Origin of the sequence: Pseudomonas sp. Irchel s3a10, assembly GCF_900187525.1 — a bacterium.
Classification (GTDB): Bacteria; Pseudomonadota; Gammaproteobacteria; order Pseudomonadales; family Pseudomonadaceae; genus Aquipseudomonas; species Aquipseudomonas koreensis_G.
Window position 1 is genome coordinate 115,343 of sequence record NZ_FYDR01000003.1, and the last position, 461,373, is coordinate 576,715.

Consider the following 461,373-nt stretch of genomic DNA (forward strand, 5'->3'; position numbering starts at 1 on the left):
CACCGTGGCTCGCGCCTGTGCACCAGTGAAAAGGGCAAGGTTGCCAAACTGGTCTGCCACTACCACCAGTGGACCTACGAACTGGACGGGCGCCTGCTGTTCGCCGGCACCGAGATGGGCGCCGACTTCGACATGAAGCAGTACGGCCTCAAACCGGTGAACGTGAAGACTGCCGGCGGCTACATCTTCATCAGCCTGGCGGAGAATCCGCCGGCCATCGATGACTTCCTGTCGACGCTGAACCACTACATGGAACCGTACGACATGGAGAACACCAAGGTGGCGATCACCACCACCTTGATGGAAAAGGCCAACTGGAAACTGGTGCTGGAAAACAACCGCGAGTGCTACCACTGCAACGCGTCGCACCCGGAACTGCTGAAAACCCTGCTGGAATGGGACGACGTCACCGACCCGCGCGCCGATCAGGCCTTCAAGGATCACGTCGCCGCGTCTGCTGCTGCGTGGGAAGCCGAGAAGATCCCTTACGCCCACGCCAGCTTCGGCCTGCGCAACCGCATCGTGCGCATGCCGCTGCTCAAGGGCACTGTGTCGATGACCCTGGACGGCAAACAGGGTTGCGCCAAACTGATGGGCCGGATCAAGAATCCGGATCTCGGTTCGATGCGCATCCTGCACCTGCCGCACTCGTGGAACCACTGCATGGGCGACCACATCATCGTGTTCACCGTGTGGCCGATCAGCGCCCAGGAAACCATGGTCACCACCAAATGGCTGGTGCACAAGGACGCCGTCGAAGGCGTGGATTACGACGTCGAACGCATGCGCCAGGTGTGGGACGCGACCAACGATCAGGACCGGCGTCTGGCCGAAGAAAACCAGCGCGGGATCAACTCCACGGCTTATCAGCCTGGGCCGTACTCCAAGACTTACGAGTTTGGCGTGGTCAACTTTGTCGACTGGTACAGCGAGCGGATGCTGAGCAACCTTGGGGCGGAACCTGCGCCGTACCTCAAAGGCGTCCCTGTCCAGGGCTAAGATCAAAGGCAAAAGCTTCGCGAGCAGGCTCACTCCTACAGGGGAACGCATTCCAATTGTAGGAGTGAGCCTGCTCGCGATGACGTCATCACATTCACCGCCTCACTTCGATGACCACCTCACACTGCCATCCTCACCAATAAACTCCTCAAAAATATCCTCCCCCACCAACCTGATTTTCGCGTAGCCATTCAACACCCGCAGCGGATACGCCGGATCCTTGGCATCCTGCGTCTCCGACCACAACACCCGCGAATGCCCGTTCAACTCGCTGGCATTGCCATAGGGAATCGCCCCGTGCCCGGCGCAGCGCGCATTCAAGCCGCCCTGTTTGGCGTAGACGATGCCGTTGTGCAGATGCCCCCAGTACCAATAATCCGGCTCGCGCCCCAGGGCATCGCACACCGGTTGATACAGCGCGGTCTGGTGATGCCCGGAAATATCGAAGCCCTGGTGATGACTGAGCACCATGATCTTTTTGCGTTTCGGCAGGGCTTTCATCCAGGTGATCTGCGGCTCGTTGAGCGTGCCGTCCATGTACAGGTTCATCGCGTCCGAGGCATACGCCGAATCCAGCCCGACCACCAGCCAGTCGTCGTTGATCAAAGCGAAATAACTGGTGCCCTGCTGCCCCGGAAAGCGCTTGGCCAGTTCCTTGAAATAGCCGTGGGCGCCGCTGTACATCTCGTGGTTGGAGTTGAGGGTGAACGAGCCGTGGCTGCCCATCGGCCAACCGGCCATGTCGACGTCTTCCTGCGAATGGCTGCCCGCGTAGTAGACGTCGCCCAGATGGATGGTGAAATCGGCCTGGGCCAGTTGCATCTGGTTGGCCACTGAAACCGCCGGTGCATGACTGTTAAAGGGGCCGGTGCCCCAGTCGCCGGCAATCGCCAGGGTCACGTCACGCTCCATCTGCACCACCGCCGGGTCAGTGCCGAAGGTCGCGTGATGGCGCAGGTTTTCAATCCACTTGAGCAATGCCTCGCTCCACAGCAGATCAAGCAACTCCCACTTGCGACAGCCGAGCAGGCTGCCGTCCTGCAACACGCGGGTTGCCAGTTGATCCGGCGATTGCGGCAGCGGCGTGGCATTGCCGATACGCAGGATCGACAGGCCATGGGACAACTCCCACGGCACCGCCGGTTCATCGCCCGGCAACTCACCGTTTTTCAGCACGTACTGCGCCTGATCGTGACCGCGCTGCAGCAGCTTGATGATCGCCTGAAACTCCTGCGGCTCAAGCTCGCTGATGAGCTTCATCCAGGCCATTTCCATGCGCGTGAACAAGCCGTGAATGCGCAGCTTTACCTTGTCGTACTCGTGTTCCCAATGACTGACCAGTGACATGGCGTAATCCTCTATCCGTAAGGGCTCACAGGGTTTTCATGAATTCGATCAACGCACGTTTGTCGTCGTCCGACAGCGTGGTGCCATACAGGTGACCGCTGTTGTGGTTGCCCTCCAGTCGGGTGTCGTATTTGAAATCCGCCGAGGCTTTGGCCTGAGCGCCCGTGGTGACAAAACCGACGTTGACCGGGTCGTAGACGTCGGAGCCGGTGATGAACACCACCGGACGCTTTTCCGGCGGTTGCAGCAGGTCCCACAGGGTCGGCACCGAACCGTTGTGCAGGTATGGCGCGCGCAGCCAGATGCCGTCAGTCGGCGTGTTGCTGTAGCTCTGGGTCTTGCGATAGGCACCGAAGTCGAACGGCGGCTTCTTGAAAGTGTGGAACGCGGTCACCAGACCGGTGGTGAACGAGTCCAGCCGATGTGGATCGGTGCCGAGCTGATCGATGTTGGTGGTCACTTGCCCGGTGTCGGCGCGACCGAAGTCGTGGCACGCGGCGCAATTGGCATCCCAGATCGGCTTGCCTTGCGCGACTTTCGACTGATCCAGTGCCCACGGCCACGCCGGCGCCTTGTGCCCGAGCAGCCAGTTGGTCACGCGGTTGAAGCTCGGCGGCAGCACCGATTCCGGGGTCGCGCCCACGGCCATCGCGGCGGCGTAGTTGCGTTCGTGGATCTTGTTGTTATTGCCGTCCCAGTGCAGGTACATCGATTCCCGCGGTTTCTGGTTCCACACTTGCGGCAGATCGACGGTGCCGATGGTCGAGTCATCCGGGAAGCCGAACACCACCATTTTCGTCGGGTTGAAGGTGTCGGTGCGGCCCGGGCCCTGTTGCGGACGCAGTTTCTGCCAGGCGTAGGCCTGCTTCTGCTTGAGCAAGGCGCTTTTCGCCATCGGGATGATCAGGTAGCGGTTATAGAGCTTCTCGAAAAAGCCCAGCTGGAATTTGCCGTTGATCGCCGCCATCACCGCGTCGGTGGTGAATTTCGGGTCGCTGGCGCAATCGTAGGCGAACCACTGGAAGGCCTGCAGTTGCAGGGTGTTGGCCGGCGCGCTGGGCACGTTGACCGCAACGTCGCTGGCATTGGCCCGGTAGGAGCCGGTGTGACACAGCGCGCAGTTCGGTTCCACGGTCGGGTAACCGATCTGCCGCTTGGCCATGCCGATCGGCAGATCCTTGCCGTTCTCATAGAGAAAGCCGAAGACTTCCCAGCCGCCGGGTTTGGGCAGTTTTTCCGGGCACATCTGCGGCAGCACGGCGAACAGGTAATACGGGATCCGCGCTTCGATGCCCAGGCCGATGGCGGCGTATTTGTAATGATCTTCGTCGGAGGCGTACTCCTGCTCCGGCACCACCCGCAGCATCTGGTACCAGGTCTGGTACCCAATGAAACCGAGCAGCGCCAGTACGACCAAGGTACCGACCTTGAAGGTATGGCTCTGCCATTGCCGCGCCCAGGCCGCGCGCCACTCGCGCCAGCCATCGCAGAGCAGCGCCCATGGCCGGTTCGCGGGCGTGGTGCCGAGGTACAGCAGAATACCGAGGATCAGGAAGAAGCTCAGATCGCCCATCAGCATCGGCACGAACACCGAGCCTTGAATGCTCGTGTTGATCAGGTAAATCCAGAACACCACGGCGATCAGCCGCGTCAGCACGCACAGCCAGGAATGCACCACATAGCGCGGCGCGTTGAAGCCCGACGGCATGTAAAACACGCTGATGCCCACCAGCAGCATCCCGGCGTTTTCCAGCCACGGGTCGGAGAGTTGCGGCGGCAGACCGACCACCGATGTCAGCAACCCCGGCGCGAACAGCGCCGGGATCGCGAACACCATGTTCATCGCAATGCCGATCCAGATGAAGCGTTGAAACCAGCGGATGTAGGTATCCATGTCATCCATTTCCTTGTGCAGACTGGAGAGATGTAGCGCCTGACCTGTCGCTTTCGCGAGCAAGCTCGCTCCCACATTGAGCGCAGTCATGCTCAGAACTTGTGCTAGGCACAATCCCCTGTGGGAGCGAGCTTGCTCGCGAAGCGGACGACTCGGTCCTATGTCAGCCGAGGGCCGTTTTCTCCAGGTGCTCAAGGATGAGCGGATACACATCCACCACTGCGTTCTTGCCGAACATGCAGTCGATGTGGCCATAGCCCGGCACCACATGCCGGCTGTAGCGCTCCGGCCCGTTGACTTCGCAGACTCGCTGGTAGGTCTTGAGTGTGCTTTCCGGCAGGTAACACTGGTTCTCCGCGCCACTGATAAAGCAGATCGGCATCGTCAGCCGGTCGAAGTGCGGCATGTACACATCGTTGCCCTTGAAATCCACCAAGTGCCCTTTGCGCACGATCAGCGCCAGGTGCTCGAAGGTCTCGATATTCGACTCGCCGAACAGCTCGTGCAGATTGTCGTGCAGGGTTTCGTTGAGCGTGTCGTGGCGGTACAGCGAGGCGTACATGAAGGTGATGCGGTGGCACACCGGGTTGGTGCAATAACCCTGCGCCTCAATCCGCGCGTAACCGTTGAGGGCCTTGTCGTAGAGGCGGTTGAACCAGTTCTCCTTGCTGTCGGCGTAAGCCGTCATCGACTTGATGCCGATCGCATCGAGCATGCCCGGCAGGTGCAGACCAGCCTTCAATCCAGTGGCCGTGGCGACCACAGTGTCAGCGGCAATCTGCGAGCAGACCACCGAACGCACACCCTGCAGCCCCGCCAGCAACGACATGAAGAACGTGGTCGCGCCGTAGCAATGCACCACGCATTGCACGTCCTTGGCCTGGGTCTCCTGCTGAATCTGCGCAATGGCAGCCTTGAAGTCGTACTGGGCGATCTGGTCGCCGTTCCATTCCTTCTTGCTCGCCGGCAGCAGAATGCTCACCCGGAAATCCAGCAGCCACACGTCGTAGTCGTGCTTGCACAGGTACTCCAGCAGGTTGGTCTGGATGGTGTCGGTGGAAAAGATATTCGAACCGACACCCAGGCCATGCACCAGCATCACCGGGCCTTTGCTGCCGGCCTGATAACGGGTCAGGCGCAGCTCGACACCGTCCTCGGTGGGGAAGAAATGCACCGCCGGGGTCGGCGCATCCAGCGGCCGTTTCAGGCGTGGCGGCGCGTCGGGGTTGAAGTAGATATCGCCAGCGAAGACCCCGCCGTAACTCTCCCAGAGAATCCCGGCGAAGAACTTGCCGAAGCGCGCCAGGCCTTCGATGCGCTCGCGCTCGTTACGCGCGTTGAGCACTTTCATGGTGGTCATCTGCTTGGCGAAATCGGTCGGATGAATGTGCATCACCCCGGAGCCGATCACCTCGCCCGACTTGTCCGGTCCGCGATACAGCGTCACGTACAGAGTGCTGGTGTCGTGCCAGATGTTCAGCACGCCGTTGTCTTCCGGCACGGTTTTGAAGGCGCTGAAGAAGTAGTCGCTGCCGTCCTCGGCGGTCAGTTTCATGTCGTATTTCATGTGCCGCGTGTCGACCTGCTGCTCGAATTGCTCGAACAGGTTGAACACGCCATTGCTGGCGGTCAGCGGTTGTGGCGACAGCGCCGGGGCGATCACCGTACCGACAATGGTCGCGGCGTGTTGCGGTTCCTTGATCATCCGGTTCAGGTCGTTGGCGGTGATGGTCAGGGTGAAGTCGATCGGCGAATTGTCCGCCTCGCCACGTTTGGCCGCGGCTTCATAGACTTTCAGATCGGTGCTTTGCGCGGCAGTGAAGGCCCGGGAGAAATAGCCCTTCATGGTTTCGGTGAACTGCACGCCGAGGGTCGGCGGCGCTACCTGTTTGCGCGGTGCCGACGGCAACGTGTAGTCGATCTGCCAACCGCGGTCGGCGGCGAGCAGGCCCATGTTGCGCTCGCTCACGGCGGAGATGGTCAGCAGCGGATTGACCGCCAGCGAGGTCGGGATCACCGCGCCGTCGGTCACGTACAGACTGGCGTAAACATCGGTGCCGGCCGCGCCGCTGAACACCTGGCCCTTGTGATTGACCACGCCTTGCGTCGCGTCTTCGCCCATCACGCAACCGCCCAGCGGATGCACAGAAACGATGCTGTGCTTGAGCAGCTTGGTCCAGATCGGATTCTCGACCCAGACCCCGCCCAGTGCCTTGGTACTCTGGTACAAACGTTCGTTGCCGAGCTTGAAGTTTTCCTGCTCACCGACACCCGGCCAGTCGATGCGCAACTGGTCCTTGTTGTCGAGAATCATCCGGCCCTGGCCGCTGTCGTGGCTCATGATCAGGTAGGTCTGCATATTGTGCAGCGCGCCGTAATAGGGGCCGCGCAGGAAGCTTTCGGCCTCGCGCTCCTTGTAGCCGAGCTTGCCGCTGAAACTGTCGTCCGTGGCCACGCCGATCATCTCGGCAAACCCGGCCATTGCCGGCACCATCGGCCGGCCGAGGGCGCCGGGGATCGAGCCTTCCTCGATGACCATGCGGCTGCGCCAGTCACCTTCGGTGCGCATGTCGATGATCGAGGTGATGCACGGGCCGACCGGTTGCAGCTCCTTGGCCGAATGCGCGCCGAAACCGATGCCGTTGATGGTCTGCTCGCAGTTGTGGCCGAAACCGAGGATGTCACCGTTGCCGCTCATGTTCTCGCCGAGCTGGCCGGACATCTCCAGGCCCTTGTCCCGTGAGCGCAACAGGATCTCGGTAGAGCCGAGAGTGCCGGCGGAGACCACGACGATATCGGCCTTCACGAACAGCGTTGGCGCGTCGAACTTCTCGCGGCCGCTGTCGAGGTACTGGAAGTGCACGATCCAGCCATCGCCGTCGCGCTCCAGATGCCGCACTTCGGCCTGGCAGAAAATCTCCGCGCCATGGTTCCAGGCGTCCGGCAGATAGTTCATCAGCGTGGTGTTCTTGGCCTTGTTGTTACAGCCCGAGACGCAGTCGCCGCACTGGTTGCACGGCAGTTGCTCGACGCCGACGTGGTTGAGGTTGTTCGGCAGTTTGTCGAAGTTGACGTTGATCGGTGGCTTGTAGAAATGCGCGCCTTGCTTGAGGTAGTCCGCAGACTTTTTGTTGGCGTCGAGCTTGGGCAGGTTCGGTGCGCTATTCGGGTACGGATTGGGCTTGAGCATTTCCCGGGCGCGGGCGTAACCGTCCTTGAGCAGCGTATCGCGATGATCGCGTACCGCTTGCGGCCAGCGCGGATCCTCGAACACCCCGGGTTCCGGCTCCAGGGAAACGTTGGCATTGATCAGCGACGTACCGCCGAGGCCGCAGCCGACCACCACGTTCTGCTGGGCGTTGACGTGCAGATCAAACAGCCCGGTGCGCGAGCCAATGTGGCCGTCCGGGTCATGCACCTGCAACTCTTCGGTCGCGGAGATCATGGTGTTGGGGTATTCACCGGGCTGGATTTCCCGCCCGCGTTCGAGCAGGCACACCTGCTTGCCGGCCCGGGACAGGCGCGACGCAGCAATGCCGCCGCCATAGCCGGAGCCGATGACGATCACGTCGTAGTGTTCCTTGATCTCGCTGATGGGCGTTGCGATGCGTGTCATGAGGGTGTTCCTCTCTCAGGCAGATGGGGCAACTCTGCGGTTGCCTGCAGTCAATGGGCGAACGGGCACCTGGCCTCCGGGGCGAGCCCGGCGACAGCACAGCGGTTAAAGCAGGAGGTCGCTACAGACGAGCGCGTTGATTGGCCGCACGACGTAACGTGCGCTTGCGTGGCGAGGGGGGATGGCGGTGTGGGCGGCTATCCATCATGCGTTCTCCCAGAACCTGATGTGGATAAGTGACGGCTGTCCTTGTGCCATTGCAGTGAAGACAGCGCAGGAATCGAAGTCAAGGCGACGCTTTAGAACTGTATGAAATCTGATCAATTGCCGTTTGGACTAAGCCGGCCGGGGCTTATGAAGTTCAGCGAACAAGTTATCCACATAGCCATGCACAGCAAATGGGGGTAACTGTGGATGAACGGAAAAATAACTGGCTGATTTGTGAAGAAAAATCGTGACTTATCCAGAAGGATGGTTTGCGGGAGTGATTGGGTGTTTTTTGATCAGCTCTCTACAAGCCACGTTTCATATGGCCTGTAGAGGATGGCGAACACGTTATCCACAGAAGCGCCAACAGACTTCGGGGGTAACTTTATGGCTACTGTGGAAAAGTGCTGTGAGCTGTGGGAAATCGGGCTTTGCGCAGGGATTATCAGCCTGAAACGCTTAATCGATCATTTATTGATCAAATCCCTGCAAGCCACGTTTTATATGGCTTGCAGCAGAAAGCGAACATCTTGTCCACAGAAGCGCCAACAGAGATTGGGGGCAACTCTTGGCGTTATGCAGGAGAAAAAGCCCGGAAAAACCGTGACTTAGGCTGGTCGTTTTTTGAGCTGGGGCCTGGAGGGCTTGATTGGCGTGGGGTGCAGGGATGGGCGAACACGTTATCCACAGATCCGCCAACAGGGATTGTGGGTAAACACATCGAGATCTGCTGCCCCTTAACCAATGTGGGAGCGGGCTTGCTCGCGAAAGAGGTGGGTCATTCAACTTTGATGCAGCTGAAACGACGCTTTCGCGAGCAAGCCCGCTCCCACAGGGGGTGTTCACTGTCTGGAGGATCGTGGCTAGCGGACGACGCCTTCTTCGATCAGGAGTTTGAGGATCGCTTCCGCCCCGGCCTGCGCTGTAACGCCCTTGAGCACTTGCCCACCACCACCGCTGGCCTTGGCCGTCGCCGCTTTCATCCGGTCCGCACCGCTCTTGGCCTTGATCACCTTCAAACGTTTCGGCCGTGGCTTGGCCGGTTGCAAGGTGGCAATCGCGAGCAACTCATCGTCCACCACTTCGATGTCTTCAGCCTGCAAAACTCCGCGTCGCGCCGGTCCATAGGCACTCTGCCGAGGTTTCGGCGCGGCGTTATCCACAGTCGCCAGAAACGGCAGCTTCACCTTCAGACGCCGCCGCTGCCCACGGGGCAAGGCTTGCAGCACCAGCGCCGAACCGTCGGTGATCGACTCGACCTGCGCCAGTCCCACCACCAGCGGCCAGCCCAGCCCTTCGGCCAGCAAAAACGGCAACATGCCCGAGCCTTCGCCGGTTTCCGCCTGGCTTCCGGTCAACACCACTTGGGCGCCGGCATCGCGCAGATACGCGGTCAGCGCCGGCAAGGCGTCGGCGCCAGCAGGTTGTTCCAGCACATGCAGCTGTTCCAGGCCCATGCCCAGATAGGCGCGCAGCGCCGGTTCCGCGACATCTCCGGCATGCAGCACTTGCAGGTTATCCCCAGCCAGTTGCAGGCCCAGTTCCACGGCGCGCGCGTCCTGTTCGGCGCGGCGTGGCCGGCCCGACGTCGGGTGCGCACCAATGGAAACCAGACTGATGATCTTTGTGCTCATAACCCGTTCCTTAAGCCGCATCGCGCTTGGCTTCGTTGCGGTAAGCCGCTACCGCCGCGATCAACGCCTGAAGAATTTCCGCGCTCTCGCCAATCACCGACAGGTCGGCGCGTTTGATCATGTCGCAACCGGGGTCGAGGTTGATCGCCACCACCTTGTCACAGGCACCGATGCCCTGCAGGTGCTGGATCGCCCCGGAGATACCCACAGCCACATAAACCCGTGCGGTGACCCAGGTGCCGGACGCGCCGACCTGCCGATCACGGGCCATGAAGCCATCGTCCACCGCCACCCGCGAGGCGCCTTCGGTGGCGCCGAGCGCCGCAGCGGTCTGGTGGAACAGCGCCCAGTCCTTGACCCCGTTGCCGCCAGAGAAAATGAACTCGGCTTCGGCCATCGGAATCGCCGCCGGGTCCACCGCTACCGCGCCAAGATCCTCGATTCGCGACAGGCTGCGCGCCACCGTTGTGGATAACTCCACTGGCAGGGCTTCGTGACGGGTTTCGCTGACCGGTTCTGCGCATTCGGCTGCGGCCAGAATCAAGCGTGCGACCGGTCGCGCCAGGTCTTGCAGGCCCGCACCGGCGCGACCGATGCACTCCTGATCCTTGACCTGCCAGACTCGCGTCGCCGGACGTTCGCCCAGTGCCGCGGCAAAACGCCGACCGAGTTCACCACCCCCGCTGCGGCTGTCCGGCAGCAGCCAGTGACGCGGATTGAACTGGTTATCCACAGCCCGCAGGCCCTGCACCCGTTGTTCCGGTGCATAACCGCTGAATTGGTCGCCCTCCAATACCAGCAAGCGATCGACGCCGGCCGTGGCGAAGGCGCTCTCTTTGTGATCGCCAAACACCACCGCCAGCACCGCGCCGTCGTTGCCGGCCAATTGATGAGCCAGGCCGAGCAAGTCGCGGTCGTGGCTGCTCAGGCGACCGCCAACCATGTCCGGCACCACGCTGATGTAAAACGCAGGGGCCGGTACCTGATGCAGCGGCAACTGCACTTCAACCGTGGCCGAGCGCTTGACCGCCCCGCCCTGTTGCGCGCCACTGCGGTCGATCCGTTTGATGCCGTTGGGGCCGATGAAGCCGATGCCGTGCAGGTTCTTGCGGATGACGCCATTAGGGCCCATCCAGCTGTGTTGCGCCGGTTGCATGGCCGCGTGCAGCGGGTGCAGGCGGTTACGCGCAATCCATTCGGCGCGCGGGTCGCGGCGGATAATGTCGCTCATCAGTGGGCCTCCGCAGGTTCACGTTTGGCCGGTGCAGTCGGCTTGTTCGGCGCGGCGTCTTCGAGCAGCGCGTCGGCCACCAGTTCGGCGATGTCCTTGATCAGCGGACGCGGTTCGACCACACCCTCGAGCATCGCCGTGCATTGTGGACAACCCACGGCCACCAGCTCGGCGCCGGTCTCGCGGATGTCGTCCATGCGCATGTCGGGAATCCGCTGCTTGCCCGGAATGTCGGTGATCGGCGCCCCGCCACCGCCGCCGCAGCAGCGCGAACGGAAGCCGGAACGTTGCATCTCTTTGACCTCGATGCCGAGGGCGCGCAGCACTTCGCGCGGCGCCTCGTACTCGCCGTTGTAGCGACCGAGGTAGCACGGGTCGTGATAGGTCACGCTGTTGCCTTTGTGCTGACCGAGGTTCAGCGCACCGGCCTGAATGATTTCCGCCATGTAGGTGCTGTGGTGCTGCACCAGATAGTTGCCGTCGAACGCGCTGTACTCGTTTTTCAGCACATGAAAACTGTGCGGATCGCAGGTGACGATGCGGTTGAAGCTGTATTTGGCCAGTGTCTGGATATTGCGTTTGGCGAGCAACTGGAAGGTCGCCTCGTCACCAAGACGCCGGGCCACATCACCGCTGTCACGTTCTTCGAGACCGAGTACGGCGAAGTCGATTTTCGCCGCTTTCAGCACTTTGACAAACGCGCGCAGGGTGCGCTGGTTACGCATGTCGAAGGCGCCGTCGCCGACCCAGAACAGCACGTCGGTGGACTTCTTCTCGCTGAGCAGATTGAGGTTCAGATCCGCCGCCCAGTTCATCCGCCCGCCCGGGGCGAAACCGCCGGGGTTGTCAGTGGCGATCAGGTTTTCCAGGACTTCGGCACCCTTGTTCGGGGTCGCGCCTTTTTCCAGCGTCAGGTGGCGGCGCATGTCGACGATGGCGTCGACGTGCTCGATCATCATCGGGCATTCCTCGACGCAGGCGCGGCAGGTGGTGCACGACCACAGGGTTTCGGCATCGACCAGACCGTTGACGATCGGCTGGTGCGGATTGCCGCTGTGCTCACCAATGGGCTTGCCCGGATATGGGCTACCGGCAAACTTGGCGTCAGTGCCGCCAGCGAGGCCGACGACCATGTCCTGAATCAGCTTTTTCGGGTTCAGCGGCTGGCCGGCAGCGAACGCCGGGCAGGCGGCTTCGCACTTGCCGCACTGCACGCAGGCGTCAAAACCGAGCAACTGGTTCCAGGTGAAATCCTTGGGTTTTTCCACGCCGAGCGGCGCGCCTGGATCATTCAGATCCAACGGTTTCAAACCGGTGGAACGACCGCCGCCAAAGCGCTCGGCGCGGCGGTGCCAGGCCAGGTGCAGGGCACCGGCGAAGGCGTGCTTCATCGGCCCGCCCCAGGTCATGCCGAAGAACAATTCCGACACGCCCCACAGCACGCCGATCCCGAGAATCGCTGCCAGCAGCCAGCCGCCGAAGTTCTCCGGGAGGATCCCGGCCACCGGCAGGGTCACCAGGAAGAACGACGCCGAGAACGCCAACAGGCTTTTCGGCAGGCGCATCCACGGGCCTTTCGACAACCGTGCCGGCGGATTGAGCCGGCGCCGATAAACGAAGAGCGCACCGACGAACATTACCGCCGTCATCAACAGCAGCGCATAGCCGAGGATGCGGTTATGCAGGCCGAAACCGTGCACCAGAATCGCCAGCACGATCGACGCCACCGCACCGCCGGCCGTGGCGACGTGGGTGTTGGCGATGTATTTGTCCCGCGCCACCACGTGGTGCAAGTCGACCATGTAGCGCTTGGGCATGGCGAACAGGCCGCCGATCAGATCGACCTTCGAGGCCCGGCCCCGACGCCACATGGCCACCCGCCGCAACGCCCCCAGCACCGCAAGGGCCAGGGCTGCGAACAACAGGATTGGAAGAAGGGTGTTCAACATGGTGAAGCTCCCAAAGACCTCGGGGTCATTTGTGCGCTGGCAAGAGCAACGCACCTACCTGTGGCGAGGGAGCTTGCTCCCGCTGGAGTGCGCAGCGCTCCCAATACAGTCGCCGGTATATTCCTGATACACCGCGACTACAGTTTTTTGGGGCCGCTTCGCAGCCCAGCGGGAGCAAGCTCCCTCGCCACAGGTGATGGTGGTGATGCCGTTAGAAATCCTTGCAGAGCCGCAGGGCGTCGTAGATCGCAGCGTGGGTATTACGCTGCGCCACGCAGTCGCCGATGCGGAACAGCAAGTAGCCGTCACCGGTGGTGCTCAACGATGGCTGCGGCTGGATCGCGAACAACGCTTCGACGTCGATCTGACCCTTGTTGCGCGAACCCTCTTTGAGCGCGTAGTAGATTTCCTCATCCGGACGCACGCCGTTCTCCACCACCACCTGATCGACCACCCGCTCCTCTTTGGCGCCGGTGTATTCGTTCTCCAGCACCGCCACCAGCTTGTCGCCTTCGCGGTAGACCTTTTCCAGCATCATGTCGCCGGTCATGATCACTTCTTTCGGGTACATGCTGCGGTAGTAGGTCGGGAACGATGTACCGCCGATGGCCACACCCGGTTTGATGTCATCGGTGACGATCTCGACCTGGCTGCCCTTGTCGGCGAGGAAGTCGGCCACCGACATCCCGGTGAATTCGCAGATGGTGTCGTAGACCAGCACGTTCTTGCCCGGCGCAACCTTGCCGTCGAGCACGTCCCAGCTGCTGACCACCAGCCCTTCGGCGGCGCCCCAGTGTTCGTTCTGCTCGAGGAACGGATGCCCACCGACCGCCAGCACCACGACATCCGGACGCAGATCGAGGATGGTTGCAGCGTCGGCCGCAGTGCCCAGGCGCAGATCGACTTTCAGCCGCGCCAGCTCCAGCTGGAACCAGCGCGTGATCCCGGCGATCTGGTCACGTTGCGGCGCTTTCGACGCGGTAGTGATCTGCCCGCCGATGAATTCTTTCTTCTCGAACAGGGTCACGTCGTGGCCACGCTCGGCAGAAACCCGTGCTGCTTCCATCCCGGCCGGGCCGGCACCAACGATCACCACTTTGCGTTTGACGCCTGTGGACTTCTCGATGATGTGCGGCACGCCCATGTATTCACGGGAGGTCGCGGCGTTCTGGATGCACAGCACGTCCAGACCTTGATACTGACGATCGATGCAGTAGTTGGCGCCGACGCATTGCTTGATCTGGTCGATCTGGCCCATCTTGATCTTGGCAATCAGGTGCGGATCGGCGATGTGCGCGCGGGTCATGCCGACCATGTCGACGTAACCGCCCTCCAGTATGCGCGTGGCCTGGTTCGGGTCCTTGATGTTCTGCGCGTGCAGCACCGGAACCTTGACCACTTCCTTGATTCCGGCCGCCAGGTGCAGGAACGGCTCCGGCGGATAGCTCATGTTCGGAATCACGTTGGCCAGGGTGTTGTGGGTGTCGCAACCCGAGCCGACGACGCCGATGAAATCGAGCATCCCGGTGTCGTCGTAATACTTGGCGATCTGCTTCATGTCCTCGTGGGAGAGACCGTCCGGGTGGAACTCGTCACCGCAGATACGCATGCCCACGCAGAAATCGTCACCGACCTCGGCGCGCACGGCTTTCAGCACTTCCAGACCAAACTTCATCCGGCCTTCGAAGCTGCCACCCCATTCGTCAGTACGCTTGTTGACGCGCGGGCTCCAGAACTGGTCGATCATGTGCTGGTGCACGGCCGACAGCTCGACGCCGTCCAGACCACCGGCCTTGGCGCGGCGCGCGGCTTGCGCGTAGTTGCCGATCACTCGCCAGATCTCTTCCGGTTCGATGGTCTTGCAGGTCGCACGGTGCACCGGTTCACGGATACCCGACGGCGACATCAGGGTCGGCCAGTGGAAACCATCCCAACGTGAGCGACGGCCCATGTGGGTAATCTGGATCATGATCTTGGCGCCATGCTTGTGCATGGCGTCGGCCAGATTCTGGAAGTGCGGAATAATCCGGTCGGTGGACAGGTTGACCGAACTCCACCATTGCTGCGGGCTGTCGATGGCGACCACCGACGAACCGCCGCAGATCGCCAGGCCGATCCCGCCCTTGGCTTTCTCTTCGTAGTATTTGACGTAGCGCTCGGTGGTCATGCCACCGTCAGTCGCGTAGACCTCAGCGTGCGCTGTGCTGAGCACGCGGTTGCGGATGGTCAGTTTGCCGATCTGGATCGGCTGGAACATTGCTTCGAAAGCCATGGCGGGTTCCTCGACTTACAACGGCTTGACGGTGAACAGGCCGTCGTCGTGGCCTTCTTCAGAGCCACCGTAGACTTGCTCGGCAACCGTACGAATCTTGCTGCCGCGTGCCTCAAGAATCTGGTCCATGGCCCCGGCAAACCAGCCGGTGAACATGTAATCGACCTTGCGCCCGACCTTGCCGTACACATAGACGAATGCCGAGTGTTCGAGCTTGACGCTGGCGGTGCCTTTGTCGAGGTCGATGTCCTGAATCTTGAACAGGCCCCAGCCGCGTTGCGACAGGCGCTTCATGTAGTGCTCGAACACCGCGACGCCTTCCAGGCCGTGGCATTCGGCTTCTTTTTCGCACCAGTGCCAGGCGGACTTGTAGCCGGCCTTGTAGAGGATCTCGGCATAGGCTTCAGCGCCCAGCACTTCCTCGATGCCCATGTGGTTGTTGACGAAGAAGTGACGCGGCACGTACAGCATCGGCAGGGCGTCGGAGGTCCAGACACCGGTCTCGCTGTCGACTTCGATTGGCAATTGCGGGGCGATCTTGGCCATGGAAACTTAACTCCAGAAAATTCGGTTTGTTGCCCCCGGCGCGGACGGCCGGGGGAAAGGATTCAGAATTGCGGTGGCTTATTCGCCCCAGACATCCTTGAGGACGTTGACCCAGTTTTCGCCCATGATCTTGCGCACCACACGCTCGGAGTGGCCGCGCTTGAGCAAGGTTTCGGTCAGGTTCGGGAACTCGCCGACAGTGCGGATGCCCAGCGGGTTGATGATCTTGCCGAAGCTGGTCAGACGACGGGCGTAGCCCTTGTCGTGGGTCAGGTATTCGAAGAAGTCCTGGCCGTGACCCTGGGTGAAGTCGGTGCCGATGCCGATGGCGTCTTCGCCGACGATGTTCATGGTGTATTCGATGGCTTCGGCGTAATCGTCGATGGTCGAATCGATGCCCTTGGCGAGGAATGGCGCAAACATGGTCACGCCGACAAAACCGCCGTGATCAGCGATGAACTTCAGCTCTGCATCGGACTTGTTGCGCGGGTGTTCCTTGAGCCCCGACGGCAGGCAGTGGGAATAGCAGACCGGTTTTTTCGATTCGAGGATGACTTCCTCGGAGGTCTTGGAGCCGACGTGGGACAGGTCGCACATGACGCCGACGCGGTTCATCTCGGCGACGATCTCGCGGCCGAAGCCCGACAGGCCACCGTCACGCTCGTAGCAACCGGTGCCGACCAGGTTCTGGGTGTTGTAGCACATCTGCACGATGCCGACGCCGAGCTGCTTGAACACCTCGACGTAGCCGATCTGGTCTTCGAAGGCGTGGGCGTTCTGGAAGCCGAAAAGGATGCCGGTCTTGCCCTGCTCCTTGGCCTTGCGGATGTCGGCGGTGGTGCGGACGGGGATCACCAGGTCGCTGTTTTCGCGGATCAGCTTCTGGCTGGCGGCGATGTTGTTCACGGTCGCCTGAAAGCCTTCCCACACCGACACGGTGCAGTTGGCCGCCGTCAGACCGCCCTTGCGCATGTCTTCGAACAGCTCGCGGTTCCATTTGGCAATGATCAGACCGTCGATAACGATGCTGTCGGCGTGTAATTCGGCTGGGCTCATCAGGCGTCCCCTTATTGGCGATTCATGCGCCGAATCGTCTGCCGGCGCTTTGGGGCCAGCATATGCCTCGGTGCAGGGGCAGCCGGGTGCAAAAACGACAGGGGAATTGCCGAAAGCGTCAATCCGCGACAAAGGGTCATCAGGCGCTCAGATCAGCTACCTGTTCAAGCCCGCGCGCTTGAGCCAGAATCTGGCGCATCTTGCATACATCACTGGATTAGAGCGGCGACAACCATGAGATCGATCTTCCTGGCCCTGGCACTGATTGCGACCGGCGTACACGCCGCCGAAGAGACCGACGACAACCCGTGCGACGCGGTGGAAAACGACGTCCAGACCCTGGAATGCTCGACCTACAGCCGCAGCACCGCCGAAGACTTGCTCAAGGACAACTACGCCAGCCTCAACGAACGCATGCAGGCCACCTACGGCAAAAACGCCGCGCAACTGGCCGACATCACCGCCAAATTGAAAACCGCCCAGCAACAATGGCTGAAAACCCGCGACGCCGATTGCGCCGTGGAAGCCTTCCCCGCCACCGAAGGCAGCAAGGCATTCAAGATTGCGCAAAATGACTGTGTGGCACGGATGAGTGACGAACGGTCGGAGTTTTTGGAGTCGATTGGGCAGGAGTGAGGATCTGCGCTGTAAGCTGCACCTCATATAGCCAATCAAGGGACACTCATGAACATCTGCGGCATCGAAATCAAAGGCAGCGAAGCGATCATCGCCGTGGCCTCCCTTGACGGGACAACGCTGAGCCATGTGGCGCTCAACACCAAGAAAATCGCCCTCGACGATGATGACGAGGCGGCCAACGTCAAACGCTTCGCGGCGCAGGTCGCTTCGTTCGTGCGCGAGCATTCGATTGACCGGATTGCGATCAAGAAGCGCAGCAAGAAGGGCGAGTTTGCCGGTGGGCCGACCACGTTCAAGATCGAGGGGGTGTTTCAGTTGCTGGATGGGTGTGAGGTGACGCTGTTGTCGCCGCAGACGATCAATGCGCAGGCCAAGAAGCACAACTTTGAGCTGCCGGGGACGCTGAACAAGTATCAGCATGAGGCTTACAAGGCGGCGTGTTCGGCGTTGGTGAAGAAGTAACCTTTTCTTCAGACACTGAAGATCAAAAATGTGGGAGCGGGCTTGCTCGCGAATGCGGTGGATCAGTCAACTCATGTTTCGACTGACACTCCGCTTTCGCGAGCAAGCCCGCTCCCACATTGGTTTTGCGTGCATCCATTCAGGCGTTGGCGGTACGCCGGTCTTCGCGGGGGCAGCGGGCGAACTTCGCGCGGTAGCTGCGGGTGAAATACGACGGCGATTCAAACCCGCAAGCGATGCTGACTTCCAGCACGCTCATATCCGTCTGGCGCAACAGCTGCCGGGCCTTCTCCAACCTTAACCGCAGATAAAAATTGCTCGGCGTATCGTTCAGATGCAGCCGAAACAAGCGCTCCAGCTGCCGCCGCGTCACCTTGATCGATTCCGCCAGTTGCAGCGTGGTCAGCGGTGGTTCGCTGTGTTGTTCCATCTCGCCAATCACTTGCACCAACTTCTTGTTGTTGATGCCGTAGCGCGAGGCGACTTCCATGCGCTGGTGGTCCTTTCGTGGGCGGATCCGCCCCAGCACGAATTGTTCGCTGACCTGAATCGCCAGTTGCGGGCCGTGGGCCTGGGCGATCAGATCGAGCATCAAGTCGATGGACGCCGTGCCGCCCGCCGAGGTGATGCGCCGCCGGTCAATCTCGAACAGTTCCTGAGTCACGCTGAGCTGTGGATAAGATTCCTTGAACGCATCGATGGCTTCCCAGTGCAGGGTCAGGCGATGGCCGTCGAGCAAACCGGCTTCGGCAAGGACGAAGCTGCCGGTGTCGATGGCGCCGAGGGTCACGCCTTCGTTGTCCAGCCGGCGCAGCCAGTGCTCAAGGGTTGGCGTGGCGAACTTCAGCGGTTCGAATCCGGCCACCACCAACAGCGTCGCACCTTTCTTCAGCGGCTCCAGCGCCGCGTCGGCGTTGACCGACATGCCATTGCTCGCCAGCACCGCCCCGCCATCGGCGCCGAGCACGTGCCAGCGGTACAGCTCGCCACGAAAACGGTTGGCTACCCGCAGCGGTTCGATCGCGGAGATGAAGCCGATGGCGGAAAACCCCGGCATCAGCAGAAAGTAGAAATCCTGGGACATGTGCGCACTCGGTTAGCGGGTAGCGTGAATCGTTGATACGCCGATTGTCGTCAGCGTTCAAGCGCACAGGTCGCTACAGTGCAAATGCCAGTCGCCGCAGTGCGCTTTCACCGGGCCGTTGCTGCGTAACTTGGCATCACCGGCACGCCAGATGCCGGAACTCACAATAAACGACCTGCCGAGGAACCCGACATGAAACGACTGATCAGCAGCTGTGTTCTTGCACTCAGCGGTACCGCTTTCTTGAGCGCCAGCGTCATGGCGGCCGAACCCGCCTCGTGCCAGAACGTGCGCATGGGCGTCGTCAACTGGACCGACGTCATCGCCACCAGTGCCATGACCCAAGTGCTGCTCGATGGCCTCGGCTACAACACCAAACAGACCAGTGCGTCCCAGCAGATCATCTTCGCCGGGATTCGCGATCAGCGGCTGGACCTGTTCCTCGGCTACTGGAACCCGCTGATGACCCAGACCATCACTCCATTCGTCGACGCCAACCAGGTCAAAGTCCTGGAAGCACCGAACCTGAAGGATGCCCGCGCGACCCTCGCCGTGCCGACCTATCTGGCGGACAAGGGTCTGAAGACTTTTGCCGACATTGCCAAGTTCGAAAAGGAACTGGGCGGCAAGATCTACGGCATCGAACCGGGTTCGGGCGCCAACACGCAGATAAAGGCGATGATCGCCAAAAACCAGTTCGGCCTCGGCAAATTCCAACTGGTCGAGTCCAGCGAAGCCGGGATGCTCGCCGCCGTTGACCGCGCTGTACGCCGCAAGGAAGCCGTGGTGTTCTTCGGCTGGGCGCCGCACCCGATGAACGTCAACGTCAAGATGACTTACCTCACCGGCAGCGAAGACGCCCTCGGCCCGAACGAAGGCATGGCCACGGTGTGGACGGTCACCGCGCCGAAATACGCCGAACAGTGTCCGAACATCGGTCGCCTGCTGAGCAACCTGACGTTCACCGCCGAAGACGAGAGCCGGATGATGCAACCGCTGCTCGATCACAAGGACGCCTTCGAATCCGCCAAACAGTGGCTCAAGGATCACCCCGAAGACAAGCAGCGCTGGCTTGACGGTGTGACCACTTTCGACGGCAAACCGGCCGCTGAAAACCTGCAACTGACCAGTAAATAACCCAAGTCCGAACACACGCTTCGCAGCCCGAGAAAGGGCTGCGAACAGACCCATCACGCCTGAAGGAAACCGCACCATGAACCACGACGTCATCATCACCTGCGCACTCACCGGTGCTGGCGACACGACCGCCAAGAGCCCCCACGTGCCGGTCACTCCGAAACAGATTGCAGCGGCTGCGGTAGAAGCGGCCAAGGCCGGCGCCACCGTCGTCCATTGCCATGTGCGCGACCCGCAGACCGGCAAGTTCAGCCGTGACGTGGCGCTGTACCGCGAAGTGATGGAGCGCATCCGCGAGGCCGACGTCGACATCATCGTCAACCTCACCGCCGGCATGGGCGGCGACCTCGAAATCGGTGCCGGCGAGCACCCGATGGAGTTCGGCCCGAACACCGACCTGGTCGGCCCGCTGACCCGTCTGGCCCACGTTGAAGAACTGCTGCCGGAAATCTGCACCCTCGATTGCGGCACGCTGAACTTCGGCGACGGCGACACCATTTACGTCTCGACCCCGGCGCAACTGCGCGCCGGCGCCAGGCGCATCACCGAGCTGGGGGTGAAGGCCGAGCTGGAAATTTTCGACACCGGCCACCTGTGGTTCGCCAAGCAGATGATCAAGGAAGGCCTGCTCGACAACCCGCTGTTCCAGCTATGCCTGGGCATCCCGTGGGGTGCGCCGGCCGACACCACCACCATGAAAGCCATGGTCGACAACCTGCCCACCGACGCAGTGTGGGCCGGGTTCGGCATCGGCCGCATGCAGATGCCAATGGCCGCGCAAGCGGTGCTGCTCGGCGGCAACGTGCGGGTCGGCCTGGAGGACAACCTGTGGCTGGACAAGGGTGTGCTGGCCACCAACGGCCAACTGGTCGAACGCGCCATCGAGATCCTCAGCCGCCTCGGCGCCCGCGTGCTGACCCCGGCTGAGGGGCGCAAAAAGATGGGCCTGACCCAGCGCGGCTGACCCAGCACTCATTTCCCCCTGTGGGAGCGGGCTTGCTCGCGCAGGCGCTGGCTCTGCCCATAAAGATGCGTCGTATGTACCGGCCTCTTCGCGAGCAAGCCCGCTCCCACAGTTTTTTGTGCCAAATTCAGGAAATCACCATGAGCTTTATCACCGAGATCAAAACCTTCGCCGCCCTCGGCAGCGGTGTCATCGGCAGCGGCTGGGTCGCTCGCGCCCTCGCCCATGGCCTCGACGTGGTGGCCTGGGACCCGGCGCCTGGCGCTGAAGCCGCGCTGCGCAAACGCGTGGCGAATGCCTGGGGCGCGTTGGAGAAAAACGGTCTGGCGCCCGGCGCTTCGCAGGAGCGTCTGCGCTTTGTCGCGACCATCGAAGAATGCGTGCGCGACGCCGATTTCATCCAGGAGAGCGCCCCGGAACGCCTCGAGCTGAAACTCGATCTGCACAGCAAAATCAGCGCAGCGGCCAAGCCCAATGCCTTGATCGGATCGAGCACTTCCGGGCTGCTGCCGAGCGAGTTCTACGAGAGTTCGACCCACCCTGAACGCTGTGTGGTCGGTCACCCGTTCAACCCGGTTTACCTGCTGCCGCTGGTGGAAGTGGTCGGCGGCAAGAACACCGCGCCGCAAGCTGTGCAAGCGGCGATGAAAGTCTACGAATCCCTCGGCATGCGCCCGTTGCATGTGCGCAAGGAAGTGCCGGGGTTCATCGCTGACCGTCTGCTCGAAGCGCTGTGGCGCGAGGCGCTGCACCTGGTCAATGACGGGGTGGCGACCACTGGCGAGATCGACGACGCAATCCGTTTTGGCGCCGGGTTGCGCTGGTCGTTCATGGGCACGTTCCTGACCTATACGCTGGCCGGTGGTGATGCCGGGATGCGTCACTTCATGTCGCAGTTCGGCCCGGCGTTGCAGTTGCCGTGGACTTATCTGCCCGCGCCGGAACTGACCGACAAGCTGATCGACGATGTGGTCGATGGCACCAGTAATCAGCTCGGCCGCCACAGCATTGCGGCGCTGGAGCGCTATCGTGATGACTGCCTGCTGGCGGTGCTGGAGGCGGTGAAGACCACCAAGGAAAAGCACGGGATGAGTTTCAGCGAGTAATCCTTGCTCAGCAGTTCCGGCCCCTTCGCGAGCAAGCCCGCTCCCACAGGTGACCGCATTCCAATGTGGGAGCGGGCTTGCTCGCGAAGACGGCCGCCCAGTCACTATTAATGTTGGATCTGACACCATGCCCACTCTCACCACCTACCAAACCAGAATCATCCCCGACTGGGTCGACTACAACGGCCATCTGCGCGACGCCTTCTACCTGCTGATCTTCAGTTACGCCACCGACGCCCTGATGGACCGTCTCGGCATGGACAGCAACAACCGCGAAGCCAGCGGCCACTCGTTGTTCACCCTCGAACTGCATCTGAATTACCTGCACGAAGTGAAGCTCGACGCCGAGGTCGAAGTGCGCACGCAGATCATCGGTCACGACAGCAAACGCCTGCACCTCTATCACAGCCTGCACCTGGCGGGCGACGACAAGGAACTGGCCGGCAACGAACAGATGCTGCTGCACGTCGACCTCGCCGGCCCACGTTCCGCGCCGTTCACCCCGGACACCTTGAGCCGCCTGCAAGCCATCGTTTTAGAGCAAGTCGACTTGCCCGCCCCGGCTTACATCGGCCGCGTCATCGCCCTGCCACCCGCCCGCTAATTCCTCCCACGCAAGGAGCCGCCATGCACACCGCTGCCGCTGTTGCCGATTTCCGTACTTATCCGTTGATCAGCGCGCTGAGCGGCGTGCAGAACCTGACGGATCGCGTTTCGCTTGCCTGGGCCGATGGCCGCATCAGTCCGTTTCATCATGTCTGGTTGCGGGACAACTGCCCGTGCGAGCAGTGCGTCTACAACGTCACCCGCGAGCAGGTATTCGAGATCGTCGATGCTACCCCGGATCTCGTCCCCGCCCACGCGCACATCGACAGCGACGGCTGTCTGCTGATTGACTGGCAGGATGGCCATCGCAGTCGCTTCGATCCGGGCTGGCTGCGTGCGCACGCCTATGACGACGAGTCCCGCGCCGAACGTCTGGCGGCCAAACCCCAGCCCTATCTGTGGCGCAGCAATTTGCAGCTACCGGTATTCGAATATTCAGCGCTGATGAACGACAACGGCGCACTGCTGCAATGGCTGATTGCGGTGCGCGATATCGGCCTGACTCAGGTGCGCGGCGTGCCCACCGAACCGGGTTCGCTGAAGCTGATCGCCCAGCGCATTTCGTTCATCCGCGAGAGCAACTTCGGCGTGCTGTTCAACGTGCAGTCCAAAGCCGATGCCGACAGCAACGCCTACACCGCTTTCAACCTGCCGCTGCACACCGACTTGCCGACTCGCGAGCTGCAACCGGGATTGCAATTTCTGCATTGCCTGGTGAATGACGCCGAGGGTGGCGAGAGTATTTTCGTCGACGGTTTTGCGATTGCCGATGCTTTGCGTCAGGAAGCACCGGAGCTGTTCCAGGCGCTGTGCGAAATCCCCGTGGAATTCCGCAACAAGGATCGCCACAGCGACTATCGCAGCCTGGCGCCGATCATTGCGCTGGACGCGTTGGGGCGAGTCGCCGAGGTGCGCATGGCGAACTTTCTGCGCGGGGCGTTCGATACATCGGTGGAGCAGATGCCGCTGCTGTATCGGGCCTATCGGCGGTTGATTGCGATGACCCGAGAGGTAAGGTTCAGGGTGATGCAGCGGCTTAATCCGGGTGAGCTGTGGTGCTTTGATAATCGGCGGACGCTGCATGCGCGCAATGCGTTTGACCCGGCGACCGGGGCGCGGCATTTTCAGGGCTGCTACATCGATCGGGATGAGTTGTTGTCGCGGATTCTGGTGTTGCAAAGGTAAACCGCGTCATCGTTCTTCGCGAGCAAGCTCGCTCCCACACTGGAACGCATTTCAAATGTGGGAGCGGGCTTGCTCGCGAAGGCGTCAGAGCCAACCACACATCGCTCCCGGATTCACAGCCAAAAAAAGCCCCGATACAAGCCGTGACAGGATCGGGGCAGAGGGTACTGTTGAGGAGCTGCCAGTCGAGGGTGACCAAACCGTCTGTAGCGAGCTGAGGTCAGTGTGCCGACTCCCCCGGGCGGTGAGTTAGCCGAAAACGACCTGTTCATAGCCGTCGCGGCCACTGCGACAAATCGCCCTTGCCGTGCCTCCACATGCCCACCAGAATCGAGTCACGACCTCCGTTGCCGAAGAAGGAAGCGCGCCATGATGTATGCCGATTTGATCGATCAGGAAGACTTGTTGGGCCAGCTAAAGGCGTTGGGGTTTCAGGTGCCGAGCGGTTCGACCGCCGAGCAGGCCTGTGAGTGTGCGGTGCGTGGTCTGGACAATGTTCGCGCGTTTGAATTGCGCAAGATGGTCAAGGACATGTACACCAGCGGCGCCAGTATCCAGCCTGCAGTGCGCCAGGCGATCGACAAGCAGTTGTTGCCGGCGTTGGCGGATTACCAGCAAAACCATAGCGCCTGACAGAAGATCAAAAGATCGCAGCCTGCGGCAGCTCCTACAGTTGAAATTCGATCCCCTGTAGGAGCTGCCGCAGGCTGCGATCTTTTGCTTTACAACCTTACGCTGGCAAACGTCGACTCATTACGCGCCTGACTCAACGCCGACATTGGTCCCGACAGCGGCGACATCACGATCGCCTGCGGCAGCGGCAGCATCGCTACTTGCTGCGTGGTGTTGGAGCCTACGCGTTCGTCACGCGGCGGAATGCCGAAGTATTCGCGGTAGCACTTGGAGAAGTGCGGCGTCGAGACGAAACCGCACACCGACGCAACTTCGATGATCGACATCGGCGTCTGCTTGAGCAGTTGCCGCGCGCGAATCAGGCGCAGCTTGAGGTAGTAGCGCGACGGCGAGCAGTGCAGATATTTCTGGAACAGCCGCTCCAGCTGGCGACGCGACACGGCGACGTACACCGCCAGTTCGTCGAGGTCGATCGGCTCTTCCAGATTGGCTTCCATCAGCGCGACGATTTCCTGCAGTTTCGGCTGATTGGTGCCGAGCATGTGCTTGAGCGGCACGCGCTGGTGATCCTGCTCGTTGCGGATGCGCTCGTAGACGAACATTTCCGAGATCGCGGCGGACAGTTCACGGCCGTGATCGCGGCTGATCAGATGCAACATCATGTCCAGTGGCGCGGTGCCGCCGGAGCTGGTGAAACGGTTACGGTCGAGGGTGAACAGTCGGGTGCTCATCGCCACGCGCGGGAAAGCTTCCTGCATCGCCGCCAGACATTCCCAGTGCACGCTGCAATCGAAACCGTCGAGCAGACCGGCGCAAGCCAAAGCCCAGCTGCCGGTGCACACGGCGCCCAGACGCTTGGACTGACGGGCCTGGCTCTGCAGCCATGACACGTGTTCACGGGTCACGGTGCGTTGAATGCCGATCCCGCCGCAGACGATCACGGTGTCCAGGGGCGGGGCTTTGTGCATGGAGGCATCGGGGGTGATTTGCAGACCGTCACTGGCCCACACCTGGCCGCCATCGACGGTAAGAGTGCTCCAGCGATACAGCTCACGACCGGACAATTGGTTGGCCATGCGCAGGGGCTCGACTGCGGAGGCCAGAGAAATCAGCGTGAAATTGTCCAGCAGCAGAAAGCCGATGGATTGAGGCGCACGGTTCTGGGGTTGGGCCCCGGAGTTGAACGACGTCATCGCGGTATCTCCTCACACAAAGCGGGTGATGGCCTCAGGCGGAGGCTCTTGTTATTGCCGGCGTTCTCGCGTGGGAGACGGGCTTTGTTATGACAGAGCAATTGCCATGCCTAAAATTGAATGGCTGTTCAATAACTCCTGAAAACGACGTCGCGACGTGTCTATTCAAGACGTCGGACACAGGGTGTTTCGAAGTGCCATCAGCGGCGCAGAGAGCCCTGCCCCGCTGCCTGTGAGCAGATCGGTAGCACTTGTGGGAACGGGCTTGCGCGCAGTTGTTTCAGAGTGTCACCGCAAGCACGGGTGACGGACGGCAGGGGGTGCGAATGTCGTACTTCGAGTGGGAAAGGCTCTTATCTGATTGCGACGCGCTAAAAGGTGGCGTGATTGTTTTGTTGTGTTCACTTAGCGCGCAGTTTTGACTGGTCTGGCGCTATCGCGAGCAGGCTCACTCCTACAGGGGAACGCATTCCAAGTGTAGGAGTGAGCCTGCTCGCGATGGGAGCGACACGGTCTCAGCACTCAACCGCACTAACCGCCAACCCACCCCGCGAGGTCTCTTTATATTTGTCATGCATATCCGCGCCGGTATCACGCATGGTGCGGATCACCCGGTCCAGCGAGATGAAGTGCTGGCCATCGCCGCGCAGGGCCATCTGCGCCGCGTTGATCGCTTTCACCGCGGCAATCGCATTGCGCTCGATGCACGGCACCTGCACCAGCCCACCCACCGGATCGCAGGTCAGGCCGAGGTTGTGTTCCAGGCCGATTTCCGCGGCGTTGCACAATTGCTCCGGCGTCGCGCCGAGAATCTCCGCCAGCCCTGCGGCTGCCATCGCGCAGGCCGAGCCGACTTCGCCCTGGCAACCGACTTCGGCACCCGAGATCGAAGCGTTCTTCTTGCACAGAATCCCTACCGCCGCCGCACCGAGGAAATAGTCGACAACGTTGGCGTCGGTGACCGCTTCGCTGAACTTCATAAAGTAGTGCAACACCGCCGGGATGATCCCCGCCGCGCCATTGGTCGGCGCCGTGACCATGCGCCCGCCGGCCGCGTTCTCTTCATTGACCGCGAGAGCAAACAGGTTGACCCACTCCATGGCACTGAGGGTCGAGCCGATCACATTGGGCTTGTTCAATTCCTGCAAGCTGCGATGCAACTTGGCTGCACGGCGACGCACATTGAGGCCACCGGGGAGGATGCCTTCGTGCTTGAGGCCCTGCTCGACGCAATCCTGCATCGCCCGCCACAGCTTCATCAGCCCGGCACGGATTTCCTCCTCGCTGCGCCAGACCTTTTCGTTGGCCATCATCAATTCGGCGACACGCAGGTTGTTCTTTTGGCACAGCTGCAGCAGTTCCACCGCGCTGGAAAAGTCATAAGGCAATTCGGTGCGATCCAGATCGACCACACCGCTGGATGCCTGCGTTTGATCCACGACAAAACCGCCACCGACCGAATAGTAGGTGTCGCGATGAATCTCGCCGTGATCGCCTTCGGCAATCAGGGTCATGGCGTTGGGGTGGAACGGCAGGTTTTCGTCGATCAGGCGCATGTCGCGGGCCCAGACAAACGGCACCGACAGGCGACCATCCAATAACAGCGTGTGAGTTTCACGCAGCGCCTGAATGCGCGGGCCGATCTGCGACGGGTCGATTGCGTCCGGCCACTCGCCCATCAGACCCATGATCACCGCGTTGTCGCTGCCGTGCCCGATGCCGGTAGCCGACAGCGAGCCGAACAGTTGCACTTCTATACGCCGTACCTGTTCGAGCAGGTGCCGGTCGCGCAGCGATTCGACAAACAGGGCGGCGGCGCGCATCGGGCCGACGGTATGGGAACTGGACGGGCCGATGCCGATTTTGAACAGGTCGAAAACGCTGATAGCCATTGCTGCAGAGCTCCTGAGGATGCCGTTCCCGGGCGTTAAGCGCCCGCTGGCGGAGCTGCTACGCTCAAGCTGCGATCCGCCGGAATGCCCGCATCATCAGGCTTTTGTCAGGTCGCTCGGCGTCTGACACCGACGCACTCATGCCCACCAACGCCGTGCCGGTTTCCTCCCGCGTTTTCGCCGTTTTTATGCGGTTCAGATGGCCAAACCGGGTAGAAAAAAGCTGTAAACGACGTCACTGACACTGGATGCGACCATCCCTGTACTGGATACGACCCACCCTGTAGGCGTCAGATTTTCACTGGTACATGATCGTTATGACTCGATTGCAAGGCGCCGTGGTAGAGCTGTCTCCAGAACGCCATCCAACCGCAACCTATAAGTGCGGTGGTCCTCAGTCGGAACACTGCCAAAAAAAACACCAAGGAGTCCATCCATGAAAGGTTCCCCGTCGTTGTTGTTGGCCGCCATGCTGAGTCTGCCGTTACTGGCTCAAGCCGCAGAACCGGCGCAGTGCAGTACCGTTAACTTCTCCGATGTCGGCTGGACCGACATCACTGCAACAACCGCCACCACCTCAGTGGTGCTCAACGCCCTCGGCTACAAGACCAAGACCACCATGATTTCCGTGCCCGTGACGTACAAGTCGCTGGCCGACGGCAAGAACATGGACGTGTTCCTCGGTAACTGGATGCCGACCATGGAAAACGACATCAAGGCCTACCGCGATGCCGGCACCGTCGAAGTGGTACGCACCAACCTCAAGGGTGCCAAGTACACCCTCGCCGTACCGCAAGCCCTGTACGACAAGGGGCTGCATGACTTCGCCGACATCGCCAAATTCAAGAAAGAGCTCGATGGCAAGATCTACGGCATCGAGCCTGGCAACGACGGCAACCGCCTGATCCAGAGCATGATCGACAAGAACGCTTTCGGCCTCAAGGACGCGGGTTTCAAAGTCGTCGAATCGTCCGAAGCGGGCATGCTCTCGCAGGTCGACCGCGCGCAGAAACGCGACACCGCCGTGGTCTTCCTCGGCTGGGCGCCGCACCCGATGAACAAGCGCTTCAAGATTCAATACCTGACCGGCGGCGATGACTTCTTCGGCCCCGATTTCGGTGCTGCAACGGTGGCGACCAACACCCGCAAGGGTTACACCACCGAATGCAGCAACGTCGGTCAGTTGCTGAAAAACCTGGAGTTCACCGTCGACATGGAAAGTACCCTGATGGGCAACATCCTCGACGACAAGATGAAGCCTGACGCGGCCGCCAAGGCCTGGCTGAAAAAGAACCCACAGGTGCTCGATACCTGGCTCGCTGGCGTGACCACCATTGACGGTAAACCAGGCCTGGAGGCCGTGAAAGCCAAGCTCGCACAGTAATTGCCTTACGCCGGGCGAGTTCGCTCGCCCGGGCTGTTTATTCCTTGCATGCGGACGTTCACTACCATGCTGATTGATCAGAAAATCCCTTTAGGCCAGTACATCGCGGGCTTCGTTGAATGGTTGACGCAACACGGCGCCAACACCTTCGACGCAATCGCCGTGACACTGGAAACGATGATCCACGGCGTGACGTTTGCGCTGACCTGGTTCAACCCACTGGTCTTGATTGGCCTGATTGCAATCATCGCCCATCTGATTCAACGCAAGTGGGGCCTGACCGCGTTTGTGGTCGCCTCCTTTCTGCTGATCCTCAATCTGGGGTACTGGCAGGAGACCATGGAAACCCTCGCCCAGGTGATGTTCGCAACCCTGGTCTGCGTGGTCATCGGCGTGCCGCTGGGCATCGTCGCCGCGCACAAGCCGATGTTCTACACGGTGATGCGCCCGGTACTCGATCTGATGCAGACCGTACCGACCTTCGTTTACCTCATTCCGACCCTGACCCTCTTCGGGCTGGGTGTGGTGCCGGGCCTGATCTCCACGGTGGTGTTCGCCATCGCTGCGCCGATCCGCCTGACCTATCTGGGCATCCGCGATGTCCCGCAAGAACTGATGGACGCCGGCAAGGCCTTCGGCTGCTCGCGTCGCCAATTGCTCTCACGGATCGAACTGCCTCACGCCATGCCGAGCATTGCTGCCGGCATCACCCAGTGCATCATGCTGTCGCTGTCGATGGTGGTGATCGCGGCACTGGTGGGCGCCGACGGACTCGGCAAACCGGTGGTCAACGCACTGAACACTGCTGATATCGCCCTGGGCTTCGAAGCGGGCCTGGCGATCGTACTGCTGGCGATCATGCTCGACCGTATCTGCAAACAACCCGACGCCAAAGTAGGGGGTGACGCATGAGCATAATTCGCTTCGATAACGTTGACGTGATCTTCACCAAGGATCCGCGCGAAGCACTGAAACTTCTCGATCAAGGCTTGACCCGCAGCGAGATCCTGAAAAAAACCGGGCAGATTGTCGGCGTGGAAAAGGCCAGCCTGGACATCAACAAAGGCGAGATCTGCGTACTGATGGGCCTGTCCGGCTCCGGCAAGTCGAGCCTGCTGCGTTGTATCAACGGCCTCAACACCGTGAGTCGCGGCAAGCTGTTCGTCGAACACGAAGGCAAGCAGATCGATATCGCTTCCTGCACGCCGGCCGAACTGAAAATGATGCGCACCAAACGCATCGCCATGGTGTTCCAGAAGTTCGCCCTGATGCCGTGGCTGACGGTGCGCGAGAACATCAGTTTCGGTCTGGAAATGCAGGGCCGACCGGAAAAGGAACGCCGTAAGCTGGTCGACGACAAGCTCGAACTGGTGGGTCTGACCCAATGGCGCAACAAGAAGCCCGATGAACTCTCCGGCGGCATGCAGCAGCGTGTGGGCCTGGCCCGGGCGCTGGCGATGGACGCCGACATTCTGCTGATGGACGAACCGTTCTCGGCCCTCGACCCGCTGATCCGCCAGGGCCTGCAGGACGAACTGCTGGAACTGCAACGCAAGCTCAGCAAGACCATCGTGTTCGTGAGTCACGACCTCGACGAGGCGCTCAAACTGGGTAGCCGCATCGCGATCATGAAGGACGGCCGGATCATCCAGTACAGCGTGCCGGAAGAAATCGTGCTCAATCCGGCGGACGACTATGTGCGCACCTTCGTCGCTCACACCAACCCGCTCAACGTCCTGTGTGGCCGCAGCCTGATGCGCACGCTGGACAACTGCAAACGCATCAACGGTTCGGTGTGCCTCGACCCGGGCGGCGACTCGTGGCTGGACCTGGCCGAAGGCAACACGATCAAGGGCGCGCGGCAGAACGGTTCGGTGCTGAACCTGCAGAACTGGGCACCGGGGCAAGCGGTGGAAGCGCTGGAGCGCAAGCCGACCCTGGTGGACTCGAACATCGGCATGCGCGACGCGCTGCAGATTCGCTACCAGACCGGTAACAAACTGGTGCTGCACGACAACAACCATGTGGTGGGGATTCTTGGCGACAGCGAGCTGTATCACGCGTTGCTGGGCAAGAACCTGGGGTAAGAACCCCGGACACAAAAACGCCGCGAGAGGATCGCGGCGTTTTTGTTTGTTGGTATACAGGGCGTTCAGCGTTGGGGCTGATGGCCCCTTCGCGAGCAAGCCCGCTCCCACAGGTGACCGAGTCAAGACAGGGGAATGCGATCAAATGTGGGAGCGGGCTTGCTCGCGAAGAATGCGGCGCGGTGCATCAGACAGAAACACCGCACCACCTGCAACTTAGCTATACACCCGGCCAAGGAGCTGCCGATGGCTTTCAAACTGATCGAGCACATCGCGTGTGATCTGATCCTGCGTGAAGCCCATCAGGTCGTAGTCCTGGCTGCCGTTGTGCAAATACACCTCGGCGCGGTAGTAACGCTGGCGCGCTTCATCGGACTGGGCCGATTCGGTTGGGTTCGCCAGGTAGCCGTCCAGGCTCACTTCGTAGACGAAAGGGTTGCCCTCTTCCATCTCGATGCGCACGCCCATGCAACGCTTGGATTTGCCCAACAGCGTCTGCACTTCCAGGCCCTGTGCCCGCATTTGTGCAGCAGCGTCTTCCAGCGCCGGGCTGACCTGCTTGTCCATGAAACGCTGCACCACCGATTGGCTCGGTTGCAGGTCCAGTTGCGTCAGACGCTCGCTGAAACCACGACGACCGCGCTCAGCCAGTTGCGCCTGCTCCTTTTCGATCTGCACGTCCTGGCGCATGGCCTTGTGCAAACCGAACATGAAGAACACCAGCACCACCGAGAACGGCAGACCGGCCAGCACCACCATGGTTTGCATGGCTTCGAAGTTACCGGCGAACAGCAGACCGATGGTCACCAGTGTGATCACCACCGACCAGAAGATCCGCAGCCAGTGCGGCGCATCTTCATCAACGTTGCCGCCCTTGCAGGACAGATTCGCCATCATCACCGCGCCGGAGTCGGCCGGAGTCAGGAACAGCACGAAACCCACGAAGATCGACACACCGATAACGACTTTCGACGCCGGGTAGTGTTCCAGCAACTGGTAGATCGCCATCGACGGCTGTTCCAGCGCCGTCTTGCCGAGTTCCACCGCCCCCTGGTTCATCACCAGATCCAGTGCCGAGTTACCGAAGATCGACAGCCACGCCAACGTGAAGCCCAGCGGAATCAGCAGCACGCCGGCCACCAGTTCACGCACGGTACGACCACGGGAAATACGCGCGATGAACATGCCGACGAATGGCGCCCAGGAAATCCACCAGGCCCAGTAGAACAGCGTCCACAGGCCCAGCCAGCGGTCGGACTTGGCGTTGTCGCCTTCGTAGACGTACAGGTCGAAGGTCTTCAGCACCACGCCGTTAAGGTAGTCGCCGATGTTCTGCACGAAGCCGTTGAGCAAGTGCAAGGTCGGGCCGAACAACAGGACGAAAATCAGCAGGCCGCTGAACAGCACGATGTTCAGGTTGGACAGACGACGGATGCCGTTTTCCACACCGGACACGGCAGCGATGGTCGCCACGGTGCTCATCACGATGATCACGATCAGCAGGTTGGTGTTGCTGTGTTCCATGCCGAACAGGTTTTCCAGGCCGGAGGACACTTGCAGCGAGCCGATCCCCAGGTTGGTCACCAGGCCCAGCAGGGTCACGAACATGCCGAAGCCGTCCACCGCGTGACCGGCCGCGCCTTTGACCCAACGCTCACCGACCAGCGGATACAGCGCCGAGCGCAATGCCAATGGCTGGTTATGACGGTAAGCGAAGTACGCCACAGCCAGACCGACCAGCGCATAAATCGCCCAGCCGTGCAGGCCCCAATGCAGGAAAGTCAGTTGCACCGCCTGACGCGCGGCCAGGTTGGTGGCCGCTGCGCCTTCCGGCGGATTGAAGTAGTGGTCCAGCGGCTCGGACGCGCCGAAGTACAGCAGCGAAATACCGATACCCGACGAGAACAGCATCCCCGCCCAGGCGCCGTAGCTGAAATCCGGGGTGTCGTCCTTGCTGCCCAGTTTGAGTTTGCCGTACGAGGAAAACGCCAGGCCCACCACAAACACCAGGTAAGCGGCGATCACCACCATGTAGTACCAGCCGAAGCTGCGCGACAACCAGGCCTGAGCCATACCCAACATTCTGCCGGCCTCTTGCGGGGCGATGATCAGAATGGCGGTCAACAACAGAATCAACGCGGTAGAGGTGTAAAACACCCAACCGTTGACCGTCACCTTCTCGGGCGGGGTCTTTATTAGCGAGGCAGAACTCATGGCACAAATGCTCCAGGCAGTGCGAGAGAAGAACACAAGGCAACACGGAACCCGACCAATCGGTTAGTTGGCAGCCGACCGGCGGGTGATATAAAGACACCCCGAAAAAAGCCCGAACCTGCCGAAATGGCGTTGCGAATCGCTTTCGTGGCCAAAGCTGTGCGGACGTTCATCCGAAACCTGGCCCCGAGCGTCTTGCCCATTCAACACGTCCATCGAACAGCGAACCGCGCCATGCCCCACGCAGGTTTCAAGCATTTTCGGATGTCGTTTTATCGCCATTTACAAGCAGAAAAAATCTGTAGGCAGCGACGATTTGTCGCAGATCTTATTCTTTGTTGATTGAACGTTCAATCAAAACAAAATAGACTGGCCCTCAATCCGATAGGCGTTTATCGCCCTTTGGAAGGCCTAAGGAGATGTGCAAGATGCCCAAGGTCGGTATGCAACCCATCCGCCGCCAACAACTGATCGAAGCCACGTTGCAAGCGGTCGATCAGGTCGGTATGGGGGACGCCAGCATTGCGCTGATCGCCCGTTTGGCCGGTGTCTCGAATGGCATCATCAGTCACTACTTTCAGGACAAGAACGGCCTGATCGCCGCCACGATGCGGTATCTGATGAATGTCCTCAGCGAGAACGTCACCGCGCGCCGACAGGCGCTGGCAGACAGCAGCCCACGGGCGCATCTGCAGGTGATCATCGAAGGCAACTTCGACGCCAGCCAGGTCAATGGCCCGGCAATGAAAACCTGGCTGGCCTTCTGGGCCACCAGCATGCACCAGCCGTCTTTGCACAGGTTGCAGCGGATCAACGATCACCGTCTGTATTCCAACCTGTGCTGCGAGTTCCGCCGTGTGCTGCCGCTCGAAGATGCGCGCAGCGCCGCGCGTGGACTGGCAGCGTTGATTGACGGCTTGTGGTTGCGCGGCGCGCTGTCGGGAGACGCTTTCGACACGGTGCAGGCGCAACAGATCGCTTACGAATACATGGATTTCCAATTGGCCAAGCAGGTGAGTTAGAGCACACAGAAAACGCTCGGCCCCTGAACCGCCATCGCAGCACCACCGCGATGGTCAACGCCAACCACTAATGCACTTGCGAGGACACTATGGCCCGTTTCGAACTGCAAAAACTCTACATCGATGGCGCGTACTCCGACGCTGGCAGCGATGCCACTTTCGAAGCCATCAACCCGGCGAACGGTGAAGTCCTCGCCCAAGTGCAACGTGCGACCAAGGAAGACGTCGAGCGTGCTGTGGTCAGCGCTGAAAAGGGCCAGAAAATCTGGGCCGCGATGACCGCCATGGAGCGTTCGCGCATCCTGCGTCGCGCCGTCGACATCCTGCGCGAGCGCAACGATGAGTTGGCTGCTCTGGAAACCCTGGACACCGGTAAAGCCTTCTCCGAAACCAAATACGTCGACATCGTCACCGGCGCCGACGTGCTGGAATACTACGCAGGCTTGGTGCCGGCGATCGAAGGCGAGCAGATTCCGCTGCGCGACACTTCCTTCGTCTACACCCGTCGCGAGCCACTGGGCGTGGTTGCCGGTATCGGCGCGTGGAACTACCCGATCCAGATCGCTTTGTGGAAATCCGCACCGGCCCTGGCCGCCGGTAACGCAATGATCTTCAAGCCAAGCGAAGTCACCTCGCTGACCACCCTGAAACTGGCCGAGATCTACACCGAAGCCGGTCTGCCGAACGGCGTGTTCAACGTACTGACCGGCAGCGGCCGTGAAGTCGGCACCTGGCTGACCGAGCACCCGCGCATCGAAAAAGTCTCCTTCACCGGCGGCACCGACACCGGCAAGAAAGTCATGGCCAGCGCTTCGGCTTCGTCGCTGAAAGACGTGACCATGGAACTGGGCGGCAAGTCGCCGCTGATCATCTGCGACGACGCCGACCTCGATCGCGCCGCCGACACCGCGATGATGGCCAACTTCTACAGCTCCGGTCAGGTCTGCACCAACGGTACTCGCGTATTCGTACCGAGCCACCTGAAAGCCGCTTTCGAAGCCAAGATCGTCGAGCGCGTAGCGCGCATCCGCATCGGCAACCCGGAAGACGAAAACACCAACTTCGGCCCGCTGGTCAGCTTCGCCCACATGGAAAGCGTGCTGGGTTACATCGCCAAGGGTAAAGAAGAAGGTGCCCGCGTGCTGTGCGGCGGCGAGCGTCTGACCGACGGCGAATTCGCCAAAGGTGCATTTGTCGCGCCGACCGTGTTCACCGACTGCACCGACGAGATGACCATCGTCCGTGAAGAAATCTTTGGCCCGGTGATGGCGATCCTGTCCTACGAGACCGAAGAGGAAGTAATCCGCCGCGCCAACGACACCGACTTCGGCCTGGCCGCCGGTATCGTCACCAAAGACCTGAACCGCGCGCACCGCGTGATTCATCAACTGGAAGCCGGTATCTGCTGGATCAACGCCTGGGGCGAGTCCGACGCGAAGATGCCGGTGGGCGGTTACAAGCAGTCGGGCGTGGGTCGTGAAAACGGCATCAGCTCGCTGACCAACTACACACGCATCAAATCGGTACAGGTCGAGCTGGGCGATTACGTCTCGGTGTTCTGATCTGACGCAACTCTGAAGTTGGGGCCCTTGTGGCGAGGGAGCTTGCTCCCGCTGGGCTGCGCAGCGGCCCCAACTGCAGACACCGCGCTCATCCAGACAGAGCTCGGTCGCAGGTTCTGCGACTGCTTCGCAGTCGAGCGGGAGCAAGCTCCCTCGCCACAGAAAGTGGCCACTCGGCAGCCTGACCACATCTAAAGAGGGTGCATTCAATGTCCCAAGAATTCGATTACATCATCATCGGTGCCGGCTCGGCCGGTAACACCCTGGCGACCCGTCTGACTGAAGACGAAGGCGTCACCGTGCTGCTGCTCGAAGCAGGCGGCCCGGACTACCGTTTTGACTTCCGCACACAAATGCCGGCCGCGCTGGCATTCCCGCTGCAAGGTCGTCGCTACAACTGGGCGTACGAAACCGATCCGGAGCCACACATGGACGGTCGCCGGATGGAGTGCGGTCGCGGCAAGGGCCTCGGCGGCTCCTCGCTGATCAACGGCATGTGCTACATCCGTGGCAACGCCATGGACTACGACGGCTGGGCGAAACTGCCAGGTCTGGAAGACTGGTCGTACCTCGACTGCCTGCCGTACTTCCGTAAAGCGGAAACCCGCGACATCGGCCCGAACGACTACCACGGTGGCGACGGCCCGGTCAGCGTGACCACGCCGAAGGCGGGCAACAACCCGCTGTTCCACGCCATGGTTGAAGCCGGCGTGCAGGCCGGTTACCCGCGCACCGAAGACTTGAACGGCTACCAGCAGGAAGGCTTCGGCCCGATGGATCGCACCGTGACGCCGAACGGCCGTCGTGCTTCCACCGCCCGTGGCTACCTCGACGTCGCGAAAAAGCGTTCGACCCTGACCATCGTCACCCACGCCCTGACCGACAAGATTCTGTTCGAAGGCAAGCGTGCGGTCGGCGTGCGTTACCTGGTCGGTTCGGCGGAAGAGCGCGTTGAAGCCAAGGCACGCAAAGAAGTCCTGCTGTGCTCCGGCGCCATCGCTTCGCCGCAGATTCTGCAGCGCTCCGGCGTCGGCCCGGCAAAACTGCTGGAAAGCCTCGACATCCCGGTGGTTCATGACCTGCCGGGCGTCGGTGAAAACCTGCAGGATCACCTTGAGCTGTACCTGCAATACGCTTGCACCCAACCGGTCTCGCTGTACCCGTCGCTGCTCTGGTACAACCAGCCAGCCATCGGTGCCGAGTGGCTGTTCAATGGCACCGGCATCGGCGCCAGCAACCAGTTCGAAGCCGGCGGTTTCATTCGTTCCCGTCCGGAATTCGAGTGGCCGAACATCCAGTACCACTTCCTGCCGGTAGCGATTAACTACAACGGCAGCAACGGTGTGAAAGAGCACGGCTTCCAGGCGCACATGGGTTCCATGCGTTCGCCGAGCCGTGGCCGCATCCAGTTGAAGTCCAAGGATCCGCGCCAGCACCCGAGCATCCTGTTCAACTACATGGCCACCGAGCAGGACTGGCAGGAATTCCGTGACGGCATCCGCCTGACCCGCGAAATCATGCAACAGCCTGCGCTGGACGCCTTCCGTGGCCGCGAAATCAGCCCAGGCATCGAAGTGCAAACCGATGAGCAGCTGGACAAGTTCATCCGCGAGCACGCCGAAACCGCGTTCCACCCGTCCTGCTCGTGCAAGATGGGCACCGACGAGATGGCCGTAGTGGATGGCGAAGGTCGCGTGCACGGCATGCAGAGCCTGCGTGTGGTCGATGCTTCGATCATGCCGATCATCACCACCGGTAACCTGAACGCGCCGACGATCATGATCGCCGAGAAAATCGCCGACAAGATCCGTGGCCGCAAGCCACTGCCGCGTAGCAATGCTGCCTACTACGTTGCTGGCGGTGCGCCGGTGAAGGGCAAGCCGATGCGTGATATCACCCCGGCTGCTCAGTAAGACGTAATACCGCGTCACGGCTAATCGCGAGCAGGCTCACTCCTACAAGGATCTCCAGCGACCACACATTATGTGGACACTGGAGATTAACTGTAGGAGTGAGCCTGCTCGCGATGAGGCCCTGCAATTCAATACCCCTCCCCCCTGCTGCACAGTAAATCCTCCTACACCCCCTCTTCACTTGATCCTACCCCCACGCAGGCCTACTCTAGACCTCGCGCAATCGTTTCACCCCTCCCCGCCGAATCGCTTCACCCCGCAACCCCATAACAAGGAGGTTCCCGAATGTTCGATTTCCACCCCCAGCTCAAGCAGCGCTTCGCTGCCTTGCGCACGGGCGCCGAGTTTTTTTCCCTGCGGTATGTGCGCGAGTCCGGCCAGTACCTGTCGGTGCGCAAGAACGTCGCCGAACCGCCGAGCCTGAGCCGCGACGAAGGCGCGATGCTTACTGTGCGGGTCAACGGCGTTGAATCCTATGCGGCGACCAACGACCTGTCGCAGCAAGGCCTGCAAGCCGCCCTCGAACGCGCAGAACAGCAGGCCCGGCGACTCAAGCCGCACGCCTTGCTCGATCTGCGCGATCAGCCAGTGTCGAGCGATCGCGCTGATTACTTGTCGCCCAACCTCGAACAACCCTTCCCGTCCCTGAGCGAATGCTTCGAACTGCTCGGCGCGGAGTCCGCCTCGGTGCCAAAGGATGAGCGCCTGGTGAATTGGCAGGCGAGCATCGGCATCACCTACGTCGAGCAGATCTACCTGAGCAGCGCCGGTGCCGAATTACGCCAAGCCCAACGCTTCGTTTATCCAAGTCTCGACGTCACTGCCTACGACGGCAACGACAGCCAGACCCGCTCCCTCGGCCGCGAAAACTTCGGCCAGCAAGGTGGCGCCGACGTGATCAGCCGTTGCGGCCTGGTCGGCGCCGGCCCACAAGTGGCCGATCAGGCCCTGCAACTGTTGCTCGCGCCGAACACCCCGCAAGGCCCGCGCGATCTGTTGCTGATGCCGGACCAGATGATGCTGCAGATCCACGAGTCGATCGGGCACCCGCTGGAGCTGGACCGGATTCTCGGTGACGAGCGCAACTACGCCGGCACCAGCTTCGTCAAAACCAGCGACTTCGGCAGCCTGCAATACGGTTCGAAGCTGCTCAACGTGACCTTCGATCCGGACATTCCCGAAGAGCTGGCCAGTTACGGCCACGATGACGACGGCAGCAAGGCCAGCAAACAATTCCTGATTCGCGAAGGCTTGTTGTTGCGGCCACTGGGCGGGGCGCTGTCACAGTTCCGTGCCGGTCTCGACGGGGTTGCCAACAGCCGCGCCTGCGGCTGGAACCGGCCGCCGATCGACCGCATGGCCAACCTCAACATCGAGCCGGGCGATCAGTCGCTGACGCAACTGATCAGCGGCATCGAGCACGGCATTCTGATGAGCACCAACCGTTCGTGGTCGATTGACGATGCGCGCAACAAATTCCAGTTCGGTTGCGAGTGGGGTCAGTTGATCGAGAACGGTGAACTTAAAGGTGTGGTGAAAAATCCGAACTACCGGGGCATTTCCGCGCACTTCTGGAAGAGTCTGCGCGCGGTCGGCAATGCCGGCACCCGTAAGGTGCTGGGCACGCCAAACTGCGGCAAGGGCGAGCCGAACCAGGTGATCCGCGTCGGCCACGCTTCGCCGGCCTGCGTATTCAGCAACGTTGATGTGTTTGGGGGAGACGCCTGATGAGCATTTCGAAGAGTCAGTCCGACGCCTTCAAGGTCATGGTCAATTGGCTGCGCGACAGCGTGCGCGAGCCGGAACAATTCACCCTCAGCTACGCCGCCGAATCCTCGGCGTTCGTGCGCTTCAATCACGCCAAGGTGCGTCAGGCCGGCCAGGTGCAGCAAGCCGACGTCGGGCTGAAGCTGATCAACGACGGCCGCCACGCCGACCTGCACATCACCCTGTCCGGTGATCAGGAAGCCGATCTGCAACGCCTCGCCGAAGGCCTGCAACAACTGCGCGAAACCCTGCCGTTGCTGCCACAGGATCCGTACCTGCTGCTCAACCACAATGGCTGGCAGAGCAACAACGTGCAGGAACATCCGCTGCCGGACACCGAACAAGTGGTCGAGGAAATCTGCAGCGCTGCTGAAGGTCTGGATCTGGTCGGCTTCTATGCTGCCGGCCCGATCAGCCGCGGTTTCGCCAGCTCCTCCGGGGCGTTCGGCTGGCATCAGGCCAACAGCTTCAACTTCGACTTCAGCCTGTTCCACGACAATGGCGAAGCAGTGAAAGCCAGCTACGCCGGGCACGAGTGGAGTAGCGAAGGCTTCGCCCGCCGCTTCCAGCAGGCGCGCGAGCAACTGGCGTTCCTCGGTCGACCGTTGCGCACTCTGCCACCGGGGCAATACCGCGCCTACCTGGCGCCGGCCGCGCTGGAGGAAATCATGGGCATGCTCAGCTGGGGCGGTTTCTCGGCGCAATCGATTGCCAGCAAAAGCAGTCCGTTGCAGAAGCTGTATGTCGGTGATCAGACGTTCAGTCCGCTGGTCTCACTGGATGAGCAAGTCAGCGGTTCGTTGAGCCCGGCGTTCTCCGGCGAGGGTTATCCGCGCAGTGATCTGCGACTGATCGTCGAAGGCAAGGCTGGCGATCAACTGGTCGGTTCGCGCAGTGCCGCCGAATACGGCCTGACCGCCAACGGCGCCGGCGGCGGTGAAATGCCGAGTGCGCTGAACATGGCGGCCGGTGATCTGTCACAGGCAGAGATCCTCAAGCAGTTGGGCACCGGGCTGTACATTAGCAATCTGTGGTACCTGAACTACTCGGATCAACCGGCGGCGCGTCTGACCGGCATGACCCGCTTCGCAACTTTCTGGGTCGAGAACGGCGAGATTCAGGCGCCGGTCAGCACCATGCGCTTCGACGACAGCGCCTACAGCCTGCTGGGTTCGCAGCTGGAAGCGTTGACCGCCGAGCGCGAGTTGCTGCTGTCGGCGAGCACGTATAGCCAGCGCAATACCTCGTCGGCGTTGTTGCCGGGGGCGCTGGTGAGCCGACTGACCTTGACCCTGTAAACGCAAACCTCCAGCACACCTTGGGATCAAGTACTGGAGTGAACCCTGTGGCGAGGGGATTTATCCCCGATGGGTCGCGTAGCGGCCCCGCTTTTAAAATCAAATGCAGGGGACTGCTGCGCAGTCCATCGGGGATAAATCCCCTCACCACAGGGTTTCATGCACAACAAGCCATTTGGATTAACCACCCACAAGAGGTTCCATGCCCACACGCCCGCCTCTCGACGCCATCACCGCCCGCTGGTTGCCGTGGGTCGTCGCCATTGCGTTCTTCATGCAGTCCCTCGACGGGACCATCCTCAACACCGCCCTGCCGGCCATGGCCCGGGATCTGGCCGAAGACCCGTTGCGCATGCAAGGCGTGGTCATCGCCTACATGCTCACCGTGGCCTTGCTGATTCCGGCCTCGGGCTGGATCGCCGATCGCTTCGGCACCAAGAAGATTTTCTTCGGCGCGATCCTGCTGTTCAGTTTCGGCTCGCTGCTCTGCGCGTTATCGAGCAGCCTGAGCATGCTGGTCGGTGCACGGGTGATTCAGGGTCTGGGCGGTGCGTTGATGCTGCCGGTCGGACGGCTGGTGGTGCTGCGCGCCTATCCGCGTTCGGAGCTGGTGCGGATCATGGGTTTCATCACCATTCCCGGCCTGCTCGGCCCGCTGATCGGCCCGACCATGGGCGGCTGGATGGTGCAATACCTGACGTGGCACTGGATCTTTTTGATCAACCTGCCGGTCGGTGTTCTCGGCTGCTACGCGGTGTGGAAATTCATCCCCGACCTGCGCGGTACTGAACGCACGCGCTTCGATAGCCTCGGTTTCCTGCTGTTTGGCGCGGCGATGATCCTGATCACCATCGCCATGGAAGGTCTGGGCGAATTGCACTTGCCGCACCTGCGGGTGATGTTGCTGCTGTTCGGCGGTCTCGCCTGTCTGGCGGCGTACTGGCTGCGTGCCGGGCGTATCGAGAATCCGCTGTTCGCCCCGTCGTTGTTCAAGACGCGAACCTTCGCGGTCGGAATCATCGGCAACCTGTTCGCCCGCCTCGGCAGCGGCGCCCTGCCGTTTCTGGTGCCGTTGTTGCTGCAAGTCGCGCTGGGTTACTCGCCGTCGCAAGCCGGGATGAGCATGCTACCGCTGGCGGCTGCGGCGATGTTTGCCAAGTGGATGGCGCGGCCGCTGATCGAACGCCTTGGCTATCGCATCGTGCTCACCGGCAACACCCTGGCACTGGGGATCATGCTGGCGAGCATGGGTCTGGTCAGCGAGCAGACGCCATACTGGCTGCTGCTGTGTCTGCTGGCGGTTCTTGGCGCGATCAACTCGCTGCAATTCACCGCGATGAACACCGTGACCCTGATCGACCTCGACGACGCCAGCGCCAGCAGCGGTAACAGTTTGCTGTCGGTGGTGGCGCAATTGTCGCTGAGTCTGGGCGTGGCCTGTGCCGGTGCGTTGCTTGGTGGCTTCACGGCGGAGATCGGCAACGATGGCGTCGAGACCGTACTGGGCGCGTTCCAGCTGACGTTTGTCACGGTGGGGATCATGGCGATGCTGGCAGCGACAATCTTCTCGCAACTGTCGAAAGAGGACGGTCGCCGGGTCAAACGCCCGGATGAACATCCGGATGAGCACATTGAACACTAGGCAGTGTCATGTCTTGTGAATGCTTTGTGGTGAGGGGATTTATCCCCGATGGGCTGCGCAGCAGCCCCAGAATCTGCCGCCTCAGTACATCTGGCTGATCGCGTTCAACTTTTTCAGGGGGTGCTGCGCACCCCATCGGGGATAAATCCCCTCGCCACAACAGCTCCCTCGCCACAGGTTTATCTTCATTCAAGGAAAGCTTGGGGGAATGAAATCAGGCACTGTTCGTCCAGAACTTTCGAGGAAAGTGGCACGGGGCTGCTACACTGCGCGACATTTTGTTTTGCAGGCCAGTCCCGTGACCACCATCGCCACCGCTTTTAATACTCTGCCGCTGTCCGCCGCCATGCTGGCTAACCTCGAATCCCTCGGTTATGCCCAGATGACGCCGATCCAGGCGCAGAGCTTGCCGGTGATCCTCAAGGGGATGGACCTGATCGCTCAGGCCAAGACCGGCAGCGGCAAGACCGCCGCGTTCGGCATCGGCCTGCTCAACCCGATCAACCCGCGCTACTTCGGTTGCCAGGCGCTGGTGATCTGCCCGACCCGTGAGTTGGCCGACCAGGTCGCCAAGGAAGTCCGGCGTCTGGCCCGTGCCGAAGACAACATCAAGGTCCTGACCCTGTGCGGCGGCGTGTCGTTCGGCCCGCAGATCGCTTCGCTGGAGCACGGCGCGCACATCATCGTCGGCACCCCGGGGCGTATCCAGCAACACCTGCGCAAGGGTTCGCTGGTGCTCGACGGCCTGAACACGCTGATCCTCGACGAAGCCGACCGCATGCTCGACATGGGCTTCTACGACGCCATCGAAGACATCATCGAAAAGACTCCGGCACGCCGTCAGACCCTGCTGTTCTCCGCCACGTACCCGGTGGGCATCAAGCAACTGGCGTCGAAATTCATGCGCGATCCGCAAACGGTGAAAGCCGAGGCGTTCCACGATGACACGCAGATCGAACAACGCTTCTACGAGATTTCCCCGGAAGAGCGCATGAGCGCAGTGACCAAAGTCCTGCACCACTTCCGCCCGGCTTCCTGCGTGGCGTTCTGCTTTACCAAACAGCAAGTGCAGGAAACCGTTGACCACCTGACCTCCAAAGGCATTTCCGCCGTCGGCCTGCACGGCGATCTGGAACAGCGTGACCGCGATCAGGTGCTGGCGATGTTCGCCAACCGCAGTACTTCGGTACTGGTCGCCACCGACGTCGCCGCCCGTGGTCTGGACATCGACGCGCTGGACATGGTGATCAATGTCGAGCTGGCCCGCGATTCGGAAATCCACATCCACCGCGTTGGCCGTACCGGTCGCGCTGGCGAGAAAGGCATCGCGGTCAGCCTCGTCGCACCGTCCGAAGCACATCGTGCGCAAGCCATCGAACAGTTGCAGAAAGCCCCGTTGAACTGGGATCAGGTCGATAACCTCAAGTCCCAGGGCGGCGCCCCGCTGCAACCACCGATGAGCACGCTGTGCATCGCCGGCGGGCGCAAGGACAAGGTTCGTCCGGGCGACATCCTCGGCGCACTGACTGGCGACGCCGGCATCCCCGGCGCGCAGGTCGGCAAGATCGCGATCTTCGACTTCCAGTCGTATGTCGCCGTTGAACGCACCGTGGTCATGCAGGCGCTGCAGCGCTTGAACAACGGCAAGATCAAGGGCCGTTCGCTGCGCGTGCGGGTTTTGTAAGCGATCTTCCAAGCAAAGAAGATCCCCTGTGGGAGCGGGCTTGCTCGCGAATGCGGTGTATCAGGCGACTTATGTGTCAACTGACATACCGCTTTCGCGAGCAAGCCCGCTCCCACAGTTTGTTTTGTAGCGACCTACCAAGAGGACACCGTTTTGCGCTCTACCGAAGTCGTGATCATTGGCGCTGGCGCCGCAGGGTTGATGTGTGCACTGACCGCCGCCGGGCGTGGGCGTCAGGTGTTGCTGCTCGATCATGCGAACAAGGCCGGCAAGAAAATCCTGATGTCCGGTGGTGGCCGCTGCAATTTCACCAACATGTACACCGAGCCGGGCAATTTCCTCTCGCATAACCCGCATTTCTGCAAATCGGCACTGGCGCGCTACACCCAGTGGGATTTCATCGGCATGGTCGCCAAGCACGGCGTGCCGTACCACGAGAAGAAACTCGGCCAGCTGTTCTGCGATAACAAATCCAGCGACATCCTCGGCATGCTGCTCGACGAGTGCGATCAGGTCGGCGTCGAACTGCACCTCGACACCTCGATCCAGACCATCGAGAAGGTCGAAAGCGGCTACCTGCTCGACACCACCCTCGGCCAGGTTCAGTGCCAATCGCTGGTAATCGCCACCGGCGGGTTGTCGATCCCGACGCTGGGCGCCACCGGTTTCGGTTATCAGGTGGCCAAACAGTTTGGCCATGAACTGCTGCCGACTCGCGCCGGACTGGTGCCGTTCACCATCACCGATCAGCTCAAGGAATTGTGCACCGAGCTGTCCGGGACCTCGGTGGATTGCCTGGTCAGCTGCAATGACCAGAGCTTTCGCGAGAACATCCTGTTCACTCACCGCGGCCTCAGCGGCCCGGCGATTCTGCAGATCTCGTCGTTCTGGGAGCCGGGCGACACCGTGGAGATCAACCTGCTGCCGGATCACGACACCGCCGAATGGCTGCAACAGCAAGTGGCCGAGCGCCCGAACAGCGAACTGAAAACCCTGCTCGGCGAGATCTTCACCAAGAAGATGGCCAACCTGCTGGCGGACAACTGGTTCGTGTCCAAACCGATGAAGCAGTACACCCACGCCGAACTGGCGCAGATCGCCGAAAAACTCGGCAACTGGAAAGTCGTCCCGGCCGGCACCGAAGGCTATCGCACCGCCGAGGTCACGCTGGGTGGCGTCGATACCCGCGAGGTGTCGTCCAAGACCATGGAATCGCTGAAAAGCCCGGGGCTTTATTTCGTCGGTGAAGTGCTCGACGTCACCGGGCATCTGGGCGGTTTCAACTTCCAGTGGGCGTGGGCCTCGGGGTACGCGGCTGCGCAGTACGTCTGATCCAACACAAATCAAAAACTGTGGGAGCGGGCTTGCTCGCGAATGCGCTGGATCAGTCGACATCCATGTTGAATGACACACCGCTTTCGGGAGCAAGCCCCCTCCCACAGTTGTTATGCGTGATGCAGTAAGGAACACTTTTTGCTGTCAGATGTGATCGGCGCCATTGCGTCGGCGTCATTACTGGCTCAATTTAGCGGCATCGCCTCGGAAGGCCTTCGCACTTCATGTCCTCGACCTCGTTTCGTCAGTCTTTGCGGCGCCTGTGGGCGCTGGATAAATTCAGCTACAGCGTGCGGGTGTTCATCGCCCTGACCGGCAGCATGGCGCTGTGTTGGTATCAGGATGAAATGGGCCTGCTGATCCCGTTGTTCCTCGGGATCATCGCCAGCGCCCTGGCCGAGACCGACGACAGTTGGCAGGGTCGCCTCAACGCACTGGCAGTAACACTGGTGTGTTTCAGTATCGCCGCGCTGTCGGTGGAACTGCTCTTCCCCTACCCCATCGTGTTCGCCATTGCCCTGGCCTTGGCCAGTTTCGGCCTGACCATGCTCGGCGCGCTCGGCGAGCGTTATGGCGCGATTGCCTCGGCGACCTTGATTCTGTCGGTCTACACCATGATCGGCGTGGATCAGCGCGGCGGTGCGGTCACCGATTTCTGGCACGAACCGATGCTGCTGGTGGCGGGTGCCGCGTGGTACGGCCTGCTGTCGGTGCTGTGGCAGGCGATGTTTTCCAACCAGCCGGTGCAGCAGAGTCTGGCGCGGCTGTTCCGTGAACTGGGTTTCTACCTGAAGCTAAAAGCCTCGCTGTTCGAGCCGATCCGCCAACTGGATGTCGAAGGACGACGGCTGGAACTGGCGCAGCAGAATGGCCGCGTGGTCGCAGCGCTGAACAGTGCCAAGGAAATCATTCTGCACCGGGTCGGCAACGGGCGCCCGGGTTCGAAAGTCAGCCGTTATCTGAAGCTGTATTTTCTCGCTCAGGACATCCACGAGCGCGCCAGCTCCTCGCACTATCCGTATAACGCGCTGGCCGATGCGTTCTTCCACAGCGACGTGCTGTTCCGCTGCCAGCGTTTGTTGCGCCAGCAGGGCAAGGCCTGCCGCGCGCTGGCCGAATCGATCCAGATGCGCCAGCCGTTCGTCTACGACGCCAGTTTTGCCGAAGCCCTGACCGACCTCGATGCCTCCCTTGAACACCTGCGCATCCAGAGCAACCCGGCGTGGCGCGGCTTGCTCCGTTCGCTGCGCGCACTGGCAGCCAACCTCGGCACCCTCGACCGTTTGCTCAGCGATGCCAGCAACCCCGACGCCTTGGCGGACGCCACCGACAGCAGCCTGCTCGATCGCTCGCCGCGCAACCTCAAGGACGTGTGGATTCGCTTGCGTACGCAACTGACACCGACGTCCTTGCTGTTCCGTCACGCGCTGCGCCTGCCGCTGGCGCTGAGTATCGGCTACGGCATGGTGCATCTGATTCACCCGTCGCAGGGTTACTGGATCATCCTCACCACCCTGTTCGTCTGCCAACCGAACTACGGCGCGACCCGACGCAAACTCGGGCAGCGGATTCTCGGCACCGCCATCGGCCTGACCGTGGCGTGGGCGCTGTTCGATCTGTTCCCCAGTCCGCTGGTGCAGTCGTGCTTCGCGATCGCCGCCGGGGTGGTGTTCTTTACCAACCGCACCACGCGCTACACCCTGGCGACCGCCGCCATCACGATCATGGTGCTGTTCTGCTTCAACCAGATCGGCGATGGCTACGGGCTGTTCCTGCCGCGCCTGTTCGATACTCTGCTCGGCAGCCTGATCGCCGGCCTGACGGTGTTCCTGTTCCTGCCGGACTGGCAGGGCCGACGCCTGAACAAAGTGCTGGCCAACACCCTGACCTGCAACAGCATCTACCTGCGCCAGATCATGCAGCAATACGCCGCCGGCAAGAGCGACGACCTCGCCTATCGCCTGGCCCGACGCAACGCGCACAACGCTGATGCGGCGTTGTCGACCACCTTGGCCAACATGCTGATGGAGCCGGGGCATTTCCGGAAGGAAGCGGATGTCGGGTTCCGCTTTCTGGTGCTGTCGCACACCTTATTGAGTTATCTGTCAGGGCTTGGCGCACACAGGGAAACCCAATTGCCAGCCGATGTGCGTGAGCATTTGATTGAAGGTGCCGGGGTGAAACTGGCGACGAGTATCGACGAAATCGCCCAGGGCCTGGCGAACAAGCAGCCGGTGGCGATTCAGAGTGACGAAGAGGAAGCGCTGGCCAATGAGCTGGAGCAGATGCCGGACGAGATCGATGAAGGACAGCGACTGGTGCAGACGCAACTGGCGCTGATCTGCCGGCAGCTGGGGCCGTTGCGGACGTTGGCAGCGCACCTGATCAAGGACACCAGTGAGGTCAGCGGCGGCTGATCAGACGCCATCGCGAGCAGGCTCACTCCTACAAGGGAACGCATTTCAAACTGTAGGAGTGAGCCTGCTCGCGATAGGGCCATCAGCCACTTAACAAATTCCGGATCAGCTTCTACATCCCATGCTGCCTCAGCAACTTGTCATAACTCCCGTCCGCTTTCATCGCCGCAATCGCCTTATCGAACCCGGCCACAATCTGCTCATGCTGCGGATTCTTCAGACTCACCAGAATATGCAGGCTGTTCTCGCTCAACGGCTTGGGCAGAAACTCCACCGAGTTGCGCACTTTCGGTGACTCGCGCGCCAGGTAATAGCGCGCGACGTATTCATCTTCCAGAGTCAGCTTGACCCGATCCGCCGCCAGCATGCGCACGGCCATGGCGAAGTTATGCACAGGGACTTTCTCCAGTGCGGTATCGGCATCGAAGGCCTGCGAGTAGGCATAACCGCGCACCACCGCCACCGGATAGGTGTGCAGTTGTTCCAGGCTGCCGTACTCCAGCGGCGTGTCCTTGCGCTTGAGAAAGCGGATGCGGTTGAGCAGGTACTCGCCAGAGAACTGGCCGATTTTTTTCCGCTCGTCGTTGTACCAGGCGTTGACCAGTACGTCGTAACGCCCTTCGCCAACGCCCAGCAGCGCCCGCGCCCAAGGTACCTGCTCATACTCGCTGGCATAACCGGCCCGCGCCAGCGCGGTGCTGACGATGTCGGTGGCCAGGCCACCGTTGACCAGCGTGTCGTCGGTAAAGGGCGGCCAGATATCAAACACCAGTCGCAACTTCTGCGCTGAGGCGGTTTGGGCCAGCAAGAGCAGTCCGATCAACGCAAAGGCTCGATGCAGTCGCGGCATGCTTGAAAATCCTTAGCGGGCGGGCTGCCCGGCGTGTTTTCAGTCAAAACCCCAAGGCCCCATACCGGCGAAACCCAGGCCCTAACAGTAGCTCATTGAAGCCAGTGCACAGCGCTTTCCAGCAGATTACACAAAGCCGAGACGGTCGCGAGAAAGGAATGATGGCATTTTGACCTTTGTCACAGACTCTTCCGCCATACAGACATCCAGCGCCTGTGCCCTTAGTATCGAGCGACGGAGTTCAAGGAGTCGGAAGATGACAATCGAGTGGATCTGCAAGCATCACAGCGATCTGGACAAAGAAGAGTTGTACGCGCTGCTGAAACTGCGCTCGGACGTATTTGTGGTCGAACAGAAATGTGCCTACCCGGACCTCGACGGCCAGGATCTGAATGGCGATACCCATCACTTGATGGGCTGGGAAGACGATCAGTTGATCGCTTATCTGCGCCTGCTCGACCCCCAGTCCCAGGGCGGTGACGTGGTGATCGGCCGCGTGATCATCGCAAAGCAGGGCCGCGGCAATGGGCTCGGGCATGTGATGATGGAACACGCGCTGAAACAGGCCGGGAAGCACTGGCCGCAGGTACCGATCTATCTGTCGGCGCAGGCGCATTTGCAGGGGTACTACGGCAGGTACGGGTTTGTGGTGGCGGGTGAGGAGTATCTGGAGGATGACATTCCGCACATAGGCATGCGTCGTCCTTGAGGGCCCCTTCGCGAGCAAGCCCGCTCCCACATTTGATTGCATTCCATCTGAAGGAACTCGATCGACTGTGAGAGCGGGCTTGCTCGCGAAGGCGTCAGCTCAGCCACTGCAAGACTCAGGGATACTCCAGCACAGCCTTGATCTGCCGCAGATTACGCTCGATCCACCCGCGATCAATCGCCCCCCACTCGCGAATCCGATAGCGCCCGGCATGGTTGCGCGCGCCCTCCTCCTGCTCGAATTCACAGACGATATCCAGATCCGCCAGCGCGGCGATCGTGTCCTGCGCCGTGCGCCGGGGCATGCCGGTCACTTCGGTCAGCGCCGGAACGCTTGGGGCCAGGCCACTGTCGATCAGGTAGGCCACGTACAGGCGCCGGTAAAAGCTGCTTTTGGTCTTGCTTACGTCCATCTAAACACTCCCAACGTTAAAAGATCGCAGCCTGCGGCAGCTCCTACATAAGATCGCATTCCAACTGTAGGAGCTGCCGCAGGCTGCGATCTTTTGATCTTCATTGCATATCGCGCCACGTCAGGTACACCCGCAGATCGAACTCGACCTGGTGATACCCCGGCAGCATGTGTTCACACAATTTATAGAAGGCCTTGTTGTGATCCGACTCCTTGAAGTGCGCCAGTTCATGCACGACGATCATTTTCAGGAACTCGGGCGCCGCCTCCTTGAACAGCGAGGCGATGCGAATCTCTTTCTTGGCCTTGAGCTTGCCGCCCTGCACCCTTGACACCGTGGTATGCAGGCCCAGCGCGCGGTGCGTCAGGTCGAGGCGGTTGTCGAACAGCACCTTGTCGATGGCCGGTGCGTTGCGCAGGTATTCCTGCTTCAGGTCCAGCGCGTAGCTGTACAGCGCCTTGTCGCTCTGCACATCGTGACGCCCCGGATAGCGCTGGCTCAGGTAGTCACCCAGACGCTGTTCGGCGATCAGTTGGCGCACCTGATCCTGCAATTGCGCGGGATAGGCCTGGAGGTATTTCAACGCAGTCATGGACACGGCAACACGGTTCGAAAAGAGCGCCAGTGTAGCGAATTCAAACCGGTAGCGCGCTCCAGTCAAAGGGCTCGGCGAAGCTCGCGGCAGCTTCGGAGGTCAGCGGGTGCGCCACCAGGAAACCCTGCACATATTCGCAGCCATGCGCTTGCAGCCATTGATACTGTTCGATGGTTTCCACGCCTTCGGCGATCACCAGCAAACCGTACTGTTTACACAGATTGATCACGTTGCTGACCAGCGCCGCGTCGCGCGTCGAATCCGGCAGCCGCGCAATCAGGTGTCGATCAAGCTTGAGCGTATCCAGCTCCAGATCACGCAGATGCGCCAGCGAACACGGCCCCGAACCAAAATCATCCAAAGCCACCCGCACCCCGAGATTACGCAGCAGGCGCAGCTGTTTGCGGGTCTCGTCGGGGTTGTGCATCAGTGCGTCTTCGGTGACTTCGACCTCCAGTTGCCGTGGCTGCAGCGCGTGCCGCTCCAGCACCTGACGCAATTCGGTGACCAGATTCGGCAGACCGAACTGGGTGTTGCTCAAACTCACACCGAGCACCAGATCTTCGGCAAACAACGTTTCCCAGGCTTTGCGCTGGCCGGCGCCGCGATGATAGATCCAGCTGCCGAGCCGGCTGATCAACCGTGCCTCTTCCAGCAACGGCAGGAACAGCCCCGGCGGCACATCGCCGACGCTCGGATGCTGCCAGCGCAACAACGCCTCGAAACCGCGGATCTGCCCGCTGTCGATCGCCACCTGCGGCTGATACACCAGATTGAAATCACGGTTCTCGATGGCATCGCGCACGCTCTCTTCGAGCATCAGCCGCGAGCGCGCGCGGCCGTTCATTTCGTGATCATAAAAGCGATATTGCTGACGCCCGGCGCGCTTGGCTTCGTACATGGCAATGTCGGAGGCGCGCAGCAAGCCGTCGAGGTTCGAGCCGCAGTCCGGGTAGGTGGCGATGCCGATGCTCGCGCCGAGGGCGATGTCCAGCCCTTCGATCTGCTGACAGATCGACACCCGTTCGATGAGTTTCTCGGCAATCTTCGCCGCCTGCTCAGGGAACTCCAGATCGAGCAGCGCAGTGAACTCGTCACCGCCCATGCGCGCGAGAATATCGAACGGCCTTAAGCACGCCTTCAACTGCTCGGAGACCCAGCGCAGCACCCGGTCGCCGGCATCATGCCCAAGGGAATCATTGACCCGTTTGAAGCCATCGAGATCCAGATACAGCAGCACCCAACTGCTGTCGCTGCGTTCACCGCGCAGCAGCAGGTTTTCCACCGTCTGATAGAAACCCCGGCGATTGAGCAGACCGGTCAACGGATCGGTGACCGCTTGAAATTCCAGCTGCTGATGCAGGTGACGCACCACCGACATGTCCAGCACCGTCACCACCATCGCGTGTTGCTCGGCGGGCAACGGCGCGCAGGACAACGCCACCGGCACCTGTTGCCCCGGCGCCGTGCGCAATAACGCATCGTGCAGACGCAAGGTCTCACCGCGTTTATAGCCGGCCAACAACTCGGAATCGGCCCACAGCGGGATGTGCGGTTTCTGCAGATAATCGAGAAATTCCTTGCCCTCCAGTTCTTTCACCGGCGCATTCAGCAGCCGCGAAATCGCCGGGTTGGCGAAGCGGATCAAACCGTCCTCGCCGAGCACCAATATTCCTTCCGCCGCGTTATCCAGCACCGAGGCATTGAAGGCCCGTGCGACCTCCAGATCATGACTCAGGCGCTGCAAGGCGCGGCGGTTGCGCTGGTGTTCGAGCAATGCCTGGACTTTCGGTTTGAGGATCTGTGGGTCGAACGGTTTGAACAGGTAATCCACCGCGCCACTGGCGTAGCCCTTGATCACGGCGTCCTGCGACTGTTCGTTGGCGGTGAGGAAAATGATGGGCGTGAGACGTGTGCGCTGGCTGCCGCGCATCAGCCGCGCGACTTCAAAACCGTCCATGCCTGGCATCTGCACATCCAGCAGCACCAGATCGACGTCATGTTCGAGCAGCAGATTGAGTGCCTCGAAGCCGGAGGCAGCGGTCATGACGTGCCAATCCTGACGCTGCAGCAACGCGCGCATGCTGATCAGGTTTTCAGGGTAATCATCAACGATCAAAAGGACAGAGCTGCCTTCACCTGGCTGGGGTTGCGCGCATTCCATGCTGCTTCTCTTGTCGGGACATCTCTTGTCGGACTATCGGCCGGTTTCCTGGGAAAACCGTACAGTTACTGAGCCATCACTCTAGTCCCGGATCTGTGAAAGCAGAAGCTGTCACGCCGCCATCATTTAGCCAAAGCTGCGATAAACCGACTAACGGTCACCCCTGCAGCCCCCGAAAACCGGCACAGATGGCATTTCGACAGGATGTTGACGCCAATCATCTGCCAAACGGGCGTTAACAAAAAACTCCTCTACGCTTATAACTGCCGCCCGAAAAGGCGCGGGCTAGAGCTTCTGGCACTCGCGTTCAGGATGAATTGAGTGGAAAACCGACATGATCGATCTCGCAACCTGGAACCTCAGCGTTCCCGTCGGCAGTCCGCCGTACACCGTCGAAACCTCCAAACTGGTGAATGGGTTCAAGGATCAGTACTTCCATTCCGACACCGGCACGCTGTTTTTCTGGTCACCGGTGACCGGGTCAAAAACCGAAAACGCCATCTACCCGCGCACCGAACTGCGCGAAACCTTCAGCAACGGCACCCTGCGCAACTGGTATTACCCGGACGCCGACAACACCCTGCGCGCAACCCTCGCGGTGAACAAGGTGCCCAGCTCGGGCAAGATCGTCATCGGCCAGATCCACGCGTATGAAAGCCAGAAGCCGATGGTCAAGCTTGAATACCAGTACAAGACCAAGACCGAAACCGGCAACCTCGTCATCAAAGTACGCATGCACCCCGACGATGCGGAAAGCCGCGTTATCACCCTCGCCACCGGGATCAAACTCGACCGCGAATTCAACTACCTGATCCACCTCAGCCCCGGCGGTGCACTGGGCGTGAGCGCAGCGGGTTATCAGTGGGATTCACAAGTCAGCGCGACGTGGCGCAACAAGCCGCTGTACTTCAAGGCTGGGGTGTATGTGCAGGACAACACCGGGTATACCAGTGAGGGTGGGCAGGTGACGTTTACCAAGCTGGATATTGATCACAACAAGTGACATCGGCGGCCTCGATACTTACACAAATTCCTGTAGGAGCGGGCTTGCTCGCGAATGCGGAGTGTCATTCAACATCAATGTTGCTGACCCACCGTATTCGCGAGCAAGCACGCTCCCACAGGGGATCAATTGCGTGATGAATATCAAGGGGGGTCTAGTCTTGAAATGGTTTAAACCTATTTCAGGACTAGACACTTGGATTCTCCTTTCCCGCCCTTTCCTACGAAACAGAAGTAGGGAAATTTACAAAAAACTCACCATCCGAAACTGCGAACCCCTTATTCCCTGGTTCCTTATGAAACCTAAATTTTCCTTTAATAACTCCAAAGCTATTTTTTTCCAGTACGAATAATCCAGATTGAGGCCTCCATGCAGGGGCATATCGCGCGTCGCATACAAAATCAATTACATTGGGGAAGTCTGGAAAATAGTGATATGTACCTGGAATAAGATCCTTGGAGAATAAAAATAAAATATTTTCTGAATGATGTTCAGTATGGCTACTTGTATGCACATAAATGTTGTCAGAGTAATCTCCATAAAGATGGGTAGATTTATATTCAGATTTCTCTTCGCCACTTTCGCCATCCTTGCCGTACAAGATACAGCTGACCTCGCCACTGAGCTCATGCTTTTTAAATTTCTCACGGACATCAATGCTTGACATATCAATCTCTCCATTACATAGAAGGAACAAAATCAGTAAAGGGAGGGATAAATATGTTTATCGTTACTTCCTTTCTGATTGCATTGAGACGATAGGCTGCAATGAATTTTAAATCACCTGTCAGAAATGACAGTTCTTTATGCGATTTCGAAATAAGCAAAACAATTTACGCAGTCGTTAACGAAATTTATTTTTCTCTCAACAATAACTATGCCTTCGGCCACATCACGTTCGGGGAAAATGTCACATATCGGGCTTATCGAGAGAAATTTTAAAAATCTTTTTTAACGACATTTTTAGCCGCCAGCCTTTAATTTGTTCACAATGAAAAACTCACACAAAAAAACCCGCCACTCGGCGGGTTTTTCATTTACGCGATCAAACGCCCAGGCTTAGTTCACCTTGGCGTTCAACTCACCCTTCAGATAACGCTGGAACATCGCTTCCAACGAGATCGGCTTGATCTTCGAAGCATTACCGGCAGTACCGAACGCTTCATAACGAGCGATACACACATCACGCATCGCCGTCACAGTGGCACCGAAGAATTTACGTGGATCGAATTCGCTCGGGTTGGTGGCCATCAGGCGACGCATTGCGCCGGTGGATGCCAGGCGCAGGTCGGTGTCGATGTTGACCTTGCGTACGCCGTATTTGATGCCTTCGACGATTTCTTCAACCGGCACGCCGTAGGTTTCTTTGATGTCGCCGCCGTACTGGTTGATGATCGCCAGCCACTCTTGTGGAACCGACGAGGAACCGTGCATCACCAGGTGGGTGTTCGGGATGCGCTTGTGGATTTCCTTGATGCGGTCGATCGCCAGCACGTCGCCGGTAGGTGGCTTGGTGAACTTGTAGGCGCCGTGGCTGGTGCCGATGGCGATGGCCAAGGCATCGACCTGGGTCTTCTTGACGAAGTCAGCGGCTTCTTCCGGGTCGGTCAGCATCTGGCTGTGATCCAGAACGCCTTCGGCGCCGATTCCGTCTTCTTCACCGGCCATGCCGGTTTCCAGCGAACCCAGGCAGCCCAGCTCGCCTTCTACCGAAACGCCGCAGGCGTGAGCCATGGCTACGGTTTGTTGGGTAACGCGGACGTTGTATTCGTAGTCGGTCGGAGTCTTGCCGTCTTCGCCCAGGGAGCCGTCCATCATTACCGAGCTGAAGCCCAGTTGAATGGAGCGCTGGCAGACGTCAGGGCTGGTGCCGTGGTCCTGGTGCATGCACACCGGGATGTGCGGGAATTCTTCGATCGCGGCCAGGATCAGATGACGCAGGAACGGCGCGCCAGCGTATTTGCGAGCGCCGGCCGAAGCCTGGACGATCACCGGGGAGTCAGTCTTGTCAGCGGCTTCCATGATGGCGCGCATCTGCTCAAGGTTGTTGACGTTGAAGGCTGGAACGCCGTAGCCGAACTCGGCTGCGTGGTCCAGCATCTGGCGCATGCTGATAAGTGCCATTGTGTGTGTCTCTCCCGGTTGAGGGTCGTTAATCGTGCCAGCCTGCCGGAGCGGCGGCGGCTATTCAAGTGATTGCAGATCGGGGGTCGAAGCCCGGTCTGGTGATTCGGTGTTACCAAAATCTTGTGAACAACAGAGAACCCCTGTGGGAGCGAGCTTGCTCGCGAATGCGAATTAACATTCAACATTGATGCAAGCTGATCCACCGCCTTCGCGAGCAAGCCCGCTCCCACATTTTGGATCTATGTGAATCAATTCAATCGTCTTACTCGGCCTTGCAGCCGCGGCCGATCAGGTCATTGGTGGCGACCCAGTACACCAGGCCTTCGTCACCCTTGACGTGAAACGCCAGCATGCCGTCGCTGTAAAGCACGCCCGAGGCGCCCGGCTCTTCTTTCAGGCGATAGACCTGATCACCGCCGCCCAGTCGAACATCGACTTCCTTCTGGCCGGCATCGGCGTAGCGCCACAGCACTTTGGCCTGGCTGTCGCAAGTCCAGGTGGCCCAACTGTCCGCAGGTGCGGACGACTGAAACAAGTTCAACTGCGCGCAACCGCCCAACAATGCCAACGCCGCAATGGCGATCAAGCCTTTCATCCGTGTTCCTCGACTGACAACCAACGCCGCCAGCCCTGAGTTAAAGAGTCAGACCGGTCAAGGACAACCATGTTCCTTGGCCGGGGTTTGCGTCTCGTATTTGTCCAGACCGTCCGGCCCCGAGCGCTTGTTCAACACCGGGTTGGTTTCGGCCTGCCAGTCGGCCTGGTAGCAGCCTTTGCGCGCCGCATCCGGCGCAGGCGTTGCCTCGGCCTTCGGGTTACTCCCGCAGGCCGCCAGCGTACCGGTCAGCAACAACAGCGCTAACGACTTGACCATGTGAACACTCCTTTGCCTGGCCAAACGGGCGGCCTCAGGCCTTGGCCCGGCTTTCCAGGACTTCAACGGCCGGCAGCACCTTGCCTTCGACGAATTCGAGGAACGCGCCACCACCGGTGGAAATGTAGGAGATTTGCTCGGCCACGCCATATTTATCGATGGCCGCCAAGGTGTCGCCACCACCGGCAATGGAGAACGCGGCGCTGTCAGCGATGGCCTGGGCCAGCACTTTGGTGCCGTTGCCGAACTGGTCGAATTCGAACACGCCGACCGGGCCGTTCCACAGGATGGTTTTCGACGACTTCAGCAGTTCGGCGAAGTTGGCCGCGGTTTGCGGGCCGATATCCAGGATCATGTCGTCAGCGGCAACGTCAGCGATCAGCTTGACGGTGGCTTCAGCGCTTTCAGCAAATTCCTTGGCAACCACCACGTCCACCGGCAGCGGCACGCTGACCTTGGCGGCGATGGCGCGCGCGGTGTCCAGCAGGTCCGGCTCGTACAGCGACTTGCCGACTGGGTGACCGGCAGCAGCCAGGAAGGTGTTGGCGATGCCGCCACCGACGATCAGTTGATCGCAGATCTGGCTCAGGCTGTTGAGGACGTCGAGTTTGGTCGAGACCTTGGAGCCGGCAACAATCGCAGCCATTGGCTTGGCCGGTGCGCCCAGCGCCTTGCCCAGTGCATCCAGTTCAGCGGCCAGCAACGGGCCAGCAGCCGCGACTTTGGCAAACTTGGCCACGCCGTGGGTCGAACCTTCGGCGCGGTGCGCGGTGCCGAAGGCGTCCATCACGAACACGTCGCACAGGGCGGCGTATTGCTGGGCCAGTTCGTCGGCGTTCTTTTTCTCGCCCTTGTTGAAGCGCACGTTTTCGAACAGCACGATGTCGCCGGCCTTGACGTCAACACCGCCCAGGTAATCGGCCACCAGCGGCACTTCGCGGCCCAAGGCCTTGCTCAGGTAGTCGGCGACTGGCTTGAGGCTGTTCTCGGCGGAGAACTCGCCTTCGGTCGGACGACCCAGGTGCGAACACACCATCACCGCCGCACCTTTTTCCAGGGCCAGCTTGATGGTCGGCAGCGAAGCCAGGATACGCGCATCGCTGGTGACAACACCGTCCTTGACTGGGACGTTGAGGTCTTCGCGGATCAATACGCGCTTACCTTGCAGATCGAGGTCGGACATCTTCAACACGGTCATGGGTCGCACTTCCTGAGTAGCTGTTCTTAGAGAGCAGGTTTTTTTGAAATCGCTGTTTGCAGATAGTGGTCTGCAACGTCCAGCATTCGGTTGGCAAAACCCCATTCGTTGTCGAACCAGGCCAGGATGTTCACCAGCTTCGGGCCGGAAACACGGGTCTGACTGGCATCGACGATGGCCGAATGTGGGTCATGATTGAAATCACAGCTTGCGTGCGGCAACTCGGTGTAGGCCAGCAGGCCTTTGAGCGGGCCGTTGGTGGCGGCCTCGCGCAGGATCCGGTTGACCTCGTTGGCATCGGTCGCGGTGGCGGTCTGCATCGTGATGTCGAGGCAGGACACGTTGACCGTCGGCACGCGTACGGCTTTGGCCTGAATTCGCCCGGCAAGTTCCGGCAGCAGGCGCTCGATGCCACGCGCCAGACCAGTGGACACCGGGATCACCGACTGGAACGCCGAACGAGTGCGGCGCAGGTCTTCGTGGTGATAGGCGTCGATCACCGGCTGATCGTTCATCGCCGAGTGAATCGTGGTGATCGACACGTAATCCAGGCCGATCGCCTTGTCCAGCAGACGCAACAGCGGCACGCCGCAGTTGGTGGTACAGGACGCGTTGGACACCAGCAGCTCATCGCCAGTCAGGCAATCCTGATTGACGCCGTAGACAATGGTGGCGTCGACATCCGCCTCGCTGGCCATCGGTTGCGAGAACAGCACGCGAGGCGCGCCGGCGTTGAGGAAACGCTGGCCGTCTTCACGGGTGTGGTAAGCGCCGGAGCATTCAAGCACCAGGTCGACGCCCAGCGCCGCCCAGTCAATACCTTCGGGGGTGGCACTGCGCAGAACCTTCACGCAGTCGCCATTAATATGCAGACAATCGCCGTCTACTCGCACTTCGCCGGGAAAGCGGCCGTGGGTGGAGTCGAAGCGTGTCAGGTATTCGATGCTGGCCATGTCCGCCAGATCGTTGATCGCGACAATTTCAAACCCGGCCTTCTCGCCTCGCTCGAACAACGCACGCAAGACGCAACGACCAATCCGGCCGTAGCCGTTGAGTGCAACTTTGTAGGGACGCGGTTGAGGCATGGGGTTCTCGATTACCGTTTGATTCCGTTATTGCAGTGGTGTCTGAACCACCGATTTCGCGAGCAAGCCCGCTCCCACATTGGATCAGGGTTGCGAACACTGTGTGTGTCACACAACAAATCCCCCTGTGGGAGCGGGCTTGCTCGCGAAGGCGTCAGTCCAGACGACGCAACTTCTGGATCAGTCTTCCAGCAGCTCTTCAGCCTGACCCAGGATGTTTTCCAGGGTGAAGCCGAATTCTTCGAACAGCGCCGAAGCCGGAGCCGATTCGCCGTAGGTGGTCATGCCGATCACACGGCCTTCCAGACCGACGTACTTGAACCAAAAGTCGGCGTGAGCCGCTTCGATCGCGATACGTGCGCTGACCTGCAACGGCAGAACCGATTGCTTGTAGCCAGCGTCCTGAGCGTCGAACACGCTGGTGCAAGGCATGGAAACCACGCGCACCTTGCGGCCCTGCCCGGTCAGTTTGTCGTAGGCCTGAACGGCCAGACCGACTTCCGAACCGGTCGCAATCAGGATCAGCTCAGGCTCGCCTGCGCAGTCCTTCAATACGTAGCCACCGCGGCTGATGTCGGCGATCTGGCCGGCATCGCGTTCCTGGTGCTGCAGGTTCTGCCGCGAGAAGATCAGCGCCGATGGGCCATCCTTGCGCTCCAGAGCGTTTTTCCAGGCCACTGCCGATTCAACGGCATCGGCTGGACGCCAGGTGTCGAGGTTCGGTGTGGTGCGCAGGCTGGTCAATTGTTCGATCGGCTGGTGCGTCGGGCCGTCTTCGCCCAGACCGATGGAGTCGTGGGTGTAGACGTGGATCACGCGCTTCTTCATCAGTGCCGACATGCGCACCGCGTTGCGAGCGTATTCCATGAACATCAGGAAGGTCGCGCCGTAAGGCACCAGGCCGCCGTGCAGGGTCACGCCGTTCATGATTGCGGTCATGCCGAACTCGCGCACGCCGTAGTACATGTAGTTGCCGCTGGCATCTTCAGCGCTGACGCCTTTGCAACCTTTCCACAGGGTCAGGTTGGAGCCGGCCAGGTCAGCCGAACCGCCGAGCAGTTCCGGCAGCAGCGGGCCGAACGCGTTCAGGGTGTTCTGGCTGGCCTTACGGCTGGCGATGGTTTCGCCTTTGGCCGCCACTTCAGCAATGTAGGCCGAGGCTTTTTCCGCGAAGTCAGCCGGCAGTTCGCCGCTCAGGCGACGGATCAGCTCGTTGGCTTCGGTCGGGAACGCCGCGGAGTAGGCAGCGAAACGCTGATCCCACTCGGCTTCGGCAGCGCGACCTTTTTCCTTGGCATCCCACTCGGCATAAATGTCGGCCGGGATTTCGAACGGGCCGTGGTTCCAGTTCAGCGCCTGACGGGTCAGAGCGATTTCCGCGTCACCCAGTGGGGCGCCGTGGCAGTCTTCCTTACCCTGCTTGTTCGGCGAACCGAAACCGATGGTGGTCTTGCAGCAGATCAGGGTCGGCAGCGGGCTCTTGCGCGCGGTTTCGATAGCGGTCTTGATCTCTTCCGGATCGTGACCGTCGACGTTGCGGATCACCTGCCAGTTGTAGGATTCGAAACGTTTCGGGGTGTCATCGGTGAACCAGCCTTCGACTTCGCCGTCGATGGAGATGCCGTTGTCATCGTAGAAGGCGATCAGCTTGCCCAGGCCCAGAGTACCGGCCAGGGAAGCGACTTCGTGGGAAATGCCTTCCATCATGCAACCATCCCCGAGGAACACGTAGGTGTGGTGATCAACGATGTCGTGGCCAGGACGGTTGAACTGCGCGCCCAGGACTTTTTCTGCCAAGGCGAAGCCGACGGCGTTGGCCAGACCCTGACCCAGCGGGCCGGTGGTGGTTTCGACGCCCGGGGTGTAGCCGAATTCCGGGTGACCCGGGGTGCGGCTGTGCAGTTGACGGAACTGCTTGAGGTCGTCGATCGACAGGTCGTAACCGGTCAGGTGCAGCAGCGAGTAGATCAACATCGAGCCGTGGCCGTTGGACAGCACGAAGCGGTCACGGTCGGCGAACGATGGGTTGCTCGGGTTGTGCTTGAGGTAGTCGCGCCAAAGTACTTCGGCGATATCTGCCATACCCATAGGGGCACCGGGATGGCCGCTGTTGGCTTTTTGCACGGCATCCATGCTGAGGGCACGAATGGCGTTGGCACGCTCACGACGGCTAGGCATCGCTGATCTCCTGGGTGTGAATAGATTGAAACGGAAAAAAGGAGGGCATTTTCCCTCACCGGAGCGCCTCGGGGCAATGACAGATAGTCATCCGAAGGCGTTTTTCCCGTGCTGGACGGCGGTTTCGTCTGGTGAAACCTTTCCGCTGTTCGTTTGTAGAGTTAACCAGCCAGTGAGAAGTGCCATCTATCGAGCAATATCAAAACTTTTTGATATTGCCCTTGCGGCGATTTCCCACCGTCACTAGACTGCTGCCCCATGAACTTACGCGTGCCTTCCATTCGCCATGACGATTGCGACGAGCTGGCGGCCCTGTGCAAGGCCGGTGGCGATCCGCTACGCCTGAATGTATTGCGCGCGCTGGCCAACGATTCGTTCGGCGTACTGGAACTGGCGCAGATTTTCGGTATCGGCCAGTCCGGCATGAGCCACCACCTCAAGGTGCTGGCCCAGGCCGATCTGGTAGCAACACGCCGTGAAGGCAACGCGATTTTCTATCGTCGCGCCCTGCCTCACACCGAATTGCTGGGCGGCAAGTTGCACGCCGCATTGTTAGAAGAAGTCGACAATCTGGCGCTGCCGGACGACGTGCAGGCGCGCATCACTCAAGTCCACGGACAACGTGAAGCGGCCAGCCAGGACTTTTTCGCCCGGGTCGCGGAGAAATTCCGCGCCCAGCAAGACTTGATCGCAGGCCTGCCGCAATACCGCGACAGCGTGCTGGCCCTGCTCGACAAACTGAACTTCAATGGTGCTGCCACGGCCATTGAAGTCGGCCCCGGTGATGGTGCTTTCCTGCCGGAACTGGCCCGCCGCTTCGGCACCGTAACCGCGCTGGACAACAGCCCGGCGATGCTCGAACTGGCGCGTCAGGTATGTGAACGTGAACGGCTGGCTAACGTCAGCCTGCAATTGGCCGATGCATTGAATGGCACCAGCCTTCAGGCCGATTGCGTGGTACTGAACATGGTGCTGCACCATTTCGCCGCGCCGGCCGAAGCGCTCAAGCACATGGCCGGCCTGCTGCAACCGGGCGGTAGCCTGCTCGTGACAGAGTTATGTAGCCACAACCAGAGTTGGGCCAGGGAGGCCTGCGGTGATCTGTGGTTGGGGTTTGAACAGGACGATTTGGCCCGTTGGGCCACCGCTGCGGGACTCGCTCCCGGGGAAAGCCTCTATGTAGGCTTACGTAATGGTTTCCAGATCCAGGTTCGCCACTTTCAGCGACCGGCTGGCGACACTCACCATCGGTAAATTCAGGAAAACATCGAGATGAGCGAATACTCCCTCTTCACCTCCGAGTCCGTGTCTGAAGGACATCCGGACAAAATCGCCGACCAGATTTCCGATGCGGTGCTGGACGCCATTATTGCCCAGGACAAACACGCACGTGTGGCCGTGGAAACTCTGGTCAAGACCGGCGTTGCCATCGTTGCCGGTGAAGTGACCACCAGCGCCTGGGTCGACCTGGAGCAGATCGTTCGTGACGTGATCTGCGACATCGGCTACACCAGCTCCGAAGTCGGCTTCGACGGCGCTACCTGCGGCGTGATGAACATCATCGGCAAGCAATCCCCAGACATCAACCAGGGTGTTGACCGTGCCAAGCCTGAAGATCAGGGTGCTGGCGACCAGGGCCTGATGTTCGGCTACGCCAGCAACGAAACCGACGTGCTGATGCCAGCGCCGATCACCTTCTCGCACCAGCTGGTGCAGCGTCAGGCCGAAGCCCGTAAATCGGGTCTGCTGCCTTGGCTGCGTCCGGACGCCAAGTCGCAAGTGACTTGCCGTTACGAAGGCGGCAAGGTTGTCGGTATCGACGCTGTTGTTCTGTCGACCCAGCACAACCCTGAAGTGTCGTACAAAGACCTGCGCGAAGGCGTGATGGAGCTGATCGTCAAGCACGTGCTGCCTGCCGAACTGCTGAGCAAAGACACCCAGTTCCACATCAACCCGACCGGCCAGTTCATCATTGGCGGCCCGGTAGGTGACTGCGGTCTGACCGGTCGCAAGATCATCGTCGACAGCTACGGCGGCATGGCCCGTCACGGCGGCGGCGCATTCTCCGGTAAAGATCCATCGAAGGTTGACCGTTCGGCGGCCTACGCAGGCCGTTACGTTGCCAAGAACATCGTCGCTGCCGGCCTGGCCGAGCGTTGCGAGATCCAGGTGTCCTACGCCATCGGCGTGGCTCAGCCGACTTCGATCTCGCTGAACACCTTCGGTACCGGCAAGATCAGCGATGACAAGATCATCAAGCTGGTGCGTGAAGTGTTCGACCTGCGTCCATACGCAATCACCACCATGCTCGATCTGCTGCACCCGATGTACCAGGAAACTGCAGCCTACGGCCACTTCGGTCGTGCTCCGCAGACCAAGACGGTTGGCGAAGACACCTTCACCACCTTCACCTGGGAAAAAACCGACCGCGCCGACGCTCTGCGTTCCGCTGCTGGTCTGTAAGCCCTCCCCGGCTGCAAAAAAGCCCCGCACGGTTCGCGCCGTGCGGGGCTTTTCATTGTTCGAAAAGAGCAAAAGATCGCAGCCTTCGGCAGCTCCTACACAACGCATCCCCCTGTAGGAGCTGCCGAAGGCTGCGATCTTTTGACTTTAACGCTGCGCAACACCCCGCAAAACACCCAGGCTACCCGACCCGCAATCCTCGCCTAGCCTTGAAGCACTCCCCCTGAGCAAGGACGCTCAAAATGCTTGCCACGCTGCGCCTGTTTTCATTTGTTCTGCTGAGTTTTACCCCTCTGATCGCCTATGCAGCCTGCCCCGACTGGTCAACCGACAAGGCGCAAATTGAAGTCTCGGCCCTGCAACAGCAGATCGACCAATGGGACGACGCCTACCACCGCGAAGGTCGCTCGCTGATTGCCGACGAACTCTACGATCAATCGCGCCTGCGGCTCACCGAATGGCGCCAGTGCTTCCAGCAGCCCGCAGCGCCCGAGCCCTTGCGCAGCGCGTCTGGCTCCATCGCGCATCCGATCGCCCACACCGGTCTGGACAAGCTTCACCAAGCGGCCGCCGTTCAAGCATGGTTAAAGGATCGTCAGGATGTCTGGGTGCAACCCAAGGTAGATGGCGTGGCGGTCACGCTGATTTACCGTCGCGGCCTGTTGCAGCAAGCGATCAGTCGCGGCGACGGTATCAGCGGCCAGGACTGGACGGCATCGGCGCAAAGGATCGCCGCCATTCCGCAACAATTGACCCAACCGCTGGACCTGTTGGTGCAGGGCGAACTTTACTGGCGCCTGAATCAACATGTGCAGGCCAGCGCCGGCAGCGTCAACGCCCGCGCCACCGTTGCCGGACTGATGAGCCGTAAATCCTTGAGCACAGAACAGGCGTCCGGGATCGGCCTGTTCGTCTGGGACTGGCCGCAGGGGCCGGCGAATCTGCCCGAAAGAACAGCGGCACTGGCGACATTGGGTTTCGCCACGACGGCGCCATTCAGTCAGGCCATCGCCAACCTTGAAGAGGCGCAGCAGTGGCGTGAGCACTGGTATCGATCACCCCTGCCCTTCGCCACTGACGGCATTGTCCTGCGCCAGAGCCAGCGTCCACCGGCTGAGCGTTGGCAGGCGAGCGCGCCCTACTGGGCCGTCGCCTGGAAATACCCGTTTGCCCGGGCGCTGGCCGAGGTGCGCAAAGTGAACTTCAAAGTAGGTCGCAGCGGACGCATCACGCCGGTATTGGAGTTGTCACCGGTAATGCTCGATGACCGCGAGATCAGACGCGTCAGTGCGGGTTCACTCAAGCGCTGGCAGACGCTGGATATCCGCCCCGGCGATCAAGTGGCAATCAGCCTGGCCGGGCTGACCATTCCACGACTCGACAGTGTGGTATTGCGCGCCACCGAGCGGGCCGCCCTCGAGATTCCCGACACGCGCGATTTCCACGCCTTGAGCTGCTGGCAACCGACACCCGGTTGTGAGAGCCAGTTTCTCGCGCGCCTGACCTGGCTCAGTGGCAAGCAAGGGCTGGCGCTGCAGAATGTCGGGCGCGGTACCTGGGAGAAACTTCTGGAAACAGGCCGCCTGAACAACCTGCTGGATTGGTTGACCCTCGACGAGTCAGAGCTTGCTAACATTGCCGGCTTCGGCGAACGCAGCAGCACACGTCTGATCAACAGTTTTCACAGCGCCCGCCAACGGCCGTTCACGCAGTGGCTCAAAGCATTGGGTTTACCGCCGACGGGGCAGGCACAACTGGCCGACTCGTGGCAGGCGCTGGCACAACGCGACACCGAACAATGGCAGGCAGAAGCCGGAATCGGCCCGGGCCGCGCGGCGCAATTGAGCGCATTCTTTCGCGACCCGCAGGTGCTGGCCTTGAGTGACACATTACACGCCGCCGGAATCGACGGTTTCTGATCACGCAGTCCCCCGGCAGCCGGGAACCCAAGGGCCGTCAGACGCTCAAACAGCGCAGTGCCCCCGACCCGACTGCCTTTGCACATGGAGCTTTTATGAAATTTCTTGCACCGCTCGCCTTGCTGACTCTCTTTGGCGTCCTGGCCGCGCCTGCCATGGCCGACGAAGATGCACCGGGCCTGACCGGTTGCGCTGCGAAGAAGCAGGGCATCATCAACCAGATCGAACAGGCCAAATCCCGCGGCAACACCGACCAGCAGGCCGGTCTGCAAACCGCGCTGGATGAAGTGACGAAGAACTGCACCGATGCCGGCCTGAAGAAAGAACGCGAAAACAAGGTGCTGGAAGCCAAGCACGAAGTCAGCAAGCGCCAGGCTGATCTCGACAAGGCGATGAAGAAAGGCGATCCGGAGAAGATCGACAAGCGCAAGAACAAGCTCGCCGAGTCGCGCAAAGAGCTGCAGGATGCGCTGGACCAGATCGACAAGTAACCAGTGTTGAATGAGATGTCCTGTGGCGAGGGAGCTTGCTCCCGCTGGGCCGCGAAGCGGCCCCAACTCCATTCAATCGCGCTGTACCAGACTCAACTTGGTTGAATGGGTTTACGACGGCTGCGCCGCCGAGCGGGAGCAAGCTCCCTCGCCACAGTCGTCCGGCAGTCTCCGACAATCAATGATCCCGAAACTCTTTATGGCAAGCGCTGCAGGCATCTTCAACTTTCTGCACCGCAGGCCCCAGGTTGCTGGCCTTGTACGGCTGAACCTTGCTGGCGATCACCAGTTCACCGGTGGCCGCCTCAAGGTTGCGGGCCATTTCCTGAAAGCGGGCCTGACGCAGCCAGACATCGTCTTTGGCGCTGGTGTGATCTTCTTCACGCACCTGCGGGAAATGCTTCCACGGTTCATGGGACAACGCATCGAGTTTGACCGCGCCTTCGGCGAATTTCGGCCCGTCGAACGGAATGCGTCCGCGCAACATGCCGCCCAGGTCTTCGCCGGTCTTGAGCATCTGCTTGAAGATCGCCTTGCGTTGCCCCAGCGGAGAATTCGGATCGACGCCGCCACAGGCGGACAAGGCCAGACAGGCCAGCAATACAACAGAAATGCGTTTAAGAGTCATGGTGGCTTCAGGTCACGGAATTCGGCGGCCAGTATCCTCGCGTCGCCGACAAACACCAATAGCCCTATTAAAAATACGGGTTGCCCGAGCGCATGGAGCACTTGGGCAACCGGCACAGGAATCACTCCATGAACAGCCGTTTCAAGGCCTGGCGTCACCCCCTGATCGCAACCCTGCCGTTGCTGGCAATCCTTGCCGGCTGCACGGGCGGCGACACGGCCAAACCGAAAACCCACGCCTTGGCCACTTATTCCAGCGCCACCTGGGAAGCCCTGCCGGCGGTGTCCGACAGCGACCTGGTCGCCGGTTTCGGCTCATGGCGCAGCGCCTGCACCCGACTCCAGGCTGATCCGGTCTGGGGCGGCACCTGCGCGGCAGCCGCCAATGTGCCGCAGAGCGCCAACGAGATTCGCGCGTTCCTCAAGCAGAACCTCGATGTGTTCGGTCTGCGGGCCGAGAACGATAACCCCAACGGCTTGATCACCGGTTACTACGAACCGGTCTACCCCGGCAGCCTGACACCCACCGAGGTGGCGAACGTGCCGGTGTACGGCGTGCCGGAAGACATGATCATCGTCTCGCTGGACAGCATTTACCCGGAACTGAAGGGCAAGCGCCTGCGTGGCCGTCTCGAAGGCCGGGTACTGAAGCCTTATGACGACGCGGCGACCATCGAGTCCAAAGGCGTCAAAGCGCCGGTAGTGGCGTACCTGACCGATCCGATGAACCTGCAGTTTTTGCAGATTCAGGGTTCCGGGCGAATTCAGACACCGGACGGCAAACAACTGCGCATCGCCTATGCCGACCAGAACGGCCACCCGTACCGGCCGATCGGTCGCTGGCTGGTCGAGCAAGGCGAGTTGAAGAAAGAAGACGTGACCATGAGCGCGATCAGCAACTGGGCCAAGGCCAACCCGTCGCGCATCCCGGAACTGCTGGGCAGCAACCCGAGCTACGTGTTCTTCACCCGCAACCCGGACAGCAACGAAGGCCCACGCGGTTCGCTGAACGTGCCGCTGACTGCGGGTTACAGCGCAGCGGTGGATCGCAAGGTGATTCCGTTGGGCAGCCTGCTGTGGCTGTCGACCACCCGCCCGGATGGCACCGCTTTGGTTCGCCCGGTCGCGGCGCAGGACACCGGTGGCGCGATTGCCGGTGAGGTGCGTGCGGATCTGTTCTGGGGCACCGGCGATGCTGCCGGGCAACTGGCCGGCGACATGAAACAGCAGGGACAGATCTGGATGCTCTGGCCTAAAGGCGCGGCGTTGCCGCAAGTGCCCCAGGTCGCCGATACGCTGAAGGACAAACCTTAAGCGCCTCGGCGTGTGAGCTATCGCTTTCGCGAGCAAGCCCGCTCCCACAGGGTTCTTTGGTGTACACAGGATTTGTGCTCGCCATTGATACCTGTGGGAACGGGCTTGCTCGCGAAGAGGCCGGCAGCAACACCCCAGATTCAGACCGACACAAAGAAGAACGCAGCAATCAGCCCCATCCCGACAAACCACACCAGCGACCGCAGAACCGCCCAGTCCGCCAGGTAGCAGATGATGTACAGCAGGCGACTGGTGATAAACAGCACCGCCAGCACATTCACCGTCACCAGTTCCGCAGTGCCCACCAGATGCGCAACAATCACTGCGGCAGCAAATGCCGGCATCACCTCGAAGCTGTTCAGCTGCGCCGCATGCGCCCGTCGGGCGACGCCGCCCACGCTATCGAGAAAATCCCGAGGATCATGATTGTCACTGAGCCTGAAACCGCCCGAGACCTTGGCCACGATCGTGCACACATACGGCAGGAAAATCGCGATCAATACACACCACAGAGCCACCGTCATAACGCCGTCCTTTTTTCGAGTGTTGGAAATTGCGGGCGGTCAGAACTTCATCACCAGCATGCCGATCAGTACCAGCCCACAGGCTAAGAGCCGCGGCCTGCCGAAAGGTTCTTTCAGGTAGCGCATGCCGAACAGCACCACCAGAATCACGCTGATCTCACGCAAGGCCGCCGCTTCGGCAATCGAGCCCAGTTGCATCGCCCACAGCACCAGAGCGTAGCTGAACAACACGCAGAACCCGACCGCCAGACCCAGCTTCCACTGCTCACGCCAGAACACCAGAAATGCCGGGCGTTTCGCCACCCACGCCAGCAACGGGAACGGCCAGGCGCTCAGCAGCGTGACCCAGACCAGGTAATCCAGTGGATGCGACCAGCGCCGCAAGGCCTGACCATCGATGTAGGTATAACAACCGATGCACAAGCCGATCAGCGCCACCACCGGCAGCATCGACCACGGCAGATGCTTGCCGCCGCCGCCCTGCCAGAGCAGGCAGACCATGCCAAACGGAATCAGCATGATCCCGAAGATCTGCTGCGCAGTGAGCACTTCGCCGGCGAAGATCAGGGTCAGCGCCAGCACCACCAGCGGCGACAAGCCCCGCATCAACGGATAAACCAACCCGAGGTCGCCGACCCGATAGGCTTGAATCAGCAGATAGCGATACAGCAACTCGAACGCCGCGGAAGCCAGAATCCACGGCCAGATGTCCAGCGGCGGCAGACTGATGAAGGGCAACGCCAGCGCCACGAACAGCAGCGCCACCGTGTCCATGCACGCCACCACCAGCAGCCGTTCGGCACTGAACTTGATCAGGGTATTCCACGTCGCATGCAACAGCGCCGCCATTAACACCAGAACTGTCGCCGCCACGTCCCACTCCTTGATTTTTTTGTTGACCCTACACCAATGTCTGCGGCTGACCAACCGAGGGGGGATGATTGTGTCCCCACCCCGAAACAGCCCATCCAACCTTTGCACCGAAGAATCGGGGCGCTGTCTTTCCACCCCCATCCAATGGAGCCCGGATGCTAGAACTTGTCGCCGCTTTTATCTGCCTCACCACCCTCCTCACCTTCGTCAATTACCGCTTCATCGGCCTGCCGCCGACCATCGGCGTGATGGTCACCGCGTTGATGTTTTCCCTGTTGCTGCAAGGCCTGAGCGTGCTCGGCTATCCCGGCCTGGAAGAACGCGTGCAACAACTGATCGGCCAGATCGACTTCGGCGATCTGCTGATGAACTGGATGCTGTCGTTCCTGCTGTTCGCCGGCGCCCTGCACGTCAACCTCAACGACCTGCGCAGCTACCGCTGGCCGATCGGCCTGCTGGCAACGTTCGGCGTGCTGATTGCCACCGCCGTGATCGGCAGCCTCGCCTATTACATTTTTGCCCTGTTCGGCTGGCACGTGAGCTTCCTCTACTGCCTGCTGTTCGGCGCGCTGATTTCGCCAACCGACCCGATCGCAGTGCTCGGCGTACTGCGTACCGCCAATGCCTCCAAACCACTGAAAACCACCATCGTCGGCGAGTCGCTGTTCAACGACGGCACTGCGGTGGTGGTGTTTACCGTGTTGCTGGGCATCGCCCAACTGGGCGAGACGCCGACCCTCAGCGCCACGGCCATGCTGTTCGTGCACGAAGCCCTTGGCGGCGTGCTGTTTGGCGGACTGATCGGTTATGGGGTGTACCGGATGATCAAAAGCGTCCAGCAGCATCAGATCACGGTGATGCTGACCCTGGCGCTAGTGATCGGCGGTTCGGCGATGGCCACCGAGCTGCACGTCTCGGCGCCGATTGCGATGGTGGTGGCCGGTCTGATCATCGGCAACCTGGGGCGCAACCTGGCGATGAACGACATGACCCGCAAGTACCTCGACGGCTTCTGGGAGCTGCTCGATGACATGCTCAATGCGCTGCTGTTCGCACTGATCGGCATGGAGCTGTTGCTGCTGCCGTTCAAATGGGCGCACGTGGCGGCGGCCAGTTTGCTGGCGCTGGCGATCCTGCTGTCGCGCCTGCTCACCGTGGCCCCGGCCATTGTCCTGCTGCGGCGCTGGCGCACAGTGCCGCGCGGCACCATTCGCATCCTGACCTGGGGCGGTTTGCGCGGCGGCGTCTCGGTGGCACTGGCGCTGGCCCTGCCGCTGGGTCCGGAGCGCGATCTGCTGCTGAGCATCACCTACATCGTGGTGCTGTCGTCGATCCTGTTACAGGGCCTGACCATCGGCAAACTGGTCAAGCACGCCACCCGTGACGAGCCGACGACCGTGGCTGAACCCGCACACTGATGTATTACCGCAGCGCCGTTGTGAAGCCCTTCACGACGCACCGCACAGCAAATCAAGCAGATGCCGCATCGCCAATGGGCGGTGCGGCGTCGAGCCATGCATCACCACCAACTCGCGCGCATGACGCTGCCCGTCCTCGACCGGTAACACGTACATCCCTTCCAGCATCATCCCGGCCCACTGCGGCACCAGCGATACCCCCATCCCCTGCGCGACCAGCATGACGATCGTTTCCAGCGCATCCAGTTCGCACAGCACGTTGGGTTCGATGGCCTGCTCATCAAGGTAGCGCTGAGCAATCTGCCCACCCCACGAGCGTGCGTCGTAACGAATGAACGGATGAACGCGCAACAGCGTTTCCAGCGACTGCCCGGCGTACGCCGCAGGAGCCACCAGAATCAGCGGCTCGACCTTGAGCACGACCAGGCCCAATGCCTTGGGCGGCTGGAACGGTGGCCTGACCAGAATCGCCGCGTCCAACTCCCCTGCAAGCACCTTCTCGTAAAGACTTTTCGAGTCACCCGGGGTGATCTTCAGCTTCAAATCAGGTGCTGTAAGCGCCAATCGCTCGATCAAGGTGGGTAACACGCCGGTCAGCGCTGTGGAAATTGCACCGATTGTCAGTTCACCGGCCACCCCATCGGGATGCAGATCGCTCTGTAGATCCTGTGCCAATTCGATGATCGCCCTGATCTTCGGCAGAATCAGCAGGCATTGGTCCGAGGGTCTGGCTGCGTGCGCGGTACGCAGCAGTAACGTGCAACCCAGCAATCTCTCGAGCGCCTGAACGCGCTGACTGATAGCTGCCGCAGTGCGACTCTCGCGCCGTGCCGCTGCCGCAATCGAACCGGTCTCAACCACGGCCACCAGGCTTTTCAGAAACCGTACATCCATAAGTTTTCCTTTCGCTCAGAACAAGGCGAAGTCGTTATGCCCCGCCGCACGGTCTGTTTACCCTGAGCGCTCCTTCACTTGGGGACATCGCATGAACAGACCTTTTCACGCTGCATACCATGTTTGCGACCTGGAACAGGCGCGGACTTTTTATCGAGATGTGTTGGGCTGCACCGAAGGCCGCAGTACCGAGACATGGGTCGACTTCGATTTTTTCGGCAATCAGCTCTCGCTTCATGTGGGCACGCCCTTCACCACTACCCGTACCGGCCAGGTCGGCGACCACAAAGTATTGATGCCGCACATTGGCGTCGTCCTGCCGCTGGAGGAGTGGCTGGAGCTGGCCGATCGTCTGAGCCGCCTCGGCACAACGTTTGAAATCCCTCCGGTGATCCGCTTCGCCGGCGAACCCGGCGAGCAGCGCACGATGTTCTTTCTCGATCCCAGTGGCAATCCGATCGAGGTCAAGGGTTTCAAGGACTTCGACGGTCTCTTCGCACACTGAGCTTCACCCCAACAAACACAACAACAAAAGGGGCACATCATGACTACCAAGAAACCCACCAGTCTGGTCACTCGCATCATGATCGGGCTGGCAGCCGGAATAATCGTCGGCATCCTTCTCAACCAGTTTCCCGAACACAAGATCTGGTTCATCGACAATCTGCTGCAACCGGCAGGTGACCTGTTCATCAGGCTGATGAAAATGATCGTCGTACCGTTGGTCTTTGCGTGCATGGTCGTCGGCATCGCCGGGGCAGGCAGCACCAGGGCACTGGGCCGGGTCGGAATAAAGACGCTGGTTTATTTCTTTACCATCACCAGCATCGCCATCGTCTTCGGACTGATCGTCGGCAATGTTTTTCAGCCCGGCGCCGGCGCGGACTTCAGCAGCACCCTGCAATCACCGGCCATTGGTCTGGCGAATACGGGGGACACACAGAACCTGGGCCGAACCCTGGTGAACATCGTGCCGGACAACATCGTCCTGGCCATGTCCCAGGGCAAGCTGCTCTCAGTGCTGTTTTTCGCCATCCTGTTCGGCTGTGCCCTGTCGATGCTGCCCGAGCCGCAGAAGGCGCCATTGATCGCCGTGATACAGGCGGTATCGGACACCATGTTCAAGGTCACGCATCTGGTCATGCACTATTCACCCATCGGCATCTTCGGCCTGATCGGGGTCACCGTGGCCAGCTTCGGCCTCAGTGCGTTGCTGCCGCTGGCGAAGCTGATCGGCATCACTTACGTCGCGGTGTTGCTCTTCGCGTTGGGCGTGCTGGGGCTGGTGGCGCGGATGGCCGGCATTCGCTTTTTCCACTTGATTCGGGAAATACGCAGTGAATTGATCCTGGCTTACAGCAGTGCTGCGTCGGCCACAGTGATGCCACAACTGATCGAGAAAATGGAGAAGTATGGCGCTCCGCGTCCGATCACCAGCATGGTCATTCCACTGGGGTACTCGTTCAACCTTGATGGCGCCTCGCTGTTCGCGGGACTGGGCACGCTGTTTATCGCTCAGGCGTACGGGATTGATCTGGGTCTGGCGGATCAGGCCATGCTGGTGCTGATCATGGTGTTGACGTCCAAGGGCGCGGCGGGAGTGCCGGGTTTCATGTTCATCATACTCACAGCCACCCTGACCACCGCCGGTCTGCCAGTGGAAGGCGTGGCAATCATCGCCGGCGTCTACCGCTTGATGGACATGCCGGTCACCGCGCTCAACGTGTTGGGCAATGCACTGGCACCGCTGGTCATAGCGCGCTGGGAGGGACAGCTCAAGGCACCTGAGGGCGAGCCGATGACAGAACCGGTCAGCCCGCCGTTCAAGGCCTGAAACTATCGGATCTTGCTGTCGGACTCATCTTCGCGGGGTTTGCCGGAGTCTGGTTTAGCCGTCTTGGGCGCCCCGCTCTCGCTGCGGATCTGCGCATGGCTGATCAGGGCGAAAATGAAACTGCCGCCGATGATGTTTCCCGCCAGGGTGGGACCTGCAAACACCATCCAGAAATCACTCCACGGCAGCTCGCCGGCAAACACCAGATACGACACTTCCGCCGAACCGACCACGATGTGAGTGAAGTCGCCCAGCGCCATCAGGTAGGTGATGAGGATGATGATCCACATCTTCGCGCTCTCCATGGACGGGATCATCCAGACCATGGTGGCGATCATCCAGCCGGAGACGATGCCCTTGGCGAACATCTGGCTGGCATGGTTTTCCATGACCTTGCGGCCGATTTCGAGGAAGGCGTGATCGGTCCTGGTGTCGAAGATCGGCAACTCGAGCATCACGTACGCCACCAGAATCGTCCCGCACAAATTGCCGAACAGGACCACGCCCCACAGGCGCATCAGCCGGCCGAAGTTTTTCAGGGTCGGTTTGGTCATCACCGGCAGAACGGCGGTCAGGGTGTTTTCAGTGAACAGTTGCTGGCGGGCGAGAATCACCGCGAGGAAACCGGCGCAGTAGCCGAAACTGGAGATGACCTTGAACTCATCGCCGTCGGGCAGACGCGAACTGAGCAGGCCCATGCCCATCAGCGACAGGCCCATGGTCAGCCCGGCGGCGAGCGCCGACCACCACAACGCGGCGATGCTGCGCTCCAGTTCCTGATCGCCCTGAGTGCGGATGATTTCATGCAGAACCGCCGCGCGGGGCGGCTGGTTTTTCTCGACTTCATGTTTTTCATCGGTCGAGAGGTTGGGGGTCTTGCCGTCTGTCGGGGTGGTCATGGCGTGGGAACCGTGGGGGGTGGTGTTTACCTACGACCCCGGCGGTTCATGGCTGTTCAGTGGCCAGATGATTCTTCGCTGACTGAACACCCGCCTTCGCGAGCAAGCCCGCTCCCACAGGTACAACGCAATCCATGTGGGAGCGGGCTTGCTCGCGAAGGGCGCGCCGCCGGTGTTAGTTGCTGACCAGTTCATCTTCCTTGAACTGGTCTTTGACGTACTTGATCTCGGTGCGCCCGTGCGGCGCCGGCAACCCGTCTTCGCCGAGGTTGACGAAGACCATCTTCTCGACAGTGAGGATGCTCTTGCGGGTGATCTTGTTGCGCACTTCGCAGGTCAGGGTGATCGAGGTACGGCCGAACTCGGTAGCGGTGATGCCCAGCTCGATGATGTCGCCCTGGCGCGAGGCGCTGACGAAGTTGATTTCGGAAATGTACTTGGTCACCACGCGCTGATTGCCCAACTGGACGATCGCGTAAATCGCCGCTTCTTCGTCGATCCAGCGCAGCAGGCTGCCGCCGAACAGGGTGCCGTTGGGGTTCAGGTCTTCGGGTTTTACCCATTTGCGGGTGTGGAAATTCATGTTCACTCCTGAGCGTTTGCCGAAAGATGGCGCCATCTTGGCAGACCGGGCGGTCAGGCTCCATGAGCCTTCTACTATGGTCGCTATTAGCGATCTTCATCTGGCCGACAGAAACCCTTTGGAAGATCAGTCTAGACGGCTATAATCGCCCCCGTTTCAAAACGGTAACCTTCACTTGCTACCGTTTTCCCGCCACCTGTCCGAGGGGCGCTGCAGCAGGATCAACCTGTCAGGCTCGGATGGGGCGTTGACTGGCCACGGCCGGACACTAAACGCACAACGGCGCCCATTCGCATACATTACGAATGGAGGCTCTTCATGAGCGCTGTTATCACGCCTGCAGATTTTAACGATTACAAAGTTGCCGACATGTCCCTGGCTGCCTGGGGCCGTCGCGAAACCATCATCGCCGAGTCGGAAATGCCGGCCCTGATGGGTCTGCGCCGCAAGTACGCCTCCGAGCAGCCGCTCAAGGGCGCGAAAATCCTCGGCTGCATCCACATGACCATTCAGACTGCCGTGCTGATCGAAACCCTGGTTGCCCTGGGTGCCGAAGTACGCTGGTCGTCCTGCAACATCTTCTCGACTCAGGATCAGGCTGCTGCGTCCATCGCCGCTGCTGGCATCCCGGTTTTCGCCTGGAAAGGCGAGACTGAAGAAGAGTACGAGTGGTGCCTGGAGCAGACCATCCTGAAAGATGGCCAGCCATGGGACGCCAACATGATCCTCGACGACGGCGGCGACCTGACTCAGCTGCTGCACGACAAGTACCCACAAGTACTGGATCGCGTTCACGGCGTGACCGAAGAAACCACCACCGGCGTTCACCGCCTGCTGGACATGCTGGCAAAGGGCGAGCTGAAGATCCCTGCGATCAACGTCAACGACTCGGTGACCAAGTCCAAGAACGACAACAAGTACGGCTGCCGTCACAGCCTGAACGATGCAATCAAGCGTGGTACCGACCACCTGCTGTCCGGCAAGCAAGCGCTGGTCATCGGTTACGGTGACGTGGGCAAGGGTTCGGCCCAGTCCCTGCGTCAGGAAGGCATGATCGTCAAGGTTTCCGAAGTTGACCCGATCTGCGCGATGCAGGCTTGCATGGACGGTTTCGAACTGGTTTCGCCGTTCATTGACGGTATCAACGACGGCACCGAAGCGAGCATCGACAAAGCGCTGCTGGGCAAGATCGACCTGATCGTGACCACCACCGGTAACGTCAATGTTTGCGACGCGAACATGCTCAAAGCCCTGAAGAAGCGCGCTGTTGTCTGCAACATCGGCCACTTCGACAACGAAATCGACACCGCTTTCATGCGCAAGAACTGGGCATGGGAAGAAGTGAAGCCACAGGTCCACAAGATCCACCGTACCGGCCCGGGCGCTTTCGACGCACAGAACGACGACTACCTGATCCTGCTGGCCGAAGGCCGTCTGGTGAACCTGGGCAACGCCACCGGTCACCCGAGCCGCATCATGGACGGTTCGTTCGCCAACCAGGTACTGGCACAGATCTTCCTGTTCGGCCAGAAGTACGCCGACCTGTCGCCAGCCGAGAAAGCCAAGCGTCTGACCGTTGAAGTACTGCCGAAGAAACTCGACGAAGAAGTGGCCCTGGAAATGGTGCGCGGCTTCGGTGGCGTGGTCACTCAACTGACCAAGCAACAGGCTGACTACATCGGCGTCACCGTCGAAGGCCCGTTCAAGCCGCACGCTTACCGCTACTGATTGACGCGGCGGCCTGCTCTCCCTGTGGGAGCGGGCTTGCTCGCGAAAGCGGTATGTCATTCAGCATTGATGTTGCCTGACCCGCCGCTTTCGCGAGCAAGCCCGCTCCCACATGGGTCGTGCAAGCCTCACAGGCTTCGTGTTTCCAAGGGTATTTCCCATGTCCCAAGACCGTCGCTACAGCTTCGAGTTCTTCCCGACCAAGACCGATGCTGGGCATGAAAAGCTGCTCAACGTTGCCCGTCAGTTGGCAACGTACAACCCCGACTTCTTCTCCTGCACCTATGGCGCTGGTGGTTCGACCCGTGATCGCACCCTCAACACCGTTCTGCAACTGGAAAGCGAAGTCAAAGTACCGGCCGCACCGCACCTGTCGTGCGTCGGCGACAGCAAGGACGACCTGCGCGGCCTGCTGAACGAGTACAAGGCGGCCGGCATCAAGCGCATCGTTGCCCTGCGCGGTGACCTGCCGTCCGGCATGGGCATGACCAGCGGCGAGCTGCGTCACGCCAACGAACTGGTTGAGTTCATTCGTGAAGAAACCGGTGATCATTTCCACATCGAAGTTGCCGCTTACCCGGAGATGCATCCGCAAGCGCGCAATTACGAAGACGATCTCGCCAACTTCGTGCGCAAGGCCCGTGCCGGTGCCGACAGCGCGATCACCCAGTACTTCTTCAACGCCGACAGCTACTTCTACTTCGTCGACCGTTTGCAGGCGCTGGGCGTGGATATTCCGGTGGTGCCGGGGATCATGCCGATCACCAACTACAGCAAGCTGGCGCGTTTCTCCGATGCCTGCGGTGCGGAAATCCCGCGCTGGATCCGCAAGCAACTGGAAGCCTACGGCGATGACAGCCAGAGCATTCAGCGCTTCGGCGAGCAAGTTGTCAGCGAAATGTGCGAACGCCTGCTGCAAGGTGGCGCACCAGGGCTGCACTTCTATTCCATGAACCAGGCTGAACCTAGTCTGGCGATCTGGAATAACTTGAAGTTGCCGCGCTAAGCACTAAAAGAAAGATCAAAAGATCGCAGCCTTCGGCAGCTCCTACAGGGGTGTCGTTGCTGCGATTTTTTGCTTTTGAATCCCCGAATTAGAGCTTGTGCAGGCACTTTCTGGCTCTTTCGCGTTTCTCGTCGTAATCTCAAGCCATGCCTTTTTTCGCGCAGTTACTCACCGTGCTGGTTTTTGCTTGCCTGAGCTTTGCCGCTCGGGGCGAGAAGCTGCGTATTGTCACCGAGCCGTGGGCACCTTACGTGTACGAAGAGGATGGCAAGAACCTCGGGCTGGACTACGAAACCACCGCCATCGTGTTCAAGCGTCTGGGAATCGAAGTCGAGTGGCAGTTCCTGCCGTGGAAACGTTGTCTGTCGATGCTCGAAACCGGCCAGGCTGATGGCGCGCTGGACATTTTTCACAGCGACGAGCGTGATGCCACTCTGCTCTACCCCATTGAACCGCTGTCGGACGTCGAGTTCGTGATGTTCTATGCCAATGACCGTCCCCATCCGTTCCGCCAGCTCGAAGACCTCAAAGGCCTGACCATCGGCACTTCGCCGGGCTATCTGTACAGCCCGGACTTCAGCGAATCGACACTGTTCACCCGCGAGCCGGCACCGACCCACGAGGCCAACTTCGGCAAACTGCTGCGCGGACGCATCGACTTGCTGATCACCGATCGCCGGGTGGGCCAGCACTTGCTCGATCAGCTGAATATTCGCGATCAAATCACCGAAAACCCCACGGTCATCAGCCGTCAGAGCCAATATCTGGCGGTTCGACGCAATGCCGGCATGGATCTGCTGGTGGCGCGTTTTGGCGCCGAGCTCAAGCGTTTCAAGCGTGAACCGGCCTACGCCGAGCTCAGCGCACGCTACGGCGCAGCCCCGGTCGATGCAGTGCCACTGGGCAATGCTTCGGCCAGCCGCAAAACCGTTGAGCAGCAGGAAAGCAGCGCGCAGTGATTGCTCTGTTATACTCCGGCGTTCCCGCCAGGCTCACGCCCGGACGCCCGGAACCGTAACAGGCCTCTCGACCCGCTACAGCGCAGCTTTCAGCCCGCGCGAGCGCTCCTGACGTGCCTTCGGAACCGCAGCAGGACCGGACGGGATCGCGTCCTCTTAAACGCGATTCGCGCCAGGCAAGACTCCCATTGGGCCAAGCCCTAACTAAAACAGGATTACTCATGTCCTTTGCTTCCCTCGGTCTCTCCGAGGCTTTAGTCCGTGCCATCGAAGATGCGGGCTATACCGAGCCTACTCCGGTGCAACAGCGGGCCATTCCCGCCGTGTTGCAAGGTCGCGACCTGATGGTTGCGGCACAGACAGGTACCGGTAAAACCGGCGGTTTCGCCCTTCCGATCCTGGAGCGGTTGTTCCCCAACGGTCACCCGGACAAATCCCAGCGTCATGGCCCGCGCCAACCGCGCGTACTGGTCCTGACCCCGACCCGCGAACTCGCGGCCCAGGTACACGAGAGCTTCAAGATCTACGCCCGTGACCTGAAATTCGTCAGCGCCTGCATCTTCGGCGGCGTCGGCATGAATCCGCAGGTCCAGGCCATGTCCCGTGGCGTTGACGTGCTCGTTGCGTGCCCGGGTCGACTGCTCGACCTCGCCGGCCAGGGCAGCGTTGACCTGTCCCACGTCGAAATCCTCGTGCTCGACGAAGCCGACCGCATGCTCGACATGGGCTTCGTGCACGACGTAAAGAAAGTCCTCGCACGTCTGCCGGCCAAGCGTCAGAACCTGCTGTTCTCGGCGACCTTCTCCAAAGACATCACCGATCTTGCCGGCAAGCTGCTGCATAACCCCGAACGCATCGAAGTCACGCCGCCGAACACCACGGTCGAGCGCATCGAACAACGCGTGTTCCGTCTCCCGGCCAGCCACAAGCGTGCCCTGCTGGCGCACCTGATCACCGCCGGCGCCTGGGAACAGGTACTGGTGTTCACCCGCACCAAGCACGGCGCCAACCGTCTGGCCGAGTACCTGGACAAACACGGCCTGCCGGCTGTGGCGATCCACGGCAACAAGAGCCAGAACGCCCGCACCAAAGCCCTGGCCGACTTCAAGGCCGGTGAAGTGCGCATTCTGGTAGCGACCGACATCGCTGCTCGCGGTCTGGACATCGACCAGTTGCCACACGTGGTCAACTTCGAGCTGCCAAACGTCGATGAAGACTACGTGCACCGTATCGGCCGTACTGGCCGCGCCGGGCGTTCGGGCGAAGCGATCTCGCTGGTGGCCCCGGACGAAGAAAAACTGCTGAAAAGCATCGAACGCATGACCAAGCAGAAAATCGCCGACGGCGACCTGATGGGCTTCGATTCGAGCACTATTGAAGCCGAGAAGCCGGAAGCCCGTGAGCGTCCGGACATGCGCAACCCGCGCAACTCCCGTGGCCCGCGTGGCGACGGTCCGAATGGCGGCGGTGGTGGCGGCGGTCGCAAGGACAAAGGCAAAGACAAGGGCAAGGAAAAACCCGCCGGCGAACGCGGCGAGCGCCCTGCCCGTCAGCAGAAGCCACGTGAAGGCACCCCGGCCCGCGAACAGCGTCCGAGCCAGCCACCACGCGCTGCGGCTGATCGTGCACCGGACGAGTTCCTCGACGACGATATCGATAACTTCGGTAACCGCGTTGACTACGTGCCGAAAGCTGCCCCTGCCGGTGGCCGCGGCCGTCGTCCGGGTGCTCCGGCACAAGGTGCAGGCGCAGGCGCTCCACGCGGCGGTCAGTCGCAAGGTCGCCAGAACGGCCCGCGCAACAGCAACGGTTCGAGCACCGGCACTCCGCCGGGCAAACGCAACGGCCCGCGCAACGGTGCTCCGCGTGATGGCCAGGGCCGTCGTGACGAGTCCTCGCGCAACCGCCGTCCGGCTCGCGACGATCAGCAACGCGCCGAACCGGCCGTGCAGAACCCGCGCAGCACCGGGCCGAAGATCATGCACAAGGAGTCCAAGGCTGACCGCTTCCCGACACCTGAGCAGCTCGATCAACTGCCGACCCGTCCGCGCGGCGAAAAACCAGCACTGCTGACCCGCAATCGCTGAGTTATCGCTGCCATGAAAAATGCCCCGGTTCGAAAGAGCCGGGGCATTTTTTATGAGCAAGCCAATATCCCTGAATCACCACATCAACTGTGGGAGCGGGCTTGCTCGCGAATTCGGTATGTCTGTAACGGAAGTATCGACTGACCCGCCGCATTCGCGAGCAAGCCCGCTCCCACAATGGCTCTGCAGTGTGTCAGACAATAAAAAACGCCCCGGCCTTTCGACCGGGGGCGTTTTTATGTGGCGGACGAAAGTTATTTGACTTTCACACCTTCCAGCGAGATGTCCAGATCCGCAGTCTGCGAGGTCGGACCTGGGCCCTTGATCCCGAAATCGTTCAGATTAAGGGTGGTTTTGGCGTTGAAGCCAGCACGCTCGCCGCCCCACGGATCCTTGCCTTCGCCGTTGAACGTAGCCTTGAAGGTCACTGGCTTGGTCACACCGTGCAGGGTCAGGTCGCCAGTCACGTCAGCGGTCTTTTCACCGGTCGATTTGACGGCGGTGGAGACGAACTTGGCATCAGCAAACTTGCCCACGTCGAGGAAGTCTTTGCTGGCGATGTGCTTGTCACGTTCAGCGTGGTTCGACCACAGGCTGGCGGTTTTCACATCAACCGAGATCTTGCTGGCTTCAGGCTTGGCCGAATCCCACGAGAACGTACCGTCGAAATCTTTGAAAGTACCGTGGATGAAGCTGTAACCCAGGTGGCTGATTTTCCAGTCAACGAAGGCGTGTTGGCCTTCCTTGTCGATTTTGTAATCCGCAGCCATGGCCTGACCAGCCGAGAGCAGTGCAGAACCGATTGCCAGAGCGGCCAGAGTCTTTTTCAACATGCTTTCTTTTCCTTTGAGTCGAGGTTGAACTTCAGGCTTTGCGACCGAGCATTCGAGTGAGGGTCGCATCACGATCGATAAAGTGGTGCTTCAATGCTGCCAACGCATGGAGACCGGAAAAAATTACCAGCGCCCATGCCAGCCAGAGATGAATCACCCCAGCGGTGTCTGCCTGATCCGGTAGCCCGGAAACCAGTGCAGGAACTTCAAACAGGCCAAACACCGGGATCCCGACACCGTCTGCGGTGGAAATCAGGTAACCGGCAAGCATCACAGCGAACAGCCCGACGTACAGAAACCCGTGGCCGAATTTGGCGCCGATGCGGGTCATGCGGCTGTAGCTTTGCAGCGTCGGTGGCGGTGGGCTGATAAAGCGCCAGAGCACCCGCAACACCATCACACCCAACAACACCAGACCGATGCTCTTGTGCAGATCCGGCGCGTCTTTGCGCCAGCTGCTGTAGTAATCCAGCCCCACCATCCACAGACCCAGCGCGAACAGCCCGAAGACCGCCAGCGCCACGCCCCAGTGCATGAAGATGCTGACCCAACCATAGCGTGAAGCAGAGTTACGTAGCTGCATTGCCCAAATCCTGTGAGAACTGCGAACCAAGACTAGCGAGTTATCTATCGAATTAAAGCGGAAAATTTTGCTTTGAAATATCGAGAAATACGATCAAGAGTCTGTAAGTGGCTTGTTAAGGAAAGATTAAAGGCGAAAGTGTCGCGGGGTGTTGTTGCCGGACAATGGAATTGCGTTGTCTGAGCCGCCCCTATCGCGAGCAGGCTCACTCCTACAGTGACCGTATTCCCACTGGAGAAATGCGATCCCCTGTAGGAGTGAGCCTGCTCGCGATAGCGGTCTTACAGGCCAAAAAAAAGCGCGGCATGAGAGCCGCGCTTTTCATTCACCGCTAGGTTTACTGCGCCTTGGTGTCAGTCGCTGCCGCCGGAGCCGCCGCAGGCTTGGCCGCTGGCTTCTTCGCCGGTTCAGCCTTTTTCGCCGCTGGCTTGGCCGGGGCCTTTTTCGCCTCGGTTTTGGCTGCAGGCTTCTTCGCCGCAGGCTTGGCTGGCGCTTTCTTCGCCGGCTCGGTTTTCACCGGAGCGGCGGGTTTCGGCGCTTCCACCGGAGCTGGCGCAGGGGCTGGAGCCGGTGCTGGTGCTGGCGCTGGCGCTGGAGCTGGAGCTGGCTCAGGCGCCTTCACAGGTTCTGGCTTCTTCTCGTCATCCGAACCGCCAAACAGGTTGCTGAAGAAGTTGCCCTTCTTCGCCGCCACGGCACCCGCCGCGCCTGCCGCTGCTGCGGCCGGAACCACTTTGACCGGTTCAAACGATTTGCCGGCTGCCAGGTCTTCAACCTGACTGGCCGCACGCTGACCGGTGCGCAGCGCGCCTTCCAGAGTGCCCGGGTACAGGGTGTCGGTGTGTTCGCCGGCAAACGCTACGCGTTGCAGTGGGCGCTCCCACATGCGCCAGAACTTGCTGATCTGGCCCGGGCCGTAAGCCAGGTAGGCGCCGCCCATCGACGGGTCGGTGCTGTAGCGACGGATTTCATAACCGGTGAACGAGCCACGAGCCTGTGGGTAAAACGCGTGCAGACGGATCAGCACCTGATCGACCATCTGCTTGTCGCCGAACGCTTGCATCACGCGGGCATTGTCGCCGGACAGGTTGATCACCACGTTGGCGCCGCCCTTCAGCGCCGGCTCGATCCAGAGCATGCCGAGGCCGGTGTTGCTGTAGATCTCGCCGGACATGCGCGCCTTGCTTTCCCACACCGGCGTCTTGAACTTGAGCATGATCTGGTCGCGCCAGCCGTAGTTGGTGCCCTTGATCGCGGCCAGGTGCTGAGCGTCCAGCGCCGGGGTCAGCGCAATTTTGTTCAGCGCACGCAGCGGCACGGCCAGCACCACGTAGTCAGCTTGGTAGCCAACACTGCCGACCTTGACGGTCACGCCGTCCTTGTCCTGAGTGATCGCGGAAACCGGCGAGTTGGTCTTGATGGTCTTGATCTGTTTGACGAAGGCCTGGGCCAGTACCTGGCTGCCGCCGACCAGACGCGAGGCGCGCAGGTCACGGTCGGAGACGCCGCGATACACGCGGTTCTGCTGGGCGAAATACAGCAGCGACAGACGCGAAGGCTCGTCGTAGTGGGTGCGGATGTCCTGATTGATCAACTGCCGCGCGGTGGCCGGCAGGTTCTGCTTGTCGAGCCAGCTCGAGACGTTGATCTGGTCCAGCGCATGCAGGGTGTTGGTCGCGGCCGGGTTCTGCGGGTCGTCGATCGAGCGCGCCAGATCGTCGAGGGTTTTCTGGTAGCGCTTCAAGGCGTCGGCGGTAGCTGGCTGCTTGGTCGCCAGATCGGCTGCGGAGAAGTACTCGCCGTCGATCAGATAACCCGGAGTACGCACGAATTCAGGGGCTGGCGTGGTGCCCAGCTTGAAGGTCGAGACGTACTTGTTCAGCACCGGCTGGGTCTTGTCGTTGCCGATCCATTCGCTGGTGGCCATGCCCGAGCGACCGCCGAGGCTCGGCTTGGCTTCCAGCAGGGTGACCTGCCAGCCCTTGTTCTGCAGCTCGTAAGCCGCGGTCAGGCCCGACAGGCCGCCGCCGATCACGATTGCGGTTTTATCCTTGGCCAGCGCCGTAACGCTGAACAGCCCCAACATCACCAGCGCACAGGCGCGCAGCCAACCGACAGACATTCAGCGAACTCCGGAAATACACGTAGGAAAAAAGCAGTTTTGCGGGTCAGACGACCCAAAGAACCGCGAAGAATACGTCAGCCATCAAAACGCCGCCAGCGACGTCTATCGGCCCATACAAAGTAGCTCAATCGACGCAATGGGTTGTCCCGACGCGATGCATTGCATAGGCTTGCGCGATTGTTTGCCCGCGCCTGACGCGAGCCGCCTCGAGGAGACTGTAAATGGGCCTGAATAACCAGTGGATGCAACGCGATCTCGCGGTGCTGTGGCATCCCTGCACCCAGATGAAAGACCACGAACAGCTGCCGCTGATCCCGATCAAGCGCGGTGAAGGCGTCTGGCTTGAAGACTTCGAAGGCAAGCGCTACCTCGATGCGGTCAGCTCCTGGTGGGTCAACGTGTTCGGCCACGCCAACCCGCGCATCAACCAGCGCATCAAGGATCAGGTGGATCAACTGGAACACGTGATTCTCGCCGGCTTCAGCCATCAACCGGTGATCGAGTTGTCCGAACGTCTGGTGAAGATGACCCCGGAAGGCCTGAACCGGGTGTTCTACGCCGATAACGGTTCGTCCTGCATCGAAGTCGCGCTGAAAATGAGCTTTCACTACTGGCTCAACCGCGGCCAGGCAAACAAAAAGCGCTTCGTCACCCTGACCAACAGCTACCACGGCGAAACCATGGCAGCGATGGCGGTCGGCGACGTGCCGCTGTTCACCGAGACCTACAAAGCGCTGCTGATGGACACCATCAAGGTGCCCAGCCCGGATTGCTACCTGCGCCCGCAAGGCATGAGTTGGGAAGAACACTCGCGCAACATGTTCGCGGCCATGGAACAGACGTTGGCTGAGCATCATGACAGCGTTGCAGCGGTGATCGTCGAGCCGTTGATTCAGGGCGCCGGCGGCATGCGCATGTATCACCCGGTGTACCTCAAGCTGCTGCGCGAAGCCTGCGACCGCTACGGCGTGCACCTGATCCACGACGAAATCGCCGTCGGTTTCGGCCGCACCGGCACCATGTTTGCCTGTGAGCAGGCCGGCATCCGCCCGGACTTCCTCTGCCTGTCCAAGGCCCTGACCGGCGGCTATCTGCCGCTGGCAGCGTGCCTGACCACCGACGAGGTCTACAGCGCGTTCTACGACGACTATCCAACCCTGCGCGCCTTCCTCCACTCGCACAGCTACACCGGCAACCCGCTGGCCTGTGCGGCCGCGTTGGCGACGCTGGATATCTTCGAGCAGGACAACGTCATCGAGAACAACCAGGCGCTCGCCCAACGCATGGCGTCGGCCACTGCGCATCTGGTCGATCACCCGAATGTCAGCGAAGTGCGCCAGACCGGCATGGTGCTGGCGATCGAAATGGTCAAGGATAAAGCCACCAAAGAGGCCTACCCTTGGCAGGAACGCCGTGGTCTGAAGGTGTTCCAGCATGCGCTGGAGCGTGGCGCGTTACTGCGTCCGCTGGGCAGCGTGGTGTATTTCCTGCCGCCGTACGTGATTACCCCGGAGCAGATCGACTTCCTCGCCGAAGTCGCCAGCGAAGGTATCGACATCGCCACACGGGACAGCGTCAGCGTGGCGGTGCCGAAGGATTTCCACCCGGGGTTCCGTGATCCGGGCTGATTCAAAATTTGTGGCGCCTGAACTGCCGCTTTCGCGAGCAAGCTCGCTCCCACAGGGAAATGCATTCTAAATGTGGGAGCGAGCTTGCTCGCGAATGAAGTCGACACCGATCCAACTGATTCACATCTTTCCAGAGACCCGAAATGAGACTGTCCCGCTTCTTTATCGACGCCCCCCTGAGCACCGGCGAACACGAACTGCCGGAAGCCCAGGCGCATTACATCAGCCGCGTGCTGCGCATGGCCGAGGGCGATGCGGTGCAGTTGTTCGACGGCTCCGGCCATGAGTTTCGCGGCTCGCTGGTGGAAGTCGGCAAGAAACGCGTCGTCGTGCAGATCGACGAACAGTTAGCCGGGCAGATCGAATCGCCGCTGCGCATCCACCTCGGACAGGGCCTGTCCCGGGGCGAGCGCATGGACTGGGCGATCCAGAAAGCCACCGAGCTGGGCGTGAGCGAAATCACCCCGATCTTCAGCGACCGCTGCGAAGTGCGCCTGAAGGACGAACGCGCCGACAAACGCCTGCTGCACTGGCGTCAGGTGGCGATCAGCGCCTGCGAGCAGTGCGGGCGCTCGCGGGTGCCGGTGATTCATCCGCCGGTGTTGTTGGCCGACTGGCTGAAGCAAACCCAGGCTGAGTTGAAACTGGTACTGCACCCGGTGGCCGAGCCGCTGGTGAGCCATGCCAAACCGGCGACCCTGGCGTTCCTGATCGGGCCGGAGGGCGGTTTGTCGGATGCCGAGGTTGAGCAGGCCAAGGGCAACGGCTTCCATGCTGCACGGCTTGGGCCACGGGTGTTGCGCACTGAAACTGCGCCGGTGGTTGCACTGGCGGTGGCTCAGCAGCTTTGGGGCGACTTCTAAATCCACAATTGGAATACGTTCCCCTGTAGGAGTGAGCCTGCTCGCGATAGCGGTCTATCAGTCAAAAACACTGTTGACTGACCGGACGCCATCGCGAGCAGGCTCACTCCTACAGGGGGATGGTGGTGTCTCTAGAGGACGTAAAACAGAATCGCCACAAAGTGCAGCAGACTCCCGGCGATCACGAACAGATGCCAGATCCCGTGCGCATGGCGCAACCGGTGATCAAGGGCAAAAAAGATGATCCCCACGGTGTACAAAACCCCGCCCGTGGCCAGCCAGGCGAAACCGGTGGTGCCCAGCGCCGCAATCAACGGTTTGACCGCCACCAGCACGATCCAGCCCATCACCGCATAGATCACGATTGACAGGATCCGCGCCTCCGAGCGTGGCTTGATCTCCTGCAAAATGCCGATCAACGCCAGCCCCCAGACAATCCCGAACAGCGTCCAGCCCCAAGGCCCGCGTAACGTCACCAGGCAGAACGGCGTGTAGCTGCCAGCGATCAGCAGGTAGATCGAAAAGTGATCGACCTTCTTCATGATCGCTTTCTTGCGCCCGCGCACGCTGTGGTACACGGTCGAGGCGCTGTAGAGCACCAGCAAGGTAAAGGCGTAGATCGCCACGCTGACAATCTTCCACGGACTGCCGTCGAGGCTGGCAATCACCAGCATCCACACGCCACCGATAAACGCTGCCACTGCCCCGACCAGATGCGTCCAGGCGTTGAGTTTTTCCCCGTGATACATGTGTCGCTCACCTCGTTATTCGTTACCGCAGCGCGCAAGGCTCGGGCCTTGAGCGTAAAAGCGCAATGTTTCTGTTCAAAGCCAGGATCAAAAGATCGCAGCCTTCGGCAGCTCCTACAGGAAGATCGCATTCCACAGGTAGGAGCTGCCGAAGGCTGCGATCTTTTGATCTTCAAGGCACAATCGACGCATTCTAAAAAGAGTCCGCGCCATGCTGATCGACGAAGAATTGACCCTGAAAAAACTCGAGGTGTTCCTCGCCTTCATGCGCACCGGCAACCTCGCCCGCGCCGCCGCCGAATTGCAGACCAGCAACGTCAGCGTGCACCGGGCGATCCATTCGCTGGAAAGCGCCCTGCGCTGCCCGCTGTTCAAGCACGAAGGACGCAACCTGACGCCCCTGGAAAGCGCCTACGTGCTCGAAGAACGCGCACAGAAGTTGATCAACGACGTAGTCGAAAGCGTGCGCCTGACTCGCGAAGCCGCCGGGTTCTCCGCTGAACGCTTCAAGCTCGGCTCGCTGTATTCGCTGACGGTGAAAACCGTACCGCAGCTGATCATGGGCCTGAAGATCCGCCGCAGCGAACTCAACATCGACCTAATCCTCGGCTCGAACATCGACCTGCTCTACAAGCTGAAGAACATGGAAGTCGACGCGATTCTGGTGTCGCTGGACGACACGGTCAGCGACCCGGACTGCGAGCAGATCCCGCTGTTTTCCGACGACATTTTCCTCGCCACGCCGGCAGATTCAAGATTCGCCCAGCGTCAGGAAGTCGATCTGGCTGAAGTGCGCGATGAAACCTTCATCACCCTGACCCAGGGCTTCGCCACCCATCAGGACGGCATTCGGGTGTTCAAACAGGCGGGGTTCGAGCCGAAGGTGGCGATGCAGGTCAACGACATCTTCACCCTGCTGAGCATGGTCAGCTCGGGGGTGGGTTATGCGTTGCTGCCGGGGCGGATTGCGGCGGTATACGAGAACCGGGTGAAGCTGATTCCATTGCAGGAGAAGTACCGCTTGCAGCAGCACATTGGCGTGGTGTTCCTGAAGGCCAAGGAACGTGATCCGAATCTGCTGGCGTTGCTGGCGGAGTGTCGGATGTATGCCAATCGCCAGGCTTGAAACCGTGCCGCCGCAATCGCGAGCAGGCTCACTCCTACAGGGGAACGCATTCCAATGTAGGAGTGAGCCTGCTCGCGATGACGTCAGCACGGGCAACGCAGAACCCGAGAATCAGCCAACAATCCCGCGAACAATGAAGAACAACAGCGAAGGCCCGAGCAAACAGCCAAGCCCGGTGTGAAACGTCGCCGTCAACGCCCCATAAGGCACCAACCGCCGATCCGTCGCCGCCAGCCCCGCCGTCACCCCACTCACCGTCCCGGCCAGACCACCAAACACCATCGCCGAACGCGGGTTATCCAGGCCCATCCAGCGCGCCGCGACCGGCGTGCCGACCATTACCAGAATCGCCTTGATCAATCCTGTGGCAATCGACAGCGCCATCACATCCGAAGTCGCGCCAATCGCTGCACCGGTCACTGGGCCGACGATGTAGGTCACCGCACCCGCTCCGATGGTGGTCATGCTCACCGCATCGCGATACCCGAAGGCCCAGGCCATGCACGCGCCAACAATGAACGGCAGGATGGTTCCGAGCAGCAGCGCAATCACACCAATCATCCCGGCCTTCTTCGCCTCGGTCGCCTGCACTTCGAACGCGGTGGCGACGATCGCAAAATCACGCAGCATCGCCCCGCCCATCAGGCCGATGCCGGAGAACAGCGTCAGATCCGCCAGGCCTTTCTGGCCGCCCGTCATGGTGCCGCCGACCCAGGCCAGCACCAGACCGATGACGATGGCAATCGCCGAGCCGTGAATGCGCCCGAACGTCAAGCGCTTGGAGAGCACCACCGACACCCACATGATCACACCGACGAAAGCGAACGCGGTGATCAGGCCGTTGTGTTCCAGACCTTTTTCAATGAGATCCCACATATCAGCGACCTCCTACCGGGGTGCCGACCGGGGAGATTTCCGCCGGCTCATCGGGCAAGGGCTCGCCCTTGTGGGTACGGCTGATCAAGGCAATCGTGCAGCCACAAATCACCACCGAACCAATGGCCGCGAGTACCGCCACCGGGCCGCCGTGCAGGGCGGTGACGACGTTCTGTTGCGCGGCCATCGCCACCACCACCGGAATGTACATCGCGCCCCAGAAGCCGACGCCCATTTCGCAATCCTTGGTCATGCCGCCGCGTTTCTGCATCCACAACCGCGCGCAGATCAACAGGATCATGGCGATGCCGACCCCGCCGACGTTGGACTTGACGCCCAGCAACACGCCGAGCATGTCACCCATGATCACCCCTGCCAGCGTACAGATCGCCAACAGCGCCACACCGTAAATAATCATTGTTGTAGTCCTCAAAGTGCATCGTCGAATGTTGTTTTTGTTGTTCGAAGCCTGAGTCGCGGCGGTTTATGGTCGGCGGCCACCCTCCTCTCGCAACAGCGCCTGCAAGGTGTCCAGACGCGCACTGTCGAAGGCAGTGACCGTGCCCGATTCGAACACCCGGCGCGCCAGCCCGGTCAGCACCGCACCGGGCGGCAGTTCGATTTGTAAACGTACGCCGCGCTCGTAAGCGCTTTGCACGGTGCCGCGCCAGTCCACCACGCGACACATGTTGAAAGCGAGGTCGTCACGCAGGGCTTCAGGCTTGTTCAGTGGACGCGCGCGACTGCCGCTCAGGTAGGCGATTTTCGGGGTCTTCAGTGCAACCTTGGCAAAGGCTTCGGCGAGGGTTTGCGCCGATGCCTCCAGCAGCGGACAGTGCGACGGCACGCTCACCGCCAGGCGTTTCGCCAGACCGGCGCCACGACTGCGCGCCAGTTCCGCCACCGCTTGCATCGCCTTGTCGCTGCCGGCAATCACCACCTGGTTATCGGCATTGATGTTGGCCAGATACACCGGCGACTGCGCGCTGTGCACCTGCGCCAGCAGCGTTTCGACGGTGGATAATTGCAGACCGATGATCGCGGTCATGCCATAGCCCTGTGGATAAGCCTGCTGCATCAACTCGCCACGCAGGCTGACCAGATGCAGCGCATCGCTGAAGCTCAAAGCCCCGGCGACCACCGCTGCCGGGTACGCACCGATGGACAGACCGGCGACGTAATCCGCTTCCAATTCGTCCTGCAGCAACTGCCGCGAAGCAGCGACCCCGGCGATCAACAGGCACAGCTGAACCGCCCGGGTGCTGCGCAACGCGTCGGCAGAATCGAGCCGCGCGACATCTTCACCGAGCACCTCGCTGGCCTCGGTCAAGGTCGCCCGAGGCAAACGCTGGAGCATGCCCGGTTGCTGCGCGCCCTGGCCGGGGAACACCAACAGGCTGCTCACGCTGCCTGCTCCTGCGGGTTCCACGGGTCAGCGACCAGACAGGCTTGATGGGCGTTTTTCAGCAGCACCCGTGCAGACCCGCTGGCCCATTCGCGCAAAGCCACTGCACCGAACGGGGTCTGCAACTGCATGTCGACCCGGCACACAGCTTGATCAAAGAGTTCGACCAGTTTGCGTGCCTGATTACGGGTGATCAGTTGCGGGGTACGCAGAATCAGATCGAGATCGCTGGCCGCGTGCATCGCTCTAAAACCACTGGCCAATTCAAACCCGACACTGCCGCTGACACCCCAGACCCAACCGCAATCATCGAGCATCGGCCGCAGTTGTTTGAGTGCCTGCATCACCGGTAAATCGCGCTCGCAATCGACATGACAAAGCGCTTCCGGACTGACCCGACGCACTATCGCATCAAGGCTCATGAACACCGCCAGCCGCTGCTCACGCAACACACCGCGAATACCCACCGCGACCCAACCTTCTGCACTCACCGCCCGCCGCACCACCACCGGTTGCCCGGCAGCCAGCGACTCGTTCGCCCACTGCGGCGCATCCGCCGGCAGCTGCGCCGAGGTCATGCCCCACAGCAGGTCGTGGGCCAGTGGCAGGTTCACCATTGCGCCCTCAACAGTTCGCGCACACGACTGGATGCCTCACGATTTTTCGCGCCGAGACGCTTGCTCAAGTCAGTGCTGGAGATATCGTCGATGGCCTGTTTCAGGCACTCGGTCACCCGCGCCAGATCTTCAGCCGTCGGCTGCTCGATCTGTTGCACCGACAGGGTTTCCCAGAGCAATCCGAGGCTGGCATAGCTGTCGATGTCGTAGGCCATCGGCGGCACGCTGGCAGCCAGTGCTTCCAGTTCCTCGATACTGCGCAGGGTCACCCGCGCCGCCGAGGCCTTGCCCATCGCATGCACCATCACCCCGGGATCGCGCAGGGCAATCAAGCGGTTGGCCTGATAACCGTGAGCGAGAAACGCACCGGACATGGCCTTGCCCACCAGCAGCGCAATCACCGGATGCCCGGCCAGACGGGCGCGGGCATAACTGTCCGCCGCACCGGCCAGGGCCTGATGAATGCCGAGGGCTTCTTCGCGACGACCGTAAGCCTGGCTCGGGACGTCGACGATGGCGATGATCGGGCGCTTCTGCGCTATATCGCGATCAGCCGTGATCACGTCATCCACAGCCTTGGCCAGCCCCCAGCCTTCGAGCAATCCGACTTCGCCGTTGCGAGCGCGTGGGAAACGGTTGTCCGGGTCAGCGACCACAGCGATAAACCTTCCGAGTTCGCCATCGGCCACTTGCAACGACGGCGGTAAACCTTCTACGGCTTTCGCGCCAGCGCTCAGGGCATTGAACCAGTTCAAACCGCGCACGGAATAATCACTCATGAGCGCTCTCCTTGATACAGATCGCGAACCACCGACGGCTCGATTTGCTTATCGGTGTCCAGGCTGGCCAGACGTTGCAGGAACCACTCGGCACGCTGACTGCGCGGTTGCGGCGGCAATCCTTGCTGCAGTAATTCGCCGACCTGCTTACGAATCTGCGCCACATCATCGGCGACATAACGATCCACCAGACCACTGGCGAAACGCTGCTCGCCACCGGTCAGGCTCCAGATGAAGGGCCGGTCGCGGGAGTCGTATTCCTCGATCCCGGCTTCCTGCTCGATCACTTGCGGGCCGTTGAGGCCGAGGCGCGCTTCCTGGGTCACCAGCAAATAGCTGCACAACGCAGCGGCAATCGACATACCACCGAAGCAACCGACGCTGCCCGCGACCACACCGACCACCGGTTGGTACTGCTGCAAGTCGACAATCGCTGCATGAATATCGGCAATCGCCGCCAGCCCGAGGTTGGCTTCCTGCAAACGCACGCCGCCGGTTTCCAGCAGCAACACGGCGCGGGTCGGGATGCCTTTGCGGTTGTCTTCGGCGGCCAGTTCCAGCGCGCCGGCAATCTTCGCCCCGCCGACTTCGCCGAGGCTGCCGCCCTGAAACGCGCCTTCGATGGCGGCAATGACCACCGGCAAACCGTCGAGGCTGCCCTTGGCGATCACCACGCCGTCATCGGCTTGCGGCACCACGCCCTGACGCTCCAGCCATGGCGACATCACCCGTTGAAACGGGTCGAGCAATTCGCGGAAGGTCCCGGCGTCGAGCAAGGCTTTCGCCCGTTGCCGCGCCCCGAGTTCGACGAAGCTGTGCTTGTGCAACAGCGCTGCGCTGTCAGTCATGGCCGATCTCCTCGAAACCTTGTTCCAGACGCAAACGCACCACACCCGGCGTAGCGCCGAAATCGTGGATATCGATGGCCATCGCCGGTGGCGTGGTGCCGTCGAACATCCGCGCAAACAGATGCTGCCAGCGCTGTTGCGCGCCGTTGACCGAGGTCTGCACATTAATCGTCAGCTTGCCGGCCAGCCCCGGTTCGATCAGCACTTCCAGATCGCCCGAGCCGACACAACCGACCAGCGCCCTTCCGCGTGGCGGCTGCCCGGCGGGGAATTCAAAGGATAAGGTTTCCATCAAAACGCTCCCTGAAGGATGCCGTCGCGCTCGATTCGATCAAGCAGCAGCGTGGCGGCGAGCAAGTCGGCGGCGCCACCGGGCGAGGCATTCAATGCGATGAGTTGTTGATCCAGCTCGTGCAGGCGCCGACGCCCGCTGAGGCTGGCGCTGCCGCCGGCGTCGAGCACCGCTTGCGCGCCTTGTTGCATGGCCTGCAGACCTTGTTCACCGGCGCGGTAGAGCACGCAGGTGTCGGCCAGATCGGTCATGATCGCCAGCAGCGCATCGAGCCGGGCGTTCTGTTCGCCGTGGCCGCTGGCGCGGCTGCGTTTGAGTTGCGGCAGGCCGCGTTGCAGCACGGACGGAAAGCCGAGTTGCGCTTCCTCACGGGCACCGCGTGCGCCGTAACGCAGGGCGACTTGCGCGCCGTGGCTCAGCGGTTTTGGTGCGTAGCGGTCATCCAGCAAGGCCAGACGTGCGGCGCGCAGGGTGACGGCGTTGGCACTTGAGGATTTCGGTTCCAGCGCAGCGGCGGTCACCAGTAATCCCAATGCCCAAATTGCCCCGCGATGGGTATTCACCCCGTTGGTGGTCGCGAGCATCGCTTGCTCGCCTTCGCGACCGATGCGGCCAATCGCTTCGCGCAACGTTGAATCGACTGCGCCGATTTCAGCTGCGGCTTCAGCCATTTCCTTGAACGCCGGCCACAACGACAACGCCGAGGCGTGCATCAGGCCCAGGTGCAGATCGGTGTGCGCGCCATTGCCACGTCGGTCGACCAGCGCCGGTTTCGGCGACAGATCGGCTTCGTCGATCAGCGCATCCACCGCCAGATCGGCCAGGTGTTCGCTGAGGCTCAGGGGTTTCGCTTGCAGGTTGAGTGCGTGCATTACCAGCTCCTGAACTTGGCGGGCGGGTTGTACAGGCCGCCGGACCACTCGACCAGATCAGCCACGCTTTTCGCCGCCAGCAGTTCGCGGGTGGCGTCGGTGCGGCGGATGCCGAGGTCTTCGGGCAAGGCGATCAGGCCTTCGCGGCGCATGCGTTCGGTGTCTTTCGGGTTGTGACGCAGACCGATGGCGGTGACGCCCGCAACCGCTGCGATCATCGCCTGACGCTCTTCCAGCGAGCGCGCCTTGTACAGGTAGGCGATGCCTTCTTCGGTGAGCAGGTGGGTGACGTCGTCGCCGTAGATCATGATCGGCGCCAGCGGCATGCCGCTTTTCTTCGCCACTTCGACCGCGTCGAGGGTTTCGACGAAGGTCGGTTTGCCGCCCTCCTGGAAGGTCTCGACCATTTGCACCACGAGTTTCTTGCCGCGTTCGAGCATCGGTTGCTGCGAATCGTCATGGCGCATGTCGAGCCAGGCCGGGGTGCCGTGACGCCGACCGCGCGGGTCGTGGCCCATGTTCGGTGCACCGCCGAAACCGGCGAGGCGGCCACGGGTCACGGTCGAGGAATGGCCGTCGCCATCGACCTGCAACGTCGCGCCGATAAACAGATCCACCGCGTACTGCCCCGCCAGTTGGCAGAACATCCGGTTGGAACGCAGCGAGCCGTCGCGGCCGGTGAAGAACACGTCCGGGCGCGCGGCGATGTAGTTTTCCATGCCCAGTTCGGTGCCGAAGCAGTGCACGCTTTCTACCCAGCCGCTTTCGATCGCCGGGATCAGCGTCGGGTGCGGGTTGAGCGTCCAGTTGCGGCAGATTTTGCCTTTGAGGCCGAGGGATTCGCCGTAGGTCGGCAGGATCAGCTCGATGGCGGCGGTGTTGAAACCGATGCCGTGGTTGAGCGACTGCACGTTGTGTTTTTCGTAGATCCCGCGAATCGCCATCATCGCCATCAACACGTGGACCGGTTTGATGTGCCGTGGGTCGCGGGTGAACAGCGGTTCGATGTAGAACGGCTTGTCCGCCACCACCACGAAATCGACCCATGAGGCGGGGATATCCACGCGAGGCAGTTCGCTGACATCGTCGACCAATTGGTTGACCTGGACGATGACGATGCCATCGCTGAACGCCGCCGGCTCAATGAGTGCCGGGGTGTCTTCGGTGCTCGGGCCGGTGTAGATGTTGCCGGCGCGGTCAGCCATGAACCCGGCCGAAAGCACGACGTTGGGGATCAGGTCCACCACCAGCCGCGCGTAGAGTTCGATGTAGGTGTGGATCGCGCCGATTTCCAGCAGGCCGTCTTCGAGCAACTGGCTGATGCGCAGGCTCTGGGTGCCGGCGAAGGAGAAATCGAGCTTGCGGGCGATGCCGCGTTCGAACAGATCGAGGTGCTCGGAGCGACCGACGCTCGGCATGATCATGTGCAGATCATGCAGCTTGGCCGGGTCAGCCTTGGCCAGCGAACGGGAAAGGAAATCCGCCTGCTTCTGGTTGTTGCCCTCCAGCACCACACGGTCGCCGGGATGGATCAACGCTTCGAGCGCGGCGACGATCTTGTCGCTGGGCAACACCACACCGTCGGCCAGCCCGCGCACCTTGTCGAGACGCCGCTGCTTCTCGTCACGCCGCCGCGTCCAGCGCGAGTCGGGGGAAATTGTTGTTGTCATGCTCACTCCACGGGTTCGCTGTCGTGGAGCTACGTTAGGCGTGTGGATTGGGGGCATCAATCAAGCGCGGTGGTGAATCATTACGCTGAGCGTAACGTTCACTGACACCTTCGCGAGCAAGCCCACTCCCACAGGGGATTTTGTGTCATACACAAAATATGCATCCACTGGAGATCCCCCTGTGGGAGCGGGCTTGCTCGCGAAGGGGCCAGAGCATTCAGCGCATGACTCAGCCAGTCGGCACCAACTTATCCAACACCCGATTGACCGCCATCTCCGCCACCATCACCACTTGAGCGATGCCTTGCAGGGTCTTGCGGTGCGTGCCTTGCACCAGCGCCGCATGGTTGTTGAGCATGACCGTGGCCGAGCCGAGGGATTCGGAGGCGTCGGCCAGCAGGGATTCGCTGTCGGCGTCGGGGTTGGCCATGTACAGCGTGTTGGGGGTGTAGGGCGTGGCCATGAGGTCGGGTTTTGGCGGACCGAGGTAATGGTCGAGGGCGAGTTCGGCGGCTTCGTGAAATTTCTTCGATTCGGGGGCTTCGTAAGGGGATGCCGTGTCGGTGACCGGCGGGTTTGGCGTTACTTTGAACATGGGGATAAATCTCTATTAGGCCGCACCATCCCGCTGCTAAACGATAGGGTGGCGGCTATGCGCAAGTTAGCAGACCGGTCAATCCCCAACCCGGCGCACCCGAAGGTGCCATGCGCACAGCCACCATCAAGCGCAGGCGAATGCCTGACTGGATGAATCTCGTGCACCGGGGAAAGGACAAAGCCGGGCTGCTAAACCCGATCACTGGGAATCAGTGACGCAATCAAGTTACGCAGCCTGCCGAGGGCGCACAAGCCGGCGGATTCTGGTGCATGCGTAGGCAGCGGCGCAAGGATTTGTAGGCTGGTGAGGCGTAACACTGGGTGTCTTTAAACAACGAGGCTGAACGGTGTTTATTGCGCTGTAAAAATTGAGGGTTTGTCTGTCGGACTTGGGTGAAGCGAGTGGCGCCTTCGCGAGCAAGCTCGCTCCCACAGGAGATCTTGAGAGAACGCAAATTTTGTGCACGGCATAAGCCCAATGTGGGAGCGAGCTTGCTCGCGAAGAGGCCAGCTAGATCACCACAAACTCTGGATCAGTGAGCCAGCCCAGCCTCTACCAACAACTGCTCCAACCCCAACAAATCCGGCACCTTGGCCACCTGCTCCCCGACCTGCACCGCCGCCTGCTCCAGCGCACACAACGGCACATCGACATAACTCAACTGGCTGTCGAGCTTGTACGACCGCGGAATCCCCTGCACCAGCAGCGCAATGAACTTCAACGCCGGCAACCCGCCCAGCGCATTCAAAATCACGATCCGCGCGCGTTCGCCGATGACGACTTTCTGTCCGCAGGCCGACTCGAAACTCAGCAGCGGAATCTGCCGTTCACGCCAGCTCACCCGCCCCAGGTACCACGGCGGGGTGTCCAGATCGAAGGCGCTGGCCTGGTAGTCAATCAGCTCGGCCACAGCGACGTTGGGCAGGATCAGGTTGCGGTCGGCCAACGGCAGCAGCAGGCCGGTGAGTTGGCTGGTGCGCGCGTTGTGGCGGCGCTCATGCATGTTTCTTGCTCCAGTGGGCAATGCTTTCGAGCAGCACCGATTCCTGATACGGCTTGCCGAGGTAGTCGTTGACGCCGATGGCCATCGCGCGGTCGCGGTGCTTCTGCCCGGTGCGCGAGGTGATCATGATGATCGGCAGGTGTTGCAGGCGCTCGTCATTGCGTACCTGGGTGGCGACTTCGAAGCCGTCCATGCGCGGCATTTCGATGTCGAGCAGCATCAGGTCAGGCATGTGTTCTTCGAGCAGCAGCATGGCATCGACACCGTCCTTGGCGGTCAGCACGTTCATGCCATGGCGTTCGAGCAAACGGCTGGTGACCTTGCGCACGGTCACCGAGTCGTCGACCACCAGCACCAGCAACGGTTTCTGCGGTTCGCTGTCGATTTCCGCCTGCGCCGGACGCTGCGCAACCCGCGCCTGCATCGCGCGGATCGGTGCGAGCAAATCAAGAATCAGCACCACCCGGCCATCGCCAAGAATCGTCGCCCCGGACACGCCCTGCACCGCCGCAAACTGCGGGCCGAGGCTCTTGACCACGATCTCGCGAGTGCCGGCCATCGCATCGACCTGCACCGCGATGTGCCGGTCATTGCACTGCACCAGAAGCACCGGCAACGGCAGGCTCTGGCCGAGCAGTTTCGGCCGCGGCGCGGTTTTCAGCAGCTCGCCCAGATAGCACAGTTCGTAGCGCTGACCGGCGTAGTGGTAGCTCGGCGGATCGTTGCGGTAGTGCGCTTCCAGATCATTCGGCAACACGCGCACGATGCCTTCGATGGTGTTCAGCGGAATCGCGTATTGATCCTCGCCACACTGCACCATCAGCGCGCGGTTGACCGACACGGTGAACGGCAGACGAATACGGAAATGCACGCCCTGCCCCGGCACCGAGTCGATGCTCATGGTGCCGCCGAGCTGACGGACTTCTTCGTGAACCACGTCCATGCCGACGCCGCGCCCGGAAATCTGGGTGATCTTTTCCGCCGTGGAGAACCCCGGCTGCAGGATGAACTGCAGCACGTCGCGGTCGCTGATTTCGGCGTCCGGTGCGAGCAGGCCGCGCTTGATCGCTTTGCGCCGCACCGCTTCCAGCGGCACCCCGGCGCCGTCGTCGCGAATATCGAAAACGATGTCGCCACCCTCGCGGGTCAGGTCCAGGGTGATCGTGCCTTGCGCCGGTTTGCCCGCCGCCAGCCGCACTTCGGCCGACTCCAACCCGTGGTCGACGGCGTTGCGCAGCATGTGCTCCAGCGGCGCGGCCATGCGCTCCAGCACATTGCGATCCATCTCGCCTTCGGCGTTGCCGATGATGAACGCGACGTCCTTGTTCAGCTCTTCGGCGACCTGCCGCACGATGCGTTTCAGGCGTGGCAGCATCCGTTCGAACGGCACCATGCGCGTGCGCATCAGGCCTTCCTGCAATTCGGTATTGATCCGCCCCTGCTGCTGCAACAGGTTCTCGGCGTCGTGGTTGCGGCGCTCGAGGGTTTCCTTGAGATCGAGCAAGTCGGAGGCGGACTCGAACAGTGCCCGCGACAATTGCTGCAACTGCGAATGGCGGTCCATTTCCAGCGGGTCGAACTCTTCGTAACCGAGGCGTTCGGCATCGACTTGCTGACGGCTGAGGATCCGCCCCTGGGTTTCGGTGTCGAGCCGGCGCAACTGATCGCGCATGCGCTCGATGGTGGTTTCCATCTCGTTCAGCGCGGTTTGTGCATCGCTGACTTGCTGTTCGATACGCCCACGGAAAATCGAGGTTTCCCCGGCCAGATTGACCAAGTCATCGAGCAGTTCGGCGGAGACCTTGACCATGTCCGCGCCGGCATCGGCGGCGGGTACCGCAGGCTCGGTCTTGGCCGGAAGCGGCAACGGCGGCGATGTATCAGGAGTCGCCGGGTGGCTGAAATTCTGGATCGCATTGATCAGCCGATCCGCCGGCGGGCATGGCTGCCCGGCGCGCACCCCGTCGAGCATCTGCGCCAGCCGGTCATGCCCGCGCTGCACCAGCGCGAACAGTTCGGCGGACGGTTGCAGCACGCCGGTGGCGAGACTTTCGTAAAGGTATTCCAACTCATGGGCGAGGTCGCCGATCGGGCCGATCTCGACCATCCGCGCACCGCCCTTGAGGGTGTGCAGATCGCGCAGCAGGGTTTCCACTTCCTGGCGATTGCCCGGCTCCGCCTGCCAGCGCAGCAGCGCCGCGCCGGAGCTTTCGATGATGTCGAAACCTTCTTCGAGGAAGATTTCCAGCAGCTCGGGATCATGCGCTGCGCTGTCGGGTACAGCCGTCGGCTGCACCGTTTCGGCACTGCCGGACTGGCCCTGACGGAATTGGCGGATCGCTTCGATCAGGTCTTGCGCCGGGGTCAGTGGCTGATGGTTGTGCAACTGTTCAAGCAACTGAGCCAAGCGGTCGTGGCTCTTGTGCAGCAAGCGTCCGAGCAGCTCGCTGTAACTGTGGCGACGATCCACCAGACCTTCGTAAAGACTTTCCAGCTCATGGGCCAGATCGCCGATGGCATCGACCTCGGCCATCCGCGCGCCACCCTTGAGGGTGTGCAAATCGCGTTGCAACGACGACAGCGGCGCAGCGTTGTCCGGGTCGCTCAACCAGCGCTGCAGGGCTTGCCCGGCACTGTCGAGAATATCCACCGCTTCTTCGAGGAAGATCTCGACGATCTCGTCGTCCGGTGCGGTCTCGGCATTGGCGTGGGCGAGTTCGGCGGTCGCGGCGCCCAGTTCGCTGATGCTCAAGGTGCGGCTGCCGTCGCTGCGAATCAGCCCCATCGCTGCCGGGTCGAGGCTTTCATCGAGCAGTTCGTGCAGGGCGCGAATGCGCTGCGGCTGTGGGGTGATTTCCTGGCCGGCGGCCAGTTCGTCGAGCATGTTGATCAGCGCTTCGTGAGCGTTCTGCGCTTCGTGGAAGAACCTGTCGCTGACCGCCAGGCTGCTTTCTTCGACGGCGCCATAGAGGTCGAGCAATGCTTCGCAGAGCACGTCCACCGGCAGCAGATCGGCGAGGTGTGCGCCTTCGCCAAGGGTGGTCAGTTCGTCCAGCAGCGCGCTGAGTTCCTGGCGCTCGCCGGGGTGTTGCTGCCAGCGTTGCAACAGGCTTTCGGCGTCGAGCAGGATGTCCATGCCTTGAGCGAGGAAGTTGTTGATCAGTTGCGGATCACGCTTGATCCGCAGGCCAGTGTTCGGCGCGTTGAGGATCGCCTCCAGGCGTTCGGCCAGCAGCGTTTCGGTGCGTTTGATCAGCGACTGCGCACCGACAATCGGTGCCAGCGGATCGTGCTTGAGCTGGCGCAGACCGACGCGGAACAGGCCTTCGGCTTCAAGGAGCAATTCCACTTCATCCAGATCCAGCGGCAACTGATGCGCCTTGAACTCGCGCGCCAGTTTATCCAGCGGCGCGGCCAGTTCGGCAATCGGCAACACGCCGGCCATCGACGCACTGCCCTTGAGCGTGTGCAAGGCGCGCTGCAATTCGTCGCTGGCCGGCAGCGGCACATGCTCGGCAGCCTGATCGAGGAAGCGGTTGAGGCTGGCGAGGTGGGTTTCGGCCTCGTTGCGGAAGATCTCCAGCAACAACGGGTCGAGGGCCGCCACGTCGGCGACGTCTTCGGCCGCCAGCGGCTCGACGCCTTTGGCCAGCGCATGCGCGCGGGCCGCCAGTTGATCGACATCGCTGCGCTGACGCTGTCGCTGCGTGGCGAATTCGCTGATGAGTTCCGGCAGCAGCAACACCGTGTCGGTGAGCAACTGCTGCACCTGCGTACCAGGTTCGACGCTGTGTTCCAGCACGCGGTTGAGCAGGTTTTCCACCGCCCAGGCCAGCTCGCCAAGGATCAGCGCACGAACCATGCGCCCGCTGCCCTTCAAGGTGTGGAAGGCCCGACGCAGCTCGGTCAGGGCGGCGCGGTCATGGGTGTCCGCCGTCCAGCGCGGCAGGTATTCGTGCAGGACTTCGAGGACTTCGTCGGTCTCTTCGAGGAACACTTCGCGCAGTTCGTCGTCCACCGGTTCTTCATCGGCCGGTGGTGGCATCAGGCTGCCGGGCGTGATCAAGGCCGGCGGGTTGACCGCCGACACCGGGCTGGCCAGCACGTCGGCCAGCGACTGCACAGTCTCGGGGTCATCCAGCGCTTGCAGGTCCTGCATCACCAGCGCTTCGCTGGGGCTGAGCACATCGTCGAGCAGCGGTACGTGCGGTTCATGTGGAAAGAAACCGAGGCTGGCGAGGCTCTTTTGTGCGACATCCAGCAGTTGCTCATTCGGCGCTTGCGGGTCGTCGCTCAGGCGCTCGAGGTAATACTCGAGGCTGGTGATGACGTCGGCCAGATTATCCAGTTGCTGCCAGCCCGGCTGGTGCGGATCGAGCAGCAGGTGTTCGCGGATGAAGCTGTTACAGGCCTCGACCAGACTCGCCGCCCGGCTCAGCGGAATCATCGCCAGCGCGCCGCGCACTTGGGTAAGCAGTTCCGGCAGCGGCTGCAGTTGCTGGCGATCCCAGTCGGCGTCGATGTAATCGACGATCATGTCCTTGGCCTGTTGCAGGCAGATGCGTGCTTCCTTGATCACGATCTGGTGGATCTGCGTCAGGTCGGTGGTCGGCAGGCGCGCGTCTTCGGGGCTTTCCGGCTCGACGGTGCCGACCATTCCGGCGAGGTTGGCTTCGACGTAGAGCAGCGCACCGGCAACGTCCATCAGGGTCGCGTCATTCGGTTCGCGCTGGCCCTGGGCGAGGCTGAGCACCACCGCCAGTTGATCGATGATGACTTTGCGCGGCTGGCCGAAACCGAGCACCGCGAGGGTGTCGGCGATCTGCCGCAACGGCGCCAGCAGGCTCTCCAGATCAGCGGTGTGCTGACGGTCGCTACGCACGAACAGGTCGAGGCGTTCCTTGACCCGCACCAACTCTTCGCATAGCGCCGCCAGCACCGAGCGCATCGCATCGCGGTCGGGACCGGCCAGGCGCGCGCGTTCTTCGTCGACCATCGCGCTGTCGGGCAACGCGTCGTCCAGGGAGTAGCGATCTTTCATGGTCAGCATCTGCCCGGTGGGATGTTCGGCTTTGGCAATATAGAACAGCAGGCTTTTCAGCAGCTCCGGCGGGGGCGGCTGATTGAGGCCGCGCGGGCCTTGTTCGAGCAGGCGCTTGAGTTCCTTGTCGGCGTCCTTGAACAGGCTGCGCAACGCCGGGCTGTTGGCGATGGCGCCTTCGCGCATGCCTTCGACCAGCGCGGAAGCGACCTGCCACAGCAGGCTCAGGGGCGCATCGGCGCTGAGCGCTTCGAGGCGCTGGAAAACTTTCGCCAGATATTCGAGGTGGGTCTGGTCATCCTGCTCGCGCAGCAACCCGACCAGCGCCATCTGCAGCATCTGGCGCAACTTGCGCAGTACGTTGGGCCAGTCGGCCGGCTCCAGCGCGGCCAAGGCGTCTGCGCTCAACGGCGACACGTCCGGCAAGGGCGGGCTGAACAGGCTGGTTTCCGAGAGCAGGCTGTCGCCGCGCGCACTGCGCAGGTCGTTGATCAGCGGCAGCACCACCAGCGGCAAGTCGCGGCGGGCACTCTGCACCCGATCGAGATAGATCGGCAATTGCCCGAAGGCTTGCAGCAGCAAGTGCAGGGCTTCGTCGCGATAAGCGACGCGCCCCTGCTGCAAGGCTTCGACCAGATGCTCCATCTCTTCGGCGAGCAACGCGGCGCCGTAGAACTCGACCATCTGCAAACTGCCGTGCACCTGATGGATATACGCCAGACACTCATCCAGCCCCGGCGTGGCCTGCGGGTCATCGAGCACGGTTTCAATCGCCTGATGCGCCTGTTTCAGCGTTTCGGCAATTTCACCCTTGACCCATTCGAGGGCCACGTAGTCGTGCCGGTCACCCATAACCACTCCACTCACGCCTTGTCCGTCGCGGACGCCGACGGCAAGGTGAAACCGGATACCGAACGGCGCAGCTGACTGGCCATTTTCGCCAGGTTGCCGATGCTCTCGGCGGTGGCGGTCGAGCCGGACGAGGTCTGCGTGGTGATCTGCTGGATCACGTTCATCGTCAGCGAGATCTGCCCGGCCGACGAGGTCTGCTGCTGCGCCGCGTTGGAGATGCTCTGAATCAGCGCGGCAAGGGTCTTCGATACGCCTTCGATTTCTTCCAGGGCCACACCGGCATCCTGCGCCAGCCGCGCGCCGCGCACCACCTCGGTGGTGGTCTGTTCCATGGAAATCACCGCTTCGTTGGTGTCGGTCTGAATCGCACGCACCAGGGTTTCGATCTGCCGGGTGGCGGCGGACGAACGTTCGGCCAGTCGCTGCACTTCGTCGGCGACCACGGCAAAGCCGCGCCCGGCATCCCCGGCCATCGAGGCCTGAATCGCCGCGTTGAGCGCGAGGATGTTGGTCTGGTCGGCAATGTCGTCGATCAGGCTGACGATGTCGCCAATTTCCTGCGACGACTCACCCAGACGCTTGATGCGCTTGGCGGTGTCCTGAATCTGTTCGCGAATGTTGTCCATACCGTGGATGGTGTTGTGCACCACCTCGTTGCCCTTGTTGGCGATTTCCACCGAACGCTCGGCCACCGCCGAGGATTCGGCAGCGTTGGCCGAGACCTGATCGATCGACTGGGCCATGTCGCTGATCGCGGTCGAGGCTTCGGAAATCTGCTGCGCCTGATGTTCCGAGGCCTGGGCCAGGTGCATCGCGGTGGCCTGGGTTTCCTGCACGGCGGCGGCGACCTGGCCGGCGGTGAGGTTGATGGTAGCGACCAGATCGCGCAGTTGATCAACCGAGTAGTTGATCGAGTCGGCGATGGTCCCGGTGAAGTCTTCGGTTACCGAGGCGGTCACCGTCAGGTCGCCATCGGCGAGGTCTTCAATCTCGTCGAGCAGGCGCATGATCGCGTTCTGGTTGCGTTCGTTCTTCTCGGCGGTCTCGCGCAACTGACGGTTGGTTTCACGAACCATGACCAGGCCGATCAGGATGATCGAGGCCAGCGCCAGCAAGCCCAGCACGTAGCCGCCGATGGTGTCGGTGTTGCGCCCGCCGGCGAGGTTTTCGAAACCGCTGGCGAGGTGCGAGGCTTCGTCGAGCAGGGTCTGCGACAGGCTGAAGATGTTGCTCGCCGACTCCCGGACCTTGAACAGTTCCGGCGAGGTTTCGAGGATTTCATCCACGGAGCCGGAGACGAACTGGAACAGCTCGGAGATTTCACTCAAACGGGCGCGGGCATCACGGTCTTCGACCTGGCTGACTTTCAGCGCCGGGTTGCCCTGCAACATGCCGTTGAGCACCTGGCCGAAACGGGTGGCATCGCGGCCGAAAGCGTCGGCGGCCTGCTGCGAATTCTCGTCGCCAGCGAGCACGGTGTTGACCGCGCCAAGGATGCGTTCAGCCAGCAGCGATTGACGTTGGGCCATCGCGACTTGCGCTGCCGGGGCGCCACGTTGCAGGAGGATCTCGACGACTTTTTCGTACTCGATCTGCAATTGCGGCACAGTTTCGGCCAGTGTCGCGGCGACCTGATGCAGCGAGAGCACGGTCTGTTCGCTGGAGAGAATCGCGTCGGTGTTTTTCAGCAGGCGCTCCCAGTCCAGCTGCACCGCGCGCATTTCCGGGCGCACAGTAGCGGGGGCTGGCGGCAGGCCGGTGGCCGGATCACCCTTCTTCAGGTAACCCCAGCGCTGGGCAAAATCGTTACGTGCATCACTCAGCAGCTTGAACGCAGCAGCCTTGCCGGCGGCGGCTTCGGTGGCGTTCTTGGCGATGCGTTGTGACAGCACGCGCAGTTCACCGGCATGACCGATGTACTGCTTGTCATAGTTGGCCTGGGTGTTGAGGTACGCGAAGTTGGCGAACAGCAGCATGATGAACACGATCAGTGCGATGAACAGCACGATGATCTGCGAGCGACTGCGCGACCCTTCTGCCGACTTGCCTGTTTTTGCTTTTGTCATCGGTCCTCGCCTATGAAACCTGCCACGGTCCACTGTGGGATTTGTGGTGAGGGGATTTATCCCCGATGGGTCGCGCAGCGGCCCCAAAACTGAGTTGTATCTGGCACATCGCGAATGCAGGTTTTGGGTTGGCTTCGCCAACCATCGGGGATAAATCCCCTCGCCACAGACCCCCACCCCATAGATTTATGGTGTTTCGGCTAAATCGCGACGCTCATGAACACCGGCGATTTGGCCAGCGCAAACAGGCTGAACACCCGCCAGTTCTGCTCGCGCCGGAAATAGCCTTTGACGAACTCGGCCTTGGAGCCCTGGCGCTTGCTGATCGAGATCGGTTCGAAGCTGTCCTGCGCGAAGTGCTGCAAACCGAACACCTCATCGACCAGCAACCCGGCGAACACATCGTTGTGCTCCACCACCAATACCCGCCGCTGTTTGCGCAATGGCGACAGTTCGTGACCGAAGAATCCGCACAGATCCATGATCGGCAGCAAGCGCCCACGCAGGTTAGCCACCCCTTTGACCCACGGCTTGACCCCGGGCAACTGAGTGCAGCGCGGTTCGTGCAGCACTTCGCTGACTTCGCCCATCGGCGTCACGTACCAATGCTCGCCAAGGCGAAAGCCGATGCCGCTCCAGCGATCCTGACGGCCGGGCTGCGACGGCAGATCCGCCGCCAACAGGCGGCAGCGCTGGTCGATCTGCCACAGCAGCTCGAACGCGGTCAGCGACTGGTTCATGGCCGCGCGATCAACCGGCCAGCACGTTGTTCAGGGTCTTGATCAGCATGTCTTCTTCGACCGGTTTGGTCAGGTAATCCTTCGCGCCCTGGCGCGTGCCCCAGACCTTGTCGGTTTCCTGATCCTTGGTGGTAATGATGATCACCGGGATATGTCCGGTTTCCGGGTCTTTGGTCAGCTGACGGGTCGCCTGGAAACCATTGAGGCCGGGCATGACGATGTCCATCAGTACCGCGTCAGGCTTTTCCTGACGGGCCAGGGCCACGCCGTCGGCGCCGTTTTCGGCCTTGAGCACTTCATGGCCGTGCTTTTCCAGCATGCCGGTGAGTTTGTACATTTCAGTCGGCGAATCATCGACGATCAGGATACGTGCCATGGTCTTCCCCATTTTTCTTGTCGACCCCCGGCCCGCTGGCCGAGCGTCACTGTACGTGTCTTACTGCGGCAAAACGGCGGCGAAGCCCGGAACATGGGCCTGAATCGCGTCGAGCAGTTCTTCCTTGCTGAAAGGCTTGGTCAAAAATTGATCAGAACCGACAATCCGCCCCTTGGCCTTGTCGAACAGCCCGTCACGCGACGACAGCATGATCACCGGCGTGGCCTTGAACGCACTGTTGTTCTTGATTAAAGCGCAGGTCTGATAACCATCCAGACGCGGCATCATGATGTCGACAAAAATGATCCCGGGGTGGTGATCGGCGATCTTCGCCAACGCGTCGAAACCGTCGATGGCCGTGATGACTTCGCAGCCCACATTTTTCAACAGCGTTTCGGCGGTGCGACGAATCGTTTTCGAGTCATCGATCACCATGACCTTCAAGGCGCTGGACTGCTGTTCCATAAGAGGGCTCTACCGTCGCCTTTGCGAATCAAATTGTCCGTTTTGCGATGAGTAATGGCTGGAAACCCTTGATGCTCAAGGGCCAGCACGCTATGCCAGCCTTTTTAGCACAGTCTCCAGATGCAATCTATCGACGGGTTTTTCCTTGACCGAAAACCCTGCCAGCGCCACTCTGGCGGCACTTTTTCAATACCGATCCGGTAGCCAATTTTCGAGGAAAACCCAATGAGCGTTCGCGTCGGGATTGTCATGGACCCTATCGCCAGCATTTCCTATAAAAAGGATAGCTCGCTGGCCATGCTGCTGGCCGCGCAGAAACGTGGCTGGGAACTGTTCTACATGGAGCAGCGCGACCTGTATCAGGCCGAAGGTCAGGCCCGGGCGCGCATGAAGCCGCTGAAAGTCTTCGCCAACCCGGAAAAATGGTTCGAACTGGACGCCGAGCAGGACAACCTGCTGAGCGACCTCGACGTGATCCTGATGCGCAAGGATCCGCCGTTCGACATGGAGTTCGTCTACTCCACCTACTTGCTGGAACAGGCCGAAACCGCCGGCGTGCTGGTGGTCAACAAGCCGCAGAGTCTGCGCGACTGCAACGAAAAACTGTTCGCCACGCTGTTCCCGCAGTGCACGCCGCCAACTATCGTCAGCCGTCGCGCCGATGTGCTGCGTGAGTTCGCTGCCAAACACGGTGACGTGATCCTCAAGCCGCTGGACGGCATGGGCGGTACTTCGATTTTCCGTCATCGTGCCGGTGATCCGAACCTGTCGGTGATTCTGGAAACCCTGACCGCCCTCGGCAATCAGCAGATCATGGGCCAGGCCTACCTGCCGGCGATCAAGGACGGCGACAAGCGCATCCTGATGATCGACGGCGAGCCGGTGGATTACTGCCTGGCGCGAATTCCGGCCCAGGGCGAAACCCGTGGCAACCTCGCGGCCGGTGGTCGTGGTGAAGCCCGGCCGTTGACCGACAAGGATCGCTGGATCGCCGCCCAGGTCGGCCCGACTTTGCGCGAGAAAGGCCTGCTGTTCGTCGGTCTGGACGTGATCGGTGAAAACCTCACCGAAATCAACGTCACCAGCCCGACCTGCATCCGCGAAATCGACAACGCTTTCGGTACCGATATCGGCGGCATGCTGATGGATGCCATCGACAAGAAGCTGCAAGCCGCCGGCAAAAAGCCGCAAGCTTGACGTGTGTCACATGCAGCCTGTCGCTTGAAGCGTGAAGCCCAAGGCGCGAAACCAACATTGCGTTATCATGCGCAGCCTCTGAAAAACGCGATGTTGGTTTTCTTGTCATGACCCTCCCGTCCGATCTGCCCGCAGAACTCGCCCATCGTGGCGTGCGCCCGGCCGATCGCCTCGGTTTTACCCTGTTTCTCGCGGCGCTGATTCACCTGGCGCTGCTGCTTGGCGTCGGCTTCACCATGGTCGAGCCCAAGCAGATCAGCAAAACCCTGGAAATCACCCTCGCCACCTTCAAAAGTGAAAAGAAGCCTGAGAAGGCTGATTTCCTCGCTCAGGAAAACCAGGAAGGCAGCGGCACCCTCGACAAGAAGGCGATCCCCAAGACCACCGAGGTCGCGCCGTTCCAGGACAATCAAGTCAAGAAGGTCACCCCGCCTCCGGCCGCCAAACCGGAAGTACGCGAGGCCGCGCCCAAGGCTGCGGTGACCACCGTGGCGCCGAAACAGCAAAAGGCACCGACCAAGAAAGAAGAAACCAGGACCGAGACCAAACCTGCGGTCAACGCGCCGACGTTCGACAGTTCACAGCTGTCCAGCGACATCGCCAGCCTTGAAGCGGAACTGGCCAACGAACAACAGCTGTACGCCAAGCGCCCGCGTATCCACCGTTTGAGCGCGGCCTCGACCATGCGCGACAAGGGCGCCTGGTACAAGGATGACTGGCGCAAGAAGGTCGAGCGCATCGGCAACCTCAATTACCCGGAAGAAGCGCGGCGCAAGCAGATTTACGGCAACCTGCGCTTGATGGTCTCGATCAACCGCGACGGCTCTCTGTATGAAGTGCTGGTGCTGGAATCCTCCGGCCAGCCGCTGCTGGATCAGGCGGCGCAGCGCATTGTCCGGTTGGCGGCACCGTTCGCGCCGTTTACCGGTGATCTGTCGGATATCGACCGACTGGAAATCATCCGCACCTGGAAATTCGCCCGGGGCGACAAGCTCTCGAGCAATTAAGAACACTGCAAAACCCCTGTGGGAGCGGGCTTGCTCGCGAATGCGGTGGGTCAGCTACATTGACTTTGCCTGACACGCCCTCTTCGCGAGCAAGCCCGCTCCCACCCTTTGATCTGCGTTGTTCTCTGATCGTCAGCTTGTCAGTTTGCCCCTACGACGCCACACTATCGCTCATGAAAAACGTCAGCCCCAGCTACCTCAAGCATCACTTCCTGATCGCCATGCCGCACATGGCCGACCCGAACTTTGCCCACACCTTGACCTACATCGTCGAGCACACGGCCAATGGCGCCATGGGGCTGGTGGTCAATCGACCGCAAGAGCTGAATCTGGCTGACATTCTCGAGCAATTGCGCCCGGACATCGATCCGCCAGCGCTGTGCCAGCATGTGCCGATCTTCATTGGTGGCCCGGTGCAGACCGATCGCGGGTTCGTCCTGCACCCGTCGGGCAAGACCTTTCAGGCCACCGTCGAGCTCGAAGGTGATCTGGCGCTGTCCACCTCGCAGGACGTGCTTTTCGCCATCGCCGACGGCGTAGGCCCGGCGAAAAGCGTAATCACCCTTGGTTATGCCGGTTGGGAAGCCGGGCAACTGGAGGCTGAACTGGCCGACAACGCCTGGCTGACCTGCCCGTACGACGCCGACATCCTGTTCAACACCAGCAGCGAGCTGCGTCTGGAAGCGGCGGCACGGCATCTGGGGATCAACCTCAGCCTGCTGACCAGTCAGGCGGGGCACGCCTGATGGCCCTGCGCCTGATTCTCGGCTTCGACTACGGCACCAAACAGATCGGCGTTGCGGTCGGCCAGGTAATTACCGGCCAGGCCCGCGAGCTGTGCACCCTGAAAGCGCAGAACGGCGTACCCGACTGGAATCAGGTCGAAGCGCTGTTCAAGGAATGGAAACCCGACGCCGTGGTGGTCGGCCTGCCGCTGAACATGGACGGTACGCCCAGCGAGATGTGCCTGCGCGCGGAGAAATTCGCCCGCCGTCTCAATGGCCGTTTCAATGTGCCCTTCTATACCCACGACGAACGCCTGACCACCTTTGAAGCCAAGGGTGAGCGACTGGTGCGTGGCGGGCAGAAAGGCAGTTACCGCGACAACCCGGTGGATGCCATCGCCGCCGCCCTGCTGTTGCAGGGCTGGCTCGATGAAAACACTGCATTGTTTGAATCCTGACAAGCGCTTCGGCGCTTTTCTTTTGGTTATAAACCCAGCCACGTCCGGCAGGACGCGGCTCGGAATCACGAAGGAGCAACCATGAGCCTGCCCAATCCCGCCGATCTGATCAGCCAGATGGCGACCCGCCTCAAGGCGCACCTTGCACAGCGTGATATCAGCGAGCCGCGTTACATCGGCATTCGCACCGGCGGCATCTGGGTCGCTCAGGCCTTGCTCAAGGAATTGGCCAGCGATGCGCCACTGGGCACACTGGATGTTTCCTTCTACCGCGACGACTTCAGCCAGAACGGCCTGCACCCGCAAGTGCGCCCGTCGGCCCTGCCCTTCGAAATCGAAGGCCAGCATCTGGTGCTGATCGACGACGTACTGATGAGCGGCCGCACCATCCGCGCCGCCATGAACGAACTGTTCGACTACGGCCGGCCGGCCAGCGTGACCCTGGTCTGCCTGCTCGACCTGGACGCCGGCGAGCTGCCGATCTGTCCGAACGTGGTGGGTGCGACCCTGTCGCTGGCTGCCAATGAGCGGGTCAAGCTGTCCGGCCCGGAGCCGCTGACGCTCGAACTGCAAGACCTGAATTCCTAACCCGCCCTTATTGAGAGTCCCCCTCGCGATGACGCCTCTAGATACCAAGCGCCCGCTGCAGCTCAATGATCAGGGCCAGCTGCGCCACTTCCTCTCGCTCGACGGCCTGCGCCGCGAGTTGCTGACGGAAATCCTCGACACTGCCGACTCGTTCCTCGAAGTCGGTGCCCGGGCGGTGAAGAAGGTCCCGTTGCTGCGCGGCAAGACCGTGTGCAACGTGTTCTTCGAAAACTCCACCCGCACCCGCACCACCTTCGAACTGGCGGCCCAGCGGCTGTCGGCGGACGTGATCACCCTGAACGTGTCGACCTCGTCGGCCAGTAAAGGTGAAACCCTGCTCGACACCCTGCGCAACCTCGAAGCCATGGCCGCCGACATGTTCGTCGTGCGCCACGGTGATTCCGGCGCGGCACACTTCATCGCCGAACACGTCTGCCCGCAGGTGGCAATCATCAACGGCGGCGACGGCCGTCACGCGCACCCGACCCAGGGCATGCTCGACATGCTCACCATCCGTCGGCACAAGGGCGGTTTCGAAAACCTCTCGGTGGCGATCGTCGGCGACATCCTGCACTCGCGGGTGGCGCGCTCGAACATGCTCGCGCTGAAGACCCTCGGCTGCCCGGACATCCGCGTGATCGCGCCGAAGACTCTGTTGCCGATCGGCATCGAGCAGTACGGCGTCAAGGTCTACACCGACATGAACGAAGGCCTGAAGGACGTCGACGTGGTGATCATGCTGCGCCTGCAGCGTGAGCGCATGACCGGTGGCCTGCTGCCGAGCGAAGGCGAGTTCTATCGCCTGTTCGGCCTGACCACCGCGCGTCTGGCCGGGGCCAAACCCGATTGCATCGTCATGCACCCGGGGCCAATCAACCGTGGCGTGGAAATCGAGTCCGCGGTGGCCGACGGCCCGCACTCAGTGATCCTCAATCAAGTCACCTACGGCATCGCCATCCGCATGGCCGTGCTGTCGATGGCCATGAGCGGGCAAACAGCGCAACGTCAATTCGAGCAGGAGAACGCCCAGTGAAGCTCAGCATTCTCGGCGCCCGCGTCATCGATCCAAGCAGTGGTCTGGATCAAATCACCGACATTCACGTTGAAGCCTGCAAGATCGTCGCCCTCGGCGCCGCACCGGCCGGTTTCACCGCAGTGGAAACCATCGACGCCAACGGTCTGGTTGCAGCACCCGGTCTGGTCGACCTGAACGTGGCCCTGCGCGAGCCGGGCTACAGCCGCAAAGGCACGATCGCCAGCGAAACCCGCGCCGCAGCGGCCGGCGGCGTGACCAGCCTGTGCTGCCCGCCGAAAACCAAACCTGTACTCGACACCTCGGCCGTGGCCGAACTGATCCTCGACCGCGCCCGCGAAGCCGGCAACACCAAGGTGTTCCCGATCGGCGCGCTGAGCAAAGGTCTGGATGGCGAACAGCTTGCAGAGCTGGTGGCGCTGCGCGACGCCGGGTGCGTGGCGTTCGGCAACGGTCTGGAGAGCTTCCGCAACACCCGCACCCTGTGCCGGGCATTGGAATACGCGGCGACCTTCGACCTGACGGTGATTTTCAATTCACAAGATCACGATCTGGCCGATGGCGGTCTGGCCCATGAAGGCGCGGTCGCCAGTTTCCTCGGCCTGCCGGGGATTCCGGAAACCGCGGAAACCGTGGCTCTGGCTCGCGATCTGCTGCTGGTCGAGCAGACCGGCGTGCGCGCGCACTTCAGCCAACTGACCAGCGCGCGCGGCGTGGCTCTGATCGCTCAGGCGCAGGCCCGTGGCTTGAAGGTCACCGCCGATGTCGCTCTGTATCAGTTGATCCTCACCGATGAAGCGCTGATCGACTTCAGCAGCCTGTATCACGTGCAACCGCCGCTGCGCACCCGCGCCGACCGCGACGGCCTGCGTGAAGCGGTGAAGTCCGGAGTGATTTCGGCGATCTCCAGCCATCACCAGCCGCACGAACGCGACGCCAAACTGGCACCGTTCGGCGCGACCGAGCCGGGCATCAGCAGCGTGGAGTTGCTGCTGCCGCTGGCGATGACGCTGGTTGAGGATGGTTTACTGGATCTGCCGACCCTGCTGGCGCGCCTGAGCGCTGGTCCAGCCGAGGCGCTGCGTCTGCCGGCGGGCAAACTGGCGGTGGGCGGTGCGGCGGATATCGTACTGTTCGATCCGAAGGCATCCACCGTGGCCGGCGAAGGCTGGCTGTCGAAGGGCGAGAACTGCCCGTTCCTTGGGCACACCCTTCCGGGTGTGGTGCGTTACACACTGGTGGATGGGCGGATCAGTCACCAGGCCTGAAGACAAGAGATAGCAGGCTGCAATGGCCTGCTATCTCTTGAGTTTCATTTGATTTGCGACAAACATTTTTATGAATAAGATTCCCTCAAAATCATTGCCCGCAACAGACATCTCCTTCCCGCCACTCCCGCCGATAGGCCTACACCAAGTGGCGTAGGAAAGCGGCCGCCCGTCGTAAAGAAATATCCAACGCTTTACCCTCCTGTAAAAACAGCTTAGACACAATCAGAAACAGCCTACAAAGTTACTGTAGGCGACATATACGCACAGCCATTAATATCAAACCGTCAGAAGGACAACCAATACCCACAAGGATGAACATATGAAAAATGGACTTACGCTTCCCCCTATTGTCACCAGAGGTACAACAGGAAACTCTGGCGGCTTTACAGTGGACACCGGATTCAGCTGGGGAACCTACGCAGTAGCAGACTGGCAAGGCGCTGGAGAAGCCATCATTACAAATAACGGCCAAACCTACTCACTACCAATGAGCACTGGCCCCGTAATAACCTCAGCAGAAATGGATATGTTTCATGCTTGGCTTGAAATGAAATCCGGAATCAAAGCCTTCACCTATGAACTGCAAATGGTCAGCAAGGCAATTAATAACGACACCTTGGGTGGAATTCGAGAACTTTGGAGAATCACAGAAAGCGACAACTACTTACTAAACAGCTCCACCATTATCAGCCATGGTTACTTCAAGAACAAAGTCATCAACTTCAGCCTGGCTGATTCATTCGCGGCACAGCAAAAACTAAGCCCCATAGAAGCGTTGATCAAAGTCTCAGCCACTGCCCCGTACAACCTGAATTACGAAACACTCACAACAGAGCTCTCAGGAGGCACCTTTAGCCCGATCAAAGCTTTCGCTCATTATCTTTGGGGTAATGGTGAAAGGATGAGGGTTAACATCAATAATATTGGTCTGAATGTCAGGGCCAATGAACTTCCATTATTGGCAGGCTCTATCGCAAGCACCCGAGAGGCTGGTACTTATTACTTATCTGACCCCAAGATTCCTTACGCCACTATCAATGACAGCAGCGTCACGGCAGCTTATCTAGGAAGAATAACGTTAAAAATGGAAGGAAATTTCACCCGGGACAATGCAGGATCATGGGTTTTCGATGGTGTCATCAGAGCCTACACAGATACTTACGACTTCGACGCAAGCAACAGATCAACTGCCCTTGAGTTATTAACGACAGCAGGCAGGGTATTTTCCGGAACGCACTATGAGATCGAAATCTTCGGTGACCATCAAATAAGGCTAAGCGGAACCGGGTTTAATGCCACCCCATAAACATAAATATTTTTATAGACACCTGCGCAACGGAGAGCGAATGAGCAGAACTTACAAGCTTTCAAGCCACATATACCTGACCACTCTCGCACTTACATCTGGCGCAGGAGTACTCATACTAGTAAAGAACCTCGAAACAGAAACTTATGGTGTTAATCAGGATTCAATCGGCCTGCCCATTGGTGTAACGCTGATTATTTTTCTTACGCTGACGCTAACGCACCTACTGCAGGTTCTCTTATTACGCTGGGCACACACTAAATCATTCGCAAGTCTGTTATTGAAAATATCAGCCTACTTGATTGCAACAGTATCGCTGATGATTTTGGTCGACCGGATTGTGTACTGGTCCATGCCCCATCACGCCATCATTGCAATACTTTATGGTGTCACTGCTCTTACGTTTGTCGTTTTTCAAATGCAAACCTTCGCTCATTTGAAATAACACAGATGCAATACCGGAATTCGAGGGGCCTGCCAGCGCACGAACTGCGCCCGCGGCCTGCCCCTCTTTTCATTTACTGGAAGGCGCCGCGATTCTGCGCGTTGCGCACCGAAACCTGATCATTCAGCGTCCAGAAGTCATACAGCACCCCCAGAAAGAACAACCCGCCAGTCAGCAGATACAGCAATCCGCTGATCCACTTGCCCTGGTACATCCGGTGCACGCCGAATACGCCCAGGAACGTCAGCAGAATCCACGCCACGTTGTATTCGATCGGCCCTGCGGTGAAGCGCAGATCCGCCTCGCGATCCATTGCCGGGATCAGGAACACGTCGATCAGCCAGCCAATGCCCAACAGACCGAAGGTGAAGAACCAGATCGTCCCGGTCACCGGCTTGCCGTAATAGAAGCGGTGAGCGCCGGTGAAACCAAAAATCCACAGCAGATAACCGATGATTTTGCTGTGTGTATCCTGCGGTGCAGCAACCTGCTGATAGCGGTTCATGAAGACCTCGATTCACACGATAGATAAATTTTCTTTAATTCTTTGTGACTTTTTTACATGTAGCCGACGTACGGCAAATGTTACCGTGTCGTCCGTCAAAGCCTTATAGCACCGGACTTCTGTCCGACAATTGCGTCCGTTTGCCGCTTGTTTGGTTCCGTTGCCCTCCGATGGAATCGACCAACGGCCTCGGAAGGGACAAAAAAGCTGTTATAAAGTTGCGCGCTACCACATAAGAGCCACGCCTAATGCGACCATTTTTCAAGACATGGCTAACTATTTGCCTATTAATGCCACTGGCCGCCCACGCCACCAATCGTGAGCAACGTCTTCCCAACGTTAACGGTTTCACCCCTAAATCCCATGCTTCGGCTCCTTCGAGCAAGAGCAGCAAACAAACGAAACACACCACGCTCGCCAGCAAGAATAACGGCAAGCTGGTGCCACCGATGGCCAACAAGGAAAGCAGCAACGTCCTGAGCCGTGCGGTGAACGTCCTCGGTACTCCATACCGTTGGGGCGGCAGCAGCCCAAGTAAAGGCTTCGATTGCAGCGGGCTGGTGAAATATGCGTTCAACGATGCCACGTTCGACCTGCCACGCACCTCCAACGCGATGGCCAGCGGACATGGCGAGAAAGTCGAACGCAAGGATCTGAAACCGGGCGACCTGATTTTCTTCAACATCAAGAGCCGTCGGGTCAACCACGTTGCCATCTACCTGGGCAACGACCGCTTCATCCACGCACCACGCCGTGGCAAAGCGGTGAGCATCGATACGCTGAACAAGCCGTACTGGCAGCAGCATTACGTGGTTGCCAAGCGTGTGTTGCCGAAAGAACCGGCTGGCAAACAGATGCGTGTGGTTCAGCGCTGAGTCGACTGATCCGGAATCTGTTCAGGCAGTACTGTCCCCTTCGCGAGCAAGCCCGCTCCCACATGGAAATGCATTTCAGTGTGGGAGCGGGCTTGCTCGCGAAGAGGCCAGTGAAAGCAACACAAGCCTCTCTTAGAAATTATCCGGCGTACGCGCCTTTTCCCGCGCATGCTCGCGGCTGATCAAGCCCTTGGTCACCAGCTCCTTCAGGCACATGTCGAGTGTCTGCATCCCCAACGAACCGCCGGTCTGAATCGCCGAATACATCTGCGCCACCTTGTCCTCGCGGATCAGGTTCCGGATCGCCGACGTTCCCAGCATGATCTCGTGCGCGGCCACCCGTCCGCCGCCGACTTTCTTGATCAGCGTCTGCGACACCACGGCCAGCAACGACTCCGACAGCATCGAGCGCACCATGGACTTCTCGTCGCCCGGGAACACATCGACAACACGGTCGATGGTCTTGGCGGCTGACGTCGTGTGCAGCGTGCCGAACACCAGATGCCCGGTCTCGGCAGCGGTCAGGGCCAGGCGAATGGTTTCCAGATCGCGCATCTCGCCAACCAGAATCACGTCCGGGTCTTCACGCAGTGCCGAGCGCAGCGCCGTGGCGAAGCTGCGGGTATCGCGATGGACTTCGCGCTGATTGATCAGGCATTTGCGCGATTCGTGGACAAACTCGATCGGGTCTTCGATGGTGAGGATGTGGTGATGGCGATGGGTGTTGAGGTAATCAATCATCGCCGCCAGCGTGGTCGACTTGCCGGACCCGGTCGGCCCGGTCACCAGCACCAGCCCGCGCGGCGCATCGGTGATCTTGCGAAAGACGTCGCCCATGCCGAGGTCTTCCATGCTCAGCACTTTCGAGGGAATGGTGCGGAACACCGCGCCGGCGCCGCGGTTCTGGTTAAACGCATTGACCCGAAAGCGCGCCACGCCGGGGACTTCGAACGAGAAATCCGTTTCCAGGTGTTTCTCGAAGTCGACCCGCTGGGTGTCGTTCATGATGTCGTAGATCAATTCGTGCACTTGCTTGTGATCCAGCGCCGGCAGATTGATCCGCCGCACATCGCCATCGACGCGGATCATCGGCGGCAGACCGGCCGACAAGTGCAGGTCGGAAGCGCCCTGTTTGGCGCTGAACGCCAGCAATTCAGTGATATCCATAGCGCTCCTCAATTCCAGTAGAATGCCGCGAACCTACAGACCGCCGGCGCCTCTTGATGTCCACGATAGCAGACAACATCCAACTGGTTAGTTCGCGCATCCAGGCTGCCACCGCAGCGGCCGGGCGCAGTGAAAACAGCGTGCAGTTGCTGGCGGTCAGCAAGACCAAACCCGCACAAGACCTGCGTGAAGCCCATGCCGCCGGCCTGCGTGACTTCGGTGAGAATTATCTGCAGGAAGCCTTGGGCAAACAGCTCGAACTGGCCGACCTGCCCTTGATCTGGCACTTCATCGGCCCCATTCAATCGAACAAGACTCGCGCCATCGCCGAGCATTTCGACTGGGTGCACTCCGTGGATCGCTTGAAAATCGCCCAACGCCTGTCCGAGCAGCGCCCGGCCGAGCTCCCGCCGCTGAACATCTGCATTCAGGTCAACGTCAGTGGTGAGGCCAGCAAGTCTGGCTGCACTCCGGCCGACCTGCCGGCGCTGGCCGAGGCCATCAGCGCCCTGCCCCGGTTGAAACTGCGCGGGCTGATGGCGATTCCCGAGCCGACCGAAGATCGCGCCGAACAAGATGCCGCTTTTGCTGCCGTGCAACGTTTGCAGGCCAGCCTGAATCTGCCGCTCGACACACTTTCCATGGGCATGAGCCACGACCTCGAATCGGCCATCGCTCAAGGCGCCACTTGGGTGCGGATCGGTACCGCCCTGTTTGGCGCCAGAGATTACGGTCAGCAATGACCGACAGCCATCTGAAAAAGGACCTGACATGAGCAACACACGCATTGCCTTTATCGGTGCCGGCAACATGGCCGCCAGCCTGATCGGCGGCCTGCGGGCCAAGGGTCTGCAAGCCAGCCACATTCGCGCCAGCGATCCGGGCGAAGAGACCCGCCAACGCGTCAGCGCCGAACACGGCATCGAAACCTTCGCCGACAACGCCCAGGCCATCGAAGGCGTCGACGTGATCGTGCTGGCGGTCAAGCCACAGGCGATGAAAGCCGTGTGCGAAGCCATCCGCCCAAGCCTGAAGCCGCAGCAACTGGTGGTGTCGATCGCCGCCGGCATCACCTGCGCGAGCATGACCGCATGGCTTGGCAAGCAGCCGATCGTGCGCTGCATGCCGAACACCCCGGCACTGCTGCGTCAGGGCGTCAGCGGCCTGTACGCCACCAGCGAAGTGACTGCCGAACAGCGTCAGCAGGCTGAAGAGCTGCTGTCCGCCGTCGGCATCGCGCTGTGGCTGAACGAAGAGCAGCAACTCGATGCGGTGACCGCCGTCTCCGGTTCCGGCCCGGCGTACTTCTTCCTGCTGATCGAAGCGATGACCGCCGCTGGCGTCAAACTCGGTCTGCCAAAGGAAATCGCCGAGCAACTGACCCTGAAAACGGCTCTGGGCGCCGCGCACATGGCGGTATCCAGCGATGTCGACGCTGCCGAACTGCGCCGCCGCGTGACGTCGCCAAATGGCACCACAGAGGCCGCGATCAAATCATTCCAGGCTGATGGCTTCGAAGCCCTGGTAGAAAAAGCACTCGGCGCCGCCGCGCACCGCTCGGCCGAAATGGCCGAACAACTCGGTCGCTAACCAGCTCTTACAAAGGACTCAATAATGCTTGGTCTCAATGACGCTGCCATTTTCATCATCAAAACCCTGGGCAGCCTGTATCTGCTGATTGTTCTGATGCGCTTCATCCTGCAACTGGTTCGGGCGAATTTTTACAATCCACTCTGCCAGTTCGTCGTCAAAGCCACGCAACCACTGCTCAAGCCGCTGCGCCGGGTCATTCCGAGTATGTTCGGTCTGGACATGTCGTCGCTAGTGCTGGCCCTGATCGTTCAGATGCTGTTGATGGCTGTGATCATTACGCTCAAAGGCTTTTCGGTCGACTGGCTGCTGCTGGTGCCGTGGTCGCTGATCGCACTGTTCTCGCTGTTCCTGAACATCCTGTTCTACGCGATGATCATCAGCGTGATCCTGTCCTGGGTTGCTCCCGGCAGCCATAACCCCGGCGCCGAGCTGGTCGGGCAGATCACTGAACCGGTGCTCGCGCCGTTTCGCCGGATCATCCCGAACCTCGGCGGTCTGGATATCTCGCCGATCTTCGCGTTCATAGTGATCCAGTTGCTGCAGAGCTGGCTGATCCCGCGCCTGGCCTACTTCGCCTACATGCCACCTGAGCTGCTGCGACTGATCGGGTGAGCTGGTTCCGTTGGGACGGGGACGACTTGATCCTCGAATGTCATCTGCAACCGGCAGCCCGCAGCGATGATTTCGCCGGGCTGCACGGTGACCGCCTGAAGATCCGCCTCACCGCACCGCCGGTCGAGGGCAAGGCCAACGCCTATCTGATGGGCTTTCTGGCCAAGGCGTTTGGAGTCTCCAAGAGCCAGGTCAGTTTGCTCAGCGGCGAGTTGAACCGGCAGAAACGGGTGAAGATCTGTGCGCCGAAGAAGCTGCCGGAGTTGCCTGATCTGGTGCGTCCAGCCTGATCCACCGAGTCGCTCCATTCGCGAGCAAGCCCGCTCCCACAGGAGATCGCATTCCCCTGTGGGAGCGGGCTTGCTCGCGAATGGCCGCACCTCGGTCCAAAGCGAACAAACAGGCCCCATCGTTGCTTGCCGCTAACCCCCCCGGTCTTTAGACTTACGCCTCATTTCAACGAGAGCAGGGTCGATGCCAGCTGCCTTTCCCCCCGATTCTGTTGGTCTGGTGACGCCGCAAACGGCGCACTTCAGTGAACCTCTGGCCCTGGCCTGTGGCCGTTCGCTGCCCGCCTACGACCTGATCTACGAAACCTATGGCACGCTGAACGCGCAGGCGAGCAACGCCGTGCTGATCTGCCACGCCCTGTCCGGGCATCACCATGCCGCCGGCTATCACAGCGCAGACGACCGCAAGCCCGGTTGGTGGGACAGTTGCATCGGCCCGGGCAAACCGATCGACACCAACAAGTTCTTCGTGGTCAGCCTGAACAATCTGGGCGGCTGCAACGGCTCCACCGGCCCGAGCAGTATCAACCCGGAGACCGGCAAGCCGTTCGGTGCCGACTTCCCGGTGCTCACCGTGGAAGACTGGGTGCACAGTCAGGCGCGTCTGGCTGACCTGCTCGGCATTCGTCAGTTCGCCGCCGTGATCGGCGGCAGCCTCGGCGGCATGCAGGCACTGCAGTGGACCATCACCTACCCGGATCGCGTGCGTCACTGCCTGGCCATCGCCTCGGCGCCCAAACTGTCGGCGCAGAACATCGCCTTCAACGAAGTGGCGCGCCAGGCGATCCTTACCGATCCGGAGTTCCACGGTGGTTCGTTTCAGGAAGCAGGCGTGATCCCCAAGCGCGGGCTGATGCTCGCGCGAATGGTCGGGCACATCACCTACCTGTCCGACGACTCCATGGGCGAGAAATTCGGCCGTGGCTTGAAGAGCGAAAAGCTCAACTACGACTTCCACAGCGTCGAGTTCCAGGTCGAGAGCTACCTGCGCTATCAGGGCGAAGAATTCTCCGGGCGTTTCGATGCCAACACCTATCTGTTGATGACCAAGGCGCTGGACTACTTCGATCCGGCGGCGAACTTCGACGATAACCTGGCGAAAACCTTCGAAAACGCCACCGCCAAGTTCTGTGTGATGTCGTTCACCACCGACTGGCGCTTCTCCCCGGCTCGCTCGCGAGAACTGGTGGACGCGCTGATGGCAGCACGCAAAGACGTCAGCTATCTGGAAATCGACGCACCTCAGGGCCACGACGCCTTCCTGATTCCGATCCCGCGCTATTTGCAGGCGTTCGGCAATTACATGAACCGAATTACGGTGTGAACAAGCCATGAGAGCTGATCTGGAAATCATCCAGGAATGGATCCCCGCCGGCAGCCGCGTGCTCGACCTCGGTTGCGGCGACGGCGAATTGCTGACCTGGCTGCGCGACAACAAGAACGTCACCGGTTATGGCTTGGAAAACGACGCCGACAACATCGCCGAGTGCGTGGCCAAGGGCATCAACGTCATCGAGCAGGATCTGGACAAGGGGCTGGGCAACTTCGCCAGCAACAGTTTCGACATCGTCGTCATGACCCAGGCCCTGCAAGCCGTGCATTACCCGGACAAGATCCTCGACGAGATGCTGCGGGTCGGTCGTCAGTGCATCATCACCTTCCCCAACTTCGGTCACTGGCGCTGCCGCTGGTACCTGGCGAGCAAGGGTCGGATGCCGGTGTCGGAATTTCTGCCGTACACCTGGTACAACACGCCGAACATCCACTTCTGTACCTTCGAAGACTTTGAAGAACTTTGTCGCGAACGTGATGCGAAGGTCATTGATCGGCTTGCCGTGGATCAACAGCACCGCCACGGGTGGGCCAGTAAGCTATGGCCTAATCTGTTAGGTGAGATTGGTATCTACCGCGTCAGCAGCCCGGTGCTTGCAGATCATCGGGTCGCGGTCTGAACCACGACATTTCGAGGAGAACGATCATGGGTCGCTTGATTACTGTGCTATTGGCTGCCTGCCTGAGTCTGTCGGCGGTGGCCGCCGATGCCATCAAGGGCGAACGCAAGGAAGTGTTCGGTGACGTTACCGTGCACTACAACACCTTCAACTCGACCTTCCTGACACCCGAGATCGCCAAAGCAGCCGAGCTGATCCGCAGCAAGAACCAGGGCGTGATCAACGTCTCGGTGATCAAGGACGGCAAACCGCTGATCGCCAACGTCACCGGCACGGTCAAAGACCTGACCAGCCAGAGCGTGCCGCTGAACTTCCGCCAGGTCACCGAACAGGGCGCGATCTACTACATCGCCCAATACCCGGTGGAGCAGCAGGAAACCCGCACCTTTGAAATCAAGGTGCAGAACGGTGACAAGGTCAACACCATCAACTTCAACCAAGAACTCTTTCCCGGCGAATGATGAACCTCACGCAACTCGTACTGGCCAGCCATAACGCCGGCAAACTCAAGGAACTCCAGGCCATGCTCGGCGACTCGGTGCAACTGCGCTCGATCGGCGAATGGAGCAAGGTCGAACCGGAGGAAACCGGTCTGTCGTTCGTCGAGAACGCGATCCTCAAGGCGCGCAATGCCGCGCGCATCTCCGGCCTGCCGGCGCTGGCCGACGACTCGGGTCTGGCGGTGGATTTCCTCGGCGGCGCACCGGGCATCTACTCGGCGCGTTATGCCGATGGCAAGGGCGATGCGGCGAACAACGCCAAACTGCTCGACGCCCTCAAAGACGTGCCGCAAGCCGAGCGCGGCGCGCAGTTCGTCTGCGTGCTGGCACTGGTGCGGCATGCCGATGATCCGCTGCCGATTCTCTGCGAAGGCCTGTGGCACGGACGCATCCTGACCGCTGCCAGCGGCGAGCACGGTTTCGGCTACGACCCGCTGTTCTGGGTGCCGGAGCGTGACGTATCCAGCGCCGAACTGAGCCCGGCCGACAAGAACCAGATCAGCCACCGCGCCCGTGCAATGGATCTGCTGCGCCAGCGTCTGGGCCTGAAATGACCGATAGCCACCCCGCGTCGTCGCTGATTATCGGCGGCGCCGCCTCTTCGCCTCGGGCGCCGCTGCCGACGCTGCCGCCCTTGGCGCTGTACATCCACATCCCGTGGTGTGTGCGCAAATGTCCGTATTGCGATTTCAACTCGCACACCGCCAGCCCGGTGCTGCCAGAAGAGGAATACGTCGACGCCTTGCTGGCCGATCTCGATCAGGACCTGCACGCGGTGTATGGCCGTGAAATCAGTTCGATCTTCTTCGGTGGCGGCACGCCGAGCCTGTTCAGCGCGCAAGCCCTCGGGCGCCTACTCAAAGGCGTGGAGCAGCGAATCCCGTTTGCTCACGACATCGAGATCACCCTGGAAGCCAACCCCGGCACCTTCGAGCAAGAGAAGTTCGTCGCGTATCGCAAGCTGGGGATCAATCGCCTGTCGATCGGCATCCAGAGCTTCCAGCAGCAGAAACTCGAAGCCCTCGGACGTATCCACAACGGCGACGAAGCGGTGCGCGCGGCCGGTATGGCGCGCCAGGCCGGGTTCGATAACTTCAACCTCGACTTGATGCACGGCTTGCCCGATCAGTCGCTGGAAGATGCCTTGAGCGACCTGCGTCAGGCCATCGAACTGCAGCCGACGCATATTTCCTGGTATCAGCTGACACTGGAGCCGAACACGGTGTTCTGGAACCAGCCGCCGGTGCTGCCGGAAGACGACACGCTGTGGGACATTCAGGAAGCCGGGCAAGCGCTGCTCGCAGCGCACGGTTACGCGCAATACGAAGTCTCGGCCTACGCCCAGCCCGGGCGGACGGCGCGGCATAACCTCAATTACTGGAGTTTCGGCGACTTCATCGGCATCGGCGCCGGCGCGCACGGCAAGCTCAGTCATCCGGACGGGCGCATTGTGCGCACCTGGAAAACGCGCCTGCCGAAGGACTATCTCAACCCGGCCAAGAGCTTCCAGGCTGGCGAGAAAGCGCTGAGCAACGATGAGATGCCGTTCGAGTTTCTGATGAACGCCCTGCGCCTGACGGCCGGGGTGGAATCGCACCTGTATCCCGAGCGCACCGGCCTGCCACTGGAAAGTCTCGCCGAACACCGCCGCGAGGCCGAACAAAGCGGCCTGATGCAGGTCGAACCGTCACGTCTGGCGGCCACCGAGCGCGGACAACTGTTTCTCAACGACCTGCTGCAGAAATTTCTGAGCTGAGCCCACCTCAAACGGCTGCCCTAAGGAAAACCGCATGGATTTGATACTCGACCTGCTCGCCACCGTGTCCCGCTGGAGCCGCAGCAACCTCTCGGAAATCGCCCTGGCCCTGGTGGGCTGCCTGCTGGTGCTGTTCGGCGCCGACTTCAAAGGCTGGGTCGAGCAACGCCTGGGCAGCATCGCCGGCGCCCTGCGCGTGCCACTGATGGCCCTGCTGTGCGTGATCGGCAGCGGCGCTGCGCTGATCTATGCGACGCCATGGGTGGTCAAGGGCCTGAGCCAGTTCAACAACTACAGCCTGGCGCCGGTGTTGCTGGTGGTGCTCGTCCTTATCGGCGTCGTCGCTGACCGCCGCTGACTTTCAGCCATCACCAAAAACAACTGTGGGAGCGGGCTTGCTCGCGAAGGCGCCGTATCAGTTGAATGAATCACCGCTTTCGCGAGCAAGCCCGCTCCCACAGTTGATCGCAATGACAGGGAAATTCATGAGCAAAAAACTGTTGGACGAGACAAGCAAATTTCTCAGCTTCGTATTGCGACACGAACCTCAGGCGATTGGTCTGACGCTGGATTCTGAAGGCTGGACGAATATAGACGCGCTGATCAGGGGCGCTGCGCGTGACGGTCGTAAACTGGATCACGAACTGATTGAAGCGGTCGTTACAAGTAGCGACAAGAAGCGCTTCTCGATATCCGAGGACGGCCAACTGATTCGTGCGGTCCAAGGTCACTCAACGAAAAGCGTGGATCTGCAGTTCGAGCAGAAACAGCCACCGCAAGTGCTGTATCACGGCACGGCGACGCGCTTTCTTGAGTCAATCAAAGAACAAGGCCTGATCCCGGGATCACGCCATCACGTGCACCTTTCCCAAGACATCGACACCGCTTCGGCGGTCGGGCAGCGCTATGGCACCGTGGTGATTCTGAAAGTCGCCGCACGGCAGATGGAAGAACAGGGTTTGAAGTTCTATCAGGCCGAAAACGGCGTTTGGCTGACAGAGCATGTACCGGTGCGCTTCATCTCTACCCTGTAATTTCTCGAACACCCAAAACAACTGTGGGAGCGAGCTTGCTCGCGAAGGCGTAGTGTCAGTCAACTCAGCGTTGAATGATCCATCGCATTCGCGAGCAAGCTCGCTCCCACAGTTTTTATTGCGTGTTGCTTAAGCGATTTTTTCGAACTTCAGATCCCACACGCCATGGCCAAGACGTTCGCCGCGGCGTTCGAACTTGGTGATCGGGCGTTCGGCCGGGCGCGGTACGCATTTGCCGTCTTCGGCGAGGTTGCGGTAGCCCGGGGCGACGTTCATCACTTCCAGCATGTACTCGGCGTACGGCTCCCAGTCGGTGGCCATGTGCAGGATGCCGCCAACCTTCAGCTTGCTGCGCACCAGTTCGGCGAAGGACGCCTGAACGATGCGACGCTTGTGGTGACGGCTCTTGTGCCACGGGTCCGGGAAGAACAGCATCAGGCGATCAAGACTGTTATCGGCGATGCAGCGGTTGAGCACTTCGATCGCGTCGCAATCGTAGACCCGCAGGTTGGTCAGACCCTGAGTCAGCACGCCGTTGAGCAGCGCGCCAACACCCGGACGGTGTACCTCCACACCGATGAAGTCCTGATCCGGCGCCGCTGCGGCCATTTCCAGCAGCGAGTGGCCCATGCCGAAACCGATCTCCAGCGAGCGCGGCGCCGAACGGCCGAACACCTGATCGTAATCCACCGGCGCGTCGGCCAGCGGCAGCACGTACAGCGGCGCGCCCTGATCCAGACCGCGCTGCTGGCCTTCGGTCATGCGCCCGGCGCGCATCACGAAACTCTTGATGCGGCGGTGTTGGCGCTCGTCGCCCTCTTCCGTCTGGATAGGCGTGTCGTTCGATTCAGTCATCAATGGCTCTTACTTGATCAGACCATCCAGCGGCGAAGAGGCGCTGGCATAGAGTTTTTTCGGCATGCGGCCGGCGAGGTAGGCCAAGCGGCCTGCGACGATCGCGTGTTGCATGGCTTGGGCCATCATCACCGGTTGCTGAGCATGGGCGATGGCCGAGTTCATCAGCACCGCGTCACAGCCCAGTTCCATGGCGATGGTGGCGTCGGAAGCGGTACCGACACCGGCATCCACCAGCACCGGAATTTTCGCTTCTTCGAGGATAATCTGCAGGTTGTACGGGTTGCAGATCCCCAGACCGGAACCGATCAGACCGGCCAGCGGCATGACTGCGATGCAGCCGATTTCCGCCAGTTGGCGAGCGATGATCGGGTCATCACTGGTGTAAACCATCACGTCGAAGCCTTCCTTGACCAGCGTTTCGGCGGCCTTGAGGGTTTCGATCACATTAGGGAACAGGGTTTTCTGGTCAGCCAGCACTTCCAGCTTCACCAGGTTGTGACCATCGAGCAGCTCACGGGCCAGGCGGCAGGTGCGCACGGCTTCGATGGCGTCGTAGCAACCGGCGGTGTTCGGCAGGAAGGTGTAGCGATCCGGCGACAGCACGTCGAGCAGGTTCGGCTCGCCTTCGATCTGGCCCAGGTTGGTGCGGCGCACGGCGAAGGTGACGATCTCGGCACCCGAGGCTTCGATGGCCTGGCGGGTTTCTTCCATGTCACGGTACTTGCCGGTACCGACCAGCAAACGCGACTGGTAAGTACGACCGGCCAGAACAAAAGGCTTGTCGCTGCGAACGATGCTCATGGGGAATCCTCTTTAGGGGTGAGGGTCTTGCAGAATTCTATGCCCTTGCGGGCCTGGCGATCAGCCGCCGCCGATGGCGTGCACCACTTCGACGTTGTCGCCGTCGTTGAGGATGGTGTCGGCATGCTGGCTGCGCGGGACGATATCCAGATTGAGTTCGACTGCCACCCGGCGTCCGGTCAGTTCCAGACGGGTGATCAGGGCCGCAACGGTCTCGCCGTCGGGCAGTTCAAGGGATTCGCCGTTCAACTGAATGCGCATGCGCCAGGCCGCCATCATTTTTAGGGGGTGGCATTCTAGCCCGATCATGACCTAAAGGTCAGTACCAAGCGTCAAGCGGTTTACCGCAGGCGCCAGGCGGCAAGTCCAAGGCACAGCCAGCCGACCAGAAACGCCAGACCGCCGAACGGGGTGATGATGCCGAGCTTGCTGATGCCGGTGGTGGTCAGCACGTACAAACTGCCGGAGAACAATAGAATGCCGACAGCGAACGAAATGCCGGCCCAGGTCACTAGCCGCCCCTGAATCTGCGTGGCCAGCAGCGCCACGCCGAACAGCGCCAGGGTGTGCACCAGTTGATAGGTCACGCCAGTGTGGAAAATCGCCAGATACTCGGGGGTCAGGCGGCTTTTCAGGCCATGCGCGGCGAAGGCGCCCAGGCCCACACCGGTAAAACCAAAGAAAGCGGCCAGCATCAGAAAGCCACGCAGCATGTGGAACTCCAGTCAGACTCGTTCGGCAGGGTCTGTATAATGGCCCGCTCTATCGGTTCGGCCAAGCCATCTCTATGTTGCGTTCACTTTTGCGTCGTCTCACGAAGGCCCTGCTCTGGTTCGCAGGTGGCAGTGTATTGCTGGTGTTGCTGTTTCGCTTCGTGCCGCCGCCGGGCACGGCGCTGATGGTCGAGCGCAAGATCGAATCCTGGGTCGACGGTGAGCCGATTGACCTGCAGCGCACCTGGAAACCGTGGGACGAGATCTCCGACGATCTCAAAGTCGCGGTCATGGCCGGCGAAGACCAGAAATTTCCCGAGCACTGGGGCTTTGACTTCGGCGCGATCCAGGCTGCACTGGCCCACAACGAACTCGGCGGTTCGATTCGCGGTGCCAGCACCTTGAGCCAGCAAGTGTCGAAGAACCTGTTTCTGTGGTCCGGTCGCAGCTATCTGCGCAAAGGCCTGGAGGCGTGGTTTACCGCGCTGATCGAGGTGTTCTGGCCCAAGCAGCGGATTCTTGAGGTGTACCTGAACAGCGTCGAGTGGGATGACGGGGTGTTTGGTGCCGAAGCGGCGGCCCGCCATCACTTTGGCGTGAGCGCTAAGTCACTGTCGCGGCAGCAGGCGAGTTATCTGGCGGCGGTGCTGCCTAACCCGCGAGTGTGGAGCGCCAGCCATCCGACAGCGTATGTGTCGCGCCGGGCCGGGTGGATTCGGCAGCAGATGAGCCAGTTGGGCGGAACCAGTTATTTGCTGGGGCTTGATGATTCGCGCCGGGCGCCGTGGGCCCAATAACCACATTCAATCATTCAGACACCATCAATCACTGTGGGAGCGGGCTTGCTCGCGAAGGCGGTGGGTCAGCCAGCATTGTCGGTGACTGACACGACGCCTTCGCGAGCAAGCCCGCTCCCACAGGGATTTGTGTTGAGCCAGAAATGAAAACGCCCCGATCATCACTGATCGGGGCGTTTTTTGTTGCCTGAGCACCGGTTATGCGGCGATCGACAACTTGAGCTTGTTCATCGCGCTCTTCTCGAGCTGACGAATCCGCTCGGCCGACACGTTGTACTTCTGCGCCAGGTCGTGCAGCGTGGCTTTCTCTTCTGCCAGCCAGCGCTGGTAGAGGATGTCGCGGCTACGTTCGTCCAGCACTTCCAGCGCTTCGTGCAGGTTGTGGTTGGAGTTGTCGCTCCAGTCGGCATCTTCCAGTTGACGCGCCGGGTCGTACCGGTGGTCTTCCAGATAGTTGGCCGGCGACTGGAAAGCACTGTCGTCGTCAGCTTCTGCAGCCGGGTCGAAGGCCATGTCATGGCCGGTCAGGCGACTTTCCATCTCGCGCACTTCACGTGGTTCGACGCCAAGGCTTTCCGCCACACGGTGGACTTCCTCGTTGTTCAGCCACGCCAGACGTTTCTTCTGGCTGCGCAGGTTGAAGAACAGCTTGCGCTGGGCCTTGGTGGTCGCGACCTTCACAATGCGCCAGTTGCGCAGGATGAACTCGTGAATTTCCGCCTTGATCCAGTGCACGGCGAACGACACCAGACGCACACCCATTTCCGGGTTGAAGCGTTTTACCGCCTTCATCAGGCCGACGTTGCCTTCCTGGATCAGGTCAGCCTGAGCCAGACCGTAGCCGGAATAGCTACGGGCGATGTGTACGACAAATCGCAGGTGGGCGAGCACCATCTGCCGAGCCGCCCCCAAATCCTGCTCATAGTAGAGACTCTCGGCCAGTTCACGCTCCTGCTCCGGCGTCAGCAATGGAATGCTGTTGACGGTGTGCACATAGGCTTCCAGGTTCGCACCCGGAACCAACGCGTACGCAGGTTGCAAAGAATTGGTCATGCGAAAAAACCTCCCACTTACATACTCGTGCCTCTCGGCACTGCGAAAAATTGACCGGGAATTCAAGTACAAGTTCCCAAAAAAACCGCAAGGTCAATCACGCGCAAAAAAGATTCTACTTCGGCGCCAGCTCCCTGAGATGACGTGCGACTGCAATCCATGCACCGATATAACCCAACAGCACCGCGCCAAGCAAGAGCGACAGACCGTCGGCAACTGGCACTCCGGCCAGCGCGAAATCACTGCCGTACAAGCCGGCCAGTCCAACCACCGCGTCGTTCAGCCAGTTCAGGCCGAACGCCAGCACACCCCAGGACAAGACACCCGCACCGAAGCCATACAACGCACCCATATACAGAAAGGGACGACGCACATAGCTGTCAGTGCCGCCGACGAGTTTAATCACTTCTATCTCTGTGCGGCGGTTTTCAATATGAAGACGAATGGTATTGCCTATCACCAAAAGTAATGCAGACACCAAAAGCACCGTCAGACCGAAGACAAAGCGGTCACCGAGCTTGAGGATGGCGGCCAGACGCTCGACCCAGACTAGATCAAGTTGCGCCTGTTGTACCTTGGGCAGCTCGGAAAGTTTTTGTCTTAATGCTTCCAGGGTCGGCTTGTCGACCTCGTTCGGAGTCACCAGCACCACGCCCGGCAGCGGGTTCTCCGGCAGCTCGCGCAGAGCTTCGCCCAGACCGGACTGCTGCTGAAATTCTTCCAGGGCCTGATCGCGACCGACATATTCGGCCTCAGCGACGCCGGGCATGCCTTTGATCTGTTCGCGCAACGATTCGCCCTGCGCGGGCGTGGCATCCAGTTGCAGGTACAGCGAAATCTGCGCCGCACGCTGCCACGAACCACCCAGACGTTCAACGTTGTTGATCAGCAGCGACAGGCCCATCGGCAAACTCAACGCCACGGCCATCACCATGCAGGTGAAGAAGCTACCGATCGGCTGTTTGCCGAGGCGCCGCAGGCTGTCGAGCAGGCTGGCGCGGTGACTTTCGATCCACGAATGCAACAGCGTGGAAAAGTCCGGGCCGTCGTCATCGTCGTGTTTTTTCTTCTTTGGTGGCTGCGGATCGGCGGCCTTCGGGGCCACGCGTTCGGAAACCTTGGGACTGCGTGTCGCACTCATACGCCGGCCTCCCCGTCGCCGATCAATCGGCCGCGCTGCAAGGTCAGCATGCGGTGACGCATGCGCGCAATCAGGGCCAGGTCGTGACTGGCGATCAGCACACTGGTGCCCAAGCGGTTGATGTCTTCGAACACGCCCATGATCTCGGCCGCCAGACGCGGGTCGAGGTTACCGGTCGGTTCGTCCGCCAGCAGCAGGGCCGGACGGTGGACGATGGCGCGGGCGATGCCGACGCGCTGTTGCTGACCGGTGGACAGGTCGCCTGGATATAGATCGGTTTTATCCGACAGCGCCACGCGCTCCAGTGCCGAATCGACGCGCTTGGCGATTTCGGCCTTGGACAAGCCGAGAATCTGCAGCGGCAGCGCGACGTTGTTGAACACCGTGCGATCGAACAGCAACTGGTGATTCTGGAACACCACGCCGATCTGCCGACGCAGGAACGGAATCTGCGCGTTGCTGATGGTGCTCAGGTCCTGCCCGGCCAGCAGCAGTTTGCCGCTGGTCGGACGCTCCATCGCCAGCAACAGGCGCAACAGCGTGGATTTACCGGCACCGGAGTGGCCGGTGACAAACAGAAATTCGCCACGACGGACTCGAAAGCTCAGCTCATGCAAGCCGACGTGACCGTTCGGGTAGCGTTTACCGACCTGTTCGAAACGAATCATGAACGCTCCCGCTCGGCAAACAGTGCCTGGACAAAGGGTTCGGCTTCAAAGGTACGCAGGTCGTCGATGCCTTCACCGACGCCGATGTAGCGGATCGGCAAGCCAAACTGCTTGGCCAGGGCGAAAATCACCCCGCCCTTGGCGGTGCCGTCGAGCTTGGTCAGCGCCAGGCCGGTCAGTTCGACGGTCTGGTTGAATTGCTTGGCCTGGTTGATCGCGTTCTGCCCGGTACCGGCGTCGAGCACCAGCAGCACTTCGTGCGGCGCGTCGGCGTCGAGCTTGCCGATTACCCGACGAACTTTCTTCAGCTCTTCCATCAGGTTGTCTTTGGTGTGCAGACGACCGGCGGTGTCGGCGATCAGCACGTCGATGCCACGGGCCTTGGCGGCCTGCACGGCGTCGAAGATCACCGACGCCGAGTCAGCACCGGTGTGCTGGGCGATCACCGGGATTTTGTTGCGCTCACCCCAGACCTGCAATTGCTCCACAGCGGCGGCGCGGAAGGTGTCACCGGCGGCGAGCATGACTTTCTTGCCTTCCAGTTGCAGCTTCTTCGCCAGTTTGCCGATGGTGGTGGTTTTGCCGGCGCCATTGACGCCAACCACCAGAATCACGAACGGCTTGTTCTGCGAGACGATCTTCAGCGGCTGTTCGACCGGTTTGAGCATCGCGGCCAGCTCGGCCTGCAACGACTTGTACAGCGCGTCGGCATCGGCCAGCTCTTTGCGTGCGACCTTCTGGGTCAGACGCTGGATGATCTGCGTAGTGGCTTCGACACCGACGTCGGCGGTCAGCAGCCGGGTTTCCAGTTCATCGAGCAGATCGTCATCAATGGTTTTACGGCCGAGAAACAGGCTGGCCATGCCTTCGCCGATGCTGGCGCTGGTTTTCGACAGGCCTTGCTTGAGGCGGGCGAAGAAGCCGACTTTGGTTTCTTCGCTGCGCGGGGCTTCCACTGGCGTTTCAGCAACCACTTCTGCCGGCACCACCGGAGCGCCGACGACCGGTGCAGGTGCAGGTGCAGGCTCGGGCTGCTGAACGACCGGCGCAACAGGGGCAACGAACACCGGGGCCACTGGCTCGGGAACAACCGGCGCAGGCTCGACAACCGGCTCAACCACTGGCGCCGGAGCGACTTCAGGGACGAACGCAGCAGGTGCAGGAATCGGCGGCGTCACATGCGGCGCAGCCTCTTCGACCAAGGCCACCGGCTCTTCCGCCACCGGCAAGGTCAGCCACGGCTCGGCCGTCGGGGACAGTGGCAGCTCGGCCGCCACCGGGGTTTCAGGTTCTGGCTCGGGCTCGACCGGTTGCAGCACCGGTTCGGCAATCGGCAGCACGATCGGCGCCGGCTCTTCTTCTATAGCAGGCGCTGGCGTCGGAGCCGGTTCAGGAATCGCGGGCGGCTGTTCGACGACGGGTTCCTGCGGTTTCTTACGCAGCCATCCGAACAGGCTTTTCTTCTCGCCAGCCGCAGCTGGGGTCTTCTTGTCGTCGTTGGAACCAAACATGGAGGACGGCTATCTCACGGTAGCGACGCGCCATAAGGGCGCCCCGGCAAATAAATATTCGATGCAGAACAGACTGTGTTTCATCCAGCTTGTTCACGCGCAACATTTTGTCGAGGCGCCAGCGGCACCCCAAAGATTCGTATTAACGAAGGACTAAACCGGCAAAATCGGCGAAAAAGCGAAGTCTAGTCGATAAACCGCAGCTTTCTGCCGCCAACCTATACAACCGCATCAGGCCGGAAAACCTGATAGGCGTGGTCGCCGGTAAAACGGATCAGTATCCTAGCACCCTCTCGCCCGCCGACGCTAAGACCAAGCGGGCAGCCCAACAGGTTAAAAAACGAATGAATGCTCTAGCCCGCCGCGCTGCAGGCCTGCTGCTCAGCACAGTCTGCCTGCCCCTTTCGGCCCTGGCGGCCGACCCGCAACCGACCCACGAATTCACCCTCGACAACGGCCTGAAGGTCGTCGTGCGCGAAGACCATCGCGCGCCGGTGGTGGTGTCGCAGGTCTGGTACAAGGTCGGCTCCAGCTACGAAACCCCGGGCCAGACCGGTCTGTCCCACGCGCTCGAGCACATGATGTTCAAGGGCAGCGAGAAAGTCGGCCCCGGCGAAGCCTCGCTGATCCTGCGCGACTTGGGCGCCGAAGAAAACGCCTTCACCAGCGACGATTTCACCGCCTATTACCAGGTGCTGGCCCGCGACCGCCTGGGCGTAGCGTTTGAGCTGGAAGCCGACCGCATGGCCAATCTGCGCCTGCCGGCTGACGAGTTCGCCAAGGAAATCGAAGTCATCAAGGAAGAGCGCCGCCTGCGCACCGACGACAAACCGATGTCCAAAGCCTACGAACGCTACAAGGCGATGGCTTACCCGGCCAGCGGCTACCACACGCCGACCATCGGCTGGATGGCGGATCTGGACCGGATGAAAGTCGAAGAGCTGCGGCATTGGTATCAGTCCTGGTATGTGCCGAACAACGCCACGCTGGTGGTGGTCGGCGACGTCACTCCTGATGAAGTGAAGACCCTCGCCCAGCGCTACTTCGGGCCGATTGCCAAGCGCGACGTGCCACCGGCGAAGAAACCGCTGGAGCTGGCCGAGCCGGGTGAGCGCCAGATCACCCTGCACGTGCAGACCCAACTGCCGAGCCTGATGCTCGGTTTCAACGTACCCAGCATCGCCACCGCTGAAGACAAGCGCTCGGTCAACGCCCTGCGCCTGATCTCGGCGCTGCTCGACGGCGGCTACAGCGGGCGCATCCCGACGCAACTGGAGCGCGGCGAGGAGCTGGTTTCCGGCGGTTCGTCGAGCTACGACGCCTACACCCGTGGCGACAGCCTGTTCACCCTGTCGGCGACGCCGAACACGCAGAAGAAAAAGACCATGGCGCAAGCTGAAGCCGGTCTGTGGAAACTGCTGGAACAGCTGAAAACCACCGCACCGTCCGCCGAAGAACTGGAACGCGTGCGGGCACAGGTCATCGCCGGCCTGGTGTTCGAACGTGATTCGATCACCAGTCAGGCCACCGCCATTGGCCAACTGGAAACGGTCGGACTGTCATGGAAGTTGATGGACACCGAACTCGCCGATCTGGAAAGCGTGACCCCGCAAGACATCCAGAACGCCGCCAAGCTGTATTTCACCCGCGAACGTCTCAGCGTCGCCCACGTCCTGCCACTGGAGACGACTCATGAGTGAGCGCAAATCCCCACGCCTGTTGCTCGGCCTGATCGCCATTGCAGTGATCGGCTCTGCCGCGTTCTATCTGATGCCCGGTGTCAAAACCGGCGCCAGTGAAGCACTGGACAACGCCAAGACCAGTCAGAAGCTGCAATCGCTGGCCGAACTCGACGGCAAGGCCCCGGCCAGCCGTAAGCTCGACGTGCAGACCTGGAACACCGCCGAAGGCGCCAGGGTGCTGTTCGTCGAGGCCCATGAGCTGCCGATGTTCGATATGCGCCTGATCTTCGCCGCCGGCAGCAGTCAGGACGGCAATGCGCCGGGTCTGGCAGTCCTGACCAATGCCATGCTCAACGAGGGTGTGGCGGGCAAGGACGTCGGCGCCATCGCCCAGGGCTTCGAAAGCCTCGGTGCGGATTTCGGCAACGGTGCCTACAAGGACATGGCGCTGGCTTCGCTGCGCAGTCTGAGTGCCGCCGACCAGCGCGACCCGGCGTTGAAGCTGTTCTCCGAAGTGGTGGGCAAACCGACCTTCCCGGCCGACTCCTTTGCGCGCATCAAGAACCAGATGCTCGCCGGATTCGAGTACCAGAAACAGAACCCCGGCAAACTCGCCAGCCTCGAGCTGATGAAGCGTTTGTACGGCGACCACCCTTACGCACACTCCAGCGACGGCAATGCGCAGAGCGTGCCAAAGATCACCCTGGCACAGTTACGTGAGTTCCACGCCAAGGCCTACGCGGCGGGGAACGTGGTGATCGCACTGGTCGGTGACCTGTCGCGCGCAGAAGCCGAGGCGATTGCCAATCAAGTCTCCGGCGCCCTGCCCAAAGGCCCGGCGCTGGCGAAAATCGCCCAGCCGCAGGAACCGAAAGCCAGCGTCAATCACATCGAGTTCCCGTCGAAGCAGACCAACCTGTTGCTCGCGCAACTGGGCATCGACCGTGACGACCCGGATTACGCGGCGCTGTCGATGGGCAACCAGATCCTCGGTGGCGGCGGTTTTGGCACCCGCCTGATGAGCGAAGTGCGCGAGAAGCGCGGCCTGACCTACGGCGTGTATTCCGGTTTCAGCCCGATGCAGGCTCGCGGCCCGTTCATGATCAACCTGCAGACTCGCGCGGAAATGAGCGAAGGCACCCTGAAACTGGTGCAGGACGTGCTCGCCGATTATCTGAAGAGCGGCCCGACCCAGAAAGAACTCGACGACGCCAAACGCGAACTGGCCGGCAGCTTCCCGCTGTCCACCGCAAGCAACGCCGATATCGTCGGCCAACTGGGCGCCATGGGCTTCTATAATCTGCCGCTGAGCTATCTGGATGACTTCATGCGTCAGTCCCAGAGCCTGACTGTCGAGCAGGTCAAAGACGCGATGAACAAACACCTGAGCACGGACAAACTGGTCATCGTCAGCGCTGGCCCGACCGTGCCGCAAAAGCCGTTACCGGCCCCATCTGATAAACCTGCCGAGCAACCGCTCGGGGTTCCGGAGCATTAATGGCTACTCGTCCTAAAAAACCTGCGCAGAACGTCCACAACGGTGTGAACCAGCTGCGCATCATCGGCGGCGAATGGCGCAGCCGCAAACTGAGCTTCCCCGATGCGCCGGGCCTGCGCCCGACGCCGGATCGCGTGCGCGAAACCCTGTTCAACTGGCTCGCGCCGTATGTGGCCGGGGCCAAGGTGCTGGATCCATTCGCCGGCAGCGGCGCGCTGTTTCTTGAGGCGTTGTCGCGTGGCGCGGCCATGGGTCAGGCGCTGGATGCCAGCCACGTAGCGGTGTCGAGCCTGAAGGAACACCTCGGCACCCTGCGCTGCACCAACGGCCACGTGCAAACCGCGGACGCGCTGCGTTATCTGGAAACCCAGGTCGCCACGCCGTTTGATCTGGTGTTCCTCGATCCGCCGTTCAACCAGAACCTGCTGCCGGCCGTCTGCACCCTGTTGGAAGAGCGTCAATGGCTGGCTGCGGATTCGTGGATCTACACTGAAAGCGAGACCGCGCCATCGACACTGGGCCTGCCGGGCAACTGGCGCCTGCACCGCGAGCAGAAATCCGGGCGGGTGTACTACGCGTTGTGGCAACGTATGGCAGCTAACTGAACATATTGAACAACCTGTGGCGAGGGAGCTTGCTCCCGCTGGACTGCGCAGCAGTCCCAAAAAAGGGCCGCTTCGCGCCCCAGCGGGAGCAAGCTCCCTTGCCACAAAAGGTGTGTGCCCTCTGGAAACTGAACGCTTCACCCCCGCCTTCGGCCTCGGCAATCCGCACCTGCAAACCTTGTGGGGGCCGCTGTGGCGCAAAACCGTCCACCTTGAACGCGAGCGTGAACGCTTGTGGCTGGACGACGGGGATTTCCTCGATCTCGACTGGCATGGCCCGCACAGCGCCGAGGCGCCGCTGGTGCTGGTGCTGCACGGGCTGACCGGCTCTTCAAATTCACCCTACGTCGCCGGGATCCAGGCCGCCCTCGCCGCGCAAGGCTGGGCCAGCGTCGCGCTGAACTGGCGCGGCTGCTCCGGCGAGCCCAACCTGCTGCCGCGCAGTTACCACTCCGGTGCCAGCGAAGACCTCGCCGAAGCCATCAGACACCTGCGCGCCAAGCGCCCGCTGGCGCCGCTGTATGCGGTCGGCTATTCATTGGGCGGCAACGTGCTGCTCAAGCATCTGGGCGAGACCGGCAGCGACAGCGGCGTGCTCGGTGCAGTGGCGGTGTCGGTGCCGTTTCGCCTTGATCAGTGCGCCGACCGCATCGGTCAGGGTTTCTCCAAGGTCTATCAAGCGCACTTCATGCGCGAGATGGTCGCCTACATCAAGAACAAGCAACGTCAGTTCCAGCACGACGGGCGCGAGGATGGCCTGGCAGCTCTGGCGGCGCTCGGTTCGCTGGAGAACATGCGCACCTTCTGGGACTTCGATGGCCGGATCACTGCGCCGTTGCATGGTTTTACCGATGCCGAGGATTACTATCGCCGGGCATCGAGTCGCTACTTTCTCGGTGAAATCCGCACCCCGACCCTGATCATTCAGGCGGCTGACGATCCGTTCGTGTTCCCCCACAGCCTGCCGACGGCCGAAGAACTCTCCGCCAGCACCCGGTTCGAGCTGCAGGCCAAGGGTGGGCATGTCGGCTTCGTCGATGGCACGCTCCGTCAACCCGGTTACTACCTGGAACGGCGTATTCCGCAATGGCTGGCCCGTGTGACGTCATGAACGATCAGGGCGAGTCGATCCGCTTCTGGCAAACCGCGCCGCTGGCCGGGGTCGAGTTGCTGGCGGCGCGCTACATCGAGCATCGCTTCGCCCCGCACGTCCACGACGGCTATGTGATCGGCATGATCATGGCCGGTGCCCAGCGTTATCGCTATCGCGGTGCCGAACACCTGGCTGGCAGCGGCACCCTGGTGCTGATCAACCCGGACGAATTGCACACCGGGCACAAGGGCACCGAGGACGGCTGGCTGTACCGGGCGTTTTATCCCGATACCGGAAAGATCGTTTCACTGCTCGAAGAACTGGAACTGCCCACCGCGCCGATGCCGGCCTTCGGCGCGACGCTGTACCGCGACCCGGATCTGGTCAACGGTTTCTGTCAGTTGCATCGCTTGCTGGAAAGCCCGGCCACCGCACTGCAACAGCAGACGATGTGGCGCGAAATGATGATGCTGCTGTTGCAACGGCATGCGGCGGTGCAGATCAACGGCAAACCGGGCAAGGAGCATCGTGCGGTGGTAATGGCCAAGGAGCTGCTGCATGCCCGGCTCGCCGCGCCGCCGTCGCTGGAAGAACTGGCGGCCGCAGTGAACCTGTCGCCCTTCCACTTCGCCCGGGTCTTCCGCCGCGCTACCGGCATGCCACCGCATACCTGGCTGATGCAGCAACGCACCGCCACGGCTCGGGGTTTATTGCAGCAAGGTTGTCTGCCAGTGGAAGTCGCGATGCAACTGGGCTTTGCCGACCAGAGTCATCTGAGCCGGCAGTTCAAGCAGGTGTATGGCGTGGGGCCGGCGGCGTATCGCCGTGCCCGACAACCTGTCAGCGACGATTAAACCCTGTGGGAGCGGGCTTGCTCGCGAAAGCAGTGTCTCAGCAGACATCACTGTCGACTGACACACCGCTTTCGCGAGCAAGCCCGCCCCGACATTGGGGGCATGGTGAGTTTATTCGCCCGTGGCGATGCCTCGGGAAGGCTCGTTGATCCACTCACTCCACGACCCGGCATACAACGAACCCAGCGGGTAACCCGCCAGGCACAACGCAAACAGGTTGTGACACGCCGTCACCCCGGAGCCGCAATAGGCGACCAGATCCGAAGGCGAACGCTCGCCGAGTTTCGCCGCAAAGCGCTGCTTGAGCTGCTCCGCCGGCAGGAAGCGTCCGTCGCTGCCGAGGTTTTCGGTAAACGCCGCACATTGCGCGCCGGGAATGTGCCCGGCAATCGGATCGATCGGCTCGACCTCACCCTTGAAGCGCGGCAAGGCCCGGGCGTCGAGCAACGTCAGCGATGGCTGATCAAGGCGCTTCTGCAATTGCCCGGCGCTCAGCAGCAGGCCCATGTCCGGTTTGCCGCTGAAGCTGCCCCGGCTGACCGATGGCGCATCCAGGCTCAGCGGCAGACCCGCCGCGTGCCAGGCCTTCAACCCGCCGTCGAGAATGAACACGCCGTCGCGCTTGCCCAGCCACGCCAGCAGCCACCAGGCGCGGGCCGCATAGGCACCGGGGCCGTCGTCGTACAAAACCACTTCGCTGTCGGCATTGATGCCCCAGGCTTGCAGACGTTCGATCAATGCCGCCGGCTCGGGCAAAGGGTGACGCCCGGTCACGCCTTTGATCACCTTGCCACTGAGATCGCGCTCAAGGTCGGCGAAGCTGGCACCGGCGATGTGTCCTTCGGCATAGCTGCGCTGCCCGTAGTCCGGGTCTTCGAGGGCAAAACGACAATCGAGAATCACCAGCCCCGGCTGCTCCTTGCGGGCATCCAGTGCATTCGGGCTGAGCAGTTGCGCAATCGGCATAACGGACTCCTGTGAGCGACTTCGAAATGGGTTACCGCCCTTCTTCGAGGGCCTGGGCCAGCGGCACGTAGAACTCGTCGAACAAGGCATTCACCTCTTCGCGCGCCTGATCAGTGACGAATCCGGCTTCCAGCACCAACACCTGATACACGCCACGCTTGATGGCCTGCTCGCTGAGGTGATTGGAGTTTTCCCGGGTGGTGCACAGAAAACGCACCCACGAGGTGAGGATGATCCAGGCATTGATCGTCAGGGATTCGATCTGCACCCGGTCCATCTTGAGAATGCCGGCGGCGACGAAGCCTTCGTAGATCGCCATGCCCTGGATCACGCAGCGCTGGGAAAAACGCCGGTAGCGCGCGGCCAGGTCCGGGTCGCTGTCGAGCAGGTGCTCCAGATCCCGATGCAGAAAGCGGTAGCCCCACATCGCCGACAGCAGCTCCTTGAGGTAATAGCGCTTGTCTTCGACGGTGGCGGCACGCCCCTGTGGCGGGCGCAGAAAGCTGTCCACCAGGCTTTCGTACTCACTGAACAGCACGGCGATGATCGCCTGCTTGTTGGGGAAGTGGTAGTACAGATTGCCCGGAGAAATCTCCATGTGCGCGGCAATGTGATTGGTGCTGATGCTGCGTTCGCCCTGCTGATTGAACAGCTCGAGGCTGTTCTGCACGATGCGCTCGCTGGTTTTTATTCGTGGGGCCATGGCTTGAGCTTTAATTCAGAGTGCGGTGAGGGGCATCTTACGACCTAACCGGAACTGGATAAAACAAAGCTGTGTCGGGAAGTCATTTGACTTTCTAGAGCATAGACTCTAGAAAGTCATCACTACAATAAATCCGGAGCCCACGATGACTGCCGACATTGCATATCTGCAAACGCTGCAACAGCCCCTGGAAGAGCTGGATCGGCTGTTCGCGGCACAGCGCGCCGCCTATGCCGCCAACCCGATGCCAGCGGCAGACCAGCGCCAGCAGTGGCTCAAGGCGTTGCGCGACTTGCTCAGCGATGAGCGGCAGGCGCTCGTTGAAGCCATCAGCGCAGATTTCAGTCATCGCAGCGCCGATGAAACCCTGCTCGCCGAACTGATGCCCAGTCTGCACGGCATCCATTACGCCAGCCGCCATCTCAAGGGCTGGATGAAGTCCTCGCGCCGCAAAGTCGGCATGGCCTTTCAACCGGCGTCAGCAAAAGTCGTGTACCAGCCGCTCGGCGTAGTCGGCATCATCGTCCCGTGGAACTACCCGCTATATCTGGCCATCGGCCCGCTGGTCGGCGCGCTCGCGGCGGGTAACCGGGTGATGCTCAAGCTCAGCGAATCGACCCCGGCCACCGGCCAGTTGCTCAAGACTCTGCTGGGACGGATTTTTCCCGAAGATCTGGTCTGCGTGGTACTCGGCGAGGCCGATGTCGGCGTGGCGTTTTCCCGTCTGCGCTTCGATCACCTGTTGTTCACCGGCGCCACCAGCATCGGCAAACAGGTGATGCGCGCCGCGGCAGAAAACCTGACCCCGGTGACCCTCGAACTGGGCGGTAAATCCCCGGCCATCGTTTCCCGCGACGTGCCGCTCAAGGACGCCGCCGAACGCATCGCCTTCGGCAAGACCCTCAACGCCGGCCAGACCTGCGTCGCCCCCGATTACGTGCTGGTGCCGCAAGACCGCGTCGGCGCGTTCGTCGAAGCCTATCGCCAGGTGGTGAACAATTTCTATCCAACCCTCGCCGACAACCCGGACTACACCGCGATCATCAACGAGCGCCAACTGACGCGGCTCAACAGTTATGTCAGCGACGCCACGAGCAAGGGCGCGCTGCTGATCCCGCTGTTCGAACAGGGCCAGGGCCGGCGCATGCCGCACAGCCTGCTGCTCAATGTGACTGACGAGATGACCGTGATGCAGGACGAAATCTTCGGCCCGTTGCTGCCGATCGTGCCGTATCAGGATCTCGACCAGGCGTTTGCCTACATCAATCAGCGCCCGCGTCCTCTGGCGCTTTACTACTTTGGCTACGACAAGCGTGAGCAAAACCGCGTGCTGCACGAAACCCACTCCGGCGGCGTGTGCCTGAACGACACCCTGCTGCACGTGGCGCAGGACGACATGCCGTTCGGCGGCATCGGCCCGTCGGGCATGGGTCATTACCACGGCCACGAAGGCTTCCTGACCTTCAGCAAGGCCAAGGGCGTGTTGATCAAACAGCGCTTCAATGCAGCGAAGCTGATTTACCCGCCCTACGGCAAATCGATCCAGAAACTGATCCAGAAGCTGTTCATCCGCTAATCGTCGTCACCGCCGGGTAATAACAACAATGCACCCAAGCCTGACCGAAACACCTGCCCTGTCGCGCCGTGACCTGCTGAAATTCAGCCTCGGCGCCACGGCGTTTCTTGCCACCGCCGGCCTCGGCGCCAGTCTCAGTGGTTGTTCATCGAGTGTCGCAGCCAATGGCTTCGTCACTTTGCGCGACGGCGACCTGCTGTTTCTGCGCGCACTGATTCCAGTGATGCTCGACGGCGCCGTGGCGAGCGAAAAAATGCCCGGTGCCATCGATGGCACCCTCAAGTCGCTGGATTACAGCCTCGATCACCTGTCGCCGGAGATGCTCAAGCTCACCCGGCAGCTGTTCGACGTGCTCGGCATGGCGGTTACCCGTGGCCCGCTCACCGGAATTTGGGGCAGTTGGGAAAACGCCAGCCCCGAGGCCATGCGCCACTTTCTCGACCGCTGGCAGAACAGTTCGTTGAGCCTGCTGCGCATGGGTCATAGCTCATTGCAGCAAATGGTGATGATGGCCTGGTACACCCGCGCCGAGTCCTGGGCGCATTGCGGCTACCCCGGCCCGCCCACGGTCTGAAATCGAGTCGCGCCGTTCGCGAGCAAGCTCGCTCCCACAAGGGAATGCATTTCAATGTGGGAGCGGGCTTGCTCGCGAAGGCGCCAGCCGGCACACCACCGCACCCAGAATAATAAAGAGAACCTGATCAATGCCCGTACCCGACCCGTTCCGCGAAGGCCTCGCCCGTGGCTGGAAAACCTACAACGGCGCACAACTGACCGATGACCTGACGCTGCAAGCCGACGTGGCGATCATCGGCAGCGGCGCCGGTGGCGGCACCACGGCGGAAATCCTCAGCGCCGCCGGTTACAAAGTGCTGCTGATCGAAGAAGGCCCGCTCAAGACCAGTTCCGACTTCAAGATGCTCGAAGACCAGGCCTACAGCAGCCTCTATCAGGAAGGCATCGGCCGCATGAGCAAGGACGGCGCAATCACCATCCTCCAGGGCCGTGCGGTGGGCGGCACCACGCTGATCAACTGGACGTCGAGTTTCCGCACCCCGGAGCCGACGCTCGAGCACTGGGCCAGGGAGCACAACGTCAAAGGCCACAGCCCGGCCGAGATGGCGCCGTGGTTTGAAAAAATGGAACAGCGCCTCGGCGTCGCGCCGTGGATGGTCCCGCCCAATGCCAACAACGACGTGATCCGCAAGGGCTGCGAGCAACTTGGCTACAGCTGGCACGTGATCCCGCGCAACGTGCGTGGCTGCTGGAACATCGGCTACTGCGGCATGGGCTGCCCGACCAACGCCAAGCAGTCGATGCTGGTCACCACCATTCCGGCGACGCTCGAAAAGGGCGGCGAGCTGCTGTACCTGGCCCGCGCGGAAAAACTGCTGATCAACGGCGACAAGATCACCGAACTGCAATGCGTGGCGATGGACGAGCGTTGCGTCGCGCCGACCGGACGCAAAATCACAATCAAGGCGCGGCATTACGTGCTGGCCGGCGGCGGCATCAACAGCCCGGCCCTGCTGCTGCGTTCGGATGCACCGGATCCGCATCAGCGCCTCGGCAAACGCACCTTCCTGCACCTGGTGAACATGTCCGCCGGGCGTTTCGACGAGATGATCAACCCGTTCTACGGCGCACCGCAGTCGATCTACTCGGATCATTTTCAATGGAAGGACGGCACCAGCGGGCCGATGGGCTACAAACTCGAAGTGCCACCGCTGCACCCGGCGCTTGCGGCAACGCTCTTGGGCGGTTTCGGCCAGCAGAATGCCGAACATATGGCTGATCTGCCGCACACCCACGCGATGCTCGCGTTGCTGCGCGACGGTTTCCACCCGGACAGCTCCGGCGGCAGTGTCGAGTTGCGCGGCGATGGCTCGCCGGTGCTCGACTATCAAGTCTCGCCTTACGCCTGGGAAGGCCTGCGCCGCGCCTTTCACAGCATGGCCGAGATCCAGTTCGCCGGCGGCGCGAAAGCGGTGATGCCGATGCACGCCGATGCGCGTTACGTGAACAGCCTGGCCGAAGCGCGCACGCTGATCGATGGTTTGAACCTTGAGCTGTATCGCACGCGTTTGGGCAGTGCCCACGTGATGGGCGGTTGTGCGATGGGCGAGGAATCGAAAAACGCAGTCACCGACAGCCTTGGCCGGCATCATCAACTGAGCAATCTGTCGATTCACGACGGCTCGCTGTTCCCCACCAGCATTGGTGCCAACCCGCAATTGTCGGTGTACGGGCTGACCGCACAACTGGCGACGTCCCTCGCCGATCGACTGAGAAATCCGTGAAAAAACCGGTTTATCGCGTCGTCTATAGTGCTTTCTTACCCAACAGGCGACTTGGCCGACCGGGACGGCTGCGATACCATCCGACTCCCCAACGGACTCCCGCCAGGACGACGCGATGAACCGAGTGTTGTACCCAGGTACCTTCGACCCTATTACCAAGGGCCATGGCGATCTGGTCGAACGCGCCTCGCGCCTGTTCGATCACGTGATCATTGCGGTCGCCGCCAGCCCCAAGAAAAACCCGCTGTTCCCGCTGGAACAACGGGTCGAACTGGCTCGCGAGGTTACCAAACACCTGCCCAACGTCGAGGTGGTCGGCTTCTCGACGCTGCTGGCGCATTTCGCCAAGGAGCAGAACGCCAACGTGTTCCTGCGTGGCCTGCGTGCGGTGTCGGACTTCGAATACGAATTTCAGCTGGCCAATATGAACCGCCAGTTGGCCCCGGACGTCGAGAGCCTGTTCCTCACCCCGTCCGAGCGTTATTCGTTCATTTCCTCGACGCTGGTGCGGGAAATCGCCGCGCTGGGCGGCGATATCAGCAAGTTTGTGCACCCGGCCGTGGCCGATGCCCTGACCCTACGCTTCAAAAAGTAGGAGCTGCCGCAGGCTGCGATCTTGGCTTTTGATTTCAGCCCCTGATCGCAGCAGCGTGCACTGCGCTCGCCAATGCGGCACAATTGCGCGCATTGATTTATAGCGCCCGGGCCTGCCGCCCCGGCTGGAGTTAGCATGTCCCTGATCATCACCGACGATTGCATCAACTGCGACGTCTGCGAACCCGAGTGCCCGAACGCCGCGATTTCCCAAGGCGAAGAGATCTACGTGATCGACCCGAACCTGTGCACCCAGTGCGTCGGCCACTACGACGAACCGCAATGCCAGCAGGTCTGCCCGGTGGATTGCATTCCGCTGGACGAGGCGCATCCGGAGACTGAAGAACAGTTGATGGAGAAATACCGCAAGATCACCGGCAAGGCCTGATCTGAACGTTTTGTAGCGCTCTTCCGGGCCTCTTCGCGAGCAAGCCCGCTCCCACATTTGAAATGCGCTCCAATGTGGGAGCGAGCTTGCTCGCGAAAGGGCCATCAGCAGCAGCGCAAAACCCTGATCAGCTCACTCACGCTGCTCAAACCCCTCCCCCGTACACCCCAGACACCGCACAAAAGCAGCTTTCGCCGGATCAACAACCAACGCCTGCCCCGCATCGCCAATCCCGCCACCCAGCGCGGTAAACGGCAATGACACTACAAACACCCCCGCACCCAGCACCGTTGCCACCACCAATAAAGGTCGGGCAATCAGCAAATCGCCAATCATGGCGTAGGCGGGAGGGTTCTGGATGGTGTAGCGCGGATCACCGCTGCCGTGCTCCGCGGCCTGAACGGCCAGGCTGGAACACAGCAGCAGTGTGGCAAAGAGGACTTGCAAGGACTTCATGGCACGATCCTTCGGGCTGAACAGTGAGACCACTCACTATAGACCGTAGGACTTATTCAGCTTTTTGCCTCAGGTCTGGCAACGTGGGCAGAACACACTGGCCCGTTGCCCCAGCTTCACTTCGCGTAGGCCGGTGCCGCAGACCTTGCAGTGCTCACCGCCACGGCCATAAACGAACAGCTCCTGCTGGAAGTACCCCGGCTGCCCGTCACCGCCGATGAAATCACGCAACGTGGTGCCGCCGCGCTCGATGGCCGCGGCGAGGATGCGTTTGATCTCGATCGCCAGCTTCAAATACCGCGCCCGGGAGATGCTCTTGGCTTCGCGGCGCGGATCGATCCCGGCGGCGAACAGCGCTTCGGTCGCGTAAATGTTGCCGACGCCAACCACGACCGCGTTATCCATGATGAACGGTTTGACCGCCATCGAACGCCCGCGCGACAGCTGGAACAGGCGCTCGCCGTCGAACAGATCGGTCAACGGCTCCGGCCCGAGGCGAATCAGCAGTTCGTGATTGAGCGGATCGGAACTCCACAGCATCGCTCCGAAGCGGCGTGGATCGGTGTAGCGCAGCGCCAGACCGGATTCCAGCTCGATATCGACGTGCTCATGCTTGAGCGCCGGCAACCCGACTTCCACCAGCCGCAAGTTGCCCGACATGCCCAAGTGGCTGATCAAAGTGCCAACTTCGGCGTTGATCAACAAATACTTGGCCCGCCGCTCGACCAGCACAATACGCTGCCCGGACAGGCGCACATCGAGGTCTTCGGGGATCGGCCAGCGCAGCCGGCGATCACGCACGATCACCCGGCTGACGCGCTGGCCTTCCAGGTGCGGAGCAATGCCCCGGCGGGTGGTTTCGACTTCCGGCAATTCAGGCATGGCGTTCTCGAATCAATGCGCGCCGAGGTCGCGGATCGTCTGTTTGAGGGTTTCGAAATCGTAGTCCGACAAGCCCACGTAATCGAGAATCAGCGGGCCGATGCTGTTCCATTCGTGGTCTTCGGTCTGGTTGCCCAGCACCCGATAAGACGCACAGATGTGCTCGGCCATCTTAAGGATCGCCAGCAGATTTTTCATCTGGCTGTTGCGCGAGGACTCGTCGCTGAAAATCGCCAGCGCATTGTGGTGATTGGCGATCGCCGTGCTGACGTGTTCCGGCAGGCGCCACGACTTGGCGGTGTAGTAGCCGACCACGGCATGGTTGGTGTTGAACTCGGCGTTCTCGGTGTCCACCACCCGGCATTCGGCGCTGGCATTGGCGTAAGCCTTTTCCAGTACCGACATGTAGTTGGGGAAGCGCTGCAGCATCAACGGCACGCCGCAGTCGTGGAACAGACCCAAGGCATAGGCTTCGTCGCCGGCCTGAGTGCCGATGCGCTTGGCCAGGGTCAGGCACGTCATCGCCACGTCCTGGGCGGTGTCCCAGAAACGGTTGAGGGTGACGATGGTGTCGTCGTTCATCTCGCCCTTGATCGACTGCGCGTTGATCAGGTTGATGATCGAACGACTGCCCAACAGGTTCACCGCACGCTGGATCGAAGTGATCTTGTTGCTCAGGCCGTAATACGGCGAATTGACGATTTTCAGCAGAGAACCGGACAGGCCGGGATCCTGGGCGATCAGCTTGGCGATCACCTCCAGATCCGGGTCGGGCATGTACTGCTCCATCTGCAGATCCACCATGATCTGCGGCTGCGCGGGCACGCTGATGCCTTGCAGGGATTGTTGAATCTGTTCGGTGGTCAGCTCTTGGGACATAAGTACACACTCTGGGACAGGCGGCGATTCTAACCTCTAAAAACCGCGGGACGACACACCAGTGGGCAATTGTCAGGAACTTTCATTCACGCTCAAGCTTCGGAATCTGTAATGCCCATGGGATGACTCAGCTCCCGTGCGGCGGCAAACGTCCACAGACTCAGGAGCTTAGCGATGGCCACTACTCTCAACGGCAAACGCGTCGCCATTTTGGTTACAGACGGTTTCGAACAGGTCGAATTGACCGGCCCCAAGCAAGCACTGGAGCAGGCCGGCGCCCAGGTCGACATCCTTTCGGCCGAGGCCGGCAAGGTCAAAGGCTGGAACCACGACAAACCGGCAGATGACTTCAAGGTCGATCAGACCTTTCAAGGCGCCAGTAGCGAGCAGTACGACGCGATCGTCTTACCGGGCGGCGTGCAGAACTCCGACACCATCCGCATCGACCAGGACGCCCAGCATCTGGTCAAGACCGGCGCTTCGGCCGGCAAACCGATTGCAGTGATCTGCCATGGCGGCTGGTTGCTGATTTCCGCCGGGCTGGTCAACGGCAAGACCATGACCAGTTTCAAGACCCTCAAGGATGACCTGGTGAATGCCGGCGCCAACTGGGTGGATAAAGAAGTGGTCAAGGACGGTCACCTGATCAGCAGCCGCCAGCCGGACGATATTCCAGCGTTCAACAAAGAACTGATCGACGCGCTGTCGGCCTGACGCGCCTCTGTGGCGAGGGAGCTTGCTCCCGCTCGGCTGCGCAGCAGTCGCAAGCCCTGCCAACCGGTTCTTCCTGATGAATCGAGTGGCATGAATTGGGGCCGCTTCGCAGCCCGGCGGGAGCAAGCTCCCTCGCCACATGTCCAGCGCTGAACCTGCACACGCATCAACACGGTATACTCCCGCTCTTTTTTCCGGAGCGACGTCATGTCCCTGCCTAGCCTGCGCCTCAAAGCCAACGCCGACCGTCGCCTGCGCAACGGCCACTTGTGGGTCTACAGCAACGAAATCGATGTGGCCGCCACGCCACTGCACGGCTTCAAGGCCGGCGATCAGGCGATCCTCGAAGCCGCCGGCGGCAAGCCGCTGGGCATCGTCGCGATGAGCCCGAACAACCTGATCTGCGCACGCCTGTTGTCGCGCGACATCAAGCTGGCGCTGGACAAGTCGCTGCTGGTGCACCGTCTCAACGTGGCCCTGTCGCTGCGCGAGCGCCTGTTCGACAAACCGTTCTACCGCCTGGTCTACGGCGACTCCGATCTGCTGCCGGGTCTGGTGGTTGACCGTTTCGGCGACATCCTCGTGGTGCAGATCGCCTCGGCGACCATGGAAGCGCATAAAGATGACGTGATCGCTGCACTGACCCAAGTGCTCAAGCCAAGCGGCATTCTGTTCAAGAACGATTCCGCCGCTCGTGATGCCGAAGGCCTCAACCGTTACGTCGAAACCGTGTTCGGCCTGGTGCCGGAGTGGGTCGCCCTGGAAGAGAACGGCGTGAAATTCGAAGCACCGGTCGTTGGCGGCCAGAAAACCGGCTGGTTCTACGACCACCGCATGAACCGCGCCCGTCTGGCCCCCTACGCCAAAGGCAAACGCGTCCTCGACCTCTATAGCTACATCGGTGGCTGGGGCGTGCAGGCTGCGGCGTTCGGCGCCAGCGAAGTCTTCTGCGTCGACGCATCGGGCTTCGCCCTCGACGGCGTCGAGCGTAACGCCGCGCTGAACGGCTTCGCCGACAAGATGACCTGCATCGAAGGCGACGTCTTCGAAGCGCTGAAGGAACTCAAGGCCAGCGAAGAGCGTTTCGACGTGATCGTTGCCGACCCGCCAGCGTTCATCAAGCGCAAGAAAGACATGAAGAACGGTGAAGGCGCCTACCGTCGCCTGAACGAGCAAGCCATGCGCCTGCTGACCAAGGACGGCATTCTGGTCAGCGCTTCGTGCTCCATGCACCTGCCAGAGGACGATCTGCAGAACATCCTGCTGACCAGCGCCCGTCACCTGGACCGCAACATCCAGATGCTTGAGCGCGGCGGTCAGGGCCCGGATCACCCGGTACACCCGGCCATCGCCGAGACTCGCTACATCAAGAGCATCACCTGCCGCCTGCTGCCTAACAGCTGATCGGCCCATGAAACGGGGAGCCTGCGGGCTTCCCGTTGGCTTTAAGGCGATGCAATGTCGTCGAATTCCCTGCTTCTGTCCTACAACTAACTTCCTACATGTATGCAGGACATTTCCCTGCCCATTACATTTCAAGAATTAATACTTACAAACCCGCCTTTGCAGCACGCCCACTCCGACAAAATTAATAGAAATTTCCTACCCAAGTATCGCTTGCCAATAATTCATTACAACCTATTATTAAGTTGTCACCACGACGGTGACATTCACTCTCAATGAACAAGGAGTTCATACTTATGAAAGCAATTACTCTGGAAACCAACAAAATCGCAAACCTGGCCTTCCTGGTTGCGCCTAAAGCCCGCTAAGTGAGCCAGAACGTTGGGGAGTGCCGGCACCCCAGCGTTCTTTCGACTATTTCCAGAGCGATGAATACAACATGCACATCAATCCTTATTTATTCATATTGCCGCGCACACCCGGACAAATAGTCTGGAACTATAAAGATCACACTCAGCATGAACTGGACCTAACTTACTCTTGCAGACTTGCACAACTTATCAATAATCCGGAACAGTTCGACAGACGCAACATCATAGACTCACAACTTCTGAATGCAGGCATATTAACCGTTGCAAAAATAGACAGTCCGCCATGGGGCTGGGATGAATTATCGAAGATTTATCATATCGGCACCCAGAACATTCCCTGTGAACAGACACCCCAGAATATTCACGAGTGGTCCAGGCAATACCTGAACCATTGCAGCGCCGTGCTGACCACGCCGGCACCCACACAAGATCGGCCGACACCTCAAGACGAACCTCGAATCGCCCTGCCCGCCTCTGCGGCCCTGACCGTCGCCAGCCTGGGTAATGTCCTGCGTCTGAGAAAAACCTGTCGCTCCTTTACTGGCGCAGCGATCACGCTCGGCGACGTCGGCACATTGATGTATCTCTCGCTGGGTTTTCTTCGCCATCGCGACAATGACCGCGACGAGAGCATTGCCGAAGGCCTCGGCGCCCGTCGCAGCAGTCCGTCGGGTGGCGGGTTGAATGCCTGTGAAGGGTTTCTCCTGGCACGCAATATCGAGGGCCTGGAACCGGGCATTTATGCCTATCACCCGGCAGAACATGCACTCAGCCGGGTCAATCCATTGCCCGAACCCGCGCTCGGCCATTTGCTGGCGGGTCAGCACTTCATCAACAACCTGCCGCTGGGTCTGTTCATCACCGCTCGTTTCGACAAGCTCTGGTGGAAGTATGAACACTCGCGCGCTTATCGCATGGCGTTCGTCGAGGCGGGTCACCTGTCGCAGACCTTTCAACTGGTGGCCACGGCGCTGGGCCTGGGAACGTGGCTGACCGGGGCATTCGCCGACCGCCAGGTCGAAGCCCTGCTCAAACTCGAAGGCAGCGCTGAACAACCGTTGTTCTTTGTCGGCTGCGGCGCCAGCGACGGTCAGGCGATGTGTCAGGAAATGCGCGACCTGTTGCAGGAGACGCGCAAATGAGCGCATCAACCGTGGATCAGCCCGAAGCAGAGTCCTGGGCGCTTCGATTCACCCTCGGCGACTGGAACAACCACGCCTCGGTACGCACCAGCCGGCACGATTACCAGTTGCCGGCAGACCTGCAGCTGCAACTGCAAACCCGCTTCTGGTTTCCGCCGGCATTCCTGCCGTATCTGTCCCACCCGGCCATCGAAGCCGCAGGCAGCAGGGTCATGCATCGGCTGGCAGCCAACCACCTGGTGCACTTTCTCGATTACACCACGCTGCTTGAACACCGTATCGTCAACCGCGCCGTGGAAACCATCGTCCACGGCGAGTTGCCCGCGTACATTCCGTCAAGGATGAAAACCGCCGCGCTGCAGCTCTATACCGACGAGGGTTATCACGCGCTGTTCTCCCATCATCTGGCCGAACAGATCGCCGAACTGCATGGTTTCACCGGTCGTCCACAGATGCCGCTGCGCATCACCCGCCTGACCGGTCAGATCGCCCGAACGCCGGAGAGCAAGCGCCCACTGGCATGGTTTCTGCTCGGCTTCGTCTCGGAAACCATCATCGCCCGGGAGTTGCTGGATGTGTGTCGGGAAACGCTGGTCAGCAGCGTTAACGACATGTTGCGCGACCACCTCGCTGACGAAGCGCGCCATAGCCGGTTTTTTTCCGAAGTCTTCCACTACCTCTGGTTGACCCTGAACAGCCGCCAGCGCGCCTTCGCGGCCAGAACCTTGCTGGAGACCCTGGCAACCTTCTTCGAGGTTGACGAGCAATGGCTGCACCAAAGCCTGCGCCGCGCCGGCATTGCCGAAGGCGCGATCAGGGAAATACTCGACAGTCTGACCAACGAACAGGCCAGCCGCCAGCGTGCCCGATCCGGAGCCACGGCCACGCTTGCCGCACTCGAAAGAGCCGGATTTTTCGCGCTACCCAATAACCGCAAACTTTTCGCCAAGGCAGGATTGATCGATGCTTGAAGGAAGAACGGTGGCAACTACCCGACAACGACGCGGGGCGGTAAGTCTGCTTTTGGCCATGGTGCTGCTGGGAGTGTTTCCGCTGGATGTCCTGCTGCCGTCATTCCCGGCGCTGGCCGAACACTTCGCCAGCACCCCGACTGACATCGCGCTGTCGATCAGCCTGTTCGCGGTGGGCATTGCCTTTGCCCAACTGCTGATCGGGCCGTTGTCCGATGTTATCGGGCGCAAGGGCTTGTTGCTCGCTGGCATGGCTGTCTCGATCCTCGGCGCCATCGGTTGCGTAATGACCAGTGACTACATGCTGTTCATGGCCTTTCGCATCGTGCAGGCCATCGGCTGTGGCTGTTTCGTCCTGTCACAGGCGCTGGTGCAGGATCTGTTCGAAGGCAAAGAGCGCGATCGCCTGCGGATCCTGATGGTGACCGCCACCGGGATCTTCATCTCCATATCACCGCTGGCCGGCACCTTTCTGCAAGCGACCCTGGGCTGGCGCGGCAGCTTCTGGCTGTTCATCGCTTTGGCGGCAGTGGTGTTGCTCAAGGCCTGGCTGTTTCTGGACAGCAGTCGGGTCGCCCGAGGTACATCGATCCATTTTCTCAAGGCTTACCAGCGGGTGCTGGGGGATTTCGACTTTGTTGGCTACTGGCTGATTTCAGCTTTCGCGTTCGCCTGTCACTTTTCGTTCATCGTCATTTCGCCACTGATCTTCATGGATCAATTGCAGCTGTCAGCCTATGACTTCTCACTGATCCTGCTGATCTACGGTGCGGCCTATGTGACCGGCGGGATTGCCGCCACGCTATTGAGCCGGCGCATCAGTTCTGCGCAACAGATCGTGGCCGGGTTGAGCCTGATCCTGCTGGCGGGGCTGGTGATGCTACTCCTGTCGCAGTACTTCGCGCTCTCGCCCGCCACGGTACTGATCCCGATGCTGATCTGCACCGCCGGCACCACCATTGCGCGCCCGGCCGCCACCTCACGCGCCATGGGCATGTTCCCGGAGAACGCCGGTACTTCGGCCTCGGCCGGTAGCACGATCATCTTCATTTGCGGCGGGTTGATCAGTGCGCTGATCAGCCTGAGTCCAGGCAACCTGCAAGCCACGCTCGGTTACTGTTTTGTCCTGCTCAGCGGCATCGCACTGGCGTTGAACAAACGGATCAGCCGCCGCGCCAGCTTCATCGAGAATGGCGCCGTCACGCCCTCTGGCAGCGATTGAGCCTGCCGATCGTCATGCCATACGCACCGTCGGCACTGGAACAACGCTTTGCGCCATTCCCTCCAGACGCCAGCGGTGTAGAATCGGCTGATTCATCGCCATTCATCCCCCGGCGGGTTTATGAGCTCAGGCTGAGGCAAGCGGCGATCCCGCAAAGTCATCGGCAACATCCAGGACACACGGCTATTTCTGAGTGTTCCAGACGTCAATAGAAGCTCACTCCCTTTTGATACCTGATTAGCCGCCCGGAGTGCTCCATGCCAGATTACCGCTCGAAAACATCCACCCACGGCCGCAACATGGCCGGCGCCCGCGCACTGTGGCGCGCCACCGGGATGAAAGATGACGACTTCAAGAAGCCGATCATCGCCATTGCCAACTCTTTCACCCAGTTCGTGCCGGGCCACGTGCACCTCAAAGACCTCGGTCAACTGGTTGCCCGGGAAATCGAGCGCGCGGGTGGCGTAGCGAAAGAATTCAACACCATCGCCGTGGACGACGGCATCGCCATGGGCCACGACGGCATGCTCTATTCGCTGCCGAGCCGCGAGATCATCGCCGACTCCGTCGAGTACATGGTCAACGCCCACTGCGCCGACGCCATCGTCTGCATCTCCAACTGCGACAAGATCACCCCGGGCATGTTGATGGCCGCTCTGCGCCTGAACATTCCGGTGATCTTCGTTTCCGGCGGCCCGATGGAAGCCGGCAAGACCAAACTCGCTTCCCACGGCCTCGACCTCGTCGACGCCATGGTGATCGCCGCCGACTCCAGCGCTTCTGACGAGAAGGTTGCCGAGTACGAGCGCAGCGCCTGTCCGACCTGCGGTTCGTGCTCCGGCATGTTCACCGCCAACTCGATGAACTGCCTGACTGAAGCCCTCGGTCTCGCACTGCCGGGCAACGGTTCGACCCTCGCCACCCACAGCGACCGCGAACAACTGTTCCTGCAGGCCGGCCGCACCATCGTCGAGCTGTGCAAGCGTTACTACGGCGAGAACGACGAGTCCGTGCTGCCGCGCAACATCGCCAACTTCAAGGCGTTCGAGAACGCGATGATGCTCGACATCGCCATGGGCGGTTCGACCAACACCATCCTGCACTTGCTGGCTGCCGCCCAGGAAGCCGAGATCGATTTCGACCTGCGCGACATCGACCGTCTCTCGCGCAGCGTGCCGCAACTGTGCAAGGTCGCGCCGAACATCCAGAAGTACCACATGGAAGACGTGCACCGCGCTGGCGGCATCTTCAGCATCCTCGGTTCCCTTGCCCGTGGCGGCCTGCTGCACACCGACCTGCCGACCGTGCACAGCCGCAGCATGGAAGAAGCCATCGCCAAGTGGGACATCACCCAGACGACCGACGAAGCCGTGCATCACTTCTTCAAGGCCGGCCCGGCGGGCATCCCGACCCAGACCGCGTTCAGCCAGTCGACCCGTTGGGAAACCCTCGACGACGACCGTGAAAACGGCTGCATCCGCAGCTTCGAGCACGCCTATTCGAAAGAAGGCGGCCTGGCCGTGCTGTACGGCAACATCGCCCTCGACGGCTGCGTGGTGAAAACCGCCGGCGTCGACGAGTCGATCCACGTCTTCGAAGGCAACGCGAAGATCTTCGAAAGCCAGGACAGTGCGGTGCGCGGCATCCTCGCCGACGAAGTGAAGGAAGGCGACATCGTCATCATTCGCTACGAAGGCCCGAAAGGCGGCCCGGGCATGCAGGAAATGCTCTACCCGACGTCGTACCTGAAGTCCAAAGGTCTGGGCAAAGCCTGTGCGCTGCTCACCGACGGGCGCTTCTCCGGCGGTACTTCCGGTCTGTCGATCGGCCACGCTTCGCCAGAGGCTGCGGCCGGTGGCGCGATCGGTTTGGTGCAGGACGGCGACAAAGTGCTGATCGACATTCCGAACCGCTCGATCAACCTGTTGGTCAGCGATGAAGAACTGGCTGCACGCCGGGTCGAGCAGGACAAGAAAGGCTGGAAACCGGTCGAGCAGCGTCCACGCAAAGTGACCACCGCCCTGAAGGCCTACGCTTTGCTGGCGACCAGCGCCGACAAGGGTGCGGTGCGTAACAAGGCAATGCTCGACGGGCTGTAAGTTTTAGCCGCCGAATAAAAATGCCCCGCCAAGTGCGGGGCATTTTTTTGCCTGATCCAAAAACAATGAAGATCAAAACTGTGGGAGCGGGCATGCTCGCGAAAGCGGTCTACCGGTCAAAAAATCTCTCGCCTGACACTCCCTCTTCGCGAGCAAGCCCGCTCCCACAGGGGGCTGTCAGTGCATCCAGAATCTGCGCTCCTACAAGGATTGTGGGCTTACTGGATTTCCTCGGGTTTAACGATCACCCAGTTCTTGTCCGCCGTCACCGGCAAACTTTCCTTGGCCTGCGCTGCCGCGTGCTTGGCCATCATGCCGTTGAGCTGGGTCATGTACTTGTCCTTGCGGTTGATCCACAAGTGAATACCGCCCTTGGCCACGTCGACATCGTGGAACAGCATGTAGCCATCACTGGTTGGGGTGTCGCCACCGACCAGAACCGGTTTTTTCCACTCATCGATGTAGGTCAGGATCGCCGCATGCTTGCCGGCCATCCAGGTTGCCGGGGTCCACAGGTACGGCGTCAACTCCAGACCGAGGTTGGCCTTCTCGTCATATTTGCCGGCGGTGATCTGCTTGCGCGCGGTGGTCAGTTCGCCAGTCTTCGGATCCTTGAGCAACAGCGACACGCCGATCACGTTCTGCGGTTTGACGTTGTAGCCGTACTTCGGATCAGCCGCGACCATGCGCACCAGTTCTTCGGAAGCGGCGGTCATCACGTAGACCTCGATGCCGTTCTCCATCAGCTTGTTGTACAGCTCTTGCTGGCCGGTGAAGATCTTCGGCGGGTTGACGTCGAGCTTCTTCACCACATCGCCTTCGTAATAGGTCGCCGGCACCGGTTTGCCCGACGCCATCAGCTCATCGACGTAGCCCTTGAGTTCCTTGAGAGTGAAGCCGGAGAACACTTGCGCCACCCACGGGTAGCAGACCATGTCGTCGACTTCGCACAGGCGATAGTAGTAACTGAACAGGCTTTCCTTGTGGTCGGCTGTGTCCTTGAACGGCATCAGTTTCAGGGAGGGATCGAGTTTGTCGCGGGTGATCAGGCCCTTGTTTTCCATGAACGGCAGCAAGGACTCTTCGAGGTCATAGCGGTAACTGGTGTTGTCCATGTCAAACACGGCGTAGTTACCCTTGTTGGCATTGGCCGCAATCATCGCGTCCAGTGCCTTGGCCTGATCCGCCGGCCAGTGCTTCAGGTCGGTGGCGAATGCCTGAGCGGCCAAGCCCAATCCAAGAACCACAGCGAGCATTTTCGGTGCGAATTTCATCGGCGTTTTCTCCCTGACTGAAAGACATCGACGCTAACAAATAAGTGTGACACTCCTCGTCTGTCAGCGACCGCTTACGTCTCCTCAACGCCAGTTGCATTGCCGAGAGCGACAAGCGCTTATTCCAAAAACGACGGACGACCTGCGATTTCGGTATTAATTCATTGGAAATCAAACTGTTAGGCTTGCCGGTTCGCAGTTGCCCCAGAAGGCGACTGGCACAAGTCTTATCGGAGTCTTCATGAATCTGCCGCTGATCCTCAATCTGCTGGTGTTCCTCGCCCTGCTCTTCGGTCTGGCGCAAACCCGCCACACGACGTGGAGCCTGGCGAAAAAAGTCCTGCTCGCGCTGGTGCTCGGCGTAGCCTTCGGTGTTGCCCTGCACACCGTTTACGGTGCCGGCAACCCGGTACTGAAAGCCTCGATCGGCTGGTTCGATCTGGTCGGCAACGGCTACGTGCAGTTGCTGCAAATGATCGTGATCCCGCTGGTGTTCGCCTCGATCCTCAGCGCGGTCGCGCGTCTGCACAACGCCTCGTCGCTGGGCAAGATCAGTTTCCTGACCATCGGCACCCTGCTGTTCACCACCGCGATTGCGGCGCTGATCGGCATTGGCCTGACCAACCTGTTCGGCCTCACCGCCGAAGGCCTGGTGGCCGGTACTCAGGAAATGGCCCGCCTGCAAACCATTCAGACCGACTACGCCGGCAAGGTCGCCGACCTGAATGTGCCGCAGTTGCTGCTGTCATTCATCCCGCAGAACCCGTTCGCCGACCTGGCGCGGGCCAAGCCGACTTCGATCATCAGCGTGGTGATCTTCGCTGCATTCCTGGGTGTCGCAGCGCTGCAACTGCTCAAGGATGACGTCGAAAAAGGTCAGAAAGTGATCAACGCCATCGACACCCTGCAAGCCTGGGTGATGCGTCTGGTGCGTCTGGTGATGAAGCTGACCCCCTACGGCGTATTGGCGCTGATGACCAAAGTGGTGGCCGGTTCCAACCTGCAGGACATCATCAAGCTCGGCAGTTTCGTCGTGGTCTCGTACCTCGGCCTGGGCCTGATGTTCGTGGTGCACGGCCTGCTGGTGTCGGCGGCCGGGATCAATCCGCTGCGTTTCTTCCGCAAGATCTGGCCAGTGCTGACGTTCGCGTTCACCAGCCGCTCCAGCGCCGCGAGCATTCCGCTGAGCATCGAAGCGCAGACACGTCGCCTGGGTATTCCGCAATCGATCGCCAGTTTCGCCGCCTCGTTCGGTGCGACCATCGGCCAGAACGGTTGCGCCGGTCTGTACCCGGCGATGTTGGCGGTGATGGTTGCGCCAACCGTAGGCATCAACCCGCTGGATCCGCTGTGGATCGCGACACTGGTGGCGATTGTCACGCTGAGCTCGGCCGGTGTGGCCGGTGTTGGCGGCGGCGCGACGTTCGCGGCACTGATCGTGCTGCCGGCGATGGGCTTGCCAGTGTCACTGGTGGCGCTGCTGATTTCGGTTGAGCCGCTGATCGACATGGGTCGTACGGCGTTGAACGTAAGTGGTTCGATCACCGCCGGTGCGATTACCAGTCAGGTGATGCAGCAGACGGATAAAGCGCTGCTGGATACCGATGAGCATGCGGAGCTTGCTCAGGCTTAAATTCTTCTTTGCCTGACCTGCCCTCTTCGCGAGCAAGCCCGCTCCCACACTGGATCTGTGATCGACACAAATCCAATGTGGGAGCGGGCTTGCTCGCGAAGCGCTTAAGCTTTTTCCCAGACTTCGAAGTTGTACGCGGGCTTGTCGCCCTCAGCCGGATTCGGCACATTCGACACCAGTGTCCACTGATTCAGATCGAACTCCGGAAACCACGCATCGCCTTCCGGGCTCAGCGCCACTCGGGTCAGATACAGACGATCGGCCTGCGCCAGCCCTTGCGCATACAACTGCGCACCGCCAATCAGCATCAACTCATCGACGCCCTGCTCTTTTGCCCATTCCTCGGCGCGAACCACTGCAGCTTCCAGCGACGGATATACCTCCGCACCTTCCAGCAGCAGATCTGGCTGACGGCTGACCACGATGTTCAAGCGGCCCGGCAGCGGCCGACCAAGGGAGTCCCAGGTCTTGCGACCCATGATGATCGGCTTGCCGAGGGTCGTGGCCTTGAAGTATTTGAAGTCCCCCGGCAGGTGCCAGGGCATGCTGTTGTCGACGCCGATCACACGGTTTTCACCGAGGGCTGCGATCAGGCTGAGGGGGAGTGATTTAGTCATATCGGCGAGGATACCAGAGCCTCGCTTGACCCGATAAGCGCCACAGCGGTTATGCTCTCTGCTCAATTGAGCAACGGAATGGCGCGTGACTGAACTGACTCCACTGCAAACCCTCTGGCTGACCGAAACCATCCGCCTGCGCGAAGAACACGCAGGTCCCCTGGAAGATCTGGAAGCCAATCGTCTGGCCCGCGCGGCCGGCGGCGATCTGCCGGGCCGTATTCAGCGCCGCGCCGTGTGGCTGGCCGAGCGCGACGGGCTGAGCGCAGCACTCAGGCACTGGCTGCAAGGCGCGCGTCTGGCGCTGGTGCTGCTGGTGATTTTCGCGCTGCTGAGCGGCGCCGGCCTGGCCTTCGCCGCGCTGAGCCAGACACCGGTCAATGTGTTCTGGGCCTTGGGCAGTCTGCTCGGGCTGAACCTTCTTCTGCTGCTGAGCTGGGCGCTGGGGCTGATCTTCGCCGGTGAACACGGCGCCGCCCTCGGCCGCTTGTGGCTGTGGCTCAGTGAAAAACTCGCTCGCGATGTCAAAGCCGCGCAACTGGCGCCGGCCCTGCTGCTGATGCTGCAACGCAAGAAACTCAATCGCTGGGCCCTCGGCACATTGGTCAATGGCCTGTGGTTGCTGGCGATGCTCAGCGCCCTGCTGTTGCTGCTGACACTGATGGCGACCCGGCGCTACGGCTTCGTCTGGGAAACCACCATTCTCGGCGCCGACACGTTCATCAACCTGACTCAAGGCCTCGGCGCGCTGCCGGCGCTGCTCGGTTTCAACGTACCAACGGTGGAGATGATCCGCGCCAGCGGCGGTGCTGCGCTGGATATCGAAAGCGCACGCCAGGCCTGGGCGACCTGGCTGGTCGGGGTGCTGGTGGTCTACGGCGTACTGCCGCGTCTGCTGCTGGCACTGTTGTGCTTCTGGCGCTGGAGTCGCGGCAAAGCCGCGCTGACGCTGGACTTGAAACTGCCCGGTTACGCCCAGTTGCGTGAACGGCTGATGCCGACCAGCGAACGCCTCGGCGTCAACGACCCTGAGCCTGCGCAACTGCATCGGGTCGAAAGCAGCGTCAGCGAACAGGCCAGCGAGGGCGCCTTGTTGGTCGCCATCGAACTCGACGACCAGCGCCCATGGCCGCCAGCGTTGCCGAAAACCGTGAGCAACGCCGGGATCCTCGACAGCCGCGAATCACGGCACAAACTGCTCGAACAACTCAGCCGCTTCCCCCCGGCGCGCCTGCTGATTGCCTGCGATCCACGGCGTTCGCCGGATCGCGGCAGCCTCGCGCTGATCGCCGAACTGGCGCGCAACGCCAGCGCCACACGGGTCTGGCTGCTGCAAGCACCGTCCGGCGAAGCGCTGGACAGCGCCCGCCTCGGCGACTGGCACGTGGCTCTGCAACAACTGGAGCTGCCGTTCGCCGATTGCGCGCCAATGAATTGGCTGGAGACCGGTCATGACTGATGCCCGCAAAGCCCCACTGAAACTCGCGGTGGTCGGCCACACCAACGTCGGCAAGACTTCGCTGCTGCGCACCCTGACCCGCGACGTCGGTTTCGGCGAAGTCTCGCACCGACCGAGCACCACCCGACATGTCGAGGGGGCGCGGCTGTCGGTGGACGGCGAGCCGCTGCTCGATCTTTACGACACGCCGGGGCTGGAAGATGCCATCGCCCTGCTGGATTTCCTCGAACGTCTGGAGCGTCCAGGCGAACGTCTCGACGGCCCGGCGCGACTGGCGCGGTTTCTCGACGGCAGCGAAGCGCGCCAGCGTTTCGAACAAGAGGCAAAAGTGCTGCGGCAACTGCTCGCCTCCGATGCCGGACTCTATGTGATCGACGCCCGCGAACCGGTGCTGGCCAAGTACCGCGACGAACTCGAAGTACTCGCCAGTTGCGGCAAACCACTGCTGCCGGTGCTGAATTTCGTTAGCAGCGCCAGCCATCGCGAGCCGGACTGGCGCGAAGCGTTGGCGCGGCTCGGCCTGCATGCGTTGGTGCGGTTCGACAGCGTTGCGCCGCCGGAAGATGGCGAGCGGCGCCTGTACGAAAGCCTCGCGCTGCTGCTGGAAAACGCCCGTCCGCAACTGGAACGCTTGATCGCCGATCAACAGGCCCAGCGCCTGGCGCGCCAGCAAAGTGCGGCGCGCTTGATCGCTGAGCTGCTGATCGATTGTGCAGCGTGCCGGCGCAGTGTGGTCAGCGATGCCGAGCAGGAGCAGCAAGCAATCAGCGAACTGCGCAAAGCCGTGCGTCAGCGTGAACAGAGGTGCGTCGAGGCGTTGCTCAAGCTCTATGCGTTTCGCCCGCAAGACGCGGCGGCCAGTGATTTGCCGTTGCTCGACGGGCGTTGGGGCGATGACTTGTTCAACCCGGAAACCTTGAAGCAACTCGGCGTGCGTGTGGGCGGCGGGATTGCGGCCGGTGCGGCGGCCGGGGCTGGCGTGGATCTGCTGGTCGGCGGGATCACCCTCGGTGCTGCAGCATTGGCCGGTGCGATTGCCGGTGGCGCGCTGCAAACGGCGCGCAGTTATGGCAGCCGTCTGCTCGGCAAGATCAAGGGCCAGCGAGAGTTGACCGTGGATGATGGGGTGCTGCGGCTGCTGGCGTTGCGTCAGCGGCAACTGTTGCTGGCCCTCGATAAGCGCGGACATGCGGCGATGGACGCGGTCCAGGTCGCCACCCCACAGGACAAGACCTGGCGCGAGGGCAAGTTGCCGGATGCGCTGAGCAAGGCGCGGGCGCATCCGCAGTGGTCTTCACTCAATCCGCATGCGAAGTTGAATCAGGCGGAGCGGCAGGAGCAGATTGAGACGTTGTCGCTGCAGCTCTGACTCAACCGATCTTCAGCGCCACTTGAACTTCACATAAATGGTGCTCAGGTGCGCGACCAGTTTTTGGTCCACCGCATCCTGATCGCCGTCGTTATCTACATCGAAGCTGATTGTCCAATCGAGCTTGCCGTCGTTGTTGGTGTCGTAGCTGGAGGCGGTGTAAACGATGCTTTGGTCGCTCGGTTTACCGGTTCCTTCATGAAAGTGCAGACGCACCGTATCGGGTGAGCCGTCCTGATGACAATCCTCCGTGAAGATCTTCAGATAGCGTGCCGAATTTTTACCTTGATTGAACCAGTTGAACTTCAGATAGGTGTCTGCAAAAGACTTCAGCAGAAGCTCGTCGCTCAGGTCCTGCTTGCCATCGTTGTTGGCATCACCCGCCTGGAAATCGACTTTGCCATCGGCGGTGATATCCAGCGCGAATGCTCGATGAATAAGGGTATCTTCATCTGCGCTGCTTTCCTCGAAGAAATGCAGCAACACGGTATCGGCCCGGTTGTTCGAACTTCGGTCTTGGGCCGTGACTTTCAGATAACGCATACAGGTCAATCTCATGGACGAAGGAGCGCCCAAGCTAGAGCAGACTTCATCCATTCTCTGTAAGACTAATCCCTTTGTTCCGTATGACGGTTCCTTGAAAGCTGTACTCAACCTTGCAAGGACATAGTTGGCGAGAAGTAGTCGCCAGAATTGTTGCGCAAAGCGCGGGCGCATCCGCTGTGGTTTTCGCTGAATCCGCATGCGAAGTTGAATCAGGCGCAGCGGCAGGAGCAGATTGAGTTTCTGGCTGCAGATTTATAGCGCTTGAGCCGGCCTCTTCGCGAGCAAGCCCGCTCCCACAGTTTGATCGCATTCCTTCCGGTGGAACCCGGTCGAATGTGGGAGCAGATTGATTGGCGGGCTCCGGTGGAACTCGGTCGAATGTGGGAGCGGGCTTGCTCGCGAATGGCGCGACTCGGTGACATGGATTACGCAACCAGTAGCCGCACGGCTTTCTCCTTCAACACCCGAAGATCCATCACCGGCACCGCACTCTCCTTGGCCATCTCATCCCACTGACGCATGCGCAAGCTGACGGCACACAACGGATCGCGCTCAAACGCATCCGCCTCGGCCTCGGTCATTAGTCCGCCCTGATACTCCAGCGTGCGACGACTCGCTTCACTCAACCGCTCGAAATACCCAGGCTCGCGCAAGGTCAGATAACGTTTGGCCTGCACGTGATATTCCACCAGCCGCGCCAGGCGCTCACTGAAACCGGCCTCACGCAAATAATTCGCCCCCAGCCGCTCATGGCTGACTACGCCATAACCGCCCATGTTCTCGGCGCCTTCGACACACAAATGACCGATGTCATGAAAGAACGCCGCCAGCACCACTTCGTCATCAAAGCCTTCGGCGATCGCCAGTTCAGCGGCCTGGGACATGTGCTCGATCTGCGACACCGGCTCGCCGATGTAATCGCGGGTGCCAAAGCGTTCGTACAAGCCGAACACCCGGTCGACGACCTGCTGCTGCTCCCCCATCAGGTTTCCTCCAGCAATTGCGCGACATTGCGCTCGGCCAGTGCCGGGCCGACGCTCATGCCGACGCCGGTGTGCATCAACGCCACACTCAGTCCCGGTGCCGGGCGCAGCAACGAAAACGGCCCCGGCCCACGGGCACCGTAGACGCCCTGCCAGCGCTCGACCACTTGCACCTTGCAGCCCAGCGTCTGTTCGGCCAGCTCCAGCATCCAGTTGTCGACCTGCTCGGCGTTGAACGGCGACGGATCGCTGCCGTAATGGTGCGAGTCGCCGATGATCAGTTCGCCGTACGGCGTCGGGCTGATCAGCAGGTGTATACCGTTGTCATGCAGATGCGGTTGTTCGCGCAGGATCTGCGCCTGTACCGCCGCCGCTTGCGGTAAATCGGCGAAGGCGCCGTAGTGCACGCAGCTCAGACCGGTGAGCAAGGCGTGTTGCAGATTCAGCTCGATCTGCGGTTTGGCGCGGAGCATCTGCAGGCGGCAGATCTGCGGATCGAGCGCGGCAATCGGCTCGGCCAACAGGGTCTGATAATCGTGGCCGGAGCAGACGATGATTTGCTTTGCCGTGAAGCTGCCGGCGGTACTGTGCAGGTGCCCCGGTTCGACGTCGCGCACCAGCGTACTGAAGTGAAACTCGACGCCGAGGTCGCGGCGCAGATAGTCGATCAACGCCGGAATCGCTTCGCGCGAGTACAGCTGTTGATCGTCCAGGCCGTGCAACGCCGCGCGGTGATGACTGAACTGACCGTGGTACAGATCACGCAGGGCAGCGCCACGCAGCAAGGCGACGTTGTACCCGTGCTCCACGGCGCGGCCGTTGCAGAAAGCTTCGAGCAATTGCTCTTCAACTTCGCTGCGGGCGAACAGGTACGAGCCGTTACGCTTGATCTGCAGACCGGCGAGTTGCGCCCAGTCGCCCCAGATCTCGCGGCTGGCCCTGGCCAGTTCGAGCATCGGCCCCGGTGGCTGCCCGGTTACCAGCGCCTGACCGAAGTTGCGCACCGAAGCACCGAGGGGCGTGGCGGTGCGCTCGAAAACGCTGACCTTGAGGCCGCGTCTGGCGGCGGCGTAGGCGTGGGACAGGCCGAGGATGCCGGCGCCGACGATCAGCAGGTCTTTGTGGTGTGTCATGGAAATTTTCCCTGAATGGGAGACCGCCTTCGCGAGCAAGCCCGCTCCCACAATTTGATCGCATTCCTTCCGGTGGAACTCGGTCGAATGTGGGAGCGGGCTTGCTCGCGAAGGGGCCCTGTCAGTCGATAAAGATCTTACTTGGCGACGACTTTCTCGGACTTGCCGTCATACCGCTTGCGCCACTCGGTGAGAATCTCGTCGCGGTTCTTCGAGGCCCAGGCAAAGTCGTTCTTGATCAGGCGCTGCTCGTAGTCGGCCGGCAGTTCGGTCTGCGGCTTGGCGATGCCCGGCTGCGCAAGAACCGCGAAGTTCTCCTTGTACAGATCCATCGCCTCGGCGCTGGCGGAGAAGTCTGCGAGTTTTTTCGCCGCGTCTTCATGCGGCGTGCCTTTGATTACCGCAGTGGCTTCGATCTCCCAGCCCAGGCCTTCCTTCGGCAGGATGATGTCCAGCGGCGCGCCCTGACGTTTCAGCTGTACCGCCGGATATTCGAAGGAAATGCCGATCGGGAATTCGCCCGCCGCCGCCAGTTTGCAAGGCTTGGAACCGGAGTGAACGTACTGGCCGATGTTCTGGTGCAGACCGTCCATGTAGGCCCAGCCCTGTTTCTCACCGAAGGTTTGCAACCAGGCGCTGACGTCGAGGAAACCGGTGCCGGACGACGCCGGGTTCGGCATGACGATCTTGCCCTTGTACTCAGGCTTGGTCAGGTCCTGCCAGCTCACCGGTTTGCTCAAGCCCTGCTTCTCGGCTTCGACGGTGTTGAAGCAGATGGTCGCGGCCCACACGTCCATGCCGACCCAGGCTGGCGGGTTGGCGGCGTCGCGGTAGTTCGCGCCGATCTTGCCCAGATCCTTCGGTGCGTAGCTTTGTAGCATGCCCTGCTGATCGAGGATCGCCAGGCTCGAAGCGGCTAGGCCCCAGACCGCGTCAGCCTGTGGACGGGCCTTTTCGGCCAGCAGTTTGGCAGTGATGATCCCGGTAGAATCACGCACCCACTTGATCTCGACGTCCGGGTTGGCCTTTTCGAACGCGGCTTTGTAAGCGGTCAGTTGCTCGGCTTCGAGGGCGGTGTACACCGTCAACTCGGTTTTTGCCGCGAAGGCATTCAGGCTGAAAGTAGCGAGCACAGCAGCGGCCAGGGCCATAGGCTTGAACATGATCGTTTTCCTGTCGGTGAGTTGAGGCTGTAGGGATAAGTCGTCAATCAGTGACCGGGCGCGGTTTGCCGCCAGGCCTGGGAACGGCGCAGCAAGCCGCGCGAAGCCCACGCCAGCAGCAAGGACACGCCTGCCGAGGTGAACAGAATCAGGGTCGACATCGCCGCCGCGCCGCCGACGTTGCCGGCGTCATCCATGTTCAGCACCGCGACCGCCGCGAGGATGGTGTCGGGGCTGTAGAGGAAGATCGCCGCCGACACCGTGGTCATCGCCGAGACGAACAGGTAGCGGACGATGTCCAGCAGCGCCGGCAGGCAGATCGGCACGGTGACGCGCAGGTAGTGGCGGTACAGCGGCGCCTTGAGCGACAGCGCGGCGGCTTCGAACTCGGCGTCGAGCTGACGCAGCGCGGTGGTCGCGGTCATTTGCGCAGTGGTCAAATAGTGCGCAATGGTGCAGACGATCAGCAGGGTCATCGTGCCGTACAGCACGTGCAGCGGGTTGCCACTGAGGTTGAAGAAGAAGACGTAACCCAGACCGAGCACCAGCCCCGGCACTGCCATCGGGATGAAACTGAGCATGCGCAACGCGAGATTGAGGCCGCGTTGGCTGCGGGTTTTCTCCATCAGGTAAGCGCCAGTGAAGATCAGCACGCTACCGATCAGCGCCGTGCCCAGCGCCATCTTCAAGCTGTTGCCGTAGGCCAGCCAGCCACCGCCGGCGGTTTCGTTGAACTGATAGTGATTGAGCGACAGCGACAGGTTGTACGGCCAGAACTTCACCAGCGAGGAAAACACCGCCATGCCGAACACCAGCAGCAGCGCCGCACTGATCAACAGGACAATCGCCAGATAGCAGGCATCGCGTAGTTTGGAAGGCGCCGGTTTGAACACCTGCGCACGTCCACTCATGGAATCACCGTGACGCCGACGCAACCAGGCATCGACGCCGAAGCTGAACAGCGCCGGCAGCAACAGCACCATGCCGATCAACGCCCCGCGACCGAATTGCTGCTGGCCGACCACGGCTTTGTAGGCTTCCAGTGCCAGCACTTGATAGTCGCCACCGACCACCACCGGCACGCCGAAATCGGTGATGGTCAGGGTGAACACCAGACAGAACGCGGCGAATACCGCTTGGCGCGTCGCCGGCCAGGTGATGCTGCGAAAGGCTTTCGCCGGACTGGCGCCCATGCTCGACGCCGCATCGAACAGCCGCGCATCGGCCAGCGACAGCGCCGACAACAAAATCATCAACGCATGGGGAAAGGTGTAAATCACCTCGCCCAACACAATCCCCCAGAAGCCGTAAATGTTGTCCGAGAGCAGCCCGCGCAACATGCCCTGATTGCCGAACAGATAGACCAGTGCGATCCCCGGCAGCATCGACGGCGCCATCAATGGCAGCAGAGAAATTCCGCGCCAGAGGCCCTTGGCCGGAATCATCGTGCGTTGCAGGGCGTAGGCAAACAGGTAGGCCAGCGGTACGACGATGGCCGCGACGCTGAGGGAAACCTTCAGGCTGTTACCGAGCAGCCAGTGAAAATTGGCGCTGTTCACCAGCTCCTTCGCGGCGAGCCAGCCACCGCCCTGCCCGGCCTCACTGCTAAAGCCACGCCAGAAGATCGCCAGCAACGGCAGCAGCACGGCGATACCGAGCAGCAATAGCAGCAGGAGTTTGCCGCCGAGGACGAAGATCCGGTCACCGACCTCGGCCCCGGACACTCGCCGCGCCTGCTTATGCGGTAGCGGCAGTGCGATGTTCGCGCTCATCAGGCAAACACCTGCAGGCTGCGCGGCGGCAAGGCGACCATGATCTGCTGGGCGCCAAGGCGTGGCATGGCTTCCGGCGCCAGTTCGGCGAGCAGCGCGTGGCCCGGCAATTGATCAAGTTCGAAGCTCATGCGGCAGCGGTTGCCAAGGAAAGTGATCTCGCGCACCTTGGCCGGGAACAGGTTTTCTTCGTGCACCAGCGGATTGACGTTGATTGCTTCCGGGCGGCAGAACAGTCGGCCTGAAGCACCGCTCACACTGCCATCCGCCAGACGCACATCCATCCCGCCAACCCGGGCGTGACTGGCGCTGCTGCGCTGGAACGGCAGCCAGTTGCCCTGCCCGACGAACTCGGCCACGAATGGCGTGGCCGGGCGGTTGTAGATTTCCTGCGGGGTAGCGTATTGCTCGACGCGGCCGTTGTTCATCACGGCGATGCGGTCGGCCATCAGCATGGCTTCGTCCTGATTGTGCGTGACCATCAGGGTGGTGATGCCGAGGTTGCGCTGCAGTTGGCGCAGTTCGGTGCACAGATGCTCGCGTACCCGGGCGTCCAGCGCCGACATCGGTTCATCAAGCAACAGCAGCGACGGCGCCGGGGCCAAGGCGCGCGCCAGGGCAACCCGCTGTTGCTGACCGCCGGACAACTGGCCCGGGTACTTTTTCTCACTGCCGGTGAGGCCGACCAGTTCCAGCATCTGCCCGACGCGACGGCGTACTTCGTCGCGACCACTGCCGGCGAGGCCGTAGGCAATGTTCGCTTCGACGGTCAGATTGGGGAACAGCGCGTAGGACTGGAACAGAATGCCGTAGTCCCGGGCTTGCGGTGCGAGGTGGGAAACGTCGCGGTCACCGAGGTACAACTCGCCGCTGTCCTGTTTTTCCAGACCGGCGATGCAGCGCAGCAGCGTGGTCTTGCCGCAGCCCGACGGACCGAGCAGGCACACCAGCTCACCGGCCGCGACATCGAGCGAGACATTGTCCAGTGCGGTGAAGGCGCCGAAGCGCTTCTGCACGCCGCGCACTTTCATCGGCGCACCGGGGTTGGTCAGGGCTGTTGCGATTGCAGGATTCATGGACAGACCTCATCAAGCTGATGGGGCCAATCCTAGAGTTGTAATGCGTCCGTCATGTGGCAGTAGGGCAAAAACGGCTGATAGTGGTATTCGGGGATTTTGGTTCAGGCCACAAGTCATGTGTTGCCTGGTCTGACGCCTTCGCGAGCAAGCCCGCTCCCACAGGGGAACAGTGTTCACAACACAAATCCAATGTGGGAGCGGGCTTGCTCGCGAAGAGGCCCGCATGTGCACTGAAGAAATCAGGCCGGGGACATTTCCTGAGCCAAGCCGAGGAAGGCCGCCGGCAACCGCGCACCCTTGCGCTCCTTGAGGCAATACAGGTACTCGGGAATCTGCGGCGCATTCTCGATGGTCAGCACCCGCAACTGCGGATCGTGCGGCACTTCCTGACGAGCAATGATGCTGATGCCGATATTGCGCAGCACCGCCTCACGGATCGATTCGCGGCTGCCAATTTCCAGCAGAGGCCCGAAACTGACCCCGGCGCTTTCCAGCAACTCCTCGGTCAACCGGCGGGTGGTCGAACCCGACTCGCGCATCAGCAAGGTATGTCCGGCCAGCGCACTCAACGCCACATGCTCCTGCGCCGCCAGCGGATGATTGCGATGCACCGCCAGCACCAGCGGATCGCTACCCAATACCCGGCGAATCAACCGCGCATCCTCAAGCAACTGCGACGACGCCGCGACATCGACCCGGTAATCCTCCAGCGCTTCGAGCACCTGCTGCGAGTTGCCGATTTCCACCGACACTTCCACCCGCGGCAGGCGCTCGCGGAAGGTCTTCACCAGATCGAGGATGTAATACGGGGCAGTCGCGGCGATGCGCAGCGTGCCCTGCACCTGACCGCTGTTGCGCAGGAAGAACTCGATGTCCGCCTCTTGCTGCAAGAGCGCCTTGACCATCGGCAGCAACCGCGCGCCTTCGTCGCTGACGCTCAGGCGCCGGCCGCCACGGTAGAACAGCTCCACCGAATACTGGCTCTCCAGGTTGCGGATCTGCGTGGTCACGGTGGGTTGGCTGAGACCGAGTTTTTTCGCCGCCAGCGTAATGCTGCCCAGGCGGGCGACCATGTAAAACGCTTTCAGCTCGGCACTCAGCACAACCGTCCCTCTCGTTTATTTGCGCAGCAAGCGCAAACCGTTGAACACCACCAGCAGGCTCACGCCCATGTCGGCAAACACCGCCATCCACATGGTGGCGAGTCCGGCGAAGGTTACCCCAAGAAAGATAGCCTTGATCACCAGTGCCAAGGCGATGTTCTGTTTCAGGATGCTCGCGGTGTCGCGCGACAGGCTGATGAACGCGGGAATCTTGCGCAGATCGTCGTCCATCAGGGCGACATCAGCGGTTTCAATCGCGGTGTCGGTACCCGCAGCGGCCATGGCAAAACCGATCTCGGCGCGGGCCAGTGCCGGCGCATCGTTGATACCGTCGCCGACCATGCCCACCCGATGGCCCTGTGCATAAAGCGCTTCGATCGCTTGCAGCTTGTCGGTCGGCAGCAAGTCGCCTTTGGCCTGATCGATGCCGACCTGCGCTGCGATGGCTTGCGCGGTGTGCACGTTGTCGCCAGTGAGCATCAGGGTTTTCACCCCGAGGGCGTGCAACTGGCGGATGGCTTCGCGGCTGGTTTCCTTGACCGTGTCGGCCACGGCGAACAGCGCCAGCGGGCCGGAATTGTCGAGCAGCAACACCACGGACTTGCCCTGTTTCTCCAGCGCAAACAGCTTCTCTTCGAGTTGCGGCGAGCACAGGCCCAACTCCTCGACCAGACGATGGTTGCCCAAGTGATAGGTCTGACCGTTGACCTGCCCTTTCACGCCGCGACCGGCCAGCGCTTCGAAGTTATCCACACTCAATACGGCGAGGTTTTTATCCACAGCCGCATTGGCGATGGCCAGCGACACCGGGTGATCGGAACGCCCGGCCAGCGCGGCGGCAATCGCCGGGGCTGTGGCGTCGGCGGTCGGGTCGAGCGACAGGTAATCGGTCTGCACCGGCTTGCCGTGGGTGATCGTGCCGGTCTTGTCCAGCGCCAGATAGTCGAGCTTGAAGCCGCCCTCCAGGTACACGCCACCCTTGACCAGAATGCCTTTGCGCGCCGCTGCCGCGAGGCCGCTGACGATGGTCACCGGGGTAGAGATCACCAGTGCGCACGGGCAGGCCACCACCAGCAGCACCAGCGCGCGGTAGATCCAGTCGAACCACGCCGCGCCCATGAACAGCGGCGGAATGATCGCCACCGCCAGCGCCAGCGCGAACACCACCGGGGTATAGATTTTCGAGAATTGATCGACGAAGCGCTGCGTCGGCGCCCGCGCACCCTGCGCCTGCTCGACGGCGTGGATGATCCGCGCCAGGGTCGAGTTGTTAGCCGCCGCAGTCACCGAGTATTCCAGCGAACCGGCCTGGTTGATGGTGCCGGCGAAGACTTTATCGCCTACGGTCTTCTCCACCGGCAGGCTTTCGCCGGTGATCGGCGCCTGATCGATGGTCGAACTGCCGCTGACCACTTCGCCGTCCAGCGCGATACGCTCGCCGGGTTTTACCCGCACGCGGGCGCCGAGTTCGACGCTTTTAACCTCTTGTTCGATCCAGCTGCCGTCGGCTTGCTGCACCGTGGCCTGTTCCGGGGTCATCTGCATCAGGCCGCTGATGGCGTTGCGCGCACGATCCAGCGAGCGCGCCTCGATCAACTCGGCCACGGTGAACAGGAACATCACCATCGCCGCTTCCGGCCACTGACCGATGAGGATTGCGCCGGTCACCGCGATGCTCATCAGCGCGTTGATGTTGAGGTTGCGGTTCTTCAGGGCGATCCAGCCCTTTTTATAGGTGGTCAGGCCGCCGCTGAGGATCGACACCAGCGCTATGATCGCCACCACCCAGGTCGGCGCAGCGTTGGTGAAGTGGATGACTTCGGCGGCGAGCGCACCGACACCGGACAGCGCCAATGGCCACCAGTGTTTTTTCACCGGCGCCGGGGCCGGCGCTTCGACGCCCGCCTCCAGCGGTTCGGCGTGCATGCCCAAGGACGTGATCGCCTCGGTGATCGGCGCGGTGTCCGGCAGATTGTGGGTCACGCCGAGCACGCGGTTGATCAGGTTGAATTCCAGCTGCTGCACGCCGGCCAGTTTGCCGAGTTTGTTCTGGATCAGCGTCTGCTCGGTCGGGCAGTCCATCGCTTCGATGCGGAAACTGCTCAGGCGTGCGTCAGCACTGGTTTTCTCGCTCAGTTGCACCAACGCAGGCGCGGCAGCTGTCGACGAGCAGCAAGAATCATCGTGCGAATGAACCGGTGCCGGTGCTGCGGCTTTCGACCCGCAGCAGGAATCGCCGCCATGTTCGTGCTTATGCACAGGCTGCAATTTATGGCTGTGGCTATGATCGTGCCCGTCGCCAGGCTTGTGGGTGTGCTGGGAATCGCTCATTGGTCGCGTCCATGAAGGTGCCTGTTGCCAAGTAAAGACCCTGTAGCCACTATAGGGTCAAGCACCCTTTTGGAGATTGCCGTCATGAAGATCGGAGAACTGGCCAAACTCACCGACTGCGCCGTGGAAACCATCCGCTATTACGAGCGCGAAAACCTGCTGCCGGAGCCGGCGCGCAGCGACGGTAACTACCGCGTTTACACCCAGGCGCATGCCGAACGCCTGACCTTCATCCGCAACTGCCGCACCCTCGACATGACCCTCGAAGAAATCCGCAGCCTGCTGGCCATGCGCGACAGCCCGCAGGATCAGTGTGCAAGCGTCAATACGCTGATCGACGAGCACATCCAGCATGTGAAAGCGCGGATTGACGGGTTGCTGGCGTTGCAGACACAACTGCTCGACCTGCGCCAACGCTGTGGCGAAGGGCCGGGTGCGGATCAGTGCGGGATCTTGCAGCGGCTGGAGGTGAGTGGCGGGGTTGTGGCGACGGAGGTTGAGCATTCGCATGTCGGCCGCAGTCACGGCCACTAAGAACACCCTAAGAACAACTGTGGGAGCGAGCTTGCTCGCGAAAGCGGTGGTTCAGTCGACATTTCTATCAGCTGACATTCCGCCTTCGCGAGCAAGCTCGCTCCCACAGGTTGCTGTATTGCTCTCTAGACCGCCATCGGCGCGGTCATTGGCGCGTGGTGCTCATAGCCTTCCAGCGAGAAATCGCTCGGTTCTACCAACTCCAGCCACTCCGGCTGGTACACACCGGTCTTGGCAAACTCCGGCACGCGGTCGGAGATTTTCAGTTTCGGCATGGCGAACGGCTCGCGCTTGAGCTGTTCGTTGAGCATGTCCAGGTGGTTCTCGTAGACGTGCGCATCACCGATGAAATAGGTGAACCAGCGCGGCGTGTAGCCGGTCAGGCGCCCGATCAGGCTCAGCAGCGCAGCGCCTTCGGTGAGGTTGAACGGCGTGCCCAGGCCCAGATCGTTGGAGCGGATGTACAGGGTCAGGGAGATCTCTTTGGTCTCGACGTTCGGGTGGAACTGGTACAGCAGATGGCATGGCGGCAGGGCCATTTCATCGAGCTGGGCGACGTTCCAGCCGTGGAACAGGATGCGGCGGCTGCCCGGGTCCTTGATGATCGTGTCGACGCACTGGCGCACCTGATCGATGGCTTTGTACAGCACCACGTAGGCCTGACCGTCTTCTTCGCCCTGGGCGATCTGCTTGTAGCCATTGCTCAGGGTTTGTTCGATGGCGGCGGTGTTGCTCAGCGGGATCTGCTTGTACGCCGGCCATTTGCGCCATTGCACGCCGTAGATTTCGCCGAGGTCGTCTTCGCCCTGACGGAACGGGTTGGCCAGCCACTGCGCGTTTTCGTTGGCGTTCTGGTCCCAGACCTTGCAACCCAGCGCGCGGAATTCAGCAGCGTTGTTCACGCCACGCAGAAAACCGCACATCTCGCCGATGGCCGACTTGAAGGCCATCTTGCGGGTGGTGATCGCCGGAAAGCCTTCCTGCAGATCGAAACGCAGCATCGCACCCGGGAAGCTGATGGTGTTGATGCCGGTGCGGTTGGCCTGTTTGGTGCCGTTCTGAATGACGTGCGAGACCAGTTCGAGATATTGCTTCATGAGTTACCTGTGTCCTTTGAGCCCCGGCGTCGCGCGCCGGGGTTCGTAGTTTAAGCGGTCGGCGCGAGCGGCGCTGCCGGCGCACGACGATAGGCCAGCCAGATCAGGAACAGCCCGCCGACAATCATCGGCACGCACAGCACTTGGCCCATGGTCAGCCAGTTCCAGGCCAGGTAGCCCAGTTGCGCATCCGGTACGCGGACGAACTCGACGATGAAACGGAAAATGCCGTAAAAAAGCGCGAACATGCCCGATACCGCCATGGTCGGACGCGGCTTGCGCGAGAACAGCCACAGGATCAGGAACAGCGCGACGCCTTCAAGCGCGAACTGATACAGCTGCGACGGGTGACGCGGCAGTTGCGCCGGATCGCTGAACGGCGGGAAGACCATGGCCCACGGCACATCGGTGGCCTTGCCCCACAACTCGGCATTGATGAAGTTGCCGATTCGCCCGGCACCCAGACCGATCGGCACCATCGGTGCGACGAAGTCCATCAACTGGAAGAACGACTTGCCATTACGCTTGCCGAACCACAGCGCGGCGAGCATTACCCCGATGAATCCGCCGTGGAACGACATGCCACCCTTCCACACTTCGAAAATCAGCGTCGGGTTGGCCAGATAAGCGCTCAGGTCATAGAACAACACGTAACCCAGACGTCCGCCGACGATTACGCCCATCGACAGCCAGAACACCAGATCGGAGAGCTTCTCCTTGGTCCAGGTCGGGTCGAAACGGTTGAGCCGGCTCGACGCCAGCAGCCATGCGCCGCCGATGCCGACGAGGTACATCAGGCCGTACCAGTGGATTTTCAGCGGACCGATGGCCAGGGCCACCGGGTCAATCTGCGGGTAAGGCAGCATTGCGACTCCTCGTTAGAGTTGAAACCAAAATTCCCGGGCGACGCTGCCACCTCAGGATTAAGCCAGGATTGCGGCCTGCTCTGACCCAGCGGGTCAGAGCAGGAAATTCAGGCCCACGCAGAACAGCAAAGCGGCGAACAGCCGTTTCAGCAAGCGCGGCGACAATCTGTGTGCCAGGCGCGCGCCGAGACGGGCGAACACCATGCTGGTCAGGGCAATGCCCAGCAGCGCCGGCAAATAGACAAAACCGAGACTATGCGGTGGCAACAGCGGATCATGCCAGCCCAGAATCATGAAACTTAAGGCACTGGCCACGGCGATCGGCAAACCGCAGGCCGACGACGTCGCCACCGCCTGCTGCATCGGCACGCTGCGCCAGGTCAGGAACGGCACGGTCAGCGAGCCGCCGCCGATTCCGAAAATCGCCGAGGCCCAGCCGATCACACTGCCGGCCACGGTCAGACCGAGTTTGCCCGGCACCGTTCGACTGGCCTTGGGTTTGACCTCCAGCGCCAGTTGCACGGCAATGACCAGGGCGAACACGCCGATGATCTTCTGCAGGTTCGGCCCGGAAATCGCCTCGGCGGTCAGCGCACCAAAACCGGCGCCGAGCAGAATGCCGACGGTCATCCACATGAAGATCGGCCAGCGCACCGCACCACGTCGATGGTGTTCACGCACGGCATTGACCGAAGTGAAAATGATGGTCGCCAGTGATGTCCCTACCGCCAGATGCGTGAGGATCGACTGATCGAATCCCTGCAAGGTAAAACTGAACACCAGCACCGGGACAATAATGATCCCGCCGCCCACCCCGAACAGCCCGGCCAGCACGCCCGCACAGGCGCCCAACGCCAGATAGAGCAGAAATTCCATGACCGTCTCCCAGACGCATCCCCAAAACCGGAGCGGCATGGTAACGGATGCATGCCCTCCGGCTCCACTGACGATGGATGCACGGCCGCCGACTGCGTAGAGTGAGCAGGAAACACACAAGGACCACCTTATGTGCCTGATTGTTTTCGCCTGGCGCCCGGGCCATGCCCAGCCGCTGATCGTCGCGGCCAACCGTGACGAGTTCTATGCCCGGCCGAGCCTGCCGCTGGCGCCATGGGCCGACGCGCCGCACGTGCATGCCGGGCGCGATCTTGAGGCTGGCGGCACTTGGCTGGGGATCGGCGCCAATGGGCGCTTCGCCGCATTGACCAATATCCGCGATCCGCACCAGCCGCCGGCGCGCAAGTCGCGGGGCGAACTGGTAGCGCGGTTTCTCGCGGGTGATGCGTCAATTGATGATTATTTGCGCGATGTGGTCGCTCGCTCGCCGGAATACGCCGGGTTCAACCTGCTGCTGGGTAATGCCCATGAGCTGTGGCACTTCAATGCGCGGGCATCTGAACCGGTGATGCTCCAACCCGGCGTTTACGGTCTGTCGAATGCCGGGCTGGATACGCCATGGCCGAAGTTGCTCAAGGCCAAGGCTGCACTGAGCGCGGTATTGGATGATCCACAACCTGCGCGGTTGCTGGGGTTGCTGAGCGATGCGCAGACCGCGCCGTTTAACGAATTGCCGGACACCGGGGTCGGGCTGGCCACTGAATCACTGCTGTCGAGTGTGTTCATTGCCAGCCAGAGTTATGGCACGCGGGCGAGTACGGCGTTGATCGTGCAAGCGGATGGCACGCGAAGGATGGTGGAGCGCAGTTTCGGGCCGTATGGCGGGCATTTGGGTGAGGTGGAGATCAATACCGCAAAGTGAGCAACATTGTGGCGAGGGAGCTTGCTCCCGCTCGGGTGCGAAGCAGCCGCAACCCAGCCAATGCGATCTCTCAGAAGAATCTCATTGACCGAATTGGGAGCGCTCCGCACTCCAGCGGGAGCAAGCTCCCTCGCCACAGGGCCATCAGCCTTTCAGAGGGCCTTGTTGACCGCCGGCGGATTCATCTTCGACAGCCCGAGATTCTTCAGCGCCAGTTGCAGCGAGCTGTGGATAACTTGCGGGTTATCGATCTTCATCAGCTCCGCCAGCAGATCCTTGGCCTTGCTCAGGTTGATCTGACGCAGCATCCACTTCACTTTCGGCAAGTTGGTGGCGTTCATCGACAAGCTGTCGAAGCCCATCGCCATCAACAGCACCGCCGCTGCCGGATCACCGGCCATTTCACCGCAGATGCTCACCGGTTTGCCTTCGGCATGAGCGTCGCGCACCACGGTTTGCAGGGCTTGCAGCACCGCGGGGTGCAGGTAGTCGTAGAGGTCGGCCACTCGCGGGTTGTTGCGGTCGACCGCCAGCAGGTACTGGGTCAGGTCGTTGGAGCCGACCGACAGGAAGTCCACCTGGCGCGCCAGTTCCTTGGTCTGGTACACCGCGGCCGGAATTTCGATCATCACCCCGATCGGCGGCATCGGCACGTCGGTGCCTTCGTCACGCACTTCGCCCCACGCCCGGTGGATCAGGTGCAGGGCTTCTTCGAGTTCGTGGGTGCCGGAGATCATCGGCAGCAGGATCCGCAGGTTGTTCAGGCCTTCGCTGGCCTTGAGCATCGCGCGGGTCTGCACCAAGAAGATTTCCGGGTGGTCGAGGGTGACACGAATCCCGCGCCAGCCGAGGAACGGATTGTCTTCCTTGATCGGGAAGTACGACAGCGACTTGTCACCGCCGATGTCGAGGCTGCGCATGGTCACCGGTTGCGGATGGAACGCGGCGAGCTGCTCGCGGTAGATCGCCAGCTGTTCCTTTTCGCTCGGGAAGCGCTGGTTGATCATGAACGGCACTTCGGTGCGGTACAGGCCGACACCCTCGGCGCCGCGCTTCTGTGCCCGCGCCACATCGGCCAGCAGGCCGGTGTTGACCCACAACGGCATGCGGTGGCCGTCGAGGGTCACGCACGGCAGATCACGCAGGGTGTCGAGGCCCAGCGCCAGTTGTTTCTCTTCTTCGACCACCTCGGCGAACTGCTTGCGCAGCACATCGCTGGGGTTGGTGTAGACCTCGCCGCGGGTGCCGTCGACGATCACCTCGATGCCGTCGACTTTGGCGTACGGCAGGTCAACCAGGCCCATCACTGTCGGAATGCCCATGGCCCGGGCCAGGATCGCGACGTGGGAGTTACCCGAACCGAGTACCGATACCAGACCGACCAGCGTGCCTTCCGGCACCTCGCCAAGCATCGCCGGCGTCAGCTCTTCGCTGACCAGAATGGTTTTTTCCGGGTAGACCAGGTTCTGTTGACGCTCTTCCTGCAAGTAGGCCAGCAGGCGCCGGCCAAGGTCTTTGACGTCCGACGCACGCTCGCGCAGGTAGGCGTCGTCCATCAGTTCGAAACGGTTGACGTGCTCAGTGACCACCTGACGCAGCGCGCCCTGAGCCCACTGGCCGGTCTTGATCACGGTGGTGATTTCGCTGCCCAGCGAGGCATCGTCGAGCATCATCAGGTAAACGTCGAACAGCGCACGTTCTTCCGGGCGCAACTGGGTCGCGAGCTTGGCGGACAACGCGCGCATGTCGGCGCGCACGCCTTCGATGGCGGTCTTGAACAGCGCCAGTTCGGCGTCGATATCGGTAATGGTTTTATCTGGCACAACGTCCAGATCCGCCGGCGGCAGCATGACCACGGCGGTGCCGACGGCGGCACCCGGCGAACCCGGTACGCCGACGAACTTGGCTTCCTGAATGCCCTTGCCCTGACGGCCCAGGCCACGGATCGAACCGGTGGCCTCAGCGTGGGCGATAACGCCGGCGAGCTGCGCGCTCATGGTCACGAGGAAGGCTTCTTCACCTTCATCGAACTGGCGGCGTTCTTTCTGCTGGATGACCAACACGCCGACGACGCGGCGGTGGTGAATGATCGGCGCCCCGAGGAAAGAGGCGTAGCGCTCCTCGCCGGTTTCGGCGAAGTAGCGGTAGCGCGGATGATCCGCGGCGTTTTCGAGGTTCAGGGGTTCTTCACGCGTGCCGACCAGACCCACCAGACCTTCGTTGGGTGCCATGCTGACCTTGCCGATCGAGCGCTTGTTCAAGCCCTCGGTGGCCATCAGGACGAAGCGGTTGGTCTCGGGATCAAGCAGGTAGACCGAGCAGACCTGGCTGCCCATGGCCTCTTTGACGCGCAACACAATAATCCCCAACGCCGCCTTGAGATCCTTGGCGGAGTTAACTTCCTGGACGATCTTGCGCAGCGTATTGAGCATGGCTCGGGGTCGAACTCCGTCGTCAGTCGCGCGCTAAAAGGCGCGGGGCAAGCTCTTTGAGGGCGCGTCGATACACCTCGCGCTTGAATGTCACCACCTGGCCCAACGGATACCAATAACTGACCCAGCGCCAGCCATCGAACTCCGGTTTACCGGTCAAATCCATCCGCACCCGCTGCTCGTTGGAGATCAGGCGCAGGAGAAACCATTTCTGTTTCTGGCCGATGCACAGCGGTTGGCTGTGGGTACGCACCAGACGTTGCGGCAAACGATAGCGCAACCAGCCCCGGGTACAGGCCAGTATTTCAACATCTTCACGTTCCAGGCCAACTTCTTCGTTCAGCTCGCGGTACAAGGCGTCTTCCGGCGTCTCCTCGGGGTTGATTCCCCCCTGCGGAAACTGCCAGGCATCTTGATTGATACGGCGAGCCCATAGCACCTGGCCGGCGTCATTCGTCAGAATGATCCCGACATTGGGGCGGAAACCATCGGGGTCGATCACGGCAACAACCTCGCAAACGCATGTCGCCGCATTGTTCCACAAAGCTTGATAAGGCGGCAACGAAGGTTCCTACCTTATGTGCACTCTTGTGAAAAGACCGTATTCTTGTCGCCTTTTTACTGACTTTTCAGCGGGTAACTGCAATGCGCCTGGCTCTATTCGATTTGGACAACACCCTTCTGGGCGGCGACAGCGATCACGCCTGGGGCGACTATCTGTGCGAACGCGGTTTCCTCGACCCGGTGGCGTACAAGACGCGCAACGACGAGTTCTACCAGGATTACCTGGCCGGCAAGCTGGATAACGCCGCGTACCTGAACTTCTGCCTGGAAATCCTCGGCCGCACCGAAATGGCCGTGCTTGAGCAGTGGCACAATGATTACATGCGCGACTGCATCGAGCCGATCGTGCTGCCCAAGGCGCTGGAGCTGCTGAAAAAACACCGCGACGCCGGCGACAAACTGGTGATCATCACCGCCACCAACCGCTTCGTCACCGCACCGATTGCGGTGCGCCTGGGCGTTGAAACCCTGATCGCCACCGAGTGCGAGATGGTCGACGGCCGCTACACCGGACGCAGCACCGACATTCCGTGCTTCCGCGAAGGCAAGGTGACGCGCCTCAATCGCTGGCTCGAAGAAACCGGGTATTCGCTGGATGACAGCTACTTCTATAGCGATTCGATGAATGACCTGCCGCTGCTGGAGCAGGTGGCGAACCCGGTGGCGGTGGATCCGGATCCGAATCTGCGGGCTGAGGCCGAGAAGCGCGGATGGCCGGTGATTTCGTTGCGCGACTGAGGACGCCTTCGCGAGCAAGCCCGCTCCCACAGAGGATGGTGTTCACAACACAAATCCAATGTGGGAGGGGGCTTGCTCCCGAATGGGCTCGACGCGTTCTCAAGCCTTAAACAGGCTTGGCCCCCATCAACCCGGCAATCGCGATAAAGCAGACAAAGCTGAACAACGCCAAGGCAAAAGTGAACTTGCCAACGCCACCCGGCACCTTGCGCAACCGATTCAACCGCACCAGCAACCAGAACCACGCCAGCGCGGCGACGGTGTACAGCACACTGGAAGCCAGCAGCCAGGTCTGCCCCAACGGCCAGCCGACCAGATGCACCATGCCCCAGCCGGTAAACGGCATGCTCAGCAAAGCCAGGCCCATCAACAGCCAGATGAACGCCCGTGGCCGCTGCAAGGTGCGGCTGCCAGCCGTTGCATCACCTTTGCGGCGCGCCAGAAAAACCCAGACTCCCAGCCCCAGCGCACTGGCCAGCAACACCACGGTGGCGACCATGTGCGCAGTTTTCAGGGCAGTTAACGTTTCCATTGTTCGATTTCCTCAGGGCCTGCCCATCAGCGTAGCCGCTCAGCCAAGAAACAGCTGATAGGCCGGGTTCTCGCTTTCATCCCAGTACGGGTAGCCGATTTCTTCCAGCGCCGCCGGCACCAAATGACGCTCGTCATGCGGTACTTGCAGGCCTGCGACGACACGACCATCCGCCGCACCATGGTTGCGGTAGTGGAACATCGAGATGTTCCAGCGCCCGCCGAGCTTGTTGAGGAAGTTGAACAGCGCGCCCGGACGTTCCGGGAATTCGAAGCGGAACACCACTTCGTCGATCACGTGCGCCGCGTGGCCGCCGACCATGTGGCGGATGTGCAACTTGGCCAGTTCGTTATCGGTCAGGTCGAGCACCGGGAAGCCCTGCTCGGTCAGGCTCGCCAGCAATGCGCTGCGTGGGTCGTTTTCCGGGTGAGTCTGCACGCCAACGAAGATGTGCGCTTCGCTGCCGGTGTTGTAGCGGTAGTTGAATTCGGTGATCTGCCGCTTGCCGATCGCTTCGCAGAAGGCCTTGAAGCTGCCGGCCTTTTCGGGGATGGTCACGGCGATGATCGCTTCGCGGCCCTCGCCCAGCTCGGCGCGCTCAGCGACGTGGCGCAGGCGGTCGAAGTTGACGTTGGCCCCGGAGTCGATGGCGACGAAGGTCTGGCCACTGACGCCGCGCAACTCAACGTATTTCTTGATCCCGGCGACGCCCAAGGCGCCGGCAGGTTCGGTGATCGAGCGGGTATCGTCGTAGATATCCTTGATCGCCGCGCAAATCTCGTCAGTGCTGACGGTGATCACTTCGTCGACGTAATCCTTGCAGATGTCGAAAGTGTGCTGGCCGATCTGCGCCACCGCCACGCCGTCGGCGAAGATGCCCACGGTCGGCAGCACCACGCGCTCGCCGGCGGCCATGGCCGCTTGCAGGCAGTTGGAGTCGTCCGGTTCGACGCCGATGACCTTGATGTCCGGACGCAGATATTTCACGTACGCCGCAATACCGGCGATCAGACCGCCGCCGCCGACCGGCACGAAGATCGCGTCCAGCGGTTGCGGGTGCTGGCGCAGAATTTCCATCGCCACGGTGCCCTGCCCGGCAATGGTGTGCGGATCGTCGTACGGGTGGATGTAGACGTAGCCCTTTTCATCGACCAGCTTCAGCGAGTAAGCCAGGGCTTCCGGGAACGAATCACCGTGCAGCACCACTTTGCCGCCGCGCGAACGCACGCCTTCGACCTTGATCTCCGGAGTAGTCTTGGGCATCACGATGGTCGCTTTCACGCCCAGCACTTTCGCCGCCAGCGCCAGACCCTGCGCATGGTTGCCCGCCGACGCGGTGACCACGCCACGGGCGCGCTCTTCGTCGGTCAGTTGGGTCAACTTGTTGTACGCGCCGCGAATCTTGAACGAGAACACCGGCTGCAAGTCTTCGCGCTTGAGCCAGATGTCATTGCCCAGCCGCTCGGAGAGCTGGCGAGCGTTCTGCAGCGGGGTTTCTACGGCAACGTCATAAACGCGCGAGGTGAGGATCTTTTTGACGTACTGTTCGAGCATCGGAAAGCATCACTGGCGATTGGGCGGGACCGACGAGTCTAACCCGGCTTTCAGCCGCACGACCACACTGAACAGGGGGTTTTAGGGTGTGAATAGCCATTGTGGCGAGGGAGCTTGCTCCCGCTCGGCTGCGCAGCAGTCGTAAATCAGAACATTCGATTTGTCTGAAAAAATGCAAAGGACCGCTTCGCGCTCCAGCGGGAGCAAGCTCCCTCGCCACAGGGTGTTTCCCCCTGCACCACCCCGGGGCCTATAATGCTGGCCTTTCCGTTCTCCCCTTGCCCGCTTCTGGAGCCCGCATGACCCAGGATCAACTCAAACAGGCAGTGGCTCAGGCCGCCGTCGACTTCATCCTTCCGAAACTCGACGACAAGAGCATCGTCGGGGTCGGCACCGGCTCCACCGCCAACTGCTTCATCGATGCGCTGGCCCAGCACAAGGGCGCGTTCGATGGCGCGGTCGCCAGCTCCGAAGCCACCGCCGCGCGTCTCAAGGGCCACGGGATTCCGGTGTATGAGCTGAACACCGTCAGCGACCTGGAGTTCTACGTCGACGGCGCCGATGAAAGCGACGCGCACCTGAACCTGATCAAGGGCGGCGGCGCGGCCCTGACCCGCGAGAAGATCGTCGCGGCGGTGGCCAAGACCTTCATTTGCATCGCCGACGCCAGCAAACTGGTGCCGGTGCTGGGTGAATTCCCGCTGCCGGTCGAAGTGATCCCGATGGCCCGCAGCCACGTCGCCCGCCAATTGGTAAAACTGGGCGGCGACCCGGTCTACCGCGAGGGGGTGCTGACCGACAACGGCAACATCATCCTCGACGTGTACAACCTGCAGATCACCAATCCGGTGGAGCTGGAAGCGCAGATCAATGCGATCGTCGGCGTGGTCACCAACGGCCTGTTCGCGGCGCGCCCGGCGGATCTGCTGTTGTTGGGTACCAGCGAAGGTGTGAAGACCCTGAAGGCTGAGTAAGCCCGGTCACCCACATTGTGTGGGTAGATGAAATACCCCTGTAGGAGTGAGCCTGCTCGCGATTGCGGTCTGTCAGTTGATATTGATGTCGATTGACACACCGCTATCGCGAGCAGGCTCACTCCTACATTGATTTGAGGTGTAGGTCAGGGCTGGGTTGGCTTTTTGAAGACGTAAAACAGGTTCGGCTCACTCACCAGATACAGCGTCCCGTCGTCGTCCATCGCGATGCCTTCGGCCTGCGGCACGCTCTTCTGCAAACCCTGCCGGCCCTTGGTCAGCGACAAGGTGCTCAGCGGCCGCCCGTCCACGTCCAGTTCCAGAATCAGCCCCGACTCGTCGGACAGCGCCAGCAAATGGCCGCTGCGCTCGTCGTATTGCAGGCTCGACAGATCGCGCACGAACATCCCCGCATCGCGTTTGGGGTTGTTGATCACGTGTACCGCGTAGGACTTTTCCGGATTGAAATGCGGGAACCCGTGCACTTCATAAATCAGCATCGGATCACGTTCCTTGGCGACGAACAGGCGCTTGCCCACCGAGTCGTACGCCAGGCCTTCGAAGCCCTTGTTGCCGCTCATGTGCACGCCGAGGGTCATCTGTTCGGCGTCCGCCGCATCGAGAAACGTGGTGTCCTGCTCCAAATGGACTTTGATCAGGCGTTGCTGGCGCTCGTCGGTGATCACGTAGGTGTCGGCGCTGATGAACTCCACCGCTTCAGGATCGCCGAAGCCGATCAGCGCGATGCGCCGCAGGATTTTGCCTTCGAGCGACAACTCGACCAGTTCGGCATTCTTGTTGGTCACGGTGAACAGACTGTTGCGCACCGGATCATAGGTCAGCGCTGAAACATCGTCGTTCAGCCCGTCGATGACCCTGGCTTCGACCTCGACCCGGTATTGATCCAGGCCAATGGCCTCGCTGCTCAACGGCTGCCACAGGGTGTGCAGGTTGAACCAGGCACGCTCGAACAGGCGCAGGTATTGGCCGATCGCGATCAACACGATCAGGGCAATCACCGACAAGATGACAATCAGCGGTTTGGGGCGGGCAAGTCGACGCATTCAGGCAGGCTCGGGATCAAAACAGGCCGATGAAATATCACGCCTGTCTGAACTGAAGCTTAATGGCCACTTGCCTGCGACCACAAGTCGACCGCGATCGGCTTACTTCTGCTTTTCGAAACGGTAGAACAGGTTCGGCTCGCTGACCATGTACAGCGTACCGGCGTCATCCATGGTCACGCCTTCGGCGCGGGGGATGGTGTCCTTCAAGCCGTTGAAGCCGCCAAGCAGGGTCATGAAGCTGACCTGCTCGCCTTTCTCGTCCAGCTCCAGCAACAGGTGCGAGTCGGCGGACAGCACCAGGGTGTGGCCGGTGCGCGGGTCGATGGCCAGCGCCGAAAGGTTGCGGATATCCAGCTCATCACTGGCAAGCTTTTGCTTGTCGCCCTTGAGAATCTGACTGCCATCGCTTTTCCAGGTGAACAGCGCCGGCGGCCGCTCCTCGCCCAGCAGCAGCTGCTGATTGTGCGGATCCCAGGTGATTGCCTCGAATGCCTTGTTCTGGTTTTCCGACGGGCCGAGGTCATATTTCGGGAAGTCGGCGATATTCAGTTCGCGGGTATTGGCATCGACCCTGACGATGCTCAGCAGGTGCTCGCGCTCATCGACAATCGCCATCAGACCGTTTTCCATCACGCTCAGGCCTTCCGGATTGCTCCAGCCCACCAGCGGCATCTTGCGCAGCACATCACCCTGCAGGCTCAGTTCGACCAGAAACGGATTCTTGCCCATCACCGAAAACAGGGTTTTGGTCTGCGGGTTGTAGGACAGGTCCGAGGCCTCGTCCTTCTCCATGCCCGGCAGCAACTTGCCGTCGATCACCGCCCGATAGTCCGGCAGCCAGATGCTTGCCTTCTGCTCGGTCTGACTCTCGAGACGCTCGCGCATCCACAGCAGACCACGGTCGTCCCAATGCATGGCAAACGCCAGACCGTAAGCGGCGGCGATCACCAGCAACAGCCAGACATACCAGCGCAGGGCGAAACGTGAGCGGCGTGGAGGATTGAGCTGAGTGTGAGCTGACATCAGGGACGCATTCCGAAAATTCAGGCTAAGGGTAATAGCACAAAGAGGCCGGCTCAGACGCCAGAATGAGAGGAATTATCCGTACAGAATGTGAAAAAAACGGCAAATGGCGGGATTGTCGTGTGCGTTTGCGAGCCGCAACACATCACCAGTGTGGGAGTGAGCCCTGTTGTGAGGGGATTTATTGTGGCGAGGGAGCTTGCTCCCGCTGGGGCGCGAAGCGACCCTGCTTTTCGCTTCAAAAAGCGAGGGCCTGCTGCGCAGGCCAGCGGGAGCAAGCTCCCTCGCCACAGCTTATGCGTATCCCAAAAGGGAGGATGCGTTCGGTCAGCGCACGCTGCTGCTGAAGCTGCTCGCGCCAACCAGTTCCAGCACGATGTCGTCGCCGACATTCAGCGGGCCGACGCCCACTGGTGTGCCGGTAAGGATCACGTCGCCGGCCTGCAGCGAGAAGCAGCCGGCCATGTGCTGGATCATCGGCACGATCGGGTTGAGCATCGCGCTGCTGTTGCCGTCCTGACGCACTTCACCGTTGATGGTCAGGCGGATGCCGATGTCGGTCAGGTCGGCGAAGGTGCTGCCGACCACGAACGGGGCAATCACCGCCGCGCCGTCGAACGACTTGGCGATTTCCCACGGCAGGCCCTTGGACTTGAGCTCGGCCTGCTTGTCGCGCAGGGTCAAATCCAGCGCCGGAGCGAAACCGGAGATCGCGTCCAGCACTTCTTCACGGCTCGGCTTGGTCGACAGCGGCTTGCCGATCAACACGGCGATTTCCGCTTCGTAGTGCACCGAACCACGCTCGGTCGGAATACTGAACCCGCCTTCCAGCGGCACCACGCAACTGCCCGGCTTGATGAACAGCAACGGCTCGGTAGGCACCGGGTTGTCCAGTTCCTTGGCGTGTTCGGCGTAATTGCGGCCAATGCACACCACTTTCCCGATCGGGAAGTGAATGCGCGTGCCGTCGACGTACTGGTGCTGATAGCTCATTTACCGACTCCTGCCTTCATTGATTCATCAGGGATTGCCAATCAAACCGCGAAGATCTTGCCCGGGTTCATGATGCCGTTCGGGTCGAACACCGCTTTGACCGCTTTCATGTACTCGATTTCGACCGGCGAACGGCTGTAGGTCAAGTAATCGCGTTTGGTCATGCCGACGCCGTGTTCGGCAGAGATCGAACCGTTGTACTTCTCGACGGTTTCGAACACCCACTTGTTGACGGTCGCGCACTTGGCGAAGAACTCGTCCTTGCTCAGGTTATCCGGTTTGAGAATGTTCAGGTGCAAGTTGCCGTCGCCGATGTGGCCGAACCAGACGATTTCGAAGTCCGGGTAGTGTTCACCGACGATGGCGTCGATTTCCTGTAGAAATGCCGGGACTTTCGACACGGTGACCGAGATGTCGTTCTTGTACGGTGTCCAGTGCGAGATGGTCTCGGAGATGTACTCGCGCAGCTTCCACAGATTCTGCAGCTGGGTTTCGCTCTGGCTCATCACGCCGTCCAGCACCCAGCCCTGCTCGACGCAGTGTTCGAAGGTTTCCAGCGCCGTGTTGGCCACTTCTTCGTTGGTCGCCTCGAACTCCAGCAGCGCGTAGAACGGGCACTCGGTCTCGAACGGCGCCGGCACATCGCCACGGCCCAGTACTTTGGCCAGAGCCTTGTCGGAGAAGAATTCGAACGCGGTCAGGTCGAGTTTGCCCTGGAAGGCGTGCAGCACCGGCATGATCGAGTCGAAGTCGGCGGTGCCGAGGACCATCGCGGTGAGGTTTTTCGGCGCGCGATCCAGACGCATGGTCGCCTCGACCACAAACCCGAGGGTTCCTTCGGCGCCGATAAACAACTGGCGCAAATCGTAGCCGGTGGCGTTCTTGATCAGGTCTTTGTTCAGCTCCAGCACATCGCCCTTGCCGGTGACGACCTTCATGCCGGCGACCCAGTTGCGGGTCATGCCGTAGCGAATCACCTTGATCCCGCCAGCATTGGTGCCGATATTGCCGCCAATCTGGCTGGAACCGGCGGAAGCGAAGTCCACCGGGTAATACAGGCCGTTTTCTTCGGCGACGTTTTGCAGGTGCTCGGTGACCACGCCCGGCTGACACACGGCGGTGCGGTCAGTGAGGTTCACGTCGAGAATCTGGTTCATGTAGTCGAACGACACCACCACTTCGCCATTCGCGGCCACCGCGGCGGCGGACAGCCCGGTGCGCCCGCCCGACGGCACCAGCGCCACTTTGTGGGTATTGGCCCAGCGGACGATCGCCTGCACCTGTTCGATGGTCTTGGGAAACACGATGGCGCTTGGCGCGGGCGCGAAGTGCTTGGTCCAATCCTTGCCGTACGCATTCAGGGAGTCGGCGTCGGTCAGGACCTTGCCAGGCTCGACCAGGGTCTTCAGTTCATCAATCAGGGCAGGATTGGTCATCGACAGAACTCTCGAACAATTCATGGTCATCCTGAAGACGCTTCACGTCGCAGGAATGAGTGTTTCGCGGGGTGGCTATGCTAGCATACCGACCCCGCAGGCCAGTGCCCAAGGCCAGTTCTGCGGAGACGGCTTTCTTGCCGTGCGGGTCAGCTCCAGGCTGCTCCCCTCCCTGCCATTTTTCTCCGGGATACAGGTTTACGCAGATGAGCAAGACTTCTCTCGATAAGAGCAAGATCAAGTTCCTTCTTCTCGAAGGCGTCCACCAATCGGCTGTCGACGTCCTCAAGGCGGCGGGCTACACCAGCATCGAATACCTGACAGGCTCCTTGCCGGAAGCCCAGCTCAAGGAAAAGATCGCTGACGCTCACTTCATCGGCATTCGTTCGCGCACCCAACTGACCGAAGAGATCTTCGATCACGCGAAGAAGCTGGTCGCGGTCGGCTGTTTCTGCATCGGCACCAACCAGGTTGACCTGAGTGCTGCCCGCGAGCGCGGCATCGCCGTGTTCAACGCGCCGTACTCCAACACCCGTTCCGTCGCCGAACTGGTGCTGGCCGAAGCGATCCTGCTGCTGCGCGGCATCCCTGAGAAAAACGCTTCCTGCCACCGTGGCGGCTGGATCAAGTCCGCAGCCAACTCCTTCGAGATCCGTGGCAAGAAACTCGGCATCGTCGGCTACGGCTCGATCGGTACGCAGCTGTCGGTTCTGGCGGAAGGCTTAGGGATGCAGGTGTTCTTCTACGACACCGTGACCAAGCTGCCGCTGGGCAACGCCACTCAGGTCGGCAACCTGCACGAGCTGCTGGGCATGTCCGACATCGTCACCCTGCACGTTCCGGAAACCGCGGCGACCCAGTGGATGATCGGCGAGAAGGAAATCCGCGCCATCAAGAAGGGCGGCATCCTGATCAACGCCGCGCGCGGCACCGTGGTCGAGCTGGACGCCCTGGCGGACGCGATCAAGGACAAGCACCTGATCGGCGCGGCCATCGACGTCTTCCCGGTGGAGCCTCGCTCCAACGACGAAGAGTTCGAAAGCCCGCTGCGTGGCCTGGACAACGTGATCCTGACCCCGCACATCGGTGGCTCGACTGCCGAAGCGCAGGCCAACATCGGTCTGGAAGTGGCGGAAAAACTGGTCAAGTACAGCGACAACGGTACATCCGTTTCGTCGGTGAACTTCCCGGAAGTGGCCCTGCCGGCTCACCCTGGCAAGCACCGTCTGCTGCACATCCACGAGAACATTCCGGGTGTGATGAGCGAGATCAACAAGGTCTTCGCCGAAAACGGTATCAACATCTCCGGTCAGTTCCTGCAGACCAACGAGAAAGTCGGTTACGTGGTAATCGACGTCGACGCCGAGTACTCGGAGCTGGCGCAAGAGAAGCTGCAACACGTCAACGGCACCATCCGTAGCCGCGTGTTGTTCTGATCGAACGCTGAGCGACAAAAAAAGGGAGCCTTCGGGCTCCCTTTTTCATGCAACGCCGGAAATTTATTTGACGTTGACGGTGATTTTCTTCGAGACAATCGGCGGATCGAACGCCATGTGGCCGCTGTCACCCAGCTCCAGTTGCAAGGTGTGCTTGCCCGGGGCCAGTTTGATCGTGGCCTCGGTCTGCGCCTTGCCGAAGTGCATATGGTTGGCGTCAGTCGGCACGACGGAACCGGCCGGAACGATTTCTTTGGCATCGATCAGCAGGTGATGGTGACCGGTATTCTTGGTGACGTCACCAGCCGGTGCCAGCGCAACGTCCTTGACCCCGAACTTGACCTTGAACTCCTGAGACACCGTGGCCCCATCCTCGGGAGAAACGATGAACACTTCGGCGCCCTTGGGTGCCGGAGTGGCCGCACTGGCCAGCACCGAAACGCCCATCAGCAAACCCGCCAAAGCTGCACGTGACATGAATGTTTTCATTCTCTTCTCCAGTTTTTCCGTAAAATCCGCGCGGTCATGACAACTTCATGACCATTCGTTGTCGAAGGCACTCGACAACCATAGCAAAGCGAGCCTGACTCAGAGCATCGCAATAATGATTTCAAAGGAGTGACCATGCGCTTTCTGCCTGGCCTGATCTGCCTGCTACCCCTTCTGAGCCCTCTGGCTCACGCCGAACTGATTGATGACGTCAACGACCGTGGCGAGTTGCGCATTGCCCTTGAGGCTAATACGCCGCCCTTCAATTTCAAGGATGGCGACACGCTCACGGGGTTCGAGGTCGAGCTTGGGCAACTGCTGGCCAACGAGCTGGATGTGCGCGCCGACTTCATCGTCACCGACGAAGCCGACCTGCTCCAGGGCGTTGAAAGCGGCAAGTACGACGTTGCGCTCAATCACATAGCACTGACACCCGAACTCAAGGATCGTTTCGACTTCAGCGAGCCTTACGGCAAGGTCGATTCGCAGTTGCTGGCGAAGAAGGATGAGCAGCCACGGCCGATGGTGCTGGTGCAGACGTTGGCTGAAGAGAAGCCGAAAGCGGCGGAGCCAGTGGATTTGGCGATTCCGTTTCAGAAGGGTAATCCGGCGTTTCAGGCCAGTCTTGCGAGCGCGATGGAGCGGATCAAGGCGGATGGACGCTTGGCAGCGCTGACCGAGAAGTGGCTCAACGAACCCAAGTGAGCACAAGACCTGTAGGAGTGAGCCTGCTCGCGATGGCGTCAGGTCAATCGAGAGAATCGTTTACTGACACACCGCTATCGCGAGCAGGCTCACTCCTACATGGGATTTGCGGTGGGCTTTTATTCGAGTTGGGTCAGGGCCTGCGCGGCTTGCAGTAACTCCAGTTCGCTGAAGACCTGCACACCATGGCGCTTGAGCAACGCGGCCGTCACCCCTTCGCCATTGACCTTGACCCCACTGAACGTCCCGTCATAGGTCAGCAAATTCCCGCAGGAAGGGCTGTTGGCCTTGAGCACCGCCACACGAATCCCGTGCCTCTGCACCAGTGCCAGCGCCTGCCGCGCACCATCGAGAAACTGCGCACTGACATCCTCGCCGTCAGTGGTGATCACTGCCGCGACACCATCGAGCACTTCACCACCCTGCCCGCCCGGTATCTCCGCCGCTGCCCGTGGCGTCGGCAAACCGCCAGCCACTTCCGGACACAGCGGCACCACACGCCCTTCGGCGATCCACTGTTCGAGCAGATCGAACGGCCCGCTGGCCCCGCCGTCGTAACGCACGCGATGGCCCAACAGGCAGCGGCTGACCAGAATCTTCTGCATCTCAGAACGGCTCGTTGCCACGGCGGCGGAACCAGCCGGTCAGCGACAGGCGTTCGCGGTGCGCCGGCAACACTTCATGCGGTACTTCGCCGGAGAGGAACACCACCAGACAGCCGCCGGTGGGTTGCACGTCATGCACCCGGTCTTCGCCCAGATACATGCGCAACTGACCGCCGTCTTCCGGCAGCCAAGCATCATTGAGGTAGACCACCGCCGATACCATGCGCCGGTCATCGTCGCGAAAACGGTCGACGTGCTTGCGGTAAAACGCGCCCGGCGGATACAGGGCGAAATGACACTCGAAATCCTCCAGCCCGAGGAACAGCCCGCGATTGAGTGCCTCGCGCAGGCTGTTCATCAGGTTCAGATAACGGTCGCTGGCTTCGGCCTGACCCGGGTCGATCCACTGGATGTGGTCGCCGCGAATGCCCTCACGAATCTCCGAAAATGGCCCACGGCCCACCGCCGCCGGCGCCAGTTCACCCTCGGCCTCACGTTTACGGCACTCGGCCGCCAGCTCGCGGGTCAAACCTGCGGGCAGGAAAATGTTCTGCTGCGACCAGCCGTGTTCGGCCAGGTCGTCGACGATACGTAACAGCAGCGGGTGTTCGGAGGATATTTGCATGGCGCGCATAGTATGCCGGCGGCAAGAAATCCGACAGAGCCACGCAGCGGCTTGCTACGAATTCTCGACAAGTACCGGCACCGCACGGAGAATAGTCCGCTGCTGACAGGAGTCCCTATGCGCCGTTTGCTTTTTTCACTGTTGATGTTCTGCGTTTTGCCCGCCTGGGCGGACGGCCACGATCAGTTGTACAAGATCGCCGGCTGGCCAGATCAACGTGCGCATTTCAATGATGCCCTGAGTGCTGCGCAGCAGCGCTACCAGAACAACCTGCCGCCGGCGGTGTTTCAAGCCCTGGTCAACAACAGCAACCAGCGCTTCGCCCCCCAGGCCATGGATCAGCGTGCCGAAGCGCAACTGCGTCAGCACCTGGCTGATCCGCAGCCGGCACTGGCCTTTTTTCAGTCGCCGCTGGGCAAGAAAATCGTCGCCGCTGAATTGCTCGCCACCCGTCGCGATCAACTGGCGAAAAACGCCAAGGGCTTGCCGAAGATGCAGGTCAGCGATAGCCGTCTGCTGATCATCGGCCACCTGGCGCAAGCCCTGCCGGCGCGCGAAGCCGGCGCCGAGGTCAGCCTGGCGATTGCCGGCGTGGCGGCGGACAGTTTGAGTTCGATGATTCCCGGTCTGCTCGGCGGCGGTCAGGCGCAAGGCATGCTGAACGGTCAGCGCCAGCGCCTGATGGAGCAGATCGGCGCCGACTTGAACAACACGCTGCTCTACGTTTATCGCGATTTGTCGGATGACGAACTGGAGCAGTTCGCGACCTTTGCCGAATCCACCGAAGGCAAGGCGTATTACCAGGCGGCGCTGGCAGCGATCCGAGCTGGGTTGGCGGTGGGGCAAAGCTCTTCGAACCTCAGCCAGTAAGCCTTATCGCCTGACCGGCCGTCTTCGCGAGCAAGCCCGCTCCCACATTTTGGAATGCAGTCCACCTGTGGGAGCGAGCTTGCTCGCGAAGAGGCCTTAACAGACGCTAGAGGTTCCGCCCCCTGATCCGCTTGTTCAGAAACTCGAAATACTCCTCGCGCATCTCCAGCGTCTCGTTCGCCAGATGATGCCGCGCCTGCGGCAGCAGCAGAATTTGCGGCCGGTCGAACTTCCACTTCAGCACCTGCAAGTTGTGCTGCCAGTCCACGGTCATGTCCGCCTGCCCCTGAACGATCAGCGGCCGTCGCGGACTTTTTTTCGCGTGTTCGACGCGGATGATCCAGCGCGACAGCGCACCGACCCACGCGGTCGGCAAGCGTTTGGGCTGTAACGGATCGGCCTGCAGAAACGGCAGGAAATCCGGGTCGTTGGAGTTCTCGCTGAAGCGCCGGGCGATGCCCCGCACGAAAGGTCTGAGCAGGTAATAACTGAGCTGCGACCAGCCCCAGGCGCGCGGACGCACCAGCGGCGCCAGCAGAATCAGCTGGCCCTGCGCCGGACTGTTCTCGCCATGATTAAGCACATGATCGACGACAATCGCGCCGCCGGTGCTTTGTCCGCACAGGTGCCAGGGCTGCGGCAGGGCTATCGAACTGGCTTCAGCGAACAACGCCTGCAAGGCGTCCTGATATTCGGAGAAATCACGGATGCTCGCCCGCGCTCCACTCGACAACCCATGGCCTGGCAAGTCGCAGGCGATCACCGCAAAATCCTGATCCAGTGCCCACTCGATGACATGCCGATACAGCCCGGTGTGGTCGTAAAAACCGTGCAGCAGAAACAGCGTGCCCTTGACCTTCTCCGGCCACCAGCAATGGCTGACCAGCTCATAACCGTCCACTTCAAAGCGGCCCATGCCGCGCCAGACATCGCGCTCGGGGAAGTCGGTCTGATAGAACCGCTGATACGCCTTGGCCTCGTCCGACAACGGCTGCCACTGGGCCAAAGGCTTGAGGCTGGCGCGTAAATGATCGGCATCGAAAGTGTCAGGCATGCGGGTATTCCAAAGCGGTAAACAGACTTTATCGGCCTGCGATATTCATCTGTTGCGGCAAGCATGGCAAGCTAGCCCCCCTTCGAGGATCGAAAAACCATGCGCTCGCCCTACCGCACCGCACTGTTTGCCAGCCTGCTCGCGCTTGTGTGTGCCGGGGTGCTGTGGGCGGCGTACGACTGGTTTCAAGGGCGCTACCTGCGCGCGTTCAGTCAGCACACCGCCGTGTTTTCCGGGGATCCGTTGCGTCTGCCGGATGAATTGGCCGGCCCCGGCAAAATCCGTCTCGTGCATTTCTGGGACCCGGCCTGCCCGTGCAACGTCGGCAATCAACAGCACCTGACGGAAATGGTCGAACAGTTCGGCCCGCGCGGTGTGGAGTTCTTTGCGGTGCAGCGTGCCGGCAGCCACGGCCAGTTGCCCGCCACCCTGAGCAATCTGAAAACCATTGCGGTATTGCCCGGTTCCGAGCAGGTACCGGCCAGCCCCGCCGTAGCGATCTGGGACCGCAGCGGCAAACTCGCGTATTTCGGGCCGTATAGCGAAGGGCTGACCTGCAACTCCAGCAACAGTTTTATCGAACCGATCCTCAATGCCCTGACCGATGATCGCCCGGTCAGCGCCACGCACACCCTGGCGGTCGGTTGTTATTGCCCGTGGCCGGTGGTGGCGCAGTAAGGCATTCCGGACTTTTCGAGGACAGCGATGCACGGCACGGAAGGTCTGTGCTAATTGTTTGCAGCCCGACGGGCGGCAATCCCGCATGCACAAGGAGTCACCATGAAACGCGTGTTCACCGTTCTTGCCTTGCTCATCGTTGTCCTGCTCGCCGGCGTCGGCGGGTACGTCTACAGCAAGCAACCGACGCGTCAGGGCCAGGTGGAACTGCGCAATCTGCAAGGTTCGGTGACCGTGCGTTACGACGAACGCGGGGTGCCGCATATTCGTGCCGAAAACGAAACCGACCTGTATCGCGCCCTCGGCTACGTGCATGCCCAAGACCGACTGTTCCAGATGGAAGCCATGCGCCGCCTCGCCCGTGGCGAACTGGCCGAAGTGCTCGGGCCGAAGCTGCTCGACACCGACAAACTGTTCCGCAGCCTGCGCATCCGTGAACGCGCTGCCAGCTATGTCGCCAGCCTCGACAAGCAGTCACCAGCGTGGAAGGCCCTGCAAGCCTATCTGGACGGTATCAACCAATATCAGGACAGCCACGCCGCGCCGGTCGAGTTCGACGTGCTGGGCATCCCCAAGCGGCCGTTCACCGCCGAAGACAGCATCAGCGTTGCCGGTTACATGGCCTACAGCTTTGCCGCCGCGTTTCGCACCGAGCCGTTGCTGACCTACGTGCGCGATCAACTCGGCGCCGATTACCTCAACGTCTTCGACCTCGACTGGCAGCCCAAGGGCGTGCTCGCCAAAGATCGCGCTCATCCGACGCCGGCCCTCGCTGCCGGCGACTGGCAAGACCTCAACGCCCTCGCTCGCCTCAGCGAGCAGGCGCTGATTGAAAACGGCCTGCCGCAATTCGAAGGCAGCAACGCCTGGGTGATTGCCGGCAGCCGCAGCCAGAGCGGCAAACCGCTGCTGGCCGGTGACCCGCACATTCGCTTCTCGGTGCCGTCGGTGTGGTACGAGGCGCAACTGTCGGCACCGGGCTTTGAGCTCTACGGCCATCATCAGGCGCTGGTGCCGTTCGCATTCCTCGGCCACAACCTCGATTTCGGCTGGAGCCTGACCATGTTCCAGAACGACGATCTGGATCTGATCGCCGAGAAGGTCAACCCGGATAATCCGAATCAAGTCTGGTACCACGGCCAGTGGACCGATCTGGTGAGCACCGAGCAGCAGATCGCGGTGAAGGGCCAGGCACCGGTGACGCTGACCTTGCGCCAGTCGCCCCACGGCCCGATCGTCAACGACGCCCTCGGCACTGCTGCCGGCAAGACCCCGATCGCCATGTGGTGGGCGTTCCTCGAAACACCGAACCCGATCCTCGAAGGTTTCTACCAGCTCAACCGTGCCGACACCCTGGCCAAGGCCCGTGCGGCAGCGGCCAAAGTGCAGGCGCCGGGGCTGAACATTGTCTACGCCAACGCCAAGGGCGACATCGCCTGGTGGGCCTCGGCGCTGCTGCCGAAACGCCCGGCCGGGGTGAAGCCGGAGTTCATTCTCGACGGCAGCGGCAATCAGGCGGACAAGGACGGCTACTACCCGTTCAGCGCCAACCCGCAGGAAGAAAACCCGGCGCGCGGCTACATCGTCTCGGCCAACTTCCAGCCGCTGTCGCCGACCGGGATGGAGATCCCCGGTTACTACAACCTCGCCGATCGCGGTCAGCAGCTCAACCGCCAGCTCAGCGACAAGAGCGTGAAATGGAGCAACGAAGCCAACCAGAAACTGCAACTGGGCACCACTACCGCCTACGGCCCGCGCACCCTGGCGCCGTTGCTGCCGGTGTTGCGTGAAGTGGTGAGTGATCCGGCGCAACTGAAACTGGTCGAGCAACTGGCGCAGTGGCCGGGCGACTATCCGCTGGATTCGGTCAGCGCCACGCTGTTCAACCAGTTCCTCTACGACCTCGCCGATGCGGCGATGCGCGATGAGCTGGGCAACGACTTCTTCGAAACGCTGCTCTCGACCCGAGTCATCGACGCCGCCCTGCCGCGCCTGGCGGCGAACGCCGATTCACCGTGGTGGGACAACCGCAACACGCCGAACAAGGAAACCCGCTCCGACATCGTCAAAGCGGCGTGGCAGGCGAGCATGGCACACCTGAAACAGACCCTCGGCGACAATCCGGCCGAGTGGCAATGGGGCACGGCACACACCCTGACTCATGGCCATCCGCTGGGACAACAGAAGCCGCTGGACCGCATCGTCAATGTCGGGCCGTTCGCTGCGCCGGGCAGTCATGAAGTGCCGAACAATCTCTCGGCCAAGCTCGGCCCGGCGCCATGGCCGGTGACCTATGGGCCTTCGACGCGGCGTTTGGTGGACTTCGCCGACCCGGCGCACAGTTTGACCATCAACCCGGTCGGCCAGAGCGGCGTGCCGTTCGACAGCCACTATGACGATCAGGCCGAAGAGTACGTTGAGGGGATGTACGTGCAGGCGCACTTCAGCGAGGAAGAGGTGACGGCCAATACGCGCAGTACCTTGAAGCTGTTGCCGGCGCGGGCTGCGCAATAGTTCTCGGTTAGCCGGACGGGCCCTATCGCGAGCAGGCTCACTCCTACAGGGGAACGTATTCCAATTGTAGGAGTGAGCCTGCTCGCGATGGGGCCCGCCAACTCAACACATCTCTCAGAGCATCAGCGCAAAATTCAGCCGAAACTGCTGCGGCGTCAGCCCCAACCGCCGATTGAACACACTGCGCATGTGCTGCGCATCGCGAAACCCGCACTGATACGCCACGGTCTTCAGCGGTGCCGTGGTGCTTTCCAGCAGCACCCGCGCCGCATCCACTCGCGCACTTTCGACGAACTCCGCCGGGGTGACCCGAGCCTCGCGGGCGAACACCCGGGAAAAGTTGCGCGCGCTCATGTTCGCCGCATTCGCCAGATCGGCAATCGTCAGATCGCCGGTGAGATTGGCCAACACATACAACTGCACCATCGCCACCGCCGACGTCGGCTCCGCATGCGGCGTGAGAAACGGGCTGAACTGCGACTGCCCGCCCGCGCGCTGGGTGAACACCACCAGCCGCTTGGCCACGCTCAGCGCTACTTCTGCGCTGTGGTCGCGAGCCAGCAGGTACAGCGACAGATCGATCCCCGCCGTGACCCCGGCCGAGGTGTAGAGCGCACCGTCCTCGACGTACAGGCGATCGGCCTCGACTTGGGTCGATGGACACAACTGCGCCAAGGCTTCGGCATCGTTCCAGTGGGTGGTCACGGTGCGCCCTTCCAGCAATCCCGCCCGCGCCAGCATGAACGCGCCGTTGCAGATCGAGCCAAAGCGCCGGGCACGGGCGCAGGCCTCACGCAGCCAGGTGTCGAAGCTCTTGCCGAAATCCATGAACGGCAACTGGGGGCCGCCGGCCACCAGCAGCAGGTCACAGGCATCGAGTGCTTCGCTGAAATGCCGATGGGCGCTGAGGTTCAACCCGTTGGAACAGGCCATCGGGCCCCGCTCGACCCCGATCACCTCCAGCCGATAGTGATCCTCGGGCGGCAAAAACCGGTTGGCCTCGGCGAACACATCCATCGGCCCACTGACATCCAGCGCCTGCACGCCGGGGAACACCACGATGGCGATGGTTTTGTTCATAAGCCTCCAGGCAATCATTGTGGCGAGGGAGCTTGCTCCCGCTGGGCTGCGAAGCGGCCCCAATTCCATTCAACCGGATTATGTCAGTCAATACGCGGACGCCGGATTTACGACTGCTGCGCAGCCGAGCGGGAGCAAGCTCCCTCGCCACAATTGGACTGCACTCTGCCGTGCAAGGTGAGTTGGCATGATTCGCAGGTCGATTGGCAAGGATCGCAGCCATGCGTTGATTGTCCGTTTAGTGCCTCGGGGAACAGACTTCGTCCATCAGCGCCACGACGGCGTTTTCGACGAGGAAACACCTTATGAGCACGACCATTGCCGGCATCAAAATCCCCGACAGCGCCCTCGCCCGGGCCACCACCGAGTACATTCGCGACATCGAATCCGACCTGCTTTACCACCACTCGCGCCGGGTGTTTCTGTTCGGTGCGTTGAGCGGCGAACGCCAACAACTGACCTACAACCCGGAGCTGCTGTATGTCGGCGCGATGTTCCACGACCTCGGTCTGGTCGAAGGTTATCGCAGTGCCGACGAGCGTTTCGAAGTGGATGGCGCCAACGCGGCTGCGGCATTTCTCAAGCCGTACGGGCTGAGCGATGACGACATCGAACAGGTCTGGCTGTCGATTGCCCTGCACACCACACCGGGGGTGCCTAAGCATCTGCGTCCGACCGTGGCGCTGGTGACGGCGGGTGTCGAGATGGATGTGCTGGGCATGGATTACGCGGCGTTCAGCAACACCCAGCGCGAGGCGGTGGTGCATGCGCATCCACGCGGGGAAGGTTTCAAGGAATGCATCATCTGCGCGTTTGCCGACGGCTTGCGCCATCGTCCGCAGACCACGTTTGGCAACGTGAAGACCGATGTGCTGGTGGATCAGGAGCCGGGGTTCAAACCGATGAACTTTGTTGAGGTCATCCGCCAATCTCCCTGGACTGCCTAATACCAACTGTGGGGGTGTGCCCTGTGGTGAGGGGATTTATCCCCGATGGACTGAGTAGCAGTCCCTTTCTTTTTGAATCAAGAGAGGGGGCCGCTTCGCAACCCATCGGGGATAAATCCCCTCACCACAAAAGCCCGCTCCCACAGTTGGATTTGGGTTGGCCTTGATAAAGGGGCCAACCCGATTTTGCTTTAAGCCGCTTCCGGCGCCGGCGCGCGGCGCACGTCCGGTTGCTTCCACGAATCGGCAGCGCCTTCTTCGATGGCTTGCTGGATGGCTTTCTTGCGCGCTTCTTCGGCACGGCGGCTGAAGAACCACACCAGGAATGTCACCAGCGATACCGCCAGCAGGATCAGACTGGCCACGGCGTTGATCTCCGGCTTCACGCCCAGACGCACCGCCGAGAACACCTCCATCGGCAGGGTGGTCGAACCCGGGCCGGAAACGAAGCTCGCCAGCACCAGGTCATCCAGCGACAGGGCAAACGACATCATGCCGCCCGCGGCCAGCGACGGCGCGATCATCGGGATGGTGATCAGGAAGAACACCTTCCACGGCCGTGCGCCGAGGTCCATGGCGGCCTCTTCGATCGACAGGTCCAGCTCACGCAGACGCGCCGACACCACCACCGCCACGTACGCCGCACAGAACGTCGTGTGCGCAATCCAGATGGTGACGATGCCACGCTCCTGCGGCCAGCCGATCATCTGCGCCATGGCCACGAACAGCAGCAACAGCGACAGACCGGTGATCACCTCAGGCATTACCAACGGCGCCGTCACCAGGCCACCGAACAGCGTGCGGCCCTTGAAGTGGGTGATGCGGGTCAGCACGAACGCTGCCAGCGTACCCAGCGCCACCGCGGCAACCGCGGTGTAGCAGGCGATTTCCAGCGAGCGCAGCACCGAGCCCATCAGTTGGGTGTTGTCGAGCAGGCCGACGTACCACTTGATCGACCAGCCGCCCCACACCGTCACCAGTTTCGAGGCGTTGAACGAGTAGATCACCAGGATCAGCATCGGCGCGTAGATGAACAACAGACCCAGTACCAGCATCAGGCTGGAGAAACGGAAGTTCTTCATTCTTTGCCCTCCATTTCCTTGGCCTGACTGCGGTTGAACAGGATGATCGGCACAATCAGGATCGCCAGCATCACCACCGCCAGCGCAGACGCCACCGGCCAGTCACGGTTGTTGAAGAACTCTTGCCAGAGCACTTTACCGATCATCAGGGTTTCCGGGCCGCCAAGCAGTTCCGGGATCACGAACTCACCGACCACCGGGATGAACACCAGCATGCAGCCGGCAATGATCCCGTTCTTGGACAGTGGAATAGTGATTTTCCAGAAGCTGTTGAAGGTGCTCGAACCGAGGTCGGAAGCCGCTTCCAGCAGGCTCTGATCGTGTTTCACCAGGTTGGCGTACAGCGGCAGGATCATGAACGGCAGATACGAATAGACCACACCGATGTAAACCGCGAGGTTGGTGTTGAGAATCTGCAGCGGCTCGTCGATCAGGCCCATGCTCATCAGGAAACCGTTGAGCAGGCCGTTGTTGCTGAGGATACCCATCCACGCATACACGCGGATCAGGATCGCGGTCCAGGTCGGCATCATGATCAGCAGCACCAGCACCGTCTGCAGCTCTTTGCGCGCGCTGGCGATGGCGTAGGCCATCGGGTAACCGATCAGCAGGCACAGCAGCGTGCTGAAGAACGCCATCTTCAGCGAGCCGAGGTAGGCGGCGATGTACAACTCGTCATCGCCGAGCATCGCGTAGTTACCGAGGTTCAGCAGCAATTGCAGCTTCTGTTCGGCGTAGGTGTAGATCTCGGTGTACGGCGGGATGGCCACATCGGCTTCAGCGAAGCTGATCTTCAGAACGATGAAGAACGGCAGCATGAAGAACAGGAACAGCCAGATGAACGGAACCCCGATGACCAGTTGCCGGCCATTGGGAATTATTCGGTTGAGCCGTCGTTTGAACTTGCGCATGTTCATGAGCGAAGTACCACGCCGCTGTCGTCTTCCCACCATACGTAAACCTGATCGCCCCAGGTCGGACGAGCGCCACGGCGTTCGGCGTTGGCAACAAAGGACTGCACCAGCTTGCCGCTCGGCAATTCGACGTAGAACACCGAGTGACCGCCGAGGTAGGCGATGTCATGCACCTTGCCGCTCGACCAGTTGTATTCGCAGGTCGGTTGATCGGCGGTGACCAGCAGCTTCTCCGGACGAATCGCGTAGGTCACGGATTTGTCCTGCACCGAAGTGCTGATGCCGTGGCCGACGTAGATCTGCCGGTCGAGGTCCTTGCAGGTGATGGTCGCGTGGCCTTCGGCGTCGTCGATCACTTCACCTTCGAAGATGTTCACGTTGCCGATGAATTCGCAGACCAGACGGCTGGTAGGGGTTTCGTAGATGTCGATCGGGCTGCCGATCTGGGCGATCCAGCCCAGGTGCATGATCGCGATGCGTTCGGCCATGGTCATGGCCTCCTCCTGGTCGTGGGTCACCATCACGCAGGTCACGCCGACGCGCTCGATAATCTCTACCAGTTCCAGCTGCATCTGCGAACGCAGTTTCTTGTCCAGTGCGCCCATCGGTTCGTCGAGCAGCAGCAGTTTCGGCCGCTTGGCCAGCGAGCGCGCCAGGGCCACACGCTGACGCTGACCGCCGGACAGTTGATGCGGCTTGCGCTTGGCGTACTGGCTCATCTGCACCAGTTTGAGCATTTCGGCCACACGGGCGTCGATTTCGGCGTTCGGGATCTTGTCCTGCTTGAGGCCGAAGGCGATGTTCTGCGCCACGGTCATGTGCGGGAACAAGGCGTACGACTGGAACATCATGTTGATCGGGCGCTCGTACGGCGGCATGTCGGTGATGTCGACGCCGTCGAGGAAAATGCGCCCCTCCGTGGGCCGTTCGAACCCTGCCAGCATCCGCAGCAGCGTGGATTTGCCCGATCCCGAACCGCCGAGCAGGGCGAAGATCTCGCCTTTCTTGATTTCCAGGGACACATCGTCCACGGCAATCGTCTCGTCGAACTTCTTCGTGACCCGGTCGATTTTGACCAACACCTGCTTAGGTGTCTGGTCGCCCTCGAGGGCTTTCTTATAGGCGCCGGAGGCAACTGCCATTTACGAAACTCCCAGAAAATAAAGAGTGCAGTTCGCCCGATGCGGACGAACCCAGGATACTTTGTGCCTTACTTGCCCGACTTGACCTTGGTCCAGCTACGGGTCATCAAACGCTGAATATTGGGTGGCAACTCGACCGACACGTAAGTCTTGTCGAGGACTGCTTGCGGTGGATAAACCGCTTCATCGGTGCGGATGGACTGTTCCATCAGCTTGTCCGACCCGGGGTTAGGGTTGGCGTAACCGACGTAATCACTGACCTGAGCGATCACCTCAGGTTTCAGCAAATAGTTGATGAAGGCGTGCGCCTCCTTGACGTTGGACGAGTCCTTCGGAATCGCCAGCATGTCAAACCACAGCGCGCCGCCCTCTTTCGGAATCGAGTAGGCGATGTTCACGCCCTTCTTGGCTTCTTCGGCACGGTTCTTCGCCTGGAAGATGTCGCCGGAGAAACCGATGGCCACGCAGATGTCGCCGTTGGCCAGATCACCGATGTATTTCGAGGAGTGGAAGTAGGTTACGTAGGGGCGCACGGCGAGCAATTTGTCGGTGGCCTTGGCGTAGTCCTTCGGATTGGTGCTGTTGGCGTTCAGGCCCATGTAGTTGAGCACGGTCGGCATCATTTCATCCGCCGAGTCGAGGAACGCGACACCACAGCTGTGCAGCTTCTTGATGTTCTCCGGTTCGAACAGCACGCTCCAGGAGTCGATCTTGTCGACACCGAGCGCGGCCTTGACCTTGTCGACGTTGTAGCCGATGCCGTTGGTGCCCCACAGGTACGGGACGGCGTACTGGTTGCCCGGGTCGTTCTGTTCCAGGCGCTTGAGCAGCACCGGATCGAGATTCGCATAGTTCGGCAGCTGCGACCGGTCGAGCTTCTGGAACGCGCCCGCCTTGATCTGCTTGCCGAGGAAGTGGTTCGACGGCACGACCACGTCGTAACCGGTACGCCCGGCCAGCAGCTTGCCTTCCAGGGTTTCGTTGGAGTCGAACACGTCGTACACCGGTTTGATCCCGGTGGCTTTCTCGAAGTCGGCCAGGGTGGTCTCGCCGATGTAATCCGACCAGTTATAAATATGCACCGTACCGGCGGCCTGGGCTCCGACAGCGATCGTCAGGCCGGCAGTGGCCAGCAGGGCTTTGCGCAAAGAAGAAAAAATAGGCAAGTGCAGGTCCTCTAAATTAGTTGGGCCCAAGTTGCCCCGCGTTACATGACAGCCGTGGCTGCCCGGCAATCAAACCGGCGCGCAACTTACCCTCGAAAAACCGTTCCAGCAAAACTTTCTGTCATTTAATTATCCCGCTGGCCGCCCTCGCGGGGACGACGGCCAGCGGTTGCTGCGTCAAACCGGCTTATTTACCGGATTTGATCTTGGTCCAGCTGCGGGTAATCAGGCGCAGGGTGGCGGCATCCAGATCGCTGATCGCGTAGAGCTGTTTCTTCACTTCAGCCGACGGATAGATGCTCGGATCGCTGGTGATGTCCTTGTCCACCAGCGGCGTGGCAGCCTTGTTGCCGTTCGGGAAGCGTACGGCGTTGGTGATCCCGGCCATCACTTCTGGCTCAAGCAGGTAGTTCATGAATTTGTAAGCGGCTTCGACGTTTTCGGCGTCCTTGGGAATGGCAACCATGTCGTAGAACGTGCCAGCGCCTTCTTTTGGAATGGTGTAGGCCAGCTTGACCTTGTCACCGGCTTCCTGGGCGCGGGTCTTGGATTGTTCCAGGTCACCCGAGTAACCGACGGCGACGCAGATGTTGCCGTTGGCCAGATCGGAGATGTACTTGGAGGAATGGAAGTAGGCAACCGAAGGACGAATCTTCAGGAACAGGTCTTCGGCAGCCTTCAGGTCAGCCTTGTCCTTGCTGTTGGTCGGCTTGCCCAGATAGTGCAGCGCCGCCGGAATCATTTCGGTCGGGGCGTCGAGGAAGCTTACGCCACAGCTTTTCAGCTTCTCGATGTTCTCGGGCTTGAACACGATGTCCCAGGAATCGATCTTGTCGATGCCCAGCGCAGCCTTGACCTTCGCCGGGTTGTAGCCGATCCCGATGGAGCCCCACATGTACGGGAACGCGTGCTTGTTGCCTTGGTCGCTGGCATCGCCAACGGCCTTGAGCAGGTCTTCGTCGAGGTTCTTCCAGTTCGGCAGCTTGGACTTGTCCAGCTCCTGGTAAACACCGGCCTTGATCTGCTTGGCGAGGAAGTTGTTGGAAGGCACCACAATGTCGTAACCGGATTTACCGGCCAGCAGCTTGGCTTCCAGGGTTTCGTTGCTGTCGAATACGTCGTAGACGACTTTGATCCCGGTGGCCTTCTCGAAGTTGGCGACCGTGTCCGGCGCGATGTAGTCGGACCAGTTGTAGACGTGCAGTACCTTGTCGTCCGCCTGAACCGCACCCGCCATCATGCCCGCTACGGACAGCGCGAGAAGAGTCTTGCCAGCGAGCTTTTTACCTAATGCCTTCATGCGTCATGCTCCAAATTTTTCTTTTTTGAACCACTTTGTTCAGCGGCCGAACCCGGACAACTGGAACCGCGGCTAGTCTGGCAAGATCGGAGGCGGTCTTTCAAGAAAAGGCCAACCTTTCTGACACCTTCGAGCGCGAGCGCCGCAGCTCCCCCGCTCGAAGCCTAGCACTTAGGCCTGCAACGCACTGAGGGTGAGGTCCAGACACCTGCGCGCCTTGGTCACCAGCTCATCGATTTCTGCCTTGCTGATCACCAGCGGCGGCGCAATGATCATGGTGTCGCCCACGGCGCGCATGATCAGGCCGTTATCGAAGCAGAACTGCCGGCAGATCATGCCCACGCCCCGGCCTTCGTAACGCTTGCGAGTGGCCTTGTCCTGCACCAGCTCGATCGCTCCCAGCAAACCGACCCCGCGTACTTCGCCCACCAATGGGTGATCGTTGAGTTCGCGCAGACGTTTCTGCAAATACGGTGCCGTTTCGTTGTGCGCGTTCTCGATAATTTTTTCGTCGCGCAGGATCCGGATATTTTCCAGACCCACCGCTGCCGCCACCGGGTGCCCGGAGTAGGTGAAGCCGTGGTTGAAGTCGCCGCCTTCGTTGAGCACCTTCACCACTTCGTCGCGAACGATCAGGCCACCCATCGGGATGTAGCCGGAGGTCAGGCCTTTGGCGATGGTCATCATGTCCGGCTTCAAGTCGTAGAAATCCGAACCGAACCATTGGCCGGTACGGCCGAAACCGCAGATCACTTCGTCCGCCACGAACAGGATGTCGTACTTGGCGAGGATTTCCTTGATGCGCGGCCAGTAGCTGTCCGGCGGAATGATCACGCCGCCCGCGCCCTGGATCGGCTCGGCAATGAACGCACCGACGTTGTCCACGCCAACTTCGAGAATCTTCTCTTCCAGCTGATTGGCCGCCCAGATGCCGAACTCTTCCGGCGACATGTCGCCGCCCTCGGCAAACCAGTACGGCTGCGCGATATGGACGATGCCCGGGATCGGCAAGTCGCCCTGTTCGTGCATATACGTCATGCCACCCAGGCTCGCGCCAGCCACGGTCGAACCGTGATAGCCGTTCTTGCGGCTGATGATGACTTTCTTGTTCGGCTGGCCCTTGATCGCCCAGTAATGGCGAACCATGCGCAGCATGGTGTCGTTGCCTTCGGAGCCGGAACCGGTGAAGAACACGTGATTCATGCCCTCAGGCGCGACGTCGGCGATGGCCTTGGCCAGTTCCAGTGCCGGCGGGTGCGCGGTCTGAAAGAACAGGTTGTAGTAAGGCAGTTCGCGCATCTGCTTCGCGGCCGCGTCGGCCAGTTCATCGCGGCCATAACCGATCGCCACGCACCACAGACCCGCCATGCCATCGAGGATCTTGTTGCCCTCGCTGTCCCACAGGTACACGCCCTTGGCGTTGGTGATGATCCGTGGCCCCTTCTCTTTCAGCTGCTTGAAGTCGCTGAACGGGGCCAGGTGGTGATCGCTGCTCAGGGCTTGCCACTCACGGGTTTGCGGGTTGTTGCTGGTCATGCCAATTCTCCTTGTTATCGGTGAAGGCGCGGCTGCTGCCAGCCGCGCCCGGCGTATCAGACGGCGAAGAGCAGGTACTCACGCTCCCAGGAACTGATCACGCGCTTGAAGTTTTCATGCTCGGCCCGCTTGACCGCGACGTAGCCGGTGATGAAGGTCTTGCCCAGGTATTTCTCGATGGTCGCGCTGTTTTCCATACGCTCCAGCGCGTCTTCGATGGTCAGCGGCAGACGCAGGTTGCGGCGTTCATAGCCACGTCCGACCACTGGCGCGCTCGGGTTAAGGCCCTCGACCATGCCGATGTAACCGCAGAGCAGGCTCGCGGCAATCGCCAGGTACGGGTTGGCGTCGGCGCCCGGCAGACGGTTTTCCACGCGGCGGTTCTGCGGGCCAGCATCCGGTACGCGCAGGCCCACGGTGCGGTTCTCTTCGCCCCACTCCACGTTCACCGGCGCCGAGGTGTCCGGCAGGAAGCGGCGGAACGAGTTGACGTTCGGCGCGAACAGCGGGAGCAATTCCGGAATCAGTTTCTGCAGGCCACCGATGTGGTGCAGGAACAGCTGGCTCATGGTCCCGTCTTCATTGGAGAACACGTTCTTGCCGGTCTCGATGTCGATGATGCTCTGGTGCAAGTGCATCGCACTGCCCGGCTCGCCGGTCATCGGCTTGGCCATAAAGGTTGCGGCCACGTCATGCTTGAGCGCGGCTTCGCGCATGGTGCGCTTGAACACCAGAATCTGATCGGCCAGGGACAGTGCATCGCCGTGACGGAAGTTGATTTCCATCTGCGCCGTACCGTCTTCGTGGATCAGCGTGTCGAGGTCCAGCTCCTGCAGTTCGCACCAGTCGTAGACGTCTTCGAACAGCGGGTCGAATTCGTTCGCCGCTTCGATCGAGAACGACTGACGCCCGATTTCCGGACGGCCCGAGCGGCCGATCGGCGGCTGCAGCGGATAGTCGGGGTCGTCACTGCGTTTAGTCAGGTAGAACTCCATTTCCGGCGCCACGATCGGCTGCCAGCCCTTGTCGGAATAGAGCTTGAGGACTTTCTTGAGGACGTTGCGCGGCGACAGCTCGATCGGGTTGCCTTGCTTGTCGTAGGTGTCGTGGATCACCTGGGCAGTCGGCTCGATGGCCCATGGCACCAGGTACACGGCGTTCTGGTCGGGACGGCAAATCATGTCGATGTCGGCCGGGTCGAGCAGTTCGTAATAGATGTCGTCTTCGACGTAGTCGCCGGTCACGGTCTGCAACAGCACGCTTTCCGGCAGGCGCATGCCCTTTTCGGCGATGAACTTGTTGGTCGGCGAGATCTTGCCCCGGGTGATACCGGTCAAGTCGCCGATCATGCATTCGACTTCTGTGATCTTGTGGTCTTTCAACCAATCGGTGAGCTGGTCGAGGTTGTTACTCATAAATGCCTCTGGGCTGAGTCTCCTGACATCGTGTCAGGCAAAGTTTGACGCCTTGGCGTCGCGTTAAAGGGGAGCTTGCTTGCGCGCAGTGCCGGCTTACGCCCGGCACCGCGCATAGACAATGAAAGAGGAGCTTACCTGCCCTTTACGCTGGCGTTGCATTTCCTGTGCACATTCAAGGCGTGCAGAATCATGAGCACGGCTCGGGGAGCGGCACAGGCTTTGGGACTCAAAGAGATCTATATTGGAAGAGGACGCCATAAACAGAGTGCTTTGCCGTACGTCCAGAATAACGGACGCTGGCGTTCTGGCTATTGTCGCCGAGAACATCGTCAACAGACCGCGAACCATGCTGGCTGCGCTACGGACGGATTTGTCGCCACTGATGTGATGAGCATGCAGACCGGACTGTTGCGAGCAGTCGGTGATGCCGATTAACGGCAGGCGAGACATGAAGCACCCCGGTATTATTGCTGTTATGGGTTTGGTCGGAGCTTAGCCTTGTTCATTTTTTTACACAACACCCCCGTAAAAAATACAACACGGCCTGCTCAAGCCCGCGGGTGCCAAGTGTTTCAAGGACAAAAAACCGCCCCAAAGTGCCCCATAAATGCCCTTGCAGCGCTTTTTTAGGGCAAAAAAGGCCTCGCTTGACTTCGGCAGGCCGTTCGGGTTGACTGAAACCAGAAAAGATCAATGATTGATATTTTTAACAACAAAGGTGTTGCATCATGTCGGTACCCCCGCGTGCCGTTCAGCTTAACGAAGCGAACGCGTTCCTTAAGGAACATCCTGAGGTTCTGTACGTTGACCTTCTGATTGCGGATATGAATGGTGTGGTGCGCGGCAAGCGCATCGAACGCACCAGCCTCCACAAGGTTTACGAGAAAGGCATCAACCTGCCGGCCTCTCTATTTGCTCTGGATATCAATGGTTCTACGGTGGAAAGCACCGGCCTGGGTCTGGACATCGGCGACGCCGACCGGATCTGCTATCCAATCCCCGATACCCTGTGCAACGAGCCATGGCAGAAGCGCCCTACCGCGCAACTGTTGATGACCATGCACGAACTCGAAGGTGACCCGTTCTTCGCCGATCCGCGCGAAGTGCTCCGTCAAGTTGTTGCAAAGTTTGACGAGCTGGGCCTGACCATCTGCGCAGCCTTCGAGCTGGAGTTCTACCTGATCGACCAGGAAAACGTGAACGGTCGTCCACAGCCGCCACGCTCGCCGATCTCCGGCAAACGCCCGCACTCGACTCAGGTCTACCTGATCGACGACCTCGACGAATACGTCGACTGCCTCCAGGACATTCTGGAAGGCGCCAAAGAGCAAGGCATCCCGGCCGACGCCATCGTCAAGGAAAGTGCCCCGGCGCAGTTCGAAGTGAACCTGCACCACGTCGCCGACCCGATCAAGGCCTGCGACTACGCGGTACTGCTCAAGCGTCTGATCAAGAACATCGCCTACGACCATGAAATGGACACCACCTTCATGGCCAAGCCGTATCCGGGCCAGGCAGGCAACGGTTTGCACGTACACATTTCGATCCTGGACAAAGCCGGCAAGAATATCTTTGCCAGCGAGGATCCCGAGCAGAACGCCGCGCTGCGTCACGCGATCGGCGGTGTGCTCGAGACCCTGCCGGCGCAGATGGCTTTCCTCTGCCCGAACGTCAACTCCTACCGTCGCTTCGGCGCGCAGTTCTATGTACCGAACTCGCCGTGCTGGGGCCTGGACAACCGCACCGTGGCGATCCGCGTACCGACCGGTTCTGCCGATGCCGTGCGTATCGAGCATCGTGTAGCCGGTGCCGACGCCAACCCGTACCTGCTGATGGCTTCGGTCCTGGCCGGTGTGCATCACGGTCTGGTGAACAAGATCGAACCGGGCGCTCCGGTCGAAGGCAACAGCTACGAGCAGAACGAACAAAGCCTGCCGAACAACTTGCGCGATGCCCTGCGCGAGCTGGACGACAGCGAGGTGATGGCCAAGTACATCGATCCGAAATACATCGATATCTTCGTCGCCTGCAAGGAAAGCGAGCTGGAGGAGTTCGAACACTCCATCTCCGACCTTGAGTACAACTGGTATCTGCATACCGTGTAAACGGATTGCGATCAGATAAAACGCCGTTGGCTGTCGTAGCCCGCGGCGTTTTTTTATGGCCCGTTTTTGATCTGAATGGCCGCCTGCGGCGGTTCGGGAGCAAGCTCCCTCCCACAGGGGATCTCAGCGAATGGGGATCTTTTGTACGCAGAAGATCAACTGTGGGAGGGGGCTTGCTCCCGAAGGCGTCCTGGCAGACAACACACGGCTCGGCTCGTACAATGCCCGCTGCCCCGCAGGAGACTTCCATGACGCGTCCCGCCCCCGTCCGCAAACCCCGCGCCCGCAGCCAGGCGCGCATCGACTCGATACTCGACGCCGCGCGTACGCTGCTGGCCGCCGAGGGTGTGGCCAGTCTGTCGATCTACAGCGTCGCCGAACGCGCGCAGATTCCACCCTCCTCCGTGTACCACTTCTTCGCCAGCGTCCCGGCACTGCTCGAAGCGCTGACCGCCGACGTGCATGCGGCGTTTCGCGCCTGCCTGCAAGCGCCGATCGACCACGACGCCCTGCGCGACTGGCGTGACCTGTCGCGACTGGTCGAAGAGCGGATGCTGGAGATCTACGACGAAGACGCGGCGGCCCGCCAGTTGATCCTCGCCCAGCACGGCCTGACCGAAGTGACCCAGGCTGACCGCCAGCACGACATCGAACTCGGCGACCTGATGCACAAGCTGTTCGACCATCACTTCGAATTGCCGCGACTGCCGAGCGATGTCGATGTGTTCGCGCTGGCGATGGAACTGGGCGACCGCGTGTATGCGCGCTCGGTGCAGCAGCACGGGCAGATCACGCCGCGCATGGCCGAGGAAGGGATGCGGGTGTTTGATGCTTACATCGGGCTGTATTTGCCGCCGTATCTACCCAAGAGAGTTCTGTAGCGAGTTCACCGGCCTCTTCGCGAGCAAGCCCGCTCCCACATTTGGAACGCGATCCCCTGTAGGAGCGAGCCTGCTCGCGAAGGCCGCACCGCAGTTTTCAGATCAGGCACAAAAAACCCCGAAGGGCTCACGCCTTTCGGGGTTGTTTTTTACTCACTGGCTTACAACTTGGCGATCGACACCTCGGTGGATTTCACGAAGGCGATCACTTCGCTGCCCACCGCCAGTTCCAGCTCCTTGACCGAGCGGGTGGTGATCACTGAAGTGACGATACCGGAAGCGGTCTGCACGTCGATTTCCGACAGCACGTCGCCGAGAACGATCTCCTTGATCGAGCCTTTGAACTGGTTGCGCACGTTGATGGCTTTGATAGTCATGGCTTTGATTCCTGTCGTTGGATGTAACTTGAGTTATTGCGCCCAACGCAATTGCGTAGGCAGTGGTGAAACAGGTTCCGGCTCCGGCGGTTCGCCGGGCAGGGACAGAACACGGTTGAGCACTTCGGTTTCCAGCGCCGCCAGTCGATGCGATCCGCGCACTCGCGGACGCGGCAACTCCACTTGCAGATCGAGACCGACTTCGCCGTCCTCGATCAGAATCACCCGGTCGGCAATCGCCACCGCTTCGCTGACGTCGTGGGTCACCAGCAGCACGGTGAACCCATGCTTTTGCCAGAGGCGTTCGATCAGTTGCTGCATCTCGATCCGGGTCAGCGCATCCAGCGCACCCAGCGGCTCGTCGAGCAGCAGCAGGCGCGGCTGGTGAATCAGCGCCCGGGCCAGCGCCACACGCTGCTTCTGCCCACCGGACAAGGCGGCCGGCCACTCGTTGGCGCGATCGGCCAGCCCCACCGCTTCCAGCGCTTCCAGTGCTTGCGGGCGCCAGTTGCCTTTAAGGCCGAGGCCGACGTTGTCGATGATCTTTTTCCACGGCAGCAGCCGGGCTTCCTGGAACATCAGCCGGGTGTCTTCCCGCGCATCGCTCAGCGGTGCGGCACCGGCCAGCAGGTCGCCGCCAGTCGGTTGATCGAGGCCGGCGAGCAAGCGCAGGAAGGTGCTCTTGCCGCACCCGCTGCGCCCGACCACGGCGACGAATTGCCCCGCCGGAATGTGCAGGTCGATGTCGCGCAACACCTGCCGCGCGCCAAAGGTTTTCTGCAGGTTGCGCACCACCAGCGGAATCCCGCGCAGCAGGCGTGGAGGTTGTTGAGCGGTCATGCCGCACCTCCCTTGGCAACCTGATAGGCCGGATGCCAACGCAGCCACACACGCTCAAGTCCACGGGCCGCGAGGTCGGCAAGTTTGCCGAGTACCGCGTAAAGCAGGATCGCCAGCACCACCACATCGGTCTGCAAAAACTCGCGGGCATTCATCGCCAGATAGCCGATGCCGGAGCTGGCGGAGATGGTTTCGGCAACGATCAGCGTCAGCCACATGAAGCCCAGCGCAAAGCGCACACCGACCAGAATCGAAGGCAACGCACCCGGCAGAATCACCTGCCAGAACAGGCTGAAACAGGACAGGCCGTAACTGCGCGCCATTTCCACCAGCGCCGGATCGACGTTGCGGATGCCGTGATAGGTGTTGAGGTAGATCGGGAACAACGTGCCCAATGCGACCAGGAAAATCTTCGCCGACTCGTCGATGCCGAACCACAGGATTACCAGCGGAATCAGCGCCAGGTGTGGCACGTTGCGGATCATTTGCACCGAGCTGTCGAGCAGGCGTTCACCCCATTTCGACAGGCCGGTGATGAAGCCCAACACCAGACCGATGCTGCCGCCGATGGTGAAGCCCAACGCCGCGCGCCAGCCACTGATTGCCAAGTGCGTCCAGATCTCGCCGCTGCGCACCAGACTGACGCCGGCCTCGATCACCGCCACCGGTGCCGGCAGGATCCGCGTCGACAACCAGCCGGCCGACACCGACAACTGCCACACCGCCAGCAAGAGCACCGGCAACGCCCAGGGCGCGAGGCTGTGAATGATTTTCTTCATGGCGCGCCTCAGCTCTGCGACGCGGCTTTGGGAAGAATGTCGTTGGCCACCATCTCGCCGAACGGGCTGACGTAACCGGCGCTCTTCGGCAGTTCCGGGCGCTCGATGTCGAGGTGCGGGAACAGCAGTTCAGCGACGCGGTACGACTCTTCGAGGTGTGGATAACCGGAGAAGATGAAGGTGTCGATACCCAGATCCGCGTACTCCTTCACGCGGGCGGCCACAGTCGGGCCATCACCGACCAGCGCGGTACCCGCACCGCCACGCACCAGACCGACGCCGGCCCACAGATTCGGGCTGACTTCGAGGTTGTCGCGACTGCCGCCGTGCAGCGCGGCCATGCGTTGTTGACCGACCGAATCGAAACGCGCCAGCGACGCCTGCGCACGTTTGATGGTGTCATCGTCCAGATGCGAGATCAGCCGGTCTGCCGCTTGCCAGGCTTCGGCGTTGGTTTCGCGCACGATCACATGCAGACGAATGCCGAAACGCACGGTACGCCCGAGCCTGGCGGCTTTGGCGCGCACTTGTTCGATCTTTTCGGCGACGGCGGCTGGCGGCTCGCCCCAGGTCAACACCATCTCGACCTGTTCGGCAGCGAGATCCTGCGCCGCTTCCGAGGAGCCGCCGAAGTACAGCGGCGGACGCGGTTGCTGAATTGGTGGATAAAGCAGCTTGGCGCCTTTCACGCTGATGTGTTCGCCGTCGTAATCGACGGTTTCACCTTCCAGCACTCGACGCCAGATGCGGGTGAATTCCACCGAGGCCTGATAACGCTCTTCGTGGTTGAGGAACAGACCATCACCGGCCAACTCTTCCGGGTCACCGCCGGTCACCAGGTTGAACAGCGCACGACCGCCGGACAGACGATCCAGGGTCGCTGCCTGTCGCGCCGCCACCGTCGGGGAAATGATCCCGGGGCGCAGGGCGACAAGGAATTTCAGACGCTGGGTCACCGGGATCAGCGACGCGGCGACCAGCCACGAGTCTTCGCAGGAACGGCCGGTGGGAATCAGCACGCCGCCAAAGCCCAGACGATCCGCCGCTTGCGCGACCTGTTGCAGATAACCGTGGTCAACGGCGCGAGCGCCTTCGGCGGTGCCAAGGTAATGGCCGTCACCGTGGGTAGGCAGGAACCAGAAGATGTTGAGGCTCATGGAGTGGTCTCCTTGGGGATTCGATTTACTGGGTTTGGCTAACCGAGCTTTGGGCCACAGCGGCCGGTGGTGTCCAGATCACATCCTTGATGCTCAACGGCTTGGGAATCAGCTTGAGCTGGTAGAAGGCGTCGGCGATTTTCTGTTGCGCGGCGACTACTTCCGGGGTCAGGAACAGCGCACCGTAGCCCTGGCGCTTCACCGAGGTCAGGGTGATGTCCGCCGGCAGGCCGAGCAGTGGCGCGACCTGTTGGGTCACGTCTTCAGGATTGGCTTTGGACCACTCGCCGACGGCGCGCACTTCTTCGACGAGGGTCTTGATCACCTCGGGATTTTTCTGCGCGTAAGGTTTGGTCGCGAGGTAGAACTGATGGTTGTCGACGATGCCTTTGCCGTCACGCAGGGTGTGCGCTTGCAGCTGTTTCTCGGCAGCGGCCTGGTACGGATCCCAGATCACCCAGGCATCGACGCTGCCACGCTCGAACGCAGCGCGGGCATCGGCCGGCGGCAGGAACACGGTCTGGATATCGGAGTATTTGAGGCCGGCATCTTCCAGTGCGCGCACCAGCAGGTAGTGCACGTTGGAGCCTTTGTTCAGGGCGACTTTCTTGCCCTTCAGATCCGCCACCGATTTGATCGGCGAATCTTTCGGTACGAGGATCGCTTCGCTGTTCGGCGCTGGCGGTTCGTAGGCGACGTAGAGCAGATCAGCGCCGGCAGCCTGAGCGAATACCGGAGGGGTTTCGCCGGTAACACCGAAGTCGATCGAGCCAACGTTCAGGCCTTCGAGCAGCTGCGGGCCGCCGGGGAATTCAGTCCATTGCACGTCCACGCCTTGTGCGGCCAGACGCTTCTCCAGAGTGCCCTTGGCTTTGAGCAGCACCAGCGTGCCGTATTTTTGATAACCGATCCGTAGAGTCTCGGCCTGAGCTTGAGTAATGGCGCCGAAGGACACAGCCGCAGCAAACAGAGCGACCAGACCACGACGCAAAAATACAGGGCGCATAGCGCTCTCCTTTTTGCAGTTGGGTTTTGGCTGCACCTGCTTGGCCGTTAGCGGCTGAGTAAGGTGAGTGGAGCAAATTCGGGTGAAGCTCAAATGCTCCAGCGAGCACTCAATAAACGTTCATTCAACAGGCCCGGCTCCAGCGGTTTCGGCCGGCGGGCCATGGCACTGACAAACTGATCCAGCGCTTCGTACAGACGCTGTTCCAATGCCGGTGCCAGTTGCGCCTGGGCACTGCCTTCGCCGTAAGCGATCTGGCTGTCCTCGGCGAAAATGCCCTGGAGCATTTCCTGGGCCTTCAACGCCGATAGCACTGGCTTGAGCGCGTAATCGACTACCAGCATGTGGGCGATGCTGCCGCCCGTAGCCATCGGCAAAACGATCTTGTGGTTCAGGGCGCGTTCCGGCAGCAGATCCAGTACGGTTTTCAGCGCACCGGAAAACGAGGCCTTGTACACCGGCGTGGCGATCAGCAAGCCATCGGCGTTTTCAATCTGCGCCAGCAGGTCGAGCACCTTCGGGCTGTCGAAGCGGGCGTGGAGCAGGTCTTCGGCCGGGAAGTCCCGCACCTGATAACTCACCACTTCCACGCCTTGCGCCTGCAACCAGCGTTGCGAGCGCTCGAGCAACACTCCTGAGCGGGAGCGCTGGCTAGGACTGCCACCGAGTGAGACGACCAGCATTCAGACGATTCCTTGCGTGTTACAGGCGATTCGCGGGTTGCGATCTCGCTTCGATGGGAGTGACCTTACCAGCTGATTTATATATCCATAAATCATATTTATTCATTTGGTTATGCGTTTAAGAGATATGCGATTTGCTTTGTTGCGGGCAAAAAAACAGGCCGTGAAAACGGCCTGAAATCCCCTGCTTTGTGGTTCTGAATTCTCAATTGTGTGTTGCCTGGACTGACGCCTTCGCGAGCAAGCCCGCTCCCACAGGGGAACGCATTTCAAATGTAGGAGTGAGCCTGCTCGCGATGACGGTGGTGGCTACACCGCCAATCTCACTGATTCACTTGTTCGGTTGCGGCGTCAGGCGCAGGTACGGCTTCACCGCGCGATAACCTTTGGGGAAGCGCCGCTTGATCTCGTCTTCGTCCTTGAGCGACGGCACGATCACCACTTCTTCACCGTCCTGCCAGTTGGCCGGGGTGGCCACCTTGTAGTTGTCGGTGAGTTGCAGCGAATCGATCACCCGCAGGATCTCGTGGAAGTTGCGCCCGGTGCTCGCCGGGTAAGTGATGGTCAGGCGGATCTTCTTGTTCGGATCGATCACGAACAGCGAGCGCACGGTCAGGGTGTCGTTGGCGTTCGGGTGGATCAGATCGTACAGATCGGAAACCTTGCGATCGGCGTCGGCCAGGATCGGGAAGTTGACGATGGTGTTCTGGGTTTCGTTGATGTCTTCGATCCACTTGTGGTGCGAGTCCACCGGATCGACCGACAGCGCGATGGCTTTGACGCCACGCTTGGCGAACTCGTCCTTGAGCTTGGCGGTGAAGCCCAGCTCGGTGGTGCACACCGGGGTGAAGTCGGCCGGGTGGGAGAACAGCACGCCCCAGCTATCGCCCAGCCACTCGTGGAAACGAATCTTGCCGGCGCTGGAATCCTGTTCGAAGTCGGGGGCGATGTCGCCAAGTCTGAGGCTCATGGTGCTGCTCCTGATGAGTTGTTGGAGAACTCAACTGTAGCTCGGGATTCAACATCATGAAAAAGAATAAATAAGTAGATATTTAGAATCTAATTGAATATTAAACATCGTTCACTGGACGCTCGCCGTCATCGCGACGAACATCGTCCTCAAGGTTCGAGAAGGCCTTGAGTAGCTGCAAAAGAGGGAAATCTCGGGAAGGGCTTACGGGGGTGAGCCTGACTCGAAAACGCAAAAGCCCCGTCCGGCGCGATGCCGGACGGGGCTTTTTTACATCAGCGAATCGAAGCGCGCTATTACAGCAGCGGGATCGAGTAGCTGAGGATCAGGCGGTTTTCGTCCTGGTCGCGAACACCGGCGATGTTGGTACGCCAGGTAGCGTTTTTCCACATGAAGCCAACGTTTTTCAACGGGCCTTCCGGCACGACGTAACCGATGGTCAGGTCGCGTTCCCACTCGGAGTCACCATTGCCGTTTTCACGACCAGCGGAGTTTACGGTGTCGATGTTGTCGCCACGCAGGTAAACCACACCGGCTGTCAGGCCTGGTACGCCGACTTTGGCGAAGTCATACGAGTAGCGAGCTTGCCAGGTACGTTCGCCGGCACGACCGAACTTCTGGATCTGCATATCGGTGATGGTGTAGTTCGACGAACCGTCGCCCTGGTTCAGCCAAGGGAAGTCACTGCTACCGTTGGAAACCTGATAGCCACCACCGAAGGTGTGACCTTCAACGGTGTACAGGAACAGGCCGCTGTACAGATTGTTGTCGACTTTACCGCGACCGCTGGCAACACCGCTGTAGTTACCGCTGCTGTAGTAAGCAGGCGTGTTGCCGTTGGCGCCGTCGTCGGAGCTGTTGAAGTAACGGAAATCGGACTTCAGCACGCCCGGGCCGATTGCCCAGTTGTGAACCAGACCCAGGAAGTGTTGCTTGTAGAAGTCTTCCAGGTTGCCGTAGTAGTACTGGGCAGTCAGGTCTTTGGTGATTTTGTAGTCACCACCGGCGTAGATGAACTTGTTGCTGTTAACGGTGCGCGGTGCCGCGCCATTGATGGACAGCGACTCCGTGTTGCTGGAGTTACGGCCTTTGGCGTGTTCGATCTGACCACCGACCAGGGTCAGGTCCTTGATGTCGCCGGATGTGATCTGGCCACCCTGCCAGGTTTGTGGCAGCAGACGACCATCGTTAGTCACGATGACCGGGTTCTTCGGCTGCAGGGTACCCAGCTTCAGTTCAGTCTGGGAAATCTTGGCTTTAGCAGTCAGGCCCAGGCTGGAGAAGTTATCAACCGCTTCACCATTGGATTCGCTTGGGAAAACAGTGCCACCGTAAGCGGTACCAGGTCGGCCATTAGAAGCAACGTTGCCGTTGGTGCCGCCGCCCGAATCCAGACGTACGCCCAGCAGGCCGATGGCGTCGATACCGAAACCGACGGTGCCTTGGGTGTAGCCGGAAATGAATCGCAGATCGAAGCCTTGGCCCCATTCTTCGTTGCGACTTGGCTCGGCAGCACCGCTACGGTTATCAGTGTTGATGTAGAAGTTACGCAGGCCCAGAGTGGCTTTGCTGTCTTCGATGAAACCGGCGGCGCCTGCCTGCTGCGCCATAACCCCTACGGCCACAGCCAGGGCCAAGGTGGACTTGTTCATGTAAAGCTCCTCTCGTTTCTAATTCTTGTGTTCCTGGCCCGGGGTCTGATGCCCTGGATCCTAAGATGCGCGATTAGCGCCAGACCGTGACTGACAAGTCAATCGTAACCTTGTGTGTCTACGACCAAGGTCTAATCGCAGTGATTTGGTCCGTGCAGAGTAAAGATTTCCTGATAAACCCAAAAAGAATTTATTCATTCTTTTTCATATCATTCGGGAATATGGCCACTATCTCGCCATCTTCGCCCGGATACAACGTATCGGCGACTAAGCTCATTCCTAAATGGTATTTGTTAGCCTTTTTTTAGATCGATTAGCTTTGGCGCAACCCCAAATCGTCAAACCCTATCGAAAAGGCGACGCCATGATGGCCAAACGCGCACTATCTAGTCAATTTGTTACAGTTTGTGTGTCAGCACTGATTTGTTTTTCCGCGCACGCTGGCAACCTCACCATCGGTTATCAAACCGGGATCGACCCGAGCAAAGTGCCCCAGGCCGACGGCGTCTACGAGAAAACCCTCGGCGAGAAAATCGACTGGCGTCGCTTCAACAGCGGCCCGGAAGTTGTGACAGCCATTGCCTCCGGCGATGTGCAGATCGGCAACCTCGGTTCCAGCCCGTTGGCCGCCGCGGCTTCGCGAAACCTGCCGATTGTTGCCTTTATTGTTTCGGCGCAGATCAATGCCGCCGAAGCGTTGGTGGTACGCAATGGCAGCGGGATCAACACCCCGCAGGATCTGGTCGGCAAGACCATCGCCACGCCCTTTGTTTCCACTTCCCACTACAGCTTGCTCGGTGCACTCAAGCACTGGGGCCTGGACACCAGCAAAGTCAAAGTGGTGAACCTGCAACCAGCGGAAATCGCCGCAGCATGGAAGCGTGGCGATATCGATGGCGCGTTTGTCTGGTCGCCGGCACTGGGGGAAATCCGCAAGACCGGCAAGACCCTGACCGATGCCGCGCAGGTTGGTCAGTGGGGTGCACCGACCTTCGAAGTCTGGGTCGCGCGCAAGGACTACGCCGAGAAGCATCCTGACGTCGTCGCGAAATTCGCTAAAGTCACGCTGGATTCATTTGCCGATTACGCGGCGCATAAAGACAGTTGGACGGCTGACTCGGTGCCGGTGCAGAAAATCGCCAAATTGACCGGTGCCAATGCTGCCGACGTCCCGGAACTGCTGGCCGGTTCAGCCTTCCCGGATGCCAAGGCACAGCAATCCACCGCACTGCTGGACGGCGGCACGGCGATGGCGATTGGTGAGACGGCGAAGTTTTTGAAGGAACAAGGCAAGGTCGAGACGGTGCTGCCGGACTACTCGCCTTACGTCAGTGCGAAGTTTGTAACCGAAAACAATTGAATATGTGGCGAGGGGATTCATCCCCGATGGACTGCGCAGCAGTCCCCCTGCTTTTGGTGAAGCGGGGGCCGCTGCGCGGCCCATCGGGGATGAATCCCCTCGCCACAAAAGTCCCTCGGTAATCTTCAGAGGGTCTTTTCGAAGATCTTCGAGTTACGCTGATAGTTGTACAGCGACGCCCGCGCCGCCGGCAGGCGCTCGACGCTGCTAGGCTCGAAGCCACGTTCGCGGAACCAGTGCGCGGTACGGGTGGTAAGAACGAACAGAGTCTTCAACCCTTGCGCCCGGGCACGGGTCTCGATGCGCTCCAGCAGCTCATCGCCGCGACCACCGTGACGGTACTCCGGATTCACTGCCAGGCACGCCAGTTCACCAGCGTCCGAATCGGCAATCTGGTACAGCGCCGCACAGGCGATGATCATGCCTTCACGCTCGACCACGCTGAACTGCTCGATCTCGCGCTCCAGCACTTCACGCGAGCGACGCACCAGAATCCCTTGCTCTTCCAGCGGACTGATCAGGTCGAGCAAACCGCCGACGTCTTCAATCGCCGCCTCGCGCACCAGTTCGAATTGCTCCTGAGCGACCAGCGTACCGCCACCGTCGCGGGTGAACAGTTCGGTCAGCAGCGCGCCATCTTCGGCATAGCTGACGATATGGCTGCGCGCCACGCCACCACGGCAGGCCTCGGCGGCGGCATCCAGCAGTTCCGCCTGATAGTTGCTGCCCAGACGTGCCAGATGCGCCGGCACCTGTTGCGGACGCAGTTCGCGCACCAGTTTGCCGTTCTCGTCGATCAGACCGAGGTCGGCGCCGAACAGCAGCAGCTTGTCGGCACCGAGGTCAATGGCGGCGCGGGTGGCAACGTCTTCGCAGGCGAGGTTGAAGATTTCCCCGGTCGGCGAGTAGCCCAGCGGCGACAGCAGCACGATCGAACGCTCGTCGAGTAGACGATTGATGCCCTTGCGATCGACCCGACGCACTTCGCCGGTGTGGTGATAGTCGACGCCTTCGAGTACGCCGATCGGCCGCGCGGTCACAAGGTTGCCGCTGGCCACCCGCAAGCGCGAGCCCTGCATCGGCGACGAGGCCATGTCCATCGACAGCCGCGCTTCGATAGCGATACGCAGCTGACCGACCGCGTCGATCACGCACTCCAGCGTCGCCGCATCGGTGATGCGCATGCCGTGGTGGTAGTGCGGGGTCAGGCCGCGAGCGGCGAGGCGGGTTTCAATCTGTGGACGCGAACCGTGGACCAGCACCAGACGCACACCGAGGCTGTGCAACAGCACCAGGTCGTGGACGATGTTGCCGAAATTCGGATGCTCCACGCCGTCGCCGGGCAGCATGACAACGAAGGTGCAGTCGCGGTGGGCATTGATGTAAGGGGACGCGTGACGAAGCCAATTGACGTATTCGGGCATGAACCTGGGCCTGTAATAAATAGCAGCCGGAAATAAGGGCGAAACGGAAAACGCACAGCGGGCTGATGGTTATGGTCGGAACAGGCTTGGCGACACGCGCGCTCTCCTCATGAATACGGGTTGGGGTGCTGGCAATTTACAGCGTTTGGTCTGACAAAACACCGTCCCCCCTGTGGGAGCGGGCTTGCTCGCGAAAGCGGTGTATCAGGTACATCGATGTCGACTGACTCACCGCTTTCGCGAGCAAGCCCGCTCCCACAGGTGGACATCATCGTTTGTCCGGGCTCAGGCAGTAATGTTCAATCAACTGCCGCAATAGTTGCACGGTAGGCTGCAAACGTGACATTTCAAGGTATTCGCCCGGCTGGTGCGCACACGCAATGTCGCCGGGGCCGAGCACAATGGTTTCGCAGCCAAGGCGCTGAAGATAAGGCGCTTCGGTGCCGAACGCTACTGCTTCGGCACTATGACCGGTGAGCTTTTCAGCGATGCGCACCAATTCAGCGTCTTCGGCCTGCTCAAACGACGGCACTTCCGGGAACAATGGCTGGTAGTCGATCTTCACCTGATGCCGCTCAGCCACCGGGTTGAGCTTGCGCAGAATCTCCGCACGCAGGACTTTCGGGTCCATGCCCGGCAACGGGCGCAGATCGAACTCCAGCGAACACTGGCCGCAGATGCGATTCGGATTGTCGCCGCCATGGATGCAACCAAAGTTCATGGTCGGTTGCGGCACACTGAACTGCGGGTTGTTGAATTCACGCTGCCATAGCAGGCGCAAACCGCGCAGTTCGCCAATGGCATCGTGCATCGCTTCGAGGGCGCTGTGGCCCAGGCGCGGATCCGACGAATGGCCGCTCTGCCCGAGGATATCGATGCGCTCCATCATGATGCCCTTGTGCATGCGGATCGGTTTGAGCCCGGTCGGCTCGCCGATCACCGCCGCACGGCCCAGCGGCTTGCCGGCCTCGGCCAGTGCGCGGGCACCGGACATCGAGCTTTCTTCATCACAGGTGGCGAGGATCAGCAGCGGTTGCTTGAACGGCTGGTCGAGCAGCGGCTGCACGGCCTCGATGATCAGGGCGAAAAAACCCTTCATGTCGCAACTGCCCAGGCCGACCCAGCGACCATCGACCTCGGTGAGTTTCAGCGGATCGGTCTGCCACAGCGCATCGTCATAAGGCACGGTATCGCTATGCCCGGCCAGCACCAGGCCGCCGGGGCCACTGCCAAAACTGGCGAGCAGGTTGAATTTGCCGGGGCTGACCTGCTGGATATCGCAGCTGAAGCCCAGATCACCCAGCCAACCGGCAAGCAAATCGATCACCGCCCGGTTGGACTGATCCAGGCTTGGTTGGGTGCAACTGACCGACGGTGCGGCGATCAGTGCCGCGAACTGGTCTTGCATGGATGGCAAAGGCATCGCTGACTCCAACTCCCGATTTGAAGTCCATCATAGAGCCATCCGGCGCTCGGAATAAACCGCCGCAGGGCGTAGGAAGTTTGAGTCCTGTACACTGCACGGCCTTGGCAGCCACACATTCCCCCGGCTGCGCTCCCGATCCTGGATTTTCCGGCCATGCAGAAAGAAACCGAAATCAAACTCCGCGTCAGCCGCGAAACCCTCGCTGCCCTGCGCGAGCACCCGCTACTGAAAAAACGCAACAAAAATGGCTGGGAACGCCGTGAGTTGATGAACCAGTACTTCGACACTCCCGAGCGCGATCTGGCCCAGGCCAAAGTCGCCCTGCGCCTGCGCAAGGACGGTGACGAAGTGATTCAGACCCTCAAGACCCGCGGCCAGAGTGTTGCCGGTCTGTCCGAGCGTAACGAGTACGACTGGAAGTTGCCCAAAGCCAAGCTCGACGTGAAGAAACTCGACGGTGAATGCTGGCCCGAGTCGCTGGCCGAGCTGGACAAGAAAACCCTGAAGCCGATCTTCACCACCGATTTCGTCCGCGAGCGCGCGGAAATCGCCTGGGGCCGCGGCAAGGCCAAAGTGGTTATCGAAGCTGCACTCGACCTCGGCCACGTGGTGGTCGGCAAACAGAAAGAAGAAATCTGCGAGCTGGAACTGGAACTGCGCGAAGGCGAGCCGGCCGCGCTGCTGGAACTGGCCGCCGAGCTGGCCGAAACCCTGGCTCTGATGCCGTGCGACATCAGCAAGGCCGAGCGTGGCTACCGCCTGTACGACGCCAACAGCTACTCGCTGAGCCTGCCGGCGCCGCAACTGACCCCGGAAACCCAACTCGACGACGCCTTCGCCGCACTGGCCTGGCACTTGCTCGGCAGCAGCCAGCGTCTGGCCGAACAATATCGCTTCAACGGCCACTGGCGCCTGCTGCAGGACTGGGTCGAGAACCTCGCGGAAATGCGCGCCCTGCTCAGCAGCCTCGGCCAGGCGGCACCGCGTCCGGCCACTCACGACTTGCGCGTGGCGCTGGATGCACTGCTCGAAGACTGGCGCCCGCTGGTTCAGGTCGGTATTGAAGACGAAGACGTGCGCAAGGCGGCGCCGGAGCAATTCCTCGAAGAGCTGGAAGACCCGCGCTGGGGCCTGTTCTCGCTGACTGTCTCGCGCTGGCTGCTGGCCCGCACCTGGACCGCCGAGCGCAACACCCGCGGCAACCGCCAGGGCGCCGCGCAACTGCACAGCTGGCTGCCGCGCATGCTGGGCGAAGAAGCCACGTCCCTGCAATTGCAGCGCTATCAGCAGCAGCCGGAAGATCTGGCCGAGCAACTGCCGCGCATCGAACGCATTCAGGTCTGGCTGCACCACGCGCGTAACGTGCTGGAGATCGCGGAAATGGATCGCCTGTACGGTGAGCTGAACAAACTGGCGCAACTGGCCAACGAGCCGACGATCACTGACGAACTGCTCGATGCGCGCAAGCAGCAGGCGATTGCGGTTTATCAGAATCGCGCGTGGAAAATGCTGCTGCGCATGTGATGACTGTGTGGTGAGGGGATTTATCCCCGATGGACTGCGCAGCAGTCCCTGCTTTCAACTAAGCGGGGGCCGCTTCGCGACCCATCGGGGATAAATCCCCTCGCCACAAAAGGATCAGCGCAAAACTGGCAGGCTGGTCGTGGATTTGATCTCCGATAGCGCCACAATCGAGTTCACTTCCTGAATCCCCGGCACCAGCGACAGCTTCTCGAAGAAGAACCGCTCATACGCCTCGATGTCCGCCGCGACAATCCGCAACAAAAAATCCACCGCGCCCATCAGCACATAACACTCCAGCACTTCCGGAAAACCGCGAATCGCCTCGGTGAATTCGGTGAAGTTCGACCGTCCGTGGGCGTTGAGTTTGATTTCGGCGAAGATCTGCGTGTTCAGGCCGATCTTCTTGCGATCAAGCAAGGTCACCTGCCCGCGAATGATCCCCTCCTCCTTCATCCGCTGAATCCGCCGCCAGCACGGCGATTGCGACAGCCCCACCTGCTCGGCGATCTGTGCGCTGGACAGCGAAGCGTCCTCTTGCAGCAGGGCGAGAATCCGCCGGTCGTAGCTGTCCAACTCGCTATGCATAACCAATCCTCAAAATGATCATTTACCGAATTGTTCTTGTCGAGCAATCCGCAAATTCGCTCATCTTAGACAAGAAATGCCCGGCATCGAATGTAAAAATTCCTCCACTGACTCTGGAGACCGGACATGCCTCACCTCGAAGCCGTGACTACCCCCGCGCCCCGCGCCGATGTGTGGAACGTCAACAACGCGCACTGCTGCGCGCGTTATCAGCTGCTCGCCGAAGCCGAGCCGGATCTGTTGGTGCGGGTGCTGAACCTGTTTGCGCTGCAATTTCTGACGCCGGTCCAGGTCAACGCCGAGCGTCTGGACGATCTGCTGTCGATCGATATCACCATTGACGGACTGAGCTGGCATCGCGCCCAGGTGATTGCGGAAAAACTTCGTAACTTGATCAGCGTCTGCTCGGTGAACCTGCAAGACGCCGACACGGCGTGGTCTGCGTCGGCCCAGGCAGCCGGCTGACAAATCCGGCAACGGCTTTGTCGGGTAGTGGCCCAACGGTCTGCGGGGCCAAGACTATCCTTTGCGCACAGTCGTTCAAAAGGAGCCCGCATGTCCGTTCAACTCGCCACTCAGGACCGCTGGCTGGATCTCAACGATGTGTTGCGTGAACTGGTTGCCCAAGGCTTTATCAGCCAGGATTCGGCGGAGCAGGCGCTCAACGCCCGGCGCCGCCACGCGACCCACGGCCAGCAACATCCGCTGGAGTTCATCGCCAGCCAGCAACTGGATGACCTCAGCCGTCCAGGCAAACATCTGGACCTGGAAAGCCTGACCCTGTGGCTGGCGCAGCAGGCCGGTCAGCCGTACATGCGCATCGACCCGTTGAAGATCAACGTTGCGGCGATCACCCCGCTGATGTCTTACGCCTTTGCCCAGCGCCACAAGATTCTTGCGGTAGCGGTCGACCGCGACGCCGTGGTCGTCGCCAGCGCCCAGCCCTACGTCACCGGCTGGGAGGCTGACCTGACACACGTGCTGAAGTTGCCGATCAAACGGGTGGTCGCCAACCCGGTAGACATCCAGCGTTTCAGCGTCGAGTTCTTCCGCCTCGCCAAATCGGTCAGCGGCGCCAGCAATGCCGACGCGCAGAGCGGCAACCTCGGCAACTTCGAACAACTGCTCAACCTCGGCGCCAGCGATCAGGAGCCGGACGCCAACGATGCGCACATCGTCAACATCGTCGACTGGCTGTTCCAGTACGCCTTCCAGCAGCGCGCCAGTGATATCCACATCGAACCGCGCCGCGAACAGGGCACCGTGCGTTTCCGCATCGACGGCGTGTTGCACAACGTCTATCAATTCCCGCCGCAGGTGACCATGGCGATCGTCAGCCGCCTGAAAAGCCTCGGGCGGATGAACGTCGCCGAGAAGCGCAAACCCCAGGACGGCCGGGTCAAGACCAAGACCCCGGACGGCGGCGAGGTAGAACTGCGGCTCTCAACACTGCCCACCGCGTTTGGCGAAAAAATGGTCATGCGGATTTTTGACCCGGAGGTGCTGCTCAAGGATTTCGATCAGTTGGGCTTTTCCGCCGACGACCTGCGCCGCTGGCAGGACATGACCCGCCAACCCAACGGCATCATTCTGGTCACCGGGCCGACCGGTTCGGGCAAGACCACCACGCTCTACACCACGCTGAAGAAACTGGCGACGCCGGAGATCAACCTCTGCACCATCGAAGACCCGATCGAAATGGTCGAGCCGGCGTTCAACCAGATGCAGGTGCAGCACAACATCGACCTGAGCTTCGCCGCCGGCGTGCGTGCGCTGATGCGGCAAGACCCGGACATCATCATGATCGGCGAGATCCGCGACCTGGAGACCGCGGAAATGGCGATTCAGGCCGCACTCACCGGCCATCTGGTGCTGTCGACCCTGCACACCAACGATGCCCCCAGCGCGATCAGCCGACTGCTGGAACTCGGCGTGCCGCACTATCTGATCAAAGCCACGGTGCTCGGGGTCATGGCCCAGCGTCTGGTGCGCACCCTGTGCCCGCACTGCAAGGCGCCGCTGACCCTGGAAGAGGAAGACTGGCAGACCCTGACCCGCCCATGGCAGGCGCCGCTGCCGGGCAATGCGCAACGGGCGATCGGTTGCCTGGAATGTCGCGACACCGGTTATCGCGGACGCGCCGGGGTCTACGAAATCATGCAGTTGAGCGATAGCCTCAAAGCGCTCATCACCCCGGACACCGACCTCACTGCCATCCGTCGCCAGGCCTTCAAGGAAGGCATGCGCAGCCTGCGCCTGTCGGGTGCGCAGAAGGTCGCGGCGGGGCTGACCACCCTTGAAGAAGTGCTGCGGGTGACCCCGCAGAGCGAGCAGAAATAGGCAACTACGGAACCGGATTGGCGAATCGTTATCCAACGCCGTAGTTAACCCCCAGGAGTCACTCAATCATGCGTCTCAAACTTGCTGTCGCCACCCTTGCCTTGCTGTCCCTTCCCGTTGGTTCAGCGATGGCTGACAGCTTTTGGCGTAACGTCATTTCGTCCGGCGCCACCACCGGTTCGACATATCTGACCTTCAAGGATCACAAGCTGATCGTTGCCGCACAGGACGATGCCGGCAGCTTCGTTGCCAGCGATGGCGGCATCCGTGGGCCGTACCTGGAAGCAGCCATGCAGAAAGTCCGTGCCGACAACCCGGGCCTGCAGGCCACGGACATGGAACTGGCGAATGCGATTCTGGCGAAGAATGCAGTGGCATCCGAGTAAGGTTGCCGCCAACAAAAATGCCGCTCGATCGAGCGGCATTTTTTTGCCCATAATTTCGAATTCACCACACCACCCTGTGGGAGCCGGCTTGCTCGCGAAGGCGTCGTGTCAGAAAAAATACATGTGCATGAACCACCGCCTTCGCGAGCAAGCCCGCTCCCACAATGGCTCTGCGTGTTGCCTGAAGATCAGCGGTAATCGTCCACCGGGACGCAGGCACAAAACAGATTGCGATCCCCATAAACGTTATCCACCCGATTCACCGCCGGCCAATACTTGTGCGCCTTGGTGTGCGCATCCGGGGTGATGCCCTGTTCGATGCTGTAAGGCCGCTCCCAGACTCCGGTGACATCCGCCAGTGTATGCGGTGCGCGTTTAAGCGGATTGTCTTCCGCCGACCAGTTGCCGTTCTGCACTTCGGTGATTTCCGCACGGATGCTCAGCATGGCGCCGATAAACCGATCCAGCTCGGCCTTCGATTCGCTCTCGGTAGGCTCGACCATCAAGGTGCCCGGCACCGGGAATGACATGGTCGGTGCGTGGAAGCCGTAGTCCATCAGACGCTTGGCGACATCTTCTTCGCTGATCCCGGTCTGCGCCTTCAGCGGCCGCAAATCCAGGATGCATTCATGGGCCACCCGCCCGTTGCGCCCGGTGTACAACACCGGAAATGCGCCGGATAAGTGCTGCGCCAGATAATTCGCGGCGAGGATCGCCACCTCGCTGGCATCCGCCAGTTGCGGTCCCATCATCGCAATGTACATCCAGCTGATCGGCAAAATGCTCGCACTGCCCCACGGCGCTGCGCTGACCGCGCCGTTCTGCGGCAGCGGGCCGTCAATCGGCACCACCGGGTGATTGGCAACGAACGGCGCCAGGTGCGCGCGAATGCCGATCGGCCCCATGCCCGGCCCGCCGCCGCCATGGGGGATGCAGAAAGTCTTGTGCAAGTTCATGTGCGACACGTCGGCACCAATGTCCGCCGGCCGCGCCAGCCCGACCTGTGCATTGAGATTGGCGCCGTCCATGTACACCTGCCCGCCGTGTTTGTGGATAACTTCGCAGATTTCGCTGATGCCCTCCTCGTACACGCCGTGAGTCGATGGATAGGTCGCCATCAGGCACGACAACTTGTCCCCCGCCTCGGCCGCCTTGGTCTTCAGGTCGTCCAGATCGACGTTGCCGGCTTCGTCGCACTCGACGATCACCACGCGCATCCCGGCCATCTGCGCCGAGGCCGGGTTGGTGCCGTGGGCCGAGGACGGGATCAGGCAAATATCCCGCGCGCCCTGCTGCCGGCTCTCGTGGTATTTGCGAATCGCCAGCAGCCCGGCGTACTCGCCCTGAGCGCCGGAGTTGGGCTGCATGCAGATCGCATCGAACCCGGTGATCGCGCACAACCAGCGCTCCAGTTCTTCGATCATCAAGGTGTAACCGAGCGCCTGTTCCCGAGGCGCGAACGGGTGCAGATTGGCGAACTGCGGCCAAGTGATCGGGATCATCTCGCTGGTGGCGTTGAGTTTCATGGTGCAAGAGCCCAGCGGGATCATCGACTGGTTGAGCGCCAGATCCTTGTTCTCCAGTTGCTTGAGGTAGCGCAGCATTTCGGTTTCGCTGTGATGCGCGTTGAACACCGGATGGCGCAGGTACGGTGTGTTGCGCTGCAGGGGGTCGGGAATGCCGGAAACCAGGACTTCTGCATCAATTTCGTCGACGTTAAACCCATGATCGGCACCCAGCAGCACATCAAACAGCCTGGCCACCGTGTTTTCATCGCTGGTCTCATCGAGGCTCAGCCCGACGCGACCGCGCCCGAGAATCCGCAGGTTGATCTGCGCGGCCTTGGCGCTGTCGATGATCGCGCTCTGCGCGCCTCCTACGTCGAGGGTCAGGGTGTCGAAAAACTGCCGGTTGACCCGCGCAATACCATGGCGCTCAAGGCCCGCCGCCAGAATGCAGGTCAAGCGGTGCACCCGCTGGGCGATCCGCTTCAAGCCTTGCGGCCCGTGGTACACCGCGTAGAAACTGGCGATGTTGGCCAACAGCACCTGCGCGGTGCAGATGTTCGAGTTGGCCTTCTCGCGGCGAATGTGTTGTTCGCGGGTTTGCAGGGCCATGCGCAACGCGACGTTGCCACGAGCGTCTTTCGACACGCCGATGATCCGCCCCGGAATCGCCCGTTTGTACTCCTCGCGGCTGGCAAAAAACGCTGCGTGCGGGCCACCGTAGCCCATCGGCACGCCAAAGCGCTGGGACGAACCGAACACCACGTCCGCGCCCAGTTCACCCGGCGGCGTCAGCAGCAACAGGCTCAACAAATCCGTAGCGACGCAGGCCAGCGCCTGCTGTGCGTGCAACTGATCGATGACCGGACGCAAGTCACGGATCTCGCCGTGGGTGTCGGGATACTGCAGCAGTGCGCCGAACACCTGATGCTGCTTCAAGTTATCCACCGCGTCGATGATCAGCTCGAAGCCGAAGCCTTCGGCACGGGTCTGCACCACGGAGATGGTTTGTGGATGACAGTTCTCGTCGACGAAAAACAGGTTGCTCCTCGATTTCGCCACGCGTTTGGCCAGCGCCATGGCCTCCGCAGCGGCGGTGGCTTCGTCGAGCAACGAGGCGTTGGCCAGTTCAAGTCCGGTGAGGTCGATGGTCAGTTGCTGGAAATTCAGCAGCGCTTCGAGACGGCCTTGGGCGATCTCCGGTTGATAAGGGGTATAGGCGGTGTACCAACCGGGATTTTCCAGCACGTTGCGCAGGATGACCGTCGGCGTCAACGTGCCGTGGTAACCCATGCCGATCAGGCTGGTCCACACCTGGTTCTGCTCGGCATAACCGCGCAGCTTGGCCAGCGCCGCCTGCTCATCAAGGGCCGGTGGCAAATCCAGCGCCCGGTTCAGGCGAATGCCCGGCGGCACCGTCTGCTCGATCAGTTCGATCCGGCTACCGAGACCGAGGCTGTCGAGCATCGCCTGCTGTTCGGCGGCGTCGGGGCCCAAATGGCGGCGCAGGAAGGCTTCGGGGTCGCGTAACTGGCTCAAGGATGGCAACTGGGACATGACGGGCTCTCTCTTGGCTGGCGCTCGGCGTCAATGCAACACGGTCAAACCAGCATAGCAGTGCCCTTGAAGATCAAAAGATCGCAGCCTTCGGCAGCTCCTACAGAGCAATGGTGTGCATTCTGTAGGAACTGCCGAAGGCTGCGATCTTTTGATTCAAAAAAGCCCCGACGAGTCGGGGCTTTGGGGTATTGATCAGAGCTTACTCGCCAATGACAGCCTTGTAGGCAGCGGCATCGAGCAGCTTGTCCAGCTCAGCCTTGTCAGTTGGCTTGAGCTTGAAGATCCACGCACCGTACGGGTCGGAGTTCAGCAGTTCAGGCGAACCACCCAGCTCGTCGTTGACGGCAATCACCTCACCGCCGATCGGGGCGTAGATGTCGGAAGCGGCTTTCACCGATTCAACGACGCCAGCCTGATCTTCAGCAGCGAACACCTTGCCCACTTCAGTCAGCTCGACGAACACCACATCGCCCAGCGCTTCCTGCGCGTGATCGCTGATGCCCACAGTAACGGTGCCGTCGGCTTCCAGACGCGCCCACTCATGACTTTCGGCAAAACGCAGTTCAGCGGGGATATTGCTCATGCTCGGTGTCCTCAAGAAAATTGTCAGCGGTCAGGCCCGCCGGAAAAGGTCAGATCAAGGTTTTACCATGGCGCACGAAGGTCGGTTTGACCACTCGTACCGGATACCACTTGCCACGGATTTCCACTTCGGCGCGGTCGGCGGTAGCCATCGGTACACGCGCCAGGGCAATCGATTTGCTTAGCGTAGGAGAGAAACTACCACTGGTGATCTCTCCTTCGCCAACATCGGCGATACGAACCACCTGATGAGCACGTAAAACACCCCGTTCCTCAAGCACCAGGCCCACCAGTTTGTGCGCAACGCCAGCGGCTTTTTCCGCTTCCAGCGCCGCCCGACCGATGAACTGGCGCGAGGCCGGTTCCCAGGCGATGCTCCAGGCCATATTGGACGCCAGCGGCGAGACATCCTGATGAATGTCCTGGCCATAGAGGTTCATCCCGGCTTCGACCCGCAGGGTGTCGCGGGCACCGAGGCCGATCGGCGAAATGCCGGCACCGACCAGATCGTAGAAGAACCCCGGGGCCTGATCGGCCGGCATGGCGATTTCCAGGCCGTCCTCACCGGTGTAACCAGTACGCGCAATAAACCAGTCGCCATCGACTTCGGCTTCAAACGGTTTGAGGTGATGGATCAGTGCCGCGCGGGACTGGGTTACCAGTTCGGCGATCTTGTGCCGGGCCTGCGGGCCTTGAATGGCGAGCATTGCCAGATCCTGACGCTCGTGCAATTGCACGTCGTAACCGGCGACCTGCGCCTGCATCCAGGCCAGATCCTGATCGCGGGTGGAGGCGTTGAACACCAGGCGATAACGGTCTTCGAGGCGATAGACGATCATGTCGTCGACGATGCCGCCACGCTCGTTGAGCATCGTGCTGTAGAGCGCGCGGCCGGGGCGGTGTAGGCGCTCGACGTCATTGGCCAGCAAATGCTGCAGCCAAGCCTTGGCCTGGGCACCGGTGACATCGATCACGGTCATGTGGGATACATCGAACACCCCGCAATCGCGGCGCACCTCGTGGTGTTCCTCGACCTGCGAGCCGTAATGCAGGGGCATGTCCCAACCGCCAAAATCGACCATCTTCGCGCCGAGGGCGAGATGCAGGTCATACAGAGGCGTACGCTGTCCCATGGGTTTCTCCTTCCGGGCGTGGCGAAGGTGCGGACAGCCGCTGTACGGGGTGAAAGCCGCGAAATAGAAGGCTTTCAGCCGATTTCAGCGAACGGGTCTGTCAGACGAACCGCACCGAATGCCGCGCATTGTAGCCGCATGATTCAGGACTCACTACTAAGTGTTTCGGTGCGCGGAGCGGCGGATCAGGCCGATGACCGGCAACAGACCGACCAATACCAGGGTCAGCGCCGGCAGCGACGCCCGTGCCCACTCGCCCTCGCTGGTCATTTCAAAGATCCGCACCGCCAGCGTGTCCCAGCCAAACGGGCGCATCAGCAGGGTCGCGGGCATTTCCTTGAGCACATCGACGAACACCAGCAATGCCGCGCTCAGCGTGCCGGGCAGCAACAGCGGCAGATACACTTTGAAAAACAGTCGCGGCCCACTGACACCGAGGCTACGTGCCGCTTCGGGCAAAGACGGCCGTATACGCGCCAGACTGTTTTCCAGCGGCCCGTAGGCCACCGCGATAAAGCGCACCAGATAGGCCATCAGCAACGCCGCCAGACTGCCCAGCAGCAGCGGCTTGCCGGCGCCGCCGAGCCAGCCCGACAGCGGAATCACCAGTTCGCGGTCGAGATAACTGAACGCCAGCATGATCGACACCGCCAGCACCGAACCCGGCAGCGCATAACCAAGATTGGCCAGACTGACACCGGAACGGATCGCCCGGGTCGGCGCCAGACGTCGGGCGAAGGCCAACAGCAACGCGACGCTGACGGTGATCAGCGCCGCCATGCCGCCCAGATACAGGGTGTGCAGGATCAGCCCGGCATAACGCTCATCGAGATCAAAGCGCCCGCGCTGCCAGAACCAGACGATCAACTGCAGCAGCGGAATCACGAACGCGCAGGCGAACACCAACGAGCACCAACCGGTCGCCGCGAACGCCTTGAACCCGCGCAGCTGATACAGCGCCTTGACCCGAGGGCGCTCGTTGCTCGCCCGGTTGGCGCCGCGCGCACGCCGCTCGCCATAGAGCACCAGCATCACGACCAGCAGCAACAGGCTCGCCAGTTGCGCCGCGCTCGGCAGGCTGAAGAAGCCGTACCAGGTCTTGTAGATGGCGGTGGTGAAGGTGTCGAAATTGAACACCGACACCGCGCCGAAATCTGCCAGCGTCTCCATCAGCGCCAATGCGACACCGGCGCCGATCGCCGGACGCGCCATCGGCAACGCCACCCGCCAGAACGCCTGCCATGGCGACTGCCCGAGTACCCGCGCCGCTTCCATCAGGCCTTTGCCCTGCGCGAGAAACGCGGTGCGCGCCAGCAGATAGACGTAGGGATAAAACACCAGCACCAGCACCACGATCACCCCGCCGGTGGAGCGCACGCGCGGCAGGCGCAGGCCGCTGCCGAACCACTCACGCAGCACGGTTTGTACCGGGCCGGCGAAATCCAGCAGACCAACGAAGACGAACGCCAGCACATAGGCCGGAATGGCGAATGGCAACATCAGCGCCCAGTCGAGCCAGCGCCGTCCGGGGAATTCGCAGAGGCTGGTGAGCCACGCCAGACTGACGCCGAGCAGCGTCACACCGACGCCAACGCCGATCACCAGCGTCAGAGTGTTGCCCAGCAGGCGCGGCATCTGGGTTTCCCACAGGTGCGACCAGATCTGCTGATCGATGGTCTGCCACGACAGCAGCAGAACACTCAGGGGCAACAGCACCAGCGCGGCAATGGCGAGGACGATGGGGTACCAGCGGCGTTGGGCGGGGTGGGCCAAGGGGGTTCTCTAATAAATCGTGGGTTGGCGCAAGAGTAATGCCAGCCCCAATTGTGGCGAGGGGATTTATCCCCGATCGGATGCGCAGCATTCGTAAAAGCTACGCCCGCGGTGTATCAGTACGCTTTGATTAAGGGCATTGGGGGTGCTTCGCACCCCATCGGGGATAAATCCCCTCGCCACAGGATATAACCAGGTTTTAGTTCCAGCCGGCCCGATCCATCATCCGGATCGCCTCGGCCTGACGCTTGCCCGCCACTTCCACCGGCAAGGTATCAGCGACGAACTGGCCCCACGCCGCCACTTCTTCCGAAGGCTTCACTGCCGGGTTGGCCGGGAACTCCTGGTTGACGTCGGCGAAGATCTTCTGCGCTTCAGGCGTGGTCATCCACTCGACCAGTGCCTTGGCCGCTTCCGGATGCGGCGCGTGTTTGGTCAGGCCGATGCCCGAGAGGTTCACGTGTACGCCGCGATCAGCCTGATTCGGCCAGAACAGTTTCACCGGCAGGTCCGGCTTCTGCTTGTGCAGGCGCCCGTAGTAGTAGGTGTTGACGATGCCGACGTCGCACTGCCCGGCGTTGATCGCCTCCAGCACCGCTACGTCGTCGGAGAACACATCGGTGGACAGGTTGTTGACCCAGCCCTTGAGGATCTTTTCGGTCTTCTCGGCGCCGTGCACTTCGATCATGGTCGCGGTCAGCGACTGGTTGTAGACCTTCTTCGCCGTGCGCAGGCACAGGCGTCCTTCCCAGTTCTTGTCGGCCAGCGCTTCGTAAGTGGTCAGTTCGCCCGGTTTCACCCGCTCGGTGGAATAGGCGATGGTCCGCGCGCGCAGGCTCAGGCCGGTCCAGGCGTGGCTGGAGGAGCGGTATTGCGCGGGAATGTTGCTGTCGATGGTCTTCGAGGTAAACGGCTGGAGGATGCCCATCTGCTCGGCCTGCCAGAGGTTGCCGGCATCGACGGTGAGCAGCAGGTCGGCGGTGGCGTTTTCGCCTTCGGCCTTGATCCGCTGCATCAGCGGCGCTTCCTTGTCGGTGATGAACTTGATCTTCACCCCGGTTTTCGCGGTGTAGGCGTCGAACACCGGTTTGATCAACTCATCGATACGCGAGGAGTAGACCACCACCTCGTCGGCGGCCTGGGCGGCGGTGCTGCCGATCAGGGTCAGGGCCATTGCGGTCAGGAGACGCTTGGGTGCCAACATGGGAGTGATCTCTCGGTCGGGAAATGTGGGCCAAATGATAAGGACTCACATTTACCAGCTCAATCGATCACTTGGGCAAGGAGTTACCAGATGTTGCACAAGCTGAAATTCATGGCGTCGGTTCTGGCCCCTTCGCGAGCAAGCCCGCTCCCACCCTGGAAATGCATTCCAATGTGGGAGCAGGCTTGCTCGCCGAAGAGGCCATCAGCCTCAATAAAGATCTCAGGGTTTGGCCAGTGCCGGCAGATCCCCGGTCAACCCCAGCGCCTCACGCACAAACAACGCCTTGGCCTCCGGCATCTGCTCCACCAGTTTCAATCCGACGTTGCGCAACCAGCGCACCGGCAACGGGTCAGCCTGGAACAGACGCTCGAAGCCCTCCATCGCCGCCATCAATGCCAGGTTGTGCGGCATGCGCCGACGCTCGTAACGGCTCAGCACCTTCACGTCCGCCAGCCGTTCGCCGCGTTCCGCCGCCTGCAACAGCACTTCAGCCAGCACCGCCGCATCGAGGAAACCGAGGTTCACCCCCTGCCCGGCCAACGGGTGAATGGTGTGCGCGGCATCGCCGATCAATGCCAGGCCTTCGGCTACATAGCGTTTGGCGTGGCGTTGACGCAACGGCACACACAGCCTTGGATCAGCGCTGATCACCTCGCCCAGGCAACCTTCGAACGCCCGCTCCAGCTCTCCGCAGAACGCCGCTTCATCCAGCGCCATCAGGCGTTCGGCTTCACTTGGCGTGGTCGACCAGACGATCGAGCACCAGTCCTGCTGCCCGTCACGCTCCAGCGGCAGAAACGCCAGCGGCCCGTGATCGGTGAAACGCTGCCACGCGGTCATCCGGTGCGGTTTGCTGCTGCGCACACTGGTAACGATGGCGTGGTGCAGATAATCCCACTCGCGGGTGGCGACGCCGGTCAGGCGGCGCACCGCCGAGTTGGCGCCGTCTGCGGCAATCACCAGCGGCGCACGCAACTGCCGACCATCGGCCAGGGTCAGCAGCCAGTCGTCGCCGGAGCGACGCATCTGCTCCAGTCGTGCGTTGGCCAGCATGCCCAGATCGCAATCGTGCAAGCGATCGAGCAAGGCATCCTGCACCACGCGGTTTTCGACGATATGTCCGAGCACTTCGGCATGCACACTGCTCGCCGAGAAATGAATCTGTCCGGTGCCGCTGCCGTCCCACACATGCATGTCGGTGTACGGGCTGCTGCGGCGTTTGGCGATGCCGTCCCAGACACCAAGGCGTTCGAGTATCCGCTGGCTGGCCGCCGACAAGGCGCTCACCCGCGGCTCGAACGGCGCGTCGGCGTCGAACGGTTTGACGCTCAGCGGGCTACCGTCGAGCAGCAACACTTCCAGGCCGCTGTCCTGCAACGCCAACGCAAGGGCGCTGCCGACCATTCCGGCTCCGACAATCAGCAGATCTGCGCGCATTTCCATGCTTTAAGCCTGTCTCGCTGGCGGCATGCGCCGCCCGTAAAGGGTTCTAGCGAGCACGCCAGTTAGCGGCGCGCTGCTGAAAGTGAAAGTGCCGACCCGCCGCTCAAGCATCCGGCCGCGTCCCCAGCCCCATGGCCTGACGGGCAAACCAGCGCTTGGCCGGTGGCAGCAGATCGAGGCCGAGCAGGCCGATGTTGCGTCCCAGCGAGACCAGCGGCTGGGTGCTGCCGAACAGTCGCGTGACCTGATCGGAGAAGCCCACGGTGAGCTCTTGATCCAGACGCTGCCGCTCGCGATACGCCTGCAAGGTGGCGAAGTCGCCCAGCGACTGGTCACTAGCGAGCAGTGCGGCGGCCAAGGCATCGGCGTCGCGCAGGGACAGGTTGAAACCCTGCCCGGCGATCGGGTGCAGGCTGTGCGCGGCATTGCCGAGCACGGCCAGATGCGAGCGCACCTGCTCCTCGGCCTCGACCAGTGACAACGGATACAAATGCCGCGCGCCGACCTGTTTCAAGGTGCCGAGGCGGTAGCCGAACACACCCTGCAATTCACTGAGGAAATCGCGCTCACTCAAGTCTGCCAGACGCTGCGCGTCCATGCCCAGGCGGGTCCAGACCAGTGCGCAACGGTTGTCCGGCAGCGGCAGCAAGGCCATCGGGCCTTCGTCGGTGAAACGCTCGAAGGCCATGCCGTTGTGCGCTTCACTCGGGGTGATGTTGGCGATCAGCGCGCTCTGGTTGTACGGACGCTTGCGCACGTTGATGCCCAGTTGCTCGCGCAAACCGGAACGGCCGCCATCGGCCAGCACCGCCAGATCGCACTCGACGGTGGTTTCATCGTTGAGGGTCAGGCGATAGCCGTCGGGCAGCGGCTCCATGCGCGTGACTTCCGCCGGGCAGCGCCAGCTGATCACGTCTTTATCCAGGTGCTGCCAAAGGCACTGGCCGAGCCAGGCGTTTTCCACCACATAACCGAGCGCCGGCACGCCCTCTTCCATCGCCGACAGACGGGCGGTGGAGAAGCGACCACGGTCGGAGACGTGAATCTGTTTGATCGGCTCGGCGCGGCGGGAAATCTCCTGCCACACGCCCAGCCGTTGATAGATCTGCCGCGAACCGAAGGACAGCGCCGACGAACGCGCGTCGTAGCTCGGCTGCCAGCTGTCGCCGGGGGCGAACGGTTCAATCAGGACAATTTTCCAGCCGCGGGCCTTGGCCCCGGCCTGCAAAGCCAACGCCAGACTGGCGCCGACCAGGCCGCCACCGATGATTGCCAGATTGACTCGACTCATGCCGCGTGTGTCCGTGCTTGCGCCATCAGCGCTTCGATCTCGGCGACGGTTTTCGGTACGCCGCTGGTCAATATTTCACAACCGGTCTTGGTCACTACCACGTCATCCTCGATGCGCACGCCAATGCCGCGCCATTTCTTTGCTACGTTCTGGTTGTCCGGGGCGATATAAATGCCCGGTTCCACGGTCAGCGCCATGCCGACCTCCAGCACCCGCCATTCACCGCCGACCTTGTACTCGCCAACGTCATGTACATCCATGCCCAGCCAATGGCCGGCACGGTGCATGTAAAACGCTTTATAGGCTTCGGTCGCGATCAGCTCATCGACCTCGCCTTGCAGCAATCCAAGTTTCACCAGCCCCGTGGTGATCACCCGAACCGTGGCTTCGTGCGCCTGATTCCAATGCTTGTTCGGAGCGATTTCAGCGAACGCGGCTTCCTGCGAGGCCAGCACCAGTTCGTAGATCGCTTTCTGCTCGGCGGAAAACTTGCCGTTGACCGGCCAGGTGCGGGTGATATCGCTGGCGTAGCAGTCGATCTCGCAACCGGCGTCGATCAACACCAGATCGCCGTCCTTGAGCAGCGCGTCATTCTGCTGGTAATGCAGGATGCAGCTATTGCGCCCGGCGGCGACGATCGAACCGTAGGCCGGCATCTTCGCCCCGCCCTTGCGGAACTCGTAATCGAGCTCGGCTTCCAGGCTGTACTCGTACAGCCCCGGCCGGCTGGCCTGCATCGCGCGGATATGCGCCTGAGCGGAAATCCGTGCGGCTTCGCGCATCACCTTCACTTCTGCCGCCGATTTATACAGGCGCATGTCGTGCAGCAGGTGATCCAGGGCAACGAATTCGTTCGGTGGCTGGGCGCCCAGGTGCGCCTTGGAGCGGATCACGTTGATCCAGTCCATCAGGTGCCGATCGAATTCCGGGTTGCTGCCCATCGCCGAATACACCCGATCGCGGCCTTCGATCAGGCCCGGGAGGATGTCGTCGATGTCGGTGATCGGGAACGCGTCGTCGGCGCCGTAATCACGGATCGCGCCTTCCTGCCCGGCGCGCAGGCCGTCCCATAACTCGCGCTCGGCATTGCGCTCACGGCAGAACAGCACGTACTCGCCATGCTCGCGGCCGGGCATCAGGACGATGACCGCCTGTGGCTCGGGAAAACCGCTGAGGTACTGGAAGTCGCTGTCCTGGCGGTAGACGTGCTCGACGTCGCGGTTGCGAATGGCCACCGCGGCGGCGGGCAGAATCGCGATGCTGTTGGGTTCCATCTGCGCCATCAGGGCCTTGCGGCGACGGCTGTATTCCGCTTTGGGGATATGGGTCATGGGCAGATGGCTTTCCCTGGCACGCGATTAATGCAGCGACGGCTTGGCGGCTGGCGGCACGTCGGCTTTCTTGGTTTCCGAGAACAGCAACAGCGGCGCGACGCGCAGGTATTCCATGACTTCCATGTAGTCGCTTTCGCCGTCTTCGGATTCTTCCAGAGCGTCTTGCACCTGGGAAATCGCGGCCAGATCCTGCAGCACTTCGGTGGCTTCAGTGCTGAGCATGCTGCTGTCGCGGCAGTTCAGACCGAAACCGCTGAGGAAGCCCTGGCACCATTGGCCCAGTGCGGCGGCGCGGTCGGCCAGCGGTGCATCATCGGTCGGCAACAGCAGAACGACGGTGACGTCGCTGCCGGTCAGCTCGCCCTTGACCATCTCCTGCAGGCCGATCAGGGCGTTGCGGACGTTGTCCTGGATGTCGCCTTCGAGCAGTTCGGCGGCGTCGATCAACCAGCCTTCGTTATCGAAGCCGGCACCGGCGCAGCTGCGGCCGAGCAGCAGGCCATGCAGTTCGGCAGGCGAGACGTTGTGGCCGCTGGTGGTCAGCAGGGTGGCAAAGGCTTGGTACGGGGAATTCGCAATGGTCATGGGCAGCTAGGCGCCAGACGGCGCTATGTCTAGAATGAAGGCCTTGTATCCTACATCGACAGACTCGCCAAGACTATTAAAGGCTGTCCGCCAGCTATCCCATCAGACAGACTCCGACCCAGTGGACACAATGGAAGACACCGACCTGCAAGCGCTGATGGCCAGACTCGAACTGCTGATTAGTCGAGTCGAGCAACTTAAGAGTCAAAACGCACTCTTACTAGCTCAGGAAAAGACCTGGCGCGAGGAACGCGCTCACCTCATTGAAAAAAACGAAATCGCCCGGCGTAAGGTCGAATCGATGATTTCGCGCCTCAAGGCCCTGGAGCAAGACTCATGAGTTCAAGCAATAGCGTTACCGTGCAGATCCTCGACAAAGAATATTCGATCATCTGCCCCCAGGAAGAACGCAGCAATCTGGTCAGCGCCGCCCGCTACCTGGACGGCAAGATGCGCGAGATCCGCAGCAGCGGCAAAGTCATCGGCGCCGACCGTATTGCGGTGATGGCCGCGCTGAACATCACCCACGACCTCTTGCACAAAGAAGAGCGCCCGGACATCCAGGCCAGCGGCTCGACCCGTGAACAGGTGCGCGACTTGCTCGATCGTGTCGATCTGGTGCTGGCGACCGATCCGGACGTCACCAAGGGCTGATTCGCCTGGCTGCTTGAGGTATACTCGCGGCACTCCCTGGGGTGCTTGCCAGTTGACGATGTCCCTGAGCCGATTTGCACTACCCTGGAGGTTGCACGTTGGGCTGGTGTGCATGTCCGCCAGACGGAAAGCCTTAAAGTCTACTGCATCCTCCACCTTGAACTTTCGGGTTCAAGGGCTAAGTTGACAGCGGTTCATCCGGGGAGCCTGATTCGAATCCGATGCCGGTTTTTGCCGGCATCGGATTTTTTATGCGTGCGTTTTCGCCCTCACCTGCCGAAGCCGAACCATGACCGAACCTGCGCTGCTGCCCCGCCCGCAACTCCGCCGCCTGCTGCGCAAGGCGCGTCGCTCACTGACTCCCGGTGAACAGCGCCAGGCCGCCAAAGGCCTGTTCCGCCAACTGGCGCAAGACCCGCACTTTCGCCGGGCCCGACATATCTCGCTGTATCTGCCCACCGACGGTGAAATCGACCCGCGCCTGCTGCTGCGCGAAGCTCAGCGCCGAGGCAAAGCCACGTATCTGCCGGTGCTCAGCGCCTGGCCACGAACCAAAATGGTGTTCCAGCGGATTCGCCCCGGCGACAAGCTCAAGCCCAATCGCTTCCGCATCCTCGAACCGCGGGCCAATCTGGCCCACCAGCGCAAGATCTGGACCCTGGATCTGGTGTTGTTGCCACTGGTTGGGTTTGACGACGTTGGCGGACGCCTGGGGATGGGCGGCGGTTTCTATGATCGCAGCCTGGCGTACCTGGCCCGGCGCAAGAACTGGCGCAAGCCGACGTTGCTGGGCCTGGCCCATGAATGTCAGAAGGTCGAACGCCTGGCGCAGGCCAGCTGGGATGTACCGTTGCAGGGCACGGTCACCGATAAGGCGTGGTATTTCGCAGGGTAGACGCCGCGCTGATCAGCGGCGTCGGGAAGGCAGTTTCAGCGCTTGAAGGCGGTCGACTGTTGAACCTGTTGCGCGACTTCAACCGGAGCATCGGTCTTGCTCGTCCACAAACTTTGCGCGTAACCGGTGGTTACGACGCCAAGGCCGAACAAAATAACCAAAGTCCATAGCAAATCCGGTTTGCGTTTCATCGATTGCCCCCCTCAAGGCACATCATCACGATGACAGCAGCGGTTTCCGTTCGTAGGCCGTGCAGCAGCGTCAAGCTTTAAAGGCCGGCATTTTGCGACAACGTGAACCCGGGCGCAAATGCTGACGTCAACCGACCGTCGGTTTGTCATAAAATTGCCCGACAACCTGCCCAATCACCGCTTGAGGAGCAAAAGACATGGCCTATTGGCTGATGAAATCCGAGCCTGACGAACTCTCGATCAAAGATCTGGAGGTACTCGGCAAAGCGCGCTGGGACGGGGTTCGCAACTATCAGGCGCGCAATTTCCTAAGGGCGATGGCGGTGGGCGATGAGTTCTTTTTCTACCACTCCAGCTGCCCGGAGCCGGGGATTGCCGGAATCGGCAGGATTATTCAGGCGGCGTACCCGGATCCCACCGCACTGGAACCCGAAAGCCATTACTTCGACCCGAAAGCCACACCCGAGAAAAACGCCTGGAGTGCGATTGATGTTGCACACGTCGAGACGTTTGCCCGGGTGCTGAAGCTCGATTACCTGAAACAGCAGACCGCGCTGGCCGAAATGCCGCTGGTGCAAAAGGGCAGTCGCCTGTCGGTGATGCCGGTGACGGCCGAACAGTGGGCCGCGGTGCTTGGTTTGCGCTGAGAACTCGCCAGTCACGGTTTTTACCGGCAAAAGGGGCTAGGCTTGGCGCTCATTTGACTGACATCAAGCGAATGGAACGCTTGAACAGTCAGACTGGAAGTCACAGCCGCAGGATGCCCCCATGTCGACGCACAGCCGTTCTTCACTTCTATACGCCGGTTCGCTCCTGGTATTACTCGCCGTCGCTGGCGGCCTCGGTTACTGGATCTCGATCAGCAGCCGGCTGGTCGAAGGACTGTCGATGGGCAACGGGCGGCTGGAAGCCACCGAAGTGCAGATCGCCAGCAAGACCCCCGGGCGCCTCGCCGAGGTGCTGGTCGATGAAGGCGACAAGGTCAGCAAAGGGCAACTGCTGGCACGCATGGACACCCGCACCCTCGAAGCCCAGCGCAATCAGGCCGAAGCCGAAGTGTTGCGCGCCCGGGAGAATCTCAACGCCGCTCAGGCCAATGTGCAATTGCGCCAGAGTGAACTGCTGCTGGCCCAGCAGGAGCTCGGCCGCTCGCAATCACTGTTCAAGCACGGTTACGTCAGCGCGCAGATCATCGATCAGCTGCAGTCACGTATCGGCACTGGCAACGCTGCCGTCGTCGCCGCCCGGGCTCAGGTGTCTGCTGTCAGTGCGGCGATTGGCGCGGCACAGGCTCAAGTCGCGCAGTTGACCAGTGAAATTGACGACAGCAGTCTGCGCGCGCCAATTGATGGCGTGATTCAGCTGCGCATGGCCGAACCCGGCGAAGTGCTGGGGGCCGGTGGTCGCGTGCTGTTGCTGATCGATCCCAACGACCAGTACATGAACCTCTATCTGTCAGCCGCGGTGGCCGGGCGCCTGGCGGTGGGCGATGACGCGCGAGTGTTGCTCGATGCCTTGCCCGATAAACCGCTGCCGGCAAAAATCAGCTTCGTCGCGGCCAAATCGCAGTTCACCCCCAAAGAGGTCGAGACCCGCGACGAGCGGCAAAAACTGGTGTTCCGCGTCAAGCTGCGCCTGCTCCAGCCCAGCGCCGTGCCGCAGGCCAAACCCGGCATGCCCGGGGCCGGCTACGTGCGGATCGCCCCCGTCGAATGGCCGGCCAATCTGCAATGAGCGGCCTTGCGGTTCAAGCGACCGGTATCGCCCACCGCTACGGCAAACAGCAAGCGCTGAGCGACATCGCTTTCAGCCTGCCCGCCGGCACCCGTTGCGGGCTGATCGGCCCTGATGGTGCGGGCAAGTCCAGCCTGCTGGGATTGATTGCTGGCGTGAAGACCCTGCAACAAGGGCAACTGGAGGTGCTCGGTGGTGCGATCGAGGATCGCCGGCATCGCGACACACTCTATGCGCGCATCGCCTTCATGCCGCAGGGGCTGGGCGGCAATCTATACCCGGAGCTGTCGATCCGCGAGAACATCCAGTTCTTTTCGACGCTGTTCGGCCTGTCCAAGGCTGAAAGCGAGCAGCGCATGCACAGCCTGTTGCTCGCCACGGATCTGCTGAAATTCGCCGAGCGCCCCGCCGGTAAATTGTCCGGCGGCATGAAGCAGAAACTCGGGCTGTGCTGCGCGCTGATCCATGAACCGGATCTGCTGATCCTCGATGAGCCGACCACCGGCGTCGACCCGCTCTCGCGTCAGCGCTTTTGGGAATTGGTCGACGACGTGCGACGCCAGCGCCCGCAACTGACGCTGCTGGTCGCCACGGCCTATATGGAAGAAGCCGAGCAGTTCGAGCATTGCCTGATGCTCGATGCCGGCAAGTTGATCGCCACCGGCCTGAGTCGTGAGCTGGCGACCGTCACCCCCAGCGGCAAACTCGATGACGCCTTCACCCACTTCCAGGGCGACAGCCAGCATGACGCTCAGCCGCTGGTGATTCCACCGCGCGCCGGCAACAGCGGTGACATCGCCATTGAAGCCCACGACCTGACGCTGCGCTTCGGCGATTTCACCGCCGTGGATCACGTCAGTTTTGCCATTGGCCGTGGCGAGATTTTCGGTTTTCTCGGCTCCAACGGCTGCGGCAAGACCACCACCATGAAAGTCCTGACCGGGCTGATGCCGGCCAGTGAAGGCAGTGCGACGCTGCTCGGCAACCCGGTGAACGCCAAGGATCTGGCCACGCGCAAGCGGGTCGGCTTCATGTCGCAGAGTTTTTCGCTGTATGGTGAACTCAGTGTGCGGCAGAACCTCGAACTGCACGCGCGGCTGTTCGACCTGCCCAAAACCGAGAGCGCGCAACGCATCGAGGCGTTGATTCAGCGCTTCAATCTGCTCGCGGTCGCCGACCAGCCGTCCGGGGCATTGCCATTGGGGCTGCGCCAGCGTCTGTCACTGGCGGTGGCGGTGCTGCACCGCCCGGAAGTGCTGATCCTCGATGAGCCGACTTCCGGCGTCGACCCGGCAGCTCGCGATGACTTCTGGCGGCTGTTGATCGAGTTGTCCCGCGAACAGGGCGTGACGATCTTCCTCTCCACGCATTTCATGAACGAAGCGCAGCGCTGCGACCGCATCTCGCTGATGCACGCGGGCAAGGTCCTCGCCTGCGACACCCCGGCGGCGCTGCAACGCCAGTTCGCCGGAGAGACGCTGGAAGCGGCCTTCGTCACTTGCCTGGAACAGGCTCAGGGCGCTCAGCCATCAGCGCCTGTGGCCGAACCGCAAATGGCGCCGCCGAGCGCAGGGACAACTCCCCTGCCCCGCCACGGTTTCAGCCTCGGTCGCCTGTTGGCCGTGGCCAGTCGCGAAGGCAAGGAGCTATTGCGCGACAAAGTGCGCATGGCGTTCGCCTTGGCCGGGGCGATTTTCATGATGGTGATCTTCGGTTACGGCATCTCGCTGGACGTGGAAAACCTCGCGTTTGCCGTGTACGACCAGGATCAGACGCCGCAGAGCCGGGCTTATCTGGAGGCGTTTCGCGGTTCCCGGTACTTCGACGAACAGCCGGCCATTCACGACCCGCAGGAACTGCACCGGCGCCTGCAACGTTCGGAAATCAAACTGGCGCTGGAGATTCCCCCCGGATTCGGCCGCGATCTGTACGCCGGGCGCCAACCCGCTGTGGCGGCGTGGCTGGATGGCGGCATGCCGTTTCGCGCCGAAACCAGCCGTAACTATGTTGAAGCCGTGCACCTGGGCAATCTGCAACAGTTGGCCGAACAAAGTAGCCCGGCGCTGGCCCACCCGGCGGCGGCCAGCCTGGAAACCCGCTTTCGCTACAACCAGGACGTGGTCAGCGTCAACGCCATCGGCCCCGGGGTCATGGCGCTGATTCTGGCGTTCATTCCGGCGATGCTCACGGCGCTCGGCATCGTCCGCGAAAAGGAGCTGGGCTCGATCACCAACTTCTACGCCACGCCCCTGACCCGCCTCGAGTTTCTGCTGGGCAAACAGGCGCCGTATCTGCTGATCAGCCTGGTCAATCTCGCGTTGCTGGTGGCGATGAATCGCTGGCTGTTCGGCGTGCCGTTCAAGGGCAGCCTGCTGACGCTGGCGTTCGGCGGCCTGCTGTACGTGTTGGCGACCACCAGCATGGGCCTGCTGATCTCGGCGTTCACCCGTACACAAATCGCCGCGATCCTCGGCACCATGATCATCACCAGCCTGCCGACCATCCAGTTCTCCGGGTTGATCGTGCCGCGCTCTTCACTGGAAGGTGCGGCAGCGGTGATGGGCATGCTGTTTCCGGCGGGGCATTTCCTCGACATCGCGGTGGGCACGTTCACCAAAGCGCTGGATTTGCGTCAGCTGTGGCCGCAATGCCTGGCGCTGTTCGGGTTCTTTTTCGGGTTCACCGGGCTGAGCCTGATCATGCTGAAAAAGCAGGAGGCTTGATGCACAAGTTCGCGCACATCCTGCGCCTGGGACTCAAAGAGCTGACCAGCCTGCGCCATGACAGCGTGTTGCTGCTGTTCCTGTTCTACGCCTTCACTGTGGCCATTTACATGCCCGCCGCCGGTTCAGTGATCGGCGTGCACAACGCCAGCGTGGCCATCGTCGATGAAGATCACAGCGCCCTCTCCCGACAACTGGCCCAGGCCCTGCAGCCACCCGAGTTCCAGACGCCGGTGCTGCTGCCTTATGCGCAGCTGGATCAGGTGATGGACAGCGGTGAATACACCTTCGTCATCAACATTCCGGCGGGCTTTCAAACCGACCTGCTGGCGGCACGGCAACCGGCAATTCAGGTCAACGTCGATGCCACGGCCATGAGCCAGGCGTTCATGGGCGCCGGCTACATCAGCCGGATCTTCCAGCGCGAACTGCTCGACTATGCCGGTCAGGGCAATGCAGCCGCCAAGGCGCCCGTGCAACTGACCACCCGGGCCCTGTTCAACACCAATCTGGAGGGAGGCTGGTTTCTGGCGGTGATTCAGATCGTCAACAACATCACTATTCTGGCGATCATCCTCACCGGCACGGCGCTGCTGCGCGAACGCGAACACGGCACGCTCGACCATTTGCTGGTGCTGCCGCTGACGGCGCTGGAAATCATGCTGGCGAAAATCTGGAGCAACCTGCTGGTGGTGGTGCTGTGCACCTGGCTGTCGCTGGAGGTGGTGGTCAAAGGCCTGTTGGGTGTGCCGTTGGCCGGCTCGATGAGCCTGTTTTTGCTGGTGACTGCGGTTTATCTGTTTGCCAGTACCGCGCTGGGCATCTTTCTGGCGACGCTCGCGCGTTCAACCCCGCAATTCGGCCTGCTGGCGATTCCGGTGATCATCCCGATGTTGCTGCTGTCGGGCGGCAGCACGCCATTGGACAGCATGCCGCAGTGGCTGCAATGGGTGATGCAGGGCTCGCCGTCCACGCACTTTGTCAGCCTCAGCGCCGCGATTCTGTTTCGCGACGCCGGGCTGAGCGTGGTCTGGCCGGACTTGCTGGCGCTGACGGCTATCGGCCTGCTGTTCTTCGTTATCGCCCTGGCGCGCTTTCGCAAGAGCCTGGCGTCCTGAACAGCGGCCAGCGTGGTTACTGAATGATCAGGTTGTTGAACAACAGATCTTCAACCACCGGCTTGCCGGTCTCGTCATTCATCACTTGCTGGGTCTGCTTCAGGGCTTCCTGACGCAGCTTTTCCTTGCCTTCGATGCTGCCCATCGCCTCGGTCGTCTGCTGAGTGAACAGCGCCACCAGTTGATTGCGGATCAGCGGCTCGTTGGCCTTGACCAGTTTGGTCGCCTCTTCGCCCGTTACACGCAGCGCCACGTCGGCCTTGTAGACCTTCAGCTTCGGCGTGCCGTCCAGCCCGTAGTTGCCCACGAACGGCGGGCTCAGGGTGATGTAGTTGACCTTCGGCGCCTCGCCTTCTTTGGCTTCTTCGGCCAGCGCTGCCACAGGCAGAGACAGGGCCAGCAACAACATGATCCACGCTTTCACAATTCGCTCCTTATCCGGTTTGCGGCCTAGCATAACGACCCGCCGCGCAAGCACAAGCTTATGGCTGACTATCAGGGCCGGGCATGCTCGTTGACCCGTTGACTGACACACCTACACTTATCGGCCATCACTCCCAAAGGAATAGCCCTGATGAAAGCCGTGCTGTGCAAAGCCTTCGGCCCTGCCGAATCGCTGGTGCTGGAAGACGTCGCCAGTCCTGTCGCGAAGAAGAACGAAATCCTGCTGGAGGTGCACGCCGCCGGGGTCAACTTCCCGGACACGCTGATCATCGAGGGCAAGTATCAGTTCAAGCCGCCCTTCCCGTTTTCGCCGGGTGGCGAAGCGTCCGGCGTGGTCAGCGCCGTCGGTGAAAAGGTCAGCCATCTGAAAGTTGGCGACCGGGTCATGGCCCTGACCGGCTGGGGCAGCTTCGCCGAACAGGTCGCGGTGCCGGGCTACAACGTGCTGCCGATCCCGCCGTCGATGGATTTCAACACCGCCGCCGCGTTCAGCATGACCTACGGCACTTCGATGCACGCCCTCAAGCAACGGGCCAACCTGCAACCGGGCGAGACCCTGCTGGTGCTCGGCGCTTCCGGTGGCGTCGGTCTGGCGGCAGTGGAAATCGGTAAAGCCATGGGCGCCCGGGTCATCGCCGCCGCCAGCAGCGCGGAAAAACTCGCGGTGGCCAAGGCCGCCGGCGCCGATGAGCTGATCAACTACAGCGAAACCAGCCTCAAGGACGAAATCAAACGCCTCACCGACGGCCAGGGCGCCGACGTGATCTACGACCCGGTCGGTGGCGACCTATTTGACCAGGCCATCCGCGCCATCGCCTGGAACGGCCGCCTGCTGGTGGTCGGCTTTGCCAGCGGGCGCATCCCCGAACTGCCGGTCAACCTCGCACTGCTCAAGGGCGCAGCAGTACTCGGCGTGTTCTGGGGCTCCTTCGCCCAGCGTCAGCCGCAGGACAACGCGGCGAACTTCCAGCAACTGTTCGGCTGGTTCGCCGAGGGCAAGTTGAAACCGCTGGTGTCGCAGGTTTATCCGCTGAGCAATGCGGCGCAGGCGATCAACGATCTGGGGCAGCGCAAGGCGGTGGGCAAGGTGGTGGTGCAGGTGCGCTGAGTTTATTACGGCCGGTGACCTCTCGGAGCCGGCCTGATTCGCGCCAGGCAGCAACACAGCGTCGCTGGCTATCAAAGCAACTCACGAACCTCTCCCGGCAGAAAACTCATGTAGCTACGCATAGGGGCTTCCCGGCAGCCTCTGACGATCATCGGTACGCGCCGGTTCATCTTGGCGATGATTGCCAGACGTTGTTCATCGGCCAACTGACTCTTGAGAATCACGTTGGAAACGTAAGCACGGGTGTAATTAAACACTTCTGCGTCGACCCACGCGTGCTCAGGCATGTTCCTGAAACTGTCATTGATGACGCGACACTTTACTGACCTCAGCCACTGGTTGATGTCGATCGGCTGGTTCCTGGCCAATCGAAAGTGCATCGGCGCCACGACGGGCTGTTCCGCAGGCCGACCGTCTTCAACCGTCCAGGGCCTGAAGCGCCACTGTGTTATGGCGTCTTTGACCGCCTCAGCCAGATCGGGGTGATCACTTTGCACGATGTCGATAGCGCTGACCGAGCCATCGGCCTTGACGATAAAGCTGACCCTGACCTCGCCTCCGACCCCTGCCCTGGACAACCTCTTCGGGTAAATCGGCTGAGGATTGTTTTCAGGTATGAGTAATCCTTCTGCCGCCAGTGCCAGACTGAAGATCGTCAATAAAAGCCCCGCAAAAAACCACCGCATGATCGCGCCCCTTCCCTATTGAGATGCCTGTCCGGCAACAACAGAAAGGTTACGGAGCACTGCCATTTAACTGAATGGCGCAGCTTCGCTTTTGGATGCAGGACATTTCCTGATCCCGATGGGAAATCTGACGAAACCGTTGGGCAAATGGCAGCAGGTAAATTTTCTGACGGACGTTTAGCCGCCGTTCGGCCCTGCAAAATCGCCCGGCAACAGATGCTCCTGCACCTTCAAGCTGCGCGACGGAATCAGCCGGCCCTTGTCATCAAAGCGCAGGACGATCAGCCAGTCGAAGACATCGTCCGGCCATTTTTCCTGGCCCATCAGCGCTGTGGGGTCGCCGCCAAAGGCTTTCAGCAGTTTATTGATGTGGCCGTGGTGCCAGGCGATCAGTACCGTCTGCGCCTGATTGCTCTTGCGCAACAGTTTGACCAGTTGATGCAGGTCGCCATTGGCGTAGGGCTGCTCAATCGCAAGGTTCAGGCGCTGAGCCAGCGGGGTCAGGGTCAGGCGCGAGCGCGAGCTCTGCGGGGTATCGCCGGCAGCGATCAAACGCTGGGGCGTGAGTGTCTGGCCGTCGAGTTTCAGCGGATTGAAATAGTCGACGTAGGCGGCCGCTCGCTGTTCGCCTCGAGTATTAAGCGCCGATCCAGTATCCGGTTTTTCCGCATGCCGAATGATCAGCACCGTGGCGTTGCGCAGACCGGAATAGGCGGGATGATCGGTGACGATCAATGTCAGCAACACGACGGCAAGTCCCGCTGCCGCCAAAAATCTTGGCACCAACATGCGAACCTTCAGTGACATTTCTTATCTCGGCTGATCAATCGGTTGAACGGGCCGCGAGTCTAAGTCACCTCATGCTCATACGTAGTGAAAACGCCCTGTTCTTACAGCTGAGCGACAGGTTCGTAAAGGAACACGCGACTTCCAACATTTTCCGCTATTTGGTCGATGCGAAGCGGTGCTATTTTCGGTAACGAAACTGTAACATTCGCATCCGCAGTCAAAACAAGAAATCTGGAGCTCTTGAATGTTTGCTTTCTTTCGTCCTGCCGCACATCAGGCTCCATTGCCTGAAGAAAAAATAGACAGCACTTACCGACGCCTGCGCTGGCAGATCTTCGCCGGTATCTTCTTTGGCTACGCGGGTTACTACCTGCTGCGCAAAAACTTCTCGCTGGCCATGCCGTACCTGATCGACGAGGGCTACAGCCGTGGCGATCTGGGTCTGGCGATGTCGGCCATCGCCATTGCCTACGGTCTGTCAAAGTTCCTGATGGGCCTGGTGTCCGACCGTTCCAACCCGCGTTACTTCTTGCCGTTCGGCTTACTGGTGTCGGCCGGGGTGATGTTCATTTTCGGTTTTGCGCCGTGGGCGACGTCCAGCGTGACCATGATGTTCATCCTGCTGTTCATCAACGGCTGGGCTCAGGGCATGGGCTGGCCGCCGAGCGGACGCACCATGGTGCACTGGTGGTCGCAGAAGGAACGTGGCGGCGTGGTTTCGGTGTGGAACGTGGCGCATAACGTCGGCGGCGGCCTGATCGGCCCGCTGTTTCTGCTCGGCATGGGCCTGTTCAACGACTGGCACGCGGCGTTCTACGTACCGGCAGCGGTAGCGCTGGGCGTGGCGGTGTTTGCCTTCATCACCATGCGCGACACCCCGCAATCGGTTGGCCTGCCGCCGATCGAGAAGTACAAGAACGATTACCCGGAAGGCTACGACGCCAGCCACGAAGACGAATTCAGCGCCAAGGAAATCTTTGTCAAATACGTGCTGCGCAACAAAATGCTCTGGTACATCGCCATGGCCAACGTCTTCGTCTACCTGCTGCGCTACGGCGTACTGGACTGGGCGCCGACCTACCTGAAAGAAGCCAAGGGTTTCACCGTGGATAAAACCTCGTGGGCCTATTTCTTCTACGAGTGGGCGGGCATTCCGGGCACGTTGCTGTGCGGCTGGATGTCGGACAAGATCTTCCGTGGCAACCGTGGCCTGACCGGCATGGTGTTCATGGCGCTGGTGACCGTGGCGACCCTGGTTTACTGGCTGAACCCGGCTGGCAACCCGACCGTGGACATGATCGCGCTGTTCTCGATCGGCTTCCTGATCTACGGCCCGGTGATGCTGATCGGCCTGCAGGCGCTGGAACTGGCACCGAAGAAAGCCGCCGGCACGGCTGCAGGCTTCACCGGTCTGTTCGGTTACCTGGGTGGTTCGGTCGCGGCAAGTGCAGCGATGGGCTACACCGTTGACCACTTCGGCTGGGACGGCGGTTTTGTCCTGCTGGTGGGCGCTTGCCTGCTGTCGATGGCCTTCCTGGCTCCGACGCTATGGCACAAGCAAGTCGCCAGTCAGAGCCGCGAAGCGGTCGCTTGATCGCTTTGTGATTTACAGCGCTTGAGCCGCGCCTCCAGATTGCGGTCTGGCATGGCGTGGCTGCGCAGGGCGTGGGCGGTCTGCTCGACATAATCGCGAGTGGTGCCGTAACGCCCGCAAGCGCTTTCGAACACCTGACTCAGCACGTGATCCGGCAAGTTGCCGGCATAGCTGGGCAGGTGTCGCTCTAGAACAAATCCCAATGCCTGCACCTGACTGCCATCTTCGAGCCGGCAGTTGAGCCAGTGCGGGCGATAAGACGGGAACGGCATCTCGCGTTTCCACAGCGCATACAGCGCACTGTCGAGGTTGTCTTCCGGCAGCCGATAAGCGAAGCCGCTGCACGAACCGCCGCGATCCAGACCGAACACCAGCCCGGGCATTTCCGGCGTTCCGCGGTGTTCGTGCGACCACAGGTACAAGCCACGATGGTAGCCATGGACTCGCCCGCGCACCCGCTCCACCGCCGTACATTCCGGACGCCAGATCAGCGAACCGTAGGCGAACAGCCACACCGGGCCGCCCTTGTGGCGCGCCATGGTCGATTGCATGGAAGCGAGAAGTTGTTCGTGCGTCAGCTGCGGCCCAAGATCGAGCCGCGGAGGGTAATTCAAATTCAGAAAAGCGTTTTCAATGGCGCTCATGGCGAATAGCGTTCAGCTCCCCGCGGGTAAAGAATTACTTAATAGAACGCACCGCTGTAACAATAAGGCACATAGGTTTTAAGGCAATTTGAGTGCCATGGCACAATTCTTAATTGATTGCCTGTTGGATATATAACCTAGCGGTATTTATGCAATTACATAAATACCGATCGGCTATATGGCGAGTTATAAAGAATCAGGAACGGGGAGCGTAAGCGAATACGTCTGCGCGCATTTGATGGGCATCCATCCCCGCGTCAACCAGCGCATCCAGCGTGCCATAGACCATGGCCGGCGAACCGCTGGCGTAGACGTGCAGGGGCTTCAGATCGGCGAAGTCTTCGCACACGGCCTGGTGCAACATCCCGCAGCGGCCTTCCCAACCGCACTGATCGCTGACGACTTTGTGCAGGAACAGGTTGGGCAACTTCAACCATTCGTCCCAATGCTCGATGTCGTAGAAATCTTCCGGACGGCGTACGCCCCAGTACAGATGCACCGGGTGTTTGAAACCGTTGGCGCGGCAATGTTCGATCAGGCTGTGGATCTGGCCCATGCCGGTACCGGCGGCGATCAGTACCAGCGGCCCGTCAGGCAACTCGGCGAGGTGGGTGTCGCCGAATGGCAGCTCGACGCGCACCATCGCGTTGCGTTGCAACTGCTCGATCAGGCTCAGTGCACTGGCTTCGCGCGCCAGCACATGGATTTCCAGATCACGCCCGCCGTGCGGCGCCGAGGCCATGGAGAACGCCGACTTCTCGCCGTTCTCACGCTCGATCATCAGGTACTGCCCGGCGTGATAACGCGGGGGCTTGCCGGCCGGCGCACGCAGGCGTACGCGCCAGGTGTCGCCGCCGACATCCCGGCATTCGATGACCTGACACGACAGGCTGCGCACCGGCAGTTCTCCCAGCGCGAGCACGCCATCCCACAGCAGGACGCAGTCTTCCAGCGGCTCGGCTATGCAAGTGTAGAACTCGCCGTGGTCATGCACCTTGCCGGCCTGCTCGACCCGGCCTTCCACCAATAGCGCCGCACACACATGGCAATTGCCGTTGCGGCAGCTTTGCGGGCAGTCGTAGCCCAGGCGCCGCGCACCATCGAGAATCCGCTCGCCGGGCCGTATCTCAAGCACCGCTCCGGAGGGCTGCAGGGTTACACGCATCAATCTATTCCTAACTGATTCCAGATGGCATCGATCCGCTGGGTGACGGCGTCGTCCTTGACGATTACGCGGCCCCACTCGCGAGTGGTTTCGCCCGGCCATTTGTGGGTGGCATCCAGGCCCATTTTCGAGCCCAGGCCGGAGACCGGCGAGGCGAAGTCGAGGTAGTCGATCGGCGTGTTGTCGATCATCACCGTGTCGCGCTTGGGGTCCATGCGCGTGGTGATGGCCCAGATCACGTCGTTCCAGTCCCGGGCGTTGATATCGTCGTCAGTGACGATAACGAACTTGGTGTACATGAACTGTCGTAAAAACGACCAGACACCGAGCATCACGCGCTTGGCATGCCCCGGATACGACTTCTTCATCGTCACCACGGCCATGCGGTACGAGCAGCCTTCCGGCGGCAGGTAGAAATCGGTGATTTCCGGGAACTGCTTCTGCAGGATCGGCACGAACACTTCGTTCAGCGCCACGCCGAGGATCGCCGGCTCATCCGGCGGTCGGCCGGTGTAGGTGCTGTGGTAGATCGGCTTGATCCGGTGGGTGATGCGCTCGACGGTGAACACCGGGAAGCTGTCGACCTCGTTGTAGTAACCGGTGTGGTCGCCGTACGGGCCTTCGTCGGCCATTTCGCCCGGATGGATCACCCCTTCGAGGATGATTTCGGCAGTGGCCGGCACTTGCAGGTCGTTGCCACGGCATTTGACCAGCTCGGTGCGGTTACCGCGCAGCAGGCCGGCAAAGGCGTATTCGGAGAGGCTGTCCGGCACCGGCGTCACGGCGCCGAGGATGGTCGCAGGGTCGGCGCCCAGCGCCACGGAGACCGGGAACGGCTGGCCCGGGTGCTTCTCGCACCACTCGCGGAAGTCCAGCGCACCGCCACGATGGCTGAGCCAGCGCATGATCACCTTGTTGCGGCCGATCACTTGCTGACGGTAGATACCGAGGTTCTGGCGATCCTTGTTCGGGCCTTTGGTGACGGTCAGGCCCCAGGTGATCAGCGGGCCGACGTCGCCGGGCCAGCAGGTCTGCACCGGCAGCATCGCCAGGTCGACGTCGTCGCCTTCGATGACCACTTCCTGGCACACCGCGTCTTTGACGACTTTGGGCGCCATCGAGATGATCTTGCGGAAGATCGGCAGTTTCGACCACGCGTCCTTCAAGCCCTTCGGCGGCTCCGGCTCCTTAAGGAAGGCCAGCAGCTTGCCGATCTCGCGCAGTTCGCTGACCGACTCGGCGCCCATGCCCATGGCCACCCGCTCGGGGGTGCCGAACAGGTTGCCGAGCACCGGAATGTCGTAGCCGGTGGGTTTCTCGAACAGCAGCGCCGGGCCCTTGGCCCGCAGTGTGCGGTCGCACACCTCGGTCATCTCCAGCACCGGCGAGACGGGAATCTGGATGCGTTTCAACTCTCCGCGCTGCTCAAGCTGCTGCACGAAATCCCGAAGATCCTTGAATTTCATTGACGATGGCACCCTCAAAATAGGCGTACATCCTACCTGCTATGCCGGCCTGTGGCAGCCTGTCGCTGCTTACTTGGCTGCATTGGTCTGCGTTTTTCCACGGTTTTCCCGGGCTTGCAGGCCGATAAACAGCGGCTCGAGGATCGGCGCCACAAACCGCGCACCGACTTCGGACAGGTGGTTGTCATCGGTGTACAGCGAGTATCCGCCCAGTTCGGCGTGGCACAGGCCTTTGTCATCACACAGCCGCGGCGCCGGATCGACCACGCGCACCGCCGGATCCTCCTGCGCCAGTTGCGCGAACAACTGACTGATGAACACCTGACGTTTGTGGTGCGCTTCGACGTCCAGCCCGACGTCATCCACCGGGCGATCGAGCATCGCCAGCCGCGTCAGCCGATACGGCGGGCTGAACGCCTGCAACGGCGCCTCTTTCACCAGCCATACGCGATGCCCGGCCGCCCGCAATTGCGCCACGCGAGTGCGCAGGCCTTCAGCCAGACGTCGTTCGGCGTCGGCGCGGTCGTAGCGGCCGTCAGGCGTTCTCAATACATGGCCGAGATCGCCTTTGGCGTCGCCGTACAGATACAGGCTCCAGCGTGCGACCAGCACCACATCGCTGACCGATTGGGTTTTCAGCCCCTGCTCGACCCGCTTGTTGAAGCGCGCACAGACACCGTCATGCTCCAGCCCGTCGACCGGAATACAACCCGGAGAACTGGCCAGAATCACGCTGACACCGTGGGCCTTGGCACCGTCATCGAACACCGGGATCAGCGCCGTGGCGTGACTGTCGCCCCAGACCATCGCACGGGTCGGCAGATCCGTCATGCCGTAATGGCAGAACAGCTTGTCGTCCGGGGTCTTGTCATCCGCCAGACAGGCCATCAGCTCCGGCCGCCATTCGCGACCCTTGGCGTATTGCAGTGCCTGCTCGGACAGGCGCCATGGCAGGCCATCGGTCCAGCGCAGCGATTGCCCGGCCAGACCGAGCAGCAGAATCCCGCAGAAACCGGCCAACAGAATCTGCCGACGACCGGCGAGCAAGCGCCGCTCACGGAACGGCGTTTCGACGAACTTCCACGACAGATAACCCAGCACCAGGGTCAGCAGGATCAACCCGGCCGTGTCGAGCGCGCCCGGCTCATCAACACTGGCGTAGCTGGAAAATACAAACACCGGCCAATGCCACAGATACCAGGAATAGGAAATCAGACCGAGGCCGACCATCACCCGGCTGCTCAACAATTGACCAACCAGCGTTTCGCGATGACCGTTGGCCAGAATCAGCAGCACCACGCCCAGCACTGGCAACAACGCGGTGGCCCCCGGAAACGGCGTCGACTTGTCGTAGACGAACACCGCCAGCAGGATCAAACCCATGCCGAGCAGGCTCAAGGCCTGGGCAGCCATCGGTTTCAAGCGCCACGCGTGTTTCGGCGCGACCGCCAGCATCGCCCCGGCGAGCAATTCCCAGGCGCGCATCGGCAACAGGAAGAAAGCCTTTTCCGGATGATGCTGGATCGCCCACACACTCAGCCCGAACGACACCAGCAGCAAACCGAACAGCGCCAGTCGCCAGTGTTTCAGGCGACTCGAGAGCAACGTCAGCAGCAGTGGGAAGATGATGTAGAACTGCTCCTCCACCGCCAGCGACCAAGTGTGCAACAACGGTTTGAGGTCAGAGGCAACGTCGAAATAGCCGTCCTGGCGCATGAACAGGATGTTCGAGACGAACATCACCTGATAGCGCACCGAGCGCCCCAGCTCTTCATAGTCCTTGGGCGCCAGCAGGAACCAGCCCACCGCCAGCACCGCAATGATCATCGCAAACAGCGCCGGCAGAATCCGCCGCGCACGCCGCGCCCAGAACTCGACAAAGCTGAAACGCCCGGCCTGACGCTGGTTCCAGATGATCGAGGTGATGAGGTAGCCGGAAATCACGAAGAACACGTCCACGCCGACAAAACCGCCGGTAAACCCCGGGACGCCAAAGTGGAACAGCACCACGGCGATCACCGCGACTGCGCGCAGGCCGTCGATATCCCTTCGATAAGCGAGTGTGCTCATAAAATCTTTAATGCCAATCAGGTGGTGGTTTTTTATACAGCGCGAGCCCGAGTCGAAAGGCTCGCAAGCGCTGCGGGTTGTATTGCCCGATCACAGACCTTACCAGATCGGGAACCTCCCATAATCCGGACAAAATTCAGGCAAAAAAATGGCGCCCCGCACGGGACGCCATTTTTATCGGATCAACCGGCGATGTTACTTGCGCTTCATCGACAGGAAGAACTCGTCGTTGGTCTTGGTCGTTTTCAGCTTGTCGACCAGGAACTCGATGGCAGCCACTTCATCCATCGGGTGCAGCAGCTTGCGCAGGATCCACATGCGCTGCAGTTCGTCGTCGGCGGTCAGCAACTCTTCGCGGCGGGTGCCGGAGCGGTTGATGTTGATGGCCGGGAACACACGCTTCTCAGCGATCTTGCGATCCAGAGGCAGTTCCATGTTGCCGGTACCCTTGAACTCTTCGTAGATCACTTCGTCCATCTTCGAGCCGGTTTCAACCAGCGCGGTGGCGATAATGGTCAGCGAGCCGCCTTCTTCGATGTTTCGTGCAGCACCGAAGAAACGCTTCGGTTTCTCCAGGGCGTGAGCATCGACACCACCGGTCAGCACCTTGCCGGAGCTCGGAATCACGGTGTTGTAGGCACGGGCCAGACGGGTGATGGAGTCGAGCAGGATCACCACGTCCTTCTTGTGTTCGACCAGGCGCTTGGCCTTCTCGATCACCATCTCGGCAACCTGCACGTGACGGGTCGGCGGCTCGTCGAAGGTCGAGGCAACCACTTCGCCACGCACGGTGCGCTGCATTTCGGTCACTTCTTCCGGACGTTCGTCGATCAACAGCACGATCAGGTGAACTTCAGGGTTGTTACGCGCGATGTTCGCCGCGATGTTCTGCAGCATGATCGTTTTACCGGCTTTCGGCGGTGCAACGATCAGACCGCGCTGGCCTTTGCCGATCGGGGCGCACAGGTCGATCACACGACCGGTCAAGTCTTCGGTGGAACCGTTACCGGCTTCCATCTTCATGCGCACGGTCGGGAACAGCGGGGTCAGGTTCTCGAAGAGAATCTTGTTCTTCGCGTTCTCCGGACGATCGAAGTTGATCGTGTCGACCTTGAGCAGAGCGAAGTAACGCTCGCCTTCCTTCGGAGGGCGGATCTTGCCAACGATGGTGTCACCGGTGCGCAAGTTGAAACGACGGATCTGGCTCGGCGAGACGTAGATATCGTCCGGGCCGGCGAGGTAGGAAGCGTCAGCGGAGCGCAGGAAGCCGAAGCCGTCCTGGAGAATCTCCAGCACGCCATCACCGGAGATTTCCTCGCCGCTTTTCGCGTGCTTTTTCAGCAGGGAGAAAATCACGTCCTGCTTGCGCGAACGGGCCATATTTTCTATGCCCATCTGTTCGGCCAATTCGAGCAGTTCGGTAATCGGCTTTTGCTTGAGTTCAGTCAGATTCATATAGGAATGACGTAATCATTTATGGAGGGGGGAAATTAAGCTTTTGGCTTAATGAGGCCGCGCCGCGGAGAAGGCGACAGGATCGCGAACTTGTTCGAAAAGGAGTGCGTCGGCGACGGCTAGCAGGGGGCAGTGGAGAAACCAGTGCGGGGCCGAATGTACCACCTGAGTTTCGGAGCGTCTAGCCCTGAATACGCAAAAAGCCCCGCAAATTGCGAGGCTTTTTTTCGGCGATTTACTGCGACGCTTAGATGTTGGCGTCGAGGAAAGCAGCCAGTTGCGACTTCGACAGGGCGCCGACCTTGGTCGCTTCAACGTTGCCGTTCTTGAACAGCATCAGGGTCGGGATACCACGCACGCCGTGCTTGGCCGGGGTTTCCTGGTTTTCGTCGATGTTCAGTTTGGCGACGGTCAGCTTGCCTTTGTAAGTCTCGGCAATCTCGTCCAGAACCGGAGCGATCATTTTGCAAGGGCCGCACCATTCAGCCCAGTAGTCGACCAGTACAGCGCCTTCGGCCTTGAGTACGTCGGCTTCGAAGCTGGCGTCGCTAACGTGTTTGATCAGATCGCTGCTCATGGAATTCTCCAGGTTGTAAGCAAAAAAACGTGGCCCATCATAGCCGCCCTTCCCCTGTTCAGGAAGCCGCAGTTGATTGAGTCTTGCTATGGCACTCGATGAGTCTGGGTATAGCCCAAGTCACGCCGTGGCGGGGGCAATGAAGGAAATTCCGGTGCGCAGGGCGGCGTTGCGCACGTGTTCCTGCATGGCCTTCTGGGCCGCAGCGGATGCGCGGCGCGCGAGGGCACGAAGGATCTTGCGGTGTTCCTGCCAGGTTTCCATCGCCCGTTCGGCGCGGATGAACGGTAGCTTCTGGCTCTCCAGAAAGATCTCGGCGCTGGCGGTGAGGATGCTTAGCATCGCCTGATTGCCGCTGGCCAGCAGAATGCGCCGGTGGAATTCGAAGTCGAGTTTCGCCGCGGCCTCGAAGTCGCCGGCCTTCAATTGCTCACGCATCGCCGCGACGTTGTCCTCCAGCGCATCCAGATCGAACGTGCTCAAGGTCACCGCCGCCAGCCCGGCGGCAAAGCCCTCCAGCGCATAGCGCAACTGAAAGATGTCCAGCGGCGAGGCCTGCGCTGCAAATGGCCAGCCCTGCGCATTGTCACCCTGCGCAATTTCCACCGGTGCCTGTACGAACACGCCTTTGCCTGGCTGGATGCTGACCACACCCAGCGCACTGAGCGACGACAACGCCTCACGCAATGACGCCCGACTGACCCCCAGTTGCACCGCCAGATCCCGTTGCGACGGCAACGCATCACCCGCACCAAAACCCTGTTCGGTGATCAGTTTGCGTATGGCTTGCAGCGCCACTTCGGGTACGGCGCGGGAGATCGAGTTCATGGTTTTTCAGACGAGCCAGGCCAAGGTGCGGCTAGTTGTAAAGCTATTCGCCGGTTCCGGCAAGTCGTGCCCCAGCAGGGTTCGGCGCCCGCTGCCGGTGCGCTATCGGGGTGCGAAATACAACCTGACTGTTCAGACCAGTAAGACCGAACAAACCCGGAAAACCCGTGGCCTGCCGGGGATAAAACCGGGTATTGGCACGGCGCATGCTCTGTCCGATCGCAGAAATCACTTCCCGTCGATCCGGAGATTTGCCATGACCCTGCGTTACCGAGCCCTCCTCGCCGCTCTGTTTTCCAGCTTGATGCTGAGCCAGATCCCCGCCCACGCCGATGGCCTGGAAGACGTGGTCAAACGCGGCACACTGAAAGTCGCCGTGCCTCAGGACTTCCCGCCGTTCGGCTCGGTCGGCCCGGACATGAAACCCCGTGGCCTGGACATCGATACGGCAAAACTGCTGGCTGACCAGCTCAAGGTCAAACTTGAGCTGACGCCGGTCAACAGCACCAACCGCATCCCGTTCCTCACCACCGGCAAGGTCGATCTGGTGATCTCCAGTCTCGGCAAAAACCCGGATCGCGAGAAAGTCATCGACTTCTCCCACGCCTACGCGCCGTTCTACCTCGCGGTGTTCGGCCCGCCTGATGCCGTCATCAACACGCTCGACGACCTCAAGGGCAAAACCATCAGCGTCACCCGTGGTGCCATCGAAGACATCGAGCTGAGCAAAGTCGCCCCCGAAGGCGTGACCATCAAGCGCTTCGAGGACAACAACTCGACCATCGCCGCCTACCTCGCAGGGCAAGTCGATCTGATCGCCAGCGGCAACGTGGTGATGGTCGCGATCAGCGAGAAGAACCCGAAACGCGTGCCGGCGCTGAAAGTGAAGCTCAAGGATTCGCCGGTCTACGTCGGCGTGAACAAGAACGAGCCGGCGCTGCTGGGCAAGGTCAACGAGATCCTCGCCACCGCCAAGGCCGACGGCGCGCTGGAGAAAAACTCGCAGACCTGGCTCAAAGAGCCGCTGCCGGCCGATCTCTGATCGACTGCGCGGGAGACCTTCATGGCTTATCAATTCGATTTCATGCCGGTGGTGCAAAACACCGACCTGCTGCTGCGCGGCGCCCTGTTCACCATTGAACTGACGGCCATTGGCGCAGTGCTCGGAGTCGGCGTGGGCATCGTCGGCGCGCTGGTACGGGCGTGGAACATCCGCCCGTTCTCGGCACTCTTCGGCGTCTACGTCGAGTTGATCCGCAACACGCCGTTCCTGGTGCAGTTGTTCTTCATCTTCTTCGGCCTGCCGTCGCTCGGGGTGCAGATTTCCGAGTGGCAGGCGGCGGTGCTGGCGATGGTGATCAACCTCGGTGCGTATTCGACCGAGATCATCCGCGCCGGCATCCAGGCGATTCCGCGCGGGCAGCTGGAGGCCGCTGCCGCACTGGCGATGAGCCGTTTCGAAGCGTTCCGCCACGTGATTCTGTTGCCGGCGCTGGGCAAGGTCTGGCCGGCCCTGAGCAGCCAGATCATCATCGTCATGCTCGGCTCGGCGGTGTGTTCGCAGATCGCCACCGAGGAGCTGAGCTTCGCTGCCAACTTCATTCAGTCGCGCAACTTCCGCGCCTTTGAAACCTATGCGCTGACCACGCTGATCTATCTGTGCATGGCGCTGCTGATCCGCCAATTGCTGAACTGGATCGGCCGCCGGTATATCGCGAGGAGCAGCCGATGAGCGATTTCACCTTCTGGGACATCCTGCGCAACCTGCTCACCGGCCTGCAATGGACGCTGGCGTTGTCGCTGGTGGCGTTCATTGGCGGCGGGATCGTCGGGCTGCTGATTCTGATCATGCGCATCTCGAAAAACCCGTTGCCCAGCAATATTGCCCGCACCTGGATCGAGCTGTTCCAGGGCACACCGCTGCTGATGCAGCTGTTTCTGGTGTTCTTCGGCGTGGCGCTGGCCGGGATCGAGATCTCGCCGTGGATGGCGGCAGCCATTGCCCTGACATTATTCACCAGCGCCTATCTGGCGGAGATCTGGCGCGGTTGCGTCGAAGCGATCCCCAATGGCCAATGGGAAGCCTCGTCGAGTCTGGCGCTGAATCCGCTGGAGCAACTGCGCTACGTGATCCTGCCGCAGGCGCTGCGCATCGCCGTGGCGCCGACCGTGGGCTTCTCGGTGCAGGTGGTCAAGGGCACTGCGGTGACCTCGATCATCGGTTTCACCGAGCTGACCAAGACCGGCGGCATGCTCGCCAACGCCACTTTCGAACCGTTCATGGTCTACGGCCTCGTCGCCCTCGGCTATTTCCTGCTCTGCTACCCCTTGTCGCTCAGTGCGCGCTACCTGGAAAGGAGACTGCATGCCTCTGCTTAGAATTTCCGCCCTGCATAAATACTACGGCGACCATCATGTGCTCAAAGGCATCGACCTGAGCGTCGAGGAAGGCCAGGTAGTGGCGATTATCGGCCGCAGCGGCTCGGGCAAATCGACCCTGCTGCGCACGCTCAACGGTCTGGAGTCGATCAACGACGGGGTGATCGAAGTCGACGGCGAGTACCTCGACGCCGCCCGCGCCGACCTGCGCAGCCTGCGGCAGAAAGTCGGCATGGTGTTCCAGCAGTTCAACCTGTTCCCGCACCTGACCGTCGGCGAGAACGTGATGCTCGCGCCGCAAGTGGTGCAGAAAGTACCGAAGGCCAAAGCGGCCGAACTGGCGCGCAAGATGTTGGAGCGCGTCGGGCTGGGGGAGAAGTTCGATGCCTTCCCGGATCGTTTGTCCGGCGGACAGCAACAGCGGGTAGCGATTGCCCGCGCGCTGGCGATGTCGCCGAAAGTGTTGCTGTGCGATGAAATCACCTCGGCGCTGGATCCGGAACTGGTCAACGAAGTGCTCGCCGTGGTCAGGCAACTGGCCAAGGAAGGGATGACGCTGATCATGGTCACCCACGAAATGCGCTTTGCCCGGGAAGTCGGCGACAAACTGGTGTTCATGCACCATGGCAAGGTGCATGAGGTGGGGGATCCGAAGGTGTTGTTTGCCAATCCGCAGACCGCGGAGCTGGCGAACTTCATTGGCACGGTGGAAGCGACAGCCTGAAGGTTATTCAGGGACTTTAGCGGCCCCTTCGCGGGCAAGCCCGCTCCCACAGGGTTCTGCGGCGGAACATGATTGTGTGCTCGCCGCAAAACCTGTGGGAGCGGGCTTGCTCGCGAATGGCCGCGCCGCGGTCTCAAGCTTTTATGCGCAGGATCAACGGTTTGAACCATGCGCGTTGGCGTCAGCGTTTGATCGTGGCACGATGGCGGGGTTATCGACCGAGACCCCCTGACCATGCCGCAATCCAAAGCCAAGAATCTGTCCCTGATCGCCGCAATCGACCTGGGCTCCAACAGCTTCCACATGGTCGTGGCCAAGGCCCAGAACGGTGAAATCCGCATCCTGGAGCGCCTCGGAGAGAAAGTGCAGCTCGCCGCCGGCATCGACGATGAGCGCCATCTCAACGAAGAATCGATGCAGCGCGGCCTCGACTGCCTCAAGCGTTTTGCCCAACTGATCAACGGCATGCCGCTGGGCGCCGTGCGGATCGTCGGCACCAACGCCCTGCGCGAAGCGCGCAATCGCCTGGAATTCATCCACCGCGCCGAAGAAATCCTCGGTCACCCGGTGGAAGTCATCTCCGGCCGTGAAGAAGCGCGCCTGATTTATCTGGGCGTTTCGCACACCCTCGCCGACACCCCGGGCAAGCGTCTGGTGGCCGACATCGGCGGCGGCAGTACCGAATTCATCATCGGCCAGCGTTTTGAACCGCTGCTGCGCGAAAGCCTGCAAATGGGCTGCGTCAGCTTCACCCAGCGTTACTTCAAGGACGGCAAGATCACCCCGGCCCGTTACGCCCAGGCCTACACCGCGGCGCGGCTGGAGATCATGAGCATCGAGCACGCCCTGCACCGCCTGACCTGGGATGAAGCCATCGGCTCCTCGGGCACCATCCGCGCCATCGGTCTGGCGCTGAAGGCCGGCGGGCATGGCACCGGCGAAGTCAACGCCGAAGGTCTGGCCTGGCTCAAACGTCGCCTGTTCAAACTGGGTGACGTCGACAAGATCGACTTCGAAGGCATCAAGCCTGACCGTCGGGCGATTTTCCCGGCGGGCCTGGCGATTCTCGAAGCGATCTTCGACGCCCTCGAACTGCAACGCATGGATCACTGCGAAGGCGCGCTGCGTGAAGGCGTGCTCTACGACCTGCTCGGCCGCCATCATCACGAAGACGTGCGTGAACGCACCCTGACTTCGCTGATGGAGCGCTATCACGTCGATCTGGAGCAAGCGGCGCGGGTAGAACGCAAAGCCCTGCACGCCTTCGATCAGGTCGCCGCAGACTGGGAGCTGGATGACGGCATCTGGCGCGAATTGCTCGGTTGGGCAGCGAAGGTCCACGAAGTCGGCCTCGACATCGCGCACTACCACTATCACAAGCACGGCGCCTACCTGATCGAGCACTCGGATCTGGCCGGTTTCTCCCGCGAGGACCAGCAAATGCTCGCCCTGCTGGTGCGCGGCCATCGTCGCAACATCCCCAAGGACAAGTTCGCCGAGTTCGGTGACGACGGCGACAAGCTGATCCGCCTGTGCGTACTGCTGCGCTTCGCGATCCTGTTCCACCACATCCGTGGTACCCAGGCGATGCCGCAAGTGACGCTGCATGCCAAAGGCAACACCCTCGACGTGGAATTCCCGGAGAACTGGCTGGACGAAAACCAGCTGACTCAGGCCGACTTTGGCCTCGAAGCCGACTGGCTGACGCGGGTGGGCATCGTGCTAACAGTCCACTGATAACCTTGTGGCGAGGGAGCTTGCTCCCGCTGGGGCGCGAAGCGGCCCTTCCTTTGAAAGCATAGGCCTGCTGCGCAGTCCAGCGGGAGCAAGCTCCCTCGCCACAGGTAGGTGAACGACAGGCACAAAAAAGGCGATCCGCAAGGATCGCCTTTTTTATTGGGCTGAAGGTCAGCTGCTCACCGGCAGAATCGGGCTGCCCAGGCGCTCCAGTAGCGTCGCCTGCGCACTGCGCGGGTTCTGGTTGCCGGTTGGTGTGTTGCGGATGTAACGGCCATCCGACTGCAGGCTCCAGCTGTGAGTGTTGTCGGTCAGATACAGCTCCAGCTCTTTCTTCACGCGGGTCAGCAGCTTCTTGCCCTCCACCGGGAAGCAAGTCTCGACGCGCTTGTCGAGGTTGCGCTCCATCCAGTCGGCGCTGGAGAGGAACATCTGCTCCTCGCCGCCGTTGAGGAAGTAGAACACTCGGGTGTGTTCAAGGAAGCGACCGATGATCGAGCGCACATGGATGTTGTGCGAAACCCCGGCGATGCCCGGACGCAGGCAGCACATGCCACGCACCACCAGATCGATGCGTACGCCGGACTGGCTGGCCTTGTACAGCGCGCGAATGATCTTCGGATCGGTCAGCGAGTTGAACTTGGCGATGATGTGCGCCGGTTTGCCTTCGACGGCGAACTGGGTTTCCCGGGCAATCATGTCGAGCATGCCCTTCTTCAGGGTGAACGGCGCATGCAACAGCTTCTTCATACGCAGGGTTTTACCCATGCCGATCAACTGGCTGAACAGTTTTCCGACGTCTTCGCACAAGGCGTCGTCGGAGGTCAGCAGGCTGTAGTCGGTGTACAGACGCGCATTGCCGGCGTGATAGTTACCGGTGCCGAGGTGCGCGTAACGCACGATCTCACCGGCCTCGCGACGCAGGATCAGCATCATCTTGGCGTGAGTCTTGAAACCGACCACGCCGTAAATCACCACCGCACCGGCCGCTTGCAGACGGCTGGCCAGTTGCAGGTTGGACTCTTCGTCGAAGCGGGCGCGCAGTTCGATGACCGCGGTCACTTCCTTGCCGTTACGCGCGGCGTCCACCAGCGCATCGACGATTTCCGAGTTGGCACCGGAGCGATACAGGGTCTGGCGCACGGCCAGAACATGCGGGTCTTTCGCCGCCTGACGCAGCAGGTCGACCACCGGGGTGAACGACTCGAACGGGTGCAGCAGCAGGATGTCCTGCTTGCTCACCACGCTGAAAATGTTTTCGCTGTTCTGCAGCAGTTTCGGGATCTGCGGGGTGAACGGCGTGTATTGCAGCTCCGGGTGGCTGTCCAGACCAGTGATGCTGAACAGACGGGTCAGGTTGACCGGGCCGTTGACCTGATACAGCTCGGTCTCGCTCAGGTTGAACTGCTTGAGCAGGTAGTCCGACAGGTGTTTCGGGCAAGTGTCGGCGACTTCCAGGCGCACTGCATCGCCGTAACGCCGAGAGAACAGCTCGCCACGCAGGGCGCGCGCAAGGTCTTCGACATCTTCGGAGTCGAGCGCCAGGTCGGCGTTTCGGGTCAGGCGGAACTGGTAGCAGCCCTTGACCTTCATGCCCTGGAACAGGTCATCGGCGTGGGCGTGGATCATCGACGACAGGAACACATAGTTGTCGCCCGGGCCGCCGACTTCTTCCGGGACCTTGATGATCCGTGGCAGCAGGCGCGGTGCCGGGATGATCGCCAGACCGGAATCGCGACCGAAGGCGTCGATACCTTCCAGTTCGACGATGAAGTTCAGGCTCTTGTTCACCAGCAACGGGAACGGGTGCGTCGGGTCGAGGCCGATCGGGGTGATGATCGGCGCGATCTCGTCGCGGAAATAACGGCGCACCCAGGTCTTGATCTTGGTCGTCCAGTGACGGCGACGGATGAAGCGCACCTGATGCTTTTCCAGCTCCGGCAGCAGGATGTCGTTGAGGATCGCGTACTGGCGGTCAACGTGACCGTGCACCAGCTCGCTGATCCGCGCCAGCGCCTGATGCGGTTGCAGACCGTCGGCACCGGCCTGTTCGCGGGCGAAGGTAATCTGCTTTTTCAGGCCGGCGACGCGGATTTCGAAGAATTCGTCGAGGTTGCTGGAGAAAATCAGCAGGAACTTCAACCGCTCCAGCAACGGATAGGACTCGTCCAGCGCCTGTTCCAGCACGCGGATATTGAACTGCAGTTGCGAGAGCTCGCGGTGGATGTACAGGCTGCTGTCATCCAGGCCCGGGATCGCAATCACTGGCGCCGCCGCAACGGCTTCGGTGACCGGCGCGGGTGGCGCAGGCTCGAGTTCCGGCGGGGTTTCGGTGATTTGCTCCACCACCGGTTGAGCTTCTTTTACTGCAACTTCAGTGAGTCCTTCGGTATTCATCGAATGTTCCTGGGAGGGCTATTTCTGCTCTCGTAACAATTGAGCGGCACGGACAGCAAAGTAAGTCAGGATGCCATCAGCGCCGGCACGTTTAAAGGCGGTCAGAGATTCAAGAATTACCGCCTCGCTCAACCAGCCATTCTGGATCGCCGCCATGTGCATGGCGTATTCGCCGCTAACCTGATAGACGAAGGTCGGCACTTTGAAGGCATCTTTTACCCGCAAAAGAATGTCCAGGTACGGCATGCCGGGTTTGACCATGACCATGTCCGCGCCTTCAGACAAGTCCGCGCCGACTTCGTGCAGCGCTTCGTCGCTGTTGGCCGGGTCCATCTGATACGAGGCCTTGTTGGCCTTGCCCAGATTCGCCGCCGAACCCACGGCATCGCGGAACGGCCCGTAATAGGCGCTGGCGTACTTGGCCGAGTAGGCCATGATCCGCACGTTGATGTGACCGGCAATCTCCAGTGCTTCGCGGATCGCCTGGATGCGGCCGTCCATCATGTCCGACGGCGCCACGACCTGCGCGCCGGCTTCGGCGTGGGACAAAGCCTGTTTGACCAGTGCGTCGACAGTGATGTCGTTCTGCACGTAGCCTTCTTCGTCGAGAATGCCGTCCTGCCCGTGGGTGGTGAACGGATCGAGGGCGACGTCAGTGATCACGCCCAATTCCGGGAAACGCTCACGCAACGCGCGAGTGGCGCGCTGGGCAATGCCTTCAGGGTTCCAGGCTTCGGCAGCATCGAGGGATTTCAGTTCGACAGGCGTGACCGGGAACAACGCCAGCGCCGGGATTCCCAGCTCGACCCATTTCGCCGCTTCTTCAAGCAGCAGGTCGATGGTCAGGCGCTCGACACCGGGCATCGAGGCCACGGCTTCGCGACGGTTTACACCATCGAGCACGAACACCGGCAAGATCAGGTCATCGACCGTCAGCACGTTTTCCCGCACCAGCCGACGCGAAAAATCATCGCGACGGTTGCGACGCAGGCGAGTGGCAGGGAACAGACGATTGGCAGGGGTAAAGCTCACGGCGGACTCCTGAGCCCGCGCAAACGGGCGAGCGTGACAGTTATAGACGGCCATTATGACCAACAGATTACAGTTGTGCGTACCCCGTGACATGTAGCCGCATTCCATTGTTAGCGTAGGAATTGTTCACGTCGAGACACATTTGGACACTTTCATGAATGTGTCCGAAGGGTTAGGCTGCGCGTTCATTTCGCCAGCACCCAGACAATGCTCCAACAATTTCTGCATGACTTTGGCTACTTTGCCTTGTTCCTCGGCACGTTCTTCGAAGGCGAAACCATCCTGGTGCTCGCAGGCTTCCTCGCGTTCCGTGGATACATGGACATCAACCTGGTGGTGGTCGTGGCGTTCTTCGGCAGCTATGCCGGCGATCAGCTGTGGTACTTCCTGGGGCGCAAGCACGGGCGCAAATTGCTCGCGCGCAAACCGCGCTGGCAGATGATGGGCGACCGCGCGCTGGAACATATCCGCAAACATCCGGACATCTGGGTCCTGAGTTTCCGCTTCGTTTATGGCCTGCGCACGGTGATGCCGGTGGCGATCGGCCTGTCGGGTTACCCGCCGGGACGTTACCTGCTGCTGAACGGCATCGGCGCGGCAATCTGGGCAACCGCGCTGGCGGCCGCCGCCTACCACTTCGGTGCGGTGCTCGAAGGCATGCTCGGCAGCATCAAGAAGTACGAGCTGTGGGTGCTCGGCGCGCTGCTGATTCTTGGCGTGGGTCTGTGGCTGCGCCGCCGCTTCAAGAATGCGCGACTGGCAAAACAGGTTTACGCCGATGAGCAAGCCGCAAAAGCGGCACTGCTGAATCAAGCCGAAGTGGCCAAACCTGCCGAACCGAAGACGCCAGCCGAATAACCCGCTGGCGCCTGGCGTACAGCCCTGCGCAAAGCCCGGGCTGGCCGCCTCTTTTAGTCACTTATCCCCTCTGCGCCAGCGGACTCCCGTTCGCCAGCGGCGTTCTCACGCCAAAAATCTCCCGCTCGTCACGCGGCAGGCAACCGCAAATAATGAACACCCCGCCGTTGTTGCGATCCATGTAGAAAGCGTTCCATGCAGGTGCAGCCACCACTTGGGCCTATGGCAACGCGCGATAAATTAGTGGACATTTAGCGCCATGAATCTGGAGAGAAACCCATGAGCAAAAAAGTTGCAGTGATCCTGTCCGGCAGTGGCGTGTACGACGGCGCCGAGATCCACGAGAGCGTCATCACCCTGCTGCGTCTGGATCAACGCGGCGCGCAAGTGCAGTGCTTCGCCCCGAACGTCGCGCAATTGCATGTGATCAATCACCTGACCGGTGAAGAAATGCCCGAGACGCGCAACGTACTGGTGGAGTCGGCGCGCATTGCCCGCGGCAACATCAAAGACATCCGCGAGGCCGACGTCGAAGACTTCGACGCGCTGATCGTGCCCGGCGGTTTCGGTGCCGCGAAAAACCTCTCGAACTTCGCCGTTGAAGGCGCCGGCTGCACGGTGCAGCCTGAAGTGCTGGCCTTGGCGGAAGCGTTTGCCGAAGCGGGCAAACCGGTAGGCCTGATGTGCATCTCGCCGGCGCTGGCGGCGAAGATCTACGGCCCGGGCGTGACCTGCACCATTGGCAACGATGCCGACACCGCTACCGCGATGAACAAGATGGGCGCCACCCACGAAGACTGCGCGGTGACCGACATCATCGAAGACAAGGCACGCAAACTGGTAACGACCCCGGCTTACATGCTGGCGCAGAACATCAGTGAAGCGGCTTCGGGGATCAACAAACTGGTGGATCGCGTTCTCGAACTGACTCACGAGAACGATGTTTGATCTCTGACCGCATGCGGAGCGAGATGTGGGAGCGGGCTTGCTCGCGAAAGCGGTGTGTCATTCAAATCAATGTTGTCTGATTCGACGCCTTCGCGAGCAAGCCCGCTCCCACAGGGGAATGGTGATTATTTCAGGGTTTGCGGGTCAGGCGCGTCAGGATCCGGTCCAGCGCATTGGCAAACGCCTGCTTCTCCCGCTCGCCGAACGGCGCCGGGCCGCCGCTGATCTGGCCCTGTTCACGCAGGTCGGTGAACAGGTTGCGCACCGCCAGACGCTCGCCGATGTTTTGCGCATCGAACTCCTTGCCGCGAGGATCCAGCGCTGCCACCCCCTTCTTCACCAGACGATCGGCCAGCGGAATATCGCTGCAGATCACCAGCTCACCGGGCACCGCGTGCTCGACCAGATAATCGTCCGCCGCATCCGGGCCGCTGGGCACCACAATCAGTTTGACGATGGCCAGCCCTGGCTTGGTCTGCGGCTGCCCGGCCACCAGCACCACTTCGAACCGGCGCTTGAGGGCAAACTTCACCACCAGTTCCTTGGCGGCCCGGGGGCAGGCGTCGGCATCGATCCATACACGCATCTTGATAACCTCTTGAAAGCAAAAGATCGCAGCCTGCGGCAGCTCCTACAGGGATACACCGAACCCCTGTAGGAGCTGCCGCAGGCTGCGATCTTTCAAACGATAACCCGATCAGGCAGCAGAAACCCGCTTCTTCTCGGCCATCCGACTCCGCCCGTACAGCACAACAATCGCCAGAATCGCCACCGCCTGCGCCGTCAGCGAATAGGCATCGGCATGGATCCCCAGCCAGTCGAAGTCAAAGAACGCCACCGGCCGCGTGCCGAAGATCCCGGCTTCCTGCAACGCTTTCACGCCATGCCCGGCGAACACCACCGACAACGCACAGAGCAGACCGGCGTTGATGCTGAAGAACAGCGTCAGCGGCAGTTTCGCCGAGCCGCGCAGGATCACCCAGGCCAGACCGATCAGCAGCACCAGCGCCGTCGCACCGCCGGCCAGCACTGCGTCATGCCCGGCGGGGCCAGCCTGCAGCCACAGGGTTTCATAGAACAGGATCACCTCGAACAGCTCGCGGTACACCGAGAAGAACGCGAGGATCGCGAAGCCGAAACGCCCGCCGCCGCCCACCAGACTCTGCTTGATGTAATCCTGCCAGGCCGCCGCGTGGCGCCGGTCGTGCATCCAAACGCCGAGCCACAGCACCATGACGCTGGCGAACAGCGCCGTCGCACCCTCAAGCAGTTCACGCTGCGAGCCGCTGACGTCGATCACATACGCCGCCAGCGCCCAGGTGCCGAGACCGGCGAGCAACGCCAGGCCCCAACCGATGTTGACGCTGCGCACCGCCGACTGCTGGCCGGTGTTGCGCAGAAACGCGAGGATCGCCGCCAGCACCAGAATCGCTTCGAGGCCTTCGCGCAGCAGAATCAGCAGGCCGGAGATAAAGCTCAGCGACCAGCTCAGGCCATCGCTGCCGAGCAATTCGGCAGACGCTTTCAACTTGCCCTTGGCCGCGTCCAGACGCTGTTCGGCTTGCGCCACCGGCAAGCCGTCCTGCAACGACTGACGGTAGGCCATCAGCGATTTTTCGGTGTCCTTGCGCACGTTGGCGTCGACGTTATCCAGCGAGCTTTCGACCAGTTCGAAACCTTCCAGATACGCCGCCACCGACAGGTCGTAAGCCTGATCGTGATCACCGGCACGGTACGCCGCCAGGCTCTTGTCCAGCGTGGTGGCGGTGTAATCGAGCAACTGTGCAGGGCCGCGTTTGACCTGCGGCGGTTGCGCGCGCTGGGCACGGAAGCTTGCGGCGACCTGCGGGCCTTCGGCGGCCTGCACTTCCGCCGGCGTCTGGCGCGCCAGATCAGCGATGTTGAAGGTCTTGTCGGCCTTGGCTGCGGCCGGGTCGGCACTGAAACCGGCGATGTAGGTCGCCAGATCCCAACGCTGACGGTCGTCCAGTTGATCGGCGAAGGCCGGCATGTCGGTGCCTTCGACGCCTTGGCCGAGGGTGCTGTAGATCGCGTACAGACTCAGATGGTCGATGCGTGCGGCATCGCGCAGGTTGGCCGGTGGCGGCGTCATGCCGAGGCCCGCCGGGCCGTCACCGGCGCCGGTTTCACCGTGACATACCGAGCAGTTCTGCGCGTACAGCGGCGCGCCCCGGGTCGGATCGGGAGTGATGATCGGCGCCTGGCTGACTTCATACGCCACCGCCAGTTTCGCCCCCAGTTGCCGGGCCTGACGCGCGACGTCGGCGCCGTCCTGTTTCGCGGTGATGGCCGCGTGCAAAGCTTCGACTCCCTGCTCCAGCGCAGCCTTCTCTGGTTTGGCCGGCAGACCGCCGATCAGCCCTTGCAGCACCTGGGTGAATTCCAGTTGCTCGCGATATTCGCCGTCGTCGACGACCTTGCCCGCCGCGACTGTTGGCGGATAGTCGGCGCTGATGTAATCGAGCAGGTGCAGCGCCTGCGGGGCGCCTTCCACGGTGTCGGCCAGCAGGTTGAAACTGCTCAGGGCGAACAGAGGGAACACCAGCCAGGCCAGGAATCGGGACGCGGCAGTCATGAATGACTCTCAAATGGAAATGCGAAGTTACACATTGTTCACTTCGAACGCCTTTCACTCAAGCTTTGTCGACGTAGAACCGGTTTAGCGCAGGGGCGCCGATGCCTGGCAGTAGTGTTCGAGCATGAATTCGACAAAGACCCGGACGTTGAGCGCCACATGCCGGGCATGCGGATACAGCGCGTAATAGTGGCGCTGGCCGAGGCTGCAATTGGGCAGGATCTGTACCAGTCGGCCACTGAGCAGATCGTCCTGCACCGTGGCCCGAGTGAACGCGGCGATGCCGACTCCGGTCAGCGCGGCGGCGTGCAGCGAACTGATCGAATCGGCCTTGAACCGCCCTTGAGCCCGCACCGACGTGGTCGCCCCGCGTGCATCGGTCAGTACCCAGTCGCTGCCACCGGCAAACGCCAGCAACTGATGCTCGGCGAGTTCACGCACCTGTCGCACCAGACCATTGCGCGCCACATACACAGGCGAAGCCACCAGCAACATATCCGAGACAGTCAACAACCGCGCCACCATGGATGAATCGGCCAACGGCCCGCAGATGCGTAGGGCCACATCGAAACCCTCGGCGATCAGATCGACAAAACGGTCATCGCAGGACAGATCCACCTCAATCTCGGGATAGCGCTGCTGAAATGCCGGCAGCCAGCTCGCCAGTTCCAGCGTACCAATCACCATTGGCGCGCTGATGCGCAGCACACCGCTGGGGCTTTCATGGGCCTGTCCCACCGCCAGCGCGGCTTGATCGAGGCGTTCGAGGATGTCCACGCACGCCGCGTAATACTGCTGCCCCGCCGTGGTCAGGTTGAAACCCCGGGTGTTGCGGTTGATCAGCCGCGTGCCCAGCTCGCTTTCCAGTTGCTGCAACTGGCGGGAGATCGTTGAGTGAGTGGTGTCGAGGCGCTCGGCGGCGGCGCTGAACCCGCGACATTCGACGATGCAGCGAAACGCGCGCATGGCTTGCAGTTGATTCATTAAAGCCCCGGATCTGTTGAGCGCTGAGCGCGCAAGCCTAGCGCAATCCTTGTCCACCCGGCAGCAGCAAAGCGCCCCTATAATGCGTCACCTCCGTGCTTTTGCCGTTCAAGGAAGAACCCGTTTCCATGCGCCATTGTCTGCCGTTCTGCCTGCTGCTTAGCCTCATCATGCAACTGAGCGGGTGCGCCGCTTACCGCAATTACGATCAGGAAATGCAGCAGACCATCGATCAGATGGCGCAAGGCAATCTCAACGAAGCGCTCTATCTGATGGAGCTGCACAATCCTTGGGAAAACAAGGATCTGCTGTATTTCATGGAGCGCGGCGCGATCCTCAGCGCCGGCACCAACCTGCCAAAAAGCCAGGAAGCCTGGCGCAGTGCCGACCGGATGATTTTTCAGCGCGAAGAAGCCGTGCCCTCCGCGGGCATGAAGTTGCTGACCCGATTCGGCAATGAAATGGGCACCATGCTGGTCAACGACAAGCTGCAGCGTTACGAGGGCTACGACTACGAAAAAGTCATGCTGACCACCGAAATGGCCCTCAATCAACTGGCGGAAAACGATTTCGACGGGGCCCGCGCCGATATCAAGAAAACCCACGAGCGCGAAACCCTGATCGCCCGCCAGCGGGAGCGGCAATACGAAGACGCGCAAGAACAGGCCAGGCATCAGGGCATCACCCTGCATTACAAGGATCTGGAAGGCTATCCGGTGGCCATCCTTGATGCCCCGCAAGTGCTTGAGCTGAAGAATGGCTATCAGAGTGCGTTCAGCCATTATCTGGCCGGCTTCACTTATGAAGCGCTGGGCGAACGCGCGCTCGCAGCGCCGGGGTATCGACAGGCGATCGAGTTGCGCCCGGGCTTGCCGCTGCTCGAAAACGCTTTGCGCAACCTGGACAAACCCGGCCCGGCAGCCGATGAAAGCGAGGTCCTGATCGTGGTCCAGGCCGGTTTCGCCCCGGCACGCAGTTCGGTACAAGTACCGATCCCGGTGCGGCTGAACGAAAACCTGACGATTGTTGCCCCGATCTCGTTTCCGGTGATGGTGCCCGACACCCTCACCCCTGCCGTGACCCAGGTCGTCGTCGACGGTAAAAAGCACCCATTGACCATGATCAACAGCGTCTCTGACATGGCCATCCGCACCTTGCGCGATGACATGCCGGCGATCATCTCTCGCGCCATGTTCCGCGCCAACATGGCCGCCATTAGCCAAGCGCAAAAGAACGAACGCGATCCGTCCAAGGCGTCGTTGGTGGTGACCGATCCTGATCCTTTTGAAGAGGCTGACACCCGAACCTGGCGCACGCTGCCGGACAAAACCCTGGTCGCCCGTCTGCGCCTGAAAAAAGGCCTGCACCAGGTGCGCTTTCCGTATTTTCGTGCAGAAGACGGGTTCACGGTACGCGTCGACCGCAGCCATCAAGTGTTCAACCTGAGGGTATTCATGGGCCAGAACTATTATGTGGGATCGGCACTTGTCCTGCCCGAAACGCCATGAACGAAGGGTTTCCGATAAAGCAGAGAGTAATGGCACCAAACTAACAAGTGCGATTAAAAAGCTATTACATGGCCAGCATCGCCCGCTTATAATGCCGCGCCCGCGCTATCGCGATGCGGCATAAAAGCTCCTCTGGTTATGAGGAATTGGCAGGAGGCCAGCGCCACTGTCGATGGGTCACACCAGCCCGACCAGCATCGGCGGCTGATGCAGTTACTAGCTCAGGGAAGAAGTACCCCATGGCATTGCGCACTCCCACCTTGATCGCGCTCAGCGCTGTCACTTTGCTGTCCGGCTGTTCGGCGTTTCGCAACTACGACTCGGAACTGGCCCAGACCAACCAGCAACTGGCCACCGGCAACGTCGACGCCGCGCTGACCCTGCTGGAAAAGAACAACACCGGCCCCGACAAAGACCTGCTCTATTACTTCGAGAAAGGTGAGTTGCTGCGCGCCAAAGGCGACCTGTCCGGCAGCCAGAACGCCTGGACCAGCGCCGATCAGGTGGTTGGCCAGTGGGAAGATTCGGTCAAGCTCGACACCGGTAAATACCTGGCTCAGTTCGGCAGCTTCCTGGTCAACGACAAGGTGCGTCGCTACGAAGGCTACGACTACGAAAAAGTCATGCTGACCACGCAGATGGCCCTCAACCTGCTGGCGGTGAATGACTTCGACGGCGCCCGCACCGCGATCAAGAAAACTCACGAACGTGAAGCGGTGATCGCCGACCTGCGCGACAAGGAATACCTCAAGAGTGAGGAAGAAGCCGAGAAAGAAGGCATCAAGACTCAGTACAAGGATCTGCAAGGCTACCCGGTCGCCAGCCTCGACGCGCCGGAAGTGGTCAGCCTGAAAAACAGCTACCAGAGTGCGTTCAGCCATTACCTGGCCGGTTTCGTCTACGAAGCCCTGGGCGAGAAAGACCTGGCTGCACCGGGCTACCGCAAGGCGGCCGAACTGCGCCCGAATACCCCGCTGCTGGAACAGGCGCTGGTCAACCTCGACAAGCCGAGCAAGTCCGACGACAGCGATATTCTGATCGTGGTGCAAAGCGGTCTGGCACCCTCGCGTGACTCGATCCGCGTGCCGCTGCCATTGCCGATCTCCAACAACGTGGTGATCACTCCGCTGTCGTTCCCGATCATCAAGCCTGACACCTCCACCGCGCCGTTCGCGCAGATTGGCGTCGATGGCCAGCAAGTCAACCTGACCGCCCTCAACAGCACTACTGCCATGTCCCGCCGCGCTCTGCGCGATGACATGCCGGGGCTCATCCTGCGCACCACCGTACGCGCGATCACCAAAGGCGTGGCGCAGAAGCAGATCAACGAAACCAATCCGCTGGCCGGTCTGGCCGTGGGTATTTCTTCAGCTGTGCTGGAAGGTGCCGATACCCGTACGTGGCGCACCCTGCCGGACAACACCCAAGTGGTGCGTCTGCGCTTGAAGAAAGGCGAGCACCAAGTCAGTCTGCCGAGCGCCGTCGGCGGTTCGCTGGTCAAGGTCACCGTCGATCAGCGTTATCAGGTGATCAGCCTGCGCGCCGTAGGCAATCAGGTGTTCGCTGGCGGTCTCGCCGCCCACGTGATCCCGAGCGCTGCTGCGACCAACGTCGCCAGCCTCAAACAACCTTAAGAACGGAGTCTTTGCATGCGCTTCAAACTCATCGCCATCGCCGCCCTCGCCGTGCTGGCCAGCGGCTGCGCCACCCCGCCACCTCCTGAGCCGGGCAGCGCCGCGAGCAAGGTCGTGGCCATGGGCCCGCAAAAGCACATCGTCGTCGGCGCCATGCGCGTCGCTCGCGAAAACGGCTTCATGACGGTCAACGTGCAGTTGAGCAACACCCTCAACAGCAACAAGATTTTCTACTACCGCTTCGCCTGGCTGGGCCCGGAAGGTTTCCCGGTCGCGGAAGAAGAAGTCTGGAAAAGCCAGATGATGTACGGCGCGCAGACCAGCTTCATCCAGGGCATCGCCCCGACCCCGAAAGCCGTGGATTTCCGTCTGGAAATCAAGACGCCTTAAGCCCGCCACCCTATTCCTGTTTTAGAGAGCAATCCCATGTTTGCACGCTTTTCCCTGATCGCTGTCCTCGCCCTGCTGGCTTCCGGTTGCGCCAACACCTCGCCGACCCTGGGCAGCAAGAACATCAGCTACGGCGACACCAAAGCGGTTGAAACCGTGACTAACGAATTCGGCTCGACCGACCTGCAAATGATCGCCGAATCGATGACCCGCTCGCTGGCCCAGTCCGGCATTCTGCAGGGCCGCCCGGTGGTGCAGGTCTACGACGTGAAGAACAAGACCAGCGAGTACATCGATACCCGCGAAATCACCACCAGCATCAAGACTCAGTTGATGAAGTCCGGCACCGCCCGCTTCGCCAGCGACAACACCGCGATGCAGAGCCAGGTCGACCAGCTCAAACTGCAGAACCAGAGCGGCCTGTACAAGAAGAGCACCGTGGCCAAGACTGGCAACATGATCGCCGCCAAATACCGTCTGGAAGGTTCGATCAGCTCGATCGTCAAGCGCAGCAGCGACTACAAGGACGTCTTCTACAAATTCAGCCTGCAACTGATCGACGTCGAAAGCGGTCTGGCCGAGTGGATGGACGAAAAAGAGATCCGCAAAACCACGGAGCGTTAAGCAATGCGCGCATGGATTGGCATGATGGCCCTGGCTTGCGCGTTCAGCGTGCAAGCGGCCCCGAAAGTCGCGGTAACGGATCTGGCGTATCAGGAGCGCGTGGAGCAGTACATCCACATCGTTTCGGCGCAGAACAATTACCGCGAGGGTTACTACAGCTCCAGTGGTTCCTCGAGCTACAACGAGCTGGAAGCGACCACCAGCTACATCGAACAGGGTGAACTGCGTAAATTCACCGGCGACATCAAGGGCGAGATCCTGCGTACCGGGATGTTCCAGCTGGTGCAGGGCACGCCGTACACCGCGTCGTCCAAGGGTGACGTCTACGACGTGATCAAGCGCATCAAGGCCGGTAGCTTCAAGGGTGCCGACTACGTGCTGTTCGGCACCGTGTCGGACATCGACTTCACCCAGGACATGAACGAGCTGGCGCACACCGACAGCTATTCGGCGGTGCTGGGCCTGACGCTGGTGGCGGATTTCAGCCTGATCAACACCAAGACCTACGAGATCACCTCGGCCTTCACGGCGATGGGCGAAGCGCAGGACACCAAACTGGTGAATGGCCGCGACATCAAGATCTCGCTGAATCGCCCGCGGGTGGTGCGTGAAGTGTCCAAGGCTTTGGGTGAGGACGTTGCCGGGCAGCTGAGCCAGCAGCTCGGTGGCGGCGGGTACGAGCAGCCGCGCGAGCCGCAGCAGCGCAACAACCTGCCGCGCGATACGGAGCCGGTGATCTTGCGCTGACTCTTGGCTGAACGCGTTCTGTGGCGAGGGAGCTTGCTCCCGCTGGGCTGCGAAGCAGACCCAAAAGCTTGTGAGCGCTGCGCACTCAAGCGGGAGCAAGCTCCCTCGCCACAATTGAGCGTCACTCCAAAGTCTTGGCGGATAAAAAAAGGCGACCTCATCAGGTCGCCTTTTTTGTGCCGGCAGGTTTTACACCGCCGCTTTACGCAACGTCGCCATAAATGCCGCCGCACCGATGAACAGCCCGGCAAACGTGCGGTTCATGCGTTTCTGCTGCTGCGGTGTACGCAACAGGCGCAGCACCTTCGACGCCAGTCCGGTGTAACCGGCCATGACAATCAGATCCACGCAGATCATGGTCGCACCGATCACCACATACTGAATCAGCAACGGTGCGTGGGGATTGATGAACTGCGGCAGCACCGCCAGCATGAACACCAGTGCCTTGGGGTTGCTGATGTTGACCAGGAAGCCGCGAAACACCAGCGCCAGCGGTTTGCCGATCGGTCGTACCGCCGCGTCATCGCTCATGTCCATGGGCAGCGCGCGCCATTGCTTGATCGCCAGATAGACCAGATACGCCACACCAAACCATTTGATCGCATGGAACGCGGTGGCCGAGGCGGTCAGGATCGCGCCGACACCGGCGCCGACAATCGCGATCTGCACCGCCAGGCCGATCTGCAGGCCGAGGGCGTTCCAGTAACCGCGCCAGAAACCGTATTGCAGGCCGCTGGACATCGACGCAATGGCGCCAGCACCCGGGGACAGACTGATCACCCAGCAGGCGGCAAAGAATGCCAGCCATGTTTGAAGCTCCATCGCACACCTCGACTCTGAATCGTGACAGACGTCAAAGCTAATGCGCTTTGGCGCGGATGACTACCGATTTTTGCTGGAGGGTTCGGGCGCGGCTGAGGGCCTCTTCGCGAGCAAGCCCGCTCCCACATTGGATTTGTGTCGATCACAGATCCAATGTGGGAGCGGGCTTGCTCGCGAAGGCGTCAGATCAGACGCCCGAGGACTACTTCTCGAAACCGCTGGAAGGAAACACTTCACTCCCCCGCCAGCGCCGCACCGAACGCTGGAAGAACAGGCTGTTCGGCACTTGCACCATGGCGCTGCCCGTCCCCAGTTCCTCGGCTTCGATCAACGTGGTGTAGAGCAGATTGATCGCCACCACCCGGCCTTTGACGCCGGGCTTGTCGGTGGTATCCACCAGCTCGACCACATCGCCCAGGCGGAACGGGCCGACGGTGAAGATCAGAATCGCGCAGAGCAGGTTCGACAGCACACTCCACATCGCGAAGAACGCCACCGCCGCCACCGCGACGAAACCCGACAGTGCCGTCCACAGCACCGTGGCCGATACGCCAAGGCGCTCCAGCACAAAAATCACCGCGCTACCCATGATCAGCCAGCGCAGGACACCTCGCAGCGGCATCAGCAACTGCGGCGGAAAAGGATAACGCTCACCCAGACGCGTGAGGAATCGGGCGACGACGCGCTGGGCGAAGTAACCGGCCAACAGGATCAACAGAATCTGCGCACCGAGCCAGAGCGGCTCGACCCACACCGCCGGCAATGGCAGCTTGAAAGCCTCCATCAAGACAACGCCTCCAGCTCCGCCTGCATGCTTTCCAGCGTCTCGAGCGCTTCCATCCAGGCTTCTTCCAGCTCGGCTTCGCGCACTTTCAATTTGGCCTGCTCGGCCAGCAGATCACGCAACTCGTTCTTGCGCGCCGGCTCGTAGATGTCGCTGTCACCGAGGCTGGCGTCGACCTTGGCGAGTTTTTCGTGGAGTTTGCCCAACTCGGCTTCGAGCTTGTCGGCTTCACGCTTGTGCGGCGCCAGCTGCTGACGCAACGCGGCGGCGGCCTGGCGCTGGGCCTTCTTGTCGGTCTTGTCCGGGTTGACCGGGGTGTTGCTGACCGGGGCGTTACGCTGACGGTATTCCACCAGCCAGCGCGCGTAATCTTCGAGGTCGCCATCGAACTCTTCGACCTTGCCGTCAGCGACCAGGTAGAAGTTGTCGGTGGTGCTCTTGAGCAAGTGCCGATCGTGAGACACCACCAATACCGCGCCGCTGAATTCCTGCAGCGCCATGGTCAGCGCCAGGCGCATTTCCAGGTCGAGGTGGTTGGTCGGTTCGTCGAGCAGCAACAGGTTCGGCCGTTCCCAAGCGATCAATGCCAGCGCCAGACGCGCTTTCTCGCCACCGGAGAAATTCAGCACCGGCTCGTCGATGCGTGCACCACGGAAATCGAAACCGCCGAGGAAGTCGCGCAGGGTCTGCTCGCGTTCGGTCGGCGCCAGACGCTGCAAGTGCAGCAACGGGCTGGCCTTGGCATCCAGCGAATCGAGCTGATGCTGGGCAAAGTAGCCGACCACGGTGTTCTCGCCACGTGTCAGACGCCCGGCCAGCGGTTCAAGCTCGCCGGCGAGATTCTTGATCAGGGTCGATTTACCGGCGCCGTTCGGCCCGAGCAGACCGATCCGCGCACCCGGGGTCAGTTGCAGCTTGACCTTCTCCAGGATGGTTTTGTCACCGTAACCCAGACGCGCATCGGACAGGTCGATCAGCGGGCTGGAGATCTTGGTCGATTCGCGGAACACGAAGTCGAATGGCGAATCGACATGCGCCGCCGACAGCTCTTCCATACGCTCAAGGGCCTTGATCCGGCTCTGCGCCTGACGGGCCTTGGTGGCCTGGGCCTTGAAGCGGGCGATGTAGCTTTCCATGTGCGCACGTTGCGCCTGCTGCTTCTCGTAGGCCTGCTGCTGCTGGGCCAGACGTTCGGCACGGGCACGTTCGAACGCGGTATAGCCGCCCCGGTAGAGGGTCAGTTTGCGTTGATCGACGTGGGCCACGTGGTCAACCACTTCATCGAGGAAGTCGCGGTCGTGGGAAATCAGCAGCAAGGTGCCCGGGTAACTTTTCAGCCACTCTTCGAGCCAGATGATCGCGTCGAGATCCAGGTGGTTGGTCGGTTCGTCGAGCAACAACAGGTCCGACGGACACATCAAGGCCTGCGCCAGGTTCAGACGCATCCTCCAGCCACCGGAGAAATCTCCTACCTGACGATCCATCTGCTCGTTGGTGAACCCGAGGCCTGCCAACAGTTTGCGGGCGCGAGCGTCGGCGGTATAGCCGTCGGCGCTGTCGAGTTCGGCGTGCAGACGGGCCAGAGCCGTGCCATCGTGGGCCGCTTCGGCCGCCGCGAGGTCACGTTGCACCTCGCGCAGACGCAGGTCGCCATCGAGCACATAGTCGACCGCCAGGCGCTCGAGGGTGTCGACCTCCTGGCGCATGTGCGCGATTCGCCAGTCGGCCGGCAGCAGGCAATCGCCCGAGTCCGGGTGCAACTCGCCGCGCAGCAAGGCGAACAGGCTGGATTTGCCGGCGCCGTTGGCACCGATGAGGCCGGCTTTGTGGCCGGCGTGCAGGGTCAGCTCGGCGTCTTCTAGCAGACGTTGCGGACCACGCTGTAAAGTCAGGTTCTGAAGTCGGATCATAATGGCGGCGGAGTCTACCAGCTTCGCTCACAACTGGCGCGAGTAGCACGATGTCCTCTGACCTGTGGAGCTTTTCCCTTGCCACCTACGCCCGACCGGGCGTGGAACCTGCCTGCCTGCAACTGCAAACGGCGGGGGCCAATGTCTGCCTGCTGCTGTGCGGTCTGTGGTTGGAACAACGTGGCGTGGCCTTCGACGAACAACGCCTGAAGCAGTTGAAAACGCTGGTGGGGCCTTGGGATGCGGAGGTGGTGCAGCCACTGCGTGCGTTACGCACTCAATGGAAAACCCTGGCCGAAGACGATCCGGTACTCAAGGATCTGCGAGAACAAATGAAAGCATTGGAGCTGGAAGCCGAACGGCACCTGCTGTGGCAACTGGAACAGGTTGCGCAGGACTGGCCGCGCGATGACGCCTCAGCGTCGGGGCAATGGCTGGAGAGTCTGGCGGGATCGACCAACAGCCCGAACCGCGACGCGCTGCAAGTGCTGCGCGTCGCGGCAACCGGCACTTAGGAAGCGCTGGTCGGGTTGCTGCTGACGCTCGACGCAGCGGCTGGCGTTGGCGCCGTCGTAGTGGTCGAGGTGGAAGCGGCTGGAGCAGGTGCGGCGGCCGGCGCTGGAGCGGCCGGCTTGGCAGCCGGTGCAGTCGCAGGTTTAGCGGCAGCGGGTTTGGCAGCGGCCGGTTTTTTCGCGGCTGGTTTAGCAGCTGGCTTGGCGGCTACTGGTTTGGCAGCAGGCTTGGCCGCAGCAGCTGCAGGTTTTGCTGCTGCAGGTTTGCTAGCTGGTTTGGCAGCGGTTTTAGCGGCAGGCTTGGCCGCTGGCTTGGCCGCTGGCTTGGCAGCAACCTTGGCAGCAGGTTTTGCCGCGACCGGTTTGGCCGCAGTCTTGACTGCCGGTTTCGCTGCAGCGGTTTTCGCAGCAGGTTTGGCAACCGGTTTTACCGCTACCTTGGCAGCAGGTTTTGCTGCGGCGGTTTTTGCCGGAGCGACTTTGCGCGCAGCAGGTTTGGCCGCTGGCTTGGCAGCCGGTTTTGTCGCTGCAGGTTTGGCAGCGGCAGTACGTGCGGCCGGTTTCGCAGCGCTCGCCGCAGCCGGTTTTTTCACTGCGGTTTTTGCAGCAGGTTTGGCGGCTGTTTTAGCCGGTGCCTTGGCTGCTGGTTTTGCCGCTGGTTTGGCTGCTGCGGTTTTCGCCGGGGCTTTTGCCGCAGCTGGTTTGGCTGCCGTTTTTTTCGCTGGAGCTGCGGCAGGTTTGGCAGCGCGGGAGGACAGCGCCTTGCCAGCAGCCTCTTGCACACGGCCAACACCCTGGGCCAGTTTCAGGCTTTCCTGGGCATCGCGCTTGAGTTGCAGAATGTAGCCGCGAGTGTCGGACTGACGATCCTTCAGCGCATCGAGCAGGTCTTCAAGTTCTTTGACGGCAGCCTTGGCCTTGTTCTGTGCCTTGGCTTTACCGGCAGCAGCGGCGTCCTGCAATTTGGTGCGGGACTTGTGCAGTTTTTCTTGCGCCTTGCCGCGTTGCTTTTCCAGTTTGGCGAGCAGTTTTTCAGCATCAGCCAAGGCTTGGGAGCAAGCGTTTTCCAAATGCTCGAGCAGGCTGCCCGAGAGTTGTTGGAGTAAGTGCAACGGAGTGTTTACAGGCTTCTTGGTGGCCGACATGGTTTACCTCCTGGCTGACGTGAGTGCGGCTCATACTAGACCTCTGCAGTTACCGCCGCTAGGTCATCTTGACAGTAACGAAACCGTTGCGTTGCAACGAAGCGAAAATGTTCTGCGCAAAGACAAAAGCAGTTCACCGTTGCAGACGTTCGCGCTGGCATAATCGCCCGCATCTCAGGACGGAGAGTGCCCATGTCGCGCTACCTTTTTTTATCCCTCTGGATGATTTTTTCCGCCGCTCACGCCGAGGAAAAAACCACCGCGAACGACGCTCACGATCTGGCTTACAGCCTCGGCGCAAGCTTGGGTGAGCGCCTGCGTCAGGAGGTTCCGCAGTTGCAGATCCAGGCACTGGTGGAAGGTTTGCAGCAGGCCTATCAAGGCAAGCCGCTGGCGCTGAGTGAAGCGCGCATCGAACAGATTCTGGCCGACCATGAATCGCAAAATGCCGAACACGCCGCGATGCCTTCGAGCGACGCCGCGATGGAAAACGAGCAGCGTTTTCTGACGGCTGAAAAAGCCAAACCGGGTGTGAAGCAACTGGCTGACGGCATCCTGCTCACCGAGCTGACACCAGGCACCGGCACCAAGGCAGGCCCTGATGGAAAAGTGCAGGTGCTGTATATCGGTCGCTTGCCTGACGGCACCGTGTTCGACCAGAACACTCAGCCGCAATGGTTCAGCCTCGACAGCGTGATTGCCGGCTGGCGTACCGCACTGCAGAACATGCCGGTTGGCGCGAAGTGGCGGCTGGTGATTCCATCGGATCAAGCCTATGGCGCCGACGGGGCTGGAGATCTGATCGCGCCGTTTACCCCGCTGGTGTTTGAGGTCGAGTTGCGCGGCGCAACGAGCTGATCGCAGCCGATTCGCAGGCACAAAAAAACGCGGAGCGCTTTCGGCGCACCGCGTTTTTTTATACCTGCGAGAAACCTGTCAGGCCTGAACCGGATCTTCCTGCTTGTGTGCCGTGTGCAGCACTTCAATCAGGCAGTCTTCCAGTTCGAAGCGTTCGTGCAGCAGGCCACCCAGCTCCTTGAACTTCTCGGCGACGCATTTGCCTTCATCGCAAAGGTCGTTGAACGCGAGGAGTTTTTCGGTGATGACGTCGATGCGCGGGTAGAGCGTTTCGGCCAGTTCCAGACCGCGCGTGTCACCGAACGCCTTGGCTTCGCCGGTCAGTTGTTCGTAGATCTCGAAGTGCCCGGCCGAAACGTAATCGACCAGCACGCCGCAGAACTCCAGCAAGGGTTTACGGTTCTCGGACAGAGCCTGTGGTTTGTCGCCCAACTTGTCGTAGGCACCGATCAGTTCTTCACGCTCTTGCAACCAGCGGTCGATCAGCAGATGAACTCCACCCCAGCGTTCCTGAGCATTCTGACAACTTTCGAGCATGGCGATCTCTCTTCCCTTGTGGGTCATGCTGCTCTACACCCGCGCCCCTCTTCTGGCTGTTATCGCTTGGAGGCCGACCGGGCAGAGCGTCATCGAGCAACATAAATCCAATGACACGTGCGGGCCAGATTATGCCCGCACGCCTATGGCTTCAAGGTACGCAGGAGATAAAGTTCATACAAGTGTTTAATCCCTGACCAGCGTGCGGTGCGACGCTTCGCCGCTGAGCGGTCGCTGCAGAGCGCTCCAGACCAGCCGCAGCAATTGATAGACCGCCAGGATCGACATCGCCACAAAGAACAGCAGGCTCCATTCCGGGATGCTCAAATCGAACAGCGTCCAGGAAATTTCTGCACAATCTACACCGCCTCTAAGCATCCGCAACGTTGCACACAACCACGGCAGGTTGCTGAACAACGCTTCGGCATCAGGCGCGCAACGCGTCATCTGCATCAACGGGTCACTCTGCAACAACACCTGTCGCCAGGCCGCCGTAGTCCCGCCCAGGCTCAGGCCAAGCGCGGCGACCCAGTACAGCGACAGGCCGACACGCCGTGGGCCGTGGACCGCCGCCAACCCGCAACAGAACGTCAGCAACGCCATGAAAAACCTTTGCGCCAGGCACAGGCTGCAGGGCGTCAGCCCGACCGCATATTCGAGATAATAGGAAGCTCCCAGGGCCATGGCCCCTGCAGTGAAAGCCGTGAAAAACAAGGAGCGTGAACAGGCCAACGACATGGCTTTTCCGTAACAGTGGAGACAGGCAGTTACGGTAGAGGAAAGCTTGTCAGCCTTTCAAGGCGGGGCCTTGGCGACAGTTCACCAGAAGTGTAGGGAAAACCCGACAGGTGCGAGAGGAATAGGTGTAGTCCGTTGTAGGACTTTGCCCAAGACGCCCGCCACAGGTAATTTTTCGCTCACTTAACGTTAACGAGGGAGCATGCTCCCTCGCGTTATCAGGCGTGAACCGGCACCGGCAACGGCGCGGCAAGCAGACGCTCATCCAGCAATCCGAGACCCTCCTGGAACAGCTGGTTACTGCGCTCGGTGTCACCCAGTTGCGCGAGCAGACGCGCCAGCTCGGCGCAGGCTTCAGGGTTACGCTGCACTCGCAGACTGCTTTCCAGGTAATCCCGCGCCTTGCCCCACAAGCTGGCTTGCAGACAGAGACGACCAAGGGTCAGCAACAAGCTCGGGTCAGCAGGATGTTCCTTGAGCCAACCTTCGGCGGTCTGCAACTGGCGCGCCGGATCGCTGCCGCGCACCAGGCCATAAAGACGCGCGAGATGGCTGTCGTACTTGCGCTTGAGGGCACTGCGCAGGATTTCTTCAGCTTCGACCTGAGCACCCAACTGACGCAGTTGCTCGGCGTATGCCAGCACCAGCGCCGGCTCCTGACGCTGCGCAGAAGTCAGCTGCTCCCAGGCACGGGTGAGTGACTGCAGACCGACCTTGCCATCCTCGTCGCGGTGCGCTGCCAGAGACAGGTTGTTGCCCCAGGCACGCCGCTCCAGTTCAGCCAGTTCGGCCGCAGGCAAAGCTTTGTCCTTGCGTAGCTCCGGCAACAGGCGAATCACCGCCGACCAATCGCCGCGCTGCTGATGCAGACGCTGCAACTGACGCAGGGTCTGCACGTTATGCGGATGCCGTTCGTGCATCGCCTGCAGGGTCACCAGAGCGCCGTCGGTGTCACCACGATCGGTCTGCAACTGCGCATGACTCAAGGCAATCGCCAACTCGGCTTGCGGCTGGCGCTCCAGCGCACGCTCAAGCAGGTGATCACACTCTTCGTACTTGCCTTGTTCGTTGGCCGCGCGTGCCGCGCCGAGGTAATACAACAGCGGCTGGCGCTCGGCTTCGGCGGCGCGATACAGGTGGCGTTGCGCGCTGGCCCAGCGACCTTCGGCCAGATCCAGCTGACCGTGTTCGATCGCCACTTGCACCCGACGGCTGCGGTTGCGCCGCGACCACGGGTTGACCACGCCACTAGAGGCCATGACCAGCTCGACCAAGGCCTTGATACCCCAGATCAGCAGCCACAACACCGCAATTACCGCCAGCGTCGCCCACAGACTCGATTCATAGCGAAAGCTCTTGTAGGCAATCAGCACGTAACCCGAGTGCTGGGCAATTGCCAGGCCCAGCGCCGCCGTCGCCGCGATCACCAGAAACACGATCACATACAGGCGTTTCATGGCGTGGCCTCCTGCGCGGTGTCGGCGGCAGGTTTGGCGAACGGTTTGACCGACTCCTCAGCGTTGACGTTACGGCGCTCCAGATAAGCCTGCACCGCACTCAGCGTGCCGGTCAGGTCCGGCGTCTTGACCGTGACCGGTTGCTTGCTTAACTCGACAACCTGTTCGAGCATGATTTTGCTCTGCGGATTGTCCGGGTTGAAATTGCCCGTGAGCACATCCCGCGCTTCGGTCAGTGCCTGGGTGTAGACCGGTGCCTGGCCATTGAGCGCCGCCCATTGCGCTTGCTCCAGCGCGAAACTCAGGGCCAGGCGCACCTGGCTCAGACTTTGCCCGGCCAGCAGTGGCTTCACGTTCTTGTCGGCATTGAAATCGATGCGGATGTAGCGCGACACCTGGTCCCACCACTGTGCCCAGCGACTGGCACCATCGCCATCAGCGGTCAGGCCCAGCAGCGATTCGCCGCGATCCTTGTACTCCGGCGCCAGCTCCGTCAGTTCGATGACCTGATCACGCAAGGCACCAATGCGCAGGAACAAACCGGTGCGATCCGGCTGCTCGGTGCTGCGCAGGGCGACGAGGGTTTTCGCCACTTGCTCACGGGCGGCGAACGAGCCGGGATCGTTCTGCTCACGCAGAATTTCGTCGGCACCCTGCACCAGCGCCTGGGCGCTGCTGATGTCCTGCAAGGCCGACAGACGCAGGCTGGCCAGACGCAGCAGATGCTCGGCCTCGGCCAGACGCCAGTCCTTGCGGCTGGCGCCGAGAACGGTTTCCAGACGTTGATTGAGGCGCTGCTGATCACCTTGCAGTTGCGTCACCAGACGCTGACGTTCGGCGAGTTCGTCGGCACCGGGCAACTGCGCGAGGCGCTCGGTCAGGCGCTGTTCGTTGAGCTTGAGGCTCTGTGCCTGATCGTTCAGTGCCTGCACCTGGCCTGACTGTTGTGCGGTGTTGGTCTGCAGGTGACGCACCTGCCAGACACCCCAGCCACCGATCGCCACGCCGGCAGCGCCGAGCAACAGGGCGACAATGGCCAGTCCGTTGCCTCGGCGCGGCTCTTTGGCCGGCGGTGGAGTTTCAACCTGGGCATCTATCACAGGCTGGACATCATCTTTAGGCAAGGCTGTTTCGCTCACGTATCCATCCTTTGCATTAGAGAACGGGCACGGGATGCTCCCGTAACGCCGTCAGCAAAGCCGCGGCACTCGCGCCGCGGCAATCCACAACTGTTCGGGCCCCGGCGGCACGTGCCAGCTCGGCAACCCTTGGGCTTGGCACAAACAACGGCAACTGCGCAATTGACGGCCAGGCATCGCCGGCCATCTGGCGCAAGTGCTCGAAACCCTGTCCACTGCTGACCACCAGCCCGTTCAAGCGTTCCGCTGCAATGCGCCGCGGCAGCTCTTGCGGCGGGTAGGCCGGCAGGTCACGCCGATACAACTCCAGATACTCGACACTAGCACCAAGCGCGCGCAGGCGCTCGGCGAGCAGCTCGCGCCCACCCTCGCCACGCAGGATCAGCACCTGCGCGCCGGGCCCTGTGACCGCCTCGCGCAGACGCGGCAATTGCAGCAGGGCTTCACTGTCATCGCCGTCGGCGGGAAAGTGTACGTCGAGACCGTGATCGCGAAGAATCTGCGCGGTCGCCGCACCGACGCTGAACCACGGCATCGACAGCGACTGAAGCCCATGAGCGACCAGCAGATCAAGCGCAATCCGCGCCGCCGGTTTGCTGACCACGATGACCGCGCTGCAACCCGAAAGCTGCTTCAGCGCCTGACGTATTTTCTCAGAAACCGGCAGCGGCACGATGTCCAGAAGCGGCAGGCAACTGCTGGAAATCCCCTGCCCGGCCAACACCTCGGCCAGCGCCGCGCAGTCATCCGCAGGGCGCGTCAGCAGCAGGCGCCAGCCAGTCACTCGTGACCTGCCTCGCCATACACCGCTTTGAGAATGTCGTCGGCACCCTGACCGAGCAAGGCTTCAGCGACCTGCACGCCCAACGCTTCGGCATTGGCACGCGGCGCACGCGCTTCGGCGCTGAGCAGTTTGCCACCGCTCGGCTCGCCCACCAGACCACGCAACCACAACTGCTCACCCTCAAGCACGGCGTAGCAGGCGATCGGCACCTGGCAGCCGCCATTCAGATGTTTGTTGAGGGCACGTTCAGCGGTCACGCGCGAAGCGGTGTCGGCGTGGTGCAACGGCGCGAGCAAGGCGTGGATTTGCGTGTCGGCACTGCGGCATTCGATGCCGACAGCGCCCTGGCCACCGGCCGGCAGACTGTCGTCGACACTGATGGCCGAGGTGATACGGTCTTCGAATCCGAGACGGATCAGGCCGGCCGCCGCGAGGATGATCGCGTCATATTCGCCAGCATCGAGCTTGGCCAGACGGGTATTGACGTTACCGCGCAGGAAGCGGATTTCCAGATCAGGACGACGGGTCAACAGTTGCGCCTGACGCCGCAGGCTGGAGGTGCCGACGATGGCGCCGGCAGGCAGCGCATCGAGGCTGGCATAAGTATTGGAAACGAAAGCATCGCGCGGGTCTTCGCGTTCGCAGATACAGAACAGGCCAAGACCTTCGGGGAAGTCCATCGGCACGTCTTTCATCGAATGCACGGCAATGTCGGCTTCGTTTTCCAGCAGCGCGGTTTCCAGTTCCTTGACGAACAGACCCTTGCCGCCGATTTTCGACAGCGGCGAGTCGAGCAGCTTGTCGCCGCGACTGACCATGGGCACCAACGTCACCAGCAGACCCGGATGGGCCGCTTCCAGACGGGCTTTGACGTATTCGGCCTGCCAGAGGGCCAGCGCACTTTTACGGGTGGCGATGCGGATTTCGCGAGAGGACATGGATCAATCCGTACTGAATAGATACGGCGGATAATAACAGCTCAGCCAAATCCACTTTGACTTGAATCAGAAACGGCGCGGCCTCCCTGGCCTGCAATGCCCGGTAGAAGAAAGTGAAACCGTGCGCGAAGGCCGATTCAGAGGCCCTGCATCATCTTGCGCACACCGGCCACATGCCGACGGCTGACGATCAGCGCATCACCATTGAGGCCTTTGAGGAACAGCTGAAAATGCCCCAGCGGTGTGCGCTGCAGACGCTCGATGCGGTCGCGGGCGACCAGCGCGTTGCGGTGGATGCGCACGAAACGCTCGCCGAATTCGTCTTCGAGGGCTTTCAGCGGCTCGTCCAGCAGCACTTCGCCGCTTTCATGGCGCAAGGTCACGTATTTGTGATCGGCAATGAAATAGACCACCTGATCCAGCGGGATCAGCTCGATGCCTTTGCGGGTGCGGGCGCTGATGTGACTGCGCGGGCCATTACCGCTTTCGGCGGCGGGACGGGTCAGGGCCGAGAGTTGGGCCCGGTTGGGACGTTCAGCCCGTTTCAGGGCGTCATGCAGATGTTCGGTTCGCACGGGTTTCACCACATAGCCCACGGCGCTGGCCTGCAGGGCTTCCACGGCAAATTCATCGGGGCCGGTGCAAAACACCACGGCCGGTGGCGTTTCGCGCTCGCACAGACGGGCAGCGACCTGCAGGCCATCGAGGCCTGGCATGCGGATATCGAGCAGCACGATATCCGGCTTGTGGCTGTCGATCAGCGCCAACGCCTCTTCGCCATTCGTGGCGCTGGGCTCCAGGACTGTATAACCCTCGAGCTCGCTTACCATTCGGCTTAGGCGCTCGCGAGCCAGTGGTTCGTCATCAACGATCAGGACATTCATATTGCGCTGGATTCCTGCGTGAGTCTCGCACAAGGATAGCGTAGACAGGTGAAGTGACGTCCGTCACCGCGATCCACGCTAAGACTAGCCCGAGCGCCAAAAAGTGCCGTACGTCGGCCAGCAATATTTGCCAGTGTCCGGGTCGTACTGCTCAAAGCCCGCTGTTTCCTGCGTTTTTCACGGGGTATGCCAAAGGACAAATCCACCCACCCCCTCTTCTTATAGTCGGCGTCCGGACCTTTGTGCGATCCGCAGTCGCGCCGACCCTTATGTCCAACTGTAGACGCTTGCCGGCCCGATATTGCTCAATCGAAAAATATCCTTGCGCAAATCCGCTGCAGACGGCGCCGACTATGAATGAGCACATGAGAAAAAAACGTATCGACCGGTGTCAGCGACAGGATTGGCAACCCTGTTATTATCCGCGCCAGCGTTTCACGCCTTCTTTCTTCAAGCCGATACGAGCGAATTCATGAGCACTGACAAGACCAATCAGTCCTGGGGCGGCCGCTTCAGTGAACCCGTCGACGCCTTCGTCGCCCGCTTCACCGCCTCCGTCACCTTCGACCAGCGCCTGTATCGCCACGACATCATGGGCTCGATCGCCCACGCCACCATGCTGGCCAAGGTCGGCGTGCTGACCGATGCCGAGCGCGACAGCATCATCGACGGCCTGAAGACCATTCAGGGCGAAATCGAGGCCGGCCAGTTCGACTGGCGCGTCGACCTCGAAGACGTGCACATGAACATCGAAGCACGCCTGACCGACCGCATCGGTATCACCGGCAAGAAACTGCACACCGGGCGCAGCCGCAACGACCAGGTCGCCACCGACATCCGTCTGTGGCTGCGTGACGAAATCGACCTGATCCTGGCCGAGATCACCCGCCTGCAAAAAGGCCTGCTGGAGCAAGCCGAGCGCGAAGCCGCGAGCATCATGCCCGGCTTCACTCACCTGCAGACCGCACAACCGGTGACCTTCGGGCATCACATGCTGGCGTGGTTCGAAATGCTCAGCCGCGACTACGAGCGTCTGGTCGACTGCCGCAAACGCACCAACCGCATGCCTCTGGGCAGCGCCGCGCTGGCCGGCACCACCTACCCGATCGATCGCGAATACACCGCGCAACTGCTGGGCTTCGACGCCGTGGGCGGCAACTCGCTGGACAACGTTTCCGATCGCGATTTCGCCATCGAATTCTGCTCGGCCGCAAGCATCGCGATGATGCACCTGTCGCGCTTCTCCGAAGAGCTGGTGCTGTGGACCAGCGCGCAGTTCCAGTTCATCGATCTGCCGGATCGGTTCTGCACCGGCAGCTCGATCATGCCGCAAAAGAAAAACCCGGACGTGCCGGAGCTGGTACGCGGCAAGACCGGCCGCGTGTTCGGCGCACTGATGGGCCTGCTGACCCTGATGAAAGGTCAGCCTCTGGCCTATAACAAAGACAACCAGGAAGACAAGGAACCGCTATTCGACGCCGCCGACACCCTGCGCGATTCGCTGCGGGCGTTTGCCGACATGATCCCGGCGATCAAACCGAAACACGCGATCATGCGTGAAGCGGCCCTGCGTGGTTTCTCCACCGCGACCGATCTGGCGGACTACCTGGTGCGCCGTGGCCTGCCGTTCCGTGACTGCCACGAAATCGTCGGTCACGCGGTGAAATATGGCGTAGACACTGGCAAGGATCTGGCCGAGATGAGCCTGGAGGAACTGCGTCAGTTCAGCGACCAGATCGAGCAGGACGTGTTCGCCGTGCTGACCCTGGAAGGCTCGGTGAATGCCCGTGACCATATCGGCGGGACTGCGCCGGCGCAGGTCAAGGCAGCCGTGGTTCGCGGTCAGGCCCTCATCGCCAGCCGCTAAAGCTCAAAAGCTTCGCGAGCAAGCCCGCTCCCACATTTGGATTGATGTTGAACACAACATTGTGTGACCAACAGAAATTTCCTGTGGGAGCGGGCTTGCTCGCGAATGCGGCCTTCAGAACGCCAAAAAATTCACTTCTTGGCAGCGATCATCGCCAAAAACGCCGGCATCGCTAACTCTTTGTCCGCCGCAATCTTCTGCACATGCGGATTCTGCTCAAGTCGCTCCAGCAGCGCCTTGGCCTTCGGCATCTCTGCCAGCAAATCGATCCCGAACAACTTCTGCCCGACCGCACAGGCCAGCGGCACGCTGTAGAGGAAGTACAAATCCGCGATGCTCAAGCTGTCGCCCGCCACGTACGGGGCGAATTTGCCGTGTCGACCCAGCGCCGCGAACCCCAACAGCAGCTCGGCTTTGGTTTTCTCCTTGATCGCCTCCGGCACCGGTGAGCCGAAGAACGCCTCGCCATAGCAGGCACGGCCCGGCAGTTCGATGTACAGCTCGATTTCCTTGGCAATCGCCAACACCTGCGCGCGCTCGAACGGATCGCTCGGCAGCAGCGGCGTGCCCTTCTGAGTCTGTTCGAGGTATTCGAGGATGATCGCGGTTTCGTTGATGAAACCGGCGTCTACGCCGAGCACCGGGACCTTGCCGCGCGGGCTGATGGCCAGAGATTCCGGTGTCTGCGCCGGATAGAACGTGACCTCTTCGAACGGCAGGCCTTTTTCCAGCAGCGCCAGTTTGACCATGTTGTAGTAGTTGCTGACTGAGAATCCGTAGAGCTTGAACATCACATAGCCTCCAGGCCGTGCGGGGTGGGCAGTCACTGTTTATAGATCGCCCGCCACGATCCTGCCAGCAGCATCACCCCGCTGAATGCGGGTAAACTGGCGCCTTTCCTTGAGGAGCCTGCCATGAGCGAGCCGACAAATATCGACAACGACGAAGAAGAGTTCACCGAGGCGACGTTGATCGAAGCCATCGAGAACCAGATCGAAAGCGACAACCCGCCAGCGGCCAAAGCGACGTTCAACAAGTTGACCCTGGTGGGCACTCCGCGCGAAGAGATACTCAATCTGATGGCGCATGTGCTGGCTTACGAGATTGACGCGATGCTCGATGAAGACCGCCCGTTCGATACCGAGTGGTATGAAACCGCACTGCGTGCACTGCCCGAGTTACCACCCGAAAAGCAGTAAACCCCAACCCTGTAGGAGTGAGCCTGCTCGCGATTGCGTTCTTTCAGCAAAAAATCAGCTGACTGACACGACGCAATCGCGAGCAGGCTCACTCCTACAATGTTTGTAACGTATCCATCCAGCCTCCTCTTCCACCCGGGCTACACTGGAATCCGCCTCAAGACAAAATCCCTGATCTGAGCACTGGACATGCCGCAAAAGCGGGTTCACCTTAGGGACGCTGTCGTCCAATTCCTAGAAAGTCTGGAGTCCTTATGTCGCTTACCCCTGAGTTGGTTGCCGAACTGGAAGTCCTCGCACTCTTTCCCCTGGACAGTTCCCAGGAAGGTTTGAAAATTCATCAGACCGCTGCCCCTAAACACATTGCCGCTGCCAAACGCCTCTTCGAAAAAGAACTCACCGACCAGCCAGATGGCGGGTATCTGACCAGCCTCGGTCGCGATGCTGCACAAAATGTGCAGACCGTGCTGACCATTCTGAAAGAGCAAGAAACCGCCTGATTTTTCCCGTCCTTGCCCACGGGAACTCCTGCCACGGGATTTCCGCGGGCCCGCCTGATCGCCCCCCGCTAAAAATCTGACGTCAAAAAACAAATTCAGCTTAAAAGTCCCGCTGCGCAAAGGCTAAACTGCCTCCCATTCCGAGACCCTCTTCGTCCGAGCCTGCGAGCCGGTTTGAGCTGACATGACGCGCACCCATGAAATCCGCCCCGATCTGGACGAAGGCATCGACCGCAAGGTGCTCAGCCAGTTGCGCGCGCGCTTTCTCAAACTCAATGAAGGTCGCCTCGGGCGTGCCCTTGAAGGGTTGTCGACACGCCAGCAAAGCGTACTGACCCTGCTGCCGCTGTTCTTCCACGTCAATCACCCGCTGTTGCCGGGTTATGTTTCCGGCAGCACGCCAGCCGGGCTGTCCAACTATGAACCGGACGCCACCGCCCTCGCCGAAGCACAGCGCCTGACTCGCTCGTTTTCCTACAAGCCGCGCCACGGCAGCAACCCGCCACGACCGATTCACGGTTTGTTCCTGATGGGCAGCCTCGGCACCCTGGCCCAGGCCGATCAGAGCGACATGGATGTGTGGGTCTGCCATGCGCCGGACCTGAGCGACAACGAACTCGCCGAGCTGCGCAAAAAATGCCAGCTCCTCGAAACCTGGGCCGCGACCCAAGGCGCCGAGGCGCATTTCTTTCTGATCGACCCGGTGCGCTTCGTCAAAGGCGAACGCGACACCCAGCTCAGCTCCGAAAACTGCGGCAGCACGCAGCACTATCTGCTGCTGGACGAGTTTTATCGCACGGCAATCTGGCTGGCCGGGCGCACGCCGATCTGGTGGCTGGTGCCGGTCTACGAAGAAAGCGCTTACGACCTGTATACCCACACTCTGCTGTCAAAGCGCTTCATTCGCGCCGACGAAACTCTCGACCTTGGCCACTTGGCAACGATTCCGCCGGGCGAGTTCATCGGCGCCGGCCTGTGGCAGTTGTTCAAGGGCATCGAGTCGCCCTACAAGTCGGTGCTCAAGCTGTTGCTGACCGAGGTCTACGCCAGCGAACACCCGAACGTGCAGTGTCTGAGCCTGCGCTACAAGCGGGCCGTGTTCGCCAATCAGCTGGATCTGGATGAGCTGGATCCGTACATGGTGGTGTACCGACGCATCGAGGAATACCTCAGCGCCCGCAACGAACCGGAGCGTCTGGAGCTGGTGCGACGCGCGCTGTACCTCAAGGTCAACCGCAAGCTCACCGGCAACAGCCGCACCCAGAGCTGGCAGCGCTCGCTGCTGGAACGCCTGGCGCACGAATGGCATTGGGATCAGCGGCAACTGGCCTTGCTCGACAGCCGCAGCCAGTGGAAAGTCCGCCAGGTCAGCGCCGAACGCCGCGCCCTGGTCAATGAGCTGAATTACAGCTACCGCTTCCTGACCCAATTCGCCCGCACCGAACAGACCGTCAGCCTGATCAACAAGCGCGACCTGAACGTACTCGGTCGTCGCCTGTACGCCGCGTTCGAGCGCAAGGCCGACAAGGTCGAATTCATCAATCCCGGCATCGCCCCGGATCTGGCCGAAGACACCCTGACGCTGGTGCAATCGCCGAATAAAAAAGAGCCTGGGCAAACCCAGTGGGGTCTGTACAACGGCAGCCTGAACGCCCTGGAATGGGAGCACTTCGCGCCGATCAAGCGCAGCCGCGAGTTGCTCGAATTGCTGACTTGGTGCCACCGCAACGGTGTGATCGACAGCAGCACCCGACTGGCGCTGCACCCCGGCACCAGCGACATGAGCGAGTTCGAGTTGTTCAACCTGCTCGGCAGCCTGCAGCAGTGCATCGCCCTGCCCCTGCCGACCGTCGCCGAAGAACCACTGCTGCGCGCTGCGGTGCCGAGCGAAGTGCTGATGCTGGTCAACGTCGGTGTCGATCCGCTCAAGCACCACCGCGACCTGAACATCCTGATGACCACCGAGCGTACTGACTCGCTGAGTTACGCCGGGGTGCGCGAAAACCTCGTACTGACCCTCGATCAGGTCACGCTCAACAGCTGGAACGAAGTGCTGGTCAACCGCTTCGATGGCCCCCACGCACTGCTCGATTGCCTGCGCGACTATCTCAACAACCTGCCGCGCGGCCCGCAGCAGCCGTCATTGAAAGTGCGCTGCTTCTGCCACAACCGCGCGCAGTTCATTGCCCGCCGCGTCGAAGAAATCATCGACACCGCGCAGACCCTGCTGCTCAGCGAGCTCAATCACCGCTACCTGATTCAGGTGCAACAGCACTATCACGTGCTGGAACTGGTGCCGGGCCAAGTCAACCATGTCGCCCTCGCCACCCTGCCGGCGCTGCTCGATTATCTGGGCGAAGAACAGCCGCGCTACAGCCCGCTGCACCTGGACCCGATGGCGCTGGAGGATCACGACCTCGCGCTGATCCTGCCGATGGGTCAGCCGGAATCGATTCAGGTGTTCTACCGGATCAGCGAACAACAGGCCGAACTGTACGTGCTGGATGAGTTCAACGCGTTGTGGCAACAGCATTTGCCGTACCACGATGAACAGAGCCTGCTGGTGCCGCTGCAGCGCTTCCTGCAATCGATCCAGTATCGGCGTGATGCGCTGTTGCCGATGGATGGCAGCCCGGCGGTCGGCCTCGAAACCTTGTATTACCAGCTATTGCCTTCCGGCCCCGGGCGCGCGCGCCGGGTCGAAGCACGACCGGCGCCGCAGACACCGGTCAACAAACCGTTCTACGACGTGCAGGCGATCGTCGGCAAAGCCGCACCGGGCGAGGTGCAAGTCACCTTGTATTGCAATCAACGGGAATTCAGCGAGCTGGAACATGGCGACCAACTGTTTCGCGTGGTCGCCCGGGAGATCGTCGAACAGCGCCGCGAGACCGAGCGCTATCGCTGCTACATCACCGACCTGGACCTCTCGGGCCTGCTCGGTGATGGTCAGAGTTCAAGCAATTTGTATCTGCGCTACAAGGCCGACCTGGAGCGCGCCCTGAACGAGGCGCTCGAACAGGTCTGAGGCGGGGTCACTCGCGGAATTCACCGCCGTTGGCCGGCTGTGATTCGACTTCCAGCAAGGTCAGTTTCAGGGTCTTGCCACCCGGAGCCGGCCAGTCAATGTGCTGACCAACCTTCAGGCCCAGCAACGCGCTGCCGACCGGCGCGAGGATCGAGATCTTGCCTTCGTCGGCATTGGCATCCTTGGGATAGACCAGCGTCAGGTGATAGTCCTTGCCACTGCCTTCTTCGCGGCAGTGCACGCGGGAATTCATCGTCACGACATCAGCGGGCACTTCATCGTGGCCGACCAGTGTATCGGCGCGGTCCAGTTCGGTTTGCAGCGCGATCACGCCCGGCGCAGCCTGGTCTTTCTCATTCAGGTTGTCGATCAAGCGCTCCAGACGTTGTACGTCCAGACGGGTAAGGGTGATGGAAGGTGCGGTCATGATCCGGGCAGACTCCTTTCTTCTGCACACAAAAAAAGCAAAACCCCGCCAAAAAAGACGGGGTTTTCACCAGGCCTCGATGGGTTGAGGCGTGTTCGGACACTATCACAGCTCAAAAAATATACAAGTCACCGCCCGGCAACCCCCACTCAGCCCTGAGGGAAACTTTGTGGTGAGGGGATTTATCTCCGATAGACTGCGCAGCAGTCTCAAAGCCTGGGGCCGCTGCGCAACCCATCGGGGATAAATCCCCTCGCTACAGGGCCGAGTCAGGCCTGAGTTCGGCGTTGTCGGGCTTGGCTGACGATCACCCGCCGCCGCTCATCATCGGCCGAACGCCATTCGCGAATATCCTCGACATGGCGGAAGCAGCCGAGGCAAACCTTCTGCTCATCCAGCCGGCACACCCCGCTGCACGGCGACGGCACCGCCGGACTGACGTTGCTGTAGAGCGGCTTCGGAGGCCGGACGGGAGCGGTATCAGTCACGAAATCACAGACCTTCGAAGTCGAATTCGACGCCGGCCTGCTGCTTGACGATGCGTTCGAGCATTTCGCCCAGTTGCTCTTCGCTCTTGTCGCACATCCAGCGTTCGCTCTCTTCGTCGTAGTCGAAGTGGAAACCACCGGACACCGCCGCCAGCCACAGCTGGCGCAGGGGTTCCTGACGACTGAAGATCAGTTGCGAGCCGTTTTCGAACTTGACGGTCAAGACACCTGCCGAGCTTTCCAGGTCGATATCCAGGTCACTTTCATCAAAGATGTCTTCCAGTTTTTCCTGGGTTTCATCGACCAGATCATGGAAACGCGCTTCGGACAAACTCATTGTGGCAACCTCAAAAAATGTTCTGATCAGGCTCAAGCGCCGCAAGATACGGACGCTGCCGGCCGATTGCAAAGATTAACGACCAAGCACCTGCCCCACTCCCGACACCAAACCCTGTAGGAGTGAGCCTGCTCGCGAATGGTTGGCACATTCAACATTATTGCTGGCGGATACATCACAATCGCGAGCAGGCTCACTCCTACAAGAGATTGCGGCAATCCGGGCCGCCTTGAACAAGCCCCGCCGGACGGGGCCCCCCTCGCATAGGCAAGCTGCCGGGTGGCCGGTATACTCCGGCGCAATTAACGCATTTTCAAGGATTTCGCCATGAAGCGCCTGATCTCTTCCCTTGCTGCGCTCGTCGCGGTTGCCTGCCTCGTTTCGGCCTGTGGTCAAAAAGGCCCGCTGTACCTGCCGGATGACGATCAGGACCCGGCCGAGCAAGCCCAGTCTTCGCAGAAGCAGCCGTCCAAAGCACACAAGCACGACGTTTACCAATAAGGGATCGCCATGGACGCTTTTAACTACCGTGGCGGGGAGCTGTTCGCGGAAGGTGTGGCGCTGTCCGCCATCGCCGACCGCTTCGGCACGCCCACCTATGTCTACTCGCGTGCGCACATCGAAGCTCAATATCTGGCGTACGCCGACGCGCTGGCCGGCATGCCGCACCTGGTCTGCTACGCAGTCAAGGCCAACTCCAACCTTGGCGTGCTGAATGTCCTGGCCCGTCTCGGCGCCGGTTTCGACATCGTTTCCCGTGGCGAGCTGGAGCGTGTACTCGCCGCTGGCGGCAGCGCCGACAAGATCGTGTTCTCCGGTGTCGGCAAGACCCGTGACGACATGCGTCGCGCGCTGGAAGTCGGCGTGCACTGCTTCAACGTCGAATCCACCGACGAGCTCGAGCGCCTGCAAGTCGTGGCTGCCGAGCTGGGTGTTCGCGCCCCGGTCTCGCTGCGCGTGAACCCGGACGTCGACGCCGGCACCCACCCGTACATTTCCACCGGTCTCAAAGAGAACAAGTTCGGAATCGCCATTGCCGACGCCGAAGACGTGTACATGCGTGCCGCGCACCTGCCGAACCTGGAAGTGATCGGTGTCGATTGCCACATCGGCTCGCAACTGACCACTTTGCCGCCGTTCCTCGATGCCCTCGACCGTCTGCTGGATCTGGTCGACCGCCTCGGCGATTGCGGCATCCACCTGCGCCACATCGATCTCGGTGGTGGCCTGGGCGTGCGGTATCGCAATGAAGAGCCGCCACTGGCCGGCGACTACATCAAGGCTGTGCGCGAGCGTCTGAACGGCCGTGACCTGGCGCTGGTGTTCGAACCGGGCCGCTTCATCGTCGCCAACGCCGGCGTGTTGCTGACCCAGGTCGAGTACCTCAAGCACACCGAACACAAGGATTTCGCCATCGTCGACGCGGCGATGAACGACCTGATCCGCCCGGCGCTGTATCAGGCCTGGATGGACATCACTGCGGTCAAACCGCGTGACTCCGCTGCGCGCAAATACGACATCGTCGGCCCGATCTGCGAAACCGGCGATTTCCTCGCCAAGGATCGTGAGCTGGCGCTGGAAGAAGGCGACCTGCTGGCCGTGCATTCGGCCGGTGCCTACGGCTTCGTGATGAGTTCCAACTACAACACCCGTGGCCGTGCCGCTGAAGTGTTGGTAGACGGTGATCAGGTTTTTGAAGTGCGCCGCCGCGAAACCGTGGCCGAGCTGTTTGCCGGCGAAAGCCTGCTGCCGGAGTAACCCATGCTGCTGCGTTTTACCAAAATGCACGGCCTGGGCAATGACTTCATGGTTCTCGACCTGGTCAGCCAGCACGCGCATATTCAGCCCAAGCACGCCAAGCAATGGGGCGACCGGCACACCGGTATCGGTTTCGACCAATTGCTGATCGTCGAAGCGCCGAGCAACCCGGACGTGGATTTCCGTTACCGGATCTTCAACTCCGATGGCTCGGAAGTGGAACAGTGCGGCAACGGTGCACGCTGCTTCGCGCGCTTCGTGCTCGACAAACGTCTGACGGCCAAGCGGCAGATTCGCGTCGAGACCAAGGGCGGCATCATCGAGCTGGACGTGCGTAACGACGGCCAGATCGGGGTGAACATGGGCGCGCCGCGCCTGGTGCCGGCGGACATTCCGTTCGACGCGCCAGCGCAGGCTTCCAGCTATCAACTGGAGGTCGACGGCACTACGGTCGAACTGGCCGCCGTGTCGATGGGCAACCCGCACGCCGTATTGCGCGTGCAGGACATCAACAGTGCACCGGTGCATGAACTGGGGCCGAAAATCGAACACCACCCGCGCTTCCCGGCGCGGGTCAATGTCGGTTTCATTCAGGTCATCGATCGCAACCGCGCGCAGTTGCGCGTCTGGGAACGCGGCGCCGGGGAGACTCAGGCCTGCGGTACCGGCGCTTGTGCCGCTGCAGTTGCGGCCATCAGCCAGGGGTGGATGGATTCGCCGCTGTTGATCGACCTGCCCGGCGGGCGTCTGTCCATTGAATGGGCAGGCCCTGGCCATCCGGTGCTGATGACCGGCCCGGCAGTGCGTGTATACGAAGGACAAGTGCGTCTTTGAGTGAGCAGAAGCCATGACCGATAAGCCTCAGGTACCCGCCCGACAGTCCGACGAATCAGCGTCCGAGAACCTGGAGGCGGCAGCGGTTGCCGCATACCTGGAGGCTCATCCGGACTTCTTCGTCGAGCACGAAGAACTGCTGCCTGCCATGCGCATTCCCCACCAGCGCGGTGACACCGTTTCGCTGGTCGAACGGCAGATGAGCATCCTGCGCGACCGCAACATCGAGATGCGCCATCGCCTCTCGCAGTTGATGGACGTCGCCCGCGACAACGATCGCCTTTTCGACAAGACCCGCCGCCTGATCCTGTCCCTGATGGACGCCGCCAGCCTGGAAGACGTGGTGATCAGCGTCGAAGACAGCCTGCGCCAGGATTTTCAGGTGCCTTTTGTCAGCCTGATCCTGCTCGGCGACAACCCGGCACCGGTGGGTCGCTGGGTCACTCACGCCGACGCGCAAACCGCGATCGGCGGTCTGCTCACCGAAGGCAAGAGCGTCAGCGGCACTCTGCGGGAACATGAGCTGGACTTCCTGTTCGGCGAAGAACAGCGCAAGCAGATCGGCTCGACGGCGGTGGTTGCGGTCAGTCATCAAGGCATCCACGGCATTCTGGCAATCGCCAGCCGTGATCCGCAGCACTACAAGAGCTCGGTCGGCACGCTGTTCCTCAGCTACATCGCCGAAGTCATGGGCCGCGTGCTGCCACGGGTCAACAGCTCCCTGCGCTCGGTACGCTGAGCATGGAACGACAACTGGACGCTTACTGCGAACACCTGCGCAGTGAGCGACAGGTGTCGCCGCACACACTGTCGGCCTACCGCCGCGACCTCGATAAAGTCCTCGGCTGGTGCCTCAAGCAGAACATCGGCAGTTGGGCGGCGCTGGATATTCAGCGCCTGCGCAGCCTGATCGCCCGCCTGCATGCTCAGGGCCAGTCCTCACGCAGTCTCGCCCGATTGCTTTCGGCGGTGCGCGGGCTCTATCACTATCTGAATCGCGAAGGCCTGTGCGACCACGACCCTGCGACCGGTCTGGCGCCACCGAAAGGCGAACGGCGCCTGCCGAAAACCCTCGACACCGACCGTGCGTTGCAACTGCTGGAAGGTGCGGTCGAGGACGATTTTCTCGCCCGCCGTGATCAGGCGATTCTCGAACTGTTCTACTCCTCGGGCCTGCGTTTGTCCGAGCTGACCGGGCTCAATCTCGATCAGCTGGATCTGGCGGACGGCATGGTTCAGGTGCTCGGCAAGGGCAGCAAGACCCGCCTGCTGCCGGTCGGCAAAAAGGCGCGCGAAGCACTGGAGCAATGGCTGCCGCTGCGGGCCATGACCAACCCGGCCGACGACGCCGTGTTCGTCAGCCAGCAAGGTCGGCGCCTCGGCCCACGGGCGATTCAGGTGCGAGTGAAACTGGCCGGCGAACGCGAACTGGGGCAGAACCTGCACCCGCACATGCTGCGGCACTCCTTCGCCAGCCACTTGCTGGAATCCTCGCAGGACCTGCGCGCGGTGCAGGAACTGCTCGGCCACTCGGACATCAAGACCACGCAGATCTACACCCACCTGGACTTCCAGCACCTGGCGGCGGTCTACGACAGCGCCCACCCACGGGCCAAACGCAGCAAAGGCGACGATTCATGAACATCCAGTTGATCACCTTCGACCTCGACGACACCCTGTGGGACACCGCCCCGGTGATCGTCAGTGCCGAAGCGGTATTGCGCGAATGGCTGAGCGAACACGCACCGAACCTGGGCGCAGTGCCGGTGGAGCATTTGTGGGGGATTCGTGAGCGGGTACTGGCCAGCGAACCGGGCCTCAAGCACCGCATCAGTGCGTTGCGCAGGCGCGTGCTGTTCCACGCGCTGGAAGAAGCCGGGTACGCCCACGGCGAAGCTGCGGATCTGGCCGACAAAAGCTTTGAAGTATTCCTGCATGCGCGGCATCAGATCGAGGTGTTCCCGGAGGTCGAACCGACCCTGGAAATCCTTGCCAACCATTACGCCCTCGGCGTGGTCACCAACGGCAACGCCGACGTGCGTCGGCTGGGCCTGGCGGACTACTTCAAGTTTGCGCTGTGCGCCGAAGATATCGGCATCGCCAAACCGGATGCGCGACTGTTCCACGAAGCGTTGCAACGCGGTGGTGTGAGTGCGGAAGCGGCCGTGCACATTGGCGATCATCCCGGCGATGACATTGCCGGGGCGCAACAAGCGGGCATGCGCGCGGTCTGGTTCAACCCGGCGGGCAAGGTCTGGGAAGCGGAGCGACTGCCGGATGCTGAAATCCGTAGCCTGACCGACTTGCCAGCGGTGCTCGCAAGCTGGAATGCCCTCGCCACCTGACGTAACCCCCTGTGGGAGCGGGCTTGCTCGCGAAGAGGCCGTGTCAGTCGACATACAATTTGAATGACACACCGCCTTCGCGAGCAAGCCCGCTCCCACAGGGGATTGTGTGTATTCATGATCTTCTTATTCCAGACATGAAAAAGCCCGCAGCGACGGCGGGCTTCTTCAGCAAGCAAGCGGCACGCCTCAGATAGGGCGGCTGCCATACTTGTTGTCCGGCTTCTTGGGCGGATCGGCGACCACGTTGGCCTCCACTTCCTGCACCTTGCCGCCGCGCGCAAGGAATTCTTCCATAGCCTTGGCCAGGGCGTCGCGCTCCTTGTTCTTGGCTTCGATGCTCGGCAACTCGTCTACCGACACCGCAGCCTTGGCTTTGCCTTTGGCAGCCGGGGCCGGCGTATCGTCACCGCCATCGTCTTCAGCAACGTCGTCCGCTGCTGTTTCCAGGCCTTCCTCGGCCTCGTCTTCGTCGCCTACTTCGAGGTCGTCGTTTTCCAGATCATCGTCGCTCATGTTCTACCTCATGACTTGCGAAAAGCAGATTAGTTATAGACCAGCTTTGGCGACTGTCGAAAGCCGCCGGAAAAAAATCGGTAACCATTGGTGACCAACGGTTTACGCCCCTTCACCGTGCAAGGTGGCGAGGACTTTACGGGCACCGCCATGATCACGGTGCTCGCCCAGATAAACACCTTGCCAGGTGCCCAGTACCAGTCGCCCTGCCGAAACCGGCAGACTGATCTGGCAGCCAAGTACGCTGGCCTTGAAGTGCGCCGGGAGGTCGTCCAGGCCTTCGTCGTTATGCTCATAGCCGTCTGTTCCTTGTGGGATCAGACGATTGAAAAATCGTTCGAAGTCGCGACGAACCGCCGGATCGGCGTTCTCGTTGATGGTCAACGACGCCGAGGTATGCTGCAGCCACAAATGCAACAGACCGACCCGGCACGCCTTGAGTTCAGGCAGGCCGGCGAGTAACTCGTCCGTTACCAGATGAAAGCCCCGGGGCCGTGCCCGCAGGGTTATCAGAGTCTGTTGCCACATACAGTTCTCCGCACGTTCGGGGCGCATTCTAGCGCGCTCTGGGAAAAAACAAAGGCCCTAATATTCCTGCAATGATGTAAGCGATTGGCCGCAGAAAAATGCCCGTCGTAAACACGACCAAAGCCGTACGAAAAATCCTTTCAGCCTTCCTTTCAATGACAAATTCCAGGCAAAAAAATGCCCGGCGAACCGGGCAAGTTTTTAATGCGCGTACTTACAGGTTGTAGCCGCGTTCGTTGTGTTGTGCCAGATCGAGGCCCACCGACTCTTCTTCCTCGGTTACACGCAGACCCATGACGGCGTCCAGAACCTTGAGGATGATGAAGGTGACGATCGCGGTGTAGATCACCGTGAAGCCAACGCCTTTGACCTGAATCCAGACCTGCGCGCCGATATCGGTAACGGTGCCGAAACCACCCAAAGCAGGTGCAGCGAACACACCGGTGAGGATTGCGCCGAGGATACCGCCGATACCGTGTACGCCAAATGCGTCGAGGGAATCGTCATAACCGAGTTTGCGTTTCAGGGTGGTGGCGCAGAAGAAGCACACCACGCCCGCCGCCAGACCGATCACCAGTGCGCCCATCGGGCCCACGGTACCGGCAGCCGGAGTGATCGCCACCAGACCGGCAACCACACCCGAGGCAATGCCCAGTGCACTTGGCTTGCCGTGGGTGATCCACTCGGCAAACATCCAGCCCAGTGCAGCCGCAGCGGTAGCAATCTGAGTGACCAGCATCGCCATACCGGCGGTGCCATTGGCCGCAGCAGCGGAACCGGCGTTGAATCCGAACCAGCCGACCCACAGCATCGCCGCGCCCATCAGGGTGTAACCAAGATTGTGCGGAGCCATCGGGGTGGTCGGGAAGCCTTTGCGCTTGCCCAATACCAGGCAGGCAATCAGACCGGCCACACCGGCGTTGATGTGCACCACGGTGCCGCCCGCGAAGTCGAGTACGCCCCAGTCCCACATCAGGCCGCCGTTGCCGGACCAGACCATGTGCGCGATCGGTGCATAGACGAGGGTGAACCAGATGCCCATGAAGATCAGCATCGCGGAGAACTTCATCCGCTCGGCGAATGCACCGACGATCAGCGCCGGGGTGATGATCGCGAAGGTCATCTGGAAGGTGATGAACACCGCCTCAGGGAACAGCGCCGCAGGGCCGGTCAGGCTCGAAGGCGTGACACCGGCGAGGAATGCCTTGCCCATGCCGCCGAAGAACGAGTTGAAGTTGACGACGCCCTGCTCCATGCCGGTGGTATCGAACGCAATGCTGTAGCCATAAATGACCCACAGGATGCTGATCAGACCGGTAATGGCGAAGCACTGCATCATCACGGAAAGAATGTTTTTCGAGCGAACCATGCCGCCGTAAAACAGCGCCAGGCCCGGGATGGTCATGAACAGCACGAGGGCTGTCGAGGTGAGCATCCAGGCGGTGTCGCCGGAATTGAGGACCGGGGCCGCCACTTCGTCTGCCGCCATTGCAAGGCCGGGCATTACGATGGACAACAGGGCTCCTAGCCCTGCGAATTTACGCAGAGTCATATTGTTTTCTCCTGGGGCGTTGGGGTTTGTGGCGGCTTAAATCGCGTCGGTATCGGTTTCGCCGGTACGGATGCGGATCGCCTGTTCCAGATTGACCACGAAGATCTTGCCGTCACCGATCTTGCCGGTGTTGGCCGCCTTGGTGATCGCCTCGATCACCCGATCCAGATCCTTGTCGTCGATGGCCACGTCGATTTTCACCTTGGGCAGAAAATCGACCACATATTCCGCGCCGCGATACAGCTCGGTGTGACCCTTCTGCCGGCCGAAGCCTTTGACTTCAGTAACGGTAATGCCCTGCACGCCGATTTCGGACAGCGACTCGCGCACGTCGTCCAACTTGAACGGCTTGATGATGGCAGTGACTAGCTTCATGAAACTCTCTCCCGAATTGGTGGACTTGCCCCAGGAAAACAAACCCGACTCAAGTCTAAGCGCAGTGCCTGGCTTTGTAACGCATCGTCGGCCTTACCTGCCCGACTGACGCCAGCTAACCGCTGCCGACGAAACTCCCCGTCCCGCCTGCCGCACTGCATTCGTCACAGCGACTGCATCAGTGCATGGGTCACTACCGACTAAGCAGAAAGCTTGCCATCTCGCCAAATTCCACTGATTTCAATCCCTTGGCCGCTGCCACAGGCGTTTGCCCGAAAAACGCCCGACGGTTACGCACAACAACGGTGCGCTGCCGTCCGTCCGCCTGCGCGAAAAGCGTGCATCCCTCCCTGCGAGATTGACTATAGACACTGCGTGATACACTGCCGGCCATTGTTTACAGGACACTTCCCATGCTCGCGCCCAAAGACTTCCTCGACGCCCTGAGCGGCACCGCCTCCCGCCTGTTCAGCGGCGACACCCCGCTGCCGAAAGCCGAAATCGAAAGCCAGTTCAAGATGCTGCTGCAGAGTGCGTTCAGCAAACTCGATCTGGTGAGCCGTGAAGAGTTTGATAGTCAGATGGTCGTGCTGGCCCGCACCCGCGCTCGCCTCGAAAGCCTTGAGGCGAAAGTCGCAGAGCTGGAAGCCAAGCTGACGCCGCCGGCCGAGTAACACCGCCCCCCCTGTAGGAGCTGCCGAAGGCTGCGATCTTTTGATCTTCAGCCCTTCAATCATCTCGGCAACGTCCTACAACCTGAATGACCGCCGTCCGATTGCGCCGAAAAGCCCAGGTTTCTAAGCTCACCCGATGCTGAATGTTCAGCACCGGGTTTGGCGACCTGGAAAGCTTAAGGCGCACGACTACCATCTGATGGCGGCTAGATGTACCGCCTCATCGAGTTATGGCGGTTGTGCGTGGGAGATCTTCGGGTCTGCCGGGTTCCTTTTGCTCCGGTTCGCCAACCCGCGTACAACTGCCTCCCGATCGTTTGGCGACGATCGAGGGCAGCCCTAAAGCAAGAGGAGCTGTTCGATGAATCAAGATGACACTTACCTAACGCCTCACATCTTCACCCGCCACAAACTCCCCCTCCACGCCCTCCTCATCCAGAACCAACCCTGGTTCTGCGCCCGAGACCTGAGCCGCCTGCTGCACATCTACCTAAACGAACGCATGCTGCGAAAACTCGACCCCGACCAACACCAGACCCGCAAAACCCTGATCCACAACCAAATCGAAAACACCCTGCTGATCAGCGAATCCGGCGTCTACGCCCTCCTCGTCTACCACTACTGCCCCGAATACCGAGCCCTGCGCGAATGGCTTACTCACCAAGTCATCCCGACCCTGCGCGACACCCAACACCCCACCACAAGCGAACGCCCACACCTGAGCCTGCTCAGTTGGCCGGATATGTCGTTGAGCTTGTTGCACTGGAATAACCAGCCGTGGATTCGGTTACAAGATGTGCCGAAGATGATGGTGGAGCGGGAAATGCCGAAGCGCGAGGCGGGGCCATGGTGGAAAAGGGCTTCGCGGGTGCTGCAATCGCTATAAACCCGCATGCCGGAGCTGGGCCCTGCGCAAATCGTAAGTCGATTGGAGATTCATCCAGAACTCTGGCGTAGTGTTGAGATGAGTGGCAAGACTGATTGCCAGATCGGCGCAGATCCTTAGCTGGCATTTCACAAGCTTTTCGATCTCACTTTCGGGCCAGTTCGTGGGCATGGCCAGATCCATGGCGGTCATGCCCAACGGCTCCATGAATTCCTTATTCAGAACCTCGCCCGGATGAATCGGGCGCATACCAGTGCGGTTCATTTCTCGACTCCAGAGGCTGCATTGAGTGGCCAAACTGGAGCATCCGATTCAGGAAAACAAGACCATCAAAACCGTTTTGCCGGCGTCCTACAACTAATAGGGCATAACCCTACGAGAATCAGCGTCTGCGCCTGATTCCGTGAGTTCTTGGCTGTGATTAGGCTGGTGGCTTTCGCCTGCGCTGGTCGATCCTATTCGTCGAGTTCCAGGCGATACACATTGATCGCCAGACACTCTGGTTCTGGATCCCTCTTGTCTGATTTGCTCAAGCTCAAAGAAAACACGCTGGTTCAGCATCCAGATGGTGGTTACATCTTTGGCACGATCCCCGATATGCCAAAATTCGGCTTGCCAGGCGGGAAGATTTATCTGCGGGTAGGTATTCACCGTCGAGCGAATAGTGGTTTTGGCGTAGTGCACATTTGGGAAGCCCATAGTGCCGATTTGCTCAAGCATGGTTGCCAGACTGCCGATGGGGTAGCAGCGATTGTTGCGAAAATGATCGTCCCGGGAGCACAAATCTATTGTGAGTTCAAAGAACAGCGATGTGGAAACAGGGTCGCGGTACTGAGGACATCTATGGGAACACTGATTCTCGAACCACGACACGAGCGCGCCGCAGGATTTGGTTATTTCGTGGTGACTTGGTATCCGCAAAAACGCGCACATGGCACGTTAGTGGGGCAGATACCACGAGTACCATCAAATCAGAAATAAAAAAAGGCGTCCGATGGACGCCTTTTAAGTATTTTTTGAGGAGTAGTCGCAGCGATTCTTTAGCTCCTGGCTTTACGGCCTTGGGTTCAGAATCCGACAGGCTAGCCCGTCGTCACTACTTCAGAGAAACCAGCTTTCTCTGCTGCCAAAAATGCGGGGGAGCTTTTGCTGGTGCCCAGTCCCGACGAATGCGCAGTTGCAGTCCTCGAACGGGATGATCCGTCAATGCCGGTCGAGAGTCAACGGTCCAATTCAGGCAAGCAATGACAGCCCATCGGGTCTTGATACGTCTTGTAAACCTCTATTTCAGCACTGAAACCCGGCTCAACTATCCTTCAAAAACCCGCAGGAAGCGGCTCCCCGATTCAGCTCAAGGAATGACCATGTCCCTCTCCATCGTCCACAGTCGCGCCCAGATTGGCGTGGATGCTCCCGCCGTTACCGTCGAAGTTCATCTGGCCAACGGTCTGCCGTCGCTGACCATGGTTGGCCTGCCCGAGGCGGCGGTGAAGGAGAGCAAGGATCGGGTGCGCAGCGCGATCATCAATTCCGGGCTGCAGTTTCCGGCGCGGCGGATCACCCTGAATCTGGCGCCAGCGGATCTGCCCAAGGATGGCGGGCGCTTTGATCTGGCGATTGCCCTGGGGATTCTGTCGGCGAGTGTGCAGGTGCCGTGTCTGACGCTGGATGAGGTGGAATGCCTTGGTGAATTGGCGTTGTCCGGCGCTGTGCGGCCGGTACGCGGGGTGTTGCCGGCGGCACTGGCGGCGCGCAAGGCCGGGCGGGCATTGGTGGTGCCGCGGGCGAATGCCGAGGAGGCGTGTCTGGCTTCAGGGTTGAAGGTGTTTGCGGTGGATCACCTGCTGGAAGCAGTGGCGCATTTCAATGGGCATACGCCGGTCGAGCCTTATGTCTCGGACGGGCTGATCCATGCGGCGAAACCTTATCCCGACCTCAACGAAGTACAAGGGCAGATGGCCGCGAAACGGGCGCTGCTGATTGCGGCGGCAGGCGCGCACAACCTGTTGTTCAGTGGGCCACCGGGAACCGGCAAGACCTTGTTGGCAAGTCGCTTGCCCGGGCTGCTGCCGCCGCTGTCCGAATGCGAGGCGCTGGAAGTGGCGGCGATTCAATCGGTCGCCAGCGGCGTGCCACTGACCCATTGGCCACAACGGCCCTTTCGCCAGCCGCACCACTCGGCCTCCGGGCCGGCACTGGTCGGTGGCAGCTCGAAACCGCAACCCGGCGAGATCACCCTCGCCCACCACGGCGTACTGTTTCTCGATGAGCTGCCAGAGTTTGATCGCAAGGTGCTGGAGGTGCTGCGCGAACCGCTGGAATCCGGGCATATCGTGATTGCCCGAGCCAAGGATCGCGTACGCTTTCCCGCGCGTTTCCAGTTGGTGGCGGCAATGAATCCTTGTCCCTGTGGATATCTTGGCGAGCCGAGCGGCAAGTGCTCGTGTACACCGGACATGGTGCAGCGCTACCGCAACAAGCTATCGGGGCCGTTGCTGGATCGGATCGATCTGCACCTGACGGTGGCGCGGGAAGCGACGGCGTTGAATCCGGCAGTGAAGCCAGGCGAGGACAGCGCCAGTGCGGCAGCCGTGGTGGCCGAGGCACGCGAACGACAGCAAAAGCGTCAGCGTTGTGCCAATGCGTTTCTCGATCTGCCAGGCCTGAAGCGGCACTGCAAGTTATCCACAGCCGATGAGAAATGGCTGGAATCAGCCTGTGAGCGGCTGACCTTGTCGCTGCGCTCAGCCCATCGTTTGCTCAAAGTCGCCAGAACCCTGGCAGACCTTGAGCAAGTCGATGCAATCAAGCGCGAACATCTGGCCGAGGCGTTGCAATACCGGCCAGCGACGCCTTAATGCTCGGTCAGATCAACCAGCGGCGTCTGCCGCACTTCGGTTTCACGCCCGGCCTGAATCTCGGTCACGCGCTTCAAGGCGTTATCCACAGCGCCTTTGTTTGCGAGCAGGCTGTAGCTGATCTGAAACTGTTGGCTGGCCTTTGGCGCAATGGTCGGCACCAGATTCAGCGGACGCTGATAGCGGCGGTTGTAAGAAAAACTGGTGCCCGGCTCAAGCCCAGTGACATAGCCCTGCCCTTGGGTGTCAGTGTTTTTCCACAGGGAAAACACCGGCAACTGCTGAGTGTTGAAGCCAACGGAGACACCGAGGCTGCCGGCCTTGTTGTGCAAAACGGTCAGGGTTTCGCCTTTGGCGTCGGCATAGGGCACGACGTTGTAGACGGTTTCGTCGTAGTCCTTGGTCGGTGCGCGGTAGGTCTGCCAGTCGGGCAAGTCGCCCTTGGCCTTGTCGTTGAATGGCGAGACCTGTTTTACCGGCGCAGCAAAACGGGCGCCCTGCTCGAGGAACGGCGTACTGAAGTTGCTGTGATACAGCGCCTGGTATTCCTTCGGATAATCGCCGTTGTTGGTCAGCGTATCGTTGAGGGCAAAGCGCACGCTGCCCGGCTCGGTGACCAGCTCAGTGACGACCGAGAAGTCGACTTTCTTGAAGGCCTGCTCCTTCAGTTCACCGCGCAGACTGATGGCGTACGGCGGCTTCTCATCAATGTGCAGGGTAACGCTGCTGGCCGGAATGTTGGCGGCGCGTCCGTGCAAGGTCAGCAACTCACCATTGTCCATGCCGGGATGGCCGACCCATTCGTAACCGCAACGGGTCACCAGCTCGTTGAAGCCTTCCAGCCAGCCCAGCCCGCCGCGGCCGTTAAGTTCGATGAAGGCCGGGTTGACCACTTCCTTGACCGGCGAATCCCAGCCCATGCGCACATTTCCTACAGACGCCTGCAGGACATTCATGCCACGGGTCGGCACCACCGAGAGTTTCATCGTGCCGTTATCGATATCGACGATGCTGACACCTTCCTGTCGTCCGCCGTGCAAGGTTCGCAGGCTCACGGAGAACGGCTTGTCGGTTTTCACCCCGAGCTGCTCACTGGTGATGCTCCAGTTTTGCGCGGGTTTGTTGGTATCGAGGAGTACGTAATCCCAGGCCATGGCGTGGGAAGCAGCAGAGAGTGCGCCGAGTGCAACGGCGAGTTTGAGCGGGGTCATGGCAGCAGCCTTTATTGGAGTTGTGCCATTTTTATAGCGCTGCGGAAACGTTTCAGCAAGTGCAATGGAGCTTGCGATCGTGTGATTTACCAAGAATTGGCGGGGATCCATTCGCGAGCAAGCTCGCTCCCACAGGGATCTCGGGTGTTCACAGAATCTGTGATTCACGCCGGAAACTGTGGGAGCGAGCTTGCTCGCGAAGGCTATATCAAGGCTGTATCAACGGAAGCGATCAACCTCAGAACGCAAGTCCGCCGCCAATTTCTCAAGCTCCTTGGCGGTCACGGCCAAGTTAGAAACAACCTCACGCTGCTCACTGTTGGCCAGCGCAATGCTCTGCAGGTTACTGCTGAGCAAAGTCGCCGTGCTGCTCTGCTCCTGGGTCGCGGTGGTGATCGCCGCGAACTGCTGCCCTGCCGAACGGCTCTGCTCATCGATCCGCGCCAGCGCCGAGGCGACATTGGCGTTACGCGACAGGCCTTCCTGCATCAGCACATTGCCCTGCTCCATGGTGCTGATCGCGTTGCCGGTTTCCTGCTGGATGCTGTGGATCATCCCGGAAATTTCATCGGTGGCCTGACGGGTGCGCGAAGCCAGGTTGCGTACCTCATCGGCGACCACGGCAAAACCACGGCCCTGTTCACCGGCGCGGGCCGCTTCGATGGCCGCGTTGAGCGCCAGCAGGTTGGTCTGTTCGGCGATCGAGGTGATCACGCTGACAATGCCGCCGATTTCCTGGGAACGCTGACCGAGGGTGTTGATCACGGTCGCGGTGGTGTTCAGTGCACCTGCGATCTGCTCCAGCGAGGACGAAGCTTCTTCCATCGAGCTACGACCGATTTGCGTCTGCTGGGCATTTTCCTGCGCCAGACGCTGAGTCGCGCCCATGTTGTCGGCGATGTTCAGCGAAGTGGCGCTGAACTCTTCCACCGCGCCAGCCATGCTGGTGATTTCGCCAGACTGCTGTTCCATGCCTTCGTACGCACCGCCGGACAAACCAGAAAGCGCCTGGGCGCGGCTGTTGACCTCTTCCGAGGCGCGGCGGATGTGCTCGACCATGGTCGACAGGGCCTGGCTCATCTGGTTGAACGCGCGGGACAGCTGGCCGATCTCGTCGTTGCTCGAGACGTTCAGGCGCACGCTCAGATCACCCGCGCCCAGCGCTTCGGCCTGGCGCACCAGATCACTCAGCGGCGCCAGTTTGCTGCGCAGCAACCACACCACCGAACCCACCGCCAACAGCATCGCCAGCAGGCTGCCGATGGCCAGTTGCGTGCCGACGCTCCAGGTCACCGCGCGAATCTCGGCTTTCGGCATGCTCGCCACTACCGCCCACGGCCCACCGTCGAACGGTACCGAAACACTGTAGAAATCTTCGTTCTTGTCGCCCCAGAACTGACCTTTGCCAGGGGTCTTGGCCAGAGCGCCAATCACCGTGACCGCCTGATCCAGTGCCTGGACACCCGCCGGCGCCACCAGCCATTTGTTCTGCTCATCCAGCAGCGCCAGCGAACCGGTCTGGCCGATGCGGAAGCGCTTGAGGTTGTCGAACTGGGCGTTCTGCGCGTCGGTGTAGTCAAAACCAACGAACAACACCGCAATCACCTTGCCGCTGCTGTCGCGCACCGGGGTGTATTGGGTCATGTAGGAGCGATCAAACAGCAACGCGCGGCCGACGTAGCCTTGCCCGGCCATCAACTTCGCATAAGCCGGGTGCGCATGATCGAGCAAAGTGCCGATGGCGCGCGTGCCGTCCTGTTTGGTCAGCGAGGTGCTGACCCGCACGAAGTCTTCGCCGCTGCGTACGAACAGCGTGGCAACCCCAGCGGTCATTTGCTTGAACTCGTCGACTTCCTTGAAGTTGTTGTTCAGCACTTCGCTGCCCAGGTGCAGGCCAGGAGTCTGGGTACCGGCCACCGCCACCGGTGCATCCGGGTGAATGCTCAGACCGGCGCTGAAGCGCTTCTCGAACAGCCCGCTCAGGCGCTGGGTGCTTTCACGCAGCGTGCCGTGGAAGGTGCTCAACTGGTCGGCCAGCAGCCGCGCTTCACTGGCGAGGTGTTCTTCACGGGTGGCGAGGTTGGCGGTATCCAGCGAACGCAGAGCAAAGACAGTACTGCCGCTGATGACAATCGCCAGTATCACGGCGAGCGCGAGGCCCAGCTGCGAGGCGATCCGAGCGCGAGGTTGAGACATGGACAGCTCCTGGCCGAACTTGCCGATCCTCCTTGATCGCAGCTCGGATAATTTTCTAATGGGGGTGAATCGTGGATACCTGCACGACGGTTCCACATGCACGTATTCGGCGGTAAAGCCGAATACTTGAGCGAACAGCAGGGTTATGGCACAAGGCCGGCATTGTGGCGGCTCTAACGTTTCAGCTCAAGCGTGTTACATCCGGCAGCGCCATGGCCCGCACCTCACCTTGCAGGAAGTCGCTGAGACGGCGCAAACGTTCACCTCCAGGACGGGTTTTCGGCCAAACCAGGTAGTAATTCAGGCCGCTGGCGACGGCGGTCGGCCACGGCAGGCTCAGTCTTCCTTGCGCCACATCCTCGGCGACCATCAGCAAATCGCCCATCGATACCCCGTAACCACGCGCTGCGGCAATCATGCCCAGTTCCAGGGTATCGAACACCTGTCCGCCCTTGAGCGAAACCTGATCGGACAGCCCCATGTGTTCCAGCCAACTGCGCCAGTCGCGCCGGTCCGGGGTCGGGTGCAGCAACTCGGTGGAGGCCAACCGCGTCACATCCCAGGGCTGATCGTTCAGCAGGTTCGGCGCGCCGACAGGAATCAATTCCTCGGGAAACAGCAGGCTGGCTTCCCAGTCCGGCGGAAAGTGCCCATCGCTCAGCAGCACCGCGCAGTCGAAGGGCTCGTTGTTGAAGTCCACCGAATCCACGTCCATCCAGGCACTGGTCAGTTGCACTTCGTTGCCGGGCTGTAGGTGACGAAAACGGCTGAGCCGCGCCAGCAGCCAGCGCATGGTCAGGGTCGACGGCGCTTTCATGCGCAAAATGTCGTCTTCGGCGCGCAAGGTGTTGCAGGCGCGTTCAAGGGCAGCAAAACCGTCGCGAATCCCCGGCAACAGCAGCCGCGCCGACTCGGTGAGTTGCAGGTTGCGTCCGCTGCGGTGAAACAGCTTGCAGGCAAAGTGTTCCTCCAGTGTCTTGATGTGCCGGCTGACTGCACTCTGGGTGATCGACAATTCCTCGGCCGCCCGGGTGAACGAGCTGTGCCGCGCCGCCGCTTCGAATGCGCGCAGGGCATACAAGGGAGGAAGACGACGGGACATACACAAGCTCCTTTGGCGGCATCCGGCCACCCCGGCGAGGTTACTCATGATGAGTTTTAATCATGCCACCCATCCTTTTTATCCTTTTGTGCAAACCCTGCCAAGCGCCGAGAATCGACGGTCTCTTGTTCCCTCTGATTGATGGGTGGTGATGACCATGCAGCATCCTGTGCGTACCGAACTCTGGGCCATCCTGCGGCTGGCGGGGCCGTTGATCGCCTCACAGTTGGCGCACATGTTGATGGTGCTGACCGACACCCTGATGATGGCGCGCCTCAGCCCCGAAGCCCTGGCCGGCGGCGGACTGGGCGCGGCGAGTTATTCGTTCGTGTCGATTTTCTGCATCGGCGTGATCGCCGCGGTCGGCACGCTGGTGGCGATCCGTCAGGGCGCCGGCGACATCATCGGCGCGGCACGCCTGACCCAGGCCGGGTTGTGGCTGGCGTGGCTGATGGCGCTGGGCGCCGGGTTGCTGCTGTGGAATCTGAAGCCGGTCTTGCTGCTGTTCGGCCAGACCGAAACCAACGTCAACGCCGCTGGACAATTTTTGATCGCTCTGCCCTTCGCCCTGCCCGGCTATCTGAGCTTCATGGCCCTGCGCGGTTTCACCAGTGCGATCGGCCGGGCGACCCCGGTGATGGTCATCAGCCTCGGCGGCACCGTGGCCAACTTCCTGCTCAATTACGCATTGATTACCGGGATGTTCGGCCTGCCGAAACTGGGGCTGACCGGCATCGGCCTGGTCACGGCAATCGTTGCCAACTGCATGGCGCTGGCGCTGGCCTGGCACATCCGCCGGCATCCGGCCTACGACGCTTACCCGCTGCGCGCCGGCCTGTCGCGGCCAAATCGTCAGTACCTGAAAGAACTGTGGCGGCTCGGCCTGCCAATTGGCGGCACCTACGCGGTGGAAGTCGGTTTGTTCGCCTTCGCGGCGCTGTGCATGGGCACCATGGGCAGTACGCAACTGGGCGCACACCAGATTGCCCTGCAAATCGTTTCGGTGGCGTTCATGGTGCCGGCGGGAATGTCCTACGCGATCACCATGCGCGTCGGCCAGCATTACGGCGCCGGGCAACTGAGCGATGCGCGGATGTCCGGGCGAGTCGGTATCGTCTTTGGTGCGGTGGTGATGCTGGGTTTCGCCATGGTGTTCTGGCTGTTGCCGAACCAGTTGGTCGGGTTGTTCCTCGATCACAACGATCCGGCCTTTGCCGAAGTGATTCGTCTGGCCGTGAGTCTGTTGGCGGTGGCGGCGTGGTTCGAGCTGTTTGACGGTACGCAGACCATCGCCATGGGCTGCATCCGTGGACTCAAGGACGCAAAAACCACCTTTTTGGTCGGCCTCGCTTGTTATTGGCTGATTGGCGCACCGGCGGCGTGGTGGATGGCGTTCCATTTGAACTGGGGACCGACTGGAGTCTGGTGGGGTTTGGCGTTGGGGCTGGCCTGTGCGGCAGTGAGCCTGACGCTGGCGTTTGAGTGGAAGATGAAGCGGATGATTCAGCGCGAACCTCTGTCATCAAAACAGTACACAGTCGCTCAGGCAGACTGAGATTCAGTTGTGGGAGCGGGCATGCTCGCGAAAGCGGTGGGTCAGGCAGCCTATGCTTTGATTGACACGACGCCTTCGCGAGCAAGCCCGCTCCCACAGAGATTCATGCCTAACCCGGAGATTGCGTTCAACTGACGATTTCGAGGGCTGGCTGCTGGCTGGAGCCGAAGGTCAGGTATTCAACCAGTTCTGCCAACGGCAACGGCCGGCTGATCAGATAACCCTGCACCTGATCACAGCCAAACCCGCGCAATAACTCCAGTTGCTCCGGGGTTTCCACACCCTCGGCCACCACTTCCAGATGCAGGTTATGCGCGAGGTTGATCATCGCGTGCACCAGTTTGCGGTTCTCTTCGCGCTGCTCCATGCCGCCGACGAAGCTCTTGTCGATCTTCAACAAGGTGATCGGCAGGCTGTTCAGATGCACGAACGACGAGAACCCGGTGCCAAAGTCATCCAGCGAGAAACGCACGCCGAGACGGCCAAGGGCGTCCATGGTCTGTTTGACCAGATCGCTGCGGCGCATGACGGCCGTTTCGGTCAGCTCGAATTCCAGCCATTGCGCCTCGACGCCACGTTCAGCAATCAGTCGGCTGAGCGTCGGTAACAACTGGCTGTCCTGAAACTGGCGGAACGACAGGTTGATCGCCATGTGCAGCGCCGGCAGCCCGTGTTCGCGCAGCGCCTGCATGTCGCGCAGGGCCCGGGAAATCACCCAGTAACCCAGCGGCACGATCAAACCGCTCTGCTCGGCCAATGGCACGAATTCGCTTGGCGGCAGCAAACCGCGTTCGCCATGGCGCCAGCGCACCAGGGCTTCGAGACCGACGATCTGCCCGTCTGCAAGATTCAGCCGTGGCTGATAGTGCAGCTCCAGCTCATCACGGCGCAAAGCCCGGCGCAGCTCACTTTCGAGGTCGGCCATGCTCCGGGCGTTGCGGTTGATGCGTTCATTAAAGATATGGAACGTGCAGCCCTGAGTGCTCTTGGCCTGCTGCATGGCGATGTGCGCGTGCCACATCAGCGGGTCGGCGCCACCCTGCGCACGGGCATGGGCGATACCGAGGCTGGAGCCGATCAACAGGCTTTCGCCATCGACCCAATACGGTTCAGCGAGGGCTTCGGTAATGCGTTCAGCCATCCACTCGGCGCGTTGCGGCGCGCGGCGGGTGTCGATCAGCAAGGCAAATTCGTCGCTGCCCAGCCGCGCCAGTTGATCACCGGCCTCCAGCTGACTCTTCAGCCGCGCGACGACTTGCAGGATCAAGCGGTCGCCGGCCTGATGGCCGAGGGCGTCGTTGGCGTGACGGAAGTTGTCGAGATCGAGATGCCCGAGGGCCAGACCACGGCCGTCGTTTTCCGCCAGGCGCGCCGCGAGCAGAGTCTGGAAACCCTGGCGGTTGGCGATGCCGGTCAGCGGATCCTGTTCGGCCAGGCGTTGCAGGGTGTTTTCGAGGATGCCGCGTTCACGCACATGGCGCAGACAACGGCGGAGCATGCCGGCGTCGAGGGCGTCGAACACCAGCCAGTCGCTGACGCCAACGGGGGCGGTGGCCGGCTCGTGATCCAGCAGCAACACCGTCGGCAGGCTGCACCGGCCGGGGGCTGGCTGCAATGCGGGAAGGGTCAACAGCACCGCGTGGCGATTGTCTTCGAACAGACTGCTGACCGAATCCCAGCTCGGCGCACTGATCAGCACCGCCGCGCTCCCCATCGGAGCCAGACACTCGCGCAATAACGCTGTCCACGCTGGCTCTTCGGCCAGTAGCAGCAAACGCAAGGGTTCGACAGGCGTAGACAAGCTAGCTCCCTAGACTCTGCAATGATGTGGGCGGGGCATTATGCCGTTGCGATGTTCAATGACCAAATGACAACGGTTATCAAAACGTTATTTTGTGTCACGAATGAGAACATTAGCCGCAAAATCACCGTGCATCCTCCGCGAAAGTAACAAAACCGGCAAATTTGAATCGCGTGGTACGTCACAAGTCGGACAGAGCAGCACAAATCGCTGAGCCTGTTAAAATGCCGGCCCATTTCGTCAACGACTCCCGAATTTTCGTATGTCCCGACTCAATCCCCGGCAGCAAGAAGCCGTGAACTACGTCGGCGGCCCTCTATTGGTGCTCGCCGGCGCTGGCTCCGGCAAGACCAGCGTGATCACGCGCAAAATCGCGCACCTGATCCAGAACTGTGGCATCCGCGCCCAGTACATCGTCGCCATGACCTTTACCAACAAGGCTGCGCGCGAGATGAAGGAGCGGGTCGGCACCCTGCTGCGTGCTGGCGAAGGTCGCGGCCTGACGGTCTGCACCTTCCACAACCTGGGCCTGAACATCATCCGCAAGGAGCATGCGCGGCTGGGCTACAAACCCGGTTTCTCGATCTTCGACGAGACCGATGTAAAAGCCCTGATGACCGACATCATGCAGAAGGAATACGCAGGCGACGACGGCGTCGACGAGATCAAGAACATGATCGGCGCCTGGAAAAACGACCTGATCCTGCCGCCGCAAGCGCTGGAGAACGCGCGCAATCCGAAAGAACAGACCGCTGCCATCGTCTACACCCACTACCAGCGCACGCTCAAGGCGTTCAACGCGGTGGACTTCGACGACCTGATCCTGCTGCCGGTAAAGCTCTTCGAAGAGCACGCCGACATTCTCGAAAAGTGGCAGAACAAGGTGCGCTACCTGCTGGTCGACGAGTACCAGGACACCAACGCCAGCCAGTACCTGCTGGTGAAGATGCTGATCGGCAAGCGTAACCAGTTCACCGTGGTGGGCGACGACGACCAGTCGATCTATGCCTGGCGTGGCGCGCGGCCGGAAAACCTGATGCTGCTCAAGGATGACTACCCGTCGCTGAAAGTGGTGATGCTCGAGCAGAACTACCGGTCAACCAGCCGCATCCTGCGCTGCGCCAACGTGCTGATCTCGAACAACCCGCACGAATTCGAAAAACAGCTGTGGAGTGAGATGGGCCACGGCGACGAGATCCGCGTGATCCGCTGCCGCAACGAGGACGCCGAAGCCGAGCGCGTGGCCATGGAAATCCTCAGCCTGCACTTGCGTACCGACCGCCCGTACAGCGATTTCGCGATCCTCTATCGCGGCAACTACCAGGCCAAGCTGATCGAACTGAAGTTGCAGCACCACCAGGTGCCGTACCGCCTGAGCGGCGGCAACAGCTTCTTTGGCCGTCAGGAAGTGAAGGATCTGATGGCCTACTTCCGCCTGATCGTGAACCCGGACGACGACAACGCCTTCCTGCGCGTGATCAACGTGCCGCGCCGGGAAATCGGCTCGACCACCCTGGAAAAACTCGGCAACTACGCCACCGAACGCAAGATCTCGATGTACGCCGCCACCGACGAAATCGGTCTGGGCGAGCATCTGGACAGCCGCTTCACCGATCGTCTGTCGCGCTTCAAGCGCTTCATGGACAAGGTCCGTGAGCAGTGCGCCGGCGAAGATCCGATCTCGGCGCTGCGCAGCATGGTCATGGACATCGACTACGAGAACTGGCTGCGCACCAACAGTTCCAGCGACAAGGCTGCGGACTACCGGATGAGCAACGTCTGGTTCCTGATCGAGGCCTTGAAGAACACCCTGGAAAAAGACGAAGACGGCGAGATGACCGTCGAGGACGCCATCGGCAAACTGGTCCTGCGCGACATGCTCGAGCGTCAGCAGGAAGAAGAGGACGGCGCCGAAGGCGTGCAGATGATGACCCTGCATGCGTCCAAGGGTCTGGAATTCCCTTACGTGTTCATCATGGGCATGGAAGAGGAAATCCTCCCGCACCGCTCCAGCATCGAAGCCGACACCATCGAAGAGGAACGCCGTCTGGCCTACGTGGGCATCACCCGCGCGCGTCAGACCCTGGCGTTCACCTTCGCCGCCAAGCGTAAACAGTACGGCGAGATCATCGATTGCGCGCCCAGCCGCTTCCTTGATGAGCTGCCGCCGGACGACCTGGCGTGGGAAGGCAACGACGACACACCGACCGAAGTCAAAGCCGTGCGCGGCAATAGCGCATTGGCTGATATACGCGCGATGTTAAAGCGCTAGAATTGACCACTTTTTTAAAGCTTAGGGCGCACAAGCGCTGAACGAGGACAGCTTCATGGAAGCATTGCAGCAGAAAATCCGCGAACAAGGCATCGTGCTTTCCGACCAGGTCCTGAAAGTCGACGCCTTCCTGAACCACCAGATCGACCCGGCCCTGATGAAGCTGATCGGCGACGAATTCGCCACGCTGTTCAAGGACTCAGGCATTACCAAGATCGTCACCATCGAAGCCTCGGGCATTGCCCCGGCGATCATGACCGGTCTGAACCTCGGCGTGCCGGTGATCTTCGCCCGCAAGCAGCAGTCCCTGACCCTGACCGAAAACCTGCTGTCGGCAACCGTTTACTCGTTCACCAAGAAGACCGAAAGCACCGTGGCCATCTCGCCGCGTCACCTGACCAGCAGCGACCGAGTGCTGATCATCGACGACTTCCTGGCCAACGGTAAGGCTTCGCAGGCGCTGATCTCGATCATCAAACAGGCTGGCGCCACCGTCGCCGGTCTGGGCATCGTGATCGAGAAGTCGTTTCAGGGCGGCCGTGCCGAGCTGGATTCGCAGGGCTATCGCGTTGAATCGCTGGCCCGCGTGAAATCGCTGAAGGATGGCGTCGTTACCTTCATCGAATAAAGCCACACCGCATTACCCCCTGTGGGAGCGGGCTTGCTCGCGAAGGCGTCGTGTCAGTCGAGCTATTCTTTGACTGACACACCGCCTTCGCGAGCAAGCCCGCTCCCACAGTGGTTTTTGGGGTGAGCCGTTACTGCGCGGTGGCTTTGAGGCCGGTGAGCAGCAGGCGCTGGAACAGGTCTTCTTTCAAGCCTTCCGGGTTGGTCAGTTGCATACGTTCAAGGTGTTCGGGGAACGTCGAAGCCTCTGGCGCATCCAGCGCTGCCTTGCCCAGCTCCAGTATCTCGCTCAGCTTGAACTTGCTCTTCAGCCAGTTCAGCGCCCGCAGCAGATCGCGCTCGATCGCGGTGAAATCACAACCCAGCGGATACTCCGGGAACAGATTCGGATGCTTTGCGGCGATCGCCTGCAAGCGTTGCGGGGTGTTGTCGGCAAATCGCGGATCGAGGCGGAAGTCCTTCGGCAGCTTGCCGACCTTCTGCGCCTGTTCGATCAGCCCCGGCTGAAAGCGTGAATCGCTGATGTTCAGCAACGACTCGATCACCGCCGCGTCGGTTTTGCCGCGCAGATCGGCAATGCCGTATTCGGTGACCACGATGTCGCGCAGGTGCCTTGGAATCGTGCAGTGGCCGTATTCCCAGACGATGTTCGAACTGACCTCGCCGCCGGACTCGCGCCAGCTGCGCAGGATCAGAATCGAGCGCGCATCGTGCAGCGCGTGGCCTTGGGCGACGAAGTTGTACTGCCCGCCGACACCGCTGAGCACGCGCCCGTCTTCCAGTTGATCGGCCACACCCGCGCCCAACAGCGTCATGGTGAACACGGTGTTGATGAAGCGTGCATCGAGGCGCTGCAAGCGCTTGAGCTCTTCCTGCCCGTACAGCTCGTTGATGTAGCTGATGCGGGTCATGTTGAATTCGAGGCGCTTGCTCTGCGGCAACTCACGCAGGCGCTCGTAGAAACTGCGCGGACCGAGGAAGAAGCCGCCGTGCACCGAGATGCCATCGGTTTGCGCCGACTCATCGAGAGTGCCCGCGTGGGCCTGCTCCTGAGTGTGCACGTCGGGGTAGACCTTGCGCCGGATGATCCCGGCATCGGCCAGCACCAGCAGACCGTTGACGAACATTTCACTGCAGCCATACAGGCCTTTGGCGAACGGCGCAGTGCCGCCCTCGCGCTCGATCAGTTGCGCCCACTGACTGAGGTTGATGTCATCGAGTAAAGCTTTGTATCCGGCGTTATCCGCCTGACGTGCGAGCAGTGCGGCGGTCAGGGCATCGCCCATCGAGCCAATGCCGATCTGCAGGGTGCCACCGTCGCGCACCAGCGTGCTGGCGTGCAAACCGATGAAATGATCCTGAAAGCCCACCGGCATGTTCGGCGTGGAAAACAGCGTGCTGCTGTCCTTCGCGTCGATCAGCAGGTCGAAGGTGTCGATATCGACTTCGGCATCGCCGGGCATGTACGGCAGATCGGTGTGCACCTGACCGACCAGCAGAATGGTCTCCCCGGCTTCGCAGCGCCTGGCGATCATCGGCAACAGGTCGAGAGTGATGTCCGGGTTGCAACTCAGGCTCAGGCGATCAGGATGTTCGCTGCTGCTGGCAAGCAATTGCGCCACCAGATTCAGGCCGGCGGCGTTGATATCGCGGGCGGCATGGCTGTAGTTGCTGCTGACGTAATCCTGCTGGGCCGGCGCGCTGTTGAGCAGGCTGCCGGGCTGCATGAAGAACTGCTGGATGCGGATGTTGGCGGGCAGGCTGTCATGCTGCAGGTCGGCGAGGAAATCGAATTCGGGGTAATCACCGAAGACGCGCTCGACGAAGGGTTCAATGAAGCGCTTCTGCAGACCGTCGCCCAGCGTCGGCCGCCCAAGGCACAGCGCGGTGTACATCGTCAGTTGCCGATCGGGAAGATCCTTGATCCGCCGGTACAGCGCGTTGACGAAGTGATTGGGCTTGCCCAGCCCCAGCGGCATGCCCATGTGGATATGCGCCGGCAGGCGTGCGAGCACGTCGTCCACCGCCTGTTCGATCGAACACAACTGCACCATCTGAAGCCTCCCGCCCGTTCCGTGAATAGAGGTAGACCGAGCTTGCCTCGACTTTGCTGCAAAGGACAGCCCAAGGCTTGAATCGCAGGCACAAAAAAACCGTCCGAAGACGGTTTTTTTCGTCAGAAGCGTCTTATTTCAGGCCGGACATCTTCTCGATTGCGCCCTTCAGCTCAGGATCGGAGCAGTCGGCGCAGGTGCCTTTTGGCGGCATGGCGTTGATGCCGGAGATGGCTTTTGCGAGCAGGCCGTCAACGCCACCTTCCTTCTTGGAGCGCTCGCCCCAGGCAGCCGCGTCACCGATTTTTGGTGCGCCCAGCAGACCCGTGCCGTGGCAAGCATTGCAATGTTTTGCAATCACTTCATCCGGCGTCTTCGCCCCACCACCGCCGCCAGCGGAGGCCGCGACTTCCATTCCTTTGCATTCCTGCCCCTGAACGCACACCTGGCCGACCGGCTCGAGGCGTTTGGCAATGTCGTCATTCGTCGCAGCTTGAGCGCTGACAGCCCAGAGGGCCAGTACGGTTGCTGGTGCGGCCAGCATTTTCATAATTAGGTTCACGCGTTCACCCTCAATGGTGGCTATTCACGCCTGCGGCCACGGTTCGCAGGCGGGCGCAAGTATAGCGGGTAGCCCGCCACACTGAAACAACCCCATAGTCGAAGGGGTTATACCGCGCTGTGGAAAAACTCTGTGGATGCCTTCGCCGTCATGGCTTGGCGCCTCTATGTTTAAAAATTCGCCGGCGTGGCTGCGCTGATTAGTCGCGCAGGCGCGTCGAACGGATTACGGAAACGATGCGGCTTGGTACTTTCAAAATAGTAGCTGTCGCCGGCTTCGAGAATAAAAGTTTCCAGCCCCACCACCAGTTCCAGACGACCTTCCACCAGAATCCCGGTTTCCTCGCCTTCATGGGTGAGCATTTCTTCGCCGGTATCGGCGCCCGGCGGGTAGATTTCATTGAGGAACGCGATGGCCCGGCTCGGGTGCGCGCGGCCGACCAGTTTCATGGTCACGGCGCCGTCGGAGATGTCGATCAGCTCGTTGGCCTTGTAGACGATCTGGGTCGGGACTTCCTGCAGGATTTCTTCGGAAAAGAACTCGACCATGGACATTGGAATCCCGCCCAGAACCTTTCTCAGCGAACTGATCGAAGGGCTGACGCTGTTCTTTTCGATCATCGAAATGGTGCTGTTGGTGACGCCCGCACGTTTGGCGAGTTCACGCTGGGAAAGCCCTTTGAGCTTGCGGATCGATTGCAGTCGTTCACCGACGTCCAAGGCGGGAGCCTCCTGATGTTGTAAGAATATTGAGCGTTATCATGGCGACAGCGTTCAGTATTTACAACACTTGGCCCCCGCGCTGGCCTCAACCCTCGGAATAGAGCCTTGGCACGCGACGCAGGTTGCAGAAGATCTGATACGGAATGGTGTCCGCCCACTGCGCCACTTCGCTGGCGAGGATGTTTTTGCCCCACAGCTCGACGGTCGAACCGAGGTTCGCTTCCGGCACATCGGTGAGGTCGATGCAGAGCATGTCCATCGACACGCGGCCAAGCAGGCGACTGCGTTTGCCGGCGACCAGCACCGGCGTGCCGGTCGGGGCATGACGCGGGTAGCCATCGGCATAGCCCATGGCAACCACGCCGATGCGCATCGGCTTGTCGGTGATGAATTTAGCGCCATAGCCAATCGGCTCGCCGGCGGGCAGTTCGCGCACGCAGATGACTTTCGATTCGAGGGTCATCACCGGTTGCAGGCGCTCGGCCAAGGCGTTGGCTTCTTCGAACGGCGTGGCGCCGAAGAGCATGATGCCCGGGCGTACCCAGTCGCTGTGAATCTGCGGCCAACCAAGTACAGCCGGCGAGTTGCGCAGGCTGACTTCGGCGGCGAGGCCCTGACGCGCCGCTTCGAACACCGCGACCTGATTGGCGCTGCTCTGCTCGTGCAGCTCATCGGCACGGGCGAAGTGGCTCATCAGCACGATCTTCGCCACTTTGCCGCTGGCCAGCAGGCGCTGATAGGCCGCCGCGTAGTCCTTCGGATGCAGGCCCACACGGTGCATGCCCGAGTCGAGTTTGAGCCATACGGTGATCGGTTTGCTCAGTGCCGCCTGCTCGATGGCTTCGAGCTGCCACAGTGAATGCACCACGGTCCAGAAATCATGCTCGACGATCAGCGCCAGTTCATCGGCTTCGAAGATCCCTTCGAGCAACAGCACCGGGGCCTTGATGCCGGCCGCGCGCAGCTCCAGCGCTTCTTCGATGCAGGCAACGGCAAACCCGTCGGCTTCAGCTTCCAGCGCCTGGGCGCAACGCACCGCGCCGTGACCGTAGGCATCGGCCTTGATCACCGCCAGCGCCTTGGCGCCGGTGACTTCGCGGGCAATTCGGTAGTTGTGGCGCAGGGCTTCTAGGTCGATCAGGGCACGGGCAGGACGCATGGCGGCAGACTTCTAGGCGGTCATGGGAAGAAAAACCGGCGCCGACTGACGACGTGAACCGCCAACAGCGCCGGGAGAGGGATCTTTGAAACGGTTACGGCAACGCGGCGACGATGGAAATCTCGACCAGGATGCTCGGCTTGGCCATCTTCGCTTCAACGGTGGCGCGGGCCGGTGCGGCGCCCTTGGGCAGCCACAGGTCCCACACTGAATTCATTCCGGCAAAGTGCGCCTCGATGTCATTCAGGTAGATCGTCGCCGACAGCAGATGCTGCTTGTCAGTCCCGGCCAGATCGAGCAGGCGCTCGATATTGGCGAGCACCTCGCGGGTCTGCTGCTCAACCCCGGCGTTGAAGTCGTCGCCGACCTGCCCGGCCAGATACACGGTGCCGTTGTGGGTGACGATCTGACTCATGCGCTCATTGGTGAGCTGGCGCTGGATTGCCATGTTTTGCGGACTCCTGAGGCTTGTTGCCGTAACGGGAAATATCGAGACCTTCAGCGCTGATCTGCGGCTTTTTCTTCGCCATCAGATCGGCCAGTAAACGACCGGAACCGCACGCCATGGTCCAACCCAGGGTGCCGTGACCGGTGTTGAGGAACAGGTTCTTGAACGGCGTGGCGCCAACGATCGGCGTGCCGTCCGGGGTAGTCGGACGCAGACCGGTCCAGAAGCTCGCCTCGGCCAGATTGCCGCCCTGAGGATAAAGGTCGTTGACGATCATCTCCAGGGTTTCGCGCCGACGCGGGTTCAGCGACAGGTCAAAACCGGCGATTTCCGCCATGCCGCCGACGCGGATGCGGTTGTCGAAACGGGTGATCGCGACCTTGTAGGTCTCGTCGAGAATGGTCGAGGTCGGAGCCATGGCCGGGTTGGTGATCGGCACGGTCAGCGAGTAACCCTTGAGCGGATACACCGGAGCCTTGATGCCCAGCGGCTTGAGCAGTTGCGGCGAGTAGCTGCCGAGGGCCAGCACGTAGCGGTCGGCGGTTTCCAGCTTGCCGTCGATCCATACACCGTTGATGCGGTCACCGGCGTAGTCGAGGCGCTGGATGTCCTGGCCGAAGCGGAATTCCACACCGAGTTTCACGGCCATTTCCGCCAGACGCGTAGTGAACATCTGGCAGTCGCCCGTCTGGTCGTTCGGCAGACGCAGAGCACCGGCGAGGATGTCGGTGACATTGGCCAGGGCCGGCTCGACGCGGGCAATGCCGGCGCGGTCGAGGACTTCAAACGGCACGCCGGATTCTTTCAGCACGGCGATGTCTTTGGCGGCACCATCAAGCTGTGCCTGAGTGCGGAACAGTTGCGTGGTACCGAGGCTGCGGCCTTCGTAGGCGATGCCGGTTTCGGCGCGAAGTTCGTCGAGGCAGTCGCGGCTGTACTCGGACAGACGCACCATGCGCTCCTTGTTCACCGCGTAACGGCTGGCGGTGCAGTTGCGCAGCATCTGCGCCATCCACAGGTACTGGTCGATGTCGGCGGTGGCCTTGATCGCCAGCGGCGCGTGGCGCTGCAGCAACCACTTGATGGCCTTGAGCGGCACACCCGGCGCGGCCCACGGCGAGGCATAACCCGGCGACACCTGGCCGGCGTTGGCGAAACTGGTCTCCATGGCCACGGCTGGCTGCCGGTCGACCACCACCACTTCAAACCCGGCACGAGCCAGATAGTAAGCACTGGCGGTACCGATGACGCCGCTACCCAAGACCATTACGCGCATTTTTGTATCCCTCATCGCGGCGGGGCCGCGTACGTCTGTTGTTAGAGCAATGATGCGCGCAGTGTAAAAAAGAATGGCCAGTGCATTTCACTATATAAGCGCCTATATTTGGCGACAATTCTCGGCAAAAACCCTTTTCACGGAGGCGCATCCCCTATGCGTACCAACACTCAGACCAAACGTGAGCTGGACAAGATCGACCGCAACATCTTGCGGATCCTGCAGGCGGACGGGCGCATATCGTTTACCGAACTCGGGGAGAAGGTCGGCCTGTCCACCACGCCATGTACGGAACGGGTGCGGCGGCTGGAGCGCGAAGGGATCATCATGGGCTACAACGCCCGGCTCAACCCGCAGCATCTGAAGGGTAGCCTGCTGGTGTTCGTCGAGATCAGCCTTGACTACAAATCCGGCGACACCTTCGAAGAGTTCCGCCGCGCAGTGCTGAAACTGCCGCACGTGCTGGAATGCCACCTGGTGTCAGGGGATTTCGACTATCTGGTGAAGGCGCGGATCTCCGAGATGGCCTCGTACCGCAAGCTGCTGGGCGACATCCTGTTGAAGCTGCCGCATGTGCGTGAGTCGAAGAGCTATATCGTGATGGAAGAGGTGAAGGAGAGTCTGAGCCTGCCGATTCCAGACTGAGATTTGGAAGATCAAAAGATCGCAGCCTTCGGCAGCTCCTACAGGAGAACGCATTTCCATGTAGGAGCTGCCGAAGGCTGCGATCTTTTCAGACCAGCACCTGCCGATTCGAAGCCATGTATTCGAAGATCTGCTTTTCAACCCGCGGATGAATCAACTCCACCGGCCCCCGCCCGTTCGGGCATGGCAGGGTTTTGGTGGTACCGAACAACCGGCAGATCAGCGGCCGCTCTTCATACACCGTGCAGCCATTCGGCCCCAGGTGCACACAGTTCAGCTCTTCCATCGCCGCATCCTGCTCAGCGCGGGTCTTGCGCGGCAGACGTGACATTTCTTCCGGCGAGGTGGTCACCGGCCCGCAGCAATCGTGGCAACCGGGCACACAGTCGAACGTAGGAATCTGCTGACGCAGGTCGCGAATGGTCTGGCGGTTGCAACTCATCGAAACGGTAACCCACATGAAATAGGCGGTGATTGTGCCGCAAAAGCCGTGATCCAGACAGCAACGGCCGACCAGTGTTGCCGGTCTTCGGCCGTGCGGCTTATGCTCCGTCAAATTTTCTCGACACCCAGCCGTTGGATGATGCCCATGAATGCCCGCGCCCGAACCTTCGCGAGCCAACCCCACGTTGCCTCTTATTACGCCGCCAGCAGTCTGCCGCAGCCCGACTATCCGGTGCTGCAGGGCGAGCTGAGCGCAGACGTGTGTGTGGTCGGCGGCGGCTTTTCCGGGTTGAACACCGCGCTGGAACTGGCCGAGCACGGCCTCAGCGTGGTGCTGCTGGAAGCGCACCGGATCGGTTGGGGCGCCAGCGGCCGTAACGGCGGACAGTTGATTCGCGGGGTCGGTCATGGCCTCGACCAGTTCAGCAACGTCATCGGCACTGATGGCGTGAGGCAGATGAAACTGATGGGCCTGGAAGCGGTGGAAATCGTCCGCCAGCGCGTCGAACGGTTCCAGATCCCGTGCGATCTGACCTGGGGCTACTGCGACCTCGCCAACAAACCGGCGGATCTCGAAGGCTTTGCCGAAGACGCCGAAGAGCTGCTCAGCCTTGGCTATCGCTACGAAACCCGTCTGCTGCAAGCCGATGAAATGCACACCGTGGTTGGCTCCAAACGCTACGTCGGCGGCTTGATCGACATGGGTTCCGGGCATCTGCATCCGCTGAATCTGGCGCTGGGCGAAGCCGCTGCTGCGCAACAAATGGGCGTCAAACTGTTTGAACAGTCGGGCGTCACGCGCATCGACTACGGCCCGGAAGTTCGCGTCCACACAGCTCAAGGCTCGGTGCGGGCGAAGACTCTGGTGCTGGGCTGCAACGCTTACCTCAACGACCTCAATCCGCAACTCAGCGGCAAAGTGCTCCCGGCCGGCAGCTACATCATCGCGACCGAACCGCTTTCCGCAGAACTGGCGCACAGCCTGCTGCCGCAAAACATGGCGGTCTGCGACCAGCGCGTGGCGCTGGACTACTATCGGCTCTCGGCGGATCGGCGCCTGCTGTTCGGCGGTGCCTGCCATTATTCCGGGCGCGACCCGAAGGACATCGGCGCCTACATGCAGCCGAAGATGCTCGAAGTGTTTCCGCAACTGGCAGGCGTGAAGATCGACTATCAATGGGGCGGGATGATCGGCATCGGCGCCAACCGTTTGCCACAGATCGGCCGACTCAAGGATCAGCCGAATGTGTATTACGCCCAGGCCTATTCCGGGCACGGGGTGAATGCCACGCACTTGGCCGGCAAGTTGCTCGCCGAGGCGATCAGCGGGCAGCACAGCGGTGGCTTTGATCTGTTCGCCAAGGTGCCGCACATCACCTTCCCCGGCGGCAAGCATTTGCGTTCGCCGCTACTGGCGCTGGGGATGTTGTGGCATCGGCTTAAAGAGTTGGTCTGAGGTTTTTTTGAGGCCCTGAATACGCCTTCGCGAGCAAGCCCGCTCCCACAAGTGACCGCGCTCCACCTTGAGAACACGGTCGAATGTGGGAGCGGGCTTGCTCGCGAAGGGGCCGAAACAGGCGCTAAACCGTTCAGATCCGCCAGAACGGCTTCAACCCCTCCTCCTGCGCCTGCTCCCGGGTCAGCCCAATATCTTTGAGCTGCTCCGGCGTCAGGTTGAGCAACGCCTTGCGCGTGTGCAGACGATGCCAGAACAGGCCCCAGCGACTCAGGCCGGACGGCGCGTTGCGCATGGCGCTATTCCATGCACTGTCCTCCTGCCCTGTCGCCAGTTCCTGACTGTGTAACGTCAGCCGCACATCACTCAAGCCGTTCATTTTTGTCGCTCCTGTTTACTTGGGTAGCCAGAGATTCCATGATGCGCGGGTCGGCAAAAGCATTACAGATTCAACACATCTGTATTAATTCCATACAGATTTGCCGTTTCTGCGTCTGAATCACCGATTTTTGCTGCATCTGTACTGGTTTAACGAATCACCTGCATCGAGGCAGTGCCATGACCCTGTATGTGAACCTCGCCGAGCTGCTCGGCACCCGCATCGAACAAGGCTTCTACCGTCCTGGCGATCGCCTGCCTTCGGTGCGCGCCTTGAGCGTAGAACACGGGGTCAGCCTGAGCACGGTGCAGCAGGCCTATCGCATGCTCGAAGACAGCGGTCTGGCCACGCCGAAACCCAAGTCGGGCTACTTCGTGCCGGTGGGCCGCGAGCTGCCGGAGCTGCCCGCAGTCGGGCGCCCGGCGCAGCGGCCGGTGGAGATTTCGCAGTGGGATCAGGTGCTGGAGCTGATTCGCGCGGTGCCGCGCAAGGACGTGGTGCAACTGGGTCGCGGCATGCCCGACGTGACCACGCCAACGATGAAACCGCTGCTGCGCGGACTGGCGCGGATCAGCCGCCGCCAGGACATGCCCGGTCTGTATTACGACAACATCCACGGCACCCTCGAACTGCGCGAACAGATCGCCCGGTTGATGCTCGATTCCGGCTGTCAGTTGAGCGCCAGCGACCTGGTGATCACCACCGGTTGCCACGAAGCGCTGTCCACCAGCATCCACGCCATTTGCGAGCCGGGCGATATCGTCGCGGTGGATTCGCCAAGCTTTCACGGCGCCATGCAAACCCTCAAAGGGCTGGGCATGAAAGCTCTGGAGATCCCCACCGATCCGCTGACCGGCATCAGCCTCGAAGCGCTGGAACTGGCGCTGGAGCAGTGGCCGATCAAGGTCATCCAGATCACCCCCAACTGCAACAACCCGCTCGGCTACATCATGCCGGAGTCGCGCAAACGCGCGTTGCTGACGCTGGCGCAGCGTTTCGACGTGGCGATCATCGAGGACGACGTGTATGGCGAACTGGCCTACACCTACCCGCGTCCACGCACGATCAAGTCCTTCGACGAGGACGGTCGCGTGCTGCTGTGCAGTTCGTTTTCCAAGACCCTGGCCCCGGGCCTGCGCATCGGCTGGGTCGCGCCGGGCCGTTATCTGGAACGGGTGCTGCACATGAAATACATCAGCACCGGTTCCACTGCGCCGCAGCCGCAGATCGCCATTGCCGAATTCCTCAAAGGTGGGCACTTCGAACCGCATTTGCGGCGGATGCGCACGCAATATCAGCGCAATCGCGACGCAATGATTGACTGGGTCACGCGTTATTTTCCGGCCGGCACCCGCGCCAGCCGCCCACAAGGCAGCTTCATGCTGTGGGTCGAATTGCCGGAAGGGTTCGATACGCTGAAACTCAATCGCGCGCTGCATGACCAAGGCGTACAGATTGCCGTCGGCAGCATCTTTTCCGCCTCGGGCAAGTACCGCAATTGTCTGCGGATGAACTACGCGGCGAAACCGACACCGCAGATCGAAGAAGCGGTGCGCAAGGTCGGCGCGGCGGCGATCAAACTGCTGACTGAAACCTGATCATTCGAGCTGAAAGGTGCCGAGCCCCTCAAATCGCTGAAGGTCGGCGACACGGCTTGAGGCATCGCTGACGCGGGCTTCGATTTCCAGCTCCACCTCCAGATGGCGCCCGGCGGCGAGGCTGCCAGAGCGCCAGGCGGTGATGTGATCGCCAGGCTGCAACAGGCCCGCCTCGCCTTCGTCGCGCTGCCATTGTACCGGCGCGCCATCCAGACGCGCTGCCACAATTCGTATCTGCAACCGTCCCGGTGCCCAGCGGTAATGCAGCGCATCGCTGCTCGGCGCAGCAAAGGACCACCTGATCGCGCGCGCAGCCGGACATTCAATCCGTAGCTGAACAGTGCGCACACCAAAACTGCCGTCATTGCCCGATGGCCGGGCGAGGAGCTGCGCCCGCGTCGAAACGCCGTAGTCCACAGCGCTCGGCGTAAGCGTCATCTGGCAGGCCGCGTCGGCCTTGACCGAGGTCGATGCCAACGATGCCAGCGTGATCAGGACAATCCATCGATGCATGCGCAATAACTCGGTCATGTGAGGTTCAAAGGCTGACAGAGCGCGTCGACGGGCTCGATCAGTGCGTGCTCGTCCGGCGATTCAGCCAGATTGAATTGCAGGTCGCAGTGCGCGCTATCCGACAGCTGCACCCGCAGCGGCTGCCCGGGCTTGATATCCGGCAGAAAGATCGCCCCGGCCTCAAGCACCGTGGTCACGTATTCGCCTTGCCCGTTCCGTACGGCGAGGCCACTGGGCAGCCATTGCCGGTCAAGCGTCCTGGCCTTCAACAGCACACGCCGCACGCGGGCGATGGAAAAATCCATATGCTGAACCGAGCCACGCCCGGCCTCGACCTCCTGATAACCGTCGAGCACCTCGACGTTGCGCGGCAAACTCAACGGATCGACTTCCAGCCGGGCTGTGGAATAGGCCGGCAAACTCGCCGCCACCGCCCGGCCCAATCCATCCGTCCACACCGGGCCTTGCGGCGTATACAGCTTCAGACCCGCACGGTCGCCAGCCTTGAGCACGGCAAAGGTCTCGCGCAGTGGATACGGCGACAGCGTCACACCATCGCGATGCAACGCCATGCCGCCGCGCAGCCCCAGGTCAAATTCGCTCGCCCCGGCTCGCTGGTTCAGGCCCAGATCCAGACTGGTGTAATGCGCCAGTGCGTTGACCCGTAAACCCAGCGATGGCGCCGCGGCTTCACGCTGTTCAGCACTGGCGCTATAGGCCAGGGTTTCACTGAGCACTTCGCTCATCGACACGCCATTGCGCATCCCGGATCGCGGATCGCTGCGCAGGTAGCTGCGAGCCCTGCGCTGATCGCCCAATGGCATCCCGGCCGTCAGATAGACCGAGGTGCCCCGGTGCCTCGCGTCGGCATCGCCGATCCCCCGCTCCAGACTCAACGACAGGCTGATCCGAGAGGGTAGCGTCTGCGACCAAGACAATCCCAGGCGCATGTTGGGTGGCTCGTCCACGCTGGTGTAGCGCGACCAGGTCATGCCGAAAGCCCCCCAGCGCTCGACAGTACCGTTGAGCGAAAATGTCCAGTGATCGCGCCCGGGGGCTTCGGCCCGTCCCTGCTGCTGGCTCCAGCCGGTGTCCGACAGGGTGCGAAAGCCCTGGCCACGGCGCACCGCAACCACACTGGTGGACAGATTCGGCGACAACACGGCACTGACGGTCATTTGCACCTCATGACCTGCAATGCCTGTGTCTCGATCGCTGGACAGCACCTGGCGCACACCGGTGGTCAGATTGCCCGGCCATTGACGCTGCAGCCCCCAGCCTGCCGACAGATAGTCCGCCCCACCGAGGAGCCCGCCGCTCATGCGCAGCGCGCGCGACAGACTCCACTCCCGGCCAAGGGTGGCAAACGACGGCGCCTGACGATCATCCGAGCCCTGGCGGCGCACCGTGCCAAGCGCCAGATTGAAGCCGTCGGCGCGATCGAATTGTGGATCCTGCAGGCTGGCTGCCGGGACGCGAAAACGCCGCACTTGCCCTTCCTGCTCGTGCACGCTGACCTCGAGGTCGAGCTGATTGCTCAACAACGGCAGCGCGCGCAACGTGAAGGGGCCGCCGGGAACCAGCGTGGTGTAGATCAGCACGCCGTTCTGCCGGACTTCGATTCGCGATGGCGACCAGGCAATGCCCTCGACCTCGCCGCGTGCGCCCTCCTGTGCTGCGCGCATTTGCGCGAACGCACCTTCCGGCAGAACCTGCACACCATTGAACGATTCGCCGGCAAACAATGGCGACTGCAGGTTCAATTGGCCGATCTGCACGTTGGCTTCGTAGGCTTCCAGGGTGCGCGTGCCGTAGGCATACAGATGCTCGAAACGCGCGCTGTCGGGCAATTGCGTATAGGACTGGCGACTGCGCAAAATCCAGTTGCCGGCATTCAGGCCGAACTCCGAACCCAGTCTGCGAAAATCGCTGCGTTGCCCCTCGTGCTGGCTGCCCATGACCAAAACATCGTAGTTGAACACGCCGCCCACTCCGCCATTGGCGAAGCTGCGTGGCTGGAATTCCGGCAACGTCAACAGATCCGTCGGCAGCAGCAGGTCGATCTGTTCCTTGCCGGGATGCAATGCAACGGTGGCCGCTGGCAGACCTTCACCCAGCGTCAGGCACTGCTGCGGTTCCGCGCGGGTCAAAGTCGCTTGCGAGCGCACGCCAGCAGCCTTGAGCAAGGCCGGTTGCAGGCACGGCTCACCCTCTTCATTAAATTTCACGAACACCCGCCCCCGTGGCTGTCCATTGACCTCAAGCGCGACCAGCCATGTGCCTTGGGGGAAGCGCGGCGCCTGGCGAAAATACGCAGCCAGTGCGGGGTCGAGTCCACGCTCGCGAAGCATCTGCGCATCGAACTCCACCCCTTCACTGGCCATCGTCATGCCGATCGCATTCGCCATCAGCAGTGCCAGTCCCCGCCGGGCCCAACAGGACATCATCGCGTTACCGGGGCATCGAAATGGCCGACCGCAAAGCCATACGTGGTCGCCGGAAAGATCCGTACCTCCATTGCCCGCACTGTCACGCTCATCGGCAGCCCGACAGACAGGCGCTCTCCCGGCAGGATCCAGGTACGCGGCAGATCCACCGCCTCTGTGCCCGGCAGCGGAACAATCGCTTTAGCCAGGCGCACCACGTAAGGACTGGGATTACTGACCAGCAAGCCTTCAGCCGTGGCTGACCAGCTCAGGCGTTTCCATGGCTCGCGCTCCACCGGCAGGCCGGCGGGGCGCAGGATCACCGGCAGGTTTTGCCGAACCCCCAGATTGACCCGGGCGCCGTCGACACCTGCGACAGGATTGATCCCCTCAAAAATCACCCGTTTCAGATGTTCGGTCTGCAACGGTTCGGCGCTCTGCAACATGAACCGTACCTGCTGCACCGCCCCGGCTTCGACACGGGCAATCGGCGGACTGAACAGCAACAGCAGTTGATCATGCGGCTCGATATTTTCGACCGTGGTGTGCAGCAGGGCCGGACGCGTTTCGGTGTTTCGCACATTCATCGTCGCTTCACCGATACCCTCATCCACCACCAGCACAGGGGTTTGCGGCACCATTCCGGCAGCGTGGGCCCCGGGCATCAAAATCAAGGCGAGCAGGCACAGTGGCAACGCCCGCAAGCCTGGGCGGCACATGGAAATCGGCATCGGTATTGCTCCGCAGGGGGCAGCGCACCCGTCGAAGGGCGCGCTGAATGAACCTGAAAGAACCCGGTAATGACCGGGCTCTGACGATCAGAGGTAGTACATGTCGAAGGTCACCGAGCCATCGAGCGGAATCTCGCTGGTGATCGGCAGCGCGTTGCTCGGGCCGATGATCGGCAACAGGCTCATCGGAAACCCGTGGTGACGCGCCGCGACCGGGCCAGCTGCCACGCCGGAACCCCATGAGTAGAGCGCCGGCGCATTACTCACCAGCGGCGAAGCAGGCAGTTGCCAGGCCGGTGCTGCCAGAGTGCGTGTCATCAGAGTCTGCGGGGCACCGTCGGCTTCCGGAAGACCGTGACGCAGCGCAAATCCGCCGATACGGATGCCGTTGATTTCACCTAGGCCGTAGAACAAAGCCGGATCGCTGTTACCGGCGCCATCGTTGATGCCCGGCAATTTGGTGGCTGTGCGATTGTCTCTGACCGACACCTCGACCGATGCCTCTGCATCGCAATTGATGTGCAGCGAAATATCGTGGGTCGGCAGCACCGTCTGCGTGGTCTTGTTCAGGGTGGCTGCGGATATCTTGCGCAAATCTACCGTGCCACCACCGGCAAATGCAGGGATGCACGAGGTCGGAATAATGGTTCCGATCACGCTCAGATCCACGCTCTCGGCGACCACCAGGGTGGGTAATACTGCAGCCGCGACGGCTGCCATCCATGTTGTTTTTTTCATCAGTCCCTACTTCATCGGTTATTGATCAATGGCAGTTGTTCAGCGCATTGCCTTCACAAGACGCTGAACACCGGGGCGATGATTTCGTTTTTTGCAGGATCCGTATGTAGGAATCGGCGCCGACCAGGAGCTGAAAAAACAACAAAACAAATAGTCCAAAACCACAGGCGAACTCATTCCTACTTTTGAACGACTAATTGTTTACACAGTGTGGCGAGGAGCCGCCGTGAGCGGTCTTTGAAATCCTCTGCGTGCCATACTCCGTCACCCCCTGCCTCCAGCCGAGAAACCAACGTGCGACCCGGAAAAAAATTGCTCGCTGTCTGTGTGTTGTGCTCGTTGGCCAGTGGTTGCGCCACCCTCGATGCGCCGCGCGAACCCAGCCAGGCGTTGCCGGCCGCGGGCTCCGCATTCGGTCGCTCGATTCAGACCCAGGCCGCGCCCTATCAGGGCCGCTCCGGCTTCCGCTTGCTGTCCAACAGCACCGAGGCGTTCACCGCCCGCGCTGAGCTGATTCGCAACGCACAAACCAGCCTCGACTTGCAGTACTACATCGTCCATGACGGCGTCAGCACGCGGATGCTGGTGGAGGAACTGCTCAAGGCCGCAGACCGGGGCGTGCGCGTGCGCGTCCTGCTCGACGACACCACCAGTGATGGCCTCGACACGATCATCGCCACACTGGCGGCGCATCCACAGATCCAGATCCGCCTGTTCAATCCGCTGCACCTGGGCCGCAGCACTGGCGTGACCCGCGCCGCCGGACGCCTGTTCAACCTGTCGCTGCAACACCGGCGCATGCACAACAAGTTGTGGCTGGCGGACAACAGCGTGGCCATCGTCGGCGGGCGCAATCTGGGCGACGAGTATTTCGATGCCGAGCCGAATCTGAATTTCACCGACATCGACATGCTCAGCGTCGGCCCGGTGGCCGAGCAACTCGGGCACAGTTTCGACCAGTACTGGAACAGCGCGCTGAGCAAGCCGATCGACGAATTCCTCTCCAGCAAACCAAGCGCCAAAGACCTGCAGAACACCCGCACGCGCCTGGAAGAGTCGCTGGATGAAACCCGCAAACAGAATCACGCGCTGTATCAACAGTTGATGACGTTCAAGACCGCGCCACGCATGGACATCTGGCGCAAGGAACTGATCTGGGCCTGGAACCAGGCGCTGTGGGATGCGCCGAGCAAAGTGCTGGCCAAGGACGAACCGGACCCGCAACTGTTGCTGACCTCGCAACTGGCGCCGGAACTGCGCGGCGTCAGCAAAGAGCTGATCATGATCTCGGCGTACTTCGTGCCCGGCCAGCCGGGGCTGGTGTACCTGACCGGGCGTGCCGACGCCGGGGTCTCGGTGAGCCTGCTGACCAACTCGCTGGAAGCTACCGATGTGCCGGCGGTGCACGGCGGTTACGCACCGTATCGCAAGGCGCTGCTGGAGCACGGGGTGAAACTGTATGAACTGCGCCGTCAGCCTGGGGATAACTATGGCAGCGGCCCGCATCTTTTCTACAGCAAGTCTTTCCGTGGTTCGGATTCCAGCCTGCATAGCAAGGCAATGATTTTCGATCGGCAGAAAGCATTTATCGGCTCGTTCAACTTCGATCCGCGCTCAGTGCTGTGGAACACCGAAGTCGGGGTTCTGGTGGACAGCCCGGAACTGGCCGAACACGTGCGCGAACTGGCGCTGCAAGGCATGGCGCCGGCCCTGAGTTATGAAGCGAAACTGCAGGATGGCGAGATCGTCTGGGTAACCGAGGATAATGGTCAGATGCACACCCTGACCAAGGAACCGGGGAGCTGGTGGCGGCGCTTCAATGCGTGGTTCAGCACCACTGTCGGCCTGGAGCGGATGCTTTAAAAAGCAAAAGATCGCAGCCTGCGACAGCTCCTACACTGGAATGCGGTTTCCCTGTAGGAGCTGCCGCAGGCTGCGATCTTTTGACCTTAAGCCGTCTGCACCGTCCCGAATGCCCCCTGACGCATCAGCAGAATCACCAATCCAAACGCCCCCGCCGCCATCAACAACGGCAACGCATGCCCGCTGATCCACTGACTGCCCGCCCCCGCCAGCAAAGGCCCGATCAGACAACCGACACCCCACAGCTGCGCAATGTGCGCATTGGCCCGCACCAGCGCGTCGTCGCGATAACGCTCGCCGATCAGGATCAGCGACAAGGTGAACAGGCCACCGGCACTGGCGCCGAACAACACCCACAACGGCCAGATCAGCAGCGTATCGATCAACAGCGGAATCGCCAGGCTCGACAGCATCAGGATCACCGCGCATCCGGTGAACAACGTGCGCCGCGACAGGTAATCCGCCAGCGCGCCGATCGGCAGTTGCAACAGTGCGTCGCCGACCACCACGGTGCTGACCATCGCCAACGCAATCTCGGCGGTGAAGCCCTGTTGCAGGCAATACACTGGCAACAGCGTGAGGATCATCGCTTCGAACGCGGCGAACAGTGACACCGCCCAGGCAATCGCCGGCAACTCGCGGGCAAACCCCCACAGGTCGCCGAAGGTCACGCTGCTGGCTTCACTGCTCGGCGCACCGCTGCGGCCCATCAACAGCAAAGGCGAAACCGTCAGCAACCCGACGCCGACCCAGAATCCATAATCATGCTCAGTACCCAGCGCCCCCAACAGCAGCGGACCAGACAGTTGGCTCAGCGCATAGCTGCTGCCATACAGAGCGACCAGACGACCGCGCCAGTGTTCGACGACCAGTTGATTGATCCAGCTTTCGCCAAGGATGAACACGATGGTCAGGATCACCCCGATCATCAGGCGCAGCACCAGCCAGACCGGATAACTCGGCAGCAGCGCCAGCAAGCCGATCGACAATGCGCCGGCCCACAGGCACAGGCGCATCAGGTTCGCGGTGCCGAGACGTGCCGCCAGATGACTGGAAATCTTCGCGCCCAGCAATACGCCAAGCGCCGGCATCGCCGCCATCACGCCGATGGCGAAGGACCCATAGCCCCAACTCTCCAGACGCAACGACACCAGCGGCATGCTGACCCCCAAGGCCAGACCGACACTCAAGACAGACGCCAACACGGCGAAATACGTCGCCCAACGCATGGTCCACGCTCCTGTGGATATTTTTATGTTCACGACAAAACCAAATGTGGGAGCAAACCCTGTGGTGAGGGGATTCATCCCCGACAGGTCGCGCAGCGACCTCAAAACCTGCACCATCAAATGCACTGGTTTTGCGACTGCTTCGCAGCCGATCGGGGATAAATCCCCTCACCACAGAGACTTGCTCCCACAGGGGATCTCTGTATGTTCGCAAGCCTGAACGAGTCAGGCTTGCGCTAAAGGCTTACAGCTTGATCCACGTCGCCTTCAGCTCGGTGTACTTGTCGAACGCGTGCAGCGACTTGTCGCGACCGTTGCCCGACTGCTTGAAGCCACCGAACGGCGCGGTCATGTCGCCGCCATCGTACTGGTTGACCCACACGCTGCCGGCGCGCAACGCTTTGGCCGTCAGATGCGCCTTGGAAATGTCTTGCGTCCAGACTGCAGCGGCCAGGCCGTACGGCGTGTCGTTGGCGATCTGGATCGCTTCTTCGGCGGTATCGAAGGCGATGACCGATAGCACAGGGCCGAAGATCTCTTCCTGAGCGATCTTCATCGCATTGCTCACGCCGTCGAAAATCGTCGGTTCGACGTAAGTGCCACCGGTTTCCTGAAGGATGCGCTTGCCGCCGGCCACCAGTTTGGCGCCGTCGCTGTGACCGGATTCGATGTACGACAGCACGGTGTTCATCTGCTGGGTATCGACCAGCGCGCCGACGTTGGTCGCCGGGTCCAGCGGATTGCCCGGCTTCCAGGCTTTCAGCGCCTCGATCACCATCGGCAGGAATTTGTCCTTGATCGAACGCTCGACCAGCAGACGCGAACCGGCGGTGCAGACTTCGCCCTGGTTGAAGGCGATGGCGCTGGCGGCGGATTCGGCAGCGGCTTGCAGATCCGGCGCATCGGCGAAGACGATGTTCGGGCTCTTGCCGCCGGCTTCCAGCCACACGCGCTTCATGTTCGATTCGCCGGAGTAGATCATCAGTTGCTTGGCGATCTTGGTCGAACCGGTGAACACCAGGGTGTCGACATCATTGTGCAGCGCCAGCGCCTTGCCGACGGTGTGGCCGTAGCCCGGCAGCACGTTGAGCACGCCTTTCGGAATGCCGGCTTCCACTGCCAGCGCAGCGATGCGGATGGCGGTCAGCGGAGATTTTTCCGACGGCTTGAGGATCACCGAGTTACCGGTCGACAGCGCCGGGCCGAGCTTCCAGCAAGCCATCATCAGCGGGAAGTTCCACGGCACGATGGCACCGACGACACCCACTGGCTCGCGGGTCACCAGACCCAGTTGATCGTGCGGCGTGGCCGCCACTTCGTCGTAGATCTTGTCGATCGCTTCACCGCTCCAGCTCAGCGCTTGCGCCGCGCCCGGGACGTCAATGTACAGCGAGTCGCTGATCGGCTTGCCCATGTCGAGGGTTTCGAGCAATGCCAGTTCTTCAGCGTGCTGCTTGAGCAGGCTGGCGAAACGAATCATGGTGGCTTTGCGTTTGGTCGGCGCCAGGCGCGACCAGACGCCCGAATTGAAGGTGGCGCGGGCGTTTTCCACGGCGCGCTGGGCGTCGGCGGCGTCACAGCTGGCGATCTTGCCCAGCAGACGGCCATCGACCGGGCTGATGCACTCGAAAGTCTCGCCGGAGACGGCGTCGGTGTATTCACCGTTGAGGTAGGCGCGGCCTTCGATCTTCAGGTCGCGAGCACGTTGTTCCCAATCGGCACGAGTCAGGGTGGTCATTCGAGTGTCCTCCTCTTGTTGAATAGAGCGCCGCGTCTTCGCGGACGTCTTCAGGAATGCTGCCCGGCCAGCCTGCTTTTCGGCCCAAGGCACCCGCCACCCTAAACCAGCGGCCGGGGTTGTTTCAATATATTTGACATAAGCGCGCCATACGCCCTTGCGGTGTTCATTTTAATAAACATAGACTTTGGCCCATTCAAGCCACCGCGCCGTCATCACGGGAGAAAACAACAATGAACATCCAGAACGTCGTCGATATCAGCCTGACCAGCAGCGAAGCCGAACGCTATCGCCCGGACCCGGCCAAAGTGCTCAAGGGCGACCCAGAGCAAGCGGTGTTCAACCAGTACGACAGCCCTTGTGGGCAAATGGGTGTTGGCGTGTGGGAAGGCGCGGTTGGGCAGTGGACGGTGAACTACACCGAGCACGAATATTGCGAAATCCTGCAGGGGGTTTCGGTGCTGCGTGACAGCGATGGCAATGCCAAGACCTTGCGTGTTGGCGACCGCTTTGTGATTCCGGCCGGTTTCCGTGGTACTTGGGAGGTGCTGGAGGCTTGCCGCAAGATCTATGTGATCTTTGAAAAGAAGGCCTGAGTCTTTTCGCTGGCTGATCCGGCCTCTTCGCGAGCAAGCCCGCTCCCACATTTGATCTCTGTGAACACAATATTTGCGTCATCGCGCAATTACTGTGGGAGCTGGCTTGCCAGCGATTAGACCCGGCCGGATACCGCAGAAATCCGAGACAACAAAAAAGGCCCGTATCGTGAGATACGGGCCTTTTTTGTAAGTCGGGAAAAATCAATTACTTGATTTTGCCTTCCTTGTAGATCACGTGCTTGCGAACAACCGGATCATATTTCTTGATCTCGATTTTGTCCGGGGTAGTACGCTTGTTCTTGTCGGTAGTGTAGAAGTGACCAGTACCGGCGCTCGAGATCAAACGAATCAATTCACGCATGATTAGCTCCCTTAAATCTTGCCATCGCGGCGAAGTTCGGCGAGCACGACACTGATGCCACGCTTGTCGATGATGCGCATGCCTTTGGCAGATACGCGCAGACGCACAAAACGTTTCTCTTCTTCAACCCAGAAGCGGTGATGCTGCAGGTTCGGCAGGAAACGACGACGGGTTTTGTTGTTTGCGTGGGAAATGTTATTCCCGGTTACCGGACCCTTACCGGTAACTTGACATACTCTCGACATGCCTCAGCCCTCTAAAACCACATGCCCAACCCGGCATGGGTTGGCCGCTTAATCTCTCAGTCATTTGGCGCCAGGCGCCGCGTTTCTTTAGAGGTCTTACCGGCTACACCTACAGTGAAGGAACCGGGCCCCTAGAAAAGAGCGCTGCTTTATACCAGAAAGACCGGGGTGCAACAACAATGGATGTGCAATCAAGCGGTAAAAAGGCGCTTTTTCCGGCTGCGGACGCTTTGGATAAAGGCTGAGGCGAGTTTCGACCACTCGTCGCAGAAAACCGCTCTAACAGAGGTTTTCGACTTTTCCTCGTGCACCGTGGTCCGAAAAACGCCACTGCCCCGGCCCGAAAAATGCAAAAAGGGGATAGTCATTTGCAATCCAGCCCTCTAGGGTAACCCTTTTCCAGACTGCACCTGCAGATGGCCTTCGATCTGTAAAGGAAGCCGACCATGCGCCTCGCTGCCCTACCCCTGTTACTCGCCCCGCTTCTGCTGAGTCCCCTGGCCCAGGCTGCCGCCCTGAGCGTGTGCACCGAGGCCAGCCCCGAGGGGTTCGACGTGGTGCAATACAACTCGTTGACCACCACCAACGCTTCGGCCGATGTGCTGATGAACCGTCTGGTCGACTTCGATACCGCCAGCGGCAAAGTCGTGCCGAGCCTGGCCGACAGCTGGGAAATCAGCACCGACGGCCTGACTTATGTGTTCAAGCTGCACCCGCAGGTGAAGTTTCACAGCACTGACTATTTCAAGCCGACTCGTACCCTGAGCGCCGAAGACGTCAAATTCAGCTTCGACCGCATGCTCGATCCGGCCAACCCATGGCACAAAGTGGCGCAAAGCGGCTTCCCGCACGCCCAGTCCATGCAGTTGCCGGCACTGATCAAGAAAATCGACGCGCTTGACCCGTTGACCGTGCGCTTTACTCTCGATCACCCGGATTCGACGTTCCTCGCGACCCTGAGCATGGGCTTCGCCTCCATCTATTCCGCCGAATATGCCGACAAGCTGCTCAAGGCCGACGCCACCGACAAGCTCAACAGCCAGCCGATCGGCACCGGTCCGTTCATCTTCACGCGCTTCCAGAAAGACGCCTCTGTGCGCTACAAGGCCAACCCGGACTACTTCGGCGGCAAGCCTGCGGTCGACCCGCTGATCTTCGCCATCACCCCGGACGCCAACGTGCGCCTGCAAAAGCTGCGGCGCAACGAGTGCCAGATCGCCCTTTCGCCGAAACCGCTGGACGTGAAGGCCGCGCAGGAAGAGCCGACGCTGAAAGTGGAAAAGACTGACGCGTTCATGACCGCTTTCGTCGGCATCAACAGCCAGCATCCACCGCTCGACAAACCGGAAGTGCGCCAGGCGATCAACCTCGCTTTCGACAAAGCCAACTACGTCAAAGCCGTGTTCGAAGACACCGCCGAACCCGCCAACGGCCCTTACCCGCCGAACACCTGGAGCTACGCGAAGAACCTGCCGGGCTATCCGCACGATGTGGCCAAGGCCAAGGCACTGCTGGCCAAGGCCGGACTCAAGGACGGCTTCCAGACCACCATCTGGACGCGTCCATCCGGCAGCCTGCTCAACCCGAACCCGAGTCTGGGCGCGCAATTGCTGCAGTCGGATCTGGCGGAAATCGGCATTCAGGCGGAAATTCGCGTGATCGAGTGGGGCGAACTGATACGCCGCGCCAAGGCTGGCGAGCATGACCTGCTGTTCATGGGCTGGGCCGGCGACAACGGCGACCCGGACAACTTCCTCACGCCGCAGTTTTCCTGCGCGGCGGTGAAGTCCGGCACCAACTTCGCCCGCTACTGCAATGCCGACCTGGACAAGCTGATCAGCGCCGGCAAGACCACCAGCGAGCAAGGCGTGCGCACCAAGCTGTACGAACAGGCGCAGGCGCAGATTCAGCAGCAGGCACTCTGGTTGCCGCTGGCACACCCGACCGCTTATGCGCTGACGCGCAAGGATGTGCAGGGTTACGCAGTGAGCCCGTTCGGCCGCCAGGACTACTCCAAGGTCAACCTGAAATAACCTTCCACAACACAGCCCCCCTGTGGGAGCGGGCTCGCTCGCGAAGGCGTCGAATCAGCCAACATTTTTAGTGACTGACCCACCGCATTCGCGAGCAAGCCCGCTCACACAGGGGTTGCCGTTTGTTGTAGAAAGCTACATCCAGCCACATTCCGCCATCGACAGCGGCTCGCCGTCGCCAATGATGAAGTGATCCAGCACCCGTACATCAATCAGGTCCAGAGCCTTCTGCAAGCGCTTGGTCAGTTGGCGGTCCGCCTGGCTCGGATCGCTGTTCCCCGACGGGTGGTTATGGCAGAGAATCACCGCCGCCGCGTTGTTGGCTAATGAGCGTTTCACCACTTCCCGGGGATGCACGCTGGTATTGTCGATCGAGCCGCGAAACAGCGCCTCGAACGTCAAAACCTGATGCTTGGAATCAAGAAACAGGCAGCCGAACACCTCGTGGGGCTCATGGCGCAGCATGGATTTCAGATAGTCCCGAACTGCCTGCGGATTTTCCAGCGCCGGCTTTTTACGCATGCACTCGGCCAGATGTCTCCGCCCCATTTCCAGCACCGCCTGCAACTGCGCGAATTTCGCAGGCCCCAATCCCAACTGCCCGCTGAACGCCGCGAGATCGGCCTCCAGTAATGCGCGCAGACTGCCGAATTGCGTCAACAGGTGTCGCGCCAGATCCACCGCGCTCTTTCCCGTGACCCCGGTACGAAGAAAAATCGCCAGCAACTCGGCATCTGAAAGACTTCCCGAGCCCTGTTCAAGCAGCTTCTCCCGCGGCCGTTCCGCCGCCGGCCAATCGCGAATACTCATACACCTTCCTTGTCTGTGGGCACCGCTGTTCCATAGCGGTCGCTGTGATATCGTAGCCCATCTTTTTTGCGGGCGAATTCACCCTGGGGAGGGGGTTTCGCCACGTATGTCACCCACGAAATGTAAAGGCAGACCTATGCAGCGGCTGTATCGGAAACGCATCGTTCTGGGCGTCGGCGGCGGCATTGCGGCCTACAAGAGCGCCGATCTGGTTCGTCGCCTGATCGACCAGGGCGCCGAAGTGCGCGTGGTCATGACCCATGGCGGCGCCGAGTTCATCACCCCGCTGACCATGCAAGCGCTGTCCGGGCACCCGGTTCACCTGGATCTGCTCGACCCGGCCGCCGAAGCGGCGATGGGCCACATCGAACTGGCCAAATGGGCCGATCTGGTGCTGATCGCCCCGGCCACCGCTGACCTGATCGCCCGTCTGGCCCAAGGCATCGCCAACGATCTGCTGACCACCCTGGTGCTGGCCACCGACGCCGTGGTGGCCGTCGCGCCAGCAATGAATCAGGCGATGTGGCGCGATCCGGCAACCCAAGCCAACCTGCAACTCCTTGAAAGTCGCGGCCTGAAGACTTTCGGCCCGGCCTCTGGCAGCCAGGCCTGCGGCGACGTCGGCATGGGCCGGATGATGGAAGCCACCGATCTGGCGCAGTGCGCGGCGGATTGCTTCCAGCGACAGGCGCTGACCGGCAAGCATGTGGTGATCACCGCCGGCCCGACCCAGGAAAACATCGACCCGGTGCGCTACATCACCAACCACAGCTCCGGGAAAATGGGCTTCGCTCTGGCCGAAGCTGCGGTGGAAGCCGGCGCCCGCGTGACCCTGATCAGCGGCCCGGTGCACCTGCCGACGCCGGATCGCGTCACGCGCATCGACGTGGTCAGTGCCCGCGACATGCTCGCAGCGTGCGAATCGGCCATTCCATGTGACGTGTTCATCTCGTCGGCGGCGGTGGCGGACTACCGTCCGGAAGTCGTTGCCCCGCAAAAACTCAAGAAAGACCCTACAAGCGGCGACGGCTTCGTCCTGCAAATGGTGCGCAACCCGGACATCCTGGCCACCATCGCGACCCGTCCCGACCGTCCGTTCAGTGTCGGCTTTGCCGCCGAGACCGAACACCTGCTCGACTACGCTGCACGCAAGCTGAAAGACAAGAATCTCGATCTGATCGTCGCCAACGACGTCGCCAACCCGAGCATCGGTTTCAACAGCGAAGAAAACGCCTGCAGCGTGATCGATCGTGGGCTTCACGCCACCGTTTTCGCCCAGACCAGCAAGAGCAAGATCGCTCGCCAACTGGTCACTTTTATCGCCGAACGTCTGAACCAGGTTTAATTTACATGCACGCTTTGCAAGCCAAGATCCTCGACCCCCGCATCGGTACTGAATTTCCGCTGCCGCAATACGCCACCCCGGGCTCCGCCGGCCTCGACCTGCGCGCCATGCTGGAGCAGGACATCGTGATCAAGCCGGGTGAAACCGTGCTGATCCCTACCGGTCTGTCGGTGTACATCGGCGACCCGAACCTCGCCGCACTGATCCTGCCGCGCTCGGGCATGGGCCATAAGCACGGCATCGTGCTGGGCAACCTCGTCGGCCTGATCGACTCGGATTATCAGGGCCCGTTGATGGTGTCGTGCTGGAACCGTGGCCAGAACGACTTCACCATGACCGTCGGCGAGCGTCTGGCGCAATTGGTGCTGGTTCCGGTGGTGCAGGCACATTTCGAAATGGTTGAAGAGTTCGTCGAAACCGAGCGCGGCGCGGGCGGATTTGGCCATACCGGCACCAAATAACCGGATATACATCATTGTGGCGAGGGAGCTTGCTCCCGCTGGGCTGCGCAGCAGACCCAAAATCTTGTGGGCGCTGCGCACCCAAGCGGGAGCAAGCTCCCTCGCCACAAAAAATGCGCTACATCGGCAGCAGGCTTTAACACCGTAAATCAAGGTTTTGCCGGCCACAAGCCACGCCAGCCGAGGCGTCATGGCCCTTTCACACCACGAACTCTCTGTGGAAAACGCCGTCATACCCTTCAGTTTGAGCCTGCCGCCGAGTGAATCGTCGGTGTGTCCCGCCACTTTCGAGATGGAGCATTTGTGCAGATGAGCACCCCCGCCAAGATCGCCCCGAAGCTTCCCGACAGCATCTTCCGCGCCTATGACATTCGCGGCACCGTGCCGGAATTCCTCAATGCCGAAACCGCCTACTGGATCGGCCGCGCCATCGGCTCGCAGAGCCTCGCCCAAGGCGAGCCGAACGTTTCCGTCGGTCGCGACGGTCGCCTGTCCGGCCCGGAGCTGGTTGCAGAACTGATCCGCGGTATTGCCGAGAGCGGCTGCCACGTCAGTGACGTCGGCCTGGTCCCGACGCCTGCGCTGTATTACGCGGCCAACGTGCTGGCCGGCAAGTCGGGGGTGATGCTCACCGGCAGCCATAACCCGTCGAATTACAACGGTTTCAAGATCGTGATCGCCGGCGACACCCTGGCCAACGAGCAGATCCAGGTGCTGCACGAGCGCATCAAGACCAATGACCTGACCAGCGGTCAGGGCAGCGTGACCCAGGTCGAAATCCTTGACCGCTACACCACCGAAATCGTCAAGGACGTCAAACTGGCCCGACGCCTGAAAGTCGTGGTCGACTGCGGCAACGGCGCGGCTGGCGTGATCGCCCCGCAACTGATCGAAGCGCTGAACTGCGAGGTCATCCCGCTGTTCTGCGAAGTCGACGGCAACTTCCCCAACCATCACCCGGATCCGGGCAAGCCCGAAAACCTCGTCGACCTGATCGCCAAGGTCAAGGAAACCAACGCCGATCTTGGCCTGGCCTTCGATGGCGACGGCGACCGCGTCGGCGTGGTGACCAACACTGGCAGCATCGTCTACCCGGATCGTCTGCTGATGCTGTTCGCCCGCGATGTGGTGGCGCGCAACCCCGACGCGGAGATCATTTTCGACGTCAAATGCACCCGTCGTCTGGTGCCGCTGATCAAGGAATACGGTGGTCGGCCGCTAATGTGGAAGACTGGTCACTCGTTGATCAAAAAGAAAATGAAACAATCCGGTGCTCTATTGGCCGGCGAAATGAGCGGGCACATCTTCTTCAAGGAGCGCTGGTTCGGTTTCGACGACGGCATCTACAGCGCCGCTCGGCTGCTGGAGATCCTCAGCAAGGAAAAATCCACCGCGGAAGAGCTGTTTGCGACCTTCCCGAACGATATTTCTACGCCGGAAATCAATATCCATGTGACCGAAGAGAGCAAATTCAGCATCATTGATGCACTGCACGACGCACAGTGGGGTCCAGGCGCTGACCTGACCACTATCGACGGCGTGCGAGTCGATTACGCCAAAGGCTGGGGCCTGGTGCGCGCGTCCAACACCACACCGGTGCTGGTGCTGCGTTTCGAGGCCGATGACGAGGCAGAACTTGCGCGTATCAAGGCTGTGTTCCACGCCCAACTGAAACGCGTTGCACCTGATCTCCAACTACCGTTCTGATTCACCCGGAGCCCTGAATGACCCTCGAACGCGAAGCCGCCGCCCACACCGCCCAGGTCCTGTCCGAAGCGTTGCCTTACATCCGACGTTATGTCGGCAAGACCCTGGTGATCAAATACGGCGGCAACGCGATGGAAAGCGAGGAGCTGAAAACCGGCTTCGCCCGCGACATCGTCTTGATGAAAGCCGTGGGCATCAACCCGGTGGTGGTTCACGGCGGCGGCCCGCAGATCGGTGATCTGCTCAAGCGCCTGTCGATCGAAAGCCACTTCGTCGATGGCATGCGCGTCACCGACGCCGCGACCATGGATGTGGTGGAAATGGTTCTCGGCGGCCAGGTCAACAAAAGCATCGTCAACCTGATCAACCGTCACGGCGGCAGCGCCATCGGCCTGACCGGCAAAGACGCCGGGCTGATTCGTGCGAAGAAACTGACCGTCACCCGCCAGACCCCGGAGATGACTCAGCCGGAAATCATCGATATCGGTCAGGTCGGTGAAGTGGTAGGGATCAACACCGAACTGCTGAATCTGCTGGTCAAAGGCAACTTCATTCCGGTGATCGCGCCAATCGGCGTGGGTGAAAACGGCGAGTCGTACAACATCAACGCCGACCTGGTGGCCGGTAAAGTCGCCGAAGCGCTGAAAGCCGAGAAGCTGATGCTGCTGACCAACATCGCCGGCCTGATGGACAAGTCTGGCACCGTGTTGACCGGCCTGAGCACTCAGCAGGTCGACGACCTGATCGCCGATGGCACCATCTACGGCGGCATGCTGCCGAAGATCCGCTGTGCGCTGGAAGCGGTTCAGGGCGGTGTCGGCAGCTCGCTGATCATCGATGGCCGCGTACCGAACGCGATCCTGCTGGAAATCTTCACCGACACCGGTGTGGGCACGCTGATCAGCAATCGCAAGCGTCACTGATCGCTGAAACGCAAAAGATCGCAGCCTGCGGCAGCTCCTACAAAAGCAAATTTCGTGCGTACGAAATTTCTGTAGGAACTGGCGAAGTCTGCGATCTTTTTTATGCCTGCAAGAAACGTCTGACTCCATTCAGCGAAACGTCCGACATCTCCTCAGAATAAATCGCCCTAGGATCTTCCCTGAACCCACAGGAGATCTTCCCCATGCAAAAAGACCACGTACCGTACGGCAGCGATGTTTCCGCAGGCACCTACGAATGTGCAGATTGCGGACGCGAGTATTCCAACCAGTCGAAAACCTCACTGCCGCCCTGCCCTGACTACCAACCCGGCACTCATGTGCTCAATGGCTGGAACATCCTGACGGGCCAGGGCGACGCTGCTGCCGATCCGTATCCGGGTCAGTCTTCCAAATAACCAGGGGAGACGAGCCATGCAAATATCTTTCAATATCGACGCCGACGCTTTCGAGCAGGAACAAAAGGAACCGGTCAAAAAAACCCTGCGTATCGGCGACGCGGAAATTGCCAACGCCCTTCAGCGCATCGCCAAGGCCAGTCTGACCGAATATCTGAAAATGCTGGTTGAGGGCGGCATGCCCAGCCGCGCCGATGAAGCCAAACAAGATCGCCTGCTTTATCTGATTCAGAGTTACTTTGGACAGACCTTGCCGACCGAGTCACAGATCTCGACGATCTTCCAGCTGACCCAAAGCCAGAGCAAAACCCTGCTGAAAAACACTGTGTCGCGCTTTCGCAATCAGCTCGACGATATCTTGCAACACAGCATGCGGGCAGTCGTGGCGTCTGCAGAGTATGCGCAAACCGTGTATCTGGTGGTCATCAGCTCGGACGTGATTCGTGACGAGCTGAACATGCTGATCACCCAGAATGAGCCGACCTTCAAGCCCATCACCAAACGCAAAGGCAGCGCCGGGCAGTTCGAGATCAGTGAGGACTCTCACGATTTGCTGTGCGCAACGCTGGGCCTCAATGCCGTTCAGTGACATCGTCGCGGTCAGCGGCTTGCTGCTGACCTTGACCACCTTCATGTTCAATCTGGCTTGGCCGACGCTCCATGAGGCGTTGGCGCTGGATGAATACCAAACAGGTCCGCAGATCAAAAAACGCAGCCGCGAGAAGATCAAGAATGCTGTTTATTGGCGTGCGCTGCCGCTGACCGGCGCCTTTGCAGCGCTGTTTTACGTCAACCTGCCAGCCGCCGTGGGCATTATCGGCAGCAGCACACTGGATCTATGGGATTTTGAGGTTGATCGCACGCTATACGTGATGGTGGTTGTGGCGTTGCTGGCATTCGCGCTGATCAACGCGGGATTGACCCTGAAACTGCTGAAGAAATGGCGAAACTTACGTTAACCGTAAACAAAAAGACCCCGTTCATCCTGAATGAACGGGGTCTTCTTATCACCGAACATCCCCTGTGGGAGCGGGCTTGCTCGCGAATGCGTCGTATCAGTCGACATCAATGCTGAATGAACAACTGCATTCGCGAGCAAGCCCGCTCCCACAAAAGCTGACCGCAGTCAGACGCCGAACTGCGCCCGGTACGCTTCCACGGCAGGCAAGTGCTGCTTGAGCTGCGGATCATCGGCGAGGAATTCCAGCACCTGATTCAGCGAAACGATGCTGATCACCGGAATACCGAAGTCACGCTCGACTTCCTGGATCGCTGACAATTCGCCGTTGCCACGCTCCTGACGGTTCAGGGCGATCAGCACGCCAGCGGCCTTGGCACCGTCCTGGGAAGCGATGATCTGCATCACTTCGCGGATCGCGGTGCCGGCGGTGATCACGTCGTCGATGATCAGCACGTCGCCGGTCAGCGGTGCGCCGACCAGGCTGCCGCCTTCGCCGTGAGCCTTGGCTTCCTTGCGGTTGAAGCACCAAGGCAGGTCGCGGTCGTGATGCTCGGCCAGCGCGACAGCGGTGGTCGCTGCCAGCGGGATGCCTTTATAGGCCGGGCCAAACAGCACGTCGAACGGAATGACGCTTTCGGCAATGGCTGCCGCGTAGAAACGCCCCAGCTGCGCCAAGGCCGAACCGGAGTTGAACAGGCCGGCATTGAAGAAGTAAGGACTGGTGCGCCCGGACTTCAGGGTGAACTCACCGAAGCGCAAAACGCCGCGATCGATGGCAAAACGAATGAAATCGCGCTGATACGCTTGCATGAAAAAAACCCCAAATACCACGGATTTAGCTAATTAGCTTGACGCCGTGTATCATACACGCACGCGATTTTTGGGGCCATTTATGCGGATCATCAGTGTGAACGTCAATGGTATTCAGGCTGCAGTCGAGCGTGGTTTGCTCAGTTGGCTGCAAGCACAGAATGCCGACGTCATCTGCCTGCAGGACACCCGTGCCTCCGCCTTTGAACTGGATGACCCAGCCTTCCAACTGGACGGCTACTTCCTTTATGCCTGCGATGCTGAAGTCCCTGCCCAAGGTGGCGTGGCTTTGTATTCGCGGTTGCAACCGAAGGCTGTCATCAGCGGTCTCGGTTTCGAGACGGCCGACCGCTACGGGCGCTACCTGCAAGCAGATTTCGACAAAGTCAGTATTGCCACCTTGCTGCTTCCTTCGGGGATGAACGGCGATGAGGACTTGAACCAGAAGTTCAAGCTCATGGACGACTTCGGCAAGTACCTGGACAAACAGCGGCGTAAACGTCGCGAGTACATTTATTGTGGCTCGCTGTACGTGGCGCAGCAGAAGCTCGACATCAAGAACTGGCGCGACAGCCAGCAATCCCCGGGCTTCCTGGCGCCAGAACGCGCCTGGATGGACGAGATTGTCGGCAACATGGGCTACGTCGATGCCCTGCGCGAAGTCAGCCGCGAAGGCGACCAGTACAGCTGGTGGCCGGACAACGAGCAGGCCGAGATGCTCAATCTGGGCTGGCGCTTCGACTACCAGCTGCTGACCCCGGGCCTGCGGCGCTTTGTGCGCAGCGCACGCCTGCCGCGTCAGCCACGGTTCTCGCAGCACGCGCCGCTGATCGTCGACTACGACTGGACGCTGACCATTTAAGCGTCGACTCGTCGTTAAAAAATGCCCGTATCGCGAGATACGGGCATTTTTTATGCCGCAGTCTGAACCTCAGACAGCGACGAAAAACGGCAAGGCCAGGTAAAGCTTGATGACGATGACGTTAATGATGTCGATGAAGAATGCACCAACCATCGGCACCACCAGAAACGCAATCTGCGAAGGCCCGAAACGCTGGGTAACCGCCTGCATGTTGGCGATCGCCGTTGGTGTCGCACCCAACCCAAAGCCGCAATGGCCTGCCGCCAGAACCGCTGCGTCGTAGTTACTGCCCATCACTCTGAATGTCACGAAAATCGCAAACAGCGCCATGACCAACGTTTGCGCAGCCAGGATGATGAATATCGGCAGTGCCAACGCTGCCAGATCCCAGAGTTTGAGAGACATCAAGGCAATTGCCAGGAACAGCGACAGGCTGACATTACCCAGCACCGACACTTCGCGCTCGAATACCTGGTACAGGCCCAGCGCCGATAGCCCATTACGTAGCACCACCCCCACGAACAAAACGCAGACAAACGTCGGCAACTCGAGTGCGGTTCCGTGCAGAAAGCCATTCAGAAGATTGCCAGCCAATAAACTGACCGCAATCAAAGCCAGTGTCTCGATAAACGAAAAGGGCGTAATCGAACGCTCTTTGTTCGGCTGCTCGAAACCCTTTGGCATCCGTAGCGCTTGTTGAGGCTGGCAATCGGGCACCGCAACGCGCTTGATGAGCAGGCGAGCCACCGGCCCACCAATCAAACCACCCAGGACCAGGCCGAAGGTCGCCGACGCAATTGCAAGCTCGGAGGCCGAGGCGAGGCCGTACGTTTCACTGAATACCGTGCCCCACGCCGCACCCGTACCGTGACCGCCCGCAAGCGTGATCGAACCCGTCAGGAGCCCCATCAACGGATCAAGACCCAGTGTTTTGGCAAGGCCAATGCCCAATGCGTTCTGAACCACCAGAAGCCCGGTAACCGCCAGTAGAAATATGCCGACTACGCGACCACCTTTCTTCAGGCTGGCAAAGTCTGCACTCAAACCGATTGTGGCAAAGAATGCCAACATCAAAGGCGTTTGCAATGAAGTATCAAATCTGATTTCTATATCAAAAGTTCGCAAAATCAATAAACCCAGCGCAACCACCAGTCCACCGGCGACGGGTTCAGGGATATTGTAATTACGCAGAAAACCGACTCGTGCAATAAGTCCGCGCCCCAGTAAAAGCACCAGAGAGGCGGCCACGAGCGTTCCATAAAAATCGAGCTGAATCATTGGGATTATTCTTGGCTATGTATTCATCAGGCGCACTTTTTCCGCGCACGCCTATTGAATCGGCTGATTGTCTCAACACTGATTGATTTGGAATTCAAAGACCTTCGATGGCTTGAATATATCGAGATATTTCTGAAGCGACGTTACGCGGAGTAACCTTAACAATCGCCAAGTCCTGTTGCCAAGGATTGAGATCGCGCTAAAGCATTGCAGTTGTGACTAAAAGTGTAGGAGTTAAATATATGAAAAATTTCGACTACCGCTTGTCGCAGATAGAACTATTCCTACACGAAAGGGTAATTATTCAAGTTGCAAAAACGCAAATGCCCTAACAAGTCAGGGCATTTATATTAAAACGTTGCGCGTCATGGAGGCCTTGCATTGATCGCTATTTGATCAATCGCCAGGTGAACGGATAACGGTAGGGAAAGCCTTCGTTCGCCTTCACCCCGGCAATGATCGTCAACACCAGCGCCCCGATGGCCAGCAGGCCCAGCAAGAAGAAGCCAATGATCAACACCATCAGCAGCAGACAGATCGCGGCAGCAATCGCCACAGTGATCTGAAAATTCAGCGCCTCTTTGCCCTGAGCGTCGATGAACGGATCGGTCTCACGCTTCATCTGCCACAGGATCAGCGGTCCGATCAGATTGCCGAACGGAATCCAGATCCCCAGCAAGGCGGACAAGTGACAAAACATCGCCCATTGGCGAACCTCCTGGCTCGGCTTGGGCAGCAACTCTTGCTCATCACTCATCGTGTCCTCCTTGCGGGTTACGAAGCTGCTCAGTCGGCCAGTGCAGCCTTTTGCAGTTCGAAGATTTCGTTCATGCCTTTCTTGGCCAGTTCAAGCATGGCGTTCAGATCTTCAGGCTGGAACGGCGCGCCTTCGGCGGTGCCCTGGACCTCAATGAAGCCACCGGTGCTGGTCATCACCACATTGAGGTCGGTCTCGGCGGCGGAATCTTCAAGATAGTCCAGATCCAGCACCGGCTCGCCCTGATACATACCGACCGACACTGCGCCGATCATTTGCTTGAGCGGGTCGCCGCCTTTCAGGCCGCCGCGTTTCTTGATCACTTTCAGCGCATCGACCAGTGCCACCATGGCGCCGGTGATGGACGCGGTGCGGGTGCCGCCGTCAGCCTGGATCACGTCGCAGTCGACGTACAGGGTCACGTCGCCCAGCTTGGACATGTCCAGCGCAGCGCGCAGCGAACGGCCAATCAGGCGCTGGATTTCCAAGGTACGACCGCCCTGCTTGCCACGGCTCGCTTCACGCTGATTACGCTCGCCAGTGGCGCGCGGCAGCATGCCGTATTCGGCAGTCAACCAGCCCTGGCCCTGGCCTTTGAGGAAACGCGGCACGCCGTTTTCGACGCTGACGGTGCAGATGACCTTGGTATCACCGAATTCGACCAGTACGGATCCCTCGGCGTGTTTGGTGTAGTTGCGGGTAATGCGGATCGAGCGAAGCTGATCGGCAGCGCGACCACTTGGACGTTTCATAGGGAATACCTGTACTGGGGACGGAAAACTGCCGAGCATTATAGAGCGCTGCACCGCGCCTGGGCACGGGTTAAAAATTCCGGCCGTCGACCCAGAGCCCTGAAACGTGCATAACCGACGGCCTGCAGCCCTTTGTCACACCGTGTGTTTGGGCGCATCCGCCGCACTGCGCTACAATCCTGCGCCTTTGCTGCCAGTCGGCTTAAATTCATTGATATCGAGCCTGCGGAACATCACTTCTGCGCCGATCTGCATTGCGAGGTCACCGCCATGGTGCACAGCATGACCGCCTTCGCCCGCGTCGAAAAAGCCGGCGTCCAGGGCACCCTGAGCTGGGAGCTGCGCTCGGTCAACAGCCGTTATCTGGAACCGCATCTGCGCCTGCCGGAGTCGTTCCGCGACCTTGAAGGTGCCGTGCGTGAAGCCCTGCGCCAAGGCCTGTCGCGGGGCAAACTGGAATGCACCCTGCGTTTCACTGAAGAAAGCACCGGCAAGCCGTTGCAGGTCGACCGCGAGCGCGCCGCGCAACTGGTCGCCGCCGCCGAAACCGTTGCCGGCCTGATCAAGAACCCGGCAGCACTGAACCCGCTGGAAGTGCTGGCCTGGCCCGGCGTGCTGGTGGCCGACGCCACTGATCCACAAGCGCTGAACGCCGATGCGCTGGCGCTGTTCAATCAAGGTCTCAAGGAACTCAAGGCCGGCCGCGAGCGCGAAGGCGCGGAGCTGGCACGCCTGATCAACGAGCGCCTGACCGCCATTGAAGAGGACGTCGTGACCTTGCGTGAACTGGTGCCGCAGATGCTCGCGACCCAGCGTCAGAAAGTCCTCGACCGCTTCACCGACATGAAGGCCGAACTGGATCCGCAGCGCCTGGAACAGGAAATGGTCATGCTCGCGCAAAAGAGCGATGTGGCCGAAGAGCTGGATCGCCTGAGCACCCACATCATCGAAGTTCGCCGGGTACTCAAGTCCGGCGGTGCCGCCGGTCGGCGCCTGGACTTCCTGATGCAGGAACTCAACCGCGAAGCCAACACACTGGGCTCCAAGGCCTTCGACCCGCGCAGCACCCAGGCCGCCGTCAACCTCAAGGTGTTGATCGAGCAGATGCGCGAACAAGTGCAGAATATTGAGTAAGGCAACAGACATGACCCACAGCACCGGCACCCTGTACATCATTTCCGCGCCATCGGGCGCAGGCAAGAGCAGCCTGGTCAAGGCTTTGACCGATGCCAATCCGGAGATCCGCGTCTCGATCTCCCACACCACCCGCGCCATGCGTCCGGGTGAAGTGGACGGCGTGAACTATCACTTCGTGACCCGCGAAGAGTTCGTGAAGATGGGCGAGCACGGCGATTTCCTCGAACGCGCCGAAGTCTTCGGCAACTTCTATGGCACCTCGCAAAGCCGCTTGCAGCAGACGCTGGACGAAGGTCACGACCTGATTCTGGAAATCGACTGGCAAGGCGCCGAGCAAGTGCGCAAGCTGATGCCGCAGGCACGCTCGATCTTCATCCTGCCGCCGTCGTTGCAGGCCTTGCACCAGCGCCTGACCAACCGCGGCCAGGATAGCGACGAGATCATTGACGGGCGGATGCGTGAAGCCGTCAGCGAGATGAGCCACTATGTCGAGTACGACTATCTGATCATCAACGACGATTTCGCCCATGCACTGGACGATCTGAAGGCGATTTTCCGCGCCAATCAGCTGCAACAGAAACGCCAGCAGGTACGTTTCGGCAAATTACTGGCCGAACTGCTCGGTTAATCAGCACTTCCCAAAACCGCTGCAAGCGCTTTACATTGGTGCTTGCAGCGCGTTGAAGGGTCTGGTCAAAAAATCAGCGCTTCCCTAATCGCTGGTGATTTTTTAAACTGCTCAGTCCGCTCGCCCAACCGGGCAGCGCGCATATTGCATTCGCTCCGAGGAATACCATGGCCCGCGTAACCGTTGAAGACTGCCTAGAACACGTGGAAAACCGCTTTGAGCTGGTCATGCTCTCTACCAAGCGTGCCCGTCAACTGGCCACCGGCGGCAAAGAGCCACTGGTCCAGTGGGAAAACGACAAGCCGACCGTTGTCGCCCTGCGTGAAATCGCAGAAGGCCTGATGAGCTACGAGTTCATCGCCGAGCAGGAAATCGTCCAGGATGAGCCGCTGTTCGCAGCGTTCGAGGACGAGTCCAACGAGGCCGTCTAAGCCTATGCCTGGTCGACGTAGCACGGCGCGGGAACACAGCCTACGGCAGGAGTCATCATGCCGAGCATAGACGCCCTCGCCGATCGCTTATCGACCTACCTCGGCAACGACCAGGTCAACCTGGTCCGCCGAGCGTATTTCTACGCCGAACAAGCCCATGACGGTCAGCGCCGTCGCAGCGGCGAGGCGTACGTCACGCATCCTCTTGCGGTGGCGAATATTCTTGCCGACATGCACATGGACCATCAGAGCCTGATGGCCGCGATGCTGCATGACGTGATCGAAGACACCGGTATCGCCAAAGAAGCGCTGCAAGCGCAGTTTGGTGAAACCGTGGCCGAACTGGTCGACGGGGTCAGCAAACTGACCCAGATGAACTTCGAGACCAAGGCCGAAGCCCAGGCCGAAAACTTCCAGAAAATGGCCATGGCCATGGCGCGCGACATTCGCGTGATCCTGGTCAAACTCGCCGACCGCCTGCACAACATGCGCACGCTGGAAGTGCTGTCCGGGGAAAAACGTCGCCGGATCGCCAAGGAAACCCTCGAAATCTACGCGCCGATCGCCAATCGGCTGGGCATGCACGCCATTCGTATCGAGTTCGAAGACCTCGGCTTCAAAGCCATGCACCCGATGCGTTCCGCGCGGATCTACCAGGCGGTCAAGCGCGCCCGGGGCAACCGCAAGGAAATCGTCAACAAGATCGAAGAGTCCCTCGGCCATTGCCTCGCGATCGACGGCATCCAGGGCGAAGTCAGCGGTCGCCAGAAACACCTCTACGGCATCTACAAGAAAATGCGCGGCAAGCGTCGGGCCTTCAACGAGATCATGGACGTCTATGCGTTCCGGATCATCGTCGACAAGGTCGATACCTGCTACCGCGTGCTGGGTGCTGTGCACAATTTGTACAAACCGTTGCCGGGGCGCTTCAAGGATTATATCGCGATCCCCAAGGCCAACGGCTATCAGTCGCTGCACACCACGCTGTTCGGCATGCACGGCGTACCGATCGAGATCCAGATCCGCACCCGCGAAATGGAAGAGATGGCCAACAACGGCATTGCCGCACACTGGCTGTACAAATCCAGCGGTGACGAGCAGCCCAAAGGCACCCATGCCCGCGCCCGCCAGTGGGTCAAAGGCGTGCTGGAAATGCAGCAACGTGCCGGCAACTCGCTGGAATTCATCGAGAGCGTGAAGATCGACCTGTTCCCGGACGAGGTCTACGTGTTCACGCCCAAAGGCCGGATCATGGAGCTGCCCAAAGGCTCCACGGCGGTCGACTTTGCCTACGCGGTGCACACCGACGTCGGCAACAGCTGCATCGCCTGCCGGATCAACCGCCGACTCGCACCGCTGTCCGAACCGCTGCAAAGCGGCTCCACGGTCGAGATCGTCAGCGCCCCTGGCGCGCGGCCGAACCCGGCGTGGCTCAACTTCGTGGTCACCGGCAAGGCACGTACGCACATCCGCCATGCGCTGAAACTGCAGCGCCGCTCCGAGTCCATCAGCCTCGGCGAACGCTTGCTGAACAAAGTGCTCAACGGTTTCGACAGCTCGCTGGAGAAGATCCCGGCCGAGCGCGTCAAGGCGATGCTCAGCGAGTACCGCCTCGAACTGATCGAAGACTTGCTCGAAGACATTGGCCTGGGCAACCGCATGGCCTATGTCGTGGCGCGCCGTCTGCTCGGCGAAGGCGAACAGCTGCCAAGTCCGGAAGGCCCGCTGGCGATTCGCGGTACCGAAGGCCTGGTGCTCAGTTACGCCAAGTGCTGCACGCCGATCCCGGGCGACCCGATTGTCGGGCACCTGTCGGCGGGCAAAGGCATGGTCGTGCACCTGGACAACTGCCGCAACATCAGCGAAATCCGGCACAACCCGGAAAAATGCATCCAGCTCTCGTGGGCCAAGGATGTCACCGGCGAATTCAACGTCGAGCTGCGAGTCGAGCTGGAACACCAGCGCGGCCTGATCGCCCTGCTGGCCAGCAGCGTCAACGCCGCCGACGGCAATATCGAGAAAATCAGCATGGACGAGCGCGATGGTCGCATCAGCGTCGTCCAGCTGGTGGTCAGCGTCCACGACCGTGTGCACCTGGCCCGCGTGATCAAGAAACTGCGCGCCCTGACCGGGGTCATCCGCATCACCCGCATGCGTGCCTAATCCACACCTAACAAGGAGTCATACATGACCAAGACTGTTATCACCAGCGACAAGGCCCCAGCCGCCATCGGTACCTACTCCCAGGCGATCAAGGCCGGCAACACTGTCTACATGTCGGGCCAGATTCCTCTGGATCCAAAGACCATGGAACTGGTTGAAGGCTTCGAAGCCCAGACCGTCCAGGTGTTCGAGAACCTCAAAGCCGTGGCTGAAGCCGCTGGCGGTTCGTTCAAGGACATCGTCAAGCTGAACATCTTCCTCACCGACCTGAGCCACTTCGCCAAGGTCAACGAGATCATGGGCAAGTACTTCGACCAGCCGTACCCAGCGCGCGCCGCCATCGGCGTTGCTGCCCTGCCGAAGGGTTCGCAAGTCGAAATGGATGCCATCCTGGTCATCGAGTAATGCACACGGCGCAGCCTTCAAACGCTGCGCCGACTGCTCTGCGGTAAAGAAAAGGTTTTGAAAGGATTCCACCATGCGCAAAGCGCTTGCTCTCTCGCTGCTCGCCATTTTCCTCGGCGGCTGTGCCAGCGACCCCGCCGACCGTGACATCAGCGGCACCTGGATCAACCAGGTGGCGATCGACGCTGCTGCCAAGGGCGGCCCCCTGCGCGAAGCGCTTCAGGCCTATGGCCCGAACCTGGAGTGGGACGTCAACACCAAGGCCGGTCAGGCCCGCTACACCAATGGTTTCGAGAACGTCGAAGGACGGCTGCAGGGCGAACAGTCCGGCGCCTGGAAAGTCGACTTCTATGGCAGCTCCGGCAGTGAGCTGAAACGCGACGGTGGCCGGATGAAACAAGCCGCCACCGAGAACGAGCCGGATCAGTTGTTCGACCGCGCACAAATCCCCGTGCCGGAAGGCGCACCGATTGGCGCCAGTTTCGAACGCGCACTGTATTCGGCCTATCTGGGCGGCAGCTGGAAGATTGCCAGCGGTGACGGCGAAGGCAACACCGTGCAGTTCCAGGCCGACGGCCAGGTCTCCGGCTTGCCCGGCGCCGACCGCTATGCCCTGTGCCTGGCAGGTGACTGCGCCTCGATGAACAGCGACCACGACAGCATGTGGCTGCAACTCAACGGCCAGGGCAACAACTGGATCTTTGCCCGCAAAGGCAAGGCGCTGGAGATCTTCCAGGCGGTGAACAGCGCACTGGCGGATGAAATGCCGCAGTTCACCCCGGGTGAGCGCAAGTGGTTGCTTGAGAAGCAGTAACCGCGCCTGAGAGCAACACATAACCCTGTAGGAGTGAGCCTGCTCGCGATGACGGTTTAACAGCCAACATAAGTGTTGAATGTTATGGCCACATCGCGAGCAGGCTCACTCCTACAGTTGTTTTTGGGTGTCTGGAAGTCAGCATTTACCTTCAAGAATCGCCGCATAGCCTTCGCGGTAACTCGGATACGTCGGCGTCCACCCCAACGCCTTCGCCCGGGCATTGCTGCAGCGCTTGCTGCCGGTGCGGCGTACGCTGGCGTCTTCCGCCCAATCGGTGACACCCAGATACTCGCGCAGCCAGGCGACCACTTCGGCAAGAGGTGCCGGTGCATCGTCCACACCGATATAAACATCCTGCAACGTCTCGCCCCGATCAGCCGCCTGTAGCAGAAACGCCATCAGCCCCGCCGCGTCATCAGCATGAATGCGATTGCCGTACAGCGGCGGCTCGACCGCCACCCGATAACCGCGACGCACCTGGGTCAACAGCCATTCACGACCTGGGCCGTAAATACCGGTCAGGCGCACGATGCTCGCCGGGATACCGCTTTTCAGCGCCACTTGCTCAGCCTCAAGCATCACTCGCCCGGAATAGCCGCTGGCGACGGTCGCTGAATGCTCGTCGACCCACTCCCCTTCCTGCTGGCCGTACACGCTGCTGCTGGAAACGAACAGAAGCCGATCAGGCGTCTGCCCGTAGTCGTCCAGCCAGCTAAGCACGTTCTGCAAACCCTGCACGTAAGCCGCACGATAACCGGCTTCATCGTGATCGGTCGCCGCCGCGCAATACACCAGGTAATCCACCGCTCCGACCGGCCAAGTCTCCGGGCAATCTTCCTTGAACAGGTCACCGGCCACGCCGATGACGCCGTCCGGCAAACGCGAAACATCACGGCGCAGACCATGCACCTCCCAGCCGGCAGCCAGCAATTGCTTAGCCAGACGACTGCCGACATCACCACAACCGGCAATCAAAACAGAAGGTGCGGACATCAAAAAACTCCCAAACGAAAGGAACAGACTAGCCCTCACAAAGGACGAACGGCTAGCAATCGAGGAAAAAAAGATACTCTATTACTTCTGTTAACAAGAATTACTTGCAATAATGCACCCCACTTTTGTTCTCGGCCTCACGAGGCCTGGAAGAGCATCAACCGTTTTCTACTTCAGGTCCGGCCAGCATGACACGTAATCAAAACCCCGCTTCGCCAACCAAACGACCTCGCGCCTTCAGCGCGGTGGCGGCCCTGCTGCTCAGCCTGATGCTGGCGCCGACCGCCGCCTTCGCCGATGCCCAGGCGCCAGCCGCCCCGGCTGCCACCGAACAACACGCACCTGCCGCCGCCGCGCCAGCCACCACCGATCCGGTGCAGGCGGTCGACGCCACCCCGGCCGACGCGCCTGAAGTGCTCGAGCCCGACAACAGCCTGGGCATGGCCCACGACCTGTCGCCATGGGGCATGTACCAGAACGCCGATATCATCGTGAAAATCGTGATGATCGGTCTGGCCATCGCTTCCATCATCACCTGGACCATCTGGATCGCCAAAGGCTTCGAGCTGATGGGCGCCAAGCGTCGTCTGCGTGGCGAAATCGCTGCGCTGAAAAAAGCCGCGACCCTCAAGGAAGCCAGCGCCACTGCGGCGAAGGAAGGCACCCTCGCCAACCTGCTGGTGCACGACGCGCTCGAAGAGATGCGCCTGTCGGTCAACAGCCGCGAGAAAGAAGGCATCAAGGAGCGCGTCAGCTTCCGTCTTGAGCGTCTGGTCGCTGCCTGTGGCCGCAACATGAGCAGCGGCACCGGCGTCCTCGCCACTATCGGCTCCACCGCTCCGTTCGTCGGCCTGTTCGGTACCGTTTGGGGCATCATGAACAGCTTCATCGGCATCGCCAAGACTCAGACCACCAACCTCGCCGTCGTGGCGCCGGGCATCGCCGAAGCGCTGCTGGCCACCGCCCTGGGCCTGGTTGCTGCGATTCCTGCGGTGGTGATCTACAACGTGTTCGCCCGCTCCATCGCCGGCTACAAGGCGCAGGTGTCCGACGCTTCGGCGCAGGTCCTGTTGCTGGTCAGCCGTGACCTCGATCACCAGCCTGAGCGCAGCAGCTCGCAACCACACATGGTGAAAGTGGGGTAATCGGCCATGGGCCTGCATTTGAAAGAAGGCGCAGACGACGATCTGGCCGAGAACCACGAAATCAACGTCACGCCGTTCATCGACGTGATGCTGGTGCTGCTGATCATCTTCATGGTGGCTGCGCCGCTGGCCACTGTGGACATCAAAGTCGACTTGCCGGCCTCGACCGCCAAACCGGCGCCGCGGCCAGAGAAACCGGTGTTCCTCAGCGTCAAGGCTGACCAGCGCCTGTACATCGGCGACGATGAAGTGAAAGCCGAAACCCTTGGCGCCGTGCTCGACGCCAAGACCCAGGGCAAGAAAGACACCACCATCTTCTTCCAGGCCGACAAGGGCGTGGACTACGGCGACCTGATGAGCGTGATGGATAAATTGCGCTCGGCCGGTTATCTGAAGGTCGGTCTGGTCGGACTTGAGACGGCAGCCAAGAAATGATCACGACGCGCCATAAGCTGACGCGTTACAGCGGTAGCCTGGCCGTGGTGCTGGGCGTTCACGCGCTGGCCATCGCGCTGGCGTTGAACTGGACCGCCCGCCCGCCCATCGAACTGCCGCCGCAGGCAATGATGGTCGAGCTGGCACCGGTTCCGACCCCGCCACCGCCTGCTCCGCCGAAAGTCGTCACACCGCCGCAGCCACCGGCTCCGGTCGAAGAGTTGCCGATTCCGAAACTGGCTGAAGCACCCAAGGCCGAGATTGCCGTACCGAAGCCCAAACCCAAGCCAAAGCCGAAACCGCAGCCGCCCAAACCGGTGGAGAAAAAACCGGAGCCGGTGAAGGAAAAACCTTCCGAGGAAAAACCGGCGGAGACACAGCCGACCCAAGCACCGACGGAGAAATCCGCCCAGCCGGCACCGGGACCGTCGCCCGCACAAATGGCCGCCAAGGCCAGCTGGCAAAACACCCTGCTCGCGCACTTGGGCAAGTACAAGAAGTACCCGGCCAGTGCGCAGGCTCGCGGCAAGGAAGGCTTGAACCGTCTGCGTTTCGTCGTCGACGCTGAAGGCAATGTGTTGTCGTTCGAACTGGTGGGCCGCTCAGGCAACGCCGATCTGGACCGGGCCACCCTGGAAATGATCCGCCGCGCACAACCGCTGCCCAAGCCACCGGCCGACATGCTGAACAACGGCTCAATCGAAATTGTCGCGCCGTTTGTGTACTCGCTGGATAAACGCCGCTGATCCAATGTGGGAGCGGGCTTGCTCGCGAAAGCGTCGTGTCAGTCGACATCCATGGATCTGACACACCGCATTCGCGAGCAAGCCCGCTCCCACAGGGTCGACAGTGGGAACGAAAAGGCACCGAAAGGTGCCTTTTGCCTATCTGGCAACGGCAAACTCACATTGCCCGGTGTCGCATTCCTCACTCAGTCTGATAACGTGCGTCTATCGATTGCAGCCGTTATGCTTGGCCCGCAACTTCATGGACGCTTGCTATGACCCTCACAGAATTACGCTACATCGTTACCCTCGCCCAAGAGCAGCACTTCGGCCACGCCGCCGAGCGTTGCCACGTCAGCCAGCCGACCCTGTCGGTGGGCGTGAAAAAACTTGAAGACGAACTCGGTGTGCTGATTTTCGAGCGCAGCAAAAGCGCCGTGCGCCTGACTCCGGTCGGCGAAGGCATCGTCGCTCAGGCGCAGAAAGTCCTCGAGCAGGCGCAAGGCATCCGTGAACTGGCCCAGGCCGGCAAGAACCAGCTGACCGCCCCGCTGAAAGTCGGCGCGATCTACACCGTCGGCCCGTACCTGTTCCCGCACCTGATTCCGCAACTGCACCGGGTCGCCCCGCAGATGCCGTTGTACATCGAAGAAAACTTCACCCACGTGCTGCGCGACAAACTGCGCAACGGCGAGCTCGACGCGATCATCATCGCCCTGCCGTTCAACGAAGCCGACGTGCTGACCCTGCCGCTGTACGACGAGCCGTTCTACGTCCTGATGCCGGCCCAGCACCCGTGGACGCAAAAAGAATCCATCGACGCCGCCCTGCTCAACGACAAGAGCCTGCTGCTGCTCGGCGAAGGCCACTGCTTCCGCGATCAGGTGCTCGAAGCCTGCCCGACCCTGACCAAGGGCAACGACGGCGCCAAGCACACCACGGTGGAATCCAGCTCGCTGGAGACCATCCGCCACATGGTCGCGTCCGGTCTGGGCATCTCGATCCTGCCGCTGTCGGCGGTGGACAGCCATCACTACGCCCCGGGCGTGATCGAAGTGCGCCCGCTGTCGGCGCCGGTGCCGTTCCGTACCGTGGCGATTGCCTGGCGCGCGAGCTTCCCACGGCCGAAAGCCATCGAGATCCTCGCCGACTCCGTTCGCCTGTGCTCGGTGGCCAAGCCCGCCGCACCGGTCACGGCCGGTTAAGCCAGGGTCATGACCGAGCTGTCGCAAGTGTCGGTGACGGCACTCAAGGGTGTCGGCGAAGCCATGGCCGAGAAGCTGGCCAAGGTCGGCCTAGAAAACCTCCAGGACGTGCTGTTTCACCTGCCGCTGCGTTATCAGGATCGCACCCGCGTGGTGCCGATCGGCCACTTGCGCCCGGGCCAGGACGCGGTGGTCGAAGGCACCGTCAGCGGTGCCGACGTGGTCATGGGCCGGCGCCGCAGCCTCGTCGTGCGCATGCAGGACGGCACCGGCGGCCTGAGCCTGCGCTTCTACCATTTCAGCAATGCGCAGAAAGAAGGCCTCAAGCGCGGCACACGGATTCGCTGCTACGGCGAAGTGCGCCCCGGCGCCTCGGGGCTGGAAATCTACCACCCGGAATACCGCGCCATCACCGGTGACGAACCGCCGCCGGTGGATGAAACCCTGACCCCGGTTTACCCGCTCACCGAAGGCCTGACCCAACAGCGCCTGCGCCAATTGTGCATGCAGACACTGACCCTGCTCAAGCCGAACACCCTGCCCGACTGGTTGCCGATCGAACTGGCCCGCAACTACCAATTGGCGCCGCTGGCCGATGCGATACGCTACCTGCACAACCCGCCCGCCGACGCCGATGTCGATGAGCTGGCCCTCGGTCATCACTGGGCCCAGCATCGCCTGGCCTTCGAAGAACTGCTGACCCATCAACTGTCGCAACAGCGTCTGCGCGAGAGCATGCGTTCACTGCGGGCGCCAGCCATGCCGAAAGCGGAAAAACTGCCGCCCAAATACCTGGCCAATCTAGGCTTCGCCCCCACCGGCGCCCAGCAGCGGGTCGGCAACGAAATCGCCTACGACCTCAGTCAGCACGAACCGATGCTGCGGCTGATTCAGGGTGACGTTGGCGCGGGTAAAACCGTGGTCGCCGCCCTCGCCGCGTTGCAAGCGCTGGAGGCCGGATACCAAGTCGCGCTGATGGCGCCGACCGAAATCCTCGCTGAACAACACTTCATCACCTTCAAGCGCTGGCTCGAACCGCTGGGCATCGACGTCGCGTGGCTGGCCGGCAAGCTCAAGGGCAAGAATCGCGTCGCCGCGCTGGAACAGATCGCCAGCGGCACGCCGATGGTGGTCGGCACTCACGCGCTGTTCCAGGACGAAGTGCAGTTCAAGAACCTCGCGCTGGTGATCATCGACGAACAACACCGCTTCGGCGTGCAGCAACGTCTGGCGCTGCGGCAGAAAGGCGTAGGCGGGCGCATGTGTCCGCATCAACTGATCATGACCGCCACGCCGATTCCCCGGACGCTGGCGATGAGCGCCTACGCCGACCTCGACACCTCGATCCTCGACGAACTGCCGCCCGGTCGCACCCCGGTCAACACCGTGCTGGTCACCGACACCCGCCGCGTCGAAGTCATCGAACGGGTGCGCAGCGCCTGCGCCGAAGGGCGTCAGGCCTATTGGGTGTGCACGCTGATCGAAGAGTCCGAAGAGCTGACCTGTCAGGCCGCCGAAACCACTTTTGAAGACCTGACCGCCGCCCTCGGCGAGCTGAAAGTCGGACTGATTCACGGGCGCATGAAGCCCGCCGAAAAAGCAGCGGTGATGGCCGAGTTCAAGGCCGGCAACCTGCAACTGCTGGTCGCCACCACGGTGATCGAAGTCGGCGTCGACGTGCCCAACGCCAGCCTGATGATCATCGAAAACCCCGAACGCCTCGGCCTCGCGCAACTGCATCAGTTGCGCGGTCGCGTCGGCCGGGGCAGCGCCGTCAGCCATTGCGTGCTGCTCTACCATCCGCCGCTGTCGCAGATCGGCCGCCAGCGCCTGGGCATCATGCGCGAGACCAACGACGGTTTCGTCATCGCCGAAAAAGACCTTGAACTGCGCGGCCCCGGCGAAATGCTCGGCACCCGCCAGACCGGCCTGCTGCAATTCAAGGTCGCCGACCTGATGCGCGACGCCGATCTGCTGCCCGCCGTGCGCGATGCTGCGCAAGCGCTGCTGGAACGCTGGCCGACTCACGTCAGCCCATTGCTCGACCGCTGGCTGCGTCACGGGCAGCAATACGGCCAAGTGTGAGCACCGTCGCAGTTTGTGCAGGATCGTTCCTACAGAGCTGGTTATACTCCTGCCATTGTTTCAAAAACGGATACACACCATGACTGACGCAGCTCTCGCCCCCGAACTCCCGCACGCGCCGTCTGTAATTCGGCTGCTGCTCGGCAAGCTGGGGATCGCCTACGAAGAAGTGCTCGACCACCACGGCCTCAACGCTTCGCGCAAGGTACAAGCCGTGTTGCTGGACGATGCTGTGGGCGCGCTGATGGTGCTGTTTCCGCAGAGCCAGTTGCTGGACCTCAATCGCCTCGCCGAACTGACTGGCCGGCGCCTGACCGCCGTGTCTACCGAGCGCCTGGAAAAGATGCTCGGCAAACACAGCCTGAGCCTGCTGCCAGGCCTGCCGGCGCTGACCAGTTCGCCGTGCCTCTACGAAGAAAGCCTGCTGCGTGAGCCGAAACTGCTGATCAACTCCGGCGAGCCGGGCCTGCTGCTGGAAATCACCAGCGAAGCCTTCAAGAGCATGCTGACCAAGGCCAGTGCCGCCAATTTCGGCGAAGCCCTGAGCAGCATCCGCCCGAACCTCGACCGCCCGGACGATGACCGCGAGGAAATCACCCAGGCCGTGCAGGCATTCACCGCGAGACGCATCCAGCAGCGTCTGGAAGCGACCATCGAAATTCCGCCGCTGGCCGAAACCGCACAAAAAATCATCAAGCTGCGCGTCGACCCCAACGCCACCATCGACGACATCACCGGCGTGGTCGAAACCGACCCGGCGCTGGCGGCACAAGTGGTGAGCTGGGCGGCGTCGCCGTATTACGCTTCGCCGGGCAAGATCCGTTCGGTAGAAGATGCGATCGTTCGCGTGCTCGGTTTCGATCTGGTGATCAACCTCGCCCTGGGCCTGGCCCTCGGCAAGACCCTGAGCCTGCCGAAAGACCATCCGCAACACACCACGCCGTACTGGCAGCAGTCGATCTACACCGCCGCCGTCATCGAAGGCCTGACCCGCGCCATGCCGCGCGCCCAGCGCCCGGAAGCCGGCCTGACCTATCTGGCCGGTCTGCTGCACAATTTCGGCTACCTGCTGCTGGCCCACGTGTTCCCGCCGCACTTCTCGCTGATCTGCCGCCACCTGGAGGTCAACCCGCACCTGTGCCACAGCTACATCGAGCAACACCTGCTGGGCATCAGCCGCGAACAGATCGGCTCGTGGCTGATGCGCTACTGGGACATGCCCGATGAACTGGCCACCGCCCTGCGCTTCCAGCACGACCCAAGCTACGACGGCGCCTATGCCGAATACCCGAACCTCGTCTGCCTGGCCGTACGCCTGCTGCGCAGCCGCGGCATCGGCTCCGGCCCGGATGAAGACATTCCCGACGCCCTGCTCGAACGCGTCGGCCTGACCCGCGACAAAGCCAATGACGTGGTCAGCAAAGTGCTTGAGGCTGAAGTCCTGCTGCGCGAACTGGCCTCGCAGTTCAGCCAGGCTTAAAACAAAACAGGCCCGCTCCCCCAAGGTTTACACAACCCCTGTGGGAGCGAGCCTGCTCGCGAAGAATCCACCCCAATCAACCTGACTCAACACAACCTTTGTGGCGAGGGAGCTTGTCGAATCGTCGCACCGTCCCGCTCGACTGCGCAGCAGTCGCAAATCCAGCCAACAAGGCATGCCTGACACAACAACGCCTCAGGGTTCAGGGCCGCTCCGCAGCCCAGCGGGAGCAAGCTCCCTCGCCACAACAGCCCTTCCAATCAGGCCTTGGGCTTGGCCTTCCTCGGCTTCAAATACTTCATCAACCCCTGAAACCACATCACCAGCGCCGGGTTGCCCTTGAGCTGAATCGACTTGTCCTGAATCCCCTGCATGAACGCCAGCTGCTTGTTCTTCGCCTGCATCGTGGCAAAGGCATAACCCGCATCCTTGAACGCAATCGCAAACGCCGGCTCCGCCACCACGCCAGACTTGCTGGTGATGCGCTGATTCTTCACCACGAAATGCCGCGCCACTTTCCCGTCCAGCGTCTGCAGCTGAAACACCAGATCCTTGTCACCTAACTGCTGCTGGAACGCAGGATTGGTCCGGCTGGCCTTACCCATCAATAAACCCATCATCCACAGAAGAAAACGAAATTTCATGCGCACAGCCTCAAAAGGAAAATGAACGGCCGGGGCAGTGTAAGGGATTCAGACGATAACGCCACTATCTACCTCTAATGGAAGATGATGCAGCCCATTTCCTGCACGATGACCGCCAAGTCACACTTCTGCACCCACCGTCCTACACCTGTTGAAACACATCCCTGTAGGAGCTGCCGAAGGCTGCGATCTTTTGATCTTCCAGCCTGCAAACCTATGGGAAATTTCCTGCAAAGCGTGGTGTTGTGCGTGAACTAGGCAGGATGAGGGTTCATCGATAGCCTCAATAGGTCACCACGAATTGGTGATACGGACGTGCAAGTCCGGCGGGAGTCCACATTGGTTATGGCAATTCGCCGAGCGTTTTCCTATGCTCGCGGATCGTTATGGCTGCTGTGTATGGGAGGCCTTCGGGTCTGCCGGGTGACTCCACCGGTCTTGCACACCTATGCACAGCTGCCACCACTTTCGAAGTGCGAGCGAAACGGTGTCGGCTCCTGAAACTGGAGTAAGACCGAATGATCAAACCAACACCCAATCCCCCCGAAACCCCAGACATATCGCCCTACGAATCGCTGGAATCCAAGAAATTCCACGAGGCCGCCGAACGCGCCCTCGACCACCATTTCAAACCGCGCACCGAATCCCAACCCAAACGCGAAACCGGCCTCTTCAGCCTCACCCCCGGCACCGACGCCGAAGCCCTCATGGCCAACGCCTCCGAAGACCTCCTGTCCATCAGCGCCATCGCCTGCGACCTCGCCGACGACCTCCACGGCTCCCGCCGCTCGGTTGCACTGGCCCTGAGCAGAATGGCGGATGGGGTGCGATTGATGGTGGAAGGGACGCTCGACCACATTGAAGTGCGGAACCTGGCGGCCAAGTCGTAGCGGGATCTGCGGATGAAAAAAGGGGACTTTAAGTCCTCTTTCTCAAGTACGTGAGTCACCACTGACAGCCTGTTTCAGGCAAAGCATTCATGTTGCTATCGTGTTCGAATATGTACTTCTTTCCGGACTTACGGTTTGTGTAAACGATTCCGTAAACGAAGGGATCCTGGCTCGCCATTACATAATCACCAGTCACAAGGCCTCCAGACACCTCCACCCACTTCGTCGTGATTTCGGGGGGCCGATTAGGGTTCGGAAACTCTTCTTCCGAGCCTCCATAGACGAGAGTAAGCGCCTCTTTCGACTTACTGTACCTAACGCTCGCAACTTGCCATTTGGCGCTCGAGTCGTGATACGTCCGCAATTCAAAATTGCTGCTCTTACCCTCTTGTGAACGGAAGCAATAGATCTCCGTTTTGACCTCGCTGTGAGCCACAAGAGAAAAGAGGAACGACAACGCAACAGATAACATCCGGATTGATTTCAAACCGATCATTCCTTCAACGGTTCAGAGGTAACTGAAAGCGCATCCGCACGCTGCAATTCGCGAAATCCTCACGGAACAAACGCTCGCTCATTTCGCAGTGCCCATCCGCATATTGCTTCCAAAGCGGATCATCGAACTCATCCCCTCCCAGTCGCTCAATGGCGGCCGCTAAATTTCTCTCACGATCCTTCCCCACAATCGCAGATGCCGCTCTGTAAAAGCCATCTAGCGGTAAGCCCGTCTGCAGAGCAACCAACTCCCCCAACCTAGCATTGGTTGTTTGCACGAGACACGCGAGCCTTTCGATGGGTGCCTCTGCACCGGGCAAAGCCGACTGATAGATATCCTCGCAAAACGACTCTTTGAAACGCACCCATTTCTTCTGCACATCGGTCAGCTGATTCTTGTCAGCAGGCGCCAGACTGACCAAAACTTTCTTATATTGCTCATTCAACACTGCATCGACTTTCTCGAAAGTCTGCTGACCACAAATGATCAAATCGGGATTGGAAAAACTGTCGGGATTACAGACTTCCTGGGCATGCGCAGGAATCAGCAAAGCAGCAAAAGAAACACCCGCGACCAGCCTACAGAGCGCCTTGAGTTTGATCATGACCCGGATACTCCGCCACTGCGCTCAGCTACCCGAGCAGGAATTTTCAAAGCCTTTCCCGCGTCCGACATACGCGACGCATATTGCTTGTACGCCGATACCGCTCACTCTTTATCGTTCATAGCCCAATAGCTATCTGCGAGATTCAGGTAAGCCACCGTCCGCGCTGGGTTGTGTGCAATCACCGCATTCAACAGCTCAATGGACTCAGCGTAGTAACCCGCCTCGCCCAGCAAAAACCCGAGGTCGTTGGACCAACCTGGACGCTGCGGGTAGTAGTACTTTGCGACGATATAGCTATCCGGGGGACAAGTGTCATGCGAGCCACCGCCCATCAACGCGTAGCTCATCGTATCCTTGAGGGAAAATTCATCACCCTTTCGATAGGCTGCCAGCGCCATATCTAGCAGATCAGCCGAATCGACGGTCATCAATTTCTTAACACCCTCAATACGACCAACACGAGCAACCTGCAACTTCTGCAGCGCTTCACGCCCATCGAAAGAAGCGAGAGTGATGGGGCCCAATGTCTGCACCGGCAACTCCACTACACTGACGAGCGATCGATCACATGAGTCGTTATTCGCCACTTCTAGCAGAGCTTTCAGCTCAAACTGCTTCGCGCTTCTATTGAATGCGAACAACAGGTTGAAGTTATAAACCGCGTTGTCTTCCTCGCTGGTTACCAGCGCTATGTAATCCCCAGCCTCAACGAACGGCTGCTTGACCACAGCTTCCTCCGCCTGCGGATCAATGACAGTCATGACTCCAGGGCGACCTTTGAGTACATGGACGCTGAAGACACCCTGAAGCGCAGACGAGTACTGACTCTTGATCAGAGGCAGCGCCTTCGACGTATCGAGCAAGATGTTCTCATCACGTGCCTGTACCGGCGCAATCAACAACCGGTTGGAGACCTCGTCCGCATCGCCCGCCAGCACAAAGACGTTTTGCCGAGATTCATCGCCTAATAAGTTTGCCGGGATTTCCTTGAGAACTTGGGGCGCAGCAAGCGCGGGAGAACCCGGTACAGCGACACAACAAGTTAGAGCGCAGAGAACGCTCTGCAATACGCGTTTCACTTTCTTCAATCCTTGATTCAATCAAATGATGTCCAAATACGCACAATAGATCTTGCCCGTTTAAGCACCGGGCTCAAACGAACCGCATTTCAGTTCTTTGATTTGCTCATTCTGAATCGGGATCACACAGGCAAGGCGCTTCTCTCCAAGTCCACGAAGCTCCGTCAAACTGAGCGTCACGTGCAACCCATCCTCGGCAAACACATGATCCTCAAACCCGGCATCGGCATAGTCCGTCCAAAATGCCTTGCCTTCGAGACTGCAGAACCGCTTGGAGGACAGCACTCTCCATCCGCCATTGGGCGCCAATATCTGGACTGTCAGGCATGGGCTGCCAAAGGTGCTGACATAGCGCGCGACGACATCCCCAAATCGATGGGCGTCGGTTCTGGACACTTTGTTGAGATCGACCACATTACCCGGCTCATCAGCGACGATTGTGTCCAGGTAAGCAGCACGTTCCAGACTCAGTCTGGCCATGCAGTTGTTGATCGTCGTGACATGCGCTGCCACCCCAGGCTCGATTTCCGTGGCTTCAAGCGGGCATGTGGTGTCGCGTAGCTTGATCCAGGCGCGCTGAGATTCTCTGGCCATGGCGACCAGCGCCTTACCCTGCTCAGGGTCGCGCCGCTGTTGAGCCTCAAACCGTCCCAGCAGTTTCTTGTAGCTGGCATTGAGTTGCGTGTCGGCTTCCTTGCGGGCTGCCTCCACACACCGATCGACCTGGGCGCTAACGGTGATTTCTTTGCAGTCGTCCTCGGCCATCGCAAAAGAGGCAAACAGGCATCCAAAGGACAACGCGATAAAACGCACAAACATGTTCAGTGTGTCCTGAGCGCATTCCTTGGGGTGGAGAGTTTAAAGAAAGGACAACATAAAAAATCCAAAAAACTTTCTAAGGCATGTTTTTAAGTCGTACTTATTGTTCAAGTGAGATAGCCATTTTCAGAGTAGATCCATTCAGATAAACGATCGCTTCGCGCCCGTTAACATCGATAGGCGTAGGATTCTGAATCATTCCTTCATCACTGGCCTTCGCAATTTTCGTCAGCGTCTTATCCACAACATTGGCACGCCAAACAGTTTTATCGCCATTCTTGAAATAAAACGTCGGCCTTGATTTGCTCCAGATTGGATTATAAATATTCCAACTAGCATCCAGCCCACCAACCGGAGCTATCGTTTCATACCCTGGGGTATGCGAATAGTACGCTTGCAATTTTCCATACTCTCCACCCCAGCCGAATGTCAAACCACTTACAGCATTTTCATTAGTATTTGGCCACTGCTGAAACAATAAACTACTTTCAACCGGCGGCAGCTTGGAGCCGAGTTTATAAACCATCCCCCGCAACTGATTTTTCGAAAGCTGCTGTCGATAGTAAAACGACCCGTCCAGAATTCCCGCAAACCTTTTGCCTTCGTCATTCGACCCCAGATTCAGAGCACCATCAAAACCGATATCTTTCGCAATCGTGTGCAGTATTTGCCTGTCATTGCGATCAACGTACTCATAAAGATTGCCCCTGTACGCAATCATCGCTGGATCAAAATGCCCTTCAAATACGATGACATGCAACATGCCTGAGATTGTTTCGGCGGAGATTAAAAATCGTTCGACAACCCCCTTTTCATTGGGAAGCCATGCTAAATCAACGACCTTCCATGAGCGCTCAGACTGCGTATATGGCTTATCGCCCAACATCAACTTAATATCTTTCTGGGTCGGCCTAGGCGCAATAGAAATCGGCGACAGAAACTGTATCTGCTGAGTATAAGCATCCTCTAGACACTCAACTGACTCACAAGAATTACGTTCCGACTCCAGCCAATCGCTTTCGATTATTTGAAAAGCCCGTCGAATCTTTAACGGCTTGAAAAATTCATTCAACTTTTCATCCATTATGGACAAAGAGGGAGAATTACAAATTTTCTTTTCTACGTCCGTTGAAGCCTTGCCGCAATCGAAACTCGCGGAATGCGCAACCGTACTAAAAAGCAAAAAGGCTAACGATAAAATCCCAGAAACTGGAAATATGTTTCTCATTGATTCAGCCATTAATGAAGTCTCAACGGGTGATATAAATTTCAAATGTTAAACCTTTCGGCGCGCGACAATTAGGCTCTTCCCATCGCATTTCGTCGGGCGACGCTAGCATTGACCATAAAGAATCAAGGCGTGGAATATAGCCAGCCAAGGGGTCGGATTAAGCCAAACAAAATCCGCTCCCTATTATTGCCAAGACTATCTTTAATTATTTAGAGCCAATAATTTTATCAATATAGGTCTTTATCAACCCTGCATTAACGTAAGGAAAATGTTGTTCCTCACCTTCTTGATAACCTTCCATCCCACTCAAGTTCTTATCAAACCTGACAAGCTTATTCACAACCAATTCATTACCCGCACTTTTTTCATACCCATAAACTTGATAAAGGGTTCCGTACGTTCCAATTCCTCTACTCGTGATTTCCCAAGAAACCAAAACAAGTACATTTTTCTTACCTTTTACTGGATAAAAGAAAATCGACTCGATTTTTGGATCCGAGCCTGCCACATCATATTTATCGACAAGGCTTCTATTTTTTTTATTATCGGCACCAACAACATCCAAAACCAAAGAAACCGGAAATTCTGCGTTCCCTGTCTGCAAGAAGGAGAGTTCCCCTCCCTTTACAACATTAGTTTTAAACGGGCCCTGTAGAACGCGCCCCTGAAGGTAATCTACATCTTGCGCACTGCTGAAGTTTGCCATAAGAAGAACGAAAGCAAACATAAAAAAACGGAGCATAGCAATGACCTCTTAGTTGATATTCATTAGTGCAGCAAGGGCTTGGTATCTATTGTTTCTGTCCGTATATCCGTTTTGCCCGCCATTCACCATTTGTGTGACGTCGACCACACTCCCCGTCTTGGCGACTTCGCACAATTTTGTGCCTCCTTGCCCAGTTTTGGTAAACCAAAAAACGAAGGCAGACTCAACTCCGTACTCGGTTGAGGAAATCAGGAGATCTGGATTGGCCACGAAATCCTGAATATCCGACGGATTTCGCTGATTATGCACATTAGTAAACCGTTGATACTCGGACTTTCCGGTTACCTGCAGCATTCCACGGCCACGATATCGATAACCGTCTCGACTAGCCTCATTGCCATTACCCATTCGATCCGCGTAGACGTAACTGGCAAGATTTTCAGCATTCATCGCGTAATGACTTGTTTCTGACCAAAGCTTGCTTCTCAACACACCAAAATCGCAGCTATCCGTTTGCTCATTATAGCCATTCACATTGTTTTGCCGTCGGCACCCATAGGTCTTCTTCATTTGCCGGGCACTATAATTCAAGCCCTCTTCAATAATCCTGAATTGACTTTCATGGCCGACTTGGGAAAGGAAATGCGCAATAGCTTTAGGTTGCTCAAGCTTATACGCCGCGGCATATTTATTGAGATACGGCAAAATACTCGAATGATGTGATTCAGCCCCTGCTGGGTTAGCGGCCCTAAGCATTTCCAAGGTAATCAGATCACGTGTAGCAGTGAAACTTCCAATAAGTGCAATCGGGTGAATATGCCGAACATTTGTATCATTGGTAATTCCATGCTGCCCGATAAGCTTGTCCCACCAACTCAACGTCTTAATTCTTGCTTTTTCTTCAATCCATTCATTGTGTGGCTCTGTTTCAGTGTGACCCATTAACTCATCCAGAGAATCCCATTTTTCTTGTTTGAATTGCCACTCGTTTTCATAGCGTGTAACCATCTGAGAAATCGGCTGAGCGAACCATGGTTTACTCAAAGCCTCTTTTATTTCCGAAGGCGTGAGTTTTTTATCGCCGTTTCTGTCTAGAATTTTGTAAAGATTTTGCTTTGTAGAACCTTCTTCGGCATTACCGATATTAGGCTGATAGTTAGCTTGCTCCTCCTCACTAAGACTTTCCTGCGCATGAAGAAACGCGGCCAAATGATCCACATTACTCCCAGCTTCATCTATAAAACTAAAACCCTCCCACTCAAATGGTGAATGGCGTGACAACGCAGTATCCGGCTCTGCAAACCAACCGCTGATTTCATTCCCTTCGGCATCCCCCAGCAACCCATCCAGACGCCACCAAAGCGTATAGGTAGTGGTTCCACCCATCACAACAGGAACTTTTATCTTTTTTTCCGCGGGTAGCGCTTCCAATACTCCGACTGGGATAAAGAAGTCATAGCCAACCTTTTTGTGGGGATCGGTCACTTTCGGAGGATTTGTTGCGCTCATTCCTTGCGTGTGAGTAACCAACACACTGTCTTTTGGAATCTTTACGAGCGTTTTTCCAGCGGCAGGCATTCCCGCAGCTTTCTCTTTACTCAGTTCAGTAAATGCCTTTACGTCCTCGCAGCTGAACACCTCAACGTGCAACAGATTCTTGGGCGCCGAATCCGAATGGTTTTGATATTTGCCTACGTGACCGATCAGACTCCCCGCCGTAATCGGGAATGGAGTCGCCAAAACATGTACCGAGTCCTTCTCGGCTGGCTCACTTTTGGCTTCAAGGTTCCCCTCCCAGACATACCCGAGCACTTCAGCAGGCGCCAGCGGAGGAATAGCACTCCCGCTGACAATCTCCAACAGTTTCTGGTACTTACCACGCGTCCCATCGTTCCCGATTCTGACTTGCGTGCCGTGGGGCAAAATGGCTTTTTCAGCGCCAGATCGGCTTGCAGAAGCGCGAACAACCAAACCTTTCTGAGGTGGGTTCATCGGGTCTTTTGCAGCGGCGCCAATGACGTAAGTGTTGGGTGTCGGGCCCGCCGTCATTTCTCTCTTGAAAACCCAGCCTGCTCCGGGTTGAAGATTGGTATTAGCCGGCGTGACGCTGACCACCTTGAGCCAACCGTTTTGCTCTTCCCCCGTCTCGACGATCGTACCGCGACTCAAAACCGTTAGCACGGTTGCGTACCCAGGCTTGCCACGCGGTTCCTGACGAACTCGCAAACCGAGAATTTCGTCGTCAGCCGTTGCTTTGACTTGCAACGTACCACCTCCCCAAAAGGGCGGTCGCGACAATGCCGGAGTTTCCTCATACTTCTTCCACTGCAGCAAATGCATGTAAAGACTGAAAAAAATCAGGCTTGGACCAGGTGCTGGCGGAGAAGCAGGCGATCCAGCAGGAGCTGGGGTTGCAGGTTGCACCGGCACTTCCAAACGATGCTTAACTAATACAAAACCAGTCGAAAACTCAGCCTCAGCCGTACCGTAGGCCGATTTCGGATAAGTACTATCAATACGGTAAGCGACTACTTCACCATCCGCGATGCACTTGACTTCTGCCAGGTCGGGCACTAAACCCGAGGCTTCATCGAAATGAATACCACCATGCCAAAGACCATTGGCACCCAACGGGTAGAAACCATCTTTGGCCTTGGCTAAGGCCATGTAGAACTGCTGCGGATCCGTCGTCCCTGCCGCTCCAACTTTTAACGGATACGACCATTTTTCTACTTTCTTGCTGGTTGTCTCTGTCATTACCAATTACCTGAATTCTGATCCCTGGTGGCTTGGATTGCCGTCGATGTCTTAGCCGGAAAAATTGAGCATTCGCTTCGGCTTGCGTTTGATTTTCTCCTCAGACGCATTCCCCAACGCCTGATCCATCAAACTCCCCGCCTTATCCTTATCCGCCGCCCCCGGCAGCACCGGCGGTTTAATCCCGATGCCAGTCCCACTCCCCGGCGAGCCACCCGCATTAATCTTCACCACCGGCCCAACCACAGTCACGCCACCACCATCGAGCTTGATGAAACTACCGCCGCCGAGAATCGTCAGCTCAGTCCCCGCCTCAATAACAATCTTGTCCCCAGCCTTAAGGTGAATCTCTTTCCCCACGCTGGTCAGCTGCGCCGTGCCCAGCTTCACATGCTGGTTCTGCCCAACTGTCAGGTGATCATCCAGCTTCGCTTCAACCTTGCGGTCGGAAATCGTGGTGCGGTGTTCTTCAGCCTTGAGCTCGGTGTAAGTGTTCTTCACCACGGTGTCGTGACGTTCGTTGCCGACGCGAATCTTCTGGTCGTGCTCGATGTTTTCGTCCCAGTCGCGCTGGGCATGAATGTAGATCTGCTCCGCCCCCTTCTTGTCTTCAATGCGCAGTTCGTTATAACCGCCACCACCCGGGGAGCTGAGGGTTTTGAAGACGCTTCGGGTTTTGTTGGCCGGCAGTGCGTAAGGCACCGGGTTTTCCTTGTGGTACAGGCAACCGGTGACGAGGGGTTGGTCGGGGTCGCCTTCGAGGAAGGTGACGAGGACTTCCATGCCGATGCGCGGAATGCTGATCGCACCGTAGCGGTCGCCGGCCCAGGAGCTGGAGACGCGCAGCCAGCAGCTGGTTTTGTCGTCGGCCAGGCCTTCGCGGTCCCAGTGGAACTGGACTTTGATGCGGCCGTACTGGTCGCAGTGGATTTCTTCGCCTTTGGGGCCGGTGACCATGGCGGTCTGGCTGCCGAGCACGCGCGGTTTCGGGTGTTCGAGGGCCGGGCGGTAGAACACGTCCCACGGGGTGGCGAGGAAGGTGTTGCGGTAGCCCTGGTGGAAGTCGTCCTTGTTGTCGGTGGTGTCGCTGGTCACGCCTTCTTCGAGGACTTGCGGCTGTTTGCCTTCGTGGAAGATTTCGGTGAGCAGCCACAGGTCGTTCCACTCGCTGCGCGGGTGGTCGGACATGGCCATGAAGTGACCGCTGACCAGTTTGGTCTGGTCGCCGCGACCTTCGGCCTGGCGGTAGTCGGCGCGATGGCGTTCGAGGGCGCGCTGGCTGAGGAACTTGCCGCGCGCGCGGTCGATGAAGCGGCCCGGGTAGTCGTAGTCTTCGAGATCCGGTTCAGTGCTCTCGCCATCCGGCTTGTAAGCCGCTTCCATCTGCAGGCGCGGTTTTTCGAAGTCGTAATCGCGGCGCGTGGTGCGGCTGGTGCGGGTTTCCAGGCGCAGTTTGAAGCCTTTGATCACCGGTTCTTCAGCGACCATGCCACTGCCCTGTATGTAGGCGGTCGGCTGGCCGAGGTCGGGGAACACGGTCTGGTCGTCGCCGAACACCAGCAGGTGGGCCTTGTCGCTGTGCTGGAAGTGGTAGTGAATACCCTCTTCTTCGCATAGACGCTGGACGAAGTGCAGGTCGGTTTCGTCGTACTGCACGCAGTAGTCGCGATCCGGGCACGGCTGGCTCAGCTGGAAGCTGTAGGCGTTGCCCTTGATCCCGTGTTCGTCGAGGATCAGCGCGATGATTTTCGGCGCCGACATCTGCTGGTAGATGCGCTGATTGGTGCGGTGATGCAGGTATTGCAGTTGCGGCACCAGCGAGACCTTGTAGCGGGTCAGGCGCTTGCCGGCATCGCCTTGGGCGACGCGGTAGATCTGCCCGTGAATGCCTGAGCCCTGTGGATCGAATGCGAGGAACGCCTGCTTGTGCAGGAGTTTTTCCAGGTCCAGATCGGGGTTTTCGCTGACCAGTTCGAGGTCGAAGCGATACGGCTGGCTGATGCCTTCGGTGCCGGTGAACGACAGCACTTGCAGGTCGCCCACGTAGTCTTCGACCTTGAGGCTGAAGTGGGTTTCGTTAGCTGGGTTGAACATAAAGCGCTCCCTGTTCGAATGTCGTCCGTTACGCCCGAAGTCGCAACCGTTGCAGCCAGGACGAAGTGGCGCCCAAGGCGTCACGCAATTGGTCGGCAGTGATGGTGCGTTCTGCCGCGTTGAAGCTCAGCGCGGTTCGCAGCGCTGGCCAGCCGTGTTTCGGTAAGTTCGCCGGGGCTCGCAGCTCGCGCTCCAGGTGCTCGTCGCGGGCCTGGGTCGAGGGCAAGCGGCGGAACGGGTGTTTGCCGCTCGCCAGTTCATAGATCACGCAGGCCACGCCGTACACGTCCGCGCTGGCCGACAACGGTTGGCCCTCAAGCAGTTCGGGGGCGGCGTAGCCCGGGGTCCAGGCGTTGAAACGCTCGCGGCTCAGGTGCGGCAGGCCGGGCAACACGCCCTCGTCTGCCTGACCGAGACCGAAGTCGAACAGGCGCAGGCCGTCTTCGCTGAGCATGACATTGCTCGGTTTCATGTCACCGTGCAGCACGCCGCGACGGTGGGCGTAGGCCAGCGTATCGAGCAGCGGCAACGCGATGTCGCGCGTTTCTTTCCACGGCAGGCCCAGAGGCCGCTCGCAGAGCAATTTGTCCAGGGTCAGGCCACGCATGTATTCCATGGTGATGAAGGCCCGCTGGCAGTCGGTGTCGACTTCAAAGGTGTGTGCACGCACGACGTTGTCGTGGCGCAGGCGTCGGGTCAGGGCAAACTCGCTGTAAAGCAAGGCAGTGGCGTCCGGCGATTCGGCAAATTCTTCGCTGAGAATTTTCAGCGCAATGTAAGGATCGGGATCGCCGAACTGCTCGTGCAGCAGATCTCGCGCCCGGTAAACGGCGCCCATGCCGCCCGCCCCGAGCAGACGCTCGAGGTGGTAGCGGCCGGCGAGTACGTCCGGCAATGCACCGATGCTGGCCTTGGTCGGCGCCAGCAACGGCTCGGCGTTGTTTGCCTTGGCGAAGGCGAAGTAGGTCAGGTTGCTGGCCTGCTCTTCGCTCATCAGCAAGTCATCGACTGAGGATTCGATTTCAGTCATTGGCGGATCACCACGGCAGTCAGGTTGTCCCGGGCGGCGCCACGCAGGGCGCCGTCGAACAGACGCTCCAGCGCCACGTGCGGCGCGCTGAGGCTGAGGGCGTTGCCGAGGGCATCGCTGCTCAGTCCTTGGTACAAGCCATCGCTGCACAGCAAAAACGCATCGCCCGGATAGACCTCGAGTTCGAGGACATCCAGGGTCAGCTGTTCGGCGGCGCCGACGGCTCGGGTCAAGGCCTGAGCTGCCGGGTGTGCTGCCGCCTGTTCGACGCTCATCTGTTGCTCGTCGATCAGTTGCTGCTGCAGCGAATGATCCTTGGACAGCTGATACAGCCGCTGCCCGCGCCACATATAACAACGGCTGTCACCGGCCCAGATGCAGGCCGCGCGATTGCCCTCCACCAGCAGCGCCACGACGGTGCTGCCCATGATGCTGTCGTGGCGCCCGGCGGTGACCGTCAACTCCTGCCCCAAACGCCGGTTCAGCCAGTGCAGGCACTGGCGGATGGCTTTGAGGCGTTCGTCGAAGTCCTCGTGTTGCGGCAGTTCAGCCAGGCTGGCGACGATCAACTGGCTGGCGATGTCGCCACCCTGATGACCGCCCATGCCGTCCGCGACCACCCACAGCCCCTGCTGTGGCGAGTCGAGGAAGGCATCTTCGTTGCGCGCCCGCACCTTGCCCGGGTCGGTACGCGCCGCGCTGCGCCAGGGACTGGCCACCAGCATCAGAGCTGCACCGGCATACGGAAGGTGCGCAGCACGCCCATGTCGAACGGGTTCGGCGTGCGCTGGCTGGTCAGCAGGTAGTTGGCGCGCAGGCCACCCACGTCAGCTTTCAGCACCAGCACGTCGCGTCCGGTCAGGTACTCGGTCTGCATCAGGTCAAACAGACGGAACAGCGACCATGGGCCGGAGTTCTTCTCGATGCCGATCGGACGCCCCGCCATCTTGTCCATCACCAGGCTGGTGCGACCGTCTTCAGCATCGGTCGGCCACTTGAACGTCATTGGCAGGATCGGACCGTGGCGGTATTCCATGGTCTTGTCGCCGAACTTGAACTCGGAACGGCTGACGGCCGGATCGAGGGTGTACGGCTCCAGTTTGAACTGCACGGTCGGCTCGGCCGGGTTGATCGAGAAGAAGCTCTGACGAATCGTCAGGGCTGCTGCCATCTGGTCGAGATACATCTTCGATACCGGCAGGCTGTGACCGTCGACGCTGCGCATCCGGTAGTTGCCCGGATCACCGCTGACGAACGGACGCATGTAGCTGTCGAAGAAGCGGTCGACGGTACCTTGAGCCCGGAAGAACTCGCGGAAGTCGCTGATCGCCACGTCGCTGGTGCTGCTGGCGCTGAACGGATAACGCTTGCTGATGGTCTTGCCATACACGCTGTACAGCTCGTTCTGATAACGGCCGTTCAGGTATTGGTAAGCATCGTTGAGCACCAGGCGCCATGAGTCTTCAGCCAACACGTTGAACCACACGCTCAGCGGACGCGGCAGGCGACCCGAGGCCGCACGCAGGTTGGTCAGCGCATCACGCTGGCCGCTCATGCGGGTTTTCGCCATTTCGAACGCGGCTTGTTCCGGCGTGCTGGAACGGGCCAGACCGGACAGTTGCAGTTGCAGGTCGTTGAGCGCGCTGATGGCCGGGGTCAGGTCAGCGGCCGGGCCGTTGTTGTCATCCAGCAAACGGTGCAGCGGCTCGAAGCGGCGTTGCAGCGACTTCTTCGCGGTGTCCGGCAGGCTCTTCGCCACGGCCATCGCCGAAGCCTTGTCCGCCACGGCAGACGCCAGTTTGCCGACCTTGCCCAGTTTGCCCTTCTGCCCTGCCAGTGCATCGGCGGCATCACCGGCTTCGTCCACCGGATCGGCAGCAGCCGGGAAGCGCGTGTTCTCGCGCACTTCAGTGAGCAACGCCAGCACCGGCGAGTTGGCCGACGTCAGGCCCGCCAGTTGCTCGGCGCCTTCACCGGCGTCGCTGATCGGCGGCAAGGCCACCTGGCCAACGGCCTCGCTCCAGTAGTTGGCGTAGTCGCGGAAGTACAGTTGCTCCAGCTCGACCATCAGGCGACGCAAGTCCATGTCGCTGATGCCCGCACCTTCGCCCAGCACCCAGTTGTCACGCAGGATGTCGGTGACCAGCGCCGAACCCTGCACCGAGAAATACTGCTGATAACCCTGCTGGGTGTAGAACCCCGGGATCACGTATTCGGTGCCGATGAACAGCGAGCCTTGCGGGCCGAGGTGTTGGCTGAAACGGTATTCCGGCAGGTTGCGCGCCTGCTCGCGGAGCATGCGGTAGACCACGGTGGCCAGCGATTCGGCACGCAGCACCTGACGTGCCTGAGTCACCAGTTGATCGTTCAGCGGGTAGATGAACGGCTGCTTCAGCAGGCGCTCAAGGTGAGTGTTCAGACCGTTCTGCACTGCGGTGTTGCCGGTGTAGCGCTGCGACCAGTCAGTGGCGACCCAGTCCTTGAGCCACGCCGCGTCACGACGGTCTTTCATGTTCAGCATCAGGTACGCACGCAGGCTGTTGAGCAGCTTGTCGCGGTCCTTCATGTTGGCGCGAATCTGCCCTTCGAGCATCGTCGCGACCCGTGGCAGCAATTGCGCTTCGAGCTCATGCTCGTAGGCTTGCTTGACCACCGGGTTGACGTCTTCGCCCTGATACAGACCGCCACGCTCGTGGTACGAGACGTCGCCCTTCTTCGGGAACACCTGAGTCGCGGCGTAGCTTGTATCGAGGGTTTTCAGCACGCCCATCGCATCATCGCGCGGGGTCAGCGCCGAACGCTGCTGAGTCCAGTTCTGCGCCAGTGTGCGCAGGTTTTCCAGACGCTCATAGTTGGCCGAGAAACCACCGGCCCAGAGCATGCCGAACAGCGCCAGTGCCGCCAGTGCACCGACGTACAGCGCACGCTGGCCCCAATGGATGCGGCTGCGCTCGCGTTTGTCGAGGCCGGCCAGATCCGACTCGGGGAAGATCACCCGACTGAACAGATGATGAATGAAGCGCGAACGGCCACTGCGCAGGGTCGGCAGCACACCGGCATTCATGCCGAGGTTGGCGCCGATGCCGGCGGTAGTTGCGTCCATTTCCTGCGTCAGGTGCGGAGCACTGGTCAGGTAGAAACCACGCAGCAGCGACGCGCGCTGGTAGCGGTTGCCAGTGAACGCCATGTCGACGAACAGGCACAGACGCTCGCCGATCTGCCCCAGTTGATGCGGGAAGTCGAGGATGCGGCCACGGCGCTGGGTATCGCGCTCGGAGTGCATGCGCATGATCACCTGATTGTTCAGGCGCCGCAGCAGCTCTTCGAACTCGCCGCGCAGTACCGCGACGTCGGTGCCGACCTGATCCTTGCGGAAACTGGTACCCAGCACCTGATCGCTTTCTTCGCGAGTCAGTTGATCGAAGAACTCGTCGAACCCGAGCAGCTTGTCCGCCTTGCTCAGTACCAGATACACCGGCACGTCGACATGCAGTTTCTGATAGACGTCTTGCAGACGACCGCGCACCTGGCGCGCCAGGGTATCGATGTCCTGCTCGCTGCCACCGATCAGGGATTCCACCGGAATGGTCACCAGCACACCGTTCAACGGACGCCCGCGACGACGCTTGCGCAGCAACTCGAGCAAGGTGGTCCAGGCACTGCCGTCAACTTCGGCGTCCGGCTGGGTGGTGTAGCGCCCGGCGGTGTCGATCAGCACACCGTGATCGGCGAAGTACCAGTCGCAATGCCGGGTGCCGAGGGTGTCACGGGTCAGCTTGCGGTCGATCTTGTTGATCGGGAATTCCAGCCCGGAGAAGTCCAGCAGACTGGTCTTGCCGGAAGCCTGCGGACCGATCAGCAGGTACCACGGCAAGTCGTTGCGCCAGCGTTCGCTGCGGCCGCGATACAGGCTCGAAGTCTTCAGGGTTTTCAGCGCGTCCTTGAAGCGCGCCTTCAACTCTTTCTGCTCTTCTTCGATCAGTTCGTCGCGACGGATGCGATCCTGACCGTCCTCGGTTTCTTCGATGGCTTTCTTGCGGATGCCCGCGCGCCAGCTGACGAAGACCATGGTCAGGCCCCAGATCAGGAACAGCACGCTGATGGTCAGCAGACGCGAGGTCGCGCTTTCCCAGAACTTGTAGTCATCCACCGCCAACAACGGGCCGACGAACCACACCAGCAATGCCACGAACAGCACCAGCAGCAGGGTCCAGACCCAGGTCTGGCGCAGGAAAGCGCCGACTTTCTTGAAAAACTTTTTCATCACACGTCCCTGTTACGGCTGCGACTGCGGTTGCACCGCGGCCGGATCAAGCGGCTGATAAGGTTGCAGAACGGTGTCGCGCTGTTCGCCCAGGACCCAGGCGAAGCCCGAATACATCACCACCAGGCAGACCAACGTGAACAGCACCACCATCCACGCCGGCACGATGCGCACCAGGTTGCGGCGCTGATCGTTGAGGCCTTCCCAGTGCGGCGACAACTCGCGCGGCACGTCGCCACGCAACTGACGGATCTGCCGGTACAGGGCGTCGCGGATGCCTTCAAGCTCAAGCATGCCACGCGCCTGCACACGGTACTTGCCCTCGAAACCGAGGGACAGGCACAGGTACATCAGCTCAAGCATCGGCAGGTGCTTGACCGGGTTCTTCGACAACCGATCAAGCAGTTGGAAGAACTTCTCGCCACCGAAGGTCTCGTTGTGGAAGCTGCTGAGCAGGCTCATCTGCGACCACTCGCTTTCGTTGCCCCACGGCGTGGTCACCACAGCTTCGTCGACCACGGTGCAGAGCACGTAACGGGCGGCCATCACCTGGCTGCTTTCGGCGCCGTTGTGCAACGCGCGCACTTCAAACAGCTTGAGCCCGGCGGTCAGGCGCTCGTTGAGCGCGTACAAATCTTCGCGGGTTTCGCTGTGCTTGAGGCGCACCACTTCCGAGAGCAGTTCGGACGACGCCGCCACCAGCGAATTCAGGCTGATGTTGAACGCCTCCGCCGGGCGCAGGCGCGCGGCGTAGATCATCCGTTCTTCCAGTTGCTCGAAGCGCGGCGGCGCGGCGAAGTCGGTCAGCGGACTGGCTGCCGGTCCGTGGCCCTGACGATCGAGCAGGACGGTTTTGTCGTCCTGGTTGTAATCCGTTTCCTTGATCATGGCGGTCAGTTCCTGATGGCCCAGAATTTCAGTTCAAGCTCGGCGAATTCGCCGGACACGTGGAACGCGAAGCCGCCGGAGCGCTCGAGTTGCGCCAGGTCTTCGGAACTGAGTTCGAGGATGAAGTAGGTTTTGTTCGAGTGGAACGCGATCTGCCGCGGGGCCACCGGCAACGGTTTGACCTTGATCCCCGGCAAGTGCAGGTTGACCAGTTGGCGAATGCGCTCCACCGGGCCGACCTTGAGGTGCGCCGGCAAGCGGTGGCGCAGTTCTTCGGAGTCGCAGTTGGCACTTGCCGCCAGCACGAACGACGCCGAGCCGAGCAGTTTGTGGTCGTGCAACGGCGACACGATGATGCCGTACTGACGCGCTTGCAGGATCAGCTCGATGGCGTGCTGTTCGAGCACCATCGACAGCACCTGACGAATCGCTTCCATCAGTTTGCGGAAGCTCGCGCCCTGATCGGCGTGGGAATAGCGGCTGTCCAGACGCGGGCGTTTGCTGTCGCTGGAGAAGGTCGCCAGATCGCCGAGCATGGTCAGCAGCGTGCGGTACAACTCTTCCGGGTGCACCTGCTCCAGACCGAGGTAGTGGCGCAGCAGCAGTTCGGTACGGTTGATCAGTTGCAGCATCATGAAGTCGCCGACTTCCGCACCGCCGACCTTGCCGTTGGAGCGAATCCGCTCGGCAATCGTGTCGCCACGGTGGTTGAGCATGCTGATGACTTCTTTGAGGCACGACAGCAGATAGCTGGACGCATGGGCCTGGATGTAGGTCGGCACGAAATCCGGGTCGAGGCTGATCACGCCGTCCGGCGTGGTGTCGAGCACGTCGCAGATCTTCAGCTTCACGTAGGCCTGATCGCTCTGCTGCTCGCCGAGCAACAGTTTGAAATCCGGGCGACCACAGCTGACCTGGCTGGCGGAATCGTCACCGGCGTTGGAGTCGGCCACTTCGGCGTCGTACGCGGTGTACCGCGCGAGCACGTCGGACTGCTCCGGACGACGCGCCTCGATGTGGTTACCGGTGACCAACGGCAGCGCCAGATAAATCGGCGTGTTGCCGGTGTTCGGCGGCACGTCCAGCGCCAGCGGCTCGGTGTTGCCGCCGAGTTCGAACAGGCTGCCGTCCGGCAGGATCCCCGAGGCGGCACTGATCACCAGTTTGCCCATGTTGAGGAACTGCAAGTCGATCTCCAGATTGAGGAAACCCCAGGTGTAGCCACCCAGCAACTGGGTGCGGGTTTTCATCTGGTGATCGTAGTAGCGATCGTTGTGCTGGAAGTGCTGCGGCCGCAGCAACATGCCTTCCTGCCAAATGACTTTATGGGTATTCATGTTCAGTCATCCGCCTTGGCGAGCGCTTCATGGGTGTTGCGGATCCCGGCCTGATCAAGAGTCAGATCGGCTTCGGTCAGCTCCAGCGGGGTGACCTGAACGGTGTAGCGCCACTTGGTTTCCGGCAGATCACGGTACGCAGCGAGAACGCCGACGTAGCGGCTGCCCTCCTCCACGCTGAGTTTCATTTCCACGGTTTCACCCGGGCGCAGTTCGAGTTCTTCGCTGGCCACCAGATCCGGATTGAGGGATTCCTTGGCGCGCTCGTAGAGGCTGAAGAAATCAGCGTTCTCGAAGGTCACCGGGTGCTTGAGTTCGAACAGGCGCACCACGATCGGCGAAGGACGGCCGTTGAGGTCCGGGTTGAGCTGATCACTGCCGGTCAGCTTCAGGTTGATCTTGGTCACTTTCGAGTACGGCGACAGCGACGAGCAACCGGCGAGCAGCACCAGCACGGTGAGCGCAGTCAGCGTCTTGAAAAAAGCGGTCGAGCGGCGAGACATGCGCATCATCCTTGGTGGTCGGTGTGGAGGGTGGAGATCAGGCGGATCTGTTCTTCGTAGGCCTGGGCAAAGTCGCGGGCCAGCAGACGCTCGCTCCAGTCATCGTCCTGACGCAGGGCCTGGTGGTAGCGGCCGAACGCTCTCCAGCGCCCGCCCGAGGTGGCGATCAACGGCTTGTTGTCGCGCTCGAAACGCAGGGTCAGTTGTTCCGGCGAGAAGTGCTCCAGCGTGCCGCGTACGGCGGCGCGGCTGGCGGTGAGCAAGGCCACCTGGTGCGCCTGCAGATCGCGGAACGCGCGGGAGATCGCCTGCTCGGCCGGGAGATGACCGGGCTTGTGCGGCTGCAACAGAATCTCCAGCGCTTCGCTCGGATCAACGGCGAATTTCAGCGGGTTCTTGTTGGTGCCTTGCACGGTGGTCTGTGCCAGACGCAGTTCGTTTTTCAACTCCGAACGGGTGCGCAGGCTCTGCTGCAATCCGCCGATGCTCTGCCGCAGCAGACGCGCGGCGTTGAGTGCCAAGGCTTCGCGGGCGTCGTGATCGAGGCCTTTGAGATCCACGCCCAGCGCTGCGCCGAAATGCTCCCAGAAACCCTCGCTCTGACGCTCGACGACCTTCGGGGCCGGAGCAGGCTCGGGTTCAACCGGGGCGATCAGCTCCGGCACCATCAGGCTTTCCATGTCGATGCGCGCATAGTCGGCACGCTGACGGGAATCCTCGGGCTTGGCGGTCGGGGCCAACAGTTCGTCGATTTCCGAATAAACGCGCTCTTGCTGTTCGATCGCGTTCAACGGATCGAGGTCGAGGAAGGCGTCGTCCGGAATGATGCTGCCGGCGGCACGCGGACGGCCGACTTCACCGTCGAAGGTCGCCGGGTCACGCACCAGCCGCGCACGAATCTCGAAGTCACCGAGCACGTAGGTGCTGCCGTGCTCGATACGCACCGGTTCGCCCTTGTGCAGGCGTGCGCCGCTGTCGCCGTCCTGGACCCCGTTGCTGCTGGTGTCGGTGAGGAAAAACGTGCCTTCGCGGTAGCTGACAATCGCGTGGTGATTGGACAGATGCCGCTTGCGGTCAGGAATGATCCAGTCGCAGTCCTCGCCCCGCCCGATTACGCCGCCGGCCTGTTTGAAGGTCTTCTGGCACAACTCGGTGGGCACGAACTGCTTGGTGTTCAGCATTTCGAAAACCAGTTCCATGTTTGATGCTCCTTGCGGTCACTTGCCGCGATTGACCGCTTGCGGGTCACCCAACGGGCGATAGTCGTTGTCGTTGAATTTGTAATTGCCGCTACAGCCGCCAAGGCCGCATAGAACGACGAGGGTCAGCAGGACAGCGTTCCAGTGACGAACAGACATCAGAGGGTCTCCAGGGGTAGACAAAGCACAAAGCGCCGACCCTTGCGGGCGGCGCTGAAATTAATTCTTTGGGTAGTCTCGAAGGCTCTACATCGGGGCCTTCGAGCCATCACAAGGGATATACCGATCCTCTGTGGCGAGGGGACTTGTCCCCGATGGGCTGCGAAGCGGCCCCAAAACCTGATTACCGGTTCTTTCAAGAGAACCGCGTTTGCTGGATTACGGCTGCTGCGCAGCCGATCGGGGATAAATCCCCTCGCCACAGAGAAGTCCTTCAAGACAGGAGTTGTGCAAACGGCAAGAGCCAGGTTCAGATCAACCATCGAAATCACCCAGGTTGATATTCAGGCGCCCGAGGCGGTACAGCAGCGTGCGGCGCGGCAGGCCCAGTTCGCGGGCGGCGAGGGTCTGGTTGCCGTCGTTCTTGCGCAGGCAATCGAGCAACAGCGTGCGTTCGACTTTCTCCAGGCGCTCGCGCAGATTCAGGCCGCTGTGGTCTTCGGGCATCGGCTCCATGCGCAGGGAGAAATGCTCGGCCAGCAACTCGCCGCCCTCGCACAACAACACTGCGCGCTCGACCAGTGCCTTGAGTTCGCGCACGTTGCCGGGGAAGGTGTAACCGGACAGGTGTTCCAGCGCCGCGCTCGACCAGCGCACCGGATCACGCTGCAAATACGCGCAGGTCTTCTCGGCAAAGTGCTGAGCCAGTTCGAGGATGTCGCCTTCGCGCTGACGCAGGGCCGGCAGCTCGATCGGGAACTGCGCGAGGCGGTAATACAAGTCCTCGCGGAACTTGCCTTCGCTGACCAGCGTCGACAGATCGCGGTGCGTCGCGGCGATGATGCGCACATCGATCTTGTGCGTGTCGTTGGAACCCAGCGGGCGAATCTCGCCCTCCTGCAACACCCGCAGAATCTTCGCTTGCAACGACAGCGGCATGTCGCCGATCTCGTCGAGCAACAGCGTGCCGCCGTTAGCCGCATCGAACAGCCCCGCGCGGTCACGGTCAGCGCCGGTGAACGCACCCTTGCGATAGCCGAACAGCTCGCTTTCCAGCAGGTTTTCCGGGACTGCTGCGCAGTTCTGCACGATGAACGCCTGAGAGCGGCGCGGGCCGCAATCGTGAATCGCCCGGGCCACAACTTCCTTGCCGGTGCCGGTCTCGCCACGCAGCAGCACGGTGTACGGGCTGTGCAGGACTTTGCTGATCAGCGAGTGGGTCTGGCGCATGGCGGCGCTTTTGCCGATCAGGCCATAGCCGTTGATGCTTGGCACACTGCGCGCCACCGTGGTCGATTCTGCCGGCGGCTGGCGCAGACGCTGCAGCAAATGCAATTGACCGAGGACGAACGAGCCGAGCTGGCCGAGTGAATCGGCAAAACCCTGCAGGTCGACGTGACGGCGACTGGCGCACAGCAGCAGGCCTTCAACCGCCTTCTGCTGATTGACCAGCGGCACGCACAGCAGCGATTGCCAGCGGCCGGTGGTGGCCGGCAGGAAACTGGTTTCGTGCAGGCTGGCGCCCAGATCGTCCAGGCACACCACGCGGTTCTGGCACAGGGCAAACTGCAGCAACTGCTCGCCGTTGTAGTCCGCCGGCAGGCTGGTCGCGGCGCGCGGTTGCAGCGCGCCGTCGAGGCATTCGGCGTTCATTCCCAGGCAAGTGTGGGTGGCGTCGAGCAGGTACAGCTGGGTAAGTTCGCAACCGCTCAGCTCGGCCAGCCCACGCACGAAGTCACCCAGCAGCGCAGCACCGTCCGCCGCGCGCGACAGGCTGGCGAACTGCGCCAGCAAGGCTTCGGCATAGACCAGTGGCTGCGGCACTTGAGTGAACATCACACCCACCTCAGGCGAACTCGCACGTCACGCTGGCGTTGCCGTCGAGCGTGGCATGCACACGCTTGAGGCTTTCACCGGTGGCCATCGCATCGAGCAAGCGGTCGGCCACCAGCGGCAGCACGTGTTGATCGAGCAAATGGTCGATCAAGCGCGCGCCGCTTTCGCTTTGCGTGCAGCGCTCGGACAGATGATCGACGAGGTTCTGGCACCAGCTGAAATCCAGCTGACGACGGTTGAGACGCTCGCCCAGACGACCAAGTTTGATCTCGATCAGCTCGCGCAGCACCGGGCCGCCCACCGGGTAGTACGGCACCACTTTCATCCGCGCCAGCAGCGCCGGTTTGAAGTGTTTGCTCAGCACTGGCCGAATGGTCTCTTCGAGCAGCTCGGCGGTCGGGCGGGCGCCGTCTTCGCAGAGGTCGCTGATCTTGTCGCTACCGAGGTTCGAGGTCATCAGGATCAAGGTGTTGCGGAAGTCGATCTCGCGACCTTCGCCGTCGTTGGCCACGCCCTTGTCGAAGATTTGGTAGAACAGGTTGAGCACATCCGGGTCGGCCTTTTCGACCTCATCGAGCAGCACCACCGAGTACGGCTTCTGGCGCACCGCTTCGGTGAGCATGCCGCCCTCGCCATAACCGACGTAGCCCGGTGGCGCACCGATCAGACGCGAGACGGTGTGCTTCTCCTGGAATTCGGACATGTTGATGGTGGTGATGAAACGGTCGCCGCCGTACAGCAGGTCAGCCAGGGCCAGCGCGGTTTCGGTCTTGCCGACGCCGCTCGGGCCGACCAGCAGGAACACGCCGACCGGTGCGTCAGGCTTGTTCAGGCCGGCGGCAGTGGCGCGCATCGAGCGATCCAGTGCGTGCACGGCTTGTTCCTGACCACGGATGCGCGTGCGCAGATCGGTGGCAAAACTCGCGACCTTGGCGTTGTGCTCGCGGGCCAGTTGCGCCAGCGGCACGCCGGTCCAGGCGCTGATCACTTCGGCCACCAGACGCGGGCAGACTTCGAAGCTGACCAGACGCTCCTTGACTTGAGCAGCGGTCAGCGCGCTGTGGGTCTGGTGCAGTTCGGCTTCCAGCGCTTCAACGCTCTGGCCTTCCTCGACCTCGGCGGCGATGGTTTCGATCACCGTGCCTTCGGCGTCTTCTTCAACGCTGACGGTCGGCTCGACAGCGGCAGCTTCGCGAGCCTTGGCCAGTTGCTGACGCAGTTCCAGCAGGCGCTCGGCCAGTTGCTTCTGTTCGGTCCACAGGCTTTCCAGCGCGACCATTTCGCTTTCGGCTTCGTCGAGCCGCGCTTCCAGCGCATCCAACGCTTCGTGGTCGATCAGCAGACCAGCCTCGGCATCGCGACGCAGGGCCTGACGCTGACGGCCACCTTCAGCCAGTTCGCCACGCAGGCGCTCGAGGCTTTCCGGGGCAGCGGCGAGGCTGATGCGCACCCGGGCGCACGCGGTGTCGAGGACGTCGACGGCTTTGTCCGGCAGCTGGCGACCGGCCAGATAGCGCGCGGACAATTCCGCCGCCGAGACCACCGCGTCATCCCGCAGGTAGATGCCGTGGCTCTTCTCGTAGACCTGCGCCAGACCACGGAGAATTGTCACCGCTTCGCTGACGGTCGGTTCGTGCAACTGCACCGGTTGGAAACGACGGGCCAGCGCCGGGTCCTTCTCGAAGTATTTCTTGTACTCGGCCCAGGTGGTGGCGGCGATGGTGCGCAGTTCACCACGGGCCAGCGCCGGTTTCAGCAGGTTGGCCGCGTCGGAACCACCGGCATTGCCGCCCGCGCCGATCAGGGTGTGGGCTTCGTCGATGAACAGGATGATCGGTTTCGGCGAGGCTTTGACTTCGTCGATCACGCCTTTGAGGCGACGCTCGAATTCACCTTTGACGCTGGCGCCAGCCTGCAGCAGGCCCATGTCCAGCGACAGCAGCTCGACGCCCTTGAGCACCTGCGGCACTTCACCGGCAGCGATGCGCGAGGCCAGGCCTTCGACGATGGCGGTCTTACCGACACCGGCCTCACCGACCACGATCGGGTTGTTCTTGCGGCGACGGGCGAGGATGTCGACCATCTGCCGAATCGCGCCATCGCGGCACAGCACCGGGTCGAGTTTGCCGTCGCGGGCCTGCTGGGTCAGGTTGTGGGTGAAGCGCTGCAACAGCGATTCGCCCTGCGCCGCCGGCTTGCCGTTGGCCGCCGGTTGCTCCTGTTGCGACAGGGCGAATTCCTTCAGGCGATCGATGTTCAGCTTGGCGAGCAGCGGCTGATAACGGCTGCCGGCGTAGCGCATCGGGTTGCGCAGCAGCGCAAGGATCAGCGCGGCATCTTCGACCTGGGTCTGGCCCAGTTCGAGGTTGGCCACCAGCAGCGCGTCTTGCAGCCATTGCACCAGTTCCGGGGCGAACACCGGGTTGCGCGAGGCGCTGTGTTCAACGCGAGATTGCAGTGCGGCGCTCAGTTCACCGGCGTCGACATCCGCATCCTGCAGCGCGCGCGACAGCAAGCCGTTCGGACGCTCCAGCAGCCCCAGCAGCAGGTCTTCAACAAGGATCTTGCTGCCGCCACGGGCCACGCAACGTTCGGCCGAACGTTCCAGGTCACGACGGGTTTCGGCGTCCAGCGCCTGGATGAGTTGTTGCAGGTCTACGTTGATCATGGCTCACGTCCTTAATGAATTTTGCTGCCCAGGGTGACCACGCCGTCTGCTTTTTCGCAGCCCAGCCAACTGGTCCATCCCAGGCGACAGTCGTTCTTCTCACCAATGCGCAGTTCGCGGATTTCTTCCGGGCGCAGCACCAGGCGAATGTCGTAATCGAGCGGGTCACGCAAGGTGAACCGCACCAGCGCGCACAGCGGCTGGTAACCGAAACCGATCGGCAGGAATTCGTGGAATCGCTCCCAGTCGAGTTCGGTGATGTGAATGCGGAATTTACCGCTGCGGTCGCGCACCCGCTCGCCCAGCACCAGGTCTTCACCCAGCAGGCTGTTGGCGCGTCCGAGGCGGTTGCGCTGCTCGTCGAGGATCTCCACGCGACGCTCGATGCACTGCTCGATAACCAGGTCCTCGTGCTTGAAGTAGTAACGCAGCACGGCTTCGATCAGCGCCGCCGAGTGCGCGCGCAAGCTGAGCAGCCCGAGGTACGGCAGCAGGCGCTTCCAGTTCAGTTCCTTGGCCTTGCGGATCTCGTCGCCACCCAGACCGATCAGCGCGAACAGCTGCGAGGAGAACGGGTCGATCGCGCCGCTCTGGAAACTGGCGCGATAACGGTATTTGCGCCAGATCGGCAGCATCAGCCGTTGCAGGCGATGGTGGAACAGGTCGAGGAAGTTACGCGTCGGGTTGCCGTCCTCGCTGTCGCCCAACGCTTGCTCGCCATAGAACGCCGGCAGCGGCGAACCGGAGCCGACCAGGCCGATCAGGTTGAAACGCATGCGCGCGCGCATTTGCCCGTGCTCTTCGAAAAACTCCACGCGATCGACGTCGCTGCGCGGAAAGCCCAGGCTCGGGTTGGCCTGAAACTCCACCTGGTCGTACAGATCGTCTTCGCTCAGGTACGGGTGCGCCTCGCGCAGCCGGTCGATCACCAGCAGCACGGCCTGAAACAGCGAGTACTCGCGTATTACCTTGGTCAGCCCGCTTAAAGCAGGGGCTGCAGGCCCATACGTGGTGTCCATTGGTACACCTCTCCCTGTGTGCTTTTTACCCGCAGCTCGTGGTACGAATTGAGACTGGCGTAAAGCGCGAAAAACTCGTTAAGAACCGAAGCGAAAACGAACAGGTCGCCTTCGCCGATATACCCTTCCGGGTCGATGGTCAGTTCGGTGCGCAGACCACGCACCGGCAAGCCACGGTGCAGCCGGTCGACGTGGTGGTGCTTGATGTGCTTGAGGCCGCCGAGCAGGCGTTTGCTGACCTTCTCCGCGTGCTGGTCGTAGTAGCGCGGCAGGTCGTAGGTTTCGAGAATCACCTTCAACGCGTTGACGTCGGCCAGCGACAGATAGTTGAGCGACATGTTGCTGATCAGCTTCCACAGGAAGTCACGGTTCAGCGGCGGCGCAAAGCTCGAAGTGGCCGGGGTGATGTTGCGGAAACTCAGGAACTCCGGGGTCTCTTCGCAGGCCATGCAGATGTCGCCAAGCTTGAGCTTGCGCGGCAGGTTCTGGTTGGTGCAGATCAGCTCGATCGACAGGGTTTCGTGGGCTTCGGTATGGCGGATGCCGAAACTCAGGTAGGTGTCGAGGCCGTCATGCAGCAACGACGAACGCTGGCGGATGCTGTAGTGCGGACGGCTGTTGGGCACGTCGAAACTCGGGTCGTGCTCGAACGATTCGAACGGCACGTACTCTTGATAACCGAGGCCGCCGGGCTTCCAGCCGGTGACGGTTTCCACCGAGAACACGCCGCAGTTTTCCAGATCGTATTCCGCCGGCAGCAGCAGGTATTCATCCTGTTTGCCATCGAGGCGGATCGGCAGGGCGTCGTGGGCGAACAGGTTGGCAATCGGCGTGCAGAACAGCTTCACGTTATCCAGGGTCGGCCGCATGCGCATGATCCCGCTCTTGCGGATATCGAAACGCAACTCCAGGCCGCGCATCTGCTTGAGCGTGTCTTCCGGCAGCGCCTTGAGGATGTCCAGACCGTTGACGTCGACGAACAGGAACTTGTCCTGAAAGGCGAAGTATTCCTGCAGGTAGCGATAGCCACGGAAGGTGTTCAGCGGATATGGGATCAACGCTTCTTCTTCGGCAAAGCCCACCGGCTTGACGCGGTCACCCGGAATCTTGAACGCCATCGGCTTGCCCGCCACGCCATCGATCGGCTTGCCGGCGCCGTCGAGCGGGATCAGCTCGATGCCTTCCAGGTTGCGCAGCAGGCTCAGGTAAAGCATCTGGCTGATATAGCGCTCACCGGCAAAGTGCAGGCGCAGTTTGCTCAGTTCCAGCTCACCGAGGTGGCCGTCGGCGCTCATTTCCAGACGCAGGCTGAGCAGCGAACCGTCGCCCTTTACCGAATAGTTCAGCGCGGCCAGATCCAGCGGCAAGACTTCAGTCGGATAGCAGGTGCGGAAGCGGCAACGCACGTCTTCGATCGGTTTGCTTTCGATCGGCGTATCGCGCTCGACCACCAGCGCCGGCCCCGAACGCTTCAGCGGATCAAACTGCAGAATGCTGAACGCCGGCAGCGGGCGCATGTAGTTCGGCCACAGCAGTTGCATCAGCGAATGGCTGAGCTCGGGCAGCTCGTCATCGAGCTTCTGCCGCAGCCGTCCGGTGAGGAACGCAAAACCTTCCAGCAACCGCTCCACATCCGGATCCCGCCCGGCCTGGCCCAGGAACGGCGCCAACGCCGGACTACGCTCGGCGAAACGGCGACCGAGTTGGCGCAGTGCGGTGAGTTCGCTTTGGTAGTAGTGGTTAAAGGACACGGGTTACCTGCCTGGTAGTGGATCGCATGAAAAACATTCTTTGGAGCACGATTGTCGTTGCGGACATACAGCGTCTCCTGGCGATGCGGTTCCGGGTGTTGATGGCAGAATGAGGGATCGTCTGCGCGACGCGCACGTAGAAATTCATCGCTGTGCGGCTCCTTGTTTTTGCGGAGTGATCTCGACGCCCGTATACACATAGAGCTCTTTGCCGCCGTAGCCACCAATTGCTGCAGCGCTGAGTGGATGGCTATCCCGGGTGCCATATCGAACCCAGCCTTCTGTCCACATCTCACCATTTTCGTGACGAATTTCCACGTAATAGTTGGGCGCTTCGTGCTTGGTGATCTCGACAAAAACCCCGCCATCCTCGGCGCCAATCCACAACGCGTGGGGATGAGCGAAGAGCTTCGGTTCGGTCGAGCTTTCCATTCGCAACAGCAATGCGAAGCCGACCAGAATCGTCAGCAAACCGACCGAGCAGAGGAAAGTGGCAAGGCATTGCCACGCCCTTGATTTCATTGAGCCGTTCCCGCAAAAAAACTTCATGTCCTGACCCGAGCCAACAACATCTTGTCAAGCTTGCCAGCCAGCCATATCGCCAAAATAGTTAGTCCACCCGTTAAAACGCTATAAGCGGCCGCGCGAACAGGATAAAGCGGCAACAGATAAACCAATATCAATGCAACCATTAGAAAAACAATGCTAACTTTCACCATTCGCCTTGGAATTACAGCAACAACTAAATTTACAAAAATAAACAGATAAAACACCATATACATGGCAATCCCGATGGAAGCACCACGCGAGGTCAGCCCACCAAATAAAAACTTGTACAGCGAAACACCATAGTAATTAACCACGACATACATGACGCAGGCAAAAAAATGCACCAATAAACCCGCCGCTAGCCTTACCATCATCTTTTCCACTCTCCATACTTATCTACAGAGCCCTGCGTGATGGAGCTTCTTAACTTCTGATCGGATGTGCCGAGATAAACCGTACTGGTCACCACTTTCTCGCGATAGCCCATTCGCCCAGCAAATACTCTTACCGTTTCAATGCGTAGTTCAAAATTTTCCGAAGCCCATAAAGCCCCACGCAGCACCATATAATTATCGTACTCATTGGTCTTGTCCTCCTTTGGGAATATAGGAAGACCATCACCATACTTCATACCGGTTTCAACGGTTTTCTTAATGGCAGTTTCCAAAGACTTGGTTTCTTCCAGATATAAACGATATGTATCGGTCGCGAACGGTATTTGCCCAACCCCGTCAGCCCAATAGGGCTCACCATCAATCATGACCATTAAAAATCCGGCACCACCCTCAGAACTATTTTTCCAATCACCGGGCATTGTCGGGGCAAAGCTAATCGACATCCGGTCAATAATTGCAAATTTGATAATTTGCGACCAACTAAACTGCTTATAGGCGTTGTAGGCGTCTGTACCGGCAGTTTTAGACTCGGGATTCACCCAAATTTTCTTCCGGTAATTATCAGCCAACGGCTCAAACCACTGAATTGCTTCCGCATACAGTTTCTCCGCTTTCATGATCCTGAACTGAACATCTGGTGCATTCGGTTTTAGTGCAAAAAGAGGCACCCCATTTCCTCTGGTTATTAACCAGACGTGAGGCAATGGAAGCTGTTTCGGTTTTTTATCTTCACTCGGCGTAGTTTCGGCTTTGATTTTCAGTTCCGTTTTTCCATCGGAAGTCTCGAAAATGTGTGCAACGCCGTCGATGACAATAGAGGTTTCCACGCGATTACTCCGACGACACATAGATGGTAACCATCTCCGCTTGTTTTCCAGTGGAGAAACACCCTGTGCCTCCAGCCGCCGATGAACATCCTGCCTTCTCTAAGCCACTGTCAGAAACCATTCTGTAATTGAGGTTTGCTACTGGTTGTCCGTCCGCTGTATGGAAAGAAAAAACACGGTTGAAGACTCCAGGAATGACTAACGGCTCCGGCGGCACAAACGGCGCCGGCGAATGCGAATTACCGATAATCACCGTCCCGGAACCTGCCGTGACTTTATTGCCGTGAGAACCAACCGAACCTACGGTCGCAGCCGGTTTGCCATTGATCAAAACCGTGGTCGCCAGATCGCCGACCATCGCACCACCACACGCCGAGGCATCGCCTTGGCGGGCGGCCGCGAGGCCGTCGAAGAACACGTCGCCGGAACCGGCGGCAATCGGGTTGGTACCGTGGCCTGGAAGTGGGCAAGCGGTGGGGTCGGATACGCGTGCTGCGGGTTTGCCAGACATCGGGAATCTCCTTAGGTGACCTTCACTTGACCGCTGCCATCCAGGCGCGCGGAAAAACTGACCTGACGCTTGAAACCCTCGACTTCCAGCAGGCCTTCGATGCTGAAGGCCAGCCGCAGCTGGTCGTGGTCACGCGGCAGGGAAATGACACGCACATTGCTCAGGCGCGGCTCGTAGGCTTCGATGAAGTTTTCGATGGCCAGACGGGCCTGACTCAGGGAGTCGTGCAGGCTCAGACGCATGTCATTGAGATCGGGCAACCCGTAGTCGGCCAGCGTTTGCACGCTGCCGGCCCGGGTGCTGAGCATTTTGGCCAGATGGGCAGCCACTGACGCCATGGCACAAGCCTCGAGGCTGTTGCCCTTGCGTAGTTGCGCGTCGCCGTTGAGGCGCTCGAACAGGCTGCCGTATCCGTCCATGAGTCGCTCTTACTCTTTGTCCAGCTTGCCAACCAGCGACAGGGTGAAATCGGCACCCATGTACTTGAAGTGCGGACGCACGTTCAAGCTCACGCGGTACCAGCCCGGCTCGCCTTCAACGTCGCTGACGATCACTTGCGCAGCGCGCAGCGGACGACGGCCACGCACTTCGGCGCTCGGGTTTTCCTGGTCGGCCACGTACTGGCGGATCCACTTGTTCAGTTCCAGCTCGAGGTCGGTACGTTCTTTCCACGAACCGAGTTGCTCGCGCTGCAGCACTTTCAAGTAGTGAGCCAGGCGGTTGACGATCATCATGTACGGCAGTTGGGTGCCGAGCTTGTAGTTCAGCTCTGCCGCCTTGCCTTCTGCGCTGATGCCGAAGAACTTCGGCTTCTGCACCGAGCTGGCGGAGAAGAACGCCGCGTTGTCGGAGCCTTTGCGCATGGTCAGGGAGATGAAGCCTTCCTCGGCCAGTTCGTATTCACGACGGTCGGAAACCAGAACCTCGGTCGGGATCTTGGTTTCGATTTCGCCCATGCTTTCGAAGTGGTGCAACGGCAGATCTTCAACCGCGCCACCGCTCTGTGGGCCGATGATGTTCGGGCACCAACGGAATTTGGCGAAGCTGTCGGTCAGCTTGGTGCCGAACGCGAACGCGGTGTTGCCCCACAGGTAGTGCTCGTGGCTGTTGGCAACGGTTTCCTTGTACACGAACGATTTCACCGGGTTTTCTTCCGGATCGTAAGGGTTACGCAGCAGGAAACGCGGCACGGTCAGACCGACGTAGCGGGAGTCTTCCGAAGTACGGAAGCTCTGCCATTTGGCGAATTGCGGGCCTTCGAAGTGGTCTTTCAGATCCTTCAGATCCGGCAGGCCGGTGAAGCTTTCCAGACCGAAGAATTTCGGGCCGGCGGCGGCGATGAACGGCGCGTGGGACATGCAGGAAACGCTGGCCACGTACTGCATCAGTTTCACGTCCGGCGAGCTTGGGGACATGAAGTAGTTGGCGATGATCGCGCCCACCGGCTGACCACCGAACTGGCCGTATTCAGCGGTGTAGATGTGCTTGTACAGGCCCGACTGCATGACTTCCGGCGAGTCTTCGAAATCGTCCAGCAGGTCTTCTTTGGAGACGTTGAGGATTTCGATCTTGATGTTTTCGCGGAAGTTGGTGCGGTCGACCAGCAACTGCAGGCCACGCCACGACGATTCCAGAGCCTGGAAGTCCGGGTGGTGCAGGATCTCGTCCATCTGACGGCTGAGCTTGGCATCGATCTCGGCGATCATGCGGTCAACCATGGCCTTCTTGACCGGCTCACCGTTGTTCTGCGGCTTGAGCAGTTCTTCGATGAACGCCGAAACGCCACGCTTGGCGATGTCATAGGCTTCGTCGTCCGGAGTCAGACGGGTTTCGGCGATGATGCTGTCGAGAATGCTGTACTCGCCGCTTTCGGCGCTCTTCTCTTGTGCTGCGCTAGTGCTCATTGTGTTGGCTTCCTTGGCTGGAGTCTCAGGCGTCCGGGGCTGCGGCGTTCAGGCCCAGCTCACCGAGTACGCGACCGCGGGATTCGTCGTCGGCGAGCACGCCTTCGATCGCTTTACGGAACGCAGGTGCGTTACCCAGCGGGCCTTTGAGGGCCACCAGCGCATCGCGCAGTTCCATCAGTTTTTTCAGCTCAGGCACTTGCTCGACCAGGCTGGCCGGGTTGAAGTCCTTCATCGAATTGACGCGCAGTTGCACAGCCAGCTCGTCGGCCTCGCCATCTTCCTGCAGACGGTTCGGCACGCTCAGCGTCAGACCCAGCTCTTGCTTGGCCAACACTTCGTCGAAGGTCATCTTGTCGATGCTGATCGGCTTGCGATCTTCGATTTTGCGATCGTCCTTGCGGTGGGTGTAGTCACCGATTGCCAGCAGCTTCAGCGGCAGTTCAATCTCTTCCTGAGCACCGCCGGTGGCGGGTTTGAAGGTGACGTTGATGCGTTCCTTGGGGGCTACCGAGCCTTCTTTGGCCATGGCTTTTCTCCTTGCGGTTGTGGCCCTGGGGCCTATTCGAGTACCACTTCGAGGTCGAGGTGGCACAGCCTGCGATAAATCTCTTCCTTGCGTTCACGTACGGCATGGTTCTGCGGCAACAACTCGCAGCAGCTATGCAGTAAATGCAGCACTTCCAATGCAAGATCGGGCTCCCAGGCGTGCAGGCCTGAGTCCTGTAATGTCTGATCGAGGGTTTCGAGCTGGTTCTTGGCCAGTTCGTACTTCTTGGCCATAAAGCACAGCCGGGCAAGGGCGAACTGCCAGAAGAACCGCTCGCGTCCACCGTGAGCCGATTGCAGCCCTTGCTTGAGCGTCTGCACGGCAGGCTTCAGGCCTTCCTTGCGCAGCATCGGCAGCACTTCCTGCAGGGCCTTTTCCCAGGCGGGCTGGGTTTCGACGTCGTCGGTTTCGACCTTGCGCGGCGCACTGGCGCTCTGCAGGTGCGGCATGACATTGCCGGCGATCCACGCCCGGGTGGACGGATCGGCAAACGGCGCGCCGTCATGGAAACGACATTCGATGATGCCGGGCAGGCGTTGAACCAAAAGCGCGAAGTGGATTTCCACTTCGCGCATTGCCATCTCGGCGTTGAGGTTCTGGAGACATTCCCAGACCATCCTCTGGCCATCGAACCAGAACGGCGCCTTCGCCAGGCTCGCCTCCAGTTCCACCAGCAGGTCGGCGTATTTGCCCTGATCGAAGCGATCCTGATACTGCTTGAGTTTGTCCACCGGCAGGCCGCGCAGCACGGTGATCTGCTCGGCGTTGCGCTCGGGCACCGCGTCGATCGGCAGCCACAGCAAAGTGCGGTTCAGACGCAAGGCGCGCAGGTCAGTGGCCTTCTGCTTGAGCCACCAGGCACACAACGGACGCGCGCTTTCCTGCTGGGCGCGCAGGGCCTTGTAAGCGTCTTTTTCGTTATCGATCGGCGCGCCGGGGGCCATTAGCTGGCTAGCGGCCTGCTTGACCTGCGCCACCGCTGCGCCCACCACACCGGGGGCCGGCTGATTGTCGGCCGCACGCTGGATCATGGTTTTCAGGCGACGCGAGAGCGGCAGCAGCAGCGGTGCGTCATCGCCCAGGTGCTCGGTGCATGCGGCATCGAGGCCGGCCAGATGCTCGGACAGTTGCCGGAACATCGGCAGCTGTTCCTTGATCGCGATGTTTTCAGTGAGCACCTGCTCCAGACGCGGCACCAGCCAGCCGATGGCAGCGGCACGGGTGCGCGGTTTGAGCGGGTGAACGTCGGCCCAGTGGTTTTCCGACAGATGGTGCAGCAGACCGAGGCCGGCCAGCAGCCCGGGGAAGGATTCACGCTGGTACAGCGACCAGGTCAGCCAGGCGCCGACACGCAAATCCTTGGATTGGGTACGCAGCAGATTTTCGCTGTTTTCACGGATTTTCAGCCAGTCGATCTGCCCGCTTTCGTGCATCGACGAGGCTTTGGCCAGCTCGCTTTCCAGCGCCTCGAATTCGCTCGAAAAACGAACGTCTTCGCCCGCGAAATTCTCTTTGGAAACAGAGACTTTTGCGAGTTCGAGGTAATGGGCGGAAAGTTTGCTTGAGTAGGACATCCATGGCCTTTAATTAGGATTACAGTCATGCGCCTATTGGAGTTGCCGCGGCGCGGGACAGTATCGAAGAGCAGTGAAGCGACTCATCCAATTGAGATGTGCTCTTTCAAGTGGGCGCATCGTAATCACTATGATGGCCACTAGCAAGCATCTGGTTAAACAACAAGACGAAGTGTTCATTGGGCTGTGTAGGAGATCGCCCTATATGTGGCAGGGGAATCCCTGATGGCGAATTATATTGCCCGCATTTGCCCTGTTCCCTCAGAACCCTTGATCCAGAGCGGCCCGATCCCGCCTTTGCGAATCGCTTCGAACATTCGTCCCAATACACGGCGGCCAGCATGACAACTCTGGAAAAAAATAGAAGTAGGATTCTTCCGAAAACCCGCTGGATTTTACAAACAATTCACTGGCGACAACGCTCAACAACAAAAGTGCCATCAATTTGATGGCAATTCATTTTTCTGAAACTTTATTCATCTCGTGAATGCTGTACTTCAGTGCCAACTCAATAATTATCGAAGTGCGATCCAACAGTCATTTCCACCACTTACGCAACACTTCCACGCCGAAAATACTCTGACAAATGTCAGGGATAATTCTTACATCGTTTTATTTCCACGTTGCCAGCTTGCCTTGGTAAATTCCTTTCGCCCGGCAATGTCAACCAGGCCGACTGACTGTTGAGCCACGGTCCGAAGCCTGCATCTCATTCGGCTCCTGAACCCGGAGCCGCCAAGGAGCTTTACCTCATGGAATTGAAAACCCTGTTGTTCGCAGCACTCATGTGGCTACCCGTCGCTCAGGCCTCTGCAGATACCCCGCCACTGGACGGTCATTACTATCTGACCGGTGCAATGGAAATGGGCGCCGAATTGCTGCTGCGCAAGGACGGCACGTTTGACGCCGGCGTGGCGTATGGCAGCGCTGACGGGTTTGCCAAGGGCAACTGGCGGGTGGAAAACAACACCGTGACGCTGAAGAGCGAAACCAAACCGGCGTCGAACAGCGATTTGTCCGGCCTGTTCCAGGATCTGCAACTGGCGATCGAACCGAACTGCCTGGCGGTGGATTTCGGCAACGGCAAGGCCTGCTTCCGGCGTTAACAAGCCGATTTTCAACCACAAAAAATGGGCACCCGACCGCAATCGGTGTGCCCATTTTTTATTGCAGTTCTCCCCGCTACTCAGGGAGTTCGCCGCAATTTAAGGATTGACGCTGTCTTTCAACGACTTGCCTGGCTTGAATGCCACGGTGTTGCTGGCCTTGATTTTCACCGGTTCACCGGTTTGCGGGTTCTTACCGGTGCGGGCGCCGCGGTGGCGTTGCAGGAAGGTGCCGAAGCCCACCAGCGTGACGCTGTCCTTGCGGTGCAGAGCGCCGGTGATTTCTTCGAGGACGGCGTTGAGAACGCGGTTGGCCTGTTCTTTGGTCAGATCCGCTTTTTCAGCGATTGCAGCGGCGAGTTCTGGTTTACGCATTAGTGAAGCCCCTTTGACGGTTTTTTGTTGTTATGTCCGTGCTGTTCTCGTTGGAACAGCGCCCAAGGCGCCGCAGGCTCTACTCTGCGGCAGACGGGAGTGAGAATGGCACGCGGATACCGGCGGCGCCAGTCTCCCCGCGACCTTTGTGGGGGCAAAAGCGGGGTGATTCCGACAGAACGACCGGTATTTACGCCAGCAGGGCCGGAAGCTGTTTGTTCAGGGCGAGTTTTTCCATCACTGCCGCGCCAGTCAGGGCATATCCGAGCAACTGACCATCGGCGCTGTGACACAGAGCCTTGATGTCGGCGCCCTGCCCTTCGACGGTCCAGACGCCTTCGCTGCCCCGTGGCGGTGGCGAAACGACCAACGGGCACACCGGGGTTTTCACCGTGATCGGCATCGCGCCGTAGCTCACGGTCGTCGGATTGCCGGCCAGGGTTTGTGCCAGCGCACGCGCACAGCTCATGAGGGGCATCACGTACAACAGATTCAGCCCATCGACCTCGGCGCAGTCGCCCAGGGCGTAGATATTGGCGTGGGAAGTCTTCAGGTAGCGGTCGACTACGACACCGCGATTGACCTGCACGCCCGCAGCCGCCGCCAGATCGATGCGCGGGCGCAGGCCGATGGCCGAGACCACCACATCGCAGGCAATCACCTGACCGTCGGACAGATGCGCTTCCAGACCGTCAGCGACTTTCTGCAGGCGGGTCAGCACCGGGCCGAGGTGGAAACGCGCGCCCAGGCTTTCCAGCCCGGCTTGCACGGCGGCCGCAGCGGCCGGATGCAGCAGCATTGGCATCACTTGCTCGCACGGTGCAACCAGTTGCACCTCGTAGCCGCCAAGGATCAGGTCGTTGGCGAATTCACAGCCGATCAGACCCGCACCGAGCAGCAATACGCGGCGCTTGCCCGCGGCGGCTGCACGAAAGCGCGCGTAGTCTTCAAGATCGTTGATCGGGAACACCAAATCCGCGCCATCGCCTTCGATCGGCACGCGCACGGTTTCCGCGCCCCAGGCGAGGATCAGGTCGCGGTAGTACACCGCTTCTTCGCCGATCCACAGACGCTTGTGGCCGGCGTCGATGCCGCTGATGCGCGTGTGGGTGCGCACTTCGGCCTTCAATTGCTCGGCCATCGCGCCCGGTTCGGCCATGCTCAGGCCATCAGCGTCTTTGTTCTTGCCGAAACCGGTGGAGAGCATCGGTTTGGAGTAAGAGCGCCCGTCATCGGCGGTAATCAGCAGCAGCGGGGTTTCGCCATCGAGTTTGCGAAACTCGCGGGCCAGGTTGTAACCCGCAAGCCCGGTGCCGACGATTACGACAGGTGCGTTCATGCCTTACTCCTTGGTTTTTCTCAGTTGATTTCGATCATTTCGAAGTCCATCTTTCCGACGCCGCAGTCCGGGCACAGCCAGTCTTCCGGCACGTCCTGCCAAGCGGTGCCTGGCGCGATGCCGTCGTCCGGCCAACCGTCGGCTTCGTTGTAGATCAGGCCGCAGACGATGCATTGCCACTTTTTCATTCAGGTACTTCCTCAGGATTCAGGCTTTTGTCGGCGCGGACGGTCGATGGTGGTTGCGCTGCCGTCCGGCTCAGGGCGTTTTGTACTGAGGGTGCCGGGCAGATGCAAGCCTGTTCGGCGCAACGGCGACCCCGATCAATCAAATTCGCAGCACGCCATGTTAAGCTCGCCGCCTCATTTGCGGCCAATAATGACTCATTGTGCAACATTCAAATGCCTGCCCGACCCCGCTCTGGCTGACTCAAAGCCGACTGACGACACTTCCCGATTCGTTGACCCTGAACTGGTTGTTCGACGAAGGCTCGCTGACCCGCCGCCTGACCCGGCTGTCGAATGACGGCTTCAGCGTCACACCGTTGTTCGAAGGCTGGGACACTCTGCGCAGTGACGAATGCGCGGCGCTGGATCTGGCCGAAGGCAGCGAAGGCTGGGTGCGCGAGGTGTATCTGCGCGGTCACGGCGAGGCTTGGGTGTTCGCCCGTAGCGTGGCGTCGCGCGCCGCCCTGCAGGGCGATGGTCTGCACATGGACGAACTGGGCAGCCGCTCGCTGGGCGAACTGCTGTTTTGCGACCAGGCCTTCCAGCGTCGTGCCCTCGAAGTTTGTCACTACCCTGAACAATGGTTGCCGCCAGACGTAAAAGCGCCCGAGCTGTGGGGCCGACGTTCGCGTTTCGACCGTGGCGCACTGAGCGTATTGGTCGCGGAAATCTTCCTGCCAAGCCTGTGGATTGCCGCCCGCGCCCATCCGGAGATCTGCTGATGTACCAGAGTCTGCTCAAGTCCCTGAACCGCTTGAATCCACGCGCCTGGGATTTCATTCAGCTGACGCGCATGGACAAGCCGATCGGTATTTACCTGCTGCTGTGGCCGACGTTGTGGGCTTTGTGGATTGCCGGCAAGGGCTCGCCTTCGCTGGCCAATATCGTGATTTTCGTGCTCGGCGTAGTGCTGACCCGCGCCGGTGGTTGCGTGATCAACGACTGGGCCGATCGCAAGGTCGACGGCCACGTCAAACGCACCGCGCAACGACCGCTGGCCAGCGGCAAGATCAGTTCGAAAGAGGCGCTGGTGTTCTTCGCGCTGCTGATGGGCGTGAGTTTCCTGCTGGTGCTGTGCACCAATGCACCGACGATCTGGCTGTCGCTCGGCGGTCTGGCATTGGCGTTCACTTATCCGTTCATGAAGCGCTACACCTATTACCCGCAAGTGGTGCTGGGCGCCGCGTTCTCGTGGGGCATGCCGATGGCGTTCACCGCCGAGACCGGTGAGCTGCCGGCGGCGGCGTGGCTGCTGTGGATCGCCAATCTGCTGTGGACGGTGGGTTACGACACCTATTACGCGATGACCGACCGTGATGACGACTTGAAGATCGGCGTGAAATCCACGGCGATTCTGTTTGGCGAGGCGGATCGGGTGATCATCCTGACGTTGCAGGCGCTGTCATTGGGCTGCCTGTTGCTGGCCGGGTCGAAGTTCGAGCTGGGCGTGTGGTTCCATCTCGGCCTGCTGGTGGCCGCTGGATGCTACGCGTGGGAATTCTGGTACACCCGTGATCGCGACCGCATGCGTTGCTTCAAGGCGTTTCTGCACAACCACTGGGCGGGGTTGGCGATTTTCGTCGGAATAGTGCTGGATTACGCATTGCGCTGAAGATTAGAACCTGTGGGAGCGGGCTTGCTCGCGAAGGCGTCGTATCAGTCACCATCATTGTCTACTGACACACCGCTTTCGCGAGCAAGCCCGCTCCAACAGGGGATTTGCGCTTACTTGGCCTTGGCGACTTTCCAGGCACCGTCCATTTTGCCGTCACCGGTCATGTCACCGGCTTTCTTGTCCATCACGAAGGTGTACAGCGGCATGCCTTGGTAGGCCCATTGCATCGTGCCGTCGTCGCGTTTGATGACAGTCCAGTCACCCATCGACTTGTCACCCGCGGTCGCCATCAACGGCGGCCAGTTCGTTGCGCATTTGTCGTTGCACATCGACTTGCCGCCCGAGTCCTTGGCGAAGGTATACAGGGTCATGCCCTTTTGGTCGGTGTACATGCCGTCCTTCTCCATCGCAGGATCAGCAGCCAGCGCAAATCCAGGCAGAGTCAGGGCCGCAGCCATCAGCAGGGCTTTCAAAGAAACAGTCATTTGAGTCATGGAAACCTTCTTTTGTGGTTGTCAGGATTCGGACTTAGAGCTTAGTCCAGGATCACGCCAACCGCCGGGCGACTAAAATACTGTCACACGACTGCAATAATTCCGTTATCTAATGCGGCGCAAGACAGTTAAATGACAAGAGGATTAAGGCATGGTTGGCAGGAGCATTCTGATCGTCGACGACGAAGCGCCCATTCGCGAAATGATCGCCGTTGCGTTGGAAATGGCCGGCTATGACTGCCTCGAGGCGGAGAACTCGCAGCAGGCACACGCCATCATCGTTGATCGCAAACCGGACCTGATCCTGCTTGACTGGATGCTGCCAGGCACCTCCGGCATTGAACTGGCCCGCCGCCTCAAGCGTGATGAGCTAACCGGGGACATCCCGATCATCATGCTCACCGCCAAGGGCGAAGAGGACAACAAGATCCAGGGTCTTGAAGTCGGCGCCGACGACTACATCACCAAACCGTTTTCCCCACGCGAACTGGTCGCACGCCTCAAGGCTGTGCTGCGCCGCGCCGGCCCGACCGATGGCGAAGCGCCGATCGAAGTCGGCGGCCTGTTGCTCGACCCGATCAGCCACCGCGTGACCATCGACGGCCGTCCGGCCGAAATGGGCCCGACCGAATACCGTCTGCTGCAATTTTTCATGACCCACCAGGAGCGCGCCTACACTCGCGGGCAGTTGCTGGATCAGGTCTGGGGCGGCAACGTCTATGTTGAAGAGCGCACCGTCGACGTGCACATCCGACGCCTGCGCAAGGCCCTCGGCGATGCTTACGAAAATCTGGTACAAACCGTGCGCGGCACCGGCTACCGGTTTTCCACCAAGGCCTGATCCGACCGCCAGACTCGCTGACAAGGACCGTAATTTCCGTGAATCAAAACTGGCATGGCACCCTGATTCGCCACATGCTGTTGCTGGTCACAGCGTGTCTGGTGATTGGCCTGATCACCGGCTACTACGGCTGGAGCCTCGCTGCCGGCCTGGGTATTTACCTGGCCTGGACGCTCAAGCAACTGCTGCGTCTGCACGAATGGCTGCGCCTGCACCAACCCGATGAAGCACCGCCCGACGGTTACGGTCTGTGGGGCGAGGTGTTCGACAGCATCTACCACCTGCAACGCCGCGACCAACGGGTACGCGGGCGCCTGCAAGCGGTGATCGACCGGGTGCAGGAGTCCACCGCTGCGCTGAAAGACGCGGTGATCATGCTCGACAGCGACGGCAACCTGGAATGGTGGAACCGCGCCGCCGAAACCCTGCTCGGCCTCAAGACCCCGCAGGACAGCGGCCAACCGGTGACCAACCTGGTACGCCATCCGCGCTTCAAGGAGTACTTCGAGCAGGACAGCTACGCCGAACCGCTGGAAATCCCCTCGCCGACCAATGATCGGGTGCGCATTCAGCTGTATCTGACCCGCTACGGCAACAACGAGCACTTGATGCTGGTGCGCGACGTCACGCGCATCCATCAACTGGAACAGATGCGCAAAGACTTCATCGCCAACGTCTCCCACGAACTGCGCACGCCGCTGACGGTGATCTGCGGCTACCTGGAAACCCTGCTCGACAACGTCGAGGAGGTGAACCCGCGCTGGAGCCGCGCGCTGCAGCAGATGCAGCAACAGGGCGGGCGCATGCAGACGCTGCTCAATGACCTGCTGCTGCTGGCGAAGCTGGAAGCCACCGACTACCCGTCAGATAACCAGCCGGTGCAGATCGATACCCTGCTGCAATCGATCAAGAGCGACGCCCAGCAGTTGTCCGGGCAGAAAAACCAGAAAATCACCCTCGAAGCCGACGGCAAGATCCTGCTCAAGGGCAGCGAGGCGGAGCTGCGCAGTGCCTTCTCCAACCTGGTGTTCAACGCGGTGAAATACACGCCGGCCGAAGGCAACATCCGCATTCGCTGGTGGGGCGACGAGCAAGGCGCGCACCTGAGCGTGCAGGATTCGGGGATCGGCATCGACAGCAAGCACCTGCCGCGCCTGACCGAACGCTTCTACCGCGTCGACTCCAGCCGCAACTCCAACACCGGCGGCACTGGCCTGGGTCTGGCAATCGTCAAGCATGTGTTGCTGCGCCATCGCGCGCGCATGGAGATCAGCAGCGTGCCCGGTCACGGCAGCACATTCACCTGTCATTTCGCTCCGGCGCAAGTGGCCAGCGCACGGGCGATCAGCACCGCTGAGTAATGTCGCACTAGGCAATCGCCAGGTCAGCCGCTACATTGGCTGACTTGCGCCTGCCTTTCAGGCGCGACTTTTCTCTCTTTTGAATCACACGGAACCCGCAAAACTCCATCATGGACCCTTCCCCTGGCTTGTCCCTCGCTACGATTTTCGCCGATTTCGGCATGATTCTTTTCGCTCTGATCCTGGTTTTGCTCAACGGCTTCTTCGTTGCGGCGGAATTCGCCATGGTCAAACTGCGCTCAACCCGGGTCGAGGCCATCGCCGACAAGAACGGCTGGCGCGGGCATATTCTGCGCACCGTACACAGTCAGCTCGATGCGTACCTCTCGGCGTGTCAGCTCGGTATCACCCTCGCCTCCCTCGGTCTGGGCTGGGTCGGTGAGCCGGCGTTCGCGCACCTGCTCGAGCCGCTGCTGAGCGCGGTCGGCGTGCAGTCGCCGGAAGTGGTCAAAGGCATTTCGTTCTTTACCGCGTTCTTCATCATTTCCTACCTGCACATTGTGGTTGGCGAGCTGGCACCCAAGTCGTGGGCGATCCGCAAACCCGAGCTGCTGTCGCTGTGGACGGCGGTGCCGCTGTACCTGTTCTACTGGGCGATGTACCCGGCGATCTACCTGCTCAACGCCAGCGCCAACGCGATTCTGCGGATCGCCGGCCAAGGCGAGCCCGGCCCGCACCACGAACACCATTACAGCCGCGAAGAACTGAAACTGATCCTGCACTCCAGCCGTGGTCAGGACCCGAGCGACCAAGGCATGCGCGTGCTGGCCTCGGCAGTGGAGATGGGCGAGCTGGAAGTGGTCGACTGGGCCAACTCCCGCGAAGACCTGATCACCCTCGAATTCAACGCACCGCTGAAAGAAATCCTGGCGATGTTCCGTCGCCACAAGTTCAGCCGTTACCCGGTGTACGACAGCGAGCGCCAGGAGTTCGTCGGCCTGCTGCACATCAAGGACCTGCTGCTGGAGCTGGCGGCGCTGGACCACATTCCCGAGTCGTTCAACCTGGCTGAGCTGACCCGCCCGCTGGAGCGCGTATCGCGGCACATGCCGCTGTCGCAGCTGCTGGAGCAGTTCCGCAAGGGCGGCTCGCACTTCGCCGTGGTTGAAGAGGCCGACGGCAATATCATCGGCTACCTGACCATGGAAGACGTGCTGGAAGTGCTGGTCGGCGACATCCAGGACGAACACCGCAAGGCCGAACGCGGAATCCTCGCGTATCAGCCGGGCAAGCTGCTGGTGCGTGGTGATACGCCGCTGTTCAAGGTTGAACGCCTGCTCGGCATCGACCTGGATCACATCGAAGCCGAAACCCTCGCCGGCCTGGTCTACGAGACCCTGAAACGGGTACCGGAGGAGGAAGAGGTGCTGGAAGTCGAAGGCCTGCGGATCATCATCAAGAAGATGAAAGGGCCGAAGATTGTGCTGGCGAAGGTGTTGATGCTGGATTGATGGGCTGATCCCAAACCCAGTCGATCCCTTCGCGAGCAAGCTCGCTCCCACGAGTACGATGCAAGACCTGTGGGAGCGAGCTTGCTCGCGAAGGCGTCAGATCAGACACCCCATCACTGTTTGCCCAACGCAAAGTTGGGCAACGCCCCCAGCGGCTGGTTGAACTGATACGGAATCGACACCAGCCCCTGCCCCGTATTGCGCTGCACCACAAAGTGCAGGTGCGGGCCGCTGCTGTTGCCGGTATTGCCCGACAGCGCCAGCGGGCTGCCGACCTTCACCCGCTGCCCCTCGCGCACGCTCACCGAACCTTGCTTGAGGTGCAGATACACGCCCATCGTGCCGTCGTCATGCAGCACCCGGACGAAGTTGCCGGACGCATCATTGCCGCGCCCGCTCTGTGAGTTTTCGGTTTTCACCACTACTCCGGCCCGTGCGGCAATGATCGGCGTGCCGACCGGCATGGCGATGTCCATCGCATACCGGTTCTTCGGCCCATAGTGGCTGTACTGCCCGTTTGCGCCCTGACTCAGACGGAACGGCCCGCCCCGCCAGGGCAGCGGATAGCGATAGCTCTGCGCAGCGCCTGCGGGATCGCCCAGCGAATACTGGAATTGCGGTGAATACACCAGCGGCTGACCACGGCTGATCGCCGTCAGCAGCGCCAACCGCGTATTGCTGCGCGCCGGCAGCACCCGGCGAATCGTCTGCGCCGGAGCACCACGCACATTGCTCAGGCCGGTAAACGCCAGCGCAATCTCCACCGGCGCATACAGATCGTTGCGTACGAACACCACGTCGGTGCCCTTCTGCTTCTTGATATCGAGATACACCTGGCGCTCAAGGTGTTCGACCATGCGGTCCTGAAACACGAACACCTGTGAGCCTTTGCTCGGTCGGTCGCTGTACGACACCACGCCGTTGGCATCGGTGGATTTGTAGATGGTCATGGCCACAGTCGAGGTGGAGGCCAGGAAAAGACCACAGAAAAACAGCAGGCGCGCGAGCATGGGCAAAAGTCTGTCGAAGGAAGGCCTGGAAATGAGCCTAGCAGGTGAAGCAGACCAGGCTAGTCGACAGATGTTTCAAATTGGGCGGTCTGGGAAATCGATGTCGTAAGTGATGGCCCCTTCGCGAGCAAGCCCGCTCCCACCTTTGAAATGCGTTTCAAGGTGGGAGCGGGCTTGCTCGCGAAGGCGGTGTATCAGGCGACGAAGATCAAGCGCCCGGAACGAAGTGCTTCTGCGCCGTGCCGCGGGCAATCAGGCGGGAGATGTAGTCGAGCTTCTGCGCATCCTGGTCGACGAAACGGAAAGTCAGTTGCAGCCAGTCGCTGTCGGCTTTCTGTTCGTGGGCAACGATGGCGTGCAGGTAGCCATTGAGGCGGGCGATTTCGGCGTTGTCGCCCTGCTCCAGGTCGAGCACGGCGCTGTCGAGGATCTGCGGCAGGGTGTCGGTGCGTTTCACCACCAACAGCGCTTCCTTGATGCTCAGGGCCTTGATCACGCATTGCTGGGTGCCGCTCGGCAGGCGCAACTGACCCTGACCACGGCCACCGGCCGGTGCTTTCGAGGCAGCCGGGGCCTGGACCGGCGGGCTGTTGAGCAAACCACGCGACGGCGCAGCAGCAGGCGCCGGAGCAGCAGCGGCTGGCTTGGCGAACGGATTGACCGCAGCGGCGGCCGGCGCGCCACCGACCACGGCAGGCTTGCCGCCGGTCAGCGCACTCAGGGAGTCATTGCCGAATGCCGAATTCATCTTGGTCGGTGCGCTGTTCATCAAGGTGTCGAGCTTGCCGACCTTGTTCAGCGCCTGTTTGACCTTGGTCAGCAGTTGCTCGTTGGTGAACGGCTTGCTGACGTAGCCGGAAACGCCGGCCTGGATCGCCTGCACCACGTTTTCCTTGTCGCCACGGCTGGTGACCATGACGAACGGCATGGTCTTGAGATTGTCCTGCTCGCGGCACCAGGTCAGCAGTTCGAGGCCGGACATTTCCGGCATTTCCCAGTCGCACAGCACCAGGTCGAACGCTTCCCTGGCCAGCATGGCCTGAGCCTTTTTACCGTTGACGGCGTCCTCGGTGCGGATCCCCGGGAAGTAATTACGCAGGCACTTTTTCACCAGGTCGCGAATGAACGAAGCGTCGTCCACGACCAACACACTGATCTTGCTCATCCAACACCCCTATAAAAATCCCGGCAAGCATACCGCTTTTACTGATGGCACATTGCCAACAATCTTCAGTCACGCCGGGACTTTTCGTTCGCGGGTGCTGCTTTTTAATTCGATTTCCTGATACAGGCGCCCTAAACAAAAACGCCCGGCCAAAGGGCCGGGCGCTTTTCTCAGGCAATCTTACTTATCGTCAGCATTGCCCGGAACATTAGCGGTTTCGCCGCTTGTGCCTTCAACTTCTTCTTTCATGCGTTTGAGGCCCAGGTGACGCACGTCGGTGCCGCGCACCAGGTAGATCACCAGTTCCGAGATGTTACGCGCGTGGTCGCCGATCCGCTCCAGCGAACGCAGCACCCAGATGATGCTCAGAACCCGCGAGATAGAGCGCGGGTCTTCCATCATGTAGGTGGCCAGCTCACGCAGGGCGGTCTTGTATTCGCGGTCGATGACCTTGTCGTACTGCGCCACCGACAGCGCCAGATCGGCATCGAAGCGGGCAAACGCGTCCAGCGCATCGCGAACCATGTTGCGCACCTGATCGCCGATGTGCCGCACTTCGACGTAACCGCGCGGCGCTTCACCTTCTTCGCACAGCTGGATAGCACGACGGGCGATCTTGGTCGCTTCGTCGCCAATGCGCTCAAGGTCGATCACCGACTTGGAGATGCTGATGATCAGCCGCAGGTCAGACGCCGCCGGCTGGCGACGGGCCAGAATGCGCAGGCATTCTTCGTCGATGTTGCGTTCCATCTGGTTGATCTGGTCATCGATCTCGCGCACCTGCTGGGCCAGACCGGAATCGGCCTCGATCAGCGCGGTCACCGCGTCGTTGACCTGCTTCTCGACCAGCCCGCCCATGGCCAGGAGGTGGCTGCGCACTTCCTCAAGCTCGGCGTTGAACTGCGCGGAGATGTGGTGGGTAAGGCCTTCTTTACTAATCATGGTGGCGTCCTTGGAGCGTCCGGTAAGGTGCGGTGGGCCGCAGCGTCAATTCTGTGAATAACCCGCAACTGTCAGCCATAACGACCGGTGATGTAGTCTTCGGTCTGCTTCTTCGCCGGATTGGTGAACAGGGTATCGGTGTCGCCGAATTCCACCAGTTTGCCCATGTACATGAACGCCGTGTAGTCGGACACCCGCGCCGCCTGCTGCATGTTGTGGGTCACGATGACGATGGTGAACTTGGACTTCAGCTCGTAGATCAGCTCTTCGACTTTCAGGGTCGAGATCGGGTCGAGGGCCGAGCACGGTTCGTCGAGCAGCAACACTTCCGGCTCAACGGCGATGGTGCGCGCGATCACCAGACGCTGCTGCTGACCACCGGACAGGCCGAGTGCCGAGTCGTGCAGACGGTCTTTGACCTCGTCCCACAGGGCCGCGCCTTTCAACGCCCACTCGACCGCTTCATCGAGAATGCGCTTCTTGTTGATGCCCTGAATGCGCAGACCGTAGACCACGTTTTCGTAGATGGTCTTGGGGAACGGGTTGGGCTTCTGGAACACCATGCCGACGCGACGACGCAGTTCGGCAACGTCTTCACCCTTGCGGTAGATGTTGTTGCCGTACAGGTTGATCGCACCTTCGACACGGCAGCCGTCAACCAGGTCGTTCATGCGGTTGAACGTACGCAGCAGCGTGGACTTGCCGCAGCCGGACGGGCCGATGAAGGCCGTCACGCGCTGTTTCGGGATGTTCAGGCTGACGTCGTACAGCGCTTGTTTATCGCCGTAGAACAGGTTCAGGCCCGGGACTTCAATGGCCACGGTTTCCTGTTCAAGATTCAGGCTCTGCTTGTCGCGGCCCAAGGCAGACATATTGATGCCGTGGGTATGGGTTTCGTGCTGCATGGGAGGCTCCCTGTGCTGACAAATTCGGTTCGGTTAGCCGCTTGGTGCGGCTGTACTCAATCTAGGGTGGGAGCGGGCTTGCTCGCGAAGAGGTCGGCACATTCAACATCAATGTCGCCTGACCGCCTTCGCGAGCAAGCCCGCTCCCACAGGAATATCAACTGTCCAAAGCTTTGTATTTTTCGCGCAGGTGGTTACGAATCCACACGGCCGACAGGTTCAACGTGGCGATCACCAGCACCAGCAGCAGCGCCGTGGCGTACACCAGCGGGCGTGCCGCTTCGACGTTCGGGCTCTGGAAGCCGACGTCATAGATGTGGAAGCCCAGGTGCATGATTTTCTGATCCAGGTGCAGGTACGGATAGTTGCCATCCACCGGCAGCGACGGCGCCAGTTTCACCACACCTACCAGCATCAGCGGCGCCACTTCACCGGCGGCGCGGGCCACGGCGAGGATCATGCCGGTCATCATGGCCGGGCTGGCCATCGGGATCACGATCTTCCACAAGGTTTCAGCCTTGGTCGCGCCAAGGGCCAACGAGCCTTCGCGTATGGTGCGCGGGATACGCGCCAGACCTTCTTCAGTGGCCACGATCACCACCGGCACCGCCAGCAGCGCCAGGGTCAGCGATGCCCAGAGCAGACCCGGTGTACCGAAGGTCGGCGCCGGCAGTGCTTCGGGGAAGAACAAGCGGTCAACCGATCCGCCCAACACATAAACGAAGAAGCCCAGACCAAACACGCCGTAAACGATCGCCGGAACGCCCGCCAGGTTGTTCACCGCGATACGGATGATCCGCGTCAGGGTGTTCTGCTTGGCGTATTCACGCAGGTACACCGCTGCCAGTACGCCGAACGGGGTGACGATCATCGCCATGATCAGGGTCATCATCACGGTGCCGAAAATCGCCGGGAAGATCCCGCCTTCGGTGTTGGCTTCACGCGGATCGTCGGAGAGGAATTCCCAGATCTTGCTGAAGTAGAAACCGATCTTGGTGAAGGTGCTCATGGCGTTCGGCTGGTAGGCGTGAACCACTTTGCCCAAACCGATTTCGATTTCTTTGCCGTTGGCATCGCGAGCGGTCAGCGCATCGCGGTTGAACTGCGCATGCAGGTCGGCCAGACGTGCTTCGATGTCCTGATAACGGGCGTTCAGTTCGGCGCGCTCGGACTCCATGTCCGCTTGCGCGGTGGCGTCGAGCTTGCCTTCCAGTTCCAGCTTGCGACCGTGCAGACGGATGCGTTCCAGCCCCGCGTTGATCGCGCCGATATCGACTTTTTCCAGCGACTTGAGCTGCGCGGCGAGGCCGTTTACGCGGTCGATCCGCGCTTGCAGCTCAGGCCATGCGGCTTCGCCTTCGGCGATGACCTTGCCGTCCTGCTTGACGTTGACCAGGTAGCCGTAGAAGTTGCCCCACTCGCGACGCTCGATCGCCATCAGTTCCGGCGGCGTGGTCTGGTTGGTCAGCCACTCGCCGACCACCCAGGTGAAGTCGTTGCCGTTCAGGTCACGGTTGCCGACCTTGATCAGCTCGCGGGTCATGAATTCCGGGCCTTGGTCCGGCACTGGCAAACCAGCGCTTTTCAGGCGGGCACGGGGCACTTCTTCTTTCTGTACCACTTCGCCGACCACAAGGTGCTGGGCCTGGCCCGGCACGTCGTAGCTGGCGTGGATCAGGTCCGCCGGCCAGAAGTGACCCAGACCGCGCACGGCAATCACAGCCAGCAGGCCAATGGTCATGATGACCGCGATGGACACCGCGCCACCGCTGATCCAGACGCCCGGGGCGCCGCTCTTGAACCATCCTTTCAGGGAGTTCTGTTTCACAGACTTCTACCTTTGCTTAAAGCGACGAGTATTTCTTGCGCAGACGCTGACGAATCAGTTCTGCCAGGGTGTTCATGACGAAGGTGAACAACAGCAGCACCAGCGCCGAGAGGAACAGCACGCGGTAGTGGCTGCCGCCGACTTCCGATTCGGGCATTTCCACCGCGACGTTGGCAGCCAGGGTGCGCAGGCCTTCGAACAGGTTCATTTCCATGACCGGAGTGTTACCGGTGGCCATCAGCACGATCATGGTTTCACCGACTGCACGGCCCATGCCGATCATCAGCGCCGAGAAAATCCCCGGGCTGGCGGTCAGGATCACTACGCGAGTCATGGTCTGCCAAGGCGTAGCACCGAGGGCCAGCGAGCCAAGGGTCAGGCCGCGCGGCACACTGAACACGGCGTCTTCAGCGATCGAGTAGATGTTCGGGATCACCGCAAAACCCATCGCCAGACCGACTACCAGAGCGTTGCGCTGGTCGTAGGTGATGCCCAGGTCGTGGGAGATCCACATGCGCATGTCACCGCCGAAGAACCAGTTCTCCATGAACGGACTCATGTACAGCGACAGCCAACCGACAAACAGGATCACCGGAATCAGCAGCGCACTTTCCCAGCCGTCCGGGACTTTCAGGCGGATCGACTCAGGCAGACGGCTGAAGGTGAAACCGGCAACCAGAATGCCGATCGGCAGCAGCATCAGCAGGCTGAAGATGCCCGGAAGATGACCTTCCACATAGGGGGCGAGGAACAGACCGGCGAAGAACCCGAGGATCACCGTCGGCATCGCTTCCATCAGTTCGATCACCGGTTTGACCTTGCGGCGCATGCCCGGGGCCATGAAGTACGCGGTGTAGATCGCCGCAGCGACGGCCAGTGGCGCGGCCAGCAGCATGGCGTAGAACGCCGCTTTCAGGGTGCCGAAGGTCAGTGGCGAGAGGCTCAGTTTCGGTTCGAAATCGGTATTGGCGGCGGTCGATTGCCAGACGTATTTAGGCTCGTCGTAGTTCTCGTACCAGACCTTGCTCCACAAAGCGCTCCACGACACTTCCGGGTGCGGGTTGTCGAGCAGCAGCGGGTGCAGCTTGCCGCCGGCCTCGACGATCACCCGGTTGGCGCGCGGCGACAGACCGAACAGGCCCTGGCCTTCGGCTACCGGCTCGACCAGCAGGGTGCGGTGCGCGGTGCTGTGGAACACGCCGAGCTTGCCGCTGGCATCAAGGGCAACGAAGCCCTTGCGACGCTCTTCGGCGCTGATTTCAACGATCGGCGTGGTGCCCATCTGGAAGGTGCGGATCTGCTTCAGACGCAGCTCGCCATCGGTATCACGAGCCATGAACCACTGGGCCAGACCGCCCTTGGAGTCACCGACGATCAGCGAGATACCACCGACCAGTTGCGTGGTCGCGGTAACTTCGGCGTCGGCGTTTTCCAGCAGTTTGTAGCGACCGTTGAGGCTCTTGTCGCGCAGGCTGAACACATCGGCCTGGGCACGCCCGTTGACCACGTACAGCCATTGCTGGCGCGGATCGACGAAGATGTTTTTCACCGGCTCAGTCATCTGCGGCAGCTCGATACGCTTCTGCTCGTTGGTGACTTCACCGGTCATCATGTTTTCTTCGCTGGTCAGCGACAGAACATTGAGCTGCGAACCGGTCGAACCCACCAGCATCAGCGTTGAATCGGTCGCGTTGAGGCTGACGTGCTCCAGTGCCCCGCCGCTCTCGTTCACCGCGATCGGCGCTTCGCCGTACGGGTATTCGATGGCCGGGGTGATGGTTTTCTTGCCATCGGGGTAGCTGACTTTATAGGTGTGACGGAACACCAGCGCCTGGCCGTTGGACAGGCCTACCGCTACCAGTGGATGACCAGGCTGGTCTTCCCCGATGGAGGTTACGCTGGCGCCGGCAGGCAATGGCAGATCGACGCGCTTCAGTTCAGCGCCACTGTCGATGTCAAAGAACAACGCCTGGCCCTTGTCGGAAACGCGCATCGCCACCTGATTCTGCTCTTCGAGCGAAATCATCAGCGGCTTGCCGGCGTCCTGCATCCAGGCTGGGGTAATGGCATCTTTCGCGGTCAGGCTGGCACCCTGGAACAACGGTGCAACGACGTAGGCGAGGAAGAAGAAGATCAGGGTGATGGCTGCCAGCACCGCCAGACCGCCAACGAGGACGTACCAACGGGTGAAGCGATCCTTGAGCGCGCGAATGCGGCGCTTGCGTTGCAGCTCAGGCGTATTGAAATCAATGCGCTTGGGAGGATTAGTAGTCATTTGGGAATTGGCCAGATCATTCATGCGCTCACCCTAGCGATCCTGTATGACAGAAAGATGACAGTGCAGTGACGCAGCAAATCCACCGCCAGCGGGATACTGGAGGAGGATCGAAAAATTCGAGGGTTGTGTGAGAGCGGGCTTGCTCGCGAAAGCGGTGATTCAGTCAATGAAGATGCTGAATCTGAAGGCCTCTTCGCGAGCAAGCCCGCTCCCACACCGGAGTCCGAAGGTGTTTATTTCGGACTCAATTTGTTACTTCTTTACGACTGCAGCGCCTTCTTGCAAGCCCAGATCAGCCAGTGCTTTGGCAGCGACTTTGGCTGGCAACGGGATGTAACCGTCCTTGACTACGACTTCCTGGCCCTGCTTGGACAGAACCAGTTTCACGAACTCGGCTTCCAGCGGGGCCAGAGGCTTGTTCGGGGCTTTGTTGACGTAAACGTAGAGGAAGCGCGACAGCGGGTACTTGCCGTTCAGGGCGTTTTCTTCGGTGTCTTCGATGAAGTCCGTACTGCCTTTCTTGGCCAGAGGCACGGTCTTCACGCTAGCGGTTTTGTAGCCGATGCCCGAGTAACCGATGCCGTTCAGCGAGGAGCTGATCGACTGCACGACCGAAGCCGAGCCTGGTTGTTCGTTGACGTTTGGCTTGTAGTCACCTTTGCACAGGGCTTCTTCTTTGAAGTAGCCGTAGGTGCCGGATACCGAGTTACGACCGAACAGCTGAACCGGCTTGTTGGCCAGGTCGCCGGTTACGCCCAGCTCACCCCAGGTTTTCACGTCGGCTTTGGCGCCGCACAGACGGGTCGACGAGAAGATCGCGTCAACCTGTTCCATGGTCAGGTGCTGAATCGGGTTGTCCTTGTGCACGAATACCGCCAGGGCGTCCACGGCAACCGGGATAGCGGTTGGCTTGTAGCCGTACTTCTGCTCGAAGGCCGCCAGTTCGGTGTCCTTCATCTTGCGGCTCATCGGGCCCAGGTTGGAGGTGCCTTCAGTCAGCGCAGGTGGCGCGGTGGCGGAGCCAGCGGCCTGAATCTGGATGTTTACGTTCGGGTATTCTTTCTTGTAGTTCTCAGCCCACAGGGTCATGAGGTTAGCCAGGGTATCGGAGCCGACGCTGGACAGGTTGCCCGACACACCAGTGGTTTTGGTGTAGCTCGGGATAGCAGGGTCAACAGCGGCAACCGCGTTGGCAGTCGCAACGCCAGCAGCGACAAAAGTCATTGCCGCCATCAAACGCTTCAGTTTCATGCCTTACTCCTAGCAGATAGGGTGTGTTAAGTCGGGGCCAAGTATCAGCAGGCCGTGTGAACACTCTATGGCTGAAATGTGACAATTGGATGAAAGGCCAGCATTGAGGTTTTACTGGATAATTCGTGGTGCGCCCATTCGCGAGCAAGCCCGCTCCCACAATTTGAAATGCATTCCAAATGTGGGAGCGGGCTTGCTCGCGAATGGGCCGGTACTACTGGAGGAAATTCCGGATCAGCGCCCCTTCTTCCAGAGCCACGCCCCCACCAGAATCCCCATCGTGCACAGCACCGCCACATAGTAAGCCGGGCCCATCGCGCTTTCTTTCAGCAGAAGGCTGACCACCATCGGCGTCAGGCCACCGAAGATCGCGTACGCCACGTTGTACGAGAACGACAGCCCGCTGAAGCGCACCACCGGCGGGAACGCCTTGACCATCACGTATGGCACCGCACCGATGGTGCCGACCAGCAAGCCGGTCAGCGCATACAGCGGGAACAACCAGTTCGGGTGATCGGCGAGGCTGTGATAGAAGGTCCAGGAGCTGATCAGCAAGCCCAGGCAACCGAAGACAAACACCCGGCCAGCGCCAAATCGGTCGGCCAGGGCGCCGGAGATGATGCAGCCAAAGCTCAGAAACACGATGGCCAGGCTGTTCGATTGCAGCGCCACCGTTGGCGAGAAGTGATAGACCGTCTGCAGCACGGTCGGGGTCATCAGAATCAACACGACGATCCCGGCGGACAGCAGCCAGGTCAGCAGCATCGAGATCGCAATCGCCCCGCGATGGTCACGCAGTACCGCACGCAGCGGCACTTCTTCGGCCAGTGCCTTGCGCAGTTGCAGCTCGGCGAACACCGGGGTTTCGTGCAGCCAGCGACGCAGATACACCGAGAACAGACCGAACACGCCACCGAGCAGGAATGGAATGCGCCAGGCGTAATCCGCGACTTCCCCCGGCGTATAAATGCTGTTGATTGCCGTGGCGACCAGCGAGCCGAGCAGGATGCCGGCGGTCAACCCGCTGGTCAGCGTCCCGCAGGCGTAGCCGATGTGCTTTTGCGGTACGTGTTCGGAAACGAAGACCCACGCCCCCGGCACTTCCCCGCCAATCGCCGCGCCCTGGATCACTCGCATCAGCAACAGCAGGATCGGCGCCCACATACCGATCTGCGCGTAGGTCGGCAGCAGGCCCATGATCAGGGTCGGCACGGCCATCATGAAAATGCTCAGGGTGAACATTTTCTTGCGCCCCAGCAGGTCGCCAAAGTGCGCCATGACGATGCCGCCCAGCGGCCGCGCGAGGTAACCGGCGGCGAAAATGCCGAAAGTCTGCATCAGGCGCAGCCACTCGGGCATGTCGGCCGGGAAGAACAGCTTGCCGACCACGGTGGCGAAGAACACGAAGATGATGAAATCGTAAAACTCCAGCGCACCGCCCAGGGCCGATAGCGACAAAGTCTTGTAGTCATTGCGGGTCAGGGGGCGTGCAGGTTGCTCGGGCTGCGCGAGGCTCGAAGGCGCTGTGGTCATGGCAAGGGCTTCTCTTATAGGCGGATCTACCGCCACAACAACGCTGGCTGTGGCTTGGGCAGGTTCGGCACCATAGCAAATTGTTCGAAAAAGCACATAGAGGCGCGTATTTGCCGGTCAAAATCAGAACCCGATGGTCGTCGCGGAGTCTACCGACCGATATACTCGCAACCTTGCTCCGGTTTGTAGGGGGTTGCTGTGCGAAAACGTCGTTGGTCCGGCCTTTGAACGGGATCAGCCGGTTTCGCAGAGTTTCCCCTTTAGACGCCTATGGAAAACGTGACGAACGCAGTATGTTCGGTGCTGAATCGTTTTTCCTGAAGACGGCTACCACCAGCAATACCAACGAAGAGTCACGGGTCAGAGGCACCCCCGGCATGATAGAGCTCGAACAAGAAGATCCGATCCCGCAAGGCGACCTGGCCCTGCAAATTACCGCACTCCCCCGCGAAACCAACGGCTTTGGCGATATTTTCGGCGGCTGGCTGGTGGCGCAGATGGACCTGGCGGGTACCGCAATGGCCAGCCGCGTGGCCGGTGGCCGTGTGGCAACCGTGGCCATCGACCGCATGGCCTTCCTGGTGCCGGTCGCGGTGGGCGCGCAATTGTCCTTTTATACCCAGACCCTGGAAATCGGCCGCAGCTCGATCCAGATGATGGTCGAGGTGTGGAGCGACGATCCGCTGTCCAGCGAGTGGCGTAAAGTGACCGAAGCGGTATTCGTCTTCGTCGCCATCGACGGCAGCGGTCGTACTCGCTCGGTGCCACCGCGCGCGCGTTAAACATCGCCGCGGTTTTGCGGTCGATAGTCGTCCCAAGTGTCTGATCGAGAGTTGCCCCATGAACACGCCCAACGTTGAAGCCGTGAAACTGGATGAACTGAACTGCTGGCGCATCCGCCACGGTCAGGCCGAAGTGCTGGTGGCCCAGCAAGGCGCGCACATCCTCAGTTACCAGATCGACGGCCAGCCGCCGATCATCTGGCTCAACGACAAGGCCGAGTTCAAGACCGGCAAGAGCATCCGCGCCGGTGTGCCGGTGTGCTGGCCGTGGTTCGGCAAGTTCGAACGCAACCCGCAGAGCGTGCAGGCCATGTACACCGGTGAGCAACCGGCACCCGCGCACGGTCTGGTGCGGGCGATGGATTGGGAACTGGGCGGCATCGAATCAGAGGCTGACGGCGTCAAGGTTGAATTCAGGCTCCCCTACCCCGAAGGTGGCCTGCCGGGCTGGCCGCATCAGGTCGACCTGACCCTGACCCTGCATTTGTCCGAACAACTGAGCTTCAGCCTGACCAGCCATAACCGTGGCAGTGACACCGTCAGCCTGAGTCAGGCGCTGCACACTTATTTCGCCGTCAGTGATGTGCGCAATGTGCACGTTGATGGCGTGGCCGGCTTGAAGTACATCGAAACGCTGGATGAGTGGAAAACCCACAGCCAGCAAGGTGAGCTGCATTTCGCTGGCGAAACCGACCGCATCTATCTCGATGCGCCGCCACAACTGAGTATCGTCGACCCGGCCTGGGAGCGACGCATTGTGCTGACCGCTACCGGTTCGCGCACGGCAGTGATCTGGAACCCGTGGATCGACCGCGCGGCAGTGCTGGCCGACATGGACAACGATGGCTGGCAGCGCATGCTGTGCATCGAGACGGCGAATGTGATGGATGACGTGGTGAATCTGGCGCCGGGCGCTAGCCATACGATGGGCGTCAGCATCGGCAGCAAACCGCTTTAACCAACACCGCAAAACAAAATGTGGGAGCGGGCTTGCTCGCGAAGGCGGAGGGTCAGATACATCAATTTGTCTGACACAGCGCTTTCGCGAGCAAGCCTGCTCCCACAGTTGTTTTGTGGCAGGTGTCAGAGATCGGACTCCTGCACCACCCGCACCTTGTCCGCTTCCAGCGCATACGCCGCATCGGCCAGGTCATTGCTGACTTTCTCGATCTTCAGCGTGCCGGTCACCCACAGCGGCGTGTAGATGTCATCCAGCTTCAAACCCTTGGGATAACGCACCAGCACCAGTTGATTCGGTGGTGGCGGCGGCACGTGGATGCAGGCGCCCGGATACGGCACGAGGAAGAACAGCGTGCTGCGGCCCTTGGCGTCGGATTCCAGCGGCACCGGGTAGCCACCGATGCGGATGTGCTTGTCGTTCATCGACGCCACGGTCTTGGTCGAATACATCACCGCCGGCAGGCCCTTGGCCTGTTTCATCCCGCCCTTCTCGGTGAAGGTGCCAGTAGCTTCCGGGGAGTTGTGGTCGATTTCGGGCATCGCCTTGAGGGCTTTCTGGTCCGACTTGGGCATCAGTTCCAGCCAGTCGGTTTCCGGCAGTTCGCCGGCGTGGGCCAGACCGCTGCCCAGCAAAAGAAGAGTCAACAGAAGACGGCGCATGAAGGAGCTCGGTATAGAAAGGAAGGAACAGTAAATCGCCGAGCATTCTAGCCCTCCCGGCCACTTTGGCAGAGAGGGCTTTGTCGCTTTGGATCAGTTCTTTTTGATCAGGCCGTAGATCACCAGCAGTACGATCGCGCCGACCAGTGCGCCGATGAAGCCTGCGCCCTGACCTGCCTGATAGATGCCCAGGGCCTGGCCGCCGTAGGTGGCTGCCAGCGAACCGCCGATACCGAGCAGGATGGTCATGATCCAGCCCATGCTGTCATCGCCCGGTTTCAGGAAGCGTGCCAGCAGGCCGACGATCAAGCCGATAAAGATGGTTCCGATAATTCCCATGGCATTTCCCTCTGACGCTGAATAGTAGATATGCCAAAGCCTAGCCAGACTTTGGCATCCTGCCATCAGAGAACGGCGAGCCCTGAATGGTTCCGCCGCTGCCAGATGAAACTGTCGTTACTCGGCGATCAGCGCTTCGACCTTAACGATCTGCGCCTGCAGCGTGGCCATGTCGGCGCAGCGCAGGTTGGCGTGACCGACCTTGCGCCCGGCCTTGAAGGCTTTGCCGTAGTGATGCAGATGGCAGTCTTCGATGGCGATGACTTTCTCAACCGGCGGAACCACGCCGATGAAGTTGAGCATGGCGCTCTCGCCGACCTTGGCCGTCGAACCCAGCGGCAGGCCGGCAACGGCGCGCAGGTGGTTTTCGAACTGACTGCACTCGGCGCCTTCGGTGGTCCAGTGCCCGGAATTGTGCACACGCGGGGCGATTTCGTTGGCCTTGAGGCCACCGTCGACTTCAAAGAACTCGAACGCCATCACACCGACATAATCCAGCTGCTTGAGCACACGGCTGGAGTAATCTTCAGCCAACGCCTGCAGCGGATGATCGGTGCTGGCCACCGACAGCTTGAGGATGCCGCTGTCGTGGGTGTTGTGCACCAACGGGTAGAACTTCGTTTCGCCATCACGGGCACGCACGGCAATCAGCGAAACTTCGCCAGTGAACGGCACGAAACCTTCCAGCAGGCAGGCAACGCTGCCCAGCTCGGCGAACGTACCGACCACGTCTTCCGGCTTGCGCAGGACTTTCTGGCCCTTGCCGTCGTAACCCAGGGTGCGGGTTTTCAGCACGGCCGGCAGACCGATGGACGCCACAGCGGCATCCAGGTCGGCTTGCGATTGAATGTCGGCGAAGGCCGGGGTCGGGATGCCCAGGTCCTTGAACATGCTCTTCTCGAACCAGCGGTCGCGAGCGATGCGCAGGGCTTCAGCGCTCGGATAGACCGGAACGAATTGCGAGAGGAACGCCACGGTTTCCGCCGGAACGCTTTCGAACTCGAAGGTCACCAGATCGACCTCATCGGCCAGTTGGCGCAGGTGATCCTGATCGCCGTAATCGGCCCGCAGGTGTTCGCCCAGTGCAGCCGCGCAAGCGTCCGGCGCAGGGTCGAGGAAAGCGAAGTTCATGCCCAGCGGAGTGCCCGCCAGCGCCAACATGCGACCCAACTGGCCGCCACCGATTACACCGATCTTCATCTCAACAACCTCAGGCAATACGTGGGTCTGGATTGTCCAGGACGCTGTCTGTCTGCTCGGCACGGAAGGTTTTCAGTACCGCGTGGAACTGTGGATGCTTGGCGCCGAGAATGCTCGCCGAGAGCAGCGCGGCGTTGATCGCGCCGGCCTTGCCGATGGCCAGGGTGGCAACCGGGATGCCCGCAGGCATCTGCACGATCGACAACAGCGAATCGACGCCCGAGAGCATCGACGACTGCACCGGAACGCCCAGTACCGGCAGGTGGGTCTTGGCCGCACACATGCCTGGCAGGTGGGCTGCGCCACCGGCACCGGCGATGATCACCTCGATGCCACGGCCCTCAGCCTCTTCGGCGTACTGGAACAGCAGATCCGGGGTGCGGTGGGCAGAAACCACCTTGACCTCGTACGGGATGCCGAGCTTTTCCAGCATATCGGCGGTGTGGCTAAGGGTGGACCAATCGGACTTGGAGCCCATGATCACGCCAACCAGTGCACTCATCGTCGCGCCTCTTCTCTCTGGGCGCCCGCAGGCGCGTCAAAAACAACAAGCCACGCAGGATTGCGTGGCTTGATTGTACGAAAAATGGCCGGACGTACCGGCCGAAGGCCGCGCAGTATACCGCAAAGAAAGCAATAAACAGCCCCCGAAACGACCATCCGTCAAATCAGCGAAAGGCCCGGTTTTATTGACTTGAAGGTCAGCCGACAAACACCACAAATCCCCCCTGTGGGAGCGGGCTTGCTCGCGAAGGCGTCAGGTCAGATACATGGATCTCGACTTACACACCGTATTCGCGAGCAAGCCCGCTCCCACAATTGGATCCGCGATGGGTCAGGAATTTTGTGCAGCGCCGCCTTCAAGCTTGCGCCACAACAGCCGCACGTTGGCTTTACGCACCAATGCGCAGCGATACAGACGAATCTCCAGCGGCACGTGCCATTGCGGGCCACCGCAGACGACGAGCTCGCCACGAGCCAGCTCGGCACGTACGCTCAGTTGCGGTACCCAGGCAATCCCCAGGCCTTCCAGCGCCATGCTCTTCAAGCTGTCAGCCATCGCGGTTTCGTAAATAGTGGTAAAGCGCAGCTGACGCTGGCGCAATAATCCATTCACCGAACGCCCGAGAAACGCCCCGGCGCTGTACGCCAGCAGCGGTACGCTGGCGTCGCCCTCCAGATCGAACAGCGGCTTGCCCTCGGCATCCGCCGCGCACACCGGCAGCATTTCGGTCTGGCCCAGGTGCAGCGACGGGAAGATTTCCGGGTCCATCTGCATCGCCGCGTCCGGGTCGTAGAACGCCAGCATCAGGTCGCAGCCGCCTTCGCGCAACGCATGCACCGCGTCGCCGACGTTGGTTGCCACCAATCGCGTGGCGATGTTCAGCCCTTCGTTGCGCAGTTGCGCAATCCAGCGCGGGAAGAAGCCCAGCGCCAAAGAGTGGGCGGCGGCGACTTGCATCACTTCGCCCTGCCCGCCTTCCAGGTGATGCAGGTGGCGCAGCACTTCGCCGAGCTGTTCGACCACGGTGCGCGCGGTCACCAGAAACAGCTGTCCCGCTGCCGTCAGCTCGATCGGCGTGCGCGAGCGGTTGACCAGCGTCAGCCCAAGCGCCGCTTCCAGGCTGCGAATCCGCCGACTGAACGCCGGCTGGGTCACAAAGCGCCGTTCGGCTGCCTGCGAGAAGCTGCGGGTGGCGGCCAGAGCACTGAAGTCCTCAAGCCATTTGCTTTCCAGATTCATCACGCCCTCCCGGGAACGCACCAAAACAGGTCACACGTCTGCCGCGCACGCGGCGTCACACGGGCATTATGCCGAATGTGCATAGGCCAGTGTTTAACAGCATTGGCCCAAAAAATCCCACAAGCCTAGCATTCGCAGCGTTCCGGCACAGACCGGGTCCATATCGAGATGATTTCTATCATGTCCTCCGCTGCATCTTTCCGCACAGAAAACGACCTGCTTGGCGCCCTCGAAGTACCGGCTCAAGCGTATTACGGCATCCAGACCCTGCGAGCGGTGAACAACTTCCGTCTCTCCGGCGTTCCGATTTCGCATTACCCGAAACTGGTTGTCGGTCTGGCGATGGTCAAACAGGCCGCCGCTGACGCCAACCGTGAGTTGGGTCATCTGAGCGAAGCCAAGCACGCTGCCATCAGCGAAGCCTGTGCCCGATTGATCCGCGGTGATTTCCACGAAGAGTTCGTGGTCGACATGATTCAAGGTGGCGCCGGTACTTCCACCAACATGAACGCCAACGAAGTGATCGCCAACATTGCGCTCGAAGCAATGGGTCACCAGAAAGGCGAGTACCAGTACCTGCACCCGAACGACGACGTCAATATGGCGCAGTCGACCAACGACGCCTACCCGACCGCGATCCGCCTGGGTCTGCTGCTGGGTCACGACGCGCTGCTGGCCAGCCTCGACAGCCTGATTCAGGCATTCGCGGCCAAAGGTGAAGAATTCAACCACGTGCTGAAGATGGGTCGTACCCAGCTGCAAGACGCCGTGCCGATGACCCTGGGTCAAGAATTCCGTGCTTTCGCCACCACCATGGGCGAAGACCTGGCCCGTCTGAAGACGCTGGCCCCGGAACTGCTGACTGAAGTGAACCTGGGCGGCACCGCGATCGGTACCGGCATCAACGCCGACCCGCGCTATCAAGCGCTGGCCGTACAACGCCTGGCACTGATCAGCGGTCAGCCGCTGGTGCCCGCCGCCGACCTGATCGAAGCCACCTCCGACATGGGCGCCTTCGTGCTGTTCTCCGGCATGCTCAAGCGCACCGCGGTCAAGCTGTCGAAGATCTGCAACGACCTGCGCCTGCTGTCCAGCGGCCCACGCACCGGCATCAACGAGATCAACCTGCCGGCGCGTCAGCCAGGCAGCTCGATCATGCCCGGCAAGGTCAACCCGGTAATCCCGGAAGCCGTCAACCAGGTGGCCTTCCAGGTCATCGGTAACGATCTGGCGCTGACCATGGCAGCCGAAGGCGGCCAACTGCAGCTGAACGTGATGGAGCCGCTGATCGCGTTCAAGATCCTCGACTCGATCCGTCTGTTGCAACGCGCCATGGACATGCTGCGCGAGCACTGCATCGTCGGCATCACCGCCAACGAAGCCCGCTGCCGCGAACTGGTCGAACACTCGATCGGTCTGGTCACCGCGCTGAACCCGTACATCGGCTACAAAAACGCCACCCGCATCGCCCGTATTGCTCTTGAAAGCGGCCGCGGCGTGCTGGAACTGGTGCGCGAAGAAGGTCTGCTCGACGAAGCCATGCTCGCCGACATCCTGCGCCCGGAAAACATGATTGCCCCGCGTCTGGTTCCGCTCAAAGCCTGAGCCGACGCGTAATTTGTAGCACCGCTCACCAGGTCGAGGGACTAGACACCTCTCACCTTTTGAGGGCTTGGGGATCAGTCCCCAAGCCCTTTTTTTTAACTTCTTTGCGGGCAGGACGTTAAATGTTTTGTGTATTTGATACCGCCAAGATCGCAGCCTTCGGCAGCTCCTACATGAAATTCGTGCACCTGTAGGAGCTGCCGAAGGCTGCGATCTTTTGATCTTGCAGCACCCTCGTTTCGTCGCTTGCACCACGAGCGTGCAGACGGGCGCCGCACTGATCGGTATAGTGCCGCCCCTCTTCGCGTGAGCGGTCGTCGGTAACGAGGCCATAACCCATGCGAAACCCGAACTAATAACAAACCCGCGAAATGGATCCGGGACGAAACCTTCGCCTCACCTGTCGTGCCGCGCGCAAACCGGTGTAACGCGATGTTTCTGAACATCCAGCATTTGCTTACACAAAAAACAGCGAGGAAAAATCCATGCTCGAAGTCATCAACGACTTCCTCTCAGGGAAAGTACTGATCGTGCTCATTGTCGGGCTCGGTAGCTACTTCACGATTCGCTCGCGTTTCGTTCAATTGCGGCACTTTTTCCACATGTTCGCGGTATTCCGCGACAGCCTGAAAAGCAGCGGCGGCCAACTCAGCTCGTTCCAGGCCCTGATGCTCAGCCTCGCCGGCCGCGTCGGTGCAGGCAACATCGCCGGTGTCGGCATCGCCGTGACCCTGGGTGGTCCGGGTGCGGTGTTCTGGATGTGGGTGACCGCACTGGTCGGCATGTCCAGCAGCTTCTTCGAATGCACCCTGGCTCAGGTCTACAAGCGCGCCGATGGCGACGGCCTGTACCGTGGCGGCCCGGCCTACTACATCCAGCACGGCCTGAAGTTGAAAGGCATGGCAGTGGTGTTCTCGGTCCTGCTGCTGGTCACCTACGGCTTCGCCTTCATCGGCCTGCAGTCCTACACCGTGACCCACTCGCTGCAGAACGCCTTCGCCTTCGACCCAAGCCACACCGGGATCGTCCTGGCGGTGCTGCTGGCCATCACCTTCATCGGCGGCATCAAGCGCATCGCTGCAGTGTCCGATCTGCTGGTACCGGTCAAGACCCTGGCCTACATCGGCGTGACCCTGTACGTGATCGGCACCCAGATCGAACACGTGCCAGCCATGCTGGAAACCATCTTCAAGAGCGCCTTCGGTCTCGACCCGGCCTTCGGCGGCCTGCTCGGCAGCGCCATCGTCATGGGCGTGAAGCGTGGCGTGTTCGCCAACGAAGCGGGCCTGGGCAGTGCGCCGAACGTCGCCGCCGTGGCCTCGGTGAAACACCCGGGCGCTCAGGGCGTGGTTCAGGCCTTCAGCGTGTTCCTCGACACCTTCGTGATCTGCACCTGCACCGCGCTGCTGATCCTGTTGTCGGGCTTCTACACCCCGGGCTTCGAAGGTGACGGCATCGTCCTGACCCAGAACTCGCTGGCCGCCGTGGTCGGTGACTGGGGCCGCATCTTCGTCAGCGTTGCGCTGTCGCTGTTCGTCTTCACCTGCATCCTCTACAACTACTACCTGGGCGAAAACAGCCTGCAGTTCCTCAGCCGCAACCGCGCCTTGCTGATGGTGTTCCGCGGTCTGGTCCTGGCGCTGGTGGTATGGGGTTCGATGCAGGATCTGTCGACCGTGTTCGCCTTCGCTGACATCACCATGACCTGCCTGGCCTTCGTCAACCTGATGGCCCTGGCCATGCTGTTCAAGGTCGGCATGCGCGTGATGCGCGACTACGACGAGCAGCGCCGCGCCGGCATCAAGCAGCCGGTGTTCGACTCCAGCAAATTTGCCGATCTGGATCTGGACCTGAAGGCCTGGCCGACCGAGGCGCCAGCCGCCGACAAGACCGCAGTCGAGCCGCAAGGCGTTCCTGCAGCGCAACGCTGACAGGTGAATGACGGGCGCATCCCCTGCGCCCGTCAGTTATTGTGATGCAATACCTGTGGGAGCGAACTTGCTCGCGAAAGCGGCGGATCAGTCGAGATTCCTGTATCTGACCCACCGCATTCGCGAGCAAGCCCGCTCCCACAGGAACTCATCGTTTCGGAGAATCCTATGAACCCTTCGACTTATCCCGCCGCCCAACACGTCATGGTGCTCTACACCGGTGGCACCATCGGCATGCAGGCCAGCGCCAACGGTCTGGCCCCGGCCTCCGGTTTCGAAGCGCGGATGCGCGAGTACCTGCACAGCCAGCCCGAACTGGTGGTGCCGCAGTGGCGCTTTCGGGAAATGTCGCCGCTGATCGACAGCGCCAACATGACCCCGGCCTACTGGCAGCAACTGCGTGAAGCGGTAGTCGATGCCGTGGACGTGCAAGGCTGCGACAGCGTGCTGATCCTGCACGGCACCGACACCCTCGCCTACAGCGCCGCGGCGATGAGCTTTCAGTTGCTCGGCCTGCATGCCCGTGTGTGTTTCACCGGCTCGATGCTGCCGGCCGGCGTCACCGACAGCGATGCCTGGGAAAACCTCGGCGGCGCACTGGTTGCCTTGGGCCAGGGTCTGGCGCCGGGCGTGCACCTGTACTTCCACGGCGAGCTGCTGGCGCCGACGCGCTGCGCGAAAGTGCGCAGCTTCGGCCGGCATCCGTTCAAGCGCCTCGAACGTCAGGGCGGCGGAGTGAAAGCACAGTCGATTCCAGCCGCGTTGAACTACAGCCAGCCAAAACAACTGGTCAACGTCGCGGTACTGCCGCTGTTCCCCGGCATCGGCGCCGGGATTGTCGACGGTCTGCTGGCCAGCGGCATTCAGGGGCTGGTGCTGGAATGCTACGGCAGCGGCACCGGGCCGAGCGACGATAGCGAATTTCTCGCCAGCCTTGGCCGCGCGCGGGACAACGGTGTGGTGGTGGTTGCGGTCACGCAGTGCCATGAAGGCGGGGTCGAGCTGGACGTTTACGAGGCCGGCAGCCGGTTGCGTGGTGTTGGCGTGTTGTCCGGCGGCGGCATGACCCGCGAAGCAGCGTTCGGCAAGCTGCACGGCTTGCTCGGTGCAGGTCTGGACAACGCCGAAGTACGACGCCTGATCGAACTCGACCTGTGTGGCGAGCTGCGCTGAGCCGTGTCCGGCGCCGGAATAATCCGGCGCCCCCTACATATCTACCACCAACGCTGCAACGTGCCCCCTAGCATGGAGCGACCCCGAGGCTTGTCCTCGGGAACGCCTCCATACCAGAACGCAGGGACGCACCATGAGTTCAGCAATCACACGCTCCACCCGGCCGCCTGCCGCCGGCCACCACCCCACCGAAGCCCTGATCACTCAACTGAGTGTCGGCCCCGACTTACGCGACGTGGCCGCCGTGCTGCTGCGCGAGCACTTGCGCAAGCTGTATCCCGCACTTGATCTGGAGCCGAGCATTACCATGATCGGCACGCCGCAATGGTCCATCGTCGACGAGCAGATCGTTGCCGCAAATCCAACCTACCAGGCCTTGACCGAAATTCTCGCCGCCCAGGTCGTGCAGGGCACGCCGACGCTGTATATCGAAGGTGAACACTTTCTGACGCAACAACCGATCAGCGAGCCGGCCGTCCACTTACCGGTACGGGTCGACGAAATCGCCAGCCTGCTCAACCTGCTGGCACCGGTCATGCTCACCGCGTTTCAGGAGCAACAGCTGGCGTACTGGAACAGCGCCGACGACAGCACCGGCCCGCGCTGGCATGCGCTGTCGGACACCCTGCGCGAGATCTGGAACGTCGATCAGGTACAAGGCTGGAGCGAGAGTGACTGCGCGATGGCCCGCACGGTGTATCGCAATGCGGATCTGGCCAGCAGGAAAATCGATGATCCCTACCAAAGCAGCGCCTGCCTGATCGCCATTGACCTGGTCGATGGCGATACCGTGAAGCACTTGAACGAAGTATCGATGGCGGTGCTGATCGGCACACAGCAGGGAAAAACGGTGATCCTCGCCCACTCGCTGCTCAAGGGCTATCAGAAGTTCGACTCTCTTGATGAACTGGGCAAATCCTTGCCTGAGCATGTCAGCAACCTCCAGTCATACCAGCAACTGAAATGGCGCTTACTGGAACCCTCGGGCAGCATCTTCGATTATCAGGCGTGCGCACTGGTCTCGATTCAGATCGATGTGATCGGCGCGCTGGATTTTTCTCCTGCCACACCTGCGCCACTCGACAAGCCATTGTCCACGGCCACCCCGCAAGTCGACGCAACGGTGAAAAAGCCCGGCCCGCCATTGAGCTGGTTCCAGGATGCCCTGCCTGACTGGCTCAGTGCTGCGTCAGTGCCGGATCTGAACAACTATTCCCGGCACTTGAAGGATCTGGCTGCGCTGCACAGCCAGAACAACGGCAAATCCTATCTGGATGGCATCCTGCCAATCAGCGAATACGCGCTGAGTGAAATGAACGCCTTGCATGCCGAGACCCTTCGCGAGCACGCCGATGCGCAGCGTACGGATCTGGAAACAGCCCTTGAGTCGATCCAGTTGCGGGTCAAAACTCCGGTGATCTGGGGCACCTTTACTGTTCCGGGAAAAATCGAGACCTACAATTTCAGCGTCACCGATCTGGCCTTGCAGAATCTGATTGCAGTACCGGTAGGCAACAAGACCCTGCACTCCACCCGTGGCAAGCCATTGCCCACATGGCTGACCGTAAGCTATCTGGAAGACCTGGTAACCCGCGCGAATATCGGTACGACCTATCCGGCGCTTATCAAGAGCCAGTTGGTCGACACCACGCCTGCATCCGCCGGGCGCCAGGCACTGTTCACTCAGCACTTGCGCATCCAGTTGCCGCTGCTGGCCCTGCAATTGAAAATTCGCGGCAAGGCCGGTATCGACGCGCGCGGTTACCGCTATGTCGTCGCAGTGCTGGACCCCGACAGCAACCGTCGCATGGTCGAGGACCAGACCATCGTCATGCGGCCTCTGGCTTTCGTTCCTCAACGCAGAACAGACGGCAGCCATGACGAAGTCGCCAACATGTTCGTGATCGGACCTGAAGACCCGAGCGCCGGGCCGTGCCTGCTGTATCGGCCGATGCTCGACCAGCCGTTGACCCAATACCCTTCCCCCAGCAACTTGCTGTACGCCATCCAGCAATCCGCCAGCCTGCGTGACTCGGTGCTCGCCTGGCTCCTGGACAGCGTGCGCAGCGACTACGCCAATTATGTGTTTCCAAGCACGTTGCCCTCGCCCTGGGCCGTTACCGAGTTTCTGGTGGATGCGGAAAAAATGACCATCATGAGCGGGCCGATCAGCCTCGGTAGAAAGACCGTGGAGGGCGATCTGCCAGACGCTCTGTACAAAGCCAACGCGTCGGCGCTGGTCGAGCTGGCCGACCGCCAGTCGGTGTCAAATGCGGAAAGTCGCTGGGCCAGTTTCAAACGGGCCGGATGGACCCTGTTCAATGCCGTCTTGCCGTTCCTCGGACGCACGGTGGGTGTCGCGACGTGGATCTGGCAGGTGATGGAGCAACTGCAAGCCCTGAAGGAAGCCCGGGAGCAGGATGACTCCTCAGCGCAATGGTCAGCGTTCACCGAGGTTCTGCTCAATCTGGGGATGGCGATCACGTTGCACATCGCAGGACGCTCCCGACCACGACCGATCCATGAGACAGCGGCAAGCGAAACACCGAAAAGCCCTGACCCCACGACCACTGAAATTACCGTGCAGCAACTGGAAAAAAGTGCTCCCCATGAAACCGCTGACCTGCAGCAGACCCTGAATATCAGCGGCGCCGCGAACCGCGCGCCTGCAAGTCTGGGCACCGTGCTGTCGCACTTCAAAACCCTTCGCCCGCAGCGACTGGGCAGCGCCAGCACCCAGCCCGGGCTCTATCGAAATCTCTACAGCTACAACAGCAAATGGTACGCCCCGGTGGGCCGTGACTGGTTCGAGGTCGCGGTGGACGAAAACGGCACCGTCATGATCATCGATCCGCAGGATCCAACCCATACCGGCCCAGCCCTGATCGGCAATCTGCGTGGCGAATGGTTCGTTGATACCCGACTGCGCCTGCGCGGTGGCGGCTCAACCGGCCTGACACAACTGGCTGAAGCACAACGCCGCATCGAAGCGGAAAAACTGCGCACCCGCCTGAGCGCCTTCGAAAGCCGTAAAGTGACAGCACAAGGCGAGCTGGAACAAGTGCGCCAGGCAATGAATGCTGCCACCGCTCAGACCGCTGCGACCCACCGCCAGCTCTTTCTCCAGTCTCTGGACAGGCAACGCGTCGCTTATGCCCAGGCGTTGAGCGACCTCAAGGCGTTGCATGTGTTCTCGCCAACGGCTGACTACCAACAGAGATCCCTGGGCTATCTCAAGGCGCAGCTCGAACTGATTCATGCGGGGATTCGCGAAGCGCTGACCCTGTTCACACCGACATTGCGCAGCGTGCTCAATCATCTCGAAGACCAGGCTGAACAGCCCCAGAGCCGGCATATTGCCGAAACGCGGCAGATGCTTGAGCTCAATCTGGACATGATCACGCGTCTGGAGCAGATCCAGGCACAACTGGTGCAACTCAAAGAGTTCGAGAGAGACGGCTTGCGCCTGATTCAACTGACCCGCAAGGCACTCCCGGCGTACTCGATCGACGATCTCAAGGCACTGCAGGTGACACTAGCGCGCAATGTCTGCCTGCCCGAACACTCGGTGGCGACAGCCGCGGATGCCTGGCTCAGTCTCGACCGGATTGTCGATACCGCCGATATCGCCGTTCAAGCGCTGCGCGACACCCTTGAGGAGCGCAGCGTTTCCCGGCTCGACGAACGCATCGACTGCCTCAACGATCTGATCGAACAATTCAACGTACTCGACGAGCGCCTGGCAGACTTCAAGTCCGCGTTCGCTGAAAGTGTGCAAGAGGCACCGCTGGCAAACCTTCGCCAACAGCTCGAGCAATTCAACCGCAGCGCCCGCCACAACCTGGTGCTGTTGCTCGAAGAGCGCGACACCCTGCGCAGCCGCCCGGCGCTCCCCGTGCAACCGCCAAGGCCGAAAAAGAAGTTCATCCGTACCCGCTACAACGGCGTGCTGATCGGCGAGCCGCGCCTGACGGCACAGGGGCTGGAAACCGATCTGGTCGACATCAAGTCACCGCTCACGGACAAGGTCATCTCGACCTTTCATCAAAAAACTCCCGGGGTGTGGGTCGAACGTGTCGGCAATGCCCTGCCGACGCCGACGCCAGCGCTCGAAACCAGCCTGAACAAGGGGCAGAACCTGCTCGACGGCCTGCCGGCGTTCACCCTGCGCATGGACGAACTCATGAAGCAGGCCGGACGCTCGGCAGTCGGTATCGAGTACCTGTTTCACCAGCACGCCCTGCAACTGGAACACGTCAGCGCGGCCATCGAACAGGCTCTGACCGACAGTAACGCCACCGAAAGCGGTCAACGTTCGGCTGCGGTGCTGAACAAGGCACTGAGCGATGCAGTCGACAGCCTTTATCTGCAGGCCAAAACCGCCATGTCGGGGATGACCAGGGCACAGTCACCCACGCCATCGGGTGTCGCCTGGCTCCAGGCCAACGACACCATCCGTATTGCAAAAACTGTCAGTCGACGCCGCCTGACGGGCGGCAAGGCGCTCTACCTGGACGAATACAGCATCACTGACCAGACCACGCGCAAGGTGCTGTGGTACGCGCACTTTCTGTACTCCACCTCATGGGTGCCGGACAAAGCCTTTCTCTCTGCACGTTTGAAAACTCCCGCGGAGCGGCAACTGGGATTCGAGGCCGACAGCACTCGCGGGTTGAGCCGGGCCGAACGGCTGGCGTACTACCGCAGCATGATCGGCGTGGAGCAGGCCCGACAGCTGTTTTTCAGCGCGAGCTAAGGCATATGCCGATGACCGTGCACGACGTCACTCCTGCCTGTGGGCGTCGTGCACGGCACGCTACTTGCTGCCTCTTTTGCCAAAAACCTGCGGATGCCGCCTCATGCTCCACTCCCACCTCACGACGCTCAATGCCGTCTCACTGGTGCTCAACACCTTCAAGACCGAAGGCCTGTCGAGCGAAGCGCTGTTGGCCGGCAGCGGCATCAGTACGGCGGATCTGGCCCGTGCCGACACACGCATCACCACCAATCAGGAAATGCAGGTCTGCGCCAATGCGGTCGCGCTCAAGCATGACATCGGCCTGGAACTGGGCCGGCGGATGCACGTTTCCTGCTACGGCATCCTCGGTTACGCCCTGCTCACCAGTGCCACCTTAGGTGACGCTTTGCGCCTGGCGATACGCTATCCGGCGCTGCTGGGAACACTTTTCGAACTGAGTCTGGAAGACGACGGCGAACGGGTCTGGTTTGTCGCTGCCGATTACCGCGAGAGCCCGGAAATGGCGGTGTTCAATGCGGAATTCTGCCTGGTGTCATTGAAGGTCATCTGCGACGACCTGCTCGGGCATCCGCTGCCATTGCTGGCGACACGCTTTGAGCATGCCGCGCCGGATTACCGCGACAGCTACGCCGAACACTTCGCCAGCCCGCTGCACTTCGCCGCCAAGGACAACGCTTTCGCCTTCGACCGGCGCTGGCTCGATCAGCCGTTGCCATTGGCCGACAGCATCACCCACCAGGCCATGGCCGAACGCTGCCGCAAACAGAACATCGAGTTCACCGGACGCCAGGCGTGGCTGGGGCGAATTCGCCAGTTGCTCAGTGCCCAGCTCAATGCAGCACCGGGGCTGGAGGGACTGGCCCAGCAGATGAAGTGCTCGCCGCGCACCTTGCGCCGGCACCTGAAGGACATGGGCAGCAGCTATCAGGAACTGCTCGACGAACTGCGCTTCGAGCGGGCCAAGCAGATGCTGTGTGAGGATCAGTTGCCGATCTACCGCATCGCCGAGACCCTGGGCTTCAGCGAGACCGCGAGTTTCCGCCATGCGTTCGTGCGCTGGAGCGGGGTGGCGCCGAGCCAGTTCAGACCCTGAAGATCAAAAGATCGCAGCCTTGGGCAGCTCCCAGCCTGAAGTCGGCTGACGTGCGCCGACTGATCAAACTTGACCTGTGTGGCGAACTGAACTGATAAAAACTGGAAAATGCGATTCGGAGCATAAATAAACCTTCCTGCAGAACTGACGCAGGAAGGTTTAACAATCAAGCTAAGGTGACCTCGAATTTCCCGCCCTCCAGTTTGGAGTCACCAGGCTGGCCGCTTTCCACATCGCCCACCAACCCGCTGATTTTCTCGCTGTTCTCTTGCCAATACACATGAATCCAGCCTTTTTCCGCCAACCACTCTTGCTTGGCATTCTGAAACAGGAAATAAACGGGCTCACCCCCCTCGGTAAACTCCACTTTTTTATTCAAATACTGTTTCTCAATAACTATTGAAATAAAGTGGTTAACGTCAGGATTCCCCCCACTCATATCGAAGCGCAGAACAATGCCTTTTTCGTGGATTTCAGCGCGACTGACCGGGAAGGTATGGTCTTTACCGTCAACTTTAATATTGAACTGACCTTCGGTTGCCTTTTTGATGCCCCGAAAGAACTCCGGCGAATATTTTTCAAATTTCGAAGTACTCATACGAATCTCCTTTTGCAAATCATCAAAGCTAATAGGGATAGCCAGCCTCTCTCTCAAAAAGCCAGAGGTAAGCCTTTGGCAACCTAGACCCAACTTATCAGGCTGTCAAAAAACAAATATATAAATAAAAACATGCGACAAACGGTATTAAATTCGAGAAAAACCTGTAATTTCTGACAGTAGACCGCGCCTGCTTTCAACTTTAAAATTGGCATGCACCATGCCTTGAGCCAATTAAAAACAATAATAAAACCAAAAGCAGACCAACTTAAAAACTTCTTAAGCACTATTTAAACTTAAACATCAAGATCATCTCTAAGTTATCAATCATGATTAACCGCGCATAATTTCCTGAGCTTTAAGTGTGGGAGCGGGCTTGCTCGCGAATACGGTATGTCAGATAAATTGATTGCTGACACTGCGCATTCGCGAGCAAGCCCGCTCCCACCGGGACGCATTGCAGCCTGAATCGAAGCTAGGCTGCATTGAAAGGAGGGGCGAATTGCGGTCAGAGTTTTTGGCCATATCGATCCCCTTTTGGCCTTTCCTGCCGTTCTCCGATTCGTCGCGCGCCGCAACACTGGGGGCAACCGAATCAGCCCCCTGCGGAGAACAACAAATGCTGACGATCTACTCGGACGATCACCACCTGCACCACGGCCGCTGCGAACTCATCGACGGCCAGCTCAAGCCGTGTTTCGAAATGCCGTCGCGCGCCGACCACGTGCTGCAACGGGTACAGCACCAGAACCTCGGCCCGGTAGAAGCGCCAAAGGATTTTGGCCTCGAACCGATCGCGCGCATCCACAGCCGCGATTACCTCGACTTCTTCAAAGGTGCGTGGGCACGCTGGACCGAATTCAACACCGACGGCGACCTGCTGCCCTACACCTGGCCCGCCCGCACTCTGCGGCAGATCAAACCGACCAGCCTGCACGGCCAGCTCGGCTACTACAGCTTCGACGGCGGCGCGCCGATCACCGCCGGCACCTGGCAAGCAGCCTACAGTGCAGCGCAAGTGGCGCTGACTGCCCAAGCGGAAATCCAGCGCGGTGCACGCAGTGCGTTCGCCCTGTGCCGGCCACCGGGACACCACGCCGCCAGCGACTTGATGGGCGGTTATTGCTACCTGAACAACGCCGCCATTGCCGCTCAGGCATTCCTCGATGCCGGCCACAAGAAGGTCGCGATCCTCGACGTCGACTACCACCACGGCAACGGCACTCAGTCGATTTTCTACGAGCGCAGCGACGTGCTGTTCACCTCGATCCACGGCCATCCGGAAGCCGAGTTTCCATTCTTCCTCGGCTATGACGATGAACGCGGTGAAGGGGCCGGTGAAGGCTTCAACTTCAACTATCCGCTGCCGGCCGGTTCCGGCTGGGATGTGTGGAGCGCGGCATTGGAACAGGCCTGCAACGAGATCGACAGCTACGGTGCCGACATCATCGTCGTGTCGCTGGGCGTCGACACCTTCAAGGACGATCCGATCTCGCAGTTCAAGCTCGACAGTCCGGATTACCTGGCCATGGGCAAACGCATCGCCGCCCTCGGCAAACCGACGCTGTTCGTCATGGAAGGTGGCTACGCGGTGGAGGAAATCGGCATCAACGCGGTAAACGTGCTCGAAGGGTTCGAACAATGAACCGACTCAAGCACTGCATTGCGCCAGCCCTGTGCGCCGCGCTGCTCAGCGTCGGCGTCCACGCTGAAGAACGCACCCTGCGCGTCTACAACTGGTTCGACTACATCACGCCCAAAGCGCTGGAAGACTTCAAGGCGCAGAACACCCAGACCAGACTGGTCTACGACATCTTCGACACCAATGAAGCGCTGGAAGCCAAACTGCTGACCGGCAACTCCGGCTATGACGTGGTGGTGCCGTCAAACGTGTTCCTCGCCAAGCAGATCGAGGCCGGGGTGTTCCAGCCGCTGGATCGCAGCAAGCTGCCGAACTGGAATCACCTCGATCCGAAACTGATGAAGCTGATCGAGGCCAACGACCCGGGCAACAAATTTGCCGTGCCGTACATGTACGGCACGATCCTGATCGGCTTCAATCCGGCCAAGGTCAAAGCCGCACTGGGAGATAACGCGCCGGTGGACAGCTGGGACCTGATCTTCAAGGAGGAGAACATCAGCAAGCTCAAGCAGTGCGGCGTTGCCCTGCTCGACTCGCCGTCGGAGATTCTGCCGCTGGCCCTGCAACACCTGGGTCTGGACCCCAACAGCAAAAATCCGGCGGACTATGCCAAGGCCGAAGCGCTGCTGATGAAGATCCGGCCGTACGTGACCTACTTCCATTCGTCCAAGTACATGGCCGACATCGCCAACGGTGACATCTGCGTCGCGGTCGGTTATTCCGGCAGTTTCTCGCAGGCGGCCAACCGCGCCAAGGAAGCGAAGAACGGTGTGGTGGTCGACATGCGCCTGCCCAAGGAAGGCGCACCGATCTGGTTCGACATGCTCGCCATTCCCAAGGGCGCGAAGAACACCGAGGACGCCTACACCTTCATCAACTACCTGCTGCAACCGGCGGTGATCGCGCCGGTCAGCGACTTCGTCGGGTATCCGAACCCGAACAAGGACGCCACCCAACTGGTCGATCCGGCGATCCGCAACAACCCCAACCTGTACCCGACCGATGCGGCAATGGGCACGCTCTACACCCTGCAACCACTGCCGCGGGATGCCGAGCGGGCACGCACCCGGGCCTGGACCAAGATCAAGTCCGGTACCTGAGCCGACGCTGACGACGAGACCCGCCGCCGTGCGGGTCTTTTTTTGTCTGCGATATCTATCTACCACCCTCCGCGCTCAGCCCGTCACTACCTTGCAACGCATCGCCCACCGCCTCTTTCGCGGTGCCTGCTGTTCTGACCAAGGATGTGACCATGCCAGAAACCCTCAACTCTCCCGCCGACCACAAGCTGCCGGACGATCAAGACGCCCTGCTTACCCAACTGGTCGCCGGCCCCTCAATCAGGGAAGTCGCCACCCGCGCCCTGCAACCGGCACTGAAAACGCTATACCCCAAGTTACAGATCGACCCGCGACTGGCAATGGTGGTGACACCTGGCTGGACCTTGCGTGACCAGCGTGTCGTCCCCGGGCCGCGACACTTCGAATCGCTGACCGATGCGCTGGTGCGTCATGGCGTCGCCAACAAGCCAGTGACCTACCTGGATGGCGAGCACTACCTCACCTTGCATCCTGCGCACGAGACACCGGTACAACTGCCCGTCAACATCGAGGCTATCGCCAGGCTGCTCAATGAACTGGCGCCGCTGCTGTTTGTTGCCTTCGAGGAACAACAGGTCGATTACTGGAACCAGTTCACCCGCGCCTCCGCCCCGCGCTGGCAGGGATTGTCCAGGTCCCTGCGCGAACTGTGGAACGTCGGGACGAACCCGGCGTGGGACGACGACCAGCGCGCCATGGCCCGGAGTCTTTTCGACCATCCGCAAAAAACTAGCCGCAGTACCGATGATCGCTATCAGTCCCGCGCCTGCCTGATCGATCTGGACACCACGCGCGATGGCACTTCCACTCACCTGCACGTCCTCGACATGGCCGTACTGATCGGCACGCTCGGCAGCCGCACGCTGATTCTCACCCACACCATCACTCGTGGTTTCCAGGCCTTCGATACCCTGCAGGAACTGGGTGCCTCACTGCAGACCCAGACGGAGGGACCGCCGCCTGCAACCCTGCAATGGCGGCTGATCGAACCTGACGGTGACTACTTCGATCATCTGGCTTGCAATCTGATCGCCCTGCAGGCCGACGCGATTGGCGCGCTGGCAAACGAACCGGCGACAACCAATCTGACGCCCCACGTCAGCCGCACGACCAACGAACTCGATCCCACGGACAAGCAGTCGTCTTCACGCTTCAACCTGGTCGAGCAAGCGTTGCCAGAGTGGATGGTCGACGCCTCGCCCAGCGACCTGACTGCCTACAGCCGTCATCTGATGGATCTGGCGCAGGTGCAAAGTCAGAACGCCGAGCAGTCCTTTGACGACGGCATCAAACCGATTCGCGAGTTCGCGCTGGAGCAACTGGAGGCGGCCCTGCTCAAGGAGCATCCCGAAGCCACTGAACTGAATCTGGCCGAGATTCGCATCGTGGTCGACAGCGTGGTGGTGTGGGGCAGTTTCACACCGTTGCTGGAGCCCGAACGCAGCACCTTCAGCCTGGTCGATCTGGCGCTGCAGAATCTGATTGCCTTGCCGCTGGGCAACAAGACCGTGAGCAGTATCGGCAGCACTGCGGTGCCGGCATGGATGACGGCTGATTATCTGGAGAGGTTGATCGTCAGTGTCGACATCGGCCAGACCTATCCTGCGCTGATCAGGCAAAAACTGCGCGATGACCCACTGGAAAGTCTGCGACGGCAGAACCTGTTCACCAGCCGGCTGCGTGTCGAATTGCCGTTACTGGCCTTGCAGCAGAAGATTCGCGCACAGGGCGGGGTCGACGAGGCGGGCTATCGCTATGTCGCGGCCGTGGTTCAATTGCTGGACGACAATCGCCGGGTGGACGGTCAGGAGATCGTCATTCGACCGCTGGCCTTCAATCCCGCGTGGCGCCCGGGGGCGACCACCGATGAAGTGGCCAACATGTTCGTGATCGGCCCCCGACAGATGGACAAGGGACCCTGCCTGCTGTACCGGCCGCTGTCCGATCATGCCTTGCTCCAGTACCCGTCGCCGGCCAACCTGGTGTACGCCATCAAGCATTCACCGACATTGCGTCAGTCGGTCCTCGCCTGGTTGCCGGACAGTACGCGCGCCAACTATGCCAATTACGTATTCAGCGATGATCGACCCTCGGTATGGTCGCTCTCACAACTGCTCGCCGATCCACTGACTTCCTTGCAGATGAGCGGCACGCTGACCTTGGGAACAGCAGTCATCGCTACCGATTACCTGGCTTTTCTGTTCAAGGCCAACGTCAGTGCAATGGTCGAACTGGCGAATCGGCAATCGGTGTCCAATAGCGAAAGTCGCTGGGAGAGCTTCAAGCATGCGAGCTGGATGATCCTCAGCGCCGCACTGCCGTTTTTCGGTCGAACCGTCGGTACCGCCGCCTGGATCTGGCAGGTGCTGGACGATCTGCAACAAACCTTCGATGCCGCTGCCACAGGCGACACCGGGCAGCAGAAAACCGCGATGACCGATCTGTTGCTGACCCTGGCCATGGTGCTCGCCCATCACGCCAGCACCCGTAACGCGACGTCTCGGGACATCACTGAAAAGACGTCGGTGACCGTCGAGACCGAGCCCAAGGAGCCGGTGCCACTAACGCCAGTGAACATCGTGCAACGCCCTGATGTGATCGGTGAGTATCCGGCGCAACACCAGACTTCGCTGATGACCGACACCGCCCTGAGCCTGACCCAAACCCTGGATCGCTTTGCCGTTACGCGCCCCGATGCACTCACCCCGCTCGCCAGCGACGCCGGCCGTTATCGTCACCTCTATCGACATGCCAGCGGATACTACGCACCGGTGGGTGAGCGCTGGTTCGAAGTGGCGGTCGCCGACACCGGTGAGGTTTCGATCATCAATTCGCAGCGACAGTCCGGACGTCAGGGCCCGGGCTTGATCCGCAATCGGCGGGGCGAGTGGTTCGTCGACACTCGCCTGCGTCTGCGCGGCGGTGGTCTGTCGAGTCGGCGCAAGGCCAAACGACGGGAAAACAATGAACGCATCGCCGAACTCAAGAAACAACTGACCGAGTTCGATAACACGCGCGAGCAGGCCCGCGCAGAGCTGACAGCCGCTCACACCGCCATGACTGCGGCCAGCGACGACACTCTGGTGGCGCAGCAGACAACGTTTCTTGCAGCACTTGAACGCCGCACCGAGGAATACGCGGCGCCCATCGACCAGCTGAAATCGTTGAACCTGCTCGAGACCGTGCCCCATTTCCGCACCGCCATGACCGAGATGCTCGGTACCCAGTTGTTCTTCAACCAGACATGGCTCGCTCAACGTGATCCCCTCTTCGCCAGAACCCTCAAGGAAACCCTGGTGCTGCTTGAGGCCGAAGAAACGGCCGCAGGCACCGGTGACCCCGTCACCTACCGCAGAATGTACGATTTGACCGAGGGCATGATCAGCAAGATCGAGTTTGCCCAGTCACGTTTCCAGGAGTTGAGCCGACTGGGCAAACGTGCCGCTGAAGTCGCCAATACCTATCGCGCAAAGCTGCCTGCGTTCAGTCTCAATGATCTCAAGGCACTTCAGGTGTCGCTGGCTCGCGACATCTGCCTGAAAGAGCAGGCTTCGCCAGCGCTGACTCAGGCGCAAGGCGATCTGGTACGTCTGCTCGACACAACCAACCTGGTGATCCAGACCTCACAGGAACTGCTGCTCGACCACACCAGCCTGGGGGCCAACGAGCGGATCGAAGGCCTCAACGGCATGCTCGAACAGTATGCCGCCATCGATCAGTCGTTCGAGGATTTCGCCCTCAACCACAAGGATGTGCTGCTTGACGAGCCCTTCAGCCATACGCGTAAACGAATCAACGAGTTCCAGCGCCAGACCGAAGAGCACCTGGCGCAGTTGCTCCTCGAACACCGGCCGGTGGAGCCTCGGCCCGGTCCTTCAAGGCCAGCGCCAGCCTCACGTAAACGGATTATCAAAACCCGCTTCAAGGGCACAGTGGTCGGCGAGTTGCGCTCCTCGGCGCCAGGGCAACCAGTCCTGCTGGACGTGAAAGCGCCCATGACCGGGAACGTCATCGCCACCTTTCACGAGAAAACGCCCGGTGTCTGGGTCGAACGCATTCAGCCCGGACGGCGCCGCCCGCCAGCTCCGGCGCAGGATCTCGCCACCCAGATCAGCCAGGGCCAGACGCTGCTCGATGGCGTGGAAAGCTTCATTCGGCAAACCGAAGCCCATGCCAAAAAACCTGGTCGGATTCCCGTCGAGATCGAAGAGCAGTTCCAGCGCAAGGCCGAACAGCTCGACGAAAGCGCGAAAAGCCTTGAACAGGCACGGCTGCGGGCGAACAGCACCGAGGAGCCGCCAGCCCTGATCGCCCAATTGAACCAGGCGTGTGAACGCCTGTACGCCGAGGGCTACCGGATACGGGTCGAGATGACCAAGCAACAACCGCCAACCGCTGCCCGGGTCGAATGGTTATTGCACAAGGATGAGATCGACATTGTGTCTGGCGGTGCCCGGCGTCGCCTCAAAGGCCCGCGCAGGGATTATCTGCAGGAGTACGAAATTCGCGAGCGGCGCACCGGCAAGGCGTTGTGGTACGCGCACTTCCATTACAACAGCCTCGATGCGCCGGCCGACGCCTTCACCGCCGCCCATTTGAAACTGCAGGAGCAACGACGGATGGCCGGCGCCTTCGACCTGGACTCAGCCACCAGCAGCCCGCAAATCATCGCCATCTATCGCAGCGCGATCGGCCCGCAGCTGGCGCGTTCGCTGTTTTTCTCATAAGCCCCAAACGTCAAAAAGGACAATGACAATGACTGAGCATTCAGCGAACACCGAAACCCATGCATTGCTGCAAAAGAGCCAGATCGTCCATCAGACCAGTCGCGGTCCCACGGTCGATGAAGTCGCCAGCGCAGTGCTGCGCCAGGCGCTCGAAGCGCTGTATCCACAACAAGATATCGATCCCGAGCAGGCCATGATCGGCACGCCACAATGGCAATGGCTGAACGCTGAGCGGGTGGCCTTGCCGACCCGATTTGAATCACTGACAGAGGCACTCATCCGGCAATTTTTCAACGGCTCCAGCGCCAACTATCTCGAGGGTGAACACTTTCTGACCTTGAACCACCGAGCCACGCCAGTGGTGCATATGGATGTCGATATCGAGGCCATTGCCGATCTGCTCAACGATTATTCGCCTCTGTTGTTTGTCGCCTTCGCCGAGCGACAGCTGGATTACTGGAACAGCACCCGACGCCAATTGCCGCGCTGGCAAGAGCTCTCCGATGCCCTGCGCGACGCCCTGAACGTCCATAACGCCGAGGGCTGGGACGATGAGCAGTGTCTGGTCGCCCGGGCGGTGTCGCGGCGCCCGGACAAACAGGAGCGCCAGCGTCACGACAAAACACTGTCGGACATCCGGGTGTGCCTGATCGACATCGACTCCGTCGATGCTCAAGGCGATGCCCGGCACCTGATTCTGGGCGGCGCCGCGGTGATTTTCGGACGCTATGGCCTGCGCGATCTGGTCATGATGTACACCGTGGAAGATGGTTACGAGACATTCGACTCTCTGCAGCAACTGGGTGAATCACTGCCGCAGCGTATCGAACTGTTACCGGCCGGACAGAATCTGCAGTGGCAGTTGTTTGAACCCGAGGGCAATTTTTTCGACCACATGGCTTGGGTCCTGATTGCCAACCAGCTCGATGCCATTCGGGCAATCACCCGGCAGAGTCTCGACGAGGAAAGCGAGGACGGTACCTCCTTCCCGCCCCTGATCGAGCGAGCCAGCGAACCGCAGAAAAATACCCTCATCGACCTCGATGATTCGATACCCGACTGGCTGCTCGACGCTTCGGCTTCCGAGCTCGATCAATACAGCCAATCGATCAATGCGCTGGGCCAGTTGTACCGGCAGGCAGACAAGGCGCTGTTGCCAATCCCGCCGATCGATACGTATGCGCACAATTGCATGCGTGAGGCGATCATCGCCGATCAGCCATCGGCGGCCGGGCTGCCTTTGGACAAATTGCAAATCCGCATCACCAACAGCTTCGAATCGGGAGGCGTGACACTGCCCGATCCGCATGACACCCATATCGAAACCCTGGGCGAGTACGCCTTGCAAAACCGCACGCCGTATCTGGCGACGCTGCAATTCGACCCGCCGCAAGCGCTGCCGCAGTGGCTGACTGTCGCCTACCTGACGAAGATGGCAAACAAGATCGACATGGGTGAGGTCTACCCCGGCTTGATCAGGGACAGACTGATCAACGATCCGCTGCAGGCCCCCCTGCAGCAGCGCTTTTACATCCGCCAGTTGCACGCAGTGCTGCCGCTGATTGCACTGGAATCCAAGCTGCGACGCCTCGGCGGCGTGGATGAGCAGGGTTATCGCTGCGTTCAGGAGTGGCTCAAACCGACACCCGGTCATCCACACACTGTGGTCATTCGTCCGCTGACGTTTATCCATGCCGGGGAGACTGCTGGCGATGTTGTCACCGACATGTTCATCATTGCCCCGCGCCAGCCTGGAGCCGGGCCATGCCTGCTGTATCGTCCGTTGCTTGAGCAGCCATTGCTGCAATTCCCTTCAACGCAAAACCTGCTGTACGCCATCCATCAGCCAGGCGAATTGAGGGATTCGGTGCTCGCGTGGCTGGCGGATTCGCAAACCAGTTTCAAATATGCCCAATACACCTTCCCCATCGGTCTGCCCAGTTCGTGGCTGGGCGCGCAATTGCTCGCCGAACCCTGGACCAGCGTCAAGTGGGCCGGGCCGGTCGGGCTTGCCTCCACGGCACTGACTGGCGAGGTGTTCCCGGTGCTGTTCAAGACCCATGCACTGGCGATGGCCGAACTCGCCGACCGACAGTCGTTGTCCAATGCGCAACGCCGCTGGACCTTGCTGCGAGACAGTGGGTGGGCGTTGTTCAACGTTGCCGCGAACTTTCTCTGCGGTCCGGCAGGCGCGGCGATCTGGGTCTGGCAAAGCATCAGCGAAATCGATCAGGTCGTGGATGCCCACAATCGTGGCGATACCCACGCGCAGTGGAGCGCCGTCGCCGATATGTTGCTGAACCTGGGCATGATCCTGGCCCATCATGCGGCCACACAACGCACAACCGGCCCCCGCACAGCGTTGCGCAGCGAAGGCGCAAGCGAAATCGAAAGCGAAGGACTGCCCCGGATCCAGGTCCCCCCTGTACAAACGCCTGTCCCACCCACGGTTACACACGTCACCGCGCTGTTGAGTGACCAACTCCCGGCCAGCCATTACTCCTCGCTTGAGGCCTACGGCTCGGTGCCCCGGCGCTCGCCCGGTGCCTTGGCAACGTTTCTGAATACTCTGGCCGTGCCGGCTCCCGACCTCACGGCAGCCGCCGTGGAAACCCTGCTGCGCGGCAAGGCGACCCTGTATCGCCTCGCTACCAGCACCTATGCGCAGGCGGGCGATCGCTGGTTCCGCGTGATTGAAAACGATGACCAGCAGGTGCAAATCGTTGATCCGCAGACACCGTCAAAAACCGGCCCGCTGCTGATTCACAACCAGCAAGGCCAATGGTTCGTGGATACCCGACTGCGTCTGCGCGGTGGCGCCGGGGGCACCAGCCTGCAAAGTCAGCTCAAGGCCCAGCGCAAGGAAAAGGAAATCCAGAGGAACCAGCTCGGGGCGGCTCTGGAAGCATTCAGAAATCAGGAAGCCGTCGGCAACGCAGCTCTGGAGCAAGCCCAGTCAGCCATGCTTGGCGCCTCCGGAGAAGCCCACCAAGAGGCGACCCGGCGTTACCTTGAACAGGTCGAAAAGCTGATCGGGGATTACGACGAGGCCCTGAAAATACTTGGCCAATGGCGCCTCAAAGGGGGGAGCGACGGCTATTTCGTCGAATTGCAGCGTATGACCACTTTGCTGCAAAAAAACCTCAGCCTCTGGTTCGTTCTCAAACGCAACGCATACGCGGTATTGACCCGTAAATTGGCTCGGCACACGGTCATCGATACCCCGGCCGCGCTGCAAAGTTACAACGAGGAACTGCACCAGGCCCTGGCGTTGAGCCAGGACATGATCGCCCGCCTGCAGCTGTCCCGTACCTCCTTGGAAACTCTCGACACCATCGGCAGCGCAGGCATGACCACCGCACAACGCTTGCGCCAACTGCTCCCGGCGTTTAACCAGTGGGATCTGAAGTCCAATGCCATCGGCATGTCTCACGAGTTGTGCATGCAGGAAACTGCCACCGAAGCGGCGCGGGAAGCCACCGGTTGGCTGATAATCGAAGCCGCCACCGCCACACATCGCCACGCTGCCCTGATCAGGAAACCCGACAACGGCGACAGCACTGCGCTGCGCATTGATCGTCTGAGCCGACTGATTGATGTCTATGTCGATGCCGATCAGCGTCTGGGGGACTTGCCAGGCGAATACCCGGGCATGGTGGTCGCGGCAGAACTGGCGCGGCTAAGGAGCCTGCTCGGCGAATTCAGACAACTGGCGCAGGAGCAACTGAGCGAACTGCTGCCGGAAACCGGAGCAAGCAGCACGCCGGTCACACCAGGCCCCTCTGTCGCAGGACCGTCCCGGCCGGTTGGCAAGGTCACCAAGAGCCGGCCTCGTGACCCTGCGCCCGCCAAACCTGCAGCCGCCAGCGAATCGCCTCTGGAAGAAATGCTTCCCGTCAGACCCTCCGCCTCCCCGACGACGCACGTGGGCGACATCGAGTTCATTGCCGATGCCCTGACCCAGAATGAGCGAGTGCAGGCGTTCATTGACCGGACCCGTCGTGACGCACTGAAGCCCAACCGTATACCGGCAGACATGCAGGATCTGTTCGATCAGCAGGCGCGGCGACTGGAACAGATTGCAGTCAGCGTCGAACAGGCGCAGGCACGCATTGTCGCCTCCGGCGGCACGCGGTTGCCGGTGGGCAATTTGAGTGCGGAACTCAACAGTGCGGCGATCCGGTTACGCGCTCAAGGCATCGCCGTGCGCGCCAGTCTGCTCAAGGATCGCCAGCCTCGACAAGCCTATTTGCAATGGTTGCTGGACAATCATCAGGTCCGGATCGTCAGGAACACCAAAGGCCGGATCAAGACCAAAAAGCGCCAGGATTACTTTCAGGAGTATCAGATACTCGACAGCACCCAGCATGATCAGCCGTTATGGCTCGCGCATTTTCACTACGACTCGCCCGAAGCCGCACCGGAACAATTCACCGCGGCGCACCTGAAAATCGCCGATGCGCATTTGAAGACCCTCAGCGCAGAACGTCGACAGGCCCTGACTGCTCTGACACCCATCGACTATGTGCTGCGCCGGATTGGCGATCCGAGCCTGTTCCTGCAGCTCGAAACATAACCGTGATACCACCGTCGGGCGCATCGATCTGCGCCCGCTTCAGAGGGTGTGCCACACGGTTCGCAAACGCTCGAGCGCCGCTTCGATTGCTCGCTCAGGCACCGCGGCAAAGCCCAGCACCAGTCCGGCGCGCTGGTCGACCGGGGTCGTGGAATCAGGCAGCCAATAACTGCTCAGACCATTGATCTCGACGTCGACGCTACGCGCCAGTTCGATCAGTTGGCTTTCACGCGCCACACTGGCAACCGGCACGGTCAGGTGCAGCCCGGCGGCAACGCCGGGCAACTGGCCGACGCCCGGAATATTCTGCGGCCAGCCGCCGAGCAAGACATTGCGTCGGCTCAGCGCCGCGCGGCGCATGCGTCGGATGTGCCGCTGGAAATGCCCGGCGGCCATGAACTCGGCCATCACCGCCTGGGTACTGACTTCGGAATGACGCACATCCACCGCACGCCTTCGAGCAAAAGCCTCCACCAGCCCCGGCGGCAGCACCAGATACCCCAGGCGCAACGCCGGGAACACGACCTTGCCGAACGTGCCGACATACAGCACTCGCCCCTGTCGATCGAGGGCGGCCAAAGGCGCCAGCGGAGCGCCGCTGTAGCGATACTCGCCATCGTAATCATCCTCGACGATCCAGCCCTGCGTGCGCTCGGCCCAGGCCAGCAATTCGAGGCGACGGGCCAGACTCATCACCACCCCCGTGGGGTACTGGTGGGAGGGCGTGACATAGGTGAGGCGGCAATCGGTCAGTCCCGCCAGTTGCTGGCAGTCGATACCCTCACTGTCCACCGCCACCCCGTGCAGCCGGGCACCGGCCACAGCGAAGGCATGACCGGCCGCTCGATACCCGGGATTTTCAATCGCTACGCCGTCGCCCGGCTCTACCAGCAACTGTGCACAAAGGCTAATGCCCTGCTGTGCGCCACTGGTGATCACAATTTGCTCAGCCGTGCACTGCATGCCCCGGGAGCTGCGCAAATAGGCCGCGATCATCCCGCGCAACCGCGCATCGCCCGCCGGGTCGCCGTAACAAAGCTGCTGCAAATCCGGCTTGCGCCAGAAAGCCGCGTTCAGCTTGGCCCAGACGTCAAACGGGAACAGATCGAAGGCTGGAACGCCGACCCGAAAAGCACGCGGCGGACCACTGGGCGGCAGGGACAGATGATTGTTTTCAACCCGCTGCAACGCGTCGCTGTGGATAACTTTACTGGATGGAACCACAGGTAAATCCAGCCAATTTGTGGATAAGGCTGTGGGTAAGCCTGTTGAAAACCCTGTGGATACTTTTGTGGATAGTTTTTTCGTGGGCAATGCGCTTTGCGGCAATTGCGCCACATACGTGCCGTCCCCGACGCGGCCTTCGATGAAGCCTTCGGCGTACAACTGATCGTAGGCGCGCACCACGCTGTTGCGGGAAATCGCCAATGCCGCCGCCAGATCACGGCTGGCCGGCAGCCGCGTGCCACTGGCCAGCCGCCCGTCCAGCACCCGCAGACGCAGCGCCTGATAGAGCTGGCGGCTCAAACCCTGACGGCGGTCGAGCTCGATACCGGCCGGATTGAACGGCATGGACAGCATGGGCGATTCGGGCATGACAATGGACCTATGAAAATGGTCTTCAATGGCTCTTACAACAGACCAATAGCCTGCCTAGGATGCAGGCATTCGCCAAGGAAAATCTCTCCATGTACACGCCCCGCGCCTTTGCCATCGACGAACTGTCGCAACTGCACGAACTGATCCTCGCCACCCGTCTCGCGATTCTGGTGAGTCATGGTGAAAACGGCCTGCAGGCCAGCCATGTGCCAGTGCTGCTGCACCGCGAACAGGGCCAGAACGGCACGCTGTACGGGCACTTGGCCAAAGCCAATCCGCAGTGGAAAGACCTGCGTGACGGCGCTGAAGCGATGCTGATTTTTGCCGGCCCCGACGCCTACGTCAGCCCGGGGTTTTACCCGAGCAAGGCCGAGCACGGCAAAGTCGTGCCGACCTGGAACTACGTCGCCGTGCACGCCTATGGCCACGCCGAAACCTTCAGCGACGGCGGGCGCCTGCTTGACATCGTCAGCACCCTGACCGATCGCCATGAAGCCGGTCGCGCGCAACCGTGGAAGGTCGACGACGCACCGGCCGACTATATCGACGGCATGCTCAAGGCCATCGTCGGTTTCGCCATTCCCATCGACCGCCTCGAAGGCAAGCGCAAGCTCAGCCAGAACCGCAGCGCCGAAGACATTGCCGGCGTGCGCGAAGGCCTGGCTGCCAGCCCCGACATCGCCGACCGAACCCTCGCCCACTTGATGCGTTAAGGAAATCAGCATGAGTCAGATCCAGATCCGCCCGGTGACCGCCGGTGATCACGCCGCCTGGCTGCCGTTGTGGCAGGCCTACCTGCGCTTCTACAACAGCGAGTTGCCGGACGCCGTCACGCACAGCACCTGGCAGCGTTTCCTCGACCCGAGCGAGCCGACCCACGCAGCTCTCGCCTGGGCCGACGGTAAAGCAGTGGGCATGGTGCATTTCATCTATCACCGCTCCAATTGGAGCATCGAAAACTCCTGCTACCTGCAGGATCTGCTGGTGGCGCCGGAGACCCGTGGCACCGGCGTCGGTCGCTTGCTGATCGAACACGTCTACGCCACCGCCAGGGCCGACGGTTGCTGCAAAGTGCATTGGTTGACCCACGAAACCAATGCCACCGCGATCCAGCTCTACGAGCGCATCGCCGAGCGCCCGGGATTCATCCAGTTTCGCAAAGCCATTTAAGGAGCCGCGTACATGACCACTTCACTTGCCGACTGGAAAGGCGTCCCCGCCCCCACTGCGACCTTGCTCGAAGGCCGGTTCATCCGCCTGGAACGCCTCGACCCGGCGCGCCACGGCGACGAGTTGTTCAACGCCCTCGAAGGCCCCGGCGCCGACCCGAAGCTGTGGGATTACTTGCCCTATGGGCCGTTCCCCGAGCGCAGCGTTTTCAATGACTGGTTGAACAACCACGCGGCCAGCAGCGATCCGTATTTCTTCAGCGTGATCGACCGCGTCACGGGCGAGGTGCAAGGCATTCTGAGCCTGATGTCGATCGTCCCGGCGCAGGGGCGCATCGAGATCGGCCACGTCACCTTCGGTGCGCCGATGCAACGTTCACCAAAGAGTACCGAAGCGGTTTACCTGTTGGCCAAATACGCCTTCGAACAGGGCTATCGTCGCCTGGAGTGGAAGTGCAACAACGGCAACGCCCGCTCCAAATACGCCGCCGAACGCCTGGGCTTCAGCTTCGAAGGCGTGTTCCGCCAGCACATGGTGGTCAAGGGCCAGAACCGCGATACCGCGTGGTATTCGATTGTGGATTCGGAGTGGCCGGCGATTGCGGCAGGGTTCGAGCAGTGGTTGAGCGATGCCAACCAGACGCCGACCGGGCAGCTCAAAGGTTTGGTCGAGTGCCGTAGTTAAATCGTCAAAGCAAAAGATCGTCCGATCGCGGCCCGAACCTGCGGCAACTCCTACAGGGTGAACGTCAATCCCATGTAGGGGCTGCCGCAGGCTGCGATCTTTTGATCTGTTGTTTACCCCAGTTTCTGCGCCAGCACCGCAATGTGTTCCGGCCCGATCCCGCAGCAACCGCCCAAGTGACTGGCACCACGCAGCTGCCAATCCTTCGCCCAATGCAGATACCCCGGCGGATCCAGATCGTCGCGCAGCGGATCGAGGCCGTCGTTGGCCGTCGCCTCTTTCGGTTGCGGTGGAAACGCATTGGCATACGCGCCGATTTGAATCTGCACGCCCAAACGCTCAAAGGTATCGCGCGCCGCATCAATCGCCGCACCGATCACTTCCGGCTGGCTGCAGTTGAACAGCAGCGTCTCGACGCCCAATTCCGCCGCCACCGCCGCTGCTTCGGCCACCGGTTCGCCGGAACGCAGACGCGGCACCTCGTCGGTGTCTTCATCCTTCAAAGTAAACGACAGCCAGAACGGTTTGCCGTCCTGCGGCAGACCGGCGCGAATGGAACGCGCCTCGATGATCGAGCTCTGGGTTTCCGCCAGCCACAGGTCGACATGTGGCGCCAGGCCGGTCACCAGTGGCGTCAGCAATTCGTTCACCCGCGCCGCTTCGAACAGATCCGGGCGATAGGAGCCGAACAGCGGCGGCAACGAACCGGCCACTCGCACCGCTTTACCCGATGCCCGCACCGCACGCTGTGCCAGTTCTCCGGCCAACGCCGCCAGTGCCTGACCTTCAGCGGCAAACCGCGCCTCGCCAATATGAAACGGCACGACCGCATAGCTGTTGCTGGTGATCACATTGGCGCCGCTGGCGATGTAGGCCGCGTGCACCGCTTCGACCGCTTGCGGTGCTTCGATCAGGGCCAGCGCCGACCACTCGGGCTGCCGAAACGGCGCCCCGGCGCGTTGCAACTCACGGCCCATGCCGCCATCGAGAATTACCGTGCTTGCTGTGCCCATATGCTTTTCGCTCATATGCTTATGAAAATTACTCACTACCAGAGTAGTTCTTATAACTATTTAATACGCACCATTCGGTTAATAACAACCCCTTTTTTTCAGGTGTCGACTGTGAAACTTCAACCGCTACTGGCCTTGAGCCTGACGATTCTGGCCGCGTCCACTCAAGCCTTCGGCGGCGCCACACTCGATCGCGTCGAACAGAAAAAACAACTGGTCGGCGTGCTGATGGAAAGCTACCCACCCTTCTCGTTTCTCAATGAGCAGAATCAGCTCGACGGCTTCGACGTCGACGTCGCCAAAGCCGTCGCGGACAAGCTGGGGGTCAAGCTGCGCCTCGAAACGCCATCCTGGGACGTGATCGCTGCCGGCCGCTGGAGCGGGCGCTATGACATCTGCATCTGCTCCATGACCCCGAGCAAGGCCCGCGCCGAAGTGTTCGATTTCCCGGTCGAGTACTACGCCTCGCCCGCCGTGATCGTGGTCAACGCCAAGGACGATCGCATCCACGGCGCCAAGGACCTGAGCGGGAAAAAGGTCGGCCTGACCAGCGCCAGCAGCTACGAAAGTTATCTGAACAAGAATCTGGTCATCGAAGGCGCCGAAGACAAGCACCTTGAGTACCCGTTCGAGGATGTGCAGATCGCTCCGTACGATACCGACAACGTCGCCTTCCAGGATCTGGGTCTGGGCGCCGGTGTGCGCCTGGACGCCATCCTCACCAACCTGGTGACCGCGCAGCCGCGCCTGAATCAGGATCAGCGTTTCAAACTGGCGGGCGCGCCGCTGTACTCGGAGCCGAACTCGGTGGCCATCGAAAAGGGTGATGCCGAGTGGGACGCCAAAGTGCGCGAGGTGTTTGCGCAACTCAAACAGGACGGCACGCTGAGCAAGCTGTCGCAGAAATGGATCGGTGCCGATATCAGCCAATGACTGCCTTCCCGACACCTCCACAGCCGCCGCAACCGGTGGCTGAATCGCGCCTGCAACGGCTGCTCGGTTTCCGCACGCGCCTGTACCTGACCTGGGCGGCGATGTTCAGCCTGTTCGCCGGGTTTTTCCTCAGCTTCGATTTGAAGCTCTCGATCATCCTCGACAAGCTGCCGAATCTGCTCGGCGTGCACCTGGCGCCCAACGGCTTTCTGCAGGGTGCGGCACTGACTCTGTTTCTCTGTGCCTGCGCAATCGTCGCCTCGTCCTTGCTGGGCTTCGTCACCGCTCTGGCGCGCCTGTCGAAAAGCGCCGTGGCGTTCGGGATCGCCAGTTTCTACACCTCGTTCTTTCGCGGCACGCCGCTGCTGATCCAGATCCTGCTGATCTACCTCGGGCTGCCGCAACTGGGCGTGGTGCCCGGTGCAGTGGTGGCCGGGATCATTGCCCTGTCACTCAACTACGGCGCGTACCTCAGCGAGATTTTCCGCGCCGGCATCCTCGGCGTGCCCTATGGCCAACGTGAAGCTTCGCTGGCGCTGGGCATGCGCGAGAGCGTGATCTTCTGGCGCATCACCCTGCCCCAGGCGATGCGCACGATCATCCCGCCGACCACCAACCAGTTCATCTCGATGCTCAAGGACTCGTCACTGATCTCGGTGATGGGCGTCTGGGAAGTGATGTTTCTGGCGCAGTCCTACGGACGCTCGAGCTACCGCTATATCGAGATGCTGACCACGGCGGCGATCATTTACTGGCTGATGTCGATCGGTCTGGAGCTGATCCAGGCGCGTATGGAGCGGTATTACGGCAAGGCTTATGTGCGGCGTAGCTAGGCTAATCAGCACCTTGCGCCAGCGTCGGGGTTCAATTGATCTCTCGTCGGACCCGCACCACGCCCATTTTCAGTCCAAATGGACGAAACACCGCATTCAACGACTTCAACGTCTGATTGCCCTCGCCATGCTCGATATGCACCAGCGTGCGAACCGATATTTTGCACATCCTGGCAAACTGGGTTTGATGCAGACCGGTCACTTCCACGCGTAGACGACGAACCGCTTCACCGATTTCCAGTGTCCCTTGGGCCAGCGCCTCTTGAATGTTTTCGATGAGCACCGTGCGCTCGGCTACCGTCATGCTCATTTCAGATCCCACTCTTTCAAACGTTGCTCCAGATTTTTCAGATGGATTCCCGGGTGGTTCATCGTTCTGTCGGGCAAACCACTCGCCGTCAGTATGTCGGGGAGCGCCGCCAGACGCTGGGCATCTTCACGCAAGCGTTCGAAAGGATCTGATGCGTCGGTCAAGCCTGCCAAAGGGTCTTTGGGATCGGTGATATCAGCCAATACGCGGCACACTCCCCGCCAATCGACCTCTCCCGCCCTCTCCAGATCTTTTGGCCATTTGGTTGTACGGGTCACACCCTCGTCATCCATGACCATTGGGGCCAAGTCATAAATCGGCGCCAGACGAAACGAACTTTCCTGGCGAATTATCGCGGTGTTACGACCATGGTTATCCGAGTTACCGAGGATCTTGTTGATCAGGTCCCGACGTAAGTAATCCGTCACCAGTGCGGGGATCTGACTGGCCTGCCCTGCTTTTCGCCAGAGCCCGGCGAGCATGCGGATGACATCCATATGGTTCATTGCACTTCCCGGCGCCGTTACTTGAGCCAGTGAATAAATCGACTCGACAGCAAAACGACTGACTTCACCGTTCGTTACTTCTCGATCAAAGCGCTGCATCCACAAGCTCGGCTTACTCGCCTCTTCTAGTGCCAAACCTTCTACCGCGATCGTTTCAATGCCGAGTTTCTGAAGCGCCTTGTAATAATGGAACTCGCTGCGCAGGATATCTTGATCGACCAGACTTCCTTTGTTTCTGGCAAATTTTATAAACCAATGCTGCCTGACCTCTTCATCGCCCAATACCGCATCGGGGTACAAAAGGCCGGCCTTGTTTTCAGCCAACAATAGCTTCGGTGCCTCACCGCCTGCCCCTGTAGCACCACCAATTGCCGCGCCTTGCTCATAGGCATATTCCAGAAAGCGACTGTCGCGGTGAACAACATCCTCACGCTTGAATCCGATGGGCTCACGCTCATCGACAGCCTCGGCCGACTCTTTTATGCGCATATTGCCAATGGGGGCTGGAGTGCTCTGGCCGAGCAGATACAGATCGGCACCGATATGCGCCGGTTTCTCCTGCCCCAGACGCGCAAGCAGAAATCTTTTTGCCGCTCCTGCGGGGGCAATGTCATAGACAAATGCGGGCGTACTGGAGCGTCGCCCTTCCCAATCCAATGGATACAACGCACTGACGGCCTTGGAAAACGGAGAGCCTATGGCTTCAACATTTTCGACAAGGTATGGCGTCTCGTAGCCGAAACTGCAGCGACTTTCGAACCCCTTTTCAGGATTGTCGAACCTTAGAATCATTGCGTCGTGCCATTTTCCAGCACTGAATATCTGTAATGTCAGGTCGTACATGTCTCAACACCTGCATTTAATTGCATTAAACAGGGGATTTATTGCCCTTAGATGCAATATAGTGCATTTCGACGGATGATGGGGCGTTGCAATATGCAACAAATTGCAGATACGGCTGAGCTTAAGATCATCTGAACGCAAAATAATGCAGGTCATCCTCCGACTTCATTCTGTAAGAACCCCTCGATATACGGACGGCCCGCTAATAACAAAAGGCCCCCCATCCATGCCTTTCTCGCCCTGCAGCGGCGAGATTGGCAGCAACAGTCGCAACCACGGGTTGATCGGCAGTGGCAGATGAGTTTCTGATCATTACAAGCGGCTAATGGCAATTCAATTTGTAGGAAAAGACAACGCGACGGCACGACGTAATCCGCCAATTTTTGTCGAGCCGCTCTTTTCCGAAGATCAAACAGACGCAGCCCGCAGCACCGAGCGATCCGGCTGACATCGGTGCCTGCCGGCTCCGACTTAGAGTTTTGCCTCCTTCCACGAGAGGCTGAACTCGATGCCCGTTCAATTCCACTTTCGACCAAAACACCTGACACTAGCCATTGCTTTAGCCATGGGATGTGTCGATCTGTCCATGGCTCAGGACGCACCGCCCGACTCTCAAGGCATCTCTGCCGCCTCCCCTGAAACATTCAAATCAGCGATCACCGCTTTCGCTAATCATCCGGAAACCGTCCAGCTGAAGGTCAGCAAAGCCTATCCGGCACAGGAGGGTGTGGCGCTCGCGCTCGATGCGCGCAATGACCTTGTTACCGTGCAATCTCGAGGCAGTTTTGCCGGCCTGGTCGACGCTGGCGGGGGCGACAACCTGTTGCAACTCGACGCGAACAGGAAAGGAGTGCTGGGTGAAACCCGTAACTTCAGTGGGCTGGAGGTCAGACGCGGGGGCTGGACCCGTAGCGGACCGGGTGATTTCAGCCTCGGTGTACTGGTTCATCCAAAGGCATTGCTGGTCAATGAAGGGCAAATTCTGGGTACGGCAGTGACCGAGGGCATCTTGATCAACAAAGGGGCAATCAATCGCGGCGCCACTGTCGCGTCTGGCGGCGACCTGACCAACCAGGGCCTGATTGACGGCATGGTGGATGTTCAGGAAAACGGCCATATAGCCGGGAATGGTGCGGTTAATCATTTGAACGTGTACGGACGCATGACCGTCGACGATGTCTACGGCGCACCCAAGATCGCGGGAGATCTGCGCCTGGCACGTTCTGCCGTACTGGCCTATGCCGTGGATGCTTCCGGCAACAGTCAGACGGTGGTCGTGAAAGGAACTGCTCATTTGGGTGACGCCACCCTGAAACTCGTCACCACTGGCGACTATCCGCAAAGCAGTCAGCACACCATTCTGCAAGCGGGAAAGATTGAGGGGCAGTTTGGCACCGTTGAAAACGATCTGGCCTTCATGACCCCGACGCTGCACTACGAAGCACAACGAGTGGGCTTGCTCTATGCCCGTAACGATGTGCCGCTCGAAAACCTTGCGACCACGCAAAATAGTCAGGCGCTCGCCCAGAGCATTGACGA

415 protein-coding genes, 1 other RNA gene, 2 pseudogenes and 1 riboswitch (2 of these 419 only partly in view) are annotated in these 461,373 nt (G+C 60.7%); of the genes and pseudogenes, 187 read left to right on the forward strand and 231 right to left on the reverse strand.

Features of this window, described 5'->3' with window-relative positions; all coding sequences use genetic code 11:
• A protein-coding gene (gene gbcA / locus CKW11_RS10495; RefSeq protein ID WP_095137464.1) for a glycine-betaine demethylase subunit GbcA crosses the window boundary here: on the forward strand, positions 1-999 show its 3' portion. Its footprint begins 297 nt before the window's first position; the window shows 999 of its 1,296 coding nt (coding positions 298-1,296); its start codon lies off the left edge, out of view; it ends in the stop codon at positions 997-999.
• A gap of 102 nt (positions 1,000-1,101) precedes the next feature.
• Here the strand turns inward: gbcA and CKW11_RS10500 are convergent, their stop codons facing one another.
• The 9 genes from CKW11_RS10500 to CKW11_RS10540 all read right to left on the reverse strand — a co-directional run bounded on the left by CKW11_RS10500 (position 1,102) and on the right by CKW11_RS10540 (position 16,751).
• The gene (locus tag CKW11_RS10500) at positions 1,102-2,346 is read right to left on the reverse strand and encodes a metallophosphoesterase (RefSeq protein WP_095137465.1); all 1,245 of its coding nucleotides are present in this window, start codon (positions 2,344-2,346) and stop codon (positions 1,102-1,104) included.
• A 25-nt stretch (positions 2,347-2,371) separates the two neighbouring features.
• On the reverse strand, positions 2,372-4,240 hold the full coding sequence (locus tag CKW11_RS10505; RefSeq protein WP_095137466.1) for a hypothetical protein: 1,869 nt from the start codon (positions 4,238-4,240) through the stop codon (positions 2,372-2,374).
• Between the two features lie 163 nt (positions 4,241-4,403).
• On the reverse strand, positions 4,404-7,856 hold the full coding sequence (locus tag CKW11_RS10510) for a GMC family oxidoreductase N-terminal domain-containing protein (RefSeq protein WP_095137467.1): 3,453 nt from the start codon (positions 7,854-7,856) through the stop codon (positions 4,404-4,406).
• 1,070 nt (positions 7,857-8,926) lie between these two features.
• Positions 8,927-9,697 carry an electron transfer flavoprotein subunit beta gene (locus CKW11_RS10515; protein ID WP_095137468.1) on the reverse strand — a complete coding sequence of 257 codons (771 nt, stop codon included), beginning with the start codon at positions 9,695-9,697 and terminating at the stop codon, positions 8,927-8,929.
• A gap of 10 nt (positions 9,698-9,707) precedes the next feature.
• Positions 9,708-10,928, reverse strand: a complete 1,221-nt coding sequence (locus tag CKW11_RS10520; RefSeq protein WP_095137469.1) for an electron transfer flavoprotein subunit alpha/FixB family protein — start codon at positions 10,926-10,928, stop codon at positions 9,708-9,710.
• Complete coding sequence (gene dgcB / locus CKW11_RS10525; protein ID WP_095137470.1) at positions 10,928-12,877, reverse strand: dimethylglycine demethylation protein DgcB; 1,950 nt, start codon at positions 12,875-12,877, stop codon at positions 10,928-10,930. Before dgcB ends, CKW11_RS10520 begins: the two co-directional genes overlap by 1 nt.
• Positions 12,878-13,088: 211 nt before the next feature.
• On the reverse strand, positions 13,089-15,149 hold the full coding sequence (dgcA, locus tag CKW11_RS10530) for a dimethylglycine demethylation protein DgcA (protein WP_095137471.1): 2,061 nt from the start codon (positions 15,147-15,149) through the stop codon (positions 13,089-13,091).
• A 15-nt stretch (positions 15,150-15,164) separates the two neighbouring features.
• Positions 15,165-15,695 (reverse strand): DUF5943 domain-containing protein, encoded by a 531-nt coding sequence (locus tag CKW11_RS10535; RefSeq protein ID WP_008083165.1) that lies wholly within the window; start codon positions 15,693-15,695, stop codon positions 15,165-15,167.
• A 78-nt stretch (positions 15,696-15,773) separates the two neighbouring features.
• Positions 15,774-16,751, reverse strand: coding sequence for a dipeptidase (locus CKW11_RS10540; protein WP_095137472.1), 978 nt, complete (start codon positions 16,749-16,751; stop codon positions 15,774-15,776).
• A gap of 234 nt (positions 16,752-16,985) precedes the next feature.
• On the opposite strand from CKW11_RS10540, the gene CKW11_RS10545 reads away from it, so the two are divergent.
• Both CKW11_RS10545 and CKW11_RS10550 read left to right on the forward strand, forming a co-directional pair.
• Positions 16,986-17,387: a lysozyme inhibitor LprI family protein gene (locus CKW11_RS10545; protein ID WP_095137810.1), complete on the forward strand. Its 402-nt coding sequence runs from the start codon at positions 16,986-16,988 to the stop codon at positions 17,385-17,387.
• A 48-nt stretch (positions 17,388-17,435) separates the two neighbouring features.
• A complete protein-coding gene (locus CKW11_RS10550) occupies positions 17,436-17,852 on the forward strand; it encodes a DUF3010 family protein (protein ID WP_095137473.1) in 417 nt (138 codons plus the stop codon).
• 139 nt (positions 17,853-17,991) lie between these two features.
• Here the strand turns inward: CKW11_RS10550 and CKW11_RS10555 are convergent, their stop codons facing one another.
• Entirely contained in the window at positions 17,992-18,936 is a 945-nt protein-coding gene (locus CKW11_RS10555) for a GlxA family transcriptional regulator (RefSeq protein ID WP_095137474.1), read from the reverse strand.
• Positions 18,937-19,128: 192 nt separating this feature from the next.
• Between CKW11_RS10555 and CKW11_RS10560 the strand changes: the two genes are divergently transcribed.
• From CKW11_RS10560 to CKW11_RS10590, 6 genes are all read left to right on the forward strand, one after another.
• Positions 19,129-20,073 (forward strand): choline ABC transporter substrate-binding protein, encoded by a 945-nt coding sequence (locus CKW11_RS10560; RefSeq protein WP_095137475.1) that lies wholly within the window; start codon positions 19,129-19,131, stop codon positions 20,071-20,073.
• A 76-nt stretch (positions 20,074-20,149) separates the two neighbouring features.
• Positions 20,150-21,037 carry a 3-keto-5-aminohexanoate cleavage protein gene (locus tag CKW11_RS10565; protein ID WP_095137476.1) on the forward strand — a complete coding sequence of 296 codons (888 nt, stop codon included), beginning with the start codon at positions 20,150-20,152 and terminating at the stop codon, positions 21,035-21,037.
• A gap of 140 nt (positions 21,038-21,177) precedes the next feature.
• Positions 21,178-22,143, forward strand: coding sequence for an L-carnitine dehydrogenase (locus CKW11_RS10570; RefSeq protein WP_095137477.1), 966 nt, complete (start codon positions 21,178-21,180; stop codon positions 22,141-22,143).
• Positions 22,144-22,270: 127 nt separating this feature from the next.
• On the forward strand, positions 22,271-22,747 hold the full coding sequence (locus CKW11_RS10575) for a thioesterase family protein (protein ID WP_095137478.1): 477 nt from the start codon (positions 22,271-22,273) through the stop codon (positions 22,745-22,747).
• A 23-nt stretch (positions 22,748-22,770) separates the two neighbouring features.
• Positions 22,771-23,934: a gamma-butyrobetaine dioxygenase gene (locus CKW11_RS10580; RefSeq protein ID WP_095137479.1), complete on the forward strand. Its 1,164-nt coding sequence runs from the start codon at positions 22,771-22,773 to the stop codon at positions 23,932-23,934.
• Positions 23,935-24,303: 369 nt separating this feature from the next.
• Positions 24,304-24,567: a hypothetical protein gene (locus CKW11_RS10590; RefSeq protein WP_095137811.1), complete on the forward strand. Its 264-nt coding sequence runs from the start codon at positions 24,304-24,306 to the stop codon at positions 24,565-24,567.
• A gap of 89 nt (positions 24,568-24,656) precedes the next feature.
• Here CKW11_RS10590 and CKW11_RS10595 read toward each other — a convergent pair whose 3' ends face one another.
• Both CKW11_RS10595 and CKW11_RS10600 read right to left on the reverse strand, forming a co-directional pair.
• The gene (locus CKW11_RS10595) at positions 24,657-25,760 is read right to left on the reverse strand and encodes a GlxA family transcriptional regulator (RefSeq protein WP_007949927.1); all 1,104 of its coding nucleotides are present in this window, start codon (positions 25,758-25,760) and stop codon (positions 24,657-24,659) included.
• 515 nt (positions 25,761-26,275) lie between these two features.
• Entirely contained in the window at positions 26,276-27,652 is a 1,377-nt protein-coding gene (locus CKW11_RS10600) for an L-serine ammonia-lyase (RefSeq protein WP_095137480.1), read from the reverse strand.
• 436 nt (positions 27,653-28,088) lie between these two features.
• On the opposite strand from CKW11_RS10600, the gene CKW11_RS10605 reads away from it, so the two are divergent.
• The 3 genes from CKW11_RS10605 (at position 28,089) to choV (ending at position 31,123) form a co-directional block, all read left to right on the forward strand.
• Entirely contained in the window at positions 28,089-29,036 is a 948-nt protein-coding gene (locus tag CKW11_RS10605) for a choline ABC transporter substrate-binding protein (protein WP_095137481.1), read from the forward strand.
• A 66-nt stretch (positions 29,037-29,102) separates the two neighbouring features.
• Entirely contained in the window at positions 29,103-29,948 is an 846-nt protein-coding gene (gene choW / locus CKW11_RS10610; RefSeq protein ID WP_095121426.1) for a choline ABC transporter permease subunit, read from the forward strand.
• The gene (gene choV, locus CKW11_RS10615) at positions 29,945-31,123 is read left to right on the forward strand and encodes a choline ABC transporter ATP-binding protein (protein WP_007962646.1); all 1,179 of its coding nucleotides are present in this window, start codon (positions 29,945-29,947) and stop codon (positions 31,121-31,123) included. Before choW ends, choV begins: the two co-directional genes overlap by 4 nt.
• Before the next feature lie 216 nt (positions 31,124-31,339).
• Here choV and betT read toward each other — a convergent pair whose 3' ends face one another.
• Positions 31,340-33,337, reverse strand: a complete 1,998-nt coding sequence (betT, locus tag CKW11_RS10620; protein ID WP_095137482.1) for a choline BCCT transporter BetT — start codon at positions 33,335-33,337, stop codon at positions 31,340-31,342.
• 428 nt (positions 33,338-33,765) lie between these two features.
• Here betT and betI point away from each other — a divergent pair, with 428 nt between their 5' ends.
• The 9 genes from betI (at position 33,766) to yccS (ending at position 47,977) form a co-directional block, all read left to right on the forward strand.
• Complete coding sequence (gene betI / locus CKW11_RS10625) at positions 33,766-34,359, forward strand: transcriptional regulator BetI (protein WP_095137483.1); 594 nt, start codon at positions 33,766-33,768, stop codon at positions 34,357-34,359.
• Between the two features lie 89 nt (positions 34,360-34,448).
• Positions 34,449-35,921 carry a betaine-aldehyde dehydrogenase gene (gene betB / locus CKW11_RS10630; protein WP_027610639.1) on the forward strand — a complete coding sequence of 491 codons (1,473 nt, stop codon included), beginning with the start codon at positions 34,449-34,451 and terminating at the stop codon, positions 35,919-35,921.
• Between the two features lie 209 nt (positions 35,922-36,130).
• Entirely contained in the window at positions 36,131-37,834 is a 1,704-nt protein-coding gene (gene betA, locus CKW11_RS10635) for a choline dehydrogenase (protein WP_095137484.1), read from the forward strand.
• 285 nt (positions 37,835-38,119) lie between these two features.
• Positions 38,120-39,562, forward strand: coding sequence for a TldD/PmbA family protein (locus CKW11_RS10640; RefSeq protein WP_095137485.1), 1,443 nt, complete (start codon positions 38,120-38,122; stop codon positions 39,560-39,562).
• Entirely contained in the window at positions 39,562-40,899 is a 1,338-nt protein-coding gene (locus CKW11_RS10645; protein ID WP_095137486.1) for a TldD/PmbA family protein, read from the forward strand. Before CKW11_RS10640 ends, CKW11_RS10645 begins: the two co-directional genes overlap by 1 nt.
• Before the next feature lie 202 nt (positions 40,900-41,101).
• Positions 41,102-42,541, forward strand: coding sequence for a multidrug transporter subunit MdtD (gene mdtD / locus CKW11_RS10650; RefSeq protein ID WP_095137487.1), 1,440 nt, complete (start codon positions 41,102-41,104; stop codon positions 42,539-42,541).
• A gap of 298 nt (positions 42,542-42,839) precedes the next feature.
• Positions 42,840-44,225 (forward strand): ATP-dependent RNA helicase DbpA, encoded by a 1,386-nt coding sequence (gene dbpA / locus CKW11_RS10655; RefSeq protein ID WP_007962660.1) that lies wholly within the window; start codon positions 42,840-42,842, stop codon positions 44,223-44,225.
• Between the two features lie 153 nt (positions 44,226-44,378).
• Positions 44,379-45,557, forward strand: a complete 1,179-nt coding sequence (locus CKW11_RS10660) for an NAD(P)/FAD-dependent oxidoreductase (protein ID WP_095137488.1) — start codon at positions 44,379-44,381, stop codon at positions 45,555-45,557.
• A 227-nt stretch (positions 45,558-45,784) separates the two neighbouring features.
• On the forward strand, positions 45,785-47,977 hold the full coding sequence (gene yccS, locus CKW11_RS10665) for a YccS family putative transporter (protein WP_095137489.1): 2,193 nt from the start codon (positions 45,785-45,787) through the stop codon (positions 47,975-47,977).
• Between the two features lie 112 nt (positions 47,978-48,089).
• Here yccS and CKW11_RS10670 read toward each other — a convergent pair whose 3' ends face one another.
• Positions 48,090-48,827, reverse strand: coding sequence for an ABC transporter substrate-binding protein (locus CKW11_RS10670; RefSeq protein ID WP_095137490.1), 738 nt, complete (start codon positions 48,825-48,827; stop codon positions 48,090-48,092).
• Between the two features lie 256 nt (positions 48,828-49,083).
• Between CKW11_RS10670 and CKW11_RS10675 the strand changes: the two genes are divergently transcribed.
• Positions 49,084-49,536 carry a GNAT family N-acetyltransferase gene (locus CKW11_RS10675; protein ID WP_095137491.1) on the forward strand — a complete coding sequence of 151 codons (453 nt, stop codon included), beginning with the start codon at positions 49,084-49,086 and terminating at the stop codon, positions 49,534-49,536.
• A gap of 115 nt (positions 49,537-49,651) precedes the next feature.
• On the opposite strand, the gene CKW11_RS10680 is transcribed toward CKW11_RS10675, so the two are convergent.
• The 3 genes from CKW11_RS10680 to CKW11_RS10690 form a co-directional block, all read right to left on the reverse strand.
• Positions 49,652-49,948 carry a helix-turn-helix domain-containing protein gene (locus CKW11_RS10680; RefSeq protein WP_003229005.1) on the reverse strand — a complete coding sequence of 99 codons (297 nt, stop codon included), beginning with the start codon at positions 49,946-49,948 and terminating at the stop codon, positions 49,652-49,654.
• A gap of 100 nt (positions 49,949-50,048) precedes the next feature.
• Positions 50,049-50,540, reverse strand: coding sequence for a M48 family metallopeptidase (locus CKW11_RS10685; RefSeq protein ID WP_095137492.1), 492 nt, complete (start codon positions 50,538-50,540; stop codon positions 50,049-50,051).
• A 43-nt stretch (positions 50,541-50,583) separates the two neighbouring features.
• Entirely contained in the window at positions 50,584-52,707 is a 2,124-nt protein-coding gene (locus CKW11_RS10690) for a bifunctional diguanylate cyclase/phosphodiesterase (protein ID WP_095137493.1), read from the reverse strand.
• Between the two features lie 334 nt (positions 52,708-53,041).
• Here CKW11_RS10690 and CKW11_RS10695 point away from each other — a divergent pair, with 334 nt between their 5' ends.
• Entirely contained in the window at positions 53,042-53,710 is a 669-nt protein-coding gene (locus tag CKW11_RS10695) for a polysaccharide lyase family 7 protein (RefSeq protein ID WP_095137494.1), read from the forward strand.
• Between the two features lie 220 nt (positions 53,711-53,930).
• Here CKW11_RS10695 and CKW11_RS28565 read toward each other — a convergent pair whose 3' ends face one another.
• The 7 genes from CKW11_RS28565 to tkt form a co-directional block, all read right to left on the reverse strand.
• A complete protein-coding gene (locus CKW11_RS28565) occupies positions 53,931-54,377 on the reverse strand; it encodes a hypothetical protein (protein WP_159974165.1) in 447 nt (148 codons plus the stop codon).
• Between the two features lie 392 nt (positions 54,378-54,769).
• The gene (gene fba / locus CKW11_RS10700; RefSeq protein ID WP_003229012.1) at positions 54,770-55,834 is read right to left on the reverse strand and encodes a class II fructose-bisphosphate aldolase; all 1,065 of its coding nucleotides are present in this window, start codon (positions 55,832-55,834) and stop codon (positions 54,770-54,772) included.
• 265 nt (positions 55,835-56,099) lie between these two features.
• Complete coding sequence (locus CKW11_RS10705; protein WP_095137495.1) at positions 56,100-56,432, reverse strand: MliC family protein; 333 nt, start codon at positions 56,430-56,432, stop codon at positions 56,100-56,102.
• 57 nt (positions 56,433-56,489) lie between these two features.
• On the reverse strand, positions 56,490-56,711 hold the full coding sequence (locus tag CKW11_RS10710) for a hypothetical protein (RefSeq protein WP_095137496.1): 222 nt from the start codon (positions 56,709-56,711) through the stop codon (positions 56,490-56,492).
• Positions 56,712-56,745: 34 nt separating this feature from the next.
• Entirely contained in the window at positions 56,746-57,909 is a 1,164-nt protein-coding gene (locus CKW11_RS10715; protein WP_007961877.1) for a phosphoglycerate kinase, read from the reverse strand.
• A 26-nt stretch (positions 57,910-57,935) separates the two neighbouring features.
• Entirely contained in the window at positions 57,936-58,994 is a 1,059-nt protein-coding gene (gene epd, locus CKW11_RS10720; protein WP_095137497.1) for an erythrose-4-phosphate dehydrogenase, read from the reverse strand.
• Positions 58,995-59,174: 180 nt separating this feature from the next.
• Entirely contained in the window at positions 59,175-61,172 is a 1,998-nt protein-coding gene (gene tkt, locus CKW11_RS10725; RefSeq protein WP_095137498.1) for a transketolase, read from the reverse strand.
• Positions 61,173-61,430: 258 nt separating this feature from the next.
• On the opposite strand from tkt, the gene CKW11_RS10730 reads away from it, so the two are divergent.
• The 4 genes from CKW11_RS10730 to CKW11_RS10745 all read left to right on the forward strand — a co-directional run bounded on the left by CKW11_RS10730 (position 61,431) and on the right by CKW11_RS10745 (position 66,045).
• Positions 61,431-62,426, forward strand: a complete 996-nt coding sequence (locus tag CKW11_RS10730; protein ID WP_095137499.1) for a metalloregulator ArsR/SmtB family transcription factor — start codon at positions 61,431-61,433, stop codon at positions 62,424-62,426.
• Between the two features lie 18 nt (positions 62,427-62,444).
• On the forward strand, positions 62,445-63,635 hold the full coding sequence (metK, locus tag CKW11_RS10735) for a methionine adenosyltransferase (RefSeq protein ID WP_003229025.1): 1,191 nt from the start codon (positions 62,445-62,447) through the stop codon (positions 63,633-63,635).
• 242 nt (positions 63,636-63,877) lie between these two features.
• Positions 63,878-65,554 carry an NAD-dependent DNA ligase LigB gene (gene ligB / locus CKW11_RS10740; protein WP_095137500.1) on the forward strand — a complete coding sequence of 559 codons (1,677 nt, stop codon included), beginning with the start codon at positions 63,878-63,880 and terminating at the stop codon, positions 65,552-65,554.
• A gap of 95 nt (positions 65,555-65,649) precedes the next feature.
• On the forward strand, positions 65,650-66,045 hold the full coding sequence (locus tag CKW11_RS10745; RefSeq protein ID WP_095137501.1) for a DUF1090 domain-containing protein: 396 nt from the start codon (positions 65,650-65,652) through the stop codon (positions 66,043-66,045).
• Positions 66,046-66,223: 178 nt separating this feature from the next.
• On the opposite strand, the gene CKW11_RS10750 is transcribed toward CKW11_RS10745, so the two are convergent.
• Entirely contained in the window at positions 66,224-66,673 is a 450-nt protein-coding gene (locus CKW11_RS10750) for a cytochrome c (RefSeq protein WP_095137502.1), read from the reverse strand.
• 128 nt (positions 66,674-66,801) lie between these two features.
• Between CKW11_RS10750 and CKW11_RS10755 the strand changes: the two genes are divergently transcribed.
• On the forward strand, positions 66,802-67,986 hold the full coding sequence (locus tag CKW11_RS10755) for a murein transglycosylase A (protein ID WP_095137503.1): 1,185 nt from the start codon (positions 66,802-66,804) through the stop codon (positions 67,984-67,986).
• 140 nt (positions 67,987-68,126) lie between these two features.
• Here the strand turns inward: CKW11_RS10755 and CKW11_RS10760 are convergent, their stop codons facing one another.
• Together CKW11_RS10760 and CKW11_RS10765 are read right to left on the reverse strand one after the other, a co-directional pair.
• Complete coding sequence (locus CKW11_RS10760; RefSeq protein WP_095137504.1) at positions 68,127-68,510, reverse strand: MAPEG family protein; 384 nt, start codon at positions 68,508-68,510, stop codon at positions 68,127-68,129.
• Positions 68,511-68,549: 39 nt separating this feature from the next.
• A complete protein-coding gene (locus CKW11_RS10765; RefSeq protein WP_095137505.1) occupies positions 68,550-69,383 on the reverse strand; it encodes an EamA family transporter in 834 nt (277 codons plus the stop codon).
• A gap of 155 nt (positions 69,384-69,538) precedes the next feature.
• Between CKW11_RS10765 and CKW11_RS10770 the strand changes: the two genes are divergently transcribed.
• Positions 69,539-70,801 (forward strand): sodium:proton antiporter, encoded by a 1,263-nt coding sequence (locus tag CKW11_RS10770; protein ID WP_095137506.1) that lies wholly within the window; start codon positions 69,539-69,541, stop codon positions 70,799-70,801.
• A gap of 30 nt (positions 70,802-70,831) precedes the next feature.
• Here CKW11_RS10770 and CKW11_RS10775 read toward each other — a convergent pair whose 3' ends face one another.
• Positions 70,832-71,695, reverse strand: a complete 864-nt coding sequence (locus CKW11_RS10775) for a LysR family transcriptional regulator (protein WP_095137507.1) — start codon at positions 71,693-71,695, stop codon at positions 70,832-70,834.
• A 91-nt stretch (positions 71,696-71,786) separates the two neighbouring features.
• On the opposite strand from CKW11_RS10775, the gene CKW11_RS10780 reads away from it, so the two are divergent.
• Positions 71,787-72,200 (forward strand): VOC family protein, encoded by a 414-nt coding sequence (locus CKW11_RS10780; protein ID WP_027610613.1) that lies wholly within the window; start codon positions 71,787-71,789, stop codon positions 72,198-72,200.
• A gap of 39 nt (positions 72,201-72,239) precedes the next feature.
• Positions 72,240-73,529: a cation:dicarboxylate symporter family transporter gene (locus CKW11_RS10785; RefSeq protein ID WP_256582049.1), complete on the forward strand. Its 1,290-nt coding sequence runs from the start codon at positions 72,240-72,242 to the stop codon at positions 73,527-73,529.
• A 2-nt stretch (positions 73,530-73,531) separates the two neighbouring features.
• Here CKW11_RS10785 and CKW11_RS10790 read toward each other — a convergent pair whose 3' ends face one another.
• Positions 73,532-74,428 (reverse strand): formate/nitrite transporter family protein, encoded by an 897-nt coding sequence (locus CKW11_RS10790; RefSeq protein WP_095137508.1) that lies wholly within the window; start codon positions 74,426-74,428, stop codon positions 73,532-73,534.
• Between the two features lie 175 nt (positions 74,429-74,603).
• Positions 74,604-75,011 (reverse strand): acyl-CoA thioesterase, encoded by a 408-nt coding sequence (locus CKW11_RS10795; protein WP_095137509.1) that lies wholly within the window; start codon positions 75,009-75,011, stop codon positions 74,604-74,606.
• 196 nt (positions 75,012-75,207) lie between these two features.
• Positions 75,208-75,306, forward strand: a riboswitch (S-adenosyl-L-homocysteine riboswitch).
• Positions 75,307-75,329: 23 nt separating this feature from the next.
• On the opposite strand from CKW11_RS10795, the gene ahcY reads away from it, so the two are divergent.
• The 4 genes from ahcY (at position 75,330) to CKW11_RS10820 (ending at position 80,791) form a co-directional block, all read left to right on the forward strand.
• Positions 75,330-76,739 (forward strand): adenosylhomocysteinase, encoded by a 1,410-nt coding sequence (gene ahcY, locus CKW11_RS10800; RefSeq protein WP_003229045.1) that lies wholly within the window; start codon positions 75,330-75,332, stop codon positions 76,737-76,739.
• A 160-nt stretch (positions 76,740-76,899) separates the two neighbouring features.
• Positions 76,900-77,745: a methylenetetrahydrofolate reductase [NAD(P)H] gene (gene metF, locus CKW11_RS10810; protein ID WP_003229047.1), complete on the forward strand. Its 846-nt coding sequence runs from the start codon at positions 76,900-76,902 to the stop codon at positions 77,743-77,745.
• 146 nt (positions 77,746-77,891) lie between these two features.
• Entirely contained in the window at positions 77,892-78,704 is an 813-nt protein-coding gene (locus CKW11_RS10815) for an ABC transporter substrate-binding protein (protein ID WP_095137510.1), read from the forward strand.
• A gap of 221 nt (positions 78,705-78,925) precedes the next feature.
• Positions 78,926-80,791 carry a DEAD/DEAH box helicase gene (locus CKW11_RS10820; RefSeq protein ID WP_095137511.1) on the forward strand — a complete coding sequence of 622 codons (1,866 nt, stop codon included), beginning with the start codon at positions 78,926-78,928 and terminating at the stop codon, positions 80,789-80,791.
• A 254-nt stretch (positions 80,792-81,045) separates the two neighbouring features.
• Here CKW11_RS10820 and CKW11_RS10825 read toward each other — a convergent pair whose 3' ends face one another.
• From CKW11_RS10825 to CKW11_RS10835, 3 genes are all read right to left on the reverse strand, one after another.
• Complete coding sequence (locus CKW11_RS10825) at positions 81,046-81,624, reverse strand: YceI family protein (RefSeq protein ID WP_038358767.1); 579 nt, start codon at positions 81,622-81,624, stop codon at positions 81,046-81,048.
• 31 nt (positions 81,625-81,655) lie between these two features.
• Complete coding sequence (locus tag CKW11_RS10830) at positions 81,656-82,207, reverse strand: cytochrome b (protein ID WP_047596555.1); 552 nt, start codon at positions 82,205-82,207, stop codon at positions 81,656-81,658.
• Between the two features lie 337 nt (positions 82,208-82,544).
• Positions 82,545-84,329, reverse strand: a complete 1,785-nt coding sequence (locus CKW11_RS10835) for a flavin monoamine oxidase family protein (RefSeq protein WP_095137512.1) — start codon at positions 84,327-84,329, stop codon at positions 82,545-82,547.
• A gap of 224 nt (positions 84,330-84,553) precedes the next feature.
• Between CKW11_RS10835 and CKW11_RS10840 the strand changes: the two genes are divergently transcribed.
• Both CKW11_RS10840 and CKW11_RS10845 read left to right on the forward strand, forming a co-directional pair.
• Complete coding sequence (locus tag CKW11_RS10840) at positions 84,554-85,960, forward strand: adenosylmethionine--8-amino-7-oxononanoate transaminase (protein ID WP_095137513.1); 1,407 nt, start codon at positions 84,554-84,556, stop codon at positions 85,958-85,960.
• 143 nt (positions 85,961-86,103) lie between these two features.
• Positions 86,104-86,823 carry a 16S rRNA (uracil(1498)-N(3))-methyltransferase gene (locus CKW11_RS10845; RefSeq protein WP_095137514.1) on the forward strand — a complete coding sequence of 240 codons (720 nt, stop codon included), beginning with the start codon at positions 86,104-86,106 and terminating at the stop codon, positions 86,821-86,823.
• 131 nt (positions 86,824-86,954) lie between these two features.
• Here the strand turns inward: CKW11_RS10845 and CKW11_RS10850 are convergent, their stop codons facing one another.
• Entirely contained in the window at positions 86,955-87,572 is a 618-nt protein-coding gene (locus tag CKW11_RS10850) for a hemolysin III family protein (RefSeq protein ID WP_095137515.1), read from the reverse strand.
• Positions 87,573-87,783: 211 nt separating this feature from the next.
• On the opposite strand from CKW11_RS10850, the gene CKW11_RS10855 reads away from it, so the two are divergent.
• Positions 87,784-88,698, forward strand: coding sequence for a LysR substrate-binding domain-containing protein (locus tag CKW11_RS10855; RefSeq protein ID WP_095137516.1), 915 nt, complete (start codon positions 87,784-87,786; stop codon positions 88,696-88,698).
• Positions 88,699-88,809: 111 nt separating this feature from the next.
• Here CKW11_RS10855 and madM read toward each other — a convergent pair whose 3' ends face one another.
• The 16 genes from madM to pilG all read right to left on the reverse strand — a co-directional run bounded on the left by madM (position 88,810) and on the right by pilG (position 107,198).
• Complete coding sequence (madM, locus tag CKW11_RS10860) at positions 88,810-89,574, reverse strand: malonate transporter subunit MadM (protein ID WP_095137517.1); 765 nt, start codon at positions 89,572-89,574, stop codon at positions 88,810-88,812.
• Between the two features lies 1 nt (position 89,575).
• Positions 89,576-89,992 (reverse strand): malonate transporter subunit MadL, encoded by a 417-nt coding sequence (gene madL, locus CKW11_RS10865; RefSeq protein WP_095137518.1) that lies wholly within the window; start codon positions 89,990-89,992, stop codon positions 89,576-89,578.
• A gap of 66 nt (positions 89,993-90,058) precedes the next feature.
• Positions 90,059-90,979: a malonate decarboxylase subunit epsilon gene (mdcH, locus tag CKW11_RS10870; RefSeq protein WP_095137519.1), complete on the reverse strand. Its 921-nt coding sequence runs from the start codon at positions 90,977-90,979 to the stop codon at positions 90,059-90,061.
• Positions 90,976-91,596, reverse strand: a complete 621-nt coding sequence (locus CKW11_RS10875; RefSeq protein WP_095137520.1) for a malonate decarboxylase holo-ACP synthase — start codon at positions 91,594-91,596, stop codon at positions 90,976-90,978. The genes mdcH and CKW11_RS10875 overlap by 4 nt, the downstream gene beginning before the upstream one ends.
• Complete coding sequence (gene mdcE, locus CKW11_RS10880) at positions 91,590-92,375, reverse strand: biotin-independent malonate decarboxylase subunit gamma (RefSeq protein WP_095137521.1); 786 nt, start codon at positions 92,373-92,375, stop codon at positions 91,590-91,592. Before mdcE ends, CKW11_RS10875 begins: the two co-directional genes overlap by 7 nt.
• Entirely contained in the window at positions 92,372-93,223 is an 852-nt protein-coding gene (locus CKW11_RS10885; RefSeq protein WP_095137522.1) for a biotin-independent malonate decarboxylase subunit beta, read from the reverse strand. Before CKW11_RS10885 ends, mdcE begins: the two co-directional genes overlap by 4 nt.
• Positions 93,216-93,515 (reverse strand): malonate decarboxylase subunit delta, encoded by a 300-nt coding sequence (locus tag CKW11_RS10890; protein WP_003229075.1) that lies wholly within the window; start codon positions 93,513-93,515, stop codon positions 93,216-93,218. Before CKW11_RS10890 ends, CKW11_RS10885 begins: the two co-directional genes overlap by 8 nt.
• A complete protein-coding gene (locus CKW11_RS10895; RefSeq protein WP_095137523.1) occupies positions 93,515-94,387 on the reverse strand; it encodes a triphosphoribosyl-dephospho-CoA synthase in 873 nt (290 codons plus the stop codon). Before CKW11_RS10895 ends, CKW11_RS10890 begins: the two co-directional genes overlap by 1 nt.
• Positions 94,387-96,057 carry a malonate decarboxylase subunit alpha gene (mdcA, locus tag CKW11_RS10900; RefSeq protein ID WP_095137524.1) on the reverse strand — a complete coding sequence of 557 codons (1,671 nt, stop codon included), beginning with the start codon at positions 96,055-96,057 and terminating at the stop codon, positions 94,387-94,389. The genes CKW11_RS10895 and mdcA overlap by 1 nt, the downstream gene beginning before the upstream one ends.
• Before the next feature lie 229 nt (positions 96,058-96,286).
• Positions 96,287-96,652, reverse strand: a complete 366-nt coding sequence (locus CKW11_RS10905) for a DUF6124 family protein (protein ID WP_095137525.1) — start codon at positions 96,650-96,652, stop codon at positions 96,287-96,289.
• Between the two features lie 535 nt (positions 96,653-97,187).
• Positions 97,188-97,658: a chemotaxis protein CheW gene (locus CKW11_RS10910; RefSeq protein ID WP_095137526.1), complete on the reverse strand. Its 471-nt coding sequence runs from the start codon at positions 97,656-97,658 to the stop codon at positions 97,188-97,190.
• Positions 97,651-103,551, reverse strand: coding sequence for an Hpt domain-containing protein (locus CKW11_RS10915; RefSeq protein ID WP_095137527.1), 5,901 nt, complete (start codon positions 103,549-103,551; stop codon positions 97,651-97,653). The genes CKW11_RS10910 and CKW11_RS10915 overlap by 8 nt, the downstream gene beginning before the upstream one ends.
• A gap of 11 nt (positions 103,552-103,562) precedes the next feature.
• Positions 103,563-105,617 carry a methyl-accepting chemotaxis protein gene (locus tag CKW11_RS10920; protein WP_095137528.1) on the reverse strand — a complete coding sequence of 685 codons (2,055 nt, stop codon included), beginning with the start codon at positions 105,615-105,617 and terminating at the stop codon, positions 103,563-103,565.
• A 200-nt stretch (positions 105,618-105,817) separates the two neighbouring features.
• On the reverse strand, positions 105,818-106,357 hold the full coding sequence (locus CKW11_RS10925; protein WP_095137529.1) for a chemotaxis protein CheW: 540 nt from the start codon (positions 106,355-106,357) through the stop codon (positions 105,818-105,820).
• A 10-nt stretch (positions 106,358-106,367) separates the two neighbouring features.
• Positions 106,368-106,733 carry a twitching motility response regulator PilH gene (pilH, locus tag CKW11_RS10930; protein ID WP_095137530.1) on the reverse strand — a complete coding sequence of 122 codons (366 nt, stop codon included), beginning with the start codon at positions 106,731-106,733 and terminating at the stop codon, positions 106,368-106,370.
• Positions 106,734-106,793: 60 nt separating this feature from the next.
• On the reverse strand, positions 106,794-107,198 hold the full coding sequence (gene pilG / locus CKW11_RS10935) for a twitching motility response regulator PilG (protein WP_003229093.1): 405 nt from the start codon (positions 107,196-107,198) through the stop codon (positions 106,794-106,796).
• A 225-nt stretch (positions 107,199-107,423) separates the two neighbouring features.
• Here pilG and gshB point away from each other — a divergent pair, with 225 nt between their 5' ends.
• The 9 genes from gshB (at position 107,424) to CKW11_RS10980 (ending at position 115,228) form a co-directional block, all read left to right on the forward strand.
• Entirely contained in the window at positions 107,424-108,395 is a 972-nt protein-coding gene (gene gshB, locus CKW11_RS10940) for a glutathione synthase (RefSeq protein WP_095137531.1), read from the forward strand.
• A gap of 107 nt (positions 108,396-108,502) precedes the next feature.
• Positions 108,503-109,402 carry an energy transducer TonB gene (locus CKW11_RS10945; RefSeq protein ID WP_095137532.1) on the forward strand — a complete coding sequence of 300 codons (900 nt, stop codon included), beginning with the start codon at positions 108,503-108,505 and terminating at the stop codon, positions 109,400-109,402.
• A gap of 173 nt (positions 109,403-109,575) precedes the next feature.
• Complete coding sequence (locus CKW11_RS10950) at positions 109,576-110,148, forward strand: YqgE/AlgH family protein (protein WP_095137533.1); 573 nt, start codon at positions 109,576-109,578, stop codon at positions 110,146-110,148.
• A complete protein-coding gene (gene ruvX, locus CKW11_RS10955; RefSeq protein ID WP_003229101.1) occupies positions 110,148-110,585 on the forward strand; it encodes a Holliday junction resolvase RuvX in 438 nt (145 codons plus the stop codon). Before CKW11_RS10950 ends, ruvX begins: the two co-directional genes overlap by 1 nt.
• Before the next feature lie 81 nt (positions 110,586-110,666).
• Positions 110,667-111,173, forward strand: a complete 507-nt coding sequence (gene pyrR / locus CKW11_RS10960) for a bifunctional pyr operon transcriptional regulator/uracil phosphoribosyltransferase PyrR (protein ID WP_095137534.1) — start codon at positions 110,667-110,669, stop codon at positions 111,171-111,173.
• A 28-nt stretch (positions 111,174-111,201) separates the two neighbouring features.
• Positions 111,202-112,206: an aspartate carbamoyltransferase catalytic subunit gene (locus CKW11_RS10965; RefSeq protein ID WP_003229107.1), complete on the forward strand. Its 1,005-nt coding sequence runs from the start codon at positions 111,202-111,204 to the stop codon at positions 112,204-112,206.
• A complete protein-coding gene (locus CKW11_RS10970) occupies positions 112,203-113,474 on the forward strand; it encodes a dihydroorotase (RefSeq protein ID WP_095137535.1) in 1,272 nt (423 codons plus the stop codon). Before CKW11_RS10965 ends, CKW11_RS10970 begins: the two co-directional genes overlap by 4 nt.
• 322 nt (positions 113,475-113,796) lie before the next feature.
• A complete protein-coding gene (locus tag CKW11_RS10975; RefSeq protein WP_095137536.1) occupies positions 113,797-114,783 on the forward strand; it encodes a lipid II-degrading bacteriocin in 987 nt (328 codons plus the stop codon).
• Positions 114,784-114,823: 40 nt separating this feature from the next.
• Positions 114,824-115,228: a hypothetical protein gene (locus CKW11_RS10980; RefSeq protein ID WP_095137537.1), complete on the forward strand. Its 405-nt coding sequence runs from the start codon at positions 114,824-114,826 to the stop codon at positions 115,226-115,228.
• 73 nt (positions 115,229-115,301) lie between these two features.
• Here the strand turns inward: CKW11_RS10980 and CKW11_RS10985 are convergent, their stop codons facing one another.
• The gene (locus tag CKW11_RS10985) at positions 115,302-115,733 is read right to left on the reverse strand and encodes a TM2 domain-containing protein (RefSeq protein ID WP_095137538.1); all 432 of its coding nucleotides are present in this window, start codon (positions 115,731-115,733) and stop codon (positions 115,302-115,304) included.
• A 248-nt stretch (positions 115,734-115,981) separates the two neighbouring features.
• On the opposite strand from CKW11_RS10985, the gene CKW11_RS10990 reads away from it, so the two are divergent.
• Entirely contained in the window at positions 115,982-116,608 is a 627-nt protein-coding gene (locus CKW11_RS10990) for a C40 family peptidase (RefSeq protein WP_095137539.1), read from the forward strand.
• A 132-nt stretch (positions 116,609-116,740) separates the two neighbouring features.
• On the opposite strand, the gene CKW11_RS10995 is transcribed toward CKW11_RS10990, so the two are convergent.
• Positions 116,741-117,775, reverse strand: a complete 1,035-nt coding sequence (locus CKW11_RS10995; RefSeq protein ID WP_095137540.1) for a type IV pilus twitching motility protein PilT — start codon at positions 117,773-117,775, stop codon at positions 116,741-116,743.
• A 56-nt stretch (positions 117,776-117,831) separates the two neighbouring features.
• Between CKW11_RS10995 and CKW11_RS11000 the strand changes: the two genes are divergently transcribed.
• From CKW11_RS11000 to CKW11_RS11050, 11 genes are all read left to right on the forward strand, one after another.
• Entirely contained in the window at positions 117,832-118,518 is a 687-nt protein-coding gene (locus CKW11_RS11000) for a YggS family pyridoxal phosphate-dependent enzyme (protein ID WP_095137541.1), read from the forward strand.
• Positions 118,519-118,546: 28 nt separating this feature from the next.
• Complete coding sequence (gene proC / locus CKW11_RS11005; protein WP_095137542.1) at positions 118,547-119,365, forward strand: pyrroline-5-carboxylate reductase; 819 nt, start codon at positions 118,547-118,549, stop codon at positions 119,363-119,365.
• Between the two features lie 24 nt (positions 119,366-119,389).
• Positions 119,390-119,980, forward strand: a complete 591-nt coding sequence (locus CKW11_RS11010) for a YggT family protein (RefSeq protein ID WP_095137543.1) — start codon at positions 119,390-119,392, stop codon at positions 119,978-119,980.
• Positions 119,977-120,270: a DUF167 domain-containing protein gene (locus CKW11_RS11015; protein ID WP_095137544.1), complete on the forward strand. Its 294-nt coding sequence runs from the start codon at positions 119,977-119,979 to the stop codon at positions 120,268-120,270. Before CKW11_RS11010 ends, CKW11_RS11015 begins: the two co-directional genes overlap by 4 nt.
• Before the next feature lie 184 nt (positions 120,271-120,454).
• Complete coding sequence (locus CKW11_RS11020) at positions 120,455-121,594, forward strand: homoserine O-acetyltransferase (protein ID WP_095137545.1); 1,140 nt, start codon at positions 120,455-120,457, stop codon at positions 121,592-121,594.
• Positions 121,595-121,601: 7 nt separating this feature from the next.
• A complete protein-coding gene (gene metW / locus CKW11_RS11025; protein WP_003229126.1) occupies positions 121,602-122,222 on the forward strand; it encodes a methionine biosynthesis protein MetW in 621 nt (206 codons plus the stop codon).
• A gap of 26 nt (positions 122,223-122,248) precedes the next feature.
• Positions 122,249-122,683 carry a DUF4426 domain-containing protein gene (locus CKW11_RS11030; RefSeq protein ID WP_007964121.1) on the forward strand — a complete coding sequence of 145 codons (435 nt, stop codon included), beginning with the start codon at positions 122,249-122,251 and terminating at the stop codon, positions 122,681-122,683.
• A complete protein-coding gene (rdgB, locus tag CKW11_RS11035; RefSeq protein WP_041063545.1) occupies positions 122,680-123,276 on the forward strand; it encodes an RdgB/HAM1 family non-canonical purine NTP pyrophosphatase in 597 nt (198 codons plus the stop codon). The genes CKW11_RS11030 and rdgB overlap by 4 nt, the downstream gene beginning before the upstream one ends.
• The gene (hemW, locus tag CKW11_RS11040) at positions 123,273-124,478 is read left to right on the forward strand and encodes a radical SAM family heme chaperone HemW (RefSeq protein WP_095137546.1); all 1,206 of its coding nucleotides are present in this window, start codon (positions 123,273-123,275) and stop codon (positions 124,476-124,478) included. Before rdgB ends, hemW begins: the two co-directional genes overlap by 4 nt.
• 34 nt (positions 124,479-124,512) lie before the next feature.
• A complete protein-coding gene (locus tag CKW11_RS11045) occupies positions 124,513-124,836 on the forward strand; it encodes a DUF3392 domain-containing protein (protein WP_003229134.1) in 324 nt (107 codons plus the stop codon).
• 127 nt (positions 124,837-124,963) lie between these two features.
• Positions 124,964-125,512 (forward strand): RNA 2'-phosphotransferase, encoded by a 549-nt coding sequence (locus tag CKW11_RS11050; protein ID WP_095137547.1) that lies wholly within the window; start codon positions 124,964-124,966, stop codon positions 125,510-125,512.
• Between the two features lie 129 nt (positions 125,513-125,641).
• Here the strand turns inward: CKW11_RS11050 and trmB are convergent, their stop codons facing one another.
• From trmB to CKW11_RS11070, 4 genes are all read right to left on the reverse strand, one after another.
• A complete protein-coding gene (gene trmB, locus CKW11_RS11055; protein WP_027610572.1) occupies positions 125,642-126,367 on the reverse strand; it encodes a tRNA (guanosine(46)-N7)-methyltransferase TrmB in 726 nt (241 codons plus the stop codon).
• A gap of 9 nt (positions 126,368-126,376) precedes the next feature.
• On the reverse strand, positions 126,377-127,171 hold the full coding sequence (locus tag CKW11_RS11060; RefSeq protein WP_047297148.1) for a thiazole synthase: 795 nt from the start codon (positions 127,169-127,171) through the stop codon (positions 126,377-126,379).
• 60 nt (positions 127,172-127,231) lie between these two features.
• The gene (gene thiS, locus CKW11_RS11065) at positions 127,232-127,432 is read right to left on the reverse strand and encodes a sulfur carrier protein ThiS (RefSeq protein WP_166495319.1); all 201 of its coding nucleotides are present in this window, start codon (positions 127,430-127,432) and stop codon (positions 127,232-127,234) included.
• Positions 127,433-127,512: 80 nt separating this feature from the next.
• Positions 127,513-127,884 carry a DUF423 domain-containing protein gene (locus tag CKW11_RS11070; protein WP_095137548.1) on the reverse strand — a complete coding sequence of 124 codons (372 nt, stop codon included), beginning with the start codon at positions 127,882-127,884 and terminating at the stop codon, positions 127,513-127,515.
• A gap of 74 nt (positions 127,885-127,958) precedes the next feature.
• On the opposite strand from CKW11_RS11070, the gene mtgA reads away from it, so the two are divergent.
• Positions 127,959-128,681: a monofunctional biosynthetic peptidoglycan transglycosylase gene (gene mtgA, locus CKW11_RS11075; RefSeq protein WP_095137549.1), complete on the forward strand. Its 723-nt coding sequence runs from the start codon at positions 127,959-127,961 to the stop codon at positions 128,679-128,681.
• A 198-nt stretch (positions 128,682-128,879) separates the two neighbouring features.
• On the opposite strand, the gene rpoH is transcribed toward mtgA, so the two are convergent.
• The 4 genes from rpoH to ftsY all read right to left on the reverse strand — a co-directional run bounded on the left by rpoH (position 128,880) and on the right by ftsY (position 133,054).
• Positions 128,880-129,734, reverse strand: a complete 855-nt coding sequence (gene rpoH, locus CKW11_RS11080; RefSeq protein ID WP_003229146.1) for an RNA polymerase sigma factor RpoH — start codon at positions 129,732-129,734, stop codon at positions 128,880-128,882.
• A 115-nt stretch (positions 129,735-129,849) separates the two neighbouring features.
• Entirely contained in the window at positions 129,850-130,875 is a 1,026-nt protein-coding gene (gene ftsX / locus CKW11_RS11085; RefSeq protein WP_095137550.1) for a permease-like cell division protein FtsX, read from the reverse strand.
• Complete coding sequence (ftsE, locus tag CKW11_RS11090) at positions 130,872-131,543, reverse strand: cell division ATP-binding protein FtsE (protein WP_003229148.1); 672 nt, start codon at positions 131,541-131,543, stop codon at positions 130,872-130,874. Before ftsE ends, ftsX begins: the two co-directional genes overlap by 4 nt.
• The gene (ftsY, locus tag CKW11_RS11095) at positions 131,540-133,054 is read right to left on the reverse strand and encodes a signal recognition particle-docking protein FtsY (protein ID WP_095137551.1); all 1,515 of its coding nucleotides are present in this window, start codon (positions 133,052-133,054) and stop codon (positions 131,540-131,542) included. The genes ftsE and ftsY overlap by 4 nt, the downstream gene beginning before the upstream one ends.
• 344 nt (positions 133,055-133,398) lie before the next feature.
• On the opposite strand from ftsY, the gene CKW11_RS11100 reads away from it, so the two are divergent.
• The 5 genes from CKW11_RS11100 (at position 133,399) to CKW11_RS11120 (ending at position 138,786) form a co-directional block, all read left to right on the forward strand.
• Positions 133,399-134,754 carry a pitrilysin family protein gene (locus CKW11_RS11100; protein ID WP_025112091.1) on the forward strand — a complete coding sequence of 452 codons (1,356 nt, stop codon included), beginning with the start codon at positions 133,399-133,401 and terminating at the stop codon, positions 134,752-134,754.
• Positions 134,747-136,234 carry a pitrilysin family protein gene (locus CKW11_RS11105; RefSeq protein WP_095137552.1) on the forward strand — a complete coding sequence of 496 codons (1,488 nt, stop codon included), beginning with the start codon at positions 134,747-134,749 and terminating at the stop codon, positions 136,232-136,234. Before CKW11_RS11100 ends, CKW11_RS11105 begins: the two co-directional genes overlap by 8 nt.
• Positions 136,234-136,839 carry a 16S rRNA (guanine(966)-N(2))-methyltransferase RsmD gene (gene rsmD, locus CKW11_RS11110; protein WP_095137553.1) on the forward strand — a complete coding sequence of 202 codons (606 nt, stop codon included), beginning with the start codon at positions 136,234-136,236 and terminating at the stop codon, positions 136,837-136,839. Before CKW11_RS11105 ends, rsmD begins: the two co-directional genes overlap by 1 nt.
• A 112-nt stretch (positions 136,840-136,951) precedes the next feature.
• The gene (locus tag CKW11_RS11115) at positions 136,952-137,950 is read left to right on the forward strand and encodes a hydrolase (RefSeq protein ID WP_095137554.1); all 999 of its coding nucleotides are present in this window, start codon (positions 136,952-136,954) and stop codon (positions 137,948-137,950) included.
• On the forward strand, positions 137,947-138,786 hold the full coding sequence (locus CKW11_RS11120) for an AraC family transcriptional regulator (RefSeq protein WP_095137555.1): 840 nt from the start codon (positions 137,947-137,949) through the stop codon (positions 138,784-138,786). Before CKW11_RS11115 ends, CKW11_RS11120 begins: the two co-directional genes overlap by 4 nt.
• Positions 138,787-138,897: 111 nt before the next feature.
• On the opposite strand, the gene CKW11_RS11125 is transcribed toward CKW11_RS11120, so the two are convergent.
• Both CKW11_RS11125 and CKW11_RS11130 read right to left on the reverse strand, forming a co-directional pair.
• Positions 138,898-139,752: a sulfurtransferase gene (locus CKW11_RS11125; protein WP_095137556.1), complete on the reverse strand. Its 855-nt coding sequence runs from the start codon at positions 139,750-139,752 to the stop codon at positions 138,898-138,900.
• Between the two features lie 31 nt (positions 139,753-139,783).
• A complete protein-coding gene (locus tag CKW11_RS11130; RefSeq protein WP_007964152.1) occupies positions 139,784-140,455 on the reverse strand; it encodes a TetR/AcrR family transcriptional regulator in 672 nt (223 codons plus the stop codon).
• 145 nt (positions 140,456-140,600) lie between these two features.
• Here CKW11_RS11130 and CKW11_RS11135 point away from each other — a divergent pair, with 145 nt between their 5' ends.
• From CKW11_RS11135 to CKW11_RS11155, 5 genes are all read left to right on the forward strand, one after another.
• Positions 140,601-142,031, forward strand: coding sequence for a coniferyl aldehyde dehydrogenase (locus tag CKW11_RS11135; protein WP_095137557.1), 1,431 nt, complete (start codon positions 140,601-140,603; stop codon positions 142,029-142,031).
• A 28-nt stretch (positions 142,032-142,059) separates the two neighbouring features.
• Positions 142,060-142,605: a twin-arginine translocation pathway signal protein gene (locus CKW11_RS11140; protein WP_095137558.1), complete on the forward strand. Its 546-nt coding sequence runs from the start codon at positions 142,060-142,062 to the stop codon at positions 142,603-142,605.
• Positions 142,606-142,735: 130 nt separating this feature from the next.
• Positions 142,736-144,331, forward strand: coding sequence for a GMC family oxidoreductase (locus tag CKW11_RS11145; RefSeq protein ID WP_095137559.1), 1,596 nt, complete (start codon positions 142,736-142,738; stop codon positions 144,329-144,331).
• A 115-nt stretch (positions 144,332-144,446) separates the two neighbouring features.
• Positions 144,447-144,926: a pantetheine-phosphate adenylyltransferase gene (gene coaD / locus CKW11_RS11150; protein ID WP_003229157.1), complete on the forward strand. Its 480-nt coding sequence runs from the start codon at positions 144,447-144,449 to the stop codon at positions 144,924-144,926.
• A gap of 135 nt (positions 144,927-145,061) precedes the next feature.
• On the forward strand, positions 145,062-145,313 hold the full coding sequence (locus CKW11_RS11155) for a YfhL family 4Fe-4S dicluster ferredoxin (RefSeq protein WP_003195146.1): 252 nt from the start codon (positions 145,062-145,064) through the stop codon (positions 145,311-145,313).
• Positions 145,314-145,445: 132 nt separating this feature from the next.
• Here CKW11_RS11155 and CKW11_RS11160 read toward each other — a convergent pair whose 3' ends face one another.
• From CKW11_RS11160 to CKW11_RS11170, 3 genes are all read right to left on the reverse strand, one after another.
• Positions 145,446-145,769 (reverse strand): multidrug transporter, encoded by a 324-nt coding sequence (locus CKW11_RS11160; RefSeq protein ID WP_095137560.1) that lies wholly within the window; start codon positions 145,767-145,769, stop codon positions 145,446-145,448.
• Positions 145,770-145,838: 69 nt separating this feature from the next.
• On the reverse strand, positions 145,839-146,651 hold the full coding sequence (gene mutM, locus CKW11_RS11165; RefSeq protein ID WP_095137561.1) for a bifunctional DNA-formamidopyrimidine glycosylase/DNA-(apurinic or apyrimidinic site) lyase: 813 nt from the start codon (positions 146,649-146,651) through the stop codon (positions 145,839-145,841).
• Positions 146,652-146,663: 12 nt separating this feature from the next.
• Positions 146,664-147,476 carry an HDOD domain-containing protein gene (locus tag CKW11_RS11170; RefSeq protein WP_171061892.1) on the reverse strand — a complete coding sequence of 271 codons (813 nt, stop codon included), beginning with the start codon at positions 147,474-147,476 and terminating at the stop codon, positions 146,664-146,666.
• 228 nt (positions 147,477-147,704) lie between these two features.
• On the opposite strand from CKW11_RS11170, the gene CKW11_RS11175 reads away from it, so the two are divergent.
• The 6 genes from CKW11_RS11175 (at position 147,705) to ilvD (ending at position 155,453) form a co-directional block, all read left to right on the forward strand.
• On the forward strand, positions 147,705-148,244 hold the full coding sequence (locus tag CKW11_RS11175) for a type 1 glutamine amidotransferase domain-containing protein (RefSeq protein WP_095137562.1): 540 nt from the start codon (positions 147,705-147,707) through the stop codon (positions 148,242-148,244).
• Positions 148,245-148,451: 207 nt separating this feature from the next.
• Positions 148,452-149,648: a class I SAM-dependent rRNA methyltransferase gene (locus CKW11_RS11180; RefSeq protein WP_095137563.1), complete on the forward strand. Its 1,197-nt coding sequence runs from the start codon at positions 148,452-148,454 to the stop codon at positions 149,646-149,648.
• Positions 149,649-150,087: 439 nt separating this feature from the next.
• Complete coding sequence (locus CKW11_RS11185; RefSeq protein ID WP_095137815.1) at positions 150,088-151,161, forward strand: SagB family peptide dehydrogenase; 1,074 nt, start codon at positions 150,088-150,090, stop codon at positions 151,159-151,161.
• The gene (locus tag CKW11_RS11190) at positions 151,158-152,132 is read left to right on the forward strand and encodes a diiron oxygenase (RefSeq protein WP_095137564.1); all 975 of its coding nucleotides are present in this window, start codon (positions 151,158-151,160) and stop codon (positions 152,130-152,132) included. The genes CKW11_RS11185 and CKW11_RS11190 overlap by 4 nt, the downstream gene beginning before the upstream one ends.
• Positions 152,125-153,354 carry an MFS transporter gene (locus CKW11_RS11195; RefSeq protein ID WP_095137565.1) on the forward strand — a complete coding sequence of 410 codons (1,230 nt, stop codon included), beginning with the start codon at positions 152,125-152,127 and terminating at the stop codon, positions 153,352-153,354. Before CKW11_RS11190 ends, CKW11_RS11195 begins: the two co-directional genes overlap by 8 nt.
• Before the next feature lie 257 nt (positions 153,355-153,611).
• Positions 153,612-155,453 carry a dihydroxy-acid dehydratase gene (ilvD, locus tag CKW11_RS11200; protein ID WP_007964170.1) on the forward strand — a complete coding sequence of 614 codons (1,842 nt, stop codon included), beginning with the start codon at positions 153,612-153,614 and terminating at the stop codon, positions 155,451-155,453.
• A 218-nt stretch (positions 155,454-155,671) separates the two neighbouring features.
• Here ilvD and CKW11_RS11205 read toward each other — a convergent pair whose 3' ends face one another.
• The gene (locus tag CKW11_RS11205) at positions 155,672-156,727 is read right to left on the reverse strand and encodes a phosphorylcholine phosphatase (protein WP_095137566.1); all 1,056 of its coding nucleotides are present in this window, start codon (positions 156,725-156,727) and stop codon (positions 155,672-155,674) included.
• Positions 156,728-156,968: 241 nt separating this feature from the next.
• On the opposite strand from CKW11_RS11205, the gene CKW11_RS11210 reads away from it, so the two are divergent.
• Positions 156,969-158,360, forward strand: a complete 1,392-nt coding sequence (locus CKW11_RS11210) for an L-cystine transporter (protein WP_095137567.1) — start codon at positions 156,969-156,971, stop codon at positions 158,358-158,360.
• Between the two features lie 104 nt (positions 158,361-158,464).
• On the opposite strand, the gene CKW11_RS11215 is transcribed toward CKW11_RS11210, so the two are convergent.
• Positions 158,465-158,977 carry a dihydrofolate reductase gene (locus tag CKW11_RS11215; protein ID WP_095137568.1) on the reverse strand — a complete coding sequence of 171 codons (513 nt, stop codon included), beginning with the start codon at positions 158,975-158,977 and terminating at the stop codon, positions 158,465-158,467.
• An 85-nt stretch (positions 158,978-159,062) separates the two neighbouring features.
• Between CKW11_RS11215 and CKW11_RS11220 the strand changes: the two genes are divergently transcribed.
• The gene (locus CKW11_RS11220) at positions 159,063-160,436 is read left to right on the forward strand and encodes a DUF2868 domain-containing protein (RefSeq protein ID WP_095137569.1); all 1,374 of its coding nucleotides are present in this window, start codon (positions 159,063-159,065) and stop codon (positions 160,434-160,436) included.
• Positions 160,429-161,805, forward strand: a complete 1,377-nt coding sequence (locus CKW11_RS11225) for a GTPase/DUF3482 domain-containing protein (RefSeq protein ID WP_095137570.1) — start codon at positions 160,429-160,431, stop codon at positions 161,803-161,805. The genes CKW11_RS11220 and CKW11_RS11225 overlap by 8 nt, the downstream gene beginning before the upstream one ends.
• Positions 161,806-161,817: 12 nt before the next feature.
• Here CKW11_RS11225 and CKW11_RS11230 read toward each other — a convergent pair whose 3' ends face one another.
• The 8 genes from CKW11_RS11230 to CKW11_RS11265 all read right to left on the reverse strand — a co-directional run bounded on the left by CKW11_RS11230 (position 161,818) and on the right by CKW11_RS11265 (position 171,915).
• The gene (locus CKW11_RS11230) at positions 161,818-162,348 is read right to left on the reverse strand and encodes a hypothetical protein (RefSeq protein ID WP_095137571.1); all 531 of its coding nucleotides are present in this window, start codon (positions 162,346-162,348) and stop codon (positions 161,818-161,820) included.
• A 428-nt stretch (positions 162,349-162,776) separates the two neighbouring features.
• The gene (locus CKW11_RS11235) at positions 162,777-163,334 is read right to left on the reverse strand and encodes a phosphonate degradation HD-domain oxygenase (protein WP_095137572.1); all 558 of its coding nucleotides are present in this window, start codon (positions 163,332-163,334) and stop codon (positions 162,777-162,779) included.
• Positions 163,334-164,467, reverse strand: coding sequence for a TIGR03364 family FAD-dependent oxidoreductase (locus CKW11_RS11240; protein ID WP_095137573.1), 1,134 nt, complete (start codon positions 164,465-164,467; stop codon positions 163,334-163,336). Before CKW11_RS11240 ends, CKW11_RS11235 begins: the two co-directional genes overlap by 1 nt.
• A 137-nt stretch (positions 164,468-164,604) precedes the next feature.
• Positions 164,605-165,630 carry a putative 2-aminoethylphosphonate ABC transporter substrate-binding protein gene (locus tag CKW11_RS11245; RefSeq protein WP_003229178.1) on the reverse strand — a complete coding sequence of 342 codons (1,026 nt, stop codon included), beginning with the start codon at positions 165,628-165,630 and terminating at the stop codon, positions 164,605-164,607.
• A gap of 47 nt (positions 165,631-165,677) precedes the next feature.
• The gene (locus CKW11_RS11250) at positions 165,678-167,402 is read right to left on the reverse strand and encodes a putative 2-aminoethylphosphonate ABC transporter permease subunit (protein WP_095137574.1); all 1,725 of its coding nucleotides are present in this window, start codon (positions 167,400-167,402) and stop codon (positions 165,678-165,680) included.
• On the reverse strand, positions 167,402-168,478 hold the full coding sequence (locus CKW11_RS11255) for a putative 2-aminoethylphosphonate ABC transporter ATP-binding protein (RefSeq protein WP_047596627.1): 1,077 nt from the start codon (positions 168,476-168,478) through the stop codon (positions 167,402-167,404). Before CKW11_RS11255 ends, CKW11_RS11250 begins: the two co-directional genes overlap by 1 nt.
• A gap of 242 nt (positions 168,479-168,720) precedes the next feature.
• Entirely contained in the window at positions 168,721-169,584 is an 864-nt protein-coding gene (locus CKW11_RS11260; protein ID WP_095137575.1) for a LysR family transcriptional regulator, read from the reverse strand.
• A gap of 15 nt (positions 169,585-169,599) precedes the next feature.
• Positions 169,600-171,915 (reverse strand): heavy metal translocating P-type ATPase, encoded by a 2,316-nt coding sequence (locus tag CKW11_RS11265; RefSeq protein WP_095137576.1) that lies wholly within the window; start codon positions 171,913-171,915, stop codon positions 169,600-169,602.
• A gap of 84 nt (positions 171,916-171,999) precedes the next feature.
• On the opposite strand from CKW11_RS11265, the gene cadR reads away from it, so the two are divergent.
• On the forward strand, positions 172,000-172,449 hold the full coding sequence (gene cadR, locus CKW11_RS11270; protein ID WP_007964189.1) for a Cd(II)/Pb(II)-responsive transcriptional regulator: 450 nt from the start codon (positions 172,000-172,002) through the stop codon (positions 172,447-172,449).
• Positions 172,450-172,574: 125 nt separating this feature from the next.
• On the opposite strand, the gene CKW11_RS11275 is transcribed toward cadR, so the two are convergent.
• The 3 genes from CKW11_RS11275 to CKW11_RS11285 form a co-directional block, all read right to left on the reverse strand.
• Positions 172,575-173,546, reverse strand: a complete 972-nt coding sequence (locus CKW11_RS11275) for a thymidylate synthase (RefSeq protein WP_047596629.1) — start codon at positions 173,544-173,546, stop codon at positions 172,575-172,577.
• Between the two features lie 50 nt (positions 173,547-173,596).
• The gene (lgt, locus tag CKW11_RS11280) at positions 173,597-174,412 is read right to left on the reverse strand and encodes a prolipoprotein diacylglyceryl transferase (RefSeq protein ID WP_095137577.1); all 816 of its coding nucleotides are present in this window, start codon (positions 174,410-174,412) and stop codon (positions 173,597-173,599) included.
• Positions 174,413-174,505: 93 nt separating this feature from the next.
• Positions 174,506-175,288 carry a sulfite exporter TauE/SafE family protein gene (locus CKW11_RS11285; protein WP_027610537.1) on the reverse strand — a complete coding sequence of 261 codons (783 nt, stop codon included), beginning with the start codon at positions 175,286-175,288 and terminating at the stop codon, positions 174,506-174,508.
• Positions 175,289-175,418: 130 nt separating this feature from the next.
• On the opposite strand from CKW11_RS11285, the gene CKW11_RS11290 reads away from it, so the two are divergent.
• Positions 175,419-176,171 (forward strand): NRDE family protein, encoded by a 753-nt coding sequence (locus CKW11_RS11290; protein WP_095137578.1) that lies wholly within the window; start codon positions 175,419-175,421, stop codon positions 176,169-176,171.
• A gap of 152 nt (positions 176,172-176,323) precedes the next feature.
• Here CKW11_RS11290 and ptsP read toward each other — a convergent pair whose 3' ends face one another.
• Positions 176,324-178,603, reverse strand: coding sequence for a phosphoenolpyruvate--protein phosphotransferase (ptsP, locus tag CKW11_RS11295; protein ID WP_047596633.1), 2,280 nt, complete (start codon positions 178,601-178,603; stop codon positions 176,324-176,326).
• A gap of 22 nt (positions 178,604-178,625) precedes the next feature.
• Positions 178,626-179,105, reverse strand: coding sequence for an RNA pyrophosphohydrolase (locus CKW11_RS11300; RefSeq protein WP_003229203.1), 480 nt, complete (start codon positions 179,103-179,105; stop codon positions 178,626-178,628).
• 143 nt (positions 179,106-179,248) lie between these two features.
• Here CKW11_RS11300 and CKW11_RS11305 point away from each other — a divergent pair, with 143 nt between their 5' ends.
• On the forward strand, positions 179,249-179,905 hold the full coding sequence (locus CKW11_RS11305; protein ID WP_095137579.1) for an HAD family phosphatase: 657 nt from the start codon (positions 179,249-179,251) through the stop codon (positions 179,903-179,905).
• 106 nt (positions 179,906-180,011) lie between these two features.
• Here the strand turns inward: CKW11_RS11305 and CKW11_RS11310 are convergent, their stop codons facing one another.
• On the reverse strand, positions 180,012-180,437 hold the full coding sequence (locus CKW11_RS11310) for a DUF2269 domain-containing protein (protein WP_095137580.1): 426 nt from the start codon (positions 180,435-180,437) through the stop codon (positions 180,012-180,014).
• 39 nt (positions 180,438-180,476) lie between these two features.
• The gene (ilvA, locus tag CKW11_RS11315; protein ID WP_041072159.1) at positions 180,477-181,991 is read right to left on the reverse strand and encodes a threonine ammonia-lyase, biosynthetic; all 1,515 of its coding nucleotides are present in this window, start codon (positions 181,989-181,991) and stop codon (positions 180,477-180,479) included.
• A 299-nt stretch (positions 181,992-182,290) separates the two neighbouring features.
• Here ilvA and rpiA point away from each other — a divergent pair, with 299 nt between their 5' ends.
• Positions 182,291-182,965 (forward strand): ribose-5-phosphate isomerase RpiA, encoded by a 675-nt coding sequence (gene rpiA, locus CKW11_RS11320; protein ID WP_095137581.1) that lies wholly within the window; start codon positions 182,291-182,293, stop codon positions 182,963-182,965.
• Between the two features lie 146 nt (positions 182,966-183,111).
• On the opposite strand, the gene CKW11_RS11325 is transcribed toward rpiA, so the two are convergent.
• The 4 genes from CKW11_RS11325 to CKW11_RS11340 all read right to left on the reverse strand — a co-directional run bounded on the left by CKW11_RS11325 (position 183,112) and on the right by CKW11_RS11340 (position 187,484).
• A complete protein-coding gene (locus CKW11_RS11325; RefSeq protein WP_095137582.1) occupies positions 183,112-184,029 on the reverse strand; it encodes an SdiA-regulated domain-containing protein in 918 nt (305 codons plus the stop codon).
• A gap of 102 nt (positions 184,030-184,131) precedes the next feature.
• Complete coding sequence (locus tag CKW11_RS11330; RefSeq protein ID WP_095137583.1) at positions 184,132-185,055, reverse strand: SdiA-regulated domain-containing protein; 924 nt, start codon at positions 185,053-185,055, stop codon at positions 184,132-184,134.
• A gap of 327 nt (positions 185,056-185,382) precedes the next feature.
• Positions 185,383-186,048: a fumarylacetoacetate hydrolase family protein gene (locus tag CKW11_RS11335; protein WP_095137584.1), complete on the reverse strand. Its 666-nt coding sequence runs from the start codon at positions 186,046-186,048 to the stop codon at positions 185,383-185,385.
• A 41-nt stretch (positions 186,049-186,089) separates the two neighbouring features.
• The gene (locus tag CKW11_RS11340) at positions 186,090-187,484 is read right to left on the reverse strand and encodes an FAD-binding oxidoreductase (protein ID WP_095137585.1); all 1,395 of its coding nucleotides are present in this window, start codon (positions 187,482-187,484) and stop codon (positions 186,090-186,092) included.
• Positions 187,485-187,690: 206 nt separating this feature from the next.
• On the opposite strand from CKW11_RS11340, the gene serA reads away from it, so the two are divergent.
• A complete protein-coding gene (gene serA, locus CKW11_RS11350; protein ID WP_025112046.1) occupies positions 187,691-188,920 on the forward strand; it encodes a phosphoglycerate dehydrogenase in 1,230 nt (409 codons plus the stop codon).
• Between the two features lie 63 nt (positions 188,921-188,983).
• Here serA and CKW11_RS11355 read toward each other — a convergent pair whose 3' ends face one another.
• The gene (locus tag CKW11_RS11355; protein ID WP_095137586.1) at positions 188,984-189,409 is read right to left on the reverse strand and encodes a DUF4399 domain-containing protein; all 426 of its coding nucleotides are present in this window, start codon (positions 189,407-189,409) and stop codon (positions 188,984-188,986) included.
• A 135-nt stretch (positions 189,410-189,544) separates the two neighbouring features.
• Between CKW11_RS11355 and CKW11_RS11360 the strand changes: the two genes are divergently transcribed.
• A complete protein-coding gene (locus tag CKW11_RS11360; RefSeq protein ID WP_095137587.1) occupies positions 189,545-190,114 on the forward strand; it encodes a transporter substrate-binding domain-containing protein in 570 nt (189 codons plus the stop codon).
• A gap of 119 nt (positions 190,115-190,233) precedes the next feature.
• Here CKW11_RS11360 and CKW11_RS11365 read toward each other — a convergent pair whose 3' ends face one another.
• Both CKW11_RS11365 and CKW11_RS11370 read right to left on the reverse strand, forming a co-directional pair.
• On the reverse strand, positions 190,234-190,719 hold the full coding sequence (locus CKW11_RS11365) for a DUF523 domain-containing protein (protein ID WP_095137588.1): 486 nt from the start codon (positions 190,717-190,719) through the stop codon (positions 190,234-190,236).
• A 1-nt stretch (position 190,720) separates the two neighbouring features.
• Complete coding sequence (locus tag CKW11_RS11370; RefSeq protein ID WP_095137589.1) at positions 190,721-191,353, reverse strand: 2OG-Fe(II) oxygenase; 633 nt, start codon at positions 191,351-191,353, stop codon at positions 190,721-190,723.
• A gap of 108 nt (positions 191,354-191,461) precedes the next feature.
• On the opposite strand from CKW11_RS11370, the gene CKW11_RS11375 reads away from it, so the two are divergent.
• Entirely contained in the window at positions 191,462-192,214 is a 753-nt protein-coding gene (locus CKW11_RS11375; protein WP_095137590.1) for a DUF2059 domain-containing protein, read from the forward strand.
• Positions 192,215-192,320: 106 nt separating this feature from the next.
• Here the strand turns inward: CKW11_RS11375 and CKW11_RS11380 are convergent, their stop codons facing one another.
• On the reverse strand, positions 192,321-193,268 hold the full coding sequence (locus tag CKW11_RS11380; protein ID WP_095137591.1) for an alpha/beta hydrolase: 948 nt from the start codon (positions 193,266-193,268) through the stop codon (positions 192,321-192,323).
• A 99-nt stretch (positions 193,269-193,367) separates the two neighbouring features.
• Here CKW11_RS11380 and CKW11_RS11385 point away from each other — a divergent pair, with 99 nt between their 5' ends.
• Together CKW11_RS11385 and CKW11_RS11390 are read left to right on the forward strand one after the other, a co-directional pair.
• Positions 193,368-193,946 carry a DUF6436 domain-containing protein gene (locus tag CKW11_RS11385; protein ID WP_095137592.1) on the forward strand — a complete coding sequence of 193 codons (579 nt, stop codon included), beginning with the start codon at positions 193,368-193,370 and terminating at the stop codon, positions 193,944-193,946.
• A 102-nt stretch (positions 193,947-194,048) separates the two neighbouring features.
• Positions 194,049-196,460 carry a penicillin acylase family protein gene (locus CKW11_RS11390; protein ID WP_095137593.1) on the forward strand — a complete coding sequence of 804 codons (2,412 nt, stop codon included), beginning with the start codon at positions 194,049-194,051 and terminating at the stop codon, positions 196,458-196,460.
• Positions 196,461-196,574: 114 nt separating this feature from the next.
• Here CKW11_RS11390 and CKW11_RS11395 read toward each other — a convergent pair whose 3' ends face one another.
• Entirely contained in the window at positions 196,575-197,540 is a 966-nt protein-coding gene (locus CKW11_RS11395) for a GlxA family transcriptional regulator (protein WP_095137594.1), read from the reverse strand.
• A 305-nt stretch (positions 197,541-197,845) separates the two neighbouring features.
• Here CKW11_RS11395 and CKW11_RS11400 point away from each other — a divergent pair, with 305 nt between their 5' ends.
• Entirely contained in the window at positions 197,846-198,487 is a 642-nt protein-coding gene (locus tag CKW11_RS11400; RefSeq protein ID WP_095137595.1) for an HD domain-containing protein, read from the forward strand.
• A 191-nt stretch (positions 198,488-198,678) separates the two neighbouring features.
• Here the strand turns inward: CKW11_RS11400 and CKW11_RS11405 are convergent, their stop codons facing one another.
• From CKW11_RS11405 to CKW11_RS11435, 7 genes are all read right to left on the reverse strand, one after another.
• Entirely contained in the window at positions 198,679-199,569 is an 891-nt protein-coding gene (locus tag CKW11_RS11405; RefSeq protein WP_095137596.1) for an ABC transporter permease subunit, read from the reverse strand.
• Positions 199,566-200,447, reverse strand: coding sequence for an ABC transporter permease subunit (locus CKW11_RS11410; protein ID WP_177327455.1), 882 nt, complete (start codon positions 200,445-200,447; stop codon positions 199,566-199,568). Before CKW11_RS11410 ends, CKW11_RS11405 begins: the two co-directional genes overlap by 4 nt.
• Before the next feature lie 35 nt (positions 200,448-200,482).
• A complete protein-coding gene (locus CKW11_RS11415) occupies positions 200,483-201,625 on the reverse strand; it encodes an ABC transporter ATP-binding protein (RefSeq protein ID WP_095137597.1) in 1,143 nt (380 codons plus the stop codon).
• Positions 201,626-201,693: 68 nt separating this feature from the next.
• The gene (locus tag CKW11_RS11420; protein WP_095137598.1) at positions 201,694-202,791 is read right to left on the reverse strand and encodes a polyamine ABC transporter substrate-binding protein; all 1,098 of its coding nucleotides are present in this window, start codon (positions 202,789-202,791) and stop codon (positions 201,694-201,696) included.
• 187 nt (positions 202,792-202,978) lie between these two features.
• A complete protein-coding gene (locus tag CKW11_RS11425; RefSeq protein ID WP_095137599.1) occupies positions 202,979-204,091 on the reverse strand; it encodes a polyamine ABC transporter substrate-binding protein in 1,113 nt (370 codons plus the stop codon).
• A 171-nt stretch (positions 204,092-204,262) separates the two neighbouring features.
• Positions 204,263-205,627, reverse strand: coding sequence for an aspartate aminotransferase family protein (locus tag CKW11_RS11430; RefSeq protein ID WP_095137600.1), 1,365 nt, complete (start codon positions 205,625-205,627; stop codon positions 204,263-204,265).
• A 56-nt stretch (positions 205,628-205,683) separates the two neighbouring features.
• A complete protein-coding gene (locus CKW11_RS11435; RefSeq protein WP_003229252.1) occupies positions 205,684-207,042 on the reverse strand; it encodes a glutamine synthetase family protein in 1,359 nt (452 codons plus the stop codon).
• A gap of 731 nt (positions 207,043-207,773) precedes the next feature.
• Between CKW11_RS11435 and CKW11_RS11445 the strand changes: the two genes are divergently transcribed.
• Both CKW11_RS11445 and CKW11_RS11450 read left to right on the forward strand, forming a co-directional pair.
• Complete coding sequence (locus tag CKW11_RS11445; RefSeq protein ID WP_095137602.1) at positions 207,774-209,150, forward strand: glutamine synthetase family protein; 1,377 nt, start codon at positions 207,774-207,776, stop codon at positions 209,148-209,150.
• A gap of 248 nt (positions 209,151-209,398) precedes the next feature.
• Positions 209,399-210,031: a TetR/AcrR family transcriptional regulator gene (locus tag CKW11_RS11450; RefSeq protein ID WP_095137603.1), complete on the forward strand. Its 633-nt coding sequence runs from the start codon at positions 209,399-209,401 to the stop codon at positions 210,029-210,031.
• 161 nt (positions 210,032-210,192) lie between these two features.
• Here CKW11_RS11450 and CKW11_RS11455 read toward each other — a convergent pair whose 3' ends face one another.
• From CKW11_RS11455 to CKW11_RS11490, 8 genes are all read right to left on the reverse strand, one after another.
• Positions 210,193-210,408, reverse strand: a complete 216-nt coding sequence (locus tag CKW11_RS11455) for a molybdopterin-binding protein (RefSeq protein ID WP_007967989.1) — start codon at positions 210,406-210,408, stop codon at positions 210,193-210,195.
• A 33-nt stretch (positions 210,409-210,441) separates the two neighbouring features.
• Positions 210,442-211,248, reverse strand: coding sequence for an aliphatic sulfonates ABC transporter ATP-binding protein (gene ssuB, locus CKW11_RS11460; protein ID WP_095137604.1), 807 nt, complete (start codon positions 211,246-211,248; stop codon positions 210,442-210,444).
• Positions 211,245-212,027 carry an aliphatic sulfonate ABC transporter permease SsuC gene (ssuC, locus tag CKW11_RS11465; RefSeq protein ID WP_095137605.1) on the reverse strand — a complete coding sequence of 261 codons (783 nt, stop codon included), beginning with the start codon at positions 212,025-212,027 and terminating at the stop codon, positions 211,245-211,247. Before ssuC ends, ssuB begins: the two co-directional genes overlap by 4 nt.
• Before the next feature lie 8 nt (positions 212,028-212,035).
• Entirely contained in the window at positions 212,036-213,184 is a 1,149-nt protein-coding gene (gene ssuD / locus CKW11_RS11470; RefSeq protein WP_047596660.1) for an FMNH2-dependent alkanesulfonate monooxygenase, read from the reverse strand.
• A 25-nt stretch (positions 213,185-213,209) separates the two neighbouring features.
• Entirely contained in the window at positions 213,210-214,190 is a 981-nt protein-coding gene (locus tag CKW11_RS11475) for a sulfonate ABC transporter substrate-binding protein (RefSeq protein ID WP_095137606.1), read from the reverse strand.
• Positions 214,191-214,279: 89 nt separating this feature from the next.
• Entirely contained in the window at positions 214,280-214,873 is a 594-nt protein-coding gene (gene ssuE, locus CKW11_RS11480) for an NADPH-dependent FMN reductase (RefSeq protein ID WP_095137607.1), read from the reverse strand.
• Positions 214,874-215,204: 331 nt separating this feature from the next.
• The gene (locus CKW11_RS11485) at positions 215,205-215,843 is read right to left on the reverse strand and encodes a peroxiredoxin (RefSeq protein WP_095137608.1); all 639 of its coding nucleotides are present in this window, start codon (positions 215,841-215,843) and stop codon (positions 215,205-215,207) included.
• A gap of 296 nt (positions 215,844-216,139) precedes the next feature.
• Positions 216,140-217,495, reverse strand: coding sequence for an OprD family porin (locus CKW11_RS11490; RefSeq protein ID WP_095137609.1), 1,356 nt, complete (start codon positions 217,493-217,495; stop codon positions 216,140-216,142).
• A gap of 364 nt (positions 217,496-217,859) precedes the next feature.
• Between CKW11_RS11490 and tauA the strand changes: the two genes are divergently transcribed.
• Positions 217,860-218,855, forward strand: a complete 996-nt coding sequence (gene tauA, locus CKW11_RS11495) for a taurine ABC transporter substrate-binding protein (RefSeq protein WP_095137610.1) — start codon at positions 217,860-217,862, stop codon at positions 218,853-218,855.
• A 125-nt stretch (positions 218,856-218,980) separates the two neighbouring features.
• Here the strand turns inward: tauA and argA are convergent, their stop codons facing one another.
• Entirely contained in the window at positions 218,981-220,279 is a 1,299-nt protein-coding gene (argA, locus tag CKW11_RS11500) for an amino-acid N-acetyltransferase (RefSeq protein ID WP_095137611.1), read from the reverse strand.
• Between the two features lie 268 nt (positions 220,280-220,547).
• Positions 220,548-221,702, reverse strand: coding sequence for an acetylornithine deacetylase (argE, locus tag CKW11_RS11505; protein WP_095137612.1), 1,155 nt, complete (start codon positions 221,700-221,702; stop codon positions 220,548-220,550).
• A gap of 156 nt (positions 221,703-221,858) precedes the next feature.
• On the opposite strand from argE, the gene CKW11_RS11510 reads away from it, so the two are divergent.
• On the forward strand, positions 221,859-223,229 hold the full coding sequence (locus CKW11_RS11510; RefSeq protein WP_095137613.1) for an inorganic triphosphatase: 1,371 nt from the start codon (positions 221,859-221,861) through the stop codon (positions 223,227-223,229).
• Positions 223,230-223,343: 114 nt separating this feature from the next.
• Here CKW11_RS11510 and CKW11_RS11515 read toward each other — a convergent pair whose 3' ends face one another.
• Positions 223,344-223,814, reverse strand: a complete 471-nt coding sequence (locus CKW11_RS11515; RefSeq protein ID WP_007951785.1) for an Lrp/AsnC family transcriptional regulator — start codon at positions 223,812-223,814, stop codon at positions 223,344-223,346.
• A gap of 126 nt (positions 223,815-223,940) precedes the next feature.
• Here CKW11_RS11515 and CKW11_RS11520 point away from each other — a divergent pair, with 126 nt between their 5' ends.
• The 3 genes from CKW11_RS11520 to CKW11_RS11530 all read left to right on the forward strand — a co-directional run bounded on the left by CKW11_RS11520 (position 223,941) and on the right by CKW11_RS11530 (position 226,540).
• Positions 223,941-224,279 carry a hypothetical protein gene (locus tag CKW11_RS11520; protein ID WP_095137614.1) on the forward strand — a complete coding sequence of 113 codons (339 nt, stop codon included), beginning with the start codon at positions 223,941-223,943 and terminating at the stop codon, positions 224,277-224,279.
• A gap of 90 nt (positions 224,280-224,369) precedes the next feature.
• Positions 224,370-226,154, forward strand: coding sequence for a GspE/PulE family protein (locus tag CKW11_RS11525; RefSeq protein ID WP_095137615.1), 1,785 nt, complete (start codon positions 224,370-224,372; stop codon positions 226,152-226,154).
• A gap of 65 nt (positions 226,155-226,219) precedes the next feature.
• On the forward strand, positions 226,220-226,540 hold the full coding sequence (locus CKW11_RS11530) for a DUF2388 domain-containing protein (protein WP_169843014.1): 321 nt from the start codon (positions 226,220-226,222) through the stop codon (positions 226,538-226,540).
• 188 nt (positions 226,541-226,728) lie between these two features.
• Here CKW11_RS11530 and gcvP read toward each other — a convergent pair whose 3' ends face one another.
• The 9 genes from gcvP to CKW11_RS11575 form a co-directional block, all read right to left on the reverse strand.
• Positions 226,729-229,602: an aminomethyl-transferring glycine dehydrogenase gene (gcvP, locus tag CKW11_RS11535; RefSeq protein WP_095137616.1), complete on the reverse strand. Its 2,874-nt coding sequence runs from the start codon at positions 229,600-229,602 to the stop codon at positions 226,729-226,731.
• Between the two features lie 202 nt (positions 229,603-229,804).
• Positions 229,805-230,188, reverse strand: a complete 384-nt coding sequence (gcvH, locus tag CKW11_RS11540; protein WP_095137617.1) for a glycine cleavage system protein GcvH — start codon at positions 230,186-230,188, stop codon at positions 229,805-229,807.
• A gap of 49 nt (positions 230,189-230,237) precedes the next feature.
• The gene (gcvT, locus tag CKW11_RS11545) at positions 230,238-231,320 is read right to left on the reverse strand and encodes a glycine cleavage system aminomethyltransferase GcvT (RefSeq protein ID WP_095137618.1); all 1,083 of its coding nucleotides are present in this window, start codon (positions 231,318-231,320) and stop codon (positions 230,238-230,240) included.
• A 156-nt stretch (positions 231,321-231,476) separates the two neighbouring features.
• Positions 231,477-233,093, reverse strand: coding sequence for an iron ABC transporter permease (locus CKW11_RS11550; protein WP_095137619.1), 1,617 nt, complete (start codon positions 233,091-233,093; stop codon positions 231,477-231,479).
• A gap of 199 nt (positions 233,094-233,292) precedes the next feature.
• Positions 233,293-234,297, reverse strand: a complete 1,005-nt coding sequence (locus CKW11_RS11555) for an extracellular solute-binding protein (RefSeq protein WP_095137620.1) — start codon at positions 234,295-234,297, stop codon at positions 233,293-233,295.
• Positions 234,298-234,519: 222 nt separating this feature from the next.
• Entirely contained in the window at positions 234,520-235,737 is a 1,218-nt protein-coding gene (locus tag CKW11_RS11560) for a 2-octaprenyl-3-methyl-6-methoxy-1,4-benzoquinol hydroxylase (protein WP_177439998.1), read from the reverse strand.
• A gap of 109 nt (positions 235,738-235,846) precedes the next feature.
• Positions 235,847-237,034, reverse strand: coding sequence for a 2-octaprenyl-6-methoxyphenyl hydroxylase (ubiH, locus tag CKW11_RS11565; RefSeq protein WP_095137622.1), 1,188 nt, complete (start codon positions 237,032-237,034; stop codon positions 235,847-235,849).
• The gene (pepP, locus tag CKW11_RS11570; RefSeq protein ID WP_095137623.1) at positions 237,031-238,365 is read right to left on the reverse strand and encodes a Xaa-Pro aminopeptidase; all 1,335 of its coding nucleotides are present in this window, start codon (positions 238,363-238,365) and stop codon (positions 237,031-237,033) included. The genes ubiH and pepP overlap by 4 nt, the downstream gene beginning before the upstream one ends.
• A 27-nt stretch (positions 238,366-238,392) precedes the next feature.
• The gene (locus tag CKW11_RS11575) at positions 238,393-238,953 is read right to left on the reverse strand and encodes a YecA family protein (RefSeq protein ID WP_095137624.1); all 561 of its coding nucleotides are present in this window, start codon (positions 238,951-238,953) and stop codon (positions 238,393-238,395) included.
• Positions 238,954-239,083: 130 nt separating this feature from the next.
• On the opposite strand from CKW11_RS11575, the gene CKW11_RS11580 reads away from it, so the two are divergent.
• The 4 genes from CKW11_RS11580 (at position 239,084) to CKW11_RS11595 (ending at position 240,502) form a co-directional block, all read left to right on the forward strand.
• Positions 239,084-239,293 carry a TIGR02449 family protein gene (locus tag CKW11_RS11580; protein ID WP_025112001.1) on the forward strand — a complete coding sequence of 70 codons (210 nt, stop codon included), beginning with the start codon at positions 239,084-239,086 and terminating at the stop codon, positions 239,291-239,293.
• On the forward strand, positions 239,290-239,607 hold the full coding sequence (locus CKW11_RS11585) for a cell division protein ZapA (protein WP_008055229.1): 318 nt from the start codon (positions 239,290-239,292) through the stop codon (positions 239,605-239,607). The genes CKW11_RS11580 and CKW11_RS11585 overlap by 4 nt, the downstream gene beginning before the upstream one ends.
• Positions 239,608-239,637: 30 nt before the next feature.
• Positions 239,638-239,816: non-coding RNA, 6S RNA (ssrS, locus tag CKW11_RS11590), on the forward strand.
• 80 nt (positions 239,817-239,896) lie between these two features.
• Positions 239,897-240,502, forward strand: a complete 606-nt coding sequence (locus tag CKW11_RS11595; RefSeq protein ID WP_095137625.1) for a 5-formyltetrahydrofolate cyclo-ligase — start codon at positions 239,897-239,899, stop codon at positions 240,500-240,502.
• A gap of 35 nt (positions 240,503-240,537) precedes the next feature.
• On the opposite strand, the gene CKW11_RS28650 is transcribed toward CKW11_RS11595, so the two are convergent.
• Positions 240,538-240,693, reverse strand: coding sequence for a hypothetical protein (locus CKW11_RS28650; protein WP_003229308.1), 156 nt, complete (start codon positions 240,691-240,693; stop codon positions 240,538-240,540).
• Between the two features lie 197 nt (positions 240,694-240,890).
• On the opposite strand from CKW11_RS28650, the gene CKW11_RS11605 reads away from it, so the two are divergent.
• From CKW11_RS11605 to CKW11_RS11620, 4 genes are all read left to right on the forward strand, one after another.
• Positions 240,891-241,340: an EVE domain-containing protein gene (locus CKW11_RS11605; RefSeq protein WP_095137626.1), complete on the forward strand. Its 450-nt coding sequence runs from the start codon at positions 240,891-240,893 to the stop codon at positions 241,338-241,340.
• Between the two features lie 121 nt (positions 241,341-241,461).
• Positions 241,462-242,427, forward strand: a complete 966-nt coding sequence (locus tag CKW11_RS11610; protein WP_095137627.1) for an HlyD family secretion protein — start codon at positions 241,462-241,464, stop codon at positions 242,425-242,427.
• Positions 242,424-245,150 (forward strand): ribosome-associated ATPase/putative transporter RbbA, encoded by a 2,727-nt coding sequence (gene rbbA, locus CKW11_RS11615; RefSeq protein ID WP_095137628.1) that lies wholly within the window; start codon positions 242,424-242,426, stop codon positions 245,148-245,150. Before CKW11_RS11610 ends, rbbA begins: the two co-directional genes overlap by 4 nt.
• Positions 245,150-246,268 carry an ABC transporter permease gene (locus tag CKW11_RS11620; protein WP_095137629.1) on the forward strand — a complete coding sequence of 373 codons (1,119 nt, stop codon included), beginning with the start codon at positions 245,150-245,152 and terminating at the stop codon, positions 246,266-246,268. The genes rbbA and CKW11_RS11620 overlap by 1 nt, the downstream gene beginning before the upstream one ends.
• 16 nt (positions 246,269-246,284) lie before the next feature.
• Here CKW11_RS11620 and CKW11_RS11625 read toward each other — a convergent pair whose 3' ends face one another.
• On the reverse strand, positions 246,285-246,692 hold the full coding sequence (locus tag CKW11_RS11625; protein WP_027610485.1) for a flagellar basal body-associated protein FliL: 408 nt from the start codon (positions 246,690-246,692) through the stop codon (positions 246,285-246,287).
• Positions 246,693-246,842: 150 nt separating this feature from the next.
• Between CKW11_RS11625 and CKW11_RS11630 the strand changes: the two genes are divergently transcribed.
• On the forward strand, positions 246,843-247,820 hold the full coding sequence (locus CKW11_RS11630; protein WP_095137630.1) for an NADPH:quinone oxidoreductase family protein: 978 nt from the start codon (positions 246,843-246,845) through the stop codon (positions 247,818-247,820).
• A 71-nt stretch (positions 247,821-247,891) separates the two neighbouring features.
• On the opposite strand, the gene CKW11_RS11635 is transcribed toward CKW11_RS11630, so the two are convergent.
• Positions 247,892-248,506, reverse strand: coding sequence for an energy transducer TonB (locus CKW11_RS11635; protein WP_095137631.1), 615 nt, complete (start codon positions 248,504-248,506; stop codon positions 247,892-247,894).
• Between the two features lie 177 nt (positions 248,507-248,683).
• On the reverse strand, positions 248,684-249,313 hold the full coding sequence (locus CKW11_RS11640; protein WP_095137632.1) for a flagellar basal body-associated protein FliL: 630 nt from the start codon (positions 249,311-249,313) through the stop codon (positions 248,684-248,686).
• 226 nt (positions 249,314-249,539) lie between these two features.
• On the opposite strand from CKW11_RS11640, the gene glpT reads away from it, so the two are divergent.
• Positions 249,540-250,889, forward strand: a complete 1,350-nt coding sequence (glpT, locus tag CKW11_RS11645; RefSeq protein WP_007911178.1) for a glycerol-3-phosphate transporter — start codon at positions 249,540-249,542, stop codon at positions 250,887-250,889.
• Here glpT and CKW11_RS11650 read toward each other — a convergent pair.
• The 7 genes from CKW11_RS11650 to CKW11_RS11680 all read right to left on the reverse strand — a co-directional run bounded on the left by CKW11_RS11650 (position 250,865) and on the right by CKW11_RS11680 (position 259,094).
• Complete coding sequence (locus CKW11_RS11650) at positions 250,865-251,533, reverse strand: gamma-glutamylcyclotransferase (protein WP_095137633.1); 669 nt, start codon at positions 251,531-251,533, stop codon at positions 250,865-250,867. The two genes, glpT and CKW11_RS11650, sit on opposite strands and share 25 nt — an antisense overlap.
• 196 nt (positions 251,534-251,729) lie before the next feature.
• Positions 251,730-252,698 (reverse strand): CDP-6-deoxy-delta-3,4-glucoseen reductase, encoded by a 969-nt coding sequence (locus tag CKW11_RS11655; RefSeq protein ID WP_095137634.1) that lies wholly within the window; start codon positions 252,696-252,698, stop codon positions 251,730-251,732.
• The gene (gene ubiD, locus CKW11_RS11660; RefSeq protein ID WP_003229330.1) at positions 252,698-254,164 is read right to left on the reverse strand and encodes a 4-hydroxy-3-polyprenylbenzoate decarboxylase; all 1,467 of its coding nucleotides are present in this window, start codon (positions 254,162-254,164) and stop codon (positions 252,698-252,700) included. Before ubiD ends, CKW11_RS11655 begins: the two co-directional genes overlap by 1 nt.
• A 69-nt stretch (positions 254,165-254,233) precedes the next feature.
• A complete protein-coding gene (locus tag CKW11_RS11665; RefSeq protein WP_095137635.1) occupies positions 254,234-256,234 on the reverse strand; it encodes an acyltransferase family protein in 2,001 nt (666 codons plus the stop codon).
• Between the two features lie 195 nt (positions 256,235-256,429).
• Positions 256,430-257,689: a transcription termination factor Rho gene (rho, locus tag CKW11_RS11670; RefSeq protein WP_003229334.1), complete on the reverse strand. Its 1,260-nt coding sequence runs from the start codon at positions 257,687-257,689 to the stop codon at positions 256,430-256,432.
• A gap of 247 nt (positions 257,690-257,936) precedes the next feature.
• On the reverse strand, positions 257,937-258,266 hold the full coding sequence (gene trxA / locus CKW11_RS11675; protein WP_003206727.1) for a thioredoxin TrxA: 330 nt from the start codon (positions 258,264-258,266) through the stop codon (positions 257,937-257,939).
• A gap of 120 nt (positions 258,267-258,386) precedes the next feature.
• Positions 258,387-259,094: a FadR/GntR family transcriptional regulator gene (locus tag CKW11_RS11680; RefSeq protein ID WP_095137636.1), complete on the reverse strand. Its 708-nt coding sequence runs from the start codon at positions 259,092-259,094 to the stop codon at positions 258,387-258,389.
• Positions 259,095-259,350: 256 nt separating this feature from the next.
• Here CKW11_RS11680 and CKW11_RS11685 point away from each other — a divergent pair, with 256 nt between their 5' ends.
• The 5 genes from CKW11_RS11685 (at position 259,351) to ppx (ending at position 263,934) form a co-directional block, all read left to right on the forward strand.
• Positions 259,351-260,136 (forward strand): transporter substrate-binding domain-containing protein, encoded by a 786-nt coding sequence (locus CKW11_RS11685; protein WP_095137637.1) that lies wholly within the window; start codon positions 259,351-259,353, stop codon positions 260,134-260,136.
• Between the two features lie 21 nt (positions 260,137-260,157).
• Positions 260,158-260,826 carry an amino acid ABC transporter permease gene (locus tag CKW11_RS11690; RefSeq protein ID WP_095137638.1) on the forward strand — a complete coding sequence of 223 codons (669 nt, stop codon included), beginning with the start codon at positions 260,158-260,160 and terminating at the stop codon, positions 260,824-260,826.
• Positions 260,823-261,473, forward strand: coding sequence for an amino acid ABC transporter permease (locus tag CKW11_RS11695; RefSeq protein ID WP_095137639.1), 651 nt, complete (start codon positions 260,823-260,825; stop codon positions 261,471-261,473). The genes CKW11_RS11690 and CKW11_RS11695 overlap by 4 nt, the downstream gene beginning before the upstream one ends.
• Complete coding sequence (locus CKW11_RS11700; protein ID WP_095137640.1) at positions 261,460-262,197, forward strand: amino acid ABC transporter ATP-binding protein; 738 nt, start codon at positions 261,460-261,462, stop codon at positions 262,195-262,197. Before CKW11_RS11695 ends, CKW11_RS11700 begins: the two co-directional genes overlap by 14 nt.
• Before the next feature lie 234 nt (positions 262,198-262,431).
• Positions 262,432-263,934 (forward strand): exopolyphosphatase, encoded by a 1,503-nt coding sequence (ppx, locus tag CKW11_RS11705; protein WP_027610472.1) that lies wholly within the window; start codon positions 262,432-262,434, stop codon positions 263,932-263,934.
• A gap of 171 nt (positions 263,935-264,105) precedes the next feature.
• Here the strand turns inward: ppx and ppk1 are convergent, their stop codons facing one another.
• The gene (gene ppk1, locus CKW11_RS11710; protein WP_041072035.1) at positions 264,106-266,331 is read right to left on the reverse strand and encodes a polyphosphate kinase 1; all 2,226 of its coding nucleotides are present in this window, start codon (positions 266,329-266,331) and stop codon (positions 264,106-264,108) included.
• 18 nt (positions 266,332-266,349) lie between these two features.
• Positions 266,350-267,363, reverse strand: a complete 1,014-nt coding sequence (hemB, locus tag CKW11_RS11715) for a porphobilinogen synthase (RefSeq protein WP_095137641.1) — start codon at positions 267,361-267,363, stop codon at positions 266,350-266,352.
• Between the two features lie 207 nt (positions 267,364-267,570).
• Here hemB and CKW11_RS11720 point away from each other — a divergent pair, with 207 nt between their 5' ends.
• Together CKW11_RS11720 and elbB are read left to right on the forward strand one after the other, a co-directional pair.
• A complete protein-coding gene (locus CKW11_RS11720) occupies positions 267,571-268,221 on the forward strand; it encodes a DedA family protein (RefSeq protein ID WP_027610469.1) in 651 nt (216 codons plus the stop codon).
• 279 nt (positions 268,222-268,500) lie between these two features.
• The gene (gene elbB, locus CKW11_RS11725; protein ID WP_095137642.1) at positions 268,501-269,169 is read left to right on the forward strand and encodes an isoprenoid biosynthesis glyoxalase ElbB; all 669 of its coding nucleotides are present in this window, start codon (positions 268,501-268,503) and stop codon (positions 269,167-269,169) included.
• A gap of 130 nt (positions 269,170-269,299) precedes the next feature.
• Here elbB and CKW11_RS11730 read toward each other — a convergent pair whose 3' ends face one another.
• The 3 genes from CKW11_RS11730 to CKW11_RS11740 form a co-directional block, all read right to left on the reverse strand.
• A complete protein-coding gene (locus CKW11_RS11730; protein ID WP_095137643.1) occupies positions 269,300-269,755 on the reverse strand; it encodes a YaiI/YqxD family protein in 456 nt (151 codons plus the stop codon).
• Between the two features lie 111 nt (positions 269,756-269,866).
• A complete protein-coding gene (locus CKW11_RS11735; RefSeq protein ID WP_095137644.1) occupies positions 269,867-271,765 on the reverse strand; it encodes an FTR1 family protein in 1,899 nt (632 codons plus the stop codon).
• A gap of 84 nt (positions 271,766-271,849) precedes the next feature.
• Positions 271,850-272,749 carry a LysR family transcriptional regulator gene (locus tag CKW11_RS11740; RefSeq protein ID WP_095137645.1) on the reverse strand — a complete coding sequence of 300 codons (900 nt, stop codon included), beginning with the start codon at positions 272,747-272,749 and terminating at the stop codon, positions 271,850-271,852.
• Between the two features lie 128 nt (positions 272,750-272,877).
• Here CKW11_RS11740 and CKW11_RS11745 point away from each other — a divergent pair, with 128 nt between their 5' ends.
• The 5 genes from CKW11_RS11745 (at position 272,878) to CKW11_RS11765 (ending at position 277,652) form a co-directional block, all read left to right on the forward strand.
• Positions 272,878-274,257, forward strand: a complete 1,380-nt coding sequence (locus tag CKW11_RS11745; RefSeq protein WP_095137646.1) for a COG3014 family protein — start codon at positions 272,878-272,880, stop codon at positions 274,255-274,257.
• Positions 274,258-274,496: 239 nt separating this feature from the next.
• Positions 274,497-275,891: a COG3014 family protein gene (locus tag CKW11_RS11750; RefSeq protein WP_095137647.1), complete on the forward strand. Its 1,395-nt coding sequence runs from the start codon at positions 274,497-274,499 to the stop codon at positions 275,889-275,891.
• A 15-nt stretch (positions 275,892-275,906) separates the two neighbouring features.
• Positions 275,907-276,281 (forward strand): YcfL family protein, encoded by a 375-nt coding sequence (locus tag CKW11_RS11755; protein WP_095137648.1) that lies wholly within the window; start codon positions 275,907-275,909, stop codon positions 276,279-276,281.
• Positions 276,282-276,317: 36 nt separating this feature from the next.
• The gene (gene lpoB / locus CKW11_RS11760) at positions 276,318-276,905 is read left to right on the forward strand and encodes a penicillin-binding protein activator LpoB (protein WP_003229365.1); all 588 of its coding nucleotides are present in this window, start codon (positions 276,318-276,320) and stop codon (positions 276,903-276,905) included.
• 3 nt (positions 276,906-276,908) lie between these two features.
• Positions 276,909-277,652: a penicillin-binding protein activator LpoB gene (locus tag CKW11_RS11765; protein WP_095137649.1), complete on the forward strand. Its 744-nt coding sequence runs from the start codon at positions 276,909-276,911 to the stop codon at positions 277,650-277,652.
• A gap of 189 nt (positions 277,653-277,841) precedes the next feature.
• Here the strand turns inward: CKW11_RS11765 and CKW11_RS11770 are convergent, their stop codons facing one another.
• The 3 genes from CKW11_RS11770 to CKW11_RS11780 all read right to left on the reverse strand — a co-directional run bounded on the left by CKW11_RS11770 (position 277,842) and on the right by CKW11_RS11780 (position 281,168).
• Complete coding sequence (locus tag CKW11_RS11770; RefSeq protein ID WP_027610461.1) at positions 277,842-278,474, reverse strand: LysE family transporter; 633 nt, start codon at positions 278,472-278,474, stop codon at positions 277,842-277,844.
• Between the two features lie 202 nt (positions 278,475-278,676).
• Positions 278,677-279,258 (reverse strand): mechanosensitive ion channel family protein, encoded by a 582-nt coding sequence (locus tag CKW11_RS11775; RefSeq protein ID WP_095137650.1) that lies wholly within the window; start codon positions 279,256-279,258, stop codon positions 278,677-278,679.
• Positions 279,258-281,168, reverse strand: coding sequence for an ATP-binding cassette domain-containing protein (locus CKW11_RS11780; protein WP_003229372.1), 1,911 nt, complete (start codon positions 281,166-281,168; stop codon positions 279,258-279,260). The genes CKW11_RS11775 and CKW11_RS11780 overlap by 1 nt, the downstream gene beginning before the upstream one ends.
• Before the next feature lie 50 nt (positions 281,169-281,218).
• Between CKW11_RS11780 and CKW11_RS11785 the strand changes: the two genes are divergently transcribed.
• A complete protein-coding gene (locus CKW11_RS11785; RefSeq protein ID WP_095137651.1) occupies positions 281,219-281,683 on the forward strand; it encodes a TIGR02444 family protein in 465 nt (154 codons plus the stop codon).
• Here the strand turns inward: CKW11_RS11785 and CKW11_RS11790 are convergent.
• Entirely contained in the window at positions 281,680-282,825 is a 1,146-nt protein-coding gene (locus tag CKW11_RS11790) for an AlgP family protein (protein WP_095137652.1), read from the reverse strand. The genes CKW11_RS11785 and CKW11_RS11790 overlap by 4 nt on opposite strands.
• A gap of 192 nt (positions 282,826-283,017) precedes the next feature.
• On the opposite strand from CKW11_RS11790, the gene CKW11_RS11795 reads away from it, so the two are divergent.
• Positions 283,018-283,683, forward strand: coding sequence for an FKBP-type peptidyl-prolyl cis-trans isomerase (locus CKW11_RS11795; RefSeq protein ID WP_095137653.1), 666 nt, complete (start codon positions 283,018-283,020; stop codon positions 283,681-283,683).
• 78 nt (positions 283,684-283,761) lie between these two features.
• Here the strand turns inward: CKW11_RS11795 and rsd are convergent, their stop codons facing one another.
• From rsd to CKW11_RS29110, 8 genes and pseudogenes are all read right to left on the reverse strand, one after another.
• Positions 283,762-284,220 (reverse strand): sigma D regulator, encoded by a 459-nt coding sequence (rsd, locus tag CKW11_RS11800; protein WP_095137654.1) that lies wholly within the window; start codon positions 284,218-284,220, stop codon positions 283,762-283,764.
• 186 nt (positions 284,221-284,406) lie between these two features.
• Positions 284,407-284,958 carry a disulfide bond formation protein B gene (locus tag CKW11_RS11805; protein WP_095137655.1) on the reverse strand — a complete coding sequence of 184 codons (552 nt, stop codon included), beginning with the start codon at positions 284,956-284,958 and terminating at the stop codon, positions 284,407-284,409.
• Positions 284,959-285,176: 218 nt separating this feature from the next.
• Positions 285,177-286,415 carry a heme biosynthesis protein HemY gene (locus CKW11_RS11810; RefSeq protein WP_095137656.1) on the reverse strand — a complete coding sequence of 413 codons (1,239 nt, stop codon included), beginning with the start codon at positions 286,413-286,415 and terminating at the stop codon, positions 285,177-285,179.
• Positions 286,412-287,554, reverse strand: coding sequence for a uroporphyrinogen-III C-methyltransferase (locus CKW11_RS11815; RefSeq protein WP_095137657.1), 1,143 nt, complete (start codon positions 287,552-287,554; stop codon positions 286,412-286,414). The genes CKW11_RS11810 and CKW11_RS11815 overlap by 4 nt, the downstream gene beginning before the upstream one ends.
• Positions 287,555-287,570: 16 nt before the next feature.
• A complete protein-coding gene (locus CKW11_RS11820; RefSeq protein WP_095137658.1) occupies positions 287,571-288,338 on the reverse strand; it encodes a uroporphyrinogen-III synthase in 768 nt (255 codons plus the stop codon).
• A complete protein-coding gene (gene hemC, locus CKW11_RS11825) occupies positions 288,335-289,276 on the reverse strand; it encodes a hydroxymethylbilane synthase (protein ID WP_095137659.1) in 942 nt (313 codons plus the stop codon). The genes CKW11_RS11820 and hemC overlap by 4 nt, the downstream gene beginning before the upstream one ends.
• A 137-nt stretch (positions 289,277-289,413) precedes the next feature.
• Positions 289,414-290,160: a LytTR family DNA-binding domain-containing protein gene (locus CKW11_RS11830; RefSeq protein WP_003229385.1), complete on the reverse strand. Its 747-nt coding sequence runs from the start codon at positions 290,158-290,160 to the stop codon at positions 289,414-289,416.
• Positions 290,157-290,297: pseudogene (locus CKW11_RS29110) on the reverse strand (sensor histidine kinase); the annotation flags it as partial. The pseudogene CKW11_RS29110 and the gene CKW11_RS11830, both read right to left, overlap by 4 nt.
• A 335-nt stretch (positions 290,298-290,632) precedes the next feature.
• Between CKW11_RS29110 and argH the strand changes: the two are divergent.
• On the forward strand, positions 290,633-292,027 hold the full coding sequence (argH, locus tag CKW11_RS11835) for an argininosuccinate lyase (RefSeq protein ID WP_027610449.1): 1,395 nt from the start codon (positions 290,633-290,635) through the stop codon (positions 292,025-292,027).
• A gap of 131 nt (positions 292,028-292,158) precedes the next feature.
• On the opposite strand, the gene CKW11_RS11840 is transcribed toward argH, so the two are convergent.
• The gene (locus tag CKW11_RS11840; protein WP_095137660.1) at positions 292,159-292,818 is read right to left on the reverse strand and encodes a glutathione S-transferase family protein; all 660 of its coding nucleotides are present in this window, start codon (positions 292,816-292,818) and stop codon (positions 292,159-292,161) included.
• Between the two features lie 123 nt (positions 292,819-292,941).
• Here CKW11_RS11840 and CKW11_RS11845 point away from each other — a divergent pair, with 123 nt between their 5' ends.
• The 3 genes from CKW11_RS11845 (at position 292,942) to CKW11_RS11855 (ending at position 296,754) form a co-directional block, all read left to right on the forward strand.
• Complete coding sequence (locus CKW11_RS11845) at positions 292,942-293,226, forward strand: hypothetical protein (protein ID WP_095137661.1); 285 nt, start codon at positions 292,942-292,944, stop codon at positions 293,224-293,226.
• 254 nt (positions 293,227-293,480) lie between these two features.
• Positions 293,481-293,726 carry a TIGR02647 family protein gene (locus tag CKW11_RS11850; RefSeq protein WP_095137662.1) on the forward strand — a complete coding sequence of 82 codons (246 nt, stop codon included), beginning with the start codon at positions 293,481-293,483 and terminating at the stop codon, positions 293,724-293,726.
• A gap of 184 nt (positions 293,727-293,910) precedes the next feature.
• Positions 293,911-296,754, forward strand: a complete 2,844-nt coding sequence (locus tag CKW11_RS11855) for a class I adenylate cyclase (RefSeq protein ID WP_095137663.1) — start codon at positions 293,911-293,913, stop codon at positions 296,752-296,754.
• Positions 296,755-296,761: 7 nt separating this feature from the next.
• Here CKW11_RS11855 and rnk read toward each other — a convergent pair whose 3' ends face one another.
• From rnk to cyaY, 3 genes are all read right to left on the reverse strand, one after another.
• Entirely contained in the window at positions 296,762-297,181 is a 420-nt protein-coding gene (rnk, locus tag CKW11_RS11860) for a nucleoside diphosphate kinase regulator (protein WP_003229397.1), read from the reverse strand.
• A gap of 269 nt (positions 297,182-297,450) precedes the next feature.
• The gene (locus CKW11_RS11865) at positions 297,451-297,669 is read right to left on the reverse strand and encodes a DUF1289 domain-containing protein (RefSeq protein ID WP_095137664.1); all 219 of its coding nucleotides are present in this window, start codon (positions 297,667-297,669) and stop codon (positions 297,451-297,453) included.
• Between the two features lie 4 nt (positions 297,670-297,673).
• A complete protein-coding gene (gene cyaY / locus CKW11_RS11870; RefSeq protein ID WP_047596732.1) occupies positions 297,674-298,006 on the reverse strand; it encodes an iron donor protein CyaY in 333 nt (110 codons plus the stop codon).
• Between the two features lie 327 nt (positions 298,007-298,333).
• On the opposite strand from cyaY, the gene CKW11_RS11875 reads away from it, so the two are divergent.
• From CKW11_RS11875 to CKW11_RS11900, 6 genes are read left to right on the forward strand one after another with little or no spacing between them, the layout of a single operon-like run.
• The gene (locus CKW11_RS11875) at positions 298,334-298,507 is read left to right on the forward strand and encodes a lipoprotein (RefSeq protein WP_007911098.1); all 174 of its coding nucleotides are present in this window, start codon (positions 298,334-298,336) and stop codon (positions 298,505-298,507) included.
• Positions 298,508-298,516: 9 nt separating this feature from the next.
• The gene (gene lysA, locus CKW11_RS11880) at positions 298,517-299,764 is read left to right on the forward strand and encodes a diaminopimelate decarboxylase (protein ID WP_095137665.1); all 1,248 of its coding nucleotides are present in this window, start codon (positions 298,517-298,519) and stop codon (positions 299,762-299,764) included.
• Positions 299,765-299,767: 3 nt separating this feature from the next.
• Positions 299,768-300,598, forward strand: coding sequence for a diaminopimelate epimerase (gene dapF, locus CKW11_RS11885; protein WP_095137666.1), 831 nt, complete (start codon positions 299,768-299,770; stop codon positions 300,596-300,598).
• Positions 300,599-300,611: 13 nt separating this feature from the next.
• A complete protein-coding gene (locus CKW11_RS11890; protein WP_095137667.1) occupies positions 300,612-301,337 on the forward strand; it encodes a DUF484 family protein in 726 nt (241 codons plus the stop codon).
• Between the two features lie 2 nt (positions 301,338-301,339).
• A complete protein-coding gene (gene xerC / locus CKW11_RS11895; RefSeq protein ID WP_003229409.1) occupies positions 301,340-302,239 on the forward strand; it encodes a tyrosine recombinase XerC in 900 nt (299 codons plus the stop codon).
• Positions 302,236-302,943: an HAD family hydrolase gene (locus CKW11_RS11900; RefSeq protein WP_095137668.1), complete on the forward strand. Its 708-nt coding sequence runs from the start codon at positions 302,236-302,238 to the stop codon at positions 302,941-302,943. The genes xerC and CKW11_RS11900 overlap by 4 nt, the downstream gene beginning before the upstream one ends.
• A 189-nt stretch (positions 302,944-303,132) precedes the next feature.
• Here CKW11_RS11900 and sutA read toward each other — a convergent pair whose 3' ends face one another.
• The 4 genes from sutA to glnK form a co-directional block, all read right to left on the reverse strand.
• Entirely contained in the window at positions 303,133-303,459 is a 327-nt protein-coding gene (gene sutA, locus CKW11_RS11905) for a transcriptional regulator SutA (protein ID WP_095137669.1), read from the reverse strand.
• A gap of 102 nt (positions 303,460-303,561) precedes the next feature.
• Positions 303,562-303,987, reverse strand: a complete 426-nt coding sequence (locus CKW11_RS11910) for a secondary thiamine-phosphate synthase enzyme YjbQ (RefSeq protein ID WP_095137670.1) — start codon at positions 303,985-303,987, stop codon at positions 303,562-303,564.
• Positions 303,988-304,201: 214 nt separating this feature from the next.
• On the reverse strand, positions 304,202-305,539 hold the full coding sequence (locus CKW11_RS11915) for an ammonium transporter (RefSeq protein WP_095137671.1): 1,338 nt from the start codon (positions 305,537-305,539) through the stop codon (positions 304,202-304,204).
• Between the two features lie 36 nt (positions 305,540-305,575).
• Positions 305,576-305,914: a P-II family nitrogen regulator gene (glnK, locus tag CKW11_RS11920; RefSeq protein ID WP_002555808.1), complete on the reverse strand. Its 339-nt coding sequence runs from the start codon at positions 305,912-305,914 to the stop codon at positions 305,576-305,578.
• A 413-nt stretch (positions 305,915-306,327) separates the two neighbouring features.
• Here glnK and CKW11_RS11925 point away from each other — a divergent pair, with 413 nt between their 5' ends.
• Positions 306,328-306,588 carry an accessory factor UbiK family protein gene (locus CKW11_RS11925; protein WP_011336527.1) on the forward strand — a complete coding sequence of 87 codons (261 nt, stop codon included), beginning with the start codon at positions 306,328-306,330 and terminating at the stop codon, positions 306,586-306,588.
• Between the two features lie 361 nt (positions 306,589-306,949).
• On the forward strand, positions 306,950-307,474 hold the full coding sequence (locus tag CKW11_RS11930; protein ID WP_095137672.1) for a Bro-N domain-containing protein: 525 nt from the start codon (positions 306,950-306,952) through the stop codon (positions 307,472-307,474).
• Here the strand turns inward: CKW11_RS11930 and CKW11_RS11935 are convergent.
• A complete protein-coding gene (locus CKW11_RS11935; RefSeq protein WP_095137673.1) occupies positions 307,469-307,738 on the reverse strand; it encodes a HigA family addiction module antitoxin in 270 nt (89 codons plus the stop codon). The two genes, CKW11_RS11930 and CKW11_RS11935, sit on opposite strands and share 6 nt — an antisense overlap.
• Positions 307,739-307,990: 252 nt before the next feature.
• On the opposite strand from CKW11_RS11935, the gene CKW11_RS11940 reads away from it, so the two are divergent.
• Both CKW11_RS11940 and CKW11_RS11945 read left to right on the forward strand, forming a co-directional pair.
• On the forward strand, positions 307,991-308,455 hold the full coding sequence (locus CKW11_RS11940) for a hypothetical protein (protein WP_095137674.1): 465 nt from the start codon (positions 307,991-307,993) through the stop codon (positions 308,453-308,455).
• 383 nt (positions 308,456-308,838) lie between these two features.
• Positions 308,839-310,332 (forward strand): YifB family Mg chelatase-like AAA ATPase, encoded by a 1,494-nt coding sequence (locus CKW11_RS11945; protein ID WP_095137675.1) that lies wholly within the window; start codon positions 308,839-308,841, stop codon positions 310,330-310,332.
• Here the strand turns inward: CKW11_RS11945 and CKW11_RS11950 are convergent.
• The 3 genes from CKW11_RS11950 to CKW11_RS11960 form a co-directional block, all read right to left on the reverse strand.
• On the reverse strand, positions 310,329-311,543 hold the full coding sequence (locus tag CKW11_RS11950; RefSeq protein WP_095137676.1) for an aldose 1-epimerase family protein: 1,215 nt from the start codon (positions 311,541-311,543) through the stop codon (positions 310,329-310,331). The genes CKW11_RS11945 and CKW11_RS11950 overlap by 4 nt on opposite strands.
• A gap of 219 nt (positions 311,544-311,762) precedes the next feature.
• Positions 311,763-313,739 (reverse strand): methyl-accepting chemotaxis protein, encoded by a 1,977-nt coding sequence (locus CKW11_RS11955; RefSeq protein WP_095137677.1) that lies wholly within the window; start codon positions 313,737-313,739, stop codon positions 311,763-311,765.
• A gap of 181 nt (positions 313,740-313,920) precedes the next feature.
• On the reverse strand, positions 313,921-314,841 hold the full coding sequence (locus tag CKW11_RS11960) for a LysR substrate-binding domain-containing protein (protein ID WP_095137678.1): 921 nt from the start codon (positions 314,839-314,841) through the stop codon (positions 313,921-313,923).
• A gap of 157 nt (positions 314,842-314,998) precedes the next feature.
• Here CKW11_RS11960 and CKW11_RS11965 point away from each other — a divergent pair, with 157 nt between their 5' ends.
• Positions 314,999-316,396, forward strand: coding sequence for a NorM family multidrug efflux MATE transporter (locus tag CKW11_RS11965; RefSeq protein ID WP_095137817.1), 1,398 nt, complete (start codon positions 314,999-315,001; stop codon positions 316,394-316,396).
• 127 nt (positions 316,397-316,523) lie between these two features.
• Here the strand turns inward: CKW11_RS11965 and CKW11_RS11970 are convergent, their stop codons facing one another.
• Positions 316,524-318,197, reverse strand: a complete 1,674-nt coding sequence (locus tag CKW11_RS11970; RefSeq protein WP_095137679.1) for a bifunctional diguanylate cyclase/phosphodiesterase — start codon at positions 318,195-318,197, stop codon at positions 316,524-316,526.
• 262 nt (positions 318,198-318,459) lie between these two features.
• Between CKW11_RS11970 and rep the strand changes: the two genes are divergently transcribed.
• Entirely contained in the window at positions 318,460-320,469 is a 2,010-nt protein-coding gene (rep, locus tag CKW11_RS11975) for a DNA helicase Rep (RefSeq protein ID WP_095137680.1), read from the forward strand.
• A gap of 55 nt (positions 320,470-320,524) precedes the next feature.
• Positions 320,525-321,097, forward strand: coding sequence for a xanthine phosphoribosyltransferase (locus CKW11_RS11980; RefSeq protein ID WP_007962388.1), 573 nt, complete (start codon positions 320,525-320,527; stop codon positions 321,095-321,097).
• A 130-nt stretch (positions 321,098-321,227) separates the two neighbouring features.
• Here the strand turns inward: CKW11_RS11980 and CKW11_RS11985 are convergent, their stop codons facing one another.
• From CKW11_RS11985 to dadA, 6 genes are all read right to left on the reverse strand, one after another.
• Complete coding sequence (locus CKW11_RS11985; RefSeq protein ID WP_095137681.1) at positions 321,228-323,150, reverse strand: acetyl-CoA hydrolase/transferase C-terminal domain-containing protein; 1,923 nt, start codon at positions 323,148-323,150, stop codon at positions 321,228-321,230.
• Between the two features lie 133 nt (positions 323,151-323,283).
• Complete coding sequence (locus tag CKW11_RS11990; RefSeq protein WP_095137682.1) at positions 323,284-323,700, reverse strand: cytochrome c5 family protein; 417 nt, start codon at positions 323,698-323,700, stop codon at positions 323,284-323,286.
• A gap of 182 nt (positions 323,701-323,882) precedes the next feature.
• Positions 323,883-324,431, reverse strand: coding sequence for a cupin domain-containing protein (locus CKW11_RS11995; RefSeq protein ID WP_007920393.1), 549 nt, complete (start codon positions 324,429-324,431; stop codon positions 323,883-323,885).
• An 88-nt stretch (positions 324,432-324,519) separates the two neighbouring features.
• Positions 324,520-325,593, reverse strand: a complete 1,074-nt coding sequence (alr, locus tag CKW11_RS12000) for an alanine racemase (RefSeq protein ID WP_095137683.1) — start codon at positions 325,591-325,593, stop codon at positions 324,520-324,522.
• Between the two features lie 94 nt (positions 325,594-325,687).
• Positions 325,688-326,041, reverse strand: a complete 354-nt coding sequence (locus CKW11_RS12005; protein WP_095137684.1) for a RidA family protein — start codon at positions 326,039-326,041, stop codon at positions 325,688-325,690.
• Positions 326,013-327,317 (reverse strand): D-amino acid dehydrogenase, encoded by a 1,305-nt coding sequence (gene dadA / locus CKW11_RS12010; protein WP_007962383.1) that lies wholly within the window; start codon positions 327,315-327,317, stop codon positions 326,013-326,015. Before dadA ends, CKW11_RS12005 begins: the two co-directional genes overlap by 29 nt.
• Positions 327,318-327,473: 156 nt before the next feature.
• On the opposite strand from dadA, the gene CKW11_RS12015 reads away from it, so the two are divergent.
• On the forward strand, positions 327,474-327,962 hold the full coding sequence (locus tag CKW11_RS12015; RefSeq protein WP_003177284.1) for an Lrp/AsnC ligand binding domain-containing protein: 489 nt from the start codon (positions 327,474-327,476) through the stop codon (positions 327,960-327,962).
• Positions 327,963-328,050: 88 nt separating this feature from the next.
• Here the strand turns inward: CKW11_RS12015 and CKW11_RS12020 are convergent, their stop codons facing one another.
• On the reverse strand, positions 328,051-328,404 hold the full coding sequence (locus CKW11_RS12020; protein WP_095137818.1) for a YkgJ family cysteine cluster protein: 354 nt from the start codon (positions 328,402-328,404) through the stop codon (positions 328,051-328,053).
• Between the two features lie 147 nt (positions 328,405-328,551).
• Between CKW11_RS12020 and CKW11_RS12025 the strand changes: the two genes are divergently transcribed.
• Complete coding sequence (locus CKW11_RS12025) at positions 328,552-329,862, forward strand: FAD-binding oxidoreductase (RefSeq protein ID WP_095137685.1); 1,311 nt, start codon at positions 328,552-328,554, stop codon at positions 329,860-329,862.
• 133 nt (positions 329,863-329,995) lie between these two features.
• Here the strand turns inward: CKW11_RS12025 and CKW11_RS12030 are convergent, their stop codons facing one another.
• Entirely contained in the window at positions 329,996-330,241 is a 246-nt protein-coding gene (locus CKW11_RS12030; RefSeq protein WP_095137686.1) for a DUF1127 domain-containing protein, read from the reverse strand.
• A 179-nt stretch (positions 330,242-330,420) separates the two neighbouring features.
• Between CKW11_RS12030 and CKW11_RS12035 the strand changes: the two genes are divergently transcribed.
• On the forward strand, positions 330,421-331,839 hold the full coding sequence (locus tag CKW11_RS12035) for a PLP-dependent aminotransferase family protein (protein WP_095137687.1): 1,419 nt from the start codon (positions 330,421-330,423) through the stop codon (positions 331,837-331,839).
• Here the strand turns inward: CKW11_RS12035 and CKW11_RS12040 are convergent, their stop codons facing one another.
• The 4 genes from CKW11_RS12040 to CKW11_RS12055 all read right to left on the reverse strand — a co-directional run bounded on the left by CKW11_RS12040 (position 331,840) and on the right by CKW11_RS12055 (position 336,247).
• Positions 331,840-332,370, reverse strand: coding sequence for a hypothetical protein (locus CKW11_RS12040; RefSeq protein ID WP_095137688.1), 531 nt, complete (start codon positions 332,368-332,370; stop codon positions 331,840-331,842). It lies immediately after the preceding gene.
• Entirely contained in the window at positions 332,367-334,760 is a 2,394-nt protein-coding gene (locus CKW11_RS12045) for a fimbria/pilus outer membrane usher protein (RefSeq protein WP_256582060.1), read from the reverse strand. The genes CKW11_RS12040 and CKW11_RS12045 overlap by 4 nt, the downstream gene beginning before the upstream one ends.
• 35 nt (positions 334,761-334,795) lie before the next feature.
• Complete coding sequence (locus CKW11_RS12050; RefSeq protein ID WP_095137690.1) at positions 334,796-335,509, reverse strand: fimbria/pilus chaperone family protein; 714 nt, start codon at positions 335,507-335,509, stop codon at positions 334,796-334,798.
• A gap of 87 nt (positions 335,510-335,596) precedes the next feature.
• A complete protein-coding gene (locus CKW11_RS12055; protein WP_095137691.1) occupies positions 335,597-336,247 on the reverse strand; it encodes a DUF1120 domain-containing protein in 651 nt (216 codons plus the stop codon).
• A gap of 312 nt (positions 336,248-336,559) precedes the next feature.
• Between CKW11_RS12055 and CKW11_RS12060 the strand changes: the two genes are divergently transcribed.
• Positions 336,560-338,110, forward strand: coding sequence for a phospholipase D family protein (locus tag CKW11_RS12060; protein WP_371917872.1), 1,551 nt, complete (start codon positions 336,560-336,562; stop codon positions 338,108-338,110).
• An 86-nt stretch (positions 338,111-338,196) separates the two neighbouring features.
• On the opposite strand, the gene CKW11_RS12065 is transcribed toward CKW11_RS12060, so the two are convergent.
• Together CKW11_RS12065 and CKW11_RS12070 are read right to left on the reverse strand one after the other, a co-directional pair.
• On the reverse strand, positions 338,197-339,339 hold the full coding sequence (locus CKW11_RS12065) for an MFS transporter (RefSeq protein ID WP_095137693.1): 1,143 nt from the start codon (positions 339,337-339,339) through the stop codon (positions 338,197-338,199).
• A 244-nt stretch (positions 339,340-339,583) separates the two neighbouring features.
• Positions 339,584-341,077, reverse strand: coding sequence for an aldehyde dehydrogenase (locus CKW11_RS12070; RefSeq protein ID WP_095137694.1), 1,494 nt, complete (start codon positions 341,075-341,077; stop codon positions 339,584-339,586).
• Positions 341,078-341,310: 233 nt separating this feature from the next.
• Here CKW11_RS12070 and CKW11_RS12075 point away from each other — a divergent pair, with 233 nt between their 5' ends.
• The gene (locus tag CKW11_RS12075; RefSeq protein ID WP_027610414.1) at positions 341,311-341,673 is read left to right on the forward strand and encodes a cupin domain-containing protein; all 363 of its coding nucleotides are present in this window, start codon (positions 341,311-341,313) and stop codon (positions 341,671-341,673) included.
• A 208-nt stretch (positions 341,674-341,881) separates the two neighbouring features.
• Here the strand turns inward: CKW11_RS12075 and rpmG are convergent, their stop codons facing one another.
• Together rpmG and rpmB are read right to left on the reverse strand one after the other, a co-directional pair.
• Positions 341,882-342,037 carry a 50S ribosomal protein L33 gene (gene rpmG / locus CKW11_RS12080; protein WP_003177274.1) on the reverse strand — a complete coding sequence of 52 codons (156 nt, stop codon included), beginning with the start codon at positions 342,035-342,037 and terminating at the stop codon, positions 341,882-341,884.
• Positions 342,038-342,048: 11 nt separating this feature from the next.
• Positions 342,049-342,282 (reverse strand): 50S ribosomal protein L28, encoded by a 234-nt coding sequence (rpmB, locus tag CKW11_RS12085; RefSeq protein WP_003229474.1) that lies wholly within the window; start codon positions 342,280-342,282, stop codon positions 342,049-342,051.
• Between the two features lie 446 nt (positions 342,283-342,728).
• On the opposite strand from rpmB, the gene CKW11_RS12090 reads away from it, so the two are divergent.
• The gene (locus tag CKW11_RS12090) at positions 342,729-344,315 is read left to right on the forward strand and encodes an ABC transporter substrate-binding protein (RefSeq protein WP_095137695.1); all 1,587 of its coding nucleotides are present in this window, start codon (positions 342,729-342,731) and stop codon (positions 344,313-344,315) included.
• A 135-nt stretch (positions 344,316-344,450) separates the two neighbouring features.
• Here the strand turns inward: CKW11_RS12090 and radC are convergent, their stop codons facing one another.
• A complete protein-coding gene (gene radC / locus CKW11_RS12095; protein ID WP_027610412.1) occupies positions 344,451-345,125 on the reverse strand; it encodes a DNA repair protein RadC in 675 nt (224 codons plus the stop codon).
• Between the two features lie 136 nt (positions 345,126-345,261).
• Here radC and coaBC point away from each other — a divergent pair, with 136 nt between their 5' ends.
• From coaBC to CKW11_RS12135, 7 genes and pseudogenes are all read left to right on the forward strand, one after another.
• A complete protein-coding gene (coaBC, locus tag CKW11_RS12100; protein ID WP_095137696.1) occupies positions 345,262-346,470 on the forward strand; it encodes a bifunctional phosphopantothenoylcysteine decarboxylase/phosphopantothenate--cysteine ligase CoaBC in 1,209 nt (402 codons plus the stop codon).
• A gap of 5 nt (positions 346,471-346,475) precedes the next feature.
• Complete coding sequence (dut, locus tag CKW11_RS12105) at positions 346,476-346,931, forward strand: dUTP diphosphatase (RefSeq protein ID WP_047596787.1); 456 nt, start codon at positions 346,476-346,478, stop codon at positions 346,929-346,931.
• 330 nt (positions 346,932-347,261) lie between these two features.
• A pseudogene (locus tag CKW11_RS12115) lies at positions 347,262-348,638 on the forward strand (phosphomannomutase/phosphoglucomutase); the annotation flags it as partial.
• A gap of 17 nt (positions 348,639-348,655) precedes the next feature.
• A complete protein-coding gene (argB, locus tag CKW11_RS12120; RefSeq protein ID WP_007962366.1) occupies positions 348,656-349,561 on the forward strand; it encodes an acetylglutamate kinase in 906 nt (301 codons plus the stop codon).
• A 203-nt stretch (positions 349,562-349,764) separates the two neighbouring features.
• Positions 349,765-349,977 carry a hypothetical protein gene (locus CKW11_RS12125; RefSeq protein WP_095137699.1) on the forward strand — a complete coding sequence of 71 codons (213 nt, stop codon included), beginning with the start codon at positions 349,765-349,767 and terminating at the stop codon, positions 349,975-349,977.
• A 16-nt stretch (positions 349,978-349,993) separates the two neighbouring features.
• Positions 349,994-350,566 carry a hypothetical protein gene (locus CKW11_RS12130; protein WP_095137700.1) on the forward strand — a complete coding sequence of 191 codons (573 nt, stop codon included), beginning with the start codon at positions 349,994-349,996 and terminating at the stop codon, positions 350,564-350,566.
• Entirely contained in the window at positions 350,553-350,936 is a 384-nt protein-coding gene (locus CKW11_RS12135; protein ID WP_095137701.1) for a hypothetical protein, read from the forward strand. The genes CKW11_RS12130 and CKW11_RS12135 overlap by 14 nt, the downstream gene beginning before the upstream one ends.
• A 167-nt stretch (positions 350,937-351,103) precedes the next feature.
• Here the strand turns inward: CKW11_RS12135 and pyrE are convergent, their stop codons facing one another.
• A complete protein-coding gene (gene pyrE, locus CKW11_RS12140) occupies positions 351,104-351,748 on the reverse strand; it encodes an orotate phosphoribosyltransferase (protein ID WP_095137702.1) in 645 nt (214 codons plus the stop codon).
• An 82-nt stretch (positions 351,749-351,830) separates the two neighbouring features.
• Between pyrE and CKW11_RS12145 the strand changes: the two genes are divergently transcribed.
• Positions 351,831-352,610, forward strand: coding sequence for an exodeoxyribonuclease III (locus CKW11_RS12145; RefSeq protein ID WP_003229491.1), 780 nt, complete (start codon positions 351,831-351,833; stop codon positions 352,608-352,610).
• A 69-nt stretch (positions 352,611-352,679) separates the two neighbouring features.
• Here the strand turns inward: CKW11_RS12145 and gltS are convergent, their stop codons facing one another.
• The 3 genes from gltS to rph form a co-directional block, all read right to left on the reverse strand.
• On the reverse strand, positions 352,680-353,888 hold the full coding sequence (gene gltS, locus CKW11_RS12150) for a sodium/glutamate symporter (protein ID WP_095137703.1): 1,209 nt from the start codon (positions 353,886-353,888) through the stop codon (positions 352,680-352,682).
• A 388-nt stretch (positions 353,889-354,276) separates the two neighbouring features.
• A complete protein-coding gene (locus CKW11_RS12155; RefSeq protein WP_003229492.1) occupies positions 354,277-354,645 on the reverse strand; it encodes a DUF4870 domain-containing protein in 369 nt (122 codons plus the stop codon).
• Positions 354,646-354,674: 29 nt separating this feature from the next.
• On the reverse strand, positions 354,675-355,397 hold the full coding sequence (gene rph / locus CKW11_RS12160; protein WP_027610407.1) for a ribonuclease PH: 723 nt from the start codon (positions 355,395-355,397) through the stop codon (positions 354,675-354,677).
• A 270-nt stretch (positions 355,398-355,667) separates the two neighbouring features.
• Here rph and CKW11_RS12165 point away from each other — a divergent pair, with 270 nt between their 5' ends.
• The 6 genes from CKW11_RS12165 (at position 355,668) to CKW11_RS12190 (ending at position 360,975) form a co-directional block, all read left to right on the forward strand.
• Complete coding sequence (locus CKW11_RS12165; RefSeq protein WP_095137704.1) at positions 355,668-356,531, forward strand: YicC/YloC family endoribonuclease; 864 nt, start codon at positions 355,668-355,670, stop codon at positions 356,529-356,531.
• 10 nt (positions 356,532-356,541) lie between these two features.
• Positions 356,542-357,162, forward strand: coding sequence for a guanylate kinase (gene gmk, locus CKW11_RS12170; RefSeq protein WP_003229498.1), 621 nt, complete (start codon positions 356,542-356,544; stop codon positions 357,160-357,162).
• 167 nt (positions 357,163-357,329) lie between these two features.
• Positions 357,330-357,593 carry a DNA-directed RNA polymerase subunit omega gene (rpoZ, locus tag CKW11_RS12175; protein WP_008030604.1) on the forward strand — a complete coding sequence of 88 codons (264 nt, stop codon included), beginning with the start codon at positions 357,330-357,332 and terminating at the stop codon, positions 357,591-357,593.
• Between the two features lie 57 nt (positions 357,594-357,650).
• A complete protein-coding gene (gene spoT, locus CKW11_RS12180; protein ID WP_025112705.1) occupies positions 357,651-359,756 on the forward strand; it encodes a bifunctional GTP diphosphokinase/guanosine-3',5'-bis pyrophosphate 3'-pyrophosphohydrolase in 2,106 nt (701 codons plus the stop codon).
• 24 nt (positions 359,757-359,780) lie between these two features.
• Positions 359,781-360,161: a RidA family protein gene (locus tag CKW11_RS12185; RefSeq protein WP_003229509.1), complete on the forward strand. Its 381-nt coding sequence runs from the start codon at positions 359,781-359,783 to the stop codon at positions 360,159-360,161.
• A gap of 73 nt (positions 360,162-360,234) precedes the next feature.
• Complete coding sequence (locus tag CKW11_RS12190) at positions 360,235-360,975, forward strand: hypothetical protein (RefSeq protein ID WP_007962358.1); 741 nt, start codon at positions 360,235-360,237, stop codon at positions 360,973-360,975.
• Positions 360,976-361,113: 138 nt separating this feature from the next.
• On the opposite strand, the gene CKW11_RS12195 is transcribed toward CKW11_RS12190, so the two are convergent.
• Positions 361,114-361,971 carry an SDR family oxidoreductase gene (locus CKW11_RS12195; protein WP_095137705.1) on the reverse strand — a complete coding sequence of 286 codons (858 nt, stop codon included), beginning with the start codon at positions 361,969-361,971 and terminating at the stop codon, positions 361,114-361,116.
• Between the two features lie 188 nt (positions 361,972-362,159).
• Between CKW11_RS12195 and exbB the strand changes: the two genes are divergently transcribed.
• The 6 genes from exbB (at position 362,160) to CKW11_RS12225 (ending at position 369,046) form a co-directional block, all read left to right on the forward strand.
• Positions 362,160-363,116 (forward strand): tonB-system energizer ExbB, encoded by a 957-nt coding sequence (gene exbB, locus CKW11_RS12200; protein ID WP_095137706.1) that lies wholly within the window; start codon positions 362,160-362,162, stop codon positions 363,114-363,116.
• A 6-nt stretch (positions 363,117-363,122) separates the two neighbouring features.
• Positions 363,123-363,551, forward strand: coding sequence for a TonB system transport protein ExbD (gene exbD / locus CKW11_RS12205; RefSeq protein ID WP_007920333.1), 429 nt, complete (start codon positions 363,123-363,125; stop codon positions 363,549-363,551).
• The gene (locus tag CKW11_RS12210; protein WP_095137707.1) at positions 363,548-364,297 is read left to right on the forward strand and encodes an energy transducer TonB; all 750 of its coding nucleotides are present in this window, start codon (positions 363,548-363,550) and stop codon (positions 364,295-364,297) included. The genes exbD and CKW11_RS12210 overlap by 4 nt, the downstream gene beginning before the upstream one ends.
• A gap of 254 nt (positions 364,298-364,551) precedes the next feature.
• Complete coding sequence (locus CKW11_RS12215; RefSeq protein WP_027610401.1) at positions 364,552-365,481, forward strand: hydrogen peroxide-inducible genes activator; 930 nt, start codon at positions 364,552-364,554, stop codon at positions 365,479-365,481.
• 9 nt (positions 365,482-365,490) lie between these two features.
• Entirely contained in the window at positions 365,491-367,566 is a 2,076-nt protein-coding gene (recG, locus tag CKW11_RS12220; RefSeq protein ID WP_095137708.1) for an ATP-dependent DNA helicase RecG, read from the forward strand.
• Between the two features lie 79 nt (positions 367,567-367,645).
• On the forward strand, positions 367,646-369,046 hold the full coding sequence (locus CKW11_RS12225; protein WP_095137709.1) for an aminoacyl-tRNA deacylase and HDOD domain-containing protein: 1,401 nt from the start codon (positions 367,646-367,648) through the stop codon (positions 369,044-369,046).
• 260 nt (positions 369,047-369,306) lie between these two features.
• On the opposite strand, the gene CKW11_RS12230 is transcribed toward CKW11_RS12225, so the two are convergent.
• On the reverse strand, positions 369,307-369,690 hold the full coding sequence (locus CKW11_RS12230; protein WP_047596805.1) for a helicase: 384 nt from the start codon (positions 369,688-369,690) through the stop codon (positions 369,307-369,309).
• A 518-nt stretch (positions 369,691-370,208) separates the two neighbouring features.
• Between CKW11_RS12230 and CKW11_RS12235 the strand changes: the two genes are divergently transcribed.
• Positions 370,209-370,580: a DUF6124 family protein gene (locus CKW11_RS12235; RefSeq protein WP_027610398.1), complete on the forward strand. Its 372-nt coding sequence runs from the start codon at positions 370,209-370,211 to the stop codon at positions 370,578-370,580.
• Positions 370,581-371,080: 500 nt separating this feature from the next.
• Here the strand turns inward: CKW11_RS12235 and CKW11_RS12245 are convergent, their stop codons facing one another.
• The 27 genes from CKW11_RS12245 to tssA form a co-directional block, all read right to left on the reverse strand.
• Entirely contained in the window at positions 371,081-371,680 is a 600-nt protein-coding gene (locus CKW11_RS12245; RefSeq protein ID WP_095137710.1) for a lysozyme inhibitor LprI family protein, read from the reverse strand.
• A gap of 104 nt (positions 371,681-371,784) precedes the next feature.
• On the reverse strand, positions 371,785-372,762 hold the full coding sequence (locus CKW11_RS12250) for a M48 family metallopeptidase (protein WP_256582061.1): 978 nt from the start codon (positions 372,760-372,762) through the stop codon (positions 371,785-371,787).
• 60 nt (positions 372,763-372,822) lie between these two features.
• Complete coding sequence (locus tag CKW11_RS12255; RefSeq protein ID WP_095137711.1) at positions 372,823-373,581, reverse strand: lysozyme inhibitor LprI family protein; 759 nt, start codon at positions 373,579-373,581, stop codon at positions 372,823-372,825.
• Positions 373,582-373,681: 100 nt separating this feature from the next.
• Entirely contained in the window at positions 373,682-374,821 is a 1,140-nt protein-coding gene (locus tag CKW11_RS12260; RefSeq protein WP_095137712.1) for a lysozyme inhibitor LprI family protein, read from the reverse strand.
• A gap of 196 nt (positions 374,822-375,017) precedes the next feature.
• Entirely contained in the window at positions 375,018-375,554 is a 537-nt protein-coding gene (locus CKW11_RS12265) for a hypothetical protein (protein WP_095137713.1), read from the reverse strand.
• Between the two features lie 12 nt (positions 375,555-375,566).
• Positions 375,567-378,275, reverse strand: coding sequence for a hypothetical protein (locus CKW11_RS12270; RefSeq protein ID WP_095137714.1), 2,709 nt, complete (start codon positions 378,273-378,275; stop codon positions 375,567-375,569).
• Between the two features lie 51 nt (positions 378,276-378,326).
• Positions 378,327-380,369, reverse strand: coding sequence for a type VI secretion system tip protein VgrG (locus CKW11_RS12275; RefSeq protein WP_095137715.1), 2,043 nt, complete (start codon positions 380,367-380,369; stop codon positions 378,327-378,329).
• Between the two features lie 28 nt (positions 380,370-380,397).
• Positions 380,398-381,399: a serine/threonine-protein kinase gene (locus tag CKW11_RS12280; protein ID WP_095137716.1), complete on the reverse strand. Its 1,002-nt coding sequence runs from the start codon at positions 381,397-381,399 to the stop codon at positions 380,398-380,400.
• On the reverse strand, positions 381,396-382,124 hold the full coding sequence (locus tag CKW11_RS12285; RefSeq protein WP_027610389.1) for a PP2C family serine/threonine-protein phosphatase: 729 nt from the start codon (positions 382,122-382,124) through the stop codon (positions 381,396-381,398). Before CKW11_RS12285 ends, CKW11_RS12280 begins: the two co-directional genes overlap by 4 nt.
• Positions 382,124-385,663 (reverse strand): type VI secretion system membrane subunit TssM, encoded by a 3,540-nt coding sequence (gene tssM, locus CKW11_RS12290; protein ID WP_095137717.1) that lies wholly within the window; start codon positions 385,661-385,663, stop codon positions 382,124-382,126. The genes CKW11_RS12285 and tssM overlap by 1 nt, the downstream gene beginning before the upstream one ends.
• Before the next feature lie 12 nt (positions 385,664-385,675).
• Entirely contained in the window at positions 385,676-386,551 is an 876-nt protein-coding gene (gene icmH / locus CKW11_RS12295; RefSeq protein WP_003229559.1) for a type IVB secretion system protein IcmH/DotU, read from the reverse strand.
• Positions 386,552-386,556: 5 nt separating this feature from the next.
• A complete protein-coding gene (gene tssK / locus CKW11_RS12300) occupies positions 386,557-387,888 on the reverse strand; it encodes a type VI secretion system baseplate subunit TssK (RefSeq protein ID WP_007962327.1) in 1,332 nt (443 codons plus the stop codon).
• Positions 387,889-387,890: 2 nt separating this feature from the next.
• Complete coding sequence (tssJ, locus tag CKW11_RS12305; protein WP_007962325.1) at positions 387,891-388,391, reverse strand: type VI secretion system lipoprotein TssJ; 501 nt, start codon at positions 388,389-388,391, stop codon at positions 387,891-387,893.
• A gap of 5 nt (positions 388,392-388,396) precedes the next feature.
• On the reverse strand, positions 388,397-389,590 hold the full coding sequence (gene tagH / locus CKW11_RS12310) for a type VI secretion system-associated FHA domain protein TagH (RefSeq protein WP_095137718.1): 1,194 nt from the start codon (positions 389,588-389,590) through the stop codon (positions 388,397-388,399).
• Positions 389,591-389,608: 18 nt separating this feature from the next.
• A complete protein-coding gene (locus tag CKW11_RS12315) occupies positions 389,609-389,749 on the reverse strand; it encodes a type VI secretion protein (RefSeq protein ID WP_095137719.1) in 141 nt (46 codons plus the stop codon).
• A 315-nt stretch (positions 389,750-390,064) separates the two neighbouring features.
• Positions 390,065-391,585 (reverse strand): sigma-54-dependent Fis family transcriptional regulator, encoded by a 1,521-nt coding sequence (locus CKW11_RS12320; RefSeq protein ID WP_095137720.1) that lies wholly within the window; start codon positions 391,583-391,585, stop codon positions 390,065-390,067.
• A gap of 10 nt (positions 391,586-391,595) precedes the next feature.
• Complete coding sequence (gene tssH, locus CKW11_RS12325; protein WP_095137721.1) at positions 391,596-394,253, reverse strand: type VI secretion system ATPase TssH; 2,658 nt, start codon at positions 394,251-394,253, stop codon at positions 391,596-391,598.
• Between the two features lie 11 nt (positions 394,254-394,264).
• Positions 394,265-395,272, reverse strand: coding sequence for a type VI secretion system baseplate subunit TssG (gene tssG / locus CKW11_RS12330; protein ID WP_041071592.1), 1,008 nt, complete (start codon positions 395,270-395,272; stop codon positions 394,265-394,267).
• Positions 395,236-397,023: a type VI secretion system baseplate subunit TssF gene (tssF, locus tag CKW11_RS12335; protein WP_007962320.1), complete on the reverse strand. Its 1,788-nt coding sequence runs from the start codon at positions 397,021-397,023 to the stop codon at positions 395,236-395,238. Before tssF ends, tssG begins: the two co-directional genes overlap by 37 nt.
• Positions 397,024-397,167: 144 nt before the next feature.
• The gene (locus CKW11_RS12340) at positions 397,168-397,545 is read right to left on the reverse strand and encodes a hypothetical protein (RefSeq protein ID WP_095137722.1); all 378 of its coding nucleotides are present in this window, start codon (positions 397,543-397,545) and stop codon (positions 397,168-397,170) included.
• 23 nt (positions 397,546-397,568) lie between these two features.
• The gene (locus CKW11_RS12345; RefSeq protein ID WP_095137723.1) at positions 397,569-397,946 is read right to left on the reverse strand and encodes a hypothetical protein; all 378 of its coding nucleotides are present in this window, start codon (positions 397,944-397,946) and stop codon (positions 397,569-397,571) included.
• A complete protein-coding gene (locus tag CKW11_RS12350) occupies positions 397,943-398,794 on the reverse strand; it encodes a hypothetical protein (RefSeq protein WP_095137724.1) in 852 nt (283 codons plus the stop codon). Before CKW11_RS12350 ends, CKW11_RS12345 begins: the two co-directional genes overlap by 4 nt.
• 4 nt (positions 398,795-398,798) lie before the next feature.
• Positions 398,799-399,305, reverse strand: coding sequence for a PAAR domain-containing protein (locus CKW11_RS12355; RefSeq protein ID WP_095137725.1), 507 nt, complete (start codon positions 399,303-399,305; stop codon positions 398,799-398,801).
• Positions 399,306-399,316: 11 nt separating this feature from the next.
• Positions 399,317-399,724: a type VI secretion system baseplate subunit TssE gene (gene tssE / locus CKW11_RS12360; protein WP_007920274.1), complete on the reverse strand. Its 408-nt coding sequence runs from the start codon at positions 399,722-399,724 to the stop codon at positions 399,317-399,319.
• A 9-nt stretch (positions 399,725-399,733) separates the two neighbouring features.
• Complete coding sequence (tssC, locus tag CKW11_RS12365) at positions 399,734-401,209, reverse strand: type VI secretion system contractile sheath large subunit (protein ID WP_003229584.1); 1,476 nt, start codon at positions 401,207-401,209, stop codon at positions 399,734-399,736.
• Between the two features lie 25 nt (positions 401,210-401,234).
• Positions 401,235-401,738, reverse strand: coding sequence for a type VI secretion system contractile sheath small subunit (gene tssB / locus CKW11_RS12370; protein ID WP_003229587.1), 504 nt, complete (start codon positions 401,736-401,738; stop codon positions 401,235-401,237).
• A gap of 32 nt (positions 401,739-401,770) precedes the next feature.
• A complete protein-coding gene (gene tssA, locus CKW11_RS12375; RefSeq protein ID WP_095137726.1) occupies positions 401,771-403,333 on the reverse strand; it encodes a type VI secretion system protein TssA in 1,563 nt (520 codons plus the stop codon).
• A 752-nt stretch (positions 403,334-404,085) separates the two neighbouring features.
• Between tssA and CKW11_RS12380 the strand changes: the two genes are divergently transcribed.
• Positions 404,086-404,439 carry a hypothetical protein gene (locus tag CKW11_RS12380; RefSeq protein WP_095137727.1) on the forward strand — a complete coding sequence of 118 codons (354 nt, stop codon included), beginning with the start codon at positions 404,086-404,088 and terminating at the stop codon, positions 404,437-404,439.
• Between the two features lie 99 nt (positions 404,440-404,538).
• On the opposite strand, the gene CKW11_RS12385 is transcribed toward CKW11_RS12380, so the two are convergent.
• The 3 genes from CKW11_RS12385 to CKW11_RS12395 form a co-directional block, all read right to left on the reverse strand.
• A complete protein-coding gene (locus CKW11_RS12385) occupies positions 404,539-404,814 on the reverse strand; it encodes an HU family DNA-binding protein (protein WP_003213368.1) in 276 nt (91 codons plus the stop codon).
• 190 nt (positions 404,815-405,004) lie between these two features.
• Entirely contained in the window at positions 405,005-406,153 is a 1,149-nt protein-coding gene (locus CKW11_RS12390) for an NAD(P)/FAD-dependent oxidoreductase (RefSeq protein ID WP_095137728.1), read from the reverse strand.
• Positions 406,154-406,173: 20 nt separating this feature from the next.
• A complete protein-coding gene (locus CKW11_RS12395) occupies positions 406,174-406,341 on the reverse strand; it encodes a rubredoxin (protein WP_064589849.1) in 168 nt (55 codons plus the stop codon).
• 200 nt (positions 406,342-406,541) lie between these two features.
• On the opposite strand from CKW11_RS12395, the gene CKW11_RS12400 reads away from it, so the two are divergent.
• Positions 406,542-407,102, forward strand: a complete 561-nt coding sequence (locus CKW11_RS12400) for a chorismate lyase (protein WP_095137729.1) — start codon at positions 406,542-406,544, stop codon at positions 407,100-407,102.
• On the forward strand, positions 407,102-407,992 hold the full coding sequence (gene ubiA, locus CKW11_RS12405) for a 4-hydroxybenzoate octaprenyltransferase (RefSeq protein WP_095137730.1): 891 nt from the start codon (positions 407,102-407,104) through the stop codon (positions 407,990-407,992). The genes CKW11_RS12400 and ubiA overlap by 1 nt, the downstream gene beginning before the upstream one ends.
• Before the next feature lie 113 nt (positions 407,993-408,105).
• Here the strand turns inward: ubiA and CKW11_RS12410 are convergent, their stop codons facing one another.
• A complete protein-coding gene (locus CKW11_RS12410; protein WP_095137731.1) occupies positions 408,106-408,489 on the reverse strand; it encodes a hypothetical protein in 384 nt (127 codons plus the stop codon).
• Positions 408,490-408,640: 151 nt separating this feature from the next.
• On the opposite strand from CKW11_RS12410, the gene phoB reads away from it, so the two are divergent.
• The 3 genes from phoB (at position 408,641) to CKW11_RS12425 (ending at position 412,142) form a co-directional block, all read left to right on the forward strand.
• Positions 408,641-409,330, forward strand: coding sequence for a phosphate regulon transcriptional regulator PhoB (gene phoB, locus CKW11_RS12415; RefSeq protein ID WP_003229608.1), 690 nt, complete (start codon positions 408,641-408,643; stop codon positions 409,328-409,330).
• A 74-nt stretch (positions 409,331-409,404) separates the two neighbouring features.
• Complete coding sequence (gene phoR, locus CKW11_RS12420) at positions 409,405-410,691, forward strand: phosphate regulon sensor histidine kinase PhoR (protein WP_208101382.1); 1,287 nt, start codon at positions 409,405-409,407, stop codon at positions 410,689-410,691.
• Between the two features lie 110 nt (positions 410,692-410,801).
• Complete coding sequence (locus CKW11_RS12425) at positions 410,802-412,142, forward strand: hemolysin family protein (RefSeq protein WP_007962298.1); 1,341 nt, start codon at positions 410,802-410,804, stop codon at positions 412,140-412,142.
• A gap of 113 nt (positions 412,143-412,255) precedes the next feature.
• Here the strand turns inward: CKW11_RS12425 and CKW11_RS12430 are convergent, their stop codons facing one another.
• From CKW11_RS12430 to CKW11_RS12465, 8 genes are all read right to left on the reverse strand, one after another.
• Positions 412,256-413,152 (reverse strand): M23 family metallopeptidase, encoded by an 897-nt coding sequence (locus CKW11_RS12430; protein WP_095137733.1) that lies wholly within the window; start codon positions 413,150-413,152, stop codon positions 412,256-412,258.
• A 208-nt stretch (positions 413,153-413,360) separates the two neighbouring features.
• Positions 413,361-414,317, reverse strand: coding sequence for a response regulator (locus CKW11_RS12435; RefSeq protein WP_095137734.1), 957 nt, complete (start codon positions 414,315-414,317; stop codon positions 413,361-413,363).
• Positions 414,318-414,497: 180 nt separating this feature from the next.
• Positions 414,498-415,259, reverse strand: a complete 762-nt coding sequence (phoU, locus tag CKW11_RS12440) for a phosphate signaling complex protein PhoU (RefSeq protein WP_003229617.1) — start codon at positions 415,257-415,259, stop codon at positions 414,498-414,500.
• 71 nt (positions 415,260-415,330) lie between these two features.
• On the reverse strand, positions 415,331-416,164 hold the full coding sequence (gene pstB, locus CKW11_RS12445) for a phosphate ABC transporter ATP-binding protein PstB (protein WP_095137735.1): 834 nt from the start codon (positions 416,162-416,164) through the stop codon (positions 415,331-415,333).
• Positions 416,165-416,321: 157 nt separating this feature from the next.
• Positions 416,322-417,992, reverse strand: coding sequence for a phosphate ABC transporter permease PstA (pstA, locus tag CKW11_RS12450; RefSeq protein WP_095137736.1), 1,671 nt, complete (start codon positions 417,990-417,992; stop codon positions 416,322-416,324).
• 16 nt (positions 417,993-418,008) lie between these two features.
• Positions 418,009-420,042, reverse strand: coding sequence for an ABC transporter permease subunit (locus CKW11_RS12455; RefSeq protein ID WP_177439999.1), 2,034 nt, complete (start codon positions 420,040-420,042; stop codon positions 418,009-418,011).
• Positions 420,043-420,522: 480 nt separating this feature from the next.
• The gene (locus CKW11_RS12460) at positions 420,523-421,521 is read right to left on the reverse strand and encodes a phosphate ABC transporter substrate-binding protein PstS (RefSeq protein WP_095137738.1); all 999 of its coding nucleotides are present in this window, start codon (positions 421,519-421,521) and stop codon (positions 420,523-420,525) included.
• Positions 421,522-421,755: 234 nt separating this feature from the next.
• Positions 421,756-423,054 carry an MFS transporter gene (locus tag CKW11_RS12465; RefSeq protein ID WP_095137739.1) on the reverse strand — a complete coding sequence of 433 codons (1,299 nt, stop codon included), beginning with the start codon at positions 423,052-423,054 and terminating at the stop codon, positions 421,756-421,758.
• A gap of 377 nt (positions 423,055-423,431) precedes the next feature.
• Here CKW11_RS12465 and CKW11_RS12470 point away from each other — a divergent pair, with 377 nt between their 5' ends.
• Both CKW11_RS12470 and CKW11_RS12475 read left to right on the forward strand, forming a co-directional pair.
• Positions 423,432-423,836, forward strand: coding sequence for an acyl-CoA thioesterase (locus tag CKW11_RS12470; RefSeq protein WP_003229628.1), 405 nt, complete (start codon positions 423,432-423,434; stop codon positions 423,834-423,836).
• Positions 423,837-423,894: 58 nt separating this feature from the next.
• The gene (locus CKW11_RS12475) at positions 423,895-424,794 is read left to right on the forward strand and encodes a D-hexose-6-phosphate mutarotase (protein WP_095137740.1); all 900 of its coding nucleotides are present in this window, start codon (positions 423,895-423,897) and stop codon (positions 424,792-424,794) included.
• Between the two features lie 125 nt (positions 424,795-424,919).
• On the opposite strand, the gene CKW11_RS12480 is transcribed toward CKW11_RS12475, so the two are convergent.
• From CKW11_RS12480 to CKW11_RS12500, 5 genes are all read right to left on the reverse strand, one after another.
• Positions 424,920-425,456, reverse strand: coding sequence for a DUF3299 domain-containing protein (locus tag CKW11_RS12480; RefSeq protein ID WP_095137741.1), 537 nt, complete (start codon positions 425,454-425,456; stop codon positions 424,920-424,922).
• A gap of 93 nt (positions 425,457-425,549) precedes the next feature.
• A complete protein-coding gene (locus CKW11_RS12485) occupies positions 425,550-425,795 on the reverse strand; it encodes a GlsB/YeaQ/YmgE family stress response membrane protein (RefSeq protein ID WP_003229635.1) in 246 nt (81 codons plus the stop codon).
• A gap of 117 nt (positions 425,796-425,912) precedes the next feature.
• Complete coding sequence (locus CKW11_RS12490) at positions 425,913-426,995, reverse strand: 5-(carboxyamino)imidazole ribonucleotide synthase (RefSeq protein ID WP_047596872.1); 1,083 nt, start codon at positions 426,993-426,995, stop codon at positions 425,913-425,915.
• A gap of 10 nt (positions 426,996-427,005) precedes the next feature.
• Positions 427,006-427,497: a 5-(carboxyamino)imidazole ribonucleotide mutase gene (gene purE, locus CKW11_RS12495; RefSeq protein WP_003229641.1), complete on the reverse strand. Its 492-nt coding sequence runs from the start codon at positions 427,495-427,497 to the stop codon at positions 427,006-427,008.
• 333 nt (positions 427,498-427,830) lie between these two features.
• A complete protein-coding gene (locus tag CKW11_RS12500) occupies positions 427,831-428,739 on the reverse strand; it encodes a LysR substrate-binding domain-containing protein (RefSeq protein ID WP_095137742.1) in 909 nt (302 codons plus the stop codon).
• 180 nt (positions 428,740-428,919) lie between these two features.
• Between CKW11_RS12500 and aspA the strand changes: the two genes are divergently transcribed.
• From aspA to CKW11_RS12525, 5 genes are all read left to right on the forward strand, one after another.
• Complete coding sequence (gene aspA / locus CKW11_RS12505) at positions 428,920-430,344, forward strand: aspartate ammonia-lyase (protein WP_003229645.1); 1,425 nt, start codon at positions 428,920-428,922, stop codon at positions 430,342-430,344.
• A 485-nt stretch (positions 430,345-430,829) separates the two neighbouring features.
• Positions 430,830-432,275 (forward strand): sodium:alanine symporter family protein, encoded by a 1,446-nt coding sequence (locus tag CKW11_RS12510; protein WP_095137743.1) that lies wholly within the window; start codon positions 430,830-430,832, stop codon positions 432,273-432,275.
• Between the two features lie 168 nt (positions 432,276-432,443).
• Positions 432,444-433,448 carry an asparaginase gene (locus tag CKW11_RS12515; RefSeq protein WP_095137744.1) on the forward strand — a complete coding sequence of 335 codons (1,005 nt, stop codon included), beginning with the start codon at positions 432,444-432,446 and terminating at the stop codon, positions 433,446-433,448.
• Between the two features lie 133 nt (positions 433,449-433,581).
• Positions 433,582-438,204: a hypothetical protein gene (locus CKW11_RS12520; protein WP_095137745.1), complete on the forward strand. Its 4,623-nt coding sequence runs from the start codon at positions 433,582-433,584 to the stop codon at positions 438,202-438,204.
• Positions 438,205-438,307: 103 nt separating this feature from the next.
• A complete protein-coding gene (locus tag CKW11_RS12525; protein ID WP_095137746.1) occupies positions 438,308-439,300 on the forward strand; it encodes an AraC family transcriptional regulator in 993 nt (330 codons plus the stop codon).
• A 166-nt stretch (positions 439,301-439,466) separates the two neighbouring features.
• Here CKW11_RS12525 and CKW11_RS12530 read toward each other — a convergent pair whose 3' ends face one another.
• Complete coding sequence (locus CKW11_RS12530; RefSeq protein ID WP_095137747.1) at positions 439,467-439,898, reverse strand: hypothetical protein; 432 nt, start codon at positions 439,896-439,898, stop codon at positions 439,467-439,469.
• A 619-nt stretch (positions 439,899-440,517) separates the two neighbouring features.
• Here CKW11_RS12530 and CKW11_RS12535 point away from each other — a divergent pair.
• The 4 genes from CKW11_RS12535 (at position 440,518) to CKW11_RS12550 (ending at position 451,943) form a co-directional block, all read left to right on the forward strand.
• Positions 440,518-441,543 carry a histone deacetylase family protein gene (locus CKW11_RS12535; RefSeq protein WP_095137748.1) on the forward strand — a complete coding sequence of 342 codons (1,026 nt, stop codon included), beginning with the start codon at positions 440,518-440,520 and terminating at the stop codon, positions 441,541-441,543.
• On the forward strand, positions 441,540-442,640 hold the full coding sequence (locus CKW11_RS12540) for a polyamine ABC transporter substrate-binding protein (RefSeq protein WP_095137749.1): 1,101 nt from the start codon (positions 441,540-441,542) through the stop codon (positions 442,638-442,640). The genes CKW11_RS12535 and CKW11_RS12540 overlap by 4 nt, the downstream gene beginning before the upstream one ends.
• Positions 442,641-442,792: 152 nt before the next feature.
• Positions 442,793-447,367, forward strand: coding sequence for a hypothetical protein (locus CKW11_RS12545; RefSeq protein ID WP_095137750.1), 4,575 nt, complete (start codon positions 442,793-442,795; stop codon positions 447,365-447,367).
• 28 nt (positions 447,368-447,395) lie between these two features.
• The gene (locus tag CKW11_RS12550; protein ID WP_095137751.1) at positions 447,396-451,943 is read left to right on the forward strand and encodes a hypothetical protein; all 4,548 of its coding nucleotides are present in this window, start codon (positions 447,396-447,398) and stop codon (positions 451,941-451,943) included.
• A 39-nt stretch (positions 451,944-451,982) separates the two neighbouring features.
• Here CKW11_RS12550 and CKW11_RS12555 read toward each other — a convergent pair whose 3' ends face one another.
• A complete protein-coding gene (locus CKW11_RS12555; protein WP_095137752.1) occupies positions 451,983-453,539 on the reverse strand; it encodes a PLP-dependent aminotransferase family protein in 1,557 nt (518 codons plus the stop codon).
• A 92-nt stretch (positions 453,540-453,631) separates the two neighbouring features.
• Between CKW11_RS12555 and CKW11_RS12560 the strand changes: the two genes are divergently transcribed.
• From CKW11_RS12560 to CKW11_RS12570, 3 genes are read left to right on the forward strand one after another with little or no spacing between them, the layout of a single operon-like run.
• A complete protein-coding gene (locus CKW11_RS12560) occupies positions 453,632-454,255 on the forward strand; it encodes an FMN-binding negative transcriptional regulator (RefSeq protein WP_095137753.1) in 624 nt (207 codons plus the stop codon).
• A 10-nt stretch (positions 454,256-454,265) separates the two neighbouring features.
• Positions 454,266-454,712 carry a GNAT family N-acetyltransferase gene (locus CKW11_RS12565; protein WP_095137754.1) on the forward strand — a complete coding sequence of 149 codons (447 nt, stop codon included), beginning with the start codon at positions 454,266-454,268 and terminating at the stop codon, positions 454,710-454,712.
• 12 nt (positions 454,713-454,724) lie between these two features.
• A complete protein-coding gene (locus CKW11_RS12570) occupies positions 454,725-455,396 on the forward strand; it encodes a GNAT family N-acetyltransferase (RefSeq protein ID WP_095137755.1) in 672 nt (223 codons plus the stop codon).
• A gap of 113 nt (positions 455,397-455,509) precedes the next feature.
• Here CKW11_RS12570 and CKW11_RS12575 read toward each other — a convergent pair whose 3' ends face one another.
• Positions 455,510-456,409 carry a homocysteine S-methyltransferase family protein gene (locus CKW11_RS12575; RefSeq protein ID WP_095137756.1) on the reverse strand — a complete coding sequence of 300 codons (900 nt, stop codon included), beginning with the start codon at positions 456,407-456,409 and terminating at the stop codon, positions 455,510-455,512.
• Between the two features lie 111 nt (positions 456,410-456,520).
• Here CKW11_RS12575 and CKW11_RS12580 point away from each other — a divergent pair, with 111 nt between their 5' ends.
• Positions 456,521-457,342, forward strand: a complete 822-nt coding sequence (locus tag CKW11_RS12580) for an ABC transporter substrate-binding protein (RefSeq protein WP_095137757.1) — start codon at positions 456,521-456,523, stop codon at positions 457,340-457,342.
• Positions 457,339-458,175, forward strand: coding sequence for an amino acid ABC transporter permease (locus CKW11_RS12585; RefSeq protein WP_095137758.1), 837 nt, complete (start codon positions 457,339-457,341; stop codon positions 458,173-458,175). Before CKW11_RS12580 ends, CKW11_RS12585 begins: the two co-directional genes overlap by 4 nt.
• Positions 458,176-458,206: 31 nt before the next feature.
• Here CKW11_RS12585 and CKW11_RS12590 read toward each other — a convergent pair whose 3' ends face one another.
• Positions 458,207-458,485 (reverse strand): helix-turn-helix domain-containing protein, encoded by a 279-nt coding sequence (locus tag CKW11_RS12590; protein WP_095137759.1) that lies wholly within the window; start codon positions 458,483-458,485, stop codon positions 458,207-458,209.
• Positions 458,482-459,834: a HipA domain-containing protein gene (locus tag CKW11_RS12595; protein WP_095137760.1), complete on the reverse strand. Its 1,353-nt coding sequence runs from the start codon at positions 459,832-459,834 to the stop codon at positions 458,482-458,484. The genes CKW11_RS12590 and CKW11_RS12595 overlap by 4 nt, the downstream gene beginning before the upstream one ends.
• A gap of 586 nt (positions 459,835-460,420) precedes the next feature.
• Here CKW11_RS12595 and CKW11_RS12600 point away from each other — a divergent pair.
• A protein-coding gene (locus CKW11_RS12600) for an autotransporter outer membrane beta-barrel domain-containing protein (protein ID WP_256582062.1) crosses the window boundary here: on the forward strand, positions 460,421-461,373 show its 5' end (the start). Its footprint extends 1,228 nt past the window's final position; the window shows 953 of its 2,181 coding nt (coding positions 1-953); the start codon lies at positions 460,421-460,423; its stop codon lies off the right edge, out of view.

Coding starts and splice junctions, on each gene's coding strand:
- CKW11_RS10500 (WP_095137465.1), bottom strand. CDS start 2,346: ATGTCACTGGTCAGTCATTGGGAACACGAGTACGACAAGGTAAAGCTG.
- CKW11_RS10505 (WP_095137466.1), bottom strand. CDS start 4,240: ATGGATACCTACATCCGCTGGTTTCAACGCTTCATCTGGATCGGCATT.
- CKW11_RS10510 (WP_095137467.1), bottom strand. CDS start 7,856: ATGACACGCATCGCAACGCCCATCAGCGAGATCAAGGAACACTACGAC.
- CKW11_RS10515 (WP_095137468.1), bottom strand. CDS start 9,697: ATGAGCACAAAGATCATCAGTCTGGTTTCCATTGGTGCGCACCCGACG.
- CKW11_RS10520 (WP_095137469.1), bottom strand. CDS start 10,928: ATGAGCGACATTATCCGCCGCGACCCGCGCGCCGAATGGATTGCGCGT.
- dgcB (WP_095137470.1), bottom strand. CDS start 12,877: ATGTTGAACACCCTTCTTCCAATCCTGTTGTTCGCAGCCCTGGCCCTT.
- dgcA (WP_095137471.1), bottom strand. CDS start 15,149: ATGGCTTTCGAAGCAATGTTCCAGCCGATCCAGATCGGCAAACTGACC.
- CKW11_RS10535 (WP_008083165.1), bottom strand. CDS start 15,695: ATGGCCAAGATCGCCCCGCAATTGCCAATCGAAGTCGACAGCGAGACC.
- CKW11_RS10540 (WP_095137472.1), bottom strand. CDS start 16,751: ATGAGCCCAGCCGAATTACACGCCGACAGCATCGTTATCGACGGTCTG.
- CKW11_RS10545 (WP_095137810.1), top strand. CDS start 16,986: ATGAGATCGATCTTCCTGGCCCTGGCACTGATTGCGACCGGCGTACAC.
- CKW11_RS10550 (WP_095137473.1), top strand. CDS start 17,436: ATGAACATCTGCGGCATCGAAATCAAAGGCAGCGAAGCGATCATCGCC.
- CKW11_RS10555 (WP_095137474.1), bottom strand. CDS start 18,936: ATGTCCCAGGATTTCTACTTTCTGCTGATGCCGGGGTTTTCCGCCATC.
- CKW11_RS10560 (WP_095137475.1), top strand. CDS start 19,129: ATGAAACGACTGATCAGCAGCTGTGTTCTTGCACTCAGCGGTACCGCT.
- CKW11_RS10565 (WP_095137476.1), top strand. CDS start 20,150: ATGAACCACGACGTCATCATCACCTGCGCACTCACCGGTGCTGGCGAC.
- CKW11_RS10570 (WP_095137477.1), top strand. CDS start 21,178: ATGAGCTTTATCACCGAGATCAAAACCTTCGCCGCCCTCGGCAGCGGT.
- CKW11_RS10575 (WP_095137478.1), top strand. CDS start 22,271: ATGCCCACTCTCACCACCTACCAAACCAGAATCATCCCCGACTGGGTC.
- CKW11_RS10580 (WP_095137479.1), top strand. CDS start 22,771: ATGCACACCGCTGCCGCTGTTGCCGATTTCCGTACTTATCCGTTGATC.
- CKW11_RS10590 (WP_095137811.1), top strand. CDS start 24,304: ATGATGTATGCCGATTTGATCGATCAGGAAGACTTGTTGGGCCAGCTA.
- CKW11_RS10595 (WP_007949927.1), bottom strand. CDS start 25,760: ATGACGTCGTTCAACTCCGGGGCCCAACCCCAGAACCGTGCGCCTCAA.
- CKW11_RS10600 (WP_095137480.1), bottom strand. CDS start 27,652: ATGGCTATCAGCGTTTTCGACCTGTTCAAAATCGGCATCGGCCCGTCC.
- CKW11_RS10605 (WP_095137481.1), top strand. CDS start 28,089: ATGAAAGGTTCCCCGTCGTTGTTGTTGGCCGCCATGCTGAGTCTGCCG.
- choW (WP_095121426.1), top strand. CDS start 29,103: ATGCTGATTGATCAGAAAATCCCTTTAGGCCAGTACATCGCGGGCTTC.
- choV (WP_007962646.1), top strand. CDS start 29,945: ATGAGCATAATTCGCTTCGATAACGTTGACGTGATCTTCACCAAGGAT.
- betT (WP_095137482.1), bottom strand. CDS start 33,337: ATGAGTTCTGCCTCGCTAATAAAGACCCCGCCCGAGAAGGTGACGGTC.
- betI (WP_095137483.1), top strand. CDS start 33,766: ATGCCCAAGGTCGGTATGCAACCCATCCGCCGCCAACAACTGATCGAA.
- betB (WP_027610639.1), top strand. CDS start 34,449: ATGGCCCGTTTCGAACTGCAAAAACTCTACATCGATGGCGCGTACTCC.
- betA (WP_095137484.1), top strand. CDS start 36,131: ATGTCCCAAGAATTCGATTACATCATCATCGGTGCCGGCTCGGCCGGT.
- CKW11_RS10640 (WP_095137485.1), top strand. CDS start 38,120: ATGTTCGATTTCCACCCCCAGCTCAAGCAGCGCTTCGCTGCCTTGCGC.
- CKW11_RS10645 (WP_095137486.1), top strand. CDS start 39,562: ATGAGCATTTCGAAGAGTCAGTCCGACGCCTTCAAGGTCATGGTCAAT.
- mdtD (WP_095137487.1), top strand. CDS start 41,102: ATGCCCACACGCCCGCCTCTCGACGCCATCACCGCCCGCTGGTTGCCG.
- yccS (WP_095137489.1), top strand. CDS start 45,785: ATGTCCTCGACCTCGTTTCGTCAGTCTTTGCGGCGCCTGTGGGCGCTG.
- CKW11_RS10670 (WP_095137490.1), bottom strand. CDS start 48,827: ATGCCGCGACTGCATCGAGCCTTTGCGTTGATCGGACTGCTCTTGCTG.
- CKW11_RS10675 (WP_095137491.1), top strand. CDS start 49,084: ATGACAATCGAGTGGATCTGCAAGCATCACAGCGATCTGGACAAAGAA.
- CKW11_RS10680 (WP_003229005.1), bottom strand. CDS start 49,948: ATGGACGTAAGCAAGACCAAAAGCAGCTTTTACCGGCGCCTGTACGTG.
- CKW11_RS10685 (WP_095137492.1), bottom strand. CDS start 50,540: ATGACTGCGTTGAAATACCTCCAGGCCTATCCCGCGCAATTGCAGGAT.
- CKW11_RS10690 (WP_095137493.1), bottom strand. CDS start 52,707: ATGGAATGCGCGCAACCCCAGCCAGGTGAAGGCAGCTCTGTCCTTTTG.
- CKW11_RS10695 (WP_095137494.1), top strand. CDS start 53,042: ATGATCGATCTCGCAACCTGGAACCTCAGCGTTCCCGTCGGCAGTCCG.
- CKW11_RS28565 (WP_159974165.1), bottom strand. CDS start 54,377: ATGTCAAGCATTGATGTCCGTGAGAAATTTAAAAAGCATGAGCTCAGT.
- fba (WP_003229012.1), bottom strand. CDS start 55,834: ATGGCACTTATCAGCATGCGCCAGATGCTGGACCACGCAGCCGAGTTC.
- CKW11_RS10705 (WP_095137495.1), bottom strand. CDS start 56,432: ATGAAAGGCTTGATCGCCATTGCGGCGTTGGCATTGTTGGGCGGTTGC.
- CKW11_RS10710 (WP_095137496.1), bottom strand. CDS start 56,711: ATGGTCAAGTCGTTAGCGCTGTTGTTGCTGACCGGTACGCTGGCGGCC.
- CKW11_RS10715 (WP_007961877.1), bottom strand. CDS start 57,909: ATGACCGTGTTGAAGATGTCCGACCTCGATCTGCAAGGTAAGCGCGTA.
- epd (WP_095137497.1), bottom strand. CDS start 58,994: ATGCCTCAACCGCGTCCCTACAAAGTTGCACTCAACGGCTACGGCCGG.
- tkt (WP_095137498.1), bottom strand. CDS start 61,172: ATGCCTAGCCGTCGTGAGCGTGCCAACGCCATTCGTGCCCTCAGCATG.
- CKW11_RS10730 (WP_095137499.1), top strand. CDS start 61,431: ATGAACTTACGCGTGCCTTCCATTCGCCATGACGATTGCGACGAGCTG.
- metK (WP_003229025.1), top strand. CDS start 62,445: ATGAGCGAATACTCCCTCTTCACCTCCGAGTCCGTGTCTGAAGGACAT.
- ligB (WP_095137500.1), top strand. CDS start 63,878: ATGCTTGCCACGCTGCGCCTGTTTTCATTTGTTCTGCTGAGTTTTACC.
- CKW11_RS10745 (WP_095137501.1), top strand. CDS start 65,650: ATGAAATTTCTTGCACCGCTCGCCTTGCTGACTCTCTTTGGCGTCCTG.
- CKW11_RS10750 (WP_095137502.1), bottom strand. CDS start 66,673: ATGACTCTTAAACGCATTTCTGTTGTATTGCTGGCCTGTCTGGCCTTG.
- CKW11_RS10755 (WP_095137503.1), top strand. CDS start 66,802: ATGAACAGCCGTTTCAAGGCCTGGCGTCACCCCCTGATCGCAACCCTG.
- CKW11_RS10760 (WP_095137504.1), bottom strand. CDS start 68,510: ATGACGGTGGCTCTGTGGTGTGTATTGATCGCGATTTTCCTGCCGTAT.
- CKW11_RS10770 (WP_095137506.1), top strand. CDS start 69,539: ATGCTAGAACTTGTCGCCGCTTTTATCTGCCTCACCACCCTCCTCACC.
- CKW11_RS10775 (WP_095137507.1), bottom strand. CDS start 71,695: ATGGATGTACGGTTTCTGAAAAGCCTGGTGGCCGTGGTTGAGACCGGT.
- CKW11_RS10780 (WP_027610613.1), top strand. CDS start 71,787: ATGAACAGACCTTTTCACGCTGCATACCATGTTTGCGACCTGGAACAG.
- CKW11_RS10785 (WP_256582049.1), top strand. CDS start 72,240: ATGACTACCAAGAAACCCACCAGTCTGGTCACTCGCATCATGATCGGG.
- CKW11_RS10790 (WP_095137508.1), bottom strand. CDS start 74,428: ATGACCACCCCGACAGACGGCAAGACCCCCAACCTCTCGACCGATGAA.
- CKW11_RS10795 (WP_095137509.1), bottom strand. CDS start 75,011: ATGAATTTCCACACCCGCAAATGGGTAAAACCCGAAGACCTGAACCCC.
- ahcY (WP_003229045.1), top strand. CDS start 75,330: ATGAGCGCTGTTATCACGCCTGCAGATTTTAACGATTACAAAGTTGCC.
- metF (WP_003229047.1), top strand. CDS start 76,900: ATGTCCCAAGACCGTCGCTACAGCTTCGAGTTCTTCCCGACCAAGACC.
- CKW11_RS10815 (WP_095137510.1), top strand. CDS start 77,892: ATGCCTTTTTTCGCGCAGTTACTCACCGTGCTGGTTTTTGCTTGCCTG.
- CKW11_RS10820 (WP_095137511.1), top strand. CDS start 78,926: ATGTCCTTTGCTTCCCTCGGTCTCTCCGAGGCTTTAGTCCGTGCCATC.
- CKW11_RS10825 (WP_038358767.1), bottom strand. CDS start 81,624: ATGTTGAAAAAGACTCTGGCCGCTCTGGCAATCGGTTCTGCACTGCTC.
- CKW11_RS10830 (WP_047596555.1), bottom strand. CDS start 82,207: ATGCAGCTACGTAACTCTGCTTCACGCTATGGTTGGGTCAGCATCTTC.
- CKW11_RS10835 (WP_095137512.1), bottom strand. CDS start 84,329: ATGTCTGTCGGTTGGCTGCGCGCCTGTGCGCTGGTGATGTTGGGGCTG.
- CKW11_RS10840 (WP_095137513.1), top strand. CDS start 84,554: ATGGGCCTGAATAACCAGTGGATGCAACGCGATCTCGCGGTGCTGTGG.
- CKW11_RS10845 (WP_095137514.1), top strand. CDS start 86,104: ATGAGACTGTCCCGCTTCTTTATCGACGCCCCCCTGAGCACCGGCGAA.
- CKW11_RS10850 (WP_095137515.1), bottom strand. CDS start 87,572: ATGTATCACGGGGAAAAACTCAACGCCTGGACGCATCTGGTCGGGGCA.
- CKW11_RS10855 (WP_095137516.1), top strand. CDS start 87,784: ATGCTGATCGACGAAGAATTGACCCTGAAAAAACTCGAGGTGTTCCTC.
- madM (WP_095137517.1), bottom strand. CDS start 89,574: ATGTGGGATCTCATTGAAAAAGGTCTGGAACACAACGGCCTGATCACC.
- madL (WP_095137518.1), bottom strand. CDS start 89,992: ATGATTATTTACGGTGTGGCGCTGTTGGCGATCTGTACGCTGGCAGGG.
- CKW11_RS10875 (WP_095137520.1), bottom strand. CDS start 91,596: ATGGTGAACCTGCCACTGGCCCACGACCTGCTGTGGGGCATGACCTCG.
- mdcE (WP_095137521.1), bottom strand. CDS start 92,375: ATGAGTGATTATTCCGTGCGCGGTTTGAACTGGTTCAATGCCCTGAGC.
- CKW11_RS10885 (WP_095137522.1), bottom strand. CDS start 93,223: ATGACTGACAGCGCAGCGCTGTTGCACAAGCACAGCTTCGTCGAACTC.
- CKW11_RS10890 (WP_003229075.1), bottom strand. CDS start 93,515: ATGGAAACCTTATCCTTTGAATTCCCCGCCGGGCAGCCGCCACGCGGA.
- CKW11_RS10895 (WP_095137523.1), bottom strand. CDS start 94,387: ATGCACGCACTCAACCTGCAAGCGAAACCCCTGAGCCTCAGCGAACAC.
- mdcA (WP_095137524.1), bottom strand. CDS start 96,057: ATGACAACAACAATTTCCCCCGACTCGCGCTGGACGCGGCGGCGTGAC.
- CKW11_RS10905 (WP_095137525.1), bottom strand. CDS start 96,652: ATGTTCAAAGTAACGCCAAACCCGCCGGTCACCGACACGGCATCCCCT.
- CKW11_RS10910 (WP_095137526.1), bottom strand. CDS start 97,658: ATGCATGAGCGCCGCCACAACGCGCGCACCAGCCAACTCACCGGCCTG.
- CKW11_RS10915 (WP_095137527.1), bottom strand. CDS start 103,551: ATGGGTGACCGGCACGACTACGTGGCCCTCGAATGGGTCAAGGGTGAA.
- CKW11_RS10920 (WP_095137528.1), bottom strand. CDS start 105,617: ATGACAAAAGCAAAAACAGGCAAGTCGGCAGAAGGGTCGCGCAGTCGC.
- CKW11_RS10925 (WP_095137529.1), bottom strand. CDS start 106,357: ATGAACCAGTCGCTGACCGCGTTCGAGCTGCTGTGGCAGATCGACCAG.
- pilH (WP_095137530.1), bottom strand. CDS start 106,733: ATGGCACGTATCCTGATCGTCGATGATTCGCCGACTGAAATGTACAAA.
- pilG (WP_003229093.1), bottom strand. CDS start 107,198: ATGGAACAGCAGTCCAGCGCCTTGAAGGTCATGGTGATCGATGACTCG.
- gshB (WP_095137531.1), top strand. CDS start 107,424: ATGAGCGTTCGCGTCGGGATTGTCATGGACCCTATCGCCAGCATTTCC.
- CKW11_RS10945 (WP_095137532.1), top strand. CDS start 108,503: ATGACCCTCCCGTCCGATCTGCCCGCAGAACTCGCCCATCGTGGCGTG.
- CKW11_RS10950 (WP_095137533.1), top strand. CDS start 109,576: ATGAAAAACGTCAGCCCCAGCTACCTCAAGCATCACTTCCTGATCGCC.
- ruvX (WP_003229101.1), top strand. CDS start 110,148: ATGGCCCTGCGCCTGATTCTCGGCTTCGACTACGGCACCAAACAGATC.
- pyrR (WP_095137534.1), top strand. CDS start 110,667: ATGAGCCTGCCCAATCCCGCCGATCTGATCAGCCAGATGGCGACCCGC.
- CKW11_RS10965 (WP_003229107.1), top strand. CDS start 111,202: ATGACGCCTCTAGATACCAAGCGCCCGCTGCAGCTCAATGATCAGGGC.
- CKW11_RS10975 (WP_095137536.1), top strand. CDS start 113,797: ATGAAAAATGGACTTACGCTTCCCCCTATTGTCACCAGAGGTACAACA.
- CKW11_RS10980 (WP_095137537.1), top strand. CDS start 114,824: ATGAGCAGAACTTACAAGCTTTCAAGCCACATATACCTGACCACTCTC.
- CKW11_RS10985 (WP_095137538.1), bottom strand. CDS start 115,733: ATGAACCGCTATCAGCAGGTTGCTGCACCGCAGGATACACACAGCAAA.
- CKW11_RS10990 (WP_095137539.1), top strand. CDS start 115,982: ATGCGACCATTTTTCAAGACATGGCTAACTATTTGCCTATTAATGCCA.
- CKW11_RS10995 (WP_095137540.1), bottom strand. CDS start 117,775: ATGGATATCACTGAATTGCTGGCGTTCAGCGCCAAACAGGGCGCTTCC.
- CKW11_RS11000 (WP_095137541.1), top strand. CDS start 117,832: ATGTCCACGATAGCAGACAACATCCAACTGGTTAGTTCGCGCATCCAG.
- proC (WP_095137542.1), top strand. CDS start 118,547: ATGAGCAACACACGCATTGCCTTTATCGGTGCCGGCAACATGGCCGCC.
- CKW11_RS11010 (WP_095137543.1), top strand. CDS start 119,390: ATGCTTGGTCTCAATGACGCTGCCATTTTCATCATCAAAACCCTGGGC.
- CKW11_RS11020 (WP_095137545.1), top strand. CDS start 120,455: ATGCCAGCTGCCTTTCCCCCCGATTCTGTTGGTCTGGTGACGCCGCAA.
- metW (WP_003229126.1), top strand. CDS start 121,602: ATGAGAGCTGATCTGGAAATCATCCAGGAATGGATCCCCGCCGGCAGC.
- CKW11_RS11030 (WP_007964121.1), top strand. CDS start 122,249: ATGGGTCGCTTGATTACTGTGCTATTGGCTGCCTGCCTGAGTCTGTCG.
- rdgB (WP_041063545.1), top strand. CDS start 122,680: ATGATGAACCTCACGCAACTCGTACTGGCCAGCCATAACGCCGGCAAA.
- hemW (WP_095137546.1), top strand. CDS start 123,273: ATGACCGATAGCCACCCCGCGTCGTCGCTGATTATCGGCGGCGCCGCC.
- CKW11_RS11045 (WP_003229134.1), top strand. CDS start 124,513: ATGGATTTGATACTCGACCTGCTCGCCACCGTGTCCCGCTGGAGCCGC.
- CKW11_RS11050 (WP_095137547.1), top strand. CDS start 124,964: ATGAGCAAAAAACTGTTGGACGAGACAAGCAAATTTCTCAGCTTCGTA.
- trmB (WP_027610572.1), bottom strand. CDS start 126,367: ATGACTGAATCGAACGACACGCCTATCCAGACGGAAGAGGGCGACGAG.
- CKW11_RS11060 (WP_047297148.1), bottom strand. CDS start 127,171: ATGAGCATCGTTCGCAGCGACAAGCCTTTTGTTCTGGCCGGTCGTACT.
- thiS (WP_166495319.1), bottom strand. CDS start 127,432: ATGCGCATTCAGTTGAACGGCGAATCCCTTGAACTGCCCGACGGCGAG.
- CKW11_RS11070 (WP_095137548.1), bottom strand. CDS start 127,884: ATGCTGCGTGGCTTTCTGATGCTGGCCGCTTTCTTTGGTTTTACCGGT.
- mtgA (WP_095137549.1), top strand. CDS start 127,959: ATGTTGCGTTCACTTTTGCGTCGTCTCACGAAGGCCCTGCTCTGGTTC.
- rpoH (WP_003229146.1), bottom strand. CDS start 129,734: ATGACCAATTCTTTGCAACCTGCGTACGCGTTGGTTCCGGGTGCGAAC.
- ftsX (WP_095137550.1), bottom strand. CDS start 130,875: ATGAGTGCGACACGCAGTCCCAAGGTTTCCGAACGCGTGGCCCCGAAG.
- ftsE (WP_003229148.1), bottom strand. CDS start 131,543: ATGATTCGTTTCGAACAGGTCGGTAAACGCTACCCGAACGGTCACGTC.
- ftsY (WP_095137551.1), bottom strand. CDS start 133,054: ATGTTTGGTTCCAACGACGACAAGAAGACCCCAGCTGCGGCTGGCGAG.
- CKW11_RS11100 (WP_025112091.1), top strand. CDS start 133,399: ATGAATGCTCTAGCCCGCCGCGCTGCAGGCCTGCTGCTCAGCACAGTC.
- CKW11_RS11105 (WP_095137552.1), top strand. CDS start 134,747: ATGAGTGAGCGCAAATCCCCACGCCTGTTGCTCGGCCTGATCGCCATT.
- rsmD (WP_095137553.1), top strand. CDS start 136,234: ATGGCTACTCGTCCTAAAAAACCTGCGCAGAACGTCCACAACGGTGTG.
- CKW11_RS11120 (WP_095137555.1), top strand. CDS start 137,947: ATGAACGATCAGGGCGAGTCGATCCGCTTCTGGCAAACCGCGCCGCTG.
- CKW11_RS11125 (WP_095137556.1), bottom strand. CDS start 139,752: ATGCCGATTGCGCAACTGCTCAGCCCGAATGCACTGGATGCCCGCAAG.
- CKW11_RS11130 (WP_007964152.1), bottom strand. CDS start 140,455: ATGGCCCCACGAATAAAAACCAGCGAGCGCATCGTGCAGAACAGCCTC.
- CKW11_RS11135 (WP_095137557.1), top strand. CDS start 140,601: ATGACTGCCGACATTGCATATCTGCAAACGCTGCAACAGCCCCTGGAA.
- CKW11_RS11140 (WP_095137558.1), top strand. CDS start 142,060: ATGCACCCAAGCCTGACCGAAACACCTGCCCTGTCGCGCCGTGACCTG.
- CKW11_RS11145 (WP_095137559.1), top strand. CDS start 142,736: ATGCCCGTACCCGACCCGTTCCGCGAAGGCCTCGCCCGTGGCTGGAAA.
- coaD (WP_003229157.1), top strand. CDS start 144,447: ATGAACCGAGTGTTGTACCCAGGTACCTTCGACCCTATTACCAAGGGC.
- CKW11_RS11155 (WP_003195146.1), top strand. CDS start 145,062: ATGTCCCTGATCATCACCGACGATTGCATCAACTGCGACGTCTGCGAA.
- CKW11_RS11160 (WP_095137560.1), bottom strand. CDS start 145,769: ATGAAGTCCTTGCAAGTCCTCTTTGCCACACTGCTGCTGTGTTCCAGC.
- mutM (WP_095137561.1), bottom strand. CDS start 146,651: ATGCCTGAATTGCCGGAAGTCGAAACCACCCGCCGGGGCATTGCTCCG.
- CKW11_RS11175 (WP_095137562.1), top strand. CDS start 147,705: ATGGCCACTACTCTCAACGGCAAACGCGTCGCCATTTTGGTTACAGAC.
- CKW11_RS11180 (WP_095137563.1), top strand. CDS start 148,452: ATGTCCCTGCCTAGCCTGCGCCTCAAAGCCAACGCCGACCGTCGCCTG.
- CKW11_RS11185 (WP_095137815.1), top strand. CDS start 150,088: ATGCACATCAATCCTTATTTATTCATATTGCCGCGCACACCCGGACAA.
- CKW11_RS11190 (WP_095137564.1), top strand. CDS start 151,158: ATGAGCGCATCAACCGTGGATCAGCCCGAAGCAGAGTCCTGGGCGCTT.
- CKW11_RS11195 (WP_095137565.1), top strand. CDS start 152,125: ATGCTTGAAGGAAGAACGGTGGCAACTACCCGACAACGACGCGGGGCG.
- ilvD (WP_007964170.1), top strand. CDS start 153,612: ATGCCAGATTACCGCTCGAAAACATCCACCCACGGCCGCAACATGGCC.
- CKW11_RS11205 (WP_095137566.1), bottom strand. CDS start 156,727: ATGAAATTCGCACCGAAAATGCTCGCTGTGGTTCTTGGATTGGGCTTG.
- CKW11_RS11210 (WP_095137567.1), top strand. CDS start 156,969: ATGAATCTGCCGCTGATCCTCAATCTGCTGGTGTTCCTCGCCCTGCTC.
- CKW11_RS11215 (WP_095137568.1), bottom strand. CDS start 158,977: ATGACTAAATCACTCCCCCTCAGCCTGATCGCAGCCCTCGGTGAAAAC.
- CKW11_RS11225 (WP_095137570.1), top strand. CDS start 160,429: ATGACTGATGCCCGCAAAGCCCCACTGAAACTCGCGGTGGTCGGCCAC.
- CKW11_RS11230 (WP_095137571.1), bottom strand. CDS start 162,348: ATGCGTTATCTGAAAGTCACGGCCCAAGACCGAAGTTCGAACAACCGG.
- CKW11_RS11235 (WP_095137572.1), bottom strand. CDS start 163,334: ATGGGGGAGCAGCAGCAGGTCGTCGACCGGGTGTTCGGCTTGTACGAA.
- CKW11_RS11240 (WP_095137573.1), bottom strand. CDS start 164,467: ATGACACACCACAAAGACCTGCTGATCGTCGGCGCCGGCATCCTCGGC.
- CKW11_RS11245 (WP_003229178.1), bottom strand. CDS start 165,630: ATGTTCAAGCCTATGGCCCTGGCCGCTGCTGTGCTCGCTACTTTCAGC.
- CKW11_RS11250 (WP_095137574.1), bottom strand. CDS start 167,402: ATGAGCGCGAACATCGCACTGCCGCTACCGCATAAGCAGGCGCGGCGA.
- CKW11_RS11255 (WP_047596627.1), bottom strand. CDS start 168,478: ATGAATCCTGCAATCGCAACAGCCCTGACCAACCCCGGTGCGCCGATG.
- CKW11_RS11265 (WP_095137576.1), bottom strand. CDS start 171,915: ATGAGCGATTCCCAGCACACCCACAAGCCTGGCGACGGGCACGATCAT.
- cadR (WP_007964189.1), top strand. CDS start 172,000: ATGAAGATCGGAGAACTGGCCAAACTCACCGACTGCGCCGTGGAAACC.
- CKW11_RS11275 (WP_047596629.1), bottom strand. CDS start 173,546: ATGAAGCAATATCTCGAACTGGTCTCGCACGTCATTCAGAACGGCACC.
- lgt (WP_095137577.1), bottom strand. CDS start 174,412: ATGCTGCCTTACCCGCAGATTGACCCGGTGGCCCTGGCCATCGGTCCG.
- CKW11_RS11285 (WP_027610537.1), bottom strand. CDS start 175,288: ATGGAATTTCTGCTCTATCTGGCGTTGGGCGCCTGTGCGGGCGTGCTG.
- CKW11_RS11290 (WP_095137578.1), top strand. CDS start 175,419: ATGTGCCTGATTGTTTTCGCCTGGCGCCCGGGCCATGCCCAGCCGCTG.
- ptsP (WP_047596633.1), bottom strand. CDS start 178,603: ATGCTCAATACGCTGCGCAAGATCGTCCAGGAAGTTAACTCCGCCAAG.
- CKW11_RS11305 (WP_095137579.1), top strand. CDS start 179,249: ATGCGCCTGGCTCTATTCGATTTGGACAACACCCTTCTGGGCGGCGAC.
- CKW11_RS11310 (WP_095137580.1), bottom strand. CDS start 180,437: ATGGAAACGTTAACTGCCCTGAAAACTGCGCACATGGTCGCCACCGTG.
- ilvA (WP_041072159.1), bottom strand. CDS start 181,991: ATGCTCGAACAGTACGTCAAAAAGATCCTCACCTCGCGCGTTTATGAC.
- rpiA (WP_095137581.1), top strand. CDS start 182,291: ATGACCCAGGATCAACTCAAACAGGCAGTGGCTCAGGCCGCCGTCGAC.
- CKW11_RS11325 (WP_095137582.1), bottom strand. CDS start 184,029: ATGCGTCGACTTGCCCGCCCCAAACCGCTGATTGTCATCTTGTCGGTG.
- CKW11_RS11330 (WP_095137583.1), bottom strand. CDS start 185,055: ATGTCAGCTCACACTCAGCTCAATCCTCCACGCCGCTCACGTTTCGCC.
- CKW11_RS11335 (WP_095137584.1), bottom strand. CDS start 186,048: ATGAGCTATCAGCACCAGTACGTCGACGGCACGCGCATTCACTTCCCG.
- CKW11_RS11340 (WP_095137585.1), bottom strand. CDS start 187,484: ATGACCAATCCTGCCCTGATTGATGAACTGAAGACCCTGGTCGAGCCT.
- serA (WP_025112046.1), top strand. CDS start 187,691: ATGAGCAAGACTTCTCTCGATAAGAGCAAGATCAAGTTCCTTCTTCTC.
- CKW11_RS11355 (WP_095137586.1), bottom strand. CDS start 189,409: ATGAAAACATTCATGTCACGTGCAGCTTTGGCGGGTTTGCTGATGGGC.
- CKW11_RS11360 (WP_095137587.1), top strand. CDS start 189,545: ATGCGCTTTCTGCCTGGCCTGATCTGCCTGCTACCCCTTCTGAGCCCT.
- CKW11_RS11365 (WP_095137588.1), bottom strand. CDS start 190,719: ATGCAGAAGATTCTGGTCAGCCGCTGCCTGTTGGGCCATCGCGTGCGT.
- CKW11_RS11370 (WP_095137589.1), bottom strand. CDS start 191,353: ATGCGCGCCATGCAAATATCCTCCGAACACCCGCTGCTGTTACGTATC.
- CKW11_RS11375 (WP_095137590.1), top strand. CDS start 191,462: ATGCGCCGTTTGCTTTTTTCACTGTTGATGTTCTGCGTTTTGCCCGCC.
- CKW11_RS11380 (WP_095137591.1), bottom strand. CDS start 193,268: ATGCCTGACACTTTCGATGCCGATCATTTACGCGCCAGCCTCAAGCCT.
- CKW11_RS11385 (WP_095137592.1), top strand. CDS start 193,368: ATGCGCTCGCCCTACCGCACCGCACTGTTTGCCAGCCTGCTCGCGCTT.
- CKW11_RS11390 (WP_095137593.1), top strand. CDS start 194,049: ATGAAACGCGTGTTCACCGTTCTTGCCTTGCTCATCGTTGTCCTGCTC.
- CKW11_RS11395 (WP_095137594.1), bottom strand. CDS start 197,540: ATGAACAAAACCATCGCCATCGTGGTGTTCCCCGGCGTGCAGGCGCTG.
- CKW11_RS11400 (WP_095137595.1), top strand. CDS start 197,846: ATGAGCACGACCATTGCCGGCATCAAAATCCCCGACAGCGCCCTCGCC.
- CKW11_RS11405 (WP_095137596.1), bottom strand. CDS start 199,569: ATGAAGAACTTCCGTTTCTCCAGCCTGATGCTGGTACTGGGTCTGTTG.
- CKW11_RS11415 (WP_095137597.1), bottom strand. CDS start 201,625: ATGGCAGTTGCCTCCGGCGCCTATAAGAAAGCCCTCGAGGGCGACCAG.
- CKW11_RS11425 (WP_095137599.1), bottom strand. CDS start 204,091: ATGAAGGCATTAGGTAAAAAGCTCGCTGGCAAGACTCTTCTCGCGCTG.
- CKW11_RS11430 (WP_095137600.1), bottom strand. CDS start 205,627: ATGACCAGCAACAACCCGCAAACCCGTGAGTGGCAAGCCCTGAGCAGC.
- CKW11_RS11435 (WP_003229252.1), bottom strand. CDS start 207,042: ATGAGTAACAACCTCGACCAGCTCACCGATTGGTTGAAAGACCACAAG.
- CKW11_RS11445 (WP_095137602.1), top strand. CDS start 207,774: ATGTCGGTACCCCCGCGTGCCGTTCAGCTTAACGAAGCGAACGCGTTC.
- CKW11_RS11450 (WP_095137603.1), top strand. CDS start 209,399: ATGACGCGTCCCGCCCCCGTCCGCAAACCCCGCGCCCGCAGCCAGGCG.
- CKW11_RS11455 (WP_007967989.1), bottom strand. CDS start 210,408: ATGACTATCAAAGCCATCAACGTGCGCAACCAGTTCAAAGGCTCGATC.
- ssuB (WP_095137604.1), bottom strand. CDS start 211,248: ATGACCGCTCAACAACCTCCACGCCTGCTGCGCGGGATTCCGCTGGTG.
- ssuC (WP_095137605.1), bottom strand. CDS start 212,027: ATGAAGAAAATCATTCACAGCCTCGCGCCCTGGGCGTTGCCGGTGCTC.
- ssuD (WP_047596660.1), bottom strand. CDS start 213,184: ATGAGCCTCAACATCTTCTGGTTCCTGCCTACCCACGGTGACGGCCAT.
- CKW11_RS11475 (WP_095137606.1), bottom strand. CDS start 214,190: ATGCGCCCTGTATTTTTGCGTCGTGGTCTGGTCGCTCTGTTTGCTGCG.
- ssuE (WP_095137607.1), bottom strand. CDS start 214,873: ATGCTGGTCGTCTCACTCGGTGGCAGTCCTAGCCAGCGCTCCCGCTCA.
- CKW11_RS11485 (WP_095137608.1), bottom strand. CDS start 215,843: ATGAGCCTCAGACTTGGCGACATCGCCCCCGACTTCGAACAGGATTCC.
- CKW11_RS11490 (WP_095137609.1), bottom strand. CDS start 217,495: ATGAACAAGTCCACCTTGGCCCTGGCTGTGGCCGTAGGGGTTATGGCG.
- tauA (WP_095137610.1), top strand. CDS start 217,860: ATGATGGCCAAACGCGCACTATCTAGTCAATTTGTTACAGTTTGTGTG.
- argA (WP_095137611.1), bottom strand. CDS start 220,279: ATGCCCGAATACGTCAATTGGCTTCGTCACGCGTCCCCTTACATCAAT.
- argE (WP_095137612.1), bottom strand. CDS start 221,702: ATGCCTTTGCCATCCATGCAAGACCAGTTCGCGGCACTGATCGCCGCA.
- CKW11_RS11510 (WP_095137613.1), top strand. CDS start 221,859: ATGCAGAAAGAAACCGAAATCAAACTCCGCGTCAGCCGCGAAACCCTC.
- CKW11_RS11515 (WP_007951785.1), bottom strand. CDS start 223,814: ATGCATAGCGAGTTGGACAGCTACGACCGGCGGATTCTCGCCCTGCTG.
- CKW11_RS11520 (WP_095137614.1), top strand. CDS start 223,941: ATGCCTCACCTCGAAGCCGTGACTACCCCCGCGCCCCGCGCCGATGTG.
- CKW11_RS11525 (WP_095137615.1), top strand. CDS start 224,370: ATGTCCGTTCAACTCGCCACTCAGGACCGCTGGCTGGATCTCAACGAT.
- gcvP (WP_095137616.1), bottom strand. CDS start 229,602: ATGTCCCAGTTGCCATCCTTGAGCCAGTTACGCGACCCCGAAGCCTTC.
- gcvH (WP_095137617.1), bottom strand. CDS start 230,188: ATGAGCAATATCCCCGCTGAACTGCGTTTTGCCGAAAGTCATGAGTGG.
- gcvT (WP_095137618.1), bottom strand. CDS start 231,320: ATGGGACAGCGTACGCCTCTGTATGACCTGCATCTCGCCCTCGGCGCG.
- CKW11_RS11555 (WP_095137620.1), bottom strand. CDS start 234,297: ATGTTGGCACCCAAGCGTCTCCTGACCGCAATGGCCCTGACCCTGATC.
- CKW11_RS11560 (WP_177439998.1), bottom strand. CDS start 235,737: ATGCGCGCAGATCTGCTGATTGTCGGAGCCGGAATGGTCGGCAGCGCC.
- ubiH (WP_095137622.1), bottom strand. CDS start 237,034: ATGAGTCGAGTCAATCTGGCAATCATCGGTGGCGGCCTGGTCGGCGCC.
- pepP (WP_095137623.1), bottom strand. CDS start 238,365: ATGACCCATATCCCCAAAGCGGAATACAGCCGTCGCCGCAAGGCCCTG.
- CKW11_RS11575 (WP_095137624.1), bottom strand. CDS start 238,953: ATGACCATTGCGAATTCCCCGTACCAAGCCTTTGCCACCCTGCTGACC.
- CKW11_RS11580 (WP_025112001.1), top strand. CDS start 239,084: ATGGAAGACACCGACCTGCAAGCGCTGATGGCCAGACTCGAACTGCTG.
- CKW11_RS11585 (WP_008055229.1), top strand. CDS start 239,290: ATGAGTTCAAGCAATAGCGTTACCGTGCAGATCCTCGACAAAGAATAT.
- CKW11_RS11595 (WP_095137625.1), top strand. CDS start 239,897: ATGACCGAACCTGCGCTGCTGCCCCGCCCGCAACTCCGCCGCCTGCTG.
- CKW11_RS28650 (WP_003229308.1), bottom strand. CDS start 240,693: ATGAAACGCAAACCGGATTTGCTATGGACTTTGGTTATTTTGTTCGGC.
- CKW11_RS11605 (WP_095137626.1), top strand. CDS start 240,891: ATGGCCTATTGGCTGATGAAATCCGAGCCTGACGAACTCTCGATCAAA.
- CKW11_RS11610 (WP_095137627.1), top strand. CDS start 241,462: ATGTCGACGCACAGCCGTTCTTCACTTCTATACGCCGGTTCGCTCCTG.
- rbbA (WP_095137628.1), top strand. CDS start 242,424: ATGAGCGGCCTTGCGGTTCAAGCGACCGGTATCGCCCACCGCTACGGC.
- CKW11_RS11620 (WP_095137629.1), top strand. CDS start 245,150: ATGCACAAGTTCGCGCACATCCTGCGCCTGGGACTCAAAGAGCTGACC.
- CKW11_RS11630 (WP_095137630.1), top strand. CDS start 246,843: ATGAAAGCCGTGCTGTGCAAAGCCTTCGGCCCTGCCGAATCGCTGGTG.
- CKW11_RS11635 (WP_095137631.1), bottom strand. CDS start 248,506: ATGCGGTGGTTTTTTGCGGGGCTTTTATTGACGATCTTCAGTCTGGCA.
- CKW11_RS11640 (WP_095137632.1), bottom strand. CDS start 249,313: ATGTCACTGAAGGTTCGCATGTTGGTGCCAAGATTTTTGGCGGCAGCG.
- glpT (WP_007911178.1), top strand. CDS start 249,540: ATGTTTGCTTTCTTTCGTCCTGCCGCACATCAGGCTCCATTGCCTGAA.
- CKW11_RS11650 (WP_095137633.1), bottom strand. CDS start 251,533: ATGAGCGCCATTGAAAACGCTTTTCTGAATTTGAATTACCCTCCGCGG.
- CKW11_RS11655 (WP_095137634.1), bottom strand. CDS start 252,698: ATGCGTGTAACCCTGCAGCCCTCCGGAGCGGTGCTTGAGATACGGCCC.
- ubiD (WP_003229330.1), bottom strand. CDS start 254,164: ATGAAATTCAAGGATCTTCGGGATTTCGTGCAGCAGCTTGAGCAGCGC.
- CKW11_RS11665 (WP_095137635.1), bottom strand. CDS start 256,234: ATGAGCACACTCGCTTATCGAAGGGATATCGACGGCCTGCGCGCAGTC.
- rho (WP_003229334.1), bottom strand. CDS start 257,689: ATGAATCTGACTGAACTCAAGCAAAAGCCGATTACCGAACTGCTCGAA.
- trxA (WP_003206727.1), bottom strand. CDS start 258,266: ATGAGCAGCGATCTGATCAAACACGTTAGCGACGCCAGCTTCGAAGCC.
- CKW11_RS11680 (WP_095137636.1), bottom strand. CDS start 259,094: ATGAACTCGATCTCCCGCGCCGTACCCGAAGTGGCGCTGCAAGCCATA.
- CKW11_RS11685 (WP_095137637.1), top strand. CDS start 259,351: ATGACCCTGCGTTACCGAGCCCTCCTCGCCGCTCTGTTTTCCAGCTTG.
- CKW11_RS11690 (WP_095137638.1), top strand. CDS start 260,158: ATGGCTTATCAATTCGATTTCATGCCGGTGGTGCAAAACACCGACCTG.
- CKW11_RS11695 (WP_095137639.1), top strand. CDS start 260,823: ATGAGCGATTTCACCTTCTGGGACATCCTGCGCAACCTGCTCACCGGC.
- CKW11_RS11700 (WP_095137640.1), top strand. CDS start 261,460: ATGCCTCTGCTTAGAATTTCCGCCCTGCATAAATACTACGGCGACCAT.
- ppx (WP_027610472.1), top strand. CDS start 262,432: ATGCCGCAATCCAAAGCCAAGAATCTGTCCCTGATCGCCGCAATCGAC.
- ppk1 (WP_041072035.1), bottom strand. CDS start 266,331: ATGAATACCGAAGGACTCACTGAAGTTGCAGTAAAAGAAGCTCAACCG.
- CKW11_RS11720 (WP_027610469.1), top strand. CDS start 267,571: ATGCTCCAACAATTTCTGCATGACTTTGGCTACTTTGCCTTGTTCCTC.
- elbB (WP_095137642.1), top strand. CDS start 268,501: ATGAGCAAAAAAGTTGCAGTGATCCTGTCCGGCAGTGGCGTGTACGAC.
- CKW11_RS11730 (WP_095137643.1), bottom strand. CDS start 269,755: ATGCGTGTATGGATCGATGCCGACGCCTGCCCCCGGGCCGCCAAGGAA.
- CKW11_RS11735 (WP_095137644.1), bottom strand. CDS start 271,765: ATGACTGCCGCGTCCCGATTCCTGGCCTGGCTGGTGTTCCCTCTGTTC.
- CKW11_RS11740 (WP_095137645.1), bottom strand. CDS start 272,749: ATGAATCAACTGCAAGCCATGCGCGCGTTTCGCTGCATCGTCGAATGT.
- CKW11_RS11745 (WP_095137646.1), top strand. CDS start 272,878: ATGCGCCATTGTCTGCCGTTCTGCCTGCTGCTTAGCCTCATCATGCAA.
- CKW11_RS11750 (WP_095137647.1), top strand. CDS start 274,497: ATGGCATTGCGCACTCCCACCTTGATCGCGCTCAGCGCTGTCACTTTG.
- CKW11_RS11755 (WP_095137648.1), top strand. CDS start 275,907: ATGCGCTTCAAACTCATCGCCATCGCCGCCCTCGCCGTGCTGGCCAGC.
- lpoB (WP_003229365.1), top strand. CDS start 276,318: ATGTTTGCACGCTTTTCCCTGATCGCTGTCCTCGCCCTGCTGGCTTCC.
- CKW11_RS11765 (WP_095137649.1), top strand. CDS start 276,909: ATGCGCGCATGGATTGGCATGATGGCCCTGGCTTGCGCGTTCAGCGTG.
- CKW11_RS11770 (WP_027610461.1), bottom strand. CDS start 278,474: ATGGAGCTTCAAACATGGCTGGCATTCTTTGCCGCCTGCTGGGTGATC.
- CKW11_RS11775 (WP_095137650.1), bottom strand. CDS start 279,258: ATGGAGGCTTTCAAGCTGCCATTGCCGGCGGTGTGGGTCGAGCCGCTC.
- CKW11_RS11780 (WP_003229372.1), bottom strand. CDS start 281,168: ATGATCCGACTTCAGAACCTGACTTTACAGCGTGGTCCGCAACGTCTG.
- CKW11_RS11785 (WP_095137651.1), top strand. CDS start 281,219: ATGTCCTCTGACCTGTGGAGCTTTTCCCTTGCCACCTACGCCCGACCG.
- CKW11_RS11790 (WP_095137652.1), bottom strand. CDS start 282,825: ATGTCGGCCACCAAGAAGCCTGTAAACACTCCGTTGCACTTACTCCAA.
- CKW11_RS11795 (WP_095137653.1), top strand. CDS start 283,018: ATGTCGCGCTACCTTTTTTTATCCCTCTGGATGATTTTTTCCGCCGCT.
- rsd (WP_095137654.1), bottom strand. CDS start 284,220: ATGCTCGAAAGTTGTCAGAATGCTCAGGAACGCTGGGGTGGAGTTCAT.
- CKW11_RS11805 (WP_095137655.1), bottom strand. CDS start 284,958: ATGTCGTTGGCCTGTTCACGCTCCTTGTTTTTCACGGCTTTCACTGCA.
- CKW11_RS11810 (WP_095137656.1), bottom strand. CDS start 286,415: ATGAAACGCCTGTATGTGATCGTGTTTCTGGTGATCGCGGCGACGGCG.
- hemC (WP_095137659.1), bottom strand. CDS start 289,276: ATGTCCTCTCGCGAAATCCGCATCGCCACCCGTAAAAGTGCGCTGGCC.
- CKW11_RS11830 (WP_003229385.1), bottom strand. CDS start 290,160: ATGAATGTCCTGATCGTTGATGACGAACCACTGGCTCGCGAGCGCCTA.
- argH (WP_027610449.1), top strand. CDS start 290,633: ATGAGCACTGACAAGACCAATCAGTCCTGGGGCGGCCGCTTCAGTGAA.
- CKW11_RS11840 (WP_095137660.1), bottom strand. CDS start 292,818: ATGTTCAAGCTCTACGGATTCTCAGTCAGCAACTACTACAACATGGTC.
- CKW11_RS11845 (WP_095137661.1), top strand. CDS start 292,942: ATGAGCGAGCCGACAAATATCGACAACGACGAAGAAGAGTTCACCGAG.
- CKW11_RS11850 (WP_095137662.1), top strand. CDS start 293,481: ATGTCGCTTACCCCTGAGTTGGTTGCCGAACTGGAAGTCCTCGCACTC.
- CKW11_RS11855 (WP_095137663.1), top strand. CDS start 293,911: ATGACGCGCACCCATGAAATCCGCCCCGATCTGGACGAAGGCATCGAC.
- rnk (WP_003229397.1), bottom strand. CDS start 297,181: ATGACCGCACCTTCCATCACCCTTACCCGTCTGGACGTACAACGTCTG.
- cyaY (WP_047596732.1), bottom strand. CDS start 298,006: ATGAGTTTGTCCGAAGCGCGTTTCCATGATCTGGTCGATGAAACCCAG.
- CKW11_RS11875 (WP_007911098.1), top strand. CDS start 298,334: ATGAAGCGCCTGATCTCTTCCCTTGCTGCGCTCGTCGCGGTTGCCTGC.
- lysA (WP_095137665.1), top strand. CDS start 298,517: ATGGACGCTTTTAACTACCGTGGCGGGGAGCTGTTCGCGGAAGGTGTG.
- dapF (WP_095137666.1), top strand. CDS start 299,768: ATGCTGCTGCGTTTTACCAAAATGCACGGCCTGGGCAATGACTTCATG.
- CKW11_RS11890 (WP_095137667.1), top strand. CDS start 300,612: ATGACCGATAAGCCTCAGGTACCCGCCCGACAGTCCGACGAATCAGCG.
- xerC (WP_003229409.1), top strand. CDS start 301,340: ATGGAACGACAACTGGACGCTTACTGCGAACACCTGCGCAGTGAGCGA.
- CKW11_RS11900 (WP_095137668.1), top strand. CDS start 302,236: ATGAACATCCAGTTGATCACCTTCGACCTCGACGACACCCTGTGGGAC.
- sutA (WP_095137669.1), bottom strand. CDS start 303,459: ATGAGCGACGATGATCTGGAAAACGACGACCTCGAAGTAGGCGACGAA.
- CKW11_RS11910 (WP_095137670.1), bottom strand. CDS start 303,987: ATGTGGCAACAGACTCTGATAACCCTGCGGGCACGGCCCCGGGGCTTT.
- CKW11_RS11915 (WP_095137671.1), bottom strand. CDS start 305,539: ATGACTCTGCGTAAATTCGCAGGGCTAGGAGCCCTGTTGTCCATCGTA.
- glnK (WP_002555808.1), bottom strand. CDS start 305,914: ATGAAGCTAGTCACTGCCATCATCAAGCCGTTCAAGTTGGACGACGTG.
- CKW11_RS11925 (WP_011336527.1), top strand. CDS start 306,328: ATGCTCGCGCCCAAAGACTTCCTCGACGCCCTGAGCGGCACCGCCTCC.
- CKW11_RS11930 (WP_095137672.1), top strand. CDS start 306,950: ATGAATCAAGATGACACTTACCTAACGCCTCACATCTTCACCCGCCAC.
- CKW11_RS11935 (WP_095137673.1), bottom strand. CDS start 307,738: ATGAACCGCACTGGTATGCGCCCGATTCATCCGGGCGAGGTTCTGAAT.
- CKW11_RS11945 (WP_095137675.1), top strand. CDS start 308,839: ATGTCCCTCTCCATCGTCCACAGTCGCGCCCAGATTGGCGTGGATGCT.
- CKW11_RS11950 (WP_095137676.1), bottom strand. CDS start 311,543: ATGACCCCGCTCAAACTCGCCGTTGCACTCGGCGCACTCTCTGCTGCT.
- CKW11_RS11955 (WP_095137677.1), bottom strand. CDS start 313,739: ATGTCTCAACCTCGCGCTCGGATCGCCTCGCAGCTGGGCCTCGCGCTC.
- CKW11_RS11960 (WP_095137678.1), bottom strand. CDS start 314,841: ATGTCCCGTCGTCTTCCTCCCTTGTATGCCCTGCGCGCATTCGAAGCG.
- CKW11_RS11965 (WP_095137817.1), top strand. CDS start 314,999: ATGCAGCATCCTGTGCGTACCGAACTCTGGGCCATCCTGCGGCTGGCG.
- rep (WP_095137680.1), top strand. CDS start 318,460: ATGTCCCGACTCAATCCCCGGCAGCAAGAAGCCGTGAACTACGTCGGC.
- CKW11_RS11980 (WP_007962388.1), top strand. CDS start 320,525: ATGGAAGCATTGCAGCAGAAAATCCGCGAACAAGGCATCGTGCTTTCC.
- CKW11_RS11985 (WP_095137681.1), bottom strand. CDS start 323,150: ATGGTGCAGTTGTGTTCGATCGAACAGGCGGTGGACGACGTGCTCGCA.
- CKW11_RS11990 (WP_095137682.1), bottom strand. CDS start 323,700: ATGAAAATGCTGGCCGCACCAGCAACCGTACTGGCCCTCTGGGCTGTC.
- alr (WP_095137683.1), bottom strand. CDS start 325,593: ATGCGTCCTGCCCGTGCCCTGATCGACCTAGAAGCCCTGCGCCACAAC.
- CKW11_RS12005 (WP_095137684.1), bottom strand. CDS start 326,041: ATGGCAATCCAGCGCCAGCTCACCAATGAGCGCATGAGTCAGATCGTC.
- dadA (WP_007962383.1), bottom strand. CDS start 327,317: ATGCGCGTAATGGTCTTGGGTAGCGGCGTCATCGGTACCGCCAGTGCT.
- CKW11_RS12015 (WP_003177284.1), top strand. CDS start 327,474: ATGCGTACCAACACTCAGACCAAACGTGAGCTGGACAAGATCGACCGC.
- CKW11_RS12020 (WP_095137818.1), bottom strand. CDS start 328,404: ATGAGTTGCAACCGCCAGACCATTCGCGACCTGCGTCAGCAGATTCCT.
- CKW11_RS12025 (WP_095137685.1), top strand. CDS start 328,552: ATGAATGCCCGCGCCCGAACCTTCGCGAGCCAACCCCACGTTGCCTCT.
- CKW11_RS12030 (WP_095137686.1), bottom strand. CDS start 330,241: ATGAACGGCTTGAGTGATGTGCGGCTGACGTTACACAGTCAGGAACTG.
- CKW11_RS12035 (WP_095137687.1), top strand. CDS start 330,421: ATGACCCTGTATGTGAACCTCGCCGAGCTGCTCGGCACCCGCATCGAA.
- CKW11_RS12040 (WP_095137688.1), bottom strand. CDS start 332,370: ATGACCGAGTTATTGCGCATGCATCGATGGATTGTCCTGATCACGCTG.
- CKW11_RS12045 (WP_256582060.1), bottom strand. CDS start 334,760: ATGGCGAATGCGATCGGCATGACGATGGCCAGTGAAGGGGTGGAGTTC.
- CKW11_RS12050 (WP_095137690.1), bottom strand. CDS start 335,509: ATGCCGATTTCCATGTGCCGCCCAGGCTTGCGGGCGTTGCCACTGTGC.
- CKW11_RS12055 (WP_095137691.1), bottom strand. CDS start 336,247: ATGAAAAAAACAACATGGATGGCAGCCGTCGCGGCTGCAGTATTACCC.
- CKW11_RS12065 (WP_095137693.1), bottom strand. CDS start 339,339: ATGCGTTGGGCGACGTATTTCGCCGTGTTGGCGTCTGTCTTGAGTGTC.
- CKW11_RS12070 (WP_095137694.1), bottom strand. CDS start 341,077: ATGACCACCCTGACTCGTGCCGATTGGGAACAACGTGCTCGCGACCTG.
- CKW11_RS12075 (WP_027610414.1), top strand. CDS start 341,311: ATGAACATCCAGAACGTCGTCGATATCAGCCTGACCAGCAGCGAAGCC.
- rpmG (WP_003177274.1), bottom strand. CDS start 342,037: ATGCGTGAATTGATTCGTTTGATCTCGAGCGCCGGTACTGGTCACTTC.
- rpmB (WP_003229474.1), bottom strand. CDS start 342,282: ATGTCGAGAGTATGTCAAGTTACCGGTAAGGGTCCGGTAACCGGGAAT.
- CKW11_RS12090 (WP_095137695.1), top strand. CDS start 342,729: ATGCGCCTCGCTGCCCTACCCCTGTTACTCGCCCCGCTTCTGCTGAGT.
- radC (WP_027610412.1), bottom strand. CDS start 345,125: ATGAGTATTCGCGATTGGCCGGCGGCGGAACGGCCGCGGGAGAAGCTG.
- coaBC (WP_095137696.1), top strand. CDS start 345,262: ATGCAGCGGCTGTATCGGAAACGCATCGTTCTGGGCGTCGGCGGCGGC.
- dut (WP_047596787.1), top strand. CDS start 346,476: ATGCACGCTTTGCAAGCCAAGATCCTCGACCCCCGCATCGGTACTGAA.
- argB (WP_007962366.1), top strand. CDS start 348,656: ATGACCCTCGAACGCGAAGCCGCCGCCCACACCGCCCAGGTCCTGTCC.
- CKW11_RS12125 (WP_095137699.1), top strand. CDS start 349,765: ATGCAAAAAGACCACGTACCGTACGGCAGCGATGTTTCCGCAGGCACC.
- CKW11_RS12130 (WP_095137700.1), top strand. CDS start 349,994: ATGCAAATATCTTTCAATATCGACGCCGACGCTTTCGAGCAGGAACAA.
- CKW11_RS12135 (WP_095137701.1), top strand. CDS start 350,553: ATGCCGTTCAGTGACATCGTCGCGGTCAGCGGCTTGCTGCTGACCTTG.
- pyrE (WP_095137702.1), bottom strand. CDS start 351,748: ATGCAAGCGTATCAGCGCGATTTCATTCGTTTTGCCATCGATCGCGGC.
- CKW11_RS12145 (WP_003229491.1), top strand. CDS start 351,831: ATGCGGATCATCAGTGTGAACGTCAATGGTATTCAGGCTGCAGTCGAG.
- gltS (WP_095137703.1), bottom strand. CDS start 353,888: ATGATTCAGCTCGATTTTTATGGAACGCTCGTGGCCGCCTCTCTGGTG.
- CKW11_RS12155 (WP_003229492.1), bottom strand. CDS start 354,645: ATGAGTGATGAGCAAGAGTTGCTGCCCAAGCCGAGCCAGGAGGTTCGC.
- rph (WP_027610407.1), bottom strand. CDS start 355,397: ATGAAACGTCCAAGTGGTCGCGCTGCCGATCAGCTTCGCTCGATCCGC.
- CKW11_RS12165 (WP_095137704.1), top strand. CDS start 355,668: ATGGTGCACAGCATGACCGCCTTCGCCCGCGTCGAAAAAGCCGGCGTC.
- gmk (WP_003229498.1), top strand. CDS start 356,542: ATGACCCACAGCACCGGCACCCTGTACATCATTTCCGCGCCATCGGGC.
- rpoZ (WP_008030604.1), top strand. CDS start 357,330: ATGGCCCGCGTAACCGTTGAAGACTGCCTAGAACACGTGGAAAACCGC.
- spoT (WP_025112705.1), top strand. CDS start 357,651: ATGCCGAGCATAGACGCCCTCGCCGATCGCTTATCGACCTACCTCGGC.
- CKW11_RS12185 (WP_003229509.1), top strand. CDS start 359,781: ATGACCAAGACTGTTATCACCAGCGACAAGGCCCCAGCCGCCATCGGT.
- CKW11_RS12190 (WP_007962358.1), top strand. CDS start 360,235: ATGCGCAAAGCGCTTGCTCTCTCGCTGCTCGCCATTTTCCTCGGCGGC.
- CKW11_RS12195 (WP_095137705.1), bottom strand. CDS start 361,971: ATGTCCGCACCTTCTGTTTTGATTGCCGGTTGTGGTGATGTCGGCAGT.
- exbB (WP_095137706.1), top strand. CDS start 362,160: ATGACACGTAATCAAAACCCCGCTTCGCCAACCAAACGACCTCGCGCC.
- exbD (WP_007920333.1), top strand. CDS start 363,123: ATGGGCCTGCATTTGAAAGAAGGCGCAGACGACGATCTGGCCGAGAAC.
- CKW11_RS12210 (WP_095137707.1), top strand. CDS start 363,548: ATGATCACGACGCGCCATAAGCTGACGCGTTACAGCGGTAGCCTGGCC.
- CKW11_RS12215 (WP_027610401.1), top strand. CDS start 364,552: ATGACCCTCACAGAATTACGCTACATCGTTACCCTCGCCCAAGAGCAG.
- recG (WP_095137708.1), top strand. CDS start 365,491: ATGACCGAGCTGTCGCAAGTGTCGGTGACGGCACTCAAGGGTGTCGGC.
- CKW11_RS12225 (WP_095137709.1), top strand. CDS start 367,646: ATGACTGACGCAGCTCTCGCCCCCGAACTCCCGCACGCGCCGTCTGTA.
- CKW11_RS12230 (WP_047596805.1), bottom strand. CDS start 369,690: ATGAAATTTCGTTTTCTTCTGTGGATGATGGGTTTATTGATGGGTAAG.
- CKW11_RS12235 (WP_027610398.1), top strand. CDS start 370,209: ATGATCAAACCAACACCCAATCCCCCCGAAACCCCAGACATATCGCCC.
- CKW11_RS12245 (WP_095137710.1), bottom strand. CDS start 371,680: ATGATCAAACTCAAGGCGCTCTGTAGGCTGGTCGCGGGTGTTTCTTTT.
- CKW11_RS12255 (WP_095137711.1), bottom strand. CDS start 373,581: ATGTTTGTGCGTTTTATCGCGTTGTCCTTTGGATGCCTGTTTGCCTCT.
- CKW11_RS12260 (WP_095137712.1), bottom strand. CDS start 374,821: ATGGCTGAATCAATGAGAAACATATTTCCAGTTTCTGGGATTTTATCG.
- CKW11_RS12265 (WP_095137713.1), bottom strand. CDS start 375,554: ATGCTCCGTTTTTTTATGTTTGCTTTCGTTCTTCTTATGGCAAACTTC.
- CKW11_RS12270 (WP_095137714.1), bottom strand. CDS start 378,275: ATGACAGAGACAACCAGCAAGAAAGTAGAAAAATGGTCGTATCCGTTA.
- CKW11_RS12275 (WP_095137715.1), bottom strand. CDS start 380,369: ATGTTCAACCCAGCTAACGAAACCCACTTCAGCCTCAAGGTCGAAGAC.
- CKW11_RS12280 (WP_095137716.1), bottom strand. CDS start 381,399: ATGACTGAAATCGAATCCTCAGTCGATGACTTGCTGATGAGCGAAGAG.
- CKW11_RS12285 (WP_027610389.1), bottom strand. CDS start 382,124: ATGCTGGTGGCCAGTCCCTGGCGCAGCGCGGCGCGTACCGACCCGGGC.
- tssM (WP_095137717.1), bottom strand. CDS start 385,663: ATGAAAAAGTTTTTCAAGAAAGTCGGCGCTTTCCTGCGCCAGACCTGG.
- icmH (WP_003229559.1), bottom strand. CDS start 386,551: ATGATCAAGGAAACGGATTACAACCAGGACGACAAAACCGTCCTGCTC.
- tssK (WP_007962327.1), bottom strand. CDS start 387,888: ATGAATACCCATAAAGTCATTTGGCAGGAAGGCATGTTGCTGCGGCCG.
- tssJ (WP_007962325.1), bottom strand. CDS start 388,391: ATGTCTCGCCGCTCGACCGCTTTTTTCAAGACGCTGACTGCGCTCACC.
- tagH (WP_095137718.1), bottom strand. CDS start 389,590: ATGGAACTGGTTTTCGAAATGCTGAACACCAAGCAGTTCGTGCCCACC.
- CKW11_RS12315 (WP_095137719.1), bottom strand. CDS start 389,749: ATGTCTGTTCGTCACTGGAACGCTGTCCTGCTGACCCTCGTCGTTCTA.
- CKW11_RS12320 (WP_095137720.1), bottom strand. CDS start 391,585: ATGTTCACTCAAGTGCCGCAGCCACTGGTCTATGCCGAAGCCTTGCTG.
- tssH (WP_095137721.1), bottom strand. CDS start 394,253: ATGATCAACGTAGACCTGCAACAACTCATCCAGGCGCTGGACGCCGAA.
- tssG (WP_041071592.1), bottom strand. CDS start 395,272: ATGGACACCACGTATGGGCCTGCAGCCCCTGCTTTAAGCGGGCTGACC.
- CKW11_RS12340 (WP_095137722.1), bottom strand. CDS start 397,545: ATGAAATCAAGGGCGTGGCAATGCCTTGCCACTTTCCTCTGCTCGGTC.
- CKW11_RS12345 (WP_095137723.1), bottom strand. CDS start 397,946: ATGATGGTAAGGCTAGCGGCGGGTTTATTGGTGCATTTTTTTGCCTGC.
- CKW11_RS12355 (WP_095137725.1), bottom strand. CDS start 399,305: ATGTCTGGCAAACCCGCAGCACGCGTATCCGACCCCACCGCTTGCCCA.
- tssE (WP_007920274.1), bottom strand. CDS start 399,724: ATGGACGGATACGGCAGCCTGTTCGAGCGCCTCAACGGCGACGCGCAA.
- tssC (WP_003229584.1), bottom strand. CDS start 401,209: ATGAGCACTAGCGCAGCACAAGAGAAGAGCGCCGAAAGCGGCGAGTAC.
- tssB (WP_003229587.1), bottom strand. CDS start 401,738: ATGGCCAAAGAAGGCTCGGTAGCCCCCAAGGAACGCATCAACGTCACC.
- tssA (WP_095137726.1), bottom strand. CDS start 403,333: ATGTCCTACTCAAGCAAACTTTCCGCCCATTACCTCGAACTCGCAAAA.
- CKW11_RS12380 (WP_095137727.1), top strand. CDS start 404,086: ATGGAATTGAAAACCCTGTTGTTCGCAGCACTCATGTGGCTACCCGTC.
- CKW11_RS12385 (WP_003213368.1), bottom strand. CDS start 404,814: ATGCGTAAACCAGAACTCGCCGCTGCAATCGCTGAAAAAGCGGATCTG.
- CKW11_RS12390 (WP_095137728.1), bottom strand. CDS start 406,153: ATGAACGCACCTGTCGTAATCGTCGGCACCGGGCTTGCGGGTTACAAC.
- CKW11_RS12395 (WP_064589849.1), bottom strand. CDS start 406,341: ATGAAAAAGTGGCAATGCATCGTCTGCGGCCTGATCTACAACGAAGCC.
- ubiA (WP_095137730.1), top strand. CDS start 407,102: ATGTACCAGAGTCTGCTCAAGTCCCTGAACCGCTTGAATCCACGCGCC.
- CKW11_RS12410 (WP_095137731.1), bottom strand. CDS start 408,489: ATGACTCAAATGACTGTTTCTTTGAAAGCCCTGCTGATGGCTGCGGCC.
- phoB (WP_003229608.1), top strand. CDS start 408,641: ATGGTTGGCAGGAGCATTCTGATCGTCGACGACGAAGCGCCCATTCGC.
- phoR (WP_208101382.1), top strand. CDS start 409,405: ATGCTGTTGCTGGTCACAGCGTGTCTGGTGATTGGCCTGATCACCGGC.
- CKW11_RS12425 (WP_007962298.1), top strand. CDS start 410,802: ATGGACCCTTCCCCTGGCTTGTCCCTCGCTACGATTTTCGCCGATTTC.
- CKW11_RS12430 (WP_095137733.1), bottom strand. CDS start 413,152: ATGCTCGCGCGCCTGCTGTTTTTCTGTGGTCTTTTCCTGGCCTCCACC.
- CKW11_RS12435 (WP_095137734.1), bottom strand. CDS start 414,317: ATGAGCAAGATCAGTGTGTTGGTCGTGGACGACGCTTCGTTCATTCGC.
- phoU (WP_003229617.1), bottom strand. CDS start 415,259: ATGATTAGTAAAGAAGGCCTTACCCACCACATCTCCGCGCAGTTCAAC.
- pstB (WP_095137735.1), bottom strand. CDS start 416,164: ATGCAGCACGAAACCCATACCCACGGCATCAATATGTCTGCCTTGGGC.
- CKW11_RS12455 (WP_177439999.1), bottom strand. CDS start 420,042: ATGCAGGACGCCGGCAAGCCGCTGATGATTTCGCTCGAAGAGCAGAAT.
- CKW11_RS12460 (WP_095137738.1), bottom strand. CDS start 421,521: ATGAAACTGAAGCGTTTGATGGCGGCAATGACTTTTGTCGCTGCTGGC.
- CKW11_RS12465 (WP_095137739.1), bottom strand. CDS start 423,054: ATGACCACAGCGCCTTCGAGCCTCGCGCAGCCCGAGCAACCTGCACGC.
- CKW11_RS12470 (WP_003229628.1), top strand. CDS start 423,432: ATGATAGAGCTCGAACAAGAAGATCCGATCCCGCAAGGCGACCTGGCC.
- CKW11_RS12475 (WP_095137740.1), top strand. CDS start 423,895: ATGAACACGCCCAACGTTGAAGCCGTGAAACTGGATGAACTGAACTGC.
- CKW11_RS12480 (WP_095137741.1), bottom strand. CDS start 425,456: ATGCGCCGTCTTCTGTTGACTCTTCTTTTGCTGGGCAGCGGTCTGGCC.
- CKW11_RS12485 (WP_003229635.1), bottom strand. CDS start 425,795: ATGGGAATTATCGGAACCATCTTTATCGGCTTGATCGTCGGCCTGCTG.
- CKW11_RS12490 (WP_047596872.1), bottom strand. CDS start 426,995: ATGAAGATCGGTGTAATCGGTGGCGGCCAGTTGGGTCGCATGTTGGCG.
- purE (WP_003229641.1), bottom strand. CDS start 427,497: ATGAGTGCACTGGTTGGCGTGATCATGGGCTCCAAGTCCGATTGGTCC.
- CKW11_RS12500 (WP_095137742.1), bottom strand. CDS start 428,739: ATGAATCTGGAAAGCAAATGGCTTGAGGACTTCAGTGCTCTGGCCGCC.
- aspA (WP_003229645.1), top strand. CDS start 428,920: ATGTCCTCCGCTGCATCTTTCCGCACAGAAAACGACCTGCTTGGCGCC.
- CKW11_RS12510 (WP_095137743.1), top strand. CDS start 430,830: ATGCTCGAAGTCATCAACGACTTCCTCTCAGGGAAAGTACTGATCGTG.
- CKW11_RS12515 (WP_095137744.1), top strand. CDS start 432,444: ATGAACCCTTCGACTTATCCCGCCGCCCAACACGTCATGGTGCTCTAC.
- CKW11_RS12520 (WP_095137745.1), top strand. CDS start 433,582: ATGAGTTCAGCAATCACACGCTCCACCCGGCCGCCTGCCGCCGGCCAC.
- CKW11_RS12525 (WP_095137746.1), top strand. CDS start 438,308: ATGCTCCACTCCCACCTCACGACGCTCAATGCCGTCTCACTGGTGCTC.
- CKW11_RS12530 (WP_095137747.1), bottom strand. CDS start 439,898: ATGAGTACTTCGAAATTTGAAAAATATTCGCCGGAGTTCTTTCGGGGC.
- CKW11_RS12535 (WP_095137748.1), top strand. CDS start 440,518: ATGCTGACGATCTACTCGGACGATCACCACCTGCACCACGGCCGCTGC.
- CKW11_RS12540 (WP_095137749.1), top strand. CDS start 441,540: ATGAACCGACTCAAGCACTGCATTGCGCCAGCCCTGTGCGCCGCGCTG.
- CKW11_RS12545 (WP_095137750.1), top strand. CDS start 442,793: ATGCCAGAAACCCTCAACTCTCCCGCCGACCACAAGCTGCCGGACGAT.
- CKW11_RS12550 (WP_095137751.1), top strand. CDS start 447,396: ATGACTGAGCATTCAGCGAACACCGAAACCCATGCATTGCTGCAAAAG.
- CKW11_RS12555 (WP_095137752.1), bottom strand. CDS start 453,539: ATGCCCGAATCGCCCATGCTGTCCATGCCGTTCAATCCGGCCGGTATC.
- CKW11_RS12560 (WP_095137753.1), top strand. CDS start 453,632: ATGTACACGCCCCGCGCCTTTGCCATCGACGAACTGTCGCAACTGCAC.
- CKW11_RS12565 (WP_095137754.1), top strand. CDS start 454,266: ATGAGTCAGATCCAGATCCGCCCGGTGACCGCCGGTGATCACGCCGCC.
- CKW11_RS12570 (WP_095137755.1), top strand. CDS start 454,725: ATGACCACTTCACTTGCCGACTGGAAAGGCGTCCCCGCCCCCACTGCG.
- CKW11_RS12575 (WP_095137756.1), bottom strand. CDS start 456,409: ATGGGCACAGCAAGCACGGTAATTCTCGATGGCGGCATGGGCCGTGAG.
- CKW11_RS12585 (WP_095137758.1), top strand. CDS start 457,339: ATGACTGCCTTCCCGACACCTCCACAGCCGCCGCAACCGGTGGCTGAA.
- CKW11_RS12590 (WP_095137759.1), bottom strand. CDS start 458,485: ATGAGCATGACGGTAGCCGAGCGCACGGTGCTCATCGAAAACATTCAA.
- CKW11_RS12595 (WP_095137760.1), bottom strand. CDS start 459,834: ATGTACGACCTGACATTACAGATATTCAGTGCTGGAAAATGGCACGAC.